Here is a 448,723-nt window from a genome sequence, read left to right on the forward strand (position 1 = left end):
CCCCCATGCCCGCGAAGCTGCCGATCGTGCCGGGGATCGTGTATTCGAAGATCTTCTGCGCCCCGTGAGCGGTGAAGACGGCGCCGACCACGATGCGCAGGACGAGGAGTCCCAGCGAGGCGGCGGCAGAGGGGGCGGTGGTGTTCGTCATGAGGAGGTGTTCCTTCGTGGCAGGACACCGCGCGCCAGGCGCGGAGCAGGGGCTATCCCTCCTTCCACGCTATTCAGACGACTTTTCCGTCTCCTGTGCGCAGCTCGTCGCAGCCCCGCTCGCCGCGCCTTCCGTAGACTCGCCGGATGGGAGATGCGCCGTCTGGACGACGATGCGCACAGCCGGAAAGGGGCACGAGGCGAGAGTGAGGGCACGATCGGCGTTCGGCGTGCTGCGCTTGGCCACGGCCGCAGTGTGCACCGTCGCGCTCGTGCACCGGCTGTTCTGGGGCCTGAGCTCCCGATCGATCGCGGGAGAGAACTTCTTCGCGTACCTGACGGTCCAGTCCAATTGCGCGCTCGTGGTCGTGCTGCTGATCGGTGCGGTGCTCGCCTTCATCCGGGCGACGGATCCTCGCTGGTTCACGGTCGCGCTGGCGCTCGTGCTCACCTGGACGATCACGGCAGGACTCGCCTTCGCGCTGATCGTCTGGCAGGCGGGACTCCGCGGCATCCGCGTCGACGTGCCATGGTCTGATCAGGTGCTGCATTTCTGGCTGCCTGCGTGCACCGCCCTCGCCTGGGTGCTCACACCGGGGCACCGCGGCGTGCCCTGGTGGGTGGTGCCGACGGCGCTCACCTTCCCGCTCGCGTGGGGCGGTGTCACGATGTGGCGCGGGCCGTCTGTGGGGTGGTACCCGTATTACTTCCTCGACCCCCGACAGGTATCAGGGCCTCCCGAGTTCCTGCTCACCAGCGGGGTGGCGCTGGCGATCTTCGCGCTCGTCGCGACGTTCATCGTGCTCGTCAGCCGGATGCGGCGACGCGGCCAGGAGCGCCCGGAGGTCTGACCCCGCTGCGGCCGGTGGGAGAGTCAGGCCGGTGCGAGTCAGGCCGGTGCGAGTCAGGCCGGTGCCGTGAGGAACGGTGCGAGCGAGGCGATCGCCGCCTCGAGCGCCTTCTGCTCGCTCATCTCGGCGAACGTGGCTGCCGCTTCTCCGCCGACGATGCCCACCACGACGTTCTCGCCCGTGGCCGGTGCGAGGTTGATCCAGGTGCGGATCAGCGCATCGCCGCCGACGACGTGCCAGAGCGTCGCAGCGGACTCGGCGTCAGCACCCTCTTCGGCGTCGCCTTCAGCGTCACCTTCGGGCTCGGGTGCCGACACGATCAGAGGATCGTCGAAGCGCAGCCAGACCGTCTCGATGAGTCCCATCCCGAGCTCGGCGATGGCACCGCGATGACCGAAGGGCAGCGCCGGAGCGAACTCCACGCCCTCGCCCTTCAGCACTCCGAGCGGCACCGTGATAAGGACTCGGTCGAACGACAGCGACTCCCCCGAGGCGATGCCGAGGCTGACGCCGGCGTCGTCGTAGGCCACGCGACTGACGGGCGATGAGAGGCTCAGCTTCGCGCCCTCGAGAAGCTCGTCGATGGCCGGGGTCAGGTCGCCGAGAGGTGCCACCAGCTCGTCGGCGGGAAGCCGAGGGGGGAACCAGGTCGACTCGTCGGAGGCATCGGCCCCCGATGCGGCCGCGATCGAAGCGAGCAGCGCCGCGAGTCCCGGCTCGTCAGGATCAGCGCCCGCTGCCGTCAGCGCATCCTCGAGAGACGAGTCGGTCGGCCCCTGCTGGGCGGTGGCGATCGCCGCCTGCACCGGTTCGATCGGCACCGGCTCGACGTCTCCGTCAGTCGATCGCCACAGCGAACCCGAGATCGGAGCCGTCCGGATGTCACGGGCGTTGAGAGTCTCGAGCAGGACGTCGTCGGACGAGCCGAGCAGCCAGCCGCCCAGTTGCGCGGGGAAGGGCCAGGCCGTGTCGTCGACCACCGAGTGCACGCGTCCGCCGATGCGGTCACGCGCCTCGAACACCGTGACCTGCAGCCCCTCGGCGACGAGTCGGGCAGCGGCGGCGGCACCGGCGAGACCTGCGCCGACGATCGCCACGCGCTCACCGCTGTCGGCGGCGCGAACGAGCTCGCCGGCGGCTCGATCACCGGATCGGAGCGCGGCGGCGATCGTGCCCGGCGCCTCGACGTCGGTCGCTTCGCCCGAGAAGAAGAGCCGGTCCTCGACCGGCTCGGCCAGCGCCTCGCGGGCCCTCGCCTGTGTGCCGACCGGAGTGAAGCTCGCAGCGCCGAGCGCGAACGCGTCGGTCGTCCACGAGCTGCGGGCGAACGCGGCGGGGGTGATCGCACCCGCGGTCGGCTTCGGAGTGGGCGAGCGATCGGGCGTGGGCGACGTCGCCGGCTCGGGAGTGCAGGAGGCCAGCAGGACTCCCAGGACACCGGCTCCGGCGCCCATCAGCAGTGTGCGACGCGTCATCCTCATCGTGTCGCAACGATACCGCGCGCGGGTGGCCGACGCGTGCGAGGACCCCTCCTGCACAGACTCGCCTGCCGCTCGATCCGCCCCCACGCCTGCGGGATCATCGCGGTCGGGCCTCGTCCGATCACGCAACACTGCCATTCTGGCGCGACGTTCACAGGATGGAGACATGACGATGAACGAACCTCAGATCTGGACGCTCATCGCGGTGTTCTCCGCGACGATGCTGGGGGTCGTGACGGTCATGACCACGCAGTTCAGCAGAGTCATCCGGGCTGAGATCGGCCGTCTCGACGGCAGGCTCACCGGACAGATCAGCGGGCTCGAAGGAATGCTCACCGGCAAGATCGAGGCACTCGACCACCGACTCACCGGCAAGATCGAGGCACTCGACCACCGGCTCAGCGGACAGATCGAAGCACTCGACCACCGGCTCAGCGGACAGATCGAAGCACTCGACCACCGGCTCAGCGGACAGATCGAGTCGCTCGAGTGGCGGCTCAACGGCAGGATCGACGCTCTCGACTCGAAACTGACCGCGCGCATCGACACGCTCGACAAAGAGGTGGCCGACATCGCAACCCGATTCTTCGGTGCCGCCTAGCAGTCGTGCAGTTCGCCGACTATCAGCTGCGGCCGCTGCCCGGGTGCCAGAGCACGACCTCGGCCGAGCGGCGGATGCGGCGGCCACTGGGCACCGGAATGACGCCGGCGGATCCCGCGGCGAACACGCGCATGCCCGGTCGGTTGTCGCGCTCGGCGCGCAGCGCGGCGTCGAGTTCGGCCACGCGGCTGCGCAGCATCCGGTTCTCGTCTTCGAGGTCGAGGACACGCGCGATCGCCGGAAGGCTCATGCCCTCGGATGACAGCTGGGCGACCTCGCGGAGCTGTTCGATGTTGCGGGTCGAATAGCGACGAGAGCCGCCGGAGGTGCGACCGGGCACCACGAGCCCGATGCGGTCGTACTGCCGCAGCGTCTGCGGGTGAAGACCCGAGAGCTGGGCGGCGACGGCGATCGCGAACACCGGGGTGTCGGCGTCCACGCGCTGGTCAGCCACAGTGGATCACCTCCTCCTCGGTGTTCGCGTTCGTCATGATCTTCTAGCGCCGTGCCTTCGCCATGAGGTCGGCACGCGGGTTCTCCGCCGGCTCCAGCGACTGGAACTTCTCCAGTGCCTCCCGAGCGGCCTCGTCGAGGTGCGACGGCACCGCGATCTGCAGCTCGGCGAGCAGGTCGCCCGTGCCCTTCGAGGTGGCGACGCCGCGACCCTTGACGCGCAGGACGCGTCCGGACGGCGTGCCAGGTGCGACACGGAGCTTGACCGTGTCGCCGCTGAGCGTCGGAACCTCGATCGTCGCGCCGAGTGCCGCCTCGGTGAAGGTCACCGGCACGACCACGCGCAGGTTCAGCCCCTCGCGGGTGAACACCGGATGCGGTCGCACCGCGATCTGCACCACGACGTCGCCGTTCTCCCCGCCATCGGGCGAGGGACGACCGCGTCCGCGGAGTCTGATCTTCTGCCCGTCGGCGACACCGGCAGGGATCTTCACCTTGAACGGTTTGCCGTCGTCCCCCTGCAGGCTGATGGTCTCACCCTGCACGGCTGTGGCGAAGTCGAGCGTGGTGCGCGCCGTGACATCGGCGCCCTTCTGGGGCCCGCCGAAGCCGCGGTATCCGCCGGAGGTCTGGCCGAATCGACCGGAGCCGAACGGGCCGCCCTGACCCTGGTTGAACATCGCGAAGATGTCCTCGAAGTCGGCGGACTGCTGCTGCCCGCGCCCCTGCTGCCCGAACCGGCTGAAGACGTCTTCGAAGCCGCCTGCTCCCGCACCGCCCGCCGTGAAGCGTGCGCCCGAGCCCATGGCGCGGATCTCGTCGTACTCCTTGCGCTGCTCGGGATCCGAGAGCACCGAGTACGCCTCGCTGATCTCTTTGAACTTCGCCTCCGCCTTCTCGTCACCCTGATTGGAGTCGGGGTGGTACTTGCGAGCGAGCTTGCGGTAGGTCTTCTTGAGATCAGCGTCGCTGACGTCCTTCGAGACCCCGAGGATCTTGTAGAAGTCCTTGTCGAACCAGTCCTGGCTAGCCATCGATCACCTACTCTGCGGGTACGGCGACGACGACCTTCGCGGGACGCAGCTCGACGTCACCGAGGCGGTAACCCACCTCGACGACCTCGAGCACCGTGGTCTTGTCGGCGCCCGGGGTGGGCTGCTGGAAGATCGCCTCGTGGCGCTGCGGGTCGAATTCCTCGCCCTTCTCACCGTACGAGACGACACCGAGACGCTCGACGACCGTGCGCACCTTGCCGGCGATCACGGCGAAGGGCGTGCCTTCGACCAGATCACCGTGCTGAGCGGCGCGATCGAGATCGTCGAGCACGGGGATGAGGCCCTTGGCGGCCTCGCCCTTCGCGCGCTCGATCTCGACCTGACGCTGCTCTTCGGTGCGTCGGCGGTAGTTGGCGTATTCGGCCTGGAGCCGCTTGAGGTCGTTCAGCAGCGCGTTCTCGGCGTCGGCGATCGCGGCATCCCCCGCAGCGGCCTCAGCCGTCTGGTCGGCGTTCAGGATGTCGTCGATCGTGAAGTCCGCGTCGTCAGAGCCCTCCGCAGCCCGGGCCTCATCAGAGTCCGGGTTGTGCGGCGCGGGGCCGGATGCCTGAGCATCCGACCCCTCGCTGTGACCTTCGGCGGGCTCAGGAACCTGATTGTCGTCGAAGTTCTTGTCCGTCATGATTACTTCTTCTCGTCCTCGTCGTCGACGACCTCGGCGTCGATGACGTCCTCGTCGGAGGAGCTGTCATCGGCCGGAGCCTCGCCCGCGGCGTCGGCGCTCGGGGCGCCCTCCGCCTGGGACTGTGCGTAGATGGCCTCGCCGATCTTGCCCTGCGACTGGTTCAGCTTGTCGAACGCGGTCTTCACGGCCTCGTCGTCTTCGCCGGCCAGAGCCGTCTTGAGAGCGTCGACGTCGGCCTTGACCTCGGTCTTCACGTCCTCGGGCAGCTTGTCGTCGTTCTCGGTGATCAGCTTCTCGATCGAGTACGCGAGCGTCTCGGCCTGGTTGCGGACCTCGGCGGCCTCGCGGCGAGCCTTGTCCTCAGCCGCGTGCTCCTCGGCCTCGCGCACCATGCGCTCGATGTCCTCCTTCGACAGCGAAGAGCCGCCGGAGATGACGATCGACTTCTCAGTGCCCGTGCCCTTGTCCTTGGCGGACACGTGCACGATGCCGTTGGCGTCGATGTCGAACGTGACCTCGATCTGCGGGATGCCACGGGGAGCCGGGGCGATTCCGGTGAGCTCGAACGTGCCCAGCGGCTTGTTGTCGCGGGTGAAGTCGCGCTCGCCCTGGAAGACCTGGATCGCGACGGACGGCTGGTTGTCGTCTGCCGTGGTGAAGGTCTCGCTGCGCTTGGTCGGGATGGCCGTGTTGCGCTCGATGAGCTTGGTCATCATGCCGCCCTTGGTCTCGATGCCGAGGCTGAGGGGGGTGACGTCGATGAGCAGAACGTCCTTGCGCTCGCCCTTGAGGACACCGGCCTGGAGGGCGGCGCCCACGGCGACGACCTCATCGGGGTTGACGCCCTTGTTGGCCTCCTTGCCGGTCTCGCGCTTGACGAGCTCGGCGACGGCGGGCATGCGGGTCGATCCACCCACGAGCACGATGTGGTCGATGTCGGCGACCTTGATGCCGGCTTCGCGGATGACGTCCTCGAACGGCTTCTTGGTGCGGTCGAGCAGGTCCTTCGTCAGGTCCTCGAACTTCGCGCGGGTGATGGTCTCGCTCAGCGACACCGGACCCGACTCGGTCAGCGACAGGTACGGGAGGTTGATGCTGGTGCTGGTCGAGGAGGAGAGCTCCTTCTTGGCCTGCTCCGCAGCCTCCTTGAGACGCTGCAGGGCGATCTTGTCACCCGAGACGTCGACGCCGGTGGTCTCCTTGAACTGCTTGATCAGGTGGTCGACGAGGCGCTGGTCCCAGTCGTCACCGCCGAGGCGGTTGTCACCCGCGGTGGAGCGCACCTGGATGGTCGAGAAGTCGTCGTCCTTGCCCACCTCGAGCAGCGAGACGTCGAACGTTCCACCACCGAGGTCGAAGACCAGGATGAGCTCGTCTTCCTTGCCCTTGTCGAGTCCGTATGCCAGAGCTGCGGCGGTGGGCTCGTTGATGATGCGCAGGACGTTGAGGCCCGCGATCTCGCCGGCCTCCTTGGTGGCCTGACGCTCGGCGTCGTTGAAGTACGCGGGGACCGTGATGACGGCGTCCGTCACCGTGTCACCCAGGTAGGACTCGGCGTCGCGCTTCAGCTTCTGGAGGATGCGCGCGGAGATCTCCTGCGGCGTCCACTTCTTGCCGTCGACGTCGAACGTCCAGTCGGTGCCCATGTGGCGCTTGACGGACGCGATGGTGCGGTCGACGTTCGTGACGGCCTGGCGCTTCGCGGTCTCGCCGACGAGCACCTCGCCGTCCTTCGTGAATGCGACGACCGAGGGGGTGGTGCGGAAGCCCTCGGCATTGGCGATGACCTTCGGCTCGCCACCCTCGAGGACGCTGACGACGGAGTTCGTCGTACCGAGGTCGATTCCAACAGCACGTGCCATGTGATTCTCCTTAGTTGCTGAGGTTGATGTGGGTCTGGAAATCCGGGGCGATCAGGGAAACCTGAGTCGCGATGGCTCAACTGTACTCCGACCGCCGGACGCTGTCAAATAAAGTTGATATGAACCGGCTCAACTTTTGAATCGGACGCCTCGACACCGCACATCCGCACCTGCGTCGAGGCGAGGATCTCGAAACACCGCCGTCACACGGCTCACCTAGAGTCCCTGCATGAGCCGCCCCATCCTCCTCGCCGTGTCGCACGGCACCTCGGATGCCGAGGGAGCCCGTGCCATCTCCGATCTGGTCGGCGCGGTCGCCGCAGCGATGCCCGAGGTCGAGGTGCGCAGCGCCTTCGTCGACGTGCAGCAGCCCGATGCCGCCGACCTGCTGCCGACGATCGACGGACCGGTCGTGATCGTGCCGCTGCTGCTCTCGCGCGGCTTCCACGTGCATCACGATCTGCACGGCATGGCGGCGAAGAAGGCGGATGCCGTGGTCAGCGCCCCGATGGGCCCCGACCCCCGGCTCGCCGAAGTGCTCGCGGAACGGCTGTCCGAGACGCTCCCGACCGTTCCAGATTCGACGCACACCGAGGATGCGCCCGTGATCCTCGCCGTCGCCGGCTCGCGCGACCCCGCCTCGCTGACGGATGCCGAAGCCATGGCGTCTCTTCTCTCGCTGCGGCTCGGCAGAAGGGTCGAACTCGCCTACCTCGCCGCACGCGAGCCCGACCTGGCCCATGCGCTGCGCGAGCACCCCGACGCGGTCGTCTCGACGTACCTGCTCGCCCGCGGCTTCTTCTTCGACCTCACCCTGAGGCAGGCGCCGGGCCGACGCGTCACCGCGCCCCTGCTCGACGGCACGACCGTGCCGCAGCCGCTGATCGACCTCGTCATCGCCCGATACGAGGAGGCGTCGGAGCAGCTGCTCACCGCACAGTCCCCCGGGGCCGCGCTGACTCCCGAGCCCGCACAGTCATGACCCTCGGCACGGTCACCCTGGTCGGAGCAGGACCCGGCGATGCCGGTCTGCTGACCCTGCGGGGGCTGCGCGCCCTGCAGCAGGCGGATGTGATCGTGGCCGACCGCCTCGGAGCCCGCGCCGTGCTCGCACAGCTCGCCGACGAAGGAGTGCAGCTCGACGCCGAGGTCATCGACGTCGGCAAGCTGCCCGGTCATCACCCGGTGCCGCAGGACGGCATCAACGAGCTGCTCGTCTCGCTGGCCCAGGAGGGCCGGCGTGTGGTGCGGCTCAAGGGCGGCGACCCCTTCGTCTTCGGACGAGGGCGCGAGGAGCAGCTCTTCTGCGAAGCCGCCGGCATCGCGGTCGAGGTCATCCCGGGCGTCACGAGCGCAGTGGCGGTGCCGGGTCTCGCCGGGATCCCCCTGACCCAGCGCGGCATCGCTGAGACATTCACCGTGGCCAGCGCCCACGACCAGATCGAGGCGCTCGGGGGCGGACGCGACCATACCGTCGTGCTGCTGATGGGAGTGAACACGCTCGGGCATTCCGCGCATGTGCTCGCCGCGGGGTCGCGCGGCGCCGACTGCCCGGTGGCCATCATCGAAGACGGGTTCGGTGCCCGACAGCGAGTCACGGTCGGCACCCTCGGCACGATCGCCCACCTCGCCGCGGTTCGACAGGTGCGATCCCCCGCGGTCGTCGTGGTCGGTGACGTGGTCGCGCTCAGCCCGCACGCCGGGATCAGCCCGAGTTAGGCGACCCTCAGTCAAGAGGTGGCAGACTGTCGTCAGCGGACCGATTCTCGCCCGATGAGCGCGTCCGTCGGCGGCGCCGCCATGGTCGGCGCATCCGCGCCCGGTCACACGGCGGTCACCGCTCTTCTCCCGGGAGCGCGAATGACTGACACGGACACCTACGACGTGCTCGTGATCGGCGGTGGCCCCGCAGGGCTGTCCGCCGCCCTCAACCTGGGCCGTTCGCTCATGCGCGTGCTGGTGGTCGACGCCGACCGTCCGCGCAACGCCGCCACGCTGAACTCGCACGGCTTCCTCACCCGTGACGGAGTGGCCCCGCACGAGTTGCGCCGCATGGCCCGCGACGAGCTCGCCGCGTACCCGAACATCGAGGTGCGCACGCGCGTCAGGGTGCTCGAACTCCGCAGATCGGCTCCCACGGCGGATGCCGGGGCGGATGCGGGAACGGATTCGGGAACAGACTCGGGAACGGACGCCGGTTTCACGGCATCCGTCGGCCGCAAGGACCCGACCGACGTGGTGACCGCTCGGAGCGTGCTGCTCGCGACGGGCCTGCGCGAGACCCTTCCCGACGTCCCGAACCTGCGGGGCTTCTACGGCATCAGCCTGTTCAGCTGCGCCGCATGCGACGCGTGGGAGCTGCGCGGGCGACGACTCGCCCTCATCGGAGAGACGCCCGACCTCGCCGACCGCGCCCGGCTCATCTCGCGCTGGACCGAGAGCCTCACCGTCTTCACCCTCGGCGCAGACACGGTCACGGCCGCGGAGGAGGCCGAGCTCGCCTCCACGGGGGTCGCCGTGCTGCGGCATCCGATCGCCGAGCTCGTCGGAGACCGCGGGCGCATCGAGGCGATCCGGCTGACGGACGGCACCGTCGTCGCGGTCGAGGGCGGTTTCGTGCGACCCGAGTGGCAGACCGATGTGTCATTCCTGCACGGGTTCGCCCCCGCCATCGACCACGACGGGCACCTCGTCACCGATCGGTCGGGCCGCACCGACATCCCGGGGCTCTATGCCGCCGGTGATGCGGCGATCCCCGGCCCCCAGCAGCTGATCGTCGCAGCAGGCGCGGGCGCGAGGGTCGCGTCGGTCATGGTGCACGATGCGGTCGGCATCGCCACGGCGCACTGAATCAGCCGGCATACCGGCGACTAGGCTGACCGCCATGACGCGCATCTCGCAGGCCCCGCAGCTCGCCCGCCTCGCCGCCCTCTCGGTGATCGCGCTGGCCGCGCTGCCGCTCAGCGGCTGCCTGTATGCGCAGATCCCCGTGAACGTGCCGGATGGCGACGGGCCAGAGCCCTCTCCGACCGCGATCCCGTCCGAGCAGCCCTCGGACGAGCCCGCCGGCGACCTGCCATCGACCATGACCTTCGCAGACGGTGCCGACATCCCTTCGGAGGCGTACATCCAGTGGGGCGACGGGCTCATCGCCGACGACGGCTGGAAGATCGTCAAGCCGGACGACGGCAACGGAGGCTGGACGTACGGCACGATCGACGACACCTGCACGGCCCAGTTCTGGCAGGGCCTGATCCCCGATGTGCCGACCGTGGCCGGCGACGACAGCGTCAGCTCGGATGCCATGCTCGCCGTCATCCTCGGCGAAGCGGACGCCGCCGCGATCACCCCGCTCGCGACGACGGGGTCGTTCAGCTATCAGGTCGGCGGCAACGCCGACGTCGAGAACCGCCAGGTCGTGGGCGAAGAGGGCGAACGCCGATGGGCGATGGCCGCACGGGCCTTCACCGCGACGGGTGTCGGACTCTACGTGATCGTCGACTGCACCGGTGGCGACCTGCAGGCCACGATGGCCGAGGTCATCGACAGGAACGCCGTCGTCATCCAGTGACGCCGGCCGCCCGGCATCCGCTCTGCTGACGCCGGGCGGAGATCACTTGCCGCCCGGCGGGCCCACGAGCAGCAGGATCACGTACAGCGCGACGATGCCGACGACGAGCAGGATCGCCAGCACCCACGGGCGGCGCAGGAACCAGCGCATGAGCCTGTCGTACCAGCGCGCATCGCGCGGGTCCTGCGTCTGCTCCAGCCGCCACTCGCCGGTCAGGCGGCCGGTGCGATGCAGCCAGATCTCCATGGGAATGGTCGCGTAGGGGACGATGGCGCTCGCCACGGCCAGGATCGCGACGCCGAGGTGCCAGCGCTGGTTGAGCGCGACGAGCACGGCGGTCGCCGCGTACGCGAGGAACACGAACCCGTGGATGCCACCGCCGATCGTGACGACGATTCCCGGCGCACCTGCGGCACGGGCGATGATCGCCGAGATCAGGATGGTCCAGGTGATCGCCTCCGCGATCGCGAGAACTCGGAACAGGCGGTCGGGTGTGCGGAACACGGGACTCCTCGGGTGGGGGTCCGTCCAGCGTATCCGGAATAGCTATGCGTCCCCGGGTGTTGCCGAAGGCATGGTGACCGTCGACTCCGCAGCCCTCGGGCACGTGCTCGACTCCGTCGACCTCCGCGTCGGCATCGCCCGTCGCGTCGCCCTCGCCACCGGCGGGCTCCTGCCGATCCCCTCGGGTTCGGCCACCCTCGTCTACATCGCCTCGGGCTCGGTGCACGGGCATCCCCCGCTGACCACCGGATGCCGCCTCGACGTCGACCCCGCAGCGCAGATCGTCGCGGTGGACGATCGCCCGCTGCACGCGAACCTGGTCGCCGGAGACGCGTTCCTGACGCTCGGCCGCTCGTCGATCGCCCTCGAAGCCGACGGGGTGACCGACCTCGTCGTCGTCGACCTCGAATTCTCCGACGGCGCCGCGATGATCGCCGCGCTCCTTCCCGATCCGATCACCGTCATGTCGTTCGCCGCGCTGGAACCGGCCGCAGCCGCACTCGCCGGAAGCATGGGCCCCACCGATCCCACGACCTGCCCGTCACGCCAGGGCGACCCGGTGATCTGCCGGATGATGGCGCAGACCGTGCTGCTCTCGGTGATCCGCGCATGGGCCGCCAACGGCTGCGCGCCGGCCGGCTGGCCCTCCGTGTCGAATGATCCGTTCCTCGACCGCGTCGTCGAGGCCATCCATGAGCAGCCCGGCCGCGACTGGACGGTCGAACGCCTCGCGAGCGTCGGCGCGATGTCGCGCTCGGTGTTCGCCGAGCGATTCCGCAGCGCGATCGGCCGCTCGCCCGCCGACTACGTCACCGAGGTGCGCGTCGACGCGGCGAAGCGGATGCTGAGCGAGGGCCGCTCGGTCAGCGAGACGTCGCGCGAACTGGGCTACGCCTCCGACGAGGGCTTCAGCCGGGCTTTCCGCCGCCGCACGGGGATGACTCCGTCGGTCTGGCGGGCGACGCAGCTCACCGCCGTCCCTGCCTGAGCCGGCCCTGCCCGCCGCTCAGGCGCGCTTCGCCGCCGCGACGCTCCTGCGGTTCGACATTCCGAAGAGCACGGCACCGACCAGCAGGGACGCAGCCCCGAGCACGTAGACGAACTCGACATCGAGGGTGTCGACGAGCAGTCCGCCGACTCCGGCGGCGATCGTGATCGCTCCCTGGAATCCCACGACCACGAGGCTTCCGCCCGCCTCGAGCCGGTCGGGCGAGCGGTGCCCCACCCACGTGTTGATCACGAGCAGCCACGAGGAGAAGAAGAAACCCCAGACCAGCACGACGATGCCGATGCCGAGGACCGACCCCGAGAGGAAGATCATCGACAGCACCGACGCGGCGATCACCAGCGGGGCGAACACTGCGAAGAAGCCGAAGGTGCGGTCGATGAAGAACCCGAGCCCGAGGTTGCCGGCGAGGCCTCCGAGCCCGAAGAGGGCGAGAAGCAGGATGATCGTCGACGGCTCGATCTCGGGGATGCGTTCGAGCGCGAGTCGCACGTACGTGTAGGCGAGGAAGTGACCGAGCACGACGAGCACGTGCCCGACCATGCCGAGCCCGATGCCGGGACGACGCAGCGTGTCGACGAGGAGCCGGATGCTGGCGCCCTGCTCGGCCGGGACCGAAGGGAGCATGAACCGCAGCGCCACGGCGAGCAGCACCATGAGGACGCCCGCGATCGCGAACACGGTCTGCCAGTCGACGATCTCGCTGAGCATCACACCGAGGGGCACTCCCGCGACGGTCGCGAGCGACACACCCGCGGAGGTGAACATGACGCCTCGCCCGAGGTGCTCCGGGCCCGCCAGGCGCACGGCGACCGTGATCGACATCGCCCAGAAGGCGCTGATCGCCGCACCCAGCAGGAACCGCGCGAGCAGCACGATGATGAGGTTGGGCGCGATCGCGACGATGAGGTTCGACGCGGCTGCGGCGAGCGCCATCCAGACGAGCAGCGAGCGCCGGTCGAGGCGGGGGAAGATCAGCCCCACCGTCGGCGCCACGATCAGACCGACGAGCGCGGTGACCGTGACCGTCTGCCCCGCCTGCCCTGGTGTGACGCCGAGAGCGTCGGCCATCTCGGTGAGCACGCCGTTGGGCAGGAATTCGGCCGTGACGAGAAGGAACCCCATCAGCATCAGCACGATGAGTCCGCCGTAGCGGATGCTCTCGGTGCGGGCGGTCGTCACGGGTACGGGCGCGGTCGTGGTCATGGTTCAACACTCCCAGGCGCGGAGGCCGGTCGCCCGACGCGGCGTCCAGGGCATCCGACCATTCGTCCGGACTGCGGTGAGACCGGGAGATCCGGGTCTGGACAGCATCCGCCCGCGCCCCCTAGGCTCGACGACGCACCGGGTTCTCCCGGAAGGCCAGAGCGAGAGGAGTGGATGACATGAACACCGTCTCTGTCGTGCCCCTCGCCGACATCCTTCCTCTCGAGGCCTCTCGCTCCTGATCCGCGCGTGGCCTCCCTCTCTCGGAGCCACATCGTGTCTGATCTCTTCGCTTCTTCCGAAGCATCCTCTTCGTCCTCCTTCTTCGACGCATCCCCTTTCGATTCCGTCCCCACCTTCGCCGACGTCGAACCCGGTGAGCACCAGCGCTGGACCACCTGGCCGGCGATCACCCCGTCGGAGCGAGGGCCGCTCCCCTGGCCCGAATGGGTGGTGACGAGCGCCGGCGCACTCGACACCGAGCTCGGCATCCTCAAGACCGGCAAGGAGGCCGACGTGTTCCTGCTCGAGCGCGCGGTGCCGGATGACCCGACCCAGCGCACCCTGCTCGCGGCCAAGCGCTACCGCGACTCCGACCACAGCAGCTTCCACCGCTCGGGCGTCTACACCGAGGGCCGCAGCACGAGGAACACCCGTGACACCCGAGCCCTCGCGAAGAAGTCCGAACACGGCCGAGCCGTCGCCGCCCTGCAATGGTCATTCGCCGAGTTCGACGCGCTGTGCCGCATGTGGGAGCTCGGCGCGCCGGTGCCCTACCCCGTGCAGGTCAACGGCACCGAGCTGCTGATGGAGTTCATCGGCGACGCGTCAGGAGTCGCGGCGCCCCGGTTGGCGGCCGTGCGCAGCGACCGGGCCGAGCTCGCCGGTCTCTACGACCAGATCGTCGACCTCATGCGGATCTTCGCCGCGGCGGGCTTCGCCCACGGCGACCTCTCGGCCTACAACCTGCTGGTGCACGGGGGTCGCGTGCGGGTGATCGACCTGCCGCAGATCGTCGACATCATCGCCAACCCCCAGGGCCTCGACCTGCTGCACCGCGACTGCGTCAACATCTGCGAGTGGTTCACCCGCCGCCGCGTCGAGCGCGACGCCGAAGAGCTCTTCGCCGAGATGCTCGCGGCGTCGTATGCGTGAGGGGTGTCGTCGACCCGGCCGAGTCAGCTGCGACCGAGTCAGCTGCTGCCGAGTCAGACGCGGCCGATGCGGGCGGCGAGCAACGACACCAGCTCGTACACGACGTGGCTCGCCGCGATGCCGGTGATCTGCGCATGGTCGTAGGCGGGCGACACCTCGACGACGTCGGCGCCCACGATGTCGCAGTCTCCGAGGGCACGGAGGATGCGCAGCAGCTCGCGGCTCGTGAGTCCCCCGGCCTCGGGTGTTCCGGTGCCCGGTGCGTGCGCGGGATCGAGCACGTCGATGTCGATCGACACGTACAGCGGCCTGCCTCCGACGCGCTGCAGGATGCGCTGGATGCCGGCCTCGACGCCGTGCTCCTCGATGTACTCGCTCGACACGATCGAGAATCCGAGGCGCTCGTCGTCTTCGAGGTCCTGCTTCGAGTACAACGGCCCGCGCGTGCCGACGTGGCAGCTCGAGGTGAGGTCGATCAGCCCCTCCTCGCTCGCGCGGCGGAACGGCGTGCCGTGTGTGATCGGGGCGCCGAAGTAGGTGTCCCAGGTGTCGAGGTGGGCGTCGAAGTGCAGCACGGCGACCGGGCCGTGCTTCGCCGCCACCGCCCGCAGCAGCGGCAGCGCGACCGTGTGGTCGCCGCCGATCGTGACGATGCGCTGCACCTGCTCGCCGAGCGCGAGCGCGGCGCGTTCGACCTCGGTCACCGCCTCGGTGAGGTCGAACGGGTTGACCGGGATGTCACCGGCATCCACCACCTGCGCGACCGCGAACGGCGACACGTCCTGGGCGGGGTTGTACGGGCGCAGCAGCCGCGAGGACTCGCGCACGTGCGACGGGCCGAAGCGCGTGCCGGGGCGATAGCTCACGCCGGAGTCGAAGGGGATGCCCACGACGGCGATGTCGGCGCGAGGCACGTCTTCGATCCTCGGCAGGCGGGCGAAGGTCGCGATCCCGGAGTACCGGGGGTTCACGGAGGCGTCGATGGGGCCCACGTTCTCGGTCATGATCAGTCCTGTCTCTGCGTGGGGATGTGCACGAGCTGCACTCCGCCGGCGGCGATGGCGTCGCGGATGCTCGGCACGATGTCGTCTCGGTCGTCGACCCGACGCCCGGTGGCGCCGAAGGCGGTCGCCAGCGCCGCCCAGTCGGGCTGCACCAGGTCGACGCCGATGGGGGTCATGCCTCGGTCGACCTCGTTCTGACGGATCTCGGCGTAGCCGCCGTTGTCGACGCACACGATGGTGACGTCGAGCCGCTGTTCGACGGCCGTCACGAGCTCATTGACGCAGAACATCAGCGCACCGTCTCCGATCACGGTGACGACGGGATGCTCGGTCTGCGCCACCCTGGCGCCGATCGCGGCGGGAAGGCCGTAGCCGAGGGTCGCATAGGTGGGCGTGTAGAGCAGGGAGTGCGGATGCTGCGAGCTCAGCACGCTGCCGAGCGCCATGTAGACGATCTGCGAGGAGTCGCCGGCGACGATCGCGTCATCGGGGAGAGCGTCGGCGATGAGCTCGGCCAGCGCGACCGCCTCGGGGGCGGTGTCGCGCATCTCGGCCTCGATCGCGGCGCGCTCGGTGGTCAGGTCTCGAGCAGCCCTGCCCTCGTCGGGCAGCAGCGCGAGCAGGGCGGCGCTCACCGCGGCGGCGTCACCGACGATCCCCACGGTCGCGTCGAGGTTCTTGTTCCGCTGCAGCGGCGAGATGTCGATGCGCACGACGGCGCCGCGCGCCTCCAACCGCGGAGCCCAGAGTTCGGCCTCACCGAGCTTCGATCCGATGACGAGCACCACGTCGGCGTCTTCGGCCACCTCGCGGGCCGCAGCGAGACGCAGGTTCGAGCCGAGCGACAGCGGATGCCGCTCGTCGATGACACCCTTGCCGTTGAGCGTGGTGAGCGCCGGGGCACCGAGGCGTTCCGCGAGTGCGGTGACCTCGTGCGCGGCATCGACCGACCCGCCACCCGCGACGATGACCGGCCGCTGCGCACCCTGCAGCAGACGTGCGGCATCGGCGAGAGCTGACGGATCACCCGACACCCGCGGAGGCATCACCCTGGGGTGGCGCGCCTCCGCGGGGACATCGGCCGGGGCCTCGAGCACGTCGAGGGGGATCTCGATGTGCACGGGGCGGGGGCGGCCGGTCTGGAAGAGCGTGAAGGCGTCGTGCACCGCATCGACCGCCTCGGCGGCGCTGGACACTCGGCGCGACCACTCGGCGATCGCGCCGACCATGGCCGTGGCATCCTTCGTCTCGTGCAGGGTGCCGACATCGGCGAACTCGGCGCCCAGCGGCACCCCGGGAGACAGCACGATCAGCGGCCGTGACTCGCAGAACGCCGTGCCGATCGCGCTCATGGCGTTCTGCAGACCGGGGCCGGAGGTCGTGATGACGACACCGGGAAGACCCGTCTGCTGCGCCCAGCCGTCGGCGCCGTAGCCCGAGCCCTGCTCGTGCCTGTTCGTCACCGCGCGGATGCCGAGAGAGGCGAGCGGGCGGTACAGCTCGAGGTTGTGCGTGCCCGGGATGCCGAAGATCGCATCGACGCCGTAGGCGCGGATGGTCTCGAGCACCGCGCGGCCGGCGGTATCGGCGTAGCGCTCGTCTGTCATGGTGGCATCCTCGCTCATGCCGAGACCATGACTGCGGCGCCGACGTGACGGCGTGTGCCGTCGACCCACGTCTCGCGCACGGCGATGGACGAGATCTCCTCGGCGTCGACGGCCAGCGGGTCGTCGGAGAGCACGACGAAGTCGGCGTACTTGCCGACCTCGAGCGAGCCGAGGTCGTCTTCGCGGCCGATCGACACGGCGCCTTCGATCGTGTGCGCGCGCAGAGCCGAGAGGGCGGAGACCCGCAGATCGTCTGGCCCGAGCTTGTGCCCCCGACGGGTCACGCGGGTGACGGCCGTCTGGATCGCCTCGAGCGGGATGGGCTCGGCCACCGGAGCATCCGACGAGATCGTGAACGGCACCCCCGCCCTCTCGAACTCGCCGAGGGGGTTGAAGCGCTCGCCCGGAGTGCCGATCGCCTCTTCGACGCCCTCGCCCCAGTTGAAGTAGTGCTGGGTCTGGTTGACCGGGCGGATGCCGGAGGCCGCCATCCGGTCGATCTGCTCGGGCGTCGGCAGACCGCAGTGCTCGATGCGGTGCCGCGCATCGGAGTCGGGCCGCTCGGCGAGCGCCGCCTCGATCGCCGACACGACCATCTCGATCGCCGTCGGCGACTGCGCGTGTGTCGCCGTCTGCAGGCCCGCCGCGTGCGCCCGGCTGATCAGCGCCGCGTATTCGGCGGGCTCGTGATACAGCTGACCGGTGCGGCAGGGGTCTCCGACGTACCCGTCGGGGAAGTACGCCGTCCAGCCGCCGAGCGTGCCGTCGGCGTAGAGCTTGATGCCGGCGAAGCTGAGGTGGGCGTTGCCGAACTGCCCCACGAGACCCATCTCGAGCGCCTCGTCGAGCAGGTGCGACAGCAGGTACATCGACACCCGCAGCTCGAGGCGGCCGGCCTCGGCGAGACGCAGATACATGTCGAACTCGCGTCGGGTGACCTGACAGTCGCCGATCGAGGTGACTCCCCCGGCGAGGAACCGCTGCGTGGCGGCATCCAGCTGACGCAGGTGCTCCTCCGGCTCGTCGGCGAGGTGGAAGTTCGGTCCGTGGTGGCCGATCTTCACCCCGTGCACGCCGGTGAGGATGTTGCACGCGGCATCCGAGAGCTCGCCCGTCAGCTCGCCGTCGGCGTCGCGGAAGAACTCGCCGCCGTCGGGATTCGGCGTGTCACGGTCGACGCCGTTCTTGGTGAGCGTGTACGAGTTGACGACGCCGCCGTGGCCCGAGGCGTTCATCAGGTAGACCTCTCGGTCGGCGGCGACCTCGTCGAGCTCGAAGCGGGTGGGATGCCGCTTCTCGGCGAGGTTGCGCTGCTCGTAGCCGTAGCCGCGCACCGGGCGTCCGGCGGGTGCGTCCACCGCCGCCGCCTTCAGCAGCGCCACGATCTCGGGGATGCTCTCGGCCTTCTCGGGTCCGCAGTCGACCCACGTCATCAGCTGCCCGAACATCAGCGGGTGGGCGTGCGCATCGACGAAACCGGGCACGATCACCGCGTCACCGAGGTCGACGTGGTCGGGTGCGAGCCCCGCGCGCTCCGCCGCGGCCCGGCACTCGGCCGGGGTGCCGATCGCGAGGATCCGGCCGCGATCGGTGAGCATGGCGGTCGCCGTCGTGGCATCCGCATCCACCGTCCGGATCACGCGAGCCGTGAACAGCTGCGGGATCGTCTGGGCGGAGCGGTCGAAGGGAGTGAGCTTTCTCATGGCAGCCTGTTCGCGGTCGTGTCGGTGCGGGCGGTGAAGGATGCCGTGACCGGGGCCTCATCCGAGTGCTGCGGGGCGAGCTTCGTGCAGATGCCGGCGATCACAGCCATGCCGGTGAACATCGCGAGGACCGACCAGATGTTGCCTGTCCAGGCGATGAGCTGCGTCGCGAACCAGGGCGAGAATCCTGCCCAGATCGCGGCACCCACGCCGTAGGACAGCGCGATCGACGTGTACCGGGACTGCGGACGGAACATCTGGGCGAGCAGGGCGGCGATCGGGGCGTAGGTCGCGCTCATCGCGATGCGCACCAGCGAGGCGAAGAGGAAGATCAGCGGCTCGACGCGTCCGGGGAGGATCAGCAGGAACGGGACGAAGGTGAGCACCGAAGTGATCAGACCGATGTACATCACGTTCTTGCGGCCCCACTTGTCGCCCAGCCAGGCGACCGGCAGAGTCACGACGAACTCGACGAAGGAGGCGATCGTCATCGCGTCGAGGATCACGCGCTCGTCGATCGCGATCGGGTCGCCCGTCGCATAGGCCGTGGCGAAGGTCGTCGCAAGGTAGTAGCCGCCGGTCGAGATGGGCAGGATGCCGATGCCGAGCAGGATCGGACGCCAGTTGGTGCGCAACGCGTAGGCCAGGGGCATCGACTGCTTGCGCCCCTCGATCTTCGTCTCGAAAACCGGGGTCTCCTCGACGCGGTAGCGCACCCAGAACCCGACGCCGACCAGCACGATCGACAGCAGGAACGGGATGCGCCAGCCGCCGTTGATGATGAAGTCGTCGCCGACGCGCGACATGATCGCGAAGATGCCCGAGGCCAGCAGGGCGCCGGCCGGGTTGCCGAGCTGGGTGAAGCCGCCGTAGAAGGTCTTCGACTTCTCGGGGGCGTGCTCGACGCTCATCAGCACGGCGCCGCCCCATTCGCCGCCGACCGCGAGGCCCTGGACGGCACGGAGCAGGATCAGGAGGATCGGAGCGAGGATGCCGATGTTCTCATACGTGGGCAGGCAGCCCACGAGCACGGTCGCCGCGCCCATGAGCAGCAGCGTGATGACGAGCGACGTGCGCCGGCCGAGCTTGTCGCCGATGTGGCCGAAGATGATGCCGCCGAGCGGGCGGACGAGGAACGCGACGGCGAACGTCGCGAAGGCCGCTGCGGTCTCGGCGAGCCGGTCGCCGCTCGGGAAGAACAGCGGACCGAAGACGAGGGCGGCAGCGGTCGCGTAGACGTAGAAGTCGTACCACTCGATGGTGGTGCCGACGAAGGCGGCGAAGCCTGCGCGCCGCGCCTTGCTGTGGGTGGAAGTCATGTGTGGCCCGCTCCTTTGCGGAAGATGTCGGATAGCGAAGGATGCTACGGACGTGTGGACGCGAGGACAAGGTCAGAACTCCAGTGTGAAGCCTGATTCACTGATGTTGTGCTCGCTGGATCACGCACTATTCGCCTACCCAACCGCCGCAACGGCTCTTACACTGCAGTTATGCACCTGCGGCGGCGCGTTCGCGGGAAACTGACGAATATGGGTGATCCATGGATTTCGACGCCGAACTGATCCGCGCTCTTCAGGAAGACGGTCGCGCCAGCATCCGCTCGCTGTCGCTGCGCCTCGGACAGTCGAGAGCCGCGGTCGCCGCCCGACTGCGCACGATGCTCGACGATCGCACCGTGCGCGTCGTCGCCGCGGTGGATCCGGTGTTCCTCGGGCAGCACGTGCTCGCGCACGTGTCGATCCGCACCGATGGGGCCGTGGAGATCGTCGCCGAGCACCTGCGCGACATGAGCGAGACCGTGCTCGTCTCGGCGGTCGGCGGCGCCCACGACCTCGTCACCGAGGTGCGCCTGGGCACCATGGCGGATCTGCACGACCTGCTGGCGCAGATCCGCGCGATCGACGGCGTGCTCGACATCAACACGATCATCTACTCGACCGTCGTGAAGGGCTTCTTCGTCTCGGAGTACCACGGTGACGTCACGCTCGACACAGTCGATGAAGACCTCATCGAACGGCTGCAGTCCGACGGACGCATGAGCTTCCGTGCACTCGGCGAGGCCGTGCGTCTCTCCCCCTCGGCTGTCGCGACCCGGGTGCAGCGACTGATCGACGGCGGGGTGATCAAGATCAGCGCTGTCGAGGCCAGGGGTCTCGCGCACCGACAGCTGTCGATGGGCGTCGGCCTCAATCTCAACCACGATGACGAGGCGGTGATCGAGGAGCTGAAGACCGGGCGAGGGATCGACTTCGCCGCCCGCACCCTCGGGCGCTTCGACGCGGTGGCCACGCTGGTCGAGCCGTCTGCGGGGGCGCTGTACGCGAGTCTCGAGCGGCTGAGGTCGCTGGCCGGCGTCACCCGCATCGAGGCGTGGCTGCACCTGGCCGTGCTCAAAGAGGACTACGCGCGGACGCTGCGCGAGCCGATGCCCCACCCCTGACGTGCGGCGCGCCGTCACCGTCCGTTCACCGCGCGCCGTCAGACTGCGATCATGAGCGAATCCCCGCAGAGCGGCGCGGTGCCCGAGCCCGCCGCGACGGCGAACAGCGGCGCGGTCGGCGTGATCGGCCTCGACCTGCGCGGCGAGACCCCCGCACCGAAGAAGCAGGTCTACTCGTGGGCGCTGTGGGACTGGGCGACGCAGCCCTTCAACACCGTCATCCTCACCTTCATCTTCACGGCGCTGTATCTCACGACCGAGGCGTTCCTTCCGGCGGAGATCGCCGGCCTCGACGCGAAGGACCCGATCCGAGAGGCAGCCGAGGCGGACCTCGCCTCGGGTCTGGGCCTCGGGTCGACGATCGCCGGGATCGCGATCCTCCTGATCGCACCGGTGCTGGGTCAGCGCGCGGATGCCGCGGGGCGCCAGAAGCTCTGGCTCGGGATCGGCACCGGGGCGCTCGTCGCCTGCATGCTCGGGCTGTGGTTCGTCGAACCGACGCCGACGCTGTTCTGGCTCGGCGTCGCGTTGATCTCGGCAGGGTCCGTCTTCGGCGAGATCGCCGCGGTCAACTCGAACGCCATGCTGATCGGCATCGCGAACCCGAAGACCGTCGGGCGCATCTCGGGCCTCGGCTGGGGCTTCGGCTACATCGGCGGCATCCTCGCACTGGTGCTCGTCGTCGTCTTCTACGTCTTCGACTGGTTCGGCCTGCCGGATGACGCGGGACTGCCGTTCCGCATCATCGCGGTCGCCTGTGCGCTCTGGGCGATCGTCTTCTCGATCCCGATCTTCCTCAACGTGCCGGAGCCGTCGCTCGGACGCCCCGAACGCAAGGTCGGCTTCTTCGCCTCCTACGGCCTGCTGGTGAAGGACGTCGTCGGCCTGTACCGCAACCCCGACACTCGTCAGACGTTCTGGTTCCTGCTGTCGAGCGCCGTGTTCCGCGACGGGCTCGGCGGCGTCTTCGCCTTCGGCGCCGTCATCGCCAGCCAGGTGTTCGACTTCGGCTTCCTCGACCTCGTGATCTTCGGCATCGCCGCGAACCTCATCGCGGGCGTCTCGACGATCATCGCCGGGCGCTACGACGACCGCTTCGGCCCGAAGCGGATCATCCTCGTCTCGCTCGCCGCCATGGTGGTCGCAGGCCTCGCGGTGTTCTTCCTGGTGGACGCCGGAACGGTCGTCTTCTGGATCGGCGGTCTGGTGCTCTGCGCCTTCGTCGGCCCCGCCCAGGCGGCGTCGCGGTCGTTCCTCGCCCGCATCACGCCTGCCGGGCGCGAGGGAGAGATCTTCGGCCTGTATGCGACGACCGGGCGGGCGGCGAGCTGGATGGCATCGGGCGCCTGGACTCTGCTGATCGTGCTTTCGGGCTCGACGTCGTACGGCATCCTGGGCATCGTGCTGGTGCTGATCGCCGGGTTCCTGCTGCTGCTGCCGGTGAAGGCGACGCAGCGCGGCTGAGGGGCGGTGCGGGAGTAGCCTGACCGCGTGACGGTCATCATCGCTTTTCTCGCCAACATCCTCGTCGCGATCGCCAAGACGATCGCTGCGGTGATCACGTCTTCGGCGTCGATGGTCGCCGAGGCGGCGCATTCGTGGGCGGATGCCGGCAACGAGGTGTTCCTGCTCATCGCCGACCGCCGGGGCGCGAGGGTGAAGGATGAGCGGCATCCGCTCGGCTACGGACGTGCGGCGTTCGTGTGGTCGTTGATCGCGGCGTTCGGGATCTTCACCGCGGGGTCGATCGTGTCGATCATGCACGGCGTGCAGGAACTCGCCGAGACAGGCCCCGTAGAGAGCCCCGGGGTGGCGTACACCGTGCTCGGCATCGCCTTCGTGCTCGAGGGTGCGTCGTTCACGCAGGCGATGGTGAAGTCGCGACGGTTGGCGCGCGAGCGCGGATCGTCGACCTGGGACTATGTGCTCAAGACCAGCGACACGACGCTGCGGGCGGTGTTCTTCGAGGACATGGCAGCCCTGATCGGGCTGGTGATCGCGGCCGGTGCGATCGCGATGCACCAGATCACCGGAGTCGCCGCGTGGGATGCCGTGGGGTCGATCCTCGTCGGCGTGCTGCTCGGGGTGGTCGCGATCATCCTCATCGGCCGCAACATCGCCTTTCTCGTGGGCTCGAACGCGTCGCCCGCATTGCGCGATCGCGTCGGGCGCGCACTGCTCTCGTCGCCGCAGATCCAGCGGCTCACCTATCTGCACATCGAGTACGTGGGCCCGAACCGACTCTTCATCGTGGCCGAGGTCGATCTGACCGGAGACGCCCGTGAACACGATGTGGCCCGGAGCCTGCGCGTGATCGAACAGCAGATCGAGGCGCATCCGGTCGTCGAGACCGTGGTGCTGTCGCTGTCGGTCGACGACGAGAAGTCGCTGGAGTTCGGCGAGGTCTCCTGAACCTCTCACCCTGGACGCCGAATCATCCGGCGGGAGCAAGGGCCGACTCTTCCGGAAGACTGAGCCGCGGGGTGCGCCATCGCTGTGCCGGGTCCCACCATGCCGGTCCCCGCACTTGCGGAATGCCGTCGTTCATCCGGATCTCCCACCCGGACGTGCCCAGACTTCGGTGGTGCCACCAGCACAACGGCACACCGTTGTCCGTATGCGTCGGCCCACCCCTGGCGTGCTCGGTGACGTGGTGGATCTCACACCACGACGCCGACACGTGACACCCCGGGATGAGACATTCCCTGTCGCGCGCGATGATCGCGCGGCGTTGGTGCACGGAGAACACCCGATCCGTCGTGGTGATCCCGATGATCCGACCCTCGTCGAGAAGGACCCGCTGTATCGTCCCCGAGCATCCGACGTGCGAGGCGACACTCGCGGGCAGCTGTCCCCACGCACCGCTGACGCTCGCGCGCCCAGTGCCGTTCTCGAGGTCCTTCGCATCCACCGTCACGACCAGAGTCGGGGACGCTCCGCCGAGAGTGGGCATGTCTCGGTGTCGGGCGGCGATCGCCAGGGCGACGGCGAATGCGTCGTGCCGCTTCTGCGCCGCCGTGCGGTCATCGATGACGGCACGCGGATCAGAGTTGTACGGATCGTCGTCGTCGGCCGCGCCCGAATCGGTGGGGGTGAACGCCACGCCCGGCATCGGCGGCCCGTCGCCCTTGGGGTTGTTCACCGCATCGAGGATCAGCTCGAGCTGGGCCGCGACCTCGGGCGTCAGGTATCCCTTGATCGACCGCAGTCCGTCGCGTACCCGCCCGAGGGTTATCCCCCGGCGGCGGGCAGGCTCATCGCCGGGCTCGTCTCCGTCGGGGTCGAGCAGCGAGACCAACGTCTCTGCAAGGAGCTTCAGCTCGTCGAGCGTCGGGGCCGGGCCCTGCACCTCTGCGCCGGGGCCGGCCTGCGGGTCGGGCCTGACGCCCCTCGCCGCACGGGCGAGGCACTCGTCGGCATCGAGCCGGTCAACGGCGCTGATGCGATATGACACCTTCTCGATCGGCTCGGTTGCGGCGAGCATCCCGGCGACTCCGATCGCACCGTCGAGCATCGCCTCTCGCAGCGCCGGCCACCGTGCAGGCATGCGGTCACCGGAGACCAGGTTCACCCTCCGCCGCACCAGATCGACGACCTTCCCGACGCGCGTCGCCCCGCGCAGGTCTGTCAGCAGCGTGCGCTGCAGCAGTTCGCTCTGCGTGCGGCATCCGGTGGAATGCGGGAACTCCACCGCATCCCCCGTCGCGATCGTCTCGACCACCACGGCCTCGACCCGACGGAACGCTGCGCCCGCCGCCTTCAGCACCTCCACCCGTTCTGCGTCGGACAATCCGGCGAGCGCGTCATCGGACAGCACCCGATCGAGGTCGGCGACGACCTGATCGAGGAGGGCGCGAGTGCGGGATGACATGACTCCATCCAACTCGGGGTCACCGACATTCAGACCGCAGAATCGAGCACTTTTCGACCAGATCAGAAGCATATTCCGGAACACCGGATGAGCGTTCCGGAACACCGGTCAGCGATCATGGAACACCGGCGATCGGCATCGCCGGCCGATAGCGCACGTCACGTGCGGGCTCAGCTCTCCCAGTTGTCGGCGAGCTTGTTCAGCAGCGTCGCGAGCTGGTCGCGCTCGTCATCAGTGAAGGCCGCGAGCGCCTTCCCCAGGGCCTCTCGCCGTTCGCCCCGCATCCCACGGGCGATCTTCCGACCCTCGTCGGTCAGCGCGATCCGGGTGCGCCGCGCATCGTCGGGGTCGGCCTCACGGCGCACGAAGCCGTGTGCGACCCCCTGCTGCACGAGCCTCGATGCTCGGGGCTGGTCGACGCCGATCGCCGCACCGAGGTCACTGACGCTGAGCGCGGCCGACGCCGCGGCGAGCGCCTCGAGCATCCGCATGCGAGCCGGTCCGCCGAAGCGTCCGGACGGGTCGTTCATCCAGGGCGGCATGCCCGGGTGCCCAGGGCGCCCGTGCGCGCGATGCCCCTGGTCGGAATGGCCCGAACGGTCGGAATGGCCTGCGTGGTCGTCATGGTCCGCGTGGTCGGAGTGCGGCCCGCCGTGCCACCCGTGCGGCCCGCCCATGCCTCGCGGGCCACGCCCGCGCTCGCCAGGACGTCGTCCGCGCAGACGCGACAGGGCGCGGGCTATGGCCTCGGCGGGGTCATTCTCAGCGGAGCTCACGATTCGATTTTACATGCGACTTGACATGGATCGTTACTGCATGTCACACTACATATACATGCATAGTGACAAGCACATGCCCCATGACATCTAAGGATTCCACTCATGAACACCTCTGACACTCAGAACACAGACAGCACCCACCGCCCCTTCGGCTACTGGCTGAAGGCCGTCGACCGCCTGATGGCGGCCGAGTTCGACTCCGCATTCGAGGGCGAGCACGCCAGCCGCCGCGACTGGCGGATCCTCAACGTCATCGATGGCACCGCGCCCGCCCGTCGCCCCCTGAACGCCCACAAGCTGCATGCCCTCGTCGAGCGTGGCTGGGTCGTCGCCGACGGCGACGGCTGGACGCTGACCGACGATGGCCGTGCGGCCAAGGAGCGCCTCGGCGGCATCGTCGACGGCATCCGCGCCAAGGTCACGGACGCCGTGAGCCCCGAAGACCTCGAGACCACGATGAGCTCGCTCGAGCAGATCGCCCGTGCGTTCGGCTGGGACGAAGATACTCCGCTCCCCCGTGGGCGCGGTCGTCGTCACGGCTTCGGAGCCCGCAGCTTCGGTCGCGGCTTCGCGCCCGAGCACGGGTTCGGCCCCGGCCATCCCGGACGTGGCTTCGGCCGTCGCCACGGACACCCGTTCGGACGCGGTCGCGGCTTCGCACCCGGATTCGACTCCGAGCACGAGCACGAGCACGAGCACGGAGCGGATGCCGAGCTCAGCGGCCACGACTGCGGACACCGCGGGCACCCGGGGCACGACCGCTTCGCGGACGCGTACGATCGCGCGCACCACGGTCGCGCTGGCGCCGGGCACGAGCACGGCGGGCACGAGCACGGCAGGCACGAAGGGCCCCGCCACGGCGAGCACCGCGGCGCCCGAGCGGCGCAGCACGCCTATGAGCGCGGCTTCGACGCCGGGTTCTCCCGCGGTCGCGACGCCTGAGGGCATCCGTCAGCAGGCACCTGATCCACAGAACGCCCCGCTCGCTCCGGCGAACGGGGCGTTCGCCGTTCACCGGGAATGGGGCCACCTCCTACCGGAGAGCGGGAAGGACGACTTCGTCCACCAGCTGCACCACCGCATCCGGTTCGAGCGCACGCCGGCGCAGACTGATGCTGCCGAACGCGGCGGTCGGCACGAGACCCGCGACGAGCGCGACCGGAGCGTCCGCCCGGACCTCGCCCCGCTCGATCCACCGCTCTATCACCGCGCCGAGCGCTGCGACGGGCGGTCCCCCGACCACTCGATAGGCGACGTCGCGCAACTCGTCGTCGCGGCCGATCTCGCTCAGGATGCTGGCGAGCACGCCCGCCGTCCGTTCATCCGCCTGGGCGAAGTGCATAGCCGCGGCGATGAGATCACCGCGGAGCGTTCCGGTGTCCGGAACCGCGGCGGTCACCTGCAGCGCCCGGACAGCCGCCACGACGAGTTCGGCCTTGTTCTCCCAGCGACGGTAGATGGCGGACCGTCCGCAGCGCGCACGATCAGCGACCGCGCCGATCGTCGTGCCGGCATAGCCGTTCTCGATGAGGAGCTCCTGAACCGCGTCGAGGATCGCCCCCTCGACGCCGGGGTCGCGGGGACGCCCTGCGCGCCGATTCGATTCGTCTTCGCTCATCGCACCCCATTGTATGTTCCGGTATCGAGCAGTACCGTTATATCCGGTACTGGTCAGTACCGGAAAGAGATCAGCGAAGGAGTCGTCATGGTCACCACCACCGCCCGCGGGGATCGGCACGCCACCGGTTCACGGTTGCGTCGCGCCCTCATACTCGCCGCCGCCGTCGTCATCGCGATCGCGGCGAACTCCATGGTCGCCCTCATCGCCGTTGCCGCCGGCGCGCCGACGACCTACGGCCCGCTGACGTTCCCCGCCTTCAGCCTGTTCACCACCGTGGGCGTCGTCGCCGGGTGGATCGGATGGTCGCTCGTGCGCCGCCACGCGCGCGACCCCCGCCGCACTCTCACCATGGTCGTGCCGATCGTGACCGTGGCGTCGTTCGTCCCCGACGTTCTGCTGCTCGCCCTGCGCTTCATCCCCGGGACGACAGTGAGCGCCGTCATCGCGCTGATGGTCATGCACCTCGTGGTCGTCGCCGTGGCAGTGCCCGCGTACATGTGGGCGTCGCGGTTGAGCTGACGGGAACCCGCTGCATGTCAGACGGCGCGGCCCTCCGGACGGAGCAACCGAGAGGCACCGAGGAGTTCGATGCCGAGCAGATGGCCGTCCTCGTCGAAATCGAGGAACAGCTCACCCGAGACGCCGTCCGGCAGGTCGACCGGAACGGTTCGTGCAACCTCGCCGTCGGCGATCGGAGCACCCAGAGTCACATAGGCGGCATCGACCTCGGGGTCGTATCTCAGATCACCCATGCCACAGCGACCCGTCGACCGTCGCAGGCTCGCCAGTCGCCAGCGCGAACGACACGTTCGTGCCGAGATAGACGGCCCCGGCGATCGCTGCCACGAGCAAGACGATGAGGAACGCGAAGATCACGAAAGTCAGCGCGCCGTATCCGCCTGATGTCGGCGCCTCGGGCGCGACGGACGGCTGCGCCCAGTCCTCCGCGACCGGTGCAGGCTGGTCGCCGGTGAGGATCGCCGGCTTCGGCCGCGATCGGCGCGTCGACGGAAGCATCGCCTCCGGGGGAGGCGGCGGGATCACCGCATCCGGAATCGCAGACTCCGACGGAGGCGGCGGAATGACCGCATCCGGAATCGCAGACTCCGACGGAGGCGGCGGGATCAGACCGTCGGGGATCGGGATCTCGGCCGGCGGCGGCGGAACGACAGCGTCCTCCGACGGGATGTACGGATCTCTGCTGTCACCGCTCATGTCAGCCCCCTACGGCTCCGACGTCGGTCGTTCCGACGTCGGTCTTGTGGAAGTTCTGGAACGAGCGGGATGCCGTGGGCCCGCGCTGTCCCTGGTAGCGGTTGCCGTACGGACCGGAGCCGTACGGATTCTCAGCCGGAGAGGTCAGCCGGAAGAAGCACAACTGTCCGATCTTCATGCCCGGCCACAGCTTGATCGGCAGCGTCGCGACATTCGCGAGCTCGAGCGTCACGTGCCCCGTGAAGCCGGGGTCGATGAAGCCCGCGGTCGAGTGCGTGATCAGCCCCAGGCGACCGAGTGACGATTTGCCCTCGAGGCGGGCAGCGATGTCATCGGCCAGCGAGACCTGCTCGAACGTCGCGCCGAGCGCGAACTCACCGGGGTGCAGGATGAACGGCTCGTCGGGGTCGACCTCGATCAGCCGAGTCAGCTCCGGCTGATCGACCGACGGGTCGATGAACGGGTACTTGTGGTTGTCGAAGAGACGGAAGTAGCGGTCGAGGCGCACGTCGATGCTCGACGGCTGGATCATCTCCGGCTCGTGCGGGTCGAGACCGATGTGGCCGGAGGCGAGTTCTGCTCTGATGTCGCGGTCGCTGAGAAGCACGGCCCCAGCCTAGTCACCACACGCGGCCGACACTTTGGCCATGACGGATCGTGCGGGTAGGCTTGCGTTCACCCGCTCCTCGGATGCGGGTACGGGGCTGTAGTTCAATGGCAGAACTTCTGCTTCCCAAGCAGATAGCGCGGGTTCGATTCCCGTCAGCCCCTCCATATATGTGACGCCCCGCTCGCTGTTCCCGCGACGCACTCCGGCACCTCCTCGTAGATCCATCACGGATTCGTCGGTGGGTGGTCGAGGGTGATGACGAGTTTCCGTGCCGATACGCCAAGGCGAAGGGTGTCGATGGCTTCTTGGATGGCCGAAAGCCCGTGTCCTGCGATGTGGGCCTCCGGGTAGAGGTGGTGGCTGCCCGAAGCGAGAGCGGCAGGGAGATACCCGCCCCAGACGGCCGGACCCACGGGAGACGTGGCGATGGCGCTCCCCCAGATGAATGATGCCCTGATGCCGCGAGCGCGACTGCGCACCTGCAGGAGGGCGGTCTTCGTTCCGAGCTTCAGGAAGAGGCGGATGCGGGCGAGGGAGAGACCGCCACGCCGGGGTTGTTCGTAGAACGAGACGGGAGGGCTCGCCATCGCGATCCGCGTGGCACCGGTGGCGCGGGCGATCCTCAGACAGGGTTCGGCCGATCCCACCGCGACGGCGAGGATCCCCGCCACGGCGGAACCGCCGACGGCTTCGACGATGCGATTCGCCGCTTTCGGGTCGCGATAGTCGAAGGCGGCTTCTGCGCCCAGCCGCCTCATCCGGTCGTGGTTCTTCGCAGAGGCCGTCGTGATGACGCGATAACCGGCCGCTCGGGCGAGTTGGATCGCATTGCCTCCGACGGCTGTCGCGCCGCCCCAGATCACGACGACCTCATCGCGATGCGCCGCGTCTCCGAGACGGGAGTAGTCCAGTCCCAGCTGCTCCTTCTCGAACAGGCCGGCCGCCGCTGTGGACACCGCCAGCGGCAGGACGGCGGCATCCTCGAAAGCGGTGGTGGCCGGCAGAGCGGCGGCCAGGCTCGCGTCGACCGCGACGTAGGTCTGGAAGCCGCTCTCGGAGACGGCATCCCGCCCCTTCTCCAAGCCCATCGCATACGCCACGACGCGGTCTCCGACGGCGAAGTCGTCCACGCCCGCTCCGGTCTCGACGACCACGCCCGCGACGTCCTCCCCGAGGATCACCGGGTAGCGCAACCATCCGTACATGACAGTGCCGTTGGACTGGATGATCGCATCGAGCGGATTCACCGCCACCGCATGCACCTCGAGCAAGAGCTGCCCCGCCCCCGGCTTCGGCATCGGGGCATCTCGAATCGTCAGGTCCGCATAGGCGGAATCGATCCACGCCGCAGTGTTGTCGCTCATTTTCCTCTGCTCTCCGTATCCGATGACATCTCGTGTCATCACGATCGAGCTTACGACAGTTCGTGTCATCATTGCTGTATGCCTCGATGGTCACCGGATGCTGCACTGCGGTTGGAAGCTGCAGCGATGAACCTGTTCACCGACCAGGGGTACTCGGGAACCACGGTTCCCCAGATCGCCGAGGCGGCGGGACTGACCACGCGGACGTTCTTCCGCCACTTCTCCGACAAACGGGATGTCCTGTTCCTCCGAGATCGCGAGTTCCCCCAAGCGGTGAGCGACTTCATGGAGTCCATCCCGCAGGAACGCGGCGGGACGGCCACCGTGCGCGCAGGCCTCGCGGCAGCATGCCGAGGCCTCCAGGAGTGGCGGGAGCAGATCGGACGTCGACGCAGCATCATCCGCAGCGAACCCGCGCTGCACGAACGCGATCTTCTGCGCAGTCACTACCTCGCGCGCGCCATCGAACGGTCACTGAACCAGCGCGGCATCGCCCCTGAGCACGCACATACCCTGGCCGCCCTCGCCGTGACGTGTTTCGACCTCGCGATGGACCGATGGCTGGAGGGCCCCTCCGATCTCTCACTCGAGGATGCCCTGACTGCGGTGTGGACCGACATGCAGGGATGGATCAACGGGTGACATCGCCCCCATCGCATTCGGCTGGACACCGACGGGAGAGTGCCGAGACGCCGACTGGCCGAGACAGCAGCAGTGCCTTTCCCCATCCGATTCCTCGCGGGCTCCGAACAGGAGCAGATGGGCCCGTTCTCGCGCGCCCGAGAGGAGTTCCGATGATCGAATCGTCGACCCCGCCGCTCGCCGACCTCGACGGGTATCGCAACGTCACCGACCTGCTGGTCGCACGCGCAGCCGCAGCTCCCGATCACGTCGCCTTCGAGGTCAAAGGCGCGGATGCTCGAGGCCCGTGGCGCCCGATCACGACTCGGGAGTTCCTCACCCAGGTGCGCGCTCTGGCGAAGGGCTTCATCGCCCAGGGCGTGCGGGCCGGCGACCCCATCGCGATCATGGCGCCGACGCGCTACGAATGGGCCGTCGCCGACCTCGCCTCCTGGTTCGCCGGCGCCGTCGTCGTGCCGATCTACGAGACGTCATCGCCGTCGCAGGTCAATGCCATCGTCGCCGATGCCGGCGTGCGCCTGGCGATCGGCGGCACCACTGAGCACGCGGTGCTTCTGCGGGCGGCGCTCACGCAGACCGGACGGAACACTCTCGGCGCCTGGACGATGGATGCCGCAGCATCCGGCACGCTCTCCGACCTGGTCGCGCGGGGCGTCGACGTCGCCGACGACGAACTCGAGGCTCGCAGGACCTCGGCCTCGCAGGACGACCCCGCGACGATCGTCTACACCTCGGGCACCACGGGCGAGCCCAAGGGCGTCGTGCTCACGCACCGGAACTTCCTCGGGCAGGTCCTCAACATCGCCGCCGCGTATCGCGAGATCGTGAACGAGCAGGGCAACACCGTCATCTTCCTGCCCCTCGCCCACGTGCTGGCGCGCGGGCTGCAGCTGATCTGCCTGGCCAGCGGCATGCGCATCGCGCACCTCTCCGATCCCTCGACGGTCGTCGCGACCCTCGACACTCTGCGCCCGACATTCCTGGTCGTCGTTCCGCGGGTGCTGCAGAAGATCCAGGCCGCCGCGGCCGACAAAGCCGCCGAGAAGAAGCTCTCGGCGGTGTGGGCGAAGGCCCGGTCGACGGCCATCGCCTGGGGCCACCGCGCCGAACGGATCGACGCCGGCCGCCGTCTCCCGAAAGACCTCGGGCTCAGCCTGCGGCACCGCTTCTTCGACGCTCTCTTCTACCGCCGCCTCCGCACCGTGATGGGCGGGCGCGTCGGATACATCCTGTCGGGTGGAGCCGCGCTCGACGCCGAGCTCTCGCTCTTCTTCCGCGGCATCGGCGTTCCCGTCATCGAGGGCTACGGTCTCACCGAGACGACGGCGCCGCTCACCGGCAACCTGCCCGGTCGCATCGCCTCCGGCAGCGTCGGCTCGCCGCTGCCAGGGCTCACCGTGCGCATCAGCGACGACGGCGAGGTGCTCGCCAACGGCATCGGCGTCTTCGGCGGGTACCGCAACCCGGCCCACGACGAGGGTGCCTTCGTCGACGGCTTCTTCCGCACCGGCGACCTCGGGCGGCTCGACGACCAGGGCCGGCTCTTCCTCGAAGGCCGACTCAAAGACGTGATCGTGACCTCGAACGGCAAGACGGTGGTGCCGACGCGGTGGGAGAGCGCGGTCGAGGCGGATCCGCTCGTCTCGCACGCGGTGATGGTGGGCGAGGGCAAGCCGTATCTCTCGGCGCTTCTCGTGCTCGACCCCGAGCAGACCGTGGCCTGGGCGGCATCCGAAGGCGTCAGCATCCCTCCGATCGCCGAGGCCGACCTCCGCGCCGTGACCGACCCGACCCTGCGCGCTCGCCTGCAGAATGCCGTCGACGCCGCCAACGCACTCGTGGCCCGCAGCGAGCAGGTGCGCCGGTTCAGCGTCGTCTTCGCCGACCTCGACGACCGCGCGCTGGTCACACCGACCATGAAGCTCAAGCGGAGCGTCGTGCTGGATCGCGCCGCCGTCACCGTCGAAGACCTGTACCTCTGAGAAGCAGAAAGAGAACGATGTCCTCCCCCACCTCCTCCACCCCCAAGTCTTCGCGATCGTCTCTCATCGCGATCATCGTCGCGCTCGTCATCGGAGCCCTCGTCGCACTCGCCGGGAGCCAGGGCGGTGCGGCGATCGGCGGCATCCCGCTGTTCGCCCTCGCCGTCGCCGCGGCATTCGCCATCCAGGTCATCGCGTTCATCCCGGCGATGATCCTGCGCACCGAGCGGTTCTTCGACCTCACCGGCAGCCTCACCTTCCTTGCCATCTCGGTCACTCTCGTGCTGGTGACGCCTATGCCCGATGCGCGCAGCTGGATCCTCGCGGCGATGGTGATCCTGTGGGCCGCCCGCCTCGGATCCTTCCTCGCGATGCGCGTGCACAAGGCCGGATCCGACGGCCGCTTCGACGAGATCAAGGGCTCGCCCGTGCGCTTCCTGCAGGTGTGGGTGATCCAGGGTGCGTGGGTGTCGATCACGGCGGCGGCGGCATGGATCGCGATCGGCACGGATGCTGCGGCACGAGCGCCCATCGGATGGCTGACCGTCGTGGGCATCGTCGTGTGGCTGCTCGGCATGACCATCGAGATCGTCGCCGACGCGCAGAAGTCGGCGTTCCGCGCCGACCCGAAGAACAAGGACGAGTTCATCCGCACCGGCCTGTGGTCGCGCTCGCGGCACCCGAACTACTTCGGCGAGATCGTCATCTGGGTGGGCGTGTTCCTGACCGCCGCACCCGTGCTCGCGGGGTGGCAGTGGGTCGCGATCCTGTCGCCGCTGTTCGTGATCCTGCTGCTCACCCGCGTGAGCGGCATCCCACTGCTCGAAGCGCGCGCCGAGAAGAAGTGGGGCGACCGCGCCGACTACGTCGAGTACCGCGAGAGCACGCCCTCGTTGATCCCGCGCCTCACCCGGCCTGCCGTGCGGGAGCGTGCTGCGTAGAGGGCCCCACGTGCAGTAGCACTCGGTGCCGCTGCGTCGCCGCCTGACCTCGCGCTAGCCGAGCAGCCACTGCTGCAGCGGGTACACGAAGTACAGAAGCGAGAAGGCCTCGTACACCGCACCGATCACGAGCAGCGCGAGTGCCGGCAGGCTGAGCCAGCCGATGTGCTGGAGCCCGCGGACGTATCCCCGCCGCCGAGTCGTCGCCTGGATCGTCTGCGGCCGCAGCCAGTACTTGCCCAGGAGGAATGCCCCGAGCAGCAGCAGAATGTACGCCTGAAGCTCGATCACCAGGGTGAGCGAGTGCGGGATCAGCGCGACCCAGCCCTCCGGCGTGGCGGGAACAAGGGTCACGCCGGTGGTCACCGACCAGATCGCGAAGGTCGCGAGCCCGAGGAAGGGCACCACGAGTGATGGCAGCAGGATCGTCAGTGCACCGAGCCGAAGCGTGTTCACGGCCAGGATGGTCAGCGCGAAAAGCCAGGGGCTGCTGAGCAACGAGGTGATCAGTGCCGCCGTGCCGTCGTCCTCCATGGCCTGCGCCCGCCCGGCGACGAGGTCGGGGAAGAGCAGGCCGACGATGAAGCCGATCACGAACGTGCCGTAAGCGAGGGCGTTGAGGAGGAGGTAGACGCGCAGATTGGCACGGATGATCCGAAACGGCTTTCGAACGAGATTCACTCTGGTGTCCTTTCGATGCACTAACACGGCGTGTTAGTGAGTGACGCCGACCACGCTAACACACCGTGTCAGCGTGCGTGAGGGAGAATGAGAGAATGACGGTCGATCCGAGCACCATGCACACCCGGGATCGCATCCTGCATACGGCCCTGACGATGTTCGGCGAGAATCCCGGCGGGAAGCTCAGTGTGCGCGCGGTCGCAGCGCGCACAGGCGTGAGCACCGGCTCCTTGCGATTCCACTTCCCCACCCAGCGCGAGCTGCTCGACGAGGTGCTGCGCATCGTCTACGAGGTCATCGCACCCGACGACCCCATCCATGACGAGGCACTCTCACCCCGCGAACGGCTCCTCGCCTGCCTGCGCCAGGTGCTGGCGCCCTCCGGCGTCGGCGAACAGGCCAGACGCGCCGCGACGCTGCTCCATCAGACCTTCATCGAACCCGAGCTCACGGACGAGCTCCGGGACGCCTATCTTGCGAACGAGCGCATGGGGCAACGCCGAGTCGAGCACTGGCTCTCGGTGCTCGGTCGGGACGGCTCGCTGCCACCGGGCGACGATGCGCGGCGCGCGCGGTTCCTCAACACGGTGCTCGCCGGCCTCGCGCTCGAGAGGGCGCTCCCGTCGGACGAGTCGATCCTCGAAGCCGAGACGAACACGCTCACCCTGGCCGTCGATGCCGTATTCGCCGGCGCGACCTCACCTGCTGCGGACTGATCCGCTCGCACTCGCACGAGACGACGTCCTTCAGGCGAAGTCGAGCTCTCCCCGCACGATCGAATCTCCCGAGTGCGCCGGATCGCCGTCCACCGGTTCGAAGGAGATGTCGACCAGGCGGTACTCGTCGAGGTCGACGCCGTCGGGCACACGGAAGGTGCCCGACGCGTCGTCGAGCACGCCGAGGCTGATCAGCGCCTGCCCGTCTTCGCGGATCAGCCACACCTCGCGGTAGTCACCGTCTGCGAGCTCATCGCCTTCGAGCGTCACCGTGAGCGTGCGCCGGCCGTCGCCGTCGTCGTCGACCTCCGCCTGCCCGACCGCATCGGGGTGATCGGGGAACGCCGCGAGCTCGGCCGAGGCGATCACGGCAGACGAGGGCGTCAGCGCACGGGCGATCCAGACACCGGCGCCGATCGCGACGACGAGCGCCATCGACGCGGCGAGGATCCAGACGGATGCCGAGGAGCGACGACGCGAGCGCACGCGAGCACGCTGACGCGGATGCCCGGCATCCGCAGCAGCCGGCTCCGAATCCGGCTCGAGCTCGGGCCCCGGCTCGTGCTCGGGCCCCGGCGGGGGTTCGAGCTCGCCAGCGATGGACGCGGGATCGGCAGCGACCGCCTCGGTCAAACCGAGCTCGCCATGGATCCGCGACCACACGTCTGCCGGCGGGGCTTCCAGGTCGCCCTCGACGACGCTGGATCGCGCCACGAGCGCCACCCGGGACATCTCGGCGACCTCTGCCGCGCAGGACTCGCATTCGACAAGGTGCTGCATGTCTGCATCGGAGCCGACCGGCTCACCCATCGCGATCAGGGCGATCTTCTCGTCATCGAGATGTGACATGGTTCACCTCCAATCGGTCGCGCATTCGGGCAAGGCTTCGGCGGATATGGCTCTTCACGGTGCCGAGCGGCATCCCCATTCTGCGTGAGATCTCTTCGTGGGTCAGGTCATCGTAGAAGGCCAGTCGCATGACCGCCTGCGCGTCGGGTGCGAGCTGCTGCAGCTCGCTCGAGAGCAGCAGCGTCTCAGACAGATCGATCGACTCCGAGACGAGTGCGTCCGGCGGAGTGAGGCGCTCCATCTCGGCCTGCAGCTGCTGCACCTTGGCCCGCGCCTCGAACGTGTCGGCGATCCGACGCCGCGCGATGGCGATCAGCCAGGTCGACAAGCGCGCCTTCGACGAGTCGTATCCGGCGCGCGAGTTCCAGGCCGACACGAACGTGCGCTGTGTGACGTCCTCGGCGTCCCCCCGGTCGCCGAGCGAACGAAGCGCAAGGGTGAAGACGACCGGCGACCAGCGTCGGTAGAGCTCCGCGAGGGCCTGCTCGTCGCCCGCGACGAAACGTCGATCGAGCGCTGCCTCGGCGTCGGTGGTCTCATCCACCCGGAGTCTCCTCTCCATGGTGATCACCCCGCCTCATCGCGGGACCGCCACAGCCACCACGTTATCGCGGTAGTGGCCGGTCTGGCTGTCGAAGGGGCCGCCGCACGTCACGAGAACCAGGGCGGAGGGCCCGCCGCGCTCGAAGAGCTCAGCCGTGGGGAGCGAGGTCTTCTCGTAGTAGGTCAGGGATTGGACCACGAACTCGCGACTCGTGCCGTCTGCCGCGGTGAGACGGACGGCCTCGCCTGCGGGCACGTCCCGCAGGCGAGCGAGCGGTCCGATCGGATAGTCGACCGCGTCGACGTGCGCTGCGATCAGAATCCGGCCGCTCGTGCTCGTGGCATCCGCCCCGTATCGGTACCACCCGGCGACGGCCGGGTCGGTCGGCAGCTCCATCTGTCCGGTGTCGGCCACCCCGACGTCCGTCACCGGCATGTCGATGGCGAGCGACGGGATGGCCAGACTCACGGGAGCGACGGATGCCTCCGGGGTGGGGAGAGCACCCGGCCGCACCTCGACGTCTCTCATGGGGGTGGGGGTGGGGGTGGGGGGTGAAGTGGGAGGGACGGGCGGTGGAGTCGTGGGGGGCGACTCCGAGGAAGGAGGGAGTTCCGCGCCCGCCCCTCCCGGTGCGCACGCCACGAGGCACGCCGCAGTGACCAGGGCGCCCAGCGTCAGGATGACGCGGCGCAGACCGGCTTCTCGCGGCGTGCCTCGGAGCATCAGCGCACCGTCTGGCGACGACGGACGATCAGACCCGCACCCACGGCGGCCGAGATCGCGAGGGCGACGAGACCCGCCGAGAGAAGCGTGGTCACCGATGCGTCCTGCTGGGCGAGGTAGCCCGCGGTGCCCGAGGGCACTCCGTCGGGGTTCGAGTGCAGTCCCGAGATCGTCTGCGCGGCGATCGCGAGGTTGCCGTCTTCGGCACTGCCCCAGGCATAGACGATCGTGTTGACGCCCTCTTCGATCGCGACGTCCGCGGGGCCGATGACCGGGTCGGTCGTGCCCGTGAGTGCCACGGCGGCCGACACGGTTCCCGCGGGCAGGTCGAGCTTCGCCTCGTTCGGGTTCGTGAGGTTCTCGATCACGGGCGAGCCGCCGGCGAGGATGTCGACCGCGGGTGCCGCGGCCGTGTGACGCACCGTCAGCCTGCCCTGGCCGGGTGCCGTCTGCGAGATGTCGTTCGTGAACAGGTTGAGGCCGGGTTCGCCCGCTTCGGTCAGGTGGGCCACGGCGGTGTAGTTCCCGCCCGCGTCGAGAGCGATCGTCGCGGGTCCGAGGATGGGAGCGCTCGCGTCTGCGGCATCGGGAGCGGTGAGGGCGACCTCATACGAGCCGGCCGGCAGCTCGAGCGGACCGGCCAGGTCGCCGGGGGCGAAGTCGTCGAGGGTCAGCTCGCCGTTGACGTACACGTCGACCGGGGTGTCGGGGATCGCGTGCAACACGGAGAGCTGAGCCGCCTGGGTGGTGGCGGCGCCGGCCGGCAATGCCAGGCCGAGAGCGGTGATCATTCCGACGGCGAGGCCGGCGGCGACTGTCTTGCGCATCTGTTCCTCCTGTACCCGGACCGCCCTGTGCGGCCCTTCATAGGAGTTGTTCCCCGGGAACCCGGGTTTTGGATGCACGTGGATGAAGATTCTTCTCAGAGCCTGTCGGCGATGACCTCGAACGTGCGCTCGGGATCCTCGAGCCGCGTCAGTCTGCCCGCGCGGCGCGCTTCGCCTCTTGGAAGACCCGGATCGCCTCGTACCTCTCGGCCGAGCGCGCCTGTCGCTTCTCGCGCTGCTCGTCGCGGTTCTTCGGCGGCGCCGTCGTCACGAGACCGTCGAGAAGACGTCGCACGGACTGCTCGATCTCGGCGACGGCGCGGTCGAACACTTCCTGGTTCGCCCGCGACGGCGCGTTCGTGCCCGAGATCTTGCGCACGAACTGCACGGCGGCCTCGTGGCACTCGTCGTCGGTCGCGGGCGGTGCGAGGTTGTTCAGCGGAATGATGTTGCGGCACATGCCTGCCAGGCTAGATCGCTGATCGCCGGAGTCAAGAGGTGCGGCGGAGTCAGTCCGAGCCGCTGTCGAGGAAGACCGCGACGCGGTCGCCGTCGAGAACGAACTGCAATGCGGCGCCCTCGGGGTAGCGGTCGATCAGCTCGTCGGGAGCATCGCCGTCGATCGGCATCGCGAAGGTCGCCGGGAACGATCCGACGCTGCACGCCCCCCAGATCCGCCCGCTGACAAATGACGATCCGTCGGGGTCCGCCTCCGGCGGCACGTCCTCCGTCGGGACGCCATTGAGGCAGCGATCCTCGGACGACCGATCCCCCGACTCCGAGACCCACCCGGGGGTCGCGAAGATCGTCAGGCCGTAGAACTCGACCGCCGCGACGTCCTCCTCCGCTCCGAACCACCCGGGCGGTACGGCTCCCGTGCGCGTCAGCTCGAGCGTCGCGATCTGCGGCGCGCCCGCGGCCGACGACACCGGAGGGATCGACGCGAACGCGTAAGTGATCATCGCTGCGAGCGCGGCAGCCATGACGACGGATGCCGCCCACAGCGGCGTCCGCCACCGCGTCAGGCGCCCAGCCTGCCGGGGCGCATCGGTCGGAGCATCACGTGCGATCGGCTCCTCCCACGTGGCTTCGTCGCCGAGCCGGTCGAGAAGGTCGCTGCTCTCTCGGCCGGCATCGCCCGAGGGATGCACGACGCGCAGCTCGGCGGCCTCGCCATCTGCTCCGGAGTCGGCGATCGCCGCGTGATCGCGGCCCCCGCGCCGGACAACCGCTGCACTGCGTGAGGATTCGAGCTCCTCGAGCCGCCGGACCGCGGCGGGGTCGGTCGCGATGTCGGCATGAGGGCCGTACGCGCGAGCACGAAGCTCGCGCAGCTCTTCGTCGGCGGCGGCATCCATCTCGGGCATCGTCTCATGCCCTCCTCCCCGCGCACAGCAACGGGCGGGTGGAGGTGTGAATCGCCCTCCACCCGCCCGCTGGGTGTGTCAGTTCTTGAACGCGTCCTTGACGTTCTCGCCGGCCTTCTTCGCGTCGGCCTTGACCTGGTCCGCCTTGCCTTCGGCGGCGAGCTTGTCGTTGTCGGTCGCGTTGCCGATCGCTTCCTTCGCCTTGCCGGCGATGTCCTGAGCGGCGTTCTTGATCTTGTCGTCGAGTCCCATGAGGAGCTCCTTTCGTGAGGGTGATCGTTGACTGCGGGAGGATTCCCGCCGTCTTATCGCCGTTGCTCTTCGCGACCGACGATAGGTCTCTGCGTCAAGACAGTCGACGCTGGTCGTGGGCGAGACGCGCACGGAGCCCGGTGTGGATCGAGACGTAGGTCTCGGTGTCACGGCCGGTCAGGGTGGCGAGGTTGGTGAGAAGCCGGTCGATGTGATCGACGACCTCTCGCGGGTCCGTGTTCTGCCGCGGCGTGACCGACACGTGCAGCACCGGAGTGTTGCGGATGTCGTTCGCTGTGACCTGGGTCGAGAGGATCTCGTCCCTCGTCGCGAGCGAGTTCTTCACGGCATCCGACACGAAGGACTCGGTGACGGTGACCCGACCGAGCGGGTTCTGCGCACCGGTGGAGCGGAAGGCCGTCTTCGAGCGGCGTCCGGCGATGCTGGTGAGCGCGAGGATCAGCAGCACGACGACCACGAGGATCGCCACGACGGCGCCGATTCCGATCCACGAGAGGCTGCCGCCGGCGATGGCGGTGGCAGCGATCGCCTGGTCAAGCCAGGAGCGGGCGTTCTCACCGGCCGACGTCCAGATGTCCGTCGCGGTGGGCCAGCTCATGATCGCGATGCCGACGGCGCCGAGGGCCAGGAACAGCAGCCCGATGATCAGCAGCAGTACGCGGTTCAGCGCGCGGTTCGTGTTGTTCACAGCTCGTCCTCCTGCTTGGTGGGGCGCTCGATGCGCACCCGGGTACGGACGCTCCTGGTGAGTCGGTATGTCTGCAGCTCAGCTTCGGCGGCGGACTTCACCGCTCCCTTGTCGAGCGGGATGCCGGCGCCGGGGCGCACGGTGACGTCGACTCCGCGGTGGCCCACACCGACGGTGATGCTGTCGCGTGCCAGACCCGTCTCCTCAGACAGGTGTTGAGCGAGAGCGCTCGCGATCACGCCGTTGTCGACGACGACCGCCCGGTCGCCCGCTTCGAGGGTGTGCTTCGACAGGCGGCCCGGAGTGAGGGCGAGCACGAGGAAGACGATCCCGATGAGGGCGAGTACGACACTGCCCGCGATCACGAGCCCCTCGGGCTGCGCGGTGGGCAGGCCCACGAGCCATCCGCCCGCCGCGGCGGGTCCGAGCAGGAGCGCCGGCTGCGCCGCGAGGTTCAGCACGATCTCGAGCCCGATGTAGGCCAGGGCGAGGATGAGGAGGATGACCGCCACGAACATCGCCACGGTGCGCGGTGAATGCGTCTCGCGTCGGACGACGCGGCGAAGAACAGGGGTGCTCATCGCACTCGTCTCCTCTCTGGGATGGTGGCACCGGTGATGGTGAGGTTGATGCGGGTGACGTCCCTGCCGAGGATTCCCGTCAGACGCTGCTGCAACTGCTCCTGCAGCTGACGGGCCCGTTCGAGCACGGGGACGCTCTGGGAGATCGCGACGGTGTCGTCGAGATCCGGGACGGGAAGCGGTGTGGCGATGCGCACCGCGATCCCGCCGGGGTGTTCGGTCACGTCGACCTTCACGTCACCGCGAGGGACACCGATCAGGGTTGCGGACGCCTGTTCGGTGACCGTGCGGTAGACGCGTTCTTTCACGTCGACGCGACCAGGGACGGTGGCCTCGGTGGCGGCCCGCTCGGGGCCGCCACCGGCGGCGAGGTGCTGGTCGGCGCGCATCAGGAGGTACGCCGCCCGGTGAAGGCGTCCGCGAGGCCGCGGACGTCGAGCTTGCCGGAGGCGATCCGACCGATGAGCGCCCCGATGCCGGCGAACAGAGCCATGAGCAGGAAGCCCCAGAATCCGAACATCAGCGCAGCGAGGGCGAGGAGGGCACCGACGAGGGCGCCCGTGGTGGTGGGGGTCATGAGACGCGCGACTCCTCGTTCTCGTGGTTGTCGTCGCCGGGCACGTGGACGTCGTTGACCTCGACGTTGACCTCGACGACCTCGAGACCGACGAGGCGGCTGATCGCTCCGGCGACGGCGGCGCGGACGTTGTTCGCGACCTCCTGGATGGGAGCGGGGTACTCGACGACGATGGTCAGGTCTGCGGCGGCCTGCGTCTCGCCGACCTCGACCTTGACGCCCTGCGAGAGGTCGGTGGCGTTGACGGCGTCGCGGATGGCGCCGAAGGCGCGTGCTCCACCGCCACCGAGCGCGTACACGCCGGCGACCTCACGGGCGGCGATGCCGGCGACCTTGGCCACGACGCCGTCGGCGATCGTGGTCTTGCCCGCGGCATCCGAGTCAGCGGGGATCCGCGACGTCGAGAAGCTGGAGGAGCGGTCCACACGCGAGGTGGACGCTGCCGGCTTCGGCGCGGCGGAAGTCTGTGCCAGTTCCTTCTCAGCGGGGCTGGCGGGGGTGTTCTGGTCCTGAGTTGCCATGACTTTTCCTTCGTCTCACGGGGTGCCAGCTACGAGACCTGATGGCCTCACCGGGAGCGTGTTGGTCGCTCACAGATAGGACGTGCGAGGGTGCGCGTTCGTCACAAATTCGTCGCGAGGAGATCAGACCCGACGCCTCGACGTCGGCGGGATTCGCGCGAGGCATGGCCGCTGACGGTCTGGCCCACGCCGCCCTCGACCGCGAGGATGAGGGCATGAACCGAGACATCGCCACCGCACTGCTCGTCATCGATGCCCAGGAGTCCTTCCGTCAGCGGCCGGACGAGTGGGCGGCCACCGCCAACCCGGACGCGATCGACAACATCTCGCGGCTGGTCGATCACGCTCGCGAGATCGGCGACCAGGTCGTCTGGGTCACTCACTCAGAACCGGGCAGCGGCGGAGTGTTCGACCCGGTCAACGGCTTCGTCCGAGTGATCTCAGACCTCGATCCGCAGGGCGACGAGATCGCCGTGACGAAGACCACCGTCAACGCCTTCACGTCGACAGACCTCGAAGAGCAGCTGCGGCAGCTCGGCGTCGGACGCGTGGTCGTGTGCGGGATCCGCACGGAGCAGTGCTGCGAGACGACCGCTCGGATGGCGTCCGATCTGGGCTTCGCGGTCGAGTTCGTGACGGATGCCACGACGACCTCGGCGATCGAGGCGAATGACGGACTCGCGGCCGTCTCGGGTGACGAGATCATGCGACGCACCGAGAGCATCCTCGCCGCGCGTGGATTCGCGACCGTCATCCGCACGTCCGATCGGGTCGGCATCTCCGCCTAGGTTGGAGGGCATGTCCCCCTCGCTCGCGCTCCCCGATCTCGCCGGCCGCACGATCCTCGTGACGGGGGCGAACGCCGGCATCGGCTACTGGTGTGCAGAGATCCTCGCCGGGCACGGCGCCAGGGTGCTGCTCGGATGCCGGTCGACCGAGCGGGCGGAGGTCGCGGCATCCTCGATCCGCGCGCACGCGCCCGGCGCCGACCTCGGAATCGTCCCGATCGATCTCGGCTCGCTCGTGAGCATCACCGCTGCCGCGGCCTCCATGGGCGAGCGCATCGATGCCGTGATCTGCAACGCCGGAGTGAAAGCAGCGGATCGCGGCGCCCGCACCGCTGATGGCCTCGACCTGATGGTGGGCACGAACTTCGTCGGGCACTTCGCCCTGATCGCCCGACTCGGCGACGTGCTCGCCGATGACGCCAGGGTCGTGGCGGTGGGTTCGCTGGCTCATCGCTTCGCGGAGATCGACCCCGCCACGCTCGCGCAGCCGTGGACCGGTCCGTCGCTGCGTCAGTACGGCCGGTCGAAAGCCGCGCTGATGGCCTTCGCGTTCGAGCTGAATCGGCGTTGGAGGGGCTCCGCGCGGTCAGCGCTGTGCGCGCACCCGGGCTACGCGGTCGACCCGCTGACTCCGCGCCGCGACGGCCTCGCAGAGTTGTCGACAGTGACGCGCGCCCTCGCCGCACTCAGCCGCCCGCTCGTGCAGGGCAAGGATGCCGGAGCCGCGCCCATCGTGCATGCGGCGGTCGCCGCCGACGCCACGGGCGGAGACTACTGGGGGCCCGGCGGGCTGCTGGAGTTCCGCGGGGCACCGAGACGCGTCGCCGCGAGCGCGCAGGTGCGCTCGGTCGATGTGGGGGCTGAGCTGTGGGCCGTCGCCGAGCACATGGCGGGCGTGCGGTTCAGGATCTGACGCTCGGCGCGTCGGTCAGTCGAGCTCCTGCAGGGTCGCGGTCATGTCTCCCCCGGCATCTCCGGTGTTGATCGTGCCCTTCGACTCGAACAGGATCGCGTGCACCTCGTCCTCGGCCTTCGGGCAGTGCTCGACTCCTCGCGGCACGACGAACACGTCATTCGGGTTCAAGACCACGTCGCGAAGTGCACGTTGCGAACATCATCTGTCATGGTCGAAAGCCTATCCACGCGGCCGTCGCATCGGCGGAGCCGGCTACGCCGCAGCGATCTCCCTGGCAGGGATCTCGTCGAGAGATCGGTACACGGGCAGGCCGCGCTCGAGGGCGATCTCGACGTCCTTGTCGGCGCCGGCGGAGTCGCCGGGCAGGCGGAGCACCGCGTCGCAGTGCTGCAGCAGTCGGTGCGCGGTCTCGTACATGACGTCGCCCTCGGCGACATCCGTCTCGTCCATCCCCCGGAGGATCGGCAGGGCTGCCCACTCCCCGATCATGGGCACGTGGCCGAGGCGATGGATCGGCGCCGCCGCCTCTTCGAGTCGTTCGAGGTTGCGGGCGATCAGGGCGGGGTCGCCGCCGGTGCCGGAGCGGTAGGGACCGGCGATGAGGATGAGGAGTGGAGTTGTCATGGAGAAGACTGTAACGTTAACCGTGCAAGAACGTGCAACTTCGCGAATGAACAAGATTTTGAGGAGTGGGATGCTGGGCGCACAGCGCAAGGACCACCTGCGAGAGATCCTGCGCAGGGACGGCCGTGTGGTGGCGAAGGATGTCGCCGCCGATCTGGGCGTCTCAGAGGACTCGATCCGCCGCGACCTCCGCGAGCTCGCCGACGCCGGTGAGATGGTGCGGGTCTACGGAGGTGCTCTGCCGATTCCGCCGGCCGACCGCCCCGTCGACCAGCGGGCATTGCTCGCCACCGAGAGCAAAGAGCGCGTCGCCCGTCGCGCCGTCGAGCTGATCACCCCGGCCTCGACGATCGTGCTGGACGCCGGCACCACGACTCTCGCGATGGCGCGCATGCTGCCGCGCGGCTCCGACCTGACCGTGATCACGCCCAGCCCGACGATCGCCCTCGCGGTCGCTGAGCACTCCGATGCCCGCATCGTGATCATCGGCGGTGAGCTCGCTCGCTTCTCGATGGTCGCCAGCGGCCCGCTCGCCATGGAGGCGGTGCAGCACCTCCATGCCGACATCTTCTTCCTCGGCGCGACCGGCATCGACCCGGTGCGCGGGCTGACCACCGGCAACCTCGACGACGCCGTCACCAAGCGCGCGATCGCCGCCCGCTGTGCGCAGGCCTACGTGCTCGGCAGCGAAGAGAAGATCGGGGCGACGTCGCGCCACCCCGTGCTCGACCTCGAGGCCGTCGCCGGTGTGGTCGTCGACCCCGTCGACTCGAACCCCGTGATCAGCGAGCTCGCAGAGCGTGTGGCCGTGCTGCGCTGAGCGCGCGTCAGCCGGGCACCTCGAGGCCGTCCTCGCTGAGCTCGCCGAGCCTCGGAATCCGCCTGAGGTCTTTTGAACTGACCATGACGACCACAGTCGCGATGGCAACCGTGGCTGAGAACACCAGGGGCACGAAAGGTCCGAAGTGATCGAAGAGAAGCCCTCCACCCAATGCACCCACCGGCATGAGCAGCATTCCCGGCACACCCGATGCCGCCGTGACCCTCCCCATCAACGGTGCAGGCGTGACGGTCACGGTGTACGCGCTGATCGCTGCGTTGAACGCCGGAAGCGGAAGCGCGGAAAGGAACAACACCACGACTGTGAGAGGCAGCGACGGATACGTGACTACGACCATTGCCTGCCCTAGCGCGAACGCAGCGAGCGCGGTGCCCCCGAGACGGCCAAGCCGGAACCGTGAAGAGAGCGTTCCTGCCATCAGTGCGCCAGCGACGACACCGGCCCCGAACGCTGTCGCGAGAATTCCGATCGCAACAGGCGCTTCTCCACTCTTCTGGTAATACGCGATCAGCGTGAGCGGCAGGACGATGATCGGAAGGTTCGCGAGCCCGGCGACGATCGCTACGCCACGAAGCCCCGGCTGCCTCCAGACGAAGACGAACCCTTCCCGCAGTTGTGCGATGTATCCGCTCGGTGACGATTCGTATTCGGCTACTCGCGACGGCCGCGGTGTGAAGATACCCGCGACCACATTGAGAGCGACTTGAGTCCCAAGTGCCCACGCTCCACCCAGCGAATACAGCAGGCCTCCTATAGGTCCGCCGACAAGTCCGGCACCGGCCTCCCGCCCCTGCGAAACGGCAGCCGCCTGGCCGAGTTGACCACGAGGAACGATCACCTTGACCAGAGCCTGTTCGCTAGGTCCGTCAAGTCCCGACGCGGCTCCCGCGAGCGCCGCCCCCAGAATCAGGACCGGCAGCATTCCCGGCTCAGGGAAGAAGGTCGCGAGCAGCGCGAGCGCCCACCCGGATGCCTGCGTGAACGACGACAGACGCAGGACGAGTGACGGTGAATGCCGATCCACTAGCGCGCCACCGAAGGCCTGGGTGGCGATCAGAGCGGCATTCGACGCGAAGAGAACCAGACCAGCGAGAGTCGCGGATGCCGTCACCCCGAGGACGATGAGTGGCAACGCCACGTTTCCTATCGCCGACGACAGCTCGTTCGACACCTTCGCGACGACCAGCCGCTGAAACGCCCTGTTCCGACGCAAGGCGCTGCCCCCCTTGAGCTCGACCGTCTCACCCATGTGGGCACCCCTCAGGTACCTCGACCACGTATGAGTGACGGTAGTCGAACATGTTCTGGTGGAAGGCCCGACCGATAATCCACCTCCTCGTGTCTCGTGGAATCACCACGGTAGGCACGGCCACAGCAGAGGTACCGACACCGCTCGCAGAAGTCGCGGTGCTATATCGGAATGCGATCCGAGACCCGGAATCAGGCAGGCAGAACGCACCAGTCGCGGACGATATATGCCAACACGAACGCTCGAAGGGTCTTCACATCACTGAGCTGACGGCTCATCACGGCCGGGACAGATTCGGATGGATGCTGACGACACCCGCCATCACCGGTGCCGCCCCGGCGGGTCGTCCCCGATCTTCGAAATCGTGCCCGGCGCGGGCCACGCCGGAGCGGCGCGTCAGGTGACGGTCGCGGCCACGATCGTCGGGGTCATGACGGCCACCATCGCCGCGGTGATCGCGTCGTTGACGGCCTTGGCGACGGCATCCCCCGCCGGCGACCCCGCCGTGAGCTCTTCGATCCGCTTCTTGAGGTCGCGCGCCGACATTCCGCCGCATTCGTCGCGCAGGATCGCATGCGCGCAGTTGAGGTTCTGCAGGATGGAGAGCAGCGCCAGGTCGGCCTGCGTCGGGGAGCCCCTTCCGGCGAGCACGGCGGCGAGTCGGGCGCGCAGCATCTGCTCCGGTGCGGAGTCGGATTCGGGCGTGCGCGCCGCACCCCAGCCGAAGAACCCGCGCTCTCCGCGGATCAGGACGCCCTGTGCGATGAGCGACTCCACCACCACCTCGAGCGGATCGAGCTTGGGCCGCACCACGAGCGACTGCAGCCGCTTGCCGCGCAACGGCACGAGGCGCTGCAGCGTCGTGTCGAGGATCGGGTTGCCCGTCGGCTCGGTCGACACGATGTCGATGACGGGGTTCTTCTCGTCCGAGACCGAGATGCGTCCGTGCAGGGCGAGGTCGACGATGACGGCCGCGACCTCGCCATAGAGGCGGTTCACGCTCACCGGACTCTCGACGCGGCCATCAGGCCGGAGAAGCAGCAGATGGAGTTCTTCGACGATCAGCATGCATCCACGCTATGACGGCTCTGCGGGCGTCGGCATCCCCCGGACGGATGACTTCGGATGCCGAGCTCGATACCGTGTCCTGTCAACCCCGTCGCCGTGCAGGCGCCGAATCCATAGGTTTTCAGGATGACATCCGACACCGCCCAGACGCAGGAGGAGCCGACCCGGCTGCGTCGCGCCATCACCGGCCCCCTCCTGTTCGCCTTCATCCTGGGTGACGTTCTGGGCGCCGGAATCTACGCCCTGATGGGAGTGCTCTCCGAGAAGGTCGGTGGAATGCTGTGGGCTCCGTTGCTGCTCGCGCTCCTGCTCGCCCTGCTGACCGCGGGGTCGTACGCCGAACTCGTCACCAAGTACCCGCGCGCGGGCGGGGCGTCCGTGTTCGCCGAGCGCGCCTTCCACAGCCCGGTCGTGTCCTTCCTCGTCGGATTCAGCATGCTCGCGGCGGGCGTGACGAGCGCCGCGGGTCTGGCGATCGCCTTCGCCGGCGACTACCTGGGCACCTTCTTCGACCTGCCGACGATCCCCGTCGCGATCGTCTTCCTCGCCATCGTCGGAGCGCTCAACGCGCGAGGCATCCGCGAGTCGCTCGGTGCGAATCTGGTGATGACCGCTGTCGAGTTGAGCGGTCTCGTGATCGTCATCGTCGTGGTGGGGGTGTTCGTGGCCGGTGGCGGCGGTGACGCCTCGCGGCTCACTCAGACACCGGAGGGGACTCCCGTGGCCATGGCCGTCCTGGCCGGGGCCGTGATCGCGTACTACTCGTTCGTCGGCTTCGAGACATCGGCGAACATGATCGAAGAGGTGAAGGACCCGCGGCGCACCTATCCACGCGCGCTCTTCGGTGCCCTCTTCACCGCCGGCGCGGTCTACGTGCTCGTCGGCGTCGCCAGCTCGATCGCGCTGCCGGCATCCGAGCTGCAGGAGTCGAGCGGGCCGCTGCTCTCGGTCGTGGAGGCGGCGGGCGCCAGCATCCCCTCGTGGCTGTTCAGCCTGATCGCCCTGATCGCCGTCGCGAACGGCGCCCTGCTGACCATGATCATGGTCAGCCGCCTGACCTACGGGATGGCGGAGCAGAACCTGCTGCCCCCGGTGCTCGGCCGCGTGCTGCCGAACCGCAAGACCCCCTGGGTGGCGATCCTCACCACGACCCTCGTCGCGATGGGCCTGACGCTGGTCGGCGACCTGGCGACGCTCGCCGAGACCGTCGTGCTGCTGCTGCTGTTCGTCTTCCTGAGCGTCAACGTCTCTGTGCTCGTGCTGCGACGCGACCGGGTCGAGCACGATCACTTCCGCATCTGGACCGTCATCCCGGTGCTGGGAATCGCGTCGTGCATCCTGCTGCTCACCCAGCAGCGCCCCATCGTCTGGCTCTTCGGTGCGATCCTGCTGGCCGTCGGCGGCGTGCTCTATCTGCTCGCCCGCTGGGGGCGGAACCGCACCCGGAAGCAGAGCCGGAATGCAGACCCCTCATCAACCACCACGAAGGAGAACCATGAGCACGCCTGATCACACCCCCGAGGCAGACGACGCCATGACCAGCGAAGAGAAGCGACACGACCAGCTGACCTCGGCACCGGAGGCGACCGAGGCCGACGCCGCGCCCCGCATCGAGGTCTCCGAGCACGACGGCAACACCCGCATCGACATCGCGCCCGATGCTGCGGTGCGCCCCGGCCCCGGCCCTGGAGTCGAGATCGACGACGAACCCGAGCGGTAACAGGTGCGGGGCGACAGCCCTCTCCCCGCGGATATGCCGACATATCACAGATATCCCTAAACAGCAACCCCTGAGCGTATGCTGACATCGAGGTCGTGTCGTCGGCCTCGAGGTCGGTGACAGACGTCGTCACCACGATCGGGGGGATGCCGTGAGCCTCACCGCAGATCCGAGCACTGACACGAGGTCGGACGCCGAGCTGGCCGACGCGACTCGCAACGGCGACGCTCAGGCGTTCGCCGTGCTGTGGCAGAGGCACGCCGAGGCGGGACTCCGGGCGGCCCGCGCGGTGACGCGCTCGATCGACCCGGACGACCTGGTCAGCGAGGCCTTCACGAAGACCTTCAGCGCGATGCAGAACGGCGGCGGACCGACCGACGGCTTCCGCGCCTATCTGTACGCCGCCATCCGCAACGCCGCGGCGACGTGGGGCGGCAAGCAGAAGGACATCCCGATCGAGTTCATCGAGGAGATCCCCGACGAGGCGCCCGACGCGATCGAGCAGCTGTCGGACAGAGCGATGCTCGCCGCCGCCTTCAAGAACCTGCCGGAGAACCACCGCACTCTGCTCTGGTATCTCGAGGTCGAGGGCATGAAGCCGCGAGAGATCGCGCCGCTGATGGGACTCACCCCGAACGCCGTCTCCGCCCTCGCCCTGCGCGCACGAGACGGCTTCCGTCACGCATGGCTCGACGCGCTCATCGCCGACCCCTCCCGCCCTGAAGAGTGTCGCTGGGCCTGCGGACGGCTCGTGCGCCGCACCCGCCGCCCGGTCAGCCGACACGAGCGTCCACGGCTCGAGAGTCATCTCGAGAGGTGCGCGGGGTGCACGATCATCGCTCGGGACATCGACACGGCCTCGTCGAAGCTGCGGGCGGTGCTTCTGCCCCTCGCGCTCGGCAGCGCTGGGGCCGCTGCCTTCGCGGCGCTCGAACCCGGCGCCGCGGCGAGCGCCGCTGTCGTCGGACCATCCGCAGTCCTACGATCCCGGCGCGTTCTCACCCTCGGGGTCGCCGCGGGCAGTGCAGTCGCGCTCGCGGCGACCGTCGCGGTGGCGATCGCCGCTCCGTGGACGCAACCTGCGCCGGGCACCGACCGCAGCGAAGCAGCCGGACCGGTCGCCCACCCCGTCGACCCGATTCCCGGCACGCCATCCGCGACGCCGGTCGGCACCTCTCCGACGCCTCCTCCTGCGCCCCCGCTGGTTCCGGCGCCGATGGAGCCCCCGCCCGAACCCGTCCTCGAGACCACGCCGCTGACCTCCACTGACCGAGCCGTTCCGGAGACGAAGCGTCCTCCCACTCCGGCTCCCCCCGCGGCGGAGCCTCCGGCAGCGACTCCGCCGACCCAGACTCCGACGGCCCAGAATCCGCCGGCCGAGAAGCCACCGGTCGAGATCCCCTACGCGTTCAGTCTCGAGCCGGCCGGCTGGGACACGAGCAACCCCCTTGCGGTCTCGGCGCGCGGCACCGGCATCCCCGGCAGCACGGTCGCGATGCTCGACGAGCTGGGTGCGGTCCTCGCCGAGGTGCCGGTCGACGACGAGGGCGTGTTCGAGATCTCGGTCGCGGGCGACGACCTCCGTCAGGGCATGACCCTCACCGCGCAACACACGTCCCCCACCGGTGACGTCGACCTCAGCGAGCCGATGGGGCCCCTCGCGTTCCCTGTGCCGGTCATCTCCGGCGGGCCGTCGCACATCCACCTCGACGGCGCGGATGCCGACGCAGACGGCGAGCGCGATGATGCGCTCGTCTCCCTCGAGGGAATCCCGGGCGGATGGGTGCAGGTGGCTGTCGACGGCGTCGTGAACCCGCACCTCATCGCCATAGACGAGGTGACCTCCGACGACTACATCCCCGACATCCACCTCGGGTTCCACCTGCTGACCCTGCGGTACGTCGACGTGGAGTCGGGCCTGATCGGCCCCGGCGCCGAGTACGCCGTCGTCGTCACCCCCGGTGGAAGATGACGCCCTCCGGCCGAGTGGCTACAGCCAGCCCTTGCGCTTGAACGCCCAGTACAGACCGACGCCCATACCCACCATGAGCGCGATCGCCATCGGGTAGCCGAGGGTCCAGTGCAGCTCGGGCATGTGGTCGAAGTTCATGCCGTAGACCGTGCCGACGAGAGTCGGCGCGAAGAGGATCGCCGCCCAGCCCGAGATCTTCTTCACCTCGTCGTTCTGACGGATGCTCAGTTCGGTCATCCGCCGCATCTCCTCGTTCTGCCGCCGCGCCACGATCGTCGACTCGACGGTCAGGGCGCTGTCGAGCACCGTGCGGAAAGTGTTCGCGCGCTCCGACACGCGCAGGGTGTGGTCGAGCACGTCGCGGAGATACCGCTGCAGCTCCTCGTCGACCTGGTACTTCGCCGACCCCCGCAGCAGCGAGTCGAGCATCCCCGCCAGAGGCTGCACCGCACGCTGGAAGTCGATCACCTCGCGACCGAGCTCGTAGATGCGCTGCGTGGCGTCGACCCCGTCTTCGAAGAGCTGGCTCTCGATCTCGTCGATGTCGTTCTCGAGGCCGGCCAGCACCGGTGCGTACTCGTCGACGACCTCGTCGAGGATCGCATAGAGCACGGCCTCAGGGCCGAGCTTCAGCAGCCCCGGGTCGCCTTCGAGGCGGCGCCGAACGCGTCCGAGGTCAGGCGACTCCGCGTGACGGATGGTGACCACGAAGTCCGGCCCCACGAGCACGTGGATCTCCCCGAACTCGACCTCCTCCGCCTCATCCAGATACCGGGCAGAGCGGAGCACCATGAACAGCACTTCGCCGTAGCGCTCGAGCTTCGAGCGCTGGTGACCCGAGAGGGCATCTTCGACGACGAGCGCGTGGATGCCGAACTCGTCGGCCACCTCGCGGATCTCGGCCTCGCTCGGCCGATACAGGCCGATCCAGCTCATGCCCCCGCGTTCGCGCAGCACCTCGAAGGTCTCGCTGAGGCTCCGCGGATTCTGGGTGCGGATGCCGTCGACATAGATCGCGTTGTCGATGATCGCCATCGGCGTTCCTCCCTCGATCGGGGCCGCGGAGCGGTCGTGCGCCTCCGAGATCAGCCGGCGGGCGGTGCGACGCAGGCGATCGCGGAATCGGTGATCTCCTGGTGGTACTGCTCGGCCGTGAACGGCAGCCCGAACTCGGGGGCCGTCTCGCCTGCGGCTGCGGGAGCCTTCGATGCGATCGCGGCCAGCTCCCACGCCAGGAACATCGCGGTCAGCCCGCCGGTCGTCGAGTCGTTGAGCGACACCGCGACCGTGAAGCCGCTCTCAGGGTCGGAGAACGCCGACGTCTGGTACCCGGGGGTCCACCCCGACTGTCCGATCATCGAGCCGACGAGCAGGGCTCCTCCGGTGGCCTGGAACCACGAGGGCGCCTCGGGGCTCTGCGGCAACGGGGATCCGAAGCGATTCGGCTCATCCTTCGTCCGCAGCTTCTGTGCGGCCTCGGCCTGGGCGTAGCGGCCGAGGTCATCGATCGTCGACACGACGCCGGAGTCGGTGTAGCCGGTGCTCGACGACAGCGTGGTGATGTCGGTCGGAGCCGCGCAGTCGTATCCGCCTTCGACGGGCGTCAGGTAGTGCCCGTTCATGACCGGACCGGTCGAGGGCGCAGCCGCGGCCGGCGAGGGCAGCGACGTGGCGGCGAGACCGAGCGGCTCGGTCACGTACTCGGCGATCAGCTCGGATGCCGTGAGGCCCGACGCGCGCTCGAGGGCGAGGCCGAGCAGCAGGTAGCCGGCGTCCGAGTTCGTGTATGTCGTCTTCGGCGTCGCGCGCGGGGCGCCGAGGCCGTAGGAGGCGAGCTCGAGCGGCGCCCACACGCGCTCGGGGGTGGTGAACCACGAGGCCTGCGCGGTGGCCTCGGACGAGCCGACCCCGCTCGTGCTGTTGCACAGATCGAGGAGCGTGATGTCCTTCATGTCGGCGACGCCCGAGACGTACTCCGGCACGAGGTCGTCGAGTTCGACCACGCCCTCGTCTGCGAGGCCGTAGAGCACGTCGCACGTCATGAGCCGGGTCATGTCCGCGACACGGAAGGCCATGTCGGTGCTGATCTCCTCATCGGAGCCGGGGCCCTGCGTGCCGACGCCGGTGACCCAGCTGCCGCTCCAGGGAGCCCAGACGCCCACGACAGCACCCGACGCCCCCGACGCGGCGAGCGCGTTGGCGACGGCCGCCTCCATGGCGGCGACGGTGTCGTCGGGCAGTGCGCCCTCGACCTGAGACGGCGGCTCGTAACTGAACTCCGGCTCGGCGGTGCAGCCGGTGAGGAAGAGTCCGAGCGCGGCGACGCCGGCCGCTGCTGCGCGGAACGTGCGCGACGAGAGAAGCTGCATGAAAGGGGACCCCCGGAAGACGTGTCTCCCGAGTCTAGAACGCCGTTCCTGAAAGAAGGCATCGCCGGGGCCCCTTTAGGGTGATCAGCATGCCCCACATCTTCGAGGCCGACGTCGTCTCCGCCATCCTGCGCCACATGAACGGCGACCACACCGACGACAATCTGCTCATCACGCGCGCATTCTCGGCGGTCGAGGACGGCGAGATCACGGATGCCGTGATGACGGACCTCGATGGCGACGGCGGCGTCTGGAAGGTCACCCGCTCGGGGGTCGCCTCCGAACTGCGCATCGCGTGGCCCTCGGGCTCGATCACCGAGCGCCCGGCTGTGCGGCGCGAGGTCGTGGCACTCTACGATCTCGCGTGCGAGAAGCTCGGGGTCGAGCCGCGTCCGCACGCATGACGCTCTGAGATATCGGGCTATCGCTCCAGGTTAGGCAACCCTTACACTTGGCACATGTCCGAGATCCTCTCCTTCTCCGCAGCCCTCCGTGAGCGCTCCTCCGGTTCGCACTCGCGCAGCGAGGGGGCGGGCTTCATGTCCGACCTGCTCAAGGGCGAAGGCTCGCGTGAGGACTACATCGCGCTCGTCGCACAGCACTACTTCATCTACGAGGCCCTCGAAGGCGCGGGAGAGCGCATGCGCCGCGACCCCGTGGCATCCGTCTTCCTCAGCGACAAGCTGACCCGTCTTCCTGCGCTGGAGGCCGACCTCGAGTTCCTGCTCGGCGCCGGCTGGCGCGACGAGATCGTCGCTCTCCCCACCACGCAGCGCTACGTCGAGCGCATCCGTCAGGTCGGCGCGACCTGGGCCGGAGGCTTCGTCGCGCACCACTACACGCGCTACCTCGGCGACCTGTCCGGTGGCATCTTCATCGGACGAGTGATGGCGCGCCGCTTCGGCTTCGAGACCAACGGCATCGGCTTCTACCTGTTCGACGACATCGCCGACCCCGCGGCCTTCAAGGACGTCTACCGCGAGCAGCTCGACGCAGCCCCGTGGGACGACGCCGAGCGCGAGCGCGTGATCGACGAGGTGCTTCTCGCCTACCGCTTCAACACCGAGCTGTTCGAAGACCTCGACCGCGCACGCGTCGCCGCTTGAAACGCCTCAGGCCCTGCCGACCTCGGGGGTGGATGCCGCGAGCCATGCGTCGCGCATGAAGCGGCGCACGTCCTCGTCGACCCGGATGTCGCTCGGGCGCAGCGCCCTCGACAGGTAGAGCCCGTCGAGCGACGTGAGTCGCGACAGCGCCACGTAGGTCTGCCCCGGTGCGAAGGCACCGGACCCGAGGTCGATGATGGCGCGGTCGTAGGTCTTGCCCTGCGACTTGTGGATCGTGACCGCCCAGGCCAGACGCAGCGGGAACTGGGTGAACTCCGCGACGACGTCTCGGGAGAGCTTCTTCGTGCTCGGTTCGTACGAATAGCGGAAGCGTTCCCACACGGCCGGCTCGACGTCGACCTCGTCTCCGTCGATCTCGACGCGCACGGTCTCGCCGAGGATCCGGACGACCGTGCCGATCGTGCCGTTCACCCACCGCGGCGGCTCCCCCGACATCGAGGTGTCGTTGCGGAGGAACATCACCTGCGCGCCGATCTTCAGCTTGAGCTCCGACTCGGCGGGCAGCGACGCCTCGCCCCTGCCGAACTCTCCGCTCACCTCGGCCTTCGCCGTCTGCTCCTTGCCGGGAAGCGCCGCGAGATGCCGGCTGTTGATCGTGTTCACGATGTCGTTGCGCGTGGCGAGCGTGATCATCGGCACCTCGCCCGGTTCCGGGTCGGGGGGTGTGCGTGCGCCCTGCGCGTTCAGCACCCCCGCGATCTCGGCGGTGACCCGGCCGTACCGCACCGCGTTCAGCATGGCCTTGAAACCGTCATCCGACTGCCGATGGATCTGCACGAGCTCGCGCACATGCAGCTCGGCGCGGGTGTCGACGGCGAAGAGCCCCTCGTCCTCCTCCGGCTCCTCCCCGCCGGCAGCGCCGGCCCACACCTTGGCGTCGAAGAACCAGAACGAGCGGTAGTGGTCCTTCACATACCGCAGCTCGTCGCCCCGCGGGGGCACGGGAGCCAGCTGATACGGATCGCCGAACATCACGACCTGCACGCCGCCGAACGGGATGCCGCGCTTGCCCCGAGCCTGCCGGAGGGAGCGGTCGATCGCGTCCATGAGGTCGGCGTTGACCATCGAGATCTCGTCGATCACGAGCGTCTCGATCGCGTTGAGGATGCGTCGCGTGTTGTCGTTCTGATCGATGTCCGAGTCGCCGATCAGACCGATCGGCAGCCGGAACAGCGAGTGGATCGTCTGACCCTCGACGTTCAGTGCGGCGACACCGGTGGGAGCGCAGATCGCGATCTGCTTCTTGGTGTTCCACGAGAAGTACTGCAGCAGGGTCGACTTGCCGGTGCCCGCTCGGCCGGTGATGAAGACATGCTCGCTGGTGTCCTCGATCAGCCGGAACAGCTCTTGCTGCTCTTCGGACAGGACGGGAAGCGACACGGTTCTCTCACACGGCTGGAGGCGGGAGTGCACGTTGAGACCGTGCCTCCCCATGCTACGTGGCGCCGCCGCCCGGCATCCGACGGACACAGCGATCACCGCCGACGCACAGCGACCCACGCTCGGCTCCATCCCAGGCCGCGCTCCTAGACTGACGCCATGCAGCAGGTCGAGACGAAGGCGCCCCGGCGCTCCCGCCTCGCTGCCGATCTCGCGATGCTCGCAGTGGTCGGCCTGGTGCTCGTCGCCGCTCTGGGCGCAGGCGGGGCCACTCTCTACCAGCAGTTCTACGGACCGTCGGCCTTCGTCGTGCGGTATCTCGATCTGCTCTCCGAAGGCCGCGCGGCCGATGCCCTCCGCGTGCCCGGCGTCGCGATCGATCGCGAGACGCTCGAGGTCGCCGGGATCGGAGCGACGGCGTCAGAGGCTCTGCTGCGGCACTCGGCCCTCGCCCCGCTCACCGACGTGGAGGTGCTGTCGGAGAAGCAGGACGACGCAGGCAAGACCGAGGTGACCGTCTCCTTCTCCGCGAGCGGACACGCCGGCACGACCACCTTCACGGTCGAGCAGGACGGCTGGGCGGGCGTCACCCCGAACTGGCGCTTCACGACGAGCCCTCTCGCGGTGGTCGAGCTCACGCTGCGCGGCGCCGATCAGTTCGCCGTCAACGGCTTCGAGATGGACCGCCGCCAGGTGTCGGCTGCGGGCGCGCAGGCCGCTCCGCTCGATCCCCTGCCGCTGCTGGTCTTCACGCCGGGGCTGTACTCGGTCACCGTCGACACGGCGATCGCCGACTCCGACGGTGTCGGCGTCCTCGCAGACACCCCGCTCGCCACCACCCCCATCGACGTGCAGACCGAACCCACCCCCGAATTCGTCGCGGTGGTGCAGCAGCGCGTCGAGGAGTTCCTCACGGGGTGCACCGCTCAAGAGGTGCTGCAGCCGACCGCCTGCCCGTTCGGCCTCGAGGTGTACAACCGCCTCGCGTCACTGCCGAAGTGGTCGATCACGGCTCAGCCCCAGGTCAGCGTCGTGCCTGACGGCGGGCACTGGAAGATCCCTCCGACCGATGCGGTCGCACACGTCGACGTCGAGATCAGGTCACTCTTCGACGGCTCGGTTCAGGAGGTCTCGGAAGACGTGCCGTTCCAGGTCAACGGGTCGATCACGATCCTGCCGGACGGGAAGGTGTCGATCCGCGTCGGATCTCCCGGCGAGGAGCCGACGGGCTGATCCGCCCGCCCGCGGCAGTGCGGGCGCAGGGTCAGCGTGCTTCGCGCTCGGCCTGACGCAGGTCGCGCTCGGCGAGGGCCGCGAGCCTCTCGTTGTACTCCTCGAGCTCGGCCTCGCCCGTGCGGTCGGCATGACGGTCGCGACGCTTCTGCAGCTTCGTGTCGCTGCGGCTCCACTGGATCGCCACCGTGATCGCGAGGATCAGGGTCGGGATCTCACCGATCGACCATGCGATGCCGCCGCCGATGTACTGGTCTTCGAGCGGCGACGGACCCCAGGTGCGCCCCATCGACCCGAACCAGTCGGCGACCATCAGCCCCTCCTGCATCATGATCGCGACGCCGAAGAAGGCGTGCATGGCCATGATCGCGATCAGGGTGATGAGGCGCCCCGGGTAGGGCAGACGGTACGGCACGGGGTCGGCGCCGACCAGGCTCAGCACGAAGAGGTATCCGGAGATGAGGAAGTGCGCGACCATCCACTCGTGGCCGAGGTGCTCGAACATCGACCAGCGCACGAGGTCGGTGAAGTAGAAGGCCCACAGCGACAGGATGAAGATGCCCGCCGCGACGAACGGGTGGGTGACGACCTTCGAGAACGGCGAGTGCACCGCCCACATGATCCATTCGCGGCCGCCGCGGGTGCCGTCGTCGCGCTTGTGGATCGCACGGAGGGCCAGGGTGACAGGCGCCCCCGAGACCAGCAGCAGCGGGATCGCCATCGACAGCATCATGTGCCCCAGCATGTGCACGCTGAAGAGATACTCCTGATAGGCGTTGATCGGGCCACCCGTGACCCACAGCAGCATCAGCATGCCCAGCACCCAGAACACGGTGCGATGGATCGGCCAGCGGTCGCCCCGCAGGCGCAGACGGCGCACCCCTGCGAGATAGAAGAAGAGGCCGAAACCGGCGGCCACCAGCCAGAGCACGTCGATGTCCCACGCCGTGAACCACCGGTCGATCGTGAATTCGGGAGGCAGGGGCGAACGGGTGAGGTTCTCCGCTGGCGTCTGCACGAACGCGGCTTCCTCGCCGGTGGGCGGAGGAGTGCGCGCGAGCGCGGCGGCCGCACCCGAGGCGAGACCCATCAGCGCGACCTCGCACAGCACCAGCATCCAGAACCAGCGCGCTGCTCCAGCGCCCTCGAGACGAGGGATCAGGCGGATGCGGTACCAGGCGCCGAGCAGGCCCATGCCGACCAGGAGCACGACCTTCGCGAGGAGGATCGTGCCGTAGGGCGTCCAGAGCTGCGAGATGTCGCCGAAGGAGACGATGGAACGCGCCAGGCCCGAGATCGCGACGACGGCGAAGGCGGCGATCGCGAGACTCGAGTAGCGGCTGACCAGCCGCGCGGTTCCCACACCGGAGCGGTCGCGCAGGATCACGACCAGCAGCAGACCGCCGAGCCACACCGCCGCGCCGATCGTGTGCAGCAGGATCGAGTTCACGGCGATGTTGTGGCCCGCGAGCTCACCCGAGTGGCCCTGGGTCGCCAGCGGGAGGAAGGATGCCGCGGCGAGGATCGCCGTGATCAGGGTGGGCGTCCACGTGCGCCACGCGAAGGCGAGCACGGTAATCACCGAGCCCATGATCGTGGTGATCAGCCACGACTGACCGAGCGGCAGCTGCAGCAGGAAGCGCCCGAGCTGCTCGCCGAACTCGCGCTCGGCGCTCAGCTGCGGGTTGAAGGCCGCCATGAACGTGAAGAATCCGCTGATGCCCGCGGTGACCGTGAAGACGGCCGCGCCCGCTGATGCCGTGTTGAGGGCGGTGTCGAACGACTTCTCCTCGCTGCGCAGCGCGAACAGCGCCAGCACGAGGGATCCCAGCATCGCCGCAGCCGCGATGTTCATGACGAGCTTGACAATGGGGGTGGCCCAGCGCACGAACGGCCCCGGATCCTGCAGCAGCAGCGGCGCCGCACCCCCGCCGATCACGAGGGCGATGAGCACGCCGATCAATCCGGTCGCGAGCAGGATTCCGACTCCGGCCGCGCGATACGCGGAGCGGCTCGGGGTCTCCACGGCGCGGGCACTCACCCCTCAAGCCTAAGCCGCGGATTCGGGGTGCGAGCGCGAAGGCCGCCCCCGACGGATCGGGAGCGGCCTTCGAAGAGGTGCAGTCTTACTTGACGGCAGCCTTGAGCTTGGAACCAGCGGTCACCTTGACGCGGTGGCCGGCCGGGATCTTGATCTCGGCACCGGTCTGCGGGTTGCGGCCCGTGCGAGCTGCGGTTGCGACCTGCTCGAACGAGATCCAGCCCGGGATCGAGACCTTGCTGCCCTTGGCAACAGCGTCGGAGACCGAGGAGAACAGCGCGTCGAGGACACCCGAGACGGTGGCCTGGCTCTGGCCGGTGGCAGAAGCGATGCTCGCGACGAGCTCGGTCTTGGTGATGGACTTGTCAGCCATGTCATCCTCCAGCGACGAGGTTCCCGTCGCATCGTTGGTGTTCGAAGGGCGACTGCCCTCCGTTGGTCGAGTGACCGCCTTGAATGTACCAACCACCACCCACATTTCCGCGTCATTTCGCGGGTTTTGGGGTTTTCGGCGGCGTGTCGTGGTGCAGAAGTGACGAAAGTGACCCCTGTGGTGCCCTGTTCGGCAGCCGAACCCCGCCGTTCCGCGGCCCGCAGCGGGCTGCGACGGGTCGACCTCGTCGACTCCGCGCTGCGCTTCGGGAGGAGGACTGCGCTTCGGGAGGAGGACTGCGCTCCGGGAGGAGAGATCTGGTGAGCCTCTCCTCCCGAGGCGCAGCGTTCCTCCCGAGGCGCAGTCCCGAGGGATGCTCAGTCCCGAGACGCACCCCTGAGGGATGCGCGCGTCAGCGCGGGCGGTGGGACTCGACGACCGAGCGAGCGGTGCGCGCGAATGCCGGGGTGACGCGCTCGTCTCCGTCGAGGTAGCCGCCGACGAGCGCTGCGTCGCGCAGCAGGACGAGGGATGCTGCGACATCGGCGGGGCTCTCGAGGCCGGCCTGCTCGGCGACGGCCTGCAGGGTCGACCGGAACCATTCTCGGTGCTCGTCGATCAGTCGTCGCACGGCGCCGTCGGCATCCGGATACTCCGCGGCCGCGTTGATGAACGGGCAGCCGCGCGTGTGCCTGAGGCGGATGTCGGCGGCGATGCCCTCGATCACCGCGTCGACCAGCTGAGTCGGGTCCGTGACCTCCGCCCCTGCCTGGGCGAACAGCGCCCGAAGCATCTCGTCTTCGTTGCGCAGGTACGCGAGGACCAGGTTCTCCTTGCCACCGAACTGGTTGTAGAGCGTCGCCCTGGTGACCGCGGCCTCGTCGATGATGCGGTCGACGCCCACGGCATGGATCCCCTCTTCGTAGAAGAGCCTGGTGGCGCTGTCGATCAATCGGGTGCGCGCGGCGCTCGGACGCTTCGGGGTCGGCGTCTGAGTCTTCGCCGGAGCCGGGGTGGGAGTCGTGGTCTTCATGGTGATCCCTCTCATCGTGTCATCCGAAAGCGACTTTCGGGAATAGGTTGCAGTAGATAGAACGTTCGGTCTACTATCAGCCTAACGCATCCGCACCGGGCGGGAGCAGAAACAGGAGAAGAGACCATGAACAGCACCGAGAAGACCCCGATCGTCCTGATCCACGGACTCTGGATGACGCCGAAGAGCTGGAACACCTGGGCCGAGCGCTTCCGCGCACAGGGTCACGAGGTGATCATTCCGGGCTGGCCCGGCATCGACGACCGCTCTGTCGAGGACATCCGCCGCGATCCGTCCGCGCTCAAGGGCATCGGCCTGAAGCAGATCGCCGACAACTACGAGCGCATCATCAGAGCGCTCCCGGTGAAGCCGATCATCATGGGCCACTCGTTCGGCGGCGTGATCACGCAGATGCTGGCAGACCGCGGCCTCGGTGCCGCCTACGTCGGCGTCGCCCCCGGACAGACCGCCGGCGTCACCGCACTTCCCCTCTCGACCCTCTGGACAGGAACGCCGATCCTCTCGAACCCGTTCGGCCGCAACGGCGCCAAGCCGCTCTCCAAGCGCCACTTCCGCTTCACATTCGGCAACGACCTGTCGCGCGCGGCATCCGACGCGCTCTGGGAGGAGTATGCCGTGAACTCCTACAACCGGGTCTTCTTCGAGGGCGTGACTTCGGTGCTCAACGAGAAGGGGGGCGTCACGCACGTCGACTACGCTCGTGCCGACCGCGCTCCGCTGCTCGTCATCACCGGCGAGATCGACCACGTCGTGCCGCCCGCCATCGGCCGCGCGATCGTCAAGAAGTACCGGTCGAGCGGCAGCCCTGCCGTCGTCGAGTACAAGGAGTATGCCGGCCGCACCCACCGCCTCGTCAGCCAGGACGGCTGGGAAGAAATCGCCGACTACGCACTGACCTGGGCGGTGGAGCACGCGACAGCATCCGCCGCCTGATGTCGGGCTCGTGCAGGGGTGGGCCCTTCGCGACGGGGCCGGCCGCGGCGCTCGCCCCACCTCGGGTAGCGCCTCGGGAGGAGAACTGCGCTTCGGGAGGAGAGATCTGCGGATTCTCTCCTCCCGAAGCGCAGTCTTCCTCCCGAGGGATGCAGCAGTGACAGGGATGCGGATCATTCACTCCGCGACGTGCAGTCGCTGCCCGATCGCGGTCAAGATCATCTGTTGCACCTGCGCCCATCGGCTCATCAGCTGGTCGTAGCCGATGCGGATCACGTGATAGCCGTGCAGCTTCAGAAGAGCGTCGTGGGCGATGTCGCTCGTCCGCTGTTCACCGACATGATGGCCGCCGTCGATCTGAATCACCAGTCGCTCACCGATGACGAAGTCGACCCGATGGCCGAGTATCCAGACCTGCGGCACGACGGGGATCCCCAGCCATCTCAGCCGCACCTGAAAGATGCTCTCGGTACCGGAATCGGCGAACTGCCGCGCGTCCGCGAGCAGACGTCGAGCAGTGGGCGGAAGCGGAGCCCGCTCGAGGATGCCGGGGGCGATGAGATTCTGTCGCATGGCCGACTCCCAGGTCGCGAGCGCGCTCTCATACGGCTGGCACCCCGCGATCAGGATCAGCGCGTTCTCGAGGGAGTCCTCGCGCGAGTCCGGATCCCGCGGGAACACCGGTTCGTTCCAATGCACCGTGCCGCGGGACACCTTCACATGGCCCGATCGCGCCGGCGCAGCGACGTGCGGCTGTGAGTCGCCGAGCACCCACACCCCTTTCCGCGACGCGAGCGTGACGCAAGTCAGGAACACCCCGCGGCGGGCAGCCGCGAGAAGCATCGGGTCGGCATCCGGCAGCGCGACCCACCCTCGGCGAACAGCGATGACGTCACCTCTCTGGACCGACGATCGGAGCACGTGCCTGCTGACCCCGAGCCGCCTCAGTGTCTCGGTGCGGGCCACGCCGTCGCGCTGCGTCAGCGCCTGTCTGGGGTTCACCCGTCGAGGATCACTCATGCTCGCATCCGCGATCGACACGGCATCCACGATTCGTGCCCCGCCGCCTCAGATCCCCATCCGTGCAGAAGAGGTCACGCCGCCCTCGGCACCTGCCCGGTGCGTCGTGAAGCCCGACCGTTCGACGGCACCTCGCGGCAGCCCACGGCCCACACGTGCCCACACGGCCCACTCACCCCCCACGCCCCCACACGTGAACATCCGTCGGGAGGAGGACTGCGCCTCGGGAGGAGGAATTCTCGAGATAGCTCCTCCCGAAGCGCAGATCTCCTCCCGAAGCGCAGAGGAGACAGAGCCGAGTGAGGCGATGCCGGGGCGCAAGAGCGGATGCCGCGGGCGGAAGCGCGGATGCCGGGGCGAAGCCCCCCGGGCACGCGAAAAGGGGCGAGGATCCGAAGATCCTCGCCCCTTCAGGCTTGTCTGCTGAGACTTACCAGCTCGACTTGGTGACGCCGGGCAGCTCGCCACGGTGTGCCATGTCACGGAAGCGGACGCGCGAGACGCCGAACTTCGTGAGGACACCGCGGGGGCGGCCGTCGATGACGTCGCGCGAACGCACGCGAGCCGGCGACGCGTTGCGCGGCAGCTTCTGCAGGCCGACGCGTGCGGCCTCGCGGGCCTCGTCGGTGGCGTTCGGGTCGACGAGGGTCTTCTTCAGCTCGGCGCGACGCTCTGCGTAACGCTCGACGATGACCTTGCGCTGCTCGTTGCGAGCGATCTTGCTCTTCTTAGCCATTGATCAACGCTCCTCTCGGAATTCGACGTGCTGACGGATGACCGGGTCGTACTTCTTGAGCACGAGGCGGTCGGGGGTGTTGCGGCGGTTCTTCTTGGTCACGTACGTGTAGCCCGTACCTGCCGTCGAACGCAGCTTGATGATCGGACGTACGTCCTGAGCCTTCTTGGCCATTAGAGCTTCACACCCTTCGCCTGGAGGTCCTTGACCACGTTCTCGATGCCGCGGACATCGATCACCTTGATGCCCTTGGCGGACACGTTGAGCGTGATCTTACGACCGAGCGACGCGACGAAATAGGTCTTCTTCTGCACGTTCGGGTCGAAGCGGCGCTTCGTCCGGCGGTGCGAGTGCGAGACGTTGTGACCGAAGCCGGGAACAGCTCCGGTCACCTGGCACACTGCTGCCATGATGGTGACTCCTTCTATACCGTGAGGCCGGACGGCCTCACCCAAGATCCCTTGTCTGCGCGCCACCCCGCAGCGCCGATCTCTCGGCAGAAGAAGGGGAAGCACGCGAACTACGCACAGGAGTGTGCGCAGACAAAGAGTCAGTTTAGCACGGTCCGTTCCGTCACACTCGCACGGCCTCGAGCAGCAGCGCCGCCCCCGGAGCGAGCAACGGCAGCGGCACCCCCACCGATCCGAGCAGCGAACCCGACGCCTCGATGCCGGCCCCCAGCCACGCGGGGTCCGAGACCTGATGGCGCGACACCGATCCGAGCTCCTCGCGCACCCGCAGCCGGTACCGCTCCCCCGCCTGAAGCCCCGGGATCCGAGTGCGCGGCGTGAACCCGTCGACCGAGGTGCCCAGACGCACCCACGCGAACACGCCCCGCGAGCCGTCCCCGGCGACGACGCCGTGCAGCAGCGTCTCGTCGTCGACCTCGTCGCTGCGCACCGTGACGCCCGAGTGCAGCAGCGGCCGCAGCTCGCGATAGAGGGCGGTCCACCGCGACAGCATCTCGCGCTCCTCCGACGTGCACCGGGTGATGTCCCACTCGATGCCGGCGTGCCCGAACAGCGCGGTCGTCATGCGGAACGGCAGGGATGCCGCGCGGTGCGTCGTCTCGGCGATCGGCGGGCCCACGTGCGAGCCGACGAGCTCGGGCGGCACGAGTGTGCCGGTCCAGCGCTGGATCCGCTGCCGTTCGATCGGGTCGTTCGAGTCCGACGCCCACACGCGCTGCGTGCGCTGCAGCACGCCGAGGTCGACGCGGGCGCCACCGCTCGCGCACGACTCGATCTCCACCGACGGATGCCGTTCGCGCAGCGCATCGAGCAGGGCGTAGAACGCGGTGGTCTGCGCGTGCACCGACGCGCGGCCGGTGCGCGGCGACACCGCGGCATGCAGGTCGCGGTTGTGATCCCACTTGATGAAGTCGATGCCGACCTCGGCGACCAGAGCGTCGATGCGCTCGAAGAGGTAGGCGGCGGCATCCGGGTTCGAGAGGTCGAGCACCTTCTGGTGCCGCCAGGTCGCGGAGTCGGGTGACGCCTGAAGCACCCAGTCCGGATGCCGTTCGGCGAGGTCCGACACCGGATTCACCATCTCGGGCTCGAACCAGAGGCCGAACTGCATCCCGAGCCCGTGCACGTGATCGGCGAGGGGGCGCAGTCCGTCGGGCCATTTCGCGTCGTCGATGAACCAGTCGCCGAGCCCCGAGCGGTCGTCGGGGCGCCCGCGGAACCAGCCGTCATCGAGCACGAACCGCTCCACCCCGACCGATGCCGCGGCCTCCGCGAGCTCGACGATCTTCGCCGGGTCGTGGTCGAAGTACACGGCCTCCCAGGTGTTCAGCACGAGGGGGCGCGGCGTGGTCGGGTGCGCGGCGAACGAACGCACCGCCTGGTGCAGTCGGGCAGACACCGAGTCGAGTCCGCTCTCGCCATAGGTGAGGAACACCTGCGGCGACACGTAGGTCTCCCCCGCCCCCAGCCGGATCTCGCCCGGCAGCAGCAGCTCACCTCCGCCGAGCACAGCCCCGTGCACACCTGCGCCCTCGGGCAGCCTCTCGACGCCGACTTCGAGGTCGCCGCTCCACGCGACGTGCGCGGTCCACAGCTCGCCGCGTCGGAAGCCGAACCCGCCGGTGCCGACCGCGGTCAGGTAGGGAGCGTCGTGTCCGCCGCGGCCTCGACGAACCTGTCGCAGATGCGCCCCGTGCCGCAGCTCGCCCCGCTGCGGGTGCCGCTCGCCGGTCCAGCGACCCGTGTGGTCGAGCACCTCGGTCGCATGGGCGGGAATCGGGAGCAGGATGCGGGCCGCGAGCAGATCCAGCGGCTCGACGCCGTCGGCGGTGCTCGTGACCGACACCTGCGCGGTCAGCACGCCCCCGGCATCCAACGCGAGGTCGAGCACGACCGTGACCCCGGCCCCGGCATCCGAGTATTCTGCCCGCACCGACGTCGCCGTCGACTCCCACCCGACAGACCGCAGCAGCGGCGCGCTGTGCAGTCCGCCGCGATGCCACGCGAGTGCCGGTGCGCCCGACCACCCGTCGGCCTCGACGGCGAGCAGCGGGAAGACCCGGGGGGCGTCGAACGAGCTGAACGTCACCGAGCCGGTCGACGACCCGGCGAGCGCCTCGAGGTCGGCGGGATCGAGCGCCGCGCCCCAGTGCAGCAGGCGCGCAGTGGTCGTGTCGATGACGACGCTGACGCCGCCGGAGGTCAGGTGGACGAGTGCGCTCATTGCCGCTCCAGACGGGTCGCAGACGAAACAGGAGGCCCGCCCGTGAGCATACGGGCGGGCCACCGGAGGGTGTTACTCCTTGACGGGGATCGACGCGGCCTTGAGCGCGGCGCCGTCTGACCCTTCTCGATCGCGTCGAGCAGCGTTCCGCTGCCCGAGACCGCGGCCTTGAACCCGTCGGACACGTCCGAGTAGGTCTGGGTCATGGTCGGGCCCCACGCGAAGTCGGGCGAGACCTGGGTGGCGGCGTCGGCGAAGACGTCATAGATCTTCTGGCCGCCGTAGAACTCGACGCCCTCGGCGTAGACCGGAAGGTCGAGTCCTGCGGTGGTGGCCGGGTAGAGGTTGGCCGCTTCGGCGAGCGCGGTCAGCGCCTCATCGGACGTGTTCAGCCACAGCGCGAACTTCGTCGCCTCGTAGAGGTGCTCGCTGCCCTTGAGCACGGCGGTCGAGGATCCACCCCAGTTGCCGGCGGATGAACCGCCCTCCTCCCACTGCGGGAGCGGTGCGACGGCCCAGTTGCCCGCGGTGTCGGGTGCGCCGCTCGAGATCGAGTTGGCGCCCCAGACGGCGGAGTTCCAGGTCCAGACCTGACCGGAGTTGTAGGCGTTGTTCCACTCGTCGGTCCACGCGGGAACCGTCGCGACCAGGTCGTCGTCGAGCATGCTCTGCCAGTAGTCGGCGACCGTGGTGGTGGCGTCGTCTGCGAGCGAGACCGTCCAGCCCTCGTCGTCGCTCGAGAACCACTGCGCGCCGTCCTGCCAGGCGAAGCCGGCGAACTGGTTGATGTCGGACTGCGAGAAGTTGGTGATGTAGCCGCCCAGTTCGCGGATCTTGACCGCGGCCTCGCGATACTCGTCCCACGTGGTGGGGATCTCGATGCCGTTCTGCTCGAACAGGTCGGCGCGGTAGAACAGCCCCATGGGGCCGGTGTCCTGCGGCACGCCGTAGACGCCCTCGGTGCCGAGAGTCACCTGACCCCAGGCCCAGTCGACGAACTGGTCTTCGGAGGCGACGACGTCTTCACAGGCGCTGAGGTCTTCGAGACCGTCCTGCACGAGGAAGTTCGGCAGGGCGTCGTACTCGATCTGGCCGAGGTCAGGAGCGTCGCCCGCCTTGATCTGGTTGAAGAAGTTCTGGTACGTGCCGCCGTTGCCGTTCGGGCCGGTCTGCACGTCGACCTGGATCTCGGGGTTGGCGTCGTTCCAGATCTTCACGACGTCTTCGATGCCGGGGATCCAGGAGGTGAACTCGAGCGTGACGTCGCCGTCGGCCGGGGTGCACGAGGCGGCGTCGCCGCCGGTGCCTGAGCTGTCTCCGCCGGATGCCGAGCAACCGGCGAGCGCGAACGCCGAGATGGCGATGACAGCGGCTGCCTTCATCTTCGAATGCTGCATTTCGATCCTTTCGTGGATGCGATGGGGTGGTGCGGGTGTGTGGTGCGGGTGGTGCGGGTGGTGCGCCGCCCGGTCGGTCCGGGCGGCTGCCTGCTCACTTCAGGGCGCCGGCGCCCAGTCCGTTGCGCCAGAAGCGCTGGAGCAGGAGGAAGGTGACGATCAGCGGGATGACCGACAGCAGAGCGCCGATCAGCACGAGACCGCGGAGTTCTGGCAGCTGATTCAGCTGGTTGTTCCAGTTGTAGAGACCGAAGACCACCGGGAAGAGGTCTTCGGATCGCAGCATGATCATCGGCAGGAAGAAGTTGTTCCAGATGGCCACGAACTGGAACAGGAACATCGTCACCAGTGCCGGGGTCATCAGCCGGATGCTGACGGTGAAGAACGTGCGGATCTCCCCCGCGCCGTCGAGTCGACTCGCTTCGAGCAGCTCGTCCGGCACCGACGAGGCCGCGAATATCCGTGCCAGGTAGACCCCGAACGGACTCACGATCGACGGCAGGAAGACCGACCAGAACGTGTTGGTCAGCTGCGCCTGGCTGAAGATCAGGAACAGGGGCAGCGCGAGCGCGGTGGCGGGCACGAGCACCCCGCCGAGCACGATGTCGAACATCAGGTCGCGGCCCGGGAACCGGTACTTCGCCAGGGCGTAGCCGGCCATGGCGGCGAGCAGGGTCGCGATGGCGCCGCCGAGTGCCGCGTAGAGCACCGAGTTCATCAGCCACCGCAGGTAGACGCCGTCGCGGTAGGCGAACAGCTCCGCGATGTTGTCGAACAGGTGGAAGTCGGCGAACCACAGCGGGGCGGTGGTCAGGATGTCGCCGGTCTCTTTGCTCGACGCGACGAGCAGCCACCACAGCGGCAGCAGGAAGTAGACCGTGAACACGGCCATGATCAGCATGGCGCCGGTGCGCGAGATGCCGGACTCGCGAGCGGCCTTTCCGCGCGGGGCCTTGCCGCGGGTGCCCCGGCCAGGGGCGACGATCGACATGGTGCTCATGCGTTCTGCTCCTTGCGCTGCATGTACTTCATGAACCCGAACGACAGCACGAACGTCGTCACGGCGAGCACGACCGAGAAGGCGGCCGCCAGGTTGGTGTTCGGGATGGATGCCGTGGCGTACACGGTCATGTTCGGGGTGAAGGTGCTGGTCACCGCCGAGCTGAACGAGCGGAAGACCTGGGGCTCGGCGAGCAGCTGCAGCGTGCCGATGATCGAGAAGATCGCGGTCATGACGATCGCCGGGCGCACCAGCGGGATCTTGATCGACCAGGCGATGCGCCACTGGCCTGCGCCGTCGAGGATGGCCGCCTCGTAGAGCTCCTGCGGGATCGAGAGCAGCGCCGAGTAGATGATCAGCATGTTGTAGCCGACGTAGACCCAGGTGACGACGTTCGCGATCGACCACAGCACGAGGTCGGCACCGAGGAAGTCGATGTTCTTGGTGATCGCGGTGAACGGCGACAGGTTGGGCGAGAACAGCGAGCCCCACATGATCGCGGCGATGACGCCGGGCACCGCGTAGGGCACGAAGAACGCGAGACGGAAGAAGCGCTTGCCCCGCACGAGCGGCGAGTCGAGCAGCAGCGCGAACAGCAGGGCGAGGCCGAGCATGACCGGCACCTGCACGACGCCGAACGTCAGCATCCGCCCCATCGAGCTCCAGAACGCCTCGTTCTGGAAGACGAGCACGTACTGGGCGAAGCCGCCGAACACCTGCTCGGCCTTGCCGAAGGTGCCGTCGCGCTCGACGACGAGCAGCGACTGCCAGAAGGCGTAGGCGATCGGCACGACGTAGAACAGCGCGAACAGCACGCCGAAGGGCACGATGAGGAACGCGATCGCGCCCTTGTGCGGAATCCGTCGGCGGCGGCCCGGCGCCCGGGGCGCTGAGGCGACCGCCGGAGCGGTGAGCGTGGTGGTCATACATCCTCCTTGATGATGCGGACGGCCCCCGCCGGCACGAGCCCGGTGGCGGCGGCGTCGGTGACGAGGTCGTGGCCCGAGGTCGCGATCTCGACATCCGTCGATCCGTGGTTGATGACGAACAGGAACGACCCGGCGTCGCCGGTGCGGCGCACGATCTCGACGTCGGGTCCGGCGCCCGGCGTCGGGGCGATGCCGGCGGATGCCGCGAGCCGCGCGATCAGTCGGCGGTAGTCGTCGCGAGCGGGCTGGGTTCCGAGGAACCAGGCCTCGCCCTCGCCTGCCGCGCGGCGTGTGATCGCAGGGCCGCCGGCGGCGGGGCCGTCGACGAACGACGCGACGACCTCGGCACCCGTCGTCTTGAGCCGTTCGCTCCAGATCGTTCCCGTCGTGCCGTCGCTGAGGGTCACGGACTCGTCGGGACGGAGCGGTGCGAACTCCTCCGAGCGGATGCCGAGCAGCTCGCGGAACGCGCCGGGGTAGCCGCCGGTGCGCACCCGATCCTCCTCGTCGACGATGCCGCTGAAGAACGTGATGAGAGCCGTGGCGCCGTTCTCGACCGCGCGGGCGATCGCCGCGGCATCCGCGTCGCTGATGAGGTGCAGCGCGGGCACGACCAGCAGGCGGTACCCGTCGAGGTCTGCGCCCGGACGGACGACATCGGTGGTGACACCGGCATCCGCCAGTGCCGCGTGCGCGGCGTGCACCTGCCCGAGGTATGTGAGCCCCTCGCTCGGGCGGCCCTCGTTCTCGGTCGCCCACCAGCTCTCCCAGGAGAAGAACAGGGCCGCATCGGCGGCGACTCGTGTGCCGGCGACGTCGCCGAGGCGGTCGAGCAGACCGCCGAGCTCGACGACCTCGCGCCACTGGTCGGAGTCCTCGCCCGCGTGGGGCACGAGGGCCGTGTGGTACTTCTCGGCGCCCTGCGTCGAGGCCCGCCACTGGAAGAAGCAGATGCCGTCGGCGCCGCGTGCCACGTGCGCGGCGATGTTGCGCTGCAGCTCACCCGGGGCCTTGGCGAGGTTGTAGGGCTGCCAGTTCACGGCGCCGGTCGAGGTCTCCATCAGCAGCCACGGCGCGCCCTGCGCGAGGCCTCGGGTGAGGTCGGCGGCGAACGAGAGTTCTCCGCGTGCATCGTCGAGGCGGCGGTCGAGATAGTGGTCGTTGGCGATCAGATCCATCTCGCCCGCCCACGTCCAGTAGTCGAGGTTGCGGATGTGCGCGGTGACCATGAAGTTGGTCGTGACCGGCACCTCGCTGTGCTCGCGCAGGATCTCGGCCTCGGCGCGGTAGAGCGCGAGCTGCTCGTCGGAGCTGAACCGCTGGAAGTCGAGGATCTGGCCGGGGTTGCGCAGCGACAGGGCCTGCGCCGGCACGCGCACGTCGTCGAAGTCGGAGTAGCGCTGGCTCCAGAACGTCGTGCCCCAGGCGCGGTTGAGCGCTTCGATGTCGTCGTAGCGGTCGCGCAGCCAGCCGCGGAACGCCTCGGCGCTCGTGTCGCAGTAGCAGAGCGCGTTGTGGCAGCCCAGTTCGTTCGACACATGCCAGAGCGACACGGCGGGGTGGTTCCCGTAGCGCTCGACGACGCGGGTGACGACCTCGGCGGCGTAGTCCCGGAAGAGCGGGGAACTCGGGCAGTAGCCCTGACGACCGCCCTGGTGGAAGACCGTGCCGTCTTCGCCGACCGGGAGGATCTCGGGGTGGCGGGCGGTGAGCCAGGGAGCAGGAGACGCGGTGCCGGTGCCGAGATTGATGCGGATCTCCGCCGCGTGCAGCAGCTCGATGATCTCGTCGAGTGCGCTGAAATCCCAGGCCCCCGGAGCGGGGTTGATCGACGACCAGCCGAAGATGTTGATCGCCACGAGTCCGATGCCGGCCTGCCGCATGAGCCGCACGTCGTCGGGCCAGACGCTGCGATCCCACTGCTCGGGGTTGTAGTCGCATCCGAAGACGAGGCCGCGCCCTGCGGAGAGGGTGGCGATGCGGTCGGACACAGCGGCGGCCATCGGTGACGCTCCTTTGCGGTTCATGTGTGCACGTGCACAGCTCGCGGCATGAGAACAGCGATCGGAATTTCTGTGAACGTGCACACATCGTCGCATGTCGCGGTGAATCCCGTCAAGTCCGGGTCGCTAGGCTGTCGATCATGAGCACTTCCGCCCGTCGTCGCAGCACCGTGCACGACGTGGCGCGCGTGGCCGGGGTCTCGAGAGGAACCGTCAGCCGGGTGATCAACGGCGGCTACGTCTCGGATTCCGCCCGGACCGCGATCGAAGACGCGATCCGCGAGGTCGGGTACGTGCCCAACACCGCCGCGCAGAACCTCGTGCGTCAGCGCACGCAGGCCATCGCGTTCATCGTGCACGAGCCGCATGCGCTGTTCCTCGAAGACCCCAACATCGGCGCGATCATGCTCGGCACGAACGAGACCCTCTCCGAGGCCGATTACCAGATGGTGTGCCTCGTCGTGGACTCGGTGCGCGACACCGAGCGCGTCGCCCGCTACCTCAACGGCGGATTCGTCGACGGAGCCGTCATCGTCTCGGCGCGAGCACAGGACCCGATCACCAAGGCCGTCATGCGACTCGACCTGCCCGTGACCTATGTCGGCCACCCACCCGATGTCGACGCGGCGTGGGTCGGCGTCGACAACCGCGGCGCCGCGCAGGCCGTCACCTCACGCCTCCTGGCGACGGGGCGCACACGGGTCGGCATGATCGCGGCCGCCCTCGACCGGGATTCGGGCACCGACCGCCTCGCGGGCTTCACCGACGCGCTCGGCGACGACTTCGACCCCGACCTCGTCGAAGAGGTGCCGCTGTACTCCTACGCCGACGGAGCCGCGGCGATGACGCGACTGCTCGAGCGGGCGCCGGACATCGACGGGGTCTTCGCCGCGTCGGATGCCGTCGCCGCGGGTGCGATGTGGGCGCTTCGCGAAGCCGGACGCCGGGTGCCAGACGACGTGGGCGTCGTGGGCTTCGACAACAGCAGCTGGGCGACGCGCACCACCCCGCTGCTCTCGACCGTCGATCAGCCCGCCGAAGGGCTGGGGGCCGCGGCCGCGGCATCCGTCCTCGCGCAGCTGCGCGACGATCAGCGCCCGCGGGAGGGCATCATGCTGCCGACGCCCGTCGTCTGGAGAGACTCTGCCTGAGCGCTGGCCTCAGGCGGGGCCGAGAGACTCGGCCTGAGCGCCTCTCCCCCACCGGAACGTCGAGACCGTCGGGTCGCCCGCGATCCAGAAGCGCCAGGGGAACGCCGCGGTGCCGGCCACGCCGGCCACGCCCACTCGCGGGCCGGTCGCCACGTCGGTGATCGGTTCGTCGCGCAGCCACAGCTCGGCGCGAGCACCCTCGAACTCCTCGCCGGTGATCGCGTCGATCCCGTCGTGGATCGGATGCCGCAGCCCCACCGCCTGGCCGAATCGGCCCGGCCCCTTCGCGAGGTCACGCAGCGCCGTCGCCGTCAACGGGGTCGTCGCGCGGCGGCGCACGGCCGCGGCATCCGCTCCGTGCACGACCTCGCCCGCGCGCAGCAGGATTCCGCCGGCCTGGCCCTCGAGCCCCGAGACGACGTTCACGCACGAGTGGATGCCGTGGCTCAGGTAGACGTACAGATGGCCCGGCTCGCCCCACATCGTCGCGTTGCGCGCGGTGCGGCCCATGCGGGCGTGGGAGCCCGGATCGGCCTCCGGACCGGTGCCCTGACCGTGATACGCCTCGACCTCGGTGAGCCGGAGTCGCACCTCGGAGCCCGCAACGACCGTGCGCAGCTCTGCGCCGAGCAGAAGTGGTGCGACCTCGACCGGCAACCCGCTCAGCTCGATGCGGGTCGCTCGGTGCAGGGCATCCGTCGGCATGCGGTCAGAACTGCGGCGCCGTCTGGCACCACGACGCGTCGAAGCCGGTGAGGGCCACGATCTCGTCGCCCGTGCGCAGGTCGAGCAGGTGCGTCTCGAGGTTCTCGGGCAGCGGCAGCAGCATCTGGTCGTAGGGGTTGTCGGCGAGGTCGGGCGCGATCACGACCGCGGCATACTGTCCGCTGGGCGATGCGCAGGCCTGAAGGATCGAGTCGGTCGAGTCCACCTCGACGAGAGGCGTCGCGGCCCCTTCCTCGTCGACCCGGATGACCGCCTGCCCGATGGGCAGCCCGTTCTCATCGCGCGAGACGACGTGGCGCAGCGTGCCGCCGGGGAAGGGCGTGATCGTGATCGCGGAGCCGTAGTCGGGAGTCGACGCCTCGAGCGGCACCTCCGAGCCGTCGGTGAGGTTCAGCTCGACCACCGAACCGTCGAGTCGCTCGACGATCGCCGTGTAGGTTCCTCGCGAGATGCCCTGAATGGTCGTCGCGAGTCCGAGGGACTGGACCCCCGCGTCGGTCGTGCGATCGACCAGCGAGAGCGCACCGTCGAAGTCGATGAAGAGCACGGCGGCGCTGTCGGGCACGAACTGCCAGACGAAGATGTTCGCCTCCTTGTCGCCGACCTCGGTCACCACCGGTTCGTCGTCGCCGCTCAGCGACTGCGTGACGAGCACGCTGGCCCGCCCCTCGGTGTCGCTGAGCTCCTTGTCGGAGTAGCTGTAGCCGACCAGGCCCCCGCGGTCAGAGACCTGGATCGCGCCCACGTATCCGACGCCGGGAAGCTCGAGTTCGCGCGGGTTCTGGCCGTCACGGTCCATCACGAGCAGCTTCGAGCCTTCATCCTCCTCGACCGAGACGACGAGCTGCGAGGAGGTCGCGCGGAAGTCGTTGATCCTGTCGGCGGCGAAGACGGGCTGCGCCTTCTCGCCCGTCAGGTCGGTGCGGAAGATCTGGTCGTCGCCGTCGGCATCTCGACGCAGCAGGAAGATGTTCGACGCCGGAGTCGAGAAGCTCGTCGAGAGCGTCGCGCTGGGGCCGCCTCCGGCGCCCACGGCATCGGCGACCTTCACGGTGTACTCGGTGTCGTCATCGAGCGGCACGGTGAAGCGGATGCCGATGCCACGGCCTGCGGCGTCGAGGGTGAACGGCACCGCGGGGTCGACCGTCACCTGCGACTCGTCGATCGCGGCCAGAGACTGGTTGGCGGTGAGGATGACACGGCTTCCCGAGGCCTCGATCGCCTCGGTCGGATTCACCTGCACCTCGGTGATGCGCGGGCCCTGCGTGAGGCTGACGACGCCGAGTCCGGCACCCACCAGCACGAGGATGGCCATCACGGCGCCGAGCGCCAGCAGGAATCGGCGGTCGCTCGAGGTGGCGGACTTCTCAGGCGCGGGCGCCTTCTCGGGCTTCGGCGCCTTCGGCTGCTTCGCGGGCTTCGGCGCCTTCGGCTGCTTCGCGGGCTTGGGCGCCTTCGCGGGCTTCGGCTGCTTCGCGGGCTTGGGCTTCTCCGGCGCGGGGGGCGCATAGTCGGTCGAGGAGTGCGCCGCGAGCGTGGTCGTCGACTCGGCATCCGGCGGGACGAAGGTCGAGCGCATCGGCCGCTCATCGCCCGTCGAGCGGGCCACGGGTGAGACGGCACGCGGCCCTGTCGCGAGAGGCGTTTCGTCTCGGTCGGCTCCGCCGTCCTCGCTCGACGAACGGGGAGAAACGGCTTCTTCACTGGTCGTTGAGCGAGCCGCAGGCGAGACGAAACGCGGTGTCGACTGGGGAGGCATTTCGTCTCGGTCGGCTCCGCCCTCGCCGTTCGACGCACGGGAGGCAGCTGCCGCCTCGGCCTCGCGCGCGGCACGCAGCTCGGCCCGGGTGCGCGGCACCGCCGGCTCGTCGCGGCGCTCGTCGTCAGTACTCATATGGATCCGAAGGCTCGTCGATCGCGGTGACGGTCGTCGGTTCGACGTGCAGCGAGCCGTCGGCATCCGCCTTGACCGTGCCTTCGACCTCGACCCACTGGCCGGTGTCGAACTCTCCGGCGTCGATCGTCACGGGCAGGGTCGCCGGCTGCGCGTCGATCACGCAGTGCGTGATGACCAGGCGGGTGAGGTTGACGCCGTCGGCATCCGTCGGGGTCACGAATCCGGTCAGTGTGACCGTCTTTCCGTCGTAGGCCGCGGTGTTGGTCGCCGTGGCGAACACGCTCGCCCAGTCGCCGACCCCGAAGGTGGCGGTGTCGGCCACGCCGAGGGTCACGTCGTCGGCCCCGGCGAACAGGGCGGTCTGCTCACCGACCCTCGACATCGCGAGTTCGACCGACAGCGATGCGGGAGGCAGCACGAGCGCGGCGATCACGACGCCAGTGGCCACGACACCGCCGGTCACCGTGCCGGCCAGGGCGAGGGAGCGGCGCGGCGTCGGCGCGGCATCCGCCTCGTGGCTGTCGCCATGGTCGTGGCCGTGGTCGCCCTCTTCGCCGAGCGGCAGCGTGCACGACCAGATCGCGCCCGCGAGCGTCACGACGGCCGCGGCGCAGGCGAACCACACCGATTCGGGGCTGATGTAGAGGTTCAGTCGTCCGGTCAGGCCGAGTCCGAGAGTGACGACCGAGATGACCGTGGCGAGGCCGATGCCCAGCCAGCGGGTGCCGAGTGCCCGGGCGCGCGAAGAAGGCGCGTCAGAGGTGGGTGCGTGATCAGACAAGGACGTTCACCCCGATCCCGATCGCGAAGGCGGCGAACACCACCACGCCGACGATGCCGGCGAGCGTGCGGGTGGTGAATGTCGTGCGCATGAGCGCGAGCATCTTGACGTCGACGAGGGGGCCGACGAGCAGGAACGCGACGAGAGCGCCCGACGAGAAGGTCGAGGCGAACGAGAGTGCGAAGAACGCGTCGACGTTCGAGCAGATCGCGACGGTCATCGCGAGCGCCATCATCGCGAGGATCGACAGCACCGGGTTCGAGCCGATGGCCAGCAGCACCTCGCGCGGGATCAGCACCTGCACGGCCCCGGCGAGCGCCGAGCCGATCACGAGGGCCGGCATGACCGCGCGCAGCTCGACGAGGAACTGCGTGAGGCTGCGGCGAACAGGGGTGCCGTGCTCGTGCGTGACGCGGTCGCAGGTGTCGATGAAGCGCTGCGTGAGCAGGGAGTCGGGCGAGGGGTGCCGGCTGTAGATCCAGCCGATCAGGTTGGCGATCAGGTAGCCGCCGATGAGACGCGCCACCAGGATGCCGTCGTCGAAGCCGAAGGCCGCATGCGTGGTGAGGATGACGATCGGGTTGACGATCGGGGCGGCGATCAGGAAGGTGAGCGCCTCGGCGGGGGCGAGACCCCGCATCATCAGTCCGCGCGCGAACGGCACGTTGCCGCACTCGCACACCGGGATCAGCATGCCGAGCAGCGACAGCACGGCACGACGCGCCCATGCGCGCTTCGGCAGCCAGCGGTGGATCACATCGGCCGGCAGCCACACCTGCACGACGATCGACAGCAGCACGCCGAGGATCACGAACGGCAGAGCCTCGATGAGCACGCTCAGCGCGAGCGTCAGCCCGTCCTGCGCCCTGCTCGGCAGGCTCGCGGTGAAGAGCGTCGGCAGGAACCGGTCGACCAGGAAGAGCGCGGCCACGATCGCCGCGCCGAGGCCCACTCCGATCCACGGCGAGCGCGGCGATCGGGAGGGTCGGTGCGCGTGCACCGTCCGTGGAGCGGCCTGGGTGGTCACGCGTTCGCTGCCTCTTCGGCGTCGCGCTTGTTGGTGCAGGAGGCGCACAGTCCGAAGATGTCGACGACGTGTGCGGCATCCGTGAAGCCGTGCAGAGCCGCGGTGCGGTGCGCCCACTGCTCGACGTCGGTCGCTTCGATCTCGACCGTGAGTCCGCAGTTGCGGCAGATCAGGTGGTGGTGGTGACCCTGGGTCGTGCAGGCGCGGTAGAGCGCCTCACCCTCGGGGCTCTGCAGCGAGTCGGCGTCGCCCGCGGCGGCGAGCCCGGCCAGCGCGCGATACACCGTGGCGAGGCCGATGCCGGTGTTGTCGTCGCGCAGCGAGGCATGCAGGTTCTGCGCGCTGACGAACCCTCGCGCATCGGCGAGGGCTTCGCGCACGCGATCGCGCTGCCAGGTGTTCCGCTGAGCCATACCCACGATTCTAGGCGCGCCGCCCTTGCCGGGCCCTGGGAACGTCAGGCCCGCACTCGTCGCACGCCGCCGCGGGCGCGCTGGATGATCCAGCACACGACGTAGATCGTGAACGACAGGGTCGTGATGTACGGGCTGACCGGCAGAGTGCCCGCGAGAGCCAGCAGGATGCCGCCGACGGCCGACACGAAGCCGAACAGTGCAGCGAGCAGCGGCACGGCGACGGGTCCGGCCGAGACGCGCATCGCGGCGGCCGCGGGAGTCACGAGCAGCGCCATCACGAGCAGGGCGCCGATGATGTGCACGCTGACCGCGACGATCAGGCCGAGCAGCACCATGAACAGCAGGCTGACGGCCCGCGTGGGCACACCGCGGGCGGCCGCGGACTCGGGGTCGAGCGAGTCGAAGCGCAGCGGGTTCCACATGAGCAGCAGGCCGAGCAGCACCACGATGCTGATGCCGAGCAGCCAGCCGAGGTCGGGGCTCGAGACCGAGACGATCTGCCCGGTGAGCAGACTGAACCGGTTGGCGCTGCGCCCGTCGTAGAGAGACAGGAACAGGATGCCGAGGCCGAGGCCGAACGGCATCAGCACTCCGACGATCGAGTTGCGGTCGCGGGCCTTGGCGCCGAGGATGCCGATCAGGATCGCCGCGACCAGGGCGCCGCCGAGCGACCCGACGACCACGCTGCCGCCGAACAGCAGCGCCGCGGCGGCCCCGGCGAACGACAGCTCGCTCACTCCGTGCACCGCGAACGCGAGGTCGCGCTGCATCACGAAGACGCCGATGAGTCCTCCGACGATGCCGAGCACCGCTCCCGCGATGATCGAGTTCGCGAGCAGGGCGACGAGCTCGCCGTAGTCCTGGAACGAGAAGACGTCGCTCCAGTCGACCGCGGGGACGATGCCGGTGATGACGTTCATGCGGCACTTCCGTGGTCGTGATCGTGCGCGTGCTCATGGTGGGGCTCGGCATCCGGCACTCCGACGACGACCAGCCGGTCGCCCGCTCGCAGCACGAACACCGGGGTGCCGTAGAGCTCGGTGAGCACCCGCGTCTGCAGCACCTCTTCGGGGGTGCCGAGCACGAAGCGGCCACCCGCGATATAGAGGATGCGGTCGACGCGGCCGAGGATCGGGTTGATGTCGTGGGTCACGAACAGCACGGCGGCGCGGCGATCGCGACGCTGGCGGTCGATGATGTCGGTGATGGCGACCTGATTCGCGAGGTCGAGGTTCGACAGCGGCTCGTCGCACAGCAGCAGGGTCGGCTCGTCGGCGAGCGCCTGGCCGACGCGCAGCCGCTGCTGCTCACCGCCCGACAGCAGCCCGACACGGCGATCGGCATAGTGCGCGGCTCCGACCGAGGTCAGCAGCTGATCGACCTTGGCCCGGTCGCCGCGGTGCGGGATCGGGAATCCGAAGCGGCTGCCCTGCACGCCGAGCGCGACGAGGTCGCGGGCCCGCATGCTCGTGTCCGGGGCGAGTGAGCGCTGCTGCGGGATGTATCCGATGCGCGGATTCCCTTTGCGCACGGGTTCGCCCGCGAACGTGATCTCGCCGGCCGACAGCGGCTGCAGGCCCAGGATGCTGCGCAGCAGCGTGGTCTTGCCCGAACCAGACGGACCGAGCACGGCGATGAACTCGCCGGGCTCGACCGTGAGGTCCAGTCCCGACCACAGCTCGCGGTCACCGCGCTGGAGCGCGGCTCCCCGCACTTCGAGCACCGGGTTCGACTTCTCGGCTCCCGCCCGCGCGTCGGCGGCGGCGCTCACGACTGCAGCGCGTCGGCGAGGCTCTGGATCGCGTCACTCATCCACTCAGAGTACGACGATCCTTCGGGCAGCAGCTCCGTGAAGGCGACGACAGGGATGCCGGCCGCGGTTGCGGCATCCTCGACGCGCTGCGTCTCGGCTCCACCGGTCTGCGCGTTCGTGAGCACGGCCGCCACATCGCCGCCGTCGACGACGTTGAGGGTGTCGAGCAGCGTCGCAGGGGCGACATCGCTGCCCTCCTCGACGGCCTCGGCGAACCCCTCGGGCGTGACGTCGGTGAGTCCGGCGGCGGTGGCGATGTAGCCGGGCAGCGGCTCGGTGATGATCACGTTCGCACCGGCGGCATCCGTCTTCAGCGTCTCGAGGTCGGCCTCGAAGCCCTCGAGGTCGGCGACGATCTCTTCGGCGTTGGCGGTGAACTCCGCCTCGCCGTCCGGATCGATGGTGGCGAGCTCGTCGGCGATGGCCTCGACGACGTGGATCATCGTGTGCGGGTCGAACCAGACGTGCTCGTTGAAGCCCTCGATGTGGTTGTGACCCTCGTGGCCCTCTTCACCTTCGGCGTGATCGTGGTCGTGGTCGTGGTCTTCCTCGCTCGTGCCCTCCTCGTCGGAGTGGCCTTCGTTGCCGGGGAAGTCGTGTGAGAACTCGACGGCGCTGACCACGTGCACGTCCTGCGCATCCTGCAGCAGCGTGTCGATGAAGCCGTCGTAGCCGCCGCCGTTCTCGATCACGAGGTCGGCCTTCTGCACGGTGAGCCGGTCGCGGGCCGATGCCTCGTACGAGTGCGGATCCTGCGTGGCCGAGGTGATGATCGAGGTCACATCGACGCGGTCGCCGCCGATCTGCGCGGCGAGCGAGCCGTAGACGTTGGTGCTCGCAGCGATCGTGACGGTGTCGCCGGCACCCTCTCCCGCTGCGGGAGTGGTGGAGCATCCGGCCAGCGAGAGCGCGGCGACGGATGCGAGGGCGAGGGCGACGAACGGCTTCTTCATGCTCTCACTCTAAACGCTAATGAGAACCATTATCAAATCGGCCGTTCGCCGCCCTGATGTCGGGTTGGCTCGCCACCGCGCCGTCTGCAGGACCGCAGCTCGGATGCAGGACGAGAAGCCGTGTTCTCGTCCTGCATCCGTGCTCTCGTCCTGCAGACGACTCAGTGGAACCTGGTCAGCCGATGAGGCCGGGCGCGATCCAGACGGTGGAGTCGCCGGGCAGGGCGCCGTCGACGACCGAGCCGAGCACGACGTCTGCGGCATCCGCCCCGAGGTCGAACGGCTCCGAGCCGAAGTTGGTGACGATCTGCCAGCCGTTCGGGCGAGCGAAGCGCAGCACGTCGGCGCGCCCGGTCTCGATCCACTCGAGGCTCTCCTCCGTCTGCAGCTCATGGCGCAGGCGCAGCGCCTCGCGGTACAGCGCGAGTGTCGACGAGGGGTCGGCCGCCTCGACATCGACCGCGGACTCGGCGAACCAGGCGGGCTGCGGCAGGTGCGCGTCGCCGGAGCCGAATCCGAACGAGGGACCGGATGCCGTCCACGGCAGCGGCACGCGGCATCCGTCCCTTCCCAGGCCGTCGAAGACGGCCCCACGGAAGAACGCCGGGTCCTGACGCTGCTCGGGCGCGACATCGGCGACCTCGTGCAGCCCCAGCTCCTCGCCCTGATAGAGATAGGTGCTGCCGGGAAGGCCGAGCAGCAGCAGTGTCGCGGCGTGTGCCCTGCGCAGGCCGCGCTCGCGGTCGAGCTGGTCCTCCGGGCCCCCGGCGGAGACCCACTCGACACCCTGCTTCACTCCGGTGCGTCCCCCGAGCTGCGGCAGTCCGTAGCGCGTCGCGTGACGTGTGACGTCGTGGTTCGACAGCACCCACGTCGTCGATGAGCCCGTCGCCTGCGACTGCGCCAGGTTGTCGGCGATGATGGTGCGGAACTGCGTCGCGTCGAAGTCGGCGACGAGCAGATCGAAGTTGAACGCCTGGCCCAGCCCCTCAGCCGAGGCGTACTTCGCCCGACGCTCGGGCGTGCTCACCCAGGCCTCGGCGACAGCCGTGCGGGGAGGGTCGTACTCGTTGAAGACCCGACGCCATTCGGCGTACACCTCGTGCACGTCGTCACGGTCGTGCAGCGGGTGGTTGCCGTCGTGCGGAAGCAGTTCGAGCTCGGCGGTGCTCGGCAGGGGCTCGGTCAGGTCCTTGGTGAGCATGTGCGCCACGTCGATGCGGAAGCCGTCGACTCCGCGGTCCGACCAGAAACGCAGGGTCTTCAGGAAGTCCTCGCGCACCTCGGGGTGGTCCCAGTTGAGGTCGGGCTGCTCGGGAGCGAAGCTGTGCAGGAACCACTGCCCGTCCGCTACGCGCTCCCATGCAGATCCGCCGAACGCGGCGGTCCAGTCGGTCGGCGGCTCGGAGCCGTCGGGACCGCTGCCCTCGCGGAAGATGTACCGCTCACGGGCGGCCGAACCGCGGCCGGCGGCGAGCGCCTCCTGGAACCACTCGTGCAGGTCGGACGAGTGGTTCGGCACGATGTCGACGACCACGCGGATGTCGCGCTCGTGCAGCGCGGCGACCATCTCGTCGAAGTCCTCGAGCGTGCCCAGACGCGGATCGACGTTGCGGTAGTCGGCCACGTCGTATCCGCCGTCGGCCAGCGCCGACGGGTAGAACGGGCTCAGCCACACCGCGTCGATGCCCAGGTCGCGCAGATAGTCGGCGCGCGAGACGATGCCCGGGATGTCGCCGAGTCCGTCTCCGTTGGCATCGGCGAAGCTGCGGGGGTAGATCTGGTAGACGGCGGCCTGTCGCCACCATGCTGCCGTCTTGTCGTCGCGGGTCTCGGTGAGAAGCGCATCGGTCATGAGGGGTCTTGCTCCTTCGTGTTGCGGTCTGGGATGCGCGCGGACCGACGCCCGTCGGCCCGCGCGATGGCGATGGCGTCAGCCCTTGACGGCGCCCTGTGTGACGCCTTCCATGACGAAGCGCTGAGTGAACAGGTACGCCAGGATCGCCGGGGCCATCGCCATCAGGTATGAGGCGAACGACACGTTGTAGTTGTTGCTGAACTGGGTCTGGAAGAGGTTCTGCCGCACCGGGAGGGTCTGCATGGCCGGGTCCGAGATGATCAGCGACGGCATCATGAAGTCGTTCCACGCGTAGAGGAAGGCGAAGATGCCGACCGTGGCGCTCATCGGCGCGAGCAGCGGGAAGATCAGCTGCCAGAACGTCTGCCATGTGCTGGCGCCGTCGATGCGCGCGCTCTCCTCGAGTTCGATCGGGATCGAGCGCAGGAACGCGGTGAACAACAGCACGCTGAAGCTCAGCTGGAACATCGTCGCGAGGATGATGACCCCGAACGGGTTGTCGAGACCGACCCAGCCGGTCAGCTGGATCTGCGGCAGCGCCACGACCGGGAACGGGATGAACATCGCGGCCAGCAGGTAGAAGAACGAGTAGCGGAACAGGCGGTGGTCCCAGTTGCGGACGATCGCATACGACGCGAACGCGGCCAGCACGATGGTCGCGATGACGGTGCCTGCCGTGACGAGCAACGAGATGCCCGCCCCGACGGGGAACTTCGTCAGGTTCCACGCCTCGACGAAGCCGTCGATGCTGAACGGAGCCGGCAGAGAGAAGGCGTTGCCGTCGACCGCCTGGCCCGTGGTCTTGAACGCCATGGACATCGTCACGTACAGCGGAAGCAGCACCGTGACGGCGCACAGGATCAGGATGATCGTGCCCGACCAGTTGACGCGCTCCATGCGGACCCTCGGCTTCTTGCCCGAGGCGGGGATGGTGGTGAGTGTCTGCGTCGACATCAGAGTGCGTTCCTTCCGCGGGTCAGCGAGAGCTGCAGCAGGGAGATGAGCACGGCGACGATGAAGAAGATCGTCGCGTTGGCCATCTGGTAGGCGTAGTCGCCGCCGTTGAAGCCCGCGATGATGGTCATCGCGACGCTGCGAGTGGCGGTGCCGGGACCGCCGTTGGTGAGGCCGACGATGATGTCGTAGGCGTTGAGGAAGCCCTTGAACCCGAGGATCACGTTGATCACCACGTATCCGGCGACGAGCGGCAGCGTGATGCGGAACAGCTGCTGCCTCTTGTTCGCCCCGTCGATGCTCGCCGCTTCGTAGACCTCGCTCGGCACTGAGAGCAGACCTGCGATGTAGATCAGCAGCGTGCCGGGAACCGCCTGCCACGCGGTCACGATCACGATCGCGACCCAGGCGAGATCGGGGTTGGCGAGGAGGCTGGTCGACAGCCACGGGATGCCGGTGGCGGCGCCCGCGGCCGGGATGGAGTTCGAGAAGAGGAAGTTGAAGACGTAGGCGATGATGATGCCCGAGATCACCATCGGGATCACGAAGATCGTGCGCAGCCCCGTCTTGAAGCGGATGCGGGAGGTCAGCCCGACCGCGAGCAGGAACGCGATCACGTTGACGACGATCACCGTGGCGATCGAGAAGCCGAACGTGAACAGGTAGCTCTGCAGGATGGCCGGATCGCTGAACATCGCGATGTAGTTCGTCAGACCGCTGAAGCTCCACTCCCCGATGCCGATCGAGTCGGTGAAGCTGAAGAAGATGCCCATGACCGCGGGCACGGTGATCGCCAGGGTGAAGATCACGAGGGTCGGAAGCAGGAACAGGTAGTAGATCGGCTCGACCCGCCCCTTGCGACGACGGAGCTTGCGGCCCTGTCCCGTGACGATCGAGGTCGTGTCGGTGGTCGGGCTGTTCGGCCGCGTCACATTCGCGGCTGCGGTGGTGCTCACGGTGCGGACTCCTCTGTCTCGCCGGCTGCCGCATCATCGGTCTTGGGGATCGGTGCGCGGAAGGCGATGCGAGCCCAGTCCGCGTCCATCGTGCGCAACATCGAAGTGGTCGAGGCACCGAGCACCATCGCCTGCGCGTAGTTCATCACCGGGATCGTCTTCGGCACGAGCACTGAGGGGCCCTGGTAGATCTGCCCGTTTTCGTAGTACTCGATCATCCCCTCGATCCGGGGATCATCCGGAGCCGGTGCACCCTTCGTCGGGGTGAAGCCGAGCTGCGATGCGTTGTACGCCTCGATGTTCTCGGGCAGATAGAGGTACTCGAGGAACTCGCGTGCCGCCTCCTGGTGGTTCGATCCCTCGGGGATCATCGCGCCGAGGTCCATGTTCACGCGCACACCGAGGTCGGCCGGATCATCGGTCATCGGCAGCGGGAACGTGCCGAGCTCGAGGTCGGGCGCGGTCTTCGCGATCTCGCTGAACGCCCAGGGGCCCTGCATGTACATCGCAGCCTCGCCCTTGCTGAACGCGAGGTTGCCGTCGCCGTATCCCCGGCTCTCGGCATCCTCGTTCGTGTAGTCGTTCGCGAGCTGCATCATCTGATCCATGGGTTCGGCGAAGTCCTTCTCGAACGAGACGGGCGAGTCGGGGCCGACGGCGGCACCCTCGTCGGCCATCGCGTCGAAGAACTCGATCGTGTCCACCGATCCTCCGATCGAGTAGTCGTACCACCCCTGGCCCACGGTCCAGTCATCCTTGAACGTCGCGTAGAACGGGTCGATCCCTGCGTCCTTCAGCTGGTCGCAGACCGCGATCAGCTCGTCCCAGGTCTGCGGGACCTCGAGCCCCTGGGCGTCGAAGATCTCCTTGTTGTAGATGACCGATGCCGCCATCACCGAGTACGGCAAGGCGCTGGTGCGGCCCTCGCACGACCCGTACTGGTCCATGAGCGGCTGCAGATCGTCGCGGACGGATGCGGCGGCGTCGGTGTCGGAGAGATCGGTCAGGGTGCACCGCTGCACGAACCGCGCGATCTCGTAGTTGTAGTTGCCGAGGATGAGGTCGGGCGGATTGCCCCGCACGAAGCTGGCCGAGATCACGTCCGGCCCCGAGGTGTCGATCTCGACCCGCACGTCGCTCTGCGACGAGTTGAACTGGGCGACGAGGTCGGTCATGAAGCCGATCGCCTCACGCTTGTTGAACGTGAAGCGGATGGTCTCGGTGCCGCCGCCGGGTGCGCAGGCGGTGAGGGCGGAGCCGACGAGCGCCAGCGCCATGGCAGCACCGGCCACTCGTGCGACGGAGGGGGATTTCACAGACACCGTTGTCCTTTCGTCCTGTAGATCCGCAGACTAAATCTAGTGAGCGAATTTACTTCGATGAACGGTACTGTCTCATGTGGACGAGAGTGAGGTCAAGGCCCGTGACAGAAGTCTCCGCAGGTCTGGGCACCGGGCGCGCCAGCGTCGGCGCCGTGCTCGACTTCGCCTGGGCGGCGGGCGAGTTCACCGCCACCGACGTCATGGCCTCGACGTCTCTGACGCGCTCGACGGCCATCGACGCGATCGACACCCTCGTCAGCGCGGCCGTGCTCCGTGAGCTTCCGAACGCGAGGGCCGCAGGCAGCTACCGCGCAGGGCGCCCCGCGCGACGCTTCGTGCTGGCATCCGATCTCGGTGTCGTGCTCGGCGTGGATGCCGGTGACAACCATGTCGCCGTCACCGTCTCCGATCTGCTCAACCGCACACTCGTGCACCACCGCACGGACATCGACTCGACCGAATCGGCGGCGGCGCGGCGCGCGACGGTGCTCGGCCAGATGGAGCAGGCCCTCACCGAGGCGGGTGTCTCGAAGGATGACATCCTCGCGATCTGCGTCGGCGTCGCCGCTCCCGTGAATCGCGCAGGGGTCTCTCCCCCGCATCCCGACGGCTTCTGGGAGCGCACGAACCCGGGCCTCGCCGACGCACTGGCCGACTGGGCGCCGGCCGTCGAGATCAAGAACGACGCTCAGCTCGCCGCGATCGCCGAGGGCTCGGTCGGGGCCGCAGTGGGATGCCGGGACTACGTCGCGCTGCTCGCCGGCGAGCGCTTCGGCGGGGGCGTCGTCGTCGACGGCCACGTGCTGCACGGCGCGCACGGCGGCGTCGGCGAAGGCATCGTGTTCGACCACATCGTGGGCGTGGGGTCGGCCTTCGGTCTGAGCTACGCCCTGCAGGACGAGGTGCGTGCCGCCGTCGCGAGTGGCGAGGTCGACGCGAGCTCGCCGATCGGACGCCTCGCCGACGACGACCGCGTGGATCCGCGCGTCGTGCTGACAGCCGCCGCGTCGGGTGATGCCGATGCGCTGCTCGCGACCTCGCGCGTCGGCGCCACCCTCGCTCGGGTGGTCGGCGTTCTGGGAAGCATGTACGACCCGACGCGCGTGATCGTCTGCGGCGCAGTCGCCGAGAGCGTCGCTCCCGTGATCGCCGCCGCGCGCGAGGTCGTGCCGACCGAACTGCACCTGCCGGCGCCCGAGATCCTCGCCTCGACGCTCGGCGCCGAGGTCGTCTCGATCGGGGCCGTCACCACCGCCCGCATGGCCGCCCGCGAGGTGGCCGTGCCGCTGCTGGCGGAGCGGCGACTCAGCGCGGTCGGCTGAGCGCAGTGCAGGAACCAGAGCCTCGGCACTCCCCCTCGTCGATCGAGCTGCTCCTCGACCCGGATGCGGAGACTGCCGTCCGTTGCGAGTGGGATGCCCTCGCCGCACGAGGGCTCTCGAGCCTCGCGGGGCACACATCCGCGAGCAACCGCCCTCACGTCACGCTGGTCGCACGCATCGGCCTGTCGAAAGTGGACCTGGGGTGTCTGGCAGACATCGCATCGTTCCCCCTGACACTGGGGGCGCCCCTACTCTTCGGCAGCGGCGAGCGTCGCGTGCTGGCCCGGAGCATCGTTCCCAGTGCGGAACTGCTGGACCTCCGCGAGAGTATCCTCGCCGCCGTCGGGCCTGGAGATGATGCCCCGCACACCGCGCCGGGCGAGTGGATGCCGCATGTCGCGCTCGCCCGCAGATTGCGGGTCCCGGGCCTCGCGGCGGCGCTCGACCTGATCGGCGGCGACATCCACGGTCACGCACATGCGGTGCGGCGCTGGGACCCCGACGTCGCCGCCGTCACGACCCTCGCGGAGCTACGGCTCTAGCGGGCACGCGTTCCGAGAACGGAAGCGGTCTAGCAGCCGCCGACATGTCGGGGCGCGAGGCACCGGCATCCGCGGGAATGCTCCTGGTCTCCCCTGCGCGGACGCCGGAGGACCTCACTCGACGAGGAGCGCGGGCTCCTCGAGAACCGATGCCACGTCGGCGATGAAGCGGCTCATGCCGTCGCCGTCGATCACGCGGTGGTCGAACGATCCGGCGACCGTGGTGACCCAGCGGGGGCGCACCTCGCCGTCGACGACCCACGGCTTCTGGCTGATCGTGCCCATCGCCACGATGCCCGCCTCGCCGGGGTTGATGATCGGCGTGCCGGCATCCATCCCGAAGACACCGATGTTGGTGATCGTGATCGTGCCGCCCTGCTGGTCGGCCGGGCTCGTCTTGCCCTCGCGGGCGGTGAGCGTGAGCCGGTTCAGCGCGCGGGCGAGGTCCTTCATGCTGAGATCCTGCGCGTCCTTGATGTTCGGCACGAGCAGACCGCGAGGCGTGGCCGCGGCGATGCCGAGGTTCACGTAGTGGCGCACGGCGATCTCGGCGCCGCCCTCGGTCTCGATCCAGGCGGCGTTGACCATCGGCGTGCGACGCGCAGCCCAGATCACGGCACGGGCCATGATCAGCAGCGGGGAGACGCGGATGTCGGCGTAGTCGGGCGACGCCTTGAGACGCTTGACGAGTTCCATCGTGCGGCTCGCGTCGATCTCCTTCCACACCGTCACGTGCGGGGCGGAGTACGCGCTCTGCACCATCGCCGACGAGGTCGCCTTGCGCACTCCCTTGACCGGGATCGACTCGGTGCGATCGTCGCTCCGGCCGGAGGCGGATGCCGGGGCCGGCGACAGCCCGCGGGCGAGACCCGACGGGGTGCTCTGCGGCGCGGGCACGGTCTCTTCGCGCACGGCACCCCACTCGGGCGTCTCGATGTTGCGGAAGACGCTGGCCTGCTGTGCGTGGGTCATCACGTCGTCGCGGGTGACCTCGCCGTCGGCGCCGGTGGGCGTGACGGTCGTGAGGTCGACGCCCAGGTCGCGAGCGAGCTTGCGGATCGGCGGCTTCGCGATCACACCGACCGACGAGCGAACGGGGCGCTCGGCCGGTCGCTTGCGACGCGAGGTCGCACCGCCGCCCGTGCCGTAGCCGACGAGCACCGAGCCGCCACCCTCTTCGGGCGCGGGAGCCTCCGCCGTGGCGATCACGCCCGGACCGGCATCGTCACGGGCATCCGTCACGAAGGTGATGATCGGGGATCCGACCTCGACCGTCGCGCCCTCGGCGGCGAGCAGCTCGCCCACGACGCCGGCGTGCGGCGAGGGCAGCTCGACGAGCGACTTGGCCGTCTCGATCTCGCAGATCACGTCGTTGATGGCGACGGTGTCACCGGGCGCGACCTTCCACGCCACGATCTCGGCCTCGGTCAGGCCCTCGCCCACATCGGGGAGGTTGAAGTTCTGCGTGCTCATGTGCGGTCCTTTCGGAACGGCGAGATCGGGGTGAGATCAGTAGGCGAGGGAGCGGTCGACGGCCTCGAGGATGCGGTCGGCATCCGGAAGGTAGGTGCCCTCGAGCTTCGCGGGCGGGAACGGGGTGTCGTACCCCGAGACCCGCAGCACAGGGGCCTCGAGTGCATAGAAGGCACGCTCCATGACCGTGGCCGCGATCTCGCTGCCGATGCTGACGAAGCCCTGCGCCTCCTGCGCGTAGACCATGCGTCCGGTCTTGCGCACCGAGCTCAGGATCGGCTCGTAGTCCACCGGCGACAGCGAACGCACATCGACGACCTCGCAGCTGGTCCCCTCGGCCTCGGCGAGCGCAGCCGCCTGCAGCAGCGTCGTCACCATCGCGCCGTGTCCGACGAGCGTCACGTCCGAGCCGGTGCGCACGACGCGAGACGAGTGCAGCGGGGCGGCCGAGGCGTCGAGCTCGACCTCGCCCTTCTGCCAGTAGCGGCTCTTGGGCTCCATGAAGATGACCGGGTCGTTCGACGCGATGGCCTCCTGGATCATCCAGTACGCGTCGTTCGGCGTCGAGGGCGAGACCACCCGCAGTCCGGGAGTGTGCGCGAAGTACGCCTCCGGGCTCTCCTGGTGGTGCTCGACGGCACCGATGTGTCCGCCGTAGGGGATGCGGATCACGATCGGCAGACTCAGCTTGCCCTCGTGCCGGTTGGTGAGCTTGGCGAGCTGCGTCGTGATCTGGTCGAACGCGGGGAACACGAATCCGTCGAACTGGATCTCGATCACCGGGCGGAACCCGGTCATCGCGAGCCCGATCGCCGTTCCGACGATCCCCGACTCGGCGAGCGGCGTGTCGAGCACGCGCTTGTCGCCGAAGTCGCGCTGCAGGTGCTCGGTCACTCGGAAGACGCCGCCGAGCTTTCCGATGTCCTCGCCCATGAGCAGGACTCTGGAGTCGTCTTCCATGGCCCGGCGCAGGCCCGAGTTGAGGGCCTTGCTGAGGGGCATCGTCTCGAGGGTCACTTGCTGTCTCCTTCGAACGATGCCTCGTACTGCCTGTGCCAGGCCTTCTCCTCCGCGATGAGCGGATGCGGGTCGCTGTACACATGGTCGAAGATCAGGTCTGCGGTGGGCGACCCGAGTTCGACGCTGCGCGAACGCAGGTCTTCGGCGGCGTCTGCCGCCTCGGCATCCACATCGGTGAAGAACTGCCCGGCCGCTCCCCTGTTCTCCAGGAACGCGCGCATGCGATCGATCGGGTCGCGCTGCGCCCATGACTGCTCTTCGTCGGAGCCGCGGTACTTCGTGGGGTCGTCGCTGGTGGTGTGCGCGCCGAGACGGTAGGTGACCGCCTCGATCGCACGGGGACCCCCACCGCTGCGGGCCTCGTCGAGGGCGACTCGCGAGACGGCGTAGCTGGCGAGCACGTCGTTGCCGTCGACGCGCACGCTGGGGATGCCGTAGCCGGCGCTGCGCTCGACGAGCGGCACCCGCGACTGCGTCGACACGGGCACGGAGATCGCCCAGTGGTTGTTCTGCAGGAAGAACACGGTGGGCGCCTGGTAGCTCGCCGCGAAGACCATCGCCTCGTGCACGTCGCCCTGGCTCGATGCCCCGTCGCCGTAGTAGACGATGACCGCTTCATCCTTGTCGAGGTTGCCGGTGCCGGATCGCCCGTCGAAGTTGAGCCCCATGGCGAATCCGGCGGCGTGCAGCACCTGCGAGCCGAGAACGAGAGTGTAGAGGCGGGTGTTGCCGTTCTTCGGGTCGGTCGGGTCCCAGCCGCCATGCGAGACGCCGCGCATGAGCTTGATGATGTCGACGGGGTCGACGCCGCGGATCCGCGTCACGGCGTGTTCGCGATACGACGGGAAGATGGTGTCCTGCGCGCGGGCGGCGCGGGCGGAACCGACCTGAGCGGCCTCCTGCCCACGGCTCGGCGGCCACAGGGCGAGCTGCCCCTGACGCTGCAGGTTGGTCGCCTGGGTGTCGATCGCGCGGATGACCACCATGTCGCGGTAGAACTGCTCGAGCTCGGCGTCGCTGATCGCCTCGATCAGGGACAGGTATTGCTCGGCAGCCGGACTCGGCGTGAAGCGGCCGTCCTGATCCAGGACGCGTACGAGTTCAGTCTCTGGCAAGGTCACTGTGCCACGCTACCGCCGTGCGCATGCTCGGTCACGCATACCTAGGACGTCCTCGCATCTGCCGGGAAACCGGAGAACAGGGCGCCTCGAGCCCGTCAGAGCTGCGTCGCGGCGACCTCGAGAACGCGATCGACCGATGCTTCTTCGCCGACCGAGATGCGGATGCCGTCGCCCGGGAAAGGGCGCACGATGAGGTCGGCCGACGCGAAGGCCGCCGCGACCTCGACCGTGCGCTCGCCGGTGGGCAGCCAGATGAAATTGGCCTGACTGTCGGGCACGTCCCACCCCTGCGTGCGGAGGCCTTCGACCAGACGGGTGCGGCGCTCGACGATCACCGCGACGCGCTCGAGCAGCTCGGACTCGGCATCGAGGCTGGCGATCGCGGCGTTCTCGGCCGCCGACGTCACCGAGAGCGGGATGCCGGTGGTGCGCGCGGCGTCGAGCACCTTCTCGTTGCCGATCGCGTAGCCGATGCGCAGGCCCGCGAGACCGTAGGCCTTCGAGAAGGTGCGCAGCACCACGACGTTCGGATGCCGTTCGAAGACGCGCTCTGCGAGGCCGTCGACCGCGCCCGGCGCGGTCACGAACTCGGCGTAGGCCTCGTCGAGGATGATCAGCACGTCGGTGGGGACGCGCTCGACGAACGTCGCGAAGTCGTCGCTCGTGATGATCGGCCCGGTCGGGTTGTTCGGGGTGCACAGGATGACCGCGCGGGTGCGCTCGGTCACCGCATCGGCCATCGCGTCGAGGTCGTGGCGCGAGTCGGCGGTCAGAGGCACCTGCACTCCGGTCGCACCGGCGACGAGCGGCAGGCTCGGGTAGGCCTCGAACGAGCGCCACGCGTAGACGACCTCGTCGCCGACCGAAGAGGTGGCGAGGATCAGCTGGTGGAGGATCGAGACGCTGCCCGCGGCGACGTGCACCTGCTCGGGAGCGACCGCGTAGCGGACGCCCAGCCGCTCGCGCAGCCGACCGGCGGTGGCATCCGGGTAGCGGTTGATCGGCGTCGTGTGCTGCAGCGCCGCGGCGACGGAGGGAAGCGGCTCGAACGGGTTCTCGTTGCTCGAGAGCTTGTAGGCGTCGGGGCCCGCCTGCTTGCCCTGTCGGTACGGCGCCAGGGCGGCGATGGCGGGGCGGATGCGCGGCAGGATCGGGTCGGTCACAAGGATGAGTCTAGATTCTGCGCCTTCCCGGTGCCGCAGGCGACCGAAAGCGGTCGAGAGATTGGCGAGTGTCTTCGTGCACCTCGCATGGAAGACTGGGATGACTATGCGCTTCATCATCCGAGTCGTCGTCAACGCGTTCGCCCTGTGGGTCGTGACGCTGATCCCCGCCCTGCAGGTGCAGATCACGGCGTTCGCGCCGGGCGAGACCCTGCAGCTCGTGCTGACCCTGCTCGCGGTCGCCGCGATCTTCGCGCTCGTGAACACCTTCATCGGCACGGTGGTGAAGATCGTCGCGTTCCCCCTGTACATCCTCACCCTCGGTCTCATCGGGTTCGTGATCAACGGGTTCCTGCTGTGGCTCACCGCCTGGATCACGAGCAGCTTCGACTGGGGTCTCACGGTCGGCAGCTTCTGGTGGGGCGTGCTCGCCGCGCTCATCATCTCGCTGATCAACGGCGTCTTCGGCTTCATCCTGCGCCCGCAGAGCAAGAAGCAGCGCCGCGACTGACGGGGAGATCGCGCATCCCCGGCGCGTCCCTCATTCGATGCGCTCGGCCTGATACTCGGTGCGCTCGATCACCTCGGCCGCGTCGAGCTCTCTCCAGAACTCGTCCACCGCGTCCATCCGGGGATCGCTCAGGTCGTCTGCGAACCTCGCGGTGTCTCTGTACGTCTCCAGGTGATGCGCGTCGACCACGAGGTCGTCGAACGTGTCATTCGGGTTCGCCTCCGTCGAGATGGTGACGCTGTCGTCCGACCCTGTGCCCTCGGGTGACCCTCCGCCGGCCAGCGCCGAGACCGGGTCGTTCGTGTGACGCAGCTGGATGATGGTCTGATCGTCGTCGAGGGTCGGCTCGACCGGGCTCCCCGCGGTGATCTGCATCTGCACATCGAACTCGCTCTCCATCGCGAGGTGCGCGGCGACCATCCCCGATTGCGAGTGAGCCACGACGTCGACCTCGTCGCCGGGCTCGGCGCCCGCGGCCCTCAGCGCGTCGAGTGTCGACTGATACGACGCCGATCGCTGCCCGGTGTAGAGCTGGAGGTTGGACTTCGAGTCCCACGGCTCCTTTCCTCCCCACCCGACGCTCTGCGTTCCCTCCAGATAGGCGACGAACTTCGTCGTGCCGTCGGCGAAGGAGTACTTCTCGACGGCGACCTGCGCCCCCGCGGTGGTCGGCATGCGCCCGATGGCTCCCGCCAGGCCCGACGGCGCACCGGTGGGTGACGACGTCTTGACCGGCGAGACCGAGACGGGGTCGGCCTTGCCCCGCAGAGTCTCGCCGGGGAGCACCTTGCCCAAGCCCGACACCGCCCCCACCATCGCCACGGTCCTGAATACCTCGTCATACAACGCGGGTGTCACGAGGTTGCCGGTCAGTCCCTCGAAGCGCTCGGCGCGCCACTGGGCGATCACCTCATCGGCCATCGCCTGGATGCGGTCATCCGACGCCGCGAGCCGATCGGCCCGGCGCAACAGCCGCTGCGCCGTGCTCGGATCGGTCTGCGCGAGCATCTCGGCCTCGGCTCGCAGCTCGACGTACTCGTAGGCATCGGCCATGAGCAGGGTGGAGCTGGCGGTCTCCCGGCACTCGGAGTGCAGGCGAGACACGTGCTGACCCGACGCCCACAGCCCGACCGTGTCGACGTGCGCGCTCAAGCCCGGAGTGTCGACGATGATCCGATGCGCCCGCATGATCGCGGAGTGCGCATCGTCATAGCGGGAGGCGACGGCATCCACACGTCGAGCGACGTCGCGCAGCGCGTCGGGGTCGACCGAGATCGCTCCGCCGTGATCGATGGTCAGCCCGCTCACGAGGCGTCGATCCGCTCAGCCTCGGATTCGCGGCTGCGCATCTCGGACGCCTCGACACGAGCGCCCTGTCGAAGCTCATCGAGCGAGCGCTGCATCGCGCGCACTCCGTCGGAGTGCCAGTCGGTGTCGGAGGCGAGGACGGCGAGCGACGCGCGCACGTCGTCGAGCGCCTCGACGGCGGTGCGGAGGGCTGCCAGGGTCTGCGCCCTCGCCCAGGCGGTCTCGCCCGCGCCGGTCTGCGCGAGTGCAAAGGAGTACATGCGCCCAGCATCCGCCATGGCCCGCCGAGTCCGAGATCGGAGTCGCCCGGATCGGCGGAGACCGTGGGGGGAACGCTCGACCCCCGCGGTGGTGCAGAACGGGTGCACCACGCCCGGCCGGGATACCCGGCATCGCACGATCGGCCTTCGACGGGCAGAATAGGACGGTGACATCCCCGGATCCCTTCCGCGTGATCTTCGTGTGCACGGGGAACATCTGCCGCTCTCCGATGGCAGAGGTGGTGTTCCGCGATCTCGCGGAGCGACAGGGACTCGGCTCGCGGATCGTGTCGCGCAGCGCCGGAACGGGTGACTGGCATCTCGGCGAACGGGCCGATCATCGCACGCTCGATTCCCTCGCCCGCCGTGGCTACGACGGCTCGCAGCATCGCGCGAAGCAGTTCACCTTCGCCTCTTTCTCGGAGAACGATCTGGTCGTCGCCCTCGACCGCACGCACGAGCGCATCCTGCGTGAGTGGGCGCACGATGAGGACGAAGAGGGCAAAGTCACCCTGCTGCTCGCCTTCGACCCCGATGCCCGGAGTCAGGATGTGCCCGACCCCTACTACGCCGGCGCCGAGATGTTCGATTCGGTGCTCGGTATGATTGAGACCGCGACTCGCGGGCTGTTCCGCCAGCTCGAGCCGGCTCTTCGCCAGCCCCGCACGCCCCGCACTCCCGGGGCCCGATCAGGAGGACTCCCCTGACTTTCCAGCCTTCGCTCCCGCCCCAGCCCCTGAGCCCCCTCGACGGTCGCTATCGCGGCGCCGTCACCGGCCTCGCCGACTTCCTCTCGGAGGCGGGTCTGAACCGCGCCAGGGTCGAGGTCGAGGTGGAGTGGCTGATCGCGCTCACCGACCGCTCGCTCTTCGAGACGAGCCCGCTGTCGGATGCCGACAAAGAGCGGCTGCGCGCCCTCTACCGCGACTTCGGACAGGCCGAGATCGACTGGCTCGCCGAGAAGGAAGGCGTCACCCAGCACGACGTCAAGGCGATCGAGTACCTGGTGCGCGACCGCCTGAGCGCGCTCGGCCTCGACAGCATCGCCGAGCTCACGCACTTCGCCTGCACGAGTGAGGACATCAACTCCGCCTCGTATGCGCTCACCGTGAAGCGCGCGGTCGAAGAGGTCTGGCTGCCCGCGCTCGACGTCGTGATCGCCAAGCTGCGTGAACTGGCCGCCGAGCACGCGGATGCCGCGATGCTCTCCCGCACCCACGGACAGCCGGCCACCCCGTCGACGATGGGCAAGGAGATCGCCGTCTTCGCGTGGCGTCTCGAGCGCGTGCGCGCGCAGATCGCGGCATCCGACTACCTCGCCAAGTTCTCGGGCGCGACCGGCACCTGGTCTGCGCACCTCGCGGCCGACCCCGACGCCGACTGGCCCACGATCTCGCGTGAGTACATCGAGGGTCTCGGGCTCGGCTTCAACCTGCTGACCACGCAGATCGAGTCGCACGACTGGCAGGTCGAGCTCTACGACCGGGTGCGTCACGCCGGCGGGATCCTGCACAACCTCGCGACCGACATCTGGACCTACATCTCGCTCGGCTACTTCGCACAGATCCCCGTCGCCGGTGCGACCGGCTCGTCGACGATGCCGCACAAGATCAACCCGATCCGGTTCGAGAACGCCGAGGCGAACCTCGAGATCTCGGGTGCTCTGCTCGCATCGCTCGGTCAGACCCTCGTCACGAGCCGCCTGCAGCGCGACCTCACCGACTCGACGACGCAGCGCAACATCGGCGTCGCCTTCGGTCACTCGCTGCTCGCGATCGACAACCTGCGCCGCGGACTGAACGCGATCTCGCTCTCACGCGACGTGCTGCTCGCCGATCTCGACGTGAACTGGGAGGTTCTCGCAGAGGCCATCCAGACCGTCATCCGCGCCGAGGTCGTCGCCGGTCGCTCGTCGATCACCGACCCCTACGCTCTGCTCAAGGAGCTGACCCGAGGACACCGCGTCGGCGCTGCCGAGCTGGCGGAGTTCGTCGAAGGGCTCGAGATCGGGGATGCGGCGAAGCAGCGTCTGCTCGCACTCACCCCCGCGTCGTACACCGGCATCGCCGAGCAGCTCGCGAAGTAACCGGCCGAACGCTACGGGCGCGGAGGCGTCATCCGCCGCACCGTGCATGGTCGAAAACGCACCGCATAGTCGGCGCGTGGTCAAAAACGCATCGCAATCGGACGATTCGGACGCTTTATTGACCACGCATCGGGCGGGCCACGCATCAGCCCGGGGCTATTCCGGTCGGGTCGGAGAAACCCGCGATCATCATGTCAGGAGGAGGACGACGTGCGGTCCGGCTTGTCGGAGTCGGGTTCGTCTGACGTCTCGGGGTCGAAGAGCACGGGACGGTCGACCGTCTTGGCGACGTCGGCGGGGTCGACCACGAGGATCAGCATCGCCAGGAACAGCAGCGTGACGATGAACGCCCCGCCGCCCACCACGAGACCGAGCGCGATCGGAGTGAGACCGTCGTAGGTGCCGCTGGCGATCGCGTTGTTGACGCGGGCGGTGAACGCTCCCGTCGACACGAGCGTCACCACGGCGGCGAAGATTCCGCAGCCGAGGGCGATTCCCAGCAGGTGCAGAGGGCGCAGGATGTCGCGCCGGGTGGGCTTCTCGTCGCTCATCGCTCTCCTCCGTGCCCGGCGGGGGCGGGGTCGTTCTCGGTCGTGCGACCCTCGGCGACAGCATCCGCTCGCTTCGGGGTGAGACCGGCGATGCCGAGGAAGACGGCGACGATCGCCGCATATCCGCCGAACATGCCGACGCCGAGGATGATGCCGGTGAGTTGGAACGCACCGGCTCCGTCGATCTCGTACGGCTGCACGAAGCCGGCCGGGATCGCGATCAGCAGCACGGCCAAGAGCAGCCCGAACGCGCCGAGGGTGATCGAGTCGCGTGCGTTCGCCTCGCCGGCTCTGCGCGCACGCAGCCCGACGACGAGTTCGAGGATGCCGGTCGTCACCGACCAGGCGATGACGACGACGAAGAAGACGTCTTCGGTTCGCCATGCGGGCACACCGGCCGTCATGCCGGCGACGAAGCTCAGCAGCGCGAAGACGACGGACGGCCAGCGCTGGCCGGCGGGATAGACGAGCCACGTGGCGACGATCATCACGAGGCCGGTCGTGAGCACGAACCCGCTGAAGACGGAGAGACCGACGGCCGCCGAGTGATCGGGCGAGAAGGTGATCATCACGGCTGCGGCGGCGGCGAAGAGCGCGCGCAGCAGCTGAACGTGACGCACGGTGAACGCGCGGGCAGGGGCAGACATGAAGATCGAGAATCCTCCGGGGGTGTTCCCCCCAGTCTACGCGGGGGCGCTGAGTGAGCGCCGACACCGGAGAGGTGTTCGCGGGGCCCGATGGATCTCCCCAGATCGATCACCAGGCCCCGCGACAGAACGCAGCGACGGGGGCGACACTGCGCTGTGGACCGAGGCGCCGTGAGGTCGGGCACCCTGCTCACGATTACTCAGCCCAGTAGACCCCAGAAATAGCACCTCGTCCCCTACGCGATGCTGGTGTGGTCGTAAGCTCACTCTAGAACGCGATTCTTCACATACCGGAGGGGGTGCTGTGATGAGCATGGAAAGTGGCATTCGCCGATATGCCGATGTATTCGCGGCGTCCTTCCGAGACGCGATCAATGCACGTGGATTGACCCTCGCCCGGCTGCACGAGCAGTTGCGCGCTCGCGGCAACAGCGTGTCGATGGCGACGCTCAGCTACTGGCGCTCCGGAGCACGTCGCCCCGAAGGTGCCCAGTCGATGGCCGCCCTCGGCGACATCGAGCAGCTTCTGCATCTCGAGCCCGGCTCGCTCACCGCGCTGCTCGGCACGACGAACCGCACCGGCCCCCTCGGTCCCAATCTGTTCCCCCTCGACGAGCGGGAACTCGAGGAGGCCGTCAAAGAGGCGTTCGCCGCCCTCGGCGCCGAGTACCCCGACACATCACGCGAACTCACGACGCACTCCGTGACGGACGTGGATGCCGCCGGCAACGTGTCGTACTCCATCACCCGCAGCATCGTGCAGTCGACCGTCGGGACGGTCGTGTCGATCCCGTTCCTGGAGATGACGCCGGGCATCAGCACGCCAGCCCCCTTCATCGAGGCTGTGGCCGGGGGACGCATCTCCGCGCGCTACTCGCATCCGAACGGCGAGGTGCACGGCGTCCTGTTCGAGCTCGACGTGCCACTGACCGCGCCGAGCACCGCGATGGTGGAGTGGTCGGTCGCCTACCCGCCCGACTATCCGCCGCAACGGGAGACGGGTCACGCCGTCGCCCGGCAGTGCCGAGAGCTGCTGGTGTGGACGCGGTTCCACCCCGACGCACTCCCCGACCGCATCGAGGAGCGCGTCGAGACCCCGGACGGCTCGAAGCTCACCGAACTGTCTCTGGAGGGCCGCACGTCCGTGCACCAGGTGCGACGCGCGTTCGGCCCGGGGCTTCTCGGCGTCGCCTGGAGCTACGCGGACGGCGCTGATCCCCGGAACCTGACCGCCGACGCCTGACCGCCGACACCTGACCGCCGGCGCCTGACCCCGCGCGCCCGACCCCGGCGCCTGACCGCTCAGCCGGGCTGATCGCCGACCGCGACCGGGCGCCCCGGCGTGTTCGACCACTGGCTCCACGAGCCGGGGAAGACCTTCGCCTCGATGCCGATCTCGTCGAGCACCAGAGCGGTATGCGCCGCAGTGATGCCCGAGCCGCAGTACGCCGCGACAGGGGTGCCCTCGGTCACGCCGACGGCCGCGAAGGTCGCCTGGAGGGTGTGCATGTCGAGGATCCGGCCCTCGGCGTCGAGATGAGCGGCCATCGGCACGTTGAGCGCTCCCGGGATGTGTCCGGCGACGGGATCGAGAGGCTCGTGCTCTCCGCGATAGCGATCGGGAGCGCGCACGTCGAGGAGCACACCCGAGTCGGCGAACGAGGCGGCCTCGTCGATCGAGATCGCGTCGCCGCCGATCTCGTCGAGGACCACATCACCCGGCTCCGCCTGCACGTCATCGTCTGCGACCGGGAGGCCCGCGGACGTCCAGGCGCGGATGCCTCCGTCGAGCACGCGCACATCGACTCCGCCCTGGCGCAGCAGCCACCAGGCGCGCGATGCGCTGAGTCCCTTCGCGTCGTCGTACGCGACGACGATGTCGCCCTGGTTGACGCCCCATCGGCGCGCAGCATCCTGAAGCGTCTGAGTGGAGGGCAGCGGATGACGGCCCTCAGACGGCTCTCCGTGCGTGGCCAGCTCGGTCGCGAGCGGCACGAAGACCGCCCCGGGGATGTGCCCTGATAGATAGTCGGCATGGCCGTCCGGCCGGTCGAGTCGCCACCGCACGTCGATCAGACGAAGGGGCGCCTCGGACCTCAGCAGTTCGTCCAGTTCGGCGGCGCTCACGAAATTGCTCATGAGGCGAGGCTATCGATCGGCCTTTCGAATCACGCACCTTGCCGTATTCCGTCGTCATATCGGGCTGTTCTCACGATTCGGAACGGGGGTGCGCACGGCGCTAGGCTCGAGCCGGCCCGTCGAGAAAGGACAGCATGTCCACTCGACTCCGCTTCATGAGCCTGCGTCGGCAGGAGATCGCCCTCATCGCCGTCACCGCGGTATGGGGCAGCACGTTCCTGCTCGTGCACTGGGCGATGCAGCACTCGGGGCCGTGGTTCTTCGTCGGCATCCGGTTCCTGATCGCCGGTCTGATCAGCGTCGTCATCTTCCGCCGGGCGCTGCGAGGCATGCGCTGGCGCGACATCGGCGCCGGCGTCGCGATCGGCGTGATGATCCACCTCGGATACGGGCTGCAGACCGTCGGGCTGCAGACCATCGACTCGAGCACGTCGGCGTTCATCACAGCCATGTACATCCCGCTCGTGCCGCTCGCGCAGTGGGCCGTGTTCCGCAAGCGCCCGCCCGCCGTGGCGTTCGTGGGTGCCGCTCTCGCGTTCCTCGGTCTGCTGTTCATCGCAGGCCCCGACGCCTTCGCGCTCACCCTCGGATCCGGTGAGATCCTGACGCTCGTCAGCACGTTGCCGATCGCGGCCGAGATCATCCTGATCAGCGTCTTCGCCGGGAGGATCGACCTCGGCCGGATCACGATCGTCCAGCTCCTCACCGCGGGCGCACTCGGCATTCTGACCATGCCCCTCGTCGGCGAGGGACTGCCGGAGTTCTCCTGGATCTGGGTCGGCTGCGCGGTCGGGCTCGGGGCGGCGAGCTGCATCATCCAGCTCACGATGAACTGGGCCCAGAAGTCCGTCTCGCCGACCCGCGCCACGATCATCTACGCGGGCGAGCCGGTCTGGGCCGCCGTGATCGGGCGCATCGCCGGCGAGCGCCTGCCCCTCGCCGCGCTGATCGGCGGCGCGCTCGTCGTGCTCGGCATCCTGGCCAGTGAGCTCACGCCCGTGCGGCGCCGCCCGAACGAGTAGTCACTCACGGGAATATCGGCGACGTCGGCGCGTTGCACCCGACATGATTGAAACTTCAACCGTCGTTCCGGTCGCCACCGAGCGGACGCGCGTGCGCGTGCCGATGCGCTTCGCCGACGGATTCTCCACCACGGCGGATGTCGTCACCTTCGACGGTCTGATCGACGGCCGCGAGCACCTGCTGCTCGGGCTCGGAGACTGGAGGGCGGCCATGGAGCGGGCGGCCGACGGCGGCGACGCACCCCTCGTGCGCCCGCACAGCGAATGCCTGACCGGAGACGTGTTCGGCTCGGAGCGCTGCGACTGCGGCCCGCAGCTGCGGGAGGCCGTCGAGCGCATCGCGGAAGACGGCGGGTTCCTTCTCTACCTGCGCCAGGAGGGCCGGGGCATCGGCCTCTACGCCAAGCTCGATGCGTACGCGCTGCAGGATGCGGGGCTCGACACCTATGAGGCGAACGTGGCTCTCGGTCGCGGCGAAGACGAACGCGACTACACGATCGCCGCGCAGATACTGCAGGCGGTCGGCGTCGACGGCATCCGCCTGCTGAGCAACAACCCCGACAAGGCTGCGCAGCTCGAGGCGCTCGGCATCCGCGTCACCGAGCAGGTGCGCACCGGCGTGCACCTCTCGGACGCGAACCACCGCTACCTCGAGGCCAAGCGCGATCACACCTCGCACACGCTCGACCTCTCCGCCGCGTGATGGCGGCGGCCGTGAGGGAGGCAGGCACGATGAGCGATCGGCGGCTCGACGACGACGAGATGCAGACGTGGCTGCCGACCATCCGGTTCGTCCAGCTGCTGCCGCAGGTGCTCGACCGCACCCTGAAGGCCGAGACCGGACTCAAGCACTCGCACTACGCGATCCTCGTGACGCTGGCAGGTCAGGGAGACCGCGCGATCCCGATGACCGAGCTCGCCCAGATCGCCGGCCTCAGCCGCTCGCGCCTCAGCCACGCGATCGACTCGCTCGAGCATCTCGGCTGGGTGACGCGCACCTCGTGCAGCACCGACAAGCGCACGCTGACGGCAGCGCTGACGGATGCCGGTCGCGAGCTGCTCCGTGCGGCGGCGCCCGTTCATGTGGCGCAGATCCGCGAGCTGATCCTCGATCCCCTGACCGCCGACGAGCGGGAGCAGCTCGGCACGATCCTCACGAAGCTGCTGCCCGGCGTCGCCGCCGCGCTCTGAAGGCGACGCCGGTCAGCGTTCCCGGTACTGCCAGAACCCCCCTCGACAGCGCGAGGGCGCGTACCGTCGATGACATGGACACCCGCAGCGAGGTGCGCGAATTCCTCTCGTCGAGGCGCGACCGCATCACCCCCGACCAGGCCGGCCTGCCCGCGTACGGCGGCAACCGCCGCGTACCGGGACTCCGGCGTGAGGAGGTGTCGCTGCTCGCCGGCGTCAGCGTCGACTACTACACGCGACTCGAGCGGGGCGATCTGTCCGGCGTCTCCGACAGCGTGCTCGACGCGCTCGCCCGCGCCCTGCAGCTCGACGAGGCCGAGACGGCGCACCTGTTCGACCTCGCCCGCGCGGCGAATGCGTCGCCGGTCGCCCGCACGCCGCGCAAGAAGGTCGAGGTGCTGCGCCCCAGCATCCTGCGCCTGCTCGATGCGATGACCGAGGCACCCGCGATCGTGCGCAACAACTACTTCGACTACCTGGCCGCCAATGCGCTCGGCCGCGCTCTCTACTCGCCGCTCTTCACGACTCCGGTGCCGAACAGCGCGCGATTCGCGTTCCTCGACCCGGCCGCCCAGGAGTTCTACCCCGAGTGGGAGCGCAACACTCAGGAGCTCGTCGCGGCGATGCGCGGTGAAGCCGGACGAAACCCCTACGACCGCAAGCTCACCGATCTGGTCGGCGAGCTGTCGACGCGCAGCGAGCGCTTCCGCACCCTGTGGGCCGCGCACAACGTGCGCTTCCATCGCAGCGGCGTCAAGCGCATCAACCACCCGGTCGTGGGCGAGATGGAGCTGACCTACGAGGCGTTCGAGCTGCCCGCCGACGCCGGGCTGCAGATGTCGACGTACACGGCAGAGCCGGGAACAGCGTCGGCCGACAAGCTGCGGATGCTGGCGAGCTGGGCGGCGACGGACGCGTCCGTCGCCGAGCCCGAGACCGTGTCGCCGGAGCGCACCGAGGCCTGAGCGCGACGGTTCTGCTCTGAGCAGAACCGCTCGAACCCGCGCACGACGGCGGCATATCGTGAGGCATGGCCGACCTCGTCCCGTTCTCCCGCGCACCTCGCCCGTCCCGCCCTCGCCCCAGTGAGCCCGAACCCCTGTGGCGCCAGATGGTCGGGGACCAGCTGCGGCGGCGACGACATGATCGCGACGAGACATTGACCGAGACGGCCGAGAATGCCGGAGTGTCGCCGCAGTACCTCTCGGAGGTCGAACGCGGACTCAAAGAACCGTCGAGTGAGATGATCGCGGCGATCGCCGGCGCCCTCGACACCTCGCTGATCGAACTGACGAGCGCTGTGGCCGACGAGCTGCGTCAGGTGACGGCCGCTCCGGCATCCGCCGCCGTCTCGGCCGCACGCGGGGCCTTCGCCCTCGCTGCCTGAGCCATCGCGGGATCCCCGGCCGGAGTCTTCGGGCCGGGGCGTCGGCCAGATCTTCGGCCGCGGCCCGTGTCCTTGGCCCGTCTGCAGGACCACGGCACGTCTGCAGGAGCAGATCGGCAGAATCACCCCGCATCCGTGCTTCGATCCTGCAGACGGCCGGCCGGGCATCGGGTCAGACGGCCCGCTCGCCCAAAACGGTGTCGATCAGCCCGTAGTCGAGAGCGGCGGATGCCGTGAAGACGCGATCCCGGTCCGTGTCGGCGCGCAGCTCGCTCAGCGAGCGCCCACTGTGCCTGGCGAGGATCGCCTCCATGTCTGCCCGCACGCGCACGACCTCGTCGGCCGCAAGGATGAGGTCTGGAATTGCCCCCCGCGACTGGCCCGCCGGCTGATGCAGCACGATGCGTGCGTGGGCGAGCGCGGCCCGCTGACCCGGCGCTCCGGCGGCGACGAGAAGTGCGGCGGGTCCGATCGCCTGCCCGACGCAGGTCGTCGCGACCGAGGGGCGGATGTGCTCCATCGTGTCGTAGATCGCCAGCGCCGCCCCCGGGTCGCCGCCTTCACTGTTGATGTAGAACTGCACGCCCGCGTCCTGACTGTCGGCGTCGAGGTGCAGCAGCTGCGCGATGAGGGCGTTCGCCATTCCCGCGTCGATGCCGGTGCCGAGATAGATGACCCGTTCGGCGAGCAGATGCGAGTAGACGTCCATCACGCGTTCGCCGCGCGGATGCTGCGCGATGACGTTCGGGATCGTGTAGCCGCTCATGCGCTCGCCCCCAGCCCGACGCGGGCCCGGCGACGGGGCATGAGGTCGGCGAGCGAGTCGAGGACCTCATCGATGAACCCGTAGTCCTTCGCCTGCTCTGCGGTGTACCAGCGGTCGTGCAGCGAGTCCTCGAAGATGCGATCCACGGGCTGCCCGGTGTCGGCGGCGATCAGCCCGAGCACCGTGTCGCGCATGTGCCGCAGGTCGTCTGCCTGGGTCTCGAGCTCGCCCGCCGACCCGCCGATGCCGGCGGAACCCTGATGCATGAGGATGCGCGCGTGGGGCAGCGCCCTGCGCTTGCCCTTCGCGCCCGCCGAGAGCAGGAACTGCCCGGCGCTGCATGCGAGTCCGAGCGCGAGAGTCGACACGTCGTTCGGCACCAGCGTCATGAGGTCGCGGATCGCGAGCATCGACGGCACGGAGCCGCCGGGCGAGTGGATCCACAGGGCGATGTCGGTCGTCGGATCCTCGGCCGAGAGGGTGAGCAGCTGCGTCATCAGCAGCGTGCCGTTGTCGTCGTCGAGGGCGCCGTCGAGCACGAGCACGCGCTCGTGGAACAGCGCTCGCCTGGCCTCGGGTCCGAAGTGCGGGATGGGGGTCTCTTCGCTCATGGCCTCAGCATCCGCCGTGTCGAGTCCGTTCGGAACCGAATCCGCCCTCGGCAGATCCGCCGGAGGCAGAGCGACCCGAGACAGAGCGACCCGAGACCGAGCGACCGTCGACATGCACGGATGTGCACGCGTAACACCACCGACTCACGATGCTCCTACCCTCGAAGCATGGCGAAACAGCAGACACCCGAGTGGCAGTGGTCCGAAGACGGCATCAACTTCCGCACCCGCAAATGGGTGAAGCCGGAGGACCTGAACGCGAACGGATCTCTGTTCGGCGGCAGCCTGCTCAAGTGGATCGACGAGGAGGCCGCGATCTACGCGATCGTGCAGCTGGGCAACTACCGCGCGGTGACCAAGCACATCTCCGAGATCAACTTCGAGGCCTCAGCCGTGCAGGGCGACCTGATCGAAATCGGCCTGCAGGCGACCCACTTCGGCACCACCTCGCTGACCATGCGCGCGGTCGCCCGCAACATGATCACCCGCAAGCGCATCCTCACGATCGAGAAGATCGTGTTCGTGAGCCTCGACGAGGACGGCACGCCGACCCCTCACGGGTACGACGAGATCACCTACAACCGCGATCGGATGCCGACGGAGCGGATCGCCACAGGCACGATCCGCCTGCCGTAGAGCCAGGCTCCGGCATCCTCTCGCCCTGCGTCTCACGCGCGCGGAAGGAGATCTCCCGTATCGAAGGACGATCGTGCGGATCGGGTCCTTCGGAACGAGAGATCTCCTTCGATGCGCGCGGCGTCAGTCCGGGATGCCGCTCAGACGCTCCGACGGTGACTGACGCGGTGGCCGATCCAGAAGCCGACCGCGATGAGTCCTGCCAGTGTGACGACGAGCATCCAGGGCAGCATCGACGGCGCAGCGCCCGCCGTCGCGGTCGCGAGCGTGCCGGAGCCGTCGGCGATCAGGCCGTTGCCGTCTGCGAGTTCCGATGCACCCGCCTCGAGCTTGTCACCGCCCTCCGCCAGTTCGCCGGTGCCTTCGGCCACAGTGGCAGCACCCTCGGAGAGCTCGCCGACGCCGGTGCTCAGGTCTGACGCACCGACCTTCAGCGTCTCGGTGCCCTCGGCCAGCGCGGTCGCGCCCTCGTCGAGGCTGGCCGCACCGGCGCTGAGCCGCGCCGAACCGTCCTGCAGCGACACGGCGCCATCGGCGAGAGTGTCGAGACCAGCGGCGAGCCGATCCGCGCCGGCCCACAGTTCTGCGGTGCCCGCCTTCAGAGGCTGCAGTCCCGTGGCCAGCGCGAGCGCGCCTCCCGAAAGCTGCGAGGCTCCGTCGCTCAGGGGCTGCACGCCGTCGGCGAGCTTCAACGCACCGGCCGATACCGCTGAGGCGCCTGCCTTGAGCGTGCCCACACCGGACTCGAGCGTCGAGGCGCCGGCGGCGAGACCGGAAGTGCCGGCCTTCAGCTGCTGCACCCCCGTGACGAATGCCGGGGCCCCTGCGGTCGGGTCTGCCAGCGCGACCGTTCCCGGCCATCCCTGCGCCGCATCGCCGTTGACCAGCGCATTCGCACCGCCGGCGACCAGCTGCGCTCCGGCGGCGGCCTGGATCGTCCCCTGCGCGAGCACGGGTGCCGCGGCGGCCGCTCCGGCGATTCCGTCGACCTGAGCATCCACTCCGGCGGCGAGAGCAGCGAGCTGCTGCATCTGAGCGTTCGTCGGGTCTGCCGCAGCGAGCTGGGAGAGCGCATCGGCCAGCTGCTGCGCGTTCGCGGGGGCACCGTTGGCCGCCTCGGTGATCGCCGCGGCGTTCTCCGGGCTGGCGAGCGCCTGAAGCTGCGGCGTCACGGCGCCGGTGATCGTCGAGCTGAGCTGGTTCGCCCCGTCGAGCACCTGCCCCGCGACCTGGTGCGCGCCGGCGACCCCGGCGGCGAGATTCGTCGCCCCGTCGAGCACCGACTGGGCTCCCGCGTCGACCTGCAGCGCGCCCGTCGTGAGGTCCTGAGCGCCGTCGACGAGCGACTGGGCTCCGCCGTCGACCTGCTGCGTTCCTGCGGCCACCTGCTGAGCGCCGTCGAGTGCGGCCCGGGCTCCTGAGTCGATCTGCTGCGCACCGGCCGAGACCTTCTGCGCACCGTCGAGCGCAGACTGCACACCGGCATCCGCCGTCGTGAGTCCCGATTCGAGACGCTCGGCGCCTGTGAGCGCCGACAGTGCTCCGGCGCTCAGCCGAGCAGCCCCGGACGCGGCGTTCGAGGCGCCGATCGCGAGAGTGTCGGCACCTACGGCGAGCGCGGCGGCGCCGGTGGAGGCGCTCTGCGCACCCGTGGCGACCTTCTCGGAGCCGACGTGGGCGCTCGTCGCTCCCGCCGCGAGCTGCTCCGTGCCGGCGGCGAGCTCGTCGGCGCCCGCAGAGAGATCACCGGCACCTGCGGCGAGGTCGGCCGAGCCGTCTCGTGCGGTGGTGGTGCCGTCGGCGAGTTCCGCGGCACCGGCCGCGATCTTGCCCGTGGTCAGGAAGAACAGGATCACCATCGCGGCCAGCAGCAGGCTGAGCACGATCACGGCTATGCGCATTCCGATTCCGTGCGCGTGGGGCTTTGCACTCGTCATTGAGGACTCCCGGGGTCAGTGGCGTCGTTGCCACCGGCGAGTGTATGGGCGGGTTCTCAGGATTCGCACAGGTTTGCTCCTCGGAACTAGATCCCGTTCATAGTGAGACTCAGTTCCTTGTAGCTGTTCGACAAACGTCGCGACCTCACGCCCACGGACGGCCGGATGCCACGGCGCCCTCCACTCGCGACAGTGCAGCGAATGCCTGCGCGAGGTCGGCGATCAGGTCGTCGACGTTCTCGAGACCGATCGACAGTCGCAGCACATCGGCGTCGGGGCGCGCTTCCGCCGGCACGGGCCGGTGCGTGAGCGCGGCCGGATGCTGGATCAGCGAATCGACCCCGCCCAGCGAGACGGCGTGGGTGAACAGCGACGTCGATGAGGTGACGGCGGATGCCGCGGCATACCCGCCCCGCATCCGCATCGCGATCATGGCCCCGGTGCCCCGCATCTGACGCTGGATGATGCCCTGCGGGTCGTCGTCGAGTCCGGGATAGAACACCTCGGCGATCTCGGGGCGGTCGATCAGCCACTGCACGATGCGGCGAGCGCTCTCCTGCTGCGCGCGCATGCGCACGGGGAGGGTCGCGAGCCCACGGTGCAGCAGGTAAGCGCCGAGCGGATGCAGCAGACCGCCGGTCACGGCACGCACACGGCGGAGCGCCTCCGTGGTCTGCTCGTCGCAGGCCACCACGCCCGCGATCACGTCGCCGTGTCCGCCGAGGTACTTCGTGGCGCTGTGCAGCGACATCGCCGCACCGTGGTCAAGGGGATTCTGCAGCAAGGGCGTCGCGAAGGTGTTGTCGACGACCACCGGCACGACTCCCGCCTGCGCCACCACGGCGGCGATGTCGGCGATCTCGAGCGTCGGATTGGCGGGGGTCTCCACCACCACGAGTCCCGTGTCCGGACGGATCGATGCGGCGACCTCGGCAGGGTGGCAATAGGTGGTCTCCACACCCAGCAGGCCGGAGCCGAGCAGGTGATCGGTGCCGCCGTAGAGGGGACGCACCGCCACGACGTGGTTCTTCCCCGCTGCGGGGCCGTGCGCGAGGATCACCGCGGTCATCGCCGCCATGCCCGATGCGAAGGCGACGGCGGCCTCGGCGTGCTCGAGCTCGGCGAGGGCGTCTTCGAACCGCCCCACGGTGGGGTTCCAGAGCCGCGCGTAGACCATGCTGCCGTCGGCGGGCGGCCGCCCACCCGTCGCCATCGCCTCGTACGAGTCGCCGCCGCGCTCGATGTCGGGCAGCGGGTTGGTCGTCGACAGGTCGATCGGCGGTGCGTGGACTCCCAGTGCCTCGAGGTCTGAGCGGCCGCTGTGCACGGCGACGGTGTCTGGATGCAACGGTGCAGTCATGTCTGCCACGTTGCCCGAAGCGCGATGGATGCGCAGGGATTCGACAGTATCCGTCGGATTCTGGCTCGTTCTCGATATTCTGAGCAAAGAGACAATACCAGGAGGTGCGGGCATTGGCGAAAGCACAGCTCGACGAGATCGATCTCGAGATCCTCGCCGTCCTCACCCGCGACGCCGAGGTCACGAACAAGGCGCTCGCGCACGGGCTGGGTCTCGCCGAGTCGACATGCGCGCACCGCGTGCGCGCACTGCGCGAGCGCGGGATCATCCGCGACACCCGGATCCGGGTCGACGGATCGGCTCTCGGACTGCCCCTGCAGGCGATCATCAAGGTGCGCCTCGCGAATCACACGGGCCCCAAGGTCACCGCGCTCTTCGACGCGCTGGCGGCCATCCCGCGGGTGCTGCAGGTGTTCCACGTCGCGGGCGTCGACGACTTCCTCGTGCACGTCGCGGTGCAGGATGCCACCGCTCTGCGCGACATCGTGCTCGAGCACATCACGATCCACCCCGTCGTCCGCGGCACCGAGACGCAGCTGGTGTTCGAGCTCCGCGACGGCGCCGGCCTGCTCGCGCGCTGAGCGGATCGTGGGCGAGGATGGACACGTCTGCCGAGCAAGGGAGCCCAGAATGAGCCGCAGCGCCACCGCAGCCACGTCCGCGATCAGAGAGATGCGCGACTTCCTCTTCGCGAATGCCACCGACTACGCGGCGGCGCGAGACGGGTTCGTCTGGCCGACGCCCACGGAGTTCAACTTCGCGCTCGAGTGGTTCGACGTCATCGCGGGCGAGACGCCCGACCGCCCGGCCGTGCAGATCGTCTCGGCCGATCTCAGTCTCGAGTCGTGGACATACGGAGAGCTGTCGTCCCGCTCGGATCAGGTCGCGGCCTGGCTGACCGACCTCGGCATCCGTCGAGGCGACCACGTCATCGTGATGCTCGGCAACACCATCGAGCTGTGGGAGGTGATGCTCGCCATCACCAAGATCGGCGCGGTGTCGATTCCGACGTCGACCCTGCTCTCGGCATCCGACCTCGCCTACCGCGTCGAGCACGGCCGGGCCCGCACGATCGTCACGCTCGGCAGCCTCGCCGAGCGCATCGCCGACATCGACGCCGACGTGCTGCGCATCGGCGTGGGCGACGGCATCCCCGCCGAATGGACGCGCTTCGACGGCTCGTCCGACGCCCCTGCGGCCTTCGAGCCCGACGCCGCCACACCGGCCGACGACACGGCCCTGCTCTACTTCACGAGCGGCACGACCAGCCGCCCGAAGCTCGTGCAGCACACGCACGTCTCGTATCCCGTCGGACACCTGTCGACCATGTGGTGGCTGGGCGTGCGACCCGATGACGTGCACCTCAACATCTCGTCACCCGGCTGGGCGAAGCATGCGTGGTCGAGCTTCTACTCGCCGTTCCTCGCCGAGGCGACGGTGTTCGTCTACAACTACGACCGGTTCGACGCGAACACCCTGATGCAGGTCATGGACACCCACCACGTCTCCACGTTCTGCGCTCCGCCGACGGTGTGGCGGATGCTGATCCAGGCCGACCTCGCGCGACTCACCCACCCGCCGCGGGAGCTGGTCGGAGCGGGCGAGCCGCTGAACCCCGAGGTCATCGACCGGGTGCGCGCGGCGTGGGGCGGCACGATCCGCGACGGCTTCGGGCAGACCGAGATGACGGCGTGTGTGGGCAACTCCCCCGGTCAGGTCGTGAAGGTCGGCTCCATGGGACGCCCGCTGCCCGGGTACCCGGTCGTGCTGCTCGACCCCGCCACCGGAGAGATCGCCGAGCACGAGGGCGAGATCGCGCTCGACCTGACCCACCCTCCGGTCGGGCTCATGGCCGGGTACTACGACGATCCGGACAAGACGGCCGAGTCCCGCGTCGGCGGCTTCCACCACACCGGAGACATCGCCCAGCGGGATGCCGACGGATACCTGACCTACATCGGCCGGGCGGACGACGTGTTCAAGGCCTCCGACTACAAGATCTCGCCGTTCGAGCTCGAATCGGTGCTGCTGGAGCACGACCTCGTGATCGAGGCGGCGGTGATCCCGAGCCCCGACCCGACGCGACTCGCGGTTCCGAAGGCGTACGTGTGCCTGCACCCCGACGCGGTCGGCGCCGAAGCCGACGCCGCCCGCTCGATCTTCGCCTACGCCCACGACCGCCTGTCGTCGCACCTCTGGGTGCGGATCATCGAGTTCGTTCCCGAGCTGCCCAAGACGATCTCGGGCAAGATCCGCCGCGTCGAGCTGCGCGCCAGAGAGGCCGAGCGCGTGACCTCAGGAGACGAGGCCGCACAGCACCGCGACCGCGACTACCGCTGACGAGCTCTCAGCCTGCCAGCGCGGGCTGACTGCCTGTGCTCGGCGTCACCGTGGGGGGGGGCGGCGCGGCGAACGATGCCGTGGAGCTGAGCATCGCGCTCGGGATCCACAGACCGACCGCTCCGCCGGCGAGACCCGCCGCTCCGCGCATGATCGCGATTCCTGCGATGAGCGCACACAGCGCTGCGAGCACAGCCCCCACCACTCCGATCGGCACCAGAATCGATGCCAGTTCGCTTGCCACCCTTGACGATGTCATCACGACCCCCCGGTCTGCGGAATCTCCGCATCACCAACATTACGAAGTGTCGGCATGCCGGGCATCCATCTCAAGGATGATGTTCTGCAACTGTGACGAGCTGTTCAGCGGCGCGTCAACCGCGCGAAACGCGAGGTCCTGATCACTCGCACCGGCTGGGTGACGACCGCGTCCACGACCATCGAGCCGTCGGTGGGTCCGATGATCGCCATCGCCGAGGTCTCGGTGGCCTCGACGGGGTCGACGCGCATGCGGCCGAGCGACCGGTGCGCACGCACGTACGCCGGCACCAGCAGCACGATCGCGCCGAGCCAGGCGAGAGGGTTGCTGAGCGCGACGCCCTCGAAGCCGATGAGCGCGCCGAGCACGATCGCGGCGCCCACGCGCATCACCAGCTCGATCACACCCGTGACGGTGGGCACCAGGGTGTGGCCGAGGCCCTGCAGCGCACCACGGAGCACGAACAGCACGCCGAGCGCCCAGTATCCGCATCCGTTGATGATCAGCATGAGGTGCGCGAGTTCGACGACCCCATCCGCCGCCGCGCCCTCGCCGACGAACAGCCGCACCAGCGGCGCCCCGAACGCGATGATGACGCCTCCGAGCGCGATGCCGGCGGCGATCGCCATCCAGGTGCCCTCCACGACACCGCGGCGGATGCGGTCGGGTCGGCGTCCGCCCAGGTTCTGCGCCGTGTACATCGACGAGGCGAGACCCAGCGACGAGAGGAAGGCCACGGCGAGGCCGTCGACACGGGACGCCGTCGTATAGGCGGCGACGGCCTCGGAGCCGAGGGTGTTGAGGGCCACCTGCACGACGAGCGTGCCGATCGCGATGATCGACGCCTGGAAGCCCATCGGCAGGCCGAGGCGCAGGTGCTCTCGGATGTCGTCGCGGGTGACGCGCCAGTCGGCACGACGCAGGTGCAGCATCGGCAGCCGGCGACGCACGAACTCGAGGCACAGCACGACCGACACGGCCTGGGCGACGACGGTCGCGAGAGCCGCACCCGCCACGCCCCAGTCGAGCGGGCCGACCATGAGGATCACGAGGCCGACGTTGAGCGCACACGACACCGTGAGGAAGATCAGCGGCGTGCGCGAGTCGCCGATGGCACGGATGATCGCCGAGAGGAAGTTGAAGAACATCGTCGCGCTGGCGCCGATGAAGCTGATCTGCGTGAAGATCGTCGCCTCGGCCATGAGCTCGTCAGGCGTCTGCAGCAGGGCGAGCGTCGGCGCCGCGATCAGCGGCGCGACGATCGTGAGCACCACGCTCGTGATGCCGGTCAGGATCACGCCCGTCGCGACCGAGCGACGCACCGCTGCGCCGTCTCCCGCGCCGAACGCCTGCGCGATCGGGATAGCGAAACCGCTCGTCAGGCCCCAGGCGAAGCCGATCAGCAGGAACAGCAGGCTGCCGGTCGCGCCGACGGCGGCGAGGGACTCGACGCCGAGGTGCCGGCCGACGACGACGGCATCGGCGAACTGGTACATCTGCTGCACGACATTGCCGAGCAGCAGGGGGATCGAGAACGACAGGATGACACGCCACGGGCGGCCCGTGGTGAGAGAGGTGGCCATGGTGGGAGCGGCTCGCAGAACTGGGGGGATGATCGGGGGTCGAACCAGGATATCGAATCGATTCGGTTAACTGCCATCCCCGATCGGCCATTACGGTCGGAAAGATGCCGCAGCGGGACGCGGCGCCCAACACCGGAGGTTCGAGCGATGACGACAGAGAGAACACGGGGATCCGTCGGGGTGGACGGAACCGCCGACGGCGACGACCAGCACCTGAAGAGGGCCCTGAGCAACCGTCACATCCAGCTGCTCGCGATCGGCGGCGCCATCGGCACCGGCCTCTTCATGGGCAGCGGCAAGACGATCTCGGTCGCGGGCCCCTCGGTGATCTTCGTCTACATGATCATCGGCTTCATGCTCTTCTTCGTGATGCGGGCGATGGGCGAGCTGCTGCTGTCGAACCTCAAGTACAAGTCGTTCAGCGACTTCGCGAGCGACCTGCTCGGCCCGTGGGCCGGCTTCTTCACCGGATGGACGTACTGGTTCTGCTGGGTCGTCACCGGAGTCGCGGATGTGATCGCGATCGCGGGGTACACGGATGCGCTGATCCCCGGCATCCCGTTGTGGATCCCCGGCGTCCTCGTGATCGTCATCCTGCTCGCACTGAACCTGCCCACCGTCGCCGCGTTCGGCGAGATGGAGTTCTGGTTCGCGCTGATCAAGATCATCGCGATCGTCGCGCTCATCGTCACGGGTCTCGTGATGATCTTCACCGGCTTCCAGCACGATGCGGGAACCGCGAGCTTCAGCAACCTGTGGGACCACGGCGGCATGTTCCCGCACGGCTTCATGGGCTTCGTCGCCGGGTTCCAGATCGCCGTGTTCGCGTTCGTCGGCGTCGAGCTCGTCGGCACCGCCGCGGCCGAGACCAAGGACCCCGAGAAGAACCTGCCCAAGGCGATCAACGCGATCCCGATCCGCATCCTGCTCTTCTACGTGGGCGCGCTCATCATCCTGATGGCGGTCACCCCGTGGACCGAGTACGTCGCCGGCGAGAGCCCGTTCATCGCGATGTTCGCCCTCGCGGGTCTCGGCATCGCCGCGACGGTGGTGAACCTCGTCGTGCTGACCTCGGCCATGTCGAGCGCCAACTCGGGCATCTACTCGACGTCGCGCATGGTGTTCGGCCTCGCGCAGGACGGCGACGCCCCGCGCGTCTTCGGCCGGCTGTCGAAGCGACGTGTGCCGCAGAACGCTCTGTTCCTGTCGTGCATCCTGCTGCTCTCGGGCGTCGTGCTGCTCTACGCGGGCAAGGACATCGGCACCGCGTTCGACATGGTGACCACGGTCTCAGCCGTGTGCTTCATGTTCGTCTGGACGATCTTCCTCTGCAGCTACCTCGTGTACCGCCGTCGGCGGCCGGAGAAGGTCGCAGCGTCGAAGTTCCGCATGCCGGGCGGCATCTTCATGGTGTACGTGGTGCTCGCGTTCTTCGTGTTCATCCTCTGGGCGCTCACGACGCAGCCCGACACCCTGATCGCGCTGCTCGTGACGCCGATCTGGTTCGTGCTGCTGCTCGTCGCCTGGATGTTCGTGCGCACGTCGCAGAACCATCTGACCCGTCATGCGGAGCACATCGCGTACCTGCGCGACGACTCCCCGGAGTAGTCCTGCTCGTGCCGAGGGAGGGTCTGACAGCCCCTCCCTCATCGTCGAGGCCGCGCATAGCGTCGGTCTCGACGAAAGGACACGCAATGCACACTCGCACACTCGGACAGGGCCTCGAGGTCTCCGCCGTCGGGCTCGGATGCATGGGGATGTCGCAGAGCTACGGGCCGAACCCGGGCACCCGCGACGAGATGATCGGCGTGCTGAGGTCGGCTCTCGACCTCGGCGTCACCTTCTTCGACACCGCGGAGGTCTACGGCCCCTATGTGAACGAGGAGCTGGTCGGCGAGGCTCTCGAGCCCATCCGCGACCAGGTCGTCATCGCGACGAAGTTCGGGTGGCGCATCGAAGACGGCAAGAGCGTCGGGCTCGACAGCCGGCCGGAGCAGATCAGACGCGTCGCCGAGCAGTCGCTGCGTCGCCTGCGCACCGACGTGATCGACCTCTTCTACCAGCACCGTGTCGACCCGGATGTGCCGATCGACGACGTCGCAGGCACGGTGGCCGAGCTCATCGCCGAGGGCAAGGTGAGGCACTTCGGGCTGTCCGAGGCATCGGCCTCGACGATCCGCCGGGCCCATGCCGTGCAGCCCGTCACGGCGCTGCAGAGCGAGTACTCGCTGTGGACGCGCGACCCTGAGGCCGAGATCCTGCCCACACTCGGCGAGCTCGGCATCGGCTTCGTGCCGTTCAGCCCGCTCGGCAAGGGGTTCCTCACCGGCACGGTCGATCGCACCACCTCATTCGCTGACGGTGACATCCGCGGCACGATCCCGCGCTTCAGCGAGGAGAACCGGGCGGCGAACGAGGCGCTGGTCGGCCACGTCGCCTCGCTCGCGGAGTCCAAGGAGGCCTCCCCCGGCCAGATCGCCCTCGCGTGGCTGCTCGCTCGGGAGCCGTGGATCGTGCCGATTCCCGGCACGAGGCGCACGTCGCGGATCGCCGAGAATGCGGGAGCCACCACGGTGGCCCTGTCGGCCGACGAACTCGCCGACCTCGATCAGCTCGCCGACCGGGTCGGCGTGCAGGGAGATCGGTACAACCCGCAGCAGATGTCGTTCGTCGACCGCTGAGTCGACATCTGAGTCGACCGCTGAGCAGCGGCGTGCGCTGGGTAGTCTGAGGCGGATGACTCCGCCCCGCACCTACCCGGCCACGATCGCCGCGCCCGTGGAGCATGAACTCATCATCAAGAAGTCGCGGTTCATCGCGACCCTCGAGCCGGTCACCTCGGTCGAGGACGCGGATGCCGTGATCGCACGCCTGCGCAAGCAGTGGTGGGATGCGCGGCACAACTGCAGCGCGATGGTCACCGGCCTGCTCGGCGATCAGGCCCGCTCGTCGGATGACGGTGAGCCGTCCGGCACTGCGGGGGTGCCGATGCTCGAAGTGCTCAGACGCCGAGAGCTGACGGACGTCGTGGCAGTGGTGACCCGCTACTTCGGCGGCGTGAAGCTCGGCGCCGGCGGGCTCGTGCGGGCCTACTCGACCGCTGTCTCGGAAGCCCTCGATCTCGCATCGCTCGTGCACCGGCAGTCTCTGACCCAGGTGACGATCGACGTCGCGCAGGCGGATGCCGGACGCTTCGACAACCTTCTGCGCGACTGGGTGCCGCGTCACGGTGCGACGCTCGGCGAGCCCCGGTACGCAGCGCTGGCGACTCTCGAGGTGTGGGTGCCTGCGCAGGAGCTCGACCGGCTCGCGGATGACATCGCAGCGGCATCCGCCGGTTCCGTGATTCCGGTGATCGGCGTGGAGCGCGTCGTCGACGTGCCGGCCTGACCCCGGCCGACGCGCCCGGCTGATCCACAACAGCATCCGGATATTCTGGATGCCGCGATCTCGGAAGGAGAGCGATGTTCGACAGCCCGCTCTCGGCTTCCGCCTATGAGATCCTCGGCGTGGACCCGACCGTCGACGACGGCGAGCTGCGGCGCGCGTATCGCCTGCGCCTGCGGCAGACCCACCCGGATACGGGCGGAGACGCGGCCGTCTTCATCCAGGTGCAGCAAGCGTGGGAGCTGATCGGCACCCCCGAGGGCCGCGCCGCCTACGACCGTCGCTCGGGTGCGCACCCCGGCATCCCGGCCGAGCCTGAGTGGAACGGCTGGCGACCGCAGTCGGCCGCCCGCACGGACACCCGCCCTCGAGCTCGCTCGTACGGGCATCCCGGCGGGTGGCGCCGCGAGCGCTACCTGTCGCTGATCCGCGAATGGGCCGGCCGTGGCGTCGAGGTGCCCGACCCCTATGACCCGGCGCTCGTGCGCTCGGCCCCGCGCGACCTGCGACGCCTGCTCGCCGATGCTCTCGCCGAAGAGGCGACCGCCCGCACGGTGAGCGCGCTCGGCATGGGCTTCACGGTGTGGCACGACGTCGCCACAGGAGCGGATGCCGACGACAAGCTCGACCATGTCGTGCTCAGCCCCTCGGGCCTCTACGGCGTCATGTCGGAGGACTTCGGCGGAGTCGTCGGGTTCCGTCGGGGCGAGATCACCGGCCCGAGTCTCGGCACACGCGCGCCCGTCACCGCCGCACTCTCGCGCATGCGCACCGTGGCCAAGGCCGCGCGGGTGAAGTTCGGCGGACTGATCATGGTGCTCCCCGACGACGATCTCGCGCAGGCCGTCACCCCGCTCGGCAGCAGCCGCGGCGTTCCCGTGGTCGTCGTGCGTCGCAGTGCGCTCGCGATGGTGCTGCGCCAGGGAGTCCCCGGTGCCCGCGCCATCGGCGGCAACGAGCTGTTCGACGTGCGCACACGCCTGCAGCAGACCGTCACCTTCGTCTGACACGGATCCCTGAGATCGACCGCCGCTCTTGACCGCGGTTGTCAAACCGGTTTACACTCGCTTCACCCGCACTCGTCAAACCGGTTAAATCGTGCCGCGCCGAGTGCTCAGGGATCAACCCGGAAGTTCCACGAGGAGGTGGCATGAGCCGCACGACGATCGCCGACGTCGCCCGCGAGGCCGGCGTCACCAAGGCCACCGTCTCGCACGCGATGAGCGGCAAGCGGCCCATCTCCGACGACACCAGGGCCAAGGTGCTCGCCGCCGCCGAGAAGCTCAACTGGGTGCCGAGCCAGAGCGCCCGCGCGCTGGCCACGCAGAAGGCCAATGCGATCGCCGTGGTGCTGGCCCGTGACCCCGAGGTCATCGCCAACGACTCGTTCTTCCCCGCGTTCATCGCTGGCGTCGAATCGGTGCTGGCTGAGACCGAGACGGCGCTGATCCTGCAGGTCGTTCCCGATCGGGCGGCCGAGGAGCGGGCCTACCGGTCGCTCAGCCACGGGCGCGCCGACGGCGCCCTGCTGCTCGACCTGCGGAACGACGACTGGCGCGTGCCGCTGCTCGAAGAGCTCGACCTCCCTTCGGTGCTGGTCGGCGCCTACGAGCAGCCGACCCGATTCTCGTGCGTGCGCACCGACGACGATGCGCCCGTGCGCGAGATCATCGCTCACCTGCGTGCCGAGGGCCACGAACGCATCGCTCATGTCTCGGGTCCGCTCGACTACGTGCACTCGCGCGTGCGGGCCGATGCCTACACCGATGCCGTGGGCGGCGATGCCCTGCTGCGCGAGGGCGACTTCACCGCCTCGAGTGGCCGGGAGCGCACCGCCGAGCTGCTCGCGCTGCCCGATCGCCCGACCGCCATCCTCTATTCCAACGACACCATGGCGATCGCCGGGCTGTCGTTCGCCCGGTCGAGCGGCCTCAGCATCCCCCGCGATCTCGCGATCGCCGGCTTCGACGACGACCATCTCTCGGCCCACCTCTCCCCCGCACTCACGAGCGTCTCGTCGGGCCCCGCCGCGCGAGGACGCGCTGCCGCCCGCCTGCTTCAGGCCGACATCCTCGGTGCCGAGCCGCGCACAGAGGTCGTCGACTGCAACGTCGTGCACTTCCGGGAGAGCACAGCCCGCTAGACGATCACCCGAACCATCGCGTCAAGGAGGACAACATGAAGAAGAAGATCCGCGCAGCAGCGCTCCTGGGAGCGGTCGCGCTCGTCGCCACCGGATGCTCATCCGGAGGTGGAGGCGGCGATGCCTCGGGCGAGGGCACCGGCTCGATCGACATCTGGCTGTCGAACAACGAGCAGGAGGTCGCCTGGGGCACCGCCGTCGTCGAGGCCTGGAACGCCGAGCACCCCGACGAGAAGGTCAACGCGCAGGAGATCCCCGCCGGCTCGTCGTCGGAAGAGGCGATCACCGCCGCCATCACCGCCGGCACCGCACCCTGCCTGGTCTACAACGTGGCTCCGGCGGCGGTCTCCGGCTGGGTCAAGCAGGGCGGGCTCGTCGACCTCAGCACCATGGAGGGCGGCAGCGACTACATCACCGAGCGCGGTGGTGAGGTCGACTCGTATGCCACCGACGGGAGCTTCTACCAGCTGCCGTGGAAGTCGAACCCGGTCATGGTGATGTACAACAAGGCCCTCTTCGAGGCTGCGGGCATCGATCCCGAAGACCCCCAGATGGCCTCGTACGACGAGTTCCTCGCCGGGTCGCGCGCGATCGTCGAATCCGGAGTGCAGAGCGCGATCTGGCCGGCACCCACCAGCGAGTTCTACCAGCCCTGGTTCGACTTCTATCCCCTGTACCTCGCCGAGACCGACGGCACCATGCTCGTCGAAGACGGCGCGGCGACGGTCGACTCGGATGCCGGGCGCGAGGTCGCGGAGTTCTGGAAGACCTTCTACGACGAGAAGCTCTCGCCCAACGAGGCGTCAACCGATGACGCGATGTCTGCGGGGACGACCGCCATGCAGCTCGCCGGTCCGTGGGCCATCCCCTCGTACGCCGAGACCGTGGACGTCGGGTTCATGCCCGTGCCGACCAGCGACGGTCGCGAGAACCCGACGACGTTCGCGGACTCGAAGAGCGTCTCGATGTTCACCGCGTGCGAGAACCAGGGCACCGCATGGGAGTTCCTGAAGTTCTCGACGAGCGTCGACAGCGACGGCCAGCTGCTCGAGGCGACGGGCCAGATGCCGATGCGCACCGACCTCACCGAGACCTACGCCGACTACTTCGACGCGAACCCGAACTACGTGGCGTTCGCCGAGCAGGCCGAGGCCACGGCAGACGTGCCCAGCATCCCGAACTCCGTGGAGGCCTGGCAGGCGTTCCGCGACGAGTACTCCGCCGCCGTGATCTTCGGCAAGGAGTCGATCGACGACTTCCTGAAGAACGCCGCGACGAAGATCGACGATCTCGTCGCCGAGTGATGAGCCGCACATGACTCTCCGAGACGACGCCGTCGCGGACGTGGCCGGGGGCACCACCGCCCCGGCCCCGTCCGCGGGCCGGTCACCGAGGGCGCGGTTACGCAACCGACTGCTGGGTGCACAGCCGATCGGCGGCCTCTTCGCCCTGCCGTATCTGGTCTTCGTGCTGGCGATCTTCGCGTTCCCGCTGGGATTCGCGGTCTACATCGCCTTCCACGACTACTTCTTCACCGCACCCAATGTCGACGTCGACCGGCCGTTCGTGGGCTTCGACAACTTCGTCACCGTGCTCACCGACCCGAGGGTGCTCGGATCGTTCCGCAACACCCTGATCTTCCTCGTCATCAACGTGCCGCTCACCGCCGTTCTCTCGCTCGTGCTCGCGGCGGCGCTGAACACCGGCATCCGCTGGGTCGCCGCCTACCGGGTGGCGTTCTACGTGCCGTATCTGACGGCCAGTGTCTCGCTCGTCGGCGTGTGGATGCTGCTGTTCTCGGGCAACGGCCTGATCAACACGATCCTCGGGCCACTCGCCCCCGATCCGTCGTGGCTGGTGAACAGCGGTCTCGCGATGCCGATGATCGCGCTGTACGTCACGTGGAAGCAGCTGGGGTTCTACATCCTGCTCTACCTCGCCGCACTCCAGAATGTGCCGAAGGAGCTCTACGAGTCGGCGGAGACCGACGGCGCGGGCGCGTTCTCGCGCTTCTGGAACGTCACCGTTCCCGGTGTGCGCAGCGCCACCACGCTCGTGCTGATCCTGTCGATCATCACCGGAGCGAACCTCTTCACCGAGCCGTACCTGCTCACGAACGGCGGCGGCCCCGACGGCGCATCCTCGACACCCGTGCTGCTCATCTACCAGCTGGGCATCCAGCAGCAGAACCCCGACACCGCGGCCGCGATCGGCATGATCCTCGTGATCCTGGTCGGCATGCTGTCGCTCGCCGCCAACCGCGCCACCAGGGAGCGATGACCATGAGACGCAAGCGTTCACTGCCCCGCATCCTGAGCGTGATCCTGCTCACGGTCGCGGCGATCGGATTCGCGTTCCCGTTCTACTTCATGCTGGTCGGGGCGTTCCAGGAGAACCCGACGAACTCGCCCGACGAGCTCTTCCCGACGAGCGGCTGGACGATCGACAACTTCCTCGCGATCGACTCCCGCATCGACCTGGTCGGCTCGCTGCTCAACTCGCTGATCTTCACGGCGGGCGTGCTGCTGGGCACCGTCGTGTTCGGACTGCTCGCCGGGTATGCGATCGCGCGGCTCGACTTCCGCGGTCGCGGAGTGATCTGGGTGCTCATGCTGCTGGTGCAGATGGTGCCGTTCCAGCTGCTCATGATCCCGCTGTACGTGCAGATCACGCGCAATTACGGGCTCGGCGACTCGTACATGGGCATGATCCTGCCGTTCCTCATCAACACGACGGCGGTGTTCATCTTCGTGCAGTTCTTCAAAGCGCTGCCCGTCGAGATCTTCGAGGCCGCCCGCATCGACGGCGCCGGCGAGATCCGCCTGCTCACCTCGGTCGCGATCCCGCTCATCAAGCCGGTGCTCGTGACCGTCGTGCTCGTCACCTTCATCGGCCCGTGGAACGAGTTCCTCTGGCCGTTCCTCATCACGAAGGACGCATCGCTGCAACCGCTCGCCGTGTCCCTCGCGAACTACATCTCGAACGTGGCGCAGTCCACGGCGAACCCCAACGGCGCGATCCTCGCCGGAGCGACCGCCTTGGCGTTCCCCGTCGTCATCCTGTTCATCGTCTTCCAGCGCTTCTTCCGGGCCACCAACCTCGGTGCGGCCGTCAAGGGCTGACCGGCCCCTCCCCAGAATCCCCGAAAGGACCCCCATGTTCACCGGAGCATCCTTCCCCCTCGGCCCGTTCACCCCCTACGAGGGCAACCCGATCCTGCGTCCGAAGGGCGACAGCTGGGAGTCGGCCAACCTCTACAACCCGGCGGCTCTCGTCGACGGCGACGAGGTGGTGCTGCTCTACCGGGCGCACGCAGACGACATCGTCTCGCACATCGGCATCGCCCGCTCGAGTGACGGCGTGAACTTCACCCGCGAGGACGCACCGATCCTCTCGCCCTCCGAGGACTACGAGCGCTACGGATGCGAGGATCCGCGCATCGCGCTGATCGACGGCACCTACTACCTGACCTACACCGGCTGGGATCGGCGCAGCGCGCAGCTGTGCCTCGCGACCTCGACCGATCTGCGCACCTGGACCAAGCACGGACCGCTGTTCGACGACTTCGACACCTTCAAGACCATGGACCCCCGCGGGTTCAACTGGTCGAAGGCCGGGGTCATCGTGCCGCAGAAGATGCACGGCAAGTGGTGGATGTACTTCGGCGAGGGCGGCATCTACTGGGCCACCAGCGACGATCTCCTCCACTGGACGCCCGGCACCCCCGACACCGAGCCGATGTACTCGCCGACCCCCGGCACGTGGGACGAGGCGCTCGTCGAGATCGGCACCTCGCCTGTCGTCACCGACAACGGGTTGCTCGTGATGCTCACGAACGGGGCGACCAGGACCGTGCACGAAGACGGTTCGGTCGACGTGGACTACCGCTGCGGCCAGATCGCGATCGATCCCGATGAGCCGACCAAGGTGCTCGCGCGGCTGCAGGAGCCGTGGCTGCGTCCGCAGACCTTCGAGGACATGCACGGGCTCGTCTCGAACGTGACCTTCGTCGAGGGACTCGTGAAGTTCCAGGGCCGGTGGTTCGCGTACTACGGGCAGTCGGACACGACCCTGGCCGTCGCCATCCACGACCCCGCCCAGCCGTGGGGCCGCGCACTGCGAGACGGCGCCGACTCGAACACGGGCGAGGAATGAGACCATGGCCATCTCCCGACGGACCTTCCTGACCGCGGCAGCCGCCACCTCGGCGCTGGCGCTCCTGCCGCTGGATTCGGCCGGGGCGCAGGCGTCGGCGTCCGCTGCCGGCCTGCCTCTCGGGTCTCCGCCTGCGGGGGCGGGTGCCGGGGCGCGACTCACGAACCTCGCGCACCTGCGCTTTCTGCTCGCGGAGGTGCCGGTCGTGGCGAGCGTCACGCACACCACGTTCGACATCGACATCTCACCGCGCGTGCTCGCGCCATGGACGTATGCCGACGCCGACGGCGCCGGGGGCTACCGGCCGGTGGGTGGCGGCACTCGCGACGCCGTGACCGGCTCTTGGACACAGGGCGCGTACAACGCGGATGACATCGCCCGAGCCGCGGTCGTGTTCCTGCGCGAATGGAAGGCGACCGGCGACGCGCAGGCTCGCGGCGAGGCACGCGATGTGCTGCGGTCGCTGGCGTTCCTGCAGACGACCAGCGGGCCGAATGCCGGCCGCGTGGTGCTGTGGCAGCAGGAGGACGGCACGCTGAATCCCAGCGCGATCCCCGTCGAGCTGCCGGATCCGTCGGACTCCGCCGAGTCGTACTGGCTGGCGCGCACGGTGTGGGCGTTCGGTGAGGGTCACGCGGCCTTCCGACGGGAGGATGCCGAGTTCGCGGCGTTCCTGCTCTCGCGGCTGCATCTGGCCCTCGATGCGCTCGGTCGCGAGTCGCTGTCGCGCGCCGGGCAGTGGGTGCGCAGCGACGGACGCGACCTCCCCGCCTGGTTGATCGCGGGTGGAGCGGATGCCACGGCCGAGGCCATGCTCGGACTCGCCGCCGCGACCGAGGCCGGAGACGCCCGAAGCCGACAGGCTCTGCAGACGTATGGAGAAGGTGTCGCGGCGATGGCCACTGATCCTGCGAAGGGCTGGCCGTTCGGCGCCGTGCTGCCCTGGACCGGGTCGCTGGGATTCTGGCACGCCTGGGGTGCGGCCGCCCCCGAGGCTCTCGCTCGCGCCGGTGCGCTGCTGCGACGTCGCGAGTGGACTGCGGCGGCCGTCGCGGATGCCGGGACCTTCACCCCGCAGGTGCTCGCCACGGGCGGTCCGCACAACGCCTGGGCGCCGTTGCCCGCGGAGGCGCAGATCGCCTACGGCGCACACGGTCGCGTCGCGGCGGCGGTGCAGGCGGCATCCGTCGGCGGAGAGGGACTGCGGGTGCTCGCAGGACTCGCCGCAGGGTGGTTCTTCGGCGCGAACACGGCGGGCATTCCGGTCTACGACCCGGCCACCGGTGTGACTTTCGACGGTGTCGAGACGGACGGCCGTGTGAATCGGAACTCCGGAGCCGAGTCCACCATCCACGGACTGCTCACGATGCTGCTGCTGGATGCGAACCGCGACATCGCCCGGATCGCGACGTCGATCACCGGGCTGTCGTCGTTCTCGGGGCTGCGAGTGATCGATGCCGAGGGCGCCCGGCTCTCGGCGGGCTGCGTGGTCGTGCGCCCCGAGGGCGGCGCCTGGACCGGCGAGGGCAACCTCTCGGGTGGCGCGTACGTGCGCGTTCCCGCGGGCGAGTCGGTCGAGTTCGATGTGACCGAGGCCGACGGCATCCTGCACGGCCTCGTCTGGAGACAGGCGGCGGATGCGGGTGACGCGGTATGGGAGGTGTTCCGCGGTCGCCGGCGTCTGTGGAGCACTCGCACGCCCGCGGGTGGCACCGGCGAGCGCGGACTCACCGAAGCCGACGGGATGCTGGTGCCGCAGCTGCTCGGTGGCGAGCTGCCCGCCGAGGCGGTGACCGTGCGATGCACGAGCACCGGCGACCTGCGGCTCGACGCCCTGGTGATCCAGCCGGCCGTCGCGAACGCGGTGTACTCGACGGCCTCCGGCTCGGCGGTGCTCTATGCGAACGGGACTCGACGAGACCAGCGGGTCGCTGCGCTCGCACGCGGTGCCGGCCGAGCCTACGAGGCGGACGGATCGCAGCGCGGCCAGGCCGTCGGCGGCGGAAAGGTGCGCGTGCGCGGCGGCGGGTTCACGATCACGCAGTGACCGGGCCCCGACGTCGGGCTACGGTTGCGGTGTGCCTGCGATCCCTGTCTATGACCAGCTGCCCGACCGCCCCGCGCCCGACAACCCGACGGGAAAGCTCGTGCTCCTGCGCCATGGCGAGACCGAGTGGTCGAAGGCCGGCCTGCACACCGGCCTCACGGACATCCCGCTCACGGCGCGGGGCGAGGACCTCGCCCGCGGTGCCGGACAGCTGGTCGCCGACTACGACTTCTCGCTCGTGCTGTCGTCGCCGCTCGAGCGCGCCCGGCGCACGGCCGCGCTCGCCGGTCTGCACGCCGAGATCGATCCGCTGCTCGTCGAGTGGGACTACGGCGGATACGAGGGCCGCACGACGAAGGACATCCGCGAGGAGCTCGGCTACGACTGGAGCGCATTCACTCACGGAGTGATCCGCGGCGCCACGCCGGGCGAGACCGTCGAGGAGGTCGCGGCCCGCGCATCCCGCGTGCTCACCCGGGTTCTGCCGAAGCTGACCGAGGGTGATGTGGCGCTGGTCGCGCACGGGCACTTCCTCCGCATCCTCACCGCGGTCTATCTGCGCCTCGCGCCGCGCTTCGGCGCTCAGATCACGCTGGACGCCGGATCGGTGTCGGTGCTGAGCTTCTACCGCGAGCAGCCGGCGATCCTGACCTGGAACTACGGCCTCGAGCTGCCTCTCGCGCCGTCGGAGTCCTGACACCGAAGACTCATCGCTGCAGGGTGCGATCTGCGGTCACGAAGAACGCATTCTGCTCCGGGAGCGAACCGGAATCGCGCTTCGGCGTGTCTTCACCGGGTGCTGCGGACGACGTACCTCTCGTCCTCCGTAGGACCGCCCCAGTATGCGTCGTCTTCCAGCAGCCGAAGTTCCACGTCACTGTGGACCTGCTCCACGAGCCGGACGCACTCGGCAGCAGGTAGCCCCACGCCGTTGCTCCACAACCCCTCGACCAGGATCAGCACGCCGCCCGGCACGAGCAACTCGCTCCATTTCGCCAGAGCTGCAGAAGGGTCGGGCATCGCCCACAACACGTGTCGACAGAGAACCGCATCGAAGGTCGCGGCCGGCAGTGGCGGCACCGCCGCATCCGCCACGGTGAAGATCGGCCGCGGGTCGACCTGCGCGGTCTTCTCACGAGCTCGTCGGACCATCTCCGGAGAGAAGTCGACGCCATGAAGGAGGTGCTGACCTTCGACGGCGAGGAGAGTCGAGAGCGTGCCAGTGCCGCATCCGAGGTCGGCGACGCGGCGTCCCGGCGGCCCGATCATCGGAAGCAGGAGATCGGCCCAGGCACGGCGGACACCGGGGTCTCGAAGACCGTGGTCCGGGGCTTCGTCGAACGTCTCGGCCTCCCGGTTCCACAGCGCCCTCATGTCGTCGGCCATCGCTCAGCTCATCCGCTGCAGCGACAGCGCGTGGACCGTGGGGGCGCCCTCGAGAGCGAGGGCGAATCGAATCCCTATGCGAGCATTCGTGACGTCGAAGGCGATCGTCTCGTTCGCGCACACGACCGGCTCTGCCGGGTCTCCCTCGTCCAGCTCGCTGGTCACGAGAGTGATGGTGCCGTCACCTCTGCAGGCGAACTGAGCCTGGTACGACCCCGACGGGAGTGACGTGAAGGACGTCACGTCGTGGGCCGAACTGTTCTCGCTCATCCACCCGGAGAAGCCGAAGACGTATCCGTCGGCGTCTCCGCCGGGAACGGCAGTCTTCGCCCAGTCGGCGATCTCCTCGACCGGCACCGGGAGCAGCGCTTCATCCGCCTCGGCGTCCGGAGTCGGGGTCGGCGTGGGGCTCGACGCCGAGGCGGAGGGCGACGGGGACCCCTCGCCCGACCCTGAGGGTTCGCCACTGCATCCGGCGAGCGCGACGCCCGCCATCAGGATCAGTCCCACTGCTGCCGCTCTTGTCGTAGACATCCCTTCACGCTACGTGCACGTGTGCAGGATGCAACCCGCGCGGCCGACACGCCATTCTTTTGAATTACTCAAAAGAGACGCTAGAGTCGAGGCATGGAGACAGAACTCGACTCGGCACTTCGCGGTGCCGGGCTGCGTGCGACCGCGGGCCGCGTCGCCGTTCTCGAGGCTCTGGAATCCATGGCCCACACGGATGCGGAGCGGGTCTTCCGCGCCGTCTCCGAGGTGCTTCCGACGACGTCGATCCAGTCGGTGCACAACATCCTCGCGGACCTGACGACGGCGGGTCTGATCCGCCGGATCGAACCGGCAGGCTCCGCGGCGCTCTATGAACGGCGCATCGACGACAACCATCACCACATCGTGTGCACCCAGTGCGGTGCGATCGGCGATGTGGACTGCGTCGTCGGCGAAGCGCCGTGCCTCACCCCGTCTTCGGCGGGGGGATTCACCGTCCAGACAGCCGAAGTGACCTTCTGGGGCCTGTGCCCCAGTTGCCAGAACGCCGCGCAGTAGCATCCGACGTCCGATCCCGGGCACCCGGGGTGATCGTCGTCCCTGTGCGCAGAAGGAGAAGAACATGACCGACCCATCGACCACCACCCAGACGGGCACTCCCGTCGCGAGCGACGCCCACTCGCTCACCGTCGGAGCAGACGGACCCACGGTCCTGCACGACCGCTACCTCGTCGAGAAGCTCGCGTCGTTCAACCGCGAGCGTGTGCCGGAGCGCAACCCGCACGCCAAGGGCGGCGGAGCCTTCGGAACCTTCACCGTGACCGAGGATGTGTCGGCCTACACCCGTGCCGCAGCCTTCCAGCCCGGCGCTCAGAGCGAGACGCTGCTGCGCTTCTCGTCGGTCGCCGGCGAGCAGGGTTCGCCCGACACCTGGCGCGACGTGCGCGGCTTCGCGCTGCGCTTCTACACGCCCGAGGGCAACCTCGACATCGTCGGCAACAACACCCCGACCTTCTTCCTGCGCGACGCCATGAAGTTCCCCGACTTCATCCACTCGCAGAAGCGTCTCGGCGACTCGGGTCTGCGCGACGCCGACATGCAGTGGGACTTCTGGACCCTCTCTCCCGAGTCCGCCCACCAGGTCACGTACCTGATGGGAGACCGTGGCCTGCCGCGCAGCTGGCGCCACATGAACGGCTACGGCTCGCACACCTACCAGTGGGTCAACGCCGCAGGCGAGTGCTTCTGGGTGCAGTACCACTTCCTGTCGAAGCAGGGCGTCGAGGCGATGAGCGCCGAAGAGGCCGAGAAGCTCGCAGGATCGGATGCCGACTACTACCGTCGCGACCTGTTCGACGCGATCGCGAGCGGCGACGCCCCCTCCTGGGATGTCTACGTGCAGGTCATGCCCTACGACGAGGGCAAGACCTACCGCTTCAACCCGTTCGACCTGACGAAGACCTGGTCGAAGAAGGACTACCCGCGCATCAAGGTCGGCACGTTCACGCTCGACCGCAACCCGCAGAACTTCTTCGCCGAGATCGAGCAGGCCGCCTTCTCGCCCGGCAACCAGGTTCCCGGCACCGGCATCTCGCCCGACAAGATGCTCATGGCTCGGGTGTTCGCCTACTCCGACGCACAGCGCTACCGCATCGGCGCGAACTACAACCAGCTTCCGGTCAACCAGCCGCATGCGGCCGAGGTGCGCAACTACATGCACGAAGGCCAGATGCAGTACAAGTTCAACCCGGCCGAGCACCGCGTCTACACGCCGAACTCGTACGGCCCCGCCGGCGGACCGACGGCCGACCCTGCCGCGGGTGTCGAGGCGAGCTGGGAGTCGGACGGCGAGCTGATCCGCGCCGCGGCGACTCTGCACCTCGACGACGACGACTTCGGTCAGGCTGGCACGCTGTACCGCACGGTCTTCGACGACGAGCAGCGCGCGCGCTTCCTCGACACGCTGACCGGTCAGGGACAGGCCATCACGATCGACGCGATCCGCGAGCGCTTCTTCCAGTACTGGACGAACGTCGACGGCTCGCTCGGCGAGGCCCTGCGCGCTCGCTTCTGAGCCGGAGCTGCTGACGACCGAGACCCACCGTTCCCTCGGGGCCGGTGGGTCTCGGCGTCTCCGGGCATCGCAGGAGGAGGACAATGGATGCCGTGGCTGTTCCTCTCTCCGACCTGACCAACATGCCCGAACCCCAGCAGGTGTACGCCGCTGACGGCACTCGCCTCGCGACGTACACATGGGGCGAGATCGATGCGCCGGTGGTGGTGATCGTGCACGGCTTCGCGTCGAGCGCCCGCGACACCTGGGTGCTCACGGGCTGGGTGCGCGAACTCACCAAGGCCGGATACCGCGTGCTGGCGCTCGACCAGCGGGGCCATGGCCTCAGTCAGAAGCCGCATCAGGCCGACGCGTACGGCATCCGCACCCTCGCGACCGACGTCGAGACGGTCATGGACGCATACCTCGTCGATGAAGCCGTCTACGTCGGATACTCGCTCGGCGCGCGGGTCGGCTGGGAGGTCGTGCGTGATCTTCCGCATCGCATCGGTCGTGCCGTGCTCGGCGGCGTGCCCGACGGCATCCCTCTCGCCCGGCTCGATCTCGATCAGGTGCGCGCGTACCTGGCGGACGGCACGCCCGTGTCGGATGCGACGACGCAGAACTACATCACGCTGACCGAGCGCGTGCCGGGCAACGACCTCGAAGCCCTGGTGGCACTGGCGGAGGGGATGCGGTCGTCACGGACGATCGACCCCGATCCGTCGAACGCCCCCTCGAGCCCGATCCTGTTCGCGACGGGCTCGAAGGACGCGATCATCGAAGGCTCGCGCGCGCTCGCATCCGCAGCCCCTCAGGGGCGGTTCTTCGAGATCCCGGATCGTAACCACTTCAACGCTCCGGGGTCCCGCGCGTTCAAGGAAGCAGCGCTGGCGTTCCTGTCGGAGGGCTGACCGCAGGCACGAGAAGAGCCCTCCGTCACGAGGTGACGAAGGGCTCTCGGGGTGACGGTCAGACCGTCGCGTTCTCTTCGCGCTTCGGCAGCACCCATCCCGCACGCGGGAAGTGGCAGGTGTAGCCGTTGGGGTACTTGATCAGGTAGTCCTGGTGCTCTTCCTCCGCCTGCCAGAACGGGCCCGCGGGCTCGATCGTGGTCACGGCCTTGCCCGGCCAGAGGCCTGAGGCGTCGACGTCGGCGATGGTGTCGCGGGCGACGGCCTCCTGCTCGGGGCTGAGCGGGAAGATCGCCGAGCGGTAGCTCGAGCCGACATCGTTGCCCTGACGGTCCTTCGTCGACGGGTCGTGGATCTGGAAGAAGAACGCGAGGATGTCGCGGTACGTCGTCTTGGTGGGGTCGAAGACGATCTCCACAGCCTCGGCGTGACCCGGGTGGTTGCGGTAGGTGGCGTGGTCGTTGCTGCCGCCGGTGTAGCCGACACGGGTGTCGAGCACGCCGGGCTGGCGGCGGATCAGGTCTTCCATGCCCCAGAAGCAGCCGCCCGCCAGCAGGGCGGTCTCGGCTCCGGGGGTGCGGGTGATGGTTCCGGTGTCGGTCATGACTGCTCCTCAGAGGTGGGGGTGGTGGGGAAGAGGTGACGGTAGCGACCGTACCCCTCATCTTCCAGGCTGTCAGCCGGGATGAAGCGCAGGGCGGCGGAGTTCATGCAGTATCGGAGCCCTCCTGCATCGCGGGGTCCGTCGTCGAAGACGTGCCCCAGGTGGCTGTCGGCGCCGGTGGAACGCGCCTCGGTGCGCGTCATCCAGAGCTTGCGGTCGGTGCGCGTGGTCACGGCATCGGCCTCGATGGGCTTGGTGAAGCTCGGCCATCCGGTTCCGCTGTCGAACTTGTCGGTCGACGCGAAGAGCGGCTGGCCCGAGACGACGTCGACGTAGATGCCGTCGTCGTGGTTGTTCCAATACGCGTTGCGGAAGGGCGGCTCGGTGGCATCCTCCTGCGTCACCTCGTACTGCAGGTGCGTGAGGTCGCTGACCGCCGCGGGGTTCTTACGGTACTCGTTCGACATGATCTGACTCCTTGTCCGACGCGGCTGGCTGCAGCGTCTTAGAGGAGAACCAGGCGGGCGCCTGTTTTGGTCCCGCAGGACTGTGAGCGGGCTGTGAGTTTGAAAGGAGTCGATAGAGTTGCTCAGCCACACACACCACAGGGAGACGCACATGTCGGTTGGACTGCTCGCCGTCGTCGATGACATCCTCAGCGCGGCGATGAAGGCCTCGGCGAAAGCCGCGGGCGTCGTGATCGACGATGCCGCGGTGACCCCGCAGTACGTGCAGGGCATCACGCCGGCGCGCGAGCTGCCTGTGGTCGCGAAGATCGCGCTCGGTTCGCTGGTCAACAAGTTCGTGATCATCATCCCGATCGCGCTGGTGCTCACCGCCTTCGCGCCGTGGGTGCTGCCGTACCTGCTGATCCTCGGCGGTGCCTATCTGTGCTTCGAAGGCGCCGAGAAGGTGCTCGAGTGGTTCGGCGTGCAGCACGGTCACGCCGATGAAGGCGCCCGCGACGAGAAGAAGCTGGTGCTCGGCGCCGTGCGCACCGACCTGATCCTCTCGACCGAGATCATGCTGATCTCGCTGGCGAACCTCGAGGCCGGTCTCGACATCTGGACGACCCTCGCGATCCTCGCGGTGATCGCCCTGCTCATGACGGGCGTCGTCTACGGCGCCGTGGCCCTGCTCGTGAAGATCGATGACATCGGTCTGAAGATGGCCAAGAACCCGGTCGCACGCGTCCGCCACACGGGAATGCGGATCGTGCGCTCGATGCCGGCGGTCTTCCGCTTCATCAGCATCCTCGGCACCGTGGCGATGCTGTGGGTCGGTGGCCACCTGCTGCTCGTGAACCTGGGCGAGGTGGGCGTGCACTTCGGCGAGGACATCCTGCATGCCATCGAGCACGCGCTCGAGCCCCTCGGCGCTGTCATCGTCTGGATCGGCGACACCCTCTTCTCGGCCATTGCCGGCCTCATCACGGGTCTGATCATCGTCGGGATCATCCTGGGGATCGGCCGCCTGATCGGCAAGAAGCCGAACTTCCACGAGGGCGAGGAATCGCCCGCCGACGTGCACGTCTGAACCGCGCACCACGGAATCGACGTCAGGCAGCGATGTCATAGCGGGCCCGGCCCCCGAGGCGCGGAGTCCTCGCGAGATCGATGCTTCGCGGCGGGATCAGCCATACCCGTGCCGCGGCTCCGATTCCCTCGATGCGGATATCCCACCCGTTGTCGTGGATGCGATGGTGACACGACTCGCACAGCAGTACGCCGTTGCTCATGTCGGTGGGTCCGGTGTCTCGCTGCCACCACCTGATGTGGTGCGCCTTGGTCATCTGCGGAGGGAGACCGCACATGGCGCAGCCGCCGTCTCGCTCGACGAGTGCCAATCGCTGCGCCCGGGTGAACAACCGCTTCTCGCGCCCCCAGTCGAGGATCTCCCCCGCTGATCCGAGAACCACCGGGATGATGCCGCCACCCGCAGCCATGCGACGGCAGGTGCTGACGCTCACGGGCTGGTCGCTGCCGTCGATCGTCGCGCTGCCCTCGCCCGACATGAGCTGGTCGAGGTTCACGCGCACCACCACTGTCGCACCCGATGCGGGCATCCCGCCGTTGTCGCAGGCGATCGCGTGCTCGCAGATGGCGGTCAACGCATCGGCCTGGATCATCGCGACCGAACGGCGATCGGCATCCGGCGCGTCAGGGTCTGTCGCGGTGATCCGCGACTGAAACGACGCCGCCACGTAGGCCTGTATCGCGGCCTTGATCGGCGCCCCCGAGGCGATGTCGGTCTGCAGCACGAGGTGAAGCGAGCCGTCGCGCTCGAACATCGTCAGGGAACGGCGGTCGCGGGCCTCTCGCTCTCTGGGTGCGACGCCGTCTGGGTCGAGCCAGGCTTCGGCACGGGCCACCAGCTTGCCGACGTCGGCGAGGGAGATCCCCGCTGCCCTGCCGACGAGGAGACGCTCGGCCTCTTCGACCCGAGCCGACCCCACCTTGAGTCGGATCCGCTCGAGCAGGCTGACGATGAGCGCGGCGGCCGCGACGGAGATCTCCCCTGCGGCGAGCGCCGACGCCAGCGCCGGATACCGCGCGGGCAGGACCTCACCCAACAGATTCGTCCGCGGCGCCGCTGCCTGCCCCACCGCGATGAGTCGTTTGGCGTCGCCGGCCGACCCACCCGTGTGCGCGGCGATCATCGCCGCAGCACTCCGGTATCCATGCTGCTTCGCGAACCCGTCAGGGCCGAGTTCCGACCGCGACTCGTGCGCGATCGTCGCCGCGAGCTCGGCGTGGAGCCCGTCGAGGCATCGCTGCGCCTGGCTCACCGCACGATGCGCGTCGAGCAGCTCGATGCGCGAGAGCTCCGCCGACTCCTCGGCGTCACCCCAGACGTCGCCGAGGCGCTCGAAGGCCTCGAGAAGCGGCATCAGGCGGGATGAGGGCATGTCTCCATTTTAGAACAGATGTTCGAATATCGAGCGAGATGCCGGAATCCGCTGGAGCAGGAGATCGAGCTCATGAAGGCAGGTGGTCGTCACCCCGCAGCCACTCATCGAACGTGATCCGACCCTGCAGAGCATCCGCCCCTCCGCGCAGCGACCCCGACGCCAGCCCTCGCCCGTAGGCGCCGGGCAGCCGCACCCCCAGCACCCGCCGGCGCACTCCGTCGAACGCCAGCTGCCTCCGCGCCACATCCGCGAGAACCTCGTTTCTCGGCCCGACCAGGTCGGACGCACGCCCGGCCGGCGCGCCCTCGGCGACACGCACCAGATGCTCCCCGACCTCGCGCGCAGCCACCGGCCGCATGAGCAGCTTCGGCAGCACCGCCACCGGGCCGGACATCCTCGACAGCAGCTGTCCGGCGAACTCGTGGAACTGACCGGCCCTCGCGATCGTGAACGGCACCGACCCTGCAGCCACCGCGCGTTCCTGCGCCAGCTTGCCCGCGTAGTACGAGGCGTCGATGCCATCGATCCCCACGATCGACAGAGCGACGTGGTGCGTGACACCCGCTCGCGACTCCGCGGCCAGCAGATTGCGGGTCGCCGTCTCGAAGAACTTCACGGCCTTCGCAGCCGAGAGCGTGGTCGTGTTCGTGACGTCGATGACGGCATCCGCCCCCTGCATCCGCTCGTCCAGTCCGGCGCCGGTGAGCACATCGGCTCCGGACGACCGCGACAGCACCACCACCTCGTGACCGGCCGCCCGCGCCGCCTCCACGGCGTGCCGACCGACGACCCCTGTTCCTCCTGCGACCGCGATCCTCATCCGATTCCCTCTCCGCTCCGGGGCGCACGTCCACGCCTCCTGCATCAGATGACGAATCAGCATCCGAGAACGTGAGGCCTCACAGTCCACCCTGCTCCGTCGTCATATCCTGCGAAAGCACACTCGCACCCGCATCCGAAAGGCACCCCATGGATGACGACCTCGACGACGTCTTCCGCGAGCGGCGACGCCTGCTCGCCCTCGGATACCGGATGACCGGCACTCTGGCGGATGCCGAGGATGTCGTGCAGGAGACCTACCTGCGCTGGTACCGGCTCACCGAAGCTGAGCGCGAGACCATCGCGAACCCCGCCGGCTGGCTCACCACCGTCGCGGGACGCGTCGCCCTCGACCTTCTGGGTTCCGCCCGCCACAGGCGCGAGCAGTACGTCGGACCGTGGCTGCCCGAACCCGTTCCGGCCGAGCTCTTCGCCGGAGCGATCGGATCGCGCACGGCCTCGACGCCCGAAGATCCTCTCGATCGCATCACTCTCGACGACGACGTCTCGACCGCGCTGCTGGTCGTGCTCGAGGCGATGACTCCCGCCGAGCGCGTCGCCTTCGTGCTGCACGACGTCTTCGCCGTGCCGTTCGACGAGATCGCCGAGGCCGTGGGGCGATCTTCCGCGGCGGTGCGGCAGCTCGCGTCATCCGCTCGTCGTCACGTGCGCGAGAACCGGGCGACCGCCGTGCCCCGCGCCGAGCACGACCGCGTGGTGCGGGCCTTCCAGCAGGCGACGCGCACGGGCGAGGTCGCCCCGCTGCTGAAGTTCCTGGCACCGGACGTCGAACTGCGCAGCGACGGAGGCGGCGTGGTCAGCGCCGCCCGCAATGTCGTGAGCGGCGCTGACAACGTCGCGCGCTTCCTGCTCGGGATCGCGGCCAAGAACCCGCACTTCACCGCCGAGGAGAAGCACTTCGGCGACGGTCTCGGCCTGGTGTTCCGCGACGGAGAGAACGTGCATTCGGTCATGAACGTGCACGTCGAGGCGGGTGTGATCACCCAGCTGTGGATCGTGCTCAACCCCGCCAAGCTCACCTACTGGAACTCGTCGCAGTGAGGCGAAGCGGGTGCCCGAGAGCCCCCGCCCCGGCATCCTGCTACCGTCGTGCAGTGCGCACCCGAGCGCAGATGCAGGAGAAGCCGATGAGCGACCCCCAGATCCGGGATGCCGAGACCGCCGACCTCGAAGCGATCACGGCGATCCACAACGATGCGGTGCTGAACACCACCGCGATCTGGAATGAAGAGGCGGTCACGGTCGAAGACCGCGCCGCCTGGCTCGCGGAGCGCACAGGCCGCGGCTATCCCGTCATCGTCGCGGTCGACGAGACCGGCGTGCTCGGGTATGCGACCTTCGGCGACTGGCGCCCGCACAGCGGATATCGGCACACCGTCGAGCACTCGGTGTACGTCCGCGACGGCCAGCGGGGTCGCGGCATCGGCAAGGCGCTGATGATCGAGCTCATCCACCGCGCCCGCAGCCTCGGCAAGCACGTGATGGTCGCCGCGATCGAGAGCAGCAACACGGGGTCGATCATCATGCACAAGCGCCTCGACTTCATGCAGGTCGGGCGCATGCCGCAGGTCGGCACCAAGTTCGATCGCTGGCTCGACCTCACGTTCCTGCAGCTGGTGCTCGACCAGCGGCCCTTCCCCGACGAGACGAAGTGAACGTCTTCCTCTGGCTGGTCGACGCCTTCAACTCGCAGTGGATGCTGCCCGGCGGCCAGGTGCTGCTCGTGCGCGAGGTGGTCGGCAACGCATTCGGCCTCGCCAGCGCACTCGGCGGCATGCAGCGCAAGATCTGGGCGTGGCCGGTCGGCATCGTCGGCAACCTGCTGCTGCTCACCGTCTTCCTCGGATCCATCCTCAATCCCGATCATGAGCTGCCGCACCTGCTCGGCCAGGCCGGTCGTCAGGTCATGTTCATCATCGTGGCGATCTACGGGTGGGTGCGCTGGCGACAGGCCTCGTCGTCGGGTGGTCGCGTCACGCCCCGGTGGGCACCGAACAGCGCGCGCATCGGCCTGGTGCTCGTGATGGTGATCGGCACGATCGCCCTCACTCCCCTGTTCCGCGCCCTCGGCTCGTGGGAGCCGGTGTGGGCCGACGCGTGGACCTTCGTCGGATCCCTGCTCGCCACCTACGGCATGGCCAAGGGGTGGACGGAGTTCTGGCTGATCTGGATCGCCGTCGACGTCGTGGGCGTGCCGCTGCTGTTCAGCTCAGGCTTCTACGCGACCGGACTCATGTACGTGTTCTACGGCGTCTTCACCGCGGTCGGATTCGTCGTCTGGTGCCGAGCGCAGGCGAACGCCAAACCGCAGGTCGAGACGATCATGCCCGATCCGCGTCCGATCACCTCCACCACGAAGACAGTCGACGGCGACCGGGGCTGACCCGGCCGGACTCGACCGACGAATGTGTCGCCCCGTGTCGCGGGGGCTGACACGGGGCGCCTCCGCGGGTTTTGCTTGACCCCATGACCCGTCAGATCCGCTTCAACGCCTTCGACATGAACTGCGTCGCCCACCAGTCGTCCGGTCTGTGGCGACACCCGGACGACCGCTCGCGCCAGTACAACACCATCTCGTACTGGACGGATCTTGCGAAGCTGCTCGAGAGCGCGACCTTCGACGGCATCTTCATCGCCGACGTGCTCGGCACCTACGACGTCTACGGCGGCACCAACGAGGCGGCGATCCGCAACGGCGCACAGGTTCCCGTGAACGACCCGATCCTGCTCGTGAGCGCGATGGCGGCGGTCACCGAGCACCTCGGCTTCGGCATCACCGCCGGCACCGCCTTCGAGCACCCCTATCCGTTCGCACGGCGTCTGAGCACGCTCGACCACCTGACCAACGGACGCGTCGGCTGGAACGTCGTCACCGGGTACCTGCCCAGCGCCGCCCGCAACATGGGCCAGCACGATCAGCTCGCGCACGACGACCGCTACGACCACGCCGACGAGTACGTCGAGGTGCTCTACAAGCTGTGGGAGGGATCGTGGGAAGACGACGCCGTCGTCGAAGACCGCGAGCACGGCATCTTCACCGACCCGACGAAGGTGCACCCGATCGGCCACGAGGGAAAGCACTTCAGCGTTCCCGGCATCCACATCTCCGAGCCGTCGCCGCAGCGCACCCCGGTCATCTACCAGGCCGGAGCCAGCCCTCGCGGCGTGCGCTTCGCATCGGAGAACGCCGAGGCGATCTTCGTCGCCGCGCCCTCGAAGGAGGTGCTCGCCGGCACCGTGAAGCGCATCCGCGATGCGCTGGAGGACGCCGGTCGCGACCGCTACGACGCGAAGATCTACACGCTGCTCACCGTCATCACGGGGGCCACGAGCGCGGATGCCGCGGCGAAGCACGCCGAATACCTGTCCTACGCGAGCCCCGAGGGCGCGCTGACCTTCATGTCGGGCTGGATGGGCGTCGACCTCTCGCAGTATGCCGAGGACGAGCCCGTCGGCAACGTCGAGTCCAACGCGATCCAGTCGGTGCTGCAGCATCTCAAGGAGGAGGCCGACCTCGGACGCGAGTGGACCGTCGGCGACTTCGGCCGCCACAACGCGATCGGCGGCCTCGGGCCGACGATCGTGGGCTCTGGCGTCGAGATCGCCGACGAACTGCAGTCGTGGGTCGAGGAGACCGACATCGACGGATTCAACCTCGCCTACGCGGTCACGCCCGGCACCTGGCAGGACGTCATCGAGCACGTCATCCCCGTGCTGCGCGAGCGCGGCGTCTACCCGAACGAGTACACGCCGGGAACTCTGCGCAACAAGCTGCAGGGCAAGGGCGACCGCGTGCAGGACACGCATCGCGCAGCCCGCTACCGGGTCGGAGCGAACGCCACCGTCGCCTGATCAGCGCCGGGTGGTGACCAGAGGCCGCGGTCAGTCTGCCTTCGAGCTGAACATCCCGCGCAGCACCAGGAACACCACGACCGCGACGACGGCGACGATCGCGAGCTTCGCGATGAACCACAGGATCGAGAAGAGCGCGCTGACGATCCACCAGGCGATCACGACGGCGAGGACGACGCCGATGATGGTCCAGAGCGAGTTCTTGTTCATGCATCCAGCCTAGGCGGCGCGGGCGCATCACAGATCCGGATGCTGCGGCGTCAGTACTCATGGAGGCGCATCCCGCGCCCCATGAGCGAAGGAGACGACGTGTCGCACGTCAACATCGGCAAGGTCTACGCAGCCCCGTATCAGGCGATGCTGGAGTTCAACGCCCAGGCGGTCGCCGCAGCCGAGGATGCCGGACTCTCGCCGTTGCTCGTCGAACTGGTCAAGGTGCGGGCGTCGCAGCTCAACGGCTGCGCCTTCTGCCTCAGGATGCACTGCGCCGATGCCGTCAAGGCCGGGGAGACGGCCGACCGGCTGGCCGTGCTCGCGGGATGGTGGGAGTCGCAGTACTTCTCGGCCGAGGAGCAGGCCGCCCTGCAGATCGCCGAGAACGTGACGATGATCGGCGACCACGGCCGCCTGGCGGATCGCGGAGTCGACGTCGAGGGCGTGCTGACTGAGAAGCAGATCGCCGCCGTGACCTGGCTCGCCGTGGTCATCAACAGCTGGAACCGCATCGCGATCAGCAGCCACTACCCCGTGCACGCCTGATCGAGCGACCGCGAGCGAAGGGACGGGAAGGCGGATGCGACGGCATCCGCCCTCCCGTCCCTTCCGCATCGGATGTGTCGCCGTCAAGACCCTTCTCGAGAAGGGGATCGGGGGCGAGACTTCGAGCATGTCTGCACCGGCTCTCACTCCGTCCGCCCTTCACGGCATCGCCGCCCGCGGCCCGCTCAGCGATGGCATCATCCGCCGACTGACCGGCGAAGACGCCGACGACCTCGGCGCCCGCGCCGAGACCGCGCTCGCCACCAGCGACGATGTCGTGCGCGACGACGACATCCAACTCGCGCTCTTCGTGCTGTACGCCTCGTCGTACGGATCTCTGTCCGAGCTCGATCCCGCCCTCGAGTGGGACCCGGCGCTGATCGCCACGCGAGGACTCCTCGAGCACGCCTTCGAGCGGGCGCTGCGGGCGACCGTGCCGACCCCGGAACTGCCCGAGCCGACCGTGGACGCCGTCGGACGAGCCCTGTTCGCTCTCGCCGAGGCCGACACCGGACCGAGCCTCTCTCGTTACGTCGCGAAGAAGGCCACGGACGAGCAGATGCACGAGTTCTTCATGCAGCGCTCGATCTACACGCTGCGTGAGGCGGACCCGCACTCGTGGGCGATCCCCCGCCTGACCGGTCGGCCCAAGGCGGCGCTCGTCGAGATCCAGTCGGACGAGTACGGCGGAGGGCGCCCCGACCGTGTGCACGCGACGATCTTCGCTCGCGCGATGCGCGGCGCCGGCCTTGACGACACCTATGGCGCCTACGTCGACGACGTGCCGGCGATCACGCTCGCGTCGCTCAACATGATGTCGATGTTCGGCCTCAACCGCCGGCTCGTCGGAGCGATCGTCGGCCATCTGGCCGCGTTCGAGATGACCTCGTCGATCCCCAACCGGTTCTACGCCGACGGGCTGCGACGGCTCGGCTTCGCCGAGGACGTGACCGACTACTTCGACGAGCACGTCGAGGCGGATGCCGTGCACGAGCAGATCGCCGCGCGTGACCTCGCGGGCGGGCTGGCCGAGGACCGCCCCGACCTGCTGCCCGACATCATGTTCGGCGCCGCAGCCTGCCTCACCGTCGACGGATGGGCGGCGGGACACATGCTCGACTCCTGGACTCGCGGCGAATCCTCGCTGCGAGAGCGGGACGCGCGATGAGCGGGGCGCAGGATGCCGTCACGATCACGGCGTACCCCGACGGTCCGCTGCTGGTGCGCGGAGCAGCGGTGCTCGAGACCTCCGACGGCGAGCCGATCGAGGTGACGCGCCGCACGGTGGCGCTGTGCCGTTGCGGTCTCTCGACGATCAAGCCGTTCTGCGACGGCACGCACAAGGCCGCCGGGTTCCGCACCGACGCCTGATCTCGATGATGCCGGTCGGTCGTGGTCGGCGCACGTCGATCGTGGTCAGTGCCCGACCGCCGGCAGGCAGCCGCCGTCCATGATGACGCCGCCGATCTCGACCGTGAGAGTATCTGCCGAGACTTCGCCGAAGATGCATCCGCCCTCAGGTGCAGCCGCGCCGAAGGCCACCGCGCGTTCATCGCCCAGCGTCTGGACGCCCGCGAGGCCCGCCGCGGCGAACACCTCCTCGACCGCGTTCACCGACAGGTCCCCTGAGGCACGGTGCGTCTCGAGCCCGGTGCGGACGGCAGCCGCGGGCTCCTCGGCGGCTGCCCGGCTCTCCTCCGAGAGATCGACCCGGTCGCGATAGCGCTCGTTCTGCGCCATCGCGTGATCGGGGTCGTACGGCGCGCAGTCCGGAGGCAGGTCTACGCCTTCGATCTGCGGGCACGCGGCCGTAGGGGTGGGACTCGGGGATGCGGACGGCGATCCGTCAGGCGCGCCTGTGGTCGCCGTCGCACACCCTGCGAGCATCATGGTCGTCGCGACGACGAGAAGAAGACGTGCACCTCTCGACCTGTCCCCCCGGATTCCGGTCATGCCCTCATGCAACCACACGGGACGGACAGTGCCAACCGGTGTGCGTTACGTGGGCGACCATCGCCTGCGCCTCGGAAGGAGCACTGCGCCACGGGAGGAGTCTCAGCGGCATTCTCTCCTCCCGTAGGAGAGTTCTCCTCCCGAGGGCGCACGAGGGAGAGCCCGAGGGCGCACGAGGGAGAGCCCGAGTGCGCGCGCTGATGCGCGACTGAGCCTCATCTGACCCGCTTCAGCGCGGATTCAGCGTGCGCCCGCCACACTGGAGGAATGCGGATCCTGGTGGTTGACGACGAGGTGCGTCTTGCCGACGCCGTGCGCCGGGGTCTCGAGGCGGAGGGCTTCGCGGTCGACGTCGCGAACAACGGCGTCGACGGGCTGTGGCGTGCGCGTGAGACGCGGTACGACGCGATCGTGCTCGACCTGATGATGCCCGGCATGAGCGGGTGGAAGGTGTGCGAGGCGCTGCGCGCCGAGGAGAACTGGACGCCCGTGCTCATGCTCACCGCCAAGGACGGCGAGTGGGACCAGGTCGAGGCTCTGGAGACGGGCGCAGACGACTACGTGACCAAGCCGTTCTCCTTCGCGATCCTCGTGGCTCGCCTCCGTGCTCTCGTGCGCCGCGGCGCTGTCGCGCGCCCTGCGGTGCTCGAAGCCGGAGACCTCAAGCTCGACCCGTCGTCGCACCACGTCTGGCGCGGCGAGACCCAGGTCACGTTGACCGCGCGCGAGTTCGCCGTGCTCGAGCACCTCATGCGGCACCGCGGTCAGGTGCTGTCGAAGCGCGCGCTGATCGAGGGGGTCTGGGACGACGACTTCGACGGCGACCCGAACATCGTCGAGGTCTACGTCGGTCACCTGCGCCGCAAGCTCGACAAGCCCTTCGGGCGCGAGGCGATCGAGACGATCCGCGGCGCCGGCTATCGATTGGCGGCTGACGGTGGCTAGCCGCGCGTTCCGATCGGTGCGTGCCAGGACGACTCTCGGCGCGACCCTCGTCGTGGCCGTCGCGCTGCTGATCGGGGCGTTCTCGTTCTACGGCATCCTGAGCTCCAGCATCCACGCCAGCGCCGAGCGCGCCGCCGAGCAGCGACTCGACGAACTCGCCGAGCGCTTCGACGGTCCCGGCGGCGGCCCGGGCGGCGAGCGCGGGGTCGACTCCCTCGACGACGAGATCGTGCAGATCATCGGTAAGGACGGCGCGGTCAGGGCCGCCAGCGAGGACGCCCGCGACGAGCTCGGCTCCACCGCGCTCCCCCTCGCCGACCAGGCACGCACCACGACGATCGGCGGCGAGCCGATGCTCGTCGTCTCCGACGACCTCGAGAACGACGAGACGCTCGTGCTCGCCGTCTCGATCGAAGACGGTGTCGAGACGCTGTCGACGGTCGCCGTGCTGCTCACGGTCGCCGTGCCGCTGCTTCTGCTGCTCGTCGCCGTCACCACCTGGCTCGTCGTCGGCCGGGCGCTGCGGCCGGTCACCCGCATCCGCGAGGAGGTCGACGGCATCACCGCCGAGCACCTGCACCGACGCGTCGAGGTGCCGCCGTCATCCGACGAGATCGCCGCACTCGCGACCACCATGAACCGGATGCTCGATCGCCTCGACTCGTCGGCCACCGCCCAGCGCCGCTTCGTCTCGGATGCCTCGCACGAGCTGCGCTCACCGCTCGCGACGATCCGTCAGCACGCCGAGCTCGCACAGGCACACCCGGCCACCACGAGCATCGGCGAGCTGGCCGAGGTCGTCTCAGACGAGGGGCTCCGACTGCAGGGCATCGTCGAGTCGCTGCTGCTGCTCGCCCGGCTCGACGAGGGCGGCGGCACGCACGACGAGGCCGTCGACCTCGACGACTTGGCCCTGGGCGAAGTGCGACGCCTGAGGTCGCGAGGGGTCGAGGTCGACGGGTCGGGCATCCGTGCGGCCCGCGTCGCCGGGGATCCTCGGCTTCTCGGCCAGCTGCTGCGCAACCTCGCCGACAACGCCGTCAGGCACAGTGCCGGCCGCGTGGCGATCAGCGTGATCCCGCAGGACGCCTGGGTGTTCGTGACCGTCGAGGACGACGGCGCAGGAGTGCCCGCCGACGAGCGCGAGCGCATCTTCGAGCGCTTCGTGCGGCTCGACGAGGCGCGCAGCCGGGATGCCGGCGGCAGCGGTCTCGGCCTCGCGATCGTGCAGGGCATCGCCGCGGCCAGCGGCGGGACGGTCTCGGTCGACGCCTCGCGCTGGGGCGGCGCCCGCTTCGTGGTGACCCTGCCCCTCTCGGACTGACATCCTCTCGGCATCCGGTCCGTCTGCAGGGACCCGGCACCTCTCGGCATCCGGCCCGTCTGCAGGTCCCGGCATTTCCCGGCACCCGGCCCGTCTGCAGGACCGAAGCACGGATGCGGGACCAGACACCTGTTCTCGTCCTGCATTCGTGCCCGGATCCTGCAAACGGTACGAGGAAACCCCGGTCCGCGGCCCCGGCCGTTCGGTCGCTGGTTCCTGAAGAGGTCTTCAGGAGGCTTCAGGGTGGCTTCAGCACCGCCGGGAGAGCATCGAGACATGAACGACAAGAACTCGACCCCCGACCAGACGCCCGAGAACCTCCCCGTGAACTCGACTCCGCCCGCGCCCCCCGCTCCGCCCGCGCCGACTCCGGCCCACGACGCCGAGACCGTGCCCGTCGCACCGCTCGCCGCTGACACCGGCGCTCCGGCATCCGTTCCCGCAGCCCCCGCGAAGCGTGGTCGCAAGCGTGCCCTTCTCATCGGCGGTGGAATCGCGGCCGCGGTGGTTCTCGCCGGCGGCGGCGTGGCCATCGGAGCAGCGATCGGCGACGAGTTCGGCGACGACGACGACCGCCCCTCGGTCTCCGACGGTCCCCGTGGCGACGCCGACGACGACGGCGGACAGCCGGGCGACGACCGAAACGACCGCGACGACGACGGAGAGCAGGGCGCACCCCAGGGCGGGGGCCCGGTGACCGGCATCGGCACCGACTCCGCCGACGAGCTCGTGGAGATCGCGGATGCCGCCCGCGGCGCAGCCGAAGGCGACGTCACGTCCATCGACGCGAAGCGCGACGGCACCTGGGAGGTGCAGCTGACCACGGCGAACGGCAGCGAGACCGAGGTGCGGGTGGATGCCGGCCTCGCCGCCACCGTCGTCTCGACCGAGCAGGACGACGATGACTCCGCCCCCACCCACACCCTCGACGAGTCGGCCATCCGCGCACTCGTCGATGCCGCGCTGGCCGAGGCCGACGGCATGATCACCGACCTCGACGCCGACAACGACGAGGTCAGCCCCTACGACGCGTCGGTGCTCACGACCGACCGCCGCTCGATCGACATCGACTTCAGCGCCGACTTCGCCGTCGTCGGCACCGACATCGACGACTGAGCACCCCGCGTCGTTCCTCGAGCCGCCGGCCCCACGGGGTCGGCGGCTCGACGCATCTCCGACGAGTTCGGCACTTTCGCATCATGATCCGTTCACCGCGCGGTCTCTGTAGGTGGGTACGGTCTCGATCGCAGACCGAAGATGCTGTCGTCAGGGGAATCCATGCCGGTCACGGTGCACACGTACATCTACACACCCGCGCGGGCGGACTCCGTCGTGCGGGTTCTGCGGCAGCTCACGACAGAGCTCAAGCGCGTCGAGTGGCGAGTCTCCGATCATCGTTCCGTGGCATTCAGCACACGACGGACGCTGTTCGGGGGACCCGCCGACGTGAGGGTCGTGGCGACTCCGTTGGCTGAGGGAGGATCGGACGTGCGGATCGCACTGCAGGCGCCGACCCGTCGCCGGACGACCACGAAGGCGGCCGACCGGCTCAGCGAGCGGATCCAGCGGGCGCTCGGCTGACCGCGAGCCGCGGCGCGGTGCTGCGGCTACCATTTCAGTCATGACGAATTCCGGCCGCATCGACGATGTCTCCATCGGCGGCGAGATGATCCGCCTCGGGCAGTTCCTGAAGTACTCGGGTCTGCTCGACTCGGGTGGCGACGCCAAAGAGGTCGTGATCGACGGTTTCGTGAAGGTCAACGACGAGGTCGATCGTCGCCGGGGCCGTCAGCTGCACGACGGCGACCTGGTCACCTTCGAGGGCCGCACCGTTCGCGTGCGCCCCTGACGCCGGCAGCGATCGCCGTCACCGCCGCGTCGCGTAGCGGAGGAACATCACCCCGCTGCTGAAGCGCTTGTCGTCGAGCAGTTCGAGATCGACGTGCACGTCGCCGGGGAAGAACGGCTTGCCGCCCCCGACGATCCCCGGACCGATGAACAGGCCGAACTCGTCGACCAGGCCCGCGCGGATCGCCTCGGCCGCGAGCGTCGGCCCGTCGACGGAGAGGTCGCTGTCTGATTCGGCTTTCCAGCGCTCGATGGTCTCGGGGTCGAACGTGCGCTCGAGCCGCGTGCGCTCGCTCGACACCTCGGCGAGTGTCTTCGAGAAGACGACCTTGTCGGCCGCCTGCCAGACCCGTGCGTAGTCGATGCCGACCTGCGGCTGATCGGGCTCGAGGTGGGCGGTCTCCCAATAGACCATCGTCTCGTACATGCGCCGCCCGTAGAGATAGGTGCCGACGTCGGCGAACTGCCTGTTGATGAAGTCGTGCAGCTCCTCATCGAGCGCCCAGTCGAATCCTCCGTGGGGCCCGCTGACATATCCGTCGAGCGACGTGATCATGGAGTAGATGAGTCGGCCCATGCGGCGAGGCTACTCCGCGCGCCGGGGGTTGGTCGACCCCCCTCGCTGCCGCCCTCTCGGGAGGAGATATGCCCTTCGGGAGGAGCAATCCTGCGAAGCTCTCCTCCCGAAGAGCAGTTCTCCTCCCCCAGCGACAGCGACGACGGCCCCCGGCTTCGCCCTTAGCGACCTGAGTCCGCAGACGCAAGGCGCTGGCCGAGATCCCGACCTCGGCGCACGCTGGAGACATACCCCCAGACCAGCGACCGAGAGGACACCCCATGTCTCGCGACCAGTACACCTTCGTCAACCCGGCCGAGCTCTATTCCGACATCGAGCCCGAGAAGCAGCACATGCCCGAACCAGGGCTCGACGCCGACCTCGCTCCGAAGGCCGACCTCGGCGAGGAGAGCTACCGCGGCACCGGCCGTCTCACCGGCCGCAAGGCTCTCATCACCGGCGGCGACTCGGGCATCGGGGCGGCGACCGCGATCGCCTTCGCCCGTGAAGGCGCCGACGTCGCGCTCTCGTACCTTCCGGAAGAGGAGGAGGATGCTGCGCGGATCGCCGACATCCTTCGCGACGCGGGCGCCACCGTCGCGCAGATCCCCGGCGACCTGCGCGACCCCGAGTACTGCCGCACGCTCGTCTCAGAAGCGGTCGATGCGCTCGGCGGTCTCGACATCCTCGTCAACAACGGCGGCAAGCAGGTCTACCAGGAGTCTCTGACCGACATCACCGACGAGCAGTTCGACGACACCTTCAAGACCAACGTCTACGCGATGTTCTGGATCACGAAGGCCGCGCTGCCGCACCTCCCCGCCGGATCGACCATCATCAACACCACGTCGATCCAGGCGTACTCGCCGTCGGGGATCCTCGTCGACTATGCGTCGACCAAGGCCACGATCAACGCCTTCACCAAGGGCCTCGCCGACCAGCTCGCACCGAAGGGCATCCGCGTGAACGCCGTGGCACCCGGGCCGATCTGGACCCCGCTGCAGCCCAGCGACGGACAGCCGCAGGAGAAGCTGCCGGAGTTCGGTGAGGACACGCCTCTCGGCCGCATGGGTCAGCCGGCCGAGCTGGCACCCGCCTACGTGTTCCTCGCCTCGGCCGAGTCGAGCTACGTCGCCGGCGAGACGCTCAACGTCAACGGCGGCATGCCCACGCCGTGACCCGCTGACAGCGAACGCCCCCTCCCGAAGCGACCGGGTGGGGGCGTTTTCGCGTTCGGGAAATCGTCGGCGATGTCGGGGGTACGAGGCAATATGACGGTATGGCAGACGGATACGACCTCGATTTCCTTCCGACGCGAGTCCCCCTGCCCCGGCCGGCGCAGGATGCGACCGAGCTGACCTACCCGCGCTTCACGGTGCTGCTCGACCGCGACCGTCGGCTGGCCTCCGTGACCGGCGTGAACATCGACGGAGCGCTGCTGCGCGAACTGCCGCGCACCGGCGAGTGGAGGCTCGACCCCCGGATCGACGACGAGCTGCAGACGGGTCCCGATGTCTACGCGCGCAACGACCTCGATCGCGGCCATCTCGTGCGGCGGCGTGATCCGGGATGGGGTGATGCCGATGAGGCGAGGGATGCCACCGAGGCGACCTTCTTCTATCCGAACGCCGCCCCGCAGGCGGCAGGATTCAACCAGTCGAAGGACCTCTGGCTCGGCCTGGAGGACCATGTGATCGAGTATGCCGAGACGACCGATCAGCGTGTCTCGGTCTTCACCGCGCCTGTGCTGGGCGACAACGACCCGCCGTATCGCGGCATCCGCATCCCCCTCCGGTTCTGGAAGATCGCGGCCTGGCAGGCGCCGGATGGCCTGTCGGCGGCAGGGTTCGTGCTCGATCAGTCCGAGCTGGTCGACACCCCCGACGGCCTGCTGGCCGCGCCGCCACTGGGCGCCTTCCGCACGTTCCAGGTTCCGGTCGCCGAGATCGCCCGAGTCACGAAGGTCGATGTGGGGCCCCTGCTCGACGCCGATGTGCTCGCCCGGCCGAGTGCGCGATCGACCGAGTGGCGACCGCTCGCCTCCGCATCCGACATCACGCTCTAGGCGTCGACCGGAGCATCGACGCGACGAGGCACACCGCTGCCGCGGACGAACCCCTGCATCCTCACCACCGGGTGGACGTGCTCGCGGAGGAGTGCGGTGGTCGTCCTCTCGTCCGCGGGTCATCGCAGCCAGAGCGAACGGATGAACGCCGCCACGATCCGGGGAGAAGAAGTCGCGATCGGGGAGGGAAGCGACTCTGTGGCGGCGTTCGTGCGGATGATCCGCGATGATCCGACGGGGTGATCGAACGGTTCAACCATCTCGTGAACCGCGCGCTCGCACGCCGAGAAGGGGGCGGATTCCGAGCCGGGAACCGCGGTCTCCGGTGCCGACGCCCGATCTCTCAGTAGTGAGGAGTGCCCGCCGCAGTAGTGCCGCGCAGTGCGCAGTCCGGGCACACGCGCCGACGGCCGCGGTCGGGCTCTGTCAGATCCACCCAGGACTCGTCCTGACAGAGGGTCCTCGAGCAGTCATCGCACCGCCGCCGACGGCCGGCGACGAGGAGAAGCCCCACGAGCAGCAGCAGCACCGCCGCGATTCCGAAGAGAAGGAGCGAGCTTGCCCCCGTCGCCGCCAGCCGAGTCGGCTGCTCGTCGACCTCGCCGGACATCGTAGACACGACATCGAACGCGAGCTCGGTCGACTCCTGTCCCTCGTTGCGCTGCGATGCAGTCGAGGCGGGGATCTCGAACCCGATCTCCACGGCCACCGTCTCCCCCTGGGCGACCCGTACCTCGGCGATGTCGACCGAGCCGGTCATCTCTTCGGCGAGTGCGGAGAAGCGCTGCCGCCCCTCGACACCGCCGACGCTCCAGAACAGCTCGACCTCGTCGGCGAGGCCGGGATTGCGAGCGCCGCCTGGGACGCTCTCATCCAGACGCAGCGACACGGTGAGGCCGGCTCGCGCAGGACCGCTGTTCGTCAGCATCAGGGTGCGTCGAGTGCGATCTCCCGGCGCGGCGATGCGCCGACCGACGAACGACGACTCCGCGGTCGAATACCCCCGGCCCGACCAGTCCAGGTGCGTCGCCGGACCGTCCCAGGCGGCCTCGGCAATCGCATCCCCTGACTGCGAACCACCCCCGGATGCCGGTGCCACCGCCCTGTCGACGGGTTCGCCGGTCGTCGAGACACCGGTCGTCGAACCCGCCGCCACGGCCGGGAGCACGCCCGCAGCAGAGAGCACCCCGGCCAGCATGAGCAGGAGCACGACGGCGAGGATCCAGGCGATGGACGTCTCACGTCGGGTGCGACGGCGTGCCTCCGCGAGGAGGCCGTCCACTCCGTTCATCGCCGGCTCCTCTCGGCATCCGTCGCGTGCGACAGCATCTCGCGCAGCGAATCGTCGTCGAGCGAGAGGAGTCCGAGCCGCGCGAGGTGGAGTTCCTCCTCGCGGATCGCGATCTCCCGCTCTCTGAGATCGAGCTCCCGGATCCGGAGGTCGTCGGCGACAGAGGGAACGACAGGGGCCGCGGATGCCGCGGGGGCGTCGTTCACGCCCCGTCCGGAGGTCACGATCACGCGGGTGCGAGGCCGCCGGAAGGTGGTCCATGCGCCGTAGCCGAGAAGCCCGGCACCGAACGCGACGCCGAGCACCACGATGTTGTCGGTGGCCCACTGGCGCACCCATCCGAGGGCGGGCAGGCTGTAGAGCATCGCCCCGCGAACCTGCTCGGGAGACACGGGCGCGTCGGCGGCGGAGTTCGCGTCGCCCTGAGTGATGAGCCTGCAGTCCGTGCCGTCGTCGAACGTGCCGACGGTCTTGCCCACGACGCGGTGGGTGATGAGAGCCGGGTCGCCGGGCTCGGGAAGATAGGTCACGATGTCGCCGACCCCGATCTCGGCGCACACCTGATCGGGCGCGACGCCTCGCACCGCCACGACGTCACCGGGTGCGAATGTCGGCTCCATCGATCCTGTGAGCACCGTGAGCGAGGTTCCGCCGGAGACACGCGGCACCACGAGAAGCGCGGCGATGAGCGCGAGCAGCGTCACGACGAATGCGATCGATACGGCTCGTCCGGCGATGCGCCAGGGCGACTCGTACCAGCTCCTCGGAATCCTGCCGGTGGTGCGCATGCGTGCGTCTCTCTTCATGATCGTGAGCGACGGAGGCACCCCTGTCTCGGGGCGCCTCCCGACGGTGGGTCTTAGAACTGCTCCCCGGTGTCGCGAACCTGCTCGAGCCTGAGGTTCAGCCCCGACAGCGTGTCGGTGAGCGCGACGTCGGTGCGGTCGGTGACCGTCGACGAGAAGGCGCCGTAGACGACGACCGTCACGTCTTCGGTGGTCTCGGCCATCGAGAGCACGGTGGTGCCGTTCGCGTCCTCGAGGCCAGCGCTCTGACCCGTCTGCGGCGCCGACAGGTACAGCAGCGTCGCATCTGCCGCGACGGGCAGCGCGATCTCAGGCTGCACGAGCGCACCGTCCTGGTAGACCTCGTAGGTGTAGGTCATGCCGCTGATGTCGTAGTCGTTCGCCGTGAGACCGTCGAGCGAGAGGCGACCGACGAGGTTGTCTCCCTCCAGCGTCACGGCGGCCGAGAACGAGGCCGCGACCTTGTCGCCGGGCACGATGCGCCAGGTCGACGCATCCGCGGGGGCCAGCGCGTGGCCGAGCTGCGAGCCGTCCGTGCCGACGACGGTGGCGGTGGCGTCGTCGCGGTCGGCCGAGACGTCCCAGAAGGTCGTGTCGGCAGTCTGCACGACGTCGAGGTCGCCGGCGGTGATCTGTCCGCCGCTGAAGCCGTCGGTCGCCGTCCACAGGGCGAACGTCGACCCGCCCGCGAGCAGTGCGGCGGCGCCACCGGCGACGAGCAGCAGAGCGCCGCGGCGCTTCTTCCGCTCTTCAGTCACGACGATGATCTGAGGGTTCTCGTTGGACATGTTCTTCTTCCTTCTCCTGGGTGGTGTGTTTCTGCTTCGGCGACTAGCGAGTGGCGTGATCGCCGGGTGCGACGGCGGGGTTCGCGTTCGTCACACGGGGGTCGATGCGGATCACGAGGTCGGGTTCGCCCGCGGGATCCGGATGCACCGATCCGCTCCACGACGAGTCGTCGCGCGACAGGGTGCCGTCATCGCCGGTCCCTTCCGCCCACGCCGTGTGGTCGTAGACGCCGATGGCGTTCAGGGACGCGGGAAACGCCACCGCGGCGTCCCACGTGTCGAAGTCCCGGTTCTCGCTGCCGTCGACGGCGATCCCCCGGGCGCTCGCCTCCGAGACGTACACGCCGTCGGCACGGTGGTTCCAGAGCATCGCGACGCACCAGGTCTGCGTGACCTCGGTGCCGGTGGGGTTGGCCGCGGGCGCCTGCAGCGTGCGATCGGACGCGTCGAGCAGGTGCACGTCGACGGCGGCCTCGCCGTCGACGGGCGCGTCGGGGATCACCGAGCAGTCGTCGCCGAGGCCGGCCGGGTAGATCCGAACGGTCGAGTCCGCCAGCAGTGTGCCTTCCTGGGCGACGCCCTCGGTGAGTGCAGCCGAGCGACCGTCGTGCCAGACCTGATCGCCGAGCGTGATGTCGTAGTCGAGTCCGGCGATGCCGAGAGCGGCCCCGGTCACCTGAAAGCGCCAGATCACGGGTTCTGTTCTCAGGCCGCCCTGATCGAGCACCGTGGCGATCTCGGTGCCGGGCAGGGTGATCTCGACCGGCTCGCCCGACGTCGACAGCGCACGCTGCGACTCGGCGGCGGCTCCGAAGGTCACTGCTCCCGTGCGGAGTTCAGGCACCACGACCGCGTCGTTCGCGGTCCACAGCGCGTTCGCTGTCGAGACGACCCCGAAGGCCATGACACCGGCGATCGCGGCGGTGAGCGACAGAGTCGTGCGCAGCCTCATCGACCGGCACCGTTCGCGCGCACCTGATCGAGACGCACGATGAGGTCGCCCGCGGCCCAGACTCCCGCGGCACTGTGGACGTCGGCGTCCGTCCAGGCGTAGTCGCCGCGCACCTCGACGGTCACGATCACCGACCATCGATCGGACTCACCCTGCGACGACCCCACGAGACCGGGAACGGCCAGCGGCGTCCCGTCGGCAGAGCCGGTCGCGACCGTGTCTCCCTCGGCATTCTCCACGCGCAGTGCGATCGCGATCTCGCCCGTCTCCTCCTGCGCCCGCACTGCGTCGGGAGACGCGAACTCGACGCTCAGCGCCGCGGTCAGATTCTCGCCGCACAGGTAGGTCTCGAGCGGCTGCGTGATCTCGATCACGTCGCCAGGCATCGTGAAGAAGTCCTCGGGCGTGGTTGCCAGGTCTCCAGACCGCGGCTCGGTCACGCCCGGGGTGATCTGCCGCCAGGATGCGTCCTCCGTAGTCATCGAGAGGTCGCCGGCCTGCCACAGAGACCCTGCGAACGTGTCTTCCGACGACCACAGCGCGTAGGTGCCGGCGCCGATCGCCGCGACCGTCAGGGCTCCGACGGCGATCACGCTCACGACCAGGGGCAGCGTGCGGCTGCGGGGCCGAGCCTCGACGGGGGTCATCGTCCCCACCCGTCGGCGGTGCCGTTCGAGACGATCGTTCCGCACGCGGCGACCTTCGCGTTCTCGCCGAACGCGAGCTGCGAGATCGAGCCGATCACTCCCCGCGCGCCCAGGCGCAGGTCCGAGTCCGTGACGACGATGTCGTGCAGGCTCGTGATCCAGTCGTCGGCCGATCGGTTCGTGACCGTGTACACGAAGCACACCGCCTGTCCGTCGACGAGGCGCGCGCCGGTGAGCATGGGCCTACCCGTCTGCTCGATCGTCGCGGGAGTCGAGGCATCCGCCACGTCGGCGTAGGCCCGCTTCTCGATCTCGATGGTCGGGTCTGTGGCGAACAGGAACGCGCTCACCGACGGCACGACCAGCCCGTCGTAGTTCTCGTCCTCCGAGGCGACGGTCGCTGCGATGGTCGCCTCGGTGTTCGCCGTGACATCTCCGTCGGTCGCCTGCAGCACGATCGACTCCGTCGAACGCGCGCCAGGGGCGATGACCGGAGTGGAAGTCGAGAGACCGACTCCGTGCGCGACGCCCACTGCGTCGATCTTCGACGAGAAGATCAACGGCGATGTCGGCACGGGCGCACCGGCTCGCAGCATCATCGCGTAGGACTTGCCCTTCTCGTCCCCCGTGACCAGCGTGAACCGGGGCGAGGTGACCTGCAGCGGGTTGACGAAGGTCACTCGAGGGTCGGCAGAGACCGCAGCAGCGGTGTTCGTCAATCCCGATGTCGACGTGACGCGACCGGCCGCGAGAGTCGCCGAGACGGATGCCGAGTCGTCGACCCGCGCGACCACGTCGAACTCGAGTCCGTTCGTGCCCGCGACAGGAGTCACGGCGATGACTCGCGGATCGAGGCGCTCGGCATCGAGGGTCTCGGCGGTCGCCGCAGCGCTCAGCCGGATGTCATCCGCGGTGACGGTGGACGGGTCGAGAGGCAGCGAAGACCTCAGCGTGTAGTGCAGGTCGCGACTCATGGTCGGGTCGTTCTGACCCCCGGCCTGATCGAGCGTGAGAGTCGGGCGGCAGTTGCCGGTCACGGCCACCGTGCGGCTGAGCTGCGACGACGTCAGCTGCGGCGTCGTCTCGACGTGCGTCTGCACGCGCACGAAACCCGAGACGTCGCCCGTCGTGGCGTTAACGGCCTGCGCGGAGGCGGGCACGGTGGCGTCGGCGAGCGGCTGCGGTCCGACGGGCAGCGAGAAGGCGACGGATGCCGCAGCGGCGGTCACTCCGGTCACGCGCCCGAGGTGGATCTCGGCTGTGCGGTCGGCCGTCCAGTAGAGGTCGAGCGACACAGGTCCGCTCGGCACCGACTTGCCGCTGCCTGCAGGCTTCGCCACAGCGATCTCCGCGGTGCATGTTCCGCCGGTGAACGTGGCGCGGGGCGCTGCGACCATCGCGCCGCTCGAGGGAGCCGCCACGACAGACGCCGCGGCAGTGGGGTACCACGTCGACACCGTCTGGTTCGATTCGGTTCCGTTGTCGACCAGGAGCGAGCCTCCGTCGCCGGTCTCCTCCCCCGTCGCCGGCCTGCCCTGCGACCCTGAACGCGTGCCGAAGGTGTTGCCCGAGACGGTGGTCAGACCGCTGCGCGAGAGGCGGATGCTCGATTCGTAGCCGTCGAAGTAGTTGTCGGTGATGCTGAGCCCGCTCGGCACCGTGCCGGTGCGGCTGAGGCCGTCCCAGGAGATCGCGATGGTCTGTCACGACGTCGCGCGTACGAAGTCGTTGCGTGAGATCCGGTTCTCTCCGCTGAGGGTGCCCGGGGGTAGCGTGACGAACGCGTACTCGTCTCCCGTGCCGTTTCCGACGGAGTTGAGGAACTGGTTGCCCGAGATGTTCAGGTTCGACAGCCTCACACCCGTCGTGCTGTTGTTCGAGAACTTGAAGGCCGTTGCCCCGTTGAGGTTCCGCACGGTCGAATCGGTGAACGAGAAGCCGTCGAGGACGACGTTCGCGTCGCGCGGCGAGAAGGTGGTGAGGTTCGTGCGGCAGCCAGAGCCGTCGGATCCGTTGCACACGCCGCCGGCCGTGTAGTTGACCTTCACCCGCGCGATGGAGATGTTCTTCATCGGTGTGGCGGTCGTGGCGTTGAACAGGAACAGCCCTGAGGTCTGCTGTCCCTCGTGGTAGAACCCCTGCAGCTCGTAGTCGCTGACCGAGATGTCGCTGGCACCCTGGCGATAGACGACGAAGCGCTCGGGGTAGTAGTTCTCCTTCGTCACGGTCGAGCCGCCCGCGAGGCTGATCCTCTTCGCCTGCTCGCCCATCACGATGGACGTGCCGCTGGAGAGGATGTCGCGGAAGTTCTTCAGCGCGACGTCCGGACCGTTGATCTCGAATGCCGCCGCCTCGGTCGACTCGGACGTCGGAATGATGGAGACACGATTGTCGAGGTCGAGCGTGACCGGTGCAGTGATGCGATAGAAGGCGCCGTCATCCCAGGTCGACACCGCACTCGTCTGCATCCAGTTCGCGGTGGAGCGGGTCATCACCGGACGGATGATGCCGCTGAGGCCGGGCTTCACGCCGATGACGACGGCCCCGGGCGCACCGTTCAGGGCATTCGACTCCTCGAGCGCGGCGCGCAGCGTGCAGGAGCCGTCGGCTGTCCGGCACACGCCATCACCCGGCGCCTGATCGACTCCCGAGAACGCGAGGCTGGTGATCTCGAGCTCGTGGCTGGGCGCGGACATCGCCGGAGCCGCCACCAGGAGGCCGCCGGCGATCAGGCCGACGCATGCCGTCACCGCAGAGACGAGGCGCATGCGTCGCACCAGGCGACGCCGGCGGCGCACCTGTCGACGACCTTCTTCTCGCGGGCTCACAGCTGACGTCCTCCAGAGGGTTCCGCGCGACGCATGTGGCGCGCTCGAGTGATGGGAGACCGCGGGCACGATGTGCGCAGAATGGGCGGTCATCGTAAGGATGCGGTCGGCGACCTGCCCGCTTGGAGGGTTTCGGGCGTCTTCAGCACTCCGCCACCTCGATATCAGTGGGCCTCTCCGACGGTTGCGTGGCGGGTGTGCACGACCCTGCGGAGTACCACGCGTCGATGCTCAGTAGTGCCCTCGCGGGTACTGGCCCGCACCGCTTCTCCCTGCCGCTGATCGCTCGTGAGTACGCAAGGTCGGCACTCGCCGCTCGTACTCCTCGGGATTCAGGTCACCAGCGACGACGGCACCGGGAAGGCTCATGCGAGGGAGCAGCCGCATCACCCCTGCCGCGCGGCTATCTCTGACAGGCCCGGGAGAGTAGCTTTTGCATAGGAACATCACGTGAGGAAGCGGAATCTCATGGTGGTCGGTCGTGAAGAGAGTCTCGCCGCGGCAGTGGACCTCATCCAGGCGGGTGTCAGCATCGATGTCGTCGGCAGCCGCGGTTCGGGTCGGAGCGCCTTCCTCAAGGCGCTGCGTGCCCGCGTCGAGCAGGACGAATGGACCGTCGTCTCCGTGCGCGGAATCGCGTCGCTGCGCCAGCATCCGCTCGCCGCACTGCATCTCGCCGGCATCGGCGCGACCAGTGGTCAACGGCCGGGGCCGAGCCTTCACGAGACCGCCGACTCGCTGCGCCAGGCGCTCCGCGCCTCTCGCTCGGTGCTGTTCCTCGATGACTGGGATGACCTCGACGAGTCGTCGTGGGGTGTCGCGGAGTCGGTGCGACGCGAGTACGGCGTGCCGATCGTGCTCTCTCGCCTGCAGGGTCTTCGAGCCAGACACACTCCGAGCGGCCTGCCCGCGTCGACTCTCGAACCCTCGTACGTGATCGACATGACCCCGTTGCGCTTCGAGGAGCTCGAGACGGCTCTCGAGAAGTATCTGTCGCACCCGATCGAGGCGAGCACGATGAGCCGGGTGTTCGCGAAGTCGGGGGGAAACATCGGCCTCGCCCTGAGCCTGGTCGATGCGACCGTGCGTGAGAAGCGTCTCGTGCTGCGCGGCGGCGAGTGGACCGCCACCCGCGATCTGTGGAGCAGCGGACTGCGAGCCGTGCTGGAGGCTCACCTCGAGAGCCTCGATGACGCCACGCGTGATGCGCTCGAGATCATCGCGATCGTGGGGGTGGCCGATATCGACACGGCGAGCCAGCTCGTCGACTGGGGCACGCTCGAGCTGCTGGAGGAGCGCCGGATGATCACCTTCATCCCCAGCGGCGACCGGCAGCTCGTCGCCGTCATGCCGCCGCTGCTGGTCGAGTTCTTCCGGCACGAGCCGCTCACAGCGCGACGCACGCGACTGACGAGCCAGATCGTGCGACAGCTGAGCACGCCCGAGTCGGTGTGGTCGGTGCTCACCGACCAGCAGTCGTCTCCGACCGCGTCGGGTGGTCAGGATGCTCTCTTCGTCCGGCTGCTGCAGGAGCGTGCCCGCGCACGCCGTATCGTGACGGCCGCCGAGTGGGAGGCGAACCCGACCGCCGCCAGTGCCGTGCGCTACATCCGTGCCCTCATGCACACTCACACAGCGAGGGTGCGAGACGTGATCGCCGACGTCCTCTCGTCTCCTGCGACGCGCACCGGGGACGACGCCAGTCGTGCCGAGTTCGCCTCGCTCAAGGCGGAGTGGACCGCCTACGTCGACGACGACCTGCAGCGAGCGGTCGCGCAGCTGCAGGACGATGCCCAGACCGTGGGTGCGCACGCCGGGATGCTGCGGGCCGTCGAGGTGCAGCTGCTCGCGAACCTCGACACCGTGCCCGCTGACTTCGGCAACCGCCTCGAGGTGTCCGACGAGCTGCCCGCGGCGGTCAAGCTGATGATGCTCGAGACCCAGATGAGCGTGCTCGTCAGCCTCGGTCGTTTCTCCGATGCACTGCGGGTCTTCGGCCTCATCGAGGCGCTCGAGCACGAGGAGCAGCGGTACACCCCTCGGGTGCTGCTCGGCATGGCACTGTTCGGCCAGGGCGACCCGGGCGCCGCTCTCGACGTGCTGCAGCGCGGGTTCGACGAGGCGCACGGCTATCTCGACATCGACGCCGTGCGAGCCTTCGGCACCGCCGCATCGCTGTGTCATCTGGCAGCAGGTGATCATGCGGCCGTCGACGATCTGCTCGAGGTCATCTTCTCGGCGGGAGAGCCCTCACCGCTGCCGCCCGGAGTGCAGCTCTCGCTGCTCGCGGTCGCCGCCGTGGTCGCCATCCGACGAGGGCAGGTGACGACCGGCGAGCGGCTGGCCGCCGACCTGGATCAGCTCGGAGCAGAAGACGGCCCGCTTCCGGGGCAGAGCAAGGCGTGGCCCCAGGTGCAGCTGCTCGCCTTCGACGGAAGCACCGAGAAGGCCGCCGAGCTGCTCGCCCGCTCCGGCGACGCCCTCTGGAACCGCGGAGCCCGCGTGGCAGGGCTCACCGCCCAGCTCTCCGCGGTCGAACTCGACCCGACGCCGACCCGGCTGTCTGCCGCGATGGCGCGCACGAAGGAACTGCCGGAGGCGGCAGGGCTGGCGGCCCAGGCCTCGTTCGTCAGCGCGCTGGTGCAGCGGGATCCCGTGGCGATGCTCGACATCGCGGACGAGCTCGACGTGCGCGGGCTCACCGGCACTGCGCTGTCGGCCTGCCGCTTCGCGCGGGCCTGGTTCGCTGCGGGGGCGGATGACCTCGGACAGCAGCGCGCGGTCGAGCGCGAAGAGCAGATCCGTGCCCGTCATCCGGGGAGGAACTACGACCTCGCGCGGTTCGGTGCGACAGCTGTCACCCTCACCGACCGCGAGAAGGAGGTGGGGCGCCTCGCCGCGGGCGGACTCTCCAACGCCGAGATCGCCTCCCGACTCGTGCTGAGTGTGCGCACGGTCGAGAGCCACATGCACCGGATCATGCGCAAGCTCGACGTCTCGAACCGCCGAGAGCTGCGGCGTCACGCCGAAGCGCTGACTTGATCTGAGCGCCGCCTCGACCCGCGGCATACCGGTCGACAATAGGACTTGTGCGGCGAGGCGGCTGGTGTCACGCTTGCCTCACAGTTCTGTCGCGCTGTAACGCGACAGCTGGGGTGCCGCCCATTGACGGCATCGGATGGGGCGCCCTTTCTGCCGCCTCCCCCGTGGTGGGGGCGTCCCGTCCTCCCCGGATCAGCTCGCAGCCGAACGATGCGACCACGCGGAGACCGGGAGCCCCGCCCGACTCAGTTGAAGTCGCCGCCCGGCGCCATGTCCATGAAGCGCGAGTAGTGCCCCTGGAAGGCCACGGTGATCGTCGCCGTCGGGCCGTTACGATGCTTGGCCACGATCAGGTCGGCCTCACCCGGACGAACGTCCTTGTCGTAGACCGAGTCGCGGTGCAGCAGGATCACCATGTCGGCGTCCTGCTCGATCGAGCCGGACTCACGCAGGTCGCTGATCGCGGGCTTCTTGTCGGTGCGCTGCTCGGGACCACGGTTCAGTTGCGACAGTGCGATGACCGGAACCTGCAGCTCCTTGGCGATGAGCTTGAGGCTTCGCGAGAACTCCGAGACCTCCTGCTGGCGCGACTCGACACGCTTTCCCGACGTCATCAGCTGCAGGTAGTCGATGATGACCATCCGCAGACCCTCGCGCTGCTTGAGTCGCCGGCACTTCGCACGGATCTCGACCAGCGTCATGTTGGGGCTGTCGTCGATGTAGAGGGGGGCGTCGTTGATGCGGCCTCGAGTGGCCGCGACGGTGGTCCAGTCCCGCGGGTCGAGGTTTCCCTTGCGCATGTTCTGCAGCGGGATCTGACCTTCGGCGCTCAGCAGACGCATCGCGATCTCGCTCTTGCCCATCTCGAGCGAGAAGAAGACGGAGGGGATGTTGTGGCCGATGGATGCCGAGCGCGCGAAGTCGAGCGCGAGGGTCGACTTACCCATCGCAGGACGCGCGGCGACGACGATCATCTGCCCGCCGTGCAGGCCGTTGGTGAGCTCGTCGAGCTCCTTGAAGCCCGTCGGAACGCCCGTCATCGACCCGTCGCGGCCGCTGGCTGCCTCGATCTCTTCGAGCGCGGCATCGACCGCGATCTGCAGCGGCACGTAGTCTTCGGCAGTCTCGGATCCGGTGATCGAGTAGATCTCTGCCTGGGCGTTGTTGACGATGTCGGTGGCGTCGCCCTGTCCGTCGTAACCGAGCTGCACGATGCGGGTGCCCGCATCGACCAGACGGCGCAGGATCGCCCGCTCCGACACGATGCCCGCGTAGTAGCCGGCGTTCGCCGCAGTGGGGACGATCGAGGTGAGCGTATGCAGATAGTCGGCGCCGCCGGCGCGACTCAGCTCCCCCGTCTTGATGAGCTCGTCGGTGACGGCGACGACGTCCGTCGGCTCGCCGTGCGAGTAGAGCGACAGGATCGCCTCGAAGATGAGCTCGTGCTTGGGGATGTAGAAGTCGGCGCCCTTGAGCGTCTCGATCACATCGGCGACGGCATCCTTCGAGAGGAGCATTCCACCCAGCGCGCTCTGCTCGGCGAGCGTGTCGTGCGGGGGTGTGCGCTCTGGCGGACGCTTGCCCCCGAGGCGCTCCTCTGAGATGTCGGCGATCGACACACTGCTCCCTTCGATGCGACGTTCTTCCGGTGTGCTCGGTGCCGACTGCGTCGGCCACTCGATGCGATTCAGCTCGATAAGGACCGTTCGCACAGCAAACCAGGCACTTCCGACATCGGGTCGCTGCACCACGCTACGAGCGGGTGTTTTCGGTCGCAACACGGCCTGTGGATAACTATGTGGAAAGCGTGGGAACAAGTCCGGAGAGTCTGTGCAGAACGCATGTGGATAACTCGGTGGAGTACCTCGAAAAAGGGTTCTATTTTTTCCCCTGGTCTGGGATTTAGAGTTTCCCCACCCTGTGGATGAGAACGTGGTTCAACTGGGCATTGAAGGTTGATCGCATCCGGTGGGGGATGTGTAGAACCTGGGGAAAGTCAAGCCGAGATTCAACCGGGCGCGTCACACTGCGCAACCTCCTGAAATGTGCGCGAGATGTCATCGTTTTCGAGCGGAACCCTCTAGACATCGCGATATGCCGGGAGTATCGTCACCGGCAATCGACGCAGTGCGCGTCGTGAACGAACGATCGCTCTCGGGGGAGGGAAGTCGACGTGAACGCTCAAGAAGCCCGGCGCGGCCTTCCGGCTGTCGCCCTCTGGGGCAGCCTGGGCGCGGTCGCGTGGGCGGCGATCACGATCTTCACGGGAGGGTCGTCTGCCAGCGCGGACGACAGCTCGAGCGATTCTCTGCTCGACGGCGTCTCCTCTGTGGTCAGCGAGACGGTCTCGTCCGTCGAAGACACCGTCACGGCAGCGACCACGCCGATCGTGGCGCCGGCCGCCCCCGTCGTCACCCAGGTGGTCGAGCCGGTCGTCACGCACGTCGTCGAGCCGGTCGCGACCCAGGTGGTCGAGCCGGTCGTCACCCACGTCGTCGAGCCCGTCGCGGCCCAGGTCGTCGAGCCCGTACAGCAGGTGGCTCAGCCGACCGTCGAACACGTCGCGGAGACGATCGCGCAGGTTCCGGTCGTCGGCCCGGCGACGTCGCCGATCGTCGACATCGTCGCCGACACCACCGAGGCCGTCGTCGCTCCCGTGACCGATCTGGTCGACGGATCCCCGGTGGCGCCGATCGTGACACCTGTGACGGACCTGATCGCAGGACTGCCGATCGTCGGAGATGTGACCGGCGATCTCGGAGTGCCCGCGGTGATCGACCTGGTCGTCGGTGTCGTCGACGGGACGACACCGATCGTCGGAGAGGTCGTCGACAACACCGTGCCGCCGATCGTCCCGGGCCTCACGCCCACTCGGCCAGCCGTTCCCGCATCCGGGCCGGACTCCGATCCGGTCGGACCGATCCCTGCCGCAGCCGATGCGCGGACGGGCCTCCACTCCCCTGCGGTCGCGCGCCTTCAGCCAGTCGACCCGGCAGCATCCGGACTCCAGCCGGCAGCACCCATCACTGTGCCCGCCACGAGTGCGCCGGCATCCGATGACCGGCCCTCGCCTTTCTCTCCGCCCTCCGGTGCCCCGGCGGCGCCGTCTTCCTCCGCCGGTTCGAGCGGAGCCTCCTCACTCTCGCTCGCGCACCTCAGCGACGCGGGTCTTGTCGCGTTCCGTGCCGTGGAGCGCACCCCCGGTGCACCCGACGACGTCCTGCCGACGTCTCTGGTCGCCGACACCGACGTCTCTCCTGACTGACGGGTTGTCCGGTCGTTCCTCGTGAACGACAGATGCCGTGCTGCGCGCGCACATGCTCTTCGCGTGCACCCATCCAGACACACCCATTTCCAGTCAGGAGAAGGACATCATGCGTACATACATCAAGCGGGCCCTGTGGGGCACGCTTCTCGCCGGCGGGATCACCCTGCTCGGCGCAACGGCCGCCAACGCGGCAGACACCTCAGGAGAAGACGGGCTGCTCTCGGGCACCCAGGCGGATACCGCGATCACGGCGCCCGTCACGATCGTCGACAACGCCGTCTCGCTGCTCGGAGATTCCTCCGCGGAGCAGGCCCCGGCTCCGGCACCTCAACCGGCTCCGGCACCTCAACCGGCTTCGGCTCCCGCACCGGCCCCCACCACGAGCGGTGAATCCGGCACCGCGTCGGGCACCCAGGCCGTCGTGGACGTCGTCGTTCCCGTCACGGTGACCGGCAATGCGATCACCGTGCTCGGCGACTCGTCGAGCGAGTCGGCGGCGCCGGCCGAGGCTCCCCAGGCACCGGCCCCCGCCCCCGCCCCGGCTGTCACGACGAACGGCGATGACGGTGTGCTGTCGGGCACCCAGGGCCTGCTTCAGGTCGACGCGCCCATCACCGTGTCGGGCAACTCGATCGCAGTGCTCGGCGACAGCGAGACCCTCGGACAGGATGCCGCAGCACCGGCCCCCTCGAGCGGCAGCACATCCGGCTCCGCAGCGCCGTCCACGTCGGGCGACGACGGCGTCGCGAGCGGCACGCAGGTGACCGCACCCGTGACGGCACCCGTCACGATCGGCGGTAACGCGATCTCCGTGATCGGAGACAGCGAGAGCACCGGAAGCAGCGGCACCACCGCACCCGCATCCGGAGGTAGCGCCACCGCACCCGAGACCTCGGGTACCGACGCGGTCGGGAGCGGCACACAGGTGACAGCACCCGTGACGGCTCCGATCACCGTCGGCGGTAACGCGATCTCCGTGATCGGAGACAGCGAGTCGACGAGCGGAACCGGCTCCACCGGAACCACCGGGGCACCCCCGTCCACCGGCAGCATCACCACCGGTGACGACGGAATCCTCGGCGGCACACAGGTCACCGCACCCGTGACCGCACCGGTCACGGTCGGCGGCAACGCGATCTCCGTGATCGGAGACAGCGAGTCGACGAGCGGAACCGGCTCCACCGGAACCACCGGGGCAACCCCGTCCACCGGCAGCACCACCACCGGTGACGACGGAATCCTCGGCGGAACCCAGGTCACCGCCCCCGTGACTCTTCCGATCACGATCGGCGGCAACGCGATCTCCGTGGTAGGCGAGAGCACCGTCACGGCTCCCCCGAGCGATCCCGGAACCGACCCGGGCACGGACCCCGGCACTGACCCCGGAACGGACCCCGGCACCGACCCGGGAACCGACCCCGGCACGGACCCCGGAACCGACCCCGGCACCGACCCCGGCACCGACCCGGGAACCGACCCCGGCACAGATCCTGGAACCGACCCGGGCACGGACCCCGGAACCGATCCCGGCACCGACCCCGGCACAACTCCCGGCGCAGTCACGGAAGTCGGCACCGACGCCGGCACGTCCGCGACCGGTGTCGCGAGCGGCGCAGCCGTGACGGCATCCGCCCCGGCTGAGGGACTCGCCGCCACCGGTGGTTCCTCCTCCTTCGGCTTCGCATTCCTCGCCGCACTCCTGCTCCTCCTCGGAGCCGGAATGCTGCGTCGTCGCCCCGTGACGGCGTAGCCGCAGACCCCGGCGGTGTCGACGTCCTCGGGGGAGGAGATGCGACACCGCCGGTGTGCGGATCCCGTGATGCCCTGAGCAGGTTCCCCAGACCTGCCCGCGTCTGCGATGCCGCACAGTTCACGGATGCCCCGCGTCCCCAGCGCGGGGCATCCGTCGTGCCCGGAACCCGCACGAGGCGCGTCGGATGACGCCGAGGACGATCCGCCTAGACTCTCCGGGGAGGTCATCATGCAGAACGCGCTCGCCTCGCAGGTGCCGCGGTGACAGAAGATCCGCGCCGTCTGCGGTGGGCGGTCAACGGCGCACGGACATTCCATATCCCGACTGATGCCGCCGATGTCGCCCTGGTCGAGATCGACCGTGCGATGCAGGCTGCCCACTTTCGTGCAGACGTGCCCGGTGCCGAGGCCGGAGTGCAGCGAATCCACCGACGCGGGTCGGTTGTCGGCGATGTCCTCATCGGCGGAAGCGGTCTCTCCACCTCACGACCAGGCTCGGTCCGCTGTCTGCCCGAGGCGTCGCCGTCACCTGGATCGGCACGGTCGACGCGCACTCGATCCGCGTGATCGTCTCACTGGTCGCCGGATCCCACGTCGGAGGGGACTTCGTGGACGGGGTCGACGAAGCAGTGCGTGCTCTCGTCTCTCGCGGCATACCTGTCGAGGACGACGGGTGGTCACGGTCCGTCGACGTCGACGTCGATGAGACTTTGCCCGCGAATTCCCGTCGCGCCGCCGAACTCGGTCTCACCCGCTAGCCGCCTTCACCAGACCCTCCGAAACACCGACCGGCCGCGAACGCAGAACGCCCCCTGTCCCGAAGGACAGGGGGCGTTCGAGAGCGTCGCGCCTTACTTGGCGGCGACGACCTGCAGCGTGATGACTGCGGTCACGTCGTCGTGCAGACGAACGGTGGCCTCGTGCTCGCCGACCGACTTGATCGCCGACGGGATGTGCACCTTGCGCTTGTCGATCGAGCCGAGACCCGCGGCTGCGACAGCATCCGCGATGTGATCGGTCTTGACCGAACCGAAGAGGCGACCCTCGTTGCCGGCCTTGACGGCCAGGCGCACCTTGGTGGCCTCGAGGGAGTTCTTCAGCGCCACGGCCTCGTCGCGGTCGTGGATCGCGCGAGCCTGACGAGCAGCCTGGATCGAAGCGACCTGCTTTTCGCCACCGCGGGTCCACGCCGTAGCGAAGCCCTGGGGGATGAGGTAGTTGCGGGCGAACCCGTTCTTGACCTCGACTACGTCACCGGCGCTACCCAGCCCGGCGACCTCGTTCGTGAGAATCAGCTTTGCCATCTCGATACCCCTTACCGGCCGGCGCCAGCGTAGGGCAGGAGTGCCATTTCGCGTGCGTTCTTGATCGCCGTGGCGATCAGACGCTGCTCCTGCACCGAAACACCGGTGATACGACGGGCGCGGATCTTGCCACGCTCCGAGACGAACTTGCGGAGGGTGGAGACATCCTTGTAATCGATGACTCCGACCCGGATCGACTTCGCGGGAGCGGTGGGCTTGCCACCCTTCCGCGGCTTGCGGCGGTCGCCGCTAGACTTTCCAGCCATTGTTTTTCCTTAATGATGAGACGGATGCCGAAGCATCCCGAGATCCTGTTTCAGAAGGGGGTGTCGTCGCCGAAGCTGCCCGGAGTGCTCCAGGCGTCTGCGCTCGTCGACGAGCCGGGGGTTGACCACGGCTCTTCCGACACCTGCTGCTGCTGAGCGGGGCGCGACTGTCCGCCGCCACCACCGCCGCCGCCACCGGTCGACGCCGCACGGGTGACCTGCGCGGTCGCGTACCGAAGCGAGGGGCCGATCTCGTCGACCTCCAGCTCGATAGCGGTGCGCTGGTTGCCCTCGCGGTCCTGGTAGGAGCGCTGACGCAGACGGCCCTGCGCCATGACGCGCATGCCCTTGGTCAGCGAACCCGCCACGTGCTCGGCGAACTCGCGCCAGACCGACGCACGGAGGAACAGCGCTTCGCCGTCCTTCCACTCGTTGGCGGCGCGGTCGAAGTTCCGAGGCGTCGAAGCGATGGTGAAGTTCGCCACCGGCAGTCCGTTCTGCGTGTAGCGCAGCTCGGGGTCGGCCGTGAGGTTACCCACCACGGTGATGACTGTTTCGCCGGCCATCGGACTCAGGCCTTCGCAGCCTTGGCGGCCTTGCGAGCAGCCTTCTCTTCGGTGCGCTTCGCTTCGAACGCGACCATCGCCTGAGCTTCCTCAGAACGGAGGACCTTGGTGCGCATGATCTGCTCGTTCAGCTTCAGCTGACGGTCGAGCTCCTGCGTGGCCTCGCTGGTGGCGGTGAAGTTGACGACGGCGTAGATGCCCTCGTTCTTCTTCTGGATCTCGTAAGCCAGACGGCGCTTACCCCAGATGTCGACCTTGTCAATCGAGCCACCATCGTTGGTGATGACTTTCAGGAACTTGTCGAGCGTAGGGGCTACCTGGCGCTCGTCGATCTCGGGGGTCAGAATGACCATGAGTTCGTACTGGTGCGTCACTTACCCACCTCCTTCGGACTAGAACGGCTTCCGGGACTTTCCCGGAAGCAGGAGGGTGTGTGAACGTCATCCGCCGAGCCACCCGAGTGGGGGCCTGATGGCAGACAACCTTGACAGTCTAGCGGAGAAACCTTCGGCCTGCCCCCACGCCTCTCGCCGGGCAGTTGGCATGCTGGAGTGCGTGCGGTCTGACACTCAGTGCGCACACGACCGAAGGGGGAACGCCATGCGCGTCAACAAATGGGGGGTCGGCATCGTCCTGACCGCCACCGTACTGCTCACCGGGTGCACCGCGGGTGCCGAGGAGCCCGCCGAAGAGCCCACAGCGGCCTCGGAGGAGACCACCGCACCCGAGTCCGACTGCCCTGAGCTGACCGAAGGCGCGACCGTCGACGGCACCGCGCTCGGCGCCTGCATCACCGAGGCGATGACCGACACCGCCGGATACCAGGCCAAGACATCGATCCTGGGCATGGACACGACCGCCCGGTACAACCCCGCGACGGATGCCGTCGAGACCATCACTCCGATGGGATCGCTGATCATCATCGGTGACGACGCCTGGGTCAAGACTCCTACGACCGAGTGGCAGGTCGCCGACCCGAACTCGAGCGACCCGATCGTCGCCGCGCTCAGCAGCGGTGCGGCGACGGCGGCCGGCACCGACCCGGCCACGGCCGCAGGCGCGCTCACCGGCGAGTTCACCGTGACGGGAACCGGCAGCCGCCTGGGTCAGGATGTCTACCTCGTGAGCGGCACGTCCGAGGCGCAGGGCGTCGCCGTCGACGTGGTGTTCGAGGTCACCGACGACTACGTGGTGCTGGCGACGACCGGCAGCACCGAGGCCGCCGGCCAGATGATCGAGACCTCGCTCGAGATCACCGAGTGGGACGTCGAGCAGGACATCGTCGCACCTCTCTGATCCACCAGCGGATGCTGCGGGCCGGGGCGATCGCCTCGGCCCGCGGTGCGTTCCGGGGTCTGCTGGCGCAGCATCCGCTCGGGTCATCCCTCGACCCACCCTCTCGGGCCATCCCCTGGGAGGAGATCTGCGCTTCGGGAGGAGGATCGGGGTCGGAACCTACTCCCCGGAGACAGTTGTCCTCCCGAGGGGCAGACGCGAACGCACCAGCCGTGTTCAGCGGCGCCGTGACCCGCCGATCAGGCTGAGGCGTCGAGGCCCTTCCGTCGGGAGGACGACTGCGCCACGGGAGGAGGCTTCGTGCCCATCCGTCCTCCCGAGGCGCAGATCTCCTCCCGAGGGGCAGTGGGGCAGATGTCCTCCGAGCGAGCGAACAGCAGAGCGAGCGAACAGCCGGGCGAACAGCCGGACGGGCAATCGCCCGAGGGAGCAGACGACAGACGTCAGTCGATGACGGGGGCGATCTCCGACCAGACGATGCGCTCGTTCGTCGAGGGCGCGACCGGGATGCGACCTGCTCCGTCGGGCTCGGGGATCGCCGCGAGCAGCGCCTGAGTGTACGGATGCTGCGGCGCAGACCACACACGATCGGTGGCCCCCGCTTCGAGCACGCGTCCGGCGAACATCACGAAGGTCCGATCGGCGATGCGCCGGACGACGGCGAGGTCGTGCGAGATGAACAGCATCCCCGCGCCGGCCTCGGCGACGAGGTCTCGCATGAGACCGGCGACGCTCGTCTGGGTCGATGCATCCAGAGCCGAGATCGGCTCGTCGGCGACGAGCAGCGACGGCCGCGCGGCGAGCGCCCGCGCGATCGCGAGCCGCTGCTTCTGGCCGCCCGAGAACTGATGCGGGAAGCGCGTGGCGACCTCGGTGGGCAGCCCGACGCGGTCGAGCCACTCGGGGACGGTCGATCCTTCGGCGCCGCGAGCGCGGGCGGTCGCGATGCCGTCGGCGATCTGGTCGCCCACGCGACGCCGCGGGTTGAGCGACGTCGACGGATCCTGGAACACCATCTGGATGCCGGTGAGAGCAAGTTCGCGCCGACGGATGCCGAGCGGCTTCACGGGCTCGCCGCGGAACCGCACCTCTCCCCCGGCGAGCTTCTCGATGCCGACGACCGCGCGGGCCAGGCTCGACTTGCCGCTGCCGGACTCGCCCACGAGCGCGACGGTCTCTCCGGGGGCGACGGTCAGTGAGACGCCGTCGACGGCGACCACCGGCGGGCTCCCGGGGTAGCGCACGACGACTCCCTGCGCGTCGAGGACGGCGATCTCACTCATCTGCGGCCTCCTCTTCGGCATCCTTCACGGCAGCATCCGAGAGTGCCGCATCCGACATCACCGGATCGATGAGCGCGGGATCCGGTGAGGCGATCTCGAGCTTCGACCCCGGCAGGGCCGCGAGCAGCGTGCGGGTGTACTCGTGCTGCGGGTCGCGGAACAGGGTCGCGCGGTCTGCCCGCTCGACGATCTGCCCGTTCTTCATCACGGCGACCTCATCGGCGATCGCACTCATGACGCCCAGGTCGTGCGTGACGAGCAGCACGGCGAGATTGCGGTCGGTCGCGAGGTCGCGCAGCAGCCGGAGGATGCCGGCCTGCACCGTGACGTCGAGCGCGGTGGTGGGCTCGTCGGCCAGCAGCACCTCGGGGTCGCACGCGAGCGCACACGCGATGGCGATGCGCTGGCGCTGACCTCCGGAGAACTGGTGGGGGTAGCGCTTCAGTGCCGCATCCGGATTCGGCACCTGCACCGTCTCGAGCAGCTCGATGGCCCTGGCCTTCGCGGCCTCGCCTCGAAGACCGAGATGCACGCGCATGTGGTCGGTGAGCTGCCGGCCGATCGGCAGCTGCGGGTGCAGCGACGCCGACGGGTCCTGGAAGATCATGGCGATGCGCTTGCCGCGGATGCGGTTGAGGGCGCGGCGGCGCATGCCGACGAGCTCCTCCCCCGCGAGCGTGATGGATCCGCCGGTGCGCGCCTGCCGGGGCAGCAGCCCGAGCACGGCGAGCGCGGTGAGTGTCTTGCCCGATCCGGATTCGCCGGCGAGGCCGTGGATGCGACCGGCTTCGAGCTCGAGCGAGATGCCGTGCACGAGTGGGCGACCGATGTCGATGGTCAGGTCGCGGATGCTCAGCGCGCTCATGGGCGTCGAGGCGGTCATGCTGCCGCCCCCTTCGCCGATGCCACGTGCTCGGCCTGCTTCTCGTGCGTGACCTCGGCCGTCGGGTCGAGGATGTCGCGCATCGCGTCACCGAGGAAGTTGAAGGCGAGCACCACCGTGAGGATCGCGAGACCGGGGAAGACCCCGAGCCACCAGGCATCGAAGTTCTGCATGGCGGCGGAGATCATCGATCCCCACTCTGCGGTCGGAGGCTGCGCGCCGAGACCGAGGAACGAGAGGCCGGAGAGCAGCAGGATCGCCGCACCGATGTCGAGGGTGGCGAGCACCAGCACGGGTCCGGCGATGTTCGGAAGGATGTCGATGAACAGCGTCCGCAGCGGCGAGTGACCGAGCAGACGACCGGCGATGACGTAGTTCTGCCCGCGGAGTCCCATCACGATGCTGCGCGTGACTCGCGAGTACTGCGGCCACGAGACCACGATCGCCGCGATCACCGCGTTGAACAGCGACGGCCCGAGGGATGCCGCCACCACCATCGCGAGGATGACCGTCGGGAACGCCATGAACAGATCGGTGATGCGCATCAGCGTCTCGTCGACCCAGCCGCCGAAGTAGCCGGCGACCGCGCCGATCACGGTGCCGATGATCATCGCGGCGATCACGAGCATGAGCGCCAGGGGAAGGCTCACCGTCGCACCGGTCATCAGGCGCGAGAAGATGTCTCGCCCGTTGCCGTCGGTGCCGAGCAGTGTGTCGATGCCCGGCGCCTGCAGACGAGGAAGCACCTGGGCATTGGGGCCGTAGGGAACCCACCACTGCGCGGTGAAGGCGACGATGATCCATGCTCCGGCGATGACGGTGCCGATCACGCCGAGCGGCGTGCGCCAGGCGCGGGGCCAGCGGAACCGGAACCGCCAGGGACCGGATGCCGAGTCGATGCGGCTCATGCGATCCTCACTCTCGGGTCGAGGACGCCGTAGAGCAGATCGACGACGAAGTTGATGAGGAGGTAGATGAAGCCGACGACGAGACCGACGCCCATGATTCCGGGGAGGTCGAGGTTCGCCGCCGAGTTGTAGGCGTAGGTGCCCAGGCCGGGCCACGCGAACACCGACTCGACGAGCACGGTGCCGGAGAGCAGCGAGCCGAACGCGACGCCGACGATGGTGAGGATCGGCAGGGATGCCCCTCGGAGCACGTAGTCGAGGATCACGCGCATGGCCGGAAGGCCCTTGGCGCGGGCCGCGCGCACGTAGTCGCTGCCGAGCACCTCGAGCACCGATGTGCGGATGAAGCGCGTCAGCAGACCGATCGTCACGAGCGACAGCACCATGACCGGGAGGGCGAGGTGGGCGAGGGCATCGGCGAATCCGACGCCGTCTCCGTTGAGGAGGTAGTCGACCGTGTAGAGCCCGGTGATGCGGGGTGGCGGCGTGATCGACGGAGAGATGCGACCGGAGCCGGGCGCGATGCGCAGCTCGAGGAAGAACACGTAGAAGCTGACCAGAGCGAGCCAGAACGTCGGGACGCTCAGCCCGATCAGCGTCACGATGCGGATGACCTGGTCGGTGACGAGGCCGCGGCGGTAGGCCGCGAGGGTTCCGAGCACGACGCTCACCGCGAGGCTGAGGATGATGGCCCCGATCGCGATCTCGATCGTCGCCGGCACCGCGGTGGCCAGGTCGCTGGTGACCGGTCGCCCGGTCACCAGCGATGTTCCGAGGTCTCCTCGAAACAGGTTGCCCATGTAGATGAAGTACTGCACGAAGAGAGGCTGATCGAGGCCCTGGGCCTTGATGAACGCCTCACGCGTCTCGGGGTTCTGCGATGCTCCCTCACCCAGAGCCGCCGACACGGGGTCGCCGGGCACGAGGTTCGTCAGCGCAAAGGTCACGATCGTGACGCCCACGAGAAGGAGCAGCGAAGTGCCGATCCGGCGCAGCAGGTATCCGACGAGCGGTGACCTGCGACGCTGAGCCTGCCGTCGCACGGCCACCGTCGTCATCAGTCAGCCCCGATCAGCCGGCAGGCGTGATCTCGGCGATGTCCATCTCCCACACCGAGTTGTACACGGCGCCGGTGACGGCATCCGCCGTGGCGATGTTGCGGCCGGGGACGATCAGCGGCACGAAGGGGCCCTCGGCCTGCATCGCCTCGGCGAACGAGGTGAAGGCCTCGCTGCGCTGGGCCTCGTCGGTCGCGGCGGCAGCACCGGCTGCGATGCCTGCGATCTCGGGGTTCGCCTCAGCGGCCCAGCCTGCGCGCAGACCGACCTTCAGGCCGGGAGCGAACGGGAGGAAGTTCGCCGAGTCGGCGTAGTCCGGGCCCCAGAACCACAGGCCGAAGCCCTCGGTGCCGTTGACGTAGGCGTCGAGCTCGGTGGCGAACGGCGCCGGCGCGAGTTCGACCGTGATGCCGGCATCCTCGAGCTGAGCCTGGATGCGCTCGGCGAGCGGGGTGAACTCCACACCGCCGACCGGGTAGTCGTTCGGGAACTGCAGCTTGAGGGTCTGACCCGTGTAGCCGGCTTCGGCGAGAGCAGCCTCGGCCTTGTCGAGGTCCTGCTCCACGCCGGTGTCGAGGGCGCCCTCGAATCCGGGCGGGATCACGCCGGTCGCCTGCACGGCTCCCGCACCTGCGAGCTCGAGCAGCGCGTCGTAGTCGAGTGCGTAGCGGATCGCCTCGGCGATCTTGACGTTCGCGAGCTCACCCGCGACGGCCTCCGACTGGTTGAGCAGCAGGAAGATCGTCTGGCCGGACGGCACCGACTCGACGTTCAGTCCGTCGCCGAGGCCCGAGACCTGGTCGCCGTTGAGGTCCATCGCGACCATCGAGTCGCCGCCCTTGAGGTTCGCGAGCTGCGTCGCGCTCTCCGAGACATTGCGCACGACGACGCGGCCGTATGCCGCCTCTTCGTCCCCGTTGTACTCGTCGCTCTTGGTCAGCACGACCTGCGACGAGAGGTCGAGCGTGTCGAGCACGAACGGACCGGAGCCGGCGGACTCGCCGTCGAGGAAGCTCTGCGCGCTGTCGGAGCCGTCGATCGATCCGCCGTTCTCGATGACCACATCGGAGTTGACGATGCCGAGCGCAGGGTTGGCGAGGATCGCGGGCAGCTGCAGCAGCGGCGTCTCGGAGGTGATCGAGATCGTCTTCTCATCGACCTCGGTGATCGTCAGACCGCCCAGGAGGAAGTTCGGCTTGGCGTCGGTCATGCCCTGGATGCGCTGCAGGGTGAAGACGACATCCTTCGCCTCGATCGGCGTGCCGTCGGAGAAGACGCGGTCGCCTTCGAGCGTGAAGGTGAACTCGGTCGCCTCATCGTTCTGCTCCCACGACGCGAGGCCGGGCACAGGGGTCGAGACATCCGAGCCCTCGAAGTCGACGAGGGTCTCGTAGAGCGCCTTCGCGATCATGTTGCCGGTCGGGTCGTAGGTGTGACCGGGGTCGGCGGTCTCGATCGAGAACGCGGTGTCGATGACCAGCGAGTCGGAACCGGAGGATTCTCCCCCGGTGTTCGCCGAGTTGCCACCGGAGCAACCGGCGAGAGCGAAGAGCGCGACAGCTCCGATCGCGATGACGGACGTGCTGCGACGTGACGACATATGGGCCTCCAGGGGCGAGGAGTTTCATCGGGTTCGGTCGACGCCGGGTGGACGACCGGTGATCAGATTCGCATTGTATGGGACTATGTGTCCAGCAAGAATGCAGACGTCATCACAGTCTGTCCAAGACCCCGCCCATGAGGAGCATTGTGTCCACCAAGAGCGACGAAGCCGTGAAGCAATCTGGACGAAGTGCCGCCCCACTGGACGACATCGGATACAGAATCCTCGAGACGCTGCGCGATAACGGTCGGATCTCGATCGCCGCGCTGGCCGAGACCGTGGGGATTTCTCGCGCGAACGCCTACACGCGGGTCGAGACGCTCATGCAGGACGGCGTCATCACCGGGTTCAGCGCGCGGGTCGATCAGTCCAAGGCGGGGCTGTCGATCGGTGCGCTCGTCTTCGTCACCGTGCATCCGCAGGCCTGGGCGTCGTTCCGCGAGAGCGTGCTCGAGATGCCCGACGTCGAGTGGTGCGCCATCACCACGGGCGAGCACGACGCCATGCTGCTCATCCGTGCCGTCGACGTGAGCGGTGTGCACGAGTTCACGACCGGCGTCGTCGCGCAGCTGCCCGAGGTGCGCACCGTCGTCAGCGTGGTCGTGCTCGACGAGGTGATCCGCCGGTCGTTCCTGCTGCCGAGCGACCTGCCGGAGCGCGACCTGGCGACACCGCTGGGCATGACGCGATGGACTCCGGCGACGCCGGGTCGCGACATGCTGCCGCCACGCTGACGCGGAACTCGGTGGTCGAGCGAGGACGGCGAAGCCGACCGAGACGAAACGCCCGATCAGGCCGCGACGGGCTCTTCGCAGACGCTGAGCTGCGGCAGTCCGTGCATCTCGTAGTGCTCGACGAGACGGATGCGGCCGTCATCCGTGAGTTCGAGCTGGCTCTCGCCGTCTCCGGTCACGACGGCGCCGTCTGAGACGAGCACGTGCACGAACGACACCCAGATGGTGTCGCCGGTGCGGGTGCCGACGAAGCGCCCGCAGGTGACGGTGTCACCGGAGTAGTCACCCCAGATCGCACCGTCCTTCTCCCAATAGACGAACTCGCTGGGAGATTCGGGGTCGACAGCCGAGGTGGTCGAGGAGACCATCAGGAACCGGCGGCCGTCGAGCGAGGGGATGGTTGCAGTCGAACTCACCCTCCGATTATGGAGGGCGCTCGAAGGTGCACTGAAGCCCCTTCGGCAAGCGTCTTCCCGGGCAGCTCGCGGAGCAGGCGGGGTGAGACGAAACGGGCGCGGGCACCGATGCCCTCGGCGTTTCGTCTGACCCTCGTTCGACGTCGAGCATGCGCCCCTCCGCCGCGCGGGCAGGTGAACCGATGCCTCGCAGGTACCGTGGGTCGCATGCAGTGGATCTCTGACACCTCGGCGGGCGACTGGCTGCGCGATCGCCTCGACGATCCGTGGAAAGCGACGATGCACGACGTCGTGCCGCACGGGTTCCCCGCGTACGCCCGCATCCTGCATCCCGCGACCGTGCGCTCTCTGCCCGACCGCCCCGTGCCCTCCTACGAGGAGTACGAGCGGATGTCGGAGGCCGAGCATCTGAGCCTGAGAGATCAGTACGTCGACGAGCCCGCGACGTGGGCGGAGACGGCATCCGCCTTCGGCACGACCCTGCACCCGTCGGCTCAGTGGCAGCGCATCGTGCGCACCCCGATCGACGGTGACTGGAACCTGCGGCTGTCACCGGACGGCCGAGAGTTCACGGGGCCGATGGAGGGCGAAGTCTCTCCGGAGATGCTCTCCGTGATCGCCGGGCACCTCACCACCCACACGACGACTCCGGATGCCGGCTTCGCGGCGCTCTGGGAAGGTCGGGGCGGTCTCGTCGGACACCTCGGCCATTCACCGTCCCGGATGTTTTTCACGTTCAACGACGAGCCGAATCACCAGGCGATGCTCGACCGCAGCATCCATGACCCTCTCAACAACGCCTTCCGCAAGCCGACGTGGCAGGAGGGCATCCTGTCACGCGAGATCTCGGAAGGACCGCGGTTCCGCCTCCCCGGGCGCGACCACGTGCTGTTCCGCGGGGCGGTCAGCGACTTCGCCCGCGCGGACTGGGTGCTCGACGTACCCTGGCGCGACCGTCCGGGCGAGGAGCACGGCTTCCCGCCGTCGGCGCAGAGCCCGACGATCCTGTGGCCGGACGACCACGCGTGGACCCTCGTGAGCGAGATCGACTACGACTCGACGATCGTGGCCGGGCCCGCAGAGCTGGTCGCCGCGATCTGCGCCGACGAGCGTCTCGAGGCTTTCCCGATCCCCGAGAACGCCGACCTGACCTGGGATGCCGACGAGGTGAACCGATGACGACTCCGCGGCCCGCGTCCGCGGCGTCCTTCGACGCCGCTCCGCTCACCGAGCCGGTCGACCCGAAGGCGGTCACCGCGTTCGCCGCCGAGCTTCGATCCCGAGCGTCCAGCGGCACGAACGGCTCGAGCATCATCGCGATCGTCGTCATCGCGCTCATGGCCATCATCGTGGTGCCGGTGGTCTTCACGACCATCGTCGGCATGGTCTCCACGCCCGGCGGATCCGGGTTCGCCATCGTTCCGCTGGTGATCTTCGGCGCCGCCGCCGTCGTGATCGCCATCGGGTCGTTCGTCGGATGGCGGCGCGCCCGCGTCACGCGCTATCGACTGCACCGGTTCGCCCAGGCGAACGGGATGTCGTACGAGGGACGAGTGACTGCCCCCGCGCTGCCGGGGATGATCTTCAGCCTCGGCGGCTCGCGCATGTCGACGGATCTCGTGCGCGGCACGACGCCGCGGTTCGTCGAGTTCGGCAATTACCAGTACACGGTGAAGCGGGGCAAGAGCTCGACCACCTACCGCTGGGGCTATGTCGCGGTGAAGCTCGACGTGCCGCTGCCCAACATCGTGCTCGACGCCAAGGGCAACAACGGATTCGGATCGAACCTGCCGGCGTCGTTCCAGAAGGAGCAGCGACTGTCGCTCGAGGGCGACTTCGACGAGTACTTCACCCTCTACTGCCCCGAGGGATACGAGCGAGACGCGCTCTATCTGTTCAGCCCCGACATCATGGCCCGGTTCATCGACAACGCCGCCGAGCTCGACGTCGAGATCGTCGACGACTGGATGTTCCTCTACACGCAGCGCAGGGTGTCGACGCTCGACCCAGCGACCTGGGCGTGGTTGTTCGGCGCCGTCGGCGCCTTGATCACGAAGCTCGATCAATGGGAACGATGGAGAGACGAGCGTCTGCTCCCCGAGAATCAGACGGCTGCGGCATCCGCGTCCCCGGCCGCCTCACCGCGGCCTGCAGGCGAGCGGCTTCCGTTTGCGCCACCGGCCGGCCTGCTGTCGCCGCCGCCGGGCGTCGCGCACGAAGGACGCAGACTGAAGCGCAGCTTCCCGTGGGTGCCGGTGGTCTTCATGATCGCCTTTGCGGCGTTCTGGTTCTGGTCCAGATCGTTCTGAGCGGGAACCCCCGAGGGTGGGTTGTGGGGGTGGGTGCTGACTGGGGATCAGCGTTCCCACCCCATCCCCCCTCGGGATCAGAAGGAGATCTGACACTCCCTCCGCAGGACGGTCGAACCGTCCATACGTGCGGGTCAGCTGGGGACTGACAACTCTGCGCGTATATGAGTAATGGTATACCGGCATACGTTGCATTCCGTTGCGTCGGAGAGACTCGACCGAACCGGTCGAATCCCGCGGAATGATGCACGAAATGCGGACAGAAAGGCCCTCCGGAAGGCGGCATTCGTGCACTCTCGCGAATGCCTGTCATCGCGCATTACCTCGAGTGACGGACCCGGCCCCACCCTCTTCTGCATGCAAGAGAATGGAAGGTGATGTCTGAACGCGAAGATCACACCCAGTGGCAGGCCGAGCGCCGCGCCTCCGTCACGTCCGCGACGGGCAACCTCGCCCTGATCGAGACCCGCTGGACGGGCGAGGCGCCTGATCTGGATGCCGAGCAGCAGGCGGCATCCGACACGGTGACCGTGACGCGGATCCAGCGCACGAACATCGAGACCGGCGAGGCCGAGCACGGACTGCGTCTGTGGGATGCCGATGCACCGGCGATCCGCGCCTTCGACCGCATCGACACCTACGACTACGACCCTGCGTGGGTGCTCGAGGGCCACTTCACCCCGGTGTCCGGCGATCGCCGAGTGTCGTTCGAGCACATGCGCGACAACGGCGGCACACGCGAGCTCGTCGTCCCCGGCGACATCCACTTCGAGCTCGACGGCCGTGAATACGATCTGGCCGCCTTCGACGACGGCGGCACCCTGCTGCTCGTGTTCGGCGATGAGACGAACGGCGCCGAGACCTACGGATCCGGCCGCTTCCTGTTCGTCGAGCTGCGCGACGACGAGGGCACCGTGGTGCTGGACTTCAACCGCGCCTTCGTGCCGCCGTGCGGATTCAGCGCCCAGTACAACTGCCCGTTGCCGCCGGCATCCAACCGCTTCCCCCTGCCTATCCGAGCAGGCGAGAAGAACGTCGTCTTCCGCGACGGCTTCGACATCTACGCGGCGTGACGCCGCACACCCTCACCCTGGAGCACTCATGAGAAGAACCCGCATCCTCGGCGCGCTCGGCGCCGTGGCCACGCTCGCCCTCGTGGCCGGATGCGCGTCGGGCGCCACCGACGACGCCGCGAGCGAAGACGCCACGATCTTCATCGGGTCGCTGTACGAGCCCACCAACCTGAGCAACACGCAGGGCGGCGGCCAGGGCGTGACCGAGGCCCTGACCGGCAACGTCTATGAGGGCCTCTACCGCCTGACCGACGACGGCGAGGTCGAGCCGCTTCTCGCCGAAGACGCTCAGGTGTCCGACGACGGCCTCACCTACACGATCACGCTCCGCGACGACGTGACCTTCCACTCCGGTGACCCGCTGACCTCCGCCGATGTGAAGTCGAGCGTCGAGGCCGTCACCGCCGAGGACTCGGTCTCTGCCCGCAAGTCGAGCTTCAAGACGATCGCCGACATCGCGACCCCCGACGACCAGACCGTCGTCTTCACGCTGTCGCAGCGGTCGATCTCGTTCCTCTACAACCTCAGCTACGTCTGGGTCGTGAACGACGAGGCCGGCGACATCACCGGGTCGGAAGACGGCACCGGGCCCTACACGCTCGACGAGTGGAAGAAGGGCTCGACCCTGACGCTCGAGCGCTGGGACGACTACTGGGGCGAGCCGGCCAAGAACGCCGAGGTCGTCTACACCTACTTCACCGACGCGACCGCCGAGAACAACGCTCTGGCCACGGGCGAGATCGACGTGATCACGAGCGTGCAGAGCCCGGATTCGCTCGCGCAGTTCGACAACGACGACTACGTGATCAGCGAGGGAACCTCGACCACGAAGGAGCTGCTCGCCTTCAACGACCGCGTCGCCCCCTTCGACAACGCACTCGTGCGCAAGGCGATCTACTCGGCGATCGACACCCAGAAGCTCCTCGAGTCGATCTGGGGCGACTACGGCACGCTCATCGGCTCGATGGTGCCGCCGACCGACCCCTGGTACGAGGACCTCACCGCGGTGAACCCCTACGACGTCGAGCTGTCGAAGGATCTGCTCGCTCAGGCCGGCTACGCCGACGGCTTCACGTTCACGCTCGACACCCCGAGCTACGACCCGCACCCCGCCGTGGCGGAGTTCCTGCAGTCACAGCTCGCGGAGGTCGGCATCACGGTCGAGATCAACACGATCAGCGCCGACGAGTGGTACACGAAGGTGTTCAAGGAGCAGGACTTCGAGGCCACGCTCCAGGAGCACGTGAACGACCGTGACGTGGTCTGGTACGGCAACCCCGACTTCTACTGGGGATACAACGACGCCCAGGTGCAGCAGTGGGTCGCGGAGGCCGAGCAGGCAGCCACGACCGACGAGCAGACCGCCCTGCTGAAGCAGGTCAACGAGAAGATCGCCGAGGATGCCGCGAGCGTATGGTTGTACCTCTACCCGCAGATCGTGGTCGCCTCGAGTGACCTCAGCGGATACCCGGTCAACGGCCTGAACTCCCAGTTCTTCGCCTACGACATCGTCAAGTCCTGACGCGCGAGGGGGATGCCGCGCGTCGGCATCCCCCTCCTCATCCTGAACAGCCATGCTCGCTTATCTGATCCGCCGTCTCGCCTTCCTCGTGGTGTCGCTCGTCGTCGCGATGATCGCGATCTTCGTGCTGCTGCGCCTGCTTCCCGGCGACCCGGCGAACGCCCTGCTCTCGGTCAATGCCACTTCTGAGCAGATCGCCGCGGCCCGCGCGCAGGTCGGTTCCGACCAGCCCCTGCTGCAGCAGTTCACGACCTGGGCGGGGCAGCTGCTGCGATTCGACCTCGGTGAGTCCTTCCTGAGCTCGCGTCCGGTCGGCCCCGACATCGCCGACCGCCTCGCCGTGACCCTTCCGCTCACGCTCATCGCGTTCGCCGTCGCGCTGCTCGTCTCGCTCGTGATCGGCATCACCGCGGCTGTGAAGTCCGACCGCTGGTACGGCATCGCGCTCTCCGGTTTCGCGCAGCTCGGCGTCGCGGTTCCCGTCTTCTGGGTGGGCGTCGTGCTCGTCTGGGTCTTCGCTCTCGGACTCGGCCTGCTGCCTTCGGGCGGCTTCCCCCGAGACGACTGGGAGGATCCGGCCGATGCCCTGCGCTCGCTCGCCCTGCCGGTGATCACCATCGTGATCGTGATGAGCGCCTCTCTCAGCCGGTACGTGCGGTCGGCCACCCTCGACGTGATCGGCAGCGACTACCTGCGCACCGCCCGGGCCGGGGGTTCCGGCACTGCCGAAGCGCTTCTGCGTCACGGTGTGCGCAACGGCTCGGTGCCCGTCGTCGCGATCCTCGGAATCGAGCTGTCGACGACGCTCCTCGGCGCGGTCGTGGTCGAGAGCGTCTTCACTCTCCCCGGTCTCGGCAGCCTGCTGCTGTCGGCCATCGAGCAGCACGACTTCCAGGTCATCCAGGGCGTCCTCGTGGTCAGCACCCTCTTCGTGCTGCTCGTCGGATTCGCCGCCGACATCGTGCAGCGCCTGATCGATCCGCGTCTGCGCACGAGCGTCTCGGGCAACCGATGAGCCGCGTCGCCGAGCAGTTGATCACCGGCTCCGTCCCCGTACGGCGCCGACCGAAGGCGACCCTGCTGATCGGACTCGCGCTCACCGGCGTCATCGTGCTGATCGCCCTCGTCTCGCTGTTCTGGCTGCCGTACCCGCTCGCCGACACCAGTGGCAGCCGCCTCGAGGGCCCGAGCGCCCTGCACCTGCTCGGCACCGACCGTCTCGGCCGTGACCTGCTGTCGCAGCTCATGTGGGGTGCGCGGATCGCTCTGATCGTCGGCACCTGCTCTGTCGCGATCGCCGCCGTGCTCGGCACGATCGTCGGCCTGATCGCCGCCTTCTCTCGCCCCTGGGTCGACGACACGCTCTCAGCGGGGCTCGACGTCGTCATCGCGTTCCCCGTGCTGCTGCTCGCGATGCTCGTCGTCGCCGTGCAGGGCGCCTCGCTCTGGTCTGCGGTGCTCGCGATCGGTCTCGCGATGTCGGCAGTCGTCGCGCGTCTCACCCGCATCCTCTCGCGCCGCGTGCTGCAGGAGCAGTTCGTCACCGCCGCGCGCACCAGCGGCACGGGTGTTCTCGGCATCGTGATGCAGCACGTGCTGCCCAACATCGCGCCGACACTCGCCGTCAGTCTCGCGCTGCAGTTCGGTGCCGCCGTGCTCGCCGAGGCGAGCCTGTCGTACCTCGGACTCGGCGCCCCGCCGCCCAACGCCTCGTGGGGTCGGATGCTGCAGGAGGCGCAAGGCACCGTGCTCACCGCCCCGGTGGGCGCGATCGCCCCCGGCATCGCGATCATCGCCCTGGTGCTCGGAGTCAACTTCCTCGCCGACGGCCTGCGCGATCTCGCCGACCCGACCCGCAGGAGGAGCCGATGAGCATCCTCGACGTCTCAGGCCTCACCGTGCGTTCGGCATCGGGCGCGCTCGTGCGCGATGTGTCGTTCTCACTCGCACCCGGAGAGCGTCTGGGCCTGATCGGCGAATCCGGGTCGGGCAAGTCGCTCACCTCGCTCGCCGTCACCGGTCTGCTGCCGGATTCCCTCACGGTCTCGGGGTCGGTGCTGCTCGACGAGCACCAGGTGGTCGGTGCGCGGGATGCCGACCTCAGGCCTCTGCGCGGACCCGTCGCGCAGATCGTGTTCCAGGAGCCGCTCACCGCGCTCGATCCGCTGATGCGCGTCGGACGACAGATCGCCGAGCCGCTGCGCCGTCATCTCGGACTGCGCGGCGCCGAGCTGCGTTCTGCGGTGGCGGCCGCCCTCGACGAGGTCTCTCTCACCGACCCGCGCATCGCGCGCGCCTACCCGCACGAGCTCTCGGGTGGTCAGCGGCAACGGGTCGCGATCGCGATCGCCCTCGCCGCCAAGCCGCAGCTGCTCATCGCCGACGAGCCGACGACCGCTCTCGACGTGACGGTGCAGGACGCCGTGCTCGCCCTGCTCGAGCGTCTCGTCGCCGAGCGAGGCATGGCGCTGCTGTTCATCAGCCACGATCTCGCCGTCGTGTCGCGCATGGTCGACCGCATCGTGGTGCTGCGCGACGGGCTCGTCGTCGAACAGGGCGCGGTGACACAGGTGCTGCAGAGCCCGGTGCAGCCATACACGCGGATGCTGGTCGACAGCGCCCGCGCACTCGATGCGTTCCTGGACACCGCGGAGGGTGAGCGATGAGCCTTCTCGAACTGCGCGGCGCGGGCTTCGCCTACGGATCCCGGCGAGTGCTCGACGACATCTCGCTGAGCCTCGACGAAGGTGACACTCTCGGCCTCGTCGGCGAGTCGGGTGCCGGCAAATCGACGATCCTGCGCCTGCTGCTCGGCCTCGACGCGCCTCGGGAGGGGCAGGTGCTGTTCGACGGCGAGCCTCTGTCGCTGCGCGATCGCGCGCAGATGCGTCGCTTCCGCGCGAGCGTGCAGCCCGTGTTCCAAGACCCGTATTCGTCGCTCGACCCCCGTCAGCGCATCGACCGCATCATCGGCGAGCCGCTTCGGTCACTGCGCCTGGCATCCGGTGCCGACGCCCAGCGCCGCATCGCCGAATCCCTCGAGTCGGTCGGCCTTCCCGCCGACACCGCGCACCGCTATCCCCACGAGTTCTCGGGCGGACAACGTCAGCGCATCGCCATCGCACGGGCCGTCGTCTCCCGTCCGCGGGTTCTGCTCGCCGATGAGCCCGTGAGCGCTCTCGACGTCACCACCCGGGTGCAGGTGCTCGAGCTGCTCGACCGCCTGCGCCGCGAGAACGGCCTGTCGCTCGTGATGGTGTCGCACGACCTCACGGCCATCGCCTCGGCGTGCGACCGGACAGTCGTGCTGAAGAACGGTCACGTGGTGGAGCAGGGTGCCACGGCATCCGTGCTGCACGCCCCGCAGGATCCGTACACGCGGGCGCTGGTCGACGCCGTTCCGCGCCTCCCCCGCTGAGCGCCGCCTGCGGCGTGACGTGGCATCAGTCCGCAGCCGTCGGTCCCGCCGAACCCGCGAGCCCGAAGTACTCCAGCTCCGCGTCGTTCAGCATCCGGGAGCGGATCAGGAACCGCATTCCTGTCGGTCCCTCGACCGAGAACCCCGCGCCACGCCCCGCCACGACGTCGATCGTGAGGTGCGTGTACTTCCAGTACTCGAACTGCGACTCCGACATGAAGACCTCGACCGGGGCGTCCAACGCCACGTCGAGTGCGCCCAGCAGCACATCGCCCGGACCTGTGATGAACATCCCCACGGGGTAGCACATGGGCGACGATCCGTCGCAGCATCCGCCCGACTGGTGGAACATCAGCGGGCCATGCTGCACGGTGAGGTCGCGGATGAGGGATGCCGCGGCATCCGTCGCGTCGACCCGCTGATAGGTGCCGATGCTCACCATGATTCGTACCTTTCGTTAGCTCCCGGTCGTTGAGCGAGGACGGCGAAGCCGACCGAGACGAAACGCGGCGAGCGGCTCAGCGCGTTTCGTCTCGGGGCTTCGCTCCTCGCTCAATTACCGGAGGCGGGCTTCGCTGCTCGAGCGAATGGCGGCGGAGGCCTGACTCAGAAGAAGCCCATCGGTCCCTCCGCATACGAGACCAGGAGGTTCTTGGTCTGCTGGTAGTGGTCGAGCATCATCTTGTGGTTCTCGCGCCCGACGCCCGACTGCTTGTATCCACCGAACGCTGCGTGCGCCGGGTACTGGTGATACGTGTTGGTCCAGACGCGACCGGCCTCGATCGCACGCCCCGCACGATATGCCGTGTCACCGCTGCGGCTCCAAACTCCGGCGCCCAGACCGTAGAGCGTGTCGTTGGCGATCGAGATCGCATCGTCGAAGTTGTCGAACGAGGTGACCGACAGCACCGGCCCGAAGATCTCCTCCTGGAAGATGCGCATGTCGTTCGTGCCCTCGAACACGGTCGGTGCGACGTAGTACCCGCCGCTGAGGTCGCCGCCGAGGTCGACGCGATCGCCTCCCGTGAGCAGCCGCGCGCCGCCCTGCTTTCCGATGTCGATGTAGCTGAGGATCTTCTCCAGCTGGTCGTTCGACGCCTGCGCGCCGATCATCGTGGCCGGGTCGAGCGGGTTTCCCTGGATCACCTTGCCGACGCGCTCGAGTCCGTCGGCGAGGAACCCGTCGTAGATCGACCGCTGGATCAACGCGCGCGACGGGCACGTGCAGACCTCGCCCTGATTCAGCGCGAACATCGTGAAGCCCTCGAGCGCCTTGTCGTAGAACGGGTCGGCGGTGTCGCGCGCGACGTCCTCGAAGAAGACGTTCGGGCTCTTGCCTCCGAGTTCGAGCGTGACCGGGATCAGGTTCTGCGACGCGTACTGCATGATCAGGCGCCCCGTCGTGGTCTCACCCGTGAAGGCGACTTTGCGGATGCGCTTGTGCTGCGCGAGCGGTGCACCTGCCTCGATGCCGAAGCCGTTGACGATGTTCACGACACCGGCCGGCAGCAGGTCTCCGATGATGTCGAAGAGGAAGAGCAGGGATGCCGGGGTCTGCTCCGCAGGCTTGATGACCACGCAGTTGCCTGCGGCGAGCGCCGGCGCGAGCTTCCACACCGCCATCAGGATCGGGAAGTTCCACGGGATGATCTGGCCGACCACTCCGAGGGGCTCGTGGAAGTGATACGCGACGGTGTTCTCGTCGAGCTGGCTGATGCCGCCCTCCTGCGCACGGAGCACGCCGGCGAAGTACCGGAAGTGGTCGACTGCGAGGGGGATGTCGGCCGCGAGCGTCTCGCGCACGGGCTTGCCGTTCTCCCAGGTCTCGGCGACGGCGATCTCCTCGAGGTGCTGCTCGATGCGATCGGCGATCCTGTTGAGGATCACCGATCGTTCAGCCGGGCTGGTCTTGCCCCAGCTCGCGAACGCCTTCCACGCGACGTCGACCGCGCGGTCGATGTCTTCGACGGTTCCGCGGCCCACCTCGGTGAAGGGCTTGCCGTTGACGGGGCTGACGTTCTCGAAGAACTGGCCTTTGACCGGATCGACGAACTCGCCGCCGATGTAGTGGCCGTATCGGGGCCGGTAGGTCGCGATGGCGCCCTGCTGACCGGGAGCGGCGTAGGCGGACGACGCGGATGCGGTGGACACGTCTTCTTCGACGATGGTCATCGGTGACTCCTTCGACGGGCCGCGGCTCCGATGCCGTGCGGCTGTGATCCGACGGTAGGTCGCCGCACGTTGCGTCCCGATGCGCAACGTTGCGAACGGTTGCGGGGCGGGCATGGCGGCATCCGTCGAACGGCTGATACTTCCCCGGATGGCGGGTATGCCGTCGGCGTGTGGGCCGCCGGGCGGGGATCCGTCAGCCGGACGACCCCGGGTCAGCGCTCTTCGATGCGTTCGATGCGCGCGACGAGTCCGGCGCGTTTCGGAGACCGGGCCGGCAGCATCTCGAGAGCGAGACGCAGCGCCGCGGCATCCCCCTGCCCTTCCGGGATCTCGGCGTATTCCAGCAGGACGTCGAGGCTCGCCTCCGACAGCATCGTCTCGCGCAGCGCCGCTCTCACCGACTCACGGAACTCCTCCACACCCGGCGAGGTCGACTCGGGAAGCACAGGGCCGCGATAGGCGGTGAGGGCGACACGATGTGCGCCTCGGTCGAGCAGCGAGAGCACGTCGTGCGCATCGGTCTCGAGCGGCACCGTCAGTCGGTAGGGCCGGGACTCCGGAACGAGGCTGGGCGCGTGCTTCTCGAGAACCTTGCGCAGGCGCACCATCTCAGGACGCAGCGTGTCGGCAGACGCTTCGGGTCCGTACACGAGTTCGCTCAGTCGCTCGGCAGACAGGCCCTGGCGGTTCACTGCGAGCATGAGCAGGATCGCGGCATGTCGGGCGCTCAGCTCGATCATCGACTCCTCGAGCTCGGTCTCGGTCTCGAGACGCGCTCTGTCTCGCCCGAGCACGTGCAGGGTCGCGCGGGTCGTGGGCTTGGCGCGCGACGAGAACGTCGCGGGGCGTGGGGCCTCGCTGCGCGCCCGAAGCCGCGCCACCATCAGCTCGGACTCGACGGCGCGCGCCGTGGCGTCGACCAGCAACCGCGCCTGGGTCGAGACGACCTCGTCACCGCCCGTGACATCGATCACTCCGAGCACCCGCCGCGTCTCGGGGTCGCGGACCGGTGCCGCGGTGCACGACCACGGATGCACCAGCCGGTTGTAGTGCTCGGCCCCGCGGATCTGCACCGACTGATCGAGGGTGAGAGCCGTGCCCGGTGCCGTCGTGCCGACGGCGTTCTCTGCCCAGTTCGCGCCGGCGACGAATCCCATGCCCTCGGTGAGCGACTGCAGTTGGCGGTCGCCTTCGATCCACAGCAGCCGACCGGCCTGATCGCCCACGGCGACGACGACCCCCGCCTCCTCGGGGGTGCCGGGCAGGAGCAGCGCGCGGATCATGTCCATGGCGGATGCGAGCGGATGCGCGAGTCGATAGGCCTCGAGCTCCTCGGTCACCAGCTCGATCCGCGGCGCCTCCTCGGGCCCGACCCGGCCTCGCCACGACCGCACCCACGACTCACGGACGAGAGGACGCACCTGCTGCAGTCGATGATCTTCGAGGTTGCCGGCGATCAGCTCTTCATGCGCGCGCTCGATCAGGAGACGAGAGGCCTCAGGAGGGCCATCACGTGACACCTGCCACGACACAACCACGGCGTCTCCATTCGTCGTCGGTGGAGCGTTACCTCAGTGTAGGAGCCGGATGCCGCGGGCGGTACCCGCGATATTCCGGTTGCGCGCTCAGATCCACGCGCAGGTGAATGCTCGGATCACAGATGCAGGGTGAGATGCGTGTTCTGGGCATGCACCTGCCGTACGGGCATCCCCAGGTGTGCCCGCCCGCGGAGCGAGCTCAGGCCCGGGCGGCCCACCATTCGCGAAGGCGCTGCTCAGCGGCATCCGTTCCGATGACACCCTCGTCGAGGCGCAGCTCGAGCAGGAATCGGTAGGCCTCGCCGACCTCGCGGCCGGGCGCGATGCCGAGGATGCTCTGGATCTGGTTGCCGTCGAGCTCCGGGCGGATGGAGTCGAGCTCCTCCTGCTCGCGCAACGCGGCGATGCGCGACTCGATGTCGTCGTAGGCCGAGGCGAGCCGCCCTGCCTTGCGCTTGTTCCGCGTGGTGACGTCGGCGCGAGTGAGGATGTGCAGGCGTTCGAGCTGGTCGCCCGCATCGCGCACGTAGCGGCGCACCGCGGCATCCGTCCAGGCGCCCTCGGCGTAGCCGAAGAACCGCAGATGCAGTTCGATCAGCTTCGACACGGCCTCGGTCGTGTCCGTGTCGAACCGCAGCGCCTGCAGACGCTTGCGCGCCATTCTCGCCCCGACCACGTCGTGGTGGTGGAAGGTGACGACGCCGCCGTCTTCGAGCTTGCGAGTGCGGGGCTTGCCGATGTCGTGCAGAAGCGCGGCGATGCGCAGTGCGACGTCAGGTTCAGCCCCGGGGTTGCGCGACTGCTCGAGCGAGATCGCCTGGTTGAGCACCGTGAGCGAGTGCTCGTAGACGTCCTTGTGGTGGTGGTGCTCGTCGACCTCGAGCCGCAGAGCGCTCACCTCGGGCAGGAACTCCTCGATCAGACCTGTCTCGACGAGCACGCGGATGCCGCGCACGGGGTCGTCGGTCTGCATGAGCCGCACGAGCTCCGACTGGATGCGCTCCGGGCTCACGATCTCGAGAGTCGCTCGCAGCTGAGTGATCGCGTCGAACGTGTCGTCGTCGATGCGGAAGCCGAGCTGAGCGCTGAAGCGCGCGGCGCGCAGCATCCGCAGCGGGTCGTCGCCGAACGACACGTGAGGGCTCGCCGGCGTGCGCAGGACACCTGCGATGAGGTCTTCGACTCCCCCGGTCGGGTCCACGAGCTTCACAGCCGGCACGAGCAGCGCCATCGCGTTGACGGTGAAGTCGCGTCGGTGCAGGTCGGCCTCGATCGTGTCGCCGAACTCGACGGTCGGCTTGCGGGTCACGCCGTCATAGCTGTCGGCCCGGTACGTCGTGACCTCGACCTGTTCGCCCTGCACACGCGCGCCGATGGTGCCGAATGCGCGGCCGATTTCCCACTGGGCGGTCGAGATCGGCTTGACGATGCGCAGGATGTCGTCCGGCATCGCGTTCGTCGTGAAGTCGAGGTCGTGCGTCGGCCTGCCGATCAGCGCGTCACGCACGGGTCCGCCGACCACGGCGAGGTCGAAGCCCGCTGCCTCGAACGCCCCGGCGAGGGTGCGGACGACCGGGTTCTCGGCGAGCGCGCCGAGACGGACGAGGCCGTCAGCCATATTGAGCATGGGTTCCAGCGTACCGGGGTGCGGGTGTCATCCGTCGGCGGCTGGTGTGTCCGGGCAGGGTGTCAGAACAAGGGGTTCTCGCCCTTGGCCTGCGCGACCGCGCGAGCTCTCGCCTGCACCAGCCGCATGAGGAGCATGCTCATCAGGAACCCGCCGATCACCGCGACGGCGACGATGAACCAGATCCCGATCTCGGGATCGATGAGCTCGAAGCCGTAGATCGCGACTGCGAGGAGAAGCAGCACCGGACCCTCGATCAGCGCGAACGTGACGAACAGCCGCGTCTGACGGCGACCGAAATCGGCGTTGACCGCCCGGACGCGCGCCTCGATCGAGGACTCTCCTGCGTAGCTCATGCCCCCACCGTAGCGGCGCCGCGTTCCGCATCCCGTGCGTCGACACCCTCCGCGTCCTAGGATCGGCATCGTGACCGGAGAACAGAGCGAGTCCCCCACCGCGCCTGAGCCCTCCCGGCGAGGATTCCTCAAGATGGGCGGCGCCGCACTGGCCGGCGTCGTGATCGGCGGCGCCGGAGGTGCGGCGATCGGTGTGAACGTCGCGAATCAGCGAAAGGGCTTCGTCTCCGACCCCGATCCGTTCGCCGCGCTGACTCCGCGCAGCGAACCCGGCTTCGACCACCTCGTCGTGGTGATGGGCGAGAACCGATCGTTCGACAACCTGCTGGGCTATCTGTACTCGAAGGAGACGCTTCCGAAAGGCGAGAAGTTCGAGGGTCTCGCTTTCGGCACGCACAGCAACACCGCGGCCGACGGCACGGTCGTCGACGCACACGTCTACACCGGAGACACCGACCGGATCATGAGCCTGCCCGACCCCGACCCGGGCGAGGAGTATCCGCACGTCAACACCCAGATCTTCGGCACGGTCGACCCGAAGGACAACGCAGACCTGTTCGTCGATCAGATGTCGGCCCCGTTCAACGCACCGACGCACGGCGAGAAGGCGACGATGTCGGGGTTCCTCGAGGACTACATCATCAACTTCCGCCGCCTGCGCAAGGGCGTCGAGCCCAAGCCCGAGGAGGCCGCGCACATCATGGGCTCCTTCTCCCCTGAGATGCTGCCCGTGCTGTCGACGCTCGCCTCCGAGTTCGCGGTGTTCGACCACTGGTATGCCGGGGTGCCGTCGCAGACGTTCTGCAACCGGTCGTTCTTCCACGCGTCGACCTCGCATGGCTTCGTCACCAACCAGGCGGGCGGCGGCTACCGCAAGTGGCTCGACGCCCCTGCGGCGCCGACGGTGTTCAATCGGCTCGAAGACGAGAAGGTCAGCTGGAAGATCTACATCGACAAGCTCCAGCTGGTGTCGTTCACGGGGATGCTGCACGCCGCAGTGCTCGAGAAGTACTGGCGCACCGAGCACTTCGGCACGATGGAGGACTTCTACGCAGAGGCGAAGAACGGCACCCTGCCGGCATACGCGTTCATCGAACCGCGCATGGTCTACGACCACAACGACTTCCACCCGCCGTTCGGGTCGCCTCGCGAGAGTGTCGTCGACGGCGAGCCCGTCTACGACAGCGCGATCTCCGATGTCCGGGCCGGAGACCGTCTGATCCACGACATCTACGAGGCGGTGCGCACGAGCGCGTCGCCCCAGGGCTCGAACGCGGTCAACACCCTGCTGCTCATCACCTTCGACGAGCACGGCGGGTGCTACGACCATGTGCCTCCCCCCTCGGCGACGAAGCCGACGAAAGACACCGGGGCGGGCGAGATGGGTTTCACGTTCGATCGACTCGGATGCCGTGTGCCGGCGATCGCGGTGTCGGCGTACACGCGTCGAGGAACCATCGTCCACGACGAGATGCACCACGGGTCGGTCACGGCCACCCTCTCGCGCCTGCACGGACTGAAGCCGCTCAACGACCGCGACCAGTCGGCGAACACGCTCTTCGCCTCCGTGAACCTCGACCAGCCTCGGCATCCCGCCGACTGGCCCGTCACGACACCCGCCTACACGCCGCCGAACCCCGAGCGTGCTGAGCCGAAGCCCGGTGACCCCACCGAGATGAAACCGCTCACCCCGCCTGCCCGAGGCCTGCTCGGTCTGCTGATCGCCAAGTACGGCAAGCCGGGCGAACCCGAGCCCGAGACCTTCGCCGACGCCTACCGGCTGCTGCACGAGCACGGCGAGGAGCTGTTCGGCCCCGCGGCCAAGTAGCACGGCAATAGGCTTGCCGCATGACCGACAGTGCCGCGCTCACCGCCTTCTGGAACCATGTCCGCGCAGAGAATCCTGCGCTTCCGGAGCAGACGCCCGGCGCCTGGGCCTTCGGTGCGACGCCCGACCATGCCGATTCTCTGCTCGCGCTCGTCCTCGCCGGCGTGAAGACCGGCACCGCCTCCTCGCAGTGGGACTACGACGAGACAGGTGACCCCGAGCCGTACGTGGGAGAGCTGAGCATCATCCTCGACGGATCCGGCGCTCCGCGCGCCGTGCTCGAGACGACCGCGGTCCGCACTGTGCCCTTCGACGAGGTCACCGACGAGCACGCGCACGCGGAAGGAGAGGGAGACCGCACCCTCACCTACTGGCGCGAATCGCACGAGCGGTACTGGCGCGCCCACTCCGAGAATCCCCGGGGATTCGAGGCCGACATGCCGATCATCTGCGAGCGCTTTCGCGTCGTCCACCCCGTCTGACGAACCGGTCGGCCTCCGACGCGCCGGACTCAGTCGCGTCGTGAACGGCGGCGCGAGATCAGCAGCAGCACGGCACCGACCACGAGCACCGCGGCGCCCGCTGCTGCCCAGATGAAGGTCTCGGGTCCGAGGCCTGTTCCCGGCAGCTGAGCGCCTCCGGTGTCCGGCGGCGAGGCCGGGTCGGTCGGATTCTGCGTGGGCGGGTCGGTCGGGGTGATGACGGCGGCCGAGACCGTGAAGTTCTGGCCGACGAACGACTCTCCCGCAGCCGTGATGACGAAGGTCGCCGTCGCCGGGCCGATGATCGTGCGCCCTTCCGGGGCGGTGATCGTCAGATCATACGAATCGGGCGGCAGATCGGAGATCGCGTATCCGCCGTCGGCGTCGGTCGTCAGCTCCTGCGAGACCTCATCCGATTCCACAGTGATGATCACTCCGGCCACGGGTGCGCCGTCGTCGGTGCGCACCTCTCCCGAGATCGAGCCCAGGCGGGCGAGCTCGAAATCGACGCTCGTGAGGTCGGTCGTGGTGAGAGTCTCGGTGCGAGTCGCCGGGCCGGACGCGACATAGCCGTCCGGCGTCGTCATCGTGATCTCGTACTCCCCCGCCGGCAGGCGCGGGAACGTGTAGACGCCGTCCTCGTCGGTGACCGTCGTGACCGTGTCGACGCCGTCATCGACGGTGATCGTGACGTCAGGCACGCCCCCCGTTCCGGCGGCGCTGACGGTGCCGCTCAGGTCGGCGTTCTCGACCACGACGAGGTCTTCGAGGACGATCGGCTCCTCACTGTTCTCCGGCACCACGATCTCTGTGGGCTCGATGGCGCTGAACCCGGGCGGTGGTGTGACCTCGACGGTGTGCGGGCCGACAGGCACCCCCTCGATCAGGAACTCGCCACCGGCGTCGGTCGTCGCCGGATCGACGCCCTCGATCGTGACGATCGCGCCGGGGACGCCGGTGCCCTCGTCGTCGACGATGCGACCCGAGACCGCGACCGGCTCGATGTCGCGCACCTCGAAGGCCGCGCTGCCGTCTTCGGTCGTGAGGTCGACGGCCTGCACGGCCGGACCGACGGCGATCTTGCCGTCGGGAACCGTGACGGCCACCGTGTATCCGTCGGTCGCGATGAAACCGGGGAAGGAGTACGTGCCGTCGGCATCCGTCGTGGTCGTTCCCACCACCGCGCCGTTCGCGTCGGTGAGTGTGAGTGCCGCTCCCGGCAGCGGGCCCTCGGCCTGGTCGGTGACGGTTCCCGTGATGTCGCGTGCGATCGAGGCGAACCAGGTCTGGTAGATCGGGAACCCCGAGCGCTGGGTGAAGAAGAACGTCAGCGAGGTGATCGGCACCGAAGGCTCGAACCAGGCCGCCGAGCCGCTCGTGTCAGACGCCGCCGCGTTACCTGTCAGGGTCTGGGTCGCGGGATCCCACGAGGGCACGTCCGTGGCGACCCCTGAGCATGACGGCTTGCCGGTGACGCCCGGTGCGCAGTAGTTGAAGCCGCCGTTGAATCCGATCTCCTCGGCGGTGAGGGTCTGACCGTCGACGCCGATCGCCTCGATGCGCACCGAATCGGCGTCGATGTCACCCAGCACGAAGGTCCAACCGGATGCCGGCGTGGGCGTCGCGAACGAGTAGGTGGTGGTCGACGGGCTCGTGGGACTGTCGGCCTTCGGTCGCAGATTCAGGTACTGCTGATTGATGCTGCTGCCGTACTTCTCACCGACGGGGGTGCCCTGCGAGAGCCAGGTCGATGCGCCCGAGATGACGCCGACCTGTCCTGCGCGGGAGTCGGTGGTCATGGTCGCGGTCAGTGCGGGCTGCGCCGCCACCTGCACGGTGGTCGTATAGGCGCCACCCGTGCCGGTCAGCGGCTGGCAGGTCGCCCAGGCGGTCGTGGTGGCCGCGGCGGCCGGCACAGCTCCGACGAGCGCCGCGACGAGGACGATGACTCCGGCCAGGATTCCGCTCTTGGGCGCTCGCATGCGGCCAGCGTATCGATATATCGCTGAGGGAGTCGAGGAAAAAGGGGCGGATGCAGTCCGCATCCGCCCCTCACATCCGCAGTGTCCGGTCTGTCGTCAGACCGGATCGCCCTGCACAGGCCCCTCGGTGTTCGGCTTCCAGCCGAGTGCCGGAGCGACGTGCGTCGCGAACGACTCGAGCACGCTCGGGGGTGGCTGTACGACTCGCTGCAGCCTTCCGGCTTCCCTGTGAGTGCGCGATAGCATTGCCCTCCATATTCGCCGTGTCTCGTTCGGAACCTCCCGCCATTGCGAAGGCTCGGAAGTTGGTGGTTTGGTGGCTCAGATGGTGGATTCCCGCCCATCGCTTCCGCTTCGAGCTGACGGCGCTCCCGGATCAGTACCGAGTGACCTACGCCCGGTGGGATAAGTACGGGGGAGCTGTTGAATGGAGTCTCGTTCCCAGGCTCACGCTTTCGCCGGACGAGTTCCACGAGTGGCAGGCCGGGCTCGATGGAGGCAAACGCTGACTGGGTGTGTGACACCACGGCTGAGGGCCGCGATCTGTTCTGGATCGTGGCCCTCGCTTCTGCTGTCAGTACGGTTGGCTCATGGAACAGACGAAAACCTGCTGGGTCTGTCGCTCTGAGCCCGCCACCACGGGTGAACACAAATGGCCACACTCGTACCTGAGGAAGTACCACGCCAACGACTGGAGCGAGCTTCAGCATGGTCGCTGGGACGGCCGCCGCTTCAACACCAAGGCATCGAACTCCAAGAATCTAAAGCACTCGGTTCTCTGTCCAAGATGCAACAACGAACTGACCGCGCCGCAGGACCGAGCGCTGAGCGCGTTTCTGACCTACCTTGAGGACAACCACGACACCGTACTTGTGACTCGGACTATCTCGCTCACGGATGCGCTGGGGACCCACGAGCCCCTGAACTTTTACCGCGCACTACTGAAGCTTGAATTCTCCCGGCTGAGCGATGACCAGCTAGACATCAGTCCTGAAGTAGCCGACTTCGTCCTTGGCTCGGAAGCCTGGGAGGCGGCAAACAGCAAGACCAGAATCGAGTTCCGCATAGCTGAGGAGATGGTCCCGAGGGGGCTAGGAGACCCCTTCGAGACCGATGCCTCGTTCTACGAGGATCCCTACTTCGTCTCGCATCAGATCAACTTCGGCTGGTTCGGGGTGCACTACCTCTACGCACCGACCGAGCGCCCGCACCTTCCCTGGCCTGACTGGTCGATGGGCTATTTGCCGCTATCTACCCGCGGTTTCGATGCTCGCCCGGGTCAGCTGTTCCCTGAGCTCTGAGGAGTAAGGCACCTTCAGAGCATGTAGACCTTGAGGTCCTTATCCTCGTCTTTCCAGCTCGCACACTTTGGATGAGTGGAGAGCCAGTACCGAATCGCGCCCAGAGCCGAGTTGATGTCGTCCAGAAGCTCAATCTGCCGATGGATGAAGGTCCTGTCGGTCATGTTTGGACGAATCGAGTGAGCGGGAGCTTGGCGAGCCTTCCTCACATCTCGCAGCGGTCCGAGAACTTTCCTCGCCCGCTCTTCTGGCACACCTGCGCCCTGCATGAAGCGCTGGAAGCGATTGAGCGTGCCGATCCGTTCGCCGTTCTCCTCGACGGCGGGCACTCCCGCGGCCTTGAAGAAGTCCGAGCGAAGGTTGTCCGACAGAACCTTGTCGAGCTGAAGCATGAAGTCATCCCACTCGCGCTGGGCAGGGCGAAGAAGCCAACCCATTTCGTCCGGTCTGTCTGTCGAGCGGAAGAGCGGTTCTCCGAAGGAGAGCGTGGCGAGATCATTGAGGTTCTTCAGCTCCATGAAGAGCTTCTCGATGGGACCAACGCCGTCGGGCCAGTGACCCATCTGCGCCATCCACCAGAGGGGATGCGGCTGAAGGTTGGCCTCATCGACCTGGTACGTCTCCCACCGGCGCTGATGTTCCGGCGTCAGAGTGACGAGGTCGTGGTAAAACACGGCTACCCGGCGAAAGATCGGCGACTCGGAGTCCGTGGGGTCGTAGCCGCTCAAGTCATAGGCGAAGCCGATGTGACTCAGGCCCACATGGTCGCGCTCGAACACATCCTTGTCCTCGAACGCCTCGTCGGTGAGCCCCATGCTCGCTCCAGAGTCGCCGAAACCGAATCGGAATCGGCTGTCATTGCGGTATTGCTCTAGGACATCGAACTCGAAGTAGGCCAGCTCCAAAGTGCCTCTGCCCCGTGCCATCGCCCTCGCGTAGGGGCGCCCATTCAGGCGAGCTGGGAGGCGAACTCCCTTCATTCCGGGGGCTGTGGGGTACAGGCAGACGCCATAGTCCGACGCCGACAGATCCCGCACGTCCTGAATCTGATCTTCCAACGATCGTCGAGACGGCCAGGGACGAATATGGATGTTCATGTAGTCCGCATCCGTGACCACCTGGACAAGCCCGGCTTCCACGAGTTCGATCGCTGCCGCCCTCGTTGGCTCCACGAGCTTCGCGCGGATGTGTAAGCCGTTGAAGTCCCGGGATCCGAGATAGCGCTCTCGGATTCGTCCCATCAACTCCGCCGCTTCCGCGCTGAGCTCCGGGTGTTGTTTCGCCGCCACAAGTCTCCCCCTTCGTGGTCTTCCCTAGCGTCCGCCACCCGCACTGGGGCCGGATTCCACAGGCACTACGACCCCAGAGGTGAACCATTGGACGAGCGTCGCGGCCAGGATGACGGCCGCCCTAGCTTCCTCCAAAGTCGCATCCGCATAGTCAGGGCGTCCGTGGCGGCTCTCGTGTCCTCGCCAAATTGTCCGGAGCATCATAGCGAGGCTCTTTGCCCCAGGGGCTTTCGCGCTGTCCCGGAAGACGAGTCTCCACTTGGGAGTGTCAGCCTCGAGGATCGAGAAGAGGTTCGCAAGAGTCGGCTCGGGGCCGCCAACGGGGATCACTGAGAGGGCGGCTGTTTCGACTGCCACAACGGCGTGGCTGTAGGCCACCGAGGCTCGGGGGCTCGTACCGTAGGCGTCGAGCCAGGCTTCCTGCAGCTTGAGGGAGGCGGCGTCCTTTCCGCTGAGCGCTGCGCTCATGGCCTTGCGCACTCCGTCGGGAACTCTTTTGACGAGCCTCGCCTTCGTGCCGTTCCACCGAATCACCGTCCACGCCGAACCGCCGTTGCTGAGCACCAACTCCAGTGGATGTCCCTCGGCGTAGGGCGCGTAGTGAGTAGTGCTCGCGAGGTAGTTGAGGAGGTTGGTAAAGGTTGCGTCATCGAGCGTACGCAAGCGAGGCAGCACAGTGTCCTTCCATCTGAGGAATGTGTCTGCGCGGAACCCCACATCCGTATGGGCCGCGTTCTGGAAATCGATGAACCTGTGCGAGTAGACATGGCCACGCTCCTCGCCGACGGACCTCGCTACCCATCGGAACGCGGCTTCCCGCAGATATCCGGGGAACTCCTCGATCAGTGCGTCCTCGCGGCCGGTTGGAATTACGGGCCGCCACGCTTCTTCGCTCACGGCATCAGGGTATCGACTCGCTCGACATTCAAAGTGAGATCGCGGATCGGCAGCTCCGCAGCGTTTCATCTACCAACGGATTTTCACGGTCGGGACGGTGCTCGGTATCTCGCATCAGTTAGCAGCAGGGCTACCTCACGAACGGGGCGTAGGACTGGATTACTGAGTACGAGCGCAGCAAGCGCCCACCCTTCCGCATCCGCGTATGGGAGAAGCCCCAGCTCCTCCGGCTCGTCGAGAAGAATCTCGATCTAGCCTTCAAGCATGATGTCGGCACGAGCACGCTCAGGCGAGTGACCGAGATCCTGGCGGCAGAGTCTGAGCTGATGGATCGGCTCTGGTACGGGCGAAAGCCCTCCGATGTGGATGTGGCGACCAGGGAAGACCTGTCCCTTGAGCTGAAGGCTGGCTTGCTCGCCTCGAAGCGTCGAATGGAGGAGCAATACGGCGTGGAGGAGCTGGCTCATCGGATTGGACCTGGGGGTACCTCTCGGGCAGGATCTCGGCTGTGCGCTGGGTGCTCGGGGATGACTGGCACAATCTCGACAGCTGACCCCCTGTCTTCTTCATGCCCTCAGCGCGCTAGGCTGCGATCTAGGCCCGCCCTAGACGATCCTCGACAGTGTGAGTGCGGCGACGAGGAGACGGGTTCAGATTGCAGTGTACGGACACTCGTCAGGATTGCCCCAGGGTTTCCTATGCGCAAGTATGACGCTCATGGACCTTCAGCAAGCGGTAGATCAGTTTGATAACGCGATCACCCACTGCGACAACCTCGTCGCGGTCCACCGCGGCCACGGCGGAGCGAATCGAGGACGCCGGTACCTGGAGGTCTCAATCGACCGCGCAGTCATTGTGCTCGCGGTAGCCGCTTGGCAAGCAGCGGTGCAAGACCTGACCACAGCGCTTCTGGACTCTGCGCGACCGACCGGCCCGACTCCTATTGACATCGCGCGCTACGACACATTGACCGGATCAGCCAGAAAAGCGATCACTGACTTCGCAACTCCCAACGCTGAGAACACCCGGCGGCTGATGGTCAGTGCGGGTTTTGATCCACGGCCGCTCTGGACATATACCATCGCCGGCGGCCAAGGAAGACCTCGCACCACTTGGACACCTCACATGGTCTCGGTCAGGCTCAACGAGTGGCTGAAGATTCGACACGCGCTCGCACATGGCCACGAGACTCTTCCCGTCAATCAAGCGCTACTTGCGGTACGCAATCTCGGAGTTACCTCCAACCCAACTCTCCAGCTGAAGGACGCGGAGGGTTGCATCGCATTCCTGAACCGCCTTGTCCGACTTACCTCGACAGGGCTGGCTTCTCATCTCGGAATCACGATCGTCTATCCGCGAGGCTAGACGCCTTGATGTGAGTCCAGAACCGTTCGACTAAGAGACCGACGGCGCTGCGGTGTGCCTGACTAGAGACCCTCAACCTGCACGCTCAGATCGCGTATCCCTGCACAGGACCCTCGGTGTTCGGCTTCCAGCCGAGTGCCGGAGCGACGTGCGTCGCGAACGACTCGAGCACGTGGAGGTTGTAGGCGGGCCCCAACTGGTTCGGGATCGTCAGCAGCAGTGTGTCTGCCGACATGACCGCCTCGTCGGCCAGAAGCTGCTGGATGAGCACGTCCGGCTCGGCCGCATACGTCTTGCCGAACGTAGAGCGGAAGCCGTCGATGATGCCGATCTGGTCGGCGTTCTCCTCGCTGCGCAGCCCGAAGTAGGCCCTGTCCATGTCGGAGACCAACGGGAAGACGCTGCGACTGACCGAGACTCGCGGTGCACCGGTGTGCCCTGCCTCTTTGTAGGCGGCGCGGAAGAGGTCGATCTGCTCGCGCTGAAGCTGATGGAAAGGCACGCCCGTCGCTTCGGTGAGAAGCGTGGAGCTCATCATGTTCAGGCCCTTGCGCCCGGTCTCCTCAGCCGTGGCCCGTGAACCAGAGCCCCACCAGATGTGGTCGCGCAGAGTCGGCGACTGGGGCTCGATCGCGAGATAGCGCCCGGCGCCGACCATGCGGGGGTCGCCGGGGGCGAGGCCCTCTCCGTCGATCGCACGGAGGAAGAGATCGAACTTCTCACGCGCGATCACACTGCCCCGCTCGGGGTCTTCCTCATCGTGGAAGCCGAAGGTCTCATAGCCGCGCAGAGCCGTCTCGGGTGACCCCCGGCTCACGCCGAGCGCGATGCGCCCGTCGGCGATCAGGTCGAGGGCGGCCGCCTCTTCGGCGAACTGGAAGGGGTTCTCATACCGCATGTCGATCACGCCGGTGCCGACCTCGATGCGCTTCGTGCGCGCGGCCATGGCCGACAGCAGCGGCATGGGCGAGGCGGCCTGCCGTGCCCAGTGGTGAACGCGCACCGAGGCGCCGTTCACGCCGATCTCGTCTGCACCCTCCGCGATCTCGATGGTCTGCTTCAGCATGTCTCCCGCGGTGCGGGTCGCCGAACCGGGCACGTCTGCATAGTGCCCGAAGGAGAGGAATCCGAAAGCCTTCATGGTGTATTCGAACGCATAGATGGGGTGCGGTATTCCGTCATCACTCCCCCGGAACCAGCAGGCCGTCGAGCACGAGCTGCCGGATACGGGGTTCGAGGTCGGCCCACAGCTCGACGAGCGGCACCTCGAACAGGTCGGCGAGGGCCGAGACGATCTGCATGACGGTGAGGTCGCCGTCGCACGCTCCGACGAAACCGGCGAGCGCGGGATCGACCGTGATCGTGCGGGCGAATCCCCCGCCCTGTCGGAGTTCGATGATGCTCGGGTCGTCGTTGCCGGGGAGCAGATGGCGTGCCTCGGTGACGTCGGGAGCGACGAGCAGCGTGGCGGGCAGTCCGGTCGCGAGCACATCGTGTGCGGCGAGGCCCGCGCGCAGTGCGGCGCCCACATTCGAGACGGGTTGCGTCACGCGCTCGAGACGGCGCAGCGGGACACCGTCGGCGGCCGGTCTGCGCACCAGGATGTAGCCGAATCCGACCGCGGTGACGCCTCGGGCGGTGAAGTCGTCGAGCCACGCCGTGAGGAGCGGAGTGAACGCGGCATCCCGCGGCGTCGTGCCCCCATCCCGGATCCACAGTTCTGCGTATCCGAGCGGCGAGAGCTCTTCACGCTGGATCACCCACAGGTCGAGGTCGCCGGGAACCCAGGAAGAGAGGCGGTCGAGACCGGAACGCCCGGTCAACGCCACCTGACCCCCGCGTGACTCCCAGTTGCCGAGCAGCTGCGCCACACCCCCAGGAGTCAGGAACGACGGAACCGCGCGCAGGAACTGCTCGACGAGGGCGTCGCCGACGAGACCTCCGTCGCGGTACTCGTATTCGGGCACGCCCTCTGCGCGCGGGGTGATCACGAAGGGCGGGTTCGAGACGATCAGGTCGAACGCCTCCCCCTCCACCGGGTCGAACATGCTGCCCAGGCGGAACTCGATGTTCGTGACGCCGTTCAGCTGGGCGTTCAACTCGGCATAGGCGAGTGCACGCGCCGAGATGTCGGTGGCCACGACCGAGCCTGCGTGGCGAGCGACCAGAAGTGCCTGGATGCCGCACCCTGTGCCCAGATCGAGAGCGCGGTCGACCTCGATCGGCATGATGATCTCGGCGAGGGTGCGCGAGGCTCCGCCGACGCCGAGAACGTGATCCGCCGGAAGCGCGCCGTCGAGCGCCACCTCATCCAGATCGCTGGCGATCCACCATTCACCGATCCCATCCGAGTCGACGAACGACTGCGGCCGCAGAAGCGCAGTGGGAACCACATGGCTCCCCTCGATGCGTGCGAGGCCGAGAGCGGCGAGGCCGTCGGCGCCGAGTCTCGGCAGAGCCTCGGTCACCGCGGCGAGCGGCTGCGGCATTCCGAGCACCAGCAGCCTGCCGAGCGTGGCGAGCACACCGCCGTCACCGGCGATCGAGCGCAGGATCGGCTCACGCATGCCTCTGGCCAGCGCGTCGTCCTCCTCTTCGCCCCACAGTCGGCGAAGAGGCTCCGAACGCAGATCCGCGTCGTCGAGATCCGCGGCGAGCGCGGTGCTGCGGAGCGGATCGGGCGTGGGGGCGAGGGTGTCGGACACGGCCGTCACTCTACGCGTCTTCAGGGTTCTCATTCAGCCAGCCGCCTAGAATCACAAGGTCAGCACTCACGAGCAGCCTGGGATCCCCGGCGTTCGAGGAAGACCTTCATGACCGCGACCACCCCCGAGAACGGCCTCCGCACGCGCCTGCACCGCCTGGCACGCGGATCCGTCATCTCGGCGATCGTTCTCGGCCTGGCCGGCGCGGGGGCCGGCAGCGCGTTCGCCGCCACCGATGCCGAGTCCGAGGGCTCGTCGATCGATCTGCTCGTCTCTGCCGGTGTCCGCGGCACGGTCGCTCCTGGGGCCGCGACGACGGCCTCGATCACCGTGCAGAACGACTCCCGGACCGAGCTCTCGTCCGGTCGCGTCACCGTGGAGCTCAACCGCACCCCCCTCACCGACGAGGCCGCCGTCTCGACATGGCTCGACGAGGCAGACGCCACGGGCGGCTTCGAACAGCTCGGCTCTGAGACGACTGCGCCCGTCGACGCCGAGGGATCCGTGACCTCGAGCCTCTTCCTGCCGCCCGAGGTTCTGGGCGACCTCGCCCCCGGCGTCTACCCGTTTCGAGCGACCCTCAGCGGAGCACAGACCGATGCTCAGGACGATGCGCGATCGGTGACGTCGACAACGGTGCTCGTCGTGACCGCCGCCGCGAACCCTCCCATCGCCGTGATGGTGCCGATCACGGCCACGCCCGACAACGGTGCCCTCCTGACCGCAGACGAACTCAGTGCCCTCACCGCCCCCGACGGCGCACTCACCGCGGCCGTCGAAGGAGTTCGCGGAACCTCGGCGATCCTGGCGATCGACCCGGCGATTCCTGCCGCCATCCGGGTGCTCGGCTCCTCCGCGCCGCAGAGCGCCCGCGAGTGGCTGCGCCTTCTCGACGCATTGCCCAACGAGCGCTTCGCTCTGCAGTTCGCCGATGCCGACGTCACCACGCAGGCTCAGGCTGGCCTTCCCACGCTCCTGCAGCCCACGACGCTCGCGCCGTTCCTCAACCCGAGCAACTTCACCGAGCCCGCAGACGAGACTCCCACCCCCACCCCCACCGCGACTGCTGAGCCGACTCCGGCCTCGGTACCGACAGAGGGCGCTGTGCCGTCAGAAGGCACTGCGCCGACGCCGGCGCCGACACCGAGTGACGAACCGACGTCGCCGCCCACCGATGGCCCTGTGCTGCCCGATGATGCCGGACTCACCGCCATCGAGGGAACGACCCCGGGAATCCTGTGGCCGCGCAGCGATGTGTCCGCCGCCGACCTCGACGTCTTCTCGACGTATATGAGCGACGGCGCGGTCACGGTCCTGTCGTCGTCGGCCATCGAAGGCGCCGTCGGTGCGCACGCCGGTGTGGATGGGCGCAGCGTGCTGGTCACCTCGGCTGCAGCATCCGATGCCCTGTCGCAGGCCGCGGGGGAAGACGACACCGCCGCGCGTCAGCAGTGGCTCGCCGAGGCGAGCGCCCACATCTCCCTGACGGGCCAGTCGAACCCGACCGCACCGCTCCTGATCGGACTCGACCGCGACGAGACGCGCACGGCCGAGGCGCTCAGAGAGGCCGTCGCGTCGGTCGACTCCCTCGGATTCGGTCTCGCCGAGGTGCTGGCAGTCCCGGAGACTCCGGCGACGCTCTCGACCGATCCCGATCAGGCTCGTGCGACGGCTCTGCAGCGGATGCTCGAGAGCGAGATCGTGCTCGGCGATTTCTCCACGATCCTCGACGACAGTCAGCTGCTGCTGAGCCCCAAGCGCATCCAGATCATGCGGGCGACTGCGGTCGGCCTCACGGAGAAGGGATTCGACGACGCCGTCTCCGACGTGAACATCGCGACGACAGAGACCCTGAACGCCGTCGACATCCCTCCGGCAAGCACCATCCAGCTGCTCTCCGCCAACGCCGACCTGCCGTTCTCGGTGCGCAACGATCTGCCGTGGCCGGTGAACATCCAGCTCAGCGTCAAGCCGAGCGACCCGCGTCTCGACGTGCAGTCGGTGACGCCGTGGACGATCCAGCCCGGAACCACCACGAGGGTCAAGGTCCCCGTATCGGCCCGTGTCGGTAGCGGCGAGGTCACCCTGACGCTGTCGCTCTCGAGCCCCACCGGCGTGCCCATCAGTCAGCCGGAGAGCGTCCGCGTCTCGGTGCGGGCCGAATGGGAGGCGATCGGTCTCGGAGTCTTCGGCGGCCTCATCGTGCTGCTTCTCGGTCTCGGCATCATCCGCACCGTCCGACGTCGGCGCCGCGAGGCCGTCGCTGAGAACGAACAGGAGACGACATCCGAGTCCGATGCCGTCGAGGAGATGAATGAGTAGTCTCGGGCGCGCCAGCGCCGTCATCGCGGCCGGCACCATGGTCTCTCGGGTGACGGGCCTCCTCCGAAGCATCGTGCTCGTCGGAGTACTCGGATCCATCTCTCAGGCTGCCGACGCCTTCACGGTGGCGAATCAGCTCCCCAACAGCGTCTTTCAACTGATCTCCGTCGGCGTGCTGACGGCTGTCATCGTGCCTCAGATCGTCAAGGCCACCGCAAAGCCCGATGGCGGCGGCGCCTTCATCTCGAAGATGTTCACGCTGGGCGTGGTGGTGCTCCTCGTCTGTACGGCGATCGCGATGATCGCCGCCCCCGGACTCGTCGCCCTCGCGACGTCCGACAAGCAGCAGGAGCTGCGCGCACTGGCGACCGCGCTCGCGTATTGGTGTCTCCCACAGATCCTCTTCTACGGCATCTATGCGCTCCTCGGCGAGACACTCAATGCGCGTCGCATCTTCGGCCCGTTCACGTGGGCGCCCGTCATCAACAACGTCGTGTCGATCGCCGGCTTCCTGGCGCTCGGTGCCCTGTTCGGCAACGTGCCTACGAGAGCCGCCGCCTGGACGCCCGAGATGACCGCGATGCTCGGAGGCACGGCCACCCTGGGCATCATGCTGCAGGCGCTGGTTCTGCTCGTCTTCTGGCGGCGCACCGGCCTCTCGCTCCGCCCGGACTTCCGCTGGCGAGGCGCGGGCCTCGGCACTGTGGGACGACTGGCCGGGTGGACCCTGCTGATGGCTCTCGCCGGCATCGCGGCGGGGTTCTTCCAGACCAGCATCGCTACGACGGTGTCGGGCACCGACGCTTCGACCACGGTGATGGCGAACGCATGGCTCGTCTTCATGCTCCCGTACTCCGTGATCGTGCTCTCGATCGGCACCCCGTACTTCACTCAGATCAGCGAGCATGCGGCGGCCGGTCGGGACGACGAGGTGCGTGCCGACATCAGCCGCAGCATCCGCACCCTGGTGTTCTTCATCATCGCCGCGATCGCCGCGGTCGCAGCGGCCGCTCTTCCCGCATCCCGGGTGTTCACGCGTTCCATAGACGAGACGTTCCAGGCAGCCCCGGTGCTGATCGCGTACCTCATCGGACTGCTGCCCCTGACGATCCTGTTCATCGTGCAGCGGACGTTCTACGCCTACGACGACACCCGTACGCCTTTCTGGTTCACGATCTTCCAGTGCACGCTCGTCGTCGGCACGGCCCTACTCGCGTCATTCCTCTACACCGCCGATGTTCTCCCCGCGAGCCTGCTCGCCGCAGCAGTCGCCCTCGGCCAGTCCATCGCGAGCACGGCGCAGACGCTGCTCGCGATCTGGTTGCTGCACCGCAAGATCGGCGGGCTGCAGATCGCGTCGTGGATGCTGTCCATCGGCCGGTTCGCTCTCGCGGCGATCCCGGCGGGAGCCGCCGGCTGGGGCGTGTTCCTCCTCATGGGCGGTGACGACGGCTGGACACTCCGGAGTCAGCTCTTCGGTGCCCTGGGCACCTGCATCATCGGCATCGCCGTCGTGGCGGTCTACATCGGCATCCTGGCCCTGCTGCGTGCCCCCGAGCTCAAGGTCGCGGGCTCCATGCTGCGGCGGTTCCTGCCAGGTCGCTGACCGCTCCTCGCGTGGGAATGTCGCGCGGCTACCATTGGTTGAAGCAGTCGAACGTCTTTCGGCGTCTCAGCATCTACGACGGAGAGCACATGCGTCAGGTCATCATCATCGGTTCGGGTCCCGCCGGATTCACCGCCGCCATCTACGCGGCGCGCGCGAACCTCAAGCCGCTGCTCATCGCGAGCACGGTCGAGGTCGGCGGAGAGCTGATGAACACCACCGAGGTCGAGAACTACCCCGGCTTCCCCGAGGGGATCCAGGGACCCGAGCTCATGGCCAAGTTCCAGGAGCAGGCTGAGAAGTTCGGCACCGAGGTCGTCTACGACGACGTCACCGAGCTCGACCTCGCCGGCCCCGTCAAGAAGGTCACGCTGGGCAGTGGCACCGTGCACGAGGCCCAGGCGCTGATCTACGCGACCGGCTCGGCCTACCGCAAGCTCGGCATCGAGGGCGAAGAGCGTCTCTCGGGCTACGGCGTCTCGTGGTGCGCCACGTGCGACGGCTTCTTCTTCCGCGAGAAGACGATCGCTGTCGTCGGCGGCGGCGACTCGGCGATGGAAGAGGCCACGTTCCTCACCCGCTTCGCCGAGAAGGTCTACGTCATCCACCGCAAGGACTCCCTGCGTGCGTCGAAGATCATGCAGGAGCGCGCGTTCGCGAACGAGAAGATCGAGTTCGTGTGGAACAGCGAGGTCGCCGAGATCCTCGGTGGCGACTCCGTCTCGGGCGTGCAGCTGCGCAACACGGTCGACGGCACGCTCAGCGATCTCGCCCTCGACGGTCTGTTCATCGCGATCGGCAACGACCCGCGCACGCACCTCGTGCACGACAAGCTCGAGCTGACCGCAGAGGGCACCATCTGGGTCGACGGCCGCTCGTCGGTCACGTCGGTTCCCGGTGTCTTCGCCGCCGGTGACGTCATCGACCCCACCTACCGCCAGGCCATCACGGCCGCGGGCTCGGGAACGGTCGCGGCCCTCGACGCCGAGCACTTCCTGGCCGATCTCGAAGACGCCTCGGTCGAGTTCCCGGCTGCGGAGGCCGCCGAGATCATCACCGCCTGAGCGGCAGGGAACAGTTTCACCTCGTCTGCTGTTGTAGCAGGCGAACCTCGAACAAGGAGAACTCTGATGAGTGCAAAGGCTACGAGCCAGGCGACCTGGGAGCAGGACGTTCTGCAGGCCGAAGGTCCCGTCCTCGTGGACTTCTGGGCCGAGTGGTGCGGACCCTGTCGCATGGTCGCGCCGGTGCTGGACCAGATCCAGGCCGACAACCCCGACAAGATCACCATCCTCAAGCTGAACGTGGACGAGAACCCGCAGCTGGCGATGAAGTACCAGATCACCTCGATCCCCGCGATGAAGGTGTTCCAGGGCGGTGAGGTCAAGACGACCATCATCGGCGCCAAGCCGAAGCCGGCCCTCGAGCAGGATCTCGCCGCGTTCATCGGCTGATCCCGCGTAGACACGGGCCGTCACTCCTCCGGGAGTGGCGGCCCTTTCTTCGTGCCGCCTACTTGTCGTAGACCGGCACCGAGGGCAGTCCTCGGGCTGCGCGCGCTCGGTCGACGATCTCCTGGATCACGGGAGTCTTCGCGGCGTTGTAAGTCGACGCACCGCGTGCGGCGGCGGCCACCGCGTCGCACTTGGCGTGGGAGTAACGGTCGGCATCGTCGGGATGCGACCGCAGCCAGTCCCTGAGCAGCCGCTGATGCACGGCATCCCACTCCCCCTCGACGAAGAAGTGCGCGATCGCACTGCGGATGCCGTCGGCTTCGAGGATCATCACCGGATGCGAGCGCACGGCGCTGCCCCGCCGCCAGCCACCGGCATGCAGAGCCTGGCTGTGGATCTCGAAGTCGTCGAGGTCCCTGATCCTGACGGCCACATCGATGATGGGCTTCGCCCGCATCCCCGGGATCGCCGTCGAACCGATGTGCTCGATCGTCCAGTCGGCATCCCCGAGAGCGCGGATCTGCCGTGCGATCCTCTCGAACTGCTCCGGCCAGGTGGGGTCGTAGCCGACAAGCATCCGAGGCACGATTCCGCGGCCCTCAGGAGGCGTCGGCGACCGAGGGATCCCAGCGGCGGTGGCGCTGCTTCTCGTCGAGAAGGCCCCAGACCGCCGGAGTGAGCTCCGGGTACTCCAGCGCGATCTGGCGAAGCACACGGTAGTGCCGGGCGGCGTTCGGGCGCACGCCGTCGTTCGCCGTGATGTTGTCGGCGCGCAGCAGGTAGACGACGAGCTCGTCGACGCTCGGCAGCTCCTCCATGAACTCCCAGGGGTCTTCTCCGCTCAGAAGCCTCTCCTGGATCAGCACGGCGAGTTCGTCCGACGCTTCTGCTCTCAGCACTTCGAGGCTGGCGCGGCGCGGAACGGACTCTGTCATGCTTCCAGCCTACGTCGCCTTGCGCGTGCCCCGGCGCTCCACCGTCAGCTCGTCGGTCATCTCCTCGAGCTCTTTGCCTTTGGTCTCCGGCACCTTGAAGTACACGAAGAAGAACGACAGCAGAGCGAAGAACGCGTAGAAGCCGTACGCGAACGTGAGGCCGATGTCGGCGAAGATCGGGAACGTCGTCGAGATGAAGAAGTTGGCCGCCCACTGCGCGGCCGCAGCGACCGCAAGGGCACCGGCACGGATCGAGTTCGGGAAGATCTCGCCCAGAAGAACCCACACGAGCGGACCCCAGGTGGCTCCGAAGAACACCACGAAGCCGTTGGCGCAGATCAGGGCCACTGTCGCCCATGGATCGGGAAGCGTCGCCGCGCCTTCGGCGTCGAGCGTGCCGAACGAGAAGGCCAGAGCCATGAGCCCGAGGGTCACTGTCATGCCCACCGAACCGACCAGGAGCATGATGCGGCGCCCCACCTTGTCGACGAGCAGGATCGCGATGATCGTCACCACGATGTTCGTCACCGACGTGATGACCGAGGTCAGCAGAGCGCTCGACTCGTCGAATCCGACCGACTGCCACAGCGTCGTCGAGTAGTAGAAGATGACGTTGATGCCGACGAACTGCTGGAACACCGACAGCAGGATGCCGACCCAGACGATCGGCTTGAGCCCGAGACGGCTGCCGCGGAGGTCGCGCAGTGACTCCTTGCGCTCCGTGTCGATCGTGCTGGTGATCTCCTTGATCTTCGCGTCGACGTCGACGGCGCCTGTGACGGTCTCAAGCACCTCTGCGGCACGTGTCATGTCGCCCTTGCGCACGAGATACCTCGGTGACTCTGGAAGCCGCAGAGACACCAGCCCGTAGACCAGCGCGGGGATCGCCGCCACCATGAACATCCAGCGCCATGCCGTGAGCCCCCACAGGGGCTGGTCCGCTGCCCCTGCGATGTTCGCGAGCAGGGCGTCCGACAGGAGCGCAGCGAAGATACCCGTGACGATGGCGAGCTGCTGCAAAGACCCCAGTCGTCCTCGAATCGCGGCAGGTGAGACCTCAGCGATGTATGCAGGGGCGATGACGGATGCCGCACCGACGCCGAGTCCCCCGATCACCCGCCAGATGATCAGGTCGACGACGCTGAAGGCGAGTCCGGATCCGATCGCCGAGATGAAGAACATCGCCGCGGCGACGACCATGACGGGGATGCGCCCCCGTTTGTTCGCGATGGGGCCTGCGAACCACGCTCCCACCGCGCAGCCGATCAGAGCCGACGAGACGGCGAAGCCCTTGAGCCCGACCCCGAGGTCGAAGCCCGAGACATCGCCCGCGAGGGCATCGACGGCGCCGTTGATCACCGCAGTGTCGAAACCGAAGAGGAACCCTCCGAGAGCTGCGGCGATACTCACCGCGATGACGCGTCGCCTGACGCCTTCCGGATTCAGCGCTTTGAACATGGCATCCCTCTCGTCATCGCGATGTCGAGAGTCTACGACCGGTCAGTGGCTGCGGCGCGGCATCACGCCGGGCCATACCCCGATTCGCCGAGTTCGCTGAGGATCCGGTTCAGGTCCTGGATCGAAGCGAAATCGATGATGACCTGGCCTTTTCGTGCACCCAGCGAGACCTTGACCCGGGTGTTGAGGCGATCCCCGAGGGTGCCGGCGACCTCATCGAGATAGGCTCGGCGAGCGCCGGGGGTCGGCTTCGCGGTGCGACCGGGACTCGCCGGCTCGGTCTTCGCGGCGACCTCGGTGGCTCGTACCGACAGGTCTTCGTTCACGACCTTGTCAGCAAGCCGCTGCATCGCCTCCGGCGTCTCCAGGCTGAGGATCGCGCGAGCGTGTCCTGCGGTCAGCACACCTGCGGCCACGCGCTGCTGCACGGGCATGGGCAGCTTGAGCAGGCGGATCGTGTTGCTGATCTGCGGGCGCGATCGGCCGATCCGAGTAGCCAGCTCCTCCTGGGTGATGCCGAAGTCCTCGAGCAGCTGCTGGTAGGCCGAGGCCTCTTCGAGTGGGTTCAGCTCGGAGCGGTGCAGGTTCTCGAGCAGTGCGTCGCGCAGGAGATCTTCGTCGGCGGTCTCGCGGACGATGGCGGGGATCTTCTCCAGGCCGGCTTCACGGGCAGCGCGGGTGCGCCGCTCCCCCATGATCAGCTCGTACTCGCCGTCACTGTTCTTGCGCACCACGACCGGCTGCAGCACGCCGAACTCGCGCACGCTGTGCACGAGCTCCGCGAGATCCTCCGCATTGAAGTGCGTACGCGGCTGGCGCGGGTTCGGCACGATCTTCTGCGGGTCGACCTGAATCAGGTGGATGCCGGGCACGACCTCGAGGTCGGCTTCAGCGGCAGGCTGGTCGCTGGTCTGATCCGTCGCCGGACGCAGGTTGGCACCGGGGAAGAACACATCCACGGGACGCTCGGACTGATCTGCTGTGGGAATGAGAGCACCGATGCCCCGACCCAGTCCAGTGCGCTTCGCCATCATTTCTCCTTGCTCTGCGTCGCCGTCCGCGACGCGATCTCGACAGCGGCCTCGCGATACGCGACGGCGCCGGCGGATTGCCCATCGTAGGCGATCACGGTCTGACCGAAACTCGGTGCCTCCGACACCCGCACCGAGCGCGGGATGACGGTGTCGAGCACCTGATCGGGGAAGTGTGTGCGGACCTCGTCAGCGACCTGCTGCGCCAGCCGCGTGCGGCCGTCGAACATCGTCAGCAGGATCGTGGAGAGATGAAGCCCAGGATTCAGGTGCTTCTGGATCATCTGGATGCTGCCGAGAAGCTGGCTCAGCCCCTCGAGTGCGTAGTACTCGCACTGGATCGGGATGAAGACCTCACTCGCCGCCGTGAAGGCGTTGATCGTGAGCAGACCCAGAGAAGGAGGGCAGTCGATGATGACGAAATCCATCGGGCTGTCGACGAGATAAGCGTCGAGCGCTCGTCGCAGGCGATGCTCACGCGCGACCTGAGCCACGAGCTCGATCTCAGCCCCGGCGAGGTGGATGGTGCTCGGAGCGCAGAAGAGGTTCTCGTCTTCCGGGCTCTGCTGCACGATGTCGGCGAGCGGGACGTCGTCGATCAGAACGTCGTACACACTCGGGGTATCGGCGTTGTGCGGCACACCGAGAGCGGTCGATGCGTTGCCCTGTGGGTCGAGGTCGATCACCAGGACCTTGGCGCCAAGACCCGCCAGTGCCGAAGCGACGTTGACGGCGCTCGTGGTCTTGCCGACACCGCCCTTCTGGTTCGAGACCGTGAGGATGCGAGTGTCTCCGGTGAAATCGATGTTCACCGTCTCGAGCGCACGGCGTCGAGCGGAGAGGTCGGCGAGTTCCCGCGCGAGCGGCGTATCCATCCCGAAAGAGTCCTTCGGTGATGCCTTTTCGGGCTGTTTCACGTGAAACATCCACTCCTTTCGGGGCCGTCCTCCACTCTAATCGCTGCGGGGGACGTTGCTGCGTCGGAGCTGGCGCTGGCGGCGGGATCGGTGGCGATTTCCGAGAGTCTCTCCGGGTCAACTCGCCCGGGAGCAGCGAGTCTCGCGGCGCACACGCCCCGCTGCGCGCTCAGGTTCTGGGGGCGAAGCATGGGTAGGGCTCAGAGGCGCTCCGTCGTGCGCGGGATCGGAGCACGAGCTGGTCCCGCACCTTCACTCCCGGTGGATGTGCGCGATTGCGGTCCCCGCGCCTTCGTCATCATCGACTCCCTCGCATGGTGTGCACGATGGTGGCACGGAAGATGGATCACGCTCTGTGTGTGTTGCCTTGGCGTGGCGTCTCGTCTCCCGTCCTGGGCTGCACACACGCCGGCGGGGGATCACGGCTGCGTCGTCGTCCGCTGGAGCATCGCCGACTGCGACCAGCCCTCGCCCTCTGCATCGTGGGCCTCACACGCGAAGTGGTCGAACAGCAGGAACGCATCATCCCGTGCGGCACGCGATGTGCGGGCTGGGCTCATCCTCACCATCGTTGTGATGCGCGCTCATACCGGTGGAGATCAGCCGAATCACCTCCTGAACTGCGCATCCGCTGCGCTGCCGGCAGCCTGCGCACAGCTATGGGACAACGGCTGGGTCATCCCTGTCGGCGCCGCGGAGCCTTGTCGGCCTCTGCCATCGTTCTCGCGCATGCATCCTCGCGAGCGAACGAAGTCGGTGTGTTTCACGTGGAACGGTCAGCGCCGCGCAAGAGCTCTTCGATCCGATCGACCACATATTCGAGGGATTGCGTAGCGTCGATCTCCACCGTCGCCGTCGCACGGAGCCGTGGTTCAACCGACGCCTGATTCGACGTGATCTCTTCCTGCTCAGCTGCGGTCGAGCCGTAGGGGTTCGTGGTGCGTCGCCGTACCCTGTCGAGAAGTACCGCGATGGGCGCCGACAACAGAACCACGTGATCGAAGCGGTCGTAGAAGTCGCCTTGATTCTCGACGGTGCCGGACACGACCACTTCGGTACTCTCCCCCAACAGAGCACCCATGAGAACGTCGTCCCACAGCCCCGCCTCGGTGGTCCAGTGGCCGTAGTCCGTATCGACCACGGGGTAGCCCCGCTCCTCCAACTCGCGGAGTACGCTCGACTTGCCGACACCCGACATACCAGTGATGAGCAAGCGAACCATGTGCTCACGATACCGATGTTTCACGTGGAACATTGGCTCTCCGCGTCAGTGCCACCCGACTGTACCCATGCTGACGGCACATCGGCTGGCTTGCCCCTCTACGGATCGCGCGACTCACTGTGACCCCTATCGTCGACCCCTATCGTCGCGACGGTCCCTGCGTTCCGTTCGGCTCCTCCACGATCGATGCGCCGGGTGACTCCGGCGCTCTCGGGCACCGTCGCACTGACTCGGTCTCCGGTCATCGGGGTAGTTGGGTCAGAGACCCCTTTTCCTGATGTGGCCGCGCCGCTCACGGTCTACGCGCGAGAGCTCTCCGTAGTTCGGCCGTCCTGAAGAGCCTCGCAAATCGCTCACCTACCCTCTGTTGCCACAGCGTGTGTTGGCCCCAAACGCGTGAAGTGAGTCTTCGGAATAGGAACGGCCTCCTACCCAGCGCGTATCCCCACTTCCCCGCGCTTGGGTCAGCCACCAAGGCCGGAAAGCCCGACCACCCACCGTCGTGGGATCGCACATCCCGCGATTAAAACGGGTCGCCTGCACTTCACGTAACCCCAAGAGGTGGCCTCCTGTGGGGCTCGAACTCCCGCGGCCCATAGTCCCAGTCGCACTCAGAATCTGATCGGACCGCTCGAGTCACGTATATGAGAGTCACGCGACCACGGTGTTCCACGTGAGACAGCTGCTTCACGTGAGCGCGATGTTTCACGTGAAACGCCCTTGATGATCATCCTCTGTGCAGCCCCTCCCCCCCAATCAGGTCTAGACCCCAATCTCGCGCCTACGGCTCGTTCGCCATAGGACACAACGGACGTGTGACACTCCCAACACGACCCTGCGGTTCCGCTGGGTGTGTGGAAGCACGCTCCAAAGGACTCCTCCATGTTCCTCTGGTGAGGAGACGATGCCGCAACGCACCGCGGCATCGCTAAGAGGTACGAACCCTCTCGGCTGCCACAGTTATCGCCATCTCATGGCTGTACGCGCCGACTGGTGCGGGCGCACTCGAGCCTTCTGGGGTAGACGACGCTTCTCACAATGACGTTTCACGTGAAACACCCGTCCCATACCCAGATGGTGCGTGTTAGATGTGGTCACACCTCACCGCCACCTGTCGTGGTTCGACTCCTCACGCCACGAGCACCGTTATCGCGGCTACGAACAGCCACTATGCACGTAGGCAGCCGGGCTGATTGGAAGGTCGCGAAGGCGTGTCCGCGGCACGACCAGATCTCGAATCGCGGCACTACGTTCAGGTATTTCGCCGACTCCACTGACGCTGGACGAACGAGTCACTCCGGACGAGGGGCTCTCCCCCGAGGGGCAGAGAGGTGCGTTTCACGTGAAACATGCTCAAGGGATCCCTCTTGAAAGCGCAGCGAGAGACACAACGGGATAGCGCCCCTCGCGCCCTGGCTACTCGGATCGGTCCGGTCCCCTCCGGCTCGGTGCGGTCGACAGAGCATTGTCACCAGTGTCAACCGGGCTGGATAGGCACCTCCCACTGAGAAGGATCTACTGCAGGGACGCGCACATGACGCATGCCCGCACACCTTCATGAGATCTCGCCGAGCAGGCTCAATGCCGGGCGACTTCGCTGACCCGGCTCAGGCCGGACAGGGGGCGTGTCGCTCGCGGCGGGCTTCGAACCCTATGAGCAAACCACAGCTCCTTCACCAGAAGCGTTTCACGTGAAACACGATGCCGATCCACCTACCCCCCGGACTGCCGGAGCGGATAGTGACGCTCACGGCGGGTGTCGAGCCCTATGAGCGGACCACTGCTCCCTCGTCAGAAGCGTTTCACGTGAAACACCATGCCGATACACCAAACCCTCGAACGGGCCGACCCGGCAGTGACCTCGGTCTACTCCCATACTCACCACCAGAAGTCGCATGCGACCGCGACACCGATTCAACACCTGTGTGCATTGCGACTTGGCTCGCGCAGGCCGGCGAGTGAAGTTCGCGAAGTACCCCGCGACGCCTACGAGCAAACAACAGCGGCATAAACAAGGAGTGTTTCACGTGAAACACTCCTTGGACCTACCGACACGTGAACGATACACGCTGCCACTATGACTCACCTTCACTGTCACACGGCGAAGATCAGGTTGAACGAGCTGGTTCGCTGGCGCAGCCCACGCCCGTTCCCGCTCCTGCACCCGCTGGCGCTCCCGCTCGAAGAGCATCGAATCCGGCGTGTGTTTCACGTGAAACATCGAAAACACTCGCCACACCAGCCGAAGTCCCTCGTGCACTCCCCATCGCCCCAGAACAGCGCCACTCACGGCGCGCAGGATCTCCGAGGGCTCCTTGCACCTCCTCGGCATCGACCTCCCGCGGACGCTGACGTAACGGTGCATGAGCGCCGGCCGGTCACGCGCGGACACCGTTCGTCCTGGAACCAGGCGTGGGACCTCAGTTACCGCGAGAGTTCGTCTGCGATGCCGCGGCAGGGCGCCACCAGAGAAGACGTCACCGAGAACGTCAGAACCACGCAGGAGTTTCGCCGTTAACCTATCGCGCGCCGACGGGGACGTGGGGAGCAAACGCCCCCTCGTGCGGTCTCGGACTGTCTACCCCTGTCACGCCACTCAACACTGGAGTGGGTGCCACCTCCGAAAAGGCGGACCCTGTATTCCGACGATTCCCGGCGCGTCTGGCCAAGATCCCTTAGGAGCTGCAGCGCGCGGCTTTGTCTACCGAACCCGAGCCCGAACGACGCGGGTGCTCTCAGCGAGAACTCCCGCTCCGAGGACTTCGACACGGACGTCTGAGAGGCGGAACTTCTTGATCTGCTTCTGCGCCGCTTCGATCTCGTTGTCGGCGTTCATCCCCTTGAGCAGCAGGAGCTCTCCCCCATCACGAACGAGAGGAGCGGTGAGCGGGATGAGCGTCTTGAGCGCGCTGACCGCGCGCGCGGTGACGACATCGAACCCCGCCGGACGAGGCACGTCCTCAGCACGTGCGCGCACGACCTTGACGTTGCCCAGGCTCAACTCCGCCACCTGCTCGTTCAGCCACGTGGTGCGACGCTCCATCGGTTCGATGAGCGTCCACTCCACGTCAGGGCGGGCGATCGCGAGCACGATTCCAGGCAGTCCCGCACCGGAGCCGATATCCGCAACCGATCCGTGGAACAGAGGAGCAGCGATGACGCTGTTCAGAATGTGCCTGGTCCACAGACGCGGAAGCTCGAGGGGGCCGATCAGACCCCTCTCTTCCCCATGCTCAGTCAGGGCTGCTGCGAACCGGCGTGCCAGCTCGATCCGGTCTCCGAAGAGCTCGGGCGCGACGGAGGGCTCGACCTCGACATCGACACCACTCACGACAGCATCCCGCTCAGATGTTCCACGTGAAACGTCAACGACGCCGCAGAACCGTGTGGCGGTCGGCACCCTCGCCGTACGACTCGGAAACAAGTCCCTGATCAGCGGCAATATCGTGCACAAGCTTGCGCTCATAGCTGGACATCGCGGGCAACGATGCCTGAGTCGCTCCATCATCGAGCTTCGCGGCCGCCGCATTCACCAGCGTCTCGAGCTGGCGACGGCGTGCGTCGCGAGACCCGCCGACATCGAGGATCAGTCGCGAGAACGAACCGGTCTTGTTCTGAACAGCCAGGCGGGTCAGTTCCTGAAGAGCCTGCACCGTGTCGGGAGCCGACAGCAGAGCCAGTCCATCTCCCTCAGCCTCGACCGACACGTAGGCGCGGCCCTGGCGGACATCGAGGTTGAGGTCACCGTCGATGTCAGCGATGTCGAGCAGCTCTTCGAGGTAGTCAGCGGCGACGTCGCCCTCGTTCTCGAGCTCGGCGACCGTGGGCTCCACGGTCTCGGTCATGTTGTCGGTCACGAACCGCTCCCCTTCTTCTTGGCACGCTTCTTGCCCACGGGCTGCTGGCGCTTCGGAGTCTGCGCCTTGGCGCGCTCCGCCTCTTCGAGCAGCCGCTGCTGCTCTGCTTCGTAGGCGGCCATGGGAACGACCTTGCCCGAGGAATCGATCGCCTTGCCCTTGCGGGCGAGTCGCTCTTCACGCGCCTTCGCGGCTTCAGAACCGGGAGTCGGCATCTCGCGGATGACCAGGAACTGCTGACCCATGGTCCACAGGTTCGAGATGAACCAGTACACGACGACGCCGAGCGGGAAGAAGATGCCCGAGAAGATGAAGCCGAGCGGCAGCACGTAGAGCATGATCTTCTGCATCTGGTACGCCTGGCCGGTCTTGGCCTCGGGCGACAGGTTCTTCGAGATGATCTGCAGCTGCGTGAAGAACTGCGACGCGATCATGAGCACGACGAGCGTGACCAGGATGATGATCGCGGTGGTGTTGCCGGCGTCCACTGCGTTGCCGAGCGTCTCGTGAAGAGACGCGACCCCGAAGAGCTCCGCGTTGTAGAACTGCTCGGTGAGCTCTGCATTCAGCAGGCCCACGCCGCCGACGCCCTGATTGTGGTGCTTCGAGACATCGCTCAGCACACTGAACAGAGAGAAGAAGATCGGCATCTGCACGAGGAGCGGCAGACAGCTCGACATCGGCGTCGTGCCGTGCTTCTTATAGAGGCCCATGGTCTCGCGGCTCATCGCCTCACGAGACAGCTGATCCTTCTTACCCCGGTACTTCTCCTGAACTTTCCGCAGTTCAGGAGCGATTTCCATCATCTTTCGCTGGCTCTTGATCTGCTTCACGAAGAGCGGGATCAGGGCAGCGCGCACCACGATCACGAGGCCGACGATCGAGAGCACCCAGGTCAGACCGGATGCTGCCGGCAGACCGACGGCGGTCAGAAGCCAGTGCCAGGCGACGAGGACGAGCTCGACGACCCACTTGAGGGGCCAGAGAATGGTTCCGATCAGATCGAAGCCGCCGGAGGCAGGCTCCGGTGACGGTGTTGCGCTGGCGAGCAGAAGGTCAAGACCCACCGATCAATCCTTTCGGGCAGGGACGACGAAACCGCGAGCGGTCAGGTCATAACGGAAGTGTTGGTGCGGACGGACGTCGTCGACGCCGCCGTGGCTCCAGGGATTGCAACGAAGGATGCGCCATGCCGAGAGCATCGCTCCCTTCACCGCGCCGTGCTGTTGCACCGCACCTACAGCGTAAGCGGAACAGGATGGGTAATAGGCGCAGACATCTCCGTACATGGGGGAGATCACCTTGCGATACCCGGTGAGGAACCCCAGAACGAGATTCCTCGGAATCAGCGGGATGCTGCGCAGCACGTCCCCGGTCTGCAGATGAGCGCTGCCGATCGAAGATGCCGGAAGGGCGGTCATGCTCGACCCTGCCCGAGGCGGTCGAGGCAGTGATTCACATCGGCGCTCAGCTCTGCGTAGGTGGCTGTCGCGGATGCAGGAAGGGCACGGATGACGACATCCGTGCCCTCGGGGACCCGCGACAGCGCATCCGCACACACGGCTTTGAGTCGCCGACGCACGGTGTTGCGCACCACAGCGGTGCCCACCTGCTTGCTGATGATGAATCCGAACCTCGCGGCTCTGCTCTCGCCCGTCGTCAGTATCGATGTGACGACTTTGGCTCCGCCACAACGGGATCCGCGTCGAACGACCAGGCGATAGTCGCTCCCGCGGGTCACACGAAACGGGCGGGCGAGCACAGCGATTTACGCGGAGAGCTCGGTGCGGCCCTTCGCGCGACGGGCCGAGAGGATCGAACGACCGGCGCGCGTGCGCATGCGAAGACGGAAGCCGTGCTTCTTGGCGCGACGACGGTTGTTGGGCTGGAAGGTGCGCTTGCTCATGAAATCACTCCGGGAATGCTGCCACCGGGATCATTTTGACCGGAGACATAGGGATCTGCCATTCAGGCATAAGTCAACCGATTAAGGGTACGTCCTGGCGGCCCACAGAGCAAATCTGCGCGCTTCGGCACGGACCCTGACAGGATCCGCACAGCTATTATCCACAACCTGCCCCGTGCACGTATGCGCAACACGCGCGCGGATTTCTCAGGGCAGGTTGCCGTTCACAGCCGTGGTGACTACCGTGGCATCCGAAGTTATCCACAGGCGAGCCGCGTCATCCCGACGGCCCGTCGCCCCTCAGCACGGAGCGTCATGTCATCACCTGCCCAGCCCGACGTTCCGATCTGGACCACGGTGCAGGAGCTCCTCGAAGCGGATGACCGAGTCACCCCTCAGCTCCAGGGATTCCTCAGCCTCGCGGTTCCCGCCGGTGTGATGGCGGCGACGCTCTATCTCGAGGTACCCAACGATCTCACCGCGGCGCAGATCAACAAGCGGCTGCGGCTGCCGATCATGGAGGCTCTCTCACACATCGGCGACGAGGTCACCTCCTACCGAGTGGTGGTCAACCACGAACTCGCCGAGCAGCCGACGGCGCCCATCGCCGTTGCGGACTACGGCCGCCAGGAGCAGACGCGCGTCGAATCTCCGATGGAGCAGCCGACGCAGCAGCGTCACGAATCACGCCTCAACCCCAAGTACACCTTCGACAACTTCGTCATCGGCCAGTCCAACAGGTTCGCTCATGCCGCAGCAGTCGCGGTCGCCGAGGCGCCGGCCAAGGCATACAACCCGCTCTTCATCTACGGTGACTCGGGCCTGGGCAAGACCCACCTGCTGCACGCGATCGGAGACTACGCCCAGTCGCTCTACGCCGGCGTCAAGGTCAGGTACGTGTCGAGTGAGGAGTTCACGAACGACTTCATCAACTCGATCGCGAACAACCGAGGCGCGGCCTTCCAGGCTCGTTACCGCGATGTCGACATCCTCCTGATCGATGACATCCAGTTCCTCCAGGGTCGCGCCGAGACGCAGGAAGCCTTCTTCCACACCTTCAACACGCTCCACGACCACAACAAGCAGGTCGTGATCACGAGCGACGTCGCCCCGAAGCACCTGACCGGCTTCGAGGACCGCATGCGCAGCCGGTTCGAGTGGGGCCTGATCACCGACGTCCAGGCTCCCGACCTCGAGACCAGAATCGCGATCCTGCGCAAGAAGGCGCAGAGCGAAGCCCTTCATATTCCCGACGAGGTACTCGAGTACATCGCCACGGTGGTGTCGTCGAACATCCGCGAACTCGAGGGCGCGCTGATCCGGGTCTCGGCCTTCGCCAGCCTGAACCGCTCGGCTCTCGACATCTCCCTCGCTCAGACGGTGCTGCGCGACATCATCGACACGGCGGAAGACAACATCATCTCGCCGACCGACATCATCACCGCCACCGCGCAGTACTTCAAGCTGACCGTCGACGACCTCTATGGCTCGAGCAGGTCGCAGCAGATCGCCACGTCGCGTCAGATCGCCATGTACCTGTGTCGGGAGCGCACGAGCCTGTCACTGCCGAAGATCGGGCAGCTGTTCGGCAACCGAGATCACACCACGGTCATGTACGCCTACAAGAAGATCAGTGAGCTCATGAAGGAGCGTCGTTCGATCTACAACCAGGTGACCGAGATCACTACGCAGCTCGGTCGGCGCTGACCTCACGACACCTCGAAAAGGGGGTCGTGGCTTCCGTTGGGACGCTACGACCCCCTTTCTGTGCGTGTGAGAGGCATACGGCCGGCTCGATCGATGCCAGTTTGCACATGTGGATAACTTGTGGATGACTCGCCTCGAGATCGGGACGGATGTGTGTGAAACCACCGAACCTGTGGATAACTAGGGGAGACGGTCGGACCGAGGGGAAGGTGTCCACCCGCGGATTCCTCAGGGTTTCCACAACTGACAACCGTGTAGTTCCTTACTCGCGTCTGCTTTCCACCGAGTTATCCACAGTATCCACAGGTGTTAACACCGTTAAGGAGTTAATTCAATTCAAGGGCGATCCGATCACCAGACGGTGGGGAAAGTCCGACGGGACGGAGGTTTGCGCCGCTCGTAGGGATACGCCCGACTGTGGGGCTAGCATGGGAAGCCCTGCACAGGCAGGACCGATGACGAACCGTCTCAGAATGACGACAAGGGAGCACCCGTGAGGTTTCAGGTCAACCGCGATGTCTTCAGCGAGGCTGTGTCCTTCGTCGTCAAGCTCCTTCCGCAGCGCAACCCGCAGCCGATCCTCGCCGGAGTCCTGATCGAGGCAGACGGATCCGGACTGACTCTCTCCGCTTTCGACTACGAAGCATCCGCTCGGACCACCATCGAAGCCACGGTCGACACTCCCGGCACGATCCTCGTCCACGGTCGCCTGCTCTCCGACATCGCCAGCCGCCTCCCCAACGCGCCGATCGAGATCGCCGTCGAGGACGACGGCAGCATCACGGTCACCTGCGGCTCCGCACGATTCACCCTCGCAGCCATGCCGGTCGAGGAATATCCCTCGATCCCCGAGGTGTCCGGCTCGTCCGGTGTGGTTCCCGCCGACGACTTCGGAACGGCGATCGCACAGGTCGGCTTCGCCGCATCACGCGATGACGTCACCCCTGTGCTCACCGGTGTCCAGCTCGAAGTCTCCGGGCACACGCTCAGCCTGGTCGCCACCGACCGCTACCGCGTCTCGCTCAGGGACGTGCCGTGGGATGGCGAGGCCGTCGAGGCGAGCGCACTGGTTCCCGCACGCACGCTTCTCGAGGTCGGAAAGACCTTCGGTCACGCCGGGACGATCCAGATCGCGTTCTCCGGAGCCGGCGATCGTGAGATCATCGCCTTCACTGCGGGAAACAAAACCGTCACCTCGCTCCTGATCAAGGGCAACTTCCCGCCTGTCCGTCGTCTCTTCCCCGAGCAGACCGAGCACTACGCGGTCGTCAACACCGCCGACCTGGTCGAAGCGGTGCGCCGTGTGTCGCTCGTGCTGGATCGTGCAGCTCCGCTGCGCTTCACGTTCACGTCCGACAGCGTCACGATGGACGCATCGGGCAGTGAGCACGCCCGTGCATCGGAGTCCGTCGACGCGATCCTGAACGGTGGCGACGATGTCACTCTCGGTCTCAACCCGCAGTACCTCATCGAGGCACTCGGAGCGGTCAAGAGCGAGTTCGTGCGCGTCACGTTCACCTCGAGCGACAACGCGAACAAGCTCAGCCCCGTGCTGATCACGAGCCAGACCTCGGTCGATCAGGCCGGACTCGACTCGTTCAAGTACCTGCTGCAGCCCAACCTGCTGCTCCGCTGATCCTGCGACGGGCGCGCTCCGCGCGGCGACAGCGGTGTCAGACCCCGAAGGTAGGCTGACAGCGTGATTGTGGAACACCTGAGCCTGGTCGACTTCCGCAACTACGCGACCGCGGATCTCGCACTGCACAAGGGGCCCAACGTCCTGGTCGGCCGCAACGGTCAGGGCAAGACCAACCTCGCCGAGGCCGTCGTCTTCCTCGCCACGCTCGGCTCTCACAGGGTCTCGTCCGATGCGCCGATGGTGCGTGAAGGTCAGGACTTCGCGATCATCCGCGCGCGCCTCTCGCACGGCGAACGCAAAGTGCTGATCGAGGTTCAGCTCAACAAGCAGGGCTCGAACAAGGCACGCATCAACGGCTCGCCGTCGAAGACCAACGAGCTTCCCCGGTATGCCCATGTGGTGCTGTTCGCCCCGGAGGATCTGCAGATCGTGCGCGGCGACCCGTCTTCTCGGCGTCGCTTCGTCGACCAGCTGCTCATACAGCGCACTCCGCGCATGTCATCGGTGCTCGCCGACTACGACCGTGTGCTCAAGCAGCGCAACGCCCTTCTCAAGTCGGCCCGAGCGCGGGGCATCAAAGGCGAGGGCCTGAGCACCCTCGATGTGTGGGACGACAAGCTGGTCTCCCTCGGAGCAGAGATCATCACGGCACGACAGCGTCTGGCGGCCGACCTCCAGACCCCGGTGGCAGAGGCGTATGCGGCGATCGCGGGCGAAGACCATCGTCCCCAGCTCGATTGGGCGCTCTCGGTGCGAGGGGCAGACCCCGAAGAGGGGGTCGACGCGCCGGCCGAGACCTCGGGAGACATCGCCGAGATGTTCCACGCCGCACTGCTCGCCAAGCGGTCGAACGAGCTCGACCGCGGGCTCACCCTCACCGGACCCCATCGCGACGATCTCGTTCTCCGCGTTCGCGGGCTGCCCGTGAAGGGCTATGCGTCGCATGGGGAATCGTGGTCGGTTGCTCTCGCCCTGCGCCTCGCCTCGGCCGAGCTGCTGCGCAGCGAGTCCCCCGCCGGCGACCCCGTGCTCATCCTCGACGACGTGTTCGCCGAACTCGACGCCGAGCGCCGTCAGCGCCTCGCCGCGCTGACCGCAGGGTACGAGCAGGTGGTCGTGACCGCGGCCGTGGAGGAGGATATCCCCGAGGTGCTCCACGCGCATGTGGTGAGGATCTCGGCCGGAACCATCAGCGACGAGAGGGAGGTGCCGCATGAGTGACGCCGCACCCGTTCCGGCATCCGAGACTCCCGAGACGGTCGCGACGTATCTGCGTCTGCGCGGTCTCGCACCGAGCTCGAAGACGTGGAAGCGCAAGCGGCGCATCGTCACCGACGATGACAACGCCCCCTTCACGCCCGGACGTGACCCCGGCCCCCTCGGAGCGGTGCTCGACAAGCTCAGCCGCGACTCCGGGTGGCAGAAGACTCTTGCCCGTGAAGACCTGGTCAGGCAGTGGGCCGATCTTGCGGGTACGGACACGGCGAAGCACTCCGAACCCGTCTCGCTCGAACGCGGAGTGCTCACCGTGAAGTGCGATTCGACGGCCTGGGCCAAGAACCTGCAGTACATGCGCGGGACCATCCTCACCGAGATCGGCCGACGGTATCCGGATGCGGGGGTCGAGAACCTCCGCTTCATCGGACCGGACGTACCCTCATGGAAATGGGGTCCCAGAGTCGTTCCAGGACGGGGCCCGCGCGATACCTACGGGTAGGGCACCGTTCAGGGGGTTCAAGAGGCTCAGAGGGCCACACACGGCCGTTCAGCGGGATTTCGAGTCGAAAGACCGCTAGAATGGGAGTTCGTGATATTGATGTGGAGAATGCCCTCTGATGACGCCTGAATTCCCTGCTGACGAGACGGAATCGACCACCGGGGAAACCCCTGACCCCTCACAGGGCGCAGAGACCCAGGCTCCCGCGGAAGCGGAGACGAGGTCCACATCGATCTCCCCCAAGATCAAGCAGCCCGGCGAGTACGGCGCCGACTCGATCCAGATCCTCGAGGGACTCGAGGCGGTGCGCAAGCGACCCGGAATGTACATCGGTTCCACGGGTCCGCGCGGTCTGCACCACCTGGTCTACGAGATCGTCGACAACTCGGTCGATGAGGCTCTCGCCGGCTACGCAGACACGATCCACGTGACGCTGCTCGAAGACGGCGGCGTGCGCGTCATCGACAACGGCCGCGGAATCCCGGTCGACCCGCACTCCTCCGACCCGTCGAAGTCCACGGTCGAGGTCGTGCTGACGATCCTGCACGCCGGTGGCAAGTTCGGTGGCGGCGCGTATGCCGTCTCCGGTGGTCTGCACGGCGTCGGCTCCTCTGTCGTGAACGCCCTGTCGACCCGCTTCGACGTCGAGGTCAAGCAGAAGGGCTTCGTCTGGCGGCACAGCTTCGCCGACGGCGGAGTGCCGCAGCAGAAGCTCATCAAGGGCGAGGCGACCGACGACACCGGCACGAGCATCACGTTCTGGCCGGATGCCTCGATCTTCACCGAGTCGATCGACTTCGACTACGACACCCTGCGCACGCGCTTCCAGCAGATGGCGTTCCTCAACAAGGGTCTTCGCATCGAGCTGCTCGATGAGCGCGCGTCCTCGGCCTACGAGGTCGAGGAATCCGGTGTGACCGTCACGAAGCAGCCCGGTGATGTCTTCTTCTACGAGCGCGGACTCGTCGACTACGTCGAGTACCTGAACAAGGTGCGTCACGCCGAGGTCGTCAACGAGGAGATCATCGCGTTCGAGTCCGAGGACACGGCGCGCAAGATCTCGCTCGAGGTCGCGATGCAGTGGACCACGTCGTACACCGAGAACGTCTTCACCTATGCGAACACGATCAACACCCACGAGGGTGGAACCCACGAAGAGGGCTTCCGCGCCGCGCTCACCACGCTGGTGAACAAGTACGCGCGTGCGAACAACATCCTCAAGGAGAAGGACGACAACCTCTCCGGAGACGACGTCCGCGAGGGATTGACCGCCGTCATCTCGATCAAACTGGGCGAGCCCCAGTTCGAGGGTCAGACCAAGACCAAGCTGGGCAACACCGAGGCCAAGGCGTTCGTGCAGAAGGTCGTGGGCGATCAGCTCGGCGACTGGTTCGACCGCAACCCGGCCCAGGCGAAGAACATCATCCGCAAGGCGCTCGACGCCGCGACCGCGCGCCTGGCCGCGCGCAAGGCGCGCGAGACCGCACGGCGCAAGAGCGTGTTCGAGTCGGCCGCGATGCCCGACAAGCTCAAGGACTGCACCAGCAAGGACCCTTCGATCAGCGAGATCTTCCTCGTCGAGGGTGACTCGGCCGGCGGTTCGGCAGTGCAGGGACGTGACCCGCACACGCAGGCGATCCTCGCGCTCCGCGGCAAGATCCTCAACGTCGAGCGCGCTCGCCTCGACAAGGCGCTGGGCAACCGCGAGGTCCAGGCGATGATCCAGGCCTTCGGCACGGGCATCGGCGAGGACTTCGACATCGAGAAGGCGCGCTATCACAAGATCGTGCTGATGGCGGATGCCGACGTCGACGGGCAGCACATCACGACGCTGCTGCTCACGCTGCTGTTCCGCTACATGCGCGGCCTCATCGAGGCGGGCTTCGTGTACCTCGCGATGCCGCCGCTGTACCGCCTCAAGTGGTCGAACCAGCCGCACGAGTACGTGTTCAGCGACGCAGAGCGCGATGCGCTGCTCAAGTTCGGCCTCGACAACGGCAAGCGCATCCCGAAGGATGCCGGCATCCAGCGCTACAAGGGTCTCGGCGAGATGAACGCCAAGGAGCTGTGGGAGACCACGATGGATCACACGACGCGGACGCTCCGCCAGGTGACCATCGAGGATGCCGCGGCGGCAGACGAGATCTTCAGCGTGCTGATGGGTGAGGACGTCGAATCACGACGCAGCTTCATCCAGCGCAACGCCAAGGACGTCCGCTTCCTCGACATCTGAGGCGCTCCGCGCCCTGCATTCGCTCGAATAACGACCGGAATCGACAACACACATGACTGACGAAGTACGCCCCGAGCCCCCGGCCCACGACCACGGGAACATCGACCAGGTCGACCTGAAGTTCGAGATGGAGCGCAGCTATCTCGACTACGCGATGGCCGTCATCGTCGGACGTGCCCTGCCCGACGTGCGCGATGGTCTGAAGCCTGTGCATCGCCGCGTGATCTACGGCATGTACGACGGCGGGTTCCGCCCCGATAAGTCGTTCTCGAAGTGCGCCCGTGTCGTGGGCGAGGTCATGGGTCAGTACCACCCCCACGGTGACTCGGCGATCTACGACGCCCTCGTGCGTCTCGTGCAGCCGTGGGCGCTGCGGTACCCGCTCGCGCTGGGTCAGGGCAACTTCGGGTCCCCCGGGAACATGGGAGCCGCGGCTCCTCGATACACCGAGACGAAGATGGCTCCGCTCGCGCTCGAGATGGTGCGCGACATCGAAGAAGACACCGTCGACTTCCAGGACAACTACGACGGCCAGACCCAGGAGCCGACGGTCCTTCCGGCGCGGTTCCCGAACCTGCTCGTCAACGGCTCGGTCGGAATCGCCGTCGGCATGGCGACGAACATCCCCCCGCACAACCTGCGCGAGATCTCGGATGCTGCGCTCTGGGCGCTCGACAACCCCGGCCTTCCGCGTGAAGAGCTCCTCGACGGGCTGATCCAGCGCGTTCCGGGCCCCGACTTCCCCACCGGCGCTCAGATCCTGGGCACCAAGGGAATCCACGAGGCCTATCGCACCGGCCGCGGATCGATCACGATGCGCGCGGTCGTCAACGTCGAGGAGATCCAGGGCCGCACGTGCCTCGTGATCACCGAGCTGCCCTACCAGGTCAACCCCGACAACGTCGCCGTGAAGATCGGCGATCTCGTGCGCGACGGCAAGATCAGCGGCATCGCCGACATCCGCGACGAGTCGTCCGATCGCACGGGTCAGCGCCTCGTCGTCGTGCTCAAGCGCGACGCGGTCGCGAAGGTCGTGCTCAACAACCTGTACAAGCACACGCAGCTGCAGGAGAACTTCGGCGCGAACATGCTGGCGATCGTCGACGGCGTGCCGCGCACGCTGGCGATCGACGGGTTCGTGACCTACTGGATCACCCACCAGCTCGAAGTGATCGTCCGTCGCACGCGCTTCCGTCTGGCGAAGGCCGAGCGTCGCATGCACATCCTGCGCGGCTACCTCAAGGCGCTCGATGCGCTCGACGAGGTCATCGCTCTGATCCGTCGGTCGGCCACGGTCGACGACGCGCGCGAGGGACTGAAGAAGCTCCTCGACATCGACGACGACCAGGCGCAGGCCATCCTCGACATGCAGCTCCGTCGCCTCGCGGCTCTCGAGCGGCAGAAGATCCTCGACGAGGCGGCCGAGCTCGAGCGGCTCATCGCCGAGTACCAGGCGATCCTGGCCGACGAGATGCTGCAGCGCGACATCATCCGCGAAGAGCTCACCGGCATCGTCGAGCGCTTCGGCGACGACCGCCGCACGCACATCCTGCACGGCTTCGACGGCGATGTCTCGATGGAAGACCTCATCGCCGAGGAGGAGATGGTCGTCACCATCACCCGCGCCGGGTACATCAAGCGCACGCGGAGCGACAACTACCGTTCGCAGCACCGCGGCGGCAAGGGCATCAAGGGCGCGCAGCTGCGAGCGGATGACATCGTCGAGCACTTCTTCGTGACGACGACCCACCACTGGCTGCTGTTCTTCACCGACAAGGGACGCGTCTATCGCGCGAAGACCTATGAGGTCCCCGAGGCCGGGCGCGATGCGAAGGGGACGCACGTCGCGAACCTGCTCGCACTGCAGCCCGACGAGAACATCGCGCAGGTGCTCGACATCCGCGACTACGCGGTCGCCGACTATCTGGTGCTCGCGACGCGCGACGGTCTCGTCAAGAAGACGCGCCTCGACACGTATGACACCAACCGCCAGGGCGGCGTCATCGCGATCCGTCTGAACGACGAGGACGAGCTGGTCTCGGCGCTCATGGTCAACGCCGAGGACGACATCCTGCTCATCAGCCGCCGGGGCATGTCGGTCAGGTTCAGCGCGACCGACGATGCGCTGCGACCGATGGGACGCGCGACCGCCGGAGTGAAGGGCATGAAGTTCCGTGAGGGCGACAGCCTGCTGTCGGCATCCGTCGCCGCTCCCGGTCAGTTCGTGTTCGTGGTGACGGACGGCGGGTACGCGAAGCGCACGGCCGTCGAGGAATATCGCGTCCAGGGACGCGGTGGTTTCGGCATCAAGGTGGCCAAGCTGCACGACGATCGGGGCACTCTCGCGGGTGGTCTGATGGTCTCGGCCGACGACGAGGTCCTTGTGGTTCTGTCCAGCGGCAAGGTGGTACGCTCTGCCGTGGCCGAGGTGCCCGCCAAGGGCCGAGACACCATGGGAGTGGTGTTCGCACGGACGACGGAAGCCGACCGGATCCTCGCCATCGCCCGCAACGGCGAGCGGGGCCTCACCGAGGAAGATGAATCGGATGAGGCTGAGGTGGACGCCGAGTCCACCGCCCCCGAGACGAACGAGAATCCTGAGGAAGCAGACGCATGAGCACAGTAGCCGACAAGCTGGCGAAGAAGTCCACGCGCAAGACCAGTGGCAAGCAGGTGCGCCTGCGTCTCGTCTATGTCGACTTCTGGTCGGCCGTGAAGCTCTCGTTCCTCGGAGCGGTCGCACTCGCGATCGTCACCATGGTGTCGTTCTTCCTGATCTTCCTGGTGCTCCAGGCCACGGGCCTCCTCACTCAGGCCGACGAGATCGTCGGCGCGATCACCGACAACTCGGTGCGCATCTCCGAGGTGGCAGGTCTGCCGCAGGTGATGGCGTTCGCCGCTGTCGTCTCGATCCTGAACCTCATCGTGTTCACGGTGCTCGGCGCGGTCGTGGCCGGCATCTACAACGTCGCCGTGAAGGTGACGGGCGGTCTGCTCGTCGGCTTCATGTCGAACTGATCCTCCGGATTCGAAGAGGGGCGGGTGCTTCGGCATCCGCCCCTCTTCTGTGCTCTCCGACGGAGTAGGGAAAACCCGAAGCCGGGTGTCTGGTTGGCTCGGTGTCGGCCCGATCGGCGCCGCCGTACCTTTGAACCATGACGACACACACTGCCACGCCACCACCGGCGACGGCCACGAAGCCGCCGTTGCGCATCGTGCTCACGATCCTGCACCTCGCAGGCATCGGAGTCATCGGCGGCTTCATCTTCGCGACTCTTTCCGGACTCCTCGGCACCGGGCTCGGCCTGCTCTTCGCGGCGGGCGTCGGCATCGTGCTGCTCGTCGGACTCGTCTACGCCCTCTTCGGCGTGGGCTGGTTCGAGGTGGCCCGGGTCAGCGCCCTCTACCGGTCGCCGATCACGCCGCTCCGGTGGCGCCCGCGGGACCGCCCCGGATTCGTGGGCTGGCTGCGCTCGCTCGGACGCCAGGCCATCGACGGCCGCATGTGGCGCGCCCTCGCGAACTTCGCGATCACCGCTGTGCTCGGCTGGATCGTGCTGCGCCTCGCCTTCGGCCTCGTCTGGTCGATCACGATCTCGTTCGCACCCCTCACCGGAGCGGACGCCGTGATGGGCCCGTTCGGCGGGGGCGGCATCGACCCTGCGTGGGCGCCGCTCGTCGGCATCCTCGGCATCGCCGCCTGCATCGCCGGAATGATCGGCCTGGCACTGCTGAACCGGGTGCTCTCGCTCGCCATCGTCGTTCGCAGCCGTGAAGCAGAGCTCACGGAGCGCGTGCGCACCAGCACCGCTCAGCGCGAGGGCGCCGTGCGCGCCGCAGACGTCGAGCGCACCCGCATCGAGCGGGATCTGCACGACGGCGTCCAGCCCCGCCTCGTGTCGGTCGGCATGACCCTGGGGCTCGCGCAGCAGAAGATCGACAACGATCCGGATGCCGCGAAAGAGCTGATCGCTGAAGCGCACACCTCGACCAAGGCAGCGATCACCGAGCTGCGACAGCTCGCCCGAGGCATCCATGCATCCGTCCTCGACGATCGAGGCCTCGACGCAGCCCTGTCCGCCCTCGCAGGGCGATCCCACATCCCCGTGAGTCTCGACGTGAGGATGGACGGACGCTGCAGCCGTGAGGCCGAGGCCGCCGTGTACTTCTCGATCGCCGAGTCGCTCACGAACGCAGCCAAGCATTCACGAGCCAGTGAGGCCCGGGTCACCGTTCGTCTTCGCGACGGTGGAGTGCTCTGGGCGCGTGTCGAAGACAACGGCATGGGCGGTGCACAGGTGCAACCGGGCGGTGGCCTCGACGGCATCGCGAACCGCGTCCTGGCAGCGGGCGGGACCTTCCGTCTCGAGAGCCCCGTCGGCGGGCCGACCAGCCTGGAGGTGAACGTGCCATGCGCATCCTGATCTGCGAGGACTCCGTCCTGCTGCGCGAGGGACTGGTGCGACTGCTCGAGGATGCCGGCCACAGTGTGGTCGCCGCTCTCGCCGACACCGCCGGTCTCAGTGAAGCCGTGATCGAGACCGATCCGGAGCTCTGCATCCTCGATGTGCGGCTGCCCCCGACGTTCACCGACGAGGGCATCCGCGCGGCGCTCGGACTGCGCGTCACGCACCCTGCGCTCCCGCTGCTCGTTCTCTCGCAATACGTCGAGGAGCGCTATGCGTCCGACCTCATCTCCGCGCAGGGCGGGCCGCTGGGCTACCTGCTCAAGGATCGAGTCGCCGACGTCTCGGATTTCCTCGCCTCGGTGCAGAGGATCTCTGAGGGCGCGACGGTGCTCGACCCCGAGGTCGTGGCTCAGCTGCTCACCCGTCGCAACCGCGACGACCGCATGCAGCGTCTCACCGAGCGCGAGCGCACCGTGCTGTCGCTCATCGCCGAAGGCAAGTCGAATCAGGCGATCGCGGGCCTGCTCTTCCTCTCGGAGGCGAGCGTCGAGAAGCACATCACCGCGATCTTCCAGAAACTGGGCTTCGAGCAGGGCGAGTCGGGTAACCGACGCGTGCTGGCGGCGCTCGCACACATCGAGAACACGGGCGGCACCACGCCGACCGGACAGACAGGACTGGGACGATGACCTCCAACGACGACTTCCAGGGCGGGCACACCCCCCTCACTCCCCCGCCGGCGTCCGCGCCTCAGGGCCACGAGCCGGCACCGGCGCCCACCACTGCTCCCGTTGCTCAGGCGGCGCCCGCCGATGCCGGCCGTTCATCGGGAACGACGGCGATCATGATCGTGACGGCGATCGTCGGCGGTATCGCGCTCCTCGGCGCGGGAGGGTCTGCGGCATTCGCGGCGACCGGCAGCATGATGGGCTCCACGCAGGGCAGCGACTCGGTGCTGACCGAGGATGCATCGGGAATCAAGGGCCTCGACCTCGACGTGGATGCGGGAAACATGCGCATCGAGTTCGGGGATGTCGACGAGGCCCGGCTGGCCGTCACCGACGCCCGTGGCCCGGCGTGGACTCTCGAGCGCGACGGCGACGACCTGGTGGTGCGCAGTCCCGAGTTCCGGTTCGGATGGTGGTTCGGCAGCTGGTTCGGCGACGACCAGTCAGCCGTGCTGACTCTCCCCGAAGACCTTCTCGACGTGCAGCTCGATGCCGATCTCACCCTCGACGCGGGCAGCCTCGATGTGGTCGGCGAGTTCGGCGCTCTCGACATCACGGTCAACGCGGGCGCGCTCGATGTCGAAGCAGCCGCACGGAGCCTCACCATCGACATGAGTGCCGGACGTGCGGACGCGCTGCTCGACGGCGTCGACGACGCGGATCTCAGCGTCTCGGCAGGCGATCTCAACGTCGAGCTGACCGGACGTGCGCCGTCGCAGACGACGATCGACGTGAGCGCGGGGTCGGTCGACCTCACTGTTCCTGACGAGTCGTACTCGATCACCCAGGACGTCAGCGCGGGGTCGCTCGACGCGAAGGTCGACCAGTCATCGGACACCCGGAACGCGATCGACGTCTCGCTTTCGGCGGGCAGCGTGACCATCCGCCCGGGGCGCTGACCATGATCGAGGGCAGGGGCGCGCCGGTGCCCCGCCCTCGATTGGGTATTTCCGGAAATCTCCGGTAAAGTTTCGGAGGTTGACGGGCCCATAGCTCAGGCGGTTAGAGCGCTTCACTGATAATGAAGAGGTCCCAGGTTCAAGTCCTGGTGGGCCCACTTTTCAACTTAACAATTCCCTCACGGGGCCTTAGCTCAGTTGGTAGAGCGCCTGCTTTGCAAGCAGGATGTCAGGAGTTCGAATCTCCTAGGCTCCACACTGTGTTGAGACAGTTCGAGAAGGCCCCGCCACGTGCGGGGCCTTCTCGTTTCTCCCTTCGCGTGTGTTCCCCGGGTACGATGCGGGGATCTTCTTCGCACTCGTGGCCCTCCTGGTCACCGTGAATGCCGTCTCGGCGATGAGTGGAACAGGACAGCTGCTTCTCGATCGACTCGACCTGATCGCCGAGACGGCCGCCCTGGATTAGGCGATCTGCGCTCCTCCACAGGTGTTAACAACCCTGTTAACAACTGCCCGAGCTTGCCGGACCAGGGGCTCTTCCAGTCCACAGCTGTGGATGCATCTGTTAACAACTCGAAGATCGTCTAGTAATCAACCCCCCTTCTCACTCTCAGGTCGAGGGCGTAGCGTGCACGCATGGCTGACAGGGAGACGATGATCCAGACCGAGATCGTGTTCGACGGAGCGAGCTTCCTGCTCTCCCAGGATCAGGACGTCGACGACCTGCGAGAACGCATCGAGTCGGCGACGAGGAGCTCAGGTACGTTCGTCGACCTGGTCGTGGTCGGAAACAGGGCTGTGAGCGTGCTGATCACCCCGAACACCCAGGTGACGATCAGCGTGGCCTCCGTGGCGTACGACCCGCGTGACACCGGCGACGTGGACTTCCCCTACAGCGGGTATCACGACGAGCTCTGAAGCCGGGATGCGGCGTCAGAACCGCCCGTGATCAGAGTTTCGGACCGCGGATGATCCGCACGGGTCCTCTGGCCTCACGGATGCTCACCGGTTCGCCCTTCTGAGTCACGACGATCTCGTCGCGGTCTGCGAGTGCGGCGGCGACCCGCCGCACGTCCGGCATCACCGCTCGCCACGATTCACCGCCCACCGTTCGCGCCACGTCACTCGGACAGATCGAGGACTCGTTCCGCTTGCGGGTGAGCGCGCGCAGCGCGGCCGCGATCCTCTCGTCGAAGCCGTCGCCGCTGCGGTCCTCCCACCAGGGCTCCCCGCGTTCACCCAGCGCGGTCTTCGCGTCCTGCACCCGCCGTCGCGCATCGGAATCCTGCGTCTTCACGGCACGACGCGCAGCCATCAGCTCATCCACGAGCTCCTGCCGGAACGCGTCGGGGATCGACGGGTCCGTCGCCCGCCATCGCCGGCCGTCGATGACGACGTGATGCCCGTCTGCGGTGTGCTCCGGGCCGCGTGCATCGCCGGTCTCTGTGCTGTGGTCGGATGCCATGGGAACAGTCTTGCCACCCGGGATCGTGTCGACCAAGGGGCTTGACCGACCGCGCGCCGACGACCTGCCGGCGTGGTTCAGACCGCGGTGAGTCCGTGGGGTGCGATGTTCAGGCGCTCGCATCCGTCGGCGGTCACGACGACGATGTCCTCGATGCGTGCACCCCACTCGCCTGGGAAGTAGATGCCGGGTTCGATGCTGAACGCCATGCCCTCGCGCAGCACCAGATCGTTGCCGGGCGCGATGTAGGGCTCTTCGTGCACCGAGACGCCGATGCCGTGACCGGTGCGGTGCAGGAATGCCTCTCCGATCCCCGCCTCAGCGAGCACGGACCGCGCCGCGGCGTCGATCTGCTCGGCCGTCGCTCCGGGGCGCACGGCGTCGACCGCGGCCTGCTGAGCGCGCACGAGCACCGCGATGCGATCGGCAGCGTCGGGGTCGGGGGCGCCGACGACGTAGGTGCGGGTGCTGTCGGAGTTGTAGCCGCTGGGCACCGCTCCCCCGATGTCGACGACCACGATCTCTCCGTCGCCGATCACCCGGTCCGACACCTCGTGATGCGGGTCGGCGCCGTTGGGGCCGGAGCCGACGATGACGAACTCGACCGTGCGGTGCCCCTCGGCGACGATGGCCTCGGCGATGTCGGCCGCCACCTCGCGCTCGGTGCGCCCGGCACGCAGCCACTCGGGCACGCGCCTGTGCACGGCGTCGATCGCCTCGCCGGCCAGCCGCAGCTCGGCGATCTCCTCGGCATCCTTGATCATGCGACCCTCACGCAGCACCGGCGTCGCGAGCTCGACGCGCACATCGATCCGGTCGGCCAGCGGAATGACGTGCAGTGCCGGCAGTGCGTCGGAGACGCCGACCCTTGAGACGGTGCCGAGGGCCGCGGCCACGAGGTCGTAGGGGCTGTCGCCGTCGACCCAGTCGGAGACCGCGAGTCCGAGCGCCCCCACAGCGGTGGTCCTCACCTTCGCCAGCTCCATCCTCGGCACGACGATCGTGGGAGCGAGTCCGGGACCGAGCACGAGTGCTGTGAGGCGTTCGATCGTGTCGCCTTCGACGCCGACCAGATACTGGAGGTCGGGGCCGGGGCCCACGACTATTCCGTCGAGACCGGAGTCGGCGGCGAGAGACGCGGCGCGGTCGAGTCGGGCGGCGTACACGGAAGCGGGGAACGGCAGTGTGCTCACGGCATCCACGCTACTGCTCGGGCCTGCGACAGGGAACGACGACTCAGCTGACGGCGAGGCGGATGCGCTCGGTGAGCACCTTGCGGTTCGCTGCAGTGAGGTCGAGCAGCGCGTAGGCGGTCGGCCACATCGTGCCGTCGTCGAGGTTCGAGATGGGCTCGAACCCGAAGGTGCCGTAGCGGACCTTGAACTTGCTCGCCGGCTGGAAGAAGCACAGCACCTTGCCGTCCTTGCCCCACGCCGGCATGCCGTAGTAGGTGCGCGGCATCAGCTCGGGAGCGACCTCGGTGACGAGGGCATGCAGCGCCAGCGACAACTCGCGATCCTTGTCGTCCGGCAGCTTCGCCACCGCCGCTTCGAGATCTGCGATCCCCTCGGCGCGCACTTCCTCAGGACTCTTCTTCGCTCGAGAGCGCGACTTGCGCTTGTCGGCCGCGGCCTCCTTCATCGCCTCGCGTTCCTCGGCGCTGAAGTTCTTCTCGTTGTCAGCCATGACGGGTTCCTTTCCTGGCGTGATCTGCGATGAACTTCACACTACGGACGCCACGGCCGGCTGTGCTTCTCGATTCCTGATCGATCCGGCCCCGTCTGTCATGACGGCTCGACACACAGCGGTGGACGTAACCGCGCGGGGGCTAGTGTGAGGGCATGGACATGCGCGTCGCGGCATACGCGGTCGTCACCGATGACGACGGACGCATACTTCTGGCGCGCTGGATCGAAGGACGCCGAGTCGCCTGGACGATGCCCGGTGGCGGTCTCGAGGCCGGCGAGGCACCCGAAGACGCCGTGCGGCGGGAGCTTCGTGAGGAGACCGGCTACAGCGTCAAAGTCGGGGAGCTGCTCGGCATCCACTCGCGGGTGATCCCCGCCGGTCAGCGGGTGGGCGAGTCGGACCAGCCGCTGCACACGCTGCGCATCGTCTACCGCGCATCCGTGACGGGCGGGAAGTTGACCTTCGAGGCTGACGGCTCGACCGACATGGCGGAGTGGTTTCCCCTCAAGGCAGTGAAGGAGCTGCAGAGGGTGAAGCTGGTCGACATCGCACTGCGGATGGCCGGCATCCTCTGAGTCAGTCGCGCGCCTCTTCGGGAACCGAGATGTCGGCCACCGTCGCGCCGTAGGCGGAGATGAGGTCGTCTGCGTCCACGAACAGGCTGTAGCCGTGAGCACCGGCGCCCATGGCGATCCGCTGTCCGATGATCGACTCGTCGGCGAAGACGGGCCAGTCGGTGGTGCTGCCGATCGGTACGATCGTGCCGCGCTCGTATCCGGTCGCCGCGAGGGCCAGCTCCGGCTCAGGCAGGCGCAGCTTGTTCACACCCACCACCGCACGCAGCTTGGGCCACGAGATCGACCTGCCGCCCGGAACCAGCGCGAACAGATAGGTGTCGTCCGAGCGCTTGACGACGAGGGTCTTCACGATGCCGGAGGGCAGGATGCCGAGCAGTTCCGCAGCTTCGACGAGGCTGCGGGCCGCCGGTCGTTCACGGATCTCGATCTCGAGGCCCCGCGCGGCCGCGGCATCCTTCACCCGAGCATGGAGATCCCCCGGCTCAGTGGCCGGGGGCTCCGGTGTCGAGGTCACGCGTCAGGTGCGGAGAGCGGGTCGTCGGCGACCCAGAGCTCGTCGTCTGCGCGCAGTGCCTGCCAGGCGGCGTAGAGAACACCGGCTGCTGCGGCGACTCCGAGGATCAGGGCGATGATCGAGCCGACGCCCGGGCCCTTCGGCTCGGGCTTGGTGGCCTTCCGGACCTTGCGAACGACACCCTCGCGCTTGGCGTTCGCCACGTCCCACGCGGTGAGCGCGGTTCCGACGACTCCGCCGACGATCGGGACGACCTTGTCGTCGACGACGTGGTGGCCGAATCGCACGCCACGGTCGACGACGGGGGCGACGCGACGGTTGTAGGTGTCCTGCACGACAGGACCGACCTGCTCGCGGCCGAAGTGGCCGAGCTGGCGTCCGGCCTCACGGGCGACGTCGGCGGCGTGGCCGACCAGGACCTGCTGGTTCTCCCAGAGCTGGTTCGCGTCGTTCTGAAGACGACGCAGCTCCTTCTTCCGCTTGCGGCTGATGCTCACGATGCTCTCCTGTCGATTGGAGTACGGATTCCCCATCTTGCCACGCGACCCTGGATGGGGCGAGGGAATCGCCGAACCCTTGCGCCGAAGGCGGATCGACGCTAGACGCGGGCCAACTCATGGGAAGCTCTGCGAGAATGGACGCATGGCTCATGCTTCTCATGTCGCAACCCTGCACACCAACCACGGTGACATCGTCATCAACCTCTTCGGCGACCACGCTCCGAAGACGGTCAAGAACTTCGTCGGCCTCGCCGACGGCACACAGGAGTGGACGCACCCCGCCACCGGCAAGCCGGGCGAGGGCGCTCTCTACAAGGACGTCGTCTTCCACCGCATCATCCCGAACTTCATGATCCAGGGCGGCGACCCGCTCGGACAGGGCATCGGCGGCCCCGGCTACAACTTCGACGACGAGATCAACATGGAGCTCAACTTCAACGAGCCCTACATCCTCGCCATGGCGAACGCCGGCCTGCGTCGCAACGCCATCACGGGCAAGCCCGAGGGCACCAACGGCTCGCAGTTCTTCATCACGACCGACCCCACTCCCTGGCTCCAGGGCAAGCACACGATCTTCGGCGAGGTCGCCGATGACGCCTCCAAGGCTGTCGTCGACGCGATCGCCGCAGTGCCGACGGCCGCGGGCGACCGCCCGATCGAGCCCGTCGTGCTGCAGTCGATCGACATCGTCGCGGCCTGACGCCGACGCTGGCCGATCCGGATGACGACGCCTGAGTTCGCGGACAACCGCGACAACTTCTGCTACCGGCATCCGGATCGGCAGAGCTTCGTGCTCTGCCAGCGGTGCCTGCGAACGATCTGCCCCGAGTGCCAGACGCAGGCGCCGGTCGGAGTGATCTGCCCCGAGTGCATGGCCGAGCAACGCAAGAGCCGCACTCCCGCCCAGAAGCGTGCAGAGCGCCGGTGGGGCGGCCGCAACACGGCGACCGCCGCCGTGCGCAGCGGCAAGCCGATAGTCACGTACGCACTGCTCGCAGTGACGTCGTTCATCGGGCTGGTGCAGCTGATCCCGGGGATCGGCGACGCGATCACGGGCCAGCTGCTCTTCGCGGCGGGATATCTGTATCCGAACCTGTCTCTCATGACCTTCGAGCCCTGGCGGCTTCTCACCGCCGTGTTCGTCCACGGCGGTTTCCTGCATCTCGCGCTCAACATGCTTGCGCTGTGGATGCTGGGGCAGAGCCTCGAGCCGATGCTCGGTCGGGTCCGCTTCCTCGCGCTCTATCTGATCAGCGGACTCGGCGGTTCCGTCGCCGTCGCCCTGCTCGCGCCCGGGACCGCGACGGTCGGCGCCTCCGGGGCGATCTTCGGCCTCATGGCCGCGCTGCTGATCATCGGCAGGCACATCGGCGCGAACGTCACGGGGATCCTCGTGATCCTCGGCATCAACTTCGTCGTCGGATTCGTGTTCTCTCAGAACATCGCCTGGCAGGCGCACCTCGGTGGAGCGATCGTCGGTGCACTCGTCGCATTCATCCTCACGAGAACCCGAAGGCGAGAGCAGCGCACGCTGCAGATCCTGCTGCTCGCTGCGGTGGTCGTGGCACTCGTCCTGATCGTCGCCTTCCTGGTGCCGTTCCTGATCACGACGGTTTACTCCTGATCAAGAGTTGTTAACAGGGTTGTTAACCGTTGTGAATAACATGGGTGTAATTCTCCCCAGGGTGGGGATAACCTGTGGATAACTCAGGACGACATGTTGACCGAATCGCTCGTCGACGACACGAAGAAGGCCCCTCTCGCCTGAGCGAGAGGGGCCTTCTTCGAAGAGAGGGGGCTGGCGTCAGCGCCAGCGGGTGGTCATCAGGAAGCCGATCAGGGCGATGCCCAGACCGATAGCGAGGTTCCAGTTGTCGAGACCGGGAATCGGGAACTGCATGCCGGAGATGTAGAACACGAGAATCCACACCAGACCGAGGAGCATGAAGCCGACCATCACCGGCTTGAACCACACGGCGTTGGGTGCGGCTTCGCCTTCGCTGCGCGGAGCTTCGGGTTCTTCAGTCTTGCGGTCGCGTGCCATTCCCACAGTGTACCCAAGAGTGTCATATCGCGCGGAAAAGCAAGGCCAGAGGGCTGGTGTCCAGGTCTGGAAGATAAGATCTGGCCATGACTGCATCCGTCGTCTCGGGGGAGCGACGCGCACGACGCCGTCGCCCCCGATCGCGCGCGACCTTCACGAGCGTGCTCGGCGAGCTGTTGCTCACCGGTGGCGTGCTCGTGCTGCTCTTCGTCGCCTGGCAGATGTGGATCGGCGACATCATCATCGCCGCGCAGAAGAACGACGAGGGCGCTGCCATGTCGCAGACGCTTGCCGAGGCTCCGGCACCCGAGCCTCCGCCCCTGATCGAGGGGGAGGACGGCACGACATACTACGAGCCCGTGATACCGGCCGCCCCCGCCGACGCACAGTGGTTCGCGCAGATGCACGTGCCGCGTTTCGGTGCTGACTACAACGTCGGCATCTACGGGGGCACGAGCCGTGCACGCACTCTCGACGACCTGGGAATCGGCGTCTACACCGACTCGAAGATGCCCGGCGAGGTCGGCAACTTCGCGATGGCCGGGCACCGCACCACCTGGGGCAAGCCCTTCAACCAGCTCGACAAGCTCCAGGTCGGCGATGCGATCGTCGTCGAGACCCCCGACGGATGGTTCACCTACCGTTTCCGGACGCTGGAGTACGTGAAGCCGACGCAGACCGACGTGCTGCTCGACGTGCCGCAGATGCCGGGCGTCGAGACGGGCGAGAAGTACATCACTCTGACCGCCTGCTCGCCGCTCTACTCACTCGCTGAGCGCATCGTCGCCTACGGGGTGTTCGACAGCTTCCAGCCCCGCGCCGAGGGCCCGCCCACGGCGCTCACCGACCCCCCGCCTCCGCCGGCTGCGCCGTCGATCTAGCCGAACGGAACGAGACGAAATCATGTATGCCGCACTCTGGCGCCTGCTGCCCGGTCCGTGGTGGCTGAAGCTCTTCTTCCTCCTCGTGCTCATCGCAGCAGTGCTCTACGGGTTGTTCTGGTTCGTGTTCCCCTGGGTGAGCCCCCTGATCACACCGGGCGAGGTCGATCTCGAATGACCCGCGTGCTGGTCGTGGACAACCACGACAGCTTCGTGCACACCCTCGTCGGGTACCTGCGTGAGCTCGGCGCCGATGTCACCCTGATCGAAGCGGATGCCACCGACGCCGCGCAGCTCGAGGGGATGCTGCCCGCCTTCGACGCGCTGCTCCTCTCGCCGGGCCCGGGCACACCAGCCGACGCCGGGGTATCGATCGATGCCGTGCGCCTCGCCGCGCGGATCGGCATGCCTCTCCTCGGCGTCTGCCTCGGGCATCAGGTGATCGGCGCGGCCTTCGGCACAGCCGTGTCGGAGGCGCCGGAGCTGATGCACGGCATGGTGTCGCGGGTCACGCACGACGGCTCGGCTCTCTTCGCCGGCATCCCGTCGCCGTTCGATGCCGGCAGATATCACTCTCTCGCCCTCGCGGAGTCGGCGCTGCCGGCCGACGTCGTCGTCACCGCGCGCACGGAGAGCGGCACCGTCATGGCCCTGGCGCACACCCGGCTGCCGATTCTCGGGGTGCAGTTCCACCCCGAGAGCGTGCTCACTGAAGGCGGCTACCGCCTGCTGGCGAACTGGCTCGACCTCTGCGGCGACCCGGACGCCGTGGCCCTGTCGGCGAACCTGCATCCGCTCTCGGGCGTGTGAAGCGTCGGTGACGCCTCGGGTCAGCCGGCGGCGACGCAGTAGCGCAGTTCGACGGTCGAGCCGATCGCGACATCGCCCGGCGCGGCCGACATCGACGACACGGTGGGGGGCTCGGTCGGCGTGCAGTCGATCAGCTCGACCGGGCTCGGTGTGAGCCCGATGCGTTCGAGCTCTGCCTGCGCGGCATCCATCGTCCACCCTGTGACATCGGTGAGGGTCACCCGGCCGCTGGCGACCACGAGATTCACGACGGTCTGCGGCGCGACCTCGCTCTCGGCGGCCTCGCTCGCCTCCATCACCGTCTCTGCTGCCAGGCCCTTGTCGTTGCGCTGGATCACCGTGCCGAGTTCGAGACCCGCTGCCGCGAGAGCATCTTTGGCGGCCGTCAACGACAGCCCCTCGAGAATCGGCACCATCACGGTCTCTTTGCCTGATGACACGTAGATGGTGACGGAATCACCCTCGCTGACGGCTGTACCGCTCTCCGGATCGGTGCGGATCACGTTGCCCTCGACGATGTCGTTGCTCGACTCGAGCACGAGCTTGGTGGTCAGATCGAGCTCGGCGAGATCGTCCTGGGCGCGCTCGGACGAGACGTTGACGAGATCCGGCACGACGCGAGCGCTCGACGGCACGTCATCCGGGCGCATGCTGAGCGTCCACACCCAGAACAGCACGGATGCGAGGAGCACCGCGAGCAGCGCGACACCTGCCCAGATCCACGCGACCGGCGGACCTGACTGCGTGCGAGCCATGGTCGTGTCAGTGCTCAGCTGGCGCAGCGACCGGGCCGTCTCCTGCGCGGCGCGCGGGCTCGGTCCATACAGCTCGCTGGTGAGCGCGCCGAGTTCCTTGCGGCTCGGCGCGTGGCCGGAGACCGCGGAGTCGAGCGCTGCGCGGAAGTGCGCGGCATCCGGGTACCGCTGGTACGGGTCTTTCGCGAGTGCGCGGAGGACGATCGGGTCGAGCGCACCGGGGGAGTCCTCGTTCACCTCGGTCGGAGGCACGGGGGTCTCGCTGACGTGCTGGTACGCGACGGCGACCGGCGATTCGCCGCGGAACGGCTGACGACCGGTGAGCAGCTCGTAGAGCACCACGCCGGTGGAGTAGAGGTCGGCCCGGGCGTCGACCGGCTCGCCCTTGGCCTGCTCGGGCGAGAAGTATGCGGCGGTGCCGATGATCTGCGTGGTCTCGGCAACGGTCGAGGACGAGTCGGACACGGCGCGGGCGATGCCGAAGTCCATGACCTTGACCTGGCCCTTGTCGGTCACCATGACGTTGCCCGGCTTGATGTCTCGGTGCACGACGCCCGCGCGGTGCGAGTAGTCGAGCGCCTCGAGGATGCCGTCGACGTAGCGCACGGCGTCTTCGACAGGCACCGGACCCTTCGCGATGATGTCCTTCAGCAGGGTTCCGCTGATCAGCTCCATGATGATGTACGGAGGCTCATCGGTGCTGCTGTCGGTGGTCGAGGGGTCGCCGGCGTCGTAGACGCGGACGATCGACGGGTGCGACATGCGCGACGCCGACTGCGCCTCGAGACGGAAGCGCGTGCGGAACGCGTTGTCCCGTGCGAGCTCGGGGTCGAGGATCTTGATCGCGACCGCACGACCGAGCGTGAGGTCGTACCCTCGGTACACCTTCGCCATGCCGCCGTGCCCGATGAGCTCGTCTACGCGGTAGCGACCCGCGAGAACGCGTGGCTCTGTCGACACGTACTGACCCCCTGATACGACCTTGTGGATGCTCTAGCCTACGGCGAGAGCGGTTTATTCGCCTGAGTCGCCGCCGTCGGTGTCGCCCTCACCGGGATCCGGTGCGGCAGGCAGAATGGCGACGCCCGGCATCGCGTCGGACTGCTCGGACGGCATGTCGCTTCCGCAGAACACACGGAACGTGGCAGTGATCGTCTGGCCGGCCGTGCCGGGGACGATCTGCGTCGAGAGGACGCTCGGTCCGAAGCTGCGGATGGACTCGCCCGAGTTGCCGCCGGAGAAGGTCGCGTTGGTGAGCGTGACCTCGAAGGCGGACCGCGCCGGGGTGCCCGAGGGGCACTCGAAGCTCGGCCAGTTGAGCGTCACAGGAACGCCCTCGGTCGCGGTGCCGGCGATGGTCGGGGTGCCCGAGGGCTTGCCCACCTTCACCTGCTCCTTGAAGGTCGTCAGGGTGATGGTCGTGCCCTCCGGCACGTTCCCACCAGGCTGGACCGATTCGACCGTTCCGACCTGGTTCGCGCTCGGAGCGATCGTGTTGCCCACGGTGCACTCGGCCTGCAATCCGGCGTTGACCGCCGCGGCCTGCGCGGCCTCGCACTGCATTCCGACGAGCCCGAGAGCATCGACGTCGATCAGCTCGGGCTCGGGCGTCTCGGTCTCGCTCGGCGTCGGCTTGGGCGTCTGGACAGCCGTCTCCGACTGCGTCGGCTCGGGCTCGGGGTCACCGGGGTTCATCAGAGCGAACACGGTTCCGCCGAGCACGATCACGAGCAGGGCGATCAGAGCGATGAGGGGCCACGTCCAGGGGCTGCGCTTCTTCTTCGTCTTCTCGGCGCCCTCATCGGCCTGCTCGCCGGTGGGCAGCTGGGCCGTGGTGGGGAGGATGCGAGTCGTGCCGTCGTCGCCCGATGCGGTGAGCAGTCGGGTGGCGTCGTCGGATGCCACGCCGCCGGTCGCGATGGCCGGCACGGCGATGGCCGCAGAGTTCAGGTCGCCTCGGCGCAGTGCCTGGGCGGCGCGTGCCACCGTCGCGGAAGACGAGGGCCGGTCGGCCGGCTTCTTGGCGATCATCGCCATGACGAGGTTCTGCACCGGGATCGGCACGGTCGGCGGCAGCGGCGGAGGCTGCTCGTTGATCTGCGCCATCGCGATCGCGACCTGCGACTCACCCGTGAAGGGGCGCTTGCCTGCGAGGCACTCGTACGCGACGATGCCGAGCGAGTAGGTGTCGGTCGCCGGCGATGCCGGGTGCCCGGAAGCCTGCTCCGGCGAGAGGTACTGCACGGTGCCCATGACCTGGCCGGTGGCCGTCAGCGGCACCTGGTCGGCGATGCGGGCGATGCCGAAGTCGGTGATCTTGACGCGGCCGTCGGGCGTGATCAGCAGGTTTCCCGGCTTGATGTCGCGGTGCACGAGGCCTGCTGCGTGGGCGGCCTGCAGAGCGGATGCCGTCTGCGCGACGATGTCGAGCGTCTTGTCGGCGCTCAGCGCGCCCTCGCGCTCGAGCACGGTCGAAAGCGCCTCGCCGGGCACGAGCTCCATGACGAGGTAGGCGCTGCCGTTCTCCTCGCCGTAGTCGAAGACGCTCGCGATGCCCTCGTGGTTGACGAGTGCGGCATGGCGCGCCTCAGCGCGGAACCGCTCGAGGAACCCGGGGTCCCCCATGTACTCATCCTTGAGGATCTTGATGGCCACGGTGCGGCCGATGACGTGATCCGTCGCCTCCCACACCTCGCCCATGCCGCCGATCGCAATACGCGACTGCAGCTCGTAGCGACCACCGAACGACACACCCTGCGTCGGTCTCATCTGCCCAGCACCGCCTCTATGACCTTCTTTGCAATCGGAGCGGCGATGGTGTCGCCGGATCCTGACTGCCCTTGTCCGCCGCCGTCTTCGACGAGGACCGCTACTGCCACTTCCGGGTCGTCCGCCGGCGCGAAACCGGAGAACCACAACGTGTAGGGCTTGTTACCGTTCTCGGTCGTGCCTGTCTTTCCAGCCACATCGACCCCGTCTATTCTTGCACCCTGCGCAGCGCCGTTTGAGACGCTGGCGACCATCGACGCCGTGATCTGATCGGCGATCGTCGCATCGGTGGCCTGGCCGAACTGCGTGTCGTCGTACGAACGGATGACCGAGAGGTCGTTGCCGATCACCGTGTCGACCAGACGGGGGTTCATGACGACGCCTTCGTTCGCGATTCCCGCCGCCACCATCGCGATCTGCAACGGTGTGGCGGTGACCTGTCCCTGTCCGAATCCGGTCAGTCCGGTCTGCGGGTCGTCGAGGGCGCGGGGGTAGCTCGAGGGTGTCGACTCGAGAGGCGTGGAGAAGCTCTGGTTCCACCCGAACTTCTCCGCCATCTCGCGGATCTTGTCATCGCCGAGTTGCACGGCGAGCTCAGCCATCGGGATGTTGCAGCTCAACCGGATCGCCTCGGCGATCGTCACGGTGTCACCCGGCCCGCACGTGCCGCCCCATGCGTTCGAGACCGTGTTGTTCGACTGCGGCAGCTGGTAGCGAGCGGGGTTCGGCAGCGTCGAGTCAGGGGTGTAGTCGCCGCTCGCGTAGGCCGCGGCCGCGACCACGAGCTTGAACGTCGAGCCGGGCGGGTTGAGGTCGCCGGCGATCGCCCGATTCGAGAGCGGCTTCGTGGGGTCTTCGTCGAGCTGGTCGTAGGCCGCATTCGCGGCATCCGCGTCATGCGTCGCGAGCAGGTTGGTGTCGAAGCCGGGCGTCGACACCATGGCGAGAATGCGCCCGGTCTTCGGCTCGATGGCGACGACAGCGCCGTTGAGTCCCTGCAGGCCCTCGTAGGCCGCTCGCTGCGCGGCGGCGTCGAGGGTCAGCTCCACACTGAATCCGCTCTGCGGCTGCCCCGAGAGGATCCGCTCGATCTCGGCGAAGAACGCGCTCGAGCCGGTGCCCGAGAGATCTGCGTTCATCGCCCGCTCGATCCCCGTCGCCGACTGCAGCGCAGGGTTGAAGTACCCGGTGACGGGCGCCCACATCGCGGCATCCGTGTAGACGCGCTGGAACTGGTAGCGGTCGTCGGAGGCCGTCGAGGAGGCGATCGCCACGTCGTCGACGATGATCGATCCTCGTTGGATCTCGTAGCTGTCGAGCAGCGTACGCCTGTTGTTCGGGTTCTGCCCGAGGGAATCGGCCTCGACGACCTGAATCCAGCTGGTCGCCGCGAACAGCGACAGGAACATGAACAGCATGACGATGCTGAGACGGCGGAGCTCTTTGGTCATGCGACGCCCCCTCGGGCGGAGTGCACGCCGGTCACTGAGTGCGGAGCGCAGCGACGAGTCGAAGAGTCGGTCATGTCAGCCGATCACCGCCCTGGGTTGGCTGCGGACACCGTCGGAGATGCGCAGCAGGATGGCCACGATGAGCCAGTTGGCCACGAGTGACGAGCCACCGGCGGCGAGGAACGGGGTGGTCAGACCGGTGAGCGGGATGAGCCGGGTCACACCGCCGACCATGATGAACACCTGCAGTGCGATGGTGAACGAGAGGCCGATGGCGAGGAGCTTGCCGAAGTCATCCTGACCGGCGAGCCCGATGCGCACACCGCGGCTGACGAACACCATGTAGAGGCAGAGGATGGCGAACAGCCCGATCAGGCCGATCTCCTCACCGAGGCTGGTGATGATGTAGTCGCTGTGCGCGAGCGGGGTGACCTCGGGACGACCCTGACCCCATCCGGTGCCGAGCAGACCGCCGTGTGCGAGGCCGAACAGGCCCTGCATGGGCTGGAACCCTGCGACGTCCGGGTCGACCTTCTCAGGATCGAAGAGGAACAGCCAGTTCGTGAAGCGGCCCTGCACGTAGCTGAGGATCTGCGTGGCGACCGCGACGCCGGCTGCGACGAGGCCGAGGCCGATCAGCACCCAGCTGGTCTTGCCGGTGGCGACGTAGAGCATCGCGACGAACATGCCGAAGATGAGGGTTCCGGTGCCGAGGTCGCGCTGGATCACGATGATTCCGAGCGAGATCGCCCACACCACCAGCACGGGTCCGAGCTCGCGCATGCGCGGCCAGGTGATGCCGAGGAACTTCGTGCCCACCGACGTGAGGCTCTCACGGGTGCGCACCAGGTAGCCGGCGAAGAAGATGGCGAGGCAGATCTTGGCGAGCTCGCCCGGCTGGAAGGCGAACATGCCGCCGAGCGACACCCACACCTGGGCGTTCGCGTCGGGGATGCGCAGGCCGGGCACGAACGGCAGCAGCAGCAGCAGGATGCCGGAGAGTCCGAAGATGTACGTGTAGCGGAACAGCACCCGATAGTTGCGCAGCAGGATCACGACGGCGATCGCGCCCGCGAGCGAGATCGCGGTCCACGCGAGCTGCTTCGTCGAGTACGCGTTCCACCCGGTCAGCGACTGGGCGATGTCGATGCGGTAGATCATCGCGATGCCGAGACCCGTGAGCAGGGTGGCGATCGGCAGGATGAAGGGATCGGCCGCGGAGGCCACGGCGCGCAGCACGAAGTGCACCGCGAACGCGAGAACGGCGAGACCGCCGCCGATCGCGAGGATCATCGGGTCGATGAGGCCGAGCGCGCCGAGCTGCACGAGCGTGAGGGACGCGCCGCTGATCGCGACGGCGAACAGCAGCAGCCAGAACTCGCGGTTGCGCTGCGTCTGCGGCATCCGCATCTTCTTGAGGGCCTTGATGACGCTCGTGTCGGCCGTGACGTCGGTGCTCATCCCGCATCCTCCGTCGGCGTCTCGGTGGGCAGGGGAGTGGGCAGGGGAGTCTCGCCGATCACGCGGTCGGCTCCGGCCTGGAGCCGCGTGACGATCGCCTCTGCGTCGGAGAAGGAACGGGCGGTGATCGTGCGCTCGACGGAATCCCGCTGGTAGGGCGGGAGGTTCGCGAGCAGGATGTCGGTGTCGCGCAGCGGCGTCGACAGCGTGATCGGGCCGATGTTCTGCTGCACGCCCTGGTAGATCACGACGCTGTCCTCGTCGGCGCCGACGAAGTAGCGTGTCTGGGTCCAGCTGTAGGCCGCGAAGGCGGCGAACACGAGCATCGCGACGACCACCAGCATCCCGGCGATCCAGCCGAGACGACGGCGCTTGGCGCGTCGGCGGTCTTCTTCGATGAGCTCCTCGAGGTACTCGGGGGCCGGCTCGAAGTGGCTGGGCTCGTTCGCCGCCTGCCGAACAGGATGCAGCCAGTTTCCGCGCGGTGCGCGCACGGGCGGCACGGTGATGTTGGCGGGGTTCGAGGCCGATCCGACGATCGTCGCGGTGCCGGAGTGCATGGCGTGCTGGCCGCCGACCTCGACGAGGACGATCGTCACGTTGTCGGGCGCGCCGCCGTCGAGTGCCTGCTTCAGCAGGTTGTCGGCCGTGCGCCCCGGTGCCATGCCCATGCGCATCGCCTTGAGGATGTGCGCCTCGTCGACGACACCGGAGAGCCCGTCGGAGCACAGCAGCCAGCGGTCACCCGGCTGGGTGTGCATGACGAACATGTCGAGTTCCGGGTCGGCGTCCATGTCGCTGAGCACGCGCATGAGCACCGAGCGACGCGGGTGGTATCGCGCCTCTTCGGGGGTGATGCGACCAGAGTCGACGAGTCGCTGCACGAAGGTGTGGTCGGCGGTGATCTGGGTGACCGCATCGTCGCGGTAGAGGTAGATGCGCGAGTCGCCGATGTGACCGATGACCGCATAGTCGTCGACCATGATGATCGCGCTGAGCGTCGTGCCGAGGCCGGCGAGTTCGGGGCGGTCCTTGGCGGCGCGGATCAGATCGCCGGCTGCCGTGGTCGCGGCGGCCTGAAGGGAGGCCTGTGCGTCTTCGACCGACGTGTAGGGCTGGTCGAGCGGCTCGAGCCGGTGGATCGCGATGCTCGACGCGACGTCTCCGCCCGCGTGACCGCCCATGCCGTCGGCGACGACGAACAGGTTCGCCCCGGAGTATCCGGAGTCCTGGTTGTTGGAGCGGACCTTCCCGGTGTGGGAGATCGCGGCACTCGAGCCTTCGAAGACCATGCCGGGGTCAGGCTCGCAGCTCGAAGGTCGTGGCGCCCACCTTGATCGGGGTGCCGAGGGCGAGGCCGACGGGACCGCCGGTCACCCGCTGGCCGGCGACGTACGTGCCGTTGGTCGAGTCGAGATCCTGGATGGCCCAGCTGTCGCCTCGGAGCAGCAGGCGCGCGTGATGGCTGGAGGTGTAGTCGTCGCGGATCACGAGAGCCGACTCGCTCGAGCGGCCGATCGTCAGAGTCTCGGTGCCGAGGGGCAGTTCGAGCCCCGCCTTCGGGCCGGAGGTGATCACGAGGCGCTTGGCCGTCGCGACCGTCGCGGGGCCGGTGCTGGGCTTCGACGATGCGGGGCGGGATGCCGGTGCTGAGGCGGGTGCCTTCGTCGGGGCGGGCATCGCGGCAGCGGCCTCGGCCGGGAGCTTGCGCACCTTCATGCCGAAGAGGTCGGCGCGCAGCGAGTAGACGACTCCGAACACGAAGAACCACAGGATCAGCAGGAAGCCGATGCGCAGCAGGAGCAGGACGAGCTCGCTGGGAGTGCTCACGAGATGGCTCCGAACGCGCGGGTCGCGTCGTCGTCGCGCGGCCGCGGCGGGCGTGACGGGGTGGCGACGGGAACGATGCGGAACACCAGGTCGGTGCGTCCGATGGTGATGGTGGTGTCAGAGGGAAGGGCCGCTTCTCGCACCTTCTGGCCGTCGACCTTGGTGCCGTTGGTCGAGCCGAGGTCGCGCATCATGGCGCGCTCGCCGTCCCAGAGGACCTCGACGTGCTTGCGGCTGGATCCCGCGTCGGAGATCGTGATGTCGGCATCCGTTCCGCGGCCGATGACCGTGCGGGCACGGGTGAGCGAATGGCGGCGGCCGTCGACGTCGATGACGGCCTGCCAGTTGACGCGGCCCTCGACCGTGCCCGAGCTGACGTTGATCGTGCCGGTGGCGATCTTGTCGTCGCCTTCGAGTGAGATCGACAGCGGGCCGGAGAAGCTGTAGCCCTGGGCCTTCGCGTGCTTCGTGAGCAGTGCATGCAGCTCATCGGTGAGGGCCCCGCCGAGCCCCTGCATCCGCTCGGCGTCGTCAGTGCTGAGGCGCACGACGAAGTTGTTGGGCGCGATGATGCGGTCCCTGCTCACCACAGCCGCTTTGGTGTCCGCTTCGCGCCGAAGGGCCGAAGCGATCTCCACGGGCTGGATGCCGCTGCGGAAGGTCTTCGCGAACGCGCTGTTCACAGCGCGCTCGAGACCCTTCTCAAAGCTGTCAAGTAGTCCCACTGGGCTCCTCTGGCATACCGACCGGTACGCACATCGTAGCCAGGTGTGCTGGGTGAACGCCCTCGCGAGGCGGGAAAGCGCCGAGAATCCGGGGGAGTGGGGAGGTGTGTGCGGGGTTGAGGGTGGTGTCTCGCGGCGGCCGGGGGCGCGCCGTTCGGGAGGAGAACTGCCCCTGGGGAGGAGGAAATCGAGGGGATCCTCCTCCCCAGGGGCAGAAGTCCTCCCGACGGTGCTGAGTCCACCGCGGCCTCGGTTTCTTCGCGAGGCGAAACGCGTGATATCTTTGGGAAGTTGAGTTCTTCGGAGCCCGACATACTCGCGCGAGTGGCGGAATGGTAGACGCGCTGGCTTCAGGTGCCAGTGTCCTTATGGACGTGGGGGTTCAAGTCCCCCCTCGCGCACAGCGAGAAGCAGATGTGAAAAGGCCCGGTTCCTCTCGAGGAAGCCGGGCCTTTCGCATGCGTCGGAAGTGTGTCAGCCGCGAATCGCCTGCCGAGCCGCCTCGAAGCGCACCCAGTCATGGTCGGATGCCGGGGTCAGCTCCCACTCTTCGACGGGGCCGCTCTCCCATGCTGTCGCGGCCACAGCGCCACCCGCGTCGGTGAGATCCGTGACGACCGCGGCGTCGAGTCGACCGCCGGCGAGGAGCTTCTGCTGAGATGCCTTCGCCACTCGACCCCACCACTCGGGCTCGCCCGTTGCGGTGAGCACCTCACCCTTCTTCAGGACGACGGCGACGGCATCCGCATCTCCAGGCGCGGAGTCGTCGACGACGAGCACGGGCGCCCGCCTCACGCCCAGCGCCGCGATCACCGCCTCGCCGAGAGTGTCGTAGCTGCCGGTGCTCGTGTGGCGGCCGTCGAGTGTGTGCTCGATGTGGAAGCTCATGGATGAAGGCTACTCACCGCTCGCGTCTGACGCGCCGAGTGTGCCGGTTATTTTGAATGACTCAAAATAAGGTACGGTGGAAGAACAACGTGGTGCCGGGGTTGCAGCCCGGGCACCACTGTCCGTGAGACACCACCATCCCTGACTGAGGAGGCTCGCATGAGTCACGAACACGCCCCAGAGTACAGATCTCTGCCCGCCCCGCTGCTGCGGTTCGCACAGCTTGAGTCCGTGCAGCGCATCACGACCGCCGACCTGCTCGCCACCCCGCCTCGCGCGAGCGAGCCCGGTCACTTCGTCGGTCGGGTGGACTCGGGCGGTCTGGGGAGCCCGCGCTATTTCGTCGGCGAGTACCGCGACGGGCGGATGCCGACCGCACTCGTGCTCGAATACGGCGCTTCGTCCTCCGACCAGACGAGATCGGCACGGGTGTGGAGCCTTGCCGATCACCGTGGGACGAGCCCGGACTACCGCCTCATCCACGATGACTCCTCCCGCGGCTACGTCACGGTGTGAGCCCGAGCTCACAGCACCCTCGCAGGACTCGCCGCCTCCACGTGTTGGTGGTGGCGGCTGAGTCGTGATGGTGTGAACAGGTGAGACCGCCAGCATCCTCCCCCAGTGACGGCCAGAACGACGCATCGCCCGAGACCGGACCGGTGCCACGACCTCGCCGGCGGCGTGGCCGGGTGATCGGCTGGATCAGCGCTGCCGTCGTCGTGGCGCTGGTCGCCGTCGGTGCGATCGCCTACGCGCAGCTGCAGGGGAACGTCACGACCGCGCCGATCCGCTCGGACGACGGGGAGTCCGAACCCGAGCTCGCGACAGGGGATCTGAACATCCTGCTGCTCGGATCCGACTCGAGAGCACTCGAATCGGACGGCTTCGGCGAGGACGACGGCACCGAGCGCAGTGATGCGATGGTCATCGCTCACATCTCGAGCGACAACACGCGGATCGACGCCGTGCAGCTTCCGCGTGACACCCTCGGCGACCTGCCCGCCTGCGACGACAACGGACGCGGGTCGTACGACGGCGGCTTCGGGATGCTGAACTCGGCCCTGCAGTACGGGCCGGCCTGCTCGGTCGCGGCGGTCGAGCAGCTCACGGGCATGACGATCGATCATTTCGTGCAGATGGACTTCGAGGGCTTCATCGGCATGGTCGATGCGATGGGCGGCATCGACGTGTGTCTGCCCGAACCCCTGCAGGACGGCCACGCGAGGCTCGACCTGCCGGCCGGCGCTCAGTCGATCAACGGCGACCAGGCGCTCGCTCTCGCCCGCACCCGGCACGCGCTCGCCGAAGAGAGCGACATCGCTCGCCTCGGGCATCAGCAGATGGTGCTCTCGGCGATCGTGCAGAAGGCCACGAAGTCCGACGTGCTGGTGCGCCCCGACCGTCTCTACGCGTTTCTCGATGCCGTCACCTCGTCGATGACCGTCGATCCGGGGCTCGGCGCCCTGACCGATCTGGCCGGCCTCGCCGCGCGGGTCGCGAATGTTCCCCTGAGCAGCGTGACGTTCGTCACGATGCCGACGACCGAGGCTCCGGAGGATCCCAACCGCGTCGTGCCCACCGCCGATGCCGACGTCATCTTCCGGGCACTGATCGACGACGTGCCGATCGTGCTGACCACCGACGAGGTGCAGCCCCCAGCCACCGTGCGCACCGCCCCCGTGCAGATTCTCAACGGAGCGGGCATCAGCGGGCTGGCATCCCGCGTCTCGGAGGATGCGACGGGATACGGATACACGGTCACGAGCATCGCCAATGCCGACCCGGTCGAACTGACGACGATCACCGCTGCGGACACCCCCGACGCCCAGCAGACGGCGCAGGCGCTGGCTGCCGAACTGGGCCTCGCGGTGACCGTTCAGGTCGGGGACGTCGAAGGAGTGCAGGTGCTGCTCGGTGGCGACTACGAAGCGCTCGTCTCGCAGCCCCACGCGACGCCGGTGCCGCCGCGCCCGGTCGACGCGGTGAACCGCAGCGCCGACACCGACCTCTGTGCCGGCTGAGCGGCCCTCGCTCCGGGCTGCGCCGGGCAGACTGGAGGGGACTTCGTTCCTCACCGTCAGGAGACGCAAAATGCCGGACCAGCCTCGTCGAACCCCCAGCCAAGCCGTGCTCAGCGTGCAGCGGGTGGAGCAGGTCAGTCCTGACCTCGTGCGCATCACGGCCGGAGGCGACGGGTACGAGGCCTTCACCGACAACGTCTTCTCCGACAAGTACGTGAAGATCCTGTTCGCCGACCCGCGCCACGGGCTCACTCCTCCGTACGATCTCGCGCAGCTGCGCGAGGAGAGCCCCGAGAAGCTGCCCACCCGACGCACCTACACGGTGCGCGCGGCGGATGCCGAGCAGCAGCGCCTCGTGATCGACTTCGTCGTGCACGGCGACGAGGGCGTCGCGGGCCCGTGGGCGCGGTCGGCCCAGATCGGCGACACGCTCGTCGTCAGCGGAGCAGGCGGCGGGTACCTGCCCGCGCCGGGAACCCCGTGGCATCTGCTCATCGGCGACCACACCGCCCTCCCCGCGATCTCGTCGGCCGTCGAAGCGATGGACGCGGATGCCGTCGGGCACGTCATCCTCACCGTCGCCGACCCGGCCGACCGCCTCCTGCCCGAGGCGCCGGCCGGTGTGACGGTTCGATGGACCGACTCCGATGACGAGCTGCTGGCCGTTCTCGCCGAGCTGCCCTGGGGTGCGGGTCACCCCGGAGTCTTCGCGCATGGCGAGCGCGGAACCATCAAGGCCGTGCGGGCTCTGCTGAAGCAGCGCGACGTGCCGAGAGAGTCACTGTCGATCTCGGCCTACTGGGCACGGGGCCGCGCAGAGGATCAGTTCCAGGCCGAGAAGCGCGAGCCCATCGGTCAGATCGAGTAACGCTCGACCTGGGTCAGAAACCCTCCGGCTCGCGAGGCGTATAGACACTGGTGAGCGCTTCGAGCTCGGCGGGTTCGAGGTGGATGCTGACGGCCGCGACGGCATCCTCGATGTGACCCGCCCTCGTCGCGCCGACGATCGGCGCCGTCACCGCGCTCTGCTGAGCGACCCATGCGAGAGCGATCTGCGCGCGGGAGACTCCTCGCGCCTCGGCCACGCGAGCGACCGCCTCGACGATGGCGCGGTTCGACTCCTCTTCGCGGCGATACAGCGTCGCTCCGAAGGCATCCGTCGCGGTGCGTGCGGTCTTCTCGTCCCAGTCGCGTGTGAGCTTGCCGCGCGCGAGCGGCGACCAGGGCAGCACCCCGACTCCGGAGTCGAGGCAGAAGGGGTGCATCTCGCGCTCCTCTTCGCGCTGCAGCAGGTTGTACTGGTCCTGCATCGACACGAACGGCGTCCACCCGTACTGCGCCGCAACGTGCTGAGCCTTCGCGAACTGCCATGCCCACATCGACGACGCTCCGATATATCGCGCCTTGCCGGAACGGACGACGTCGTGCAGAGCCTGCATCGTCTCCTCGATCGGGGTCTGCGGATCCCATCGGTGGATCTGGTAGAGGTCGACGTGGTCGGTGCCGAGGCGCCTCAGGCTCGCGTCGATGCCCGAGAGGATGTGGGCGCGACTGAGCCCGGCCTGGTTCGCCCCCGGTCCCATGCGCCCGTGCACCTTGGTCGCGATCACGATCTCGTCGCGGTTCGCGAAGTCGGCCAGAGCGCGACCGACGAACTCCTCGCTCGTGCCGTCGGAGTAGACGTCAGCAGTGTCGAAGGTGGTGATCCCAGCTTCGAGTGCGTGCCTGATCAGCGGGCGGCTGGCCTCTTCGTCGAGCGACCACCCGTGCGCGCCGCGATCCGGGGCGCCGAAGCTCATGCATCCGAGAACCACCGGGGAGATCCGGAGTCCTGAACGACCGAGCCTCACGCTGTCTGCTGTGTCGAGCATCCGAATACTCCCTCGTGTCGTGGTCTGCGATCGATGCTCTCACGGTGCGGAGCGGTCAGGGGCGGCGGTCAGCTGAATCCGAACAGCACGAGCACGAGCGCGAACCCGATCGCCGGTCCGGTGTGGCCGAATCCTCCCCGTCTCGAGGTCAGCTGTCAACCGCCCTGCGCTCGCCGCGGATCGGACGGATCATTATGGTCCGGACGAATCAGAGGAGGGCACCATGTCGAACATCGACGCATTCGCCAACAGCTTCCCGCCGAACATGCCGGGAGTCCCCCCGGTCGACGACTTCACCGATGGGACGTTCCCCACCGACACCTCGCAGCCTGAGACACAGGGCGACGAGCCGCTCGAGGCCGAGCTCGGCGAGGACGGACAGGGCGACCTCGCCCCGGAAGACGAAGGCCTGCCGCACAGCGGCGATGCGCCGTCGGATCTGCGGGACGGCACCGAGTGACCAGCGACGGTGAGAAGTCCGGCCGGGATGTGAGCGGCGCAGAACCCTCCGAAGACGGGATCGCGGCGCTCATCGAGGATCGGGATGCCGACGACCCTGACCAGGTCGGGGAGATTCCCGCGGGCAACGCCGGCGCGGACTCCGGAGGGTCGGGTCCGGTGCGGGTCGATCCGTCCTCGGAGTCATCCGTGCAAGACGAGTCTGTCCACAACGACGAGCCGGGTGTCGGCACGCGTCGCTCCGGCGACTGAGGGACTGAGGCAGGCGCTCCGCCGGGAGGAGGACTGCGCTTCGGGAGGAAGACTGCGCTTCGGGAGGAGAGAATCCGAGGATTCATCCTCCCCAGGCGCAGGTCTCCTCCCCACGCGCAGCGCGCCCTCACCAGGCAGTGCCCTCCCCAGGCTGTGCCGTCCCGAGGCGCAGTGCCTTCCCCGGCGCAGTGCCTTCCCCAGGCGCAGTGCCTTCTCCGGGCGCAGTGCTCCCTCCACACGAGCAGTGCCTTCCCCGCACGCGGATCTCCCCCTCCCGTGCAGATCGGCGCCCGGGCAGAGTGCCCTTCCGCGGCATCCGGAGCAGTCGTAGGCTGTGCCGGTGAGCGACGCACTGGATGACGGGCCCTTCTTCCACGGCACCAAGGCGGATCTGCGCCCGGGTGACCTCCTGACGGCGGGGTTCGCGTCGAACTACCGCCCCGAGATCGTGATGAATCACATCTACTTCACGGCCGTGGCTGATGGCGCGGGTCTCGCCGCCGAGCTCGCGCCGGGTGATCGTGAGCCGCGCGTGTACGAGGTCGAGCCGACCGGCGACTTCGAGAACGACCCGAATGTGACTGACAAGAAGTTCCCCGGCAAATCCGACCCGCTCCTATCGCAGCAGTGCGCCGTTGAGGGTCGTGCGCGAAGTGCTCGACTGGACCCGTCTCTCACCGGAGGCGCTCGCCTCCTGGCGGGAGAGGCTCGCCGCCCTTCACGCCGACGACCGCGCCGAGATCATCAACTGACTCGGCGGCTAGGACGACACATCTGCAGGACTCGAGCACGGATGCGGGACAGAAGCTCGAGTTCGGTCCTGCATCCGTGCTTCGCTCCTGCAGATGGGCCAGGGGTCTCCCGTGAAGGGAACGGGCCCCGTGAAGGGACCGGAAGCGTCAGGAGAGGGAACGGATCAGCGCCGTGCGACCCGTCGGGCGAGTGCGCCGAGCGCGCGGTCGATGATGACGAACACGAAGCCGACAGCGATGAGGGCGATCGTCAGGGCGATGATCCACTGGGCGACGCCGCCGAGACCGAGCGCGTCGACGTCCATGAAGGGGTACGGATACGTCTGGCCGGGCGTGAACTCTCCGCCGAGCGCTCCATAGGCGAACGCCCACGTCAGGTACGCGTAGGGGACGAGCGTCCACAGCAGCGGGTCGACCCACCGGAACGATCCCTTCGGCACGAAGAGCAGCCAGTCGACGATGACCAGCACCGGCGTGATGATGTGGATCAGGTTGTCGGTGAGCGAGAAGATCTCGGCGTCGCCGTCGGCGAACCGCGTGGGCACGAGCACGATGAGATAGATGAGCATCGTGACGGTGATCGCGAACATCACCGCTCCGCTGCCCCTGGCACTGGGCGTCGAGGTGCCGAACGGGCCGCTCTGACGCAGGTCTCGGATGGTCCGGACGATGAGGAACAGCACCCAGGCGAGACAGAGCAGATTGCTGACCATCGTGTAGAACAGCACGGTCGTCCACGAGGGGTCGCCGGTCAGGAGGTTGGCGTGCCGGATGACACCGGTGAGGATGACAGCCAGCGCCAGGAGTCGGTAGACGAGCGCGACCGGTCGGGAGTTCACCGCAGCGTGCGAGAACAGCGCTCTGCGCGCGGGCTCTGCATCGGGTAGGCCGGAAGCCGTGGACGGAGAAATGACGGCTTTGGACATCCTTCGAGGCTACGCGTTCTCGGGCTGCTTCAACGCCGGATCAGCGCCGCACCGGGTCGGAATCACCGTCGACGAACCGCTCGAGATCGCGCAGGGTCGGAGCGGCCTCCCAGTCACCGGGAACCAGGCAGGCCATCGCGCCGCAGGCGTTCGCTCGCCGCAGCACGGCCTCGAGATCCTGGCCGTCGAGCAGAGCGCTGAGATAGCCGGCGACGAAGGCGTCGCCCGCACCCACGGTGTCGACCGGGTCGATCGTGAACCCGGGCGCGCCGACCAGGGATCCGGCCGTGAAGACCGAGGCGCCGTCGGGACCCTGCTTGAGCACGGTCGTCGCGCACCCGGCATCGTGCAGTCGTGCCGCCGCATCCGCCACCGAGATCCCGGGATACAGGATGGCGAACTCCTCGGCGCCGCCGAAGACGACATCGGAACGCTCGGCGATGTCGCGCAGCGCCGGGCCCGCGACCGCGGGGGAGGCGAGCGCCGAACGGTAGTTGATGTCGAAGCTCACCCTGGTCCCGGCTGCACGCGCCCGATCGATCGCGAGGTGCACGGCGGCCTCGGCCGTGTCGGACAGCAGGGGAGTGATGCCGGTGATGTGCAGCAGGGAGGCGTGTTCGACCCATCCGTCCGGCAGATCCTCCGGCCGCAGCCGGGATCCGGCCGACCCCGCGCGGTAGTAATGCACGGCGGTGGATGCCGCAGACGGGCGCTCCTTCACCATGAGGCCGGTCGCGGCATCCGGGTCGACGATCGCTCGCACGTCGACGCCGTCGCCACGGATCTCCCGCGCGACGCGCTCACCGAGGGAGTCGTCGCCCACGCGTCCGAGCCACGACGTCGGGATGCCGAGCCGGACGAGGCCGATCGCGACGTTGCTCTCGGCGCCGCCGATGCCGAACGCCAGGGAGTTCGCGTGCCGCAGCGAGCCGATCTCGGTCGTGCGCACGAGCGCCATGGTCTCGCCGAGGGTGACGACAGACGGCGAGGTCACGCGGAGTCCCGCGCGCACACCTCGACGAACGCGGCCGCGCGCTCGCGCAACGCGGCGAGATCGCCACCGTTGAACGCATCGCCGAGCAGCGGACCGCCCACGCTCACCGCGACCGCACCGGCTCGCAGCCAGGCCTCAGCACCCGCGAGGTCGACTCCGCCGGAAGGCACCGCGACGAGGTCGGGGAAAGGCCCACGCAGGTCCTTCAGATATGCGGGGCCGACCTGACCCGCGGGGAACACCTTGACCGCAGACGCACCCGCAGACCACGAGGCGAACAGCTCGGTCGGCGTGAGTCCTCCCGGAACGATCGGCACATTGGCATCCGTCGCCTGGGTGACGAAGCCGGTCGACGTGATCGGGGTGACGATGTACGCCGCGCCGACCTCGATCGCCCGAGCCAGGTCGGCCGTGTTGGTGACGGTGCCGATTCCGAGGTCGACCGTGTCGCCGAACCGCGCGAGCAGCTGGGGGAAGTGCTCGAAGGTGCCGGGAGTCGTGAGCGTGAGCTCGACACTGCGGATGCCGGCGTCCACGAGCACGTCGAGCACGGCGTCGTAGTCCTCCGCCCGCTTCGCCCGTGCCACGACGATCAGGCGCGCGTCGACCGTGCGCTGCGGCAGGGCGACCCGGCGCGGCTCGCCGGTCATGGCCTCGCCGGTCATGGCCTCACCAGTCATGGACGGTCCCGTCGAGCAGACGGTTCACCGGCAGGTAGGCCTTCGTGTAGTCGTGGCCGGCCGCGGCATCCTCGTCGAGGTCGACACCGAGTCCGGGCTTGTCGCCGGGGTGCAGGAAGCCCTTGTCGAACGTGAAGGAGGTCTGGAACACCTCGAGCGTCTGCTCGTTGTGAGGCATGTACTCCTGGATGCCGAAGTTGTGGATCGCGAGGTCGAGGTGCAGCGCCGCAGCCATGCCGACGGGGGAGATGTCGGTCGGACCGTGGATGCCGGACTTGATGCCGTAGATCGCGGCGAAGTCGAGCAGCTTCTTCATGGCCGTGATGCCACCGGTGTGGGTGACGGCAGAGCGCACGTAGTCGATCAGGCGCTCGGTGATGAGGGTCTGGTAGTCGAAGACCGAGTTGAAGACCTCGCCGATCGCGAGCGGCGTCGTCGAGTGCTGGCGCACCAGGCGCAGCGCGGTCTGGTCTTCACCCGGGGTGCAGTCCTCGAGCCAGAACAGGTCGTAGGGCTCGATGTCCTTCGCGAAGCGCGCGGCCTCGATCGGCGACATCCGGTGGTGTCCGTCGTGCAGGATGCGCAGGTCGGTGCCGAAATCCTCGCGGATCTGCGAGAAGATCCCCGGCATGTGGTTGAGGTAGTTGCGGGTGTCCCACGTCTCTTCACTGGGGCGGTCGCCCGAGCGCTTGGCGGGCTCGTAGTCGTAACGCACGCCGGGGCCCGTCGACGAGACGCCGTAGATCTGGCCGAGGCCGGGCACGCCGGTCTGCACGCGCACAGCGGTGTAGCCGAGCTCCTCGTAGCCGGTGATGGCGTTCTTGAGTGCGGCATAGTCGGTGCCCGACGCGTGGGCGTAGACGCGGACGCCCTCGCGGCTGGCGCCGCCGAGCAGCTGGTACAACGGCATCCCGGCCTTCTTGGCCTTGATGTCCCAGAGCGCCATGTCGACCGCGGCGATCGCCGCCATGGTCACCGGGCCGCGACGCCAGTACGGGCCGCGGTAGAGGTACTGCCAGGTGTCTTCGATGCGGTCCTCGTCGCGGCCGATGAGCATCGACGCCACGTGCTCGGAGAGATATGAGGCGACGGCGAGCTCGCGTCCGTTGAGAGTGGCGTCACCCAGGCCGACGATGCCGTCTGAGGTCGTGATCTTGAGCGTGACGAAGTTGCGTCCGGGGCTGGTGATGTTGACGTCGACGATCTCGATGGTCATGTCGTTCTCCTGAAGAAGCGGGTCGAAGTGGGGGTGCGGGCGTTCGGGCGCCCGCACCCCGGGTCGTGATGAGCGGTTCGGTCAGATCGCGTCGCGGGGGTCCGTCAGATCGCGACCGGCGACCTCGGGCATCCAGATCGATGCGACGAGCGCGCTCAGGGTGAAGATGAACAGCATGATGATGATCGGGATGAACGAGCCGGTGACGGCCGACACCCATGCGGCGGCGATGACGGGGCCCGCACCGGTCGCGACGATGGCGGCGATCTCTCGTGCCATGGCCGTGAAGGTGTAGCGGTTGCGGGAGCCGAAGAGCTCGGGCAGCGTGAGGTTCTCGAGCGATGCGAAGCTCATCACCGCGAGGTTGTGCAGCACGACATAGCCGACGAAGACCTGCACGGTGTCCTTGCTGCTGATCATGAGGATCGTCGGGACGATGACGATGAGCGCGACGATCGACCAGACCATGTACATGCGCTTGCGGCCGAAGCGATCGCCGAGCCAACCGGACAGCGGCACGGTGATGAAGGCGACGAGCGACGAGACGATCACGGCGTTGACGCCGATCGAGCGGTCGAGCAGCAGCACGACGGTGATGTAGCTGATCAGGTACGTCTGGATCATGCCGGAGTTGCCGGCCTGGCCGAAGCGCAGCAGGAGCGCGATCGAGAACGCCTTCCACGGCTTGCGCTGCAGCGCCTCGAGAGTGCGGATGTCGTTGGTCTCGGTGGCGAGCTTCACGACCTCGTCGCGAGAGAGCGCCTTGCCGTCGACGACGTCGTCGCGCTCCTCGAAGACCGGGGTCTCCTTGAGGTTGAAGCGCACCCAGATCGCGAAGAGCATGATGACCGCGCTGGCGATGAAGGGGATGCGCCATGCCCAGGCGATGACCTCGTCTTCGCTGTAGGCGACGAGGAGGATGGCCCAGATGCCCGAGGCGAGCAGCGTGCCGCAGTTGGTGCCGAGGGCGACGAGCGAGGCGATGATGCCGCGGCGCTTGGCCGGTGCGTACTCGGCGAGCATGACGCCGGCACCGGAGATCTCGGCTCCCGCGCCGAAGCCCTGCGCGATGCGCAGCAGCACGAGGAGGATCGGTGCGAGGACGCCCACCTGGTTGTAGGTCGGCAGGAAGCCGATCAGGGTGGTCGCGAGACCCATCAGGAGGATCGTGTAGAACAGCACCTTCGTGCGGCCGGTCTTGTCACCGAGACGAGCGAAGAAGAACGCACCGACCGGGCGGGCGACGTAGCCGACCCCGTAGGTGGCCATCGCGGCGACCACGGCGACTGCCGGGTTCTCGGAGGAGAAGAACAGGTCGGCGAAGACGAGCGCGGCGGCCAGCGAGTAGAGCTGGTAGTCCATGAACTCGAGCGCCGTGCCGAGCCATCCGGAGATGGCGGCGCGGACGAGGTCTTTGACCGACCTCTTCTCGGCGGGGTCGACGGCGGTGGCCGTCGTCTGCGGTTCTGACATGGGAGGTACTCCTTCGGACCAGGAACAGGCGGGTGTCGGGTGGGGTGTCGCTAGAGGGAGAGCAGGACCTTCGCCGAAGCGGACGAGTTGCGGGCGAGCTCGAAGGCCTGGACGGCGTCGGATGCCGGGAGGACGTGAGAGATGACGGAGTCGAGGGCGTCGGACTCGGCCAGCAGGGCGACCGCGTCGTCGATCTCGGTGGAGAAGCGGAAGGCGCCGCGGATGGTCAGCTCCTTCGCGAGCATCGGGGCGAGGTTCACTCCGATGTCGGCGTTCGGGAGCATCCCGACCTGCACGATCGTGCCGGCACGGCGGGCGGCGCGGACGGCCTGCGTGAGGGCGACTCCGACGCCGGAGCACTCGAAGACCACGTCGTACGACTCGTTGTCGATCGTGTCGCGGCCGACGAGCGAGACCTCGGTCGCGCCGAGGTTCTTCGCCCGCTCGAGGGGCTCTTCGCGCACGTCGCTGGCGCCGACGACCGATGCCCCCGCGTTGACGGCGGCGGCCACGACGAGGAGGCCGATGGGCCCTGCGCCGATCACGAGCACGCGCTTGCCTGCGATGTCGCCGGCGAGGTTCACGGCGTGGATCGCGACGGCCAGAGGCTCGGCGAGGGCGGCGCGCTCGAGGGGAAGCGAAGCCGGAAGCACGCGGATCATCTGCTCTTCGACGATCAGCAGCTCGGATGCTCCGCCCTGACGGTGCGGGTTCGCCGCGGCGCTGCCGAAGTAGTCACCGCCGGGGCGCAGGTGCGGGCGGTCCTCGAGACCGGGCACCTCGGGGCCGTAGCGCGCGGGGTGCACGGTGACGGGGGTTCCCGGTGCGAGGCGACCTGACGGATCGAGGTCGACGACACCCGAGAGCTCGTGACCGGGGGTCAGCGGCTCCTGGATCGTGTACTCGCCGTTGGCGCCGTGGAAGTAGTAGTGCAGGTCGGATCCGCAGATGCCCACGTAGTTCACGCGGAGGCGCACCTCGCCGTCGCCGGGGGTGGGAACCTCGCGGTCCTCCCAGCGGATGTCTTCTTTGCCGTGGATGGCGAGAGCCTTCATGGCTGCATCTCCTCTGCGCCGGTGAGCGATGATGTGGTCTGGGATGCCGAGACGGCATCGGCGATCGCGGCATCGACGCCGCGTCGCTGGATGGTGTCGACGAGCTCGCCGACGCGGGTGATGAACGCATCCTGAGATCCGAGTTCATCACCGAACAGGCGCAGTTCGCCGATCACGCGCTGCGCGAGCTCGCGTCCGTCGCGAGCGCTCGCCGCGTATCCTGCGAGGCGATCGCGGGCGCCGTCGGTCATCGCGGCGGCGTGCGGGCCGGGGTCGAAGCCCGGCAGGGGAGCGAGGCACGACAGGTAGCCGGCGACAGTCAGGGCGATCAGGTGCGGCATCCCGCCGTTGCGGATGGCGAGCATGGCCGGCTCGGGGATGCGCTGACGCAGCTTGACCGAACCGTCGGTTCCGACCTGGCTGGTGCGGTGGCCGAGGGCGCTGTTGGCCCAGCGCTCGAACAGCTCGCTCTCGTAGGCGCGGATGTCGACGCCGGACGGCACCTCGATCGAGGGTTCGTACTCGTCACGCAGCACGGCGCGCGCGGCACTCTCGATGCCGTCGAGTCCGATCGCCTCGGGGATCGTGCCGACTCCGCTGAGCGCACCGAGGTAGGCGATGAGGGAGTGCGTGCCGTTGAGCAGCCGCACCTTCATCTGCTCGTAGCGTCCGACCTCGTCGGTGAACACGGCGCCGCCGGCCTCCCAGGCGGGGCGGCCGCCGGCGAAGCGGTCTTCGATCGCCCACATCGTGAAGGGCTCTGCGGGCACGGGGATGTCGTCGGTGGCGCCGAGCAGGGCGCTCACGCGGGTGCGCAGCTCGGCGGTCGTCGAGGGCACGATGCGGTCGACCATGCTCGAGGGGAACGAGACGGAGCGGTCGAGGAACGCGAGCGCATCTGCGCCCTCCGAGCCCGGCAGCTCGTGCAGGAACTCGCGAACGAGCTTCTCGGTGTGCGCGCCGTTCGACGAGAGGTTGTCACAGCTGAGGATCGAGATCGGTGCGCCGCCGGCAGCGGCACGGGCCTGCAGGCCGCGGGCGAGCTGGCCGATCGTCGAGCGAGCGGCACCGCCACGGAGGTCGGCGCGCACGGTGTCGTCGTCGAGATCGAGGCGCTGCGTCGCGGGGGAGTAGCTGTAGCCGTTCTCGGTGACGGTGAGGGTCACGATGCGGATGCCGGGGTCGGCGATCTGCGCGATCACGCGCTCGGGCTGCTCGGCGCCGACGAACGCGTCGGTGTGCACGCCGGGGATGGTCAGCGACGTGCTGCCGGGGCTGATGGTCGCGACCGAGTAGAGCATGTCCTGCGCGTGCATCGCGTCGACGATCGAGCGTGAACGCGATGCGACGCCGACGATTCCCCAGTCGCCGCCGGCGGACTGGAGTGCTGCTCCGGTGTAGACGGCCTGGTGTGCGCGGTGGAAGCTGCCGAGTCCGAGGTGCAGGATGCCTGCAGCAGTCGGGGCGACCAGGGGGGATGCGGTCGCAGAGGTCGTGCGGCGCAGGGCCGGTGCTGGGATGCTCACGCGGTGGCTCCTTCGCTCGGGGCCGCGCACCGCTGAGGGTGATCGGCGTTGATCGTCGTGCAAATCAGTGTGCATCTTTTGTACAAACTTGTCAACACGTTTTACATCCGAGTGGGGGATCGTAGGATTGCTGCGAGAGCGGGAGGTGAAGATGGCAGCGACGCTGACGGACGTGGCACGACGAGCAGGCGTCTCGATCGCGACCGCCTCCCGCGCGTTCGGAGAGCCGGATCGTCTCGCGCCGAACACCCTCGGTCGCGTCCTCGAAGCCGCGGGGGAGCTCGGCTACTCCACCCCGCAGTCAGCCACCGCGACCCGCACGTTCGGGGTCGTCGTGCCCGACGTGTCGAACCCTGTCTACGCGACCCTGCTCAAGGCGATCCAGGGGCAGGCGTGGCACGGGCGTCACCGCATCGTGCTGTTCGACGCCGATGAAGACCTGCGCCGTGAGCGCGAGCAGATCGAGCAGGCCCGCAAGCTCGACGGGATGCTGCTGTGCAGCCCTCGCCTTCCCGATGCCGACGTGCTCGAACTGGTCGGCGACACCCCTTACGTCGTGGTGAACCGCCAGATCGACGGCGCCCCCTGCGTGCTGATGGACACCGAGCACGGGCCGGCGCAGGCGATCGAGCACCTCGCAGCGCTCGGCCACACGCATATCGCGTACGCGGCGGGTCCTCGCGGATCGTGGGCCGATGTGCGTCGCGCCGACACCGTGGCCCGCGCATGCGAGCGCCACGGCATCCGTCTCACTGGCCTCAGCCACCACGCCGCATCCATCCAGGGTGGCCGAGCGGCCGCCGCCCCGGCCGCAGCGAGCGGCGCCACGGCCGTGATCGCCTACAACGACCTCGTCGCCCTCGGACTCGAGGCAGGACTGCTCGAGCTCGGCAAGCGCTGCCCCGCCGACATCAGCATCGTGGGCATCGACGACATCGACCTGGCCGGCGCGGTCACGCCAGCGCTCACCACGGTGCGGATGCCGATCGAACGCAGCGGTGCGCTCGCCGTGGATCTGCTGCTGCAGGCGATGAACGGCACGGCGATCGACGACGTCGTGACTCTGGGCTCGCAGCTGATCGTGCGCGCCTCCACCGCTGCTCCTTCCGCTTCCTGAGGGCCGTGTCTTCACAACAGCCGGCGAGGCAGAATGTCGGCATTATGTACATAAGTGATATTCTCGACATATGAACACGATCACCCGCAGCGTACCGTCGAAGGATCTGCGTGACAGCCTTGCCGATGTTCTCGGCGGGGTCGCTTATGGCTCAGAGCGCGTGGGCGTCACGCGCCATGGCAAGCTGACGGCCGTGGTGATCAGCGTCGATGACCTCGAGCTGCTCGAAGAACTCGAGGCGGCCCGCGACGCCGCCGAGTTCGCGGTCGCTCGAGCGGCTGATGATGGTCAGCGGGTGTCGCTGGATGAGCTGCGCGCAGAAGTCGCGTGACGCGCTTTCGGGTCGAGTTCACGACTGCGGCTGCCAGAGACATCCGCAAGCTCGACCCGCAGATTCGCCGACGGATACTCGGCGGGGTGGCCGATCTCGAGCACGATCCGCGTCCACACGGATGCCGCAAGCTGGCCGGATACGACAACGCCTGGAGAATCCGAGTCGGCGACTATCGGGTTCTCTACGAGGTCACCGATGAGCAGGTGCTCGTGACGGTCGTACGTGTCGCGCACCGACGCGCCGTCTACAACATGTGAGCGCCTGCCGCGGTCGCACCTGGTCGCTGAGGCCCTTCAGCGAGCTCAGATCCGGGCGTGCGTGGTTGCGGCCGCCTCGATGGTGACGTGTGGTTCCCACGCTGGATGCCGGAGGGCCGGGCAGTGTTCCGGCGTGGGGTTGTGGGCGATGTCGATGATGAGGTCCAGGGCATCGCGGGCGGCCGTGAGCCCCTCGATGGCGCCGGTGATGCGATCGCGTTCCGCTGCCAGCAGGGCGAAGGCCTCCGGGGAACCGTGTCCGGTGTCGACGCAGGGCAGCAGCTGCGCGATCGTGCGGCTCGGCACCCCCGCAGTGAAGAACTGCTGAACGAGTCGGACGCGCTCAACGGCCGACGCGGCATACTCGCGCTGTCCGCTGGGCGTGCGCTCCGAGGCGAGCAGCCCCTGCTCTTCGTAATAGCGGAGCGCCCTCGTGCTGACCCCTGCCTGACGTGCAACCTCGCCGATCCGCATCCGTTCCTCCGTGTTCGTGACTGGGACTTGACCTTGACGTCAACGTCAAGTTCTAGCGTAGTGGTGTCGGCCCGATCGGGCCGGAGAGCGCAGAATCCCAGCGAAGCAAGGAACCCATGAACGTCACTGACCAGATCGCCCTCGTGACCGGAGCAAACCGCGGAATCGGCCGTCAGTTCGTGCTCGAACTGGTCGAACGCGGTGCACGAACCGTCTACGCGACTGCCCGCCGCACCGACACGCTCGACTTCGACGACCGGCGCGTGGTGCCGATGCGGCTCGATCTGCTCGATCACGAATCGATCGTCGCGGCGGCCGGTGTGGCCCAGGACGTGACTGTCGTCGTGAACAACGCGGGGATATCCACGGGTGCCGGCCTGGTGACGGGCGACCTGCCGGATCTGCGCCGCGAGATGGACACCCACCTCTGGGGCACCCTCGACGTGATCCGCGAGTTCGCTCCCATCCTCTCTGCGAACGGCGGCGGCGCGGTCGTGAACGTGCTGTCGGCGCTGTCGTGGTTCGCGTCGCCGGGTGCCGGAGGGTATGCCGCCGCGAAGGCTGCGGCATGGAACATGACCAACGGGGTTCGGCTGGAGCTCGCCGGTCAGGGAACCCTCGTGCAGGGCGTGCATCTCGGTGCCGCCGACACGGATCTCATGGCGAACTACGACGGGCCCAAGATCGATCCTCGCGACGTGGCCCGTCGGTCACTCGACGGCCTCGCGGACGGTTCGATCGAGGTGATCGTCGACGACTGGAGCGCGATGGTGAAGGCATCGCTCGCGGGGGACCCCGCCGTGTTCTACGCCAAGATGACGGAACTGCTCGGCGCTGCCTGAGGTCGCGTCTGCGTCGTCTCACGATCAGCGGAAAGCCCGGCTGAGGTGCAGCATCTCTCCCGGGTTCGACGCGACCCCACGCAGCCCAATCTCCGCCAGGTTCATCTCATGCACCGAGAACTGTTCGATGAGGTCGACGCGGATGTCTCTCCGGGTGAACTGGGCGAGAACATCACCACCGAGGGGATCGATCTGCTCGCCCTCACCCGAGGAACGCTGCTGCGGCTGGGAGCGGACGCCGTGGTCGAGGTGACGGGGCTGAGGAACCCGTGTCTGCAGATCGATCGTTTCGAGTCTGGTCTGCTGAAGCAGGTCGTCGGGACCGACTCCGAAGGTCGCACGGTGCGCAAGGCGGGAGTGATGGGTGTCGTGGTCGCCGGCGGTGTCGTGAAGCCCGGCGATCTGGTCGTGGTGGAGATCCCTGCGGGGGTGGGTGAACCACTCGCTCCTGTGTGAGCACTCGATCCGGCCCGGATCTCCCGGGACGCTCCAGGCCTCAGCGGAGAATGCCCTTCCGGCGGGCCTCCGAGACCGCGGCGGTGCGTGAGCTGACGTCGAGCTTCGAGAAGATGTGAGCGAGATGCGACTTCACGGTCGTCTCGCTGACGAAGAGCTGTTCTGCCACCTCGCTGTTCGATCGCCCGGCGGCGACGAGCTCGAGCACCTCGATCTCGCGACTGCTGAGGCTGACGCGGGGCGCGCGCATGCGGTCGAGCAGGCGGGAGGCGATCATCGGCGCGAGCGCGCTCTCTCCGGCTGCCGCCGCGCGCACGGCGGCGGTCAGCTCATGCGGTGGGGCGTCTTTCAGCAGGTAGCCGCTCGCGCCGGCCTCGACGGCGCCGAGGATGTCGGCATCCGAGTCGTAGTTGGTGAGCACGAGAACGTAGGGCGGAGCCTCGAGCGCACGGATGCGTCGCGTCGCGTCCACGCCCGTGTCCTGGGACTGCGAGCCGAACTGCAGGTCCATCAGCACCACGTCGGGGTTCTCGCGCTCGGCGCAGGCGACGGCCTCGTCGGGTGTCGACGCTTCTGCGACGACCTCCAGGTCCGGTTCGAGGCCGAACAGGGCCGTGAGACCGGCTCGGACGATGGGGTGATCGTCGGCGATGACGAGGCGGATCATGCGAACTCTGTCAGAGGGAGGTCGACGGCGAGCGTCGTTCCCCGTCCTGGTGCCGCATCGATCTCGAGCCTCCCGCCCAACTGCTGCACCCGCTCGGCGGTGGCGCGCAGACCGAAGGAATCCGACTTCTCGGCGGTCCCCGGTGCAGGAATCTCCGCATCGAACCCGGTTCCGTCATCTTCGACGGTGAAGTGGAGGTGGTCGTCCTCGATGCCGATCGTGACCGTCGCCGTCTTCGCGTGAGCGTGCTGGATGACATTGGCGATCGCACCCTGGGTGATGCGCAGCAGGGCCGTCTGCAGATGCATGGGCAGGACGACCGTGTCGGACACCCGCACCTGCACGTCGAGTCCCTGCGTCGCCCATTGCGTGCGGGCCAGTCGGCGCAGCGCCCCGCCGAGGGTCTGGTCGTCGAGCTGGGGAGGCGTCAGCTCGCGGATGAACCGCCGCGCCTCGACGAGGTTCGCGGCAGCCGTCTCGCGAGCGAGCCTGATGTGCTCGATGCCCGGGCGCGCGTCGTCGGCGCGCTCCGCGGCATGCAGCAGCATCTGGATGCTGGAGAGTCCCTGCGCGAGCGTGTCGTGGATCTCACGGGCGAGGCGGGCGCGCTCTGCGAGGACGCCGGATTCATGCTCCCGTGCGGCGAGCTGTCCGCGGGTCGCGAGCAGCTCGCGCACTAGCGCTTCTCGCTGCTGCGCCTCTCTAGCCAGAGCCTGGTAGCCGAGGCCGATCAGGAGGGCGACGCCGGCACCGACGAACGGGCCGACCACGCCGCCGACGCTCCACCCGCTGTGAATGCCGAGGGCGTACACCGCGACGATCGTCGACACGAGGATCGCGGCCGATCCCGCCCAGCGTCCCAGCAGGTGGAGGAACAGGAAGAACAGAGGGAAGACGAGGTAGGCGGCATCGGCGCTCAGCCAGAGCAACCCGAGCCACTCTGCCGAGAGCAGGGCCAACCAGATCAGTGAGATCAGCCGTCGCCCGGCGGAGAGGCGCGTGAGCAGCAGCCCGGACGCGTAGGTCGCGACGACGATCAGTGCCAGGACGATCGCGGCGATGCTCCACTCCGACGGGTCGAGCACCGCACGGGCGATGACGACCCCCGTCAGGGCGAAGAAGAGAACGTGAAGACCCGTCCGCAGACCCACGAACACCGGGGTCAGAGCGGTATGCGCCATGAATCGAACTCTACGCCGACGCACCGAGCGCGGCATCGTCCGAAAGGACGATCGAGGCGTACTCATCCTGGCCGGGGAACGCTCTCCGAGTGGCCGATGACCACGGCGGCGCCGACGACGAGAGTGGAATGGTCGCCGCATCGGAGACAGGAAAGGCAACCGTCATGTTCGTCGCGTTACGCGATCTTCGCTTCGCCAAGGGGCGATTCATCCTCATCGGCTCCGTCGTCGCCCTCATCACCCTTCTCGTCGGGTTCCTCAGCGGCCTGACGGGTGGCCTCGCCATCCAGAACGTCTCTGGCGTGCTGGCGCTCCCCGCAGACCGCATCGTGTTCTCGGCCCCCTCGGGCGGAGACGATGCGGCGAGCTTCGCCGACTCCACGATCACCGAGCAGCAGGCGAACGACTGGGCGGCAACGTCCGGCGTGACCGACGCGCGCCCCCTTGGCATCAGTCAGACCCGCGCCGAGACCGACGACACCCGTGCTGCGATCGCGGTGTTCGGTGTCGAGCCCGGCTTCGACGCCGGTGCGCCCTCCGGGGACGGGCAGCTGCGCCTGTCGGTTCCCGCTGCGGATGCGCTCGGCGTGAAGGTCGGAGCGCAGATCGAGATCGCCGGCGTCTCCTACGACGTCGAGACGGTCGAGGGGGACGCGTGGTACAGCCATACGCCCGTCGTTCAGATGACCCTGCACGACTGGCAGGCCTACTCGGCATCCACGGGAAACCCCGATGCCTACGCCACGGTGCTCGCCGTCACGGGCGCCCCTGATTGGGATGCCGCGGATGCCGCGAACGACACGATCTCGGAGGCGACCCTCGGATCGCTGACGGCGCTGAGCGCCTTCCGCTCCGAGATCGGTTCCCTCCTGCTCATGGTGGCGATGCTCTTCGGCATCTCGGGACTCGTCATCGGGGCCTTCTTCACCGTGTGGACCATGCAGCGCAAGGGCGACGTCGCGGTCCTCAAGGCGCTCGGCGCGAGCACGCCGTCCCTGATCCGCGACGCGTTGGGTCAGGCGCTGATCGTGCTGGTGGTGGGCATCGGCATCGGTCTGGGGCTCGTCACCGTGCTCGGCCTGCTCGCCGGCACCGCCCTCCCGTTCCTGCTGAGCCCGATCACGACCCTCCTTCCTGGGGGCATCATGATCGCCCTCGGCCTCGCAGGCGCCGCCTTCGCCCTGCGCTCCGTCACCTCCGCCGACCCCCTCACCGCCCTCGGGAGCAACCGATGATCCGCCTGAACGACATCACCCTGACCTTCCCCGACGGCGACTCCCGGGTGACCGCCGTGGACGGCGTCTCCCTCACCGCCCATCCCGGAACCGTCACCGGCATCACGGGCCCCAGCGGCTCGGGCAAGTCGAGTCTGCTCGCCGTCGCCGGCACCCTTCTGCGTCCGGATTCGGGCGAGATCCTCATCGACGGGAGTGACGTCACGGCCCTCGACCCGGCCGAGGCCACGCGTCTTCGGCGGGACCGGATCGGGATCGTCTTCCAGCAGCCCAACCTCATCCCGTCGTTGACCGCCCGCGAGCAGCTGAGCGTCATGAACGAGCTCGGGGCGCCGCACAGCCGGCGCGATCGCGCCACGGCGGCAGCTCGCGCTGATGAACTGCTCGCCGCGGTCGGCCTCGCCGAGCACGGTCACAAGAGGCCGCACCAGCTCTCGGGCGGACAGCGTCAGCGAGTCAACATCGCACGAGCGCTGATGAACGATCCGAGTGTGCTCCTGGTCGACGAACCCACGAGTGCTCTCGATCAGGAACGCGGGGCCGCGATCATCGACCTCATCCTGCGGCTCACGGACGAACGGAACACCTCGACGCTGCTCGTCACGCATGATCTCGTTCACCTTCCGCGCATGCACGGGGTGCTGCACCTCGTCGACGGTCGTGTGGTCGACGACGCCGTTCCGATGCGCTGAGAGCCGACTACTCCCCGGAGCTCTGCTTGAACTGACGCTCCCAGTCGCGCAGCTCGCTGCGACCGATGAGCGAGTCGAGCGATACCTGGAACAGCAGTCCCTTGCGGGCGTTGACCTGCTTGATGTTGTCGACGATCTGGGTGGTCACCGACGACAGCGCCTCGCGCACCTCGGCGATGCGCTCGTCGGGGGCATCCCACAGGTCGGGCCGGGTGAGCAGGTCGAGCAGATAGTCGCGGTCGAGGGCGGCGACCAGACGAGCGAGCTTGTCGGAGTACTCGGCTTCGGCCAGCACGCTCTGATCCTCGCCTGCCTTGGCATCGAGACGGATGAACAGCTGCTCGACGTGCGAGGCGAGGGCGTCGATCCCCGCCGCCGTCTCGGCCGCCACCGGGCTGCCCGGCACGGCGGCGTAGTCGGCGCGGAGTTCACGAAGACGGTTCACTCGCAGACGGATGCCGGCGGGCACCGGATCCGTCGAGACCGCAGGCCTGCGTCGACGACGCGCGAGCAGGCCGGCAGCGGTCACGGCGGCTGCCACGAGAACCACGCCTCCGATCACCAGCGGGATCACCGGCCCGGCGACACCGGAGTCAGACCCCGATGAGGTCGGGGTCTCGGCTGAGATCTCCTGCACCGTTTCGACGAGCTTGTCTGGGAGATTCGCCCCTGACGACTCGTTCTCGTTCGCGATGCGCAGGGCGTCATCGCTGGGAATCGCCGCTGAGGCCGCCTGCAGATCGTCGCCGACGGCGAGGATCACGGTCTCGTGGTCGCCCGCGGCAGTCAGCCGCTCGAGGATGTAGCTGCTGTAGGGCGTGGTCTTGTCGGCCTCTGCCGGCAGCACGACCACCGCGATCGATCCGTCACCGGGAACCACCCCCGCGAGGGCGTCGGTCAGCGCCTGTCCGCCCGACACGTCGGGGTCGACGTAGATGTTCTGACCGGATATGCCTGCGACGGCATCCTCGAGCCATGGGTTGTTCGACGAGGAGAGATACGGCATCGCGAGACCTCAGAAGTTGTTGATCACGGAGGCGAAGACGAGGTCGATGCGCTCGGCATCCGAGGCGTCGAAGAGCTGTCCGCCGGTCACATCCGCGATCCGCTGCAGTGCCGAGGTGTCAGCACCCTCTCCATACGCGATCGGGAATATACGCACGGGAGCGTCATCTCCGCCCTCCTTCGTGCTCTTGCCGATCTTGGCGATGAGCGAGTCGAGCGAGGTGCTCGAGTCGGTGTCCTCGCCGTCCGAGAGCACCACGACCGCGTTGATGCGACCGGGTTCAGCCCGCTCGCTCATCGCCTCGTACGCGAGCAGGATCGAGTCGTAGAGCGGAGTGCCGTTGCGCTGCGCGTAGCGCAGGTCATCGAGCGACGAGTCGAGCTTCTCGCCGTCCGAGCCGAGCGCGCTCACGTCGCGGAGCACCTGGATGCCCTCACCCTCGTCGGAGGAGATGCCGGTCGTGAACGCCCAGACGCCGATCTCATCGGTGGAGCGGAAGTGGTTCAGCGTCGACTGCGCACCCTCGATCGCTCCGTCGAGGCGCGAGCGTCCGTCGCCGATCGGGTCGTCCATGGACCCTGAGATGTCGATGAGCTCGAGCACCGACGAGGGCTTGCGCACCTGCGTCCACTGGTCGATCGCCGTCGAGATCACGTCGACCTCGGGCTTCGGCAGTGTCACGGCGGGCTGAGCGGGATCGACTCCGTACTTCGGGGTGAACAGGTCGCCCAGCGGCACCGATTCGTCGAGCGGGCGGAAGCCGTACTCGGGCAGGATCTTCTGCGCCGCGGTCGTCTGCACGAACTCGGCGAAGGCCTCCCCGGCCGTGCGCTGCTCGGCCGTCACCCAATCGGCCCCGAGCACGGTGATCGGGTTGTCCGACCACATGGAGCCACCTTCGGGATAGACGGCGACGAGCTTGGTCTTCGGCGGCGTCAGGGTCTCGCCCGGCTGCACGGTGTGCGAGTCGGGGTTGCCCTGGTTGTAGTTCAGCAGCGAGGTCTCCTCCAGCGCCACGGCCGAGACGTAGGCCGAGCCGTTGGAGCCGTTCTGCGTCTCGTCATAGAGCGTCGAGAGCACGTTTCCGGTGGTGTCGCCGTAGTGGATGACGCACTCCTCGAACACCCGCGAGAAGTCCGCCGCGGCCTCGACATCGGCCGAGGTGAGTCCCTCGAGCTTGCCGGTCGCCTCGTACGACTGCATCAGGATGGTCGAGAGCCCGGTGGTCGAGGTGTTGGGGTTGGTCTTCGAGATCTTGAAGGCACCCCAGATGTCCTTACCGACGCTGCCCCACCCCGCGGGGTCCTGGCAGAGGGTCTCGAGGTCGGTGATGCTGATGGGGGTGTTCGGCCAGCCGAGGGCCGTGGCCATCGGCTCGGGCATGCCGAACACGACGGGCGTGCGCGTGAACGACTTCGGTTCGCCCACGAGGCTGGGTGATGCGGCGGCCGCCACGCGATCGGTCCAGACGGTGGATGCCGGAGACCACAGGGTGGGCCAGAGCGACGTGTCGTCGCTCGGCCAGTCTTCGCCGGAGGTCAGGAAGCGCGTCGCGTTGCCGGACGACACGTTGGTCGGGCGCACCGTGGCGCACGTCTCGAGCCCCTCGTGCTCAGGTGAATCCTTGAACGCCTCGGCCAGCTCGTCGAGCATGTTGACCTTCTCAGACGAGGTGGCGACCGCGATGTGGGTGCAGCCGTCGTCGGGGAATCCCTGGCCGCCGTCGCTCGTCGTGCCCTGTTCGCCTCCACCGCCGGTGCACGCGGTGAGCGCCAGGGCGACGATCGCCGCCATGGCGAGGGCTGCGGGTGTCCGACGTGCGTTGCGAGGCGCGCTCATGGGCTTAGGGTACCCAGGTATCGGCCTCCCGATGACGTATCGATCCGATCCCGTGACCGCGGAGTACGCTCGCTGGTGTGGGGCGGATCACGACGCGGAGACCGATTCTGAAGCTCACCCTCGGCGAGGGTGCGAGCCGTCGCGCCGACACGCTGGCCGTCGAGGAGCCGCTGGAGATCCGCGTCGCGGGCTCGCCGCTCGCTGTCACGATGCGCACTCCAGGGCACGACGTCGAGCTGGCGGCCGGGTTCCTCGTGTCCGAGGGGATCATCGCCGAGGGCGCCGAGTTCCACTCGGCGATCCACTGCGGCGGCCCGGGCACGGGTGGCCAGGAGAACACGTACAACGTCCTCGACATCAGCCTGGCTCGCGGCGTGGCGCTTCCCGACCCCGATGCTGCCCGACGCTTCTACACCACCAGTTCGTGCGGCGTCTGCGGCAAGGCCAGCATCGACGCGGTGCGCACGGTGTCTCGCCATCCGGTCGACCAGGATGACGTGCAGGTCGATGCCGAGCAGATCGCCGCGCTTCCGGATCGACTGCGTGCGGAGCAGGCAGCATTCGACAAGACGGGCGGTCTGCACGCAGCGGCGTTGTTCGACGCCGACTCCGGTGAACTGCTCGTGCTGCGCGAAGACGTCGGGCGTCACAACGCGGTCGACAAGGTCGTCGGCTGGGCGCTGCTGAACGACCGGCTGCCACTGCGCCGGCAGATCCTCCAGGTCTCCGGTCGGGCCAGCTTCGAGCTCGTGCAGAAGGCCGCGATGGCCGGAATCCCTGTGCTCAGTGCCGTCTCGGCGCCCTCGTCTCTGGCAGCGGAGCTCGCCGAGGAGTCAGGGGTGACGCTCGCCGGATTCGTCCGCGGACGATCGATGAACATCTACTCGCACGCGCATCGAGTGCGCATCGACGGCCACGCGTCGTCTGCTTACGCCGAAGAAGGGGCACAGCATGCTCGATGACCGGGGAACAGCCGGAACAGCGGGAACCGCCGGAACGGCCTTCGGGCTGATGCCCGCCGAGCCGCGTCAGGGCGGCTACGGTCCGCGCACCGATCGGCCCTGGTCGCGCAAGCCGTACGGTCACCCCGCCGCCGGCTGGGGCGCGGCGGTGTCGGTGGGTCGAGTCGTGCTGAGGGAGAGCGAGCCGATCGCCGGTCCCCTCGCGATGCTGCAGATGAACCACGCGGTCTCGGGCTACGACTGCCCCGGATGCGCGTGGCCGGACGACCCCGGCAATCTGAAGCTCGACATCTGCGAGAACGGCATCAAGCACGTCACCTGGGAGATGACGCGCAAGCGGGTGGATCGTCGGTTCTTCGCCGAGCACACCGTCACGGAGCTCGCGACCTGGCCCGACTTCGATCTCGAAGACCAGGGGCGCCTGACCGAGCCGATGGTCTACGACGCGGCGACTGATCACTACGTGCCGATCTCGTGGGACGACGCGTTCGCGCTCGTCGGCGACGAGCTGCAGGCACTGGACAGCCCCGATGAGGCGTCGTTCTACACCTCCGGGCGGCTCAGCAACGAGGCCACGTTCCTCTACCAGCTGATGGTGCGCGAGTACGGCACGAACAACCTGCCCGACTGCTCGAACATGTGCCACGAGGCCTCCGGTCGCGCGCTCAAAGCGTCGATCGCCACCGGCAAGGGCACGGTCGACCTTCACGACTGGGACGACTGCGACGCGCTCTTCGTGCTCGGCGTGAACGCGGCCTCCAATGCTCCGCGCATGCTCACCGCGCTGGCGGATGCCGTGACGCGCGGCGCCCAGGTCGTGCACGTCAACCCGCTCGTCGAGGCTGCCGCCACCCGCACCATCGTGCCGCACGACTTCGTCGACATGGCGCGGTTCAAGGCCACGGGGACGAGCACCATGAACCTGCAGGTGCGTCCTGGAGGCGACCTCGCTCTCATCAGAGGCATGTCGAAGGTCGTCTTCGAGGCCGCCGCCACCGACCCGTCGGTGCTCGACACCGGGTTCCTCAGCACCCTCACGAACGGGGTCGAGGCGTACCGCGCGCTGGTCGACGCCACCTCGTGGGACGACCTGGTCGCGCAGTCGGGCCTCAGTGAGGAGCAGATCCGAGAGGCTGCCGCGGTCTACCTGGCGTCGGAGCGCACGATCATCAGCTGGTGCCTCGGCGTGAGCCAGCACGAGCACGGCGTCGACACCGTGCGCGAGATCGTCAACCTGCTGCTGCTGCGCGGCAACATCGGGCGCAAAGGCGCCGGTCCCTCACCCATCCGCGGGCACAGCAACGTGCAGGGCAACCGCACCTGCGGAATCGACCACCACCCCACGGACGCCTGGCTCGACCGTCTCGCCGACGCCTGCCGCATCGATCCGCCGCGGCATCCGGGACTCGACACCGTGCGGACGATCGAGGCCATGCATGACGGACGCGTGAAGGTGTTCGTCGGCATGGGCGGCAACTTCGTGCTCGCGGCTCCCGACACCCCGTTCACGGCGCAGGGGCTCGAGAAGTGCCGCCTGACGGTGCAGGTGAGCACCAAGCTCAACCGCAGTCACCTCGTGCACGGCGAGAAGGCGCTGATTCTGCCCTGCCTCGGTCGCACCGAGCGCGACCAGCAGGCTCAGGGCCCGCAGGGCGTCACGGTCGAGGATGCGATGAGCATGGTGCACCTCTCGATGGGGCGCAAGCAGCCGGCATCCGCGTATCTGAGGTCGGAGCCGGCGATCATCGCCGGGATGGCCAAGGCGACGCTGCCCCACACGGCCACGCCCTGGGATTGGTATGTCGGCGACTACGACAACATCCGCGATGTCATGGCGAAGGTGCTGCCCGGGTTCGAGGGGTTCAACGAGCTGATCCGCGACAGGCACGGATTCCGGATCCCCCAGCCGGCGCGGGAGCGGGTGTTCGAGACCCCGTCGGGTCGTGCCGAGTTCTCGCACGCGCCGCTGCCGAACGTCATCCCCGAGTCGTCCGAGACCCTGGTGCTGCAGACCATGCGCTCGCATGACCAGTGGAACACCACGATCTACTCGAACGACGACCGCTACCGGGGCGTGAAGAACCTGCGAGAGCTCGTGTTCCTGCATGAGGACGACATGCGCGACCGCGGTCTCGTCGAGGGCGACCTCGTCGACATCGTGTCGACCTCGAAGGACGGATCGACGCGGATGCTGACCGCGTTCCGTGCCGTGCCCTACGACCTGCCGCGCGGCAGCGCCGCCGGCTACATGCCCGAGATGAACGTGCTGATCGGACGCAAGGACTTCAGCGTGCAGAGCGACCAGCCGCTGATGAAGAGCATCCAGGTGACGGTCTCGCGCACCGGTTCGTGACCGCGCTCGCCGCGGGCTGATCCCGGTCCGGTGAATCCCGCCGTGGGTCAGGCGCCGCTGTCGGGGGTGGTCGCGAGCAGCGCCGGCTCCTCGGACCTGAAGTCGATCGACGCGACGTGCATCTGTCGCTCGGAGTGATCGGCATTCCATGCGTGGAACGCGATGCGGTCGCCCCCGTCGGGCCCGACGACGAGCGAGTTGTGGCCAGGGCCGATCAGCGAGGCACCCGACGAGAGAAGGGGAGGCGCCGTCGGCGGTGCGGCGACCCACGGGCCGAGCGGACTCGCTGACGACGCCCAGGACACCGCGTAGCCGGGGCCCGTCCATGCGCCGCCGGAGAACGTCATCCAGTACCTGCCCTGCCTGCGCACCACCGCGGGTCCTTCGAGCGTGTGCCAGTCGAACGTCCCGCCGTACATCGGGCGTTCTCTTTCGTAGATCTGCCAATCGGCGTAGGGCTCGAGCACGGCCTGCGTGTCGGCGAGCTGCGCCGGCGCGGGCAGGCGGGCGACAGCGAGATGCGTGCCGGGTCGCTCCGCATCGAGCACGTCACGCGCGAAGTACAGGTACCACTCCCCGTCCGCGTCTTGGAACGGGTGCGGATCGATCGCGAAGGTCTCGTGAGGGGTGAGATCGACACCCAGATCGTGGAATGGACCCGTCGGCTCGGCCGCGCGGGCGACGCGCAGGTGATGACCGCTGATGCCGTGCCCGACGGAGTAGTACATCCACCACGAGCCGTCGCGGAAGCAGACCTCCGGGGCCCAGTACTCGTCTCCCATCTCGGAGTCGAGCCGCATCAGTGCCAGACCGGCACTGCGCCACGTCTCGAGATCGTGTGAGAGCAGGACCTCGAAGACCTCCTCGGTCGACCTCGCCGTCGGGTTGGTCCCGTACGCCGCGTAGGTGTCGTCGGGCAGACGCAGCACGAAGGGGTCGGCGAAGTAGCCGGGATGCACGGGGCGATGCCCGGCACCGCCGGCCCGCCCCCGGACGCTCACTCCCACGGCTGGGATCCTCTCGGACCGACCATGATCGCGCGCAGCTCGTCCACGGGGAGCTTGGGGACCCGGTCGGCGCCGACGAGGCCGTTGGTCTCCTGCAGGGTGTCGGTGAGCTGCGTATAGCAGTACCCGGCGAGGGCGGTGCTGTCGTGGATGCCGGCCATCAGCGAGCTCAGTCGGTCACGGAAGTCGCTGTCGGAGCTGGCGCTCGTATAGCCCCAGGCATGGTCGGTGCGGTGCACGTCGAACGAGATGCCGCCGAACTCCGTGAGCATCACCGGCGCGTCGTCGACCTCGCCTGTGAGCACGAGTCGTCTGCCCGCGGGCCCGACGCCGGTGATCATCTCGTCGACAGCGGCGCGGTCCTTGTATCGGGCGCCCATCACCTCGCCGTCGCCCTCGTAGTCGTGGATGGCCACGATGTCGGTCTCGGCCTGCTCCCACCCGTCGTTCGATACGACAGGGCGAGTCGGGTCGAGGGCTTTCGTCAGGTGCACGAGCGCCAGAGCGTGGTGCAGCATGCGGCTGTCGTGCGCGATGTGCTGCACGCCCCAGCTCTCGTTCAGCGGCACCCAGGTGACGATGGAGGGATGCGAGACGTCGCGGTGGACGACCTCCAGCCACTCGCGCACCGTGCGCTCGACGGCCGTCGGTGTGAAGGAGAAGACGGCGGGCGCCTCTGCCCAGATCATGAGCCCGAGCCGGTCGGCCCAGAAGAGGAAACGCGGATCCTCGAACTTCTGGTGCACCCGGGCGGCGTTGAACCCGAGTTCCTTGATGAGCTCCACCTCTTGGCGCAGGGCGTGCGCCGACGGGGCGGCGAGATGGGTGTCCGGCCAATATCCCTGACTGAGGACGGAACGGACGAACCGCGGCTTGTCGTTGAGCAGGAAGCAGCGCCGATCGACGCTCGTCGAACGAAGCCCGAGGTACGACGACACGGTGTCCAGGGGTGCCCCGTCATCCGATGTCCGGATGACGGCGTCGATGAGCCGCGGGTTCTCCGGCGACCACACCAGCTCTTCGTACGCTTGTCCGTTCGCCTGGCTCGGAATCGGGATGTCGATCTCGATCTCGGATTCGCGAGCGAGAGTCGAGGCGCGTGCCAGCAGGGTGTCACCATGACGCAGTTCGACGTCGACCACGCACTCGGATGCCGGCGTGGTGGTCAGACCGATGCGCGCGTGCACGCGTCCTGACGGCAGATCCGCGCGCCAGTGGATCCACTCGATCGCCGGGCCGGCGGGTACGGATTCGAGCCAGACGGGCTGCCAGATTCCGCTCGTCCGGTGGTACCAGATCGCATGGGGCTCGTCACGCCAGTCCTGCTTGCCGCGGGGCTGGGCGACATCCGTCGCCCGGTCCTCGACCCGCACCACGACATGGCCCCCGCCGTCTCGCTCGAGAGCGTCGGTGATGTCGACCGCGAACGGCGTGTGCCCGCCCTCGTGTGAGCCGACTCGCTGCCCGTCGACCCAGACGATGGCGCGGTAGTCGACTGCCCCGAAGCGGAGGATCAGTCGGCGCCCGTCACCATGGCCGGCGGCCAGCACCTCGTCGTGCGTGAGGGCGCGGTGGTACCACAGCGCCGTGTGCGGACGGGGGTCACCGATTCCCGACGCCGACGACTCGGGCGGGAAGGGCACCACGATCGACGCGTCGAAGGAGGGATTCGCGAACCACTTCTCGCGGATGCCGCGGTCGTCGTCGTCGACGGCGAAGCCCCATCGGCCGGTCAGGTCGCTCCACTCGCTCCGGACCAGCTGAGGGCGCGGGTAGGTTCCGTCCCCCTGGCTCGCGATGGGCGGGAGTGGCGGATCGATTCTCAGCATGCAGTCCAGCATGCATGATTTATGCAGCGCTGTAAACCACGCGGAATCCGAGTCCGCGGGCGACACTCATCCCGATCACCGAGGGGACGGCGCGCTCTCGCGGACGGCCAGCCGGTAGCCGACCAGCTCGTGGCGTCCGGCCTCGGAGAACCCGGAGATCCGCTCGATGAGCAACTCGACGGCGCGGCGGGCGAGCTCGTGCAGATCGGGAGCGATGGTGGTGAGGCTCGGGAAGGTCACCCGGCTCAACTCGATGTCGTCCCAGCCGGTGACGGCGACGTCGTCGGGAATGCGGCGGCCGCGCTCGTGCAGCGCGCGCAGGGCGCCGATCGCGGCGAGGTCGTCGCGGCAGACGAGCCCGTCGAAGTCCGCTCCGGCGTCGAGCGCGCCCCCGACGCCCTCGACCGCTCCGGACGGCGAGATCTCGCGGCTGGGGAAGAGGAGGAGGGGGTCGGGCCGAAGGCCCGCATCCTCCAGGGCCTGCTGATAGCCAGCGATGCGCTGCAGGGAGGTCGACGACATCTCCTGCGTCTCGTGGCCGGCGAAGCCGATCCGCCGTCTCCCCAGCGACACCAGGTGCGCCGTGGCGGTGCGAGCGGCTTCGAAGTTGTCGATCATGACGCGATCCACGGGGAGGGGTGCTGCCCCTTCTCCGAGGATCACCATCGGCAGGTCGCTGCGGTGGCGCGAGATCTCGGCCGACGACATCGCGGACGGCTGGAACAGGATGCCGTCGACCATCCCGGACTCGGAGCTGGTGAGCACGGCGCGCTCGCCCTCCAACGTTCCGTCGGTCTCCTCGAGCAGCACCCGATAGCCCGCCTCGCCGGCCGCCGCCGAGACGGCGCGGGAGAGCTCGGCGAAGTACGGAAGGGCGACGTTCGCGAAGGCGAGGGCGAGAAGACCCGTCCGGCCGGTCGCGAGGCGTCTGCCCATGAGGTTGGGCCGGTAGTCCAGCTCGTCGATCGCGCGCTGCACGCGTTCGCGCGTCGATGCGCTCACGTGCTCGTATCCGCGCACCACATTCGACACGGTCTTCATCGAGACGCCGGCGAGCTCCGCGACATCCTGCAAGCGCACACCCATGCGGTCTCCAATTGGTCGCTACGTCGTCACCCGCGATACTACCTTGACAACAAAATTCCAGCGCTGTAAATTGCGAACACGGCTGGGTATCCGGTCATCCCGCTCCGGTGCGCCGGAGTCACTCAAAGGAGAGCAATCACATGAACAGTCCATGGGCTCGCCGAGCGATAGGTGCAGGCATCGCACTCGCCATCGGCATCACGGCATCAGGGTGCGCGGCGTCGGCCGGCACCGGTGGGGGCGGCGTCTCCGGCGACGGGGAGTACACCGGCCCCGATGTCGAGATCACCTTCTGGCACGGCTGGACGGGTGGAGCAGCCCCCAAGATCGTCCCCGAGCTCATCAAGGAGTTCAACGCGGAGCACGACAACATCACGGTGAAGGCCGTCCCGCAGGAGTGGGCGGACATCACGGCGAAGATGCCGCTCGCCATCAAGGCGGGCAAGGGGCCGGACGTCGCCGTGCTGCACGGAGACGACCTGGCCACGTATGCGGCGCAGAACCTGCTGCTCGACTCCGGCGAGATCATCGACGGGCTCGGATATGCGGCGGAGGACTTCCCGCCCACCGTCTTCGACAAGGGCAACTACCAGGACACCCAGTACGCGGTGCCGTGGAGCGTGACGCCGCTGGGCCTGTTCACCAACAAGTCGGTGCTCGCGAAGGCCGGCATCAGCGAGATCCCCACCGACGAGGCGTCGTATCTGGCCGCACTCGACGCGCTGAAGGGTGCGGGAGTCCAGGGCGAGTGGGTCGACGGCTACGTCTTCACCGGCACGTTCGAGTTCCAGAGCCTGATCTGGCAGTTCGGCGGAGACCTCTACAACGACGACGTCACCGAGGCCACGTTCAATTCAGAGGCGGGCGTGAAGGCCCTCACCTGGATGACCGACATGGTCGACAAGGGGTACAGCCCCGCGAACGTCGCACAGGACGGCAACATCAAGGCGCTCATCGCCGGCGACACCGCATTCAACTGGAACGGCGTCTGGCAGACGACGAACACCGCCTTCGACGACCTCGACTGGGCGCCGGCACCAGTGCCGCAGATCGGCGACGAGAAGGCCGTGTGGTCGAGCTCGACCCACTGGGTGTTCCCGGCCAACAAGGGCCAGGACGCGAACGAGACGGCGGCCGCATCGGTCTTCGTGAAGTGGATGAACGACAACTCCCTCGGATGGGCCGAGACCGGCGAGCTGCCTGCCGCGAACTCGGTGCGCGAAGACCCCGAGCTGCTCTCGACCTACCCCAACCTCGCCCCCTTCATGGAGCAGCTGGAGTACGCCCACTACGAGACGGTCTCGCCGGGGATCTCCGAGGTCAACGCGCAGATCACCCTCGCGCTGAACGAGGCCCTCACCGGCAAGAAGGATCCGAAGACCGCGCTCGACGACGCTGCGGCCAAGGCCGATCAGATCCTCGAGCAGAACCGGGCCAAGTACGGTGACTGAGACAGCCACCCTCGTCGCCCCCCAGCGCAGCAGCGCTGGGGGGCGACACCCGCGCAGACCTGCGGGCTCCGCATCCTCTCGGCGCAAGACGCTCACCGCGTATCTGTTCCTCGCTCCGTTCCTCGTGCTCTTCCTGACTTTCGTCGCCGGCCCAGGGATCTTCGGCATCTGGATGAGCCTCACCAACTGGAGCCCGTTCCGCGACGTGCAGGAGTTCGTCGGATTCCAGAACTACATCGATCTGTTCACCCCGGGCAACGTGCTCTCCAGCGACTTCTGGAAGTCGATGAGCGTCACCGGGATCTTCATCGTGATCAGCGTGCCGTTCCTCGTCGTCATCCCGCTTCTCGTGGCGATCCTGCTGAACCAGCGCATCCGCGCGGCCACGACGTTCCGCACGATCTTCTTCGCGCCGTATGTGCTCGGCGTCGCGGTCATCGGCGTGATCTGGGGCTACATCTTCGACACGCAGTCGGGCATCCTCAACCACCTGCTCGGCGTGGTCGGGCTCCCCTCGGACATCCCGTGGACGGTCGACGTCCCCTGGGTCTGGGTCTCCATCGTCGGCGTCACCGTCTGGTGGACCATGGGACTCAACACGATCATCTTCCTGGCCGGCCTCAAGGGCATCAACGGCGACCTCTATGAAGCGGCCGCGCTCGACGGCGCCGGAGCGATGCGGAAGTTCTCGAGCGTCACCCTTCCAGGACTCCGTCCGGTGATGACCTTCATCACCACGACCACGATCCTCGCGTCGGCGAACATGTTCGGCCAGTCCTACCTCCTCACGAAGGGCGGCCCGGGCACCGAGACGCGGACGGTGATCATGTACATCGCCGACCAGGGTCTCTCGCAGAACAACATGGCACCGGCTGCCGCCATGAGCTACATCCTGTTCCTCGCGCTCGCGATCGTCAGCGTGATCAATTTCCGGCTGCAGCGCGAACGAGTCGAGAAGGCATCATGACCACAGCACTGACCCGTCGCCCGTCCGCTCGCCGCACGTGGGGGCGCGTCGCCCTCTATGCCGCGCTCGTCGCACTGGCTCTCGTGATCGTCCTCCCGCTTCTGTGGATGCTGATCACGTCGTTCAAGACCGATGCCGATGCGATCAGATCGCCGTTCTCGCTGCCGGACCCGTTCTCGATCGAGGCCTACCAGAGCCTGCTCGGCTCGGGAGAGCAGCCGATCTTCCTCTGGCTCTGGAACAGCTTCGCCGCCGCGACCCTGCAGACCGTCCTGATCCTCGTGACGGCGTCGATGGGGGCGTATGCACTGGCTCGGCTCGAGTTCGCGGGCAAGAGGATCATCTTCGGCGTCATCATCGCGACGCTTCTCGTTCCTCCGGTGGTCTTCCTCATCCCGAACTACCTGATCGTGCAGAACCTCGGCTGGCTCGACACGATCTGGGCCATCACGGTGCCCGGTGCCGCCGGTGCCTTCGGAATCTTCTTCCTGCGACAGTTCTTCGTCGGGCTGCCGCCCGAGATCGAGGAGGCCGCCCGCATCGACGGTGCCGGCGACATCCGGATCTTCGTGCAGGTGGTGCTTCCGCTCGCTCGACCCGCGTTGGCGACTCTGGCGGTGCTGTCGTTCCTCGGCAACTGGAACGACTTCCTCTGGCCGGTGTACGTGCTGCTGAGCCCCGAGAACCTCACGTTGCAGCCGGGACTCAGCCAATTGCAGGGCGCCTACTCGACGCACTTCGCGATCGTCATGGCAGGAGCGGTGATCGCATCCGTCCCCGTCCTGATCCTCTTCGCGATCGCGCAGCGGCAGATCGTCGAATCCGTCGCCGGATCGGCGGTCAAGGGGTGACCCAGGTCGCGAAGAAGCTCGCGTCCACGGTCGCCGCGAGCATCATCCTCGCTCTGGGCGTCGGTGTCGTGGGATGCTCCGGCGAGGCCGAACCCGAGGCGACCGTGGAGCGGGCGCCGTTCCTCATCGATCAGGACTTCGCCGATCCCGACGTCGTCCACGGCGACGACGGGTACGTCGCCTTCGCCACCGAGAATCAGGGCGCGAACGTGCAGTTCGCCACCTCGACCGACCTGGTCACATGGGACGTCTCGACCGATGACGCGCTGCCGGTCCTTCCGGCATGGGCCAGCGCGGGGCGGACCTGGGCGCCGGACGTCTCGGAACGAGCCGACGGGAGCTTCGTGATGTACTTCTCGGCCGAGCACGCCGACTCCGGGAGGCAGTGCATCGGATCCGCCACCGCCGACTCGCTCACGGGTCCCTATGTCGCTGTCGGCGCGGAGCCGATGATCTGCCCGCTCGAAGAGGGCGGCGCGATCGACCCCGCCGCCTTCGTCGACGACGACGGGTCGCGGTTCCTCCTGTGGAAGAACGACGGCAACTGCTGCGAGCTCGACACGTGGATCCAGATCGCGCCCGTCTCCGCCGACGGCACCCAGCTGGCGGGACCGGCGACCCGATTGGTCATGCAGACCGAGGCCTGGGAAGGGCATCTGGTGGAGGCGCCGGTGCTGGTCGAGCGTGACGGCACCTACGTCCTGCTCTACTCGGCGAACGACTACGGCTCCGAGGACTACGCGATCGGCGCGGCGACGTCCCCGTCGCTGCTCGGACCCTACGAGAAGCTGCCGGACCCCGTCCTCTCCACCTCGTCCGCCGACGACCGCTACATCGGTCCGGGGGGTCAGGACGTCGTCTCCACACCCGACGGCGATGTGCTCGTCTTCCACGGATGGAACGACCTCTTCATCTACCGGGGTATCGCCGCCCTGCCGCTCGACTGGGAGGGTGACATGCCCTCCGTTCGGCTCTCGACCACCGACTGACGACGGCGAGCGGGCGCTCAGGCGTCGACGGTCACTGCCTGCAGAGCATGCACGACGGGCGCGAGCTCCGGCTGCGCGACCGCGTCTCCGAGAGCGCGTTCGAGCGTCTCATCGTGGATCGGATGCGCCTGTTCGTAGAGCGCCTGACCGGCGGCGGTGAGCTCGGTGTAGATGCCGCGGCGGTCATCGGCGCAGAGGATGCGGGTGAGCAGCCCGCGGTCTTCGAGACGGGTCACGAGTCTGGTCGTCGCGCTCGGGCTCAGCGCCGTCGCGCGGGCGAGCTGCTGCATCCGCATGTGCCAGCCGTCCTGCCTGCTGAGGGCGTCGAGCACCGTGTACTCGACGACCGAGAGGCCGACCGAGGCGCCGAGCGCCTTCTCGAGATCGGCCTCGATGATGCCGTGCAGTGCGGCGAGCGTGCGCCAGCCGCGCGCGCGGATCTCGACAGCGTCGTCTGAGATGCCCACAGTGACCTCCGAAGTAGTTGCTTGCGCTGGATAGTTGCGTATGCAATGATTATCCGTCGGACGCAATATCCCGCGTCTGCAACTACTTTAGCAGAGGACCACGGAGCACACCCATGCCACTCGGACTCATCGCACTCGCCATCGGCGCCTTCGGGATCGGACTCACGGAGTTCGTGATCATGGGCCTGCTCCCCGAGGTCGCGACCGACTTCGGCGTCACCGAGGCCACGGCCGGCTGGCTGATCTCGGGTTACGCGCTGAGCGTCGTCGTCGGCGCCCTCGGCCTCACCGCCGCCACCACGCGCCTGCCGCGCAAACCCGTGCTGCTCGGCCTCGTCGTGCTGTTCATCGTGGGCAACGCGATCACGGCCCTCGCCCCTGACTACTCGGTGGCCATGATCGGCCGCATCATCGCCGCCCTGTGCCACGGCGCGTTCTTCGGCATCGGATCGGTCGTCGCGGCCGAGCTCGTCGCGCCCGAGAAGAAGGCCAGGGCGATCGCGATCATGTTCACCGGCCTCACGGCGGCCAACGTGTTCGGCGTTCCCTTCGGCACGTTCCTCGGACAGCAGTTCGGCTGGCGCTCGACGTTCTGGGTGATCTCGGTCATCGGCGTCGTCGCCTTCGCCGGCATCGCGCTGCTCGTCACCGCCCCGAGGTCGGCCGGTGCGCAGGTGAGTCTGCGCAGCGAACTCCGTGCCTTCCGATCGGGTCAGGTGTGGCTCTCGCTCATCGTCACAGCCCTCGCGTTCGGCGGGATGTTCGGCGCCTTCACGTACATCGCCTACACGCTCACCGACGTCACCGGATTCGCCGACACCGCCGTGCCGTGGCTGCTCGTGCTGTTCGGCGTCGGGCTCGTGGCGGGCAACGGGATCGGCGGGCGCCTGGCCGACCGCTCGATCGACCGCACCCTCCTCATCTTCATCTCGGCCCTGGTGGTCGTGCTCGTGCTGTTCGGGTTCTTCGCCTGGTCGCAGCCCGTGACGACGGCGATCCTCGTGCTGATGGGCGCGTTCGGATTCGGCACGGTGCCCGCGTTGCAGAGCCGCATCATGCACTACGCCGGCGGAGCACCGACTCTCGCCTCCGGCGCCAACATCGGCGCGTTCAACGTCGGCAACGCCCTCGGCGCCTGGGCGGGGGGCCTCGGCATCTCGGCGGGGCTCGGCTACACCTCGCCCATCTGGATCGGCGCCGCGATCACGGCATCCGCTCTGATCGTCATGGTGATCGCCGTCGTCGCGGCCCGGCGGCCGTCGCCCGCAGCGACCGGCACCCTCCAGACCGTCGCCGCATGACCGCACACACCCGCAGACAGAACGAGAAGGAATCAGCAGTGAACACCCCCGCAATCCCCACAGTCACCCTGAACAACGGGATCGAGATGCCTCAGCTCGGCTACGGCGTCTTCCAGGTGCCGGATGCCGAGACGACGGATGCCGTGGCCGCGGCCCTCGACGCCGGATACCGCAGCATCGACACCGCAGCGGTCTACGGCAATGAGGCGGGCGTCGGGCGCGCGATCGCCGACTCGGGCATCGCGCGCGACGAGCTGTTCATCACGTCGAAGGTGTGGATCTCCGATCACGGATTCGATGCCACGCTGCGCGCCTACGACGCATCGCTCGAGCGACTGGGGCTCGAAAGCCTCGACCTGTACCTGATCCATTGGCCGACGCCGGCTCTGGCGACGTATCCCGACACCTGGCGCGCGCTCGAGCGTCTCTACGCTGACGGACGGGTGCGGGCGATCGGGGTCTCGAACTTCGAGCCGGAGCACCTCGAACGGCTCGTGTCCGAGGGCGGCGTCGTTCCCGCGGTCAACCAGGTCGAGCTGCACCCGGCGCTGCAGAACCGTGCGGTTGCGGCGGCGAATGCTCAGCGGGGGATCATCACCGAGGCGTGGAGCCCGCTCGCACAGGGCGCCGTTCTCGGCGACGGCTCGGTCATCGAGATCGCCGACCGCCACGGCAAGACCCCTGCGCAGATCGTGCTGCGGTGGCATCTGCAGCAGGGGCGAGTCGTGATCCCCAAGTCGGTGACCCCCGCCCGCATCGCGGAGAACCTCGACGTGTTCGGTTTCGAGCTCAGCGCCGACGAGCTCGCGGCCGTCGATCTCCTCGAGCGCGACGGACGCACCGGCCCGCACCCCGCCGAGTTCAACGGCTGACGCCACCGCCGGGTCATGCGGGCGCGGTGGTCACTGCGCCCGCATGAACTCCTCGGCCGCCGCGACCTGCTCGGCGGTCGGGCGGATGCCCGTGTAGAGCACGAACTGCTCGAGCGCCTGCAGCGTCGCCACCTCGGCGCCGGTGATGACGGTCTTCCCGGCCTCGCGCCCCGCCGCGATCAACGGCGTCTCGGCAGGCAGGGCGACGACGTCGAACACGACGGATGCCGCAGCGATCTGCTCCTCGGTGAACGACAGCGCATGCTCGTCCGCCCCACCCGCCATGCCGATCGGCGTGATGTTCACGATGATGTCGGCGGTCGCGGCATCCGCATCGGCCTTCCAGGCGAACCCGTAGAGGTCGGCGAGCCCCCGACCGCGCGCTTCGTTGCGGGCGGCGATGGTCACACGAGCGAAGCCTGCGTCACGGAAGGCGGCGGCCGTGGCCTTCGCCATTCCGCCCGAGCCGCGCAGCAGCACGGATGCCGAGGAGTCGAGCGAGTTGCGCTCGATCAGCTGGGCGATCGCGCTGTAGTCGGTGTTGTAGGCCGTGAGCACCCCGTCGTCGTTCACGATCGTGTTCACCGAGTCGATGGCGGTCGCAGAGGGATCCATACGGTCGACGAGCGCGATGACGTCCTCTTTGTAGGGCATCGAGATCGCGCAGCCGCGGATGCCGAGACCCCGCACGCCGGCGATCGCCTGGCCCAGGTCGGTCGGCGCGAACGCTTTGTAGATCCAGTTGAGGCCGAGCTCTTCGTAGAGGAAGTTGTGGAATCGCGTGCCGTTGTTGCTCGGGCGTGCAGACAGCGAGATGCACAGGGTCATGTCCTTGTTCAGCATGGTCACCGCACCAGGCTACTCGGGGACTCTGCTGCATCCGACCCACTGATGACCGCGATCGTCAACCCCCCTTGGCGGGATCCGATTCCCTCCCCTAGGGTGAAGCTGCATGCACAGGGGATTGATCGTCTTCGTCTTCCCCAGAGACGAGCTGCCTTCCCCAGAGGCAAAGGCGATTCGTGCATGCGATTGGGCCCTCTCGAGTAGTTCTGTCCCCAACGGATTGCTCGAGAGGGCCGCTATCGTTTGTCTTCTTCTCACAAGTTTTCGGATTTGTCCCCCAAATGGGGGACAAACGCGTGCCGGAGGGGTTAGGCTGGAATCTGACGCACCCTCCGGTCGTCTTCGGCCCTCATCGCTCCCCCCGCGGTGAGGGCCACACCATTTTCTGGGCGCGTTCGTGTGCCCCCTCGTGTGACCGCGGATGACCGCTCATGCAACATTTGGGTTACGGGCTGACCTCGGGACTTCCGCTCAGCGCGTGCTCCACTAGCGTGGAGCACGTCGGGGCATCCTGCGTCGGCTTCTTTCCAGCAGAACAGGCAGTACATGAGCACCCAGGGCACGGTTAAGTGGTTCAACTCGGAGAAGGGCTTCGGCTTCATCTCCCCCGACGACGGCGGCGCTGACGTTTTCGCGCACTACTCCGCCATCGAGTCATCCGGCTACCGCTCTCTTGAAGAGAACCAGCGAGTCGAGTTCGACGTGGCGCAGGGCCCCAAGGGCCTGCAGGCTGAGAACATCCGTCCGCTCTGAGAGCGGACGTCATAGAACTCCCCGACCGGAGGCCCGCACTCGTTGCGACCCTCCGGCGGGGAGTTCTGTGCTTTGTGGGCGATCTCGCGGGCTCACGCTCGCTCGACGGACGTGCCCGGACACCCTCCCGGGAGGAGATCTGCCTCTCAGGAGGAGATCTGCGGGCTGAGGCTCCTCCCCAGGGAGAGTTCTCCTCCGGAGGCGGCGCGCCCGCCGGTCAGTTCAGCAGAAGCGCGCGCAACTCGTCGGGCGATGCGGCGCGGAAGGCCGCCTCGTCGCCTTCATGCGTGTCGCTGAAGCCCCACTCGACGAAGATCACCGGGACGCCGTTCGCGTTGCCGCCCTCGACATCGTGGTGACGGTCGCCGATCAGCACCGGACGCGAGACGTCGGCGCCTCGGTCGGCCAGTCGGCGCAGCGCCTCGGCGACGATGTCGGTCTTCGACGCGAGGGTCGATTCGTCGGGTGTCGCGCCCACGGTCGTGACGAAGTACGGGCGGAGTTCGAAGAAGTCGATGATCGCGTCGACCTGGATCTCGGGCTTCGAGCTCGCGGTCGCCTGCGGGATGCCGGCGTCGTGCAGGTCGCGGATGATCTCGGGCACGCCGGGGTACGTTCTGACATCGGTCGTGTAGCCGTCGGCCTTGCCGAGCGTGCGGTAGAAGCTCACGGCCTCGGCGGACTGCTCGGGGGTCATGCCCGCCTGCGCCTGGAACGACTGGAACATCGGCGGCCCGATCCAGTGCACCAGCTGCTCGCGCGTGGGAGCAGGGTGACCGAAGTGCGTGAGGGCGACGTTCAGGCGGCGGAGGATGCCGACCGACGCGTCGGCGATGGTGCCGTCGACGTCCCAGAGCACGCACGAGTAAGGGGAAGAAGCCATGCCTTCCAGCCTATGGGCAGTGCGCGAAGCGACCGAACGCCGTGAACATCTGTGCAGCTCGCCTCAGAAGAGGCGGGGGATGCCGGACTCGATGCCCTTCATGTCGTCGTAGTCAAGCACGAGGCAGCGGATGCCGCGGTCCTCGGCCAGCACACGCGCCTGCGGCTTGATCTCCTGCGCGGCGAAGACGCCCTGCACGGGGGCGAGGTGCGGATCGCGGCCCAGCAGCTCGAGGTAGCGGGTGAGCTGCTCGACGCCGTCGATGTCGCCGCGGCGCTTGATCTCGACTGCGATGGCCGCGCCGTCGGCATCCCGCACGAGGAGATCGACGGGGCCGATGGCCGTCGGGTATTCGCGGCGCACCAGCGTCGCACCGTCCGAGATGCGGTCGACCTGCTCGGCCAGGAGGCGCTGCAGGTCGGCTTCGACGCCGTCCTTCTGCAGCCCGGGGTCGACGCCAAGGTCGTGGTTCGTGTCGTGCAGGATCTCGTAGATCTGCACGCGAAGCGCGTCGCCGGTCTTCTTGTGAGTGACACGCCAGACCTCGGTGACGCCGGCGATCGACTCCTCCTCGCCCGGCTCCTCGGAGGCGAGCGAGCAGGGCGGGCTCATCCAGTTCAGCGGCTTGTAGCTGCCGCCGTCGGAGTGCACGAGCAGACTCCCGTCTCCCTTGTGCACGAGCAGACGCGTGGCAAGCGGAAGGTGGGCATTGAGCCGGCCCGTGTAATCCACGGAGCAGCGGGCGATGACGAGACGCACCCGTCGAGCCTACTTCGTCGGGCGCACTCCTTCTGCGGCGGCGGGCTGACTCGACATCTCGTCTGTGCGCAGGGGACGGGCGGCACCCGAGAAGAGGCCGGACAGCACGACCAGTCCGACCAGGATGTAGAGCGTGTTGAGCAGGCCGATGTGCTCGCTGATGAAGCCGAGCACCGGAGGGCCGCCGAGGAAGGAGATGTAGCCGATCGTCGCCGCGGCGCTCACGCGCGCGGCGGCCTTGGCCGGGTCGTCTGCTGCGGCCGACATTCCGAGCGGGAATCCGAGCGATGCGCCGACGCCCCACAGGGCCGCACCCACGAAGACCAGCGGGAGGCTGGGCGCCAGGATGAACAGCAGGATGCCGGATGCCGCGGCGACCGAGAGGATGCGCAGCACCGCGACGCGTCCGAACCGGTCGACGAGCGGGCCGCCGAACACGCGGACGACGGTCATCGCGACCGAGAACGTCGCGAGGGCCGCGGCGCCCAGTGCGGTTCCGCCGCCGTGGTCCTCCGCGACACCGAGAGCCAGCCAGTCGTTGGCGCCGCCCTCGGCGAACGACATGCCGAGCATCACCACGCCGATCGCGTAGGTACGCGGCTCGCGCCAGGCTGACAGGGCGACATGCATGCGCTCGCGCCAGTGCACCTTCTCGCCGTCGTCGGTCGTCGGGTCGAGCGCTTCGGCGCGGCGTGGGACGCTGGCGATGCTGATGACGCCGATGGTGGCGATCGCCACCGCGACGACGAGCGTGTGCGTGAAGACGTTGATCTGCAGCTGGGCGGCCAGGGCGCCGAGGCCGGCGCCGATCACGGTGCCGAAGCTGAAGAAGGCGTGGAAGAGCGGAAGGATCGTCTTGCCCGAGTGCTGTTCGATCGCGGTGGCCTCGACGTTCATCATGACGTCGACGCAGCCGTTGCCCAGGCCGAACAGCACGAGACCGATCAGCACCACCGGGTACGAGCCCAGCACGTTGGCACCGATGCCGATCAGGGCGACGCCGGAGGCGAACGTGAAGATCGACACCATCATGCCCAGGCGCGCGCCGGTGCGCGCCATGATCGCGGGGCTGGTCGAGATTCCGATGATCGACGCGATCCCCGCGCCGAGCAGCAGCATGCCGACCTGTGCCTTGTCGACCTCGAGCGCGAGCTTGATGTCGGGGACACGCGATGCCCAGGTGGCGATCGACAGACCGCTGGCGAGGAAGATCGCGAAGATCGCCGTGCGCCAGCGCACGTACTGCGATCGAGAAAGAGCCGTGTCCATGGTGCACAGCATATCGAATCGATTCGATGGACGGGAACCGGGGGAGCTATCCTCGGAGTATGACGAGTCATGAGACCCCGCGCCGAGCGACGATCGCCGATGTCGCCCGCGCGGCGGGAGTCGCGACGTCGACCGCCTCCGTCGTCTTCAGCGGCAAGACCAACGTCGCACCGGCGACGCGCGAGCGGGTGCTCGCCGCAGCGGCCGAACTCGGCTACGCCGGGCCCGATCCGCGCGCCGCCTCGCTGCGCCGGGGACGCAGCGGCATCGTGGCCGTGGTGCTCGAGGGGCATCTGCGCGCCGCCTTCCTCGACCCGGTGACGACCGCCATGATGGACGGCCTCACCGACGGGATGGCCGACCTGAGCGCCGGCATCCTGCTGATGCGCGACGAGCCGGGCGATGACGGATCATCGCTCTCGAGCGCGCCGGTCGACGCGGTCGTGCTCATCGGATGCTCGGGGCGCGCCAAGGCATCGCTCGACATCGTCCGCAGCCGTGGACTTCCCGTGGTCGTGATCGAGGGCGACGCCGGAGAGGGCATCCCGAGGATCACCCTCGACAACGCCGCCGCTGCCGCGGACGTCGCCCGGCACCTGCGCGATCTCGGCCACCGCGACGTGGCGCTGGTCACACTGCCGCTCGACACGGGCCGCGAGCGGGGCCCCGTCACGCAGGAGCGCATCGATGCGGCGACGGTGGATGTGACGATCGATCGCCTCGCCGGCATGCGCGAGATCTTCCCGGATGCACCGGCGATCTCGGCGGGAGGCAGCTTCATCGACGAGGGCCTCCTTGCGGGGCGGACGCTGCTGGCGGATGCCGAGACCAGGCCGACGGCGATCCTCGCCCAGAGCGATCTCATCGCGGTGGGCGTCATCCGTGCGGCGGAGGAGCTGGGGCTGCGGGTGCCCGAAGACCTGTCGGTCGCCGGCTTCGACGGCATCGCCGCCGACGGGCTCGGCGACCTCGTGCTCACGACCAGCGTGCAGCCGGCGGTCGAGAAGGGGCGTGCCGCGGGTGAGCAGGTCGCGCGGATGCTGCAGGGTGAGCCGGGCCTCACCCTGCACCTCACCTGCCGGTTCCGCGAGGGCACCACTACGGCGGCGCCCGCCCGCTGAGCAGGCGGCGGACGTGTGGGTGGGGCGAGACGGGTTCGCGCCACTCCACGAGCGAGGGACCTCGGGGGTCAGGAGCGCTGCGGACCCAGCGGCAGCGTCTCGGTGCCCAGATCGAGGATCGAGTACCGACCGCAGTCGACGACGCTCTCGGGGAGAACCGCTTGCGGCGGGTCCCACGGCACCGTCTGCGAATCCTCGACGAGGAACGACACCTCGCCGACTGCGAAGTCCGTGCGGTCGACCAGCCAGGCATACGCGTCGAGCTGATGATCGACCTGCACGAGCTGTGAGGGATCGATCGGCCAGGTGCAGCTTGGGCAGGCGCACTGTCCAGAACTGCCCGGCACCGGTGCGACCGGAGGCGTCGACCCAGTCGGTGACGCAGGTGAGATCGGCATCGGGCCGGGTTGCGGCATCCGCGAGTCGAGGGATGCTGAGCCCTCCGGCGACGAGCAGCAGGACACCGACCATCACCGCCGCGGGTCGCCGCACACGGTCGCCGACCTTCAGGGCGTGCGGAGCGGCGACGAGTGCGAGCACCGGTGCGAAGGCGAACGGCTGCAGATAGCGTGCCGCGTGGGTTCCCAGCATGACGGCACCGACCACGACCATGACCGGCGCGACCCACGCCATCGCCGCGACCAGCCGTGAGCCGGGGTCGCCCGCCCGCACGGTGCGCACGACGGCTGCGACGATGAGTGCGGCAGCGATCAGCAGCCCGATCACGCCGAGGGGGCTCTGCATCCGTTCGCCGACGAGCCGGCCGTAGTAGTCGATCGATTCGTGCCACTGCCCGGGCTGTATGTAATCGACGCCGGTCTTCGTGATCCATGCCGCGAGCGGAGTACGTGACAGGAATCCGAGCGTGGTGCCGGCGAGCAGCACCGCGATGATGACCGGCGCACGCGAGCGCAGCCCTGGGGAGACCGACGCGATCGCCAGCAACATCACGAGCGGAATCGTCGCCCACGCCGCGTAGAGCGGGTTCGAGAGGGTCGACACGAAGGCGACGACGCCGAGTCCGATCGACGGCCACGCCATGAGCGCGCGGCTGTCGATCATGCGCCGCACGATGCCGATCGTCAGGACGGCGGCGACGACGGTCGCGGAGTAATAGGTGGTCGTCAGCTGCAGCGACGCGAGGTCGAGCGCCTCGCGCGACGCCGAGACGTCGGTCATCGCGAGCACCCCGAACACCGAGAGTGCGAGCACGGACCAGGCAACGGGGGCCATGCCGGCACGGGCGCGGCCGGCTGTCAGACGGATGGCGCCGTAGAGGGCGAGCAGGTTGACGACCGCGCTGATCGCGAAGAGACCGCTCGCATCGACGGGCACCGCTGCGTCGAGGGCGGTGAACGCTGCGGACTCGGGCAGGAACAGCACGCTCGACATCGCCCAGTCGAGCGGTTCGCCGGAGAGCAGCGAGCGGGCGAGCATCGCGACGACCATCGAGTCGCCGTCGCGGAAGAGCAGATCTGCTCGGGCCGACGACGCGACCTCACCGGCGGTGACGAGCGACACAGCGGCAGCGCCCAGCCAACCAGCCGGCTCCCGCACCCACGCCCGCGTCACGGGGCTACTCTGCCACGACCGCCGCGAAGACTCCGGTCTTCGTGGATCAGCTGATCAGCCGATCTGCGACCTCAGATCCCAGACCTCTTCGAGAGGAGCGGTTCCCTCGGCGCCATCCGCATCGCGGAAGAGCTCGACGAAACGCCCGATGTCGGCCTGCCAGGCGTGATCGGCCGGGTCATCCTCGAGCGCGGCGACCGCAGCGTCCCAGTCGTCGCACTCGACCAGGTGGAAGAGGCGGTGGCCGGATCGCCAGATGGTCCAGTCGTGGATGCCGATCCGCGAGAAGGTCTCAGCGAGGGCATCGGGGATGCGCGCGTGGTTCGTGCGGTAATCGTCGATCGCGCCGTCGCGGATCTCGGAGTGCAGGGCGATGCGCATGGGTGTGCCTTTCAAGCCAGGGGGCGGAACGAGATCGCGACGGGGGTCGCGGCATCCGCCACATCGACCAGGATGGCACCGTCGACGCGCTCCGCGGAAACCCCGGTGTCACCGATACGGGCCGTCTGCTCGTCGAGGAGGCCATCGGGATCGGGCAGGCGAACGCTCCCGTTCTGATCGATGACCGCGTGCACCGCGTCGTCGGTGCGCGTCCAGCGCAGCCAGGGTTCGTCGGACGCCCGCAGTCGCTCCTCCGGTCGCGCGCCGAAGACCGCGTGACCGTGACGGCTGTTCCACTCGCCGAGGCCCTCGAGGGTCTGCCGCTGGAGCTCGGGGATGCGCCCGGATGCCTCGAGCCCGATGTTCAGCAGCAGATTGCCGCCTCTCGAGACGACGTCGACGAGCAGGCGCACCGCCTCATCTGCCGACAGCAGGTGCTCTCTCGTCTCATTGCGGTTGTGCCCGAAGGAGAGACCGATGCCCCGGGTGTTCTCCCACGCCTCGCCCACCTCGACCGCCGTGCCGTGCACGTACTCGCTGGTGCGGAAGTCCCAGTGCGACTCACCCCAGCGGTCGTTCACGACGCCCTCTGGCACTCGCGCGTAGAAGGTCTCGAATGCGTGCGCGAGACTCTTGGGTCCCGGTGCGATGCCGGCATTCGGCCAGCGGATGTCGCCCCACAGGATGTCAGGTCGGTATCGGTCGATCAGGTCGATGACGTGGTCGTGCGCATACTCGGCGTAGGCGAGGTCATCGGGGGCGGGGTCGCCGTCGTGCTCGATCGGCGGAAGGTCGGAGAAGTGCCAGTCGAGCCCGCCCGAGTAGTAGACGCCGAAGCGGAGTCCCGCGGCGCGGGTGGCCTCGGCGAAGGCCCCGATCAGGTCCTGCTGAGGCCCGCGTGCGACGGTGTTGCGTCCGTCGGTGCCCGGTGCGTCCCACAGGGTGACCCCGTCGTGGTGCTTGGTGGTCGGGATGAAGTAGCCGGCTCCCGTCGCCGCGACGACCGCGAGCACCTCGTCGGCGTCGAACGCCTCGGCCTTCCACTGGTCGAGGAAGTCGTCATAGGGGGCTCCGCCGTGCACCTCCTGCTGATGCGCGTGTGCGGGGGAGCCTTCGATGCGGATCGTGTTCGCGTACCACTCGGCGTAGGGATTGTGGGCGTACCACTGCTCTCGCGGCACTGCCCCGAGTTCGCCTGTCGGCTCGGCCCACGCGGGCACGGAGTAGGGGCCCCAGTGCACGAATATCCCGAGCGCCGCACCGCGGAACCACTCGGGCAGGGGCCGTTCGAACTCTCGGTAGGCCTCGGGGCGAACGGGGTCGGTCTCGAACATCGCCATCGGAAAACACCTTTCATCACACCCTTGTGAACCGTTTCGTCTATCACGTATCCTATAGGAAATCTTGAACTCAAGGGAGAGCTTCGATGACTGACGCAGGATTCCGCCGCCCCACCGACCGCATCCCCGGCGGTGAGTGGTTCAGCGGCGCGGGCTTCGGCATCTTCGTGCACTGGGATCAGGCCTCGCAGCAGGGGATCGAGATCTCCTGGCCGCTCGTCGGCCGCTCGATCATCCCCGGCGAGGACGCCGTCGAAGATGCGGTGACAGTCGCCCAGTATCAGGCGACGGCGCCGACGTTCGACCCGACGGAGTGGGACGCCGCCGATCTCGCCCGCCGCGTGCGCGACGCGGGCGCGACCTATGTCGTCTTCACCGCACGCCACCACGCCGGCTACAACATGTTCTTCACCGAGCAGTCCGACTTCGGCGTCGAGCACGGCCCCTTCGGCCGCGACATCACACGCGAGTTCGTCGACGCCGTGCGGGCCGAGGGGCTGAAGGTCGGCATCTACTACAGCCTTCCCGACTGGAACCACCCCGACTACCCGGCGTTCCGCGACGAGGACCTGCCGTACAAGCTCGAGCACTGGCCCGCCGCGGGGCTGGCCGAGTTCGCCGACACCCCGGATGCCACCGATCGCCATCGTCGCTCGTCGCCGGAGGAGTGGTCGCGCTATCTCGAGTACGTCCGCGCGCAGCTCACCGAGCTGCTCACGAACTACGGACAGATCGACCTGCTGTGGTTCGACGGAGACTGGGAGCGCTCGGCGGTGGAGTGGACCTCTCCCGGCCTGCGTCGACTGATCAAGGAACTGCAGCCGCACGTCGTCATCAACGATCGTCTTCCCGGTCAGGGCGACTACCGCACGCCGGAGCAGGGATTCCCGCTCACCCCGCCGACCGGTCCATGGGAGCTGTGCCTGACGATCGGCGATCACTGGGCATGGCGCAGGGGGCCCGACAACGAGAAGTCCGCGCGGTCGCTGCTCGTCACCCTGATCGACGTCGTCGCCCGCGGAGGCAACCTGCTGCTGAACGTCGGCCCCGGCCCCGACGGCACGCTGCCCGCGGTCGAGCAGGAGCGTCTGCAGGAGTTCGCCGAGTGGATGCAGTCGCACGCCGAGGCCGTGATCGGCGTCGAGCCCACCGTGGGCATCGACTTCCACGGCCCGACCACCGCCCGTGCCGGCCGTCTCTACCTGCACCTGACCGCGCTGCCGGTCGAGGAGATCATCGTGCGCGGGCTGCCGGTGCGTTCGATCACCCGAGTGCATCGCCTCGCCGACGATCTCGAGCTGCAGCATGACGCCAGCTTCGAGGTGCACGAGGCGTCCATCGCGGGCGACGACCTGGGCGAGCTGCGAATCGTGGCACCCGCACCCAGCGGTGCGCTGATCGACGTCATCGCCATCGACTTCTCCGAGTAACCGCACCACCCGAGCGACACCCCCTCACCCATCGCATCGAATCAGCATCCAATGAAGGAGGCAGACAGAATGAATGCACTCTCATCCCGACGCGCGAAGCGTCTCGTCCTGACCGGGGCCGCGGGCCTCACCGTGGTCGCCCTCGCCGGTTGTGCCGGGGCATCCGCCGGAGGCACCGGCGGATCCGGCGGTCCGCTCGTGCTCTACACCTGGGCCGCCAGCGAGGGCGACCAGGCGCAGTGGGCCGACTTCATCGACGGCGCGCAGGTCGAGGATCCCGACCTCGACATCTCCGTCGAGGGCCCGAGCTTCTCGGACTACTGGACCAAGGTGAAGACCCGCCTCAGCGGATCGAACCCGCCCTGCCTGCTCACGACCCAGGCCGCGCGCGCACAGGAGCTGGGCGACCTGCTCATGCCTCTCGACGATCTGATCGAGAAGAGCGGTTTCGACATCGACAGCATCGACGCCTCGATGCTCAGCGGCATGACGGTCGACGGGACGATCCGCGCGATCCCCTATGACGCCGAGCCGATCGTGCTCTTCTACAACGTCGAGGCGTTCCAGGCGGCAGGGCTCGAGCTGCCCGGCACCGAGTACACGCGCGACCAGTTCATCTCGGACGCCAAGGCGCTCACCGACGGAGAGAAGAAGGGGCTCGCGCTCGCGCCGGGCATCTTCATCCCCAACGCCTGGTCGCTCGCCGACGGCGTGCCCGCCGTCACCGAAGACGGCGAGCTCGACCTCACGAACTCCGATTTCGTCGACCAGATCCAGAGCTTCTTCGACCTCGTCTCGGTCGAGCAGGTCGCGAAGGCTCCCGAAGCCGCCGACGGCTCCGAAGTGTCGCAGCAGGCGTTCACCTCGGGCGAGGTGCCGATGCTCATCGAAGGCCCCTGGATGTACGGCAGCTTCGCCGACGCCGCCGACTTCACCCTGGGCGTCACGATCGTCCCGTCGACGAGCGGGACGGCAGCCGCGATGACCGCAGGCTCGGGATTCGGCATCGCTGCGAACTGCGACCGCCCCGATGAGGCCTTCGCCGCGATCGAGGCGCTGACCTCGGTGTCGGTGCAGGAGAAGCAGGCCGAGGCCCGTGGCATCGTCCCCTCTCGCATCGAGGCGCTTCCGGCCTGGGCCGAGGGCAAGACCGAGGGTGCCGCCGACGTCGTCGAGGCACTCCTCGCAGACGCGACGCCGCAGCGCACCACCTCGACCTGGAACCAGGTCGAGACCCTGATGACCCAGTACGGAGTGCAGGGCTACCGGGGTGAGCTGACGGCTGCGGAGATCATGGAGACGATCCAGAACTCGGTCGCGGGCTGAGCGGATGGCGATCATGAGCGACCGGAGTGAGGCGACGGCCTCCTCTGCGATGCCCGGCGTGGCGGGGGTGCCGATCGGTGCCCCCGCCCCGCGGGCTCCACGTCTGCGACATCGGCGCGGCGACGGCTGGGTCGCTGTGGCCTTCCTCGCCCCGGGGTTGATCGGGTTCGTCCTGTTCATCCTCACTCCGCTGTTCGGATCGGCCTTCATCAGCCTGTTCGACTGGAAGCTGTTCGGCAGCCCCGACTTCATCGGGTTCGAGAACTACGTCAAGCTGTTCCGCGACCCGACGTTCTACACCGTGCTCGGCAACACGCTCATCTTCGCGGTCGTCTACACGGCGCTGAACCTGTTCGTCGCCCTCACCATCTCGCTGTGGCTGAACACCCGCATGAAGGCCGCGGGCGCGTGGCGGGTCATCTTCTTCCTGCCCGTGATCACCCCGATGGTGGCGAACGCGCTCGTGTGGCGGCTGCTCCTCTCGCAGGACGGACTCGTCAACTCGATGCTCGCGACCGTCGGCATCGACGGCCCCAACTGGCTGTCCGACTCGGCGTGGGCGCTGCCCTCGGTGATCGCGATGTCGGTGTGGCAGTCGTTCGGCTACAACGTGATCGTCCTGTCGGCCGGCCTCAGCGCGATCCCGAAGGAGCTGCTCGAGGCGTCCCGCATCGACGGCACCTCGGCCTGGCAGCGGCTGCGGTTCATCATCCTGCCGCTGCTGTCGCCGTCGCTGTTCTTCTGCTCGACCATGACGATGATCGGCGCGTTCCAGGTGTTCGTGCAGCCGCTGTTCCTCACGCAGGGCGGGCCGGGCGAGAGCACCAACACGTTCGTGCTCTACCTGTATCGCAACGGGTTCGTCTTCGATCGGCTCGGCTACGCATCCGCCCTCGCGTGGATCCTCTTCCTCGTCGTGATGCTCATCACCGCCCTGCAGTTCGTCGGCCAGCGCAGGTGGGTGAACTATGAGTGACGTCGTGAGCCTTCCCCGCCGCGCACGTCAGCGCCGGGACTCCCTCAAGGAATGGCTGAACACCGCAGCCATCGCCGTGGTGGCGCTGATCTTCGCGTTCCCCTTCATCTGGATGTTCCTCACGGCGCTCAAGCCCGAGAACGAGGTGTTCACCGCGACCCCTCAGATCTTCGGATCGGAGATCCGCTGGGCGAACTTCGTCGAGGCCTGGACGGTCGTGCCGTTCGGTCGCTTCATCCTCAACGGCCTGATCGTCGCGATCCTCGGCGCCCTGCTCTCGGTGATCGTCGCCGTGCTCTCGGCCTACGCGTTCTCGCGGCTGCGCTTCAAGTACCGCGACAAGCTGTTCCTGCTGTTCGTGCTCACGCTCGTGCTGCCTCAGGAGGTGCTGGTCGTGCCCCTGTTCATCATGATCAACAGCTGGGGATGGAACGACAGCTTCGCGGCGCTCATCATCCCGTTCGCCTTCACGGCGTTCGGCACCTTCCTCATGCGGCAGTTCTTCCTCACCATCCCGATGGAGTACGAGGAAGCGGCGCTGATCGACGGTGCGTCGCGCCTGCGCACTCTCTGGTCGGTGCTGCTGCCGCAGCTGGTCGCGCCGCTGAGCGTGCTCGCGGTCTTCTCGTTCATCGGCTACTGGAACTCGTATCTGTGGCCGCTGATCATCATCAACACACAGGACATGGCCACCGTGCCCCTCGGGCTCGGCATGTTCACCGGTCAGTTCGGCACGCAGTGGGCTCTGCTCATGGCGGCGTCGACGCTGGCCGTCATCCCCTCGCTGATCCTGGTGCTGCTGCTGCAGCGGCAGCTCATCAAGGGGGTCACCCTGGGCGGACTCGGAGGACGCTGATGCACACGACACAAGACACCGCCGCGAGACTGCTCGAGGTCAGGGCGGATGCGACGGCAGGAAGCCGCATCGTGCACGTCGAGGCGCAGCTGTGCGACCTTCCGGTCGAGACGGAGCGGACGGATGCGCTGCAGACGTTCGTGAAGCAGGAGACGATCCTCGTGCGACTGCGCACCGCCGACGGCACCGAGGGCATCGGCTACAGCTACACGATCGGCACAGGCGGCGGTGCCGTGCTCAGCCTGCTGCGCGAGACACTGCTGCCGGCGCTGATCGGCCTCGAAGCAGAGCGTCCGGAGGCCGTATGGCTGGCCCTGTTCGGCATCACCCGCGCGACCACCGTGGGGCCGATCACCGCGCTCGCGCTCGCCGCGGTCGACACCGCCGTGTGGGATGCGAAGACGCGGCGATCCGGGCTGCCGCTGTGGGTCGCCGCCGGCGGCGCCTCGCCCTCCGTCCCGGTGTACGACACCGAGGGCGGATGGATGCACTTCGGCACCGATGAGCTCGTGGCGCACGCCGTCGATGCGAAGGAACGAGGCATGGGCGGGGTCAAGATCAAGGTGGGGATGCCGCGGGGCCACCAGGACCTGGAGCGACTGCGGGCCGTGCGGGACGCGGTCGGATCCGGCATGGACATCATGGTCGATGCGAACCAGTCGTTCTCGGTGGCGGAGGCGATCAGGCGCGCTCGTCTCTTCGAAGAGGTCGACGTCTTCTGGTTCGAGGAGCCCCTGCCGGCCGAGGACATCGAGGGGCACCGGCAGCTCGCGCGCTCGACATCGGTGCCCATCGCGGTCGGCGAGAGCATGTACTCGCTCGGGCACTTCCGCGAGCATCTGCAGCGCGGTGGTGCGTCGATCGTCCAGGCCGACGTGGCGCGGGTGGGCGGCATCACGCCGTGGCTGAAGATCGCGCACCTCGCCGAGTCGTTCAACGCCCCTGTCGCGCCGCACTTCCTCATGGAGCTGCACGTCTCGCTCGTGTGCGCGATCCCCAATGCGCTGTATCTCGAGCACATCCCGCAGCTGCGTGCCGTGACGAGGGGCGAGCTGCGCATCGAGAACGGGCGGGCCTGGGCGCCGAACGAGGCAGGGCTCGGGATCTCCTGGAACGACGACGCGCTCGGGCGCCTGGTCGTCGCATGAGCAGTGTCGTCTCCGGAGTCGCGCAGCCCGTCGCGCAGTCGGTCGCGATCGGACGCGGCGGGCTCGCCGCTCCACCCGTCGGGTACGGCGCCGCGGCGCTCGGCAACCTCTATCAGGCGCTGGGCGATGACGAGTGGCCGGGCATCGTGCCTGCGGCGTGGGCAGGAGGCATCCGGTATTTCGACGTGGCTCCGCACTACGGGCTCGGTCTCGCCGAACGACGACTCGGCGACAGCCTGCGGCAGCTGCCGCGCGACGAGTACATCGTCTCGACCAAGGTCGGGCGCCTGCTCGTGCCCCAGGATGCCGCCGGTCGCACCGACATCGACAACCTGTTCGACGTACCCGCCGACCATCGCCGCGTGCAGGACTACTCGCGAGACGGCGCGCTGCGCTCGATCGAGCAGTCACTCGAACGGCTCGGTCTCGATCGCATCGACATCGCACTGGTGCACGACCCCGACGCGCACGAGCGCGAAGCCCTCGAGGGTGCGTTCCCCGCGCTCAGCGAGCTGCGCGATCAGGGGGTCATCACCTCGTTCGGGGCGGGGATGAACCAGAGCGCGATGCTCGCGCGGTTCGTGCGCGAGACCGACGCCGACGTGATGATGGTCGCCGGGCGCTGGACCCTCCTCGACCAGTCGGCCGCCGATGACCTGCTTCCGCTCGCACACGAGCACGACGTGACGGTGCTCGCCGCGGCGGTCTTCAACTCGGGCATCCTCGCGACGGATGCGCCCGCGCAGGACGCGCTCTTCGACTACGGGCCCGCCGAGCTCGCGGTCATCGAACGAGCCCGATCGATCGCGCGCATCGCCCGGCGGCACGGCAGCTCGCTCCCCGAGCTCGCCGCACAGTACCCGCTGGCCCACCCCGCGGTGGCGGCGGTGGTGATGGGCGGCGCGAGCGCCGAGCAGGTCTCGAGGAACAGCCGCCTCGTCGCGCGCCCGGTCGCCGCCGAGGTGTGGGACGAGCTTCGAGAACACGGGCTGATCAGCCGAGAAAGGCACCCCGTACGATGAGACTCATGTTCGGCGACGACGAAGCACGCGGACCGCGGCCGCTCCCGGCGCGGCGCGCCCTCGTCGACGATGTGTACGACGCCGTGCTCGGCCTTCTCATGGACCGCGTGATCGAGCCCGGTGCCCGCGTGAACATCGACGCGGTCGCTCGCGATCTCGACGTGTCGCCCACTCCGGTGCGCGAGGCGCTCACACGCCTCGAGGCCGAGGGGCTCGTCGCGAAGCGCGCACTCAAGGGCTACGTCGCGGCTCCTCTGCTCGACGCTGCGGGGCTCCGTGACCTGTACGACATGCGCGAACTGCTCGAGCCCGAGGCCGCGCGTCGCGCATCGAACCATCTCGACGCCGACATCGAGAGCGAGCTCGCGGAGTCCGTCGTTCAGATGCGTGCAGCGTCGGCGCCCGACGCGGAGGAGAGCTTCCGCAACTACCGCCGGTTCATCGACGAGGATCTGCACTTCCATCACCTGATCGCCGAGCAGGCGCAGAGCCCGCTGCTCTCGGAGGCCATCGTGCGGCTGCGGTCGCACATGCACCTCTACCGCCTGAACTTCCGTCACGACTTCGAAGACGACACCCTCAGCGAGCACGAGAGCATCCTGGCGGCGCTTCGCCGACGCGATCCCGAGGCCGCAGCAGAGGCGATGCGCACGCACATCGCGAAGTCGTACGACAGGCTCGGCCCCGCGATCGCTCGACGCGCCGAGAACGCAAACGAATGATCTGATTTCGCGATCGACATCGCGCAAAGTGCCCGAAATCCCGGGCAAAACCGGCCATTTGCGCGGTCCGGCGCCGACATGATCGACCCGGAACAGCGAAAAATCAAGGTAAACTCGATATCGACACCCGCCCGCCCGCCTGCGCCGCACCCCCGGCCGACGAGCTTTGAGGAGCCGCATATATGCTGACGCTCCTCGCCGTGTTCCTTCTCGGGTCGATCCTGATGCCCGTTCTGGTGCGCTGGCTGGGATCCCAGGCATTCGCCATCGCGGCTCTCATTCCCGCCGCGGCATTCATCCACGCACTGCTGCTCACCCCCCAGGTGCTCGACGGCCCGACGCCCTTCGTCTCGGTCGCGTGGATTCCGCAGCTCGGGTTGAACCTGTCGATGAACATGGATGTTCTCGGCTGGGTGCTGACCCTCATCGTCACGGGTGTCGGCGCGCTCGTGCTGCTGTACTGCCGCTGGTACTTCCACGACGACTCCGCGGGGATCGGCCAGTTCGCCGGTGTGCTGCTCGGATTCGCGGGTGCGATGTACGGCCTCGTCCTGACCGACGACCTGGTCATGCTCGTCATGTTCTGGGAGGTGACGAGCATCCTCTCGTACCTCCTCATCGGCCACTACCGTCGGCGTGCGGCCAGCCGACGAGCTGCTCTCCAGGCGCTCCTGGTCACCACCCTCGGCGGACTCGTGATGTTCGTCGGAGTCGTGCTGCTGGTCGTCGATGCCGGCACCTCGAGCATCCGCGAGATCCTCGAGATCGCTCCCACCGGGGCGATCGTCGATGCCGCCGTGGTGATGCTGCTCGTCGGTGCCATCAGCAAGTCCGCGATCTTCCCGTTCCACTTCTGGCTCCCCGGCGCGATGGCCGCGCCCACCCCCGTGAGCGCCTACCTGCACGCTGCGGCGATGGTGAAGGCGGGCATCTACCTGATCGCGCGCTTCGCTCCGATCTTCGCGTTCACCGGACCCTGGCGGCCGATCATCATCTCGCTGGGGATCGTGACGATGCTGCTCGGCGGCATCCAGGCGCTGCGAGAGACCGACCTCAAGCGCATCCTCGCCTTCGGAACCGTCAGCCAGCTCGGGTTCTTCTCGATCGTGATCGGCTACGGCACGCAGGCGAGCGCGCTGGCGGGTCTTGCACTCGTGATCGCGCACGCGCTGTTCAAGTCGGCGCTGTTCCTGATCGTCGGTGTGATCGACCGCCAGCTGTCGACGCGTGACATCACCGAGCTGAGCGGTGTGGGCCGGCAGGCGCCGGTCATGGCGACTGCGGCATTCATCTCCATCGCCTCGATGGCCGGCATCGCGCCGACCCTCGGATTCGTCGCGAAGGAGTCCACCCTCACAGCCCTCCTCGACGACGCGCTGCACGGATCGCCATGGGGACTCGTCGCCATCATCGGCGTCAGCGTCGGATCCATTCTCACTGCGGCATATGGCATCCGCTTCCTCTGGGGCGCGTTCTGGACCAAGCGCGACGCAGCAGGCGATCGTCTTCCCGACACCGCGTGGCCGGACCCGCCCGTCGGATTCCTCTCGGCGCCGATCATCCTCGCCGGCTTCACGCTGGCAACCGGCATCGGAGCCCCTGCTCTCGACGTCGCGCTCCAGGGATACGCCCTCACGGCCACGCCCGGCCTCGACGCCGAGGGCGTCGCCGCCGAGGGACCAGGGCACCTCGCCCTCTGGCACGGTCTCGAGCCCGCTCTCGGCATCTCGATCCTGTCGATCCTGCTCGGTGCCGCGGTCTTCCTCCTGACCCTGCGCACGGGGTGGGATCGCAAGGCACGGCTGATCCGCTTCACCGCGGCAGACGTCTACTACCTGGTCATGCGCGGCGTCGACCGGCTCTCGGTGCTGAGCACGACCCTCACCCAGCGAGGCTCGCTTCCGGTCTACGTCGGCACGATCTTCGTGGTCTTCGTCGCCGCCGAGATCACGGCTCTCGTCGCCAGCGACATCGACCGCTTCCAGCTCTCGGCCTGGCACACCCCCGCGCAGCTGGTGGTCGCGCCGATGATGGCCGCCGCCGGCGTCATGGCCGTGCGGGCGCAGAAGAGGTACACCGGGGTCGTGCTCGTCTCGATCACGGGTCTCGGCATGGTCGTGCTGTTCGCGACCAGCGGCGCCCCCGACCTGGCGCTGACGCAGATCCTCGTCGAGACCGTGACGATGGTCACCTTCGCGCTCGTGCTGCGTCGCCTGCCTGCGCGAATGGGCGAGCACAACGCCTCCGTCGGTCGCATTCCGCGGGCGCTGCTGGGTGTCGGAGTCGGACTCACCATGGCCCTCGTCGCGGTCGTGGCGACCCAGTCGCGTATCGCGGACCCGATCTCGGCGGCCTTCCCGAAGCTCGCGTACGAGATCGGTCACGGCAAGAACGTCGTCAACGTCGCGCTGGTCGACCTGCGTGGCTGGGACACGATGGGCGAGCTCTCGGTGCTCGTGCTGGCCGCCACCGGCGTCGCCTCTCTCGTGTTCGTCACTCACCGGGCCGACATGCTGTCGGCGACCAAGACGCTGCCCAAGGCGCGGCGCCGTCGAACCCTCAGCCGTCCCCTGGTCGAGACGACCGAGGGCGTGCGCTTCCAGACCGACGAGAACGAGAGCAGCCCCCGCGCCTGGCTCGTCGGCGGACCGAAGATGAACCCGGAGAACCGGTCGATCCTGCTCGAGGTGATCGTCCGCATCCTCTTCCACACGATCATCGTCGTGTCGATCTTCCTGCTCTTCTCCGGCCACAACCTTCCGGGCGGCGGCTTCGCGGGCGGACTCGTCGCGGGCATGGCACTCGTCATGCGCTACGTCGCCGGCGGACGCTGGGAGCTCGGCGCGGCCGCGCCCACGGATGCCGGTCGACTGCTCGGCGCCGGTCTGATCCTCGCGGTCGGCACTGCCGTGGTGCCGCTGTTCTTCGGCCTCGCCCCGCTCACCAGCAACTTCTGGGAATGGGAGATCCCCGGCATCGGCCACATGGAGTTCGTCACCTCGACGATCTTCGACGTCGGCGTGTACCTCGTCGTGATCGGACTCGTGCTCGACGTGCTGCGCAGCCTCGGTGCCGAGGTCGACCGCCAGGCGCAGGAGTTCCGCGAGCGGGGGGTGACCCGCTGATGGATGTCTCACTGACCCTGATCGTGATCATGGCCGTGCTGTTCGCCTGCGGCGTCTACGCGATGCTCGAGCGCAGCCTCACCCGCGTGCTGATCGGCTTCCTGCTGCTCGGCAACGCCACGAACCTGCTGCTGCTCATCGTGATGGGCGTGCCGGGGAGCGCACCGTTCTACGGCGCTGAGGGAGAGGTCAGCGACCCGCTGCCGCAGGCGCTCACCCTGACGGCCATCGTCATCACCTTCGCCGTCTCGGCCTTCCTGCTCGCGCTCATCTACCGCTCGTGGCAGCTGGGCCAGGCCGACACCGTCGAGGACGACGAGGCCGACATCGCGCTCCGCGAGCGCACCGACGCCGACGAAGACCTCATGGACGACGAGGCCGACGCCGCCGACGACGAGGCGACCACCGACTTCGTCGGCGTGCAGACGTCGCCGATCACCGTGCTGCACATGCGCGACCATCCGTCGATCCACGACGACGCTCCGACCGACCGGCCCACCGCGCCCCGGACCGCATCCGCGGGTGCGGATGGGGATGGGGCGGGGGATCCGGACGTGGATGCCGGTCCTGGGGCGTCCGTCCTGGACGGAGAATCGGCCCCGCCCGACGACGACGCGGACGACTCGCCGCGCTCCGACGACTTCCGGACGGATGCCGACACGCACGCGTCAGACGCTCACGAGACCGATGCGGCCGACGCCGCGCATGACACGGCCACCGACACGGCATCCGATGACAGCGCACCTGAGCACACCGACGACGGGGAGGACCGCCGATGAGCGCCCTCGTCCCCCTGCTCGTCGCCCTGCCGCTGCTCGGCGCCGCGGCGACCCTGATCTTCGGCCGCAACCCGCGCCTGCAGGCGTTCGTCACGGTCGCGACGCTCGCGACCGTCTCGGTGATCGCCGCCGTGCTGCTGGTCGTCGTCGATGCGGGAGAACCGCTCGCGGTCTCGGTCGGCGGATGGCCCGTGCCGTTCGGCATCGTGCTCTACGTCGACAGGCTCGCGGCTCTCCTCGTGCTGATCTCGAGCATCGTGCTGCTCGCGGTGCTGCTCTTCTCGATCGGTCAGGGCGCGGCAGACGGCACCGACGAGACGCCGATCTCGATCTTCAACCCGTCATACCTGATCCTCGCCGCGGGAATCTTCAACGCCTTCATCGCGGGAGACCTGTTCAACCTGTACGTCGGATTCGAGATCCTGCTCGTGGCGTCGTACGTGCTGATCACGCTGGGCAGCACCGAGTCGCGCATCCGCACCGGTGCCGTCTACATCGTCGTCTCCCTGGTCTCGTCGATCCTGTTCCTCGCCTCGATCGCGATGATCTACGGCGCACTCGGCACCGTGAACATGGCGCAGATCGCCGAGCGCATGACCGAGCTGCCGCAGGAGACGCAGCTGGTGCTGCACCTCATGCTCGTGATCGCGTTCGGCATCAAGGCCGCGATCTTCCCCGTGTCGTTCTGGCTGCCCGACTCGTATCCGACCGCTCCGGCACCCGTCACCGCCGTGTTCGCAGGCCTGCTGACGAAGGTCGGCGTCTACGCGCTGATCCGCACCGAGACCCAGCTGTTCGCCGAGAACAGCATCGACACCGTGCTGCTGATCATCGCCCTGGCGACCATGATCGTCGGAGTGCTCGGCGCCGTGGCGCAGGCCGAGCTCAAGCGAATCCTGTCGTTCACCCTGGTGAGTCACGTCGGATACATGATCTTCGGTCTCGCGATAGCGACCCCGGCGGCGATCGGCGCGACGGTGTACTACATCGTCCACCACATCATCGTGCAGACGACCCTGTTCCTCGCCGTCGGTCTCATCGAGCGCAGGGCGGGAAGCACCTCGATCCTCCGGGTGAAGGGCCTGCTCAAGGTCGCGCCGGTGATCGCCGTGCTCTACTTCATCCCCGCGATCAACCTGGGTGGACTCCCGCCGTTCTCCGGGTTCATCGGCAAGTTCGCGCTGTTCGAGGCCGCGGCATCCGTGGGGACACCCCTCATGATCGTGCTGATCTTCGGCGGGATCGTCACCTCGCTGCTCACCCTCTATGCGCTGATGCGCGCGTGGAACCTCGCGTTCTGGCGCGAGGAGGACGACTCGACCGAGACCGAGGGGCGCATCTCGTACCTCGGCAACGCCCCGGCCGCCGACGAGCAGCAGGAGCGTCGCCGCATCCCTCGCATCATGACGGTCGCCACCGCCGGCATGGTGGGGGTCACTGTCGCGCTCACCGTCTTCGCCGGTCCGCTCTACGCACTGTGCGACCGCATCGGTGCGGCGCTGCTCGACCCGGTCACCCTCGTGCAGCTGGAAGACGAGGTCGAAGGATGAGCCCGACCGAGACCGGCCGTCACTTCTGGCGGGACATCCGCGTGCAGCTGCCGTTCCTGGCATGGCTCGTCGTGCTCTGGATGCTGCTGTGGAGCCAGTTCACGGTGCTGTCGTTCCTCTCGGGTCTCGTCGTCGCGGTGTTCGTCACGCGCGTCTTCCGGCTGCCGACCGTCGAGCTGTCCGGGCGGATCAACATCTGGTACGCCGCGCTGTTCGTGGTGCAGTTCCTGTTCGCCGTCCTGCGTGGAGCGGTCTCGGTCACGGCGCAGGTGTTCGACTTCCGCCGTCAGCCCGGCGCGGCGATCATCGCGGTGCCGTTGAAATACGCCGACGACCTCATCATGACCCACGTCTCGGTGGTCTCGTCGCTGGTCCCCGGATCGCTGATCGTCGAGGCCGACCGCGACAGGCAGGTGCTCTATCTGCACGTGATCGGGGTTCGCAGCATGGCCGACGTCGAGAAGCAGCGCGAGGGCGTGCTGCGGTGGGAGCGACGGGTCGTGCGTGCGCTCGGGGCTCCCGCGCAGTACCGTGCCCTCAAGGCCGACGAACGCGCGGCGCGTGCCGGTGGTGCCGGCGGGCTGACCAGGGGAGGTGCCCGATGAACGTGCTGATGCTGGCGATCATGGTCGTCTTCGGGGTGGCCGCCATCCTGACGATCATCCGCATCGTGCGCGGCCCCTCGATCCTCGACCGAGCCGTGGCATCCGACGTGCTGCTCACCGAGGTCATGTGCGTGCTCGGCGCCGAGATGGCGATCAACGGTCACACCCGCAACATCCCGGTGCTGCTGATCATCGCCGCCGTGGGTGTCTTCGGTTCGATCTCGGTCGCCCGGTTCGTGGCCAGAAGGGACAACACGACCCCATGAACGTGTTCGGTCTCGCCATTCCCGACGCCGTCATCGACGTCGCCATCCTCGTGCTCATCCTGCTCGGCGCGGTTCTGTGCCTGTCGGCCGCCGTCGGTCTGCTGCGCTTCCGTGACGTGCCCTCGCGACTGCACGCCGCGACGAAGCCCCAGGTGCTCGGCCTCATCCTCATCTGCCTCGCGATCGCCCTGTCGCAGCGCACCGTCGGCGGAATCCTCATCGGGCTCGCGCTCGTCGCCCCGATCGTGCTGATGCAGTTCGCCACGGCCCCGCTGTCGGCCCATATCGTCGGCCGGCAGGCCTACCGCAACGGCACGACCGACGAGCGCAGTCTGGTCGTCGACGAGCTCGCCGAGTCGAAGCAGACTCCGCCGGGCGCCGGCTGACCAGAAGGAAGACGGATGTCAGCACCCCAGGGATGGTACGACGCGGGCACGCCGGGCCGGCAGCGCTGGTGGGACGGCGTGCAGTGGACCGCACATGAGCGCACGGCGCCGCCGACCGCCCCGTCGATGGGGTGGTACCAGGTGCCGGGGACCACAGACGTCCGCTGGTGGGACGGAGTCATCTGGACGCCGTACCGCGTGCGCAAGGGCAAGCCGCGGCCCGACGCCCTGGCGGTCGAGCCGCCGGCGGTGGGGCTGGTGCTCGGCATCGTGTTCTTCATCCTCGCGATGCTGCAGCTGTTGGCGGCGGTCATCACGCAGAGCCCCGGCAACTTCGCCCTTCCCGTGGTCCTGATGTCCATCGCCGTGATCTGGGTCCTCGGCGCCGCGCACACCCGCGCCGTGCGCAGGCTCCCCGCCCCGCAGTCGGCGGCGCTCGTCGACGCCTCCGTGCAGCCGCTGCCCGGCGAGGTCGATGGACCGGATGCCGGGTGGTATCCGGTGACGGGGCAGGCCAGCCGCTGGTGGACCGGTTCCCGCTGGACCTGGTACCTCGGCACGAGATTCGGTCCGCGCCCCGGGCATGCCGGGCCGCGCGGCTATCTCACCTCGATGATCGTCGGCTGGTGCGTGGCCGGCATCGCGGTGATCGGTCTGGTCGTCGCGGTAGCGGGAAGCATCATGGAGCAGGGTCTCGTCACCGGGTTCATGATCGTGTTCGGGGTCATCTTCGCGGTGCTCTTCGGCGGTCTGGGGGCGTTCGCCCTGCTGCTGACGAGGGCGCGACGCAACGCGATGCTCCTTCCGACCACACCCCCGCCGCTGCGCTGAAGCGGACTCGCCGCGCGCCGGCGCGGAGCCGCTTGCTGTTCACAATTCAGCATGAGCCTGTCCGCGTGGGCGTGAAAGGGGCAGCAGGACAGCTCGACACGAGATCCATGCTGAATAGTGAACGACGCCGACCAGTGCTACTTCTCCTGCACTGAACTCTGTTCCGCGCAAGTCATCCCTCGTTGTGCGGACGACGCACTTCGATACCCTGCGCTGTCTGCACACTTCTGCGATGGGGAAGAAACAGAAGACCGTCGCGCAGCGCGCGGACGACGGCTATGCGCATACTGTTCTCAGCCGATCGGATCTGGTGCACCGAGGGCTTACGGGGCGTCTCATCGCCGAGTCAGTCGCGCGAGGAGAACTCCTGCACGTGCGTCGCGATCGATACGCGCTGCCGTCGACCCACCGGGACATCATCGAGGCGGTCCGCATCGGCGGGCGAGTGTCCTGCCTGTCTCTCCTCGCCCTTTTGGGGGTCTTCGTGTTCCGCTGCCGAGAGCTGCATGTGCTCGTGACTCCCGGTTCGTCTCGTCTGCGTGTCGCGAAGGACAGAAAGGTCGTGCTCCATTGGAAGGTGCTGACAAGCGTGCGGGAGAGCCTGCATGCGGCTCCATTGATCGATGCCGTCGCGCACTCTGTGCTGTGCCAGGCTCCGCGCGAGGCGCTCGCCACCTTGGACAGCGTGCTTCATCACGCACTCCTGACCCACGATGAGCTGGCCACGATGTTCGCGGCCCTTCCCGCCCGATTCCGCCCGCTGCTCACGTTGGTCGATCCGTCGGCGGGCTCGGGCCCCGAAACGTTCATGCGATTGCTGCTGCGGACGATGGGCGTCGCATATGAGACGCAGGTGTATCTCGAAGGCGTCGGGTACGTCGACTTCATGGTGGAGGGCTGGTTGATCATCGAGTGCGACAGCAAGGAGTTCCACGAAGGGTGGGAGAAGCAGATGCAGGATCGCGAGCGCGATATCGCCGCGGCCCGACTCGGCTTCATGACCATTCGTCCACTTGCGAAAGACATTCTCGGTGACCAGGCGTCCGTGCGACAGGCTCTCGAGCAGATCATCGCTGTGCTCGGGCCGAGGTTCACCGACGCACCTCGTTCACAATTCAGCAAGAAGCGCCCTTGAGCGGCGTTCGAGTAACGAAACCACGCGGTCTAGACGCGTTCATGCTGAGTTGTGAACTACGCGGCGAAGAGAGTACGAGTCAGAGATCGTCGGCGAAGGCCTGGATCAGGCGGGCCGCCGGCTCGGAGTCGCTGATCAGCGTGCCGTGACCGTGGTCGGGGATGACCCGCAGGTCGGCGCCGGGGATCTCGTCGATGATCTCCCGGCACCAGCTCATCGGCGCGAGCGCGTCGTCTTCTCCGCGCAGCACCAGCACCGGCTGATCGATGCGGGCGAACGCCTTCTCGGGCTGGTGCACGATGGTCGCTCGGATCTTGCGGATGAGATGCGGGCCACCACGGAGGTACTCCCTGGCGCCGCGCCAGATCACCAGCGGTCGCTCGCCGATCAGGTCGGTGAGGAGGTACCTCGCCTGTGAGGCGATGTTGCGCGCTGCCTTGTTGACGGTGGGGCCGGCGAGCACGACGCCTTCGACGAGCGACGGATGCCGGGCGGCGAGCTCGGCGGCGATCTGACTGCCCATGGAGTGACCGATCACGACGACAGGACCCTCGCCGGCGTGCCGGAGATAGGCCGCGACGAGGTCGGCATGGCGTTCCATGGTGAAGGTGCGTGCGGGCTCGGGTGCTTCGCCGAAACCCGGCAGGTCGAGCGCGATGACCCTGCCGCGCAGTCGCTGCACGACATCGAGGTAGACGCTGCGACCCATACCGATGCCGTGCAGCAGCAGGAACGTGCGAGGGCCCTCGCCGAAGGTCTCCGCAATGAGCGTCGCCCCTGCATGCTCGAACTCGAGCAGGGTGACGGGGGTGCCCTTCGGGGCGAGATAGCTGGAGACCACGCACCCACGCTAACCGAGTGGGGGCCTTGCGGCTAACCGGATGCTGCATGCGCCGTATGCCGGTGTGCGGCGAGACGCGCGTGCGCGCCATGCGAGGATGAAGGGTGTCTTCGCCCAGCCCCGATCCCGATCAGATCGAGACGGGGGGCGAGACCGCACGTCCGTCGAAGGGCTTCATCGCACGCATCGCAGACGGGTTGAGCGATCCGGTGCTGCGGGCGCTCGTCGCCGCGACCGCCGTGTCGCGCATCGGCCGCGGGGTGTTCCTCGCGGTCACGGTGCTGTTCTTCACGCAGATCATCGGTCTCTCTCCCGCGCAGGCCGCGGTGGTGCTCGCGGTGTCGAGCGGATGCGGTGTCGTCGGGTCGCTCCTCGGCGGGTGGCTCGCCGATCGGTGGAGCGCACGACGCCTCGCATTCGGCTTCGAGATGGCCGGCGGCGTGCTGCTCGCCGCCTATGCGTTCGTCGGAGATTTCGTGTCGGCGCTTCTGCTCGCCAGCCTCTCGGGCTTCTTCGACTCGCTCGGATACTCGGCGCGGTCCGCCATCATCGCGCGAGGATTCGCCCCCGACAGGCGGGTGCATGCCCGCGCCGTGCTGCGCACGGTCACGAACCTCGCGATCGCCGCGGGCTCGGGCTTCGGCGCGATCGCCCTGGCGCTGGGCACGCCCGAGGCCTACCGGGTCGTGATCGCCGGTGCGGGTGCCGTCTGCGCACTCGGGTCGCTCTCGCTCCTCCGGCTGACGTCGGCGGTCGACGCCCCCGCACGCGGTCGTGTCGCGACTCAGCTCACCGAGACGGGATCCATCGACACGCAGGCGACGGCTGCGGCATCCGCTGAGCGCAGGGAGTGGAACCGTCGCTCGCCGTGGCGCGACCCGCGGTACCTGCTGCTGAGCGGGCTCTCGGCGATCTTCGGGATGCAGTTCGGGGTGGCGGAACTCGGGGTGCCCCTGTGGATCAGCGAATACACGAAGGCGCCGGACGCCACGTTCGCCGTGCTCCTGATCGTCAACACGGCGCTGGTCGTGCTGTTCCAGGTGCGTGCCTCGCGCGGCACGCATGACATTCGGGTCGCGGGACGCGTGACCATGATCGCGGGGTGGCTCATGGTCGCCGCCTGCCTGATCTACGCGCTCGCCGCCGGTCTTCCGACGTGGGCTGCGATCGTCATCCTCGTCGTCGGAATGATCACGCACACGTTCGCCGAGATCCTGTCGCAGGCCGGAGCCTGGGGGCTCAGCTTCGAGCTCGCCGATCCGGTGCGGGCGGGCGCCTATCAGGGCGTGTTCGGAATGGGCTTCTCGCTCGGAGCCCTCGCGTCGCCGATCGTCGTGAATGCCACGGCGATCACCTTCGGCTTCGCAGGCTGGGCGATGCTGGCGGCGATCTTCCTCGCCGCCGCGGTCGGCATCTGGGCGATCGCACGCCGCGCGGCCGCATCCGCCGAGCCCGCATCCGCCTGAGGCGCGGGCCCGCATCCGCCTGAGGCGGGCCGAGGAGAGCTACCCGGCGGGGGTCAGCACCAGGGTGTTCTGCGTCGCCGCATCGACCGCCTTCTCGGAGAACGCCCACGGCTTCTGCGCGCCGGCTGCCCAGTCTGCGGTCTGATCGACGTAGTGCTCATCGAACGCATGACCGGATGCCCCGGTGAGGTGGATCCAGGTCGAGGCGTCGAGGTCGGAGAGGTCGACCACCATCCGCATCGACGGCACAGTGGTCGTGGCGTAGGAGGTGCCGAGATCCCACCCGGTCGCGTTGACCACCGATGCGCCGCCGCCGACCGCATACGGGCCGCGGTTGAAGAGCATCTCGATCGGGGCGACGCCCGACGAGCCGAGGGTGTCGCTCGTGAGGGTGATCGCGTGCAGGTCTCCCCATCGCCACCCGGTGACGGCGTCGCCCTGCAGGGTGGAGAGCTCCTCGTATGCCTCTTCGGCAGACAGCGCGAGCATCTCTTCCATGCTCGTCACGTCGATGCTCGGATTCGTCCAGAGCGGGTCGGAGGGGTCGTCGAGCAGATCCGCGACGACCGTGAAGAGGCGGCCCTGGCCGTCGATCGGCAGCGGCTGGTCGCGTTCGGCGAACAGGTTCTGCACGAGGTTCGACCAGAGTACGTTCGCGTAGGCGGCGGCAGGGGACGCCGCGTCGTTCTGCGCATCCCACGAGCGCAGCAGGGCCACGGCATCCTCGGTGCCTGCGCCCTTCACCTCTACATCGTCCATCGCGGATGCCAGACGTTTGCCGATCCACATCTCGCTGTCCATCTGGATCTCGCGCATGTCCTGCGCCGTGAGAGGTGCGGCTGCCACGCGTCGTTCGATCAGGTGCGCGATGCGATCCGCGCGGTACCCGTAGTCCCAGTCCCGCGAGAGGAAGTAGGGGTAGTCGTCGGTGACGATCGCGTTGTTCGCGGTCACGATGTAGCCGGATGCCGGGTTGTACGACACCGGCAGCTCGTCGAAGGGGATGAACCCCGTCCAGTCGTAGCTGCTGTCCCACCCGGGCTGCGGCATCCATCCGTCGCCGGCTCCTCGCACGGGCAGGCGTCCTGGAGTCTGATAGCCGATGTTGCCCTCGACGTCGGCGTAGATGAGGTTCTGCGCCGGCACATCGAACAGGGCGGCCGCCGAGCGGAACTCCTCGAAGTCCTGGGCGGTCGACAGCGCGAAGATCGCCGTGGCGGCCGTGCCGGGGTCGAGAGCCGTCCAGCGCAGACTGACCGCATACTCGGAGGCCTCGCCGGTGGGCGCGGTGCCCGTCGCGCCTCCGGCCGTGAGCCCAGGCTCCGGGTCGTCGGCGATCGCCGTGAAGTCATCGGTGAGCCCCGAGATGATGGGGCCGTGCGCGGTCGATCGGATCGTTAGGTCGATGTCGTCGCCGCCCGCGACCTTGATCGTCTCGGTGGTCTCCTCGATCGGCACCAGCGCTCCGTCGCGCCAGTACTGGTCGCCCTCGATGCGCTCGATGTAGAGGTCGGTGACATCGGTGGTCAGATTGGTGAAGCCCCACGCGATCTGCTGGTTGTGGCCGATCACGATGCCGGGGAGTCCGGAGAACGAGAAGCCCCCCACGTCGAACGGGCATTCTTCTGTGACCTCGCTGCAGCGCAGCTGCACCTGGTACCAGACCGACGGCAGCGATGCGCCCAGGTGCGGGTCGTTGGCGAGCAGCGGCATGCCGGTCTCGGTCAGGTCTCCCGACACCACCCAGGAGTTCGAGCCGATGCCCTCGCCGACATCGCCCACGAGCAGGCTCGCGGCCTCGATCACGTCGGAGGCCTCCTGCCACTCGATCGTCGTCGCGGCCTGCTGCATCTCATCGTCGTTCGCGTCGGTCGTGAACGCGGCGGGCTCGGCGCCGGTCTCGAGAGTGGGCACCGTGGAGATCTCGGGCACGATCACCGGGTGCTCGTCGAACGGATACGCGGGGTACAGCTCATCGAGCGTCGCGGTGACGTCGGTCGCGTCGGAGCCGCCGGAGCCGCCGGAGCCGTCGGAGCCGTCGGAGCCGTCGGAGAGCTGCGCGGTCAGCAGCGCACGCTCGGCCTCATCCTCGATGTTGCCGCGGAGATCCCAGGCCATGGCCTTCAGCCAGGCGACCGAATCGGCGGGCTCCCAGGGCTCGGGCTCGTACTCCGGGTTCTGCATTCCGAGCACGGCATATTCGAGCGACAGCTCGGCGCCCGAGCGTGACGAGAGATAGGCGTTGACCCCGTCGGCGTAGGCCTCGTAGTACCCGCGCGTCACGTCGTCCATCGCCTCGACCTCGGCCTCGGCGACCTTGCGCCAGCCGAGGGTGCGCAGGAAGGCGTCCGTTCCGGCCTGCGACTCGCCGAACATCTCAGCCACGCGACCGGCCGTCACGTGACGTCGGAAATCCATCTCGAAGAAGCGGTCCTGCGCGTGCACGAACCCCTCTGCATAGAACAGATCGTGGGATGAGTCGGCCGTGATGGTCGGGATGCCGCGGTCGTCGCGCTGCACCGTCACCTCGGACTGCAGACCCTCGAGCGGCAGGGTGCCCTCGGTCTGCGGGAAGGACCGCTGGATCGTCCAGGTCACGAAGAAGGCGACGGCGACGGCGACGACGATGATCGCCGCCACGACGAGGAAGGCGATGCGGCCGATGCGCGCACCCAGTGACGGGCGTGAGGGCACGGCGATCTCAGGCGAATCGGTTGTCATCATCGAGAACTCTTTCGGGTGGCATTGCGGGACTCAGTCCCAGAGAGTCCCAGAGGGCGTCTCACCGACGCACTCTGGGAATACTACCCACAACGACGACGCGTGGCGGGGGAACTTCTCGCCCCGCCACGCGGCGTCAGCCGATGAGGCTCGGCTGCAGATCGCGCAGCGTGCGCCGGTGCGTCATGCGCGTCACCCCGATGGCGGCGAGCAGCAGAGCGCCGACCAGCCAGATCCCCAGCACCACCAGATCCCATCCGGCTCTGCCGAGATTGCCCCCGTACATGAGCTGTCGCATGGCATCGACGACGTAGCCGAGCGGCAGCACGTGGTGCAGTGCGGCCAGTGGAGCGGGCAGAGTCTGCCAGGGGAAGGTGCCGCCGGCGGTGACGAGCTGCAGCACCATGAGCACGAGACCCAGGAACTGGCCGACCGAGCCCAGCCAGACGTTCAGCGTGAGGATGATCGCCGCGAACGTCGCTGACGCGAAGATCATCACGCCCAGCGTGCCGATGGGGTTGTTGAACGTGAAGCCCAGGGTGATCGCGAGGATGCCCATGAGCCCGACCATCTGCACCGCGCCCAGCATCGCCGGTGTCAGCCATCCGGCCAGAGTCACCCGGATGGGGGAGTGCAGCGCCGTCACGGCGCGGCGGGAGATCGGCTTGACGATGAGGAACAGCGCGTAGATGCCGATCCAGGCCGACAGCGCGGCGAAGAACGGGGCGAGGCCCGCGCCGTAGTCCTCGGCCGACGCCACCTTGTCGCTCGAGACCTTGACGGGATCCGCGATCGTGTCGGCCTGCAGCGCGCGCAGGTCGGGAGTTGACGCGGGGATCTGCTCCACCCCGTCGGACAGCCCGTCGCGCAGCTCGGCCGTGCCCGACGCGAGGGTGCCGAGTCCGTCGCGCAGCTGGGCCGCGCCATCCCTCGCCGCCGCCGCGCCCGTGGCGGCGGTCTGCGCGCCGCCGGCGAGGGTCTGGGCGCCACTGGCGAGCGTCTGCGTGCCGCTGGCGAGCTGCGAGGCACCGGATGCCACCGACTCGGCTCCGGCGGCGAGCTGGTCGACCTTGTCGACCGCGTTCTGCACGGTGGCGTTGCCCTCTTCGAGGCGGGTGCCGAGCGGATCGAGGGCGGACAGCACCCGATCGATCTCCTCCTGCGTCAGGCCCTGATCTGTGAGCACCGTCGCGATGTCCTGGCGTGCCTGGGGCAGGGCATCCGTCGCCTGCTGCACGGCAGACCCGGCGCGGTCTGCGACGTCGGCCAGTTGCCGGTTGCCGTCGCTGACCTGCTGAGCACCCGAGGCGAGAGTCGCCGCTCCGCCGGCGAGCTGAGACGCGCCACCGGCGAGCTCAGACGCGCCACCCGCGAGCTGAGAGGTGCCGTCGGCGAGCTGAGACGTGCCGTCGGCGAGTGTGGCGCTGCCGGTCGCCGCGGTGTTGGCACCGTCGGTGAGCTGGCTCGCCCCGTCGGCGGCGGTGACGAGGTTGTCTCGCACGTCGCTGAGTCCGGTGAGCAGGCGCTCTGCAGCCTCGCTGCCGACCATCTCGGCCACCGAGCTGCGGATCTTCTCGACCGCCTGAGTTCCCATGCTCGACGCGAGGTAGTTGTTCGCGTCGTTGGTCTCGAGTTCGATGCGCGCCTGGTGCGGGTCGTCGCCCGCGGCCGAGGTCAACGCCGAAGAGAAATCGTCAGGGATCGTCACGGTGAAGTCGACCGTGCCCTCGCGCAACGCGTCTGCGGCCTCGTCGGCGGACATGCGCTGCCAGTCGAAGGCGTTGCCGTCGATGAGGTTCTCGGCGACGTCCTCGCCGTAGTTGACGGTCTCGCCGGTCTCGGCCTCCGTTCCCGTGGTGGGGGCAGGGGCCCCGGCATCGTCGACGACAAGTGCCACAGGCACCTCGGGGAACTTCGCATACGGGTCCTGGTTGGCCCAGAGGTACAGGCCGCCGTAGAGGATCGGCACGCACACGAGCGCGATCAGGGCGATGATGCCCATCTTGCTCGCGGTGAGCCGCCGCAGCTCGGCGGCGATCATGGCGGGAACCTTCATCGCTCGCCTCCGTTCTCTTCTGTGTCTGCGTCTGGGTCTGGGTCTGGGTCTGTGTCTGGGTCTGTGTTTGTGTCTGCGTCGGGCGTTTCGCGGTGTTCGGCGTCGGCGTTCTCGCTCACCGAGCCGGGGTCGGCACCCGCGGGAGAATCCTGGGCGTCGGAGGCATCCTCGGCATATTCGTCATCGAAAGGCGGCACCGCGGGCAGGCCGTCTGGGCTCTCCGGCCCCGCGTCGGTGGTCGAGTGCTCACCGGATGCGGATGCGGATGCGGATGCGGATGCCTCGTCGCCCGGGCGGTCGAGCACGAGGGGCTGGATCGGACCGGAGGCGTTGATCGCCTCGAGTTCGTGCATCCGTTCGAGGGCGACCGCAGCGGATCCGCCGATGACGACGAGCATGGCGTAGCCGCGGTCGGCGAACTCCGACGCGATGCGCCACCAGCCGTCCGGGCTGCCGCCGTGACGGTCGGGCGAGACGAGCACGATGCCTTCGGTGCCCTCGCGGAGGATCGCGAGTTCGCACAGGATGCGCACCCGCGCGGCCGGGTCGACGTTGCCGATCGGCACGCCGGCGAGCTCGCCGAATCCGAGCTGATTCAGCCACCGACGAGCGTGCACCGGGGTCGCGCCGACCCCGGCGAACATGAGCTCTTCACCCACCACGCCGGCGAGGGTGATGTCGGGATGCGGGTCGCTGACGTCGGGGGCGTCGACCAAAGCGATCGTGCGGCGCAGCGCCTTGTTGTCCGAGTCGCCGTCGATCGTCACGCGTCCGGTGTCGGGCCGCATCCGTCCGCTGGCGATCAGGCCGAGAACGGTCGGTCGCTGCTCGGTCTCGGCGAGGGCGAAGCGCACCGCACCGCTGTGGAACTCGAGGCTCGTCGTCGGCAGCGACTGCCCGCCGCGCCCTTTGCTCACCTCGTGCAGAGTGACTCTCATGCGCTGACCTCCTGCGATTCGACGATGTCCGGGTGTGCTGCCAGCAGTTCGTCGGCCTCGCGCCACGAGAGCCCGGCGATGCTGAGCAGCGTGCGCACGGCGAGCCCGGCCGCGCCGGCGCTGTGGGCATCCGTGCGCGAGACGACCGTGCGCGCGACCTCTTCGATGAGACGGGCGAGGGTCGGGGCGGGGAGGTCGGTGCGGAAGCTGCCGTCTTCCTGCCCGCGCCGTGCGAGGGCGGCGACGGTGCGGCGCAGAGGGGCGAGAGCGTCGGCGGTGTGCTGCACGTGGGCTTCGTCGAGCGCGAGCGCCGCGGCGACCTGCACGTGCGCGGCCTCCTGCCAGAGTCGTGCGGCGAGGCGGGCGAGCGCGATGCGCGAGTCGGTGTCGGTGACGGACTCGGCGATCGCGTTGAAGCGCTGCGCTCCGACCGAGATCAGCTCGCGGATCAGGGCCTCTCGGTCGTCGAAGTGGCCGTAGAGGGTGCGGCGCGACAGACCGGCGCTGCGGGCGATGACGTCGATCGATGCGCGCGGGTCGGTCGCGAGGGTCGCTCGGGCCGCATCGAGGATTCCGGCGCGATTCTCGACGGAGTCACGGCGGGGAGCACGGGTGGTCATGCGGCCATTCTACGTATAGTGCACAGCAGTGTGCAAGATAACTCGAAGGACTCACAGGGTCTGAACAGTGGGCGTTCACAACTCAGCACGGATCGCCGCTCAGAGCCTCTACCCGCACGATCCAGCGTCCTAGCCCGACGCTCATGCTGAATTGTGAACGCCGAACCGCCGAGCACACGCAAAAGGGGGCGGATGCCGCAGCATCCGCCCCCTCTCTGAAACCGTCAGATCAGTCGAGTCCGGAGTCGAACGCCGCACCCTCGGATGCGTTGTCGACCGCATCGGCGAGGTTCTCGTCGACCTCCTCGACGGAACCCGTGATCTCGCCCGATTCGCCGGCCGTGACGCGTCCGACGAGCTCGCCGGTCGCGCCGCCGATGAGGCCGAGGCCCGCATACTGCTCGAGGCGCGAGCGCGAGTCGGCGATGTCGAGGTTGCGCATCGTGAGCTGTCCGATGCGGTCGACCGGGCCGAACGCGGCGTCGCCGACACGCTCCATCGAGAGCTTCTCGGGGCCGTACGACAGGTTGGGCGACGTGGTGTCGAGGATCGTCCAGTCGTCTCCGCGGCGCAGGCGGATCGTGACGGTGCCCGAGATCGTGAGGCCGACCCAGCGTTGGATCGACTCGCGGAGCATGAGCGACTGCGGCTCGAGCCAGCGTCCCTCGTACATGAGGCGACCGAGACGGCGACCCTGCTCGTGGTAGGTCGCGAGGGTGTCTTCGTTCAGGATGCCGTTGACGAGGCGCTCGTAGGCGATGAAGAGGAGCGCCATGGCCGGAGCCTCGTAGATGCCGCGCGACTTCGCCTCGATGATGCGGTTCTCGATCTGGTCGCTCATGCCGAGGCCGTGGCGCCCGCCGATCGTGTTGGCCTCCATCACGAGGGCCACCGGGTCGGTGTACTCGACGCCGTTGATGGCGACCGGGCGTCCGGCCTCGAACGTGACGGAGACGTCTTCGGTCTCGATCGCGACGGAGGGGTCCCAGAACTTCACACCCATGATCGGGTCGACCGTCTCGAGCGAGACGTCCAGGTGCTCGAGGGTCTTGGCCTCGTGCGTGGCACCCCAGATGTTGGCGTCGGTCGAGTACGCCTTCTCGACCGAGTCGCGGTAGGGGAAGTCATGGGCGACGAGCCATTCGCTCATCTCCTTGCGGCCGCCGAGCTCGGTGACGAAGTCGGCGTCGAGCCAGGGCTTGTACACGCGCAGGCGCGGGTTGGCCAGCAGGCCGTAGCGGTAGAACCTCTCGATGTCGTTGCCCTTGTAGGTCGAGCCGTCGCCCCAGATGTCGACGCCGTCTTCCTTCATGGCGCGCACGAGCAGCGTGCCGGTGACGGCGCGACCGAGGGGCGTCGTGTTGAAGTAGGTGCGTCCGCCCGAGCGGATGTGGAAGGCGCCGCACGACAGTGCGACGAGACCCTCTTCGACCAGGGCGGTCTTGCAGTCGACCAGACGCGAGGCCTCGGCGCCGTATTCGAGAGCGCGACCGGGGATCGACTCGATGTCGTCTTCGTCGTACTGCCCGAGGTCGCCGGTGTACGTGTAGGGGACGGCACCCTTGTCGCGCATCCAGGCGACGGCGACGGAGGTGTCGAGTCCTCCGGAGAAGGCGATGCCGACGCGCTCGCCGACGGGAAGTGACTGGAGGACCTTGGACATGCTTCCCAGTCTATCGGCGGCGTGTCGGCTGTTTCGGACGGGAAGGAGAGTCAGCGCGCGACGGCGGCGTCGAGCGTCTCGGGTTCGGCGGCGAGCCGTTCGAGCTCGCCTCGCTGGTGAGCCGCATACCGACCGCCCCAGTCGGTGAGCGCGTCGACGAGGGGCATCGACCCCCGACCGAGGTCGCTCAGCCGGTATTCGACCTTGGGTGGCACCTGGCGGTACACCGTGCGGATGAGCAGCCCGTCGTCTTCGAGCTCACGCAACTGACGGGTGAGCACGCGAGCGGTCGGCTCGTCGAGCAACCTGCTGAGCTCGCCGAACCGCAGCACCTCATGCTCGCCGAGCAGGCTCAGGATGCTGGGCTTCCAGGCCCCGCCGAGCACCGCGATCGAGACCTCCGCGTCGCACGCGTCGCCCCACTCCCGGACGATGCGCTCCGTCTTCTCCCTCATGGGATCCGCCTTCCGTTCGCACCATGGTATCCAAACGGTCACTATGTACCCTGAATGACCGTACTTGCCTGAAGTGTACTCGCCCACGAGACTGAGGCGGTGACCTTCTCGATCCCTGCGGCATCCGCTCGTCCGCGCACGGCCATGCATCCGTGGCTCGCCATGATCCCGCTGCTTCTCGGCATCCTGATCGGGGCGCTCGCGATCAGCAGCATGTCGACCGCGCTGCCGGCGATCCGCGGCGACCTCACCCTCAGCGACAGCGGTGCGCTGTGGCTCGTCGACGTCTACGCGCTCTCGTTGGCAGCGACGCTGATCATCGCCGCCCGGATCGGCGATGCGTTCGGGCGCAAGCGCATCGTGCTCGCCGGCCTCGCCGGCTTCGCCGTGCTCAACCTGGTGGGCGGGTTCGCCCAGGACGGGATGCTGCTGATCGTCGTCCGCGCGCTCCTCGGCGTCGCCGAGGCCTTCGTCGTGGCCGGCGTCGTCGCCACGATCGGCGCGCACTATCACGCGCGACAGCGAGTGCTGGCCTATGGAATGTGGACCGCGACCTTCGGCGCGGGCAGCGCGCTCGGCCCCGTGCTCGGGGGCCTCGTCACGGAGGGTCCGGGGTGGCGGTGGCTGCTGCTGGGGAGTGTGCCGCTCGCGGTCGTCGCCGGTGTGCTCGCGATCTGGCTCGTGCCCGACTCCCGCAGCTCGCGACGGCCGTCGTGGGACATCCTCAGCATCGTGTCGTCGATCGTCGCGCTCGGAGCCCTCGTCTTCGCCCTGCACGAGGTGCTCGCCGCTCCCCTCGCCGCGGGCATCGCCGGAGTGGTCGCGGTCGGCACGCTCGTGTTCTTCATCCGCCGGCAGCGCACCCTCGCCGAACCGCTCATCGACATGCGGCTCTTCCGAGTACCCGGCTTCAGCCCCGCCATCGTGCGCATCGTGGCGAGCGGAGGTGTGTCGACAGCATCCGTTCTCCTGGTGAGCCTGCACCTGCAGGATGCCAGGGGCTTCAGCGCGGCCGAGGCCGGAATCGCGATTCTCCCGCAGGCTGTGGCGATCGCGCTCGGCGGGGTGCTGGCCCCTCTGTTCCTGCGGTGGCTGAGCTCACCCACGCTCACGGTGCTCGCTCTCGTCGTGCAGGGCGCGGGGCTCATCTGGCTGTCGACCGGGGTCGATCTCGTCGCGATCCCGCTCGTGCTGATCGGAGGGGGATTCGGGGTCGCTGCGACGCTCGCCGCGACCACGCTCTTCGACGTGACGACCGAAGACGACGCCGGTCAGGTGGGGGCGATCCAGGAGGTCGGCTTCGCCCTCGGCGGCGGTCTCGGCATCGCGGTGCTCGGCACGATCGCCGTGATCGCCGGGTCTCGCGGATTCGTCGTCGCCCTCCTCATCGCAGCCGGGGCGGTCGTCGCCGCCGCACTCCTGCCGCTGTGGCGGCGCACGGCTCGCCACCCCGTCTCCCACTAAAGAAAGGCCATCCGTGTCCGCATCACGCCCGACCGTCCACTGGATCTATGCCCACCCGCAGGAGAACTCCTTCAACGCCCGACTGTTCCGCGACGGAGTCGAAGCCCTCTCGCGCGACCACGACGTCGAGATCACCGATCTGTATGCTCAGCGGTTCGACCCCGTCCTCGCCGCCCAGGACCTCGGCGAGCCCCACGGCAGGGAGGGCAACGTCGTCGATCTCATGGGCGAGGCGTTCGCCGCGGGGCAGCTGCCGGCGGATGTGAGCGAGGAACAGCGCAAGCTGGGGGCCGCAGATCTCGTCGTGCTCCAGTTCCCGCTGTGGTGGTACGGCCCGCCGGCGATCCTGAAGGGGTGGTTCGACCGCGTGCTCACCAACGGGTTCGCGTACGGACCGGTCGACGCGCAGACCGGTCTTCCGCTGCGGTACGGCGAGGGGCTTCTCGCGGGGCGCCGGGCCCTCGTGATCGTCACGGCAGGGGAGGACGACCGGTCCATCGGGGAACGGGGGATCAGCGGCGATCTGGACTCGCTGATGTTCCCGCTCACCCACGGAACCCTCTGGTACACGGGCATCGAGCCGCTCGACCTGCATGTCGTCCACGACGCAGACGGAATCGACGCGGCGGGCATCGATCACGAGAGCGCGCGCCTGGTCGAACGGCTCTCGGGGCTCGGGGACGAATCACCGAGCCATCCCTTCCGCCGGCTGCGCGACGGCGACTATCACGGCACCCGAGCCCTCCGAGCGGATCTGCTCCCCGGTCGCACCGACCTCGGCATCCATCGCGTGACGGTCGAGTGAGCGGAGGAGCGGTCCGACGCGCGCGCGTGTGAGCCCCCTCCTCTGCACATTCCGCGACGGTGGTGGCAGAGTGTCCGTGAAGGAGGACGGCATGGGCGGAGCGATCCTGTGGGGCGCGGTCGCCGCGTCGCCCCTCATCGTCGGCGCGATCCTCGCGCTGCTGCGCACCTGGCCACCGCGGTGGCTGGGCATCGTGCTCGGCTTCGGCGCGGGCGCCCTCATGGCGTCCATCGCGTTCGAGCTGTGGGAGGAGGGGCTCGATCTCGCGGGCCCCATCCCCCTGATCGTCGGCGTCGTCGCGGGAGCCCTCGCGTACTTCATCGCCGACCGGATCCTCGATGCGCGAGCGGCGAAGTCGAAGGACAGTGGCGCGGGCGTCCCGCTCGCGCTGGGCGCTCTGCTCGACGGCATCCCCGAACAGCTCGTGCTGGGAATCGGTCTGGCCTCCGGCGAGCCGGTGAGCATCGCCCTCGTCGTGGCGATCGTGGTCTCGAACCTGCCGGAGTCGATCGGCTCGGCCTCCGACCTGCTCAAGGGAGGCATGGCCAAGTCGCGCGTGCTGCTGCTCTGGGCCGGCATCTCGGTGATCTGCGCACTCGCGACCGTCGCCGGCTTCGCCCTCGCGAGCAGCACCGGCGACGATTTCAGAGCCGGGGCGAGCGGCTTCGCGGCCGGTGCGCTGCTCGTGATGCTCGTCGACTCGATGGTTCCCGACGCTCAGCAGAAGGCCAAGCAGGTGACGGGGCTCGCGACCGTGCTCGGCTTCGCGCTCGCCGCCGGGCTGTCGCTCGCGAGCTGAGAGCGGGTCGAGGCTGCCGCTGCCGGTGCGGCCGCCCGCCATCCGGCGGCCTCCCGGCCGCAGAACGGCCCTGTCTGGCGGGTTACGCTCGGGTGCGACCTCCGGGAGGCTGGCGGGACGCCGACATGACCGCGGCCGAGAACAAAGGAGTTCTGATGACCGAAACAACCCTTCGCCCTCCGTTCGACCCCGAACTGGAGGCCGCACTCGCGCTGGTCGCAGACACGCTGCCGTCGACCCTGACTGCCGAGATGATTCCCCTGCTGCGCCAGTCTCCCGTGAGCGGCGAGGACGAGATCTTCGCCGTGCTCGACGAGCGGGGCTTCACGCGCCGCGACGTGACCATCGCGGGTCACGAGGGCGACGAGATCGTCGTCTCGGTGGTCGAGAAGGCGGGGCGCACCGGCACGGGTCCTGGCTTCTTCCACACGCACGGCGGCGGCATGATCATCGGCAACCGCTGGCTCGGCGTCGTGGGCTTCCTCGACTGGGCGGAGCGCTTCAACGGCGTGATCGTGACAGTCGAGTACCGGCTTGCTCCGGAGTTCCCCGATCCGTACCCGGTCGAGGACTGCTACGCGGGTCTGGTGTGGACGGCCGAGAACGCTGCAGAGCTGGGCATCGATCCGAACCGCATCCTGATCGGTGGGGGCAGTGCCGGTGGCGGCCTGGCCGCGGGAACGACCCTGCTCGCGCGGGACCGCCGCGGCCCCGGGCTCATCGGTCAGCTGCTGATCTACCCCATGCTCGACGACCGCGATGAGAGCGTCTCGACCAGGCAGATCGACGGGATCGGCGTGTGGGACCGCGGGTCGAACATCACCGGGTGGACCGCCCTTCTCGGCGGACGCAAGGGCACCGACGACGTCTCGATCTATGCGGCTCCGGCGCGCGCCACGGACCTGACCGGTCTTCCGCCCGCCTTCATCGACTGCGGAAGCGCCGAGGTGTTCCGCGACGAGGACGTCGACTACGCGACCACGCTGTGGGCGGCCGGCGTGCAGGCCGAGCTGCACGTATGGGCCGGCGGGTTCCACGGCTTCGACATGTTCGCTCCGCACACGGCCGTCGCGCAGGCGATGCTGGCCGCCCGCGACGACTGGGTGAACCGGCTGCTCGGGTGACCTTCGGCACCCTACGGGCTCGGTCGATGAACCCGTAGGGTGGAAGCCCCGCGCGATGGAGCCCGACATGCAAGATCTGCTGGGGCGGCTCACCGCCCTCGACCCGGATGCGAGCGAGACCCTCAAGGTCGTCTCCTACTTCGACACGCTCATCGCCCGTGCAGTCGGCGTCGAGAGCATGCTGCGCGGGGCCGCCGTGCTGAGCGGTGCCACCGTGGGGCAGCGCGACGCCCGACAGATCATCCGGGTGCGCGCCGACGGGGTGCGCATCGATCCGATCGACCCCGGTGACAGGTGGATGCTGCGTGAGAGCGGCCCGGAGGCCGTCGCCTGGATCGAGCGCGAGGGGGACCCGCACACGAATGACGCGATGATCCTCGAGCGCCTCACGCTGGCGCTCGGCATCCTCCGTGCCCGCCGCGCAGGCGACGCGGGGAGCGCCGTGGAACTGGCGATCAGCGAGTTCGCGAGCGAGGGGGAGCGCGTCTCGGCACTGGCGAGGCTCAGGATTCCAGTCCTTCCGGTGGCGGTCGTGGCCTCGCCGCCCGACCCCGCGCCGCTGCCGCAGCATCCCTCCGTCGTGGTCGCGACCAGACACGGCTTGACGAGGGCGACGATCGTCGTCGAGGGAGCGCCCGTGGATCGGGTGTGGACGGACGCGACAGGCCTGCGTCTGGGCGTCGGAACCGCGGGGCCCGGAGAGCACCTCCCCGAGTCGTGGGCGGAAGCACTGATCGCCGCGCGTCTGAGCACCGCCTCCGAACCCGTGGTGGCCGCAGACGACCTGGGTGCCCTGCTCCTGATCGCCACCGCCGCGGAGTCTGGCGACATGCATCCGGATGCTGCTGCGCTCGCGCGCCTCGACGCCCGCAGTCGGGAACTGCTCGACGCCGTGGTCGACGAGCTGAGCGTGCGTGCCGCAGCCGTGCGCCTGGGACGCCACCACTCCAGCGTGCAGGACCGCCTCACCGCGCTGATCGGCGTCCTCGGCTACGACCCGAGGTCGTCGCGCGGGCACGCCCGCTACGTGCTGGCGCGCATGCTGTTCTCGCTCTCCGGCTGAAGGGCGGGTCGGACGCGCGACCTGCTCACCGGGACTCAGAACCCGGGGTACTCCTGCAGCTTCTCCTCGAACTCGGCGCGGTCGGCCTCGCTGAGCACTGCGCTTGCGATGACGACCATCTGCAGCCCCTCGAGCGGTTCTCCGGTGCGGGCGTTCTGCGCCTCCCGGGTCTTCAGGAAGTCGCCGGACGGGTCGTTCGAGAGGTCGAAGATGTTCGCGTAGAAGCGCATCGGATCGGGGTAGTTCTCGGTGTAGTACTCCCACGTGTGCTGTTCACGGGGGTCTTCGCTGCCGTAGAGCTTCGCGATCATCGACGGGTCGATTCCCGAGTACTCGCCGTTGAACGAGTACAGCGACGGCAGACCGTGCTCGGCGACGACCTCGTCGATCGTGGCCATGACCTCGAGCTTGATGCTGTAGTCCTGGATCGGCTCGGTCGTCGCCCAGCCGACGGAGGTGTATTCGATGAGCATCGACTCTCCGCCGTAGCCGTTGCGCTCGGGGCGCAGATCCTCGTCGCCGACCTGCACCCAGTCGTACCCGTATTCGGCGGTGACGCGCTCGCGGATGTCGGCGAACAGGCTGTCCGCCTCGGCCTGCACCTCTTCGAGCGACTGCTGCCGCAGCGCATCCTGCGGGTCCGTGCCCTTGATGCCCGGGTAGGCCTCTTCGTGCTTCTGCTCGTCGGTCTTCATGCCGTCGTAGCTGCCGGAGGCCGAGGTCTGCAGTGCGCCGATGCCGCCCACCGTGGCGACGTTGAAGATCAGGGTGATCGCGAGGGCGACGGCTCCCAGGGTGCGTCCACGGGCGGTGAACAGCGCGCCGATGATGACGGCGACGACCACCAGCTGCAGGGCCAGCATCGTCACGCCGTAGAGCGCGTCGGTGGCGCCGACCGCCAGCGTGATGAGCAGGATCAGAGCGAACAGGATGCCGACGATGAGCGCGACCCAGCCGAATGCGTTCGCCGGCTTCTTCTCCTCCGACGCGCCCTCGGCTGCGGTCGCCGTGCCCGACATGGCCGGGGCGCCCGGATGCTGCACGACGGGGCCGGCCTGACGGCGTGCATTGCGATAGCCGCCGGGCGGCGGCACGGGTGGCGCACCCTCGGAGCCGGCGACGTAGCGCGCCCGCTGCTTCTCGTGATCCATCACCATGGCTTGTCCGTCCCCGAGCCGCCGCCGTCGTCGCCCTGCTGCTGATCGCGCTCCTGCGTGCCCTGCTCGAGCTTCTTCTCGAGCTCTTCGAGCTTCTCCTCCGAGGGCTGCGGCTCCTGCTCCTGCTGCTCCTCCGGGGGCGGCTGCTGCTCGTTCTGCTGCTTCTGCTTCAGACGGTCTTCGAGGTCTTCCTTGCTCTGCTGCATGTCGCGGTCAGGGTCGGACGACTGCTCCTGCGCCCCTTCGCTGTTGCATTCCTCCGGCGTCTCGGTCGTCAGGGTGAGTGCTTCGCCGTAGAACTCGGCGGCTGCTGCACCGTCGCCGTCGGCCCGAGCCGCGTCTCCCATGCGCTCGAGCACCAGTCCCAGGTTGATGCGCACCGTGCACACCTCGAGGCCGGTCGCGAGGTCGAGCGACTCCTCGAGTTTCCCCCGCGCCTCCGGCAGCTTCTCGGCGCCGGCGAGAGCGGTGCCCACGTTGAACGGCGCCTTGTAGGGCTCGAACCAGTTGAGGAACTCCTGGCCTCGGGCCGATGCCTCGGAACCCGCGTAGTCGTCGGCCACATAGGCGGTGATCGACTGGTGCGCGAACGCGTACATGCTGAGGATCTTGCCGACGAATAGCAGCGCCGCCAGCGCGAGGGGCAGGGTGCCGATCGCGATCCACCGTCGGATGCTGCGCCGCCGGCGATTCGAGGCGAGCAGCGCAGCGGCGGCCGACGCCCTCAGGTCGTCGGGGCTGACGGGTGGCGTCGCGCCCGCCTGGGTCGACAGATCGGTCATGCCGCACCTCCGCCGGTCGGTGTCTTCCGGCGCGGCGACGCCGACGGTGCTCGCAGCAGACGCAGCCGGGCCACGAGCATGCTCGCCCTCGCGAGCTCCACCCCGAGCAGCGCCACGACGACGAGGGCGGCGATCCAGTACAGCTCGGTCACGGTGCCGACCGAACCCGACTCGGCGTAGCTGGTGGTGGTCGACGGAGCGTCGGGCAGTGTCAGCTCGGCCTCCGCCGTGCGGTGCTGGTACTCGACGCCGAGATCCGCGGCGATCGCCTCGAGGTTCGCCTCGTCGATCACCGACAGCGCGTTCGCCCCCTGATATTCGATGTACTCGCTCGACGAGCCGTCGACGCCGCCGGTGGTGAGCCTCATCGGCCCGCCCTCGGCGGTGCCGTAGCCGAGCACCGCGCCGGCGTCCGTGAGCTTCTCGCTGCCGTCGAACGGCTCGGGCGGCGACGTCACCGTCTGCTCGCCGTCGCCGAAGTAGAACACCATGCGGGAGCGGTCGGGTGAGGCCTCGGCCGCGTTCGACAGCGTGTCGGTGAGCAGCTGGTTGGCGATGCCGATCGAGCTGCCGCGCGACTGGCTCGTCACCTCGGGGCGGAGCACCTCGAGCGATGAGACGAGCGCGGTCGTATCGGTGGTGAGCGGCATGCGCAGATCCGCCGAGGCGTCGAAGGTGATCAGGGCGAAGCGGGCGCCCGGGTACTCGTCGACGATGGCCTGCACGTCGGCGCGGACGCCGTCCAGGCGCGGCTCGTCGCCGTTCCAGTCCTCGGCGACGATGCTCGCGGTCGTGTCGACGACGAGCACGATGTCGGTGTCGGTGGCGAGGGTCTCTGTCGCACCCCCGGGGATCCCCGGGCGCAGGAACATGACGAAGCACGCGAGCAGCATGACCAGCCGCATGGCCCACAGGGCCCTGTCGCGTCCTTTGGCCTTGGCCAGCGCGATCACGGCGAGAGCGGCCACCGGCGCGCAGAGAAGCGCCAGGAGGAAGACGTTGAGCACGGGCTGGAAGATCACAGTCTCACCTTCCAGAGCACGACGATGAACGAGAGCATCGAGATCATCAGCACGACGATCCAGAGGTTCGGGGCGTCGGTCCAGACGACCTGCGCCTGACCCTGCAGCGCGGCCGCCTCCTGCTCCTGCACCTGCGCGACGATGTCGCTCACGGTGGTCGTGTCGCGCAGACCGTAGGCGGCGCCACCTGTGGCTTCGGCGGCCTTCGCGAGCTCCGCGCTGACGTCGGCGTCTTTGCCCTGCACCGGGTTGAGCGCGAACACCCGCACCCCGTTCGAATCGGCGTACGCCGCCGCCTCGTCGAGGGTCACGATCGAGGCGCCGTTGACCTCGTTGTCGGTCGCGAAGATGATCGACCGCGACCGCTCGTCATCGGGGTGGTCGAACGCCATCGCGCACGCGGCAAGGCCGTCGCCGATCAGCGAGGCGCCGTTGCCGTTGAGCGTGCCGACCCAGTGCTCGGGGATCGACTCGGTGAACTCGAAGCTCTCTCGGATGCTCTGCAGGTGGTCGCGGATGAACTCGTAGTCATCGGTCAGGGGGAAGATCTGCACGGGCGAGCTGTTGAAGATCGTGAGGCCGATGCGCTCGCCCTCGAAATCCTCGAGCAGCTCTTCGAAGACCGTGAGCACCTCGACGTCGACCTCACTCATCGAGCCCGAGACGTCGAGGCACAGCATGATGTCGCGGCTCGTGTTGACGGGCTGGATGGTCTGTGACGCCATCGGGCGCGCCGAGACGACTCCGGCGGCCAGGGTCGCGACCACGCCGATCAGCAGGACGCTCGACAGTGCCAGCACTCGTCGGTTCAGCGCCTGCCGGAAGGTCGGAAGCGCGCGCAGCCGCTCGGCTCGGGCGACATGAGCGCGCTCGTGCGCCTCGGTCTTCGCAGTGCTGCGCAGACCGATCACGATGCCGAGCGCGATCGCGATCACGACGACGCCGACGGCGACGAGGATGAGCCACCCGTTCGCTAGTGCCATGTGCGCACCACCGTTCTGGCCGCCTCGGCGCCGGCGATCGGATCGATCGCAGGGCCCGGTCGGAAGATGCTCGGATAGTAATGGCGGCCCATGGCGTCGACCAGGGCGGGGTGCACTCCGCGAGCGACGAGATCGTCGAGGGCCAGCACAGGCGCCTCGAGGCCGCTGTATTCGTTCACGAACGTGCGCACCACCCGGCTGAGCTCGAGGTTCGCGTTGCGGGCAGAGAGCGCGCGTGCGCGGTAGTCGTCTTCGATGCGCTGGATGCGGTCGAAGTACTCGACCCTCAGCTGCGAGAGCACGTCGGTCGTGAGCAGGGTCGGTCCCTGAGCGTCGCGCGTCAGCGTGAGGTCACGCCGCGGACGCGTCAGGGCGACGATCAGCCACGCCGCCGCGATCAGCAGCAGGAGGATTCCGAAGGCGAGCAGGAGCCATCCCCAGCCGTATTGGAACGGCGGGTAGAGCTCATCAGAGCCGGGCATTCGACCTCCGATTCAGCAGCTGCAGCAGCTGCGAGACGGCGTCGTCCTGACCTGCCAGAACGCTGTGGCTGATCTCCATGCGCTTGAGCAGCTCAGCCAGACGCGCGGCGTCGGCTTCGGTCTGCGCCGCGAGCTCGCGGATGATGTCGGGGTCGCCCTGCACGAAGTCGGGCACCTCCCACATGCTGTCGACATCGCTGCGGATGGTGCCCGTCGCGTGGTCGAGCACCGGGTCGGCGTCGCTCACGGTCAGCCACAGCACGTCGTGCTGCACGCGCAGTCGGCGCAGCATCCGCTCCGTCTCCGTCGTGACCGGCGCCTCGTCGGTGATGACGACGACGATCATGCGCCGTGAGACCGTGCGGGTCACGTAAGACAGGAGCGCGTCTCGGTCGCTCGACGCCGTGCTCGAGTCGATCGACTGATCGATCGTGCGCAGGGCATGCTCGAGCGCGCCCTCGCTGCGACCCGGTGCGCGACGGCGGATGCGGTCGGAATCGCCGTAGACGAGCGAGAAGTCGTCTCCGTGCCGAAGAGCGAGCACGCCGAGCACGCCGGTGGCGAGGATCGCGAGGTCCTTCTTCGACTTCTCGTCGTGCGCGAGCGCGGCCATCGAGCGTCCGGTGTCGACCACGAACAGGATCGTGTGCATCCGCATCGCGCGGTGTCGCTTGACCAGCGGGGTGCCCAACCGAGCCGTGGCGCGCCAGTCGATGTCGCGCACCTGATCGCCGTACTCGTACTTGCGCAGGTCCTCGAAGTCGAGGCTGCGGCCGTGCAGCAGCGACGCGTAGGCGCCGTCGAGCGCGTGCAGCGACTTGCGCGACGAGTGGATGAAGAGCTTGCTCTTCACCTGGGCGATCAGGCTGGCCATGGCGAGGTCAGGGGGTGGGCACTGCGGCGAAGATCTGGTCGATGATCTCCTCGCTGCGGATGCCCTCTGCGTCGGCCTCGAAGGTCAGCAGCACGCGGTGGCGCAGCACGAGATGGCGCAGCGAGCGGATGTCTTCCGGGATCACGTGGCCGCGTCCGTTCAGCAGCGCCAGAGCCCGAGATGCCTGCAGGAACGCGATGCTCGCACGAGGGCTCGCGCCGTACTTGATGAAGCGCGCGCGCTCTTCGCCGATGTACGGCGCGGGGTTTCGGGTCACGTACGCGATCGAGACGATGTAGTTGCGGATGGCCGGGTCGACGTAGATGCGACTCGCCACGTCCTGCAGCATGTGCACGTCGTCGAGGCTGATCGCGCTCGAGACATGGCGGTCGGGGTCGAGCACCCCCGAGTCGATGCGCCCGAGGATCTCGAACTCCTCGGCCGGGCTCGGGTACTCGACGATCTCCTTCAGCAGGAAGCGGTCCATCTGCGCCTCGGGCAGCTCGTAGGTGCCCTCCTGCTCGATCGGGTTCTGCGTCGCGATCACGAGGAACGGCTTGGGCAGATGATGCACCTCGCCGCCGATCGTGGTCTGGTGCTCCTGCATCGCCTCGAGCATGGCGCTCTGGGTCTTGGCGCTCGACCGGTTGATCTCGTCGAGCAGCACGAAGTTCGCGTGCACCGGGCCGAGCACGGTGCGGAACGAGCCCGTCGCGGCGTCGTAGATCTGGTTGCCGGTGATGTCGCTGGGCAGCAGGTCGGGGGTGCACTGGATGCGCTTGAACTGCGCTCTGACCGTGTCGGCGAGCGTGCTCGCCGCGGTCGTCTTCGCGAGGCCGGGCACACTCTCGAGCAGGATGTGCCCACCGGCGATCAGCGAGATCAGCAGGCTCATGCGCAGGCGCTCCTGGCCGACCATCTTGGCCGAGTACGCGTCTGACACGGTCTTGAGCACGGCACTTGCGCGCTGAAGCTCAGCCTCGGAAGGGGCCTCGGACTTCTTGCTCGCAGACGTCGACGCCGCAGGGGCCGCGGGAGCGGACGCTGCGGATGCCTCGGCGCGGGTCGCAGGAGCGGGAGGCGCCGGTGGGGCTGCCTGGGCGGAGGGCGCCGGAGGCGGAGGCGGCGTCGAACCTGCAGAGGGGCCGGGCGCGTAGGGCTCGTTCATCGGTATGTCTCCTCGTTCCCACGGGGGACGCGTAGACGACCCCCCGTCGACCAGCGTAACCGCATCCGATCTCGCCGCTTCGGCCCGGGCACGGATGCAGGTCGAGATCACAGATGCACCATCCGGCGGCTCGACGTCGTCGACCCTGGTGCGAGCCGACGCGTATATCGGCAGGTGCGATGACCCCGTGGTTAGCTGAACTTTCGATCTTCGGATGATGCGGGAACGATGAAGCAACCCAGAACGATGCCGCGCAGTGCGCTCGAGTACGCGATCGGACGACCGCTGTGGGTGGCCGTGGTCGTGCTGAACCTGATCCTCGCGGCCGTCGCCACTGTGCTGTGCGTCTGGATGTATCTGCACGACACCGCATCCATGCGCCCGATCCTGGGTGTGCTCATCGCCGTCCCCGCGCTCTGGTGGGTGATCGCGGTGACGCTGTGGCTCACGACCCTGACTCGCCGACGCGTCAGTGCGGAGGACATCAGCCGGGCGAGCGCGAGCGTCCCCGGGGGGATCCTCCTTCCCGGATCGAAGCTCGTGCCCGCGATGATCCTCGTCGCGGCGCTCGCCGCTGCGTCGACCTTCGCGGTCGCCGCGGTGACCGTCAGTGGTGCGTGGAGTGTCGTGTGGGCGGTGTTCGCGGTTCTGCTGCTCGGTCCGATCGTCAGTCACCTGATCTCGCTGAGACAGCCGCGTCGACTGTTCCTGCATCCGCGCGGTCTCGGATCCGCGACCTTCCACCTCGATGCCGAAGTGCACTGGGACGACATCCTGAGCATCGACGTCGGCGTCGGGATGAACAACTCGATCGTGCTCAAGGTCGCCGTGCGTCCCGGGGCCGTCAGCTATCGGGAGCGGTGGCGTCATCCGTTCTCACGCAGGCGCGGCGTGATCGACGTCGACCCCGCGGCGCTCGGGGTGGACGGGACGCTGCTGTGGCTCGCGCTCCGCCTCTATCGACTGGAGCCGTCGACCCGGGAGGAGCTTCGCGGAGACCGGGTTCCGATCCGACTTCTCGATCCGCGGGCGGCCGTCGCCACGACCCCGCAGCATGTGAGTGCTCCGGTGCTCTCGGTGTTCAGCCCCGAGGGCGCGATCCGCTAGCCGAGTCCGTCGCGGTGCCGCGCCGGCGGCCGACCCAGACCACCACGCACGCGACGCCGATGATGGCGATCGCGATTCCGATGATGTATCCCGAGACGCCGAGGTAGCCGCCGGGCACCCGGTGCGGGTTCAGGAACGGGTACGGATACCACCAGGCCTCGCCGGTCGCGGGGGCGATGATGAAGTTCGCGCGGATCATCGTGTAGACGACCCAGACGATCGGGAAGATCGCGATGATGGCGACAGCGCTCCAGCCGAGTGCCCGTCGTCGAGGGGCGAACAGCAGGTCGGCCAGGAGGAACAGCGGGATGACGACGTGCAGCACCTCGTTCGACCACGGCACGGTCACGCCCTGGGGCAGTTCGACGTTGCGGAGAAGCGTGTTGTAGACGATGCCGGTGACGATCATGTAGGTGCTCACGCAGGCCAGCAGGACCGCGAACCACGTCGGCTCGGGCTCGGTGCCGTGTCGGTGGCGCAGTGCCCAGATCGCGCCGATCGTCAGAATGATCACGGCGAGCACGTTCGACAGGATCGTGAAGAAGCTGAGGAAGTTCGCCGCGACCGTCGGCAGGTGCTGGCCCCACTCCGTGGTGGCCGCGAGAGCGTTCTCGATGCTGCGGGCGAGCTGTGCGACGATAGCCGCGAGTCCGAGCACGGCTGCTGCGAGTCGTGCGAAGGGCCACCAGGTCGTCATATTCGCCTCCGCGCACACTTTATCGGTCGGGGCGCGTGCGATCGCTAGACCGAAATACCGATATGCGAGGCCGCCGACGAGGGGACTGCCCGTGGCTCGACGGGAGGGGGGCTCGACGGGAGGTGGCTCGACGGGAGAGTCGCGATCGTCAGGAGCGACGGCCCCACCGCATCCGGGTCACGAGCACTCCGAGCAGGCACAGCGCGCCGCCGACGAACATGAGCAGGGTCGGCACCTCGCCGAGGATCGCCCACGACAGGAGGATCGCGATCGCCGGCACGACGTAGGTGGTCGCTGAGGTCTGGCCAGCGGTGCTGCGCTGCAGCACGTACGCCCAGGTCGTGAAGGCGATCGCCGTCGGGAAGATGCCGAGATACACGACCCACAGCGTCGAGCCGAGCGGAGCGGTCTGCAGAGCGCCGATCAGACTGCCCACCCAGGGGAGCAGCGCGACGGTGCCGGCGGCGGCGCCCAGGAAGGTCAATGTGGTCGCATCGGTGCCCGCGCTGAGCAGGCGCTTCTGCAGCAGGGTGCATCCCGCGTACATCACGGCGGCGAGCAGCGCGAGCAGCAATCCCGTGATGTCGGGTCCCTCGCTCGTCGATGAGTTCATGCCGATCAGCACGACCCCGAGGAACGCGATCGGCGCTCCGATGATGAGGGGCTTGGGAAAACCCTCACGCAGGAAGAGCCCGCTGAAGACCACGACCATGAGCGGCGCGAGGTTGACCACCATCGCCGCGGTGCCCGCGTCGAGCGTGCGCTCGGCGGCGTTCAGGGCCAGGTTGTAGACGCAGAACCACCCCACGCCCCACACCGCCACGAGCCACCAGTGCCGGCGTTCGGGCAGACGGATGCCGTGGCGCACCGCGATGATCGCGAGCACGGCGGTGCCCACAGCCATGCGCAGCAGCGCCAGCGCGCCCGGATCGAAGTGCGGCCCTGCGCCGCGGATGCCGATGAACGCCGACGCCCACAGCACCACCGTCACCAGAGCGGCGACGAGCACGAGCGGGCCCTGGGTTCGAGGCTTCGCTGTGGTCAGGCTGTCGTCGCGGATCGCGCGACCGGTCTTCGGCATCCTTCGATCCTGGCACCGGCCACCGACATCGGCGATGCGCGTGAGTGACAGCATCCGGTGCTTTTCCGCCAGTCCCTCCGTCGAGTCCGCCGGCGCCCCGAGGACGGGATCCGCCGGCAGCGACGCGTTGCCGCCCCGCAGCCCGGAGGGTCGGCGAACGACCTTCGATAGGATGGAGCCGCCCGAAGAGGGCCAGCTCATCAGCCGGTGCAAACCCGGCGAAAGCAAGGGGGATACCCATGCCAGGAATCGTTATCGTCGGCGTCCAGTGGGGCGATGAAGGCAAGGGCAAGGCCACCGACCTGCTCGGCGAGCGCACCGACTGGGTCGTCAAGTTCAACGGCGGCAACAACGCGGGCCACACCGTCGTGGTCGGCAACGAGAAGTACGCGCTGCACCTGCTGCCCTCGGGCATCCTGTCGCCAGGGGTGACCCCGGTGATCGGAAACGGCGTCGTGATCGACCTCGAAGTGCTCTTCAGCGAGCTCGAGGCGCTCGGCGGCCGCGGCATCGACGTCTCGCGCCTCAAGGTGAGCGCCAACGCGCACCTGATCACCCAGTACCACCGCACGCTCGACAAGGTCACCGAGCGGTTCCTCGGCAAGCGCATGATCGGCACGACCGGCCGCGGCATCGGTCCGGCCTACGCCGACAAGATCAACCGCGTCGGAATCCGCGTGCAGGACCTCTTCGATGAGAACATCCTGCGTCAGAAGGTCGAGGGCGCCCTCGACCAGAAGAATCACCTGCTGGTGAAGATCTTCAACCGTCGAGCGATCACCGCGGACGAGATCGTCGAAGACCTGCTGTCGTATGCCGAGCGCCTGCGGCCCATGGTCGCCGACACCGGATACCTGCTCGACGAGGCCCTGCGCCGCGGCGAGGTCGTCGTGTTCGAGGGCGGCCAGGCCACGATGCTCGACGTCGACCACGGCACCTATCCGTTCGTCACGTCGTCGTCGGCCACCGCCGGTGGGGCATCGACCGGCTCGGGCATCGGACCCGGCGCTCTCGACCGCATCGTCGGCATCGTCAAGGCCTACACGACCCGCGTCGGCTCGGGCCCGTTCCCGACCGAGCTGTTCGACGAGCAGGGCGAATGGCTGCGCTCGCGCGGCTTCGAGTTCGGCACCACCACCGGCCGGCCGCGCCGCGTCGGCTGGTACGACGCCCCGATCACGCGCTACGCGACCCGGGTCAACGGCATCACCGATCTCGTGCTCACCAAGCTCGACATCCTGACCGGACTCGAGCAGATCCCGGTGTGCGTCGCCTACGACGTCGACGGTCGGCGCTTCGACGAGGTGCCGGTCAACCAGACCGACTTCCACCACGCGACGCCCGTGCTCGAGTACTTCCCCGGCTGGAGCGAAGACATCTCGACCGCGCGCACCTTCGACGACCTGCCGAAGAACGCGCAGGACTACGTGATCGCACTCGAGGGCATGAGCAACACGCGCATCTCGGTCATCGGCGTGGGCCCCGAGCGCGACCAGGTCATCGTGCGCCACGACCTGCTCGACTGAGCGCCCCGTGACACGCTTCTGGCTCGGCGGGTACGGCCCCGCGATGGACGGCTCCGCCGAGGGCATCGGCCTGCTCGCCGGTGACGAGAGCGCGCCGACAGCGCTCGAGTACCGCGGTGCGGTCACCCAGACCTCCTCGCCCTCGTGGCTGGCGCAGCATCCGTCGCTCGATGTCGTCTATGCGGCGCTCGAGGGGGATGCCGGTGTGCAGGCGTTCGGCCGCAGCGGCGAGTCGGCTCTGCGGCCGCTCGGCGAGCCGGTCGCCGCGGGCGACGGCGTGTGCCACGTGACGGTGTCGTCGAGCGGATCGTTCCTCATCGCGAGCTGCTACGGCGACGGGCGAGTCGTGCGCATCGGCATCGACGCGCAGGGACAGCTGGTGCCGGATGCCGTGAACAGGGCCGCCGAGCTGCGCGCGGCACTCCTCGGCGAACCGCTCGAGGAGACGGCGCCGGCCGGTGTGGCCGCCGCGGCATCCGATCCGTACTCCGGAGAACTGACCGCCACCGGCGATGCGCGCTCCTCGCACGCGCACTCCGCGGCCTTCCTCGCGGACGGGCGCATCGCGACGACCGACCTCGGTTTCGACCTCGTGCGCATCTGGCGTCCGATCGCCGGAGGCCTCGTGCTCGATCACGAGGTCGTGCTGCCCCTCGGCACCGGTCCGCGCCACATGGTCGCGCACCCCAGCGGCCACCTGCACGTGGTGACCGAGTACTCGTGCGAGGTGTTCACGCTCGCCGCAGGACGCGACGGCACGTGGGCGGTCGTGTCGTCGGTGCTCGCGAGCCCCGTCGCCGAGATCGGCGTGGACTTCCCCGCCGAGCTCGCCCGCACCCGCGACGCTCAGTTCCTCTACACGGCCCTGCGCGGCAGCAACACGATCGCCGCGCTGCGCGTGCGCGGCGGAGGCGAAGCGCTCGAGGCGATCGCGCTCGCCGACTCGGGGGTCGACTGGCCGCGCCATCACCTCGTGCACGAGGGCAAGCTGCTCGTCGCGGGGCAGCGCTCCGACACCGTCGCACTGATCGACCTCGACGAGCGCACGGGGGCACCGTTCGACATCCGGCACATCGCGCAGGCTCCGGCGCCCACGCACATCCTGCCGGTGCGCTGAGGCGGTCGCAGGCCGCAGCTTGACCTCAACCTTTGTTGAGGTTCTACGGTCGACCCTATGACCATAGACACCGATGCGGTTCCGACCGCGAAGCCCGCCACCGGGATCCTGAGCGGCGCCTACCTCTGGATCACCGTCGGCGCCTGCGCGCTCGTGTTCCTGGGCGCGTTCGAGTCCCTCGCCGTCACCACGGTGATGCCTGCGGTGAGCGCCGACCTCGACGGCGAACGGCTGTACGCCCTCGCGTTCGCGGGGCCCCTGGCCACCGGAGTCATCGGCATGGCCGTGGCGGGCAATTGGGCGGATCGCCGCGGGCCCGTGGCTCCGCTCTACGCCTCGGTGGGCCTGTTCGTGATCGGGCTGATCGTCGCCGGACTCGCGCCGAGTATGGAAGTTCTCGTGGCCGGACGCTTCGCGCAGGGTCTCGGCAACGGCGGGCTGATGGTGGCGCTCTATGTGGTCGTCGCCCGCGTGTACCCGCGTGAACTGCATCCGGCGATCTTCGCGGGCTTCGCGGCGGCCTGGGTCGTTCCCTCGCTGGTCGGGCCCACCGTCGCCGGGGCCGTCACCGAGATCTGGAGCTGGCACTGGGTGTTCCTCGGCGTCGTGTTCCTGGTCATGCCCGCGCTGCTCATGGTCGTCCCTGCTCTCCGAGGGCTCTCGGGCGCAGGCGACGCCACCACGCCGTGGGCATTCGGGCGGCTGGGCTGGTCGGTGCTCGCCGCGGTCGCCGTGCTCGCACTGAATCTCGTCGGCGATCTGCCGGGAGCCGGGCCTGTGCTCGCGGCCGCAGCCGTGGTCGTGGCACTCGTCGCCGTTCGTGCGCTGCTGCCGAAGGGCACTCTGCGGGGGCAGCGGGGTCTGCCGTCGGTGCTGCTCGTGCGCGGTCTCGCCGCCGCGGGGTTCTTCGGTGCTCAGGTCTACATCCCCTACCTGCTGACCGAGCGCTACGAGGTCTCGCCGACCGTCGCCGGGCTCTCGCTCACGGGCGGCGCACTCGCCTGGTCGGCGGCCGCCACCGTGCAGGGACGCATGGGAGCCAGGCTCTCGAGCGTGCTGGCCGTGCGCATCGGAACGGTGCTGGTGGTCGTGGGCGTGATTCTCGCCCTGGTCGCCACCGTGCTCGCTGCACCCGTGGTCGTCATCATCGTCGCGTGGATCGTCGCGGGCGCCGGCATGGGCCTGATGAGTCCGAGGACCAGCGCCCTGACGCTCGAGATGTCGGCGCCCGAGAACCAGGGCTTCAACAGCTCTGCCATGACCGTGGCCGACTCCTTCGGCAGTGCTCTGGCCCTCGCGATCACGGGCGTGCTGTTCACCGGGCTGGCCGCGGCGGGAGACCCGTTCATCGCGGTGTTCGCCTTCGCCGCGATCATCGCGCTCGCCGCGGCGGTGCTCGCCGTGCGCGTCGCGCCCCGGGAGCCGTGAGTCGGCCGTTCACAACTCAGCATGGATGGCGTTGGTCCGGCCGAAACGGGTGGCATCGGGGGTGATTCGGCCGGTTCGTGCTGAATCGTTCACGGCGGCGAGCCATGACCGGAGGACGGGTGACGGGTGCTGGGTTGCGTGGTGGGGTGTGGGAGCGGCGGGCTCGTCCGTGTGCAGGACCGCGGCACGGATGCAGGACGAAAGGGCGGATCTGGTCCTGCGAACGTGCCTCGGTCCTGCAGACGGATCGGATCGGCCCTGCAGACGGATCGGATCTCCCGGTTCGAGCCCCGGATCGAGCCCCGACGAGGCGCGCGGGGAGACCGGCGACGCGCCCGGCGACGCCTCCACGGAACAACCGGCCCGTGACTCGACGTTGCTCTTGAGCAAGACTGGGCGACGGAGAGGTGCATCTCATGACTGCTGAGAAGACAGACGAATACGACCTGATCGTCCTGGGCGGCGGACCGGTGGGCGAGAACGTCGCCGACCGCGCCGTGCAGAACGGCTTGACCGCGATCATCGTGGAGAGCGAGCTGGTCGGCGGTGAGTGCTCGTACTGGGCCTGCATGCCGTCGAAGGCCCTGCTGCGTCCGGCCCAGGCGCTGCGCGCGGCGCAGAAGGTCAAGGGCTCGGCCGAGGCCGTGACGGGACGGCTCGACGTGCGCGCGGTGTTCGACCGTCGCGACTCGTTCACGAGCAACTGGTCTGACGACGGGCAGGTGAAGTGGCTCGACTCGGCCGGCATCGACCTCGCCCGCGGACACGGTCGCCTCACGGGCGAGCGCGAGGTGACGGTGACGGATGCCGATGGCGGCACCCGTGTGCTCCACGCCCGCCACGCGGTCGCGATCAGCACGGGGTCGGATGCCGTGATCCCGCCGATCGAGGGGCTGCAGGAGTCCGCTCCCTGGACCAGCCGCGAGGCGACCAGCGCCGAGGAGCTTCCCGAGTCGCTCGCGGTGATCGGCGGCGGAGTGGTCGCCGTCGAGATGGCGACGGCCTATGCGGCGCTCGGATCGACGGTCACGATCATCGCCCGCAGCGGTCTGCTGGGGTCGATGGAGCCCTTCGCGGGCGAGCGGGTCGCGGCAGGGCTGAAGGAGCTCGGCGTCGACGTGCGCACAGACACCGGCACCACGAGCGTCACGCGCGGCGACGACGGCGTCTCGATCGTGCTCGACGACGGATCGACGGTCACGGCGACCGAGGTGCTCGTGGCCACGGGGCGCTCTCCGCGCAGCGGCGACATCGGCCTCGACGTCGTCGGCCTCGAGGCCGGGCGCTGGATCACCGTCGACGACACACTGCGGGTGCCCGGGTCGGACTGGCTCTATGCGGTCGGCGACGTCAACGGCCGGGTTCTGCTCACGCACCAGGGCAAGTATCAGGCCCGCGCTGCCGGAGACGTGATCGCCGCACGCGCCAAGGGTGAGGATGTCGACGACGCTCCCTGGGGCAAGCACGTGGCGACCGCAGACAGCGCGGGGGCTCCGCAGGTCACCTTCTCGTTCCCCGAGGTCGCGTCCGTCGGTCTGACTGAGGCGGACGCCCGCAAGGCGGGCACCGACGTCGCCGTGATCGACTACGACCTCGGCTCGGTCGCCGGCGCGAGCCTCTACGAAGACGGGTTCGAAGGCCAGGCGCGACTCGTCATCGACAAGGAACGCGATGTCATCGTCGGTGCGACGTTCGTGGGCCCTGAGGTCGCCGAGCTCGTGCAGACGGCCACCGTGGCGATCGTCGGCGAGGTGCCGATCGCCCGGCTCTGGCACGCGGTTCCGGCCTACCCCACCATCAGTGAGATCTGGCTGCGACTGCTCGAGACCTACGGGCGGGACTCGGCATGATCGTGTCGGGCGGATGCGAAGAGCGGATGCCGCGCGGCGCCATCCGCTGCGGCATCCGCTCCGAACAGCCGGTGAGAGACCTGGCGCGATCGGCGCGCCCGGAGCAGGATTGTTTCCCATATTGACGGCCCCGGGCGCAACCCCCGGCCGAATGTCGCACACCTCTTATACGCTCGAACCCACATCCGAGGAGGCAGGACCATGAAGGCTGTACTCGCAGGAACCGTCATCGCCGAAGCGGACGAGAGCGATCTCGCCCGCATCGAGGGCAACTGGTACTTCCCGCCCGCATCGATCACCGAGGGAGCGCTCGTCGAGAGCCCGACCCAGTACACGTGCCCCTGGAAGGGCGATGCGCAGTACTACTCCGTGCAGGCGGGCGGCGAGCTGCACACCGACTACGCATGGTCGTACCCCACTCCGTTCCCCAGTGCCTTCGACCGCGTCGGCAAGGATTTCTCGGGCTTCGTCGCGTTCGACCCCCGGGTCGAAGTCTCCGCATGACCTCTGTATGCCGCAGCCGCGGCGCTGACGCCCGCCTCGTCGATCGACCGACCGGAGAATAATCGTGATCGAGTTCCGCAACGTCACCAAGCAGTTCCCCGACGGCACGACCGCCGTCAAGGACTTCAGCCTGGTGCTGCCGTCACGCAAGACGACGGTGTTCGTCGGATCCTCGGGATGCGGCAAGACCACACTGCTGCGCATGATCAACCGCATGGTCGAGCCGACCTCGGGTGAGGTCGAGATCGACGGCGAGAGCGTGCTCGGCGGCGACCCCGTCGCGCTGCGTCGCCGCATCGGTTACGTCATGCAGAACTCGGGTCTGATGCCGCACTTCACGGTGATCGACAACGTGGCCACCGTGCTGCGTCTCACAGGTGTGAAGAAGGCACCGGCGCACGAGCGCGCGCGGGAGCTGCTGAAGACCGTCGGGCTCGACCAGTCGCTGGCCGAGCGGTATCCGAGCCAGCTCTCGGGCGGTCAGCAGCAGCGCGTCGGTGTGGCCCGTGGCCTCGCAGCGGATCCGAACATCCTCCTGATGGACGAGCCGTTCGGCGCGGTCGACCCGATCGTGCGCGCCGACCTGCAGCAGGAGACCCTTCGGCTGCAGCACGAGCTCGACAAGACCGTGGTGTTCGTCACGCACGACATCGACGAGGCCTTCCTGCTCGGCGATCAGGTCGTGATCCTCGACAAGGGTGCTCGCATCGTCCAGGTGGGCAGCCCGAGCGAGATCATCGAGAACCCGGCAGACGACTTCGTCGCCTCCTTCATCGGAGCCGACCGAGGCCGCCGCGCGCTGCACCTGAAGGAGACGCCCCACGGCACCGTCGTGGTCGACTCCGAGGGTCGCACGCAGGGCGCGATCGTGGCTGAGGCCGAGAAGTCCGACGGTCCGCTCGCAGGCCCGGATGCCGCCGCCCTGGGCGCCGTGCAGAGTGGGCTCACGTGAACTGGGTCGTCGACAACCTCGACCTGATCCTCGAGCTGACTCTGGTGCACCTGCGTCAGAGCATCATCCCGATCGTGCTCGGTTTCGTGCTGTCGCTGCCCCTCGGCTGGGTCGCGTGGAGATTCAAGCTCGTGCGCGGGCCGATCATCGTGCTCACGGGGCTGCTCTATACGATCCCCTCGCTGGCGCTGCTGATCCTGCTGCCGTCGGTCGCGGGATACTCGGCCCGCAGCGAGACCAACCTCATCATCGCGTTGACGATCTACGCCATCGCCATCCTCGTGCGGGGAGTCTCCGACGGCCTCGACTCCGTCGACGACGACATCCGCCAGGCGGCGACGGCCACCGGATTCGGGTCCTTCCGGCGCTTCTGGGCGGTCGAGTTCCCGCTCGCCGGCCCGGTGATCCTGGCGAGTCTGCGGGTCACCGCGGTCAGCACCATCTCGCTCGCGACCGTCGGCATCCTGATCGGCATCACGAACCTCGGCTACCTCTTCACCAACGGCCTCGATCGCCGCATCATCGCCGAGGTGTTCGCCGGCATCATCGCCGTCGTCGTCATCGCCCTGGTGATCGACCTGCTGCTTCTGCTCGCGGGTCGGGCACTCATGCCGTGGACGCGTGCGGCGACGAAGACGAGCACGGCGCGGCCCGTCGTGGTGGGGGCGCCCGCATGAACCTCTTCCTCGAAGCATTCGCGTGGATGCTGGCCCCGGCCCAGTGGACCGGCAACTACGCCCTGCCGAAACTCCTCGGCGAGCACCTGACGCTCACAGCGATCTCGGTGGTCATCGCGGCCGCCATCGCCGTGCCGCTCGGGTGGCTCATCGGTCACACGGGCAAGGGGCGGGAGATCGCTGTGGCCATATCGGGTGCGGCGCGCGCGATCCCGGCCTTCGGCCTCATGATCCTCCTCGTGCTCCTGCTCGGCGTGCTCCGTGTTCCCCAGGCCGCGGTCACGACGTTCGTGCTGCTTGCAATCCCTTCCCTGCTCGCCGGTGCGTACACCGGGCTCGAGGCCATCGACCGACGGGTGATCGACTCGGCGAAGGCCATGGGAATGACGGGCTGGCAGATCTTCTGGAAGGTCGAGGTGCCGCTCGGTCTCCCGCTGCTCGTGGGCGGCATCCGCTCGGCGTTGCTCCAGGTCATCGCGACCGTCACGATCGCCGCATACGTCGGCCTGGGCGGGCTCGGGTACCCGATCATCCAGGGCATCCCTCTGCAGCGCTTCGACCAGGTGCTCGCGGGAGCGATCCTCGTCGCCACGCTGGCGCTGATCGTCGACCTGCTGCTGGCCGCAGCCCAGCACCTGGCGGTCCCGCGTGGGCTGCGCACCGGTGGCCGGCCCTCGCGCCGACGCTCGCGTTCGCTCACGCCGGCCGCCGAGCCCTCCACCACCGAGCCCTCCACCGCCGACCCGTCCGCCGCCGAGTCCGGGACGACGTCGGTCGTGACCCAGCCCGCCACCTCCTGAATCCACAGCACAGCAGTTCCAGCAGTCCCCCAGAGAAGAGGAAGTCCATGTTCACAGCACGAGGCAAGCGCTCTGTCTTCGCCGTCGGCCTTGTCGCCGCGGCCGCACTCGCCCTGTCCGCCTGCGGCTCGAGCGAGTCGCTCGGCGAGCCCGCCGACTCGGGCGAGAGCTCGGGCAGCGGCGACACGATCGTCGTCGGCTCGCAGGCGTACTACTCCAACGAGATCATCGCCGAGATCTACGCCCAGGCGCTCGAGGCAGCCGGCTTCGACGTCGAGAGGCAGCTCAGCATCGGTCAGCGCGACGCGTACATGCCCGACGTCGAGTCCGGCGACATCGACGTCTTCCCCGAGTACACGGGCAGCCTGCTCGAGTACATCTCGGACGACGACATCGACGTCACCAGCCCCGACGACGTCTACGCCGCACTGCAGGACGCCCTGCCCGAGAGCCTCACGGCCCTCGACTTCGCCGAGGCGACCGACCAGGACTCCTACACGGTGCTGAAGAGCTTCGCGGAGGAGAACGGCCTGACCACGATCGGCGACCTCTCGAAGGTGACCTCGCAGGTCACGATCGGTGCGGCTCCCGAGTTCGAGCAGCGGCCCTACAGCCCGGCCGCGGCCAAGGAGGTCTACGGCGTCGACCTGGCGTTCTCGGCCACCGGCCCGACCACGCTCGAGTCGCTGCTCGCCGGCCAGATCCAGGTCGCGGACATCTACACCGCCGACCCGGCTTTCGAGACCGAGGAGATCGTCGCTCTCGAAGACCCCGAGAACCTGATCATCTCGTCGAACGTCGTGCCGATCGTCTCGAGCGACATCGCCGATGACGTCTCCGATGTTCTCAACGCGATCAGCGCGAAGCTCACGGCCGAGGAGCTCGTCTCCCTCAACGTCCTGAGCACGGTCGACCAGCAGTCGTCGGCTGACATCGCGAAGAAGTGGCTCGAGGACAACGACCTCGTCTGACCCCGAGTCGTCTTCACACAGAAGTGCCCGGTCCCTCAGGGGGCTGGGCACTTCTGCGTGTGCGGGGCGGTGAGGCCGCGGTTTCTGCGCGAGACCCCTGCGCGGGACGGAGGCCACATGCGCGGTTCGCGGTGTCGCGGTCTGAGGCGGTGTGCGCGCGCGGAGCTGGGCGCTAGATCCGGGCGTCCTGCCGTGGGATCAGCACCTGTTTGATGATGATGAGGATGGATGCCGCGACCGGCACCGCCACGAGCGCTCCGAGCAGACCCAGCAGCGTGCCGCCCGCGAGTGCGCCGATCACCACGAGCGCGCCGGGCACCGAGACGGCGCGGTTCATGACGCGCGGGGTGATCACGTACGCCTCGATCTGCATGTAGACGAGGTAGATGAGAGCGAAGACCAGCGCTGCGATCGGATTGGTGAACAGGGCGAGACCCGTGCCGATGATCCAGAAGATCACGGATCCGACGAGCGGGATCAGGGTGATGCAGAACGCGACGGTCGCCATGAGCGGCGGGAACGGCAGTCCGAGGAACAGATACAGCAGGAATGCGAGCACGGCGTTGCAGAACGCGAGCACGACCATCCCCATGACGTAGGCGCCGACAGAGTCGGTGATCTGTTCGGTGATGTCGCTGGCGCGAGCACGGTCACGGGCGGGAGCGAGTCGGAGCATTCCCGTCTTGATCGCGGGCAGTGTCGCGACGAAGTAGAGCGTGAGCACCAGGACGACGATGATGCCCGAGATGGCGTTGGCGATCGAGGCGCCGACCTTCAGGGCTCCGCCGCCGATCGCAGCGATGTTGCCGGGATTGGTGAGGAACGACTGCACGTCGGCGACGAGATCCTGGAACTGATCGCCGAACTGCTCATCGAGTGCCGCATAGATGTCGCTGCGGGTGAACTCCTGGATCATCCCCGGCACGGATCCGACGAAGCTCGCAATCTGGTCGATCACGACCGGCAGCACCATCCACACGACGAGGCCGGCCACGACGATGAGCCCGAGGATCGCGACGACCACCGAGATCGCCCGCGACAGCCCCCGTCGCTCGAGGAACCGCACGGTGGGGTCGAGTCCGAGCGCGGCGAACATGGCGAGTGCGATGTAGATGAGCACGGTCGACAGGTTCGCGACTGCCAGGCCGAGCACGATGGCACCGAGGGCGCCGAGCGTCACCAGGAACCCGAACACGAAGGGGCGGTCGATGCGCGTCCAGAACGACCGGCTCGGCGTCATCGGCTCGACGACCCCGTGACGAGGAGCGGGCGATGTCGTCGGATCGTGCGGGGTGGTGGCGGCGACGGCGGCGGCCCCTGACGCGGCTGAGCTCGCGGACGCAGAGGCGCCGGCGGATGCGTCGGTCGTCGAGGCCTCGCGCGCGGACGCCCGCGCGGAGTCCGCGGACGGGTCGGATGCGGCAGCGGACCCCTTCGAGGACGGTTCGTGCTCTTCTCGGCTCATGTGCTCACGATAGCGTCCGATCGGTGCCAGACCCGGCAGCATCCGCACGGTCACGAAGGGTCGTCCAGCCCCGTGTTTCCGTAGAGTAGGGGGCATGACCGCCGCCGAAGACCCCCGGGCTGAACTCCTCCGACTGCGCTCGAGCATCGACAACATCGATGCCGCACTCATCTTCATGCTCGCCGAGCGCTTCCGCGCCACGCAGCAGGTCGGGCAGCTCAAAGCCGAGCACGAGATGCCGGCATCGGATCCGGGGCGCGAGGAGCAGCAGGTCGCCCGTCTCAAGGCACTGGCCGAGGACGCGCATCTCGACCCGGAGTTCGCCGAGAAGTGGTTCAACTTCGTGGTGGCCGAAGTCATCCGCCATCACACCGAAGCCGCCGAGGGGCGATGATCCGGCCTTCCGGGCGAGTGACAGTGTGTGCAGCACTCACCCGCCCGGGGACCGAACTAAGTTTATTGAATAAACTATGACCGAGGGTACGCAGAACCACCAGGTCTGTCAACCAATTCCGACAACAGGACCGGCACCATGCTGAACGGCGACGACGCACTGGACACGCAGGCGTCGGTTCGCCGAGCGAATCTGCGTCGTGCGCTGCAGCTCGTGTTCCGCAACCCCGGCTCGGAGACGAGGGCAGGGATCGCCCGCGCCACCGGACTCACCGCCGCAACCGCCTCGTCTCTGGTGGCGGAGCTCATCGATCTGCAGCTGATCGTCGACGGCGAGCAGGCCGCCAGCACGGGCGGCAAGCGGGCGACGACCCTGAGCATCGCAGCCGAGCATCACGTCATCCTCGTTCTGGTGATCAGGCCGACCGATGCGCGCATCGCGCTGGTCGCGCTCGACGGCACCGAGGTCGAGACGCGCAGAGTCGCGTTCTCTGAAGAGTCGCGTGACCGGATGCTGGACGACGCCGTATCCGACGTCGCGGCCGAGTACTCCGGTCGGCTGCTCGTGGCGGGAGTGCAGCTGCCTGGCACGACCGACGGACGGCGCGTGTTCGAGAGCGTGCAGCTGGGATGGACGGATGTGCCGCTCGCCGAGCGCTTCGAAGCAGTGCTCGGGATTCCCGTGCTGCTCGTCAACGACGTGGATGCCGAGGCGATCGCCGAAGCCGCCAGGGAGGACGAGTCGTCGGGGTATCGACTGTTCATCCACATCGGCACCGGTATCGGTGCGGCGGTGACTCTCGACGGAGAGCTCGCTCCCGGTCCTCGCGACCGTGCGGGCGAGATCGGGCACGTCCAGGTGGAGTTCGGCGGAGAGGCGCGGACGTGCCGATGCGGACGGCAGGGGTGCCTGGAGTCGGCGTCGTCGATGACGGCGATGCTCGGTGATGACTTCGATGACGCCATGGACGACGAGGCCATCGCGGCGCTCGCCGCGGCCGCCGACGACGAGCGCCTGGCTGAAGGAGCACGGGCGCTCGCCCGCACCATCAAGCTCATCGCCGCGGTGCTCGATGCGGCCGAGGTCGTGATCGGCGGGCCCGCACGAGCGTTGGGCGACCGGTTCCTGCCACTCGTGCAGGCGGAAGTCGACTACACGGCGACCGGCACCACGAACGTGCCGGTGCGATACGCCGACTCGGACGCGTCGATCTCGACGGGTGTCGCACAGGTGGCACTCTCGAGCGCTTTGGGCGTGCGCTGGAGTCCGGCGCAGCTGCGCGCAGCATCCGCTGTTCGCGACTGAACCTCAGCGCTCTCTCCTGCGGCCGCTGCGGACGCGATGCCCGCTCAGCGCGGCGAAGCGATCCCGACCAGTGCGGCCACCAGCCCGGCCATCACCAGGATCGCGATCGCGAGGTAGTGGACGATCTTGCCGATGACGAGCATCGGGAGGTCCGGTCCGTCGTACGACGCCGGGTTGAAGAGCGAGCCGCGCGCGCGGAAGCTCCAGCGCATGCCGAACCCGATGCGCCGCAGCGCGTGCGATGGTGCAGCGAAGCTCTGTCCGCGCTGCTCGCGAGGCGCCTTCCACGCTGCCTGCGCCGCGTACCAGGCGATCACGAAGAAGGGCATCGCGAGGGACACCGCCCAGGCGATGAGAGCGACGCCGATCAGGGTGCCCATCCCGGGGTCGAGCGATCGGATGAAGAACAGCCCGAGCGCTGCGAGTCCGACCGCTGCCGGAACGAGCACCACGCCCCACCCCCACCCCGGGTGCGCGTCGCCTGACGGTCGTCGATCAACTCGTCCAGCATCCTGCCATGTCATGTTGCCCCCTGCGTCACCACACTAGACGGCGCTCCTCCGCTCCGAGCACCTGACGAGCGGACCAGCGCCCCCGCCGTTCACAATTCAGCATGAACGGTGTCGATACGCCGGTTTGCGACCGAGGTCGCGCGGATCCATCGATCTCATGCTGAATTGTGAACGCGGGCTGGTACACCCAGCCCGCGTGCCGAGATTTCGTCTGGCGTCCGGGTGATCGCGGGCTGGTTCTACTTGACGCTGCCGGCGGTGAGGCCGCCGACGAGGCGCTTCTCGATGAGCATGAACAGGATGACGACCGGCAGGATCGCGACGATCGAGACGCCGAACACGTACTGCCAGCTGGTCTCGTACTGACCGACGAACTTGGTGAGCGCGACGGACAGCGGCTGGTTCTTGTCGGTCGAGAGGATCACGAGGGATGCCGCGAACTCGTTCCAGCAGGCGACGAACGTGAAGACGATCGCGGTCACGATTCCGGGCCAGACCAGCGGCAGGTTGATCTTGAACAGCACGGTGAAGCGTCCGGCGCCGTCGATCTGAGCGGCCTCGTCGATCTCCTTCGGGATGCCGGCGAAGAACGAGTGCATGATCCACACCGCGAACGACAGGTTGAACGCGGCGTTGATGAAGATCATCGCGGCCCACGTGTCGCCGAGTCCGAGCACCGTGAACTGGCGGAACAGGCCGGAGGTGAGCACGGCCGGCTGCAGCATCTGCGTCACGATCACCAGGAACAGGAAGACCATACGCCCGGGGAACTTGAACCGTGCCGTGTAGTACGCGGCCGGCAGTGACACCAGGAGCACCAGCAGCGTCGCGAAGACGGCGATGATGATCGTCGAGATCAGGTTGTATGGCAGCGGCGTCTCGGGGGTCGACCACATCGAGATGTAGTTCTCCCAGTGCCACTCGATCGGCAGGTACGTCGGATCGACCGAGCGGATCTGCGACTTCGTCTTGACCGAGCCGAAGAACATGATCAGGTACGGCAGCACGAAGATCGCGAGCACCAGGATGCCGGCGGCCATGCGCAGGATGACGCGAGGCAGCGTGACCTGGTCTTCGGTGTACCGGCGCTTGCGCCCGGGGATGCGGGGTGCGGCGTCGTCGCCTGCGGTCGTGACGAGGGCGGTCTCGGTCAGAGTCATGATCAGACCTCCTTCATGGGCTTGACGGCCTTGACGTAGATCGCGACGATCACGATCACGATGAGGAAGGCGACGACCGACAGCGCGCTGGCGACGTCGACCTTCTTCTGCAGCTCGATGTACTTGAAGATCATCGTCATGATCGTGTCTGCCCCGTAGCCCGGGATCGACCCGGTCATCACCTTGAGGATCGGCAGCGAGTTGAACACGTTGATGATGTTGATGAGGATCGCGACCGCGAGTGCGCTGCGCAGCTGCGGGACGACGACCGTCCAGTAGGTGCGCGTGGGACCGGCGCCGTCCATCTTCGCGGCCTCGAGGGTGTCGGCCGGAACCGTCTGGAGTCCGGCGAGGATCGTGTAGGTCGTGAACGGCAGGGACACGAAGATCGCGATCACGATCGACCACGCGAACGCGGTGGCCGGGTTCTTGGTCCAGCCGTAGCCGACCGCGTCGTCAGACAGCCCGATGTCGTAGAGGAACTTGTTGAAGACCCCGAAGTACGGCTCGAGGCTGTAGTAGAACACCATCGTCGTCATCACGACGGATGCCGCCCACGGCACGATGACGGCCATGCGCACGATCTGCCGACCGGGGAAGGCCTTGTTGAGGATCTGGGCGAGTCCGAGCGAGATCATCACCGTGAAGGTCACGACCGCCACGACCCAGATGATGGTGCGGAAGATGATCGGCCAGAACTCCGCGAACGTGAACACCGTCACGAAGTTGTCGAAGCCGACCGAGCCCTTGTCGAGGCCCGACAGCGAGATGTCACGGGTGGAGTTGAAGAACATCACCCCGGCGGGGAACAGCACCACGCCGAAGATGAGCAGCAGGGCTGGGGTGATCCACGGCAGCGCCTGGAGCAGGTCCTTGCCGCCCGGCCGGCCGCGGGTCGCGCCCGTGCGGCGTCCCGGGGTGCGGGGGCGGCCGGTGGCCGCCCCCGCGAGGTTCGAGGATTCTTTCGTCTGGCTCATGGGAATTCCCGAACCTCTCCGTCGCTTGATGTGGGCAGGGTCAGCGGGACTCAGCCCGCGTCGACCTGCGCCTGGATCTCGGCCAGGACGTCCTGGGCCGGCTTCGACTGCAGCTGGCCGAACAGCGCCTTGAAGGCTCCGTCGGTCGCCGACCACTTCGGGTTCGTCGACGGGTAGAACTGCGCGTCGGGCAGCACGTCGAGGAAGGGCTTGAGCGCCTCCTCGCCGGAGAGCTGCTCGGCACCCGACTTGGTGACGGGCAGGAAGCCCTCGGCCTGCACCCACGGCACGTACACATCGGCCGAGTAGTAGTAGTCGAAGAAGGCGGTGATCGCCTCCTGCTTGTCGCCGTCGTTCTGGAACGCCATCAGCTGGTCCATGACGCCGAGCGTGAACGGCGAGCCGTCTTCGGTCGGGATCGGGACGATCGAGTAGTCGAGCTCGGGGTTGCCCTCTTCGATCTGGCCCACTGTCGGGGGCAGGCCGACCTGCATGCCGATCTTGCCCTGGATGAAGATGTCCATCAGGGGCGAGCGCTGGGTCGAACCGGGGTCTGCCTGAGTGGCGCCCGCGTCGATCATCTTCTTGATCTGCTCGGCACCTGCGAGGTTCTCGGGGGTGTCGATCGTGATCTCAGAGGCATCGCCGAACGATCCGCCGCCGCCCCACAGCCACACGGCCGCTTCGGCCTGGGCCTCTTCGGAACCGAGCGGCATGCCGTAACCGGCCACGCCGCCGCCGAGTGCCGACACCTTGGTCGCGGCATCGAGCAGCTCGTCCCAGGTGGTCGGAGCCTCGACGCCCGCCTGCTCGAGCAGCGCGTTGTTGACGAACAGGGCGCGGGCCGATGCGATCAGCGGCAGGGCGTAGGCGGTGCCGTCGACCTCGGCGTTCGCGAGGAACGCGTCCTGGAAGTCGGAGTAGGTCTCCTCCGAGACCACGTCCTCGACCGGATAGAGCAGCTCGTCGCCGACGAATCCGGCGAAGGGTCCGCCGTTGTAGATGTCGGGCGCCTCGCCGGCCTGGATCTTGGTGGAGACGACCTTCTCGAGGTTGTCCCACGACTGCACCTCGAGGTCGACCTTGATGTCGGGGTTCTCCTTCTCGAACCCGTCGATCACGTCTTCCCACAGACCCTTGGTGGCGTCGGAGTAGCTGGGCACCAGAAGGTTGAGCGTCGTCTCGCCCTCGGCGTCTCCGCCGCCTCCTGTCGAGCCGCCGAACCCGCACGAAGCGAGCGTGAGCGTGGCGGTCGCCGCCAGGGCGACGGCACCGAATCGCAGTGACTTCTTCATGTGTATTGCATTCCTCACTGTGTAGGTGGTGCACAGTCGCAAGCACAACTCACGCGACGGTGCGTGTGATCGCCTTCGCCGGTGGCTGGGCGATCGGTTCAAGCCGGGTCGGCTCGAGGAACCCTCCGTGGACCGGATCTGCGGAGGGGCGGTGGAACTTGTTCGATTATTTGTCAGGAGAATAAACAAATCAAGAGGAACCTTGCAGGATTTCCTCGTGTCGAAATACTATGATCGAATCAGCACTTAAACGATCACAAACTTGCAACATCTGGTCCGGAGGGCCCGACATGACCGAACTTCTGCCCGGCGCACACATGCGCGAAGAACTGAACTCGCAGCCCGAGACGTGGGCCCGCGCGGTCGAACTCCGCGACATGCAGGCGCTGCTGCCGGCATCCGGAGCTCGCATCGCGGTCGTCGGCTGCGGAACGTCGTGGTTCATGGCGCAGTCCTATGCGTTCCTGCGCGAGACCGCAGGGCAGGGCGAGACCGACGCGTTCGCGGCCTCCGAGTCGTTCGTCGACCGCGGCTACGACGCCGTCGTCGCGCTGACGCGCTCGGGCACGACGACCGAGGTGCTCGAACTGGTCGAGCGCATCAAGGGCCGAGTGCCCACGATCGGCGTGATCGGCGACGAGACCTCGCCGCTCGTCTCGCTGGTGGACGAAGCGGTGCTGCTTCCGTTCGCCGATGAGAAGTCGGTCGTGCAGACGCGCTTCGCGACCACCGCTCTGGCGCTGTTCCGCGCCTCACTCGGTGAAGACCTCACGGGTGCGATCGACGATGCCGCCGCCGTGCTCGCAGCAGAGGACGACGACGAGCTGCGCGATGCCGAGCAGTACTCGTTCCTCGGCCGTGGCTGGACCGTCGGTCTCGCACACGAGGCCGCTCTGAAGATGCGCGAGTCATCGCAGTCGTGGACCGAGTCCTACCCGTCGATGGAGTACCGCCACGGTCCGATCGCGATCGCCGCACCCGGCCGCGTGACCTGGCAGTTCGGCGAGGCGCCCGAGGGTCTGGCCGCGCAGGTCGAGGCCACGGGGGCGCGTTTCGTGCAGCATCCGATCGACCCGCTCGCCGACCTCGTGCGCCTGCACCGCGTCGCCCTCGACCGCGCGGTCGCCAAGGGTCTCGACCCCGACCAGCCTCGCAACCTCACGCGATCCGTCATCCTGGATGCATGACCCGATCCACCCGCGGAGAGTTCGATGACCAGCCCTGAGGATGCCGCGAGCATCGCCGACGTCGTGAGCGACGCGTCCGGCGAGAAGCTCGCCGCCGCACGCCCCCTGGGCAGCGGCGCTCCGGTGCTGGCCTTCGACGTGGGCGGCACCGACATCAAATCGGCGCTGTTCGACGCAGACGGCACGGCGCTCGGCCTTCGTCGCACGCCGACCCCCGTGGCCGACGGCGACCGCACCGAGGTGCTGATCGAGCGACTCGGGGTGCTCGCCGCCGAGCTGCGGGCAGACCACCCGGACGTCGTTCCGCAGGCCGCAGGGCTCGTGGTGCCGGGGATCGTCGACGCGGAGGCCGGGCTCGGCGTCTTCGCGAGCAACCTCGGCTGGCACGATTCTCCGCTGCGCGATCTCGCCTCGGCGAAGCTCGGCCTGCCCGTCGCCTTCGATCACGACGTGCGGGCGGCGAGCTGGGCCGAGCATCGTCTCGGTGGAGCGCGCGCGTACTCGAACTCGGTGGTGCTCGTGATCGGCACCGGCATCGCGGGTGCACTGCTCGTGGGTGGAGAGCCCTACACCGCGGGCGGCTATGCGGGTGAGATCGGCCACTCGCCGATCGCCGATGGACCGGTGTGCGCGTGCGGTGCGAGGGGCTGCCTCGAGGCGGTCGCGTCGGCAGGTGCCATCGCTCGTCGCTACCGCGATGCGACCGGCATCAACCCCGATGGCGCGAAGGACGTGATCGCCCGTGCCGCGGCCGGCGACCGCGTCGCATCCGAGATCTGGAACTCGGCGCTCGACGCCCTCACCCTGTCGCTCGCCCAGCTCACCGCCGTCGTCGCCCCCGAGGCCATCGTGATCGGCGGCGGACTCTCGCGCGCCGGTGGGGCGCTCTTCGACGAGCTGCGTGCCCGGCTCGCCGAACGCCTGAGCTTCCATCGACTTCCCGAGCTCGTACCGGCCGAGCTGTCGGGCAACGCCGGCATCCTGGGCGCGGCGCTGCGCGCGAGGGAGCTCGCATGATCCTCACCGTCACTCCGAACCCGGCCCTCGACCTCACCTGGCACGTCGACCGACTGACCCTCGGCGAGACGCACAGAGCGGATGCCGGCGCCGTGCGCGCCGGCGGCAAGGGCCTCAACGTCGCCAGGGTCGCGCACGCGCAGGGCGCCTCGGTGCTCGCGGTGTCGACGGCCGGAGGTCGCAGCGGCGTCGAGCTCGCCGCCGAGCTCGGAGCGAGTGGGGTGCGCCACCGGCTCGTGCCTGTGGTGGGACCGACTCGGCAGAGCATCGCCCTGGTCGACGAGGCGCTCGGAGACACGACGATCGTCAACGAACGGGGCGTGAACCCGTCCGATCCCGAGTGGGCGGCGCTGCTCGGCGAGGTCGTCGACGCCCTCCCCGGCGCACAGGTGCTGGTCATCTCGGGCAGCCTTCCGCCCGGGGCACCTGAGACGCTCCTTCCGCTGCTCATCGGCACGGCGCGAGACGCGGGTGTGCCGGTGATCGTCGACACCTCGGGTCCGGCTCTTCTGCACGCGGCGGATGCCCGAGCATCCGTCCTCAAGCCCAACGCCGCCGAGCTCATCGAGGCGACCGGCATCACCGACCCGGTCGAGGGCGCACGCTCGCTGATCGAGCGGGGCGTCGACCTCGTACTGCTGTCGCTCGGTGCCGACGGAATGCTCGCGGTCACGGCATCCGAGGTGCTGCACGCTCGTCTCGACGCTCCGCTCGCGGGCAACCCCACCGGCGCCGGTGATGCCGGAGTGGCCGCGTGCGCGGTGCTCTATGCCGACGGCATCCGTGATCCGGAGACGATCCTGCGTCGCGCGACCGCCTGGTCGGCTGCCGCCGTGCTCATGCCGCTCGCCGGCGAGATCTCCGACGACTGGCCGGCGCTCGAGCAGCGCCTGGTCGTCGCCCCCTATGACCCCATCGTTCGAGAGGACCCTCTGTGACCCTGGTCTCCGCCCGCGAACTGGTGACGGATGCCGCGGCACGCGGCACCGGCATAGGCGCGTTCAACGTGATCCACCTCGAGACGGCCGAGGGACTCGTGCGCGCCTCGGAGGCAGCGCGCCTGCCCGTGATCCTGCAGATCTCGCAGAACTGCGCCGACTATCACGGGGGTCTCGAGCCGATCGCGCTGGCGACTCTCGCGGTGGCGAGACGCGCGCAGACGCCGGTCGCGGTGCACCTCGATCACGCCGAGCGCCCCGAGCTCGTCGATGAGGCGATCGCCCTCGGATTCGGCTCGGTCATGTTCGACGGCGGAGCGCTGCCCTACGACGACAACGTGGCCATCACCGCGGCCGTCGCCGAGCGAGCGCATGCGGCAGGCGTCTACATCGAGGGCGAGCTGGGCGAGGTCGGCGGCAAGGACGGAGCCCACGCACCCGGTGTGCGCACCGACCCCGATGAGGCCCGCGCATTCGTGGCGGCGACCGGCGTCGACGCGCTCGCCGTGGCGGTCGGCTCGTCGCATGCGATGACCGATCGCACGGCGTCCCTCGACCTCGAGCTGATCGGACGACTGAGCGAGGCGCTCGAGCGCAGCGGTCGTGACGAGCAGACCGTGCCGCTCGTGCTGCACGGATCCTCGGGCGTCGCGGATGCCGTGATCGCCGACGCCGTGCGCGCGGGCATGACCAAGATCAACGTCTCGACGCATCTGAACGGCTTCTTCACCCGGGCGATCCGCTCGACGCTCGACGCCGATGAGAAGCTCGTCGACTCGCGCAAGTTCCTCTCGCCGGCGCGCGAGGCGCTCGCAGGCGAAGCCGCGCGGATGCTGCGCCTGTTCGCCCTCGAGTCCGCCGGAGTTGCGGGGCGACCAGCGTGAACACGGGCAGGATGGTGACATGAAGCGCGCCGCCCGCCTGAATGCGATCCTCGACCTGCTGGCCGAGGACGGCGAGGTGAACGTCGACGAGCTCGTCGAGCGCTTCGGCGCCTCGGCCGCCACCACCCGTCGCGATCTCGACTCGCTCGCCGAGCAGCGTCTGCTCACCCGCACGCACGGCGGGGCTGTCGCGCACTCGGTCGCCTACGAGCTGCCGATCCGCTACAAGAGCCACCAGCGCGCGCACGAGAAGGAGAGCATCGCCCTGGCGGCCGCCGCGCTCGTCGCACCGGGCATGGTCGTCGGCCTGTCGGGCGGAACCACGACCACGGCCATCGCCGCAGCGCTCGCCGCTCGCGACGATCTCGCGGCGGGGCCCGGCATCACGGTCGTCACCAATGCCGTGAACATCGCCGCCCAGCTCGCGACCCGGCCTGACATCAAGGTCGTCGTCACCGGCGGGGTGATCCACTCGCGCAGTTATGAGCTGGTGGGCCCGTTCGTCGAGCAGCTGCTGAGGGGGGTGCGGCTCGACATCGCCTTCATCGGAGTCAACGGCATGGATGCGGCGGCCGGCGCCACCACGCAGGACGAGCGCGAAGCCGCAGTGAACCGCATGATGGCCGAGCGAGCCCGCCGCGCTGTGGTCGTCACCGACAGCAGCAAGATCGGCACGGTGGCGTTCGCGGCCGTCGGCGGCTCGGAGCTGTTCCCCGTTCTCCTGACCGACGACGGAGCGGATGCCGCGACCCTGGCTGCGTTCCGCGACGCGGGCTACGAGGTCCTGACGGCCTGACCTGGCGGCTGCCCGTAACCTTGGCACGCGGACACGAGCCTGACAAGCCGAGAACCGTGCGGACTCCTGGTGGGGGTGCCGCGACCCCTCTCGCGGCACCCCCGGAGTAGATGGTGACCTGTCGTTCCCTCACACTCCCCAGTGCACGAGGGTTTCCCCAGTTCGACTGCGCCTCCCTCGCGCTTCGTTTCCGAAGCCCTTCGCCGGCACCTTCTGGAGATAAGGAGCGGGCCACCGATGTTCTGATACATCGAGTGGAGAAAAGATTCAGAGACCGCTTCCGTGGCACTGGAACGGTGCACGGAGTCCGGTGGATTCGGCTGCGGCCGCCAGCGCGACGGCCGGGGGCGCACCGGCCGCCAACTCGACGTGCACGGCGCCGAGCAGCTCGCAGGCGATGTCGTCTGCCACCACCACCGGTGCGGCGATGACGCAGCCGGTGCCGGCGTGCAGCCAGACCCTCGTCATGCCCAATGCCTCCTCGCCCCAGCGCACCGACGAGCGGCCCAGCTCGCAGGCCGAGAGCACCACGGTGGCCGGCGCCCGCGAGATCAGGTCGACGTCGTAGCCGAACAGTGTGCCGTCGTGGAGCTCGAACCCCGAGAACAGCGGGTTGTCGACCGCGTGACGACCGTGGGCGGCGATGTGCAGCACGTCGACCTGCTCGGCGAGCTCGGTGACGGCCGACACCCGCGCGCGCTCACCGGTCAGCATCCGCGCGTCGCGCCACGCTCCGGCGGCGCGGCGCACCTCCTCTTCGGCGCGCGCGACCCGAGGGCCGGTCGCGAACCCTGCCGTCGGGGCCGGTGTGGAGGCCCCGTCCGTGCGTGAAGGCGCCATCTGCGAGGCGTCCGCCAGGCGAGATGTCGACGTGGAATCGGGACGTCGAGGCGACTCGCCGAGCCAGCGCGACACCGAGGTCGCGATCGTGAACGGCGTTCCGCGCATGCCGGGGAGCATCGCCCAGGGGATGCCGCCGAGGATGCCGGGAACCGTCAGCGTGAGACGGGCAGCCCCTCCCGCCGCCGCGCGGGCAGGCGCGAGGAGGGCCTCGTCGAGTCGGCGCAGCCTCTCGTCGAGAGACCGCTGAACGACCGGCGCCATCGGCCCGCCATGGGTGAGCGCTGCGACGTCGAGGTCGGCGCGGAGACCGTCGAGCGCAGCCTCGATGCGCGGCAGCGACAGCTCGACGATCGACGACGCGGATGCCGTCACCACGACGCAGAGCAGTTCGTCACGCGAGAAGACGTACGCGAGGATCGCCGTGTCATCGTCGAGCCGGGCCCTGGTCTCGCGCAGCCCGAGGCGTTCGTGGCTTCCGCCGACTCCGGTCGACGACCACTGCCGGTCGCGAACCCGATCCCGCAGCTCGCGCACCCGGGCATCGGTCGTCCAGTCCGACCCCGCGAGGTCGGCGCGCAGCATGCGCAGTTCGGCCAGGTCGGCCGACAGCTCCTCGTCGTGCGGTGGGCGAACGGGAGCGACCTGCTGGCTCAGATGCCTGGCGCGCTCCGACCACTCGAACAGCACCTCGGGGTCGCGTGATCGTGCGGCAGCGGCGAGTCCGGTGAACATCAGCTCGGTGCCGTGCATCGCGACGGACGCCTGCAGGTCGAGCGCGCCGAACGACTGCTGCCACGCGGTGAGCAGATCGAGGCCGGCGGCGGCGGCACGGCGGGCATCGGCATCCTTGCCTGCAGACGCCGCGCGCACCGCACGGACCTCGTGCTCGCGCAGGCGCAGGGGAGTCGGGGCATCGCGGGTGAGCCGTGGCAGTCGCCCTCCGTCAGCGAGGCGTGCCGTGAGAGACAGGGCAGTGGCCTCGGTGCGGAATCCTCCGCGGGCGAGCGCTGCGGCGGTGCGCGCGAAGTCCTCGCCGTTCGGCGTGGCCTTCGGGTGAGCGAGCAGTCGGGCTTCCAGTCGCACCGCCTCGGCACGCGCTGCCCAGCTCTCGCTTCCCAGCGCGGCGAAGCGGCGGGATGCGGTCGCGGCGGCACGCTCGGCAGAGGCGGCGTCATGCCGTAGCAGCGACCGGGCGAGGTGGAACTCGGCCTCGCCGCGCGCCTGTCGCATCCGCTGTGCTCCGAACCGCACCGCGACCGTGCCGAGGAGTTCCTCGGCCTCTGTGGTGAGACCGGCGTCGCGCAGCACTTCGGCGCGGTCGAGGTCGCTGATCGCTGCGGCGAGGTCGCTCGTGGCGGCGAGGATCGGCCGCGATCGGGTCATCAGCCCGAGCGCTGTGACGAGGTCGCCTCCGAGCAGCGCGGCGTAGCCGAGGTTGTGGCGGGCTTCGGCGAGCGGTGCGTCTGCCCCGTGGGCCTCATAGGCGGCGATGGCTCGCTGCAGGTCGGCCGAGCAGTCGTCGAGTCGGTGCCGCTGCATGCTGACGATCGACCGGCTCATCAGGCAGTTCGCGCTCTCGATCGAGCCCTCGTCGAGGCCGTCGATCGCCTTCGTGAGAAAGAGGTCGGCCTCATCGAGGCGTCCGCCGTGCATGAGCAGGGTGCCCAACTGCCCGTTCGCGAGGGCGACAGTCTCTTCGCTCAGCCCCGGTCGAGACAGCGCTGCGCGCGACAGGCGCTCGGCCTCCGCCGGCTGGCCCGTCTGGGCGAGGACGTAGGCCATGGTCCCGTCGATGCGCGCGCGCAGATCGGCGTCGTCGGTGCGCGCGGACGCGGTCGTCAGCGCACGCCGCGCCTGCGCGAACCGTCGGGAGTTGGCTGCGTCGACGCCGCGCTGATGCAGCTCGGCAGCAGACAGTGGCACTTCACCAGAATGGCGGTATGTCGCGTCTCAGGGAAGGCTTGCGGCCGCATCCGGCTTTCTGAGTCCGGGTGGCTGGCCGATGCACGGATGGCCGCCGAACCGGCCCTGTGCGGGCAGCCATCCGGGGGATCCTCAGCCGAACGGCCCGGCTACCCGCCCGTCACCGGCGACGGCAGCGTCTTCAGCACCGCGGCTACGGCCTTGGCCGCGGCATCCGCAGTGACGCCCTGTGCGGGCACCGAACCCAGCTGAGCGGCGATGCGCCCTGCGACGTACGGCGCCGCGAACGACGTGCCGCTCCAGATCGAGAAGCCCCCGCGGTAGTCGTCGGGGTCGATCGTCTCTCGGCGCAGGCCGTCGACATCTGCCCTGGTGGTCGCCTGCTCGCCACCGACGAAGGCGGGTGACGTGCTGACCACAGCGGCCCCGGGCGCGTACACCTGCACCCACGGGCCGACGTTCGAGAACAGCGCGACCGACCTGCCCGACGGGTTGAGGGCTCCGACCGACACGTGGGGCGCGTCATCATCGCGACGGATGCCGTTGTCGGCTCCGGGCCACGGCCAGAGGGAGGCCGGGAACGACGGCCGGTCGATGGCGTCGTTGCCCGCCGAGCAGACCACCACGCACCCGAGCTCCCGCGCCTTCGTCAACAGGGCGTGCAGCGTCCTGCTGAAGAGGCCATCCGTCGGCGTCTCGTGGTAATACCCGAGAGACAGGTTGAGGATGTCGATCGGATGCCCCGTCGAGGGGTCCTCGCGGTGTCGCCGCAGCAGTTCGACGACCTGGGCGACCGTGGTCAGGAAGGTGCTCTCGTCGATCACGCCGAGCGCGCCGGCCATGCGGATCGAGAGGATGTCGGCATCCGGTGCCGTCTGGCGGATGATTCCCGCGATGAACGTGCCGTGCCCGGCGACCGCGTCGATCTCGCCGTCGAGCTGCCCGTAGAGGTCGGGATAGCGCTCGGGGTCGGCGTCGTCGGTGAGGCCGATCGGCACGCCGTCGATCTCGATGTGCCGGGTGACGATGTCGTCCGGCAGCCAGTCGTGCACGCCGCATCCGGTGTCGAGCACCGCCACCACGGGGCGGCGGCCGCGCTTCGGGGTGGCGGTGCGTCGCGGTGCCGGCCCGAGCCAGGTCACCGGTTGGCGCGCGCCGCGCCCCGGCTCGAGGTAGTCATCGCTGCCGCCGGCGCCTCCGCCCGCGCCGCGCACCGGGTTGGTGCGGCTGAACGGGTTGGTGCGGCTGAAGGGATTCGTGCGGCTGAACGGATTGAGGCCGACAGGGTCGATCGACAGCACGTGCTCGAGGCTGGTCCTCGGCATCGGCGTGCCGGAGCTGCGGCGGGCGCGCTGCAGGACGCGCCAGGCGTCGGGCGGCACCGGAGACTCGCCGCGGGTCGGCTCGTCGGGGGTGGTGAGGCGGGCGCGGACGAAGCCGGGCACCCCGGGAACCAGCGGACCGGCGGCGCGGACAGCATCCGGCGATTCGATCTCGAGGTTCCAGCCGAACGACCCGGCCGCTTCGCGCAGCTCGTGGATCTCCTGGTCGTATTCCTCCTGGCCGTTCTCCTGATCCTGCGTGATCAGCAGACGCTCCTGCAGGTAGGCCGTGGGAAACGCCCTGACGCCGTCGACGGGCTCGACCGACGGATCGAGTGCCGTGCCGCGTCTGATCGATCCCTCAGCTCTGTCCTGCCAGCTCCACCCCTTGGGCTGCTCCATCGTCGGTCCTCTCCTCGCGGGCGGACCCGCGTCCTGTGCGGGCGGACCCGCGTCCTGTGCGGGCGGACCCGCGTCCTGTGCGGGATCACCCGCAGTGTGTGCGGGATGCCCCGCGTCCCGTGAGGAGGATCCTGCGAGGTGCGGGAGTCGCCCAGCGGTGGTCTGCGCGGGTCACCCCGCATCGTGCGCGGGTCGCCCCGCGGTGGATCACAACTCGAACTGCGGGGTCGACACGATTCGTTCCTGATCGCCGACCGTGGTGCTGAGACGCACGAGAGTCAGTCCGTCCGGGACGTCGTCGAACACGAAGCGACCTGTGTCGTTGGCCGTCGTCGTGCGGATGCGCTCGCCCTGCGCGAGTTCGATCCCACCCGATGTCGAGTCGACCCAGCCGTCGACGCGGTGTGCGCCGGTCGCGGTGCGGGTGACGTGGAGCAGGATGCTGGTGGTGCCGTCGCTGAACTGCAGGGTCAAAGCGTCGGCGTCGCCGCGCACGGCACCGAGCGGTTCGTCGACGAGGGTGAGCAGCGCGTACTCCTCCGACAGGCCCTCGGCCGCTACGGCCGCGATCATGCGATCGATCAGGGCGGCGGGCATCGGGTCGACGTCGCGCCAGAGTGAACGCAGCTGCGCGAACAGCTCGGCATCTTCGTGGTTGTCGCCGCCGTTGGCGCCATCGTTCTCGCTCATGGGCCGCCCTCCGTTCGTGGTGTCGGTGCGTCGAGCAGGTCGCGCAGCTTCGCGAGGCAACGCTGGCGGGTGGGGCCGATGCTGCCGACCGGCATCGCGAGGTCGGCGGCGAGGCGGGCGTAGTCGGGTCGGTCCTCGAAGGCGATCACCCTCAGCAGGCGCTGGCACCGGTCGGCGAGGCGATGCACCGCAGCCCACAGCCGGCGATTCTCCTCTCCGACAGTGGCGTGATGCTCGGCCGACTGCTGCTCAGGAAGCAGCGCGTCGAGAGCATCCGACTCCGTGGTGTCGACCCTGTTGTGCGCTTTGCCGGCCCGCCAGGCCTCGCGGCGTGCGGTGGTGGTGAGCCAGGCTGAGACCGCCTTCGGATCGGTGATGGCGCGGTGCCCCCGAACCAGTTGCAGCCACGTCGTCTGGATGACGTCTTCAGCGAGGGTGCGCTCGAGCCCATAGGCCCGCACGACATGCCAGAGCACAGGAGTCATCAGCCGCACGAGGTCGTCCATCGCGCGGCTGTCGCCGTCTCGCCAAGCGTCGAAGAACTCGGCGGCTCGCCTCCAGCGAGCCGCACCGTCGTCCGGTGCAGGATCGAGGCCGGCGCCGTCGGGTGCCCCGTCGATCATGAGTCCCATTGTGATCACACCAGTCAGGAGCACGGCAAGAGCCTGCTGATACATGGACTCGGTATTTTTTCCGAGGCGTTAGCGTGGGGAGGTGATCGCTCTCGCTGTCGTCCTGTTCCTCAACGCCGCCTTCAACGTGCTGGTGTGGCCCCGTTTCTACAAGCGCGTCGCGACGGACCCCCGGGCTCGGGATGCCGACGGCAAGGCGACGACGTTCTTGAAGGTACATGCCGTGCTGATCGCGATCGCCCTGGTGCTCGCACTGATCTCGGTGATCGTCGGCATCGCGGGGCTCGCCGGAGCGCTCTGAGGGTCAGCGCCCTGGTCAGCCCGAAGGCGGTCAGGAGCGGGTGACCGGCTGCTGCAGCTCGGTGATCCAGTCGACCTGATCTTCGGATTCCGACCGCAGATAGACCTCTCGGCACGCACCGACGGCGGTGACGCCGCCGTTGCTGATCGCCTCGTTCAGCGCATGCCAGCTGTCGTCGATGGTCGCCATGGTGCCGAGGTGCGTGGCGGTGAACGCGGACTCGACGGCCGGCAGCTCGATGATGACGAGCCCGTCGACGGCGGGGCCGTCATAGACGAAGCCGACCGTGATGCGCACGCCGTGCTTGTTCATGTCGTACTCGGCGATCGGGAGCCCCGGCGTAGCCCCCGCATCACTCAGGGCGTCGGCGACCTGGTCGAACAGAGGGCCCACGACGGCCGCGACCTCGGGCTGCGAGGCGACGGTCTCGGTCAGTGCCGCGAGGCGGACGTAGGGGAGTGGCTTCTCGGTGATCTGCATGGCGGACATCGTCGTCTCCTCAGTTCGTGTGCGTGCCAGGGCGTGTGCGCGTGCCGCCGATCCTACGCAGAGGCGCCGACATCGGCCAGCGTGGTGTGGCGGACCAGAAATGGTGGACGTAGGGTGAGGACGCCGGGGGGGCGCTGGCCCCGCGATGGAGCTGGGGGGCCTGATGCGAAGTGCGACGAGTGAGAATGGGGCGGGGCGCCGGGATTCTCGGGAGAGCCGAGGGTCGTTGCCCAATCGGACGCTGCTGTGGGGAGGGGCGCTGTTGCTCGCTGCCGCTCTGAGTCAGGCAGCCCATTTCGCGGTCTACCCGCTGTTGCCCTGGCAGTATCGAGTCACCTACCTTCCCGGTGCACTCATACCGAGCCTCGTGCTTGCGGCTCTGATCGTGTTCGCGGTGGGGGTGCGCGGCGGCGGCAGCGTGGTGGGCAAGAGCATCGTGGGCAGGATCGCCCTGATCGGCTTCGGTATCTGCCACGCGTACGCCGGGTGGTTCGACTTTCTGCGGCTCCCACTCTCCGAACCTCTTGCGTACGGTTTGATCGTGGCGCCTGTCCTGGGCTCAGGGCTCCTGATCGTCTCCGTGATCGTCATCGCATGGCGGGGAGCTCTGCCCGGCCTGTGGCGCTATGTTCCGGCGCTCATCGCAGCGGCTCTCTTCGCACGGTTCTGGCACGCACTCACTGTCAGCCAAGACGTCATCACCTTCATCAGCATCGATGCTTCCGTGATCATCGCCCAGCTTCTGCTCGGGAGCCTGTCGCTGTTCCTTTCATTGCGTGTCGCGAAGCTCGAGAACTCCCGATCGTCGACGTGAACCACCGCGAGAGCCGACGACGCGGCAGGCGGCGCGAACGTACGGCTCAGGCGTTCTCGTACTGCTTCGCGTGCTCGGCCCAGCGCGCCTCGACCGGCAGGGCGCGCAGCGCGCGGTTGCCGAGCGCGAGGGCGACGGCGACGATGCAGAGCGCCGCGCACACGAGGATCGTCCATTCGCGGCCGATCCAGGTGAGGCCGAAGCCCGCGATCAGCGGCGCGAGCGGCAGCGCGCCCATGCCGAGAACGCCCGCGGCACTGTTCGCCCGTCCGAGCAGCTGTGTCGGCGTCGCGACCATGAAGTAGCCCATCATCCCCGCGTTGAGGGCGGGAAGCAGCAGCACCGAGGCGCCGAGCACGACGACGATCGCCCACGGTTCGGTGACCGTCGAGAGCAGGATCGAGCCGATCGCGCCCCCGGAGAGACCCGCGATGGCGAGGACTCCCGTGCGGATGCGCGGGACGAGCATCGGGGCGACGATCGCCCCGACGAGCATGACCGCACCCACGCCAGCGCCCAGCGAGCCGATCAGGAGCTCGGAGTAGCCGGCCTGCTGGAGTGCGTACATGACAGTCGTGATCGCGGCGTTGAAGCCGAGGTTGATGATCGTGATGATGAGGAGCACGCCGCCCAGGTCTGGTCGGGAGAACAACCAGGCGAAGCCCTCGCGGAGCTCTGCCCATGCGCTGGTCTTGCCTCGCGCACCGGCATCCGATGCGGTGTCTGGGGGGAGGCCCAGACCGTCTGCCGGATCCGCGGCGAGCCCCGCGGCGATACGCCCGTCGCTGTTCGGATGCTCTCCGGACGGCCGCTCGGCATCTGCATCGGCCTCCGCCCCCGTGTCGGTGATTCCGGCGCGGCGCGTCGCTCGCTGCAGCATCCATGCCGTCACCGCGGCGACGGCGTGGCAGAGAGTCATGACGGCGCCGACCAGCCAGCCGCCCACGCCGAGAAGCAGTCCGCCCAGAGGGCCGCCGGCCAGCTGCAGCGCGGCATCCCGCCCCTGGTTCGCCGCCTGAGCCCTGCCCATCGCGTCGTCGGGCACGATCTCCTTGATCGCGCTCTCACCGGCGACGTCGAAGAGACCGCTGCGCGCGGCCAGCAGCACGTTCGCCGCGAGCAGGGTGCCGAAGGTGAGAGCATCGGCGAGAGCCAGCAGTGTGAAACCCCCCGCCAGCAGGATGCCGATCAGCGAGCCGATGAGCATGAGGACGATGCGCCGGTGCCGATCGGCCAGGATGCCGCCGGCGAGCGTGAGGATCAGGCGCGCGACCATGCCCGCACCGCCGATGATTCCCGCTTGAGCGGGGTCATCGGTGACCACCAGGGCGAGCAGGGGGATCGCGAAGGCGAACAGCGTCGCCGCGAGACCCTTGCTCGTGTCGCTCACGAGCCAGGTCAGATACCGGGCGTTCCGCCAGAGCCGGTGTGGTGCGGTCACGGTCGTCGTCATGCTCTAGAGAGTAGTTCCGCAAGAAGACTTGCGCAACTACTCTTGCGCAATGACTCGTGCGAGTAGGATCTGAGCATGGGCGACGGCATTCACGGTGAAGATCCCGTATGGATGACGACGGCCATGCTCAAGGCCTACACGCATCCACTGCGGCGAAAGATCCTTCGCCTGCTCGCCCGACGCCACCACATGCGCGCGGCCGACATCGCCGCCGAGCTCGAGGTCGCCGCGAACAGCGTCAGCTTCCACCTGCGCACCCTCGCTGATGCGGGCCTCATCGTCGAGGCTCCGGAGCACGCGCGAGATCGTCGAGACCGCGTCTGGGCGCCGGTGAAGGGTGCGATGAGCGTGGGCGACCCCGACCACCCGGTGGCCGACGAGGAGCTCGGCGACGCCGTCGTGCGAGCCGTGGCCACCGAGCACCAGGACCTTCTCCAGCGTGTGATCGCGTGGTCGCCCGAGTACTACGGAGGTCGAGCCTCGGGCATCCACGCCGTGTTCCAGCAGCGGACCACCCGGCTCACCGAGGCCGAGTTCACGGCGGTCATGGAGATCTTCGACAAGGCGGTGGCCGAGGCTGAAGCCGCGCATGACGATGACGATCCTGAAGGCCGCTTCTGGCAGATCGATCTCGTCGCCGCCGACGACACGATCTGACCGCTACGCGCCCTCCGGCTCCGTCGCGGCCTCGTCCTCCGCTGTCTCTTCCGGCTCCCGATGGCCGCTGAGGATGAGGATGCGGCGCAGCTGCATGGCCGCGAGCACGCCGGGGCCCATCGAGCGCCGCACATCGATCGTGCGGTCGTCGACGGTCGCGAGCAGCAGCCTGATCGCACGGGCCGCCTCCCCGCGAGCGCGGTGATCTGCGGGCGTGAGCGGATCCTGCTGCACGATGACCTCGGCGACGGCGTGGCACGCGGCCGAGAGCGGTTCGGGCAGCGCCGCATCCAGTTCGAGCGCGCCAGGGCGATCCCAGATGGTGTCGGCGACCTCGTCGGAGATGTCGCGGATCAGGTGGGCGATGCGATCGAGTCGCGCGAGTTCGGCGTGGATGTGCTGCGTCTCTCCGCGGCGCCCGAACGCACGTGGGTTGCCTCGCCGGCTGTCGTCGGCGTCAGACAGCGCGGTGCGAAGCTCTGACGTCGTGTCGGCGAGCGATGACGCATCGTCGGCCCACTTCTCGTGCTCCGGGGGCCAGGATTCCGAGACGGCCGATCCGATGTCGTGCAGGTGCTCGCTCAGCTGCGTGCGGAAGGCGTCGACCTTGGCCGCGGCGGCGAGAGTGAGCGGCGCGGGGGCGATCACCAGGTTCACGATGAGACCGACGACCACTCCGACCCCCATCTGCACGAGGTAGCCGAGCGAGTACTCGTCGGCGTTCTGGCCGCCGACGATCAGCACGAACAGCGCGGCCATCGGCACGTACTCTCGGCCGACGCCGAACCAGCCGGTGCCCGAGACCAGCACGCCGACGCCGACCACGGCCGGGATCGACCACCACGTCGGCCCGACGGTCAGCACGACGATCGCGGCGAGTCCGATGCCGGTGGCGAGTCCGAGCAGGGTCTGCAGGCCCGATCGCACCGACCCCATCAGCGTCGGGTACATGGTGACGAGCGCGCCGAGCGGCGCGTAGTACGGGTACTCGTCGGTGACTCCGGGCGTGTGAGGGGCGATCAGCCACGCGAGTCCGACCGCCAGTGCGGTCTTGGTGACGAGCAGCAGCCGGGCGGGGTCGACCGCCTCGCGCAGCGAGCGCACGATGCCAGGGCGGCGCGCGCGCACTCGTGTTCTGATGTTCGTCACGGCATCCTCTCGTCATCCTCCCCGAAGGGATGACGCTAGCCGTTCGGCATCCGTCCTCGCACCTGGTTGCATCTGGCGGTGAGGGCGGGTAGCGGTCGGAACGCGACGACGCCAGCCGCCCCGTGAGGAGCGACCGGCGCCGAGTGATCACCGGGTGATCAGGGGATGGCCCTGCGGAAGGCGAGGAACGATATGCCCGCGAGCACCGCGGTCGCGACGAGGCCCCACAGTGCGAGTCCGAGCGCGCCGGCGTCGAGGATCCCCCGCCACACCTCATCCCACAGCTCGAGTCTCGTGGCGAGGAAGGCGAGTCCCACGAGGATGAGGCCCAGACCGACGCCCGCGATGGTGAGAACGGTGGGTCCCCAGCTCTTGTAGATCGTCGCCCCGGTGAAGCCGACGACGAACAGGAAGAGGGCGAGGGTGAAGTACACGGTGAACGCCCCGAGCGGACCCGCCTCCCACAGCCACGGCAGGTAGAACACGTAGCCGTTGATGCCGTATCCGTTCGTCAGGGTCTCGATGCCCCCGCCGATCAGGAACACGATCCCCAGGAACGCGCTGCCCAGGATCGCCGTGAGCATGGTCCCGAAGAAGAAGTCGCGCCGGGTGATGCTCATCGCCTGCGAGAACGGGAAGGTCAGTGTCATCGCCGAGAGGCCGATGGCGAAGAAGTACCAGAGCGGAGCCTGGCCGCCGCCGCCGTACTTCGGGCCCTCGGTCGGGATCATCGCGTAGATGAGTATCGAGATGACCACCGCGGAGCCGAGGATGATCAGCGGCACCCAGATGAACGTCTGGCGGTTGATCAGCTGCAGGCGGATGACGTTGAGTGTGCGTCGCATCAGCGGACCTCCTCTTTCGCGGCTGAGGCTCTGGTGGCAGTGCCCGCCTCGGCCTTCTGGGTGAGACGCACGATCAGCTGCTGCAGCGACACCGGAGCGAGATCGAGACCGGATGCCGTGACCTCGGCGCGGTCGGCGGCGGACAGCGCCCCGAGCACGGTGACAGAGGCGACTCGGCCGAGGGTCTCCCGGTGCAGAACCTCGCGGCCGGATGCCCAGGCGTCGACCTTGGCGGCGTCGCCGACCACGGTGACGGCGCGGTCGCGCACGGCATCCGTGTCTTCGTCGAGCAGGATCTGCCCGTTGTCGATCACGATGACCTTCTCGATGAGGTTCGACACCTCGTCGATCAGGTGCGACGAGAGGACGATGGTTCGGGGGTGCTCGGCGTAGTCCTCGAGCAGACGGTCGTAGAAGATCTGTCTGGCGACCGCGTCGAGACCCAGGTAGGGCTCGTCGAAGAAGGTCAGCTCGGCGCGCGAGGCGAGACCGATGATGACCCCGACGGCCGAGAGCTGGCCGCGCGAGAGCTTCTTGATCGTCTGCTTCATCGGCAGCTGGAACTGCTCGATGAGCTCGTCGGCGAGTTCCTGGCTCCAGTTGCGGAAGAACAGGCTCGCAGCCTTGAACGCGTGACGCGGGTATGCGTCGTCGGGGTACTTCTGGCTCTCGCGCACGAAGCAGATGCGGTTGAGGACGTGCGTGTTCTCGTAGGGGTGCTCCCCGAAGACGCGCACGGTGCCCGACGACTCGAAGTTCTGCGCGGTCAGGATCGACATGAGCGTGGTCTTGCCCGCCCCGTTGCGGCCGAGCAGTCCATAGATCGCGCCGCCCTCGAGGGTGAGCGACACGTTGTCGAGTGCGTTCTTCTCCTTGTAGTGCTTCGTGAGGTTCTGCACCTCGATGACGGCGGTCATGCGGGGGTCTTCCCTTCTGTCTGGGGTGTCTGCGATGTCTGGGCTGCCTGCGCTGCCCGCTCGCGGAGCAGGGCGGCGAGGTCTTCGGCGCCGAGCCCCAGCGTGCGGGCCTCGGCGAGGAGCGGGTCGATGTAGCGGTCGGCGAATGCGGCGCGGCGCTCGCCGAGGAGCAGATCCTTCGCTCCGGCGGCGACGAACATGCCGATGCCGCGGCGCTTGTACAGCACTCCCTTGTCGGTGAGCATGGCGACTCCCTTGGCTGCTGTCGCGGGGTTGATCCGGTAGAAGCCGGCGAGCTCGTTGGTCGAGGGCGCCTGCGATTCCTCCGAGAGTGAGCCGTCGAGGATCGAGTCCTCGATCTGCTCGGCGATCTGGAGGAAGAGCGGCTTGCCTTCTTCGATCACGAGTCCTCCGCTGTGGTTGATGGGTTAGTTACTCGACTAGGTAACCACTGAACCTGGATCGTGTCAACGGTCTCTTCCGTCTGCGGCGCGCCCGTGGTCAGAAAAGCACCCGAAGTCGCCGATTCGGGTGCGTTTTTGACCACGCCAGGGGCAGTGGGTGGGGGCGGGGAGGTCGCGCGGGGCAGTAGACGCGAACGGGGTCAGCCGCGGAGGTCGCGAGCGCGCAACGCGAAGACCGAGGCGACGACGAACACGATCGCGAGGCCCCAGGTGAGGGCGAGCCCGCCGAGGTCGACGCCCTCGGAGAGCGGCGGTCGCTGGTAGACCCACGCGTAGGGGGAGAGGGCGTTCAGCCACTCGAGGTCCTTCGACTGCTTCGCCAGCGCCTGCAGGATGTAGCCCAGCACGGCGATGCCCGCGCCGACCCCGGTCGCCCAGATGCGGCGACCGGTCGCGGCGCCGGCGAGCAGGGCGGCGGATGCCGTGAGAAACGCGAGACCCGTGAGCGCAGCGCTCGCTCCCACGATGTTGCGGTCGTCGATGCCGAGTTCGGAGGGGCCGTTCAGCGCCCAGACGACGAGGCCTGCGAAGGCGCCGAGCCACAGCAGCCTGACGAGCACGGCCAGAGCGGACTCGAGTGCATACTGACCGCGGCCGATGCCGTGCGCCAGATCGAGCTCTGCTCGTCCGCTCTCCTCGGCGCCGGCGATGGCCGCGGACCCCCAGATCACCGCCGCGATCGTCAGCAGCAGAAAGCCGATCAGGCCGAAGAACGTGCTCTGCGCGTATCCGGCACCCGTCGAGATCTGGTCGTATCCGAGCGTGTCGACGAGCTCCTTCGGCAGCGAAGAGATCATGGCCTCGAGCTGACCGTCGCCGCCGAGACTCGAATACAGCGGCAGATAGAGGAACAGCACGGCGGCGATGCCGATGGTCCACCCGAGAATGCTGCGCCACGACTCGCGCAGGTTGCGCCGGAACACCGGCAGGATGCCGTTCATCGCCGGCCCTGCCTGCCGCGGCGGGCGCGTCTCGTCGGCGGCTCGTTCGTGAGGGCCGCCTCGCTCGTGGCAGCGCCGACGTTCGCGGCAGAGGCGCCGTAGAGCCGCAGCACGGACTCCTCGAGGTCTGGTTCCTCCACGGTCAGGTCGCTCACCTCGAAGCGGGCGAGCACCTTGATGAACGGATCGATCGCGCCGTCCACGGTGCCGGAGATGTTCAGGATGCCGTCGGAGTCATGCATCTCGACTCCGCCGAGACCGGGCACGCGATCGAAGTCGGCGCGGGCGGCCGCGGCATCCGTCGTCGAGATCTCGGCTCGCACGCGGCGGATCGACCCCAGGCGCAGCGAGGCGACATCGCCGTCGGCGACGACCCGCCCGTTCGCGAGCACGGCGACCTCGTCTGCGGTCTGCTGGATCTCGCTGAGCACGTGCGAACTCAGCAGCACGGTCTGCCCGGCACTCTTCGCCTCGCGGACCATCTGCAGGAACTCGCGCTGCACCAGCGGATCGAGGCCGCTGGTGGGCTCGTCGAGGATGAGCAGCTCGGGCCGGTGCATGAACGCCTGGATCAGCCCGACCTTCTGCTTGTTGCCCTTCGACAGGGTGCGCACGGGTCGCGACAGGTCGACCCCGAGTCGGTCGGCCAGCTCCCGACCGGTGCGGAGAGTCGCGGTTGCATCGCGGGATCCGGAGACCTGGGCGTAGAACGACAGCATCCGGTGTCCGCTCGATCGCCCTTCGAGGTGCAGCTCGCCCGGAACGTAGCCGATGCGCCGTCGCAGCGCGGCGCCGCCGTGGCGGGGGTCTTCACCGAGCACGCGCACCGAGCCGGATGACGGGCGGATGACGTCGACGAGTGTGCGCAGCGTCGTCGTCTTGCCGGCGCCGTTGGGGCCGATGAGTCCGAAGACGGTGCCTGGTCGCACGTGCAGGTCGAGCTCGTGCAGCGCGATGCGACTGCCGTAGCGCTTCTGCAGACGGTCGATCTCGATCGTGTCGGTCATGATGCGTCTCCTCCCGAGGTGTTCCCCTCAGCCGCGAGTGCGTCTCGCGCACCGTCGAGCAGTGCGGTCGTCGAATAGATGCCGTGGGTGAGCAGCTCCAGCGTCGGCAGCGTGGTGCGCAGGAGCCCCGCGGGACTCAGCTGGTCCATTCCGAGGGTGCGGGCGATCTGGGCGCGCATAACGACGGGTCCGAGGCCGATCAGGGTCAGCAGCAGAGTCGTCATCTCGGGGTCGCTCATCGGTTCGAGCATCCCGGCGTCGCGCTGTTCGGCGAGCACGGCGCGGGTGTTGGAGAGGAAGCTGTCGAACAGTCGATCGGAAGCAGCCGAACCGTCGACGAGCATCCTCGCGAGGTAGTCGATGTAGGGGCCGTAGCGCTCGAGGTCGTTGAGGGCGGTGCGGATGCGGTCGCGGGTCGGCGCGACGATGAGGTCGTGCTCCTCGTCGATGAAGACGCCGACCACGTAGTCGTCGCACTCGCTGCGGAGGGCGTTCTTGTCGCCGAAGTGATGCACGATCAGAGCCGGGCTGACACCGGCCTCCCTGGCGATCGCGCGCAGGCTCGCGGCGTCGTAGCCATCGCGGGCGAAGGCGGCGATGGCGGTGTCGCGGATGCGGGCGCGAGCCGTGATGTCGTCGGAGACTGAACGCATATACAGCAGACTAAACACGTGTTCAGTCCGTGTCAAGAGAGGGTGCTCCTAGGCTGAAGGGGTGGACTTCCCCTTCGATCGACTGCGCCGTTGGCCCGACGTCGAGGCCGACAACCTGCAGGCCCACGACGCGACCGATCTGCTGCTGGTCGAGCGGGCTCTCGCGCTCGGGGTCGCCGGGTCGGACATCGCGGTGATCGGTGACGAATACGGCGCGATCACCCTCGCGCTGACGGATGCCGGTCTCGACGGCATTCGCGTGCACCAGGACCTCGCGACCGGTCGCCGTGCGCTGGCTCGCAACGCCGACGAGCTGGGCCTCTCGGGGTTCTCGTCGCACGAGCTCGATGCCTCTCTGCTCGACCGCGCCCGACTCGTGCTGCTGCAGCTGCCGAAGGCGCTGGCAGAGCTCGAAGAGATCGCGGATGCCGTGGCGCGCTGGGCCGCTCCGGACGTCGTGCTCGTCGCCGGCGGCCGCGTGAAGCACATGGCCATCGCGCAGAACGAGGTGCTGGGGCGCAGCTTCGCGCATGTGCAGGCCGAGCGGGCGGAGCGCAAGTCACGGCTGGTCGTCGCATCCGGGCCGCGACCGGTGCCGTCAGAGCCGCCGTTCCCCGTGACAGCGCGGCACGGCGGCGTGACCCTCGTCGCGCACGGCGGTGCCTTCGCGGGGGCTCGCCTCGACATCGGCACGCGTGTGCTGCTCGAGGTGCTCGGCCTCGACGGTTCACAATTCAGCACGGGTGAGCCGGCACGGACTGAAAACGCCCCAGAATCGGCCGATGTGGCCGGTTCATGCTGCGTTGTGAACGCCGAAGAGCCGAGCCCGCCCCCGGTCGTCGTCGACCTGGGCTGCGGAACCGGCGCGCTCGCCGTCTCGTACGCTCTCGCGCACCCCGATTCCCGCGTGATCGCGACCGACAGATCGGCAGCGGCAGTGGCCTCCGCCCGCGCAACGGTCGCCGCGAACGGCGTCGCAGACCGCGTCACCGTCATGCACGACGACGCGGGCTCCGAGATCGCGGACGCCAGTGCCGATGTCGTGCTTCTCAACCCGCCTTTCCATCTCGGCAGCAGCGTGCACACCGGGGCAGCGACCCGTCTGTTCGAGGCCGCGGCCCGCATCCTCCGGCCCGGCGGAGAGCTGTTCACGGTCTACAACTCGTCGCTCGGCTACCGCGCCGAGCTCACCCGCCTCGTCGGCGCCAGCGAGCAGGTGCATCGCACTCCGAAGTTCACCGTGACGCGCAGCATCCGTCGCTGACCGCGTGCGCCTCGCGAGTCCGAAAGCGCCTCGCGAGTCCGACTTCCCGGCATCCGGACTTCACAGGTGTACAGGGACGTCGGAAGCGCACGCCACGGTCTCGCGGCGCGCCCGCTGACCCGTGTCGCACCCGCCACGCCCGACCTCGCACGCGCGTCCGAAACCCGCGCAATCCCCCGGTCAGCCGACGAAACTGAACGTCGATAAAATTGACGGATTTGCCCCTGACCGGCCATTTCGTTACGTTGGTTGGTGGGCCTGACGGCCCGAAGACCAGTCCGCGATCACGTCCTTCTTTCGAATGTGCTGTGCTGCGAAGAGGCGTGGACGTACGGTCGATGCTCTATCGCGGTGGATCCGAAATCCGCCGTCCGCGCCGCCACAGCACCATGTCGAAACGGCCGGGAGGATCACCCGGGCGTAACCGAAGCAGGCTCAGCCACCCGAAGGCGAGCCGCAGGGGAAACGTGTCCGAAATCGCTCTTGAAGCGCGCAATCTGTACAAGGTGTTCGGGAAGAATCCGAGCAGTGCCGTCCGTCGACTGAAGGCCGGTGAGAGCAGATCCGAGGTCGGCGACGCAGGAACCGCCGCCGTCATCGACGCCAGTTTCACCGTGAACCGCGGCGAGATCTTCGTGATCATGGGCCTCTCGGGTTCCGGTAAATCCACCATCATCCGCATGCTCAACGGGCTGCACGACGCGACCGACGGATCGGTCGTCGTGAACGGCGACCCCATCACCGGCATCCCGTCGTCGCGTCTGCGTGAGATCCGCCGCGACCGCATCTCGATGGTGTTCCAGCACTTCGCACTGCTGCCGCACCGCACGGTCGCCGCGAACGTCGCCTACCCCCTCGAGCTGAAGGGCGTCGGCAAGGACGAGCGCCTGAAGAAAGCCGAGGAGATCCTCACCCTGGTCGGCCTCGAGGGACAGGCCGACAAGCTGCCGTCCGAGCTGTCGGGAGGCATGCAGCAGCGCGTGGGCATCGCCCGTGCGCTCGCGGCCGACTCCGACATCCTGCTCATGGACGAGGCGTTCAGCGCCCTCGACCCGCTGATCCGTCGCGAGATGCAGGAGCAGCTGCTCGAACTCCAGGAGAAGCTGCAGAAGACGATCGTCTTCATCACCCACGACCTCAACGAGGCCATGTTCCTCGGCGACCGCATCGCCGTGATGCGCGACGGCCGCATCGTGCAGATCGGCACGCCGGAAGACATCCTCATGGACCCCGCCAACGACTACGTCGAGCAGTTCGTGCAGGATGTCGACCGCGCTCGTGTGCTCACGGCTGCGAACGTCATGGAGCGCCCGCGCCCGGTCGTCGCCGAGACCGCCGGCCCCCGCACGGCACTGCGCCAGATGCGCGACGCGTTCATGTCGGCCACGTACGTCACGGGTCGCGATCGCAAGCTGCTCGGCATCGTCACCGACCGCGACGCCGTCAGGCTGGTCCGCCAGGGCGTGTCGACCCTCGCGTCGATCATCAAGCCGGTGCCGCAGAGCGTCAGCGAAGACGAGGTCCTCATGAACCTCTTCATCCCGTCGGTGGAGTCGCCGCTGCCGCTGGCAGTGGTGGATGCCACGGGACGCCTGACCGGCGTGATTCCGCGCATCACCCTGCTCGCCGCCCTGGGCCCCGGCCCCGGAGCGACCGGCGAGCTCACCCTGCCGCTTCTTCCGATGCCGCAGGCCGAGATCGATGCAGTGCTCGATGACGGGTGGACCGCCGACCCGGCGGACGCCGTGAAGACAGAGGAGGTGCGCTGATGGATGGTTTCCGCATTCCCCTCGGCAGCTGGGTCGCGACCGGAGTCGACTGGATCAAGACGAACCTCGACGGTCTGCTCGACGTCATCTCCTTCGTCGTCAGCTTTCTGGTCGACGGACTCACCCGCGCGCTCCTGAGCCCGCACTTCGTCGTCATCATCGTGATCGCCGCGTTCATCGCGTGGCTCGTCCGCTCGTGGCAGCTGGCGATCGGCACGGTCATCTCCTTCGGGCTGATCGTGGCCATGGGTCTCTGGGTGCCGGCGATGCAGACGCTCGCCCTGGTTCTCGTCGCGGCGGCGATCGCGGTGCTCATCGCGGTGCCCCTGGGCATCTGGTCTGCCCGCAACGCCACCGTGCGTGCGGTGCTGAAGCCCGTGCTCGACTTCATGCAGACCATGCCGGCTTTCGTCTACCTGATCCCGGCGATCGTGTTCTTCAGCATCGGCGTCGTCCCCGGACTCGTCGCCACCGTGATCTTCGCTCTGCCTCCCGGTGTGCGACTGACCGAGCTCGGCATCCGCGGAGTCGACTCCGAGACCGTCGAGGCCGGCCAGGCGTTCGGCGCCAAGCCGGGTCAGATCCTTCGCGGCATCCAGCTTCCGCTCGCGATGCCGACGATCCTCGCCGGCGTCAACCAGGTCATCATGCTCGCGCTGTCGATGGCGGTCATCGCCGGCATGGCCGGTGCTGACGGCCTCGGAAAGATCGTCGTCGAGGCGATCTCGACCATCAACATCGCCAAGGGCGTCGAGGCGGGACTGGGCGTGGTGCTCATCGCCGTCTTCCTCGACCGCGTCACGGCAGCGCTCGGCGACCTGGGCAGCAACCGCTCGTCGCTGCTCGGCCTGCTGGCTAGGCGTCGCACGCAGAAGCGCCTCGCCGCGGCATCCGCCGAGGTGCCGGCGACAGCATCCGCCCCCGCATCGGCCGAGGCAGCCGCTGCGAAGGATGCCGAAGACGAGGCCGAGCGCATGAAGGCCTCCCCGCGCCGCGCCCCCGTCGGCGGCGGCGTGCACTGACTCATCCCTCCCGCAAGAGAACACGCAACACAGCAGTACACAGCAACACAGCACATATATACGGAACGAGAGAGATACACATGAAGAAGAAGATCCTGACGATCGCGGCCATCGGCGCCGCAGCGACCCTCACCCTCGCCGGCTGCAGCGGCGACGGCATGGGCGGAACCGGCGGCGACACCGGCGGCAGCGAGTCCGGCTCGGGCGACAAGGGCACGATCACCCTGGGCTTCCTGCCCTCGTGGACCGACGGCCTGAGCACCGCGTACCTGCTGCAGGACCAGCTCGAGAAGATCGGCTACACGGTCGAGATGAAGACGCTGACCGAGGCCGGCCCCCTGTATACGGGTCTCGCGCAGGGTGACGTCGACATCTACCCGTCGGCCTGGCCCGAGCTCACGCACGCCGAGTACATGAACACCTACGGCGATGACATCGAGGATCTCGGTGCCTACTACGAGAACGCCAAGCTGACGCTCGCGGTTCCCGAGTACTCCGACCTGAACTCGATCGAGGATCTCGCCGGCAAGGGCGCAGAGCTCGACGGCAAGATCTTCGGCATCGAGCCCGGGGCCGGCCTCACGGCGCAGACCCAGAAGATGATGCCCGAGTACGGTCTCGACAGCGAGTACGAGCTCGTCACCTCGTCGACCGCGGCGATGCTCACCGAGCTGAAGTCTGCGACCGACAAGCAGGAGGACATCGTCGTGACGCTGTGGCGTCCGTTCTGGGCCAACGACGCCTTCCCCGTGAAGGACCTCGAAGACCCCAAGGGCGCCATGGGCGAGGCCGAGGCCCTGCACTTCCTCGGCACGAAGGGCTTCGCCGAGGAGTACCCCGAGGCCGCTGAGCTGATCGAGCAGATCAAGCTCGACGACGCGCAGTACGGCTCGCTCGAAGACCTCGTCGTCAACGAGTACGGCGAGGGCAAGGAAGCGGATGCCGTCGACGCATGGCTCGAAGAGCACGGCGACGACTTCGACTGGGTCGTCAGCTGACCTGACCCGCCTGTCGACCGTCGACATCCCGCCGGTCGTCGAGCGAAGACGACGGAGTCGACTGAGACGAAACGTGGCGAGCCGATAGCGCATCGGTACCGCGTTTCGTCTCGCTCGGCTTCGCCGGGCTCGCTCGACGACCGCCGGAGCGGTGGCGGTGCCGGCTGTCCGCAACCCCCTCCTGCGCTGTGCGGTCGGGGCGTAGCCTGTGGCCGTGGACGGGTTCGCGGCGGTCGACTTCGGTTTCGCCCGTGAGGTCCTTCAGCGGGGCATCGCGGCGCTGTACCTCGTCGCGTTCGTCTCGACTCTGAACCAGTTCCGGGCGCTTCTCGGCGACAACGGGCTGCTGCCGGCGCCGGTGCTGCTCGACTGGATCGGCGAGAAGCGAGAGCGGCGGCGGATGCTGCATCCGACCCTCTTCGTCCGCATCCGGTACTCCGATCGACGACTCGCACTGCTGTGCGGGGCAGGGATCGTCGTGTCGGCGCTGCTCGTCATCGGCGTTCCGCAGTGGGGTCCGCCGTGGGTGCCGATGCTGTGCTTCCTCGGGCTGTGGCTCGGATACATGTCGGTGGTCAGCATCGGGCAGACCTTCTACTCGTTCGGCTGGGAGATGCTGCTGCTCGAGGCGGGGTTCCTGGCCGCGTTCCTCGGGTCGAACGACCAGCCGGCGCCGACCGTCGTGATCGTGCTGTTCTGGTGGCTGCTGTTCCGGGTCGAGTTCGGCGCTGGCATGATCAAGATCCGCGGTGGGCAGGAGTGGCGAGACCTCACCGCGCTGACCTATCACCACGAGACGCAGCCGATGCCGGGGCCGCTCAGCCGTCAGGCGCACCTGCTGCCCCGGTGGTTCCATCGCGGTGAGGTCGTCGGCAACCACTTCGCGCAGCTCGTGGTGCCCTTCTTCGTGTTCGCGCCGCTGCTGTCGGTGTGGGTTCCCGGACCGGTGCCGCAGATCGTCGGGGCCGTGGCCGCCGTGATCGTGATCGCGACGCAGGTGTGGCTCGTCGCGACGGGCAACTTCGCCTGGCTGAACTGGGCGACCATCGTCATCGCGTTCTCGGCGATCGGGATGCCGGGGGTGGGCGCTCCGGTCGCCGAGCGAGCGGACCCTGACGAGTCTCTGTGGCCCGGCATCCCCCTGTACTGGTTCGTGATCACCACGGCCGTCGGGATCCTCGTCGTGGCCCTGAGCTGGCCGGCCCTGCGCAACCTGTTCGCGCGTCGCCAGCTGATGAACGCGAGCTTCAACAGGTGGCAGATCGGCAACGCCTACGGCGCCTTCGGCACCGTGACAAAGGAGCGCATCGAGATCGTCGTCGAGGGCTCGGTCGATGACGACGGACTGCTGTGGCGCGAATACGAGTTCAAGGGCAAGCCGGGCGACGTGCGCCGCATCCCTCGCCAGTTCGCGCCGTACCATCTGCGGCTCGACTGGTTGATGTGGTTCCTGCCGCTCGGGCGCTCACTCGACGACTGGTTCACGGTGTTCCTGCTGCGACTTCTCGAAGCGGATGCGCCGACCCTCGCGCTGCTGCGCTCCGACCCGTTCGACGGCGAGCAGCCTCGGTGGGTGCGTGCGGTGTCGTATCGCTACCGCTTCGCCACCCGAGCCGAACGGCGCGCCGACGGTGTGGTCTGGGTGCGCACGCGCCAGCGGATCGTGCTCGGCCCCCTCGGGTTGCGGTAGGGCGGGTGGCAGCCTCTGCTCTGTTCGGCATCCGTGCCTGCCCTCGCCCCTCCCTCGCCCTCGCCCCCCTCGCCCCCACCTCCCCCTCGCTCTCACCTCTCCGGGAGGAGGACTGCTCTTCGGGAGGAGGTTTCGCGCTGATCCGTCCTCCCGAAGGGCAGATCTCCTCCCCGAAGGGCGTCACATGGCCAGGGCCGAGCGCCACGAACTCCGACGCCGAGCGCGGCGAAACGCCCCGGCCGGGCGCGGGGCCCGGACGGAGCGTTCCGTCTCACTGCAGACGTTCAACTGACCTTCTTGCGGTACGCGATGATCGCGAACACGTAGGCGACGATCAGGATGCCGACGCACCAGGCGAGGGCGACCCAGATGTCGGTGCCGACCGGCTTCTCGGCGAACAGCGCCTGGATGGTGTCGACGATCGAGGTGACCGGCTGATTCTCGGCGAACCACTGCACCGGACCCGGCATGGTCTCGGTCGGCACGAACGCAGAGCTGATGAACGGCAGGAAGATCAGCGGATACGAGAAGGCGCTCGCCCCGTCGACCGTCTTGGCGCTCAGGCCGGCGATGATGGCCAGCCAGGTGAGGGCGAGGGTGAAGAGGAACAGGATGCCGATGACGGCGAGCCACGCGAGCGGACCGGCTCCGGTGCGGAACCCCATCAGGAATCCGACGCCGAAGATGATCGCGAGCGTGATGCCGTTGGCGGTGAGCGAGGTGAGGACGTGCGCCCAGAGCACGCTCGATCGCGCGATCGGCATGGAGTGGAACCGCTCGAAGATGCCGCTCTGCAGATCGTTGAAGAGCCGGAAGGCCGTGTAGGCGATGCCGGACGCGATGGCGATGAGCAGGATGCCGGGGAGCAGGTAGTTCACGTAGTTCTCGGCGCCGGTGCTCTCGCGGAGTGCGCCTCCGAAGACGTACACGAACAGCAGCATCAGCGCGATCGGCGTGACCGCCGTGGTGATGATGGTGTCTGGACTGCGGAAGATGTGCCGCATCGAGCGGCCGGTGAGCGTCGCGGTGTCTGCGACGAAGTGCGTGCTCATGCTGCGTTCTCCTTTCCGGTTGCGGAGCCCGACTTCGGGCCGACGAGGGTGAGGAAGATCTCCTCGAGGGTGGGCTGCTTCTCGACGTACTCGACCTTGGCCGCCGGCAGCAGTCGCTTGAGGTCTGCCAGGGTGCCGTCGGCGATGATCCGACCCTCGTGGAGGATCGCGATGCGATCGGCCAGATGCTCGGCCTCGTCGAGGTACTGAGTCGTGAGCAGCACCGTGGTGCCGGTGTTCGCGAGCTCTGTGATGACGTCCCACACCTCGATGCGGGACTCGGGGTCGAGCCCGGTCGTCGGCTCATCGAGGTAGATGACCTCGGGGTGCCCGACCAGGCTCATGGCGATGTCGAGGCGACGACGCATGCCGCCCGAGTAGGTGCCGACCTTGCGAGCTCCGGCATCCGTCAGTCGGAATGTCGTGAGCAGATCGTCTGCCACCTTCGCGGCGTCGGGCAGGTGCCGCAGCTTCGCGACGAGCATGAGGTTCTCTCGTCCGGTCAGGATCTCGTCGACCGCGGCGAACTGGCCGGTGAGGCTGATCCTCTGCCGCACGGCGAGCGGGTCGGCGGTGACATCGACTCCCTGCACGACGGCCGTGCCGGCATCCGGCTTGAGCAGCGTCGAGAGGATGCGCACCACGGTGGTCTTGCCTGCGCCGTTCGAGCCGAGCAGGGCGAAGATCGATCCCTTCTCGACGTCGAAGTCGACGCCGCGCAGGACGTGAAGGTCCTTGTAGGACTTCTCGAGGCTGCGAACGGCGACGGCGGGGCTGGTCATGATCGGGTCTCCTTCTTCTTCGCGTCGTCGACCGCCGCGGTCAGGCGGGCGCGTTCCTTGTCGATCCAGTGGGTTCCGCCGTACGCCTCGGCGTAGGTCTCGGCGAAGGCGACGGGGTCGTCGCCGACGATGTCGTCGATCGGGGTGCCGTCGATGGCGGCGCGCTCCCACAGGTCGGCGAGATCGAGGAAGATCTGCACGAGGATGTCGCCGTCGGTGATGCCGCCGTAGTACATCGTGTAGCGGTGCTGGGCGTTGGCGACCGTGCGATACGGCTCGGGGAGGGCGTCGATGCGCTTCTTCGCATCGCGGTACTGCTTCTTCTGCTCGAGCGATCCGGTGAGCGCTTCGATCCATTTCGCGGCCATGTCAGTTCTCCTTGTTGGTCGTGTCGGTGTTCGTGTCGGAGTGTGTGTCTTCGGTGTTCGCAACTGCGGTGCGCAGGCTGTCGATGCGCTGCGTGAGGAAGCTCCAGGTCTTCCAGAACTCCTCGAGTTCCTGCGTGCCCGCCGGGTTGAGGGAGTACACCTTTCGGGGCGGCCCCTTCTCGCTCGGCACCTTCTCGACGTCGACGAGCTTCTTCTGCTCGACGCGCACGAGCAGGGCGTAGATCGTGCCCTCGGCGATGTCGGTGAATCCGTGGTCACGCACGCGGGTGGTGATCTCGTATCCGTATGCCGGCTGCTCGGCGAGGAGGGCCAGAACGATGCCCTCCAAGGTGCCCTTGAGGATCTCGGTCATCTGCTTGCCCATGAAGGCCTCCTCTCGTTGGTCGGTACTCAGTGTTGCTGGGTACCAGTACAAAGTAACACTGAGTACCGGTACTTAGCAACACCGAATACTGATCTTTCTCGTGTGGCTCCCGGTGGGCGCGTGCGCATCACGCCGCGCGTGGTTCTGTACTTCCGGGGCGGGAGACTCCAGAGTGAGCACATGGCGGCACTGGCCTGGTCGTGGAGGAACGCCCTGCATGGGGCGGTGATCGGTCTGCCAGCGGGCATCGCGACGCTGAGCGACCCGCAGATCGGCTTGGCGCTCGCAGTCGGCGTGCTCCCCGCGGCGGGGCTCGGGGTGTCGAGCACTCGCAGGCAGCGGGCGATGAGCCTCGTCGTCGGCGGCATCGCGGCGACCTCGGTCGTGCTCGGGTCGGCGGTCACGCGCTCTCCCGCGCTGGCGGTGCTCGTGGTGTTCGCGCTGTGCGTGGTCGTCGCCGTGCTGGCCGCCGGTCGTTCACGGCACCTCGCGACACCGGTGCTCGTGCTCGGGGTGCCGCTGCTCGGCGTCGGGCTCTCGTTCCCGTCGGTTGCGACCGGGCTCGCCGGTGCGGGGCTCATCCTCGCGGGGTCGCTCTACGCGTTCCTCGTGTCGCTGGTCTGGCCGGACTCGTCATCCGGCCCGCGCCCCTCGCCACCCCCGACGACGCGCTCGGCCATGCTCGTCTACGGCATCCAGATCGGTCTCGCGGGGGCGGTCGGTGCCGCGATCGGCTTCGCGCTGGGCGTCGACCACCCCGGATGGGCGTGCACCGCGGCGCTCATGGTGAGTCGGCCGAATCACGCGATGCTGATCACACGCGGATGGGGCAGGCCCGTGGCGGTCGTCGCCGGAGCTCTGCTCGCGATCGCCGTCGCGGCCCTGCATCCGCTCCCCGCGTTCTCGGCGATACTCCTCGTCGTGATCCTGACACTCGGCACCGGCACGGCAGGCAGTCGGTGGTACGTCTTCCCGCTGTTCTCGACATTCATCGTGCTGTCGTTGCTGCTGCTCGAAGACAGCGGCACACCCGCCCACTGGTTCGTGGAACGCGTCGGAATGACACTCGTCGGCGTGGCACTCGCGCTCGCCGCGGCGGCGATCGTGCCGCGGGTTGCCCGGCGGGTGCGTCACTAGGGAGCGTCGGCCCTTCTCCGCCGCCACGGCAGGAGTCGCTCCCACAGGCGCGGCTGCACGGCATCCGTCACCGCTGTCGGCACCGCGACCGCGAACTGCACGATCTCCTCCGCGCCATGGTGCACGACGCGGTAGAGCGCGGTGCCGATCAGAACGCCGAGCGCGATCGACATGACCGAGACGAGCGCCTCCATGAAGTCGGCGAGTCCGCCGTCGGTGGCGACGGCCTCGGTGAGCCCGACCAGCCCCGCAGCCCCCGGAACCAGCAGCCAGAACGCCGGCAGGAAGGTGATCTGCACCGGTGTGCCGTGCCGCAGTGAACCGATCCAGAACACCACGACGGCCATCGCGACGGCGCCGACGAAGCCGCCCACGAGGGGGCCCAGCAACGCCGCCCCCACCCACTGTCCGGCATAGGCGACGATGAGCGCGAGCAGCACCCAGCCGAACGTCGAGGCGGGCGCGGAGAAATGCAGGTAGTTGCCGAGCGCGAAGACCAGGATGCCGATCAACGCGACCCACCACGGCAGCGAGGACGCCACTTCGAGCGGCTCGTAGGTGCGGGACTCGACACCCACGACGGTGCCGGCCGCGAGGATGCCGAAGGCGAGCAGCGCCAGCTGCACGAAGCCGTAGACCAGGCGGGAGGCGCCGGAGATCATCTGCCCCGACGCGAGCTCCACGGTCGCCGTGGTGAGCACGCCCCCGGGAAGGAACGTGACCAACGGTGCGATGAGCAGGCGGATCGGATCGCCGATCTCGATGACCTCGGCGAGCAGGAACACCGCGGCCGCGCAGACGAACGCCGCCGCGATCGGCATGATCAGCTGCAGAGTGGGAGAGCGCACGAGCTTGAGCAGACCGATGCCCGCCCCCAGGGCGAACGCGACGATCGCTCCCTGCCAGGTCGGAGCGAGCAGCAGGGCGAGGCCGGTCGTCAGAACGGCGTGCCCGAACGTGCGGGTGACCCAGCCCAGGCGAGGTCGCATGGCTCCGATCTCGTTCAGGCGACGGATGCCGTCGAGGGGCGACACCGACGCCGTGCGCGCCTGCGCTATCAGCTCGTACAGAGCGGCGATCTGGTCGAACCGGAACGACGCGTTGGTCGCCGAGCGGATCGCGACGCGAGAATCCTCGTCGTCACCCGTCTCGACGATGATGATCGTCGGGAGCACGACGAAGTCCGTGTCGTCGGCGCCGTAGGCCTCTGCGACCGTCGTCACCGTGTCGCGGATGCGGTCGACCGACTCGGCTGACGCGTTCATGCCCTGCGCGAGTCCCAGGAGGAACTGGCGCAGGGCCGAGCGATCGAGGTCCACCGGCATCTCAGGGGACCCTCACGTCACGAGAACAGGAAGGAGAGCACCACACCCACGACGATCGCGACGCCGACGTAGACGAGGTTCGGCAGCTGGAACGAGTGGTCGAAGACGAACTTGCCCATCTTCGTCGTGCCGGTCTGGTCGAACGCCACGGTCGCGACCTGGCTGCCGTTGGCCGGCAGCGTGTAGATGCCCATGGTCGACGGCCAGAGCCCCACCAGCAGCGGCGCAGGCAGCCCGATCGTGATGCCGATCGGGACGATCGCGTTGGTCGCACTGGATTGGCTCGTGGTCAGCATCGCGACGGCGAACAGGGCGAGCGCGAAGAGCAGCGCGCCGAGAAACGCCGACGATCCCGAGACCACCGAGCCGAGGCCATCGACGATGAGCGTCTGGTTCGCCGCGACGAACGTGTTGGCGAGCCAGGCGATGCCGAACAGGGCGATCGCACCGACGATACCGGCGGGGAACGTCGGCTGCTTCGGCACGTCTGCGGCCTTGACCTTGCAGAACACGAAGATGAGAGCGGCGATGATGCCCATCACCACCTCGATGATGACGGTCACGCTCAGACGAACGGGGTCGCCGGCGTCATCCGTGCCGATCACCGGGCGCAGCCCCTCGAAGAGCCCGAACAGCACGATGACGCCGACGCCGATCAGGAACAGCGCGGCCGACAGCACGGCGGTGCGCGGCAGCTTCGTGTCGTGCGCGTCCACCACCGGTGGCTAGATCTGGTGACTCTCGAGACGGCGCTGGAATTCGGCGTCGACCTCGAGGTCTTTCCCGTGCCGCATCATCACGAGTGCGGCGACGAAGAGACCGGCGATCGACGCCGGCCACATGATCAGCAGCAGCCCACCGAGGTCGACGCCCTGGGGCGCCAGCAGCACGACCATCGAGGCCGTCGCGGCGGAGACGGGGGAGCAGAGGATGCCGACCTGCGAGGCCACGGCCGATACCGACAGCGCGCGCTCCGGTCGGATCTTCTGCTGGTACGACACGTCGTAGATCACCGGGAGCAACGGGTAGAAGATGTTCCCCGTGCCCGCTCCGACCGTGAAGAGGAACGACATCGCCGGTGCGAGGAAGACGACCGACTTGGGTTTGCGCCTGATCACCTTGGCGGCGACCGAGACCATCCAGTCGATGCCTCCCGCGGCCTGCATGGTGGATGCGGCGGTGATCACCGTGATGACGATGAAGACCGCATCCACCGGGGCGTTGCCCGGGGCCTCTCCGAAGACGAAGATGAGCACGGCCACACCGACGAGACCCCACACTCCCAGACCGATCCCGCTGGTGCGGGTGCCCATGTAGATCGCGAGGATGACGACGATCAGTTGGGCGATGAGGATCCACACGTTGTCGTTCATGTCGACGGCCCCTTCGTGATGGGGCCCGAGCCGGTGAGGATCTCGGTGGCCAGCTCCGTCTCGACGATCTTGCCGTCGATGGCTTCGACGCGCAGGGCGAGCGCGTTCTCGACCGGGCTGATCGCGGTCACGAACTCGGAGTTCTCGAAGTGCAGTGACTGCAGGTTGCCGACCGCGTATCCCGTGGCGAGCTCGCCGCTCAGCAGCGATGCGTGGAACAGCGGGCGGCGCTGATCCTCGGCGTCGTAGTGCGGGCAGAAGCTGCCGTGCAGGAATCCGAGCCCTTCGGGGAGCACCTGCAGCGTGGGTCCGTAGCTGTCGGTCGTGCCGCCCTCGAACCAGCAGATGCCGCCGGCGCTGCCTCCGGTGAAGACGACGTTCGAGTCGGGGTCCTCCCACATCTCGCGCATGATCTCGTCGAGGCCCTGCCGCTTCCACACGTCGAGCATGTTCGCCGTGTTGCCGCCGCCGACGTGGATGACGTCGAATCCCTTCACGAAGCCCGCGAGGTCGTCGACCGAGCGGTGGAAGAGCGGCAGGTGATGCGGCGCGCAGCGGTCGGAGTCATACGTCGAGTAGAAACTCACGATGTAGGCCGCGTCGTCACCGGTCGCGGTGCCGACGAACAGCACGCGCGGTCTCTTCTTTCGAGTGAGCCCGAGGATGTAGTCGTGCGTCGGATCGTTCCGGCGCTCCATCATCGCCTTGCCTGCACCTGTTGCCACTACATGAGACACAGCGTCCCCCCTTCATCGCTCCCCCGCGGTACGACTTCGGATGCGGTTCAAGATACTGGTATACGAATCGATGCACCAGTGCATCTTGCGGGTCGAGTCGCGAGGGGCGGGCGAGCGGCGGGTGGTCGAAAAAGCAGCGCTGTCAAGGCTGGGGGATGCGTTTTCGACCACCCACCGAGTGGCGGATGCGCGTGTGACCACCCACCACGGGGTGGGCGGAGTCGGCTCAGGCGTTGAGGCGCGCCATCGCGACCTGCGCCTCGAGCAGCGGCAGGGTGCGGTCGCGGTCGTGCGGCGGGCAGATGTCGAGCGCGTTCGCGAGCTCGAGCGCCAGTGCGGCATGACCCGCGGCGTTCGGGTGGAACGGGTCGCCCATCAGCCCCCACGGCACACCGCCGTTGCCGAGCTCGGTGAAACGGGCGTGCTGGTCGACGAGGATCACGTCCTCCGATGCGGCGACCTCGCGCACGGCATCCGCGAACTCGATGATCCGCTCGCGCCCGGGTGCGTTCGCCACGTCGATCGACGGCGGGGTCTGCAGCACCGGAACAGCGCCGGACGCGCGCACTCGCGAGACGAACTCGCGCAGCGAGGCGGCGAACGCGGCGGGCTCGACGGTGACCTGACCGGGGCCGGTCGCCATGTCGTTCGTGCCGATCATGAGGGTGACGATGTCCGGCTGCCAGGACGCGACGCGGCGATCCCAGTCGTCCAGGATGTCGGTGATTCGGTGCCCGCTGATCGCGGTGTTGATGACGGCGTCACGGGTGCGCGCGAGTTCGCCGCGGATCAGCTCGTGCAGATGCTCGGCATAGCTGCGACCGCCCTGCGTGTGGACGAGTCCGTGGGTGATCGAGTCGCCGGTGATGACCCAGTTCAGCGGATCGGGGCCGACGAGCGACGCCGCGATGCGGCTGAGGTCGGATGCGGCGGAGGCGGGGGCGTCTGCATTCGGCACGCACACGAGCCTAGCGGCGGCGACGTGGAAGACTGGTCTCATGGCCTCGTCACTGCTCGACCACCTTCTCGCCCGCATCGTCGACAGCGGCCTTCTCGATGATCCGGTCGCCGAGAACGGTCTCGTCTACGGCCGCGCGACCATCGATGCCGCCGGCGCGGTGGTGACGGTCAACGTCGATCCCGAGCTGGAGGACGACGAGGAGACACTCGACGACGACGCGCTGCTCGAGGCGATCACGCGCATCCTGTCGGTGTCCGAGACGCGGTGGCGTGCGGTGATCGACGAGGTCGCCGACGACATCGACGAGGCTGTCGACGACGAGCCGGTGCTCGAGCAGATCGACCTGCGCGACGATCTCGAGGCCACCTCCGTGGTGGTGTTCGCCGACGCGGTGCTGATCGCCTTCGACGCGCCGAAGCAGTTCCCTGACTCGCGGATCCTCGTGCAGCTCGACGACGACCTCGACGTCGCCAACATCGAGGTGCGCGATCGCGCCGAGGTCGAGACCGTCGAGGTCGACGACATCGACGACCTGCTCGACCGGCTCAGCGGCGACGACCGCTGAGCCCGCCCGGCCTCACAACCACTTCTTGTACTTGAACACCCCATAGAGGGCGACCGCGAAGGCGGCCATCGCTCCGATCGCCATCGGGTATCCGTGTGCCCAGTGCAGCTCGGGCATGACCTCGAAGTTCATGCCGTAGACCGTGCCGACGAGCGTGGGCGCGAAGATGATCGCCGCCCACGAGGAGATCTTCTTGATCTCGTCGTTCTGGGCCAGCCCCGCCTCGGTCTGCCGTCGTGCGACGAGAGCGGAATGCACCGTGAGGGCGTTTTCGAGGATCGCCCGGAACGAGTCGACGCGCTCATTGACGCGGATGACGTGGTCGAGCACATCGCGCAGCGACCGCTGCAGCTCCTCGTCGATGCGGTACTTCTCCGAGCCGCGGCGGAGCCACTCCAGCATCCCGGCGAGCGGGTGCACCGCACGCTGGAAGTTGATGACCTCGCGCGAGAGCTCGTAGATGCGCCGGGACAGGGCGTCGTCATCGCTGTCGCCGAAGAGCTGGTCCTCGATCTCGTCGATGTCGTTGAGCAGCCCGGTGACGATCGGCTCGTAGCCGTCGACGACCTCGTCGAGGATCGCGTAGAACACCGCCTCCGGTCCCATCGCGAGCAGCTCGGGGTGCGCCTCCATGCGGCGGCGGACGGCCGCGAGGTCGGGCGACTCCGCGTGCCGGATCGTCACCACGAAGTCGGGGCCGACGAACAGGTGCAGCTCGCCGAACTCGATCGACTCCTGCTCGTCGCGGTAGCGAGCGGGGCGCAGCACGGCGAAGAGCGTGTCGCCGTAGCGCTCGACCTTCGATCGCTGGTGGCCCGAGAGCGCGTCTTCGACGGCGAGCGGATGCAGGTCGAATTCGCGCGCGACCGAGGCGACCTCGAGGGGGCTCGGTCGATACAGGCCGATCCACGCGATGCCGCCGTGGGCGTCGAGCGACCGGTAGGTCTCGTCGAGGTTCTTCGGGGTCTCCACGCGGCGTCCGTGCACGTACACGCCGTTGTCGATGAGGGCCATGGCTGGCTCCGTTCTCGCAGGCGCACGCCGGATCAGAGAGGGCGTGCGCAGAATTCGTCAGGGGGCGGAAGACGCCGCCGACGGCTGCGAAGCAGGACGTGCAGGTGCGGAGCCGAAGCTCAACGCACGGATGCCGTCAGACGCGACGCAACGGGGGCGGCGTCGCAACTATCACCGGACATCGCCATCACCGCCTCTTGCGCTCTGAACGGGTCACGTGACCCGACTCGCCAGCATACTCCTGCCGTCTGGGAGAGGTCTCCGCGGTCCTGGGCTGCCTGCCGGAACGTGCGGGATGCCGGGCTCGGCGCCGGCGCTCGTGTCAGCTCGCGCTGATGCCGACGAGTTCGGCGCTCTTCTGCCACAGCGCCTCGGCGAGTGCGGCATCCTCGATGCGCGGATTCACGCGACGTGTCAGCACCCGCTCGTCGTAGTACTCGCCCGAGATCCAGGTTTCGTCGGGCGTTCCCTCGACGAACCAGCTCAGCGTGCTGCCGCCCTTCTCGCTGCTGATCAGCAGCAGACGCTTGAGCGGGGTGCGGTAGACGAACCGCATGAGCGTGTTCGAGTCCGAGGCGAAGTTCGTCTGCACGGTGCCGGGGTGAAAGGCGACCGAGCTCAGGCCCTCGCCGTGGAACTTGGTGTGCAGACTCTTCGTGAACAGCACGTTGGCGAGCTTCGCGTCGCCATAGGCCCTGTTCGCGCTGAAATTCTTGCGATTGTCGAGGTCGTCGATGTCCAGCCGCGCGAACAGGCGGTGCGCGACGCTCGACGTGTTGATGATCGACGCGCGGCCGATGCGCAGCTGGGGCAGCAGCAGGTTCGTCAGCAGGAACGGCGCCAGGTGGTTCACCTGCAGGGTCTTCTCGAAGCCGTCGACCGTCGGGGTCTGATCGCCGAAGATGCCACCGGCGTTGTTCGCGAGCACGTCGATCCCGCCGTCGCCCACGGTGCCGGCGATCTTCGTCGCGAGCTCGCGCACGTCGTCGAGCCTGGCGAAGTCGGCGGTGAACCACTCGGCACCGGTGTCGGCGGCGACTGCCCGCGTCTTCTCGACAGAGCGGCCGACGAGGATGAGTCGGTGACCGGATGCGGTGAGCTGGCGCGCTGCGGCTGCGCCGATGCCGTCGGATGCTCCGGTGAGCACGACCGTCTTCGGGGTCACGAGGCCACCTTCTGTGCATGCCCGGCGGTCGCATCCGCATCCGCAGTGCGGCGGCTGCGCGCGACGTAGACGGTGTTCGAGGAGGTGCCGCCCGTGACGGCGTTCGCGAAGTCGACCACGTGGGCGACCGCATCATCGAACACGCTGTGCATCAGGCCCATGAAGTCCTCGTCGGGCGGATCGTCCGACCACAGGGCGAAGACGCCGGCGGCGGCGAGGTGCCGGTCGAGCGCACGCAGGCCGTCCGCGGTGTAGAGGTCGGCGTGCGTGGGGTCGAGTCGGTGGCGCGGCGAGTGGTCGACGTCCAGCAGTATCGCGGAGTATCCGGGGTGGTCTTCACGGGGTGCTGCCCGGACCAGGGCGAAGAAGTCGTCTTCGACCAGACTGGTGCGCGGGTCATCGACGAGCTCTGCCGACACGGGCAGCAGGCGGCGCTGGTGCCAGCTGATCACAGCCCCGAGCCGATCGACCACGGTGAGCGAAGCCACGCGCTCGTCTCGCAGTGCGGCGACCGCGGTGTATCCGAGCCCGAGCCCTCCGACGAGGACCGAGAGACCGTCGCCGCCGACAGCGGCCAGACCCAGGTTCGACAGCTCCTCCTCGGCCACCGTGAACAGGCTCGACATGAGATATTCGTCGCCGAGCCTGACCTCGTAGATCTCCTGGCCGACTGCAGGCTCGGTGCGTCGGCGCAGCGTCAGCTCGCCGATCGGGGTCTTCTGCCAGTCGAGCTCTTCGAATCGGGTGATCACTGCGGGGTCTCCCGGTCGTCGTCCGCGCTCGGCTGCGCGGGCTCGGCTGTTCTGGTTCGGGGCGGGGGTGTCTTCGTCGCGGAGGGCAGGACGATCCTGTCGGGCTCTGGAGCAGGCGAGGCGGCTGCCGTCGCGTGCTCGGGCAGCTCACGGGCCACCTGCTTCTCGAGCACCTGCACGGCCTCGTCGCTCAGCAGGATCAGCCCTTCCAGTTCGTCGCGCACGCGGCGGTAGGCGACGTTGCGTTCTGCCTGTGTCGCGGATTCGTCGACCGCGACCTTGAGCAGCTGCTGCGCACGGTCCAGACGTTTGCGCTCGGGTTCGGTGAAGGTCGAGTCGCGCAGCCTGCGGGCATCCTTCTCGGCGATCTCGAATGCCACGGCATACGCGCCCACCGCGTCGAGGTACTCCGAGACCTGCCGCTCGGTCACGGTCGAGTCGGCAGACGGCGGGCGCAGCGCATCCGCCGTCTTCTTGGCCCGCAGGAAGGCGGCGACCAGCGGCTGGCGGCCGTCGCTCATGGCGGGGAAGGCGATGAGCTTCGCGACGTCGAGCTCGTAGTCGAGCCAGCGGGCGGTGATCTCGTCGTGCTCGGAGAAGAGACGCTCGAGCAGGGTGTTCGGCGTGACCGATGCCGTGGTGTCGACGACGGCCGGGCCGATGCGCTTCGCACGGCCGTTGCGCGCCTCGAGTTGGGCGGTCTTGATCTCGGCCTTGAGGCGCAGAGTCTCGATGCGTCGTTCGTGGCGGCGCTTCGCGCTGCGCTCCCACGCCTTCGCGGCACCTCCGGCCATGCCGAGGATCGGGAAGGCGAGCCACCAGTAGTTGCCCGCAAAGATCCAGAAGCCCCGGATGAACTCGTCCATGATGTCCTCAGCCTACTTCTCGGGCTTCGCGGCGTCGCCCGCGGTTCCGCCTTCTCGCCCATCTGTTTTACGTAATTACGAACTTTTGATAGGTTCGAACCATGGAACCCGACGACCAGAGCACGATCGAGCGCCGACTGGCCGACCTCGAGCACGAGGTCGCACGGCTGTCCGCACTCGCTGCTCACGCCTCCGCACCCGCTGACGGTGCGGAATCGGGTGCGGAGCCGCAGGCGGCGGATGCTGCGCCCGAGCCGACCGGCGCCGACGATCCGCTCTGGTTCGTGAACGAGCTCGGACGCCGTGCGCCCGGCGCGGTGATGATGGCCGGTGCGGTCGAGACGCAGGCGGGGCCGGTGCGCTGGCAGTACGGCCTGCACGCCGAAGGGCTGCTCGCGCACGACTGGAGCGATCTCGCCCGTCCGCTCGAAGCCCTGGGGCACCCGGCGCGCATCGAGCTCGTGCGGCAGGTGATGCGCGGAGCGCACACGACGGCCGAGCTGCTGCAGCTCGAGCACCTCGCCTCGTCGGGCCAGCTCTACCACCACCTGCGGCAGCTCGTCACTGCGGGGTGGCTCGTCTCGCCGCGCCGCGGGCACTACGAGGTGCCGGCCGCCCGCGTGGTGCCCCTTCTCGTCCTGACCATGATCGCTTCGAGCTGAGGAGCCCACCGTGACCACCCCCTCGATCCCGTCCCCAGACCTGCAGGACCGCCAGAGCGCAGCGGATGCCCCGCGCCGCCGCCCCACGCGAGCGATCCTCGCCGTGATCGGCGTCGCTGCGGTCGTCGGCGTCGCACTCGGTGCGGCGATCGGTCCGCAGCAGCAGACGGTCAGCGCGTCGACCGCAGGCGATGAGGCGCTCGCCGACCGCATCCGCTCGCTTCCCGGCAGTCTCGACAGCTTCCGGGCGCTCTCGGTCGCTGAGATCGGCCCGGACGGAGCGGTCTTCGCCGGGCTCGGCGACGCCGACCCGTCATACACTGGAGCCCCGACCGCCGACACGGTGTTCGAGCTCGGATCCATCACCAAGACCTTCACCGGCGCACTCTTCGCCGACGCGATCGAGCGCGGAGAGGTCAGCGCCGACGATCAGCTCGCCGAACATCTTCCCGACCTCGAGGGCACGGCCGCCGGCGAGGTGACGCTCGCGTCGTTGTCGCAGCACTCGTCGGGGCTGCCCGGACTCGGCGCCACGGCGGAGGCGGAGGCACTGAGCGGCGTCCTCCTCAACGAGAACCCCTACGCGACCACGACGACCGAGCAGCTGATCGCCGACGCCGCAGTCGCCCCGGTCGACCCCGATCAGGGGTCGGTCTATTCGAACTTCGCCGTCTCGCTGCTCGGAACGGCGCTGGTCGAGGCAGCGGATGCCGACGACTACGCGGCCCTGCTGAGGGAGCGCATCACGGAACCGCTCGGCATGGACGACACGGTCGTCACGGCGACGGCCGACGAGGTGCCGGCTGATGCCGTGCCCGGATTCCTGATCAACGGCGTCCCCGCTCCTCGGTGGTGGGGAGAGGGCTACCTGCCCGCCGGCGCGTCGACGTTCACCACCGCGGCAGACCTCGCGCTGTGGGCGCAGGCCAACCTCGACGGCACCGCCCCAGGCTCAGCAGCCCTCGACCCGACCGCGCCCATGGGAGAGGGGGCTGAGATCGGATGGGGATGGATCACGTCGGCATCGTTCGACGGCGACGGCCTGCAGACCTGGCACAACGGCGGAACCGGGGGATTCCGCACCATGCTCACCCTCAATCGGGAGGCCGGCACCGCCTTCCTCGCGCTGTCGAACACCGTGGCCCCGGCCGACTACATCGCCATGTCGTATGTGTCGGGCGCGCCGATTCCCGCGGTCGACAGCGCATCCGTCGGCCTCGCGTGGGGCATCTTCGGGCTCGCACTGCTGTTGAGCCTGGTCGCCCTGATCCGCGCGTTCCGCGTGAAGGCGCTGCTGCCGTCGATCGGCGACCTGATCTGGGCGGCCTTCGGCCTCCTGCTGCTCTGGCACAGCGGACCGTGGTTCTCCGTCGGCGGCTGGGTATGGGGCATCGCGTTCGCGCCGGCGCTCGCCGCGATCGGCATCCTCGTCCTCCGTGGGTCGCGGGCTCGCCTGCCCTTCCTCCCTCGCCGGCGGGCGTGGTACTGGTGGGCGGTCGCCGTGCTCGGAGCGGTGCTCACCGTGGGCGTCACGTTCCTCTGGTGACCCGGTGACCTGGTGAACTGGTGACCTGGTGTCGGGCGTCGCGGCGCGCTCAGTCGTCGAGCGACGACGGCTGAGCCGCCCGCGATGACACGTCGTCAGGTCGGCAAGAGCTCCGGCTCAGAGGCCGAGCTTCTCGGCACAGGCGACGCAGTGCGTCGCGAACGGGCGGACCTCGAGGCGAGCCTGCGGAATCGGGCGGCCGCAGTTCGCGCAGATTCCGTAGGTGCCGGCATCCCACCGAGCGATCGCATCGTCGACCTGCGCGAGTTCGGATGCCGCCGCCTCGGCGAGCCCCGTCAGCCGTGACCACTCCGACGAGAGCGTGACGCCCTCGGGGTCGTGCTCGTCGTCGTCGTTCGACCCCTCCCGGTCGTGCATCAGCTCGGCGAGGGTGGCCCCGGTCGCTGCGACCCGCTCTGCCGCCCGGGCGCGCAGCTGCTCGAGGCGAGCACGGACGTCAGGGGTCATCCGCACACTCTAGGCCCGGTCACCGACATCCGTGCCCGCGAGCACCGACACCAGCCGTTCACTCAGCGTTCCGTTTCGAGTACGGCGGTCTCGTAATTCCCTGTCACCTTCGCGAGTTGGAATACTCCTGTTCTCGGAATTCGGGAACGCCTCCTCCCGAAAGGTCATCATGCGCCGCCTCACCCTGCCCGCCGTCGGCCTCCTCGGCCTCGCCGCCCTCGCCCTGACCGGCTGCCAGAGCCCGACCGCCGAAGCGGCTCCCGCCGACCCGAACGCTCCCATCACGATCGCGACGCTTCCCGTCGGCGACGACCCCACCGCTGAGAACCCGATCGAGGTCTTCGCCGAACTCCTCGAAGAGTCCACCGGCCGCGATGTCGAGATCACCGATGTGCCCGACTACCTGAGCGTGGTCGAGGCGATCCGCGCCGACCACGTCGACATCGGCATCATGAGCGGTTTCCCCTCGGCGCTCGCCGTCAACACGGGCGAGGTCGACGCACTCGTCGCCTTCCAGGGAGACGGCAAGCCCGTCTCGACCTGCGTCGTGCTGAACGATTCGCCGATCGAGACTGTCGAAGACCTCGAGGGCAAGACCGTCGCCTTCGCCGACCAGGCGTCGAGCTCGGGCTACTTCATGCCGGTGCACATGCTGCACGAGGCAGGGCTCGAGCAGGGGACCGACTACGAGGCGATCTTCGCGGGCGGCCACGAGGGCAGTTTCGCGGCGCTGCAGCAGGGGCAGGTCGATGCCGCGTGCACCGCTGTCATGCTCACCGAGCTGGGCGCCCCGATGTTCCCCTTCGCCGACGGCGAGTGGCGCGCGGTGGGCGAGAGCCCGGCCATGGACATCCAGGGCGCGGTGCTCGGACGTCAGTCGCTCGACGACGAGACGCGCAAGCTCATCCAGGACGGCATCGCCGAGGTCTTCTCCCCCGAGAACGCCGAAGCTCTCGGAGCCTACGGTGCCTTCGCCGCGGCCGAGCAGACGGTCGACCCCGACGGCTCGTCGTTCGAGTCGTTCGCCGAGATCGCGGCGGTCGCCGGTGTCGAGCTCAAGGACCTGAAATGACGAGTGCGAGCGTTTCGTCTCGCTCCGCTCGCTCAACGAGCAAAGAAGTCCTGGTCGTTGAGCGAGGAGCGGAGCGACGAGACGAAACGTCCGCCCCCGGCCGCACGCCCACGGCCGAAGTCCGGCAGGCGCTCCCGCTCGTGTCGGTGCGCGACCTCAGCGTCGCGTATGACGCCACCACGGTGCTCGACGGCGTGGACCTCGACCTGTTCCCCGGTGAGATGGTCGCGCTTCTCGGCGCCTCGGGTTCGGGCAAATCGACCCTCATGCGCAGCCTCACCGGGTTCGCCCCGATCTCTGCGGGGTCGGTCAGGGTCGCCGGCCATGACGTCACCAACCTCGCGCGCGGCGAGCTGCGCACGCTGCGTTCGGATGTCGGCCAGGTGTTCCAGCAGTTCAACCTGATCCCGCGGCTCAGCGTCATGACGAACGTGCTCACCGGAGCGCTGCACGGCGCCGGCGCGATCAATCTGGTGGGCGGCTTCTCGACCGCGCATCGCCGCCGCGCGCTCGAACTGCTCGACCGCGTCGGCATCGCTCACAAGGCCACTGCCCCTGCGCGGTCGCTCTCGGGCGGCCAGCAGCAGCGCGTGGCGATCGCCAGGGCGCTCATGCAGCAGCCCAAGGTGATCCTCGCTGACGAGCCGGTCGCATCGCTCGACCCCAAGCTCGCCGATTCGGTGCTCGAACTGCTGCGCGAGATCGCCACCGAAGACGGCATCCCGGTGCTCGTCAGCCTGCATGTGCTGCCGCTCGCCCTCGCGCACAGCGACCGCATCATCGGCCTGCGGCACGGACGGATGCTGGTCGCGGGCGCCACATCGCAGCTGGATGCCGCGGCACTCGCGCCGCTCTACGACGACGAGGAGCACGACGATGACGCTCACCACTGATCCCCGTTCGACGGATGGCCCGGCGGGCCGCTCGACGGATGGCCCAGGCGGCAAGGCCGACCGGCCGTCCACGCGCCCGACCCTGGATGCCGGGGAGCGCTCGCGCCTGGAGCGCGCGTTCCGCATCCCGCGGGCTCGCTTCCTGATCGGCCTGCCGATCGCCGCGCTGCTGCTGATCTGGTCGTTCAACGGCGCCGAGTTCAACTTCATCAGACTGGGTGACGGCGCCATCAACATGGGCGAGTTCCTCTCCCGGCTGTTCCCGCCGGACTTCTCGAAGATCGGCACCATCCTCGCGCTGCTGCTCGAGACGTTCCAGATGGCTGTCGTCGGCACGGTGCTCGGCGCCGTGCTGTCGCTGCTCGCCGCGTTCGGCGCATCGTCGAACATCGCGCCGAAGTGGGTCTACTACCCGACGAGATGGGTGATGAACATCATCCGCTCGGTGCCCGATCTCGTGTTCGCGCTCATGTTCGTCTCGGCCGTCGGACTCGGCCCGTTCGCCGGCATCCTGGCCATGACCCTCGGATCGATCGGATCGATCGGCAAGATCTTCGCCGAGGCCATGGAGCAGGTCGACCGCGGACCGGTCGTCGCGATGGAGGCCGTCGGCGCCTCGAAGCGGCAGGTCATCCAATACGGCATCCTGCCGCAGTCCGCACCGCTGCTGACCTCGTACACGCTGCTGCTGTTCGAAGGCAACGTGCGAGGCGCGACCATCCTGGGTCTCGTCGGCGCCGGTGGCATCGGCCTCGAGCTGACCACCGCGATGCGCATGTACGACTACGGACACCTCAGCGCCATCATCATCTGCATCATCGTGCTCGTCACGGCGATCGACCAGGGCAGCGCCCTCATCCGAAGGAGAATCACATGACCATCGCCGACATCGACCTGGTGCTCAGCGCCCCCGTCAACCTGCGCGATCTCGGCGGCATTCCGATCGACGGCGGCGTGCTGCGCGAGGGCCTCGCCATTCGCACCGACGACCTCGCCTACGTGACGACCCACGTCGCCGCACAGCTCGTCGCCGCAGGGCTCACCGCGATCATCGACCTGCGCTCGCCGCTGGAGGTCTCGGTCACCGGTCGCGGCCCTCTCGCCGAGTACCCCGTGGCCTACCACCACCTGCCGTTGATCGCGGATGTCGGAGAGTCGATGAACCGGGATGCCCCCGGGCTCACCCATGACGCGATGGGGCGGATGTACCTGCGCATGGTCGAGGTCGCCGCACCGCAGCTGGTCACGGCGTTGAACGTCATCGCGCACACTCCGGGAACCGCGGCGTTCCACTGCGCGGCCGGGCGCGATCGCACCGGTGTGGTCGCGGCGATGCTGCTGCTCGCTCTCGGTGCGGCGGATGACGACATCGTCGCCGACTATGCCCTCACCGGCGGCAACATGGTCGCGATCATGCAGCGCACTGCTCCCGTGATGGGCGCGATGTGGAAGGCGCTCGGGTTCGACGCGGGTGCCGCCGGGGCCAGCGCGGCGCTGCTCGAAGGCTCGATGGAGGTGTCGATGCGCACCCTGCTCGACACGCTCCGCGAGCAGCACGGCGATGCTCTCGCACCGCTGCGAGCGGCCGGGCTGTCGGACGCGACGATCACGCGTCTTCGCGAGCGGGCGCTGGTGTGATCACGGCTGTGGCACGGGATGCTGTCGGGGCTGCGGTTCGCCGCCGCCCCGGCCGTCCGCGTGATGAGGACATCGATGGGCAGATCGTCGCCGCGACGCTCGAGATCATCGACGCGGGGGAGGAGGTGACTGTCAGCCGCGTGGTGGCGCGGAGCGGGGTGAGTCGGGCGGCGCTGTACCGCCGATGGCCGTCGCTCACGACGTTGATCGCGGCCGCGCTCGACGTCGGGCGCATGGTGCCGCCGGAGTATCCGGACGATGTCGATCTTCGCGATGCGCTGTTCGACGGGCTCGGGCTCGGCGAGAGCGGAGTGGCTCTGTCGGTTGCGGCATCCGGGTATGCGGAGGAGCGGTTCCGTCAGCGCATCCGGCTCGTGATGTCGGACCGTGCACTGCAGAAGGCGTACTGGCAGTCGCATGTGTCGCGAAGGCGGGTGCCGCTGCTGAACGCGCTGCGCGCAGGGATCGCGCGCGGTGAGCTGCGCCCGGATCTCGACGTCGACGCGTGCTTCGATGCGATCGCCGGCACCGCGTACTACCAGATCGTCGTGCGCGGCGACCGGATGGACGACCCTGCAGTCGCCGCCCGTCTGAGGGCTGCCGTCGAGGTGATCTGGCGCGGGATGGTGGTCTGACCCGGTGTGCGGGTCGCCGAGGTCATCCGGCTGGGGATCGCACGCCGGGTGGCGAGAAAAGTGACTACTCCAGCCACTCCGTGATGAACCGATCGCTCGAATGGATGTGGGTGGCCTCATAGGTGCCGCCGTCGAGCACCTCGAAACGGTGGCTGACGAGCGCCGGGACGACCAGCACCTGTCCTCCGGATCCGACGACCTGCTCGTCGCCCACGGTGAAGAGCGCGCGGCCGCGGTGGATCACGAAGGTCTCGACGTACGGATGCCGGTGGAGTCGCGGCCCGCTGCCGAGGGTCGAGGTGAACTCGCGGATGATGCTGACGGGTGAGCCGATCAGGTGGCCCTCGATGTTCGCGTCGAGGGCCACGTCGACGGGTGCGATGGCCATGGTGCCTCCTTGCTGGCCGAGGCTACCCACGCTCGAGCGTCCGCGGAAGAGGCGGCGTGCTGTTGCCGCCTCATCCGGGTTCCGGGATGCGTGACGTCAGCGCGCTTCTGCGTCGTCTGCGGCAGCGACGACCTGAACCGTGTCGGTCCGCACGCCGGGGTGGTCGCGCTCGAGCGCTGCACCTTCCATGTCGACGTTGGGGAGGATGCGGTCGAGCCACCGCGGCAGCCACCAGGCCGAACGGCCGAGCAGGTGCATGAGCGCGGGCATGAGCAGCATCCGCACGACGAAGGCGTCGAGCAGCACACCGAAGGCGAGGCCGAAGCCGATCGAGCGGATGATCGTCGACTCCGAGAAGATGAACCCGCCGAAGACCGAGACCATGATGAGTGCCGCGGCGACGACGACCGAGCGTCCGGCTCGGAAGCCCTGGGCCACCGCATCCCGGGCTGAGGCGCCGTGCACATACGCCTCGCGCATGCCCGAGGCGAGGAACAGCTGGTAGTCCATCGCGAGCCCGAACAGGATGCCGACGAGGATCACCGGCAGGAAGCTCAGGATCGGACCGGTGCTGTGCAGACCGATGATCTCGGCGCCCCAGCCCCACTGGAACACGGCGACGATCAGGCCGTAGGTCGCGAAGAGCGAGAGCACGAAGCCTCCGGTCGCGATGATGGGCACGAGCAGCGAGCGGAACACGACGATCATGATGAGCAGCGAGAGCCCGACGACGACCACGAGGTAGAGCGGCAGCACGCCGGCCAGCGCCTCGGAGATGTCGATGTTGGTGGCCGCCTGGCCGGCGACTCCGAGAGTGATGCCGCCGTCGAGCTGCGGCAGTGCGCGGATGTCCTGCACGAGCTTCTCTGTGGAGGCGCTGTTCGGGCCCTCTGCGGGGAGCACCTGGAACGCGAGCAGCGTGTTGTCGTCGGACGTCGCGATCGGGGCGACGCCGACGACGTCGTCCTGGTCGGAGAGAGTCTGGGCGATCTCGACCTGCGTGGCGAGCAGGTCGTCGTCGCTGACCGCGTCGTCGAGAGTGGCGGTGACGAGCAGCGGACCGTTCGCCCCCTCGCCGAACTGCTCGTCGACGATGTGGAACGCGCGGTAGCTGGTCGAGTCGGAGGGCTCGCTCGCACCGTCGGGCAGGCCGAGGCGCATCGACATCGACGGGATCGCGACGATCAGCAGCGCGATGACGCTGACGAGCACGGTGACGATCGCACGCAGCGTCGACATCTGCTTCACGGGCTTGCCCGCGGCATGCGGCTGCCCGATCGTGGCGCGGGCCCTGCCGCTGAGCAGGCGAGTGCCGACGAGTCCGAGGATCGCGGGGGCGAGCGTGATCGCGACGAGCACGGCGACCGCGACGCAGACTGCGCCGACCGTGCCCATGAGGCCGAGGAACGGCACGCCCGTCACGTTGAGGGCGAGCAGAGCGACGATGACCGTGGTGCCGGCGAATACGACGGCGGTTCCCGAGGTGCCGGTGGCGAGGCCGATGGACTCCCTCACCGGCACGCCGTTCAGTAGCTGCTTGCGGTGCCGGTTCACGATGAAGAGCGAGTAGTCGATGCCGACCGCGAGGCCCAGCATCACACCGAGCACCGGGGTGACGGATGCCATGTCGACGACGCCCGAGAAGGCGAGGGATGCGGTCACGCCGACACCCACGCCGACGACTGCCGTGACGATCGGCAGGGCCGCGCCGATGAGCGTGCCGAGCATCACGATCAGCACGACCGCAGCGAATGCGAGGCCGATCGCCTCTCCGACGCCGAAGATCTCGGGGACCCCCTGCGCGATGTCGGTGCCGAAGTTCACCTCGACGCCATCGATCGGGGAGGAGTCGAAGTGCTCGATCGTGCCCTGCTTGACCTCTTCGGAGAGTTCGAGGCGGGGGTCTTCGAACGAGACGTTGACGATCGCGGTCGAGCCGTCTTCGGATACGACGCCGATGCCGTTCGTGAGATCGAGGAGCGTGGATCCGAGGTCGACCTTCTCGGCGTTGGCGTCGAGCTCGTCGCGCGACTCGTCGATCGTCTTCTGCTGGGCGTCGAGCTCGGTGAGCTGGCCGTTGAGGGCGGCGATCTGAGCGTCTAACGCCGCGAGCTGCTCGGCGGGAGCACCGCCCGCCTCGGCCTGTGATCGAGCGGTGGTGAGCTGTTCGAGACCCGCATCGAGCTGGGTGCGTCCGTCATCGAGCTGGGTCTGACCGGCATCCAGCTGGGCGCGGCCGCCGTCGATCTGGTCCTTGCCGTCAGCGAGGTCCTGCGCCTGCACGGCCTGCTGCTGCTGAGCGTCGAACGGATCGATCACGGATGCGACGCCGTCGAGATCCTCGGCGCTCGACGCGAGATCCGAGATCTCCTGCTTCTGCTGTTCGGTGAAGGCCGATCCGTCGGTCGTCTGGTAGACCACGGTTCCCGTGCCGCCGGCGGTGTCGGGCAGCTTCTCGGCGAGCTGGTCGGTCACGGCACCCGAGGCAGTGCCGGGGATGTCGAAGCTGTTGCTCAGTGTGCCCCCGAGGGTGAGGAACGCGCCGACACCCAGACCGAGGATGACGACCCACGAGACGATCACCGTCCACGCCTTGCGTGCAGCGAACGAACCCAGGCGGTACAGCAGTGCAGCCACAACGATCTCCTTCAGACGGATAGATCATACGGGGCGTCTCGTCTAGTGTTCTGTGGTTATCCTGAACGTGTGGTGAACGAGCATCGAAGCGGACCCGTGCGCAGCACTGCTGCCCGTGAAGCGATCCTCGACGCGACCTCTCGTCTGTTCCACAACCAAGGGTACGACCGGCTCACGATCGAAGGCATCGCGAAAGAGGCCGGCGTCGGCAAACAGACCATCTATCGCTGGTGGCCGTCACGCGGAGCCCTCATCGGCGAATGCCTCGCGGAAGGTCGGCTCATCCCCGTCGACTTCGTCGTTCCCGACACCGGAGACCTCGCCGCCGATGTCGAGACCTGGCTGCGCAGCGTGCTGTCGATCCTCGAGGCGCCCGAGGGAGGCGCTCTTCTGCGCTCGCTCGTCGCCGCGGCGACGGAGGACGCCGGAGTCGGAGCGCACCTCGGCGACAGCCTCGGGGTCGAGAAGTACCTCACCGAACGCCTCCGAGGTGGCATCCGCGACGGGCAGCTCGCTGAGGAGGCGCCTGTCGAGCAGCTCGGACGAGCGATCCTCGGCGCGATCATCGTCGAATCGCTGGGGCGCGAGCACCACGACCCTGATTCGATCGTGCGGCTGACCCGCTTCTTCTTCTCGCGGTAGTCGTCCGGCTCACCGAGCCACCGCCGTCCGGCCACCCGTCTGCGCATCCAGACCCGATCGATGCCCGTACGCGAACGACGTCGCATCCGCTCCTCGCCTCGGCCGGGCGGCCTTCGTCGCCATCTCGTCGACTGCTTCGTCGACCCGACTCCGACGGGAGACGAGCACGAGGCGCGAAGGAGCACGCGACCCGCCCCGGCACCCGAAGGAGGAGGACCCGAACTCAGCCGAGCAGCAGCGTGATGACGGTCGCGCCGCCGCCGCCGAGGATGAGCGCGATGATGACGCTCCAGGCGACGATGCGCAGGCGGCGATTGCGCTTCTCGCCCAGGTCGCCGTAGTCCTCGCTCAGGCCGTCGCCGCTCATGCGCTGACCGGCTCGCTGACGGTCGGGCCGAAGGCGGCGGGCAGGGTTGCCTGCGAGCGCTCGCGGATCTCGGCGACGGGAACCGTGAAGACGTCCTGCACCTCGAGCTTCGCGCCCTCGGAGTCGGTCACGCCGATGCGCATCACGGGGTAGTCGCGGCCCTCGCAGAGCCCACGGAACTTCACGTCGTCCTCACGCGGGACAGTCACGATGACGCGACCGGTCGACTCGGAGAACAGTGCGGTCGCAGCATCCACTCCGTCGCGCTCGATGATCTCGTTGAGCCAGACGCGGGCGCCGACGCCGAAGCGCGAGACGCCCTCGGCGAGGGCCTGAGCGAGGCCACCCTCCGACACGTCGTGCGCCGACGAGATCAGCCACTCGTCGCGTGCCGCGCCGAGCAGACCTGCGAGGCGCTTCTCGCCCGCGAGGTCGACCTTCGGGGGCAGTCCGCCGAGGTGCTGGTGCACGGTCTCGGCCCACGCAGAACCCGACAGCTCGGTCGAGGTCGTGCCGAGCAGGTAGATGTTCTGGCCCTCGTCCTGCCATCCCGAGGGGATGCGGCGCGAGACGTCGTCGATGATGCCGAGCACGCCGACGAGCGGGGTCGGGTGGATCGGCACGTCGCCGGTCTGGTTGTAGAACGAGACGTTGCCGCCGGTGACCGGGGTGCCGAGCTCGTAGCATCCGTCGGCGAGACCGTCGACGGTCTGCCCGAACTGCCACATGACCTCGGGGTTCTCGGGAGAGCCGAAGTTCAGGCAGTCGGTGATCGCGGTGGGCACGGCGCCGGTGACGGCGACGTTGCGGTACGCCTCGGCCAGGGCCAGCTGCGCACCTGCATACGGGTCGAGCTGGCAGTAGCGGCCGTTCGCGTCGGTCGAGATCGCGAAGCCGAGACCCGACTCCTCGTCGACGCGGATCATGCCGGCGTCATCGGGGAACGAGAGGGCCGTGTTGCCGAGCACGTAGTAGTCGTACTGGTTGGTGATCCAGCGGGTGTCGGCCAGGTTCGGCGAGGCGACCAGGTCGAGGAACTGCTCGCGCAGCACCTCGGGGTCGTTCGAGCGGGGCAGGTTCTCGGCGGCATCCGCCTGCAGTGCGTCGATCCACGTCGGGTACGCGACCGGGCGGTCGTAGACCGGGCCGTCGACCGCGACGGTCGAGGGGTCGACGTCGACGATGCGCTCGCCCTGCCAGTCGATGATGAGTCGGCCGTCTCCGGTGACCTCGCCCAGCACCGAGGTCTCGACGTCCCACTTCTGCACGACCGCGAGGAACGCGTCGAGCTTCTCGGGGGCGACGATCGCCATCATGCGCTCCTGCGACTCCGACATGAGGATCTCCTCAGCCGTGAGCGAGGGGTCGCGCAGCAGGACGTTGTCGAGCGAGACCTTCATGCCGCTGTTGCCGTTGGCCGCGAGCTCGCTGGTCGCGCACGAGATTCCCGCGGCGCCGAGGTCTTGGATCGCCTCGACGAGCTCGTCGCGGTAGAGCTCGAGGCAGCACTCGATGAGCACCTTCTCGGCGAACGGGTCGCCCACCTGCACCGCGGGGCGCTTGGTGGGTCCGGTGCTGTCGAACGAGTCGGATGCCAGGATGCTGGCGCCGCCGATGCCGTCGCCACCCGTGCGGGCGCCGAACAGCACGACCTTGTTGCCGACGCCCGTGGCATTGGCGAGCTTGAGGTCTTCGTGGCGAAGGACGCCGACCGCGAGCGCGTTGACGAGCGGGTTGGCCTGGTAGACGGAGTCGAAGACCGTCTCGCCGCCGATGTTCGGAAGGCCCAGGCAGTTGCCGTAGAAGCTGATGCCGCTGGTCACGCCGTGCACGACGCGGGCGGTGTCGGGGTGGTCGATCGCGCCGAAACGCAGGGCGTCCATGATCGCGACCGGGCGCGCGCCCATCGAGATGATGTCGCGGACGATGCCGCCGACGCCGGTGGCCGCACCCTGGAACGGCTCGATGAACGAGGGGTGGTTGTGCGACTCGGCCTTGAATGTGACGGCCCAGCCCTCGCCGACGTCGATGACGCCCGCGTTCTGGCCCATGCCCACCATCAGGCGTTCCTTCATCTCGTCTGAGACCTTCTGGCCGAAACGGCGCAGGTAGTTCTTCGAGGACTTGTAGGAGCAGTGCTCCGACCACATCACGGAGTACATGGCCAGCTCACCGGAGGTGGGGCGGCGGCCCAGGATCTCCCTGATGCGGGCGTACTCGTCGTCCTTGAGGCCCAGCGCTGCGTAGGGCTGTTGCTTCTCCGGAGTCGCGGCTGCGTTCTCGACGGAGTCGGGGACGTGCTTGTGGGCAGGTGCAGGGGCGGTGGTCACGCGCACTCCTAGATGAGGGGCCGGCGGGGCATGGCCAGTCTACCGGGGGATGCTGTGGCCGATCGCCCGGGCGGAGGAGCATGACGAGTGGGTGGTCGAAAAGGCATCCTGAACCGGGTGCGTGGTCGAAAAGGCATCCGAATCAACGCTGGGGCATGCACTTTTGACCACGCACGGGAAGCGATGCAGGCCGCAGATCAGGATGCGGCGGCGAACCGCCCCGTGAGGGTGCGAGCAGCATCCGCCAGAGCGGGTGGCCCGACGACCGTGAACTGCGCATCGAAGCGGGCGATCGACGCGAGGATGCCAACCCACGACCACGACCCGACCGTGACGCGACACGAAACGTCGTCGATGGGCTCCACCGTGCCGTCGCGGCCGATCCACTGCGCGACCTCGCGGGCGGGCAGGTCGAGCACGAGCTCGCCGATGCAGGGCCAGCGGTCCTCGGCATCCGACCCCTTCGCGCGAGCCGCGAGGTAGGTCTGCGCGTCGGCGGCGGGAAGTTCGCGCGGCGTGAAGGCGGGGCCGGTCGGGATGCGCGGGGTCATCCGATCGAGTCGGAAGGTGCGCCAGTCGTCGGCTTCGAGATCCCACGCGAGGAGGTACCAGCGTCCTTCGCGGGCGACGACGGCGTGCGGTTCGGTGCGCCGGGCCGGGCGGTCATGGTCGCCGTAGTCGAAGCGCAGCACGTGCCGGTCTCGCACTGCGGCGCTGACGGCCTCGAGCACCGCCGGATCCACCCGGGTCTCGTTCTCGACGCCGGTGAAGCGGATGCCGTCGACCCGGTGCCGTAGGCGCGATGGCATCACTTGACGCACAGTCGCCAGCGCACGGGCCGCGCCCTCGTCGATGTCGATCCCCGTGGCCGAGACGCTCTGCAGCGCGACCGCGATGGCGACGGCCTGCTCGTCGTCGAACAGCAGAGGAGGGAGCTCGGAGCCGGCGGCCAACCGGTATCCGCCGTCCGGGCCCTTGATCGCGCTGATCCGATAGCCCAGTTCGCGCAGGCGGTCGACGTCTCGGCGCACCGTGCGCGGTGTGACGTCGAGGCGGTCGGCGAGCACCTGCCCCGGCCAGTCGCGCTGCGTCTGCAGCAGCGAGAGCAGGGCGAGCATGCGCGAGGAGCTGCCTGTCATGGCATCCATTCTGCGTCAGGTAGAGGACCGAAACTGTCCTCTTCTGCTGTGAGTGTTGGTCTCGACGGCGAATCCGCCGCCGACGATCGAGGAGACATCATGAGCATCGCAACCACCACCCACCTGAACTTCCGCGGCACCGCTCGCCAGGCGCTCGAGTTCTACGGAACTGTCTTCGGCGGCGAGGTGACACTCGCCACCTACGGCGACTTCGGGATGCCTGCGGGCGTGCCCGGCGCCGACAAGATCGTGTTCGGGCAGGTCGAGGACGCCGACGGCTTCCGGTTGATGGCATACGACATCCCGGGTGCGGATGACTCTGACGCGACCGCAGGCACGACCTCGCGGGAGAACGGGATGACGATCACCGACCGCTCCTTCTTCCAGTCGCTGCGCGCCGACTCGCTCGACGAGCTCACCGGATACTGGGACGCTCTCGCAGACGGCGCCTCGATCGTCGAGCCGCTCGCCGCGTCGGCGTGGTCACCCGGGTTCGGGATGCTCACCGACCGCTTCGGCGTGACCTGGGTGCTCGACGTGCGGGCCGCCTACGCGGGCTGACGCACGGCGAGACTGTCGCGCCGTCGCGGCCGGGCGACGGCGGTCGAATTCTTGGGTTGGCACCTGCTGTCGGTGTTCGGAGTGGATGCCGACGGGAGGTGTCAACCGAGACGCGGAACCCACCCCGCCGCCAGCACGAACCTGCCGAGCGCGAGGGGTTTCGCCAGTGCTACTTGTCCTTCTCCTTCGGCGTCTTGCCGTTGGACTGGCCCTTGTCCGAGTTCCCCGAGTTCCCCGAGTTCCCGGAGTTCCCCGGGTTGCCCTTGTCGGCCTTGTCTTCTTTGTTGCCGTTGCCCTGATTGCCCGAGTCGGTGACGACCTCGACCGGTGCAGCGGGGGCCTCGTCGGTCACGGTTTCTGCGGGCGTGGTCTCCGCAGGCGTCACGACGGTGCGAGCCGCCACAGCCGACGCGAGCCGGCCGAGATCGGGGTTCGGCGCGGTGAAGGCCGCGAGACCCACGACGAGTGCACCCGTCGCGACGAGTCCCGCTGCGCCGACGAGCATTCGTCGGCGGGGGTGGGGACGCACACGCACTCGCGTCGGCGAGAGTGACGACGCATCGAGCACCGCCGTCGCGCCGGTGGTGCCGGCGATCTGCGTCGTCCGGGTTGTCGGGCTGGCAGCGGCCTCCGGCGCCGCCGGCGGTGCGGCGCTGCCGTCCGGCTGACCGACGACAGCCTCACTCGGCCGAGTCCCGCCGCGGGCTGAATCCGCACCGGCATCCTCCACCGGCGCCGTGCTTGCCACAGGATCCGCTCCGGCCGACGCGACGATGGCTGCCGCCGCCGCAGCGACTGCGGAACCGTTGGCGTCAGACGCGTAGCCCCGCAGCAGACCTCGCGCTGCACGAGCGACCTCGGCCGCGGTCGGTCGCTCTTCGGGCTCGAGCCGCGTCATGCGGGTCAGCAGATCGCGCCACTCCTGGGGAACCGTCTCGGAGATCCTCGGCGGTTGCGCGAGGCGGGCGATCGCCGCCGCGCGTCCGGAGCCGAGCGCGGCGTATCCGGTCTCCCCCGAGAGGGCTTCGAGCACGACCAGGCCCAGCGCGAAGATATCGACCGGAGTGCCGGGGGCGGCGTCGCGCAGCTGCTCCGGAGCCATATAGGTGAGTGTGCCGAGCACGATCCCCGGCGTCGTGAGCCGAGTGTCCTCGATCGACGTGGCGATGCCGAAGTCGGCGAGCTTCGCGGCGAGAGGCCGGCCCGGCCGACCCCGTGCCAGCAGCACGTTCGACGGCTTGACGTCACGGTGCACGATCCCCGCCGCATGCACCGCGGCCAGTCCCTCGGCGAGGTCGCGAGTGATGCGCGCGACGTCTCGGGGCGGCAGCGGTCCTTCGGCCATGCGCGCGGCGAGGGTCGGTCCGTCGACGAACTCCATCACGAGGTACTGGGGTCGCCCGGGGGTGAGCTGCGCGTCGTACAGCGTCACGAGCGAGGGGTGACTCAGCGACGCGAGAAGCGCCTTCTCGGTGTGCGCCCGCTCGATCGATGCGACCGGGCCCTCGCCGTGGATCATCTTGATCGCGACAATGCGTCCGAGGTGCGTGTCTTCAGCGCGATAGACGGTCGCCATGCCGCCCTGCCCGACGCGGTCGTGCAGCACGTACCGTCCGTCGAGGAGTGCAGCCGTGGGCGAGACCACTTCCAACGTCATCACTTGCTCCCTGCTGATGCATCCGGGTCATGCATCCGATAACCGTAAACCGCACGAGCAGAGCTCGTCACAGGGCTTGACGTCGCGACTATTTGGTGAATGGTCCGCTCTTTCGACCCTCATCGCGACCCTCATCGCGACGCTCATGGCCCGTCTGACGACGGGTCGGCACGCTGTCAAGGGGCTCTCCCGGTGTCAGGCCCGTCACATAGAAAGGAGGCAGATCGAAAGGACGTGGCATGGCCGCAGGCGACATCGAGACCTTCCAGCGTGACGGGATCTGGTTCAACCGCATCGAGGGCGAATCCCGCACCCTGGGTTCCAGCTTCGGGACCCAAGACGAAGCCGTCCGGGCCGGTCGCGGAGCAGCGGCGGCGCGTCAGGTGCAGCACACCGTGCGCACCGACGAGGGACCATCCGACACCGGAAATCTGTATGACTGGCATCCGCGCGACCTCATGAACTGATGGGCGGCGATTCGTTGGACCGATCAGACCGACGGATGCTGTTGCAGGCCTGCATCAACGGCGCCCGTTCGGCAACAGAGCATCCGGCACTGAGCGCCGACGCAGCCCTCTCCGCAGCTGATGCGGCGCGGGCCGTGGCCGCGGGAGCGACCGAGATCCATGTGCACCCGAAGGATGCCGCGGGGCGCGACAGCCTGGCTGCCGCTGACGTCGGGCGGTGGCTGCGGGCCTTGAGGTCCGCGTGCCCCGAGGTGCCGATCGGTGTGACGACCGGAGCGTGGATCGAGCCCGATGTCGAGCGGCGGCTGGCCGCGATCTCGGAGTGGACGGACCTCCCCGACTTCGCATCCGTCAACTGGCATGAGGCCGGTGCTGACGACGTGGCCCAGCTGCTGCTCAGCCGCGGAGTCGGAGTCGAAGCGGGCATCTGGGACGCGACGGGGCTCGAGGCCTGGACTCAGTCGCCTGTCCGCAGCCGATGCACACGCGTGCTCATCGAACTGCCCGACGAGGCCGTCGAGGTCGTTCGTCGCCACGCGGAGGGTCTGATCGCGCACGTGCGGCTCGACGAGCCGAACATCCCGATCCTGCTGCACGGGGAACTGCGATCGGCGTGGCCCGCGTTCACGCTCGCCGTCGAGCTCGAACTCGATTCGCGCATCGGACTCGAAGACACGCTCTCCCTCCCCGATGGGCGGACCGCTCCCGACAACGCGACGCTGGTGCGCACGGCGAGCGGGATCGCTTTCGCCGGCCGACGCGACGCGGCATCCTGACCGTCACTCACCGAAACGAGAATCGCACGACGACAGGACCTTCCTTAGTGTGGAAGCTCACGCTGTGAAGGAGTACTCGTGTCTGAGATCACGACCACCGACCGCGCCGGTCGACCGACGACGGGTGACCGCGTGAGCACCCGTCGTGCCGGTGGCGCTGCTCGATGTCGGTTCGTGGGCTGCTGAAAGCCGCTCGCCATGACCGATCACCGCGCGCGCACTGACCCGCATCCGTTCGACTCCCGCACGAGGTTCGACCTCGATCGACCTGAGAGCCGCAAGTGGAGTCTGCACCCTGGACGCATCGGCGCGTGGGTCGCCGAGATGGACTTCGGCGTCGCGCCCGTGATCGCCGATGCCATGCACCGAGCGATCGACGAGGAGAACCTCGGATACCTGTCGCCCCCGCTGGCCGCCCGGCTCGGTGAGGCGACCGCCGAGTGGATGCAGCGGGAGTACGACTGGGCGATCGATCCGGAGCGCGTGCATCCGGTGTCCGACGTGATGGCCGCGCTGCGCGTCGCGGTGGAGGAGTACGCACCCGCGGGATCACCGGTCATCGTGCCCACCCCCGCATATATGCCGTTCCTGACATATCTGCCCGCGATCGGTCATCCGGTGATCGAGATCCCCGGTGTCGAGGTCGACGGACGCTGGCATCACGACCTCCAGCGCATCGATGAGGCGTTCGCCGCCGGTGCCCGCACGCTCGTGCTCTGCAACCCGCACAACCCGACCGGAACCGTCGTCGAGAGAGCCGAGCTCGAGGCGCTCGCCGAGATCGTGGAGCGCCACGGCGGTCGGGTGTTCGCGGATGAGATCCACGCGCCGCTGCGCTTCGACGGCCGGCCGTTCATCCCCTATGCGTCGGTGTCTGAGGCCACGGCCGCGCACACCGTCACCGGCACGAGCGCATCGAAGGCATGGAACATCCCCGGGCTCAAGACCGCTCAGCTGATCACGTCCAATGACGCCGACCAGGAGCTCTACCGCCGGTTCGGGTTCTCGGTGCAGCATGGAGCCGCGACGCTCGGCGTGGTCGCGTCGACCGCGGCCTATCGCGAGGGCAAGCCATGGCTCGACGGGGTGCTCGCGTATCTCTCCGAGACGCGGCACCTTCTGGGATCGCTCGTCGCCGAACATCTTCCCGGCGCGATCTATCGCGAACCGGACGCGACCTACATCGGCTGGATCGACACGACCGCGCTGGGCATCGAGGGCGCGCCGGCCGCCTTCTTCCGCGACCACGCCGGAGTCGTGCTGACCGAGGGGGCGCTGCTCGGACGCGGGTACGAGGACTTCGTACGCGTCGTGTTCGCGACTCCCCGGCCGATCCTGCGCCAGGCGTTCGCCGCGATGGGGGATGCCGTTCGGGCTCGGTGAATCGTTCCCGTGACGGCGCGGTGGCGTACGGCGCGACATCCGTTCACGAAGCCTGTAGATTAAATATAACTATTGGCTGAAACGATCGGACAGACGTGCTCTACAAGCAGGTGTACGAAGCGTTGCGCGAGTCGATCTTGCGGGGCGAGTACGCGGTCGGCGACCGGATGCCGTCCGAGGCGGAGCTGTCGAGCCGGTTCGATGTCAGCCCCATCACGATCAAACGGGCGCTCGATCTCTTGCGCACCGACGGTCTGATCATGCGCCGCCCGCGAATCGGCACGGTGGTCACCAGCCTCACGCCCACGGCGCCGCAGGCTCCCGCCCGTGCGCAGAACGACGCCGACCGCAGCCCCTCTCTGATCGGGTGCGTGATCACCAGCTTCGACGACAGCTTCGGCAACAAGGTGATCGAGGGCATCCTCGCGGCGACCGGCGCCGACACCCATGTCGTCTTCAAGCGATCCGGAGGCGACCTCGCCGACGAGGACGCCTGCATCCGCGCCCTGGTCGGCGCCGGTGTCGAGGGCCTGATCCTGCTTCCGAGCTCGTCGGAGTACATCCCGCCCGCCGCCCTCGAACTGGTCGCCAAGAAGTTCCCCGTCGTGATCCTCGACCGCCTCTTCGACGGGATCCCGGTCTCGGCCGTCTGCTCCGACAACCTCGCGGGTGGGCGCGCTGCGACCGAGCACCTGCTGGACCTCGGACACAAGACCGTCGGATTCGTGAGCTCGACCAGCCACGTCTCATCGAGCGACGATCGGCGCAACGGGTACATCCACGCTCACGCCTCCAACCATCTGCCCCTCGAGAACAGCGCCGAGCTGCGCTCGATCGGCTCGACCGTGCCCGGCAGCGCCGACACCATCGAGCAGGACATCGCCCGGTTGGTCGCGTTCATCGAAGAGCATCCCGACATCACCGGCTACGTCGCGGCCGAGTACAACATCGCGCTGATGCTGCGCGAGGCATGCCACAGACTCGGGCTCGAGGTTCCGGCGGACATCTCGATCGTCTGCTTCGACCACCCGGATGCCACGTTCGACACACGGCTGTTCCGCTACACCCACATCCGCCAGCAACAGCGCACTCTCGGCGAGAAGGCCGTCGAGTCGGTGAGGCGCCAGATCAGCGCACCGAGCGAGATCGAGAAGGTCGTGCTGCCCACGGAGCTCATCCTCGGTTCGTCGTCGGCCGCTCCGCGCGGCTGACTCGTCGCGTCTGACCGGCTGCGCGTTCACAATTCAGCACGGATCTCGGATTCGCGGCTCGAAACCGTCGTAGAGGCGCTGATCCCGGCCGATCATGCTGAATACGAGACCGCTGCCCGCCCCCGCAGGCCGAGATCCGGTCGGACGCGGAGACCCCCCGAACGCAGCGATCCGCCCGCAGGCCGAAGCCCGCGGGCGGATCATGGAGCCGGTCTCAGCGTGCTACGCGCGCCGCACCCACCTGAGCCGCACCCAAGGGAGCCGCACCCGCCGGAGCCTCAGCCTCGGCTCCCGCAGCACCGACCGCAGCACCGACAACACCGCCGACAACACCGCCGACCTCTCGACCCTCGAGCCGTGCGCGCTGCTCGACGGCGAAGATCGCGCTGACCATGGTCGAGTAGGGGATCCACTCGACCGGCGGCTGCGACCAGTCATTGCCCGGGCGCAGGTGCCCGTCGACCAGGCCGTTCTGCCACAGCGCATCGGTGCCGGCTCGCACGAAGCCATCGAGCTCGACCCGCTCCGAGGCGAAGGAGTCCGACTCGGTCAGAACCGCCAGCAGCTCACCGAGGTAGCGATAGTAGACGCCCTTGAAGAGGCCTTCGTCGCCGCCGTCTCCCTCGTCCGGGAAGACCGTCCCGTCGCTCAGCTCGCGCACCGCGGTGATCGCCGTCTGCACGGCCCGCTGCAAGAAGACGTCGTCGCCCGTGGCGCGGAACAGCTCGACCGCGGCGCCGACGTAGAGCCCCTGGTTGTAGGTGAAGCGCCACTGGGTGTCGACGGCGCCGTCACCGGTGCGGTTGATGCCGTCTTCGACGAAGCCGTCGTCGCCGACCAGGTTCGCGGTCAGCCAGTCGAAGGCCCGCCGCGCATACGACAGATAGTCGCGCGACGTGTCGAGGCGACTCAATCGCACCCCGAGGATCACGAGCGGTCCGTTCGCCGGAGTGTTCTTGTAGGCGAGCTGCTGTTTGCGCCAGGCGAGGCTCCACCCGAGAGTCTCGTTCCAGCCCTCGGCGATGACGTGATCCCAGATCGCGATCGCCTCGTCGAGGTACTGCCGCTCGGCGGTCGCCCGGTGCACTCGCTCGAGCGCGAGAGCGAACCACAGCATGTCGTCGAAATAGTCGTTGAAGAGCTGCCCGCCGTTGCGCTCGACGATGTTGTCGCGTGCGGTGATCGCCTGCGCGATCCAGGCGTCGTCGTCGGTGCGCACCCAGGCATCCACCCGGGCGTCGATCACGTGGGCGAGCCACCAGTAGTTGAAGACCTCGGTGTTGCCGCGGTCATGCGGGTGGCTGTTCGCGAGGAACTGGATGCCGGGAACACCGAAGAAGTGGTCGAGGCTCTGCTGCGCGGTGTCGGCACGGGCCGACCAGGTCTGCGCGGAAGTGCTGGTCATGTGTCCTTTTCCTGAGGGTGGATGGCGGCGGATCGCGCGGCCGTCTGAGACGACTGCGCGATCCGACGGGGGTCAGCGGTTCTGTTCGAGAAGCTGGTCGCCCTGCTCCTGGGCATCCTTCAGCGCCTGCTCGGCCGAGATCTCGCCAGACAGGAACCGCTCGAGCGCGGGCACGAGCGCCTTGCCCTCGACGTCCGAGAAGCCCTGCACGTTGGGGCGGGTCTGCGCGTAGTTCATCGTCTCGATGAAGGCGGCGTAGTGCTCGTCCTCGGTGAAGAACGGGTCGTTCGCGGCCTCGATGTTGGCCGGGATCCAGCCCGAGATCTCACCGAACGCGACGCCGTTCTCGGCCTCGGTCGTCCACCACTTCATGAACTCCCACGCGCCTTCGGCGTTCTTCGCGCCCTCGGGGATGACGAGTCCGAAGCCGCCCATGTAGGCGCCCTGGTCGCCGTTCGTTCCGGCGGGCGGCTGCACGACGCCGTATTCGAGGCCGTCGACCTTGTCGAGGGTCGAGAGCGCCCAGGGCCCGTCGAGCTTCATGGCCGTGCGGCTCTCGGCGAACGAGTCTCCCGTGTCGCCGAAGCCCTGCTCGTAGACGCCCGCATCGAGCAGGCTCTGCCAGAAGTTCAGCACCTCGAGGCCCTCAGGGCTGTTGAACGCGGTCTTCGTCTGGTCGTCGTTGAGCAGCTGACCGCCCGCCTGCGCGAGGTACATGTTGAACAGGCCGGGGTCGCTGAGGTCGAGGCCGGCCTGCGTCAGCTTGCCGCCGTCCTTCACGGTGAGCGCCTCGGCGGCGGTCTTCAGCTCGTCCCAGTCGGTGGGTGCGGTGACTCCGGCATCCGTCAGCAGCGTCTGGTTGAAGAGCAGCGATCGGTTGTCGACGAGCAGCGGCAGGCCGTAGAGCTCGCCATCGACCTCCATCTCGCCGAGCGCCGGCTCGTAGAAGATGCTCGTGTCGACGGCATCCTCTTCCATGAACTCGTCGATCGGGGCGAGTGCTCCCTTGGGCGCGTAGAGCGAGGTCTGATAGCGGTCCCAGAGCACGACGTCAGGAACCTGACCGCCGGCGAGCGAGGTGAGGAGCTTCTCTTCGACGAGCTCCTGCGGCACGTACGAGACCTCGTAGTCGTCCTGCGACTCGTTGAACCGCTCGGCCTGGGCTTCGAGCTGGTCGACCTGGTCGCCGGACCACGAGCCCCACATGACGACGGGCTCGGGGCCGTCGTCGCCGCCGGCGTCGCTGCCGGATGCACAGCCGGCGACGGTCACGACGAGGGATGCCGTGGCGAACACGGTCAGGACTCTCAGGTGCTTCTTCATCGAAATCTCCTTGGTGTGATGCGTGTGGTGGGCGTGATGGGAAAGGGAAAACCGGTGGATCACTTCGACCCGACGTGGGCGACGCCCTCGATGATGTAGCGCTGCGCGAAGAGGAACACGAGCAGCACCGGGAGGCTGGCGATCACGGTGCCGGCCATGAGGGGACCGAAAGCGGTCTCGTAGTTGTTGACGAACGAGGCGAGGCCGACCTGGACGGTCATCATGTCCTGGCTGTTGAGCACGATCAGCGGCCAGAGGAAGTTGTTCCATCCGGCCTGGAAGCTGATGATGCCCAGCACCGCGAGCCCGGCCTTGGCGAGGGGGAAGTAGATGATCGCGAAGATGCGGAACTCGCTCGCGCCGTCGATGCGGGCCGCTTCGCCCAGCTCGTCGGGAAGCGTCTCGAAGAACTGCTTCATGAAGAACACGGCGAAGGCTCCGGCGGCACCGGGGATGATCACGGCCCAGTAGGTGTTGATCAGGCCGAGACCGCCCTGTCCGAAGATGTCATTGCCGCCGGCGAACGGGATCGAGCGCAGGATCAGGAACGACGGGATCATCGTGATGATGCCGGGGATCATGAGCGACGAGAGGAACACCGCGAAGACCGCCGCGCGGCCCTTGAACTGCAGCTTGGCCAGGGCATAGCCGCCGAGGGCGCCGAAGAAGATGTTCGTCACGGCCCCGCCGATGCCGAGCACGAGCGAGTTCACGAAGTAGCGGCCGAACGGCACCTCCTCGAACACCTGCAGGTAGTTCTCGAGTGTGGCGTTCGCGGGGATCAGGTTGAGCGCGCCCGAGAGGATCTCGGTGGCGGGCTTCAACGAGGTCGAGATCGTCCAGACGAGCGGGGCGACGGTGACGACGCTGATCAGGATGACGCCGACGTACCAGCCGACCGTCGCGATGCGCTTGCGGGTCGTCGGCTTGCGGCGCGAATGCAGGGGTGGGGCCACCGGGGTGCCGGCGGCCAGCGCGGTCTCGATGGCGCGGCCACCGCTGAGCGTGTTCGTCATCAGACGCCCTTCCGGTTGTTGAGCTTCGCGTTCAGAAGCGAGAACACGAGGATGATCAGGAAGAGCACGAACGACAGGGCCGACGCGTAGCCCATCTCGAGCGCGCCGAAGCCCTTGTTGTAGATGTAATAGACCATCGTGACGGTCGAGTTGCCCGGTCCGCCCTTCGTCAGCACATAGGCCTGGTCGAAGACCTGGAACGCGCCGATGATGAGCAGCGTCGACACGAGGAACGTCGTGCGCGTGAGCGACGGGAGCGTGACGTAGCGGAACTGCTGCCAGGCGTTCGCCCCGTCGAGGCGGGCCGCTTCGTAGAGCTCCCCGGGCACTCCCTGCAGGCCCCCGAGGAAGATGATCATGTTGGCGCCGAACCCGGCCCAGACGCTCATCATGACGATCGCGATCATCGCCCACTGCGACTCGTACAGCCACGCGGGCCCGTCGATGCCGAACCAGCTGAGCGCCACGTTCAGCAGACCGTTCTGCGGGTTCAGCATCCAGAACCAGATCGTCGCGGTCGCCACTGTCGAGGCGACGACGGGGATGTAGAAGAGGGTCCGGAACAGGCGCACCGCACGGTGGCGACGATTGAGAAGCAGGGCGGTGCCGAGGGCGACGACGAGACCCGCCGGCACGTACAGCACCGTGTAGTACGCGGTGTTGCGCAGGGCGATCCAGAAGAACGGGTCGACCGCGATGTCGAGGTAGTTCTGGATGCCCAGCCACTCGAAGTCGCCGACGATCGCGTAGTCGGTGAGGCTCAGCACGAGTGCGATGACGATCGGCAGCGCCATGAAGACGACGAACAGCACGCCGGGCACGAGGAGGAACAGCCAGGCGTTCCAGGTCATCTGCCTCGCGCTGGGGTTGCGGGACTTCCGCGGCTTGCCGGGTGTGGGCCCCGTGTTCGTCGGGCGGGACTCGTCGACGGATGCCGGAGCGTCCGTGGTCGTGGCACTCATGCCGGTCGCGCTTCGGTGAGGGGCTCGCGGCGGACGGGCTCTCGACGGGGAGTGGCGAGTCCGGTCATGTCGAGCACGAGTTCGCAGAACATCGCGTTCGCCCACGAGAACCACTCCCGCGTGAAGACAGATGGATCGGTGACGAGGAACGATTCGTGCATGAGGCCGGTTCCGGCATCCGTCTCGAGCAGCAGCCGCAGGATGCGCTCCTTCTCGGCCCGATCGTCAGTGGTGAGCGCTTCGATGCAGAGGCCGATCGGCCAGACGTGGTCGACCGGGGTGTGCGGGCTGCCGAGGCCGCTCGAGTCGGTTCCCGAGGCGAGGGTTCCCGTGAAGAAGACCGGATTCGCGGTGCTCAGAATGAAGCGGCGGGTTGCGAGGTAGAGCGGATCGTCCGTTCCGCACCAGCCGATCAGCGGCAGGGACAGCAGGCTCGGCACATTCGCGTCGTCGAGAAGCAGGATGCCGCCGCGACCGTCGACCTCGTAGGCATAGATGTCGTCGCCCGAAGGGCTCGTGACGACCGTGTGCTCGGCGATGCCGCGCTCGATGTCGGCGCGCAGGTCGCGAGCGCTCGCCGCGAGGTCTTCGTCGTGCAGCACCTCGATCGCGATGCTCTCGATGTGCTGCAGCTCGACTGCGGCGAACATGTTCCCCGGCACGTTGTAGCCGTACTCGCAGGCGTCGTCGCTCGGGCGGAACGCCGACCAGGTGAGGCCCGTCGGCGCCGTCTCGCTGCCGCGCCCCTCGCGCACGAGTGTGTCGCTGGGCGGGCAGTCGAAGCGCTCGAACCGGTACGTCGAGTGGGCCTCGTGGTCCTGCTCGGTGCGCCAGAGCTCGATGATCACACGTGCGGCGCGGGCGAAGGAGTCGCCGAGATGATCGGTGCGGCCCGTCGTCGCCCACAGGTCGTGTGCGAGCTGCACGGGGTAGCAGAGGGAGTCGACCTCGTACTTGCGCTCCCAGATCCAGGGCGACTGCTCGGTGCGGTCGCTCTGGTGTCCGCTGCCGTCGGGTGTGGCGTTGAAGGCGTTGGCATACGGGTCGAGCAGCACGTACTCGATCTGCCGGCGCGACACCGCGGCGATCATGTCACTGATGGTCTGGTCCTCGGCAGCGAAGTGCAGGTACGGGCCGAGCTGGGCGGTCGAGTCGCGCAGCCACATCGCGGGGATGTCGCCCGTCAGCATGAACAGGGTGCCGTCGGGCATCTCGCGCAGGGTGGTGCCGAGGGTGTTCTCGAAGCAGCGCTCGAACATGGCCGCTGTCGCCTCGTCTGTCCGCGATCGCACGCGCTCTGCGACGGAGTGGATGAAGTCCGAATGGGTCTGAGCCACGATGCTCCTCGGTGAACCTGAGGTCGCCCCGCTCTGGGCGACATCGCCGAGTGTAGCCCGGAATGCAGATTAAATCTATTTATATGTTTAGTTATGTGTGAGATGGCTGGAATCCCGCGATTCTGGGCTCTGCTCCGTGGAAATAAGTATACCTATTCGTCTGGTTCTGGCCCGGGGACTGAATCGTGCATAGTCACCGGCGCGATGATGCTCGGCGTCACGGGAGCCCAGCGTCGCCTGGCGCAGCTGCAGCTGCGCGCCTGGGATCGGCGATGGTTCTGACGGATGCAGGCGGCGGTGTTCCGGATTCCCGGCGGGGCCTTCGTCTCCCCGGTGAGCGCCTTCGCCCCCGGTCGTTGAGCGAGGCCGGCGAACCCTTCGTCCCCCGGTCGTTGAGCGAGGCCGGCGGAGCCGCCCGAGACGAAACGCGCTACCTCACCGCAGGACGCTTCCCCCGAGCCGCCCGCTCGCGCCGCTCCCGCACGCTCCACGCACGCACCGCATCCAGCCCGCCGTCGATGAACGCCAGTCGCTTCGCGTGGCTCCACCCCTGCAGGCGCTTCTCCCATGCGAAGGCGTCATCGATGCGGGCGTGCTCGCTGCTCCAGATGAGTTCGACCGGGAGCCGCCGTTTCGTGTACTCGCTGCCCATCCCCTCCTGGTGCTGGACGATCCGCTTGCTGAGATCGCGGGTGCTGCCGACGTAGAGCGTGCCGTCAGAGCAGCGAAGAATGTAGACGTATCCCATGCAGCCGGAGCGTACGCGCGGATGCCGACACTCGCCGCCGTCCGCAGTGTGGGTGCGTTTCGTCTCGGTCGGCTTCGCCGTCCTCGCTCAACGACCGGGAGGGGCGCCGTCCGCAGTGTGGGTGCGTTTCGTCTCGGTCGGCTTCGCCGTCCTCGCTCAATGACCGGGGTGGGGAGGGGTGCCGTCCTCGGCCAGCGACCGAGAGCGGAAGAGGAGCACCGGTCGTTGAGCGAGCGGAGCGAGACGAAACGCGCTCAGACGGCCCGGTCGTGCAGTGCGGCGGCGATCCGGTCGACCGCCTCGACCATGACCGGGCGGGGGAGCGCGAAGACGAAGCGCGTGTATCCGATGGCTGCCTCACCGCAGGCGGCGCCATCCGTCATCGCGACTCCGGCGTGCTCGCGGAACCACTCGCCGAGGTCCCCGGTCAACCCGGTCTCGCGGAAGTCGAGCAGCGCGATGTAGCTGCCCTCGGGCACGATCATCCGCACGCCGGGCAGCTTCTCGTCGACGAGCTGCGCCAGCATCCGCCGGTTGCCGTCGAGGTAGTCGACCACCTCGTCGAGCCACTCGCGGCCCCCCGTGTAGGCCGCGATGTTCGCGACCACTCCGAGCGTCGAAGTGCCGTGCCCTGCCCAGAATCCGAGGCTCTCCCAGAGCGCGGCGTCTGCATCGTTCGAGAGGATGACCTGCGCGCACTTGAGGCCCGCGAGGTTCCACGCCTTCGACGCCGACGTCGCGGTCAGCGTGTGCGACGCCGCCGCCTCCGACACCGAGGCGTAGGGAATGTGCTGAGCCGGCGCGTAGACGATGGGTGCGTGGATCTCGTCGGAGAACACCCGGCCTCCGGCATCCGTCACGACCGAGGCGATCGCGAGCAGCTCGTCACGGGTCGCCACGGTGCCGAGCGGGTTGTGCGGGTTGCAGAGCACCAGCATCTCGCCGCCGTCGCGGAATGCCTGGGCGACGGCATCCAGGTCCATGACCCAGCGTCCGTCGACCTCGATGCTCGGCACCTCGATCACTCGACGGTCATGCATCGGCGGCACCAGGAGGAACGGCATGTATGCGGGCGTCGGCACGATGATCGCCGAGCCGGGAGTCGTGAAGTGCTCGATCGCCAGCTCGAACGCGGCGATCACATCGGGCACATGGTGCACCCGCTCGGGCGAGATCTCCCACCCATACGAATCCGAGTACCAGCGGGCCGTGGCCTGCGAGAGGTCCTTGGCGAGCTTCTCGGGCAGGTAGCCGGTGACGCCCAGATCCAACGCATCCTTCACCGCGCTGTTGATCGCGGGGGCGAGTCCGAAGTCCATCTCGGCGACGAACGCGCCGATCATGTCAGGGAAGTTCGTCCATTTCAGGCTGCCTGCCGCTCGCAGGTCGTCTTGCGTGATCTGGTCGAACGTTCCGGTGGTCATTCTTCAATCCTTCCATCCACGGCGAGCCCTCGGCCCGGATGCGGAAGGTCTGGGCTCGTCGGCACCTGCACGTCCGGATCACAGATGCATGCCGAGAACGACGGGCTCGGCCTGCATCCGTGATCTGAGCGTGCATCTGTGGGGGCTGTCCGAACGCGGCCCTCACCGAGGGCGGGCCGCGTGCGGGGTCACTTTCGCATCGGAAGACGGCCTTTCGGATGCGTTTTCGACCCCGCACCGAGTGCCCGATGCGTGCGAGGTCACTTCTGCACCGCGAACCGAGGCCAGCGGTGCGTCATCGACCCCGCACCGAGCGCCCACCCGCGACACGGCATTGAGCGACCCCCGCACCCGTGCCAGGATTGCCCCGACTCGGCCCATCGGGGGCGGGGACGAAGGGATTCTCATGCAGCTGGCGATGATCGGACTCGGTCGGATGGGTGCCAACATCGTGCGCCGCCTCATGCGGGCGGGGCACGAGTGCGTGGTCTATGACGTGAATGCCGATGCGGTGCAGGCGCTGGTCGCCGAGGGAGCCGTGGGTGCAGACAGCATGCCCGACCTGGCGTCGAAGCTCGAAGCACCGCGGGCTGTATGGATGATGGTGCCTGCCTCGCTCACGGGAGCGGTGGCCGACCAGGTCGCGGAGGTGCTCGACGAGGGCGACATCCTCATCGACGGCGGCAACTCGAACTACCGCGACGACGTGCGGCGGGCGAAGGCCTTCCGCGAGCGCGGTATCCACTATGTCGATGTCGGCACGAGCGGCGGAGTGTTCGGGCTCGACCGCGGGTACTGCCTGATGGTCGGCGGACCGGACGAGGCCGTGCAGCGCATCGAGCCCGTGCTGCGCACGATCGCTCCGGGGGTCGGCGAGATCGAGCGCACGCCCGGTCGCACGGGAGACCTCACCCCCGAGGAGCAGGGCTATCTGCACTGCGGTCCGTCGGGCGCGGGGCACTTCGTGAAGATGGTGCACAACGGCATCGAGTACGGCATCATGGCGTCGATCGCCGAGGGCCTCAACCTGCTGCACAATGCGGATGCCGGGGTGCGCGAGGCCGAGCACTCGGCCGAGATCGCCCCGCTCGAGGAGCCCGAGTTCTACCAGTTCCCCATCGATACGTCGAAGGTCGCGGAGCTGTGGCGACGCGGATCCGTCATCTCGTCGTGGCTGCTCGACCTGACCGCCGCCGCGCTGGCAGAGAATCCGCAGCTCGACGGCCTCGCCGGTCGGGTCTCCGATTCGGGCGAGGGTCGCTGGACGGTCAAGGCCGCTGTCGACGTGGGCGTGCCCGTGCCGGTGCTCGCGGCGTCGCTGTTCGAACGTTTCGCCTCGCGCGACGAGGACAAGTTCGCGAACCAGGTGCTGTCGGCGATGCGCCTGCAATTCGGCGGACACCAGGAGCTGCCGGCCGGCGATGTGCTCGAGGCCGGGTCGCGAAAGGCCGACTCGGACAGCGCCTGATCGCTGAGGGTGCCGCGGACCTCGTTCGTCGAGCGAGGCCGAGACGAAACGCCCCCGCGGTCGACGTTTCGTCTCAGTCGACTTCGTCGTCTTCGCTCAACGACCGTGATCTGTCCGTTGAGCGAGGCCCGCGGAGCAGCCCGAGACGAAACGCTCTGTTTCTCGTTCGTTGAGCGAGGCCCGCGGAGCGGCCCGAGACGAAACGCACCACGACACAAGGACGGCACCCACATGAACCCGACTCCCGGCATCCGCAGGGCTGATCCCACGGATGCCGCCCGCATCGCCGAGATGCTGCACGCGTTCAACACCGAGTTCGACACCGAGACTCCCGGCGCCGAGGTTCTCGCACAACGCCTGCAGGTGCTGCTCGCTGAACCGTCGACGTTCGCCGTGCTCGGAGGCGAATCCGTGGTCGGCGTCGCCCTCGTGACCCTGCGCTCGAACGTGTGGTCTGACGGGCCGGTCGCGCTGCTCGACGAGATGTACGTCGAGCCCGAGCAGCGGGGCACCGGAATCGGCAGCGCGATCCTGCAGCACATGGTCGAGATCTGCGAGCAACTCGGAGTCGAGGCGATCGAGATCAACGTCGACGAGTCGGATGCCGGGGCGATGCGCTTCTACGAACGGCACGGGTTCAGTGGCGTCGACCCGGACTCCGGCGAGCGTGCGTTCTACTTCTACCGGTCGCTGGAGGCGGGAGACTCGCGCGACTAGTCGCAGGCGATCCCGTCTCCGTCGCGATCGAGGTCGTAGATGTCCGAGCCGACGATCTGCACGGGCCCCTGCACATACGCCGGTCCGTTCCCGCTGCCGCCAGCGCAGTCGACGTCACTGGAGATCGGCACGCATGCACCGGTGTAGTTCGAGTCGCAGCCACCACCGCCCTGCTGCACGAGCGGCACCGGCGCGGGCGCAGGAGCGGGCACGGCAACCGGTGCGGGAGCCTTGCTTCCGATCGCTGTCACCTCGTTGACCGGCTGCACCGAGACAGACTCGCTGACGACCTCGCGAGACACTTCCACACCCTCGACCATGGTCACGCGGTATGTGATCACCCTCACACCGTTCACACCGGCGGAGACGAGTGCTGTTGCGCCCTGATCGAGCTGCGGGTCGTCGACCGTGGCCGCCTCGAACGGCACGGGCACCTCTTCGGTCGCGGTCTCGAACGTGGTCGGCGTGGGGGTCGGGCTGGGCTCCGGGGTCGATGTCGCCACGGCCGCGAAGTTCTGAGGTTCGGATGCCGTCGGAGTGCCTCCGCCGTTCGCGCTGGCGATGCCGCCACCCGTGACCAGAAGGGCGGCCATGCCCAGGGCGACCACACCCGACATCCGTGACCGCAGTCCCAGTGCCGGGAGAGGGCGAGCGGCCATCACATAGAGGGCGATGCCGACCATCGCCGTGGCCACCAGGAGGATCGCGATCGGCGACACGCGGGCCGGTACCCCACCGACCACGAGTGCGCCGATGATGATGCCTGCCGTGCGCCACCCGCTGCGTCGCTTCGAGGCGACGGATGCTGCGGCCGGAGCGGGGTGCGACAGCTGCGATGTCACGGCAGCAGCCGGCGACGGCGATGTGGCATCCGTCCAGCGATGGCCGTCCCACCAGCGCAGCTGATGCGGATTCTGCGGATCTGGATGCCACGAGGCAGGCGGCAGTGACATGAGAGTTCCCCTCGACAGTGAGGCGACGAATCGCCAGCGCCCCCAGAGCGCTTTGACCTGTATATCGGTTGCTGGACGCGTCGGGCAAGTAACGATTCAGACCGGAATGCCACCTCGGCCGGCGAGAGCGTCAGCGCTGGCGGGACCGCGTCGCACTCCCCGGTCGGACGGCGATGCAACATACTGCTCTGTCCTCGTATGTGTGCTTTGCTACGTCATGCGGTCGCGAAGACGGGCAAAGGCGCCGATTGACATGTCTCCCGACCGTTCGAGCGGACCTCGAGCGCTCGCACTCTCCCGGGGTCCGCTCGGCAACATCTGGCGAGGTGAGTTCCGACGAAGGGGGCGTCACTCGTGCGGAACCCGCTCCCACCCCGCCCAGTCCCGCCGGTCCACGACACAGAAGCGATTGCCCTCGGGGTCTTCCATGATCACGTAGTCGGCATCGTCGGGCAGATTGTCCCAGTGCACCTCGCGGGCGCCGAGCTCGGCCAGGCGGCGCACTTCGGCATCCTGATCCTCGGCGTAGATGTCGAGGTGGATGCGCGGCGGCAGCACTCGCTCGGAATGGTGGGCGTCGAGCGCGATACAGGGGGCGTCCGCGTCGCGCGGCTTCAGCACGACCCAGTCGTCGGATGCCGGGTCGCGCTCGACATAGTCGAGGGCCGCCTGCCAGAAGCGCGACTGCGCCGGGAGGTCGTTCACGCGGATCACGATCGACACGATCTTCAACATGCCGGTCACACTAGAGCGGCCGGCGCGTGCGGAACAGGGGGCTTGCTCCGGATCGCCGCGGCTGGTCGCCCAATAGGATCCGTCCATGAGACTTCTGGTTTGGACGACGATCATCGCGCTGGTCGTCGGTGCCGGTTTTGCAATCGACGGGTACCTGTCGTGGCCGAGCGGATCTTTGCTCGACATTGATTCGGAGCAGTTGCGCACCGCCGGCTTCAGCCTGTCTATTGGCTCGACGCTCATCGGTATCGGTGTCCTCGCGGGTCTGCTCGCTATGCACGCGCGTGCTGTGGGGCTCCAGACCCGCTCGGCCCTCGGGGCCCATGCCGATGCAGATGCAGCGCGCCATGCTGAAGAGGTTCGTGCCCAGCAGGCGCACGAGCTCCGAATGGGAAACCGGGCCTGAGTCGTCAGTAGTGGCTAGCTGGCGGCGGCCGCGTTTCGAGCGCGCCTCCGCAGTTGGATCGTGGGCTTCCAGCGGTCGACCCCCGAAAGTAATCTGAATCCCATCCCGCAAAACCACCGCCCGCATCGAAGGAGATCGGCGAGATGAGACCACTGCGCTACGCGATCAACGTCACGCTCGACGGCTGTGTGCATCACGAGGCGGGCGTCGCTCCCGATGAGGAGCTGATGGGCTTCTGGACCGCGGAGATGCAGCGGGCGGATGCCGTGCTCTATGGCCGAACGACCTACGAGATGATGGAGTCCGCGTGGCGTCGCCCGGCATCCGGAGTCTGGCCCGAGTGGATGAGCGACTGGGAGATCCCGTTCGCCGAGGCCATCGACCGCGTGCCGAAGCACGTCGTCTCGAGCACATTGGATGCTGTCGACTGGAACGCCGGGCTGGTTCGCGGTGACCTGGCTGAGGCTGTTCGTGAGCTGAAGAGTCAGCCGGGCGAAGGGCTGTCCGTCGGCGGGGTGACTCTTCCTTTGGCACTCGCCGAGCTAGGACTCATCGACGAGTACACCTTGGTCGTGCATCCAGTTCTCGCCGGAAGCGGCCCGAGGCTGCTCGACGGTCTGAGCCAGCGCCTGAGCCTTGAGCTCATCGAGCGTCGCGAGTTCGCATCGGGAGCGGTCGCGCACACCTACCGCCCGCGCAGCTGAAGGTGTTCCGATGGGTAGCCTGTTCAGGTGCCCCGTCCCCGAAGTGAAGCCGCGCGCCAGTCTGTGCTCGAGGCGATGCGCGCGGCCGTCGTGGCCGGTACGTACGAAGCGGTGACGATCGAGGGGCTCGCCGAGACCGCGGGAGTCGCCAAGCAGACGATCTACCGGTGGTGGCCGTCGAAGGCGGCGATCCTCGGCGAGGCGTTGCTCGAGGGGGACCTGCCCGGAGCCGACCCCGCCGTCGCGATGAGCGACGACATCCGGGCCGACCTGCACGCCTGGTTCTCGGCGATGTCAGCCGGGCTCGCGAAGCCCGAGGGTGTCGCTCTCGCCCGGGCGCTGATCGCGGTGACCGCCACCGACCACGAACTCGGGCTGGCGCTCAACGAGCGTCTCGCGGCGCCGATCCGCGAGTGGGTCGCCGAACGGATCGCGCGCGGACAGGTCGACGGGCAGGTGCGGGCAGACGTGGATGCTGACGCCATCGCCGACCAGCTCATCGCCATGGCGTCGTACGCGGCGTTGATCGGTCAGCCGTTGAGCGCGGAGCGCGTCGAGGAGACGGTGACGCGGTTGCTGCGAGGCATTGCGCGATAGGTCACGCCCGTGGGTTGCGCCGTCGCCGAGCTGGTGTCAGCGCCCAGGTCAGCGCGCAGGTTGTCCCTCCGGTGTGCGCCGCGACCGTCGTCGCGTCCGGATGATGCCCACCTGCCAGGCGAGCGCGCACAGCGCCCAGACGACGCATGCGATTCCCCCTGCGGCCGCAGCAGCAGGCAGTAGGTCGAGACCGCCGGCAGTTCCCTCGAGGTCAGCCCCCACACCGGAGGCGAACAGCGTGGTGGCGCCCCACCAGGTCAATGCGGCGCCGATAACGGCCGCCACGGCAATCAGAAACGGTCGAAGTCGCATCACGGGTCTCGGTTCGTCAGCGTGGCTTGAACGGTACTACAGAGCTGTCTGAACTAGAAGCAGTCGCTGCCCCGGAATCCGGGTGAACGTCTCGTCCGAGCGGATGCAGGGGAGGTCCGCGGTGATGGCCTCGTGCCTTCGAGGGCGGGCGTGCGATCGGCGAGAGCGTCGAGATCGCGATGAGGGTTCCGCCGAACGAGCGGCTGAAGTGCCCGCGGGCGGTGCCGACTACGGAGTGCAGTACGCGAGCATCGCGTCGGTCGCCGCACGCATCTCTGTCGTCGCCGCATCCAGGCCTGTGATGTCACCCGCGATGGCCTTCTCGCCGTCGGCGGCGAATGCGTCGATGCTCGTAGTCCACGAGTCGCGGAGCGTGACGAACTCCTCGGGCCCGTCGACACCGCGGATGTTCTCGGCGACCTTCTGGACTTCATCGAGAGCCGCCTGCGCGGCCTCGGGAGTCGGCGAGCTGACGCTGCCGATCACACCCGTCACCTGCGCGGCCTGAGCGGCGACCTGGCCACAGGCCGCGATGGTCGACGCCTGCGAGCATCCGGAGAGCATCAGGATGCCGACGGCCAGCGACGCGAGCGTGGAGAGCTTCTTCATGGGGGCCAGGGTACCGAGGGCAGATGTGCTCCCACCGCACACCTCCCAGCGGGTATCCCATCGAGCCGTGGCCTCGTTGTTAGGCGCCACGAGCTTCCCGAATCATCGCTCTTAACTCGTCCGGAGTGATCCAGTTTCCGCGGTGGCACATCCTGTGACAGTTGGCGCAAAGGAGAACGAGCTCCTTCAACGAAGAGCGGGTACTTCCGGAGGCATGGAGTGGGGTTCGATGGTGCACCTCGATGTAGCGATCCCCCCGCGACCCATAGAAGGCGCTGAAGTCAAACTGGCAGATCTCGCATTCCAGTGAGCCTTTCGTCTTGAGGGCGTCGCTAATTTTCGCCTCGCGCAGTTTTGAGCTGCGTTCGCGCCTGCGGCCCAAGTACTCAACTACCCCGCCCTCTTCGAAGGAGAGGTTATCGACATCGATCGACCAATCTTGCGGTAGCGCCACGTTCTCAAGAAGAAGGCGTCGCACCTCTGCTGCGGCCGCCTGCATACCGCTGGCATCGCGGCGGAATGCGGCAAGAACATCGGCGTCTCGCAACGCGCCGCGAGTCGCCTTGCCCTGGTATGAGGGGTCGGAAGTAGCGAGATCGAATGTCTTTCGCTGAATAGACCAGGGCGAACGAAAGTCATCCGGCAGCACCTTGCCAGGATGAAGTGTGCCCTGTCGAAGCAACTGAGACAGCTCTTCCGCTGCAGGGTTGTTCGCGCGTACAGCAGACCAGTTATTGCGACTTACGAGGTCAGCGGCGAGGAGTAGTTCATCGTGTAGCCAGCCGATCCTCTGCGCCATGATCTTTGCGGCCTCCTGATCCCGATCAGAATCCCAGTATTACGCAGAAAGAGCCCCTGCCGACCCGAACGGAAGGGGGTTCTTCGTGTTCAAAGCGGCGTGGTCATCGGGGTGCTTACTGCACCGACCATCCTCCGTCGGATGCCAGCACGGCGCCGTTGATGTTCACGGCGTCGTCCGACAGCAGGAAGGTGATCGATGCGGCGAGGTGCTCTGCGGTCGCGACCGTGGGGATCGACTGCTGGAACGGGGCCAGGCGGCCGGAACCGTACTCCGACATGTTCGGGGGCATCGGGATGCCGGTGGCAACGCCGCCCGGAGCGACGGAGTTCACGCGGATGCCCTTCGGCCCGTACATGAACGCCGCGGACTTCGTGACGCCGATGATGCCGTGCTTGCTGGCCGTGTAGGCGTTGCCCGACGAGTTGCCGCGCAGGCCCGCTTCGCTGGAGACATTGAGGATCGAGCCGCGGCCGGCCTTCTCCATGATCGGCAGCACGGCACGCATGAGCTTGAACGGGGCGGTGAGGTTGATGGCGATGACGCGGTCCCAGACGGCATCCGTCGTCTCGCCCGCGGGGGAGAAGTCGTCGTTGATGCCGGCGACGTTCGCGAGGGCGTCGATCCGGTCGCCCGCGGCGGCGATGACGGCATCGATCGCGTCTTGCTTGGTGAGGTCGCCGGCGACGGTGGTGATGTCGGCATCCGGGAGTTCGGCCTTCAGCGCGTCGAGCTTGTCTGCGGCGATGTCGGAGGCGATGACGCGTCCGCCTTCGCGGGCGATGCGGGATGCGGTGGCCTTGCCGATTCCGGACGCTGCGCCCGTGACGATCACGGTCTTGCCGGCGAAACGTCCGGTGGTGGGCTTCTCGGTCCAGCCCTTCGACTCGTCGGCCTCGGGGATCTCGCCGCCATTGGCCGCGCGCACGAGGTCGTCGACGACCGACTGCGGCAGCTGGCCCTGGCTCATCGCGACGAGCTGCTGCAGCGGCAGTCCGAGCACGGGGGTGAGGAGCTCGGGGTCGGCGCCCGTCTGCTCGAAGAGCGCGCGGATGAGTGGTCCGCCGGTCGGGTCGTTCAGCCAGTCGCCGATGGTGGAGTGTGCGGTGAGGGCCATAGTGGAGCTCCTTGAGGCTTGGGTTTCGCAACGGTGCGTCTACTTATGGAACATTGTAAGCCGTCACTCCCGGACCGGCGCCAGTCGTTCTGGAAGCGATGCGCGCTGCCCTGTCCGCGAGCAGATGCGACAATGGCGATCAAGGGGTTCGCGTTGCTTGTCGAGGATGTCGAAGTAGACCATCTATCGGTGTTAGGGCGGATGTCGTGGTGTCAGAGGATTACGGAGCTCGGGGTTGATCTGCAAGCGTCGCGCTCAGCGAGGTCAGCAGCGTTGCCGCGCCCCGAGGGGCGTAGCGCTGGCGCGGGGCATCATCGAGGGGACCTCGGCTAAACCCAGGCTGGGACTTGCCTTGAACGGGCGGCTGACTGCTCCGATCTGCGAGCGATCTGCTAAAGGCGGTCAACGCGGCGTCTTCCAGTAGGAGTCGACGAAGTCGTTCAGGCCACCGCTCGATGAGGCTCTGGATCTGGCTGAGGCCGAGTGGTTGGTTTGAGAGTTGGGGCGCGCGGCGAGGCGGTACTCCGCGCGGTCGCAACGGCGGTACGGGCGCTCGCGGGTGCCGGGTTCGTCGCCGGATGCCTCGATGGTGGAGTACTTCGCCATCGCCCGGCGGATCGCGGATGCCGACCTCAGCGGTCTTGGGGGAGAACGCGGACGCCGCGATGCGTTATCTCGCGCTCGGTTCGGTGTTGGTAGAGCCGTTGTTGTGGGGGGCGCGACGGGAGGTGCAGCAGGTGAGCTCGTGTCGAAGGCTTAGGCGAAGTGGGGTTTGAGGAAACGTCTTCATGCAGGGTCGAGGCGTTGGGAGAGCTCGTCCGTGAGGTGTACGTTGTCGCAACTCGCAACTCGCAACTCGCAACTCGCAACTCGCAACTCGCAACTCGCAACTCGCAACTCGCAACTCGCAACCCGCAACCCGCAACCCGCAACCCGCAACCCGCAACCCGCAACCCGCCGCCTGTAGAGCGTCAGACAGGAGCCCGGATGATCCTTCTTTCGGCCTAGCTCAAACGAGATACTCCGAACCCACCAGTCGGATTCGCTGCGTACTCGCTCTGGAGGCGTGGGATCACAAATCGCTCGACCACCTCGGCGTTCCGTTCGATTCCTACCCATGGGCGCCCCAAACGCTGGGCCGCCACTGCAGTGGTCCCTGAACCCAAATAATAATCGAGTACGAGATCTCCCGGGTCGGTCGCGATCGCGACGATGCGCTCCAGTAGCTCGATGGGCTTGGGCGTATCGAAAGCGGTCGTCATTGGAAAGTCTCGCAAGAGCGACTTCTTTGCGCTCGCCGTGTCTCCTACCTCGGCCGCGCTCCATACTGTGAAGGGCGCCAATCCGCCCGATTCACTCTGATAGCGCTTCAGTCGCGGTTTACCATCACCATTTCGCGGCCAGTAGACGCGGCCTTCAGCGACCAGCTGTGTCAACCTGGCCTCTGTGTATGTCCAGCATCGCCCAGCCGGCGGCTCGTGTCGCACCCCCGTCGGAGTCACGACCGTATAGAACTGGCTCGTTGTTGCGTGACCCGCCTGAACCGTCATCGGCGCCGATCGCCATGGGCCCCGTGGATCGTTGTCCGGGTTCGCGAACGTTCCCCCATCGCTGAGCCCGTTGCGTACGCGTTTCCAAACCTTTGGGCCAGCAGGTGCGTACACATGAATGTAGTCGTGCATCGAACTGAAGGCCTTTCGGTTGTCCCGCGTCAGGCGCTTTTGCCAAATGATCGTGCCGACAAAGGCCCCTCTACCGAAGACCTCGTCCAGTACGACGCGAGCACGGTGCTGCTCCGAGTCATCGAGATGTACCCAGACGCTGCCGTCGCTCGCCAACAGTGGGCGCAGTCCTTCCAGGTGGGACTTGAGGTCTGTGAGCCAATCGCTCGAATCCCGGCGGTCGTCGTAGTAGGCGAATCGTTCGCCGGTGTTGTAGGGCGGGTCGATATAACAGAGCTTCACGTTGCCAGTCACGTCGGGCCGTATGCGCGGTAGAACCGCCAATGCGTGCCGAGCGTCGCCAATCACCGCGATTCCGTTCGGGGTATCACCGCGAATGAGATCTACGGGCGCGGGTTGGCTAGATAGGGTCAACGGCGTCGAGGGGACGGCGGATGCAACTGAGGGGTCCGCCGCTTGCTGCTCCATGTCCAGGCTGAGGATCTCCAGCGTCACTTGGCTTCCAATCGTTCATGTCATATTATACCTTAAACAAGTAACATGTAAAAGGTGCACAATGATTCCTGAGCAAGTTAGCGCTGACCTCTTCGGACGCAGCTGCAGGCTACCCGTTGCGCTCTGGGTGCTCAGCCGTGGATCGGAGCGCTTCTATCAATCAGAGCCGCCATCGAACCTGGGGCCTCACACCGCGATCCGTCAAGAGTTGTCTCGGTTGGCCCGGGCAGGACTCATCGCGGAGGAGCGGGCACCCGGAGAGCACCGCGTGTACTATCGCCGGACGTCCAGCCCCCTCTGGCGAGTTTTCGTCGAGGCGGCTGAAGTGATCTCCTCCGAAAGCGCTGACTGACAGCTGGCATTCCCCCACGCTAGGCGTGGGCACCGACATAGACGGAAGCAAAACTTCATGACCGCAAAGTCCACAACCCTTCGCCCAGTCCACTACCTAGGCAACAAGACAAAATTTCTGTCGCCCATCGTGTCCAAAGTCGTTGAGCTGACCCCACCCGGGCGATCTATCGTTGACCTCTTTGCTGGAAGCGGAGTTGTATCGCGTGAGTTCGCACGCCATCGGCCAGTCCTTTCCGTGGACGTCCAGGCGTACTCGGCGACTCTTGCTAGTGCCCTGTCTACTCCGCGCGCATACGAGAGATCGACGCGGCAGCGGATCGTGGCGAGGGCGAGAGAGTGGGTAAGAGCAGTCACGCCAGCTGTCTCCGATCTTCTCGCGTACGAAGCGGTCGCATCAGCGAGCGCGCTGAGCGCGCCGGAGAGCTTCGCCAGACTCGTTGAAGAGGGTTCCTTGACAAGTCTGGCCGCCACTGACGCAGACCTTGCTAACGCCAAGGCGAGTGCGCAGCCCCGCCTCGACGCCGCAAGCGCAACTCTGACCCGCTACTACGGCGGTGTCTACTTTTCCTATACGCAAGCGCTCGAACTAGACGCCTTGCTGGCCGCGATCGACCATCAGCCCGACTCTCCAGCTGAAGCAACCTTGGTTGCGGCGGTGTTGGGAACCGCAAGCGACCTCGTGGCCACAGTTGGAAGCCATTTCGCGCAGCCCTCGCGACTTCGTGACAGGTCCGGAGTGGTGAAACCTGCAGTAGCGGCGAGAGTGCTCCGAGCGCGCAACACTTCGGCGTTCGAGCTGTTCGACAAATGGTTACAGCGATATGCCTCGCTTGAGGTTGCGGAGCACCCGTGCGCCACAGCCACAATGGATTTCAGGGTGATACTGAACGGCCTTGAGCCTTCGGTGGGCGCGATCTACGCTGACCCTCCGTACACCCGCGACCACTACAGTCGCTTCTACCATGTCCTCGAAACGATTGCGCTCGGTGACGATCCTGGAGTCACTTTGACGCCTGGAACGAGCTCGCCGAGTAGGGGTCTATATCGATCTCAACGCCACCAGTCTCCGTTCAGCATCCGGTCAGAAGTAGTAGGTGCATTCGACTCCATGTTCGCGGCGGCTCAACGTCAGCGGATCCCCTTGATCCTCTCTTACTCACCCCAAGGGGGTGGTACAAAAGCGCGCCCTGAGACACGGCTGATGACAATTGGCGGTCTAGTCGGTCGAGCGGAAGACTTCTTTACTGATGTGACGGTGCACCCGATCGAGGCATCCTCGCACAGCCGCTTGAATCGAACTGAGTACAACGGGGACCTTCCGATGCACGCGGAGGTCCTTATCGTTGCTCGACCTTAGAGGTCTGGCAGCTTCGCTTCCCAGAGTGGCGCATCGGCCCAAGCCTGACGGAGGTCGTTCACAGTCGTGCGCACTCGGCGCTTCTCGCGGCTCGGTCCAGCCCATCGAGCCGCGAGGAAACTGGCGGCTTCCGCGTAACCCGCATCGCCCGGCAGTAGAAGCGTGTACATGAACTGCCCGGTTGAGAGACGGACGAAGGTCCCGATGGGCGGGCCCGCGATCGGATAGGGGATGCCGGCCGCGGCCGCCAGCTCGAATCGATAGTTGCTGCTCGACACTTCAACGCTCGGACGGCTTTCAATATCGCCTAGTACCCCGTTGCTCGACACGCTCTGCAACACTATGCGCCGCTGCGATCCGACCCTTGCCCCGAAGAAGTTCTCGTAGTTGTCGCGGTCAAAGTTGGCTTGCTTCCAACGCCCACCTGACGCTGGAATCTCTGCCACCAAAACCTCGTTCCCGCCGTCTACCGCCGGTGAGCGTGGCTTGGTCGCTGGGGGTGCTGCGAGGCGGAGAGTTCTTTCGTTTCCGTCATTGACCGCTACTCGCTCTGCGACTCTCGGATCCCATAGGGGCAGCAGAGATGCGGATTGGTCTGTGATGAACTTCTGGATCTCATCGAGCGCGGCCGTTGCCTCGCGGCCTGACAACTTAGTGACGATCATCGCCTCCCAATTTGAAAGAAGACCGCCCATCGTGAGGTTGCCAGAGCCAACGATGAGGCTCAAATGCCCCGGGTGTTCGAACCAAGCAAGCTTGGGGTGAAACAAGGACGACACGGGGCTCAAGAACGCCTTAGCATGCAAGCGTGGCTGAAGTCTTTCGAGCGCTGATAGTTTGGCCACCGCGGCGGTGTCCGTGATCGAGTCCGTTCCGACGATCAGTTGAAAGTCAGCGTTTTGGAGTAGCTCCACCATCACCTGGTCGTCGAAGAAGGTGCGCGCGCCAGCGGCGTTCGCCCAGGCGAAGATGCCGCCACCCCGCACCGCACCGATCGACTCGAGAAGTAAGTGCTCCAGGAGGTTGCCTCCGGATGACCGCGGCAATTGAAAGTGCAACACTGCTGATCCCCCCGTTAACGATCTGTACCACCAAGGTACAGATACGCGGACCTTCTAGCTACTGAGGAAGTTCTTATGTAGGGGTCGCGGTGTGAGACACGGGCCGATCCCGGGGGACGTTCCTCGGGAAGGTTTGTCCTCTAGCGCGCGGGTTGACCGCGTCGCCGTGCGCCCGCCCTAACACGGCCCCGAGGGGAGCCTGTGTAGGCCTCGCGCCTCCGTTCTCGTTTGGAATCGTATGCCATTGGAAGAAATGGTGACGATGAAGCTTCTTCAGGGCCTCGATTCCCCCGAGGCAACGGTGGAGAACCCCCGGCGGAGGGGAGTGGTTCTCTCGCACGTTGAGGAACCTGCCGGTCGGCGCACGAATCTTCACATGCATCCCGAAAGTCGGCTATGTCGGAGTCGGGACAGTCACGCGTGAAGCCCGACGTTTGGATGAGACGACTGTGACTCATGCGGGAGAGCTCGTCCTGCTGAAGGATGTGCTGCTGGAGGGAAACTACCAGCGCAAAGGAGATCAGGACGACAGCCTGGCGGAGTGGGCGGTCCCCAGTCGACTGGATTTCCGTCGTGCCCAGCGAGCAGGGCTTTTTGCGGGCGGGGATGTTCGCGAACCAGAACACGGCCGCGAACCTACGCCAGCAGTTTACGATCGAGCAGATCGCTAAGGCATTCGGCCTGGACTAGCGATTCGATACTTTGACTTCCTCGCCAGCGTTGTGTGCTTCGTCTCGATCGTATCCAACGCGGCAACGGTCGACGCATCCCAGATGTGTGATCCGGCCAGATCGATTACCCAGGCTCGAGATCCTCGCTAACGAGAAGAGCGCCTTGCAATCGTTGCTCGCGTCGAAGAACGGCTCGCCGTTCACGACGTAAGCTTCGATGTCACTGGCGACCGTCCGCGACACCGAGACGAAGTGCGCGATCCGTCGCACAAACGGGACCGATGCGTCGTGTTGTCGCACTGTGAGTTAGCCGGCGCTTGTGGCTCGCTTACGAGGCCCCGCGCTCCGAGGCGGTTCCGCCCGCAGGTGCCCGCTGACCTGAGTCATCACCCGCGCAAGCATCTCCACATCCGCCGCGCTCAGCGACTCGAACAGATACATCTTCACCGCCTCGATGTGCCCGGGGAACACCTTCGCCAACACATCCCGCCCCTCGTCCGTGATCGCGACGATGGTGCTGCGTTCATCCTCCGGTGACGGCCCGCGCGTGACAAGCCCGCGCTCCTCCAGGGACTGCGCCTGATACGTCAGTCCGCTTCGGCTGTAGACGACCCCATCCGCGAGGTCCGTCATCCGCTGCGAACCGTCCGGAGCGTCGCCGAGTCGCGCGAGCAGTTGGAACTGCACGTAGCTGAGCTTGCCGACGTCGCGCAGCTGCTTTTCCACCGCATGCCGCAGCAGGCTGCTCACCTCGGCGAAGGCGAAGTAGGCCGCGAGCTCCGTCGGGGAGAGCTGAGGGGGTCGTGTGCTCATGGATCCAGTATACGCATTGCTTCGAATTCGAAGCAGTGCTACGATAGTCGCATTACTTCGAATTCGAAGCACCCGGCGAAAGGTAAGACCATGAAGGCAGTACGATTCCACGAAGTGGGCGGCCCCGAGGTTCTGCACTACGAGGAGATCGACCAGCCCACCCCGGGCGCCGGCCAGGTGCGGCTGCGCGTCGCAGCATCCGCGTTCAGCGCCGCCGACAACGGCATGCGTGCAGGTTTCCTACCGATCCCAGTGGTGCTCCCGCACATCCCCGGATACGACGTCTCGGGAACGGTCGACGCCCTGGGTGACGGAGTCGGTGGCTTCGCTGTGGGTGACGCAGTCATCGCCTTTCTGCCGATGGCGACCGACGGCGGAGCAGCGGAGTATGTCATTGCCCCCGCGGATGCGCTCGTCGAGGCGCCGAAAAGCGTGCCGCTCGTTGATGCTGCGGGGCTCCCGTCGGTCGCGCTGACCGCGCGTCAGGCGCTGTTCGACGACGGCGGCCTCGAGGCAGGGCAGCGTGTACTCATCGTCGGCGCCGGCGGAGTCGTCGGCAAGTATGCGATCGCCCTGGCGAAGCGTGCGGGTGCACACGTCATCGCGACGGCCAGCCCGCGGAGTGCGGATGCCGTGCGTGCGGCGGGTGCCGACGAGATCATCGACCACACCGAAACCGACGTCTTGGATGCCGTCACCGAGCAGGTCGACCTCCTGCTCAACCTCGCTCCCATCGAGCCGGACGAGTTCACCGCCCTGGTGCGACTCGTGCGCGACGGTGGAGTCGTGGTGAGCACGACCGCCTGGATGCCAGCACCGGATGATGCTGGGCGTGGAGTGCGGTCTGTGGTCGTGTTCGTGCGGAGCGATACGGAGAAGCTTGCCGAGCTGGTGTCGCTGGTCGACAATGGAGCGCTGGTGCTGGAGGTGACACGTCGCATCCCGCTGACCGAGCTTCAGGCGCTGCACGCGGAGGCGGCTGAGGGGCCGATCTCGGGCAAGGTCATCATCATCCCGTAACGATCGGCAACTCGATCCCCGCATTGACCCCGGGCGCGCAATGCTCGCGCATCCGGGGCCAAGCCACGAACGCTAGGGGCGGCTGCGTCAGTCGAGTGCAGCGCGCTGCTCGGCGTAGGCGGCTCGGACCCGAACCCGGATCTCCTGCGCTTCCTGGTCGGCGACGCGCATGAGCTCCAGGAGCTTCTTGTGGTGGGCCCAGTGCTTCTCCCACAGATCGGCACCAGCGGCTGCTTCGAAGTCGATCCTCGTAGGAATGCCGCGGTCCTCGTACTCCTGCAGTCGAGCGATACGCTCCTCGATGTCAGCGACGCCCCGAGCTGTTGGGGATAGACGAGCGGTGCTGCGCATCCACGTAAGCCAATGCTTGTTGCCCTTGCTCTGGTTGCACTTGCCGCACGCCGGTACGAGATTGTGGATCTCCGAGATATAGCCGGTGGGCCGCTGCTTATCGACAAGAGGGCGGAGGTGATCCCATTCCGTGCTTGTGTCACCGCAGTACGAGCAAGTGACGCGTTCGAGCATCCCCAGGATCTCGAGAGCCTCGCGAACCTCGGCTTCTGATGGCACGACGACGGGGATCACACCGTTCACGAACGAGTTCGTGATGCTCGAACTGCGTCCGGTAATGCGCACGGGCTTCGGCATCGCGAACTGCCCGATGTACGTCACGGTGTTTGCGTCGCCTTCGGCGGCTGCGGGGGTGTTGCTCACTCCTGGGGCTCGTCCTGCGAACCGCGACGCCTGAACGTGCGGCCCGCGAGGCCGGCGAAGGATCCTGCGATCTCCTTCGCCTTGTCGACGCCCTCGGTGCCGACGCGCGCGGCGGCACCGACACCGTCGGCGCCGATCCGGCGGGCTGCCCCCACGCCATCGCCGCCTGCTTTGAGTAGACCGTCGCGGGTGTCGGCAACCGCCGACGCCCAGCGCCGCGACTCCAGCGATTCTGCGGCGGCTTCGATGCCGAGGCGTGCGTGGAAATCTCCGACCGCACCCGCGACCTTGTTCCGCGATCGCACGATTGTCGGCGACTCAATCGGGTTGAGGAGGACTTTCGAGTTCGCGATCGAGGCAGCCCCATCCATTCGGTCGAGGAGCTGTCGTGTGGTGCGCGCGATCAGATCTGCGCGGTTCGCTCGAGCCGTTCGCAATGCGACTCGATGCTGATCGAGTTCTTCCGGCGACGATCTGAATATTCGATCCAACTCGATCACTCCCATCGCCTCCTGCAGATAGAAGCAGTGCGCGAGCACGGCCAGCCAATCCTGCACTTGGCGGTCGGCCTTCTTCGACGCATCGGCGAGGTCGCTCACCGACTTGCTCTCCAGCTTCTCGGCGAGCGCGTCGATCTGACGCAGAGCATACGCCTGGGTGCGGGCGATCGTCATCGCACTCCCCTGCACCTTGGACCAGGTCACTTCAGAGACGCCTCCGACTTCTCTGCGGATCGTCATCGCCTCTTCGAGCATCATGTCGACGCCGATCATGTCAGCGAGGACCGCGTCCTTCTGCGCTCGTAGGACGTCGTCGACCTTCTCGTCGATGATCGCAAGATAGTCCGTGATTTCGTCCATGGTCTGCTGCATCGCGACCTGAGCCATGATCCCTGCAACACCGGCGAGCATCGCAGGGTTGGTGAGTACAGAGGCAGGCGTTGTCTTGAGGAACTGCAGGTTCTTCGCAAACTGGCCGTTTGTGGCACGCAAGGTCGCTTGCCAGTTGTCCGTTGCTGAGTGCGTGACCTTTGGGAGATGGCGCGTGGCTCTCCACGATTCCTCGGTCAGCTTCATCCAGCGGCCCGAGTTAGCGACGACCTCAGAACTGGCCTTCGTCACCGCAGCGCCGCCGCCGAATATGGTGCTCAGCCTGGGCAAGTCCAACTCGCGAGACTCGAGTCGATTCGACGTCAGGAACATCTCGATCGAGGATGACGATCCGATCAGGGCGATTCCGTCTCCGTCGCTGACGATCTCGATCTCGCTCAAGTCTGCGTCACCCATAAGTCCTGCCCTCCCGTTGCGGCCCAACGGTGGGCACACCTTTGATCATGGCGCACTCGCGCTTGATCTGGGCGGAATCTGTTGTGTCAAACGCCGACGGATGACTCAGGAGGCGCGGCCGATGTCCCGGTATTCCGCTATCGTCTGGATGAATGCGTGTTCAACGAAGAGCGGAGTAGCGGTGGAGTTCTCGGAACGTCTCGATTCACTAGCGACCAAGGTGCGGAACCAGGCAACGGCAATCGGGACTGAGGAAGCGACGAAGAACGCTTTTGTGATGCCGTTCATCTCGACGATCCTCGGTTACGACGTGTTCGACCCGCTGGAGGTCGTCCCTGAGTTCACGGCAGACGTCGGGACGAAGAAGGGGGAGAAGGTCGACTACGCCATCATGCGCGACGGCGAAGTGCAGATCCTGATCGAGTGCAAGCCGTCGATGGGGGCGCTCAAAATCGAGCATGCGTCGCAGTTGTTCCGCTACTTCTCTGTCACCAACGCCCGGATCGCAGTCCTGACAAACGGAGTGGTTTGGCAGTTCTACACCGACCTTGACGCACCGAACCGTATGGATGCGAAGCCGTTCCTTGTTCTGGATCTCCTCGACATCGACGAAACGCTGATCCACGAGATCCAGAAGCTCAGCAAGGAGAGCTTCGATCTCGACTCGATCATCAGCGCTGCAGAGGAGCTCAAGTACATCGGAGCGCTGAAGCGCGAGATCGCCGCTCAGTTCCGCGAGCCAACGGACGAGTGGATCAAGTTCTTCGCGACGCGTGTGTACGACGGGGCTTACACCCAGAAGGTTCGCCAGCAGTTCACGACTCTAGTGAGTAAGGCTGGCCAGCAGTTCTTGACTGAGCGAGTCAACGAGCGGCTTAAGACGGCGCTGGGAGTCAGTGGTATCACCCACACCTCGACAGCCCCGGTGCCGGCAAGTGCCGGCGTGGCCGAGGCTGATCTCGATCGGGATACAGAGATCGAGACGACTCTCGACGAGCTTGAGGGCTACCAGATTGTGAAGGCCATCGCTTGCGGTGAGGTGAAGCCACAACGCGTGACTCACCGCGACGCGAAGAGCTACTTCGCCGTCCTTCTCGACGACAACAACCGCAAGCCGGTTGCGCGCCTTCACTTCAACGGCAAGCAGAAGTACCTCGGCTTGCTCGACGAGGACAAGGTCGAGACACGGCATCCGCTCGAGGAACTCGACGAAATCTATTCGTTTGCTGACGGGATTCGCGAAGCGGTACGTCGGTATAAAGACTGATTGGGTCAGGGGTACTCCGTGGCGCGGAAGATACGGGATGTGGCTTTCGTCGATGAGATGCGTGACTCAGCGTTTGCACCTCACATCGCGCCAGTCAACGAGCTAGTGCGAGAGCTTCGTCAAGAGCGTCCGGATCTGTCAATACCCTTCGTGGCTTCGCACTACGACGCAACCACGGCGAGGGTGCTCTCCCTGCTTTCGAATCCGGGTCCCCGAGCCAAGGGGGAAGCGGGCTCGGGGTTTCTCTCGACCGAGAATGACGACGGAACCGCGGAGCGACTGGGTGCGCTCTACGAACGCGTGGGAGCCCGGTTCAGCGATGTGATTCCGTGGAACGCTTGTCCTTGGTACGTCCACGATGCGCACCCGAACGGCCTTCCCGTTCAGCTCATCGCCGAGGGACAGCCCGCCCTGCATCGGTTACTCCAAACGGTGCCGGGCATTCGCGCAGTAGTGGCGCACGGGGGAGACGCCCATCGCGCGGTGAGAATGTACTTTCGCGAACCCGCACACCACGCCTTCATCCGCTCGCGAGGGATGCGATCCTGGACCGCGCGCCACACCGGCAACAGAGCCTTCAGCGCGCCAGCGGCCGAGCGTGAGCGACGCCTTGAGGAAATAGCTGGCGTCTACTGGGACGCGATGAGTTGGGCGAGGCTTCGACCCACATGGGCAACGGCAAGGGACCAAGATGATTAGCGTTGCAGAGCTTTTCGACGACGCCGGTGTCACATACAGTGGCGTAGTTCGATGGGGTCAGGCGCCGAACGAAGGCGGTCCGGGCGTCTATGTCATCTCGACGACTGAGCGCGCCGATCAACAGGGTGGTCTCGATGTGGCACGACTCGATCGAGAAGCGATTGCCGATCTCCTTCGGGTGCGGCCGGAAGCAACTGTAGACGGGGTCGCAGCGACACTCGCGAACTTGTCGACAAGGTTCCAGGAGATGTGGGTGCGTGACGAACCAGTCGTATACATCGGGTTAGCAAGCAAGAGTGTTCGCACGCGAGTGAAGCAGTTCTACACCACGAGAATCGGCGCTCGAGCCCCTCACTCGGGCGGTTGGCCACTCAAGATGTTGGAGTCCGAACTCTGGGTCCACTACGGACCCGCAGCCGACCCGGACGCGGCTGAAGCGGCGATGCTTCGACATTTCGAGGCGAATGTTCCGCAGGCGTCGCGCGCGAGCCTGGTCGACCAGATCACGGTTCTTCCTTTCGCTAACCTCACGCACCCCCGTGGCCGCCGAAAGAAACACGGACTCTCAGGGGTAAAGGTGCAACACGTGACAACAGCTCGACCCGCTCCGGCGAGGTTTCGCGAAGCGCTCGGCGGTGTCAGCGTGACGCCTGCTACTGAGGGAGCGCCGCCTGAGAATGCGTTGGGTTGGACGCAGAAAGTCACGGCCGCAGACCTGAAGCGGGGTCAGCTTCGTGTCCCGAAGTCATCGAAGAAGATCTTCCCGTCAGGGCGCGGGTACGTATCCGTGCAAATAGATGATGTCGTCATCGACGCATCTTGGGACCCACGGGTTGGACCGGACCGAGAGCGGTCCGGCGTGCTCCGCATGCCACGACATCTACTCAGTTCGCTTGAGCCTGGAAAGCCGCGCGCGATTCGTCGATCGGCCGACGGCGTCTTCGTTCTAAGCAGCAGAGCGGCGAGTAGGGACATCTGACGGCGGCTCCGTAGGAGCGCGCGATGCTCGTGAGTCGCTCTTTCCCTGCCAAGATGAGCGCGTGAGGTCAGTCAATACGGCGTACAAGCTCGGTCGAGAGATGGGTCGCGAGATTGCGGATGTGTGGATCCCGGACGAGGTGCTCCATCGTCAAGTGAGACGATCCATCGGCCCCCAGATCGAGCTTCACAAGTCAGATGAGGACCGTTCCTACGATTCGTGGTTTGGAGTCTTGGGCTTGGCCGTAGTGCTCACTGTGGTGGCGCTCGTCGGGGTGCTTCTGTGGGTCGTTCCGATCGAGCTCCCGCCTCAACTCTGGTTCCTGGCAGACATGATTGTTTGGTTGAGGACGCTCCCCGTTCTGCTGGTTGTTGGAGTCGCCGCAATTCTCGTGCTCGTCACGGTTCTGGCTGCGATGGGCACGGCGAGGGCGAAGCGCGACGCGGCAAGTGCTTATGACGCCACGGTGAAGTCGCTCTACGCCGCAGCATTTCAAGGCGCATCGGCGGTTCTGGAATCGCGTCGACGCAAGGTGGGGATGGTAGTTGAACCGTCGCCCCATCGCGCATATCCGACACCGTCACCCAGACCGGGTGGGGTCGACGCGAGGGGTGCCGAAGAGGTCGTCGCGCAATGGATGCGGCATCTGGGGGAAGTGGACGCCGAGCTCACGAGCTACACGGGCGATGGCGGTATTGATGTCCAAGGCGTGCGAAGCTTCGCCCAAGTGAAGCACTACGCGAAAGCAGTCGGGATTGCGCCGATCCGAGAACTTGGCGGGGTCGCGGCTCATGATCCTCAGCGGCGGCAACCGCTCTTCTTTACGAGCACCGGATACGCGCGTGGTGCCGTCGACTTCGCCGACGATGCCGGCATCGCGCTATTCGTGTACAGCGCGGAGCAAGGTGGGCTGGAGGCCATGAACGGCCGCGCGAAGACTCTGATGCACAACGGCATCTAGTTCGCCGCGTGGCCTCGCCGGCCCCGCGAAGCGTCCCGGGTGTATCAATCTCGTCGGATGCGGCTCCTGCACTATAAGGCGCCAGACAATCTGCTGCCCTGATGCAAAGGAGCACCATGAGAGTTTCCCCGTACTACTCGATCAACCCTGACGATCCGGACGTGCACCACGTCTACGACGATTGCGTGAGCGGCAAGCAGATTCCGCCCCAGAACAAGCGCTCAGGGACGAACGGCTACCGGATGTGCGATCACTGCGCTCGTCGATGAACTACGGCCGGCGGGTCACTCCCAGGGAGGGGAGCGACCCGCCGGCTCGCCGGCGTGAACTGGATCATGTCGCCAATCCACAAAGCGCTTCATCGCCGGCATGACCTTCCGCGACTGCTCGAACCTGCGCCGATCCCGCGACGACTCAAGCATCCTTACGTGGGAGGGGCTAGCCCAGTTTGGCCCCTACGCCCGCTCCCGCCAGCTAATCCCCCGCCCGGCGATCCGCCTCCCGGCCTCCTCCGCCGCAACCGGCTCCCCGACATCCGCGCCGACCTCGAGCCCAACGACCGAGTGCACGATCGTCCCGTCGTACACGTGCACGAGGTTGTACCCCTGCGCGGCATCCTGCCCGCGCGTAGCCCCGACAGGCTGGGCCAGATCTTGCCCGTACGCACTCGACGACGCAGCCGCCACCGGAATCCCGGCGAACGTCCCGAACGACGGGTGGTGCACGTGTCCCGACAGGATCCCTCGCACATCCGATCCCGCCAGCACCGCAGCCAGCGCCGCCTGCTCACGCAGCTCGACCGTCACGGCGAGGTCGAGCACCGTCGGCAGCGGCGGGTGATGGATCAGCAGTAGCGAACCCTCCGGCGCAGGCACCGACAGCTCCGCAGCCAACCACGAGAGCTGAGCCTCATCCACCCGCCCCCAGTGCTCCCCGGGAACCGTCGAATCCAGCACGATCACCCGCATCCCACCGAACCACCGCACCTCGACCACAGCATCCGAACCGGCACCCGCAAGCCCCAGCTCCGCCCGCATCGCCCCGCGCTCGTCGTGGTTGCCCATGGCCCACACGACCTCACACCCCAACGCCTCCACCGCCGGCGCCACCAACTCCCGCAACCGCCGATACGACGACGCGTCCCCTCGATCAGCGAGATCCCCCGTGAACAGCAGAGCGTCAGGGCGAAGCCCCGAGGACACCAACCGCGACAACACAGAAGCGAGGTTCGCATCGGCATCCGCCCCGCTGCCGTACAGCGGCGCGCGTTCACCGGGAAGGTGCGTATCGGAGATGTGCACGAAGGTGTGCGATGGGCGAGAGTGCTCGGTGAGGATCATTTCTCTTCCAGTGAGACGACGAACAAGTACAGGACAGAAGTCAGACGGCCGCGGCAGTCGATCCGGGCACGAGGGTTCCGACGAACGGCTGCCGGACGGTCGGCGCAGAGTCGGCGTCAGAACTCAGAAGAAGCTGCATCGTCTCCACCGCCGCCGCGGCAACGGCCTCGACCGGAATCCGCAGCGTCGTCAGCCCCAGCAGGTCGGCACCGGGAAGGATGCCGTCGCACCCCGTCACGCTCACGTCGCCGGGCACGGACAACCCTTCAGAGCGCAGAGCGCGCATGACCGCAAGCTGCCGATAGTCCGACGCGCACATCACGGCCGTGGCCCCGGCGCGCACGGCATCCAGCGCCTCATTCACTCCATCTGTCGGCGCCGCCCCCGCAGACACCAGAGTCACCGACGCCCCGCCGGCAACCAACGTCGACTCCATCGCCGACGCCCGCAGATGCTCCGCGAACGACACGTCCTCCGCACCCGAGAGCACGACGACCCGCCGATGCCCCAACGACAACACATGTGAAGCCAGCATCCGCCCGTGCTCCGGATCGTCATAGTGCGCGGTATGAATCCGTTCCGCCGTCTCGACCCGCCCCGCGCGCACGATCGGCACCTGGTCGGCGAACGGCTCGAGCTGCGCAGCGGTAATTCCACCGGTCGCCACGATCAGTCCGGCCACCCGCATGCCGAGCAGCCGGTGCAGCGCGTTGACCTGCTCGGCGCCCTGCACGTCGGCGCCGATCGTCACCGTCACGAGGTCGAGGCCACGCCTGTGCGCCTCATCCTGCAGGCGCGAGAACAACAGTCCGTATGCCGGGTTGCTCGCGTCGCGCAGCATGAGTCCAACCGTGCCGGTGCGGCCGGCGGCGAGCTCGGCGGCCATCGTGTTGCGCACGTATCCGAGGCGCTCGGCCTCGGCGAGGATCCGCTCCTGGGTCTCGGGAGCGAATCGCCCCTCGCCCTTGAGCGCCCTGGTCGCGGTGGCCCGGGAGACCCCCGCGGCCGCGGCCACATCGCTGACCGTGACGCGCAGACCCGGAGCATCCGAAGACGATGTACCACTCACGCGCGCGCCTTCTTGGCCTTGCGGGGCGCTCCGGCGCGCGAACCTCGTCCATACACGAGATACATGGTGACACCCATGATGATCATGAGCAGCACTGTATAGACGAACGTGATCGGCATCGCGTCGAGATTGTTCTCGCCGCGCGTGCTCTCTTGGATCGCCACACCCAGCGGCTTGAACAGCGGGTGGTAGAGGAAGATCGCCGCGTCGTAGTCGTCGAGCAGGCTGTTGAAGTTCAGCGCCGTGATCGCCGCAGCGGTCGGCAGCACGAGCGGGACCAGCACCTTGCGGAACGTCGTCAGCGACTTCGCCCCGAGGATGCGCGAGGCGTCTTCGAGCGAGTCGGGCACCGACGCGAACCCGGCCTTGAGCAGGCGCAGCGTGAACGGGATCTTCACGCAGATGTAGGCGATGAGCAGCAGGATCGGCGTTCCGGTGAGCACGAGGCCGCCCACGATCGCCCGCGGTTCGTCGAACGCGGTCACGAGGGCGAGCGCGATGAGCACGATCGGCAGGATCCACGGGATGTGCAGCACGTATTCGATCGCGGTCGTCAGCAGGTTGCGGTGCTTCTGCAGCATCCGCGCCACGAACAGCAGACCGCCGACCACGATGATCGACGCGAGCGCGCTGTAGACCACGCTGACGATGAACGGACGGATCGCCTCGGCGCTCGAGAACACGGTGATGTAGTTGTCGAGCGTGAAGCTGTCGAGGGTGATCGACCCGGCGAGGATGCTGCGCGCATCGACGAACGAGAAGATCACGATCAGCACGACGGGGATCAGGTAGATCACCCACAGCAGGTAGGCGATGACGTGCACGACGACGTTCGCGAACGGGTTGCGGATCTTCTGCTTCTGGATCGGCGTCGCCACCTTCGCGACCGAGAAGTACACGCCCGACTTCTCGAAGCGGTTCATGATCGCGAGCAGGATGATCGTCGCGATGCCGAGCACGATCGCCAGCAGGGCCGCGATGTCCCGCGTGATGGGGCTGCGCGAGAGATCGATGATCAGCGGTGCGACGGTCTGGAAGTCGGGACCGCCGAGCACGAGCGGAGCGGTCAGCGCACCGAGTCCGATGAGGAACGTGAGCACCGTGACCGCGAACAGCATCGGCTTCATGACCGGCAGCACGATGCGGCGCAGGATCGTCCAGGTCGACGCGCCCATGAGCTTCGCCGCCTCGATCGACGCGTAGTCGACCTTGCCGAGCGAGGACGAGAGGAACAGCATGTGGTTGGTCGTGGTCGCGAAGGTCATCACGAAGACGACGGCGAAGTAGCCCGAGAACCAGTCGCGGTCCATGTCGGGCCACACGTTGACCATCATGTTCGTGAAGAACCCGAACCGGCCGTAGATGAAGTTGTATCCCGCGGCCAGCACGATGCCGCCGTAGATCAGGGTCGTGGCATAGCCGAGCCAGAGGATCTTCGCGCCTCGCACCTGGAAGTACTTCGTCACCAGCACGATGAACACGCCGACCACGTTGACGGTGATCGACAGGGTGACGGCGAGCAGGAAGCTGTTGCCGAGCGTCTTCAGCGCGCGCTCGCTGCCGAACAGCTTCTCGACGGCGCGGATGCTGAACTGCCCGTCGGGGAAGAAGGTGACGCCGAGCAGGGCGGCGTTCGGCAGCACGAGGAAGGCGGCGGCGAACCAGATCACGATGATGCCCGTGATCCAGGCGAGCGGCGAGCGCAGCATCGCCTTCACGCTGCCGGGCTTTCCTCTCTTACGGGGCCGCGGTCCCGGCGTCTGACCCTCGACGACCGCATGGGTGGTCAAGGAGCCGGCTTCTCCGGTCACGGCCGCTGACGGCGGGACCGCGGGGTCTGTGGGGTTCTGGGAGTTCTGCGAGTTCTGGGGAGTCGACATGTCACGCCGCCGGGTACTGCAGGATCCAGCGGGGGTCGACGTCGACGCGCACCGCGTCGCCCGGGTTCCACTGGCGGGCGCTCGCCGCGGCGGGCACGCTGACGCGCAGCGCGGCATCCTCTGCCGTCACGGTGTAGACGCTGTGGCTGCCGTGGTACGTGCGGTCGACGATGGTGCCATCGAGGGAGGCGGATGCCGTCGAGCTGTCGTGCGCCACGGCGAGGTGCAGCTTCTCGGGCCGCACATAGCTCTCTGCCGTGGCATCCAGTCCGCCGCCGAGGCTCGTGATCTGCGCCGGGCTGAGACGGTTGTTCTCGCCGATGAATCGGCAGACGAACGGCGTCGCGCTGCGGTCGTAGATCTCCTCGGGAGTGCCGACCTGCTGCAGCGTGCCGGCGTCGAGCACGGCGATGCGGTCGCTGAGGGTGAGCGCCTCTTCTTGATCGTGGGTGACGTAGACCGTGGTCACGCCGACCTCGCGCTGCAGCTCTTTCAGCTGCTCACGCAGCTGCACGCGCAGCTTCGCGTCGAGGTTCGACAGCGGCTCGTCGAGCAGCAGGATGCTGGGGGTCAGCGCGAGCGCGCGGGCGATGGCCACGCGCTGCTGTTGCCCACCCGAGAGCTCCGACACGTTCTTGTCGAGCTGCGACTGCGCGAGGCCGGTGCGGTCGGCGATCTCGTCGACGCGGCGGCGCTGGTCGGCCTTCGACGTCTTCTGGACAGAGAGGCCGAACGCGATGTTCTCACGCACGTTCATGCTCGGGAACAGCGCGTAGTTCTGGAACACCATGCCCACGCCGCGCTTCTCGCTCGGCACGCGCGTGACATCGCGCCCGCCGATCAGGATGCGCCCGCCGGTCGGCTCGACGAATCCGGCGAGTGTGCGGAGGGCCGTGGTCTTGCCGCATCCGGACGGACCCAGGAGGGTGAAGAACTCACCCTCCTGGATCTCCAGATCGAGGTGCGAGACCGCATGGTGATCGCCGAACGCGACCTCGACATCTTCGAAACGGATCATGCTGTCTTTCCGGCTAGGTGGTGAAGAGGGGTTCGGTTCGATCAGCCGATGTACTCGAGCGTGACCTTCTCGACCCACGCTCCGAGGTTCTCGCTCACGAAGCCGAAGTCGATGTCCTGACGGTCGAGGGTGCCCATGAGCTCGACGACCTCGGGGTTGGCCTGCTCGATCGCGCCCTCGTTGACGGGCATTGAGTTGAACTCGGCGGCGAACTCGCCCTGCACCTCGGCACTGCCGAACCAGTCGATGAACTCCTGCGCCTTGGCCTCGTTGCCGGTGCCGTTGATCTGCGCGATCTGCTCGGTGACATACGGCACGCCGTAGTCGGGAACGATCATGCCGGTCTTGGTGCCGTACTCCTCGTCGCGCGCGGCGATGCCGCTCGAGGGGAGCACGCCGTAGTCGATCTCGTCACGCGTGATGCGGGCGTAGAGGTCGGTGCCTTCGACCGCGGGCGAGCCGTTGGCGTAGTACGCCTCGACGAGCTCCCAGCCCTCGTCGCTGACGCCCAGGTCGCCGTCCTCATCGAGGTGACGCGACAGGATGCTGGCGAGCACGAGCTGCGGGGTGGCCTGGCCCAGTGCCGGGTTGACCTCGTAGCGGCCGGCGTACTCCTCGGTCCAGAGGTCCTCCTCGTCGGAGGGGGCATCGGTGGTCGTGTTCTCGTCGTAGACGGTGACGATGGCCTGCTCGACGAGCGGCCAGAAGGCGCCGTCGGCCGGGTCGCCCGCGTCGGCGGGAACCTCTCCGCTCCACTCGGGCTCGTAGGCGGTGATCGCCTCTTCGGCCTTGAGCTGCTCGAAGAACATGTTGTTCAGACCGAACACGACGTCGCCGACGGGGTTGTTCTTCTCGGCGATGATGCGGTTGGTGAGGTCGGCGCCGCCGAGGCCCACGATCTCGATGTCGATGCCGGCATCCGCGGCCTTCTCGGTGATCCACTCACCGCGGCCGTCGCTGTTCGAGTTCGTGTAGACGATGAGGGTCGCATCCGACCCGCCGTCGCTCGAGCCGCCGTCGGTCTCGGTGCTGCCGCCTGCGCAGCCGGTCAGGGTCACGGCCGCCACCGCAGCGATTCCCAGGAGAGACCAGCGCTTCTTTCGGATGTCGACCATGGTCGCCTTTCTCGTCATCGAGGTATGTCTGATCCGACTTTACCCCGAAGTTGTGG

At 68.0% G+C, this 448,723-nt stretch carries 445 protein-coding genes, 4 tRNA genes and 6 pseudogenes; 211 read left to right on the forward strand and 244 right to left on the reverse strand.

All coding sequences use genetic code 11. From position 1 onward, the window contains the following. Positions 1-151: DoxX family membrane protein (locus tag AC04ME_RS00005; protein WP_475433974.1), on the reverse strand; the 151-nt coding region annotated here is incomplete at its 3' end. A 205-nt stretch (positions 152-356) separates the two neighbouring features. Here AC04ME_RS00005 and AC04ME_RS00010 point away from each other — a divergent pair. Further along, complete coding sequence (locus AC04ME_RS00010) at positions 357-1,001, forward strand: Pr6Pr family membrane protein (protein ID WP_056374645.1); 645 nt, start codon at positions 357-359, stop codon at positions 999-1,001. 53 nt (positions 1,002-1,054) lie between these two features. Here AC04ME_RS00010 and AC04ME_RS00015 read toward each other — a convergent pair whose 3' ends face one another. After that, on the reverse strand, positions 1,055-2,476 hold the full coding sequence (locus AC04ME_RS00015) for an FAD-dependent oxidoreductase (RefSeq protein ID WP_475432963.1): 1,422 nt from the start codon (positions 2,474-2,476) through the stop codon (positions 1,055-1,057). 172 nt (positions 2,477-2,648) lie between these two features. Between AC04ME_RS00015 and AC04ME_RS00020 the strand changes: the two genes are divergently transcribed. Next, positions 2,649-3,083 (forward strand): hypothetical protein, encoded by a 435-nt coding sequence (locus AC04ME_RS00020; RefSeq protein WP_311877925.1) that lies wholly within the window; start codon positions 2,649-2,651, stop codon positions 3,081-3,083. Between the two features lie 22 nt (positions 3,084-3,105). Here AC04ME_RS00020 and AC04ME_RS00025 read toward each other — a convergent pair whose 3' ends face one another. Genes AC04ME_RS00025 through dnaK form a run of 4 tightly spaced genes read right to left on the reverse strand, consistent with a single transcriptional unit; the run spans position 3,106 to position 7,078 of the window. After that, a complete protein-coding gene (locus tag AC04ME_RS00025; RefSeq protein ID WP_042536837.1) occupies positions 3,106-3,537 on the reverse strand; it encodes a heat shock protein transcriptional repressor HspR in 432 nt (143 codons plus the stop codon). A 43-nt stretch (positions 3,538-3,580) separates the two neighbouring features. Then, entirely contained in the window at positions 3,581-4,570 is a 990-nt protein-coding gene (locus AC04ME_RS00030; protein WP_042536838.1) for a DnaJ C-terminal domain-containing protein, read from the reverse strand. A gap of 7 nt (positions 4,571-4,577) precedes the next feature. Then, positions 4,578-5,213: a nucleotide exchange factor GrpE gene (locus AC04ME_RS00035; protein WP_042536839.1), complete on the reverse strand. Its 636-nt coding sequence runs from the start codon at positions 5,211-5,213 to the stop codon at positions 4,578-4,580. 2 nt (positions 5,214-5,215) lie between these two features. Continuing rightward, positions 5,216-7,078: a molecular chaperone DnaK gene (gene dnaK / locus AC04ME_RS00040; RefSeq protein ID WP_042536840.1), complete on the reverse strand. Its 1,863-nt coding sequence runs from the start codon at positions 7,076-7,078 to the stop codon at positions 5,216-5,218. Positions 7,079-7,307: 229 nt separating this feature from the next. Here dnaK and AC04ME_RS00045 point away from each other — a divergent pair, with 229 nt between their 5' ends. From AC04ME_RS00045 to AC04ME_RS00060, 4 genes are read left to right on the forward strand one after another with little or no spacing between them, the layout of a single operon-like run. Continuing rightward, complete coding sequence (locus AC04ME_RS00045; RefSeq protein ID WP_475432966.1) at positions 7,308-8,060, forward strand: sirohydrochlorin chelatase; 753 nt, start codon at positions 7,308-7,310, stop codon at positions 8,058-8,060. Further along, positions 8,057-8,797 (forward strand): uroporphyrinogen-III C-methyltransferase, encoded by a 741-nt coding sequence (gene cobA, locus AC04ME_RS00050; RefSeq protein ID WP_455903791.1) that lies wholly within the window; start codon positions 8,057-8,059, stop codon positions 8,795-8,797. The genes AC04ME_RS00045 and cobA overlap by 4 nt, the downstream gene beginning before the upstream one ends. A gap of 54 nt (positions 8,798-8,851) precedes the next feature. After that, complete coding sequence (locus AC04ME_RS00055) at positions 8,852-9,928, forward strand: NAD(P)/FAD-dependent oxidoreductase (RefSeq protein WP_475432968.1); 1,077 nt, start codon at positions 8,852-8,854, stop codon at positions 9,926-9,928. A 34-nt stretch (positions 9,929-9,962) separates the two neighbouring features. After that, positions 9,963-10,649 carry a hypothetical protein gene (locus tag AC04ME_RS00060; protein ID WP_475432970.1) on the forward strand — a complete coding sequence of 229 codons (687 nt, stop codon included), beginning with the start codon at positions 9,963-9,965 and terminating at the stop codon, positions 10,647-10,649. Positions 10,650-10,691: 42 nt separating this feature from the next. On the opposite strand, the gene AC04ME_RS00065 is transcribed toward AC04ME_RS00060, so the two are convergent. Next, entirely contained in the window at positions 10,692-11,153 is a 462-nt protein-coding gene (locus AC04ME_RS00065) for a DUF3817 domain-containing protein (RefSeq protein WP_475432972.1), read from the reverse strand. Positions 11,154-11,223: 70 nt separating this feature from the next. On the opposite strand from AC04ME_RS00065, the gene AC04ME_RS00070 reads away from it, so the two are divergent. Further along, the gene (locus AC04ME_RS00070) at positions 11,224-12,141 is read left to right on the forward strand and encodes a helix-turn-helix transcriptional regulator (protein ID WP_455903794.1); all 918 of its coding nucleotides are present in this window, start codon (positions 11,224-11,226) and stop codon (positions 12,139-12,141) included. An 18-nt stretch (positions 12,142-12,159) separates the two neighbouring features. On the opposite strand, the gene AC04ME_RS00075 is transcribed toward AC04ME_RS00070, so the two are convergent. Then, positions 12,160-13,365, reverse strand: a complete 1,206-nt coding sequence (locus AC04ME_RS00075; RefSeq protein ID WP_309691838.1) for an MFS transporter — start codon at positions 13,363-13,365, stop codon at positions 12,160-12,162. Between the two features lie 276 nt (positions 13,366-13,641). Between AC04ME_RS00075 and AC04ME_RS00080 the strand changes: the two genes are divergently transcribed. Continuing rightward, a complete protein-coding gene (locus tag AC04ME_RS00080) occupies positions 13,642-14,520 on the forward strand; it encodes a serine protein kinase RIO (RefSeq protein WP_042536911.1) in 879 nt (292 codons plus the stop codon). Positions 14,521-14,573: 53 nt separating this feature from the next. Here AC04ME_RS00080 and speB read toward each other — a convergent pair whose 3' ends face one another. The 4 genes from speB to AC04ME_RS00100 are packed head-to-tail and all read right to left on the reverse strand — an operon-like array spanning position 14,574 to position 20,153. After that, positions 14,574-15,524 carry an agmatinase gene (speB, locus tag AC04ME_RS00085; RefSeq protein ID WP_042536848.1) on the reverse strand — a complete coding sequence of 317 codons (951 nt, stop codon included), beginning with the start codon at positions 15,522-15,524 and terminating at the stop codon, positions 14,574-14,576. A 2-nt stretch (positions 15,525-15,526) separates the two neighbouring features. After that, positions 15,527-17,131 carry a thiamine pyrophosphate-binding protein gene (locus AC04ME_RS00090; RefSeq protein WP_475432975.1) on the reverse strand — a complete coding sequence of 535 codons (1,605 nt, stop codon included), beginning with the start codon at positions 17,129-17,131 and terminating at the stop codon, positions 15,527-15,529. A gap of 14 nt (positions 17,132-17,145) precedes the next feature. Continuing rightward, entirely contained in the window at positions 17,146-18,834 is a 1,689-nt protein-coding gene (locus AC04ME_RS00095) for an amidohydrolase (protein ID WP_042536850.1), read from the reverse strand. After that, positions 18,831-20,153 (reverse strand): MFS transporter, encoded by a 1,323-nt coding sequence (locus AC04ME_RS00100; RefSeq protein ID WP_042536851.1) that lies wholly within the window; start codon positions 20,151-20,153, stop codon positions 18,831-18,833. The genes AC04ME_RS00095 and AC04ME_RS00100 overlap by 4 nt, the downstream gene beginning before the upstream one ends. Before the next feature lie 221 nt (positions 20,154-20,374). On the opposite strand from AC04ME_RS00100, the gene AC04ME_RS00105 reads away from it, so the two are divergent. Genes AC04ME_RS00105 through AC04ME_RS00115 form a run of 3 tightly spaced genes read left to right on the forward strand, consistent with a single transcriptional unit; the run spans position 20,375 to position 23,686 of the window. Next, positions 20,375-21,274 (forward strand): Lrp/AsnC family transcriptional regulator, encoded by a 900-nt coding sequence (locus tag AC04ME_RS00105; protein ID WP_042536852.1) that lies wholly within the window; start codon positions 20,375-20,377, stop codon positions 21,272-21,274. Between the two features lie 51 nt (positions 21,275-21,325). After that, positions 21,326-22,738, forward strand: coding sequence for an MFS transporter (locus AC04ME_RS00110; protein ID WP_042536853.1), 1,413 nt, complete (start codon positions 21,326-21,328; stop codon positions 22,736-22,738). Positions 22,739-22,765: 27 nt separating this feature from the next. Then, positions 22,766-23,686 carry a cation diffusion facilitator family transporter gene (locus tag AC04ME_RS00115; RefSeq protein ID WP_042536854.1) on the forward strand — a complete coding sequence of 307 codons (921 nt, stop codon included), beginning with the start codon at positions 22,766-22,768 and terminating at the stop codon, positions 23,684-23,686. A gap of 22 nt (positions 23,687-23,708) precedes the next feature. On the opposite strand, the gene AC04ME_RS00120 is transcribed toward AC04ME_RS00115, so the two are convergent. Together AC04ME_RS00120 and AC04ME_RS00125 are read right to left on the reverse strand one after the other, a co-directional pair. Beyond that, entirely contained in the window at positions 23,709-25,145 is a 1,437-nt protein-coding gene (locus AC04ME_RS00120) for an HNH endonuclease signature motif containing protein (RefSeq protein WP_475432978.1), read from the reverse strand. Positions 25,146-25,315: 170 nt separating this feature from the next. Next, positions 25,316-25,921 carry a MarR family winged helix-turn-helix transcriptional regulator gene (locus AC04ME_RS00125; RefSeq protein ID WP_269430294.1) on the reverse strand — a complete coding sequence of 202 codons (606 nt, stop codon included), beginning with the start codon at positions 25,919-25,921 and terminating at the stop codon, positions 25,316-25,318. A gap of 105 nt (positions 25,922-26,026) precedes the next feature. Here AC04ME_RS00125 and AC04ME_RS00130 point away from each other — a divergent pair, with 105 nt between their 5' ends. Continuing rightward, a complete protein-coding gene (locus AC04ME_RS00130; protein ID WP_042536857.1) occupies positions 26,027-26,866 on the forward strand; it encodes a MarR family winged helix-turn-helix transcriptional regulator in 840 nt (279 codons plus the stop codon). 91 nt (positions 26,867-26,957) lie between these two features. On the opposite strand, the gene AC04ME_RS00135 is transcribed toward AC04ME_RS00130, so the two are convergent. After that, the gene (locus tag AC04ME_RS00135) at positions 26,958-27,542 is read right to left on the reverse strand and encodes a TetR/AcrR family transcriptional regulator (RefSeq protein ID WP_079113744.1); all 585 of its coding nucleotides are present in this window, start codon (positions 27,540-27,542) and stop codon (positions 26,958-26,960) included. An 87-nt stretch (positions 27,543-27,629) separates the two neighbouring features. Here AC04ME_RS00135 and AC04ME_RS00140 point away from each other — a divergent pair, with 87 nt between their 5' ends. Then, positions 27,630-28,064: a DUF6069 family protein gene (locus AC04ME_RS00140; protein WP_079113745.1), complete on the forward strand. Its 435-nt coding sequence runs from the start codon at positions 27,630-27,632 to the stop codon at positions 28,062-28,064. Between the two features lie 17 nt (positions 28,065-28,081). Here the strand turns inward: AC04ME_RS00140 and AC04ME_RS00145 are convergent, their stop codons facing one another. From AC04ME_RS00145 to dcd, 3 genes are read right to left on the reverse strand one after another with little or no spacing between them, the layout of a single operon-like run. Beyond that, positions 28,082-28,297, reverse strand: coding sequence for a DUF2283 domain-containing protein (locus AC04ME_RS00145; RefSeq protein WP_042536860.1), 216 nt, complete (start codon positions 28,295-28,297; stop codon positions 28,082-28,084). Then, positions 28,290-28,760 (reverse strand): hypothetical protein, encoded by a 471-nt coding sequence (locus AC04ME_RS00150; protein WP_042536861.1) that lies wholly within the window; start codon positions 28,758-28,760, stop codon positions 28,290-28,292. Before AC04ME_RS00150 ends, AC04ME_RS00145 begins: the two co-directional genes overlap by 8 nt. Position 28,761: 1 nt before the next feature. Further along, entirely contained in the window at positions 28,762-29,367 is a 606-nt protein-coding gene (gene dcd, locus AC04ME_RS00155) for a dCTP deaminase (RefSeq protein WP_042536862.1), read from the reverse strand. 93 nt (positions 29,368-29,460) lie between these two features. Between dcd and AC04ME_RS00160 the strand changes: the two genes are divergently transcribed. Then, positions 29,461-29,534 (forward strand) — tRNA-Gly (locus AC04ME_RS00160). A 60-nt stretch (positions 29,535-29,594) separates the two neighbouring features. Here the strand turns inward: AC04ME_RS00160 and AC04ME_RS00165 are convergent. Further along, the gene (locus AC04ME_RS00165) at positions 29,595-30,734 is read right to left on the reverse strand and encodes a zinc-binding alcohol dehydrogenase family protein (protein ID WP_475432981.1); all 1,140 of its coding nucleotides are present in this window, start codon (positions 30,732-30,734) and stop codon (positions 29,595-29,597) included. 126 nt (positions 30,735-30,860) lie between these two features. Between AC04ME_RS00165 and AC04ME_RS00170 the strand changes: the two genes are divergently transcribed. From AC04ME_RS00170 to AC04ME_RS00180, 3 genes are all read left to right on the forward strand, one after another. Beyond that, a complete protein-coding gene (locus AC04ME_RS00170) occupies positions 30,861-31,376 on the forward strand; it encodes a TetR/AcrR family transcriptional regulator (RefSeq protein WP_052492815.1) in 516 nt (171 codons plus the stop codon). Positions 31,377-31,528: 152 nt separating this feature from the next. After that, positions 31,529-33,358: an AMP-dependent synthetase/ligase gene (locus AC04ME_RS00175; RefSeq protein ID WP_311877905.1), complete on the forward strand. Its 1,830-nt coding sequence runs from the start codon at positions 31,529-31,531 to the stop codon at positions 33,356-33,358. 17 nt (positions 33,359-33,375) lie between these two features. After that, on the forward strand, positions 33,376-34,299 hold the full coding sequence (locus AC04ME_RS00180) for a DUF1295 domain-containing protein (RefSeq protein ID WP_475432983.1): 924 nt from the start codon (positions 33,376-33,378) through the stop codon (positions 34,297-34,299). Positions 34,300-34,353: 54 nt separating this feature from the next. Here AC04ME_RS00180 and AC04ME_RS00185 read toward each other — a convergent pair whose 3' ends face one another. After that, positions 34,354-34,980 (reverse strand): hypothetical protein, encoded by a 627-nt coding sequence (locus AC04ME_RS00185; RefSeq protein WP_475123250.1) that lies wholly within the window; start codon positions 34,978-34,980, stop codon positions 34,354-34,356. 95 nt (positions 34,981-35,075) lie between these two features. On the opposite strand from AC04ME_RS00185, the gene AC04ME_RS00190 reads away from it, so the two are divergent. Next, the gene (locus AC04ME_RS00190) at positions 35,076-35,696 is read left to right on the forward strand and encodes a TetR/AcrR family transcriptional regulator (protein ID WP_235558870.1); all 621 of its coding nucleotides are present in this window, start codon (positions 35,076-35,078) and stop codon (positions 35,694-35,696) included. A 30-nt stretch (positions 35,697-35,726) separates the two neighbouring features. Here AC04ME_RS00190 and AC04ME_RS00195 read toward each other — a convergent pair whose 3' ends face one another. From AC04ME_RS00195 to AC04ME_RS00250, 12 genes are all read right to left on the reverse strand, one after another. Continuing rightward, positions 35,727-36,545, reverse strand: coding sequence for an anti-sigma factor (locus AC04ME_RS00195; protein ID WP_475432985.1), 819 nt, complete (start codon positions 36,543-36,545; stop codon positions 35,727-35,729). Beyond that, positions 36,529-37,089 carry an RNA polymerase sigma factor gene (locus AC04ME_RS00200; protein WP_156145854.1) on the reverse strand — a complete coding sequence of 187 codons (561 nt, stop codon included), beginning with the start codon at positions 37,087-37,089 and terminating at the stop codon, positions 36,529-36,531. Before AC04ME_RS00200 ends, AC04ME_RS00195 begins: the two co-directional genes overlap by 17 nt. 33 nt (positions 37,090-37,122) lie before the next feature. Then, complete coding sequence (locus AC04ME_RS00205) at positions 37,123-37,617, reverse strand: class F sortase (protein ID WP_475123252.1); 495 nt, start codon at positions 37,615-37,617, stop codon at positions 37,123-37,125. A gap of 194 nt (positions 37,618-37,811) precedes the next feature. Beyond that, positions 37,812-38,639, reverse strand: a complete 828-nt coding sequence (locus AC04ME_RS00210) for a DUF4397 domain-containing protein (RefSeq protein ID WP_056374722.1) — start codon at positions 38,637-38,639, stop codon at positions 37,812-37,814. Between the two features lie 148 nt (positions 38,640-38,787). Next, the gene (locus AC04ME_RS00215; RefSeq protein ID WP_056374724.1) at positions 38,788-39,099 is read right to left on the reverse strand and encodes a DUF2277 domain-containing protein; all 312 of its coding nucleotides are present in this window, start codon (positions 39,097-39,099) and stop codon (positions 38,788-38,790) included. Between the two features lie 49 nt (positions 39,100-39,148). Next, positions 39,149-40,006, reverse strand: coding sequence for a hypothetical protein (locus AC04ME_RS00220; protein WP_475432988.1), 858 nt, complete (start codon positions 40,004-40,006; stop codon positions 39,149-39,151). A 78-nt stretch (positions 40,007-40,084) separates the two neighbouring features. After that, on the reverse strand, positions 40,085-40,258 hold the full coding sequence (locus AC04ME_RS00225) for a CsbD family protein (RefSeq protein WP_042541591.1): 174 nt from the start codon (positions 40,256-40,258) through the stop codon (positions 40,085-40,087). Positions 40,259-40,352: 94 nt separating this feature from the next. Then, positions 40,353-40,967, reverse strand: a complete 615-nt coding sequence (locus tag AC04ME_RS00230) for a hypothetical protein (RefSeq protein ID WP_042541590.1) — start codon at positions 40,965-40,967, stop codon at positions 40,353-40,355. Beyond that, entirely contained in the window at positions 40,964-41,548 is a 585-nt protein-coding gene (locus AC04ME_RS00235) for a DUF6286 domain-containing protein (protein WP_455903823.1), read from the reverse strand. Before AC04ME_RS00235 ends, AC04ME_RS00230 begins: the two co-directional genes overlap by 4 nt. Further along, positions 41,545-41,937 (reverse strand): hypothetical protein, encoded by a 393-nt coding sequence (locus AC04ME_RS00240; protein ID WP_042541588.1) that lies wholly within the window; start codon positions 41,935-41,937, stop codon positions 41,545-41,547. Before AC04ME_RS00240 ends, AC04ME_RS00235 begins: the two co-directional genes overlap by 4 nt. After that, positions 41,937-42,125, reverse strand: a complete 189-nt coding sequence (locus AC04ME_RS00245; protein WP_042541587.1) for a DUF2273 domain-containing protein — start codon at positions 42,123-42,125, stop codon at positions 41,937-41,939. The genes AC04ME_RS00240 and AC04ME_RS00245 overlap by 1 nt, the downstream gene beginning before the upstream one ends. Continuing rightward, on the reverse strand, positions 42,122-42,646 hold the full coding sequence (locus tag AC04ME_RS00250; protein ID WP_079113761.1) for an Asp23/Gls24 family envelope stress response protein: 525 nt from the start codon (positions 42,644-42,646) through the stop codon (positions 42,122-42,124). The genes AC04ME_RS00245 and AC04ME_RS00250 overlap by 4 nt, the downstream gene beginning before the upstream one ends. Positions 42,647-42,861: 215 nt before the next feature. Between AC04ME_RS00250 and AC04ME_RS00255 the strand changes: the two genes are divergently transcribed. Together AC04ME_RS00255 and AC04ME_RS00260 are read left to right on the forward strand one after the other, a co-directional pair. Next, entirely contained in the window at positions 42,862-43,434 is a 573-nt protein-coding gene (locus tag AC04ME_RS00255) for an isochorismatase family protein (RefSeq protein WP_475432991.1), read from the forward strand. Between the two features lie 10 nt (positions 43,435-43,444). After that, complete coding sequence (locus tag AC04ME_RS00260) at positions 43,445-44,347, forward strand: SDR family NAD(P)-dependent oxidoreductase (RefSeq protein WP_475432993.1); 903 nt, start codon at positions 43,445-43,447, stop codon at positions 44,345-44,347. A 15-nt stretch (positions 44,348-44,362) separates the two neighbouring features. Here AC04ME_RS00260 and AC04ME_RS00265 read toward each other — a convergent pair whose 3' ends face one another. Together AC04ME_RS00265 and AC04ME_RS00270 are read right to left on the reverse strand one after the other, a co-directional pair. Then, positions 44,363-44,524, reverse strand: a complete 162-nt coding sequence (locus AC04ME_RS00265) for a hypothetical protein (RefSeq protein ID WP_475432995.1) — start codon at positions 44,522-44,524, stop codon at positions 44,363-44,365. A gap of 78 nt (positions 44,525-44,602) precedes the next feature. After that, positions 44,603-44,974, reverse strand: a complete 372-nt coding sequence (locus AC04ME_RS00270; protein WP_455903828.1) for a DUF4406 domain-containing protein — start codon at positions 44,972-44,974, stop codon at positions 44,603-44,605. A gap of 70 nt (positions 44,975-45,044) precedes the next feature. Here AC04ME_RS00270 and AC04ME_RS00275 point away from each other — a divergent pair, with 70 nt between their 5' ends. Beyond that, positions 45,045-45,794 carry a DeoR/GlpR family DNA-binding transcription regulator gene (locus tag AC04ME_RS00275; protein ID WP_079113766.1) on the forward strand — a complete coding sequence of 250 codons (750 nt, stop codon included), beginning with the start codon at positions 45,045-45,047 and terminating at the stop codon, positions 45,792-45,794. Between the two features lie 7 nt (positions 45,795-45,801). Here AC04ME_RS00275 and AC04ME_RS00280 read toward each other — a convergent pair whose 3' ends face one another. Then, positions 45,802-47,064, reverse strand: a complete 1,263-nt coding sequence (locus tag AC04ME_RS00280) for an MFS transporter (RefSeq protein ID WP_475432997.1) — start codon at positions 47,062-47,064, stop codon at positions 45,802-45,804. 396 nt (positions 47,065-47,460) lie between these two features. Continuing rightward, positions 47,461-48,132, reverse strand: coding sequence for a GOLPH3/VPS74 family protein (locus tag AC04ME_RS00285; protein ID WP_475432999.1), 672 nt, complete (start codon positions 48,130-48,132; stop codon positions 47,461-47,463). Positions 48,133-48,258: 126 nt separating this feature from the next. Here AC04ME_RS00285 and AC04ME_RS00290 point away from each other — a divergent pair, with 126 nt between their 5' ends. The 3 genes from AC04ME_RS00290 (at position 48,259) to AC04ME_RS00300 (ending at position 51,824) form a co-directional block, all read left to right on the forward strand. After that, positions 48,259-49,641, forward strand: coding sequence for an APC family permease (locus AC04ME_RS00290; protein ID WP_455903830.1), 1,383 nt, complete (start codon positions 48,259-48,261; stop codon positions 49,639-49,641). After that, positions 49,628-49,852: a hypothetical protein gene (locus AC04ME_RS00295; RefSeq protein ID WP_042541580.1), complete on the forward strand. Its 225-nt coding sequence runs from the start codon at positions 49,628-49,630 to the stop codon at positions 49,850-49,852. The genes AC04ME_RS00290 and AC04ME_RS00295 overlap by 14 nt, the downstream gene beginning before the upstream one ends. Before the next feature lie 151 nt (positions 49,853-50,003). Next, positions 50,004-51,824 (forward strand): RNA polymerase sigma factor, encoded by a 1,821-nt coding sequence (locus AC04ME_RS00300; RefSeq protein ID WP_475433001.1) that lies wholly within the window; start codon positions 50,004-50,006, stop codon positions 51,822-51,824. An 18-nt stretch (positions 51,825-51,842) separates the two neighbouring features. On the opposite strand, the gene corA is transcribed toward AC04ME_RS00300, so the two are convergent. Then, entirely contained in the window at positions 51,843-52,859 is a 1,017-nt protein-coding gene (corA, locus tag AC04ME_RS00305; RefSeq protein ID WP_475433003.1) for a magnesium/cobalt transporter CorA, read from the reverse strand. 50 nt (positions 52,860-52,909) lie between these two features. Next, a complete protein-coding gene (locus AC04ME_RS00310) occupies positions 52,910-54,193 on the reverse strand; it encodes a serine hydrolase domain-containing protein (protein ID WP_079113772.1) in 1,284 nt (427 codons plus the stop codon). Positions 54,194-54,282: 89 nt separating this feature from the next. Between AC04ME_RS00310 and AC04ME_RS00315 the strand changes: the two genes are divergently transcribed. Then, positions 54,283-54,597, forward strand: coding sequence for a DUF2470 domain-containing protein (locus tag AC04ME_RS00315; protein ID WP_042541596.1), 315 nt, complete (start codon positions 54,283-54,285; stop codon positions 54,595-54,597). 54 nt (positions 54,598-54,651) lie between these two features. Beyond that, the gene (locus tag AC04ME_RS00320) at positions 54,652-55,299 is read left to right on the forward strand and encodes a biliverdin-producing heme oxygenase (RefSeq protein WP_042541577.1); all 648 of its coding nucleotides are present in this window, start codon (positions 54,652-54,654) and stop codon (positions 55,297-55,299) included. Between the two features lie 6 nt (positions 55,300-55,305). Here AC04ME_RS00320 and AC04ME_RS00325 read toward each other — a convergent pair whose 3' ends face one another. After that, positions 55,306-56,700: an ATP-dependent DNA helicase gene (locus AC04ME_RS00325; protein WP_475433005.1), complete on the reverse strand. Its 1,395-nt coding sequence runs from the start codon at positions 56,698-56,700 to the stop codon at positions 55,306-55,308. A gap of 159 nt (positions 56,701-56,859) precedes the next feature. Here AC04ME_RS00325 and AC04ME_RS00330 point away from each other — a divergent pair, with 159 nt between their 5' ends. Further along, on the forward strand, positions 56,860-57,933 hold the full coding sequence (locus AC04ME_RS00330; protein ID WP_475433007.1) for a hypothetical protein: 1,074 nt from the start codon (positions 56,860-56,862) through the stop codon (positions 57,931-57,933). A 31-nt stretch (positions 57,934-57,964) separates the two neighbouring features. Here AC04ME_RS00330 and AC04ME_RS00335 read toward each other — a convergent pair whose 3' ends face one another. From AC04ME_RS00335 to AC04ME_RS00345, 3 genes are all read right to left on the reverse strand, one after another. Then, positions 57,965-59,974, reverse strand: coding sequence for a bifunctional copper resistance protein CopD/cytochrome c oxidase assembly protein (locus AC04ME_RS00335; RefSeq protein WP_475433009.1), 2,010 nt, complete (start codon positions 59,972-59,974; stop codon positions 57,965-57,967). Between the two features lie 85 nt (positions 59,975-60,059). Continuing rightward, a complete protein-coding gene (locus tag AC04ME_RS00340) occupies positions 60,060-60,347 on the reverse strand; it encodes an HU family DNA-binding protein (protein WP_042541574.1) in 288 nt (95 codons plus the stop codon). Between the two features lie 412 nt (positions 60,348-60,759). Next, entirely contained in the window at positions 60,760-61,380 is a 621-nt protein-coding gene (locus AC04ME_RS00345; protein WP_042541573.1) for a TetR/AcrR family transcriptional regulator, read from the reverse strand. A 126-nt stretch (positions 61,381-61,506) separates the two neighbouring features. Here AC04ME_RS00345 and AC04ME_RS00350 point away from each other — a divergent pair, with 126 nt between their 5' ends. After that, positions 61,507-62,334: an alpha/beta hydrolase gene (locus AC04ME_RS00350; protein ID WP_475433012.1), complete on the forward strand. Its 828-nt coding sequence runs from the start codon at positions 61,507-61,509 to the stop codon at positions 62,332-62,334. Positions 62,335-62,511: 177 nt separating this feature from the next. Here the strand turns inward: AC04ME_RS00350 and AC04ME_RS00355 are convergent, their stop codons facing one another. The 9 genes and pseudogenes from AC04ME_RS00355 to AC04ME_RS00395 all read right to left on the reverse strand — a co-directional run bounded on the left by AC04ME_RS00355 (position 62,512) and on the right by AC04ME_RS00395 (position 72,113). After that, the gene (locus AC04ME_RS00355) at positions 62,512-63,354 is read right to left on the reverse strand and encodes an endonuclease domain-containing protein (protein ID WP_475433014.1); all 843 of its coding nucleotides are present in this window, start codon (positions 63,352-63,354) and stop codon (positions 62,512-62,514) included. 430 nt (positions 63,355-63,784) lie between these two features. Next, the gene (gene rpsN, locus AC04ME_RS00360; protein WP_042540535.1) at positions 63,785-64,090 is read right to left on the reverse strand and encodes a 30S ribosomal protein S14; all 306 of its coding nucleotides are present in this window, start codon (positions 64,088-64,090) and stop codon (positions 63,785-63,787) included. A gap of 3 nt (positions 64,091-64,093) precedes the next feature. Continuing rightward, positions 64,094-64,264 (reverse strand): 50S ribosomal protein L33, encoded by a 171-nt coding sequence (gene rpmG / locus AC04ME_RS00365; RefSeq protein WP_017203558.1) that lies wholly within the window; start codon positions 64,262-64,264, stop codon positions 64,094-64,096. Then, complete coding sequence (gene rpmB, locus AC04ME_RS00370; RefSeq protein WP_042540533.1) at positions 64,264-64,500, reverse strand: 50S ribosomal protein L28; 237 nt, start codon at positions 64,498-64,500, stop codon at positions 64,264-64,266. The genes rpmG and rpmB overlap by 1 nt, the downstream gene beginning before the upstream one ends. A gap of 163 nt (positions 64,501-64,663) precedes the next feature. Then, entirely contained in the window at positions 64,664-66,784 is a 2,121-nt protein-coding gene (locus AC04ME_RS00375; RefSeq protein ID WP_475433016.1) for an alpha-galactosidase, read from the reverse strand. A gap of 72 nt (positions 66,785-66,856) precedes the next feature. Next, a pseudogene (locus AC04ME_RS00380) lies at positions 66,857-68,181 on the reverse strand (ABC transporter substrate-binding protein). A 94-nt stretch (positions 68,182-68,275) separates the two neighbouring features. Continuing rightward, positions 68,276-69,181 carry a carbohydrate ABC transporter permease gene (locus tag AC04ME_RS00385; protein ID WP_194285975.1) on the reverse strand — a complete coding sequence of 302 codons (906 nt, stop codon included), beginning with the start codon at positions 69,179-69,181 and terminating at the stop codon, positions 68,276-68,278. Continuing rightward, positions 69,178-70,107 carry a carbohydrate ABC transporter permease gene (locus AC04ME_RS00390; RefSeq protein ID WP_042540527.1) on the reverse strand — a complete coding sequence of 310 codons (930 nt, stop codon included), beginning with the start codon at positions 70,105-70,107 and terminating at the stop codon, positions 69,178-69,180. The genes AC04ME_RS00385 and AC04ME_RS00390 overlap by 4 nt, the downstream gene beginning before the upstream one ends. Further along, on the reverse strand, positions 70,104-72,113 hold the full coding sequence (locus AC04ME_RS00395) for a beta-galactosidase (protein ID WP_475433018.1): 2,010 nt from the start codon (positions 72,111-72,113) through the stop codon (positions 70,104-70,106). Before AC04ME_RS00395 ends, AC04ME_RS00390 begins: the two co-directional genes overlap by 4 nt. Positions 72,114-72,253: 140 nt before the next feature. Between AC04ME_RS00395 and AC04ME_RS00400 the strand changes: the two genes are divergently transcribed. After that, positions 72,254-73,264, forward strand: a complete 1,011-nt coding sequence (locus AC04ME_RS00400) for a LacI family DNA-binding transcriptional regulator (RefSeq protein WP_042540523.1) — start codon at positions 72,254-72,256, stop codon at positions 73,262-73,264. 9 nt (positions 73,265-73,273) lie between these two features. On the opposite strand, the gene AC04ME_RS00405 is transcribed toward AC04ME_RS00400, so the two are convergent. The 12 genes from AC04ME_RS00405 to AC04ME_RS00460 form a co-directional block, all read right to left on the reverse strand. Then, positions 73,274-73,969 (reverse strand): DNA-3-methyladenine glycosylase, encoded by a 696-nt coding sequence (locus tag AC04ME_RS00405; RefSeq protein WP_079113780.1) that lies wholly within the window; start codon positions 73,967-73,969, stop codon positions 73,274-73,276. 4 nt (positions 73,970-73,973) lie between these two features. Continuing rightward, on the reverse strand, positions 73,974-75,884 hold the full coding sequence (locus AC04ME_RS00410; RefSeq protein ID WP_475433020.1) for an Ig-like domain-containing domain: 1,911 nt from the start codon (positions 75,882-75,884) through the stop codon (positions 73,974-73,976). Beyond that, on the reverse strand, positions 75,874-76,668 hold the full coding sequence (locus tag AC04ME_RS00415; RefSeq protein WP_475433022.1) for a TIGR03943 family putative permease subunit: 795 nt from the start codon (positions 76,666-76,668) through the stop codon (positions 75,874-75,876). Before AC04ME_RS00415 ends, AC04ME_RS00410 begins: the two co-directional genes overlap by 11 nt. After that, positions 76,661-77,668, reverse strand: coding sequence for a permease (locus AC04ME_RS00420; protein WP_042540554.1), 1,008 nt, complete (start codon positions 77,666-77,668; stop codon positions 76,661-76,663). The genes AC04ME_RS00415 and AC04ME_RS00420 overlap by 8 nt, the downstream gene beginning before the upstream one ends. 23 nt (positions 77,669-77,691) lie before the next feature. Further along, positions 77,692-78,108, reverse strand: a complete 417-nt coding sequence (locus AC04ME_RS00425) for a Fur family transcriptional regulator (RefSeq protein WP_042540517.1) — start codon at positions 78,106-78,108, stop codon at positions 77,692-77,694. Positions 78,109-78,152: 44 nt separating this feature from the next. Continuing rightward, positions 78,153-79,031, reverse strand: coding sequence for a metal ABC transporter permease (locus tag AC04ME_RS00430; protein WP_197066007.1), 879 nt, complete (start codon positions 79,029-79,031; stop codon positions 78,153-78,155). Further along, complete coding sequence (locus AC04ME_RS00435) at positions 79,028-79,882, reverse strand: metal ABC transporter ATP-binding protein (protein WP_475433023.1); 855 nt, start codon at positions 79,880-79,882, stop codon at positions 79,028-79,030. Before AC04ME_RS00435 ends, AC04ME_RS00430 begins: the two co-directional genes overlap by 4 nt. Further along, complete coding sequence (locus AC04ME_RS00440) at positions 79,879-80,877, reverse strand: metal ABC transporter solute-binding protein, Zn/Mn family (protein WP_475433024.1); 999 nt, start codon at positions 80,875-80,877, stop codon at positions 79,879-79,881. The genes AC04ME_RS00435 and AC04ME_RS00440 overlap by 4 nt, the downstream gene beginning before the upstream one ends. A gap of 175 nt (positions 80,878-81,052) precedes the next feature. Further along, positions 81,053-82,732 carry a glycoside hydrolase family 13 protein gene (locus AC04ME_RS00445; RefSeq protein WP_475433025.1) on the reverse strand — a complete coding sequence of 560 codons (1,680 nt, stop codon included), beginning with the start codon at positions 82,730-82,732 and terminating at the stop codon, positions 81,053-81,055. A gap of 78 nt (positions 82,733-82,810) precedes the next feature. Then, complete coding sequence (locus AC04ME_RS00450; RefSeq protein ID WP_042540511.1) at positions 82,811-83,689, reverse strand: carbohydrate ABC transporter permease; 879 nt, start codon at positions 83,687-83,689, stop codon at positions 82,811-82,813. After that, positions 83,689-84,582, reverse strand: coding sequence for a carbohydrate ABC transporter permease (locus tag AC04ME_RS00455; protein WP_156145907.1), 894 nt, complete (start codon positions 84,580-84,582; stop codon positions 83,689-83,691). The genes AC04ME_RS00450 and AC04ME_RS00455 overlap by 1 nt, the downstream gene beginning before the upstream one ends. A gap of 59 nt (positions 84,583-84,641) precedes the next feature. Further along, positions 84,642-85,967: an ABC transporter substrate-binding protein gene (locus tag AC04ME_RS00460; RefSeq protein ID WP_376708815.1), complete on the reverse strand. Its 1,326-nt coding sequence runs from the start codon at positions 85,965-85,967 to the stop codon at positions 84,642-84,644. A gap of 101 nt (positions 85,968-86,068) precedes the next feature. Between AC04ME_RS00460 and AC04ME_RS00465 the strand changes: the two genes are divergently transcribed. After that, positions 86,069-87,289 carry an ROK family protein gene (locus tag AC04ME_RS00465; RefSeq protein WP_475433026.1) on the forward strand — a complete coding sequence of 407 codons (1,221 nt, stop codon included), beginning with the start codon at positions 86,069-86,071 and terminating at the stop codon, positions 87,287-87,289. Between the two features lie 5 nt (positions 87,290-87,294). Next, positions 87,295-87,831: a 2'-5' RNA ligase family protein gene (locus AC04ME_RS00470; RefSeq protein WP_475433027.1), complete on the forward strand. Its 537-nt coding sequence runs from the start codon at positions 87,295-87,297 to the stop codon at positions 87,829-87,831. 114 nt (positions 87,832-87,945) lie between these two features. On the opposite strand, the gene AC04ME_RS00475 is transcribed toward AC04ME_RS00470, so the two are convergent. The 4 genes from AC04ME_RS00475 to AC04ME_RS00490 form a co-directional block, all read right to left on the reverse strand. Next, the gene (locus AC04ME_RS00475; RefSeq protein ID WP_042540499.1) at positions 87,946-89,304 is read right to left on the reverse strand and encodes a dihydrolipoamide acetyltransferase family protein; all 1,359 of its coding nucleotides are present in this window, start codon (positions 89,302-89,304) and stop codon (positions 87,946-87,948) included. Between the two features lie 36 nt (positions 89,305-89,340). Continuing rightward, the gene (locus AC04ME_RS00480) at positions 89,341-90,306 is read right to left on the reverse strand and encodes an alpha-ketoacid dehydrogenase subunit beta (protein ID WP_079114087.1); all 966 of its coding nucleotides are present in this window, start codon (positions 90,304-90,306) and stop codon (positions 89,341-89,343) included. Positions 90,307-90,317: 11 nt separating this feature from the next. Then, positions 90,318-91,445, reverse strand: a complete 1,128-nt coding sequence (locus AC04ME_RS00485; protein ID WP_475433028.1) for a thiamine pyrophosphate-dependent dehydrogenase E1 component subunit alpha — start codon at positions 91,443-91,445, stop codon at positions 90,318-90,320. 95 nt (positions 91,446-91,540) lie between these two features. Further along, positions 91,541-92,608, reverse strand: coding sequence for a histidinol-phosphate transaminase (locus AC04ME_RS00490; protein ID WP_475433029.1), 1,068 nt, complete (start codon positions 92,606-92,608; stop codon positions 91,541-91,543). A 106-nt stretch (positions 92,609-92,714) separates the two neighbouring features. Here AC04ME_RS00490 and AC04ME_RS00495 point away from each other — a divergent pair, with 106 nt between their 5' ends. After that, positions 92,715-93,119 carry a phage holin family protein gene (locus tag AC04ME_RS00495; RefSeq protein ID WP_042540493.1) on the forward strand — a complete coding sequence of 135 codons (405 nt, stop codon included), beginning with the start codon at positions 92,715-92,717 and terminating at the stop codon, positions 93,117-93,119. A 30-nt stretch (positions 93,120-93,149) separates the two neighbouring features. On the opposite strand, the gene AC04ME_RS00500 is transcribed toward AC04ME_RS00495, so the two are convergent. Next, on the reverse strand, positions 93,150-94,427 hold the full coding sequence (locus AC04ME_RS00500; protein WP_475433030.1) for a hypothetical protein: 1,278 nt from the start codon (positions 94,425-94,427) through the stop codon (positions 93,150-93,152). Continuing rightward, the gene (locus tag AC04ME_RS00505) at positions 94,424-94,687 is read right to left on the reverse strand and encodes a hypothetical protein (RefSeq protein WP_475433031.1); all 264 of its coding nucleotides are present in this window, start codon (positions 94,685-94,687) and stop codon (positions 94,424-94,426) included. Before AC04ME_RS00505 ends, AC04ME_RS00500 begins: the two co-directional genes overlap by 4 nt. 167 nt (positions 94,688-94,854) lie before the next feature. Between AC04ME_RS00505 and AC04ME_RS00510 the strand changes: the two genes are divergently transcribed. Both AC04ME_RS00510 and purB read left to right on the forward strand, forming a co-directional pair. Next, on the forward strand, positions 94,855-95,394 hold the full coding sequence (locus AC04ME_RS00510) for a low molecular weight protein-tyrosine-phosphatase (RefSeq protein WP_194285977.1): 540 nt from the start codon (positions 94,855-94,857) through the stop codon (positions 95,392-95,394). Further along, entirely contained in the window at positions 95,391-96,773 is a 1,383-nt protein-coding gene (gene purB / locus AC04ME_RS00515; protein ID WP_475433976.1) for an adenylosuccinate lyase, read from the forward strand. The genes AC04ME_RS00510 and purB overlap by 4 nt, the downstream gene beginning before the upstream one ends. Positions 96,774-96,967: 194 nt before the next feature. Here purB and AC04ME_RS00520 read toward each other — a convergent pair whose 3' ends face one another. Then, positions 96,968-97,324, reverse strand: a complete 357-nt coding sequence (locus AC04ME_RS00520; RefSeq protein WP_367821570.1) for a hypothetical protein — start codon at positions 97,322-97,324, stop codon at positions 96,968-96,970. Beyond that, positions 97,321-97,971: a hypothetical protein gene (locus tag AC04ME_RS00525; protein WP_042540481.1), complete on the reverse strand. Its 651-nt coding sequence runs from the start codon at positions 97,969-97,971 to the stop codon at positions 97,321-97,323. Before AC04ME_RS00525 ends, AC04ME_RS00520 begins: the two co-directional genes overlap by 4 nt. Positions 97,972-98,278: 307 nt before the next feature. Between AC04ME_RS00525 and AC04ME_RS00530 the strand changes: the two genes are divergently transcribed. After that, positions 98,279-99,214: a hypothetical protein gene (locus tag AC04ME_RS00530; RefSeq protein ID WP_309692155.1), complete on the forward strand. Its 936-nt coding sequence runs from the start codon at positions 98,279-98,281 to the stop codon at positions 99,212-99,214. Positions 99,215-99,273: 59 nt separating this feature from the next. Here AC04ME_RS00530 and AC04ME_RS00535 read toward each other — a convergent pair whose 3' ends face one another. Beyond that, complete coding sequence (locus AC04ME_RS00535) at positions 99,274-100,110, reverse strand: sulfurtransferase (RefSeq protein ID WP_475433032.1); 837 nt, start codon at positions 100,108-100,110, stop codon at positions 99,274-99,276. A gap of 134 nt (positions 100,111-100,244) precedes the next feature. Between AC04ME_RS00535 and AC04ME_RS00540 the strand changes: the two genes are divergently transcribed. From AC04ME_RS00540 to AC04ME_RS00560, 5 genes are all read left to right on the forward strand, one after another. Continuing rightward, a complete protein-coding gene (locus tag AC04ME_RS00540; protein ID WP_475433033.1) occupies positions 100,245-101,132 on the forward strand; it encodes a DMT family transporter in 888 nt (295 codons plus the stop codon). A gap of 43 nt (positions 101,133-101,175) precedes the next feature. Continuing rightward, positions 101,176-101,835, forward strand: coding sequence for a GTP cyclohydrolase II (locus AC04ME_RS00545; RefSeq protein ID WP_475433034.1), 660 nt, complete (start codon positions 101,176-101,178; stop codon positions 101,833-101,835). Between the two features lie 29 nt (positions 101,836-101,864). Continuing rightward, positions 101,865-102,323, forward strand: coding sequence for a MarR family winged helix-turn-helix transcriptional regulator (locus tag AC04ME_RS00550; RefSeq protein ID WP_042540547.1), 459 nt, complete (start codon positions 101,865-101,867; stop codon positions 102,321-102,323). A gap of 74 nt (positions 102,324-102,397) precedes the next feature. Beyond that, entirely contained in the window at positions 102,398-103,288 is an 891-nt protein-coding gene (locus tag AC04ME_RS00555; protein ID WP_042540471.1) for a helix-turn-helix transcriptional regulator, read from the forward strand. A gap of 65 nt (positions 103,289-103,353) precedes the next feature. Then, complete coding sequence (locus tag AC04ME_RS00560; RefSeq protein WP_042540469.1) at positions 103,354-103,710, forward strand: helix-turn-helix domain-containing protein; 357 nt, start codon at positions 103,354-103,356, stop codon at positions 103,708-103,710. A 172-nt stretch (positions 103,711-103,882) separates the two neighbouring features. On the opposite strand, the gene AC04ME_RS00565 is transcribed toward AC04ME_RS00560, so the two are convergent. After that, positions 103,883-104,476 (reverse strand): ClpP family protease, encoded by a 594-nt coding sequence (locus tag AC04ME_RS00565; RefSeq protein ID WP_475433035.1) that lies wholly within the window; start codon positions 104,474-104,476, stop codon positions 103,883-103,885. After that, positions 104,473-105,087, reverse strand: a complete 615-nt coding sequence (locus AC04ME_RS00570) for a ClpP family protease (protein WP_042540545.1) — start codon at positions 105,085-105,087, stop codon at positions 104,473-104,475. Before AC04ME_RS00570 ends, AC04ME_RS00565 begins: the two co-directional genes overlap by 4 nt. Positions 105,088-105,255: 168 nt before the next feature. Here AC04ME_RS00570 and AC04ME_RS00575 point away from each other — a divergent pair, with 168 nt between their 5' ends. Next, positions 105,256-105,723: an acyl-CoA thioesterase gene (locus AC04ME_RS00575; protein WP_082041096.1), complete on the forward strand. Its 468-nt coding sequence runs from the start codon at positions 105,256-105,258 to the stop codon at positions 105,721-105,723. A 140-nt stretch (positions 105,724-105,863) separates the two neighbouring features. On the opposite strand, the gene AC04ME_RS00580 is transcribed toward AC04ME_RS00575, so the two are convergent. Next, the gene (locus tag AC04ME_RS00580) at positions 105,864-107,660 is read right to left on the reverse strand and encodes a hypothetical protein (RefSeq protein WP_367821598.1); all 1,797 of its coding nucleotides are present in this window, start codon (positions 107,658-107,660) and stop codon (positions 105,864-105,866) included. 145 nt (positions 107,661-107,805) lie between these two features. Beyond that, positions 107,806-109,020 (reverse strand): trans-sulfuration enzyme family protein, encoded by a 1,215-nt coding sequence (locus AC04ME_RS00585; protein WP_475433038.1) that lies wholly within the window; start codon positions 109,018-109,020, stop codon positions 107,806-107,808. A gap of 104 nt (positions 109,021-109,124) precedes the next feature. Here AC04ME_RS00585 and AC04ME_RS00590 point away from each other — a divergent pair, with 104 nt between their 5' ends. Both AC04ME_RS00590 and AC04ME_RS00595 read left to right on the forward strand, forming a co-directional pair. Next, complete coding sequence (locus tag AC04ME_RS00590) at positions 109,125-109,601, forward strand: Lrp/AsnC family transcriptional regulator (RefSeq protein ID WP_042540462.1); 477 nt, start codon at positions 109,125-109,127, stop codon at positions 109,599-109,601. 49 nt (positions 109,602-109,650) lie between these two features. Then, positions 109,651-111,360 carry an AMP-binding protein gene (locus AC04ME_RS00595; protein WP_475433039.1) on the forward strand — a complete coding sequence of 570 codons (1,710 nt, stop codon included), beginning with the start codon at positions 109,651-109,653 and terminating at the stop codon, positions 111,358-111,360. A gap of 7 nt (positions 111,361-111,367) precedes the next feature. On the opposite strand, the gene AC04ME_RS00600 is transcribed toward AC04ME_RS00595, so the two are convergent. Then, on the reverse strand, positions 111,368-111,604 hold the full coding sequence (locus AC04ME_RS00600; protein WP_475433041.1) for a hypothetical protein: 237 nt from the start codon (positions 111,602-111,604) through the stop codon (positions 111,368-111,370). A 119-nt stretch (positions 111,605-111,723) separates the two neighbouring features. Continuing rightward, positions 111,724-113,202, reverse strand: a complete 1,479-nt coding sequence (locus AC04ME_RS00605; RefSeq protein WP_079113804.1) for an MATE family efflux transporter — start codon at positions 113,200-113,202, stop codon at positions 111,724-111,726. A 147-nt stretch (positions 113,203-113,349) separates the two neighbouring features. On the opposite strand from AC04ME_RS00605, the gene cycA reads away from it, so the two are divergent. From cycA to AC04ME_RS00660, 11 genes are all read left to right on the forward strand, one after another. Beyond that, positions 113,350-114,810: a D-serine/D-alanine/glycine transporter gene (gene cycA / locus AC04ME_RS00610; protein ID WP_056374858.1), complete on the forward strand. Its 1,461-nt coding sequence runs from the start codon at positions 113,350-113,352 to the stop codon at positions 114,808-114,810. An 86-nt stretch (positions 114,811-114,896) separates the two neighbouring features. Further along, the gene (locus AC04ME_RS00615) at positions 114,897-115,883 is read left to right on the forward strand and encodes an aldo/keto reductase (RefSeq protein WP_042540451.1); all 987 of its coding nucleotides are present in this window, start codon (positions 114,897-114,899) and stop codon (positions 115,881-115,883) included. 55 nt (positions 115,884-115,938) lie between these two features. Then, complete coding sequence (locus AC04ME_RS00620) at positions 115,939-116,592, forward strand: YigZ family protein (RefSeq protein WP_475433044.1); 654 nt, start codon at positions 115,939-115,941, stop codon at positions 116,590-116,592. A 74-nt stretch (positions 116,593-116,666) separates the two neighbouring features. Continuing rightward, the gene (locus AC04ME_RS00625; RefSeq protein WP_475433046.1) at positions 116,667-117,596 is read left to right on the forward strand and encodes a J domain-containing protein; all 930 of its coding nucleotides are present in this window, start codon (positions 116,667-116,669) and stop codon (positions 117,594-117,596) included. 143 nt (positions 117,597-117,739) lie between these two features. After that, on the forward strand, positions 117,740-118,732 hold the full coding sequence (locus AC04ME_RS00630; protein WP_367821615.1) for a LacI family DNA-binding transcriptional regulator: 993 nt from the start codon (positions 117,740-117,742) through the stop codon (positions 118,730-118,732). A gap of 35 nt (positions 118,733-118,767) precedes the next feature. Then, positions 118,768-120,036, forward strand: a complete 1,269-nt coding sequence (locus AC04ME_RS00635; protein ID WP_042540443.1) for an extracellular solute-binding protein — start codon at positions 118,768-118,770, stop codon at positions 120,034-120,036. A gap of 10 nt (positions 120,037-120,046) precedes the next feature. After that, on the forward strand, positions 120,047-121,012 hold the full coding sequence (locus AC04ME_RS00640) for a carbohydrate ABC transporter permease (protein WP_042540441.1): 966 nt from the start codon (positions 120,047-120,049) through the stop codon (positions 121,010-121,012). A 2-nt stretch (positions 121,013-121,014) separates the two neighbouring features. Beyond that, positions 121,015-121,854, forward strand: a complete 840-nt coding sequence (locus AC04ME_RS00645; RefSeq protein WP_475433049.1) for a carbohydrate ABC transporter permease — start codon at positions 121,015-121,017, stop codon at positions 121,852-121,854. 34 nt (positions 121,855-121,888) lie between these two features. Continuing rightward, positions 121,889-122,887 carry a glycoside hydrolase family 130 protein gene (locus AC04ME_RS00650; RefSeq protein ID WP_079113809.1) on the forward strand — a complete coding sequence of 333 codons (999 nt, stop codon included), beginning with the start codon at positions 121,889-121,891 and terminating at the stop codon, positions 122,885-122,887. A 4-nt stretch (positions 122,888-122,891) separates the two neighbouring features. Then, the gene (locus AC04ME_RS00655) at positions 122,892-124,934 is read left to right on the forward strand and encodes a hypothetical protein (protein WP_475433051.1); all 2,043 of its coding nucleotides are present in this window, start codon (positions 122,892-122,894) and stop codon (positions 124,932-124,934) included. 40 nt (positions 124,935-124,974) lie between these two features. After that, positions 124,975-125,631, forward strand: a complete 657-nt coding sequence (locus tag AC04ME_RS00660) for a histidine phosphatase family protein (RefSeq protein WP_475433978.1) — start codon at positions 124,975-124,977, stop codon at positions 125,629-125,631. Positions 125,632-125,723: 92 nt separating this feature from the next. Here AC04ME_RS00660 and AC04ME_RS00665 read toward each other — a convergent pair whose 3' ends face one another. After that, a complete protein-coding gene (locus tag AC04ME_RS00665; protein ID WP_475433053.1) occupies positions 125,724-126,320 on the reverse strand; it encodes a class I SAM-dependent methyltransferase in 597 nt (198 codons plus the stop codon). A 3-nt stretch (positions 126,321-126,323) separates the two neighbouring features. Beyond that, the gene (locus AC04ME_RS00670; RefSeq protein ID WP_475433054.1) at positions 126,324-126,854 is read right to left on the reverse strand and encodes a hypothetical protein; all 531 of its coding nucleotides are present in this window, start codon (positions 126,852-126,854) and stop codon (positions 126,324-126,326) included. Between the two features lie 93 nt (positions 126,855-126,947). On the opposite strand from AC04ME_RS00670, the gene AC04ME_RS00675 reads away from it, so the two are divergent. The 3 genes from AC04ME_RS00675 to AC04ME_RS00685 all read left to right on the forward strand — a co-directional run bounded on the left by AC04ME_RS00675 (position 126,948) and on the right by AC04ME_RS00685 (position 129,779). Continuing rightward, positions 126,948-127,370 carry a Fur family transcriptional regulator gene (locus AC04ME_RS00675; RefSeq protein ID WP_042540432.1) on the forward strand — a complete coding sequence of 141 codons (423 nt, stop codon included), beginning with the start codon at positions 126,948-126,950 and terminating at the stop codon, positions 127,368-127,370. Between the two features lie 64 nt (positions 127,371-127,434). Then, the gene (locus AC04ME_RS00680; protein WP_475433055.1) at positions 127,435-128,886 is read left to right on the forward strand and encodes a catalase; all 1,452 of its coding nucleotides are present in this window, start codon (positions 127,435-127,437) and stop codon (positions 128,884-128,886) included. 83 nt (positions 128,887-128,969) lie between these two features. Continuing rightward, the gene (locus AC04ME_RS00685; protein WP_475433057.1) at positions 128,970-129,779 is read left to right on the forward strand and encodes an alpha/beta fold hydrolase; all 810 of its coding nucleotides are present in this window, start codon (positions 128,970-128,972) and stop codon (positions 129,777-129,779) included. A 58-nt stretch (positions 129,780-129,837) separates the two neighbouring features. On the opposite strand, the gene msrA is transcribed toward AC04ME_RS00685, so the two are convergent. Together msrA and msrB are read right to left on the reverse strand one after the other, a co-directional pair. After that, positions 129,838-130,383: a peptide-methionine (S)-S-oxide reductase MsrA gene (msrA, locus tag AC04ME_RS00690; protein ID WP_042540426.1), complete on the reverse strand. Its 546-nt coding sequence runs from the start codon at positions 130,381-130,383 to the stop codon at positions 129,838-129,840. Then, positions 130,380-130,850, reverse strand: coding sequence for a peptide-methionine (R)-S-oxide reductase MsrB (gene msrB, locus AC04ME_RS00695; protein WP_042540424.1), 471 nt, complete (start codon positions 130,848-130,850; stop codon positions 130,380-130,382). Before msrB ends, msrA begins: the two co-directional genes overlap by 4 nt. A gap of 151 nt (positions 130,851-131,001) precedes the next feature. Here msrB and AC04ME_RS00700 point away from each other — a divergent pair, with 151 nt between their 5' ends. Further along, a complete protein-coding gene (locus AC04ME_RS00700) occupies positions 131,002-131,919 on the forward strand; it encodes a DUF808 domain-containing protein (protein WP_475433060.1) in 918 nt (305 codons plus the stop codon). A gap of 22 nt (positions 131,920-131,941) precedes the next feature. On the opposite strand, the gene AC04ME_RS00705 is transcribed toward AC04ME_RS00700, so the two are convergent. Together AC04ME_RS00705 and AC04ME_RS00710 are read right to left on the reverse strand one after the other, a co-directional pair. Continuing rightward, positions 131,942-133,291, reverse strand: a complete 1,350-nt coding sequence (locus AC04ME_RS00705; RefSeq protein ID WP_475433062.1) for an HNH endonuclease — start codon at positions 133,289-133,291, stop codon at positions 131,942-131,944. A gap of 70 nt (positions 133,292-133,361) precedes the next feature. After that, a complete protein-coding gene (locus AC04ME_RS00710; RefSeq protein WP_475433064.1) occupies positions 133,362-134,114 on the reverse strand; it encodes an SDR family oxidoreductase in 753 nt (250 codons plus the stop codon). Between the two features lie 149 nt (positions 134,115-134,263). On the opposite strand from AC04ME_RS00710, the gene sigJ reads away from it, so the two are divergent. From sigJ to AC04ME_RS00730, 4 genes are all read left to right on the forward strand, one after another. Next, positions 134,264-135,175 carry an RNA polymerase sigma factor SigJ gene (gene sigJ / locus AC04ME_RS00715; protein ID WP_455903869.1) on the forward strand — a complete coding sequence of 304 codons (912 nt, stop codon included), beginning with the start codon at positions 134,264-134,266 and terminating at the stop codon, positions 135,173-135,175. Between the two features lie 86 nt (positions 135,176-135,261). Then, complete coding sequence (locus AC04ME_RS00720) at positions 135,262-135,789, forward strand: GNAT family N-acetyltransferase (protein WP_042540414.1); 528 nt, start codon at positions 135,262-135,264, stop codon at positions 135,787-135,789. A gap of 41 nt (positions 135,790-135,830) precedes the next feature. Further along, complete coding sequence (pnuC, locus tag AC04ME_RS00725) at positions 135,831-136,517, forward strand: nicotinamide riboside transporter PnuC (protein WP_376708839.1); 687 nt, start codon at positions 135,831-135,833, stop codon at positions 136,515-136,517. An 83-nt stretch (positions 136,518-136,600) separates the two neighbouring features. After that, complete coding sequence (locus AC04ME_RS00730) at positions 136,601-137,986, forward strand: LLM class flavin-dependent oxidoreductase (RefSeq protein ID WP_475433066.1); 1,386 nt, start codon at positions 136,601-136,603, stop codon at positions 137,984-137,986. A gap of 30 nt (positions 137,987-138,016) precedes the next feature. Here the strand turns inward: AC04ME_RS00730 and AC04ME_RS00735 are convergent, their stop codons facing one another. Then, positions 138,017-138,196, reverse strand: coding sequence for a hypothetical protein (locus AC04ME_RS00735; RefSeq protein ID WP_042541496.1), 180 nt, complete (start codon positions 138,194-138,196; stop codon positions 138,017-138,019). A gap of 99 nt (positions 138,197-138,295) precedes the next feature. On the opposite strand from AC04ME_RS00735, the gene AC04ME_RS00740 reads away from it, so the two are divergent. The 3 genes from AC04ME_RS00740 to AC04ME_RS00750 all read left to right on the forward strand — a co-directional run bounded on the left by AC04ME_RS00740 (position 138,296) and on the right by AC04ME_RS00750 (position 140,116). Then, positions 138,296-138,745, forward strand: a complete 450-nt coding sequence (locus AC04ME_RS00740; RefSeq protein ID WP_309692241.1) for a carboxymuconolactone decarboxylase family protein — start codon at positions 138,296-138,298, stop codon at positions 138,743-138,745. 127 nt (positions 138,746-138,872) lie between these two features. Continuing rightward, positions 138,873-139,913 carry an iron-containing redox enzyme family protein gene (locus AC04ME_RS00745; protein WP_475433069.1) on the forward strand — a complete coding sequence of 347 codons (1,041 nt, stop codon included), beginning with the start codon at positions 138,873-138,875 and terminating at the stop codon, positions 139,911-139,913. Beyond that, entirely contained in the window at positions 139,910-140,116 is a 207-nt protein-coding gene (locus tag AC04ME_RS00750; protein ID WP_056374892.1) for a CDGSH iron-sulfur domain-containing protein, read from the forward strand. The genes AC04ME_RS00745 and AC04ME_RS00750 overlap by 4 nt, the downstream gene beginning before the upstream one ends. A 45-nt stretch (positions 140,117-140,161) precedes the next feature. Here the strand turns inward: AC04ME_RS00750 and AC04ME_RS00755 are convergent, their stop codons facing one another. Continuing rightward, positions 140,162-140,485, reverse strand: a complete 324-nt coding sequence (locus AC04ME_RS00755; RefSeq protein WP_475433071.1) for a hypothetical protein — start codon at positions 140,483-140,485, stop codon at positions 140,162-140,164. 480 nt (positions 140,486-140,965) lie between these two features. Between AC04ME_RS00755 and AC04ME_RS00760 the strand changes: the two genes are divergently transcribed. The 5 genes from AC04ME_RS00760 (at position 140,966) to AC04ME_RS00780 (ending at position 144,816) form a co-directional block, all read left to right on the forward strand. Next, positions 140,966-141,643 (forward strand): response regulator transcription factor, encoded by a 678-nt coding sequence (locus AC04ME_RS00760; RefSeq protein WP_042541499.1) that lies wholly within the window; start codon positions 140,966-140,968, stop codon positions 141,641-141,643. After that, positions 141,636-142,967, forward strand: coding sequence for a sensor histidine kinase (locus AC04ME_RS00765; RefSeq protein ID WP_475433073.1), 1,332 nt, complete (start codon positions 141,636-141,638; stop codon positions 142,965-142,967). Before AC04ME_RS00760 ends, AC04ME_RS00765 begins: the two co-directional genes overlap by 8 nt. A gap of 276 nt (positions 142,968-143,243) precedes the next feature. Next, positions 143,244-144,083, forward strand: a complete 840-nt coding sequence (locus tag AC04ME_RS00770; RefSeq protein ID WP_475433075.1) for a PepSY domain-containing protein — start codon at positions 143,244-143,246, stop codon at positions 144,081-144,083. Between the two features lie 162 nt (positions 144,084-144,245). After that, a complete protein-coding gene (locus AC04ME_RS00775) occupies positions 144,246-144,548 on the forward strand; it encodes a hypothetical protein (protein WP_475433077.1) in 303 nt (100 codons plus the stop codon). Positions 144,549-144,588: 40 nt separating this feature from the next. Next, positions 144,589-144,816, forward strand: coding sequence for an RNA-binding S4 domain-containing protein (locus tag AC04ME_RS00780; protein WP_042541504.1), 228 nt, complete (start codon positions 144,589-144,591; stop codon positions 144,814-144,816). An 18-nt stretch (positions 144,817-144,834) separates the two neighbouring features. On the opposite strand, the gene AC04ME_RS00785 is transcribed toward AC04ME_RS00780, so the two are convergent. Then, the gene (locus tag AC04ME_RS00785; RefSeq protein ID WP_079113816.1) at positions 144,835-145,392 is read right to left on the reverse strand and encodes a dihydrofolate reductase family protein; all 558 of its coding nucleotides are present in this window, start codon (positions 145,390-145,392) and stop codon (positions 144,835-144,837) included. A gap of 260 nt (positions 145,393-145,652) precedes the next feature. Between AC04ME_RS00785 and AC04ME_RS00790 the strand changes: the two genes are divergently transcribed. Together AC04ME_RS00790 and AC04ME_RS00795 are read left to right on the forward strand one after the other, a co-directional pair. Next, positions 145,653-146,549: an SDR family oxidoreductase gene (locus AC04ME_RS00790; RefSeq protein ID WP_475433079.1), complete on the forward strand. Its 897-nt coding sequence runs from the start codon at positions 145,653-145,655 to the stop codon at positions 146,547-146,549. 101 nt (positions 146,550-146,650) lie between these two features. After that, positions 146,651-147,436, forward strand: a complete 786-nt coding sequence (locus tag AC04ME_RS00795; RefSeq protein WP_475433081.1) for a DNA/RNA non-specific endonuclease — start codon at positions 146,651-146,653, stop codon at positions 147,434-147,436. 343 nt (positions 147,437-147,779) lie between these two features. Here the strand turns inward: AC04ME_RS00795 and AC04ME_RS00800 are convergent, their stop codons facing one another. From AC04ME_RS00800 to AC04ME_RS00830, 7 genes are all read right to left on the reverse strand, one after another. After that, positions 147,780-148,727: a hypothetical protein gene (locus AC04ME_RS00800; RefSeq protein ID WP_475433083.1), complete on the reverse strand. Its 948-nt coding sequence runs from the start codon at positions 148,725-148,727 to the stop codon at positions 147,780-147,782. Next, positions 148,724-149,515: a signal peptidase I gene (locus AC04ME_RS00805; RefSeq protein WP_475433084.1), complete on the reverse strand. Its 792-nt coding sequence runs from the start codon at positions 149,513-149,515 to the stop codon at positions 148,724-148,726. The genes AC04ME_RS00800 and AC04ME_RS00805 overlap by 4 nt, the downstream gene beginning before the upstream one ends. Before the next feature lie 71 nt (positions 149,516-149,586). Further along, on the reverse strand, positions 149,587-150,321 hold the full coding sequence (locus tag AC04ME_RS00810) for a SipW-dependent-type signal peptide-containing protein (RefSeq protein ID WP_475433086.1): 735 nt from the start codon (positions 150,319-150,321) through the stop codon (positions 149,587-149,589). Between the two features lie 43 nt (positions 150,322-150,364). Beyond that, entirely contained in the window at positions 150,365-151,273 is a 909-nt protein-coding gene (locus tag AC04ME_RS00815; protein WP_475433087.1) for a hypothetical protein, read from the reverse strand. Next, positions 151,270-151,920, reverse strand: coding sequence for a SipW-dependent-type signal peptide-containing protein (locus AC04ME_RS00820; RefSeq protein ID WP_475433089.1), 651 nt, complete (start codon positions 151,918-151,920; stop codon positions 151,270-151,272). Before AC04ME_RS00820 ends, AC04ME_RS00815 begins: the two co-directional genes overlap by 4 nt. Then, positions 151,917-153,578, reverse strand: a complete 1,662-nt coding sequence (locus AC04ME_RS00825) for a hypothetical protein (protein ID WP_475433091.1) — start codon at positions 153,576-153,578, stop codon at positions 151,917-151,919. Before AC04ME_RS00825 ends, AC04ME_RS00820 begins: the two co-directional genes overlap by 4 nt. A gap of 45 nt (positions 153,579-153,623) precedes the next feature. After that, the gene (locus tag AC04ME_RS00830; protein ID WP_475433093.1) at positions 153,624-154,748 is read right to left on the reverse strand and encodes a hypothetical protein; all 1,125 of its coding nucleotides are present in this window, start codon (positions 154,746-154,748) and stop codon (positions 153,624-153,626) included. A 450-nt stretch (positions 154,749-155,198) separates the two neighbouring features. Between AC04ME_RS00830 and AC04ME_RS00835 the strand changes: the two genes are divergently transcribed. Next, on the forward strand, positions 155,199-157,790 hold the full coding sequence (locus AC04ME_RS00835; RefSeq protein ID WP_475433095.1) for a LuxR C-terminal-related transcriptional regulator: 2,592 nt from the start codon (positions 155,199-155,201) through the stop codon (positions 157,788-157,790). 245 nt (positions 157,791-158,035) lie between these two features. On the opposite strand, the gene dnaB is transcribed toward AC04ME_RS00835, so the two are convergent. Beyond that, entirely contained in the window at positions 158,036-159,409 is a 1,374-nt protein-coding gene (gene dnaB, locus AC04ME_RS00840; RefSeq protein ID WP_042541564.1) for a replicative DNA helicase, read from the reverse strand. A 554-nt stretch (positions 159,410-159,963) separates the two neighbouring features. Between dnaB and AC04ME_RS00845 the strand changes: the two genes are divergently transcribed. The 4 genes from AC04ME_RS00845 (at position 159,964) to AC04ME_RS00860 (ending at position 163,568) form a co-directional block, all read left to right on the forward strand. Further along, positions 159,964-161,055 carry a hypothetical protein gene (locus AC04ME_RS00845; protein WP_475433097.1) on the forward strand — a complete coding sequence of 364 codons (1,092 nt, stop codon included), beginning with the start codon at positions 159,964-159,966 and terminating at the stop codon, positions 161,053-161,055. A 109-nt stretch (positions 161,056-161,164) separates the two neighbouring features. Continuing rightward, positions 161,165-162,808, forward strand: a complete 1,644-nt coding sequence (locus AC04ME_RS00850; protein WP_475433098.1) for a beta strand repeat-containing protein — start codon at positions 161,165-161,167, stop codon at positions 162,806-162,808. 126 nt (positions 162,809-162,934) lie between these two features. Next, positions 162,935-163,075 (forward strand): hypothetical protein, encoded by a 141-nt coding sequence (locus AC04ME_RS00855; RefSeq protein ID WP_475433100.1) that lies wholly within the window; start codon positions 162,935-162,937, stop codon positions 163,073-163,075. A 298-nt stretch (positions 163,076-163,373) separates the two neighbouring features. Continuing rightward, positions 163,374-163,568: a hypothetical protein gene (locus AC04ME_RS00860; protein ID WP_475433101.1), complete on the forward strand. Its 195-nt coding sequence runs from the start codon at positions 163,374-163,376 to the stop codon at positions 163,566-163,568. A gap of 93 nt (positions 163,569-163,661) precedes the next feature. Here AC04ME_RS00860 and rplI read toward each other — a convergent pair whose 3' ends face one another. The 4 genes from rplI to rpsF are packed head-to-tail and all read right to left on the reverse strand — an operon-like array spanning position 163,662 to position 165,320. Next, a complete protein-coding gene (gene rplI / locus AC04ME_RS00865; RefSeq protein WP_042541517.1) occupies positions 163,662-164,114 on the reverse strand; it encodes a 50S ribosomal protein L9 in 453 nt (150 codons plus the stop codon). Between the two features lie 11 nt (positions 164,115-164,125). Further along, on the reverse strand, positions 164,126-164,380 hold the full coding sequence (gene rpsR, locus AC04ME_RS00870; RefSeq protein WP_042541518.1) for a 30S ribosomal protein S18: 255 nt from the start codon (positions 164,378-164,380) through the stop codon (positions 164,126-164,128). A 50-nt stretch (positions 164,381-164,430) separates the two neighbouring features. Beyond that, positions 164,431-164,946: a single-stranded DNA-binding protein gene (locus AC04ME_RS00875; protein WP_042541519.1), complete on the reverse strand. Its 516-nt coding sequence runs from the start codon at positions 164,944-164,946 to the stop codon at positions 164,431-164,433. Positions 164,947-164,951: 5 nt separating this feature from the next. Beyond that, positions 164,952-165,320 carry a 30S ribosomal protein S6 gene (gene rpsF / locus AC04ME_RS00880; protein ID WP_042541520.1) on the reverse strand — a complete coding sequence of 123 codons (369 nt, stop codon included), beginning with the start codon at positions 165,318-165,320 and terminating at the stop codon, positions 164,952-164,954. A 226-nt stretch (positions 165,321-165,546) separates the two neighbouring features. On the opposite strand from rpsF, the gene AC04ME_RS00885 reads away from it, so the two are divergent. Next, positions 165,547-166,242, forward strand: coding sequence for a hypothetical protein (locus AC04ME_RS00885; RefSeq protein ID WP_475433105.1), 696 nt, complete (start codon positions 165,547-165,549; stop codon positions 166,240-166,242). Between the two features lie 443 nt (positions 166,243-166,685). Here the strand turns inward: AC04ME_RS00885 and AC04ME_RS00890 are convergent, their stop codons facing one another. Genes AC04ME_RS00890 through AC04ME_RS00910 form a run of 5 tightly spaced genes read right to left on the reverse strand, consistent with a single transcriptional unit; the run spans position 166,686 to position 171,974 of the window. Further along, positions 166,686-167,525 (reverse strand): ABC transporter ATP-binding protein, encoded by an 840-nt coding sequence (locus AC04ME_RS00890; protein WP_042541522.1) that lies wholly within the window; start codon positions 167,523-167,525, stop codon positions 166,686-166,688. Next, positions 167,518-168,408, reverse strand: coding sequence for an ABC transporter ATP-binding protein (locus tag AC04ME_RS00895; protein WP_082041141.1), 891 nt, complete (start codon positions 168,406-168,408; stop codon positions 167,518-167,520). The genes AC04ME_RS00890 and AC04ME_RS00895 overlap by 8 nt, the downstream gene beginning before the upstream one ends. Further along, a complete protein-coding gene (locus AC04ME_RS00900; RefSeq protein ID WP_042541523.1) occupies positions 168,405-169,316 on the reverse strand; it encodes an ABC transporter permease in 912 nt (303 codons plus the stop codon). Before AC04ME_RS00900 ends, AC04ME_RS00895 begins: the two co-directional genes overlap by 4 nt. Next, positions 169,313-170,374 (reverse strand): ABC transporter permease, encoded by a 1,062-nt coding sequence (locus AC04ME_RS00905; RefSeq protein ID WP_042541524.1) that lies wholly within the window; start codon positions 170,372-170,374, stop codon positions 169,313-169,315. The genes AC04ME_RS00900 and AC04ME_RS00905 overlap by 4 nt, the downstream gene beginning before the upstream one ends. Before the next feature lie 13 nt (positions 170,375-170,387). Next, positions 170,388-171,974 (reverse strand): ABC transporter substrate-binding protein, encoded by a 1,587-nt coding sequence (locus tag AC04ME_RS00910; RefSeq protein ID WP_042541525.1) that lies wholly within the window; start codon positions 171,972-171,974, stop codon positions 170,388-170,390. 149 nt (positions 171,975-172,123) lie between these two features. On the opposite strand from AC04ME_RS00910, the gene AC04ME_RS00915 reads away from it, so the two are divergent. Further along, the gene (locus tag AC04ME_RS00915; protein ID WP_228385602.1) at positions 172,124-172,711 is read left to right on the forward strand and encodes an Lrp/AsnC family transcriptional regulator; all 588 of its coding nucleotides are present in this window, start codon (positions 172,124-172,126) and stop codon (positions 172,709-172,711) included. 56 nt (positions 172,712-172,767) lie between these two features. On the opposite strand, the gene AC04ME_RS00920 is transcribed toward AC04ME_RS00915, so the two are convergent. Next, a complete protein-coding gene (locus AC04ME_RS00920) occupies positions 172,768-173,127 on the reverse strand; it encodes an avidin-fold protein (RefSeq protein ID WP_475433107.1) in 360 nt (119 codons plus the stop codon). Positions 173,128-173,334: 207 nt separating this feature from the next. On the opposite strand from AC04ME_RS00920, the gene AC04ME_RS00925 reads away from it, so the two are divergent. The 8 genes from AC04ME_RS00925 (at position 173,335) to AC04ME_RS00960 (ending at position 181,449) form a co-directional block, all read left to right on the forward strand. Beyond that, complete coding sequence (locus AC04ME_RS00925) at positions 173,335-174,306, forward strand: hypothetical protein (protein WP_475433108.1); 972 nt, start codon at positions 173,335-173,337, stop codon at positions 174,304-174,306. Further along, complete coding sequence (locus AC04ME_RS00930) at positions 174,303-175,436, forward strand: hypothetical protein (RefSeq protein ID WP_475433109.1); 1,134 nt, start codon at positions 174,303-174,305, stop codon at positions 175,434-175,436. Before AC04ME_RS00925 ends, AC04ME_RS00930 begins: the two co-directional genes overlap by 4 nt. A gap of 377 nt (positions 175,437-175,813) precedes the next feature. Further along, positions 175,814-176,509, forward strand: coding sequence for a DUF1684 domain-containing protein (locus AC04ME_RS00935; protein ID WP_475433110.1), 696 nt, complete (start codon positions 175,814-175,816; stop codon positions 176,507-176,509). 28 nt (positions 176,510-176,537) lie between these two features. Further along, positions 176,538-178,031, forward strand: coding sequence for an ABC transporter substrate-binding protein (locus AC04ME_RS00940; RefSeq protein WP_367821684.1), 1,494 nt, complete (start codon positions 176,538-176,540; stop codon positions 178,029-178,031). A gap of 52 nt (positions 178,032-178,083) precedes the next feature. Beyond that, on the forward strand, positions 178,084-179,046 hold the full coding sequence (locus AC04ME_RS00945) for an ABC transporter permease (RefSeq protein ID WP_042541530.1): 963 nt from the start codon (positions 178,084-178,086) through the stop codon (positions 179,044-179,046). Further along, positions 179,043-179,903, forward strand: coding sequence for an ABC transporter permease (locus tag AC04ME_RS00950; protein WP_042541531.1), 861 nt, complete (start codon positions 179,043-179,045; stop codon positions 179,901-179,903). Before AC04ME_RS00945 ends, AC04ME_RS00950 begins: the two co-directional genes overlap by 4 nt. Beyond that, positions 179,900-180,697 (forward strand): ATP-binding cassette domain-containing protein, encoded by a 798-nt coding sequence (locus tag AC04ME_RS00955; RefSeq protein ID WP_475433113.1) that lies wholly within the window; start codon positions 179,900-179,902, stop codon positions 180,695-180,697. The genes AC04ME_RS00950 and AC04ME_RS00955 overlap by 4 nt, the downstream gene beginning before the upstream one ends. Then, positions 180,694-181,449 (forward strand): ABC transporter ATP-binding protein, encoded by a 756-nt coding sequence (locus tag AC04ME_RS00960; protein WP_475433115.1) that lies wholly within the window; start codon positions 180,694-180,696, stop codon positions 181,447-181,449. Before AC04ME_RS00955 ends, AC04ME_RS00960 begins: the two co-directional genes overlap by 4 nt. A gap of 25 nt (positions 181,450-181,474) precedes the next feature. On the opposite strand, the gene AC04ME_RS00965 is transcribed toward AC04ME_RS00960, so the two are convergent. The 5 genes from AC04ME_RS00965 to AC04ME_RS00985 all read right to left on the reverse strand — a co-directional run bounded on the left by AC04ME_RS00965 (position 181,475) and on the right by AC04ME_RS00985 (position 187,142). Further along, positions 181,475-181,891 (reverse strand): DUF779 domain-containing protein, encoded by a 417-nt coding sequence (locus AC04ME_RS00965; RefSeq protein WP_475433117.1) that lies wholly within the window; start codon positions 181,889-181,891, stop codon positions 181,475-181,477. Positions 181,892-182,055: 164 nt separating this feature from the next. Further along, positions 182,056-183,621 (reverse strand): acetaldehyde dehydrogenase ExaC, encoded by a 1,566-nt coding sequence (exaC, locus tag AC04ME_RS00970; RefSeq protein ID WP_079113835.1) that lies wholly within the window; start codon positions 183,619-183,621, stop codon positions 182,056-182,058. 212 nt (positions 183,622-183,833) lie between these two features. After that, positions 183,834-185,159 (reverse strand): GAF domain-containing protein, encoded by a 1,326-nt coding sequence (locus AC04ME_RS00975; protein ID WP_079113836.1) that lies wholly within the window; start codon positions 185,157-185,159, stop codon positions 183,834-183,836. 199 nt (positions 185,160-185,358) lie between these two features. Then, positions 185,359-186,786 (reverse strand): CCA tRNA nucleotidyltransferase, encoded by a 1,428-nt coding sequence (locus tag AC04ME_RS00980; RefSeq protein ID WP_475433119.1) that lies wholly within the window; start codon positions 186,784-186,786, stop codon positions 185,359-185,361. Positions 186,787-186,848: 62 nt separating this feature from the next. Further along, positions 186,849-187,142: a hypothetical protein gene (locus tag AC04ME_RS00985; protein ID WP_079113838.1), complete on the reverse strand. Its 294-nt coding sequence runs from the start codon at positions 187,140-187,142 to the stop codon at positions 186,849-186,851. 70 nt (positions 187,143-187,212) lie between these two features. Here AC04ME_RS00985 and AC04ME_RS00990 point away from each other — a divergent pair, with 70 nt between their 5' ends. Together AC04ME_RS00990 and AC04ME_RS00995 are read left to right on the forward strand one after the other, a co-directional pair. After that, complete coding sequence (locus AC04ME_RS00990; RefSeq protein ID WP_475433120.1) at positions 187,213-188,970, forward strand: alkaline phosphatase family protein; 1,758 nt, start codon at positions 187,213-187,215, stop codon at positions 188,968-188,970. A gap of 20 nt (positions 188,971-188,990) precedes the next feature. Continuing rightward, positions 188,991-189,452: an ASCH domain-containing protein gene (locus AC04ME_RS00995; RefSeq protein WP_455903904.1), complete on the forward strand. Its 462-nt coding sequence runs from the start codon at positions 188,991-188,993 to the stop codon at positions 189,450-189,452. 29 nt (positions 189,453-189,481) lie between these two features. Here the strand turns inward: AC04ME_RS00995 and AC04ME_RS01000 are convergent, their stop codons facing one another. Together AC04ME_RS01000 and AC04ME_RS01005 are read right to left on the reverse strand one after the other, a co-directional pair. Beyond that, positions 189,482-191,434 carry an MSCRAMM family protein gene (locus AC04ME_RS01000; protein ID WP_475433122.1) on the reverse strand — a complete coding sequence of 651 codons (1,953 nt, stop codon included), beginning with the start codon at positions 191,432-191,434 and terminating at the stop codon, positions 189,482-189,484. A gap of 96 nt (positions 191,435-191,530) precedes the next feature. Further along, positions 191,531-191,617 (reverse strand): annotated as a pseudogene (locus AC04ME_RS01005) (LLM class flavin-dependent oxidoreductase); the annotation flags it as partial. Positions 191,618-192,024: 407 nt separating this feature from the next. On the opposite strand from AC04ME_RS01005, the gene AC04ME_RS01010 reads away from it, so the two are divergent. Continuing rightward, complete coding sequence (locus AC04ME_RS01010; protein WP_475433123.1) at positions 192,025-192,735, forward strand: hypothetical protein; 711 nt, start codon at positions 192,025-192,027, stop codon at positions 192,733-192,735. A gap of 14 nt (positions 192,736-192,749) precedes the next feature. On the opposite strand, the gene AC04ME_RS01015 is transcribed toward AC04ME_RS01010, so the two are convergent. Beyond that, a complete protein-coding gene (locus tag AC04ME_RS01015) occupies positions 192,750-194,024 on the reverse strand; it encodes a hypothetical protein (RefSeq protein WP_475433125.1) in 1,275 nt (424 codons plus the stop codon). 24 nt (positions 194,025-194,048) lie between these two features. Next, a complete protein-coding gene (locus AC04ME_RS01020; RefSeq protein WP_475433127.1) occupies positions 194,049-194,921 on the reverse strand; it encodes a hypothetical protein in 873 nt (290 codons plus the stop codon). Between the two features lie 717 nt (positions 194,922-195,638). Between AC04ME_RS01020 and AC04ME_RS01025 the strand changes: the two genes are divergently transcribed. Beyond that, the gene (locus AC04ME_RS01025; protein ID WP_475433129.1) at positions 195,639-196,286 is read left to right on the forward strand and encodes a hypothetical protein; all 648 of its coding nucleotides are present in this window, start codon (positions 195,639-195,641) and stop codon (positions 196,284-196,286) included. Between the two features lie 85 nt (positions 196,287-196,371). Here AC04ME_RS01025 and AC04ME_RS01030 read toward each other — a convergent pair whose 3' ends face one another. Together AC04ME_RS01030 and AC04ME_RS01035 are read right to left on the reverse strand one after the other, a co-directional pair. After that, positions 196,372-197,427, reverse strand: coding sequence for an LLM class flavin-dependent oxidoreductase (locus AC04ME_RS01030; RefSeq protein ID WP_475433130.1), 1,056 nt, complete (start codon positions 197,425-197,427; stop codon positions 196,372-196,374). Positions 197,428-197,467: 40 nt separating this feature from the next. Next, positions 197,468-199,024 carry a class I SAM-dependent methyltransferase gene (locus tag AC04ME_RS01035; protein ID WP_475433132.1) on the reverse strand — a complete coding sequence of 519 codons (1,557 nt, stop codon included), beginning with the start codon at positions 199,022-199,024 and terminating at the stop codon, positions 197,468-197,470. 75 nt (positions 199,025-199,099) lie between these two features. Here AC04ME_RS01035 and AC04ME_RS01040 point away from each other — a divergent pair, with 75 nt between their 5' ends. The 4 genes from AC04ME_RS01040 to trxA all read left to right on the forward strand — a co-directional run bounded on the left by AC04ME_RS01040 (position 199,100) and on the right by trxA (position 204,373). Further along, positions 199,100-201,313 (forward strand): DUF6049 family protein, encoded by a 2,214-nt coding sequence (locus AC04ME_RS01040; RefSeq protein WP_475433134.1) that lies wholly within the window; start codon positions 199,100-199,102, stop codon positions 201,311-201,313. Continuing rightward, the gene (gene murJ, locus AC04ME_RS01045) at positions 201,306-202,919 is read left to right on the forward strand and encodes a murein biosynthesis integral membrane protein MurJ (protein WP_042541542.1); all 1,614 of its coding nucleotides are present in this window, start codon (positions 201,306-201,308) and stop codon (positions 202,917-202,919) included. The genes AC04ME_RS01040 and murJ overlap by 8 nt, the downstream gene beginning before the upstream one ends. Before the next feature lie 89 nt (positions 202,920-203,008). Then, entirely contained in the window at positions 203,009-203,983 is a 975-nt protein-coding gene (gene trxB, locus AC04ME_RS01050) for a thioredoxin-disulfide reductase (RefSeq protein ID WP_042541570.1), read from the forward strand. A 66-nt stretch (positions 203,984-204,049) separates the two neighbouring features. After that, positions 204,050-204,373 carry a thioredoxin gene (gene trxA, locus AC04ME_RS01055; protein WP_042541543.1) on the forward strand — a complete coding sequence of 108 codons (324 nt, stop codon included), beginning with the start codon at positions 204,050-204,052 and terminating at the stop codon, positions 204,371-204,373. A 58-nt stretch (positions 204,374-204,431) separates the two neighbouring features. Here the strand turns inward: trxA and AC04ME_RS01060 are convergent, their stop codons facing one another. The 13 genes from AC04ME_RS01060 to rpmH form a co-directional block, all read right to left on the reverse strand. Then, on the reverse strand, positions 204,432-204,950 hold the full coding sequence (locus AC04ME_RS01060) for a GrpB family protein (RefSeq protein ID WP_042541544.1): 519 nt from the start codon (positions 204,948-204,950) through the stop codon (positions 204,432-204,434). A 22-nt stretch (positions 204,951-204,972) separates the two neighbouring features. Beyond that, on the reverse strand, positions 204,973-205,308 hold the full coding sequence (locus AC04ME_RS01065) for a hypothetical protein (RefSeq protein ID WP_042541545.1): 336 nt from the start codon (positions 205,306-205,308) through the stop codon (positions 204,973-204,975). 9 nt (positions 205,309-205,317) lie between these two features. Further along, a complete protein-coding gene (locus AC04ME_RS01070; protein WP_475433139.1) occupies positions 205,318-206,766 on the reverse strand; it encodes a sugar porter family MFS transporter in 1,449 nt (482 codons plus the stop codon). 62 nt (positions 206,767-206,828) lie between these two features. Further along, entirely contained in the window at positions 206,829-207,797 is a 969-nt protein-coding gene (locus tag AC04ME_RS01075; protein WP_079113844.1) for a ParB/RepB/Spo0J family partition protein, read from the reverse strand. Next, positions 207,797-208,672, reverse strand: a complete 876-nt coding sequence (locus AC04ME_RS01080) for a ParA family protein (protein ID WP_153302272.1) — start codon at positions 208,670-208,672, stop codon at positions 207,797-207,799. Before AC04ME_RS01080 ends, AC04ME_RS01075 begins: the two co-directional genes overlap by 1 nt. A gap of 461 nt (positions 208,673-209,133) precedes the next feature. Next, positions 209,134-209,274: a hypothetical protein gene (locus AC04ME_RS01085; RefSeq protein WP_156145942.1), complete on the reverse strand. Its 141-nt coding sequence runs from the start codon at positions 209,272-209,274 to the stop codon at positions 209,134-209,136. 203 nt (positions 209,275-209,477) lie between these two features. Beyond that, positions 209,478-209,936, reverse strand: coding sequence for a dephospho-CoA kinase (locus tag AC04ME_RS01090; protein WP_042541571.1), 459 nt, complete (start codon positions 209,934-209,936; stop codon positions 209,478-209,480). A 2,701-nt stretch (positions 209,937-212,637) separates the two neighbouring features. Continuing rightward, complete coding sequence (gene rsmG / locus AC04ME_RS01095; RefSeq protein ID WP_475433141.1) at positions 212,638-213,267, reverse strand: 16S rRNA (guanine(527)-N(7))-methyltransferase RsmG; 630 nt, start codon at positions 213,265-213,267, stop codon at positions 212,638-212,640. 34 nt (positions 213,268-213,301) lie between these two features. After that, the gene (locus AC04ME_RS01100; RefSeq protein ID WP_153302332.1) at positions 213,302-213,781 is read right to left on the reverse strand and encodes a Jag family protein; all 480 of its coding nucleotides are present in this window, start codon (positions 213,779-213,781) and stop codon (positions 213,302-213,304) included. 8 nt (positions 213,782-213,789) lie between these two features. Continuing rightward, complete coding sequence (yidC, locus tag AC04ME_RS01105; RefSeq protein ID WP_042541552.1) at positions 213,790-214,860, reverse strand: membrane protein insertase YidC; 1,071 nt, start codon at positions 214,858-214,860, stop codon at positions 213,790-213,792. Positions 214,861-214,863: 3 nt separating this feature from the next. Continuing rightward, positions 214,864-215,214 (reverse strand): membrane protein insertion efficiency factor YidD, encoded by a 351-nt coding sequence (gene yidD, locus AC04ME_RS01110; protein WP_042541553.1) that lies wholly within the window; start codon positions 215,212-215,214, stop codon positions 214,864-214,866. Further along, positions 215,211-215,555, reverse strand: a complete 345-nt coding sequence (rnpA, locus tag AC04ME_RS01115) for a ribonuclease P protein component (protein WP_475433144.1) — start codon at positions 215,553-215,555, stop codon at positions 215,211-215,213. The genes yidD and rnpA overlap by 4 nt, the downstream gene beginning before the upstream one ends. A gap of 6 nt (positions 215,556-215,561) precedes the next feature. After that, positions 215,562-215,699 (reverse strand): 50S ribosomal protein L34, encoded by a 138-nt coding sequence (rpmH, locus tag AC04ME_RS01120; protein ID WP_042541555.1) that lies wholly within the window; start codon positions 215,697-215,699, stop codon positions 215,562-215,564. 378 nt (positions 215,700-216,077) lie between these two features. On the opposite strand from rpmH, the pseudogene dnaA reads away from it, so the two are divergent. From dnaA to AC04ME_RS01190, 14 genes and pseudogenes are all read left to right on the forward strand, one after another. Beyond that, positions 216,078-217,406: pseudogene (gene dnaA / locus AC04ME_RS01125) on the forward strand (chromosomal replication initiator protein DnaA); the annotation flags it as partial. A 493-nt stretch (positions 217,407-217,899) separates the two neighbouring features. Then, positions 217,900-219,042, forward strand: coding sequence for a DNA polymerase III subunit beta (gene dnaN, locus AC04ME_RS01130; RefSeq protein ID WP_042541557.1), 1,143 nt, complete (start codon positions 217,900-217,902; stop codon positions 219,040-219,042). 63 nt (positions 219,043-219,105) lie between these two features. Beyond that, positions 219,106-220,266 (forward strand): DNA replication/repair protein RecF, encoded by a 1,161-nt coding sequence (gene recF, locus AC04ME_RS01135; RefSeq protein WP_042541558.1) that lies wholly within the window; start codon positions 219,106-219,108, stop codon positions 220,264-220,266. Continuing rightward, entirely contained in the window at positions 220,259-220,762 is a 504-nt protein-coding gene (locus tag AC04ME_RS01140) for a DciA family protein (protein ID WP_042541559.1), read from the forward strand. The genes recF and AC04ME_RS01140 overlap by 8 nt, the downstream gene beginning before the upstream one ends. A gap of 118 nt (positions 220,763-220,880) precedes the next feature. Further along, positions 220,881-222,995 (forward strand): DNA topoisomerase (ATP-hydrolyzing) subunit B, encoded by a 2,115-nt coding sequence (gene gyrB, locus AC04ME_RS01145; protein WP_311877810.1) that lies wholly within the window; start codon positions 220,881-220,883, stop codon positions 222,993-222,995. Between the two features lie 52 nt (positions 222,996-223,047). Beyond that, complete coding sequence (gyrA, locus tag AC04ME_RS01150) at positions 223,048-225,612, forward strand: DNA gyrase subunit A (RefSeq protein WP_042541052.1); 2,565 nt, start codon at positions 223,048-223,050, stop codon at positions 225,610-225,612. Next, positions 225,609-226,013: a DUF3566 domain-containing protein gene (locus tag AC04ME_RS01155; RefSeq protein WP_042541050.1), complete on the forward strand. Its 405-nt coding sequence runs from the start codon at positions 225,609-225,611 to the stop codon at positions 226,011-226,013. Before gyrA ends, AC04ME_RS01155 begins: the two co-directional genes overlap by 4 nt. A gap of 137 nt (positions 226,014-226,150) precedes the next feature. Further along, positions 226,151-227,419, forward strand: a complete 1,269-nt coding sequence (locus AC04ME_RS01160) for a sensor histidine kinase (RefSeq protein WP_309692462.1) — start codon at positions 226,151-226,153, stop codon at positions 227,417-227,419. Continuing rightward, on the forward strand, positions 227,407-228,093 hold the full coding sequence (locus AC04ME_RS01165; protein ID WP_475433148.1) for a LuxR C-terminal-related transcriptional regulator: 687 nt from the start codon (positions 227,407-227,409) through the stop codon (positions 228,091-228,093). The genes AC04ME_RS01160 and AC04ME_RS01165 overlap by 13 nt, the downstream gene beginning before the upstream one ends. Further along, positions 228,090-229,031, forward strand: a complete 942-nt coding sequence (locus AC04ME_RS01170) for a DUF4097 family beta strand repeat-containing protein (protein ID WP_228385608.1) — start codon at positions 228,090-228,092, stop codon at positions 229,029-229,031. Before AC04ME_RS01165 ends, AC04ME_RS01170 begins: the two co-directional genes overlap by 4 nt. An 84-nt stretch (positions 229,032-229,115) precedes the next feature. After that, positions 229,116-229,189 (forward strand) — tRNA-Ile (locus AC04ME_RS01175). 25 nt (positions 229,190-229,214) lie between these two features. After that, positions 229,215-229,287, forward strand: a tRNA-Ala gene (locus AC04ME_RS01180). 66 nt (positions 229,288-229,353) lie between these two features. Then, a complete protein-coding gene (locus AC04ME_RS01185) occupies positions 229,354-229,497 on the forward strand; it encodes a hypothetical protein (RefSeq protein ID WP_156145927.1) in 144 nt (47 codons plus the stop codon). 170 nt (positions 229,498-229,667) lie between these two features. Further along, entirely contained in the window at positions 229,668-229,949 is a 282-nt protein-coding gene (locus tag AC04ME_RS01190; protein WP_042541043.1) for a hypothetical protein, read from the forward strand. A 31-nt stretch (positions 229,950-229,980) separates the two neighbouring features. Here the strand turns inward: AC04ME_RS01190 and AC04ME_RS01195 are convergent, their stop codons facing one another. The 3 genes from AC04ME_RS01195 to AC04ME_RS01205 form a co-directional block, all read right to left on the reverse strand. Further along, positions 229,981-230,496, reverse strand: a complete 516-nt coding sequence (locus AC04ME_RS01195; protein ID WP_367821739.1) for a DUF3253 domain-containing protein — start codon at positions 230,494-230,496, stop codon at positions 229,981-229,983. A 77-nt stretch (positions 230,497-230,573) separates the two neighbouring features. Then, the gene (locus AC04ME_RS01200; protein WP_475433150.1) at positions 230,574-231,689 is read right to left on the reverse strand and encodes a M24 family metallopeptidase; all 1,116 of its coding nucleotides are present in this window, start codon (positions 231,687-231,689) and stop codon (positions 230,574-230,576) included. Between the two features lie 43 nt (positions 231,690-231,732). After that, positions 231,733-232,182, reverse strand: a complete 450-nt coding sequence (locus AC04ME_RS01205; RefSeq protein ID WP_056375000.1) for a DUF1801 domain-containing protein — start codon at positions 232,180-232,182, stop codon at positions 231,733-231,735. 155 nt (positions 232,183-232,337) lie between these two features. On the opposite strand from AC04ME_RS01205, the gene AC04ME_RS01210 reads away from it, so the two are divergent. Continuing rightward, a complete protein-coding gene (locus tag AC04ME_RS01210; RefSeq protein ID WP_042541037.1) occupies positions 232,338-232,760 on the forward strand; it encodes an NUDIX hydrolase in 423 nt (140 codons plus the stop codon). Between the two features lies 1 nt (position 232,761). On the opposite strand, the gene AC04ME_RS01215 is transcribed toward AC04ME_RS01210, so the two are convergent. Both AC04ME_RS01215 and AC04ME_RS01220 read right to left on the reverse strand, forming a co-directional pair. Continuing rightward, a complete protein-coding gene (locus tag AC04ME_RS01215; RefSeq protein WP_042541035.1) occupies positions 232,762-233,223 on the reverse strand; it encodes an aminoacyl-tRNA deacylase in 462 nt (153 codons plus the stop codon). Between the two features lie 50 nt (positions 233,224-233,273). Beyond that, entirely contained in the window at positions 233,274-233,774 is a 501-nt protein-coding gene (locus AC04ME_RS01220; protein ID WP_042541033.1) for a hypothetical protein, read from the reverse strand. A 145-nt stretch (positions 233,775-233,919) separates the two neighbouring features. On the opposite strand from AC04ME_RS01220, the gene AC04ME_RS01225 reads away from it, so the two are divergent. Then, complete coding sequence (locus AC04ME_RS01225) at positions 233,920-234,477, forward strand: peptidylprolyl isomerase (protein ID WP_042541032.1); 558 nt, start codon at positions 233,920-233,922, stop codon at positions 234,475-234,477. A 21-nt stretch (positions 234,478-234,498) separates the two neighbouring features. After that, the gene (locus AC04ME_RS01230) at positions 234,499-235,401 is read left to right on the forward strand and encodes a rhomboid family intramembrane serine protease (RefSeq protein ID WP_056375006.1); all 903 of its coding nucleotides are present in this window, start codon (positions 234,499-234,501) and stop codon (positions 235,399-235,401) included. A gap of 180 nt (positions 235,402-235,581) precedes the next feature. Here AC04ME_RS01230 and AC04ME_RS01235 read toward each other — a convergent pair whose 3' ends face one another. Continuing rightward, entirely contained in the window at positions 235,582-235,821 is a 240-nt protein-coding gene (locus AC04ME_RS01235) for a cell division protein CrgA (protein WP_042541028.1), read from the reverse strand. An 86-nt stretch (positions 235,822-235,907) separates the two neighbouring features. Here AC04ME_RS01235 and AC04ME_RS01240 point away from each other — a divergent pair, with 86 nt between their 5' ends. The 3 genes from AC04ME_RS01240 to AC04ME_RS01250 are packed head-to-tail and all read left to right on the forward strand — an operon-like array spanning position 235,908 to position 237,512. After that, on the forward strand, positions 235,908-236,702 hold the full coding sequence (locus AC04ME_RS01240) for a class E sortase (protein WP_056375007.1): 795 nt from the start codon (positions 235,908-235,910) through the stop codon (positions 236,700-236,702). 22 nt (positions 236,703-236,724) lie between these two features. Next, on the forward strand, positions 236,725-236,880 hold the full coding sequence (locus AC04ME_RS01245) for a hypothetical protein (protein ID WP_042541024.1): 156 nt from the start codon (positions 236,725-236,727) through the stop codon (positions 236,878-236,880). Next, positions 236,877-237,512, forward strand: coding sequence for an anthranilate synthase component II (locus AC04ME_RS01250; RefSeq protein ID WP_311877777.1), 636 nt, complete (start codon positions 236,877-236,879; stop codon positions 237,510-237,512). Before AC04ME_RS01245 ends, AC04ME_RS01250 begins: the two co-directional genes overlap by 4 nt. A 20-nt stretch (positions 237,513-237,532) precedes the next feature. Here AC04ME_RS01250 and pknB read toward each other — a convergent pair whose 3' ends face one another. From pknB to AC04ME_RS01285, 7 genes are all read right to left on the reverse strand, one after another. After that, positions 237,533-239,227 carry a Stk1 family PASTA domain-containing Ser/Thr kinase gene (gene pknB, locus AC04ME_RS01255; RefSeq protein ID WP_042541020.1) on the reverse strand — a complete coding sequence of 565 codons (1,695 nt, stop codon included), beginning with the start codon at positions 239,225-239,227 and terminating at the stop codon, positions 237,533-237,535. Between the two features lie 54 nt (positions 239,228-239,281). After that, positions 239,282-241,036 (reverse strand): protein kinase domain-containing protein, encoded by a 1,755-nt coding sequence (locus AC04ME_RS01260; RefSeq protein ID WP_079111884.1) that lies wholly within the window; start codon positions 241,034-241,036, stop codon positions 239,282-239,284. Then, on the reverse strand, positions 241,033-242,487 hold the full coding sequence (locus tag AC04ME_RS01265; RefSeq protein WP_475433154.1) for a peptidoglycan D,D-transpeptidase FtsI family protein: 1,455 nt from the start codon (positions 242,485-242,487) through the stop codon (positions 241,033-241,035). Before AC04ME_RS01265 ends, AC04ME_RS01260 begins: the two co-directional genes overlap by 4 nt. Before the next feature lie 75 nt (positions 242,488-242,562). Further along, positions 242,563-243,948, reverse strand: a complete 1,386-nt coding sequence (locus tag AC04ME_RS01270; protein ID WP_042541014.1) for an FtsW/RodA/SpoVE family cell cycle protein — start codon at positions 243,946-243,948, stop codon at positions 242,563-242,565. Continuing rightward, positions 243,945-245,240: a PP2C family protein-serine/threonine phosphatase gene (locus tag AC04ME_RS01275; protein WP_042541012.1), complete on the reverse strand. Its 1,296-nt coding sequence runs from the start codon at positions 245,238-245,240 to the stop codon at positions 243,945-243,947. The genes AC04ME_RS01270 and AC04ME_RS01275 overlap by 4 nt, the downstream gene beginning before the upstream one ends. A gap of 7 nt (positions 245,241-245,247) precedes the next feature. Then, complete coding sequence (locus AC04ME_RS01280) at positions 245,248-245,778, reverse strand: FHA domain-containing protein FhaB/FipA (RefSeq protein WP_056375015.1); 531 nt, start codon at positions 245,776-245,778, stop codon at positions 245,248-245,250. Beyond that, positions 245,775-246,503, reverse strand: a complete 729-nt coding sequence (locus AC04ME_RS01285) for an FhaA domain-containing protein (RefSeq protein ID WP_042541009.1) — start codon at positions 246,501-246,503, stop codon at positions 245,775-245,777. Before AC04ME_RS01285 ends, AC04ME_RS01280 begins: the two co-directional genes overlap by 4 nt. A 318-nt stretch (positions 246,504-246,821) precedes the next feature. Between AC04ME_RS01285 and AC04ME_RS01290 the strand changes: the two genes are divergently transcribed. After that, a tRNA-Leu gene (locus tag AC04ME_RS01290) sits at positions 246,822-246,904 on the forward strand. A gap of 73 nt (positions 246,905-246,977) precedes the next feature. On the opposite strand, the gene AC04ME_RS01295 is transcribed toward AC04ME_RS01290, so the two are convergent. Further along, on the reverse strand, positions 246,978-247,391 hold the full coding sequence (locus tag AC04ME_RS01295) for a hypothetical protein (RefSeq protein WP_475433158.1): 414 nt from the start codon (positions 247,389-247,391) through the stop codon (positions 246,978-246,980). 159 nt (positions 247,392-247,550) lie between these two features. Here AC04ME_RS01295 and AC04ME_RS01300 point away from each other — a divergent pair, with 159 nt between their 5' ends. The 3 genes from AC04ME_RS01300 to AC04ME_RS01310 all read left to right on the forward strand — a co-directional run bounded on the left by AC04ME_RS01300 (position 247,551) and on the right by AC04ME_RS01310 (position 250,280). Then, positions 247,551-247,907, forward strand: coding sequence for a hypothetical protein (locus AC04ME_RS01300; protein WP_475433160.1), 357 nt, complete (start codon positions 247,551-247,553; stop codon positions 247,905-247,907). A 143-nt stretch (positions 247,908-248,050) separates the two neighbouring features. Next, positions 248,051-249,412 carry an LCP family protein gene (locus AC04ME_RS01305; protein WP_475433162.1) on the forward strand — a complete coding sequence of 454 codons (1,362 nt, stop codon included), beginning with the start codon at positions 248,051-248,053 and terminating at the stop codon, positions 249,410-249,412. A 70-nt stretch (positions 249,413-249,482) separates the two neighbouring features. Beyond that, a complete protein-coding gene (locus tag AC04ME_RS01310; protein ID WP_309692514.1) occupies positions 249,483-250,280 on the forward strand; it encodes a siderophore-interacting protein in 798 nt (265 codons plus the stop codon). A gap of 13 nt (positions 250,281-250,293) precedes the next feature. On the opposite strand, the gene AC04ME_RS01315 is transcribed toward AC04ME_RS01310, so the two are convergent. Further along, the gene (locus AC04ME_RS01315; RefSeq protein WP_475433164.1) at positions 250,294-251,283 is read right to left on the reverse strand and encodes an aldo/keto reductase; all 990 of its coding nucleotides are present in this window, start codon (positions 251,281-251,283) and stop codon (positions 250,294-250,296) included. Between the two features lie 223 nt (positions 251,284-251,506). On the opposite strand from AC04ME_RS01315, the gene AC04ME_RS01320 reads away from it, so the two are divergent. From AC04ME_RS01320 to arr, 3 genes and pseudogenes are all read left to right on the forward strand, one after another. Then, entirely contained in the window at positions 251,507-251,743 is a 237-nt protein-coding gene (locus AC04ME_RS01320; protein ID WP_042540995.1) for a hypothetical protein, read from the forward strand. After that, positions 251,740-251,994 (forward strand): hypothetical protein, encoded by a 255-nt coding sequence (locus AC04ME_RS01325; protein ID WP_042540993.1) that lies wholly within the window; start codon positions 251,740-251,742, stop codon positions 251,992-251,994. The genes AC04ME_RS01320 and AC04ME_RS01325 overlap by 4 nt, the downstream gene beginning before the upstream one ends. 340 nt (positions 251,995-252,334) lie before the next feature. Then, positions 252,335-252,746, forward strand: a pseudogene (arr, locus tag AC04ME_RS01330) (NAD(+)--rifampin ADP-ribosyltransferase). A gap of 164 nt (positions 252,747-252,910) precedes the next feature. Here the strand turns inward: arr and AC04ME_RS01335 are convergent. The 7 genes from AC04ME_RS01335 to AC04ME_RS01365 form a co-directional block, all read right to left on the reverse strand. Next, the gene (locus AC04ME_RS01335; RefSeq protein WP_475433167.1) at positions 252,911-253,672 is read right to left on the reverse strand and encodes a Pr6Pr family membrane protein; all 762 of its coding nucleotides are present in this window, start codon (positions 253,670-253,672) and stop codon (positions 252,911-252,913) included. A gap of 40 nt (positions 253,673-253,712) precedes the next feature. Continuing rightward, positions 253,713-254,666, reverse strand: coding sequence for a sugar kinase (locus AC04ME_RS01340; protein WP_311877763.1), 954 nt, complete (start codon positions 254,664-254,666; stop codon positions 253,713-253,715). Then, positions 254,663-255,346: a bifunctional 4-hydroxy-2-oxoglutarate aldolase/2-dehydro-3-deoxy-phosphogluconate aldolase gene (locus AC04ME_RS01345; protein WP_475433169.1), complete on the reverse strand. Its 684-nt coding sequence runs from the start codon at positions 255,344-255,346 to the stop codon at positions 254,663-254,665. The genes AC04ME_RS01340 and AC04ME_RS01345 overlap by 4 nt, the downstream gene beginning before the upstream one ends. Next, positions 255,336-256,562, reverse strand: coding sequence for a D-mannonate dehydratase ManD (manD, locus tag AC04ME_RS01350; protein ID WP_042540987.1), 1,227 nt, complete (start codon positions 256,560-256,562; stop codon positions 255,336-255,338). Before manD ends, AC04ME_RS01345 begins: the two co-directional genes overlap by 11 nt. Before the next feature lie 81 nt (positions 256,563-256,643). Beyond that, the gene (locus tag AC04ME_RS01355) at positions 256,644-258,035 is read right to left on the reverse strand and encodes an MFS transporter (RefSeq protein ID WP_042540985.1); all 1,392 of its coding nucleotides are present in this window, start codon (positions 258,033-258,035) and stop codon (positions 256,644-256,646) included. Positions 258,036-258,085: 50 nt separating this feature from the next. Further along, the gene (locus AC04ME_RS01360; RefSeq protein WP_079111894.1) at positions 258,086-259,090 is read right to left on the reverse strand and encodes an L-idonate 5-dehydrogenase; all 1,005 of its coding nucleotides are present in this window, start codon (positions 259,088-259,090) and stop codon (positions 258,086-258,088) included. Next, entirely contained in the window at positions 259,087-260,616 is a 1,530-nt protein-coding gene (locus AC04ME_RS01365; protein ID WP_475433172.1) for a mannitol dehydrogenase family protein, read from the reverse strand. The genes AC04ME_RS01360 and AC04ME_RS01365 overlap by 4 nt, the downstream gene beginning before the upstream one ends. Positions 260,617-260,767: 151 nt before the next feature. Here AC04ME_RS01365 and AC04ME_RS01370 point away from each other — a divergent pair, with 151 nt between their 5' ends. The 3 genes from AC04ME_RS01370 (at position 260,768) to AC04ME_RS01380 (ending at position 262,324) form a co-directional block, all read left to right on the forward strand. Beyond that, positions 260,768-261,733 carry a LacI family DNA-binding transcriptional regulator gene (locus tag AC04ME_RS01370; RefSeq protein ID WP_042540981.1) on the forward strand — a complete coding sequence of 322 codons (966 nt, stop codon included), beginning with the start codon at positions 260,768-260,770 and terminating at the stop codon, positions 261,731-261,733. 70 nt (positions 261,734-261,803) lie between these two features. Beyond that, complete coding sequence (locus tag AC04ME_RS01375; RefSeq protein WP_042540979.1) at positions 261,804-262,064, forward strand: type II toxin-antitoxin system prevent-host-death family antitoxin; 261 nt, start codon at positions 261,804-261,806, stop codon at positions 262,062-262,064. Next, positions 262,061-262,324: a type II toxin-antitoxin system RelE family toxin gene (locus AC04ME_RS01380; RefSeq protein ID WP_079111896.1), complete on the forward strand. Its 264-nt coding sequence runs from the start codon at positions 262,061-262,063 to the stop codon at positions 262,322-262,324. The genes AC04ME_RS01375 and AC04ME_RS01380 overlap by 4 nt, the downstream gene beginning before the upstream one ends. Positions 262,325-262,369: 45 nt before the next feature. Here the strand turns inward: AC04ME_RS01380 and AC04ME_RS01385 are convergent, their stop codons facing one another. Beyond that, positions 262,370-262,798 carry a MerR family transcriptional regulator gene (locus AC04ME_RS01385; RefSeq protein ID WP_475433176.1) on the reverse strand — a complete coding sequence of 143 codons (429 nt, stop codon included), beginning with the start codon at positions 262,796-262,798 and terminating at the stop codon, positions 262,370-262,372. 116 nt (positions 262,799-262,914) lie between these two features. Between AC04ME_RS01385 and AC04ME_RS01390 the strand changes: the two genes are divergently transcribed. Further along, complete coding sequence (locus tag AC04ME_RS01390; protein ID WP_475433179.1) at positions 262,915-263,640, forward strand: SDR family oxidoreductase; 726 nt, start codon at positions 262,915-262,917, stop codon at positions 263,638-263,640. Between the two features lie 45 nt (positions 263,641-263,685). Continuing rightward, on the forward strand, positions 263,686-264,096 hold the full coding sequence (locus AC04ME_RS01395; protein WP_331452327.1) for an MOSC domain-containing protein: 411 nt from the start codon (positions 263,686-263,688) through the stop codon (positions 264,094-264,096). Between the two features lie 40 nt (positions 264,097-264,136). Here AC04ME_RS01395 and AC04ME_RS01400 read toward each other — a convergent pair whose 3' ends face one another. Beyond that, positions 264,137-264,763 carry a response regulator transcription factor gene (locus AC04ME_RS01400; protein WP_475433181.1) on the reverse strand — a complete coding sequence of 209 codons (627 nt, stop codon included), beginning with the start codon at positions 264,761-264,763 and terminating at the stop codon, positions 264,137-264,139. Continuing rightward, positions 264,760-265,944 (reverse strand): sensor histidine kinase, encoded by a 1,185-nt coding sequence (locus AC04ME_RS01405; protein ID WP_475433183.1) that lies wholly within the window; start codon positions 265,942-265,944, stop codon positions 264,760-264,762. The genes AC04ME_RS01400 and AC04ME_RS01405 overlap by 4 nt, the downstream gene beginning before the upstream one ends. A 164-nt stretch (positions 265,945-266,108) precedes the next feature. Here AC04ME_RS01405 and AC04ME_RS01410 point away from each other — a divergent pair, with 164 nt between their 5' ends. Together AC04ME_RS01410 and AC04ME_RS01415 are read left to right on the forward strand one after the other, a co-directional pair. Further along, positions 266,109-267,179 (forward strand): FtsX-like permease family protein, encoded by a 1,071-nt coding sequence (locus AC04ME_RS01410; protein ID WP_475433981.1) that lies wholly within the window; start codon positions 266,109-266,111, stop codon positions 267,177-267,179. Further along, the gene (locus AC04ME_RS01415; protein ID WP_475433185.1) at positions 267,176-267,871 is read left to right on the forward strand and encodes an ABC transporter ATP-binding protein; all 696 of its coding nucleotides are present in this window, start codon (positions 267,176-267,178) and stop codon (positions 267,869-267,871) included. The genes AC04ME_RS01410 and AC04ME_RS01415 overlap by 4 nt, the downstream gene beginning before the upstream one ends. Before the next feature lie 7 nt (positions 267,872-267,878). Here AC04ME_RS01415 and AC04ME_RS01420 read toward each other — a convergent pair whose 3' ends face one another. Together AC04ME_RS01420 and AC04ME_RS01425 are read right to left on the reverse strand one after the other, a co-directional pair. Beyond that, positions 267,879-268,877 (reverse strand): hypothetical protein, encoded by a 999-nt coding sequence (locus AC04ME_RS01420; RefSeq protein ID WP_475433187.1) that lies wholly within the window; start codon positions 268,875-268,877, stop codon positions 267,879-267,881. Positions 268,878-268,886: 9 nt separating this feature from the next. Then, complete coding sequence (locus AC04ME_RS01425; RefSeq protein ID WP_475433190.1) at positions 268,887-270,716, reverse strand: substrate-binding and vWA domain-containing protein; 1,830 nt, start codon at positions 270,714-270,716, stop codon at positions 268,887-268,889. A gap of 77 nt (positions 270,717-270,793) precedes the next feature. On the opposite strand from AC04ME_RS01425, the gene fdhD reads away from it, so the two are divergent. Both fdhD and AC04ME_RS01435 read left to right on the forward strand, forming a co-directional pair. Beyond that, positions 270,794-271,678 (forward strand): formate dehydrogenase accessory sulfurtransferase FdhD, encoded by an 885-nt coding sequence (fdhD, locus tag AC04ME_RS01430; protein ID WP_475433193.1) that lies wholly within the window; start codon positions 270,794-270,796, stop codon positions 271,676-271,678. Then, complete coding sequence (locus AC04ME_RS01435) at positions 271,668-274,031, forward strand: FdhF/YdeP family oxidoreductase (RefSeq protein WP_475433195.1); 2,364 nt, start codon at positions 271,668-271,670, stop codon at positions 274,029-274,031. The genes fdhD and AC04ME_RS01435 overlap by 11 nt, the downstream gene beginning before the upstream one ends. Positions 274,032-274,078: 47 nt before the next feature. Here AC04ME_RS01435 and AC04ME_RS01440 read toward each other — a convergent pair whose 3' ends face one another. The 3 genes from AC04ME_RS01440 to AC04ME_RS01450 all read right to left on the reverse strand — a co-directional run bounded on the left by AC04ME_RS01440 (position 274,079) and on the right by AC04ME_RS01450 (position 277,953). Next, positions 274,079-275,038: a glycoside hydrolase family 43 protein gene (locus tag AC04ME_RS01440; protein WP_475433198.1), complete on the reverse strand. Its 960-nt coding sequence runs from the start codon at positions 275,036-275,038 to the stop codon at positions 274,079-274,081. After that, positions 275,029-276,867 carry a glycoside hydrolase family 2 protein gene (locus tag AC04ME_RS01445; RefSeq protein WP_475433199.1) on the reverse strand — a complete coding sequence of 613 codons (1,839 nt, stop codon included), beginning with the start codon at positions 276,865-276,867 and terminating at the stop codon, positions 275,029-275,031. The genes AC04ME_RS01440 and AC04ME_RS01445 overlap by 10 nt, the downstream gene beginning before the upstream one ends. Positions 276,868-276,942: 75 nt before the next feature. Then, on the reverse strand, positions 276,943-277,953 hold the full coding sequence (locus AC04ME_RS01450; RefSeq protein ID WP_475433200.1) for a LacI family DNA-binding transcriptional regulator: 1,011 nt from the start codon (positions 277,951-277,953) through the stop codon (positions 276,943-276,945). A gap of 140 nt (positions 277,954-278,093) precedes the next feature. Here AC04ME_RS01450 and AC04ME_RS01455 point away from each other — a divergent pair, with 140 nt between their 5' ends. The 4 genes from AC04ME_RS01455 to AC04ME_RS01470 are packed head-to-tail and all read left to right on the forward strand — an operon-like array spanning position 278,094 to position 282,211. Next, entirely contained in the window at positions 278,094-279,404 is a 1,311-nt protein-coding gene (locus AC04ME_RS01455; RefSeq protein ID WP_042540959.1) for an ABC transporter substrate-binding protein, read from the forward strand. Continuing rightward, entirely contained in the window at positions 279,397-280,371 is a 975-nt protein-coding gene (locus tag AC04ME_RS01460) for a carbohydrate ABC transporter permease (protein ID WP_079111908.1), read from the forward strand. The genes AC04ME_RS01455 and AC04ME_RS01460 overlap by 8 nt, the downstream gene beginning before the upstream one ends. Continuing rightward, complete coding sequence (locus AC04ME_RS01465; RefSeq protein ID WP_042540955.1) at positions 280,368-281,222, forward strand: carbohydrate ABC transporter permease; 855 nt, start codon at positions 280,368-280,370, stop codon at positions 281,220-281,222. The genes AC04ME_RS01460 and AC04ME_RS01465 overlap by 4 nt, the downstream gene beginning before the upstream one ends. Further along, positions 281,219-282,211, forward strand: a complete 993-nt coding sequence (locus tag AC04ME_RS01470) for a glycoside hydrolase family 43 protein (RefSeq protein WP_475433203.1) — start codon at positions 281,219-281,221, stop codon at positions 282,209-282,211. Before AC04ME_RS01465 ends, AC04ME_RS01470 begins: the two co-directional genes overlap by 4 nt. A 17-nt stretch (positions 282,212-282,228) precedes the next feature. Here AC04ME_RS01470 and AC04ME_RS01475 read toward each other — a convergent pair whose 3' ends face one another. Further along, positions 282,229-282,678, reverse strand: a complete 450-nt coding sequence (locus tag AC04ME_RS01475; RefSeq protein ID WP_042540951.1) for a MarR family winged helix-turn-helix transcriptional regulator — start codon at positions 282,676-282,678, stop codon at positions 282,229-282,231. 113 nt (positions 282,679-282,791) lie between these two features. On the opposite strand from AC04ME_RS01475, the gene AC04ME_RS01480 reads away from it, so the two are divergent. Then, positions 282,792-283,979, forward strand: coding sequence for an MFS transporter (locus tag AC04ME_RS01480; protein WP_079111911.1), 1,188 nt, complete (start codon positions 282,792-282,794; stop codon positions 283,977-283,979). Next, on the forward strand, positions 283,976-284,851 hold the full coding sequence (locus AC04ME_RS01485) for an aldo/keto reductase (protein ID WP_079111912.1): 876 nt from the start codon (positions 283,976-283,978) through the stop codon (positions 284,849-284,851). Before AC04ME_RS01480 ends, AC04ME_RS01485 begins: the two co-directional genes overlap by 4 nt. Before the next feature lie 30 nt (positions 284,852-284,881). Here AC04ME_RS01485 and AC04ME_RS01490 read toward each other — a convergent pair whose 3' ends face one another. Next, entirely contained in the window at positions 284,882-285,700 is an 819-nt protein-coding gene (locus tag AC04ME_RS01490) for a shikimate 5-dehydrogenase (protein ID WP_311877743.1), read from the reverse strand. A 543-nt stretch (positions 285,701-286,243) separates the two neighbouring features. Between AC04ME_RS01490 and AC04ME_RS01495 the strand changes: the two genes are divergently transcribed. Then, positions 286,244-286,450 carry a cold-shock protein gene (locus AC04ME_RS01495; RefSeq protein ID WP_042540947.1) on the forward strand — a complete coding sequence of 69 codons (207 nt, stop codon included), beginning with the start codon at positions 286,244-286,246 and terminating at the stop codon, positions 286,448-286,450. A gap of 217 nt (positions 286,451-286,667) precedes the next feature. Here the strand turns inward: AC04ME_RS01495 and AC04ME_RS01500 are convergent, their stop codons facing one another. From AC04ME_RS01500 to AC04ME_RS01510, 3 genes are all read right to left on the reverse strand, one after another. Continuing rightward, the gene (locus AC04ME_RS01500) at positions 286,668-287,333 is read right to left on the reverse strand and encodes an HAD hydrolase-like protein (RefSeq protein WP_056375075.1); all 666 of its coding nucleotides are present in this window, start codon (positions 287,331-287,333) and stop codon (positions 286,668-286,670) included. Between the two features lie 63 nt (positions 287,334-287,396). Continuing rightward, complete coding sequence (nucS, locus tag AC04ME_RS01505; RefSeq protein ID WP_042540943.1) at positions 287,397-288,092, reverse strand: endonuclease NucS; 696 nt, start codon at positions 288,090-288,092, stop codon at positions 287,397-287,399. A gap of 9 nt (positions 288,093-288,101) precedes the next feature. Further along, complete coding sequence (locus AC04ME_RS01510; protein ID WP_475433206.1) at positions 288,102-289,361, reverse strand: MFS transporter; 1,260 nt, start codon at positions 289,359-289,361, stop codon at positions 288,102-288,104. A gap of 59 nt (positions 289,362-289,420) precedes the next feature. Between AC04ME_RS01510 and AC04ME_RS01515 the strand changes: the two genes are divergently transcribed. After that, positions 289,421-290,482 (forward strand): LacI family DNA-binding transcriptional regulator, encoded by a 1,062-nt coding sequence (locus AC04ME_RS01515; protein ID WP_056375080.1) that lies wholly within the window; start codon positions 289,421-289,423, stop codon positions 290,480-290,482. Positions 290,483-290,550: 68 nt separating this feature from the next. Here AC04ME_RS01515 and AC04ME_RS01520 read toward each other — a convergent pair whose 3' ends face one another. Then, positions 290,551-290,763, reverse strand: a complete 213-nt coding sequence (locus AC04ME_RS01520) for a hypothetical protein (RefSeq protein ID WP_475433208.1) — start codon at positions 290,761-290,763, stop codon at positions 290,551-290,553. A 308-nt stretch (positions 290,764-291,071) separates the two neighbouring features. On the opposite strand from AC04ME_RS01520, the gene AC04ME_RS01525 reads away from it, so the two are divergent. Beyond that, on the forward strand, positions 291,072-291,251 hold the full coding sequence (locus tag AC04ME_RS01525) for a hypothetical protein (RefSeq protein WP_475433210.1): 180 nt from the start codon (positions 291,072-291,074) through the stop codon (positions 291,249-291,251). Positions 291,252-292,108: 857 nt separating this feature from the next. Here the strand turns inward: AC04ME_RS01525 and AC04ME_RS01530 are convergent. Both AC04ME_RS01530 and AC04ME_RS01535 read right to left on the reverse strand, forming a co-directional pair. Then, the gene (locus tag AC04ME_RS01530) at positions 292,109-292,435 is read right to left on the reverse strand and encodes an L-rhamnose mutarotase (RefSeq protein WP_056375084.1); all 327 of its coding nucleotides are present in this window, start codon (positions 292,433-292,435) and stop codon (positions 292,109-292,111) included. 11 nt (positions 292,436-292,446) lie between these two features. Then, positions 292,447-293,775 (reverse strand): alpha-L-fucosidase, encoded by a 1,329-nt coding sequence (locus AC04ME_RS01535; protein WP_079111918.1) that lies wholly within the window; start codon positions 293,773-293,775, stop codon positions 292,447-292,449. An 86-nt stretch (positions 293,776-293,861) separates the two neighbouring features. Between AC04ME_RS01535 and AC04ME_RS01540 the strand changes: the two genes are divergently transcribed. The 15 genes and pseudogenes from AC04ME_RS01540 (at position 293,862) to AC04ME_RS01610 (ending at position 309,932) form a co-directional block, all read left to right on the forward strand. After that, positions 293,862-295,205 carry an alpha-L-fucosidase gene (locus AC04ME_RS01540; protein ID WP_042540932.1) on the forward strand — a complete coding sequence of 448 codons (1,344 nt, stop codon included), beginning with the start codon at positions 293,862-293,864 and terminating at the stop codon, positions 295,203-295,205. 69 nt (positions 295,206-295,274) lie between these two features. Then, on the forward strand, positions 295,275-296,531 hold the full coding sequence (locus AC04ME_RS01545) for an ABC transporter substrate-binding protein (RefSeq protein WP_231567560.1): 1,257 nt from the start codon (positions 295,275-295,277) through the stop codon (positions 296,529-296,531). A gap of 13 nt (positions 296,532-296,544) precedes the next feature. After that, positions 296,545-297,507 (forward strand): carbohydrate ABC transporter permease, encoded by a 963-nt coding sequence (locus tag AC04ME_RS01550; RefSeq protein ID WP_079113854.1) that lies wholly within the window; start codon positions 296,545-296,547, stop codon positions 297,505-297,507. 4 nt (positions 297,508-297,511) lie between these two features. Further along, positions 297,512-298,363, forward strand: coding sequence for a carbohydrate ABC transporter permease (locus tag AC04ME_RS01555; protein ID WP_235558889.1), 852 nt, complete (start codon positions 297,512-297,514; stop codon positions 298,361-298,363). After that, the gene (locus AC04ME_RS01560; RefSeq protein ID WP_475433214.1) at positions 298,363-299,511 is read left to right on the forward strand and encodes a mandelate racemase/muconate lactonizing enzyme family protein; all 1,149 of its coding nucleotides are present in this window, start codon (positions 298,363-298,365) and stop codon (positions 299,509-299,511) included. Before AC04ME_RS01555 ends, AC04ME_RS01560 begins: the two co-directional genes overlap by 1 nt. After that, on the forward strand, positions 299,508-300,533 hold the full coding sequence (locus AC04ME_RS01565) for an aldo/keto reductase (protein WP_475433216.1): 1,026 nt from the start codon (positions 299,508-299,510) through the stop codon (positions 300,531-300,533). The genes AC04ME_RS01560 and AC04ME_RS01565 overlap by 4 nt, the downstream gene beginning before the upstream one ends. A gap of 5 nt (positions 300,534-300,538) precedes the next feature. After that, entirely contained in the window at positions 300,539-301,255 is a 717-nt protein-coding gene (locus tag AC04ME_RS01570; protein WP_475433218.1) for a GntR family transcriptional regulator, read from the forward strand. 182 nt (positions 301,256-301,437) lie between these two features. Beyond that, positions 301,438-304,380 carry a Na+/H+ antiporter subunit A gene (locus AC04ME_RS01575; protein WP_475433219.1) on the forward strand — a complete coding sequence of 981 codons (2,943 nt, stop codon included), beginning with the start codon at positions 301,438-301,440 and terminating at the stop codon, positions 304,378-304,380. Next, a pseudogene (locus AC04ME_RS01580) lies at positions 304,380-304,889 on the forward strand (Na(+)/H(+) antiporter subunit C); the annotation flags it as partial. The gene AC04ME_RS01575 and the pseudogene AC04ME_RS01580, both read left to right, overlap by 1 nt. 266 nt (positions 304,890-305,155) lie before the next feature. Beyond that, on the forward strand, positions 305,156-306,709 hold the full coding sequence (locus AC04ME_RS01585; RefSeq protein WP_042540340.1) for a Na+/H+ antiporter subunit D: 1,554 nt from the start codon (positions 305,156-305,158) through the stop codon (positions 306,707-306,709). After that, positions 306,706-307,314 carry a Na+/H+ antiporter subunit E gene (locus AC04ME_RS01590; RefSeq protein WP_056375103.1) on the forward strand — a complete coding sequence of 203 codons (609 nt, stop codon included), beginning with the start codon at positions 306,706-306,708 and terminating at the stop codon, positions 307,312-307,314. Before AC04ME_RS01585 ends, AC04ME_RS01590 begins: the two co-directional genes overlap by 4 nt. Beyond that, positions 307,311-307,580 (forward strand): MrpF/PhaF family protein, encoded by a 270-nt coding sequence (locus AC04ME_RS01595; RefSeq protein ID WP_042540345.1) that lies wholly within the window; start codon positions 307,311-307,313, stop codon positions 307,578-307,580. Before AC04ME_RS01590 ends, AC04ME_RS01595 begins: the two co-directional genes overlap by 4 nt. Further along, on the forward strand, positions 307,577-307,966 hold the full coding sequence (gene mnhG, locus AC04ME_RS01600; protein WP_042540347.1) for a monovalent cation/H(+) antiporter subunit G: 390 nt from the start codon (positions 307,577-307,579) through the stop codon (positions 307,964-307,966). Before AC04ME_RS01595 ends, mnhG begins: the two co-directional genes overlap by 4 nt. 15 nt (positions 307,967-307,981) lie before the next feature. Then, positions 307,982-308,797 (forward strand): DUF2510 domain-containing protein, encoded by an 816-nt coding sequence (locus AC04ME_RS01605; protein ID WP_455903955.1) that lies wholly within the window; start codon positions 307,982-307,984, stop codon positions 308,795-308,797. A 232-nt stretch (positions 308,798-309,029) separates the two neighbouring features. Beyond that, positions 309,030-309,932: a hypothetical protein gene (locus AC04ME_RS01610; protein ID WP_455903956.1), complete on the forward strand. Its 903-nt coding sequence runs from the start codon at positions 309,030-309,032 to the stop codon at positions 309,930-309,932. 79 nt (positions 309,933-310,011) lie between these two features. Here the strand turns inward: AC04ME_RS01610 and AC04ME_RS01615 are convergent, their stop codons facing one another. Then, entirely contained in the window at positions 310,012-310,773 is a 762-nt protein-coding gene (locus AC04ME_RS01615; protein WP_475433223.1) for an alpha/beta fold hydrolase, read from the reverse strand. A 104-nt stretch (positions 310,774-310,877) separates the two neighbouring features. On the opposite strand from AC04ME_RS01615, the gene AC04ME_RS01620 reads away from it, so the two are divergent. Next, the gene (locus tag AC04ME_RS01620) at positions 310,878-312,239 is read left to right on the forward strand and encodes an MFS transporter (RefSeq protein ID WP_475433225.1); all 1,362 of its coding nucleotides are present in this window, start codon (positions 310,878-310,880) and stop codon (positions 312,237-312,239) included. A 39-nt stretch (positions 312,240-312,278) separates the two neighbouring features. On the opposite strand, the gene AC04ME_RS01625 is transcribed toward AC04ME_RS01620, so the two are convergent. The 6 genes from AC04ME_RS01625 to AC04ME_RS01650 all read right to left on the reverse strand — a co-directional run bounded on the left by AC04ME_RS01625 (position 312,279) and on the right by AC04ME_RS01650 (position 320,692). Next, positions 312,279-314,960, reverse strand: a complete 2,682-nt coding sequence (locus tag AC04ME_RS01625) for a penicillin acylase family protein (RefSeq protein ID WP_475433983.1) — start codon at positions 314,958-314,960, stop codon at positions 312,279-312,281. Positions 314,961-315,096: 136 nt separating this feature from the next. Continuing rightward, complete coding sequence (locus AC04ME_RS01630) at positions 315,097-317,016, reverse strand: YhgE/Pip family protein (RefSeq protein WP_475433227.1); 1,920 nt, start codon at positions 317,014-317,016, stop codon at positions 315,097-315,099. Then, positions 317,013-317,954, reverse strand: coding sequence for a hypothetical protein (locus AC04ME_RS01635; protein WP_475433228.1), 942 nt, complete (start codon positions 317,952-317,954; stop codon positions 317,013-317,015). Before AC04ME_RS01635 ends, AC04ME_RS01630 begins: the two co-directional genes overlap by 4 nt. Further along, the gene (locus tag AC04ME_RS01640; RefSeq protein WP_042540355.1) at positions 317,951-318,574 is read right to left on the reverse strand and encodes a TetR/AcrR family transcriptional regulator; all 624 of its coding nucleotides are present in this window, start codon (positions 318,572-318,574) and stop codon (positions 317,951-317,953) included. Before AC04ME_RS01640 ends, AC04ME_RS01635 begins: the two co-directional genes overlap by 4 nt. A gap of 229 nt (positions 318,575-318,803) precedes the next feature. Next, complete coding sequence (gene argG / locus AC04ME_RS01645; RefSeq protein WP_042540357.1) at positions 318,804-320,237, reverse strand: argininosuccinate synthase; 1,434 nt, start codon at positions 320,235-320,237, stop codon at positions 318,804-318,806. A 50-nt stretch (positions 320,238-320,287) separates the two neighbouring features. Further along, a complete protein-coding gene (locus AC04ME_RS01650) occupies positions 320,288-320,692 on the reverse strand; it encodes a winged helix-turn-helix transcriptional regulator (RefSeq protein ID WP_042540359.1) in 405 nt (134 codons plus the stop codon). A gap of 99 nt (positions 320,693-320,791) precedes the next feature. Between AC04ME_RS01650 and AC04ME_RS01655 the strand changes: the two genes are divergently transcribed. The 5 genes from AC04ME_RS01655 (at position 320,792) to AC04ME_RS01675 (ending at position 325,947) form a co-directional block, all read left to right on the forward strand. After that, positions 320,792-322,156, forward strand: coding sequence for an MFS transporter (locus AC04ME_RS01655; protein ID WP_475433231.1), 1,365 nt, complete (start codon positions 320,792-320,794; stop codon positions 322,154-322,156). A 13-nt stretch (positions 322,157-322,169) separates the two neighbouring features. Beyond that, positions 322,170-322,961: an NAD(P)H-dependent oxidoreductase gene (locus tag AC04ME_RS01660; protein WP_475433232.1), complete on the forward strand. Its 792-nt coding sequence runs from the start codon at positions 322,170-322,172 to the stop codon at positions 322,959-322,961. Positions 322,962-323,052: 91 nt separating this feature from the next. Further along, positions 323,053-323,760, forward strand: coding sequence for a ZIP family metal transporter (locus AC04ME_RS01665; RefSeq protein ID WP_042540363.1), 708 nt, complete (start codon positions 323,053-323,055; stop codon positions 323,758-323,760). 155 nt (positions 323,761-323,915) lie between these two features. After that, positions 323,916-324,884: an alpha/beta hydrolase gene (locus AC04ME_RS01670; protein ID WP_475433234.1), complete on the forward strand. Its 969-nt coding sequence runs from the start codon at positions 323,916-323,918 to the stop codon at positions 324,882-324,884. A gap of 67 nt (positions 324,885-324,951) precedes the next feature. Then, positions 324,952-325,947 (forward strand): hypothetical protein, encoded by a 996-nt coding sequence (locus tag AC04ME_RS01675; RefSeq protein ID WP_309692691.1) that lies wholly within the window; start codon positions 324,952-324,954, stop codon positions 325,945-325,947. A gap of 35 nt (positions 325,948-325,982) precedes the next feature. Here the strand turns inward: AC04ME_RS01675 and AC04ME_RS01680 are convergent, their stop codons facing one another. Genes AC04ME_RS01680 through AC04ME_RS01710 form a run of 7 tightly spaced genes read right to left on the reverse strand, consistent with a single transcriptional unit; the run spans position 325,983 to position 332,415 of the window. Continuing rightward, positions 325,983-327,104 carry a hypothetical protein gene (locus tag AC04ME_RS01680; RefSeq protein ID WP_475433236.1) on the reverse strand — a complete coding sequence of 374 codons (1,122 nt, stop codon included), beginning with the start codon at positions 327,102-327,104 and terminating at the stop codon, positions 325,983-325,985. Then, entirely contained in the window at positions 327,098-327,886 is a 789-nt protein-coding gene (locus tag AC04ME_RS01685; RefSeq protein ID WP_475433238.1) for a hypothetical protein, read from the reverse strand. Before AC04ME_RS01685 ends, AC04ME_RS01680 begins: the two co-directional genes overlap by 7 nt. Further along, entirely contained in the window at positions 327,883-328,908 is a 1,026-nt protein-coding gene (locus AC04ME_RS01690) for a vWA domain-containing protein (RefSeq protein ID WP_475433240.1), read from the reverse strand. Before AC04ME_RS01690 ends, AC04ME_RS01685 begins: the two co-directional genes overlap by 4 nt. Continuing rightward, complete coding sequence (locus AC04ME_RS01695) at positions 328,905-329,891, reverse strand: vWA domain-containing protein (RefSeq protein WP_475433242.1); 987 nt, start codon at positions 329,889-329,891, stop codon at positions 328,905-328,907. The genes AC04ME_RS01690 and AC04ME_RS01695 overlap by 4 nt, the downstream gene beginning before the upstream one ends. Continuing rightward, positions 329,882-330,373, reverse strand: coding sequence for a hypothetical protein (locus tag AC04ME_RS01700; RefSeq protein ID WP_042540375.1), 492 nt, complete (start codon positions 330,371-330,373; stop codon positions 329,882-329,884). Before AC04ME_RS01700 ends, AC04ME_RS01695 begins: the two co-directional genes overlap by 10 nt. After that, a complete protein-coding gene (locus AC04ME_RS01705) occupies positions 330,360-331,247 on the reverse strand; it encodes a DUF58 domain-containing protein (RefSeq protein ID WP_079111935.1) in 888 nt (295 codons plus the stop codon). The genes AC04ME_RS01700 and AC04ME_RS01705 overlap by 14 nt, the downstream gene beginning before the upstream one ends. 7 nt (positions 331,248-331,254) lie before the next feature. Further along, entirely contained in the window at positions 331,255-332,415 is a 1,161-nt protein-coding gene (locus AC04ME_RS01710) for an AAA family ATPase (RefSeq protein ID WP_231567513.1), read from the reverse strand. Positions 332,416-332,643: 228 nt separating this feature from the next. Between AC04ME_RS01710 and AC04ME_RS01715 the strand changes: the two genes are divergently transcribed. Further along, positions 332,644-333,522, forward strand: coding sequence for a hypothetical protein (locus AC04ME_RS01715; RefSeq protein WP_475433245.1), 879 nt, complete (start codon positions 332,644-332,646; stop codon positions 333,520-333,522). Here the strand turns inward: AC04ME_RS01715 and AC04ME_RS01720 are convergent. Together AC04ME_RS01720 and AC04ME_RS01725 are read right to left on the reverse strand one after the other, a co-directional pair. Beyond that, positions 333,497-334,219, reverse strand: a complete 723-nt coding sequence (locus tag AC04ME_RS01720) for a Pr6Pr family membrane protein (RefSeq protein ID WP_042540383.1) — start codon at positions 334,217-334,219, stop codon at positions 333,497-333,499. The two genes, AC04ME_RS01715 and AC04ME_RS01720, sit on opposite strands and share 26 nt — an antisense overlap. A 148-nt stretch (positions 334,220-334,367) precedes the next feature. Then, positions 334,368-335,300 (reverse strand): DMT family transporter, encoded by a 933-nt coding sequence (locus tag AC04ME_RS01725; protein ID WP_052492938.1) that lies wholly within the window; start codon positions 335,298-335,300, stop codon positions 334,368-334,370. 239 nt (positions 335,301-335,539) lie between these two features. On the opposite strand from AC04ME_RS01725, the gene AC04ME_RS01730 reads away from it, so the two are divergent. The 9 genes from AC04ME_RS01730 to AC04ME_RS01770 all read left to right on the forward strand — a co-directional run bounded on the left by AC04ME_RS01730 (position 335,540) and on the right by AC04ME_RS01770 (position 345,125). Next, the gene (locus tag AC04ME_RS01730; RefSeq protein ID WP_042540385.1) at positions 335,540-336,826 is read left to right on the forward strand and encodes an adenylosuccinate synthase; all 1,287 of its coding nucleotides are present in this window, start codon (positions 335,540-335,542) and stop codon (positions 336,824-336,826) included. A gap of 7 nt (positions 336,827-336,833) precedes the next feature. Further along, the gene (locus AC04ME_RS01735; RefSeq protein WP_475433247.1) at positions 336,834-337,943 is read left to right on the forward strand and encodes a lactonase family protein; all 1,110 of its coding nucleotides are present in this window, start codon (positions 336,834-336,836) and stop codon (positions 337,941-337,943) included. 57 nt (positions 337,944-338,000) lie between these two features. Next, positions 338,001-339,371 carry an MFS transporter gene (locus AC04ME_RS01740; RefSeq protein WP_475433249.1) on the forward strand — a complete coding sequence of 457 codons (1,371 nt, stop codon included), beginning with the start codon at positions 338,001-338,003 and terminating at the stop codon, positions 339,369-339,371. A 416-nt stretch (positions 339,372-339,787) separates the two neighbouring features. Further along, positions 339,788-341,221, forward strand: a complete 1,434-nt coding sequence (locus AC04ME_RS01745; protein WP_309692727.1) for a dihydrolipoyl dehydrogenase family protein — start codon at positions 339,788-339,790, stop codon at positions 341,219-341,221. Positions 341,222-341,422: 201 nt separating this feature from the next. Beyond that, positions 341,423-341,725, forward strand: a complete 303-nt coding sequence (locus tag AC04ME_RS01750) for a DUF427 domain-containing protein (protein WP_042540391.1) — start codon at positions 341,423-341,425, stop codon at positions 341,723-341,725. A 64-nt stretch (positions 341,726-341,789) separates the two neighbouring features. Beyond that, positions 341,790-342,677, forward strand: a complete 888-nt coding sequence (locus AC04ME_RS01755) for an ABC transporter ATP-binding protein (RefSeq protein WP_082041094.1) — start codon at positions 341,790-341,792, stop codon at positions 342,675-342,677. Further along, positions 342,674-343,354, forward strand: coding sequence for an ABC transporter permease (locus AC04ME_RS01760; protein ID WP_042540393.1), 681 nt, complete (start codon positions 342,674-342,676; stop codon positions 343,352-343,354). The genes AC04ME_RS01755 and AC04ME_RS01760 overlap by 4 nt, the downstream gene beginning before the upstream one ends. Continuing rightward, positions 343,351-344,154 (forward strand): ABC transporter permease, encoded by an 804-nt coding sequence (locus AC04ME_RS01765; protein WP_475433252.1) that lies wholly within the window; start codon positions 343,351-343,353, stop codon positions 344,152-344,154. Before AC04ME_RS01760 ends, AC04ME_RS01765 begins: the two co-directional genes overlap by 4 nt. Positions 344,155-344,201: 47 nt before the next feature. Further along, on the forward strand, positions 344,202-345,125 hold the full coding sequence (locus AC04ME_RS01770) for an ABC transporter substrate-binding protein (protein WP_475433254.1): 924 nt from the start codon (positions 344,202-344,204) through the stop codon (positions 345,123-345,125). Positions 345,126-345,297: 172 nt separating this feature from the next. On the opposite strand, the gene AC04ME_RS01775 is transcribed toward AC04ME_RS01770, so the two are convergent. Beyond that, on the reverse strand, positions 345,298-346,590 hold the full coding sequence (locus AC04ME_RS01775; RefSeq protein WP_475433255.1) for an AI-2E family transporter: 1,293 nt from the start codon (positions 346,588-346,590) through the stop codon (positions 345,298-345,300). Between the two features lie 94 nt (positions 346,591-346,684). Here AC04ME_RS01775 and AC04ME_RS01780 point away from each other — a divergent pair, with 94 nt between their 5' ends. Then, on the forward strand, positions 346,685-346,984 hold the full coding sequence (locus AC04ME_RS01780) for a chorismate mutase (RefSeq protein WP_042541193.1): 300 nt from the start codon (positions 346,685-346,687) through the stop codon (positions 346,982-346,984). Positions 346,985-347,122: 138 nt separating this feature from the next. Further along, positions 347,123-348,289: an ROK family protein gene (locus AC04ME_RS01785; protein ID WP_475433257.1), complete on the forward strand. Its 1,167-nt coding sequence runs from the start codon at positions 347,123-347,125 to the stop codon at positions 348,287-348,289. Between the two features lie 44 nt (positions 348,290-348,333). On the opposite strand, the gene AC04ME_RS01790 is transcribed toward AC04ME_RS01785, so the two are convergent. The 4 genes from AC04ME_RS01790 to AC04ME_RS01805 all read right to left on the reverse strand — a co-directional run bounded on the left by AC04ME_RS01790 (position 348,334) and on the right by AC04ME_RS01805 (position 352,233). Next, entirely contained in the window at positions 348,334-348,813 is a 480-nt protein-coding gene (locus AC04ME_RS01790; RefSeq protein WP_475433259.1) for a hypothetical protein, read from the reverse strand. A gap of 227 nt (positions 348,814-349,040) precedes the next feature. Then, positions 349,041-349,961, reverse strand: coding sequence for a carbohydrate ABC transporter permease (locus AC04ME_RS01795; RefSeq protein WP_194285985.1), 921 nt, complete (start codon positions 349,959-349,961; stop codon positions 349,041-349,043). 2 nt (positions 349,962-349,963) lie between these two features. Beyond that, the gene (locus AC04ME_RS01800; protein WP_475433261.1) at positions 349,964-350,938 is read right to left on the reverse strand and encodes a carbohydrate ABC transporter permease; all 975 of its coding nucleotides are present in this window, start codon (positions 350,936-350,938) and stop codon (positions 349,964-349,966) included. 50 nt (positions 350,939-350,988) lie between these two features. Further along, entirely contained in the window at positions 350,989-352,233 is a 1,245-nt protein-coding gene (locus AC04ME_RS01805; protein ID WP_475433263.1) for an extracellular solute-binding protein, read from the reverse strand. 290 nt (positions 352,234-352,523) lie between these two features. On the opposite strand from AC04ME_RS01805, the gene AC04ME_RS01810 reads away from it, so the two are divergent. Genes AC04ME_RS01810 through AC04ME_RS01830 form a run of 5 tightly spaced genes read left to right on the forward strand, consistent with a single transcriptional unit; the run spans position 352,524 to position 357,055 of the window. Beyond that, positions 352,524-353,420 carry an SIS domain-containing protein gene (locus AC04ME_RS01810; protein WP_042541202.1) on the forward strand — a complete coding sequence of 299 codons (897 nt, stop codon included), beginning with the start codon at positions 352,524-352,526 and terminating at the stop codon, positions 353,418-353,420. Between the two features lie 24 nt (positions 353,421-353,444). Beyond that, positions 353,445-354,437 (forward strand): ROK family protein, encoded by a 993-nt coding sequence (locus AC04ME_RS01815; protein WP_475433265.1) that lies wholly within the window; start codon positions 353,445-353,447, stop codon positions 354,435-354,437. Next, entirely contained in the window at positions 354,434-355,375 is a 942-nt protein-coding gene (locus tag AC04ME_RS01820; RefSeq protein ID WP_475433267.1) for a 1-phosphofructokinase family hexose kinase, read from the forward strand. The genes AC04ME_RS01815 and AC04ME_RS01820 overlap by 4 nt, the downstream gene beginning before the upstream one ends. Beyond that, positions 355,372-356,259 (forward strand): class II fructose-bisphosphate aldolase, encoded by an 888-nt coding sequence (locus tag AC04ME_RS01825; protein ID WP_475433269.1) that lies wholly within the window; start codon positions 355,372-355,374, stop codon positions 356,257-356,259. Before AC04ME_RS01820 ends, AC04ME_RS01825 begins: the two co-directional genes overlap by 4 nt. A gap of 19 nt (positions 356,260-356,278) precedes the next feature. After that, entirely contained in the window at positions 356,279-357,055 is a 777-nt protein-coding gene (locus AC04ME_RS01830) for a DeoR/GlpR family DNA-binding transcription regulator (protein ID WP_056375170.1), read from the forward strand. Positions 357,056-357,322: 267 nt separating this feature from the next. On the opposite strand, the gene AC04ME_RS01835 is transcribed toward AC04ME_RS01830, so the two are convergent. From AC04ME_RS01835 to AC04ME_RS01850, 4 genes are all read right to left on the reverse strand, one after another. Next, positions 357,323-359,821 carry a CHAT domain-containing protein gene (locus tag AC04ME_RS01835; RefSeq protein ID WP_475433270.1) on the reverse strand — a complete coding sequence of 833 codons (2,499 nt, stop codon included), beginning with the start codon at positions 359,819-359,821 and terminating at the stop codon, positions 357,323-357,325. 149 nt (positions 359,822-359,970) lie between these two features. Beyond that, complete coding sequence (locus AC04ME_RS01840; protein ID WP_475433272.1) at positions 359,971-361,545, reverse strand: S8 family peptidase; 1,575 nt, start codon at positions 361,543-361,545, stop codon at positions 359,971-359,973. 207 nt (positions 361,546-361,752) lie between these two features. Continuing rightward, positions 361,753-362,235 carry a hypothetical protein gene (locus AC04ME_RS01845; protein WP_042541211.1) on the reverse strand — a complete coding sequence of 161 codons (483 nt, stop codon included), beginning with the start codon at positions 362,233-362,235 and terminating at the stop codon, positions 361,753-361,755. Then, complete coding sequence (locus AC04ME_RS01850) at positions 362,232-362,858, reverse strand: RNA polymerase sigma factor (RefSeq protein WP_231567584.1); 627 nt, start codon at positions 362,856-362,858, stop codon at positions 362,232-362,234. Before AC04ME_RS01850 ends, AC04ME_RS01845 begins: the two co-directional genes overlap by 4 nt. Positions 362,859-362,949: 91 nt before the next feature. Between AC04ME_RS01850 and AC04ME_RS01855 the strand changes: the two genes are divergently transcribed. Next, positions 362,950-363,168, forward strand: a complete 219-nt coding sequence (locus tag AC04ME_RS01855) for an SCO4848 family membrane protein (protein WP_042541213.1) — start codon at positions 362,950-362,952, stop codon at positions 363,166-363,168. Between the two features lie 30 nt (positions 363,169-363,198). On the opposite strand, the gene AC04ME_RS01860 is transcribed toward AC04ME_RS01855, so the two are convergent. After that, positions 363,199-363,657, reverse strand: coding sequence for a GyrI-like domain-containing protein (locus AC04ME_RS01860; RefSeq protein ID WP_475433275.1), 459 nt, complete (start codon positions 363,655-363,657; stop codon positions 363,199-363,201). Positions 363,658-363,883: 226 nt separating this feature from the next. Here AC04ME_RS01860 and AC04ME_RS01865 point away from each other — a divergent pair, with 226 nt between their 5' ends. Continuing rightward, the gene (locus AC04ME_RS01865; RefSeq protein WP_156145931.1) at positions 363,884-364,471 is read left to right on the forward strand and encodes a hypothetical protein; all 588 of its coding nucleotides are present in this window, start codon (positions 363,884-363,886) and stop codon (positions 364,469-364,471) included. A gap of 46 nt (positions 364,472-364,517) precedes the next feature. Here the strand turns inward: AC04ME_RS01865 and AC04ME_RS01870 are convergent, their stop codons facing one another. Next, complete coding sequence (locus AC04ME_RS01870; RefSeq protein WP_475433277.1) at positions 364,518-365,924, reverse strand: MFS transporter; 1,407 nt, start codon at positions 365,922-365,924, stop codon at positions 364,518-364,520. Positions 365,925-365,999: 75 nt separating this feature from the next. On the opposite strand from AC04ME_RS01870, the gene AC04ME_RS01875 reads away from it, so the two are divergent. Continuing rightward, entirely contained in the window at positions 366,000-366,581 is a 582-nt protein-coding gene (locus AC04ME_RS01875) for a helix-turn-helix domain-containing protein (RefSeq protein WP_052492972.1), read from the forward strand. A 3-nt stretch (positions 366,582-366,584) separates the two neighbouring features. Here the strand turns inward: AC04ME_RS01875 and AC04ME_RS01880 are convergent, their stop codons facing one another. From AC04ME_RS01880 to AC04ME_RS01910, 7 genes are all read right to left on the reverse strand, one after another. Continuing rightward, positions 366,585-367,730: an FUSC family protein gene (locus tag AC04ME_RS01880; protein ID WP_475433280.1), complete on the reverse strand. Its 1,146-nt coding sequence runs from the start codon at positions 367,728-367,730 to the stop codon at positions 366,585-366,587. A gap of 158 nt (positions 367,731-367,888) precedes the next feature. Further along, a complete protein-coding gene (locus AC04ME_RS01885; protein WP_042541219.1) occupies positions 367,889-368,575 on the reverse strand; it encodes a hypothetical protein in 687 nt (228 codons plus the stop codon). Continuing rightward, positions 368,575-369,492, reverse strand: a complete 918-nt coding sequence (locus AC04ME_RS01890) for an ABC transporter ATP-binding protein (RefSeq protein WP_475433282.1) — start codon at positions 369,490-369,492, stop codon at positions 368,575-368,577. Before AC04ME_RS01890 ends, AC04ME_RS01885 begins: the two co-directional genes overlap by 1 nt. Then, positions 369,489-369,896: a GntR family transcriptional regulator gene (locus AC04ME_RS01895; protein WP_042541223.1), complete on the reverse strand. Its 408-nt coding sequence runs from the start codon at positions 369,894-369,896 to the stop codon at positions 369,489-369,491. The genes AC04ME_RS01890 and AC04ME_RS01895 overlap by 4 nt, the downstream gene beginning before the upstream one ends. A 200-nt stretch (positions 369,897-370,096) precedes the next feature. Then, entirely contained in the window at positions 370,097-370,897 is an 801-nt protein-coding gene (locus tag AC04ME_RS01900) for an ABC transporter permease subunit (RefSeq protein ID WP_475433284.1), read from the reverse strand. Next, complete coding sequence (locus AC04ME_RS01905) at positions 370,894-371,904, reverse strand: ABC transporter ATP-binding protein (RefSeq protein WP_475433286.1); 1,011 nt, start codon at positions 371,902-371,904, stop codon at positions 370,894-370,896. The genes AC04ME_RS01900 and AC04ME_RS01905 overlap by 4 nt, the downstream gene beginning before the upstream one ends. Next, positions 371,901-372,557 (reverse strand): TetR/AcrR family transcriptional regulator, encoded by a 657-nt coding sequence (locus tag AC04ME_RS01910; protein WP_367821917.1) that lies wholly within the window; start codon positions 372,555-372,557, stop codon positions 371,901-371,903. The genes AC04ME_RS01905 and AC04ME_RS01910 overlap by 4 nt, the downstream gene beginning before the upstream one ends. 61 nt (positions 372,558-372,618) lie before the next feature. Between AC04ME_RS01910 and AC04ME_RS01915 the strand changes: the two genes are divergently transcribed. From AC04ME_RS01915 to AC04ME_RS01935, 5 genes are all read left to right on the forward strand, one after another. After that, on the forward strand, positions 372,619-373,821 hold the full coding sequence (locus AC04ME_RS01915) for a methyltransferase (protein WP_475433289.1): 1,203 nt from the start codon (positions 372,619-372,621) through the stop codon (positions 373,819-373,821). Positions 373,822-374,288: 467 nt separating this feature from the next. Next, entirely contained in the window at positions 374,289-375,590 is a 1,302-nt protein-coding gene (locus tag AC04ME_RS01920) for a quaternary amine ABC transporter ATP-binding protein (protein WP_042541227.1), read from the forward strand. Continuing rightward, entirely contained in the window at positions 375,590-376,612 is a 1,023-nt protein-coding gene (locus AC04ME_RS01925) for an ABC transporter permease (RefSeq protein WP_042541229.1), read from the forward strand. The genes AC04ME_RS01920 and AC04ME_RS01925 overlap by 1 nt, the downstream gene beginning before the upstream one ends. 80 nt (positions 376,613-376,692) lie before the next feature. Continuing rightward, positions 376,693-377,610 carry a glycine betaine ABC transporter substrate-binding protein gene (locus AC04ME_RS01930; protein ID WP_042541230.1) on the forward strand — a complete coding sequence of 306 codons (918 nt, stop codon included), beginning with the start codon at positions 376,693-376,695 and terminating at the stop codon, positions 377,608-377,610. Between the two features lie 214 nt (positions 377,611-377,824). After that, positions 377,825-379,300, forward strand: a complete 1,476-nt coding sequence (locus tag AC04ME_RS01935; RefSeq protein ID WP_475433292.1) for a lipase maturation factor family protein — start codon at positions 377,825-377,827, stop codon at positions 379,298-379,300. A gap of 284 nt (positions 379,301-379,584) precedes the next feature. Here AC04ME_RS01935 and AC04ME_RS01940 read toward each other — a convergent pair whose 3' ends face one another. Genes AC04ME_RS01940 through AC04ME_RS01955 form a run of 4 tightly spaced genes read right to left on the reverse strand, consistent with a single transcriptional unit; the run spans position 379,585 to position 381,887 of the window. Further along, positions 379,585-380,352, reverse strand: coding sequence for an ABC transporter permease (locus tag AC04ME_RS01940; RefSeq protein ID WP_309692818.1), 768 nt, complete (start codon positions 380,350-380,352; stop codon positions 379,585-379,587). Then, positions 380,349-381,134 carry an ABC transporter ATP-binding protein gene (locus AC04ME_RS01945; RefSeq protein WP_475433294.1) on the reverse strand — a complete coding sequence of 262 codons (786 nt, stop codon included), beginning with the start codon at positions 381,132-381,134 and terminating at the stop codon, positions 380,349-380,351. Before AC04ME_RS01945 ends, AC04ME_RS01940 begins: the two co-directional genes overlap by 4 nt. Further along, complete coding sequence (locus AC04ME_RS01950; RefSeq protein WP_042540622.1) at positions 381,131-381,502, reverse strand: DUF1048 domain-containing protein; 372 nt, start codon at positions 381,500-381,502, stop codon at positions 381,131-381,133. The genes AC04ME_RS01945 and AC04ME_RS01950 overlap by 4 nt, the downstream gene beginning before the upstream one ends. 1 nt (position 381,503) lies before the next feature. Continuing rightward, positions 381,504-381,887: a PadR family transcriptional regulator gene (locus tag AC04ME_RS01955; RefSeq protein ID WP_475433296.1), complete on the reverse strand. Its 384-nt coding sequence runs from the start codon at positions 381,885-381,887 to the stop codon at positions 381,504-381,506. A 180-nt stretch (positions 381,888-382,067) separates the two neighbouring features. Here AC04ME_RS01955 and AC04ME_RS01960 point away from each other — a divergent pair, with 180 nt between their 5' ends. Beyond that, complete coding sequence (locus AC04ME_RS01960; RefSeq protein WP_475433298.1) at positions 382,068-383,024, forward strand: FUSC family protein; 957 nt, start codon at positions 382,068-382,070, stop codon at positions 383,022-383,024. Here the strand turns inward: AC04ME_RS01960 and AC04ME_RS01965 are convergent. The 4 genes and pseudogenes from AC04ME_RS01965 to AC04ME_RS01980 form a co-directional block, all read right to left on the reverse strand. Continuing rightward, positions 383,021-384,349, reverse strand: coding sequence for a threonine/serine exporter family protein (locus AC04ME_RS01965; RefSeq protein ID WP_079111967.1), 1,329 nt, complete (start codon positions 384,347-384,349; stop codon positions 383,021-383,023). The two genes, AC04ME_RS01960 and AC04ME_RS01965, sit on opposite strands and share 4 nt — an antisense overlap. 17 nt (positions 384,350-384,366) lie before the next feature. Continuing rightward, a pseudogene (locus tag AC04ME_RS01970) lies at positions 384,367-385,722 on the reverse strand (anaerobic C4-dicarboxylate transporter family protein). After that, a complete protein-coding gene (locus AC04ME_RS01975) occupies positions 385,719-386,447 on the reverse strand; it encodes a Type 1 glutamine amidotransferase-like domain-containing protein (RefSeq protein ID WP_228385621.1) in 729 nt (242 codons plus the stop codon). Before AC04ME_RS01975 ends, AC04ME_RS01970 begins: the two are co-directional and overlap by 4 nt. A gap of 238 nt (positions 386,448-386,685) precedes the next feature. Then, positions 386,686-387,417, reverse strand: coding sequence for an SGNH/GDSL hydrolase family protein (locus AC04ME_RS01980; protein WP_079113861.1), 732 nt, complete (start codon positions 387,415-387,417; stop codon positions 386,686-386,688). A 40-nt stretch (positions 387,418-387,457) separates the two neighbouring features. Here AC04ME_RS01980 and AC04ME_RS01985 point away from each other — a divergent pair, with 40 nt between their 5' ends. After that, complete coding sequence (locus AC04ME_RS01985; protein ID WP_475433301.1) at positions 387,458-387,985, forward strand: cytochrome C5; 528 nt, start codon at positions 387,458-387,460, stop codon at positions 387,983-387,985. Positions 387,986-387,997: 12 nt separating this feature from the next. On the opposite strand, the gene AC04ME_RS01990 is transcribed toward AC04ME_RS01985, so the two are convergent. The 4 genes from AC04ME_RS01990 to AC04ME_RS02005 all read right to left on the reverse strand — a co-directional run bounded on the left by AC04ME_RS01990 (position 387,998) and on the right by AC04ME_RS02005 (position 391,782). Continuing rightward, the gene (locus AC04ME_RS01990; protein ID WP_079111971.1) at positions 387,998-388,999 is read right to left on the reverse strand and encodes a magnesium and cobalt transport protein CorA; all 1,002 of its coding nucleotides are present in this window, start codon (positions 388,997-388,999) and stop codon (positions 387,998-388,000) included. 322 nt (positions 389,000-389,321) lie between these two features. Further along, complete coding sequence (locus tag AC04ME_RS01995) at positions 389,322-390,164, reverse strand: SDR family NAD(P)-dependent oxidoreductase (protein ID WP_475433303.1); 843 nt, start codon at positions 390,162-390,164, stop codon at positions 389,322-389,324. Beyond that, positions 390,161-390,916 carry a polyamine aminopropyltransferase gene (locus AC04ME_RS02000; protein ID WP_475433305.1) on the reverse strand — a complete coding sequence of 252 codons (756 nt, stop codon included), beginning with the start codon at positions 390,914-390,916 and terminating at the stop codon, positions 390,161-390,163. Before AC04ME_RS02000 ends, AC04ME_RS01995 begins: the two co-directional genes overlap by 4 nt. Beyond that, the gene (locus tag AC04ME_RS02005; protein ID WP_475433307.1) at positions 390,913-391,782 is read right to left on the reverse strand and encodes a hypothetical protein; all 870 of its coding nucleotides are present in this window, start codon (positions 391,780-391,782) and stop codon (positions 390,913-390,915) included. The genes AC04ME_RS02000 and AC04ME_RS02005 overlap by 4 nt, the downstream gene beginning before the upstream one ends. 101 nt (positions 391,783-391,883) lie before the next feature. On the opposite strand from AC04ME_RS02005, the gene AC04ME_RS02010 reads away from it, so the two are divergent. Together AC04ME_RS02010 and AC04ME_RS02015 are read left to right on the forward strand one after the other, a co-directional pair. Further along, a complete protein-coding gene (locus AC04ME_RS02010; protein ID WP_475433309.1) occupies positions 391,884-392,444 on the forward strand; it encodes an ArsR/SmtB family transcription factor in 561 nt (186 codons plus the stop codon). 343 nt (positions 392,445-392,787) lie between these two features. After that, positions 392,788-393,990, forward strand: a complete 1,203-nt coding sequence (locus tag AC04ME_RS02015; protein WP_475433985.1) for a serine hydrolase domain-containing protein — start codon at positions 392,788-392,790, stop codon at positions 393,988-393,990. A gap of 117 nt (positions 393,991-394,107) precedes the next feature. Here the strand turns inward: AC04ME_RS02015 and AC04ME_RS02020 are convergent, their stop codons facing one another. Further along, a complete protein-coding gene (locus AC04ME_RS02020; RefSeq protein ID WP_309692843.1) occupies positions 394,108-394,458 on the reverse strand; it encodes a TraR/DksA family transcriptional regulator in 351 nt (116 codons plus the stop codon). 169 nt (positions 394,459-394,627) lie between these two features. On the opposite strand from AC04ME_RS02020, the gene phnD reads away from it, so the two are divergent. The 5 genes from phnD to AC04ME_RS02045 all read left to right on the forward strand — a co-directional run bounded on the left by phnD (position 394,628) and on the right by AC04ME_RS02045 (position 398,696). Continuing rightward, on the forward strand, positions 394,628-395,530 hold the full coding sequence (gene phnD / locus AC04ME_RS02025) for a phosphate/phosphite/phosphonate ABC transporter substrate-binding protein (protein ID WP_475433312.1): 903 nt from the start codon (positions 394,628-394,630) through the stop codon (positions 395,528-395,530). 140 nt (positions 395,531-395,670) lie between these two features. Continuing rightward, the gene (gene phnC, locus AC04ME_RS02030) at positions 395,671-396,423 is read left to right on the forward strand and encodes a phosphonate ABC transporter ATP-binding protein (protein WP_311877642.1); all 753 of its coding nucleotides are present in this window, start codon (positions 395,671-395,673) and stop codon (positions 396,421-396,423) included. Beyond that, positions 396,407-397,300: a phosphonate ABC transporter, permease protein PhnE gene (gene phnE / locus AC04ME_RS02035; protein WP_475433314.1), complete on the forward strand. Its 894-nt coding sequence runs from the start codon at positions 396,407-396,409 to the stop codon at positions 397,298-397,300. The genes phnC and phnE overlap by 17 nt, the downstream gene beginning before the upstream one ends. Continuing rightward, positions 397,297-398,061, forward strand: coding sequence for a tyrosine-protein phosphatase (locus AC04ME_RS02040; protein ID WP_475433316.1), 765 nt, complete (start codon positions 397,297-397,299; stop codon positions 398,059-398,061). Before phnE ends, AC04ME_RS02040 begins: the two co-directional genes overlap by 4 nt. Before the next feature lie 8 nt (positions 398,062-398,069). Beyond that, on the forward strand, positions 398,070-398,696 hold the full coding sequence (locus tag AC04ME_RS02045) for a TetR/AcrR family transcriptional regulator (RefSeq protein WP_475433318.1): 627 nt from the start codon (positions 398,070-398,072) through the stop codon (positions 398,694-398,696). 64 nt (positions 398,697-398,760) lie between these two features. On the opposite strand, the gene AC04ME_RS02050 is transcribed toward AC04ME_RS02045, so the two are convergent. Together AC04ME_RS02050 and AC04ME_RS02055 are read right to left on the reverse strand one after the other, a co-directional pair. After that, a complete protein-coding gene (locus tag AC04ME_RS02050) occupies positions 398,761-399,084 on the reverse strand; it encodes a cupin domain-containing protein (protein WP_153302115.1) in 324 nt (107 codons plus the stop codon). A 96-nt stretch (positions 399,085-399,180) separates the two neighbouring features. Then, positions 399,181-401,721, reverse strand: coding sequence for an MMPL family transporter (locus AC04ME_RS02055; protein ID WP_475433321.1), 2,541 nt, complete (start codon positions 401,719-401,721; stop codon positions 399,181-399,183). A 72-nt stretch (positions 401,722-401,793) separates the two neighbouring features. Between AC04ME_RS02055 and AC04ME_RS02060 the strand changes: the two genes are divergently transcribed. Next, positions 401,794-402,363 carry a TetR/AcrR family transcriptional regulator gene (locus AC04ME_RS02060; RefSeq protein ID WP_231567518.1) on the forward strand — a complete coding sequence of 190 codons (570 nt, stop codon included), beginning with the start codon at positions 401,794-401,796 and terminating at the stop codon, positions 402,361-402,363. Between the two features lie 223 nt (positions 402,364-402,586). On the opposite strand, the gene AC04ME_RS02065 is transcribed toward AC04ME_RS02060, so the two are convergent. The 3 genes from AC04ME_RS02065 to AC04ME_RS02075 all read right to left on the reverse strand — a co-directional run bounded on the left by AC04ME_RS02065 (position 402,587) and on the right by AC04ME_RS02075 (position 406,199). After that, a complete protein-coding gene (locus tag AC04ME_RS02065) occupies positions 402,587-402,730 on the reverse strand; it encodes a hypothetical protein (protein WP_164481679.1) in 144 nt (47 codons plus the stop codon). Continuing rightward, positions 402,727-405,060 (reverse strand): phosphoribosylformylglycinamidine synthase subunit PurL, encoded by a 2,334-nt coding sequence (gene purL / locus AC04ME_RS02070; protein ID WP_475433323.1) that lies wholly within the window; start codon positions 405,058-405,060, stop codon positions 402,727-402,729. Before purL ends, AC04ME_RS02065 begins: the two co-directional genes overlap by 4 nt. Positions 405,061-405,257: 197 nt before the next feature. Further along, positions 405,258-406,199 (reverse strand): helix-turn-helix transcriptional regulator, encoded by a 942-nt coding sequence (locus AC04ME_RS02075; protein WP_475433325.1) that lies wholly within the window; start codon positions 406,197-406,199, stop codon positions 405,258-405,260. A 99-nt stretch (positions 406,200-406,298) separates the two neighbouring features. On the opposite strand from AC04ME_RS02075, the gene AC04ME_RS02080 reads away from it, so the two are divergent. Beyond that, the gene (locus AC04ME_RS02080) at positions 406,299-406,760 is read left to right on the forward strand and encodes a VOC family protein (RefSeq protein ID WP_475433327.1); all 462 of its coding nucleotides are present in this window, start codon (positions 406,299-406,301) and stop codon (positions 406,758-406,760) included. Positions 406,761-406,929: 169 nt separating this feature from the next. Here AC04ME_RS02080 and AC04ME_RS02085 read toward each other — a convergent pair whose 3' ends face one another. Next, positions 406,930-408,417: a serine/threonine-protein kinase gene (locus AC04ME_RS02085; RefSeq protein WP_475433329.1), complete on the reverse strand. Its 1,488-nt coding sequence runs from the start codon at positions 408,415-408,417 to the stop codon at positions 406,930-406,932. Positions 408,418-408,656: 239 nt separating this feature from the next. Here AC04ME_RS02085 and AC04ME_RS02090 point away from each other — a divergent pair, with 239 nt between their 5' ends. The 4 genes from AC04ME_RS02090 (at position 408,657) to AC04ME_RS02105 (ending at position 412,254) form a co-directional block, all read left to right on the forward strand. Continuing rightward, on the forward strand, positions 408,657-408,884 hold the full coding sequence (locus AC04ME_RS02090) for a DUF2188 domain-containing protein (protein ID WP_042540651.1): 228 nt from the start codon (positions 408,657-408,659) through the stop codon (positions 408,882-408,884). A 35-nt stretch (positions 408,885-408,919) separates the two neighbouring features. Continuing rightward, positions 408,920-409,660, forward strand: coding sequence for a 3-keto-5-aminohexanoate cleavage protein (locus tag AC04ME_RS02095; RefSeq protein WP_475433332.1), 741 nt, complete (start codon positions 408,920-408,922; stop codon positions 409,658-409,660). Between the two features lie 198 nt (positions 409,661-409,858). Continuing rightward, a complete protein-coding gene (locus tag AC04ME_RS02100; protein WP_475433334.1) occupies positions 409,859-411,043 on the forward strand; it encodes a MalY/PatB family protein in 1,185 nt (394 codons plus the stop codon). Between the two features lie 95 nt (positions 411,044-411,138). Next, positions 411,139-412,254 carry a GntR family transcriptional regulator gene (locus AC04ME_RS02105; protein ID WP_475433336.1) on the forward strand — a complete coding sequence of 372 codons (1,116 nt, stop codon included), beginning with the start codon at positions 411,139-411,141 and terminating at the stop codon, positions 412,252-412,254. A gap of 214 nt (positions 412,255-412,468) precedes the next feature. Here AC04ME_RS02105 and AC04ME_RS02110 read toward each other — a convergent pair whose 3' ends face one another. The 7 genes from AC04ME_RS02110 to AC04ME_RS02140 form a co-directional block, all read right to left on the reverse strand. Beyond that, on the reverse strand, positions 412,469-413,659 hold the full coding sequence (locus AC04ME_RS02110; RefSeq protein WP_475433338.1) for a glycoside hydrolase family 76 protein: 1,191 nt from the start codon (positions 413,657-413,659) through the stop codon (positions 412,469-412,471). Between the two features lie 72 nt (positions 413,660-413,731). Beyond that, positions 413,732-414,982, reverse strand: coding sequence for an ABC transporter substrate-binding protein (locus AC04ME_RS02115; RefSeq protein ID WP_475433340.1), 1,251 nt, complete (start codon positions 414,980-414,982; stop codon positions 413,732-413,734). Positions 414,983-415,041: 59 nt separating this feature from the next. After that, a complete protein-coding gene (locus AC04ME_RS02120) occupies positions 415,042-415,998 on the reverse strand; it encodes a carbohydrate ABC transporter permease (protein ID WP_475433342.1) in 957 nt (318 codons plus the stop codon). After that, positions 415,998-416,960, reverse strand: coding sequence for a carbohydrate ABC transporter permease (locus AC04ME_RS02125; protein ID WP_079111992.1), 963 nt, complete (start codon positions 416,958-416,960; stop codon positions 415,998-416,000). Before AC04ME_RS02125 ends, AC04ME_RS02120 begins: the two co-directional genes overlap by 1 nt. Next, on the reverse strand, positions 416,957-418,297 hold the full coding sequence (locus AC04ME_RS02130; RefSeq protein ID WP_475433344.1) for a glycoside hydrolase family 125 protein: 1,341 nt from the start codon (positions 418,295-418,297) through the stop codon (positions 416,957-416,959). The genes AC04ME_RS02125 and AC04ME_RS02130 overlap by 4 nt, the downstream gene beginning before the upstream one ends. 430 nt (positions 418,298-418,727) lie before the next feature. Further along, positions 418,728-419,045 carry a GIY-YIG nuclease family protein gene (locus AC04ME_RS02135; protein ID WP_042540659.1) on the reverse strand — a complete coding sequence of 106 codons (318 nt, stop codon included), beginning with the start codon at positions 419,043-419,045 and terminating at the stop codon, positions 418,728-418,730. Positions 419,046-419,299: 254 nt separating this feature from the next. Next, entirely contained in the window at positions 419,300-420,469 is a 1,170-nt protein-coding gene (locus tag AC04ME_RS02140) for a MalY/PatB family protein (RefSeq protein ID WP_475433346.1), read from the reverse strand. 406 nt (positions 420,470-420,875) lie between these two features. On the opposite strand from AC04ME_RS02140, the gene gnd reads away from it, so the two are divergent. Further along, positions 420,876-421,937 carry a phosphogluconate dehydrogenase (NAD(+)-dependent, decarboxylating) gene (gene gnd, locus AC04ME_RS02145; RefSeq protein WP_079111995.1) on the forward strand — a complete coding sequence of 354 codons (1,062 nt, stop codon included), beginning with the start codon at positions 420,876-420,878 and terminating at the stop codon, positions 421,935-421,937. 231 nt (positions 421,938-422,168) lie between these two features. Further along, positions 422,169-422,654 carry an N-acetyltransferase family protein gene (locus AC04ME_RS02150; protein ID WP_475433349.1) on the forward strand — a complete coding sequence of 162 codons (486 nt, stop codon included), beginning with the start codon at positions 422,169-422,171 and terminating at the stop codon, positions 422,652-422,654. Here AC04ME_RS02150 and AC04ME_RS02155 read toward each other — a convergent pair. Beyond that, on the reverse strand, positions 422,651-423,607 hold the full coding sequence (locus tag AC04ME_RS02155) for a G5 domain-containing protein (RefSeq protein ID WP_475433351.1): 957 nt from the start codon (positions 423,605-423,607) through the stop codon (positions 422,651-422,653). The two genes, AC04ME_RS02150 and AC04ME_RS02155, sit on opposite strands and share 4 nt — an antisense overlap. A gap of 348 nt (positions 423,608-423,955) precedes the next feature. Next, entirely contained in the window at positions 423,956-424,342 is a 387-nt protein-coding gene (locus AC04ME_RS02160) for a VOC family protein (protein WP_475433353.1), read from the reverse strand. 85 nt (positions 424,343-424,427) lie between these two features. On the opposite strand from AC04ME_RS02160, the gene AC04ME_RS02165 reads away from it, so the two are divergent. From AC04ME_RS02165 to AC04ME_RS02175, 3 genes are all read left to right on the forward strand, one after another. Continuing rightward, positions 424,428-424,748 (forward strand): hypothetical protein, encoded by a 321-nt coding sequence (locus AC04ME_RS02165; protein WP_475433354.1) that lies wholly within the window; start codon positions 424,428-424,430, stop codon positions 424,746-424,748. A gap of 143 nt (positions 424,749-424,891) precedes the next feature. Then, the gene (locus AC04ME_RS02170; RefSeq protein ID WP_475433356.1) at positions 424,892-425,452 is read left to right on the forward strand and encodes a dihydrofolate reductase family protein; all 561 of its coding nucleotides are present in this window, start codon (positions 424,892-424,894) and stop codon (positions 425,450-425,452) included. A 27-nt stretch (positions 425,453-425,479) separates the two neighbouring features. After that, complete coding sequence (locus AC04ME_RS02175) at positions 425,480-426,049, forward strand: TetR/AcrR family transcriptional regulator (RefSeq protein ID WP_475433358.1); 570 nt, start codon at positions 425,480-425,482, stop codon at positions 426,047-426,049. Positions 426,050-426,589: 540 nt separating this feature from the next. On the opposite strand, the gene AC04ME_RS02180 is transcribed toward AC04ME_RS02175, so the two are convergent. The 5 genes from AC04ME_RS02180 to AC04ME_RS02200 all read right to left on the reverse strand — a co-directional run bounded on the left by AC04ME_RS02180 (position 426,590) and on the right by AC04ME_RS02200 (position 431,063). Then, positions 426,590-426,970, reverse strand: coding sequence for a hypothetical protein (locus tag AC04ME_RS02180; protein ID WP_475433360.1), 381 nt, complete (start codon positions 426,968-426,970; stop codon positions 426,590-426,592). Positions 426,971-427,049: 79 nt separating this feature from the next. Continuing rightward, positions 427,050-427,769 carry an HNH endonuclease gene (locus AC04ME_RS02185; RefSeq protein ID WP_475433362.1) on the reverse strand — a complete coding sequence of 240 codons (720 nt, stop codon included), beginning with the start codon at positions 427,767-427,769 and terminating at the stop codon, positions 427,050-427,052. Between the two features lie 115 nt (positions 427,770-427,884). Further along, complete coding sequence (locus AC04ME_RS02190) at positions 427,885-428,886, reverse strand: SDR family NAD(P)-dependent oxidoreductase (protein ID WP_475433364.1); 1,002 nt, start codon at positions 428,884-428,886, stop codon at positions 427,885-427,887. Positions 428,887-429,288: 402 nt separating this feature from the next. Continuing rightward, positions 429,289-429,492 (reverse strand): hypothetical protein, encoded by a 204-nt coding sequence (locus tag AC04ME_RS02195; RefSeq protein WP_475433366.1) that lies wholly within the window; start codon positions 429,490-429,492, stop codon positions 429,289-429,291. Positions 429,493-429,890: 398 nt separating this feature from the next. Next, on the reverse strand, positions 429,891-431,063 hold the full coding sequence (locus AC04ME_RS02200; protein WP_475433368.1) for a site-specific DNA-methyltransferase: 1,173 nt from the start codon (positions 431,061-431,063) through the stop codon (positions 429,891-429,893). 409 nt (positions 431,064-431,472) lie between these two features. On the opposite strand from AC04ME_RS02200, the gene AC04ME_RS02205 reads away from it, so the two are divergent. Continuing rightward, positions 431,473-432,774: a DNA adenine methylase gene (locus AC04ME_RS02205; protein ID WP_475433370.1), complete on the forward strand. Its 1,302-nt coding sequence runs from the start codon at positions 431,473-431,475 to the stop codon at positions 432,772-432,774. Here AC04ME_RS02205 and AC04ME_RS02210 read toward each other — a convergent pair. Both AC04ME_RS02210 and AC04ME_RS02215 read right to left on the reverse strand, forming a co-directional pair. Beyond that, complete coding sequence (locus AC04ME_RS02210; protein ID WP_475433372.1) at positions 432,771-433,835, reverse strand: phospholipase D family protein; 1,065 nt, start codon at positions 433,833-433,835, stop codon at positions 432,771-432,773. The two genes, AC04ME_RS02205 and AC04ME_RS02210, sit on opposite strands and share 4 nt — an antisense overlap. A 977-nt stretch (positions 433,836-434,812) precedes the next feature. Next, entirely contained in the window at positions 434,813-435,319 is a 507-nt protein-coding gene (locus AC04ME_RS02215) for a MarR family winged helix-turn-helix transcriptional regulator (RefSeq protein ID WP_475433374.1), read from the reverse strand. Positions 435,320-435,409: 90 nt separating this feature from the next. Between AC04ME_RS02215 and AC04ME_RS02220 the strand changes: the two genes are divergently transcribed. After that, complete coding sequence (locus tag AC04ME_RS02220) at positions 435,410-436,339, forward strand: NADP-dependent oxidoreductase (RefSeq protein WP_475433376.1); 930 nt, start codon at positions 435,410-435,412, stop codon at positions 436,337-436,339. An 87-nt stretch (positions 436,340-436,426) separates the two neighbouring features. Here the strand turns inward: AC04ME_RS02220 and AC04ME_RS02225 are convergent, their stop codons facing one another. From AC04ME_RS02225 to AC04ME_RS02235, 3 genes are all read right to left on the reverse strand, one after another. Further along, positions 436,427-437,053: an HNH endonuclease gene (locus AC04ME_RS02225; RefSeq protein WP_475433378.1), complete on the reverse strand. Its 627-nt coding sequence runs from the start codon at positions 437,051-437,053 to the stop codon at positions 436,427-436,429. Continuing rightward, positions 437,050-438,366 (reverse strand): hypothetical protein, encoded by a 1,317-nt coding sequence (locus AC04ME_RS02230; RefSeq protein WP_475433380.1) that lies wholly within the window; start codon positions 438,364-438,366, stop codon positions 437,050-437,052. The genes AC04ME_RS02225 and AC04ME_RS02230 overlap by 4 nt, the downstream gene beginning before the upstream one ends. 78 nt (positions 438,367-438,444) lie before the next feature. Further along, on the reverse strand, positions 438,445-438,627 hold the full coding sequence (locus AC04ME_RS02235; protein ID WP_475433381.1) for a hypothetical protein: 183 nt from the start codon (positions 438,625-438,627) through the stop codon (positions 438,445-438,447). Here AC04ME_RS02235 and AC04ME_RS02240 point away from each other — a divergent pair. The 3 genes from AC04ME_RS02240 (at position 438,617) to AC04ME_RS02250 (ending at position 442,514) form a co-directional block, all read left to right on the forward strand. Beyond that, positions 438,617-439,606: a type I restriction endonuclease gene (locus tag AC04ME_RS02240; RefSeq protein ID WP_475433383.1), complete on the forward strand. Its 990-nt coding sequence runs from the start codon at positions 438,617-438,619 to the stop codon at positions 439,604-439,606. The two genes, AC04ME_RS02235 and AC04ME_RS02240, sit on opposite strands and share 11 nt — an antisense overlap. Before the next feature lie 1,739 nt (positions 439,607-441,345). Then, a complete protein-coding gene (locus AC04ME_RS02245; protein ID WP_475433385.1) occupies positions 441,346-442,245 on the forward strand; it encodes a restriction endonuclease in 900 nt (299 codons plus the stop codon). A 116-nt stretch (positions 442,246-442,361) separates the two neighbouring features. After that, complete coding sequence (locus AC04ME_RS02250; protein ID WP_475433387.1) at positions 442,362-442,514, forward strand: hypothetical protein; 153 nt, start codon at positions 442,362-442,364, stop codon at positions 442,512-442,514. A gap of 186 nt (positions 442,515-442,700) precedes the next feature. Here the strand turns inward: AC04ME_RS02250 and AC04ME_RS02255 are convergent, their stop codons facing one another. Genes AC04ME_RS02255 through AC04ME_RS02275 form a run of 5 tightly spaced genes read right to left on the reverse strand, consistent with a single transcriptional unit; the run spans position 442,701 to position 448,667 of the window. Next, positions 442,701-443,585 (reverse strand): metallophosphoesterase, encoded by an 885-nt coding sequence (locus AC04ME_RS02255; RefSeq protein WP_475433389.1) that lies wholly within the window; start codon positions 443,583-443,585, stop codon positions 442,701-442,703. Positions 443,586-443,625: 40 nt separating this feature from the next. Continuing rightward, positions 443,626-444,654: a LacI family DNA-binding transcriptional regulator gene (locus tag AC04ME_RS02260; RefSeq protein ID WP_475433391.1), complete on the reverse strand. Its 1,029-nt coding sequence runs from the start codon at positions 444,652-444,654 to the stop codon at positions 443,626-443,628. Then, positions 444,651-446,534: an ABC transporter permease gene (locus tag AC04ME_RS02265; protein ID WP_475433393.1), complete on the reverse strand. Its 1,884-nt coding sequence runs from the start codon at positions 446,532-446,534 to the stop codon at positions 444,651-444,653. The genes AC04ME_RS02260 and AC04ME_RS02265 overlap by 4 nt, the downstream gene beginning before the upstream one ends. 1 nt (position 446,535) lies before the next feature. Further along, positions 446,536-447,552, reverse strand: a complete 1,017-nt coding sequence (locus tag AC04ME_RS02270; RefSeq protein WP_475433395.1) for an ABC transporter ATP-binding protein — start codon at positions 447,550-447,552, stop codon at positions 446,536-446,538. A 41-nt stretch (positions 447,553-447,593) separates the two neighbouring features. Beyond that, on the reverse strand, positions 447,594-448,667 hold the full coding sequence (locus tag AC04ME_RS02275) for an extracellular solute-binding protein (protein WP_475433397.1): 1,074 nt from the start codon (positions 448,665-448,667) through the stop codon (positions 447,594-447,596). Positions 448,668-448,723 lie beyond the last annotated feature (56 nt).

The sequence above is a fragment of the Microbacterium sp. LjRoot205 genome, assembly GCF_056175745.1.

What these genes read in the sequence shown, in the direction of transcription:
- AC04ME_RS02180 (WP_475433360.1), bottom strand. Translation starts at nt 426,970, where the DNA reads ATGAAGAAGCTCTCCACGCTCGCGTCGCTGGCCGTCGGCATCCTGATG.
- AC04ME_RS00345 (WP_042541573.1), bottom strand. Translation starts at nt 61,380, where the DNA reads ATGAAGACCACGACTCCCACCCCGGCTCCGGCGAAGACTCAGACGCCG.
- AC04ME_RS02155 (WP_475433351.1), bottom strand. Translation starts at nt 423,607, where the DNA reads ATGTCACTGCCGCCTGCCTCGTGGCATCCAGATCCGCAGAATCCGCAT.
- AC04ME_RS00560 (WP_042540469.1), top strand. Translation starts at nt 103,354, where the DNA reads ATGGCCGACCTCGTCCCGTTCTCCCGCGCACCTCGCCCGTCCCGCCCT.
- AC04ME_RS01275 (WP_042541012.1), bottom strand. Translation starts at nt 245,240, where the DNA reads ATGGTCTTCGAAGGCTCGAGTGCCGCGATCTCCCACACCGGGAAGGTC.
- AC04ME_RS00895 (WP_082041141.1), bottom strand. Translation starts at nt 168,408, where the DNA reads ATGACCGCCTCGACGCCCATGAGCGCGCTGAGCATCCGCGACCTGACC.
- AC04ME_RS00620 (WP_475433044.1), top strand. Translation starts at nt 115,939, where the DNA reads ATGACTCCGCCCCGCACCTACCCGGCCACGATCGCCGCGCCCGTGGAG.
- AC04ME_RS01650 (WP_042540359.1), bottom strand. Translation starts at nt 320,692, where the DNA reads ATGAGGGAGAAGACGGAGCGCATCGTCCGGGAGTGGGGCGACGCGTGC.
- AC04ME_RS02150 (WP_475433349.1), top strand. Translation starts at nt 422,169, where the DNA reads ATGAACCCGACTCCCGGCATCCGCAGGGCTGATCCCACGGATGCCGCC.
- AC04ME_RS00330 (WP_475433007.1), top strand. Translation starts at nt 56,860, where the DNA reads ATGCAGCAGGTCGAGACGAAGGCGCCCCGGCGCTCCCGCCTCGCTGCC.
- AC04ME_RS00705 (WP_475433062.1), bottom strand. Translation starts at nt 133,291, where the DNA reads ATGCCCTCATCCCGCCTGATGCCGCTTCTCGAGGCCTTCGAGCGCCTC.
- gyrB (WP_311877810.1), top strand. Translation starts at nt 220,881, where the DNA reads ATGACGCCTGAATTCCCTGCTGACGAGACGGAATCGACCACCGGGGAA.
- AC04ME_RS01745 (WP_309692727.1), top strand. Translation starts at nt 339,788, where the DNA reads ATGACTGCTGAGAAGACAGACGAATACGACCTGATCGTCCTGGGCGGC.
- AC04ME_RS01730 (WP_042540385.1), top strand. Translation starts at nt 335,540, where the DNA reads ATGCCAGGAATCGTTATCGTCGGCGTCCAGTGGGGCGATGAAGGCAAG.
- AC04ME_RS00390 (WP_042540527.1), bottom strand. Translation starts at nt 70,107, where the DNA reads ATGACCACCACGCTCACCGCTCCGGCGGTCGCCTCAGCGCCCCGGGCG.
- AC04ME_RS02255 (WP_475433389.1), bottom strand. Translation starts at nt 443,585, where the DNA reads ATGATCCTCACCGAGCACTCTCGCCCATCGCACACCTTCGTGCACATC.
- AC04ME_RS00995 (WP_455903904.1), top strand. Translation starts at nt 188,991, where the DNA reads ATGACCGACAGTGCCGCGCTCACCGCCTTCTGGAACCATGTCCGCGCA.
- AC04ME_RS01265 (WP_475433154.1), bottom strand. Translation starts at nt 242,487, where the DNA reads ATGACCAAAGAGCTCCGCCGTCTCAGCATCGTCATGCTGTTCATGTTC.
- AC04ME_RS01725 (WP_052492938.1), bottom strand. Translation starts at nt 335,300, where the DNA reads ATGCCGAAGACCGGTCGCGCGATCCGCGACGACAGCCTGACCACAGCG.
- AC04ME_RS00645 (WP_475433049.1), top strand. Translation starts at nt 121,015, where the DNA reads ATGAGACGCAAGCGTTCACTGCCCCGCATCCTGAGCGTGATCCTGCTC.
- AC04ME_RS00605 (WP_079113804.1), bottom strand. Translation starts at nt 113,202, where the DNA reads ATGGCCACCTCTCTCACCACGGGCCGCCCGTGGCGTGTCATCCTGTCG.
- AC04ME_RS01165 (WP_475433148.1), top strand. Translation starts at nt 227,407, where the DNA reads ATGCGCATCCTGATCTGCGAGGACTCCGTCCTGCTGCGCGAGGGACTG.
- murJ (WP_042541542.1), top strand. Translation starts at nt 201,306, where the DNA reads ATGAGTAGTCTCGGGCGCGCCAGCGCCGTCATCGCGGCCGGCACCATG.
- AC04ME_RS01455 (WP_042540959.1), top strand. Translation starts at nt 278,094, where the DNA reads ATGAACAGTCCATGGGCTCGCCGAGCGATAGGTGCAGGCATCGCACTC.
- argG (WP_042540357.1), bottom strand. Translation starts at nt 320,237, where the DNA reads ATGTCCAAGGTCCTCCAGTCACTTCCCGTCGGCGAGCGCGTCGGCATC.
- AC04ME_RS02040 (WP_475433316.1), top strand. Translation starts at nt 397,297, where the DNA reads ATGACCATCGCCGACATCGACCTGGTGCTCAGCGCCCCCGTCAACCTG.
- AC04ME_RS00945 (WP_042541530.1), top strand. Translation starts at nt 178,084, where the DNA reads ATGCTCGCTTATCTGATCCGCCGTCTCGCCTTCCTCGTGGTGTCGCTC.
- AC04ME_RS01700 (WP_042540375.1), bottom strand. Translation starts at nt 330,373, where the DNA reads ATGCCCGGCTCTGATGAGCTCTACCCGCCGTTCCAATACGGCTGGGGA.
- AC04ME_RS00770 (WP_475433075.1), top strand. Translation starts at nt 143,244, where the DNA reads ATGAACGACAAGAACTCGACCCCCGACCAGACGCCCGAGAACCTCCCC.
- AC04ME_RS02090 (WP_042540651.1), top strand. Translation starts at nt 408,657, where the DNA reads ATGGCCGCAGGCGACATCGAGACCTTCCAGCGTGACGGGATCTGGTTC.
- AC04ME_RS00440 (WP_475433024.1), bottom strand. Translation starts at nt 80,877, where the DNA reads ATGAAGAAGCCGTTCGTCGCCCTCGCCCTCGCATCCGTCGCCGCGCTC.
- AC04ME_RS00930 (WP_475433109.1), top strand. Translation starts at nt 174,303, where the DNA reads ATGACGACTCCGCGGCCCGCGTCCGCGGCGTCCTTCGACGCCGCTCCG.
- AC04ME_RS00910 (WP_042541525.1), bottom strand. Translation starts at nt 171,974, where the DNA reads ATGTCGTCACGTCGCAGCACGTCCGTCATCGCGATCGGAGCTGTCGCG.
- AC04ME_RS00670 (WP_475433054.1), bottom strand. Translation starts at nt 126,854, where the DNA reads ATGTCTACGACAAGAGCGGCAGCAGTGGGACTGATCCTGATGGCGGGC.
- AC04ME_RS00520 (WP_367821570.1), bottom strand. Translation starts at nt 97,324, where the DNA reads ATGAGCGACGAGAAGCCCACCCGGCGCGACATCCTGCGCCCTCTGCAC.
- AC04ME_RS02275 (WP_475433397.1), bottom strand. Translation starts at nt 448,667, where the DNA reads ATGGTCGACATCCGAAAGAAGCGCTGGTCTCTCCTGGGAATCGCTGCG.
- AC04ME_RS00145 (WP_042536860.1), bottom strand. Translation starts at nt 28,297, where the DNA reads ATGGGTGATCTGAGATACGACCCCGAGGTCGATGCCGCCTATGTGACT.
- AC04ME_RS01540 (WP_042540932.1), top strand. Translation starts at nt 293,862, where the DNA reads ATGACTGACGCAGGATTCCGCCGCCCCACCGACCGCATCCCCGGCGGT.
- cobA (WP_455903791.1), top strand. Translation starts at nt 8,057, where the DNA reads ATGACCCTCGGCACGGTCACCCTGGTCGGAGCAGGACCCGGCGATGCC.
- AC04ME_RS00780 (WP_042541504.1), top strand. Translation starts at nt 144,589, where the DNA reads ATGACGAATTCCGGCCGCATCGACGATGTCTCCATCGGCGGCGAGATG.
- AC04ME_RS00340 (WP_042541574.1), bottom strand. Translation starts at nt 60,347, where the DNA reads ATGGCTGACAAGTCCATCACCAAGACCGAGCTCGTCGCGAGCATCGCT.
- AC04ME_RS00790 (WP_475433079.1), top strand. Translation starts at nt 145,653, where the DNA reads ATGTCTCGCGACCAGTACACCTTCGTCAACCCGGCCGAGCTCTATTCC.
- AC04ME_RS02235 (WP_475433381.1), bottom strand. Translation starts at nt 438,627, where the DNA reads ATGAACGGCATCACAAAAGCGTTCTTCGTCGCTTCCTCAGTCCCGATT.
- AC04ME_RS00960 (WP_475433115.1), top strand. Translation starts at nt 180,694, where the DNA reads ATGAGCCTTCTCGAACTGCGCGGCGCGGGCTTCGCCTACGGATCCCGG.
- AC04ME_RS02205 (WP_475433370.1), top strand. Translation starts at nt 431,473, where the DNA reads ATGACCGCAAAGTCCACAACCCTTCGCCCAGTCCACTACCTAGGCAAC.
- AC04ME_RS01085 (WP_156145942.1), bottom strand. Translation starts at nt 209,274, where the DNA reads ATGAGCCCAGCCCGCACATCGCGTGCCGCACGGGATGATGCGTTCCTG.
- AC04ME_RS00850 (WP_475433098.1), top strand. Translation starts at nt 161,165, where the DNA reads ATGCGTACATACATCAAGCGGGCCCTGTGGGGCACGCTTCTCGCCGGC.
- AC04ME_RS01100 (WP_153302332.1), bottom strand. Translation starts at nt 213,781, where the DNA reads ATGACCGAGACCGTGGAGCCCACGGTCGCCGAGCTCGAGAACGAGGGC.
- AC04ME_RS00295 (WP_042541580.1), top strand. Translation starts at nt 49,628, where the DNA reads ATGAGCACGCCTGATCACACCCCCGAGGCAGACGACGCCATGACCAGC.
- AC04ME_RS00240 (WP_042541588.1), bottom strand. Translation starts at nt 41,937, where the DNA reads ATGCGCGCCGACCAGCACCTCGCCGCCGGTGGCGGCCCCGAGCGGGCC.
- AC04ME_RS01685 (WP_475433238.1), bottom strand. Translation starts at nt 327,886, where the DNA reads ATGACCGATCTGTCGACCCAGGCGGGCGCGACGCCACCCGTCAGCCCC.
- AC04ME_RS00890 (WP_042541522.1), bottom strand. Translation starts at nt 167,525, where the DNA reads ATGAGTGAGATCGCCGTCCTCGACGCGCAGGGAGTCGTCGTGCGCTAC.
- AC04ME_RS01770 (WP_475433254.1), top strand. Translation starts at nt 344,202, where the DNA reads ATGTTCACAGCACGAGGCAAGCGCTCTGTCTTCGCCGTCGGCCTTGTC.
- AC04ME_RS01210 (WP_042541037.1), top strand. Translation starts at nt 232,338, where the DNA reads ATGGACATGCGCGTCGCGGCATACGCGGTCGTCACCGATGACGACGGA.
- AC04ME_RS01355 (WP_042540985.1), bottom strand. Translation starts at nt 258,035, where the DNA reads ATGTCAGAACCGCAGACGACGGCCACCGCCGTCGACCCCGCCGAGAAG.
- AC04ME_RS00130 (WP_042536857.1), top strand. Translation starts at nt 26,027, where the DNA reads ATGAACACCTCTGACACTCAGAACACAGACAGCACCCACCGCCCCTTC.
- AC04ME_RS01400 (WP_475433181.1), bottom strand. Translation starts at nt 264,763, where the DNA reads ATGATCCGCCTCGTCATCGCCGACGATCACCCCATCGTCCGAGCCGGT.
- AC04ME_RS00030 (WP_042536838.1), bottom strand. Translation starts at nt 4,570, where the DNA reads ATGGCTAGCCAGGACTGGTTCGACAAGGACTTCTACAAGATCCTCGGG.
- dnaK (WP_042536840.1), bottom strand. Translation starts at nt 7,078, where the DNA reads ATGGCACGTGCTGTTGGAATCGACCTCGGTACGACGAACTCCGTCGTC.
- AC04ME_RS00805 (WP_475433084.1), bottom strand. Translation starts at nt 149,515, where the DNA reads ATGCGCACCACCGGCAGGATTCCGAGGAGCTGGTACGAGTCGCCCTGG.
- AC04ME_RS00800 (WP_475433083.1), bottom strand. Translation starts at nt 148,727, where the DNA reads ATGAACGGAGTGGACGGCCTCCTCGCGGAGGCACGCCGTCGCACCCGA.
- AC04ME_RS01845 (WP_042541211.1), bottom strand. Translation starts at nt 362,235, where the DNA reads ATGAGCGAGAACGATGGCGCCAACGGCGGCGACAACCACGAAGATGCC.
- AC04ME_RS00655 (WP_475433051.1), top strand. Translation starts at nt 122,892, where the DNA reads ATGGCCATCTCCCGACGGACCTTCCTGACCGCGGCAGCCGCCACCTCG.
- AC04ME_RS02160 (WP_475433353.1), bottom strand. Translation starts at nt 424,342, where the DNA reads ATGTTGAAGATCGTGTCGATCGTGATCCGCGTGAACGACCTCCCGGCG.
- AC04ME_RS01310 (WP_309692514.1), top strand. Translation starts at nt 249,483, where the DNA reads ATGCCGGACCAGCCTCGTCGAACCCCCAGCCAAGCCGTGCTCAGCGTG.
- AC04ME_RS01525 (WP_475433210.1), top strand. Translation starts at nt 291,072, where the DNA reads ATGACGGCACCGACCACGACCATGACCGGCGCGACCCACGCCATCGCC.
- AC04ME_RS02265 (WP_475433393.1), bottom strand. Translation starts at nt 446,534, where the DNA reads ATGTCGACTCCCCAGAACTCGCAGAACTCCCAGAACCCCACAGACCCC.
- AC04ME_RS01140 (WP_042541559.1), top strand. Translation starts at nt 220,259, where the DNA reads ATGAGTGACGCCGCACCCGTTCCGGCATCCGAGACTCCCGAGACGGTC.
- AC04ME_RS01480 (WP_079111911.1), top strand. Translation starts at nt 282,792, where the DNA reads ATGCCACTCGGACTCATCGCACTCGCCATCGGCGCCTTCGGGATCGGA.
- AC04ME_RS00140 (WP_079113745.1), top strand. Translation starts at nt 27,630, where the DNA reads ATGGTCACCACCACCGCCCGCGGGGATCGGCACGCCACCGGTTCACGG.
- AC04ME_RS00090 (WP_475432975.1), bottom strand. Translation starts at nt 17,131, where the DNA reads ATGACAGACGAGCGCTACGCCGATACCGCCGGCCGCGCGGTGCTCGAG.
- AC04ME_RS00015 (WP_475432963.1), bottom strand. Translation starts at nt 2,476, where the DNA reads ATGACGCGTCGCACACTGCTGATGGGCGCCGGAGCCGGTGTCCTGGGA.
- AC04ME_RS01900 (WP_475433284.1), bottom strand. Translation starts at nt 370,897, where the DNA reads ATGAACGGCATCCTGCCGGTGTTCCGGCGCAACCTGCGCGAGTCGTGG.
- AC04ME_RS01960 (WP_475433298.1), top strand. Translation starts at nt 382,068, where the DNA reads ATGGCGGCACTGGCCTGGTCGTGGAGGAACGCCCTGCATGGGGCGGTG.
- AC04ME_RS00905 (WP_042541524.1), bottom strand. Translation starts at nt 170,374, where the DNA reads ATGACGACGGTGGCCGTGCGACGGCAGGCTCAGCGTCGCAGGTCACCG.
- AC04ME_RS01560 (WP_475433214.1), top strand. Translation starts at nt 298,363, where the DNA reads ATGCACACGACACAAGACACCGCCGCGAGACTGCTCGAGGTCAGGGCG.
- AC04ME_RS00495 (WP_042540493.1), top strand. Translation starts at nt 92,715, where the DNA reads ATGCGCTTCATCATCCGAGTCGTCGTCAACGCGTTCGCCCTGTGGGTC.
- AC04ME_RS01930 (WP_042541230.1), top strand. Translation starts at nt 376,693, where the DNA reads ATGAAGAAGAAGATCCTGACGATCGCGGCCATCGGCGCCGCAGCGACC.
- AC04ME_RS00120 (WP_475432978.1), bottom strand. Translation starts at nt 25,145, where the DNA reads ATGTCATCCCGCACTCGCGCCCTCCTCGATCAGGTCGTCGCCGACCTC.
- AC04ME_RS00925 (WP_475433108.1), top strand. Translation starts at nt 173,335, where the DNA reads ATGCAGTGGATCTCTGACACCTCGGCGGGCGACTGGCTGCGCGATCGC.
- AC04ME_RS00070 (WP_455903794.1), top strand. Translation starts at nt 11,224, where the DNA reads ATGGTGACCGTCGACTCCGCAGCCCTCGGGCACGTGCTCGACTCCGTC.
- AC04ME_RS01035 (WP_475433132.1), bottom strand. Translation starts at nt 199,024, where the DNA reads ATGAGAACCCTGAAGACGCGTAGAGTGACGGCCGTGTCCGACACCCTC.
- AC04ME_RS01405 (WP_475433183.1), bottom strand. Translation starts at nt 265,944, where the DNA reads ATGGCGCATACCGCTCTGACCCCGGTGTTCGTGGGTCTGCGGACGGGT.
- AC04ME_RS01955 (WP_475433296.1), bottom strand. Translation starts at nt 381,887, where the DNA reads ATGGGCAAGCAGATGACCGAGATCCTCAAGGGCACCTTGGAGGGCATC.
- AC04ME_RS01545 (WP_231567560.1), top strand. Translation starts at nt 295,275, where the DNA reads ATGAATGCACTCTCATCCCGACGCGCGAAGCGTCTCGTCCTGACCGGG.
- AC04ME_RS02050 (WP_153302115.1), bottom strand. Translation starts at nt 399,084, where the DNA reads ATGGCCATCGCACCCGTCGACGTGGCCCTCGACGCGAACATCGAGGGC.
- AC04ME_RS00075 (WP_309691838.1), bottom strand. Translation starts at nt 13,365, where the DNA reads ATGACCACGACCGCGCCCGTACCCGTGACGACCGCCCGCACCGAGAGC.
- AC04ME_RS01230 (WP_056375006.1), top strand. Translation starts at nt 234,499, where the DNA reads ATGACGACGCCTGAGTTCGCGGACAACCGCGACAACTTCTGCTACCGG.
- AC04ME_RS01605 (WP_455903955.1), top strand. Translation starts at nt 307,982, where the DNA reads ATGTCAGCACCCCAGGGATGGTACGACGCGGGCACGCCGGGCCGGCAG.
- AC04ME_RS01160 (WP_309692462.1), top strand. Translation starts at nt 226,151, where the DNA reads ATGACGACACACACTGCCACGCCACCACCGGCGACGGCCACGAAGCCG.
- AC04ME_RS00750 (WP_056374892.1), top strand. Translation starts at nt 139,910, where the DNA reads ATGAGCGGGGCGCAGGATGCCGTCACGATCACGGCGTACCCCGACGGT.
- AC04ME_RS00410 (WP_475433020.1), bottom strand. Translation starts at nt 75,884, where the DNA reads ATGAGTACTGACGACGAGCGCCGCGACGAGCCGGCGGTGCCGCGCACC.
- AC04ME_RS02110 (WP_475433338.1), bottom strand. Translation starts at nt 413,659, where the DNA reads ATGACCAGCACTTCCGCGCAGACCTGGTCGGCCCGTGCCGACACCGCG.
- AC04ME_RS00450 (WP_042540511.1), bottom strand. Translation starts at nt 83,689, where the DNA reads ATGTCGACGCAGACACTCACCACCATCCCCGCCTCGGGCAAGAAGCCG.
- AC04ME_RS02140 (WP_475433346.1), bottom strand. Translation starts at nt 420,469, where the DNA reads ATGACCACCGGAACGTTCGACCAGATCACGCAAGACGACCTGCGAGCG.
- AC04ME_RS00535 (WP_475433032.1), bottom strand. Translation starts at nt 100,110, where the DNA reads ATGAGCAATTTCGTGAGCGCCGCCGAACTGGACGAACTGCTGAGGTCC.
- AC04ME_RS01425 (WP_475433190.1), bottom strand. Translation starts at nt 270,716, where the DNA reads ATGAGCGCGCCTCGCAACGCACGTCGGACACCCGCAGCCCTCGCCATG.
- AC04ME_RS01335 (WP_475433167.1), bottom strand. Translation starts at nt 253,672, where the DNA reads ATGTCCAAAGCCGTCATTTCTCCGTCCACGGCTTCCGGCCTACCCGAT.
- AC04ME_RS00710 (WP_475433064.1), bottom strand. Translation starts at nt 134,114, where the DNA reads ATGAGGATCGCGGTCGCAGGAGGAACAGGGGTCGTCGGTCGGCACGCC.
- AC04ME_RS01965 (WP_079111967.1), bottom strand. Translation starts at nt 384,349, where the DNA reads ATGCCGGTGGACCTCGATCGCTCGGCCCTGCGCCAGTTCCTCCTGGGA.
- AC04ME_RS01705 (WP_079111935.1), bottom strand. Translation starts at nt 331,247, where the DNA reads ATGGCCAGCCTGATCGCCCAGGTGAAGAGCAAGCTCTTCATCCACTCG.
- AC04ME_RS00445 (WP_475433025.1), bottom strand. Translation starts at nt 82,732, where the DNA reads ATGACCGATGCGCTTCTCACCGAGACCCGCGACGACAAGACGGCAGCA.
- AC04ME_RS00635 (WP_042540443.1), top strand. Translation starts at nt 118,768, where the DNA reads ATGAAGAAGAAGATCCGCGCAGCAGCGCTCCTGGGAGCGGTCGCGCTC.
- AC04ME_RS01870 (WP_475433277.1), bottom strand. Translation starts at nt 365,924, where the DNA reads ATGACGACGACCGTGACCGCACCACACCGGCTCTGGCGGAACGCCCGG.
- AC04ME_RS00965 (WP_475433117.1), bottom strand. Translation starts at nt 181,891, where the DNA reads ATGGTGAGCATCGGCACCTATCAGCGGGTCGACGCGACGGATGCCGCG.
- AC04ME_RS01610 (WP_455903956.1), top strand. Translation starts at nt 309,030, where the DNA reads ATGGGGAAGAAACAGAAGACCGTCGCGCAGCGCGCGGACGACGGCTAT.
- AC04ME_RS01450 (WP_475433200.1), bottom strand. Translation starts at nt 277,953, where the DNA reads ATGGGTGTGCGCTTGCAGGATGTCGCGGAGCTCGCCGGCGTCTCGATG.
- AC04ME_RS00685 (WP_475433057.1), top strand. Translation starts at nt 128,970, where the DNA reads ATGGATGCCGTGGCTGTTCCTCTCTCCGACCTGACCAACATGCCCGAA.
- AC04ME_RS00355 (WP_475433014.1), bottom strand. Translation starts at nt 63,354, where the DNA reads ATGAGTGATCCTCGACGGGTGAACCCCAGACAGGCGCTGACGCAGCGC.
- AC04ME_RS00900 (WP_042541523.1), bottom strand. Translation starts at nt 169,316, where the DNA reads ATGAGCCGCATCGACTCGGCATCCGGTCCCTGGCGGTTCCGGTTCCGC.
- AC04ME_RS01225 (WP_042541032.1), top strand. Translation starts at nt 233,920, where the DNA reads ATGGCTCATGCTTCTCATGTCGCAACCCTGCACACCAACCACGGTGAC.
- AC04ME_RS01080 (WP_153302272.1), bottom strand. Translation starts at nt 208,672, where the DNA reads ATGGATACGCCGCTCGCGCGGGAACTCGCCGACCTCTCCGCTCGACGC.
- AC04ME_RS00290 (WP_455903830.1), top strand. Translation starts at nt 48,259, where the DNA reads ATGACATCCGACACCGCCCAGACGCAGGAGGAGCCGACCCGGCTGCGT.
- AC04ME_RS00720 (WP_042540414.1), top strand. Translation starts at nt 135,262, where the DNA reads ATGAGCGACCCCCAGATCCGGGATGCCGAGACCGCCGACCTCGAAGCG.
- AC04ME_RS02120 (WP_475433342.1), bottom strand. Translation starts at nt 415,998, where the DNA reads ATGACGAACACGCTCAGCGGTGGCCGCGCCATCGAGACCGCGCTGGCC.
- AC04ME_RS02100 (WP_475433334.1), top strand. Translation starts at nt 409,859, where the DNA reads ATGACCGATCACCGCGCGCGCACTGACCCGCATCCGTTCGACTCCCGC.
- AC04ME_RS02250 (WP_475433387.1), top strand. Translation starts at nt 442,362, where the DNA reads ATGAGAGTTTCCCCGTACTACTCGATCAACCCTGACGATCCGGACGTG.
- AC04ME_RS01300 (WP_475433160.1), top strand. Translation starts at nt 247,551, where the DNA reads ATGAGTCACGAACACGCCCCAGAGTACAGATCTCTGCCCGCCCCGCTG.
- AC04ME_RS00810 (WP_475433086.1), bottom strand. Translation starts at nt 150,321, where the DNA reads ATGTCCAACGAGAACCCTCAGATCATCGTCGTGACTGAAGAGCGGAAG.
- AC04ME_RS01890 (WP_475433282.1), bottom strand. Translation starts at nt 369,492, where the DNA reads ATGACCGCCGTCATCGAGGTGCAGAACCTCACGAAGCACTACAAGGAG.
- AC04ME_RS01810 (WP_042541202.1), top strand. Translation starts at nt 352,524, where the DNA reads ATGACCGAACTTCTGCCCGGCGCACACATGCGCGAAGAACTGAACTCG.
- msrB (WP_042540424.1), bottom strand. Translation starts at nt 130,850, where the DNA reads ATGTCGAACGAGTACCGTAAGAACCCCGCGGCGGTCAGCGACCTCACG.
- AC04ME_RS01260 (WP_079111884.1), bottom strand. Translation starts at nt 241,036, where the DNA reads ATGAGACCGACGCAGGGTGTGTCGTTCGGTGGTCGCTACGAGCTGCAG.
- AC04ME_RS01530 (WP_056375084.1), bottom strand. Translation starts at nt 292,435, where the DNA reads ATGCGCATCGCCCTGCACTCCGAGATCCGCGACGGCGCGATCGACGAT.
- AC04ME_RS02085 (WP_475433329.1), bottom strand. Translation starts at nt 408,417, where the DNA reads ATGACGTTGGAAGTGGTCTCGCCCACGGCTGCACTCCTCGACGGACGG.
- AC04ME_RS00555 (WP_042540471.1), top strand. Translation starts at nt 102,398, where the DNA reads ATGGACACCCGCAGCGAGGTGCGCGAATTCCTCTCGTCGAGGCGCGAC.
- AC04ME_RS02115 (WP_475433340.1), bottom strand. Translation starts at nt 414,982, where the DNA reads ATGAAGAAGCACCTGAGAGTCCTGACCGTGTTCGCCACGGCATCCCTC.
- AC04ME_RS00225 (WP_042541591.1), bottom strand. Translation starts at nt 40,258, where the DNA reads ATGGGACTCGACGACAAGATCAAGAACGCCGCTCAGGACATCGCCGGC.
- AC04ME_RS00785 (WP_079113816.1), bottom strand. Translation starts at nt 145,392, where the DNA reads ATGGGCCGACTCATCTACTCCATGATCACGTCGCTCGACGGATATGTC.
- rpmH (WP_042541555.1), bottom strand. Translation starts at nt 215,699, where the DNA reads ATGAGCAAGCGCACCTTCCAGCCCAACAACCGTCGTCGCGCCAAGAAG.
- AC04ME_RS00575 (WP_082041096.1), top strand. Translation starts at nt 105,256, where the DNA reads ATGGCGAAACAGCAGACACCCGAGTGGCAGTGGTCCGAAGACGGCATC.
- AC04ME_RS02185 (WP_475433362.1), bottom strand. Translation starts at nt 427,769, where the DNA reads ATGGCGCAGAGGATCGGCTGGCTACACGATGAACTACTCCTCGCCGCT.
- AC04ME_RS01945 (WP_475433294.1), bottom strand. Translation starts at nt 381,134, where the DNA reads ATGACCAGCCCCGCCGTCGCCGTTCGCAGCCTCGAGAAGTCCTACAAG.
- AC04ME_RS01270 (WP_042541014.1), bottom strand. Translation starts at nt 243,948, where the DNA reads ATGAGCACCGACGTCACGGCCGACACGAGCGTCATCAAGGCCCTCAAG.
- AC04ME_RS01500 (WP_056375075.1), bottom strand. Translation starts at nt 287,333, where the DNA reads ATGGCTTCTTCCCCTTACTCGTGCGTGCTCTGGGACGTCGACGGCACC.
- rpsN (WP_042540535.1), bottom strand. Translation starts at nt 64,090, where the DNA reads ATGGCTAAGAAGAGCAAGATCGCTCGCAACGAGCAGCGCAAGGTCATC.
- AC04ME_RS00565 (WP_475433035.1), bottom strand. Translation starts at nt 104,476, where the DNA reads ATGAGCGGCTACACGATCCCGAACGTCATCGCGCAGCATCCGCGCGGC.
- AC04ME_RS01905 (WP_475433286.1), bottom strand. Translation starts at nt 371,904, where the DNA reads ATGACCGACACGATCGAGATCGACCGTCTGCAGAAGCGCTACGGCAGT.
- AC04ME_RS01010 (WP_475433123.1), top strand. Translation starts at nt 192,025, where the DNA reads ATGGAACAGACGAAAACCTGCTGGGTCTGTCGCTCTGAGCCCGCCACC.
- gnd (WP_079111995.1), top strand. Translation starts at nt 420,876, where the DNA reads ATGCAGCTGGCGATGATCGGACTCGGTCGGATGGGTGCCAACATCGTG.
- AC04ME_RS00375 (WP_475433016.1), bottom strand. Translation starts at nt 66,784, where the DNA reads ATGAGCGCACTCGTCCACCTGACCTCCGGCGGCGTCAGCGTCGTCATC.
- AC04ME_RS01025 (WP_475433129.1), top strand. Translation starts at nt 195,639, where the DNA reads ATGGACCTTCAGCAAGCGGTAGATCAGTTTGATAACGCGATCACCCAC.
- AC04ME_RS01830 (WP_056375170.1), top strand. Translation starts at nt 356,279, where the DNA reads ATGAAGCGCGCCGCCCGCCTGAATGCGATCCTCGACCTGCTGGCCGAG.
- AC04ME_RS00250 (WP_079113761.1), bottom strand. Translation starts at nt 42,646, where the DNA reads ATGGCAACTCAGGACCAGAACACCCCCGCCAGCCCCGCTGAGAAGGAA.
- AC04ME_RS00480 (WP_079114087.1), bottom strand. Translation starts at nt 90,306, where the DNA reads ATGCCCCTCAGCAAGGCCCTCAACTCGGGCCTGCGCCGGGCCATGGAA.
- AC04ME_RS00195 (WP_475432985.1), bottom strand. Translation starts at nt 36,545, where the DNA reads ATGTCACATCTCGATGACGAGAAGATCGCCCTGATCGCGATGGGTGAG.
- AC04ME_RS00235 (WP_455903823.1), bottom strand. Translation starts at nt 41,548, where the DNA reads ATGAGCACCCCTGTTCTTCGCCGCGTCGTCCGACGCGAGACGCATTCA.
- AC04ME_RS00940 (WP_367821684.1), top strand. Translation starts at nt 176,538, where the DNA reads ATGAGAAGAACCCGCATCCTCGGCGCGCTCGGCGCCGTGGCCACGCTC.
- AC04ME_RS01640 (WP_042540355.1), bottom strand. Translation starts at nt 318,574, where the DNA reads ATGACCACCCGTGCTCCCCGCCGTGACTCCGTCGAGAATCGCGCCGGA.
- AC04ME_RS02135 (WP_042540659.1), bottom strand. Translation starts at nt 419,045, where the DNA reads ATGGGATACGTCTACATTCTTCGCTGCTCTGACGGCACGCTCTACGTC.
- AC04ME_RS01315 (WP_475433164.1), bottom strand. Translation starts at nt 251,283, where the DNA reads ATGCTCGACACAGCAGACAGCGTGAGGCTCGGTCGTTCAGGACTCCGG.
- cycA (WP_056374858.1), top strand. Translation starts at nt 113,350, where the DNA reads ATGACGACAGAGAGAACACGGGGATCCGTCGGGGTGGACGGAACCGCC.
- AC04ME_RS01090 (WP_042541571.1), bottom strand. Translation starts at nt 209,936, where the DNA reads ATGGTTCGCTTGCTCATCACTGGTATGTCGGGTGTCGGCAAGTCGAGC.
- AC04ME_RS01925 (WP_042541229.1), top strand. Translation starts at nt 375,590, where the DNA reads ATGGATGGTTTCCGCATTCCCCTCGGCAGCTGGGTCGCGACCGGAGTC.
- AC04ME_RS00220 (WP_475432988.1), bottom strand. Translation starts at nt 40,006, where the DNA reads ATGCCCGAGATGGATGCCGCCGCCGACGAAGAGCTGCGCGAGCTTCGT.
- AC04ME_RS01320 (WP_042540995.1), top strand. Translation starts at nt 251,507, where the DNA reads ATGTCGAACATCGACGCATTCGCCAACAGCTTCCCGCCGAACATGCCG.
- pnuC (WP_376708839.1), top strand. Translation starts at nt 135,831, where the DNA reads ATGCTGCCCGGCGGCCAGGTGCTGCTCGTGCGCGAGGTGGTCGGCAAC.
- AC04ME_RS01850 (WP_231567584.1), bottom strand. Translation starts at nt 362,858, where the DNA reads ATGATCGACGGGGCACCCGACGGCGCCGGCCTCGATCCTGCACCGGAC.
- AC04ME_RS00650 (WP_079113809.1), top strand. Translation starts at nt 121,889, where the DNA reads ATGTTCACCGGAGCATCCTTCCCCCTCGGCCCGTTCACCCCCTACGAG.
- AC04ME_RS00165 (WP_475432981.1), bottom strand. Translation starts at nt 30,734, where the DNA reads ATGAGCGACAACACTGCGGCGTGGATCGATTCCGCCTATGCGGACCTG.
- AC04ME_RS01390 (WP_475433179.1), top strand. Translation starts at nt 262,915, where the DNA reads ATGAACGTCACTGACCAGATCGCCCTCGTGACCGGAGCAAACCGCGGA.
- AC04ME_RS01040 (WP_475433134.1), top strand. Translation starts at nt 199,100, where the DNA reads ATGACCGCGACCACCCCCGAGAACGGCCTCCGCACGCGCCTGCACCGC.
- AC04ME_RS00585 (WP_475433038.1), bottom strand. Translation starts at nt 109,020, where the DNA reads ATGACTGCACCGTTGCATCCAGACACCGTCGCCGTGCACAGCGGCCGC.
- AC04ME_RS00675 (WP_042540432.1), top strand. Translation starts at nt 126,948, where the DNA reads ATGGAGACAGAACTCGACTCGGCACTTCGCGGTGCCGGGCTGCGTGCG.
- AC04ME_RS02220 (WP_475433376.1), top strand. Translation starts at nt 435,410, where the DNA reads ATGAAGGCAGTACGATTCCACGAAGTGGGCGGCCCCGAGGTTCTGCAC.
- AC04ME_RS00285 (WP_475432999.1), bottom strand. Translation starts at nt 48,132, where the DNA reads ATGCTGATCGTCGAAGAACTCCATCTGCTGCTTCTCCGGCCTGATGGC.
- AC04ME_RS01795 (WP_194285985.1), bottom strand. Translation starts at nt 349,961, where the DNA reads ATGACTCTGACCGAGACCGCCCTCGTCACGACCGCAGGCGACGACGCC.
- AC04ME_RS00190 (WP_235558870.1), top strand. Translation starts at nt 35,076, where the DNA reads ATGACGGTCGATCCGAGCACCATGCACACCCGGGATCGCATCCTGCAT.
- AC04ME_RS00815 (WP_475433087.1), bottom strand. Translation starts at nt 151,273, where the DNA reads ATGAGGCTGCGCACGACTCTGTCGCTCACCGCCGCGATCGCCGGTGTC.
- AC04ME_RS01065 (WP_042541545.1), bottom strand. Translation starts at nt 205,308, where the DNA reads ATGACAGAGTCCGTTCCGCGCCGCGCCAGCCTCGAAGTGCTGAGAGCA.
- AC04ME_RS00215 (WP_056374724.1), bottom strand. Translation starts at nt 39,099, where the DNA reads ATGTGCCGCAACATCATTCCGCTGAACAACCTCGCACCGCCCGCGACC.
- AC04ME_RS00700 (WP_475433060.1), top strand. Translation starts at nt 131,002, where the DNA reads ATGTCGGTTGGACTGCTCGCCGTCGTCGATGACATCCTCAGCGCGGCG.
- trxB (WP_042541570.1), top strand. Translation starts at nt 203,009, where the DNA reads ATGCGTCAGGTCATCATCATCGGTTCGGGTCCCGCCGGATTCACCGCC.
- AC04ME_RS00550 (WP_042540547.1), top strand. Translation starts at nt 101,865, where the DNA reads ATGAGCGATCGGCGGCTCGACGACGACGAGATGCAGACGTGGCTGCCG.
- AC04ME_RS00315 (WP_042541596.1), top strand. Translation starts at nt 54,283, where the DNA reads ATGCCCCACATCTTCGAGGCCGACGTCGTCTCCGCCATCCTGCGCCAC.
- AC04ME_RS00095 (WP_042536850.1), bottom strand. Translation starts at nt 18,834, where the DNA reads ATGAGAAAGCTCACTCCCTTCGACCGCTCCGCCCAGACGATCCCGCAG.
- AC04ME_RS02075 (WP_475433325.1), bottom strand. Translation starts at nt 406,199, where the DNA reads ATGACAGGCAGCTCCTCGCGCATGCTCGCCCTGCTCTCGCTGCTGCAG.
- AC04ME_RS00205 (WP_475123252.1), bottom strand. Translation starts at nt 37,617, where the DNA reads ATGAGAGACGTCGAGGTGCGGCCGGGTGCTCTCCCCACCCCGGAGGCA.
- AC04ME_RS01785 (WP_475433257.1), top strand. Translation starts at nt 347,123, where the DNA reads ATGCTGAACGGCGACGACGCACTGGACACGCAGGCGTCGGTTCGCCGA.
- AC04ME_RS01740 (WP_475433249.1), top strand. Translation starts at nt 338,001, where the DNA reads ATGACCATAGACACCGATGCGGTTCCGACCGCGAAGCCCGCCACCGGG.
- AC04ME_RS00665 (WP_475433053.1), bottom strand. Translation starts at nt 126,320, where the DNA reads ATGGCCGACGACATGAGGGCGCTGTGGAACCGGGAGGCCGAGACGTTC.
- AC04ME_RS00735 (WP_042541496.1), bottom strand. Translation starts at nt 138,196, where the DNA reads ATGAACAAGAACTCGCTCTGGACCATCATCGGCGTCGTCCTCGCCGTC.
- AC04ME_RS00105 (WP_042536852.1), top strand. Translation starts at nt 20,375, where the DNA reads ATGGATTTCGACGCCGAACTGATCCGCGCTCTTCAGGAAGACGGTCGC.
- AC04ME_RS00275 (WP_079113766.1), top strand. Translation starts at nt 45,045, where the DNA reads ATGCTGGGCGCACAGCGCAAGGACCACCTGCGAGAGATCCTGCGCAGG.
- AC04ME_RS00595 (WP_475433039.1), top strand. Translation starts at nt 109,651, where the DNA reads ATGAGCCGCAGCGCCACCGCAGCCACGTCCGCGATCAGAGAGATGCGC.
- AC04ME_RS00425 (WP_042540517.1), bottom strand. Translation starts at nt 78,108, where the DNA reads ATGGCTCAGCGGAACACCTGGCAGCGCGATCGCGTGCGCGAAGCCCTC.
- AC04ME_RS01550 (WP_079113854.1), top strand. Translation starts at nt 296,545, where the DNA reads ATGAGCGACCGGAGTGAGGCGACGGCCTCCTCTGCGATGCCCGGCGTG.
- AC04ME_RS00885 (WP_475433105.1), top strand. Translation starts at nt 165,547, where the DNA reads ATGCGCGTCAACAAATGGGGGGTCGGCATCGTCCTGACCGCCACCGTA.
- AC04ME_RS00055 (WP_475432968.1), top strand. Translation starts at nt 8,852, where the DNA reads ATGAGCGCGTCCGTCGGCGGCGCCGCCATGGTCGGCGCATCCGCGCCC.
- AC04ME_RS01535 (WP_079111918.1), bottom strand. Translation starts at nt 293,775, where the DNA reads ATGGCGATGTTCGAGACCGACCCCGTTCGCCCCGAGGCCTACCGAGAG.
- AC04ME_RS00820 (WP_475433089.1), bottom strand. Translation starts at nt 151,920, where the DNA reads ATGACCCCCGTCGAGGCTCGGCCCCGCAGCCGCACGCTGCCCCTGGTC.
- AC04ME_RS00350 (WP_475433012.1), top strand. Translation starts at nt 61,507, where the DNA reads ATGAACAGCACCGAGAAGACCCCGATCGTCCTGATCCACGGACTCTGG.
- AC04ME_RS01790 (WP_475433259.1), bottom strand. Translation starts at nt 348,813, where the DNA reads ATGACATGGCAGGATGCTGGACGAGTTGATCGACGACCGTCAGGCGAC.
- mnhG (WP_042540347.1), top strand. Translation starts at nt 307,577, where the DNA reads ATGAACGTGTTCGGTCTCGCCATTCCCGACGCCGTCATCGACGTCGCC.
- AC04ME_RS01445 (WP_475433199.1), bottom strand. Translation starts at nt 276,867, where the DNA reads ATGCTGAGAATCGATCCGCCACTCCCGCCCATCGCGAGCCAGGGGGAC.
- AC04ME_RS01750 (WP_042540391.1), top strand. Translation starts at nt 341,423, where the DNA reads ATGAAGGCTGTACTCGCAGGAACCGTCATCGCCGAAGCGGACGAGAGC.
- AC04ME_RS00795 (WP_475433081.1), top strand. Translation starts at nt 146,651, where the DNA reads ATGGCAGACGGATACGACCTCGATTTCCTTCCGACGCGAGTCCCCCTG.
- AC04ME_RS01800 (WP_475433261.1), bottom strand. Translation starts at nt 350,938, where the DNA reads ATGAGCCAGACGAAAGAATCCTCGAACCTCGCGGGGGCGGCCACCGGC.
- AC04ME_RS00400 (WP_042540523.1), top strand. Translation starts at nt 72,254, where the DNA reads ATGAGCACTTCCGCCCGTCGTCGCAGCACCGTGCACGACGTGGCGCGC.
- AC04ME_RS00935 (WP_475433110.1), top strand. Translation starts at nt 175,814, where the DNA reads ATGTCTGAACGCGAAGATCACACCCAGTGGCAGGCCGAGCGCCGCGCC.
- AC04ME_RS00625 (WP_475433046.1), top strand. Translation starts at nt 116,667, where the DNA reads ATGTTCGACAGCCCGCTCTCGGCTTCCGCCTATGAGATCCTCGGCGTG.
- AC04ME_RS01985 (WP_475433301.1), top strand. Translation starts at nt 387,458, where the DNA reads ATGGCCTCGTCACTGCTCGACCACCTTCTCGCCCGCATCGTCGACAGC.
- AC04ME_RS00985 (WP_079113838.1), bottom strand. Translation starts at nt 187,142, where the DNA reads ATGAGCTACGCAGGAGAGTCCTCGATCGAGGCGCGCGTCCGGGCGGTC.
- AC04ME_RS01345 (WP_475433169.1), bottom strand. Translation starts at nt 255,346, where the DNA reads ATGACTGGTGAGGCCATGACCGGCGAGGCCATGACCGGCGAGCCGCGC.
- rpsR (WP_042541518.1), bottom strand. Translation starts at nt 164,380, where the DNA reads ATGGCTGGAAAGTCTAGCGGCGACCGCCGCAAGCCGCGGAAGGGTGGC.
- AC04ME_RS00310 (WP_079113772.1), bottom strand. Translation starts at nt 54,193, where the DNA reads ATGCAGCTTCTCTCGTCGCGCACGTTCCGCGCAGCAGCGGCCGGCGTC.
- AC04ME_RS02195 (WP_475433366.1), bottom strand. Translation starts at nt 429,492, where the DNA reads ATGGCGAAGTACTCCACCATCGAGGCATCCGGCGACGAACCCGGCACC.
- AC04ME_RS00255 (WP_475432991.1), top strand. Translation starts at nt 42,862, where the DNA reads ATGAACCGAGACATCGCCACCGCACTGCTCGTCATCGATGCCCAGGAG.
- AC04ME_RS02240 (WP_475433383.1), top strand. Translation starts at nt 438,617, where the DNA reads ATGCCGTTCATCTCGACGATCCTCGGTTACGACGTGTTCGACCCGCTG.
- AC04ME_RS01575 (WP_475433219.1), top strand. Translation starts at nt 301,438, where the DNA reads ATGCTGACGCTCCTCGCCGTGTTCCTTCTCGGGTCGATCCTGATGCCC.
- AC04ME_RS01710 (WP_231567513.1), bottom strand. Translation starts at nt 332,415, where the DNA reads ATGAACGAGCCCTACGCGCCCGGCCCCTCTGCAGGTTCGACGCCGCCT.
- AC04ME_RS01170 (WP_228385608.1), top strand. Translation starts at nt 228,090, where the DNA reads ATGACCTCCAACGACGACTTCCAGGGCGGGCACACCCCCCTCACTCCC.
- AC04ME_RS02215 (WP_475433374.1), bottom strand. Translation starts at nt 435,319, where the DNA reads ATGAGCACACGACCCCCTCAGCTCTCCCCGACGGAGCTCGCGGCCTAC.
- phnD (WP_475433312.1), top strand. Translation starts at nt 394,628, where the DNA reads ATGCGCCGCCTCACCCTGCCCGCCGTCGGCCTCCTCGGCCTCGCCGCC.
- AC04ME_RS00020 (WP_311877925.1), top strand. Translation starts at nt 2,649, where the DNA reads ATGACGATGAACGAACCTCAGATCTGGACGCTCATCGCGGTGTTCTCC.
- rpmB (WP_042540533.1), bottom strand. Translation starts at nt 64,500, where the DNA reads ATGGCAGCAGTGTGCCAGGTGACCGGAGCTGTTCCCGGCTTCGGTCAC.
- AC04ME_RS00540 (WP_475433033.1), top strand. Translation starts at nt 100,245, where the DNA reads ATGTCCACTCGACTCCGCTTCATGAGCCTGCGTCGGCAGGAGATCGCC.
- yidD (WP_042541553.1), bottom strand. Translation starts at nt 215,214, where the DNA reads ATGACCGCCCTTCCGGCATCTTCGATCGGCAGCGCTCATCTGCAGACC.
- AC04ME_RS02095 (WP_475433332.1), top strand. Translation starts at nt 408,920, where the DNA reads ATGCTGTTGCAGGCCTGCATCAACGGCGCCCGTTCGGCAACAGAGCAT.
- AC04ME_RS01860 (WP_475433275.1), bottom strand. Translation starts at nt 363,657, where the DNA reads ATGTCCGCCATGCAGATCACCGAGAAGCCACTCCCCTACGTCCGCCTC.
- AC04ME_RS01635 (WP_475433228.1), bottom strand. Translation starts at nt 317,954, where the DNA reads ATGAGAGTCACTCTGCACGAGGTGAGCAAAGGGCGCGGCGGGCAGTCG.
- AC04ME_RS00545 (WP_475433034.1), top strand. Translation starts at nt 101,176, where the DNA reads ATGATTGAAACTTCAACCGTCGTTCCGGTCGCCACCGAGCGGACGCGC.
- AC04ME_RS01590 (WP_056375103.1), top strand. Translation starts at nt 306,706, where the DNA reads ATGAGCCCGACCGAGACCGGCCGTCACTTCTGGCGGGACATCCGCGTG.
- AC04ME_RS01675 (WP_309692691.1), top strand. Translation starts at nt 324,952, where the DNA reads ATGCAAGATCTGCTGGGGCGGCTCACCGCCCTCGACCCGGATGCGAGC.
- AC04ME_RS02020 (WP_309692843.1), bottom strand. Translation starts at nt 394,458, where the DNA reads ATGACCCCTGACGTCCGTGCTCGCCTCGAGCAGCTGCGCGCCCGGGCG.
- AC04ME_RS01805 (WP_475433263.1), bottom strand. Translation starts at nt 352,233, where the DNA reads ATGAAGAAGTCACTGCGATTCGGTGCCGTCGCCCTGGCGGCGACCGCC.
- AC04ME_RS01670 (WP_475433234.1), top strand. Translation starts at nt 323,916, where the DNA reads ATGACCGAAACAACCCTTCGCCCTCCGTTCGACCCCGAACTGGAGGCC.
- AC04ME_RS01385 (WP_475433176.1), bottom strand. Translation starts at nt 262,798, where the DNA reads ATGCGGATCGGCGAGGTTGCACGTCAGGCAGGGGTCAGCACGAGGGCG.
- AC04ME_RS00135 (WP_079113744.1), bottom strand. Translation starts at nt 27,542, where the DNA reads ATGAGCGAAGACGAATCGAATCGGCGCGCAGGGCGTCCCCGCGACCCC.
- AC04ME_RS02125 (WP_079111992.1), bottom strand. Translation starts at nt 416,960, where the DNA reads ATGAGTGCCACGACCACGGACGCTCCGGCATCCGTCGACGAGTCCCGC.
- AC04ME_RS00980 (WP_475433119.1), bottom strand. Translation starts at nt 186,786, where the DNA reads ATGCTCAATATGGCTGACGGCCTCGTCCGTCTCGGCGCGCTCGCCGAG.
- AC04ME_RS01205 (WP_056375000.1), bottom strand. Translation starts at nt 232,182, where the DNA reads ATGGCTGACAACGAGAAGAACTTCAGCGCCGAGGAACGCGAGGCGATG.
- speB (WP_042536848.1), bottom strand. Translation starts at nt 15,524, where the DNA reads ATGACCGAGAACGTGGGCCCCATCGACGCCTCCGTGAACCCCCGGTAC.
- sigJ (WP_455903869.1), top strand. Translation starts at nt 134,264, where the DNA reads ATGGATGACGACCTCGACGACGTCTTCCGCGAGCGGCGACGCCTGCTC.
- AC04ME_RS01195 (WP_367821739.1), bottom strand. Translation starts at nt 230,496, where the DNA reads ATGGCATCCGACCACAGCACAGAGACCGGCGATGCACGCGGCCCGGAG.
- AC04ME_RS00950 (WP_042541531.1), top strand. Translation starts at nt 179,043, where the DNA reads ATGAGCCGCGTCGCCGAGCAGTTGATCACCGGCTCCGTCCCCGTACGG.
- AC04ME_RS01155 (WP_042541050.1), top strand. Translation starts at nt 225,609, where the DNA reads ATGAGCACAGTAGCCGACAAGCTGGCGAAGAAGTCCACGCGCAAGACC.
- AC04ME_RS01495 (WP_042540947.1), top strand. Translation starts at nt 286,244, where the DNA reads ATGAGCACCCAGGGCACGGTTAAGTGGTTCAACTCGGAGAAGGGCTTC.
- AC04ME_RS01375 (WP_042540979.1), top strand. Translation starts at nt 261,804, where the DNA reads ATGAACACGATCACCCGCAGCGTACCGTCGAAGGATCTGCGTGACAGC.
- AC04ME_RS00580 (WP_367821598.1), bottom strand. Translation starts at nt 107,660, where the DNA reads ATGACGAGTGCAAAGCCCCACGCGCACGGAATCGGAATGCGCATAGCC.
- AC04ME_RS00730 (WP_475433066.1), top strand. Translation starts at nt 136,601, where the DNA reads ATGACCCGTCAGATCCGCTTCAACGCCTTCGACATGAACTGCGTCGCC.
- AC04ME_RS01775 (WP_475433255.1), bottom strand. Translation starts at nt 346,590, where the DNA reads ATGAGCCGAGAAGAGCACGAACCGTCCTCGAAGGGGTCCGCTGCCGCA.
- AC04ME_RS01000 (WP_475433122.1), bottom strand. Translation starts at nt 191,434, where the DNA reads ATGCGAGCGCCCAAGAGCGGAATCCTGGCCGGAGTCATCGTCCTCGTC.
- AC04ME_RS00180 (WP_475432983.1), top strand. Translation starts at nt 33,376, where the DNA reads ATGTCCTCCCCCACCTCCTCCACCCCCAAGTCTTCGCGATCGTCTCTC.
- AC04ME_RS00405 (WP_079113780.1), bottom strand. Translation starts at nt 73,969, where the DNA reads ATGCCGACGGATGCCCTGCACCGAGCGACCCGCATCGAGCTGAGCGGG.
- AC04ME_RS01875 (WP_052492972.1), top strand. Translation starts at nt 366,000, where the DNA reads ATGGGCGACGGCATTCACGGTGAAGATCCCGTATGGATGACGACGGCC.
- gyrA (WP_042541052.1), top strand. Translation starts at nt 223,048, where the DNA reads ATGACTGACGAAGTACGCCCCGAGCCCCCGGCCCACGACCACGGGAAC.
- AC04ME_RS01885 (WP_042541219.1), bottom strand. Translation starts at nt 368,575, where the DNA reads ATGCGACGCACACTCAACGTCATCCGCCTGCAGCTGATCAACCGCCAG.
- exaC (WP_079113835.1), bottom strand. Translation starts at nt 183,621, where the DNA reads ATGACCATCGTCGAAGAAGACGTGTCCACCGCATCCGCGTCGTCCGCC.
- AC04ME_RS02005 (WP_475433307.1), bottom strand. Translation starts at nt 391,782, where the DNA reads ATGGACGAGTTCATCCGGGGCTTCTGGATCTTTGCGGGCAACTACTGG.
- AC04ME_RS00570 (WP_042540545.1), bottom strand. Translation starts at nt 105,087, where the DNA reads ATGAGCGAAGAGACCCCCATCCCGCACTTCGGACCCGAGGCCAGGCGA.
- AC04ME_RS02170 (WP_475433356.1), top strand. Translation starts at nt 424,892, where the DNA reads ATGAGACCACTGCGCTACGCGATCAACGTCACGCTCGACGGCTGTGTG.
- AC04ME_RS02065 (WP_164481679.1), bottom strand. Translation starts at nt 402,730, where the DNA reads ATGAGCGGCGACGGCCTGAGCGAGGACTACGGCGACCTGGGCGAGAAG.
- AC04ME_RS01190 (WP_042541043.1), top strand. Translation starts at nt 229,668, where the DNA reads ATGGCTGACAGGGAGACGATGATCCAGACCGAGATCGTGTTCGACGGA.
- AC04ME_RS01510 (WP_475433206.1), bottom strand. Translation starts at nt 289,361, where the DNA reads ATGGACACGGCTCTTTCTCGATCGCAGTACGTGCGCTGGCGCACGGCG.
- AC04ME_RS00385 (WP_194285975.1), bottom strand. Translation starts at nt 69,181, where the DNA reads ATGAGCACCATGTCGATCGTCGCCCCTGGCCGGGGCACCCGCGGCAAG.
- AC04ME_RS00280 (WP_475432997.1), bottom strand. Translation starts at nt 47,064, where the DNA reads ATGGGTGAGACGGTCGAGCTCAAGGGGGGCAGCGCCTTGCGTCGGAAC.
- AC04ME_RS00775 (WP_475433077.1), top strand. Translation starts at nt 144,246, where the DNA reads ATGCCGGTCACGGTGCACACGTACATCTACACACCCGCGCGGGCGGAC.
- AC04ME_RS01420 (WP_475433187.1), bottom strand. Translation starts at nt 268,877, where the DNA reads ATGCCGTATCTCTCCTCGTCGAACAACCCATGGCTCGAGGATGCCGTC.
- AC04ME_RS01570 (WP_475433218.1), top strand. Translation starts at nt 300,539, where the DNA reads ATGTTCGGCGACGACGAAGCACGCGGACCGCGGCCGCTCCCGGCGCGG.
- AC04ME_RS01720 (WP_042540383.1), bottom strand. Translation starts at nt 334,219, where the DNA reads ATGACGACCTGGTGGCCCTTCGCACGACTCGCAGCAGCCGTGCTCGGA.
- AC04ME_RS01695 (WP_475433242.1), bottom strand. Translation starts at nt 329,891, where the DNA reads ATGGCACTAGCGAACGGGTGGCTCATCCTCGTCGCCGTCGGCGTCGTC.
- AC04ME_RS01910 (WP_367821917.1), bottom strand. Translation starts at nt 372,557, where the DNA reads ATGCGTTCAGTCTCCGACGACATCACGGCTCGCGCCCGCATCCGCGAC.
- AC04ME_RS00035 (WP_042536839.1), bottom strand. Translation starts at nt 5,213, where the DNA reads ATGACGGACAAGAACTTCGACGACAATCAGGTTCCTGAGCCCGCCGAA.
- trxA (WP_042541543.1), top strand. Translation starts at nt 204,050, where the DNA reads ATGAGTGCAAAGGCTACGAGCCAGGCGACCTGGGAGCAGGACGTTCTG.
- AC04ME_RS01625 (WP_475433983.1), bottom strand. Translation starts at nt 314,960, where the DNA reads ATGACAACCGATTCGCCTGAGATCGCCGTGCCCTCACGCCCGTCACTG.
- AC04ME_RS00150 (WP_042536861.1), bottom strand. Translation starts at nt 28,760, where the DNA reads ATGAGCGGTGACAGCAGAGATCCGTACATCCCGTCGGAGGACGCTGTC.
- manD (WP_042540987.1), bottom strand. Translation starts at nt 256,562, where the DNA reads ATGACCATCGAGATCGTCGACGTCAACATCACCAGCCCCGGACGCAAC.
- AC04ME_RS00210 (WP_056374722.1), bottom strand. Translation starts at nt 38,639, where the DNA reads ATGCGCAAGACAGTCGCCGCCGGCCTCGCCGTCGGAATGATCACCGCT.
- AC04ME_RS00060 (WP_475432970.1), top strand. Translation starts at nt 9,963, where the DNA reads ATGACGCGCATCTCGCAGGCCCCGCAGCTCGCCCGCCTCGCCGCCCTC.
- AC04ME_RS00680 (WP_475433055.1), top strand. Translation starts at nt 127,435, where the DNA reads ATGACCGACCCATCGACCACCACCCAGACGGGCACTCCCGTCGCGAGC.
- AC04ME_RS01595 (WP_042540345.1), top strand. Translation starts at nt 307,311, where the DNA reads ATGAACGTGCTGATGCTGGCGATCATGGTCGTCTTCGGGGTGGCCGCC.
- AC04ME_RS01680 (WP_475433236.1), bottom strand. Translation starts at nt 327,104, where the DNA reads ATGGTGATGGATCACGAGAAGCAGCGGGCGCGCTACGTCGCCGGCTCC.
- AC04ME_RS00175 (WP_311877905.1), top strand. Translation starts at nt 31,529, where the DNA reads ATGATCGAATCGTCGACCCCGCCGCTCGCCGACCTCGACGGGTATCGC.
- AC04ME_RS00395 (WP_475433018.1), bottom strand. Translation starts at nt 72,113, where the DNA reads ATGGCCGCCGCTGTGTCCGACCGCATCGCCACCCTCTCCGCAGGGCGC.
- AC04ME_RS00110 (WP_042536853.1), top strand. Translation starts at nt 21,326, where the DNA reads ATGAGCGAATCCCCGCAGAGCGGCGCGGTGCCCGAGCCCGCCGCGACG.
- AC04ME_RS01630 (WP_475433227.1), bottom strand. Translation starts at nt 317,016, where the DNA reads ATGAAGGTTCCCGCCATGATCGCCGCCGAGCTGCGGCGGCTCACCGCG.
- rplI (WP_042541517.1), bottom strand. Translation starts at nt 164,114, where the DNA reads ATGGCAAAGCTGATTCTCACGAACGAGGTCGCCGGGCTGGGTAGCGCC.
- AC04ME_RS00760 (WP_042541499.1), top strand. Translation starts at nt 140,966, where the DNA reads ATGCGGATCCTGGTGGTTGACGACGAGGTGCGTCTTGCCGACGCCGTG.
- corA (WP_475433003.1), bottom strand. Translation starts at nt 52,859, where the DNA reads ATGGCGATCATCGACAACGCGATCTATGTCGACGGCATCCGCACCCAG.
- AC04ME_RS01665 (WP_042540363.1), top strand. Translation starts at nt 323,053, where the DNA reads ATGGGCGGAGCGATCCTGTGGGGCGCGGTCGCCGCGTCGCCCCTCATC.
- AC04ME_RS00640 (WP_042540441.1), top strand. Translation starts at nt 120,047, where the DNA reads ATGACTCTCCGAGACGACGCCGTCGCGGACGTGGCCGGGGGCACCACC.
- AC04ME_RS00530 (WP_309692155.1), top strand. Translation starts at nt 98,279, where the DNA reads ATGAGCATGGAAAGTGGCATTCGCCGATATGCCGATGTATTCGCGGCG.
- AC04ME_RS00755 (WP_475433071.1), bottom strand. Translation starts at nt 140,485, where the DNA reads ATGGCGCAGAACGAGCGCTATCGCGACCGGGTCGATCTCTCGGAGGAG.
- AC04ME_RS01240 (WP_056375007.1), top strand. Translation starts at nt 235,908, where the DNA reads ATGACTGCATCCGTCGTCTCGGGGGAGCGACGCGCACGACGCCGTCGC.
- AC04ME_RS02010 (WP_475433309.1), top strand. Translation starts at nt 391,884, where the DNA reads ATGGAACCCGACGACCAGAGCACGATCGAGCGCCGACTGGCCGACCTC.
- AC04ME_RS01245 (WP_042541024.1), top strand. Translation starts at nt 236,725, where the DNA reads ATGTATGCCGCACTCTGGCGCCTGCTGCCCGGTCCGTGGTGGCTGAAG.
- AC04ME_RS01235 (WP_042541028.1), bottom strand. Translation starts at nt 235,821, where the DNA reads ATGGCACGCGACCGCAAGACTGAAGAACCCGAAGCTCCGCGCAGCGAA.
- AC04ME_RS00875 (WP_042541519.1), bottom strand. Translation starts at nt 164,946, where the DNA reads ATGGCCGGCGAAACAGTCATCACCGTGGTGGGTAACCTCACGGCCGAC.
- AC04ME_RS01070 (WP_475433139.1), bottom strand. Translation starts at nt 206,766, where the DNA reads ATGTTCAAAGCGCTGAATCCGGAAGGCGTCAGGCGACGCGTCATCGCG.
- AC04ME_RS01990 (WP_079111971.1), bottom strand. Translation starts at nt 388,999, where the DNA reads ATGGCCCTCATCGACAACGGCGTGTACGTGCACGGACGCCGCGTGGAG.
- AC04ME_RS01940 (WP_309692818.1), bottom strand. Translation starts at nt 380,352, where the DNA reads ATGAGCACGCACTTCGTCGCAGACACCGCGACGCTCACCGGCCGCTCG.
- AC04ME_RS01465 (WP_042540955.1), top strand. Translation starts at nt 280,368, where the DNA reads ATGACCACAGCACTGACCCGTCGCCCGTCCGCTCGCCGCACGTGGGGG.
- AC04ME_RS01815 (WP_475433265.1), top strand. Translation starts at nt 353,445, where the DNA reads ATGACCAGCCCTGAGGATGCCGCGAGCATCGCCGACGTCGTGAGCGAC.
- AC04ME_RS00430 (WP_197066007.1), bottom strand. Translation starts at nt 79,031, where the DNA reads ATGAACGTCATCACCGGCATCGTCCCCGCGGTCGACTGGAGCGACGTC.
- AC04ME_RS00745 (WP_475433069.1), top strand. Translation starts at nt 138,873, where the DNA reads ATGTCTGCACCGGCTCTCACTCCGTCCGCCCTTCACGGCATCGCCGCC.
- AC04ME_RS01295 (WP_475433158.1), bottom strand. Translation starts at nt 247,391, where the DNA reads ATGAGCTTCCACATCGAGCACACACTCGACGGCCGCCACACGAGCACC.
- AC04ME_RS02190 (WP_475433364.1), bottom strand. Translation starts at nt 428,886, where the DNA reads ATGGCCCTCACCGCACACTCCACCATCGGCGACTGGCTGAACGACCCG.
- AC04ME_RS01765 (WP_475433252.1), top strand. Translation starts at nt 343,351, where the DNA reads ATGAACCTCTTCCTCGAAGCATTCGCGTGGATGCTGGCCCCGGCCCAG.
- AC04ME_RS01515 (WP_056375080.1), top strand. Translation starts at nt 289,421, where the DNA reads ATGACGAGTCATGAGACCCCGCGCCGAGCGACGATCGCCGATGTCGCC.
- AC04ME_RS01715 (WP_475433245.1), top strand. Translation starts at nt 332,644, where the DNA reads ATGAAGCAACCCAGAACGATGCCGCGCAGTGCGCTCGAGTACGCGATC.
- msrA (WP_042540426.1), bottom strand. Translation starts at nt 130,383, where the DNA reads ATGACCGACACCGGAACCATCACCCGCACCCCCGGAGCCGAGACCGCC.
- AC04ME_RS01370 (WP_042540981.1), top strand. Translation starts at nt 260,768, where the DNA reads ATGGCAGCGACGCTGACGGACGTGGCACGACGAGCAGGCGTCTCGATC.
- AC04ME_RS01780 (WP_042541193.1), top strand. Translation starts at nt 346,685, where the DNA reads ATGACCGCCGCCGAAGACCCCCGGGCTGAACTCCTCCGACTGCGCTCG.
- AC04ME_RS00270 (WP_455903828.1), bottom strand. Translation starts at nt 44,974, where the DNA reads ATGACAACTCCACTCCTCATCCTCATCGCCGGTCCCTACCGCTCCGGC.
- AC04ME_RS00045 (WP_475432966.1), top strand. Translation starts at nt 7,308, where the DNA reads ATGAGCCGCCCCATCCTCCTCGCCGTGTCGCACGGCACCTCGGATGCC.
- AC04ME_RS00245 (WP_042541587.1), bottom strand. Translation starts at nt 42,125, where the DNA reads ATGACCCCCACCACCACGGGCGCCCTCGTCGGTGCCCTCCTCGCCCTC.
- AC04ME_RS00505 (WP_475433031.1), bottom strand. Translation starts at nt 94,687, where the DNA reads ATGTACTCCTTTGCACTCGCGCAGACCGGCGCGGGCGAGACCGCCTGG.
- AC04ME_RS01485 (WP_079111912.1), top strand. Translation starts at nt 283,976, where the DNA reads ATGACCGCACACACCCGCAGACAGAACGAGAAGGAATCAGCAGTGAAC.
- AC04ME_RS01840 (WP_475433272.1), bottom strand. Translation starts at nt 361,545, where the DNA reads ATGGAGCAGCCCAAGGGGTGGAGCTGGCAGGACAGAGCTGAGGGATCG.
- AC04ME_RS00475 (WP_042540499.1), bottom strand. Translation starts at nt 89,304, where the DNA reads ATGAGCACGCAGAACTTCAACCTCCCCGATGTGGGCGAGGGCCTGACC.
- phnE (WP_475433314.1), top strand. Translation starts at nt 396,407, where the DNA reads ATGACGCTCACCACTGATCCCCGTTCGACGGATGGCCCGGCGGGCCGC.
- AC04ME_RS01950 (WP_042540622.1), bottom strand. Translation starts at nt 381,502, where the DNA reads ATGGCCGCGAAATGGATCGAAGCGCTCACCGGATCGCTCGAGCAGAAG.
- AC04ME_RS02270 (WP_475433395.1), bottom strand. Translation starts at nt 447,552, where the DNA reads ATGATCCGTTTCGAAGATGTCGAGGTCGCGTTCGGCGATCACCATGCG.
- AC04ME_RS01435 (WP_475433195.1), top strand. Translation starts at nt 271,668, where the DNA reads ATGCTCGATGACCGGGGAACAGCCGGAACAGCGGGAACCGCCGGAACG.
- AC04ME_RS01060 (WP_042541544.1), bottom strand. Translation starts at nt 204,950, where the DNA reads ATGCTTGTCGGCTACGACCCCACCTGGCCGGAGCAGTTCGAGAGGATC.
- AC04ME_RS00100 (WP_042536851.1), bottom strand. Translation starts at nt 20,153, where the DNA reads ATGACTTCCACCCACAGCAAGGCGCGGCGCGCAGGCTTCGCCGCCTTC.
- AC04ME_RS00525 (WP_042540481.1), bottom strand. Translation starts at nt 97,971, where the DNA reads ATGTCTGCCCCTGCCCGCGCGTTCACCGTGCGTCACGTTCAGCTGCTG.
- AC04ME_RS00630 (WP_367821615.1), top strand. Translation starts at nt 117,740, where the DNA reads ATGAGCCGCACGACGATCGCCGACGTCGCCCGCGAGGCCGGCGTCACC.
- AC04ME_RS01410 (WP_475433981.1), top strand. Translation starts at nt 266,109, where the DNA reads ATGTTCGTCGCGTTACGCGATCTTCGCTTCGCCAAGGGGCGATTCATC.
- AC04ME_RS00170 (WP_052492815.1), top strand. Translation starts at nt 30,861, where the DNA reads ATGAACCTGTTCACCGACCAGGGGTACTCGGGAACCACGGTTCCCCAG.
- AC04ME_RS00615 (WP_042540451.1), top strand. Translation starts at nt 114,897, where the DNA reads ATGCACACTCGCACACTCGGACAGGGCCTCGAGGTCTCCGCCGTCGGG.
- AC04ME_RS01585 (WP_042540340.1), top strand. Translation starts at nt 305,156, where the DNA reads ATGAGCGCCCTCGTCCCCCTGCTCGTCGCCCTGCCGCTGCTCGGCGCC.
- AC04ME_RS00855 (WP_475433100.1), top strand. Translation starts at nt 162,935, where the DNA reads ATGCCCCGCGTCCCCAGCGCGGGGCATCCGTCGTGCCCGGAACCCGCA.
- rpmG (WP_017203558.1), bottom strand. Translation starts at nt 64,264, where the DNA reads ATGGCCAAGAAGGCTCAGGACGTACGTCCGATCATCAAGCTGCGTTCG.
- AC04ME_RS01030 (WP_475433130.1), bottom strand. Translation starts at nt 197,427, where the DNA reads ATGAAGGCTTTCGGATTCCTCTCCTTCGGGCACTATGCAGACGTGCCC.
- AC04ME_RS02165 (WP_475433354.1), top strand. Translation starts at nt 424,428, where the DNA reads ATGAGACTTCTGGTTTGGACGACGATCATCGCGCTGGTCGTCGGTGCC.
- AC04ME_RS01360 (WP_079111894.1), bottom strand. Translation starts at nt 259,090, where the DNA reads ATGAAGGCTCTCGCCATCCACGGCAAAGAAGACATCCGCTGGGAGGAC.
- AC04ME_RS00320 (WP_042541577.1), top strand. Translation starts at nt 54,652, where the DNA reads ATGTCCGAGATCCTCTCCTTCTCCGCAGCCCTCCGTGAGCGCTCCTCC.
- AC04ME_RS00260 (WP_475432993.1), top strand. Translation starts at nt 43,445, where the DNA reads ATGTCCCCCTCGCTCGCGCTCCCCGATCTCGCCGGCCGCACGATCCTC.
- AC04ME_RS01565 (WP_475433216.1), top strand. Translation starts at nt 299,508, where the DNA reads ATGAGCAGTGTCGTCTCCGGAGTCGCGCAGCCCGTCGCGCAGTCGGTC.
- AC04ME_RS01415 (WP_475433185.1), top strand. Translation starts at nt 267,176, where the DNA reads ATGATCCGCCTGAACGACATCACCCTGACCTTCCCCGACGGCGACTCC.
- AC04ME_RS02080 (WP_475433327.1), top strand. Translation starts at nt 406,299, where the DNA reads ATGAGCATCGCAACCACCACCCACCTGAACTTCCGCGGCACCGCTCGC.
- AC04ME_RS01820 (WP_475433267.1), top strand. Translation starts at nt 354,434, where the DNA reads ATGATCCTCACCGTCACTCCGAACCCGGCCCTCGACCTCACCTGGCAC.
- AC04ME_RS00955 (WP_475433113.1), top strand. Translation starts at nt 179,900, where the DNA reads ATGAGCATCCTCGACGTCTCAGGCCTCACCGTGCGTTCGGCATCGGGC.
- AC04ME_RS01075 (WP_079113844.1), bottom strand. Translation starts at nt 207,797, where the DNA reads ATGGCGAAGCGCACTGGACTGGGTCGGGGCATCGGTGCTCTCATTCCC.
- AC04ME_RS01250 (WP_311877777.1), top strand. Translation starts at nt 236,877, where the DNA reads ATGACCCGCGTGCTGGTCGTGGACAACCACGACAGCTTCGTGCACACC.